The sequence below is a fragment of the Streptomyces sp. KMM 9044 genome (genome assembly GCF_024701375.2).
Lineage (GTDB): Bacteria > Actinomycetota > Actinomycetes > Streptomycetales > Streptomycetaceae > Streptomyces.
Map to the genome: position 1 here is coordinate 571,832 of NZ_CP113910.1, position 461,373 is coordinate 1,033,204.

Sequence of the window (461,373 nt, forward strand, 5' to 3'; positions counted from 1 at the left end):
GCCGGGCCGTGCTCCGGCGCAGGCCCTCGAGGCGGTCGTGCACGGACCGCGCCGCGCGGTCGGCGGCGACGGCGGCGATGACGATGCCGGCGAGGGTCACCGACACCGCGCCGCCGAGCACGCCCCACAGGGCCGCGCCCGGCCGTGCACCGGTGGAGCGGATGATGAACAGCACGGCGGCGCAGGCGCTGAGGGCGACCGCCACGGGCGGCAGGACGGCGAGCCGCAGCAACTGGGGCCATATCTGTGTCGCGGGGGACGCGGGGGACGGCCGGGTGGGAGGGCGGGGGTCGGGCATGGGTGTCCTCGAACTGGTCCGTCGGTCCTGGGTGCGGGGTGAGCGCGTGGCGCCACGGCCGCCGGGCGCGCGGGAGCGGTTGCGTGCACCGCGCGGCTCGCCGCCGTGTGGGGCGGGCGTACGCCCGTTGCCGGCACGTGGGTCGGCCGGCGGCCCGTCCGGGGCGCCTGCGGCTGCCTGCGACCCGACGGGCGCGCCCGTCACACCGGTCACGCCCGAGCCGCCGACCGGGCCCGAGTGACGGGGCGTGGCACCCCGGCCTCTCCCCGGTCCGCCTCCACCTTCTGCCTGCACGTACCGGTCCCCGCTCCCTGATCCAATCTGATGGGCGCGACCCCGTGGTGCGATGCGCCGAGCGACGGGCGCCGTCGCGGTGTCGCCGTACCGGCCGGGGGCGCTTCGGAAGGCCGAGGGCGTCGGCCATGCGCCGCCCGACCGATACTCACCGTAGTCACCACCGCATCATGTGCGGCGGTCAGTTGACAAACTCACACGGACAGCGTCCCGCTCTGGTATGAGGCTTCGTACGACAGACCGATAAACCCGCCACTCACTCGTCAAAGAATGGGCCACAATCGATCTGACCTGCTCAGATATGGCCACCAGGACATGCCGAGGGCCGGGGAGCCCACAGCTCCCCGGCCCTCGGCCATCCACCCGGCTGCCCGGTCGGCGGCCACCTCAGGAGTCCTCCTCAGGAGTCCTCCCGCACTGCACGCCACCCTCGCAAATGTCACTCAGAGTAGCGATTGAGGTCAGGGGTCATTCCTCCCCCACCAGATCCAGTTCCTCGTGGGAGGAGTCCGTGACGGGGTCGGGCAACGGCCACTTGTGATCCGGGACGTGCCCCACGCCCCGCCACCACGGCTCGGCCGGCAGCTCCCCGGCGGGCTCGAACGGCAGGCCCGGGACGGGGAAGGCGGCGGGCTGCCCGACCGCGTCGGCCGCCGCCATCGTCCACTCACCGGGCTCCGCCCACGGATGCGGTGCCAGGTTGAAGGTGCCCCAGTGGATCGGCAGGAGGACCCCGCCCGGCCTCCCCTGCTGGAGGTCGAGGTGGGCCTGGAGGCCTTCGGCGGGGTTCATGTGGATCTCCGGCCAGGAACCCGGTCCCGGAACCGGGTCCGGCTGCCCCTTGGGCCAGAAGTCCGAGTACGCGCCGATCTGGATCATCGTCGCGTCGAAGGGGCCGTGTGCGGCGCCGATGTCCTTGAAGCCGTCGAAGTAACCGGTGTCCCCGCTGTGGTAGACGCGGTGCTCCCCGCCCGCGACGACCCAGGAGGCCCACAGGGTGTGCTGCGTGTTGCGCAGGCCCCGGCCGCAGAAGTGACGGGCCGGGGTGGCGGTGAGGGTGATCCCGCCGACCTCGGTCGCCTCGTGCCAGTCCAGTTCGCGCAGCCGGTCGGCGGAGACGCCCCAGTGCTCGAGATGGGCGCCCACGCCGAGCGGCACGGCGAACAGCGTGTCCGTGCCGGCCAGTGCCTTGATGGTGGGCAGGTCCAGGTGGTCGTAGTGGTCGTGCGAGATCGCGACGACATCGACCGGGCCGAGGGCGGCCAACGACAGGGGCACCGGGTGCAGCCGCTTCGGGCCGGCGAAGGGGAACGGGGAGCAGCGCTCGCCCCACACGGGGTCGAACAGCACCCGCCGCCCGTCGATCTCCACGAGCACACTGGAGTGTCCCATCCAGGTCAGACGCAGCCCGGAGGCCGGCGGGCGGGCCAGATCGGCGAGAGTGCCGGCGTGCACCGGCAGGGGGTGGTGCGGAGCACGGCGGGACCGGGTCTCCTTGTCGAAGTAGGTCTTCGCCAGGTCCCGGGACGAGCCCGGGGGCCGGGACCTGGCGGGGCCCCCGGGGTTCTGGAACACGCCGTCCCGGTAGTGCGGGGACCGGCGGATACGCGCCATGCGCTCACCGGCGGGGTCCGCGCCGAAGGCCGCGGGCCATAACGTACGGAGCCCGGAGCTCTGGGAACGGATACCGGCCACGATGCCTCCAAGTGGAATCGGTTGGACATTCTATTATGTGCGTCGGCGCGGCGCCGCGGAGACGGGCGCGCGCCCGCGCCGGGCTCCGTACGCGCCCCTCCCCGCTCCCCCTCGCGCCCGGTGTCAGGCCACCGCGGCGATGCGCTCCCTGATGTCACCCGGGGACAGCGTTCCCTTCGCCGTCACATGGTCCCCCGAGGACTCCCCGCGCAGCCTGCGTCCCATCCACGGCACCAGGTACTCGCGCGCCCACTGGACGTTGTCCCGCCGGACGTGGAGGCTGTCGCGCGGCGGCAGCGGGGGCCAGGCCTGCTCCGGGTCGGCCGGAATGTCCAGGCCGAGGGCCTGGCCCGCGCGGAGCGCCACGCGCGTGTGCCCCTCGGGCGACAGGTGCAGCCGGTCGGCGTCCCAGGCCCTGCGGTCCTGGATGCTCCTCAGGGACCACAGGTCGAGCACCGGACAGCCGTACCGGTCGGCGACGGCCCGCACGTGCCCGTTGTAGGTGGCGATCTTGCCGCGCAGATGCCTCAGCAGGGGTACACCCCGGGTGTCGAACCCGGTTGTCACCAGCACCGTGCCGGAGACGGCCGTGAGCGCGGCGATCGCCCGCTCGAACCGCTCGGCCACCTCATCCGGGTCACTGCCGGGGCGCAGGATGTCGTTGCCGCCCGCACAGAACGAAACCAGCGCGGGGGCCAGTTCGACGGCCCGCGGGAGCTGGTCGGCCACGACCTGGTCGAGCAGCTTCCCGCGCACCGCGAGATTCGTGTACGGGAAGTCGCCTTCGGGGCGCCGGTCGGCGAGAAGTACCGCGAGCCGGTCGGCCCAGCCGACGAACGTCCCGGCGGGGCCGGGGTCTCCGACACCCTCGGTGAAGCTGTCCCCCACCGCCACGTACGACCCGATCACCGGCTTGCTGTCATTCTTCGAATCGTCTGCCACAACCGGACATGATTCACCTTCGAATATGACCTACGCGACCGTAGGAAGGCATTGACGGGCGGTGAGATAAGCCACGCGCAAGGCATCGGCCAGTTCCGGAACAGCCCTCGGGGGGACGTTGAGCGGCGAGTGACGTGACGCACGGAACACTCCGGGCGCACGTGCCGAACGCGCCGAACGCCGGACCCCGGAATCGGGGTCCGGCCTTCGGCGGCGCGTCAGGCGGGTTGCCTCTGGGGTCAGCCGACGGAGACGCCCTTGCCGCGAAGGTAGGAGACCGGGTCCACGTCCGAGCCGTAGTCCGGCGTGGTGCGGATTTCGAAGTGCAGGTGCGGGCCGGTCGAGTTGCCGGTGGAGCCCGAGAGGCCGACCTGCTGGCCGCCGCTCACGGTCTGGCCGGCCGAGACGGACAGCGAGGACAGGTGGGCGTACTGGGCGTAGTGGCCGTCGTTCAGCTTGATGACGACCTGGTTGCCGTACGAGCCTGCCCAGCCGGCGGAGACGACGGTACCCGGGCTCACGGCCTTCAGGGAGGTACCCGTCGGGACGGCGAAGTCGACACCGGTGTGGTAGCCGCTGGACCACATGCTGCCGGCCACCTTGTAGGCGGTGCCGAGGCCGCCGCCGGGCACCGGCGAGCTGTAACCGGAGGTGTTCGCGGCCTGGTTCGCGGTCACCGCGCCGGAGGACGCCTCCGGCGCGGACTGCTCGGAGGAGCCCGAGGACGGCTTCGGAGCGGACTGCTCCGAGGACTCACCGGCCGCCGTCGTCTTCGACGCGGAGGACGGAGCGGACGAGGAGGACGAAGCGCTCTTTTCGGAAGAAGGAGACTTCTTCGGCGTGTCGGCCGTGGTGGCCCTGCCGTCGACCGAGAGCTTCAGACCGGGGTGGATGAGTGACGGGTCACTGCCCACAGCCTCGCGGTTGTCGGCATAGAGCTGCTTCCAGCCGCCGTCGACGCTCTCGGACTCGGCGATCTTCGCCAGGTAGTCGCCGCCCTTCACTGTGTACGTGCGGGCGTCGCCCTTCTCGTCATCGTCGGCCTTCACGCCGTCAGCCGTACCGCCGGTGACGGAATACGACTGGACGGCCTTTTCCGGGGCGGCCTGCACAGGGGCGGCGTTCGCTCCGGTGGCACCGAGAAGCGGCAGGGCGAGTGCGGCGCCACCGGTTCCGACGACGGCGATGGAGCGGGTGAAACGCAAAGCGCTGGGGCGGCGGTGCTTACCTTTTGCGGGCATGACGAATTCCTCTCCGGCGCCTACGAGGTGAGCTGTCGGGTTCGGACTGGAGATGCCCGGCCGCGTCGAAACGCGACTTAACCCCAAGCCGTTCCGGAGACCGGAACAGGCAGTCGTACCTGTGGGTCCCCCGTTCCTGCCGTTCACGGGTCAGAGTGTGAAGGCCCCGGACAGCGGCAGGATTAGGCGTCTGTCCGGATCGATGGTGAACGTAGGCGACCTGGACGCAAAGGAACAAGCACGATCTTCCGAGCAAAGGCGCATTTCTGTGATCCATTGACATGAAAACCGTCACCCAGAGTCGCCCCGGACATTGCGCACCCCCCGAATCCCCTTGCGGAACAACGGAATTACGTGAACATGGCGACAACGCATCGTCACCTCTATGACGATGCTCACCACCCCACTCCCATCTCCCTTTCTATCGGGGCACGTTATGGCGAAGCTGCCTAAACGGACAGAACGCCCCAATAGTGAAAGAAGAGACCTTCCGGTCCGGTTCGGCGGTGGGTCCGCCCAGGGTCTGCCACGTGTCCGTCCGGACCGGCGGCTCGGGGCCGACCACGCCACGCCACCGGCCCGCTCACCAACTCATGGCCCCTGCCAGGCATGTCGTATCGTCGGGTGACACCCGTCGACGCCGCCGCGCCGACGGCGCAGAGTGGGAAAGGGGCCCCCGTGACGCAGCAGATCCCGTCGACCGAACCCGAGCTCACCGGTGTGCGCAATTTCCGTGATGTGGGCGGCCTGCCGACCGTCGACGGCCGCCGGGTGCGACACGGAGTGCTGTTCCGCAGCGGCCACCTCGCGCACGCCACCGAGGAGGACGCCGCCTTCCTGTCCGCCCTGGGACTGCACACCGTCTTCGACTTCCGTAACGCGGCCGACCACAGGCTGGACGGGCGGGACATCGAGCTGCCCGGCGTGCGCAATGTGAACCTGCCGCTGAGCGACCCGGCCGACGGCGCCGAGTTCTGGAGGATGGTCCGTGACGGGGACCTCGACCAGCTCCGCGCGATCCTCGCCGGCGGCAAGGGAGCGGAACGGATGATCGCCTCGTACCGCGCGACCGTGACGCAGCGCACCTTCGAGCACTCCCGCGTGCTGATCTCGCTCGCCGAGGAGAGCCTGCCCGCACTGATGCACTGCGCGGCGGGCAAGGACCGCGCGGGCCTGTCGGTGGCGGTGACGCTGCTCGCGCTGGGCGTGGAACGGGACGCGATCTTCGACGACTACCTGAAGTCCAGCGCCGCGCACCGCCGCTACAAGGTGCGCCGCAGCGCCACCTCCGCCTCGGCCTACTCACCCGAGGTCATGGAGCTGCTCGACCCGCTGTTCGACGCCCGCGCCGAGTACCTGTCGGCCGCGCTCGAGACGATCGAGGAGACCTGGGGCGGCGTGGACCCCTACATCGAGCAGGCTCTCGGCTTCACTCCCGAGTACCGGGAGCGGCTGCGCGATCGCATGCTGGACTGAGCGGCCCCCGAGGGCTACGCCTTCGCGCCCAGTTCGAAGAGCAGGTAGACGAAGGCCGCGAAGAGGTGGCCCGCCACGACGTAGATGAACAGCCTCACCCACAGGGCGCGAGGGAACTTCTCCTCCATGTCTTTCATGACACATCTCCATGGGTGGGGCCCAGGCACAGGGCGGCCGTGGGACTCTGCAGCAGGGTGTGGACGAACAGCAACTCGACCCCGCCGGGGTCCTCGGCGGCGATGCGGTGCGGGGTCAGCGAGTCGAAGTGCGCGCTGTCGCCCGGAGCGAGGCGGTGCAGGGTGTCCCCGAGACGGAGCCGCAGCCGCCCGCCGAGGACGTACAGCCACTCCTCACCGGGGTGGGCCCGCACGATGTCGCCCTGGGATCCGTGCGGGACCTGGACCCGCAGGGCCTGCATCCCGCGCCCCGGGGGACCGGCCTGCCGGTAGGTCCAGCCGCCGGCCGTGGTCGGCTCCATGTCGGCGGCGCGCACCACGGCTTCCCGGTCGGCGGCGGTCTCACCGAGCAGTCCGGAAACCGTCGTACCGTAGACGCGGGCGAGGGAGAGCAGCGTCGGCAGCGAGGGCTGGCGCTGTCCGGTCTCCAACCGGGAGAGGTGCGCGGGCGACAGCCCCGCGTCCCGGGCGGCGGCCTCCAGTGTCAGGAAGGCCCCGCGCCTGAGGGCGCGCAGCTGCGGGGCGACCGCGGGGAGCGCTTCGGCCGGTTCGGCCGACGGCCCGGCCTCGGGGGAACTCATGACTCCATTCAGCCGCGCCCTTGCCCTGGAGGCAAGTTTCTTGCCTCCAGGGCAAGAAATGTCGTTCTCACCGGTTGGCGACCGCCTGCTTCACCAGTGTCCTGCCGAACTCCCAGACCAGACCGCCCTCATGGGCATCGTCCATGACCGCGGTGAAGGCGTCCACGAACCGGTCCACCTCCCGCTCGCCGATGATCAGCGGCGGGATCAGCTTGATCACCTCCAGGTGGTCGCCGGAGACCTGGGTGAGGATCCTGTGTTTCTGCAGCAGCGGAACGACCACCATCTGCGCAAAAAGCCCCTTGCGTGCGGCCTGCAGCATGGCCCAGCGGCCGCTCAGCTTCAGCGACCGCGGCCGGCCGAACTCGATGCCGATCATCAGGCCCCGGCCACGGACGTCGGCGAGCAGCTCGTAGGTGTCGACGAGGGCCGCGAGCCGGGACCGCAGCAGTTCCCCGGTGACCCGGGCATGCGCGACGATCTGCTCGTTCTCCATGACCGACAGCACCGCGAGGCCGGCCGCCATGGCCTGGGCGTTGCCCCCGAAGCTGGCCGAGTGGACCAGCACCCGGTCCATCGACGAGTAGACCTTGCGGAAGATCCAGTCCTTGCCGAGCGTGGCTCCCACCGGGACGTAACCGCCGGAGAGCGCCTTGGCCACGCATACCAGGTCCGGTTCGACCCCGTCCTCGTGCTGGTAGGCGTAGAAGTCGCCGGTCCGTCCGAGCCCGGTCTGCACCTCGTCGGCGATCAGCAGCGCCCTGTGCCGGTGCAACAGCTCCTGGGCGGCACGCAGATAGCCGGGCGGGGCCGCGTGCACGCCCTTGCCCTGGATGGGTTCCACGATGAGGGCGGCGACGTCGCCCTTGGCCAACTCGCTTTCGAGCGCGTCCATGTCACCGAGGGGTACGGCCGTGTCGGGCAGCAGGGGGGCGAATCCGTCCCGGAAGCCGGACTCGCCGTTGACGGACAGGGAGCCGGTGGTCAGCCCGTGGAAGGCGTGCGCGCAGTACAGGACTCGGGGCCTGCCGGTGGCGTACCGGGCGAACTTCAGCGCGGTCTCGACCGCCTCCGTACCGCTGTTGCCGAAGAACACCCGGTCCAGGTGAGGACTGTGGGTGAGCAGTTTCTCGGCCAGCAGTCCGGGCAGCGGTGGGCAGTCGAAGCGGGTGAGGTCGGCGAGCGAGGCGTCGAGGACGTCGTGCAGCGCCCTGCGGACCACGGGGTGGTGGCGTCCCAGGCCCATCACCCCGAATCCGGCGAGCATGTCCAGGTGGTCGTTGCCGTCCGCGTCCCAGAAGTGGGCGCCCTCGGCACGTTCGTAGGCCTTGTCGAATCCGATGGTGTGCAGCATGCGCGGGAGCTGGTGGTTGAGGTGTCTGGTGTGCAGCTCGTAGCGCTCGGCTCCGCGCTCGGCCAGCAGTGCGCCGAGGTCGAAGTCACCGGCCGCCCGTGGCGGCTCCGGCAGCTCCGGCAGCTCCGGAGCGGACTCCGCGGTGGTCATGGCTGTTTCTCCCGTTGCTCCCGTGGTTCCCCTTGCCCCCACTGCTCCCGCTGTTTCCCGAACGGTTCGTTCCGGAGCTGCCGCTCCTCACCCACGGCCGGGCTCGTGCCGGTCCGGCCGGCGATCTCGACGGGTGTCAGGCCTGTGTCCGCCAGCACCTCACCGCGCTTGGCGCGCGCGGGGAACTGCTTCGGAATGCCGAACCGCCGTACCGGTGCGTCGGCGTCACCCAGCGCCAGTACCACGGCCGAACCCACGCCCTCTGCACGACTGTTGTCCTCGACGACGGCCACGAGCCGGTGCCGGGCGGCCGGCCCCACGACTTCGGGTGCGACGGGTCCGACCCGGCGCGGGTCGACGACGGTGCACCCGATGCCTCGGGCCTCGAGCGAATCAGCGGCCCGGAGGCAGACGGACGCCACGACGCCGGCCGAGACCGGCAGCACCTCGGGGTCGTTGCCGCGGTGCAGCCCGTCCGTACCGCCGATCCGGTCGAGCGCCGGGACGGACGGGCCCACGGACTCCCCGGGGAACCTCAGCGGCGTCGGCGCGTCGTCGACGGCGACCGCCTCGCACGACTGGGCGCGCGGCTGGTCCGCGTCGCATGGTGCGGCGATGCGCAGGCCGGGGACGACCTGGAGCACCGACAGGTCCCACACGCCGTTGTGCGACGGCCCGTCGACGCCGGTGACGCCCGCCCGGCCCGGGACGAAGGTGACCCCGCAGCGGTGCAGCGCCATGTCCATCAGCAGCTGGTCGAAGGCGCGGTTGAAGAAGGTGGCGTACACGGCGACGGCCGGGGGTGTGCCGCCGGCCGCGGAGACGGCTGCGTGCTGCTCGGCAATGCCGACGTCCCACACCCGGCCGGGGAACCGCTCGGCGAAGACACCCAGGCCGGCCGGACGCGGCAGGGCCGCGGTGATCGCCACCACGTCGTCGCGGTCCCCCTGACCCTGTCGTCGAACTGCTCGGTGTCGCCCGGGTTCACCCGCACCGCCGCACCGCCCGCCTCGAGCGCCGCGAACACGTGCCTCGGCTGGAAGCGGATGCCGGCGATCACCGGGATGTACGACTTCCGCGCGGTCTGACACCCCGGCGCCGTCAGCTCCGCGATCTGCTGCAGCGTCGCCCCGGTGTCCGACGTAGGCGTCGTCGTCATCGACTGCGCCGACACCGGCGCGTCCCCGCCCACCGCCACCGACCCGACCCGGATTCGCCGGCTCCTGTGCCGCGGGGCGGGCGACCGGGCCGGCATCCCGGGCGCCCCGGGGGATACAGCCGTCACTGCGTCACTCCCTGTTTCCCGAGACCGTCTCGCGCAGGGCGCGCAGGGACTCCTTCAGGGACCCCGTGGTGGCGAGGACGGCGGTGGGCTCGTAGCCGCAGTGTGCCATGCAGTTGGCGCAGCGCGGGTCCTTGCCACGGCCGTACTTGTCCCAGTCGGTCCTCTCGATCAGTTCCCGGTACGTCGGCACATAGCCGTCGCTCATCAGATAGCAGGGGCGCTGCCAGCCGAAAAGCGAGTAGTTCGGGATCGCCCACGCGGTGCACGGGAAGTCGACCCTGCCCTCGAGGAAGTCCAGGAACAGGGGCGAGTGGTTGAGCCGCCAGCGACGGCGGTTGCCCCCGGCGAACGCCTTCCTGAACAGCTCGCGGGTCTGCTCCACACCGAGGAAGTGCTCCTGGTCGGGGGCCTTCTCGTAGGCGTAGGCGGGCGAGATCATCATCTCGTCGACCTTGAGGTCGTCGTTGAGGTAGTTGAGCACCTCGATGACGGTCTGCGGGGTGTCGGTGTTGAAGAAGGTCGAGTTGGTGGTGACCCGGAAGCCGCGCCGCTTGGCCTCCTTGATGGCGGCCACCGCCTCGTCGAACACGCCCTCCTTCGCGACGGACTCGTCGTGCCGCTCGCGCAGCCCGTCGATGTGCACGGCGAACGCGAAGTACGGCGACGGGGTGAACTTGTCCATCTTCCTGCGCAACAGCATGGCGTTGGTGCACAGGAACACGTACTTGCGCCGTGCCACCAGCTGGCGGACGATCTCGTCGATCTGAGGGTGCATCAGCGGTTCGCCGCCGGCGATCGACACCATCGGCGCCCCGGACTCCAGTACCGCACCCACGGCCTGCGCGACCGGCATGCGCTGTTTGAGCACCCCGGCCGGGTGCTGGATCTTTCCGCAGCCCTCACAGGCCAGGTTGCAGGCGAAGAGCGGTTCCAGCTCGACGATCAGCGGAAACTTGTCCCGTCGGCGGATCTTCTGTTCGGCCAAGTATGTGGCGACCTTGACGGACTGACGCAGCGGCATGGCCATCTGGCTCACCTCCCAGGGAGCAGCGAGGAACGGTGCCATTCGAGATACGCGGGAAGAACGGAACGAAGGACGCGGAAAGCCGATATTCCACCGCTCACCGTGCCGATCCGGAACAGTTCGTGTTCAGGAGCGTCCACGACCACCCGTACGGCCGCAACGGGGCGTGCACCCGCGCGAACGGCGCTCAGGAGCGTGGCAGCGGACTCCATGTCGACCGCGATCGCGCCGGTGGCGAGCAGCCCGGACCGTTCGTGTCTGCGGACCACGTGCCCGGAGCCGGTGAGCGGCCCGGTGTGAACGGTGCGCCCCGGCGCGACGCGCGACAGTTCCTTCACCAGCAGGTCGGTTCCAACGCACGGCACGCTGCCGCGCGGGGCGCGGGTCTCCCCGGCGACCACCAGGTCGCCGGGGTGCATCCCGGGGGCCAGCCCGGCACAGAAACCGGTGGCCAGCACGGCGGCGTCGCGCAGCGCCGGGCCGGCGAGCGCCCGGGTGACGGAGCGCTCGGCGGCCGTCGGCCCCATGCCCGTGCGCAGGACGGTGACCGGCTCGCCGACGCCGCCGTGGTCTCTCCCGCGCAGGGCCAGCCGCTCGATGCCGAGCGCGCAGGCGATCAGCAGCGGCGCCGGAGTGGCCCGGGGGCTCATCAACTGCCCGTCGACTCGGCCAGCCGCCGCCGCTGTGCGCCGGCGTCCGCCTCCGGCTGCACGACCGATGTCTCCGCCGACGCCTCCCTCGGCACCACCGTCGGCGTCTTGGCGAACGGCTCCCCGTTCACATACCGGCCGAGCGCGGTGAGTGGGAAGACCTGCCGGTAGAGGTGGTAGTTGATGGAGAAGTCCCAGGGGAAGCCCGTGCCGGTGAAGTAGGGCTCGTCCCAGGAGCCGTCCTCGTGCTGGGTGGCCGCCAGCCAGACGATGCCTCGTTCCACGGCCACGGACTTTCTCTCGCCGGCCGCCAGCAGGGCCATCAGCGCCCACCCGGTCTGCGAGGCGGTCGAGGCGCCCTTTCCGCTCCATTCCCGGGAGTTGTGATAGGAGCGCAGGTCCTCGCCCCAGCCTCCGTCGTCGTTCTGGACCGACTCCAGCCAGGTCACGGCCCGTCGGATCGCCGGGTGGGAACCGGGCAGTCCGGCGGCGACCAGCGCCGGGACCACGGACCCGGTGCCGTACAGGTAGTTGACGCCCCAGCGCCCGAACCACGAGCCGTCCGAATTCTGTTCGTCGAGCAGCCAGCGGATGCCGCGCCGGGTACGCGGATCGTGGGCGAGCCCTTCGACGGCGAGCATCTCCACGACGTGCGCGGTGACATCGGCCGACGGCGGGTCGATGACCTCGCCGAAGTCGCAGAACGGCAGCCGGTTGGGGAACGGGCTGGTGTTGTCGACATCGAAGGCGCCCCAGGCTCCGTTGCGGGACTGCATGCCGAGGTTCCAGCGGACCCCGCGGCCGATGGCGTTGTCCACCCGCTCCGGGTCGTGGTGCTTGACCCGGCGGAGTGCGAGGACCACCTCGGCGGTGTCGTCGATGTCGGGGTAGTTGTCGTTGTGGAACTCGAACGCCCAGCCGCCCGGCGGGAGTCCGGGCCTGCGTACCGACCAGTCGCCCGGCCGTACGACCTGTTCGCCGAGCATCCAGTCGGCGGCCCTGACCAGTTGGGGGTGGTCGGCGGGCAGGCCGGCGTCGGCGAGGGCGATGGTGGCGAGGCAGGTGTCCCACACCGGGGACTGGCAGGCCTCCACCATCCGGGCGCCGTCCTCTCGCCACACGGCGAACCGGTCGAGGGAGTTCAGTCCGGCACGCATCACCGGGTGGTTCAGGTCGTAGCCGAGCAGGTGCAGCGCGATGACCGAGTACACGGCGGGCGGCTGGATACCGCCCCAGCATCCGTCGTTCTCCTGCCGCTCGATGATCCAGCGGGCCGCGGTGTTCATCGCCGCCCCGCGCAGTCGGCGCGGGACGGCCCGGCGCAGCGCGTGCAGGCCCTTGTCGAGCCGCTGGAAGACGCCGTCCCAGCTGACCACCGGTGCCATCCGTCCGGGAGGGCGGGGACGGGCCGGGTCGGTGTGCAGTTCGTCGAGCGGGAACGGGGCGGGCCGTACCGGCCGCTTGGCGGAGACGATCGTCAGCGGGACGATGGTCTGGCGGGCCCAGCAGCCGAAGTCGTAGATGTTGAGCGGCACCCAGGACGGGAACCAGATCAGCTCGGGCGGGAGTTCGGGCAGGTCCTCCCACTTCCACCAGCCGAACAGGGCCAGCCAGATCCGGGTGAAGACCCGGGAGGCGGCGATCCCGCCCCGGCCACGGACCCAGGCGGCGGCGCGCGCCATGTGCGGGGTGTCCGGCACGTCACCTGCCAGCCGCAGGGCGACGTACGCCTCGATGGTCGCGGAGAGGTCGCCGGGCCCGTCGTGGAAGGTGGCCCAGGTGCCGTCCGCGCGTTGCTCGCCCCGGATGAACAGGGCGGCTGCGCGGGTGGTCTCCTCCTCGAGGATGCCGAGGAACTGGCGCAGCAGCAGGTCCTCGGCATCCATCGTGACGTTGGTCTCGAGGTCCCCCTTCCACCAGCCCTGGTCCTCCTGGCGGGACAGCAGGAACTCGGTGGCGCGCCGCATGGCGCCGGCGGCGATGTCGGGTACCCCGGCCGCCATGGGGATGTCGGTGTCGGTGTCGCTGGCCGCGGCCACCGAGGACGGCAGGGCCGCCCCGGTGCTTCCGTCGGTCGTCGCTGTCATGGCTTCCCCTTCGTGCAGTCCTGCAATGTGTGCGTCTGCTGTGGGTCCGCCGTCGGCCGGTGTCTGCTCCCCGCACCACCGGCCGGCGACTACGCGAGGGCTATTCGACCGATGGTGATCATCTCTTTCGTACGACGACGAAGTCCGCGAGCGCCGTGAACTGCTCCCGCACCCTGTCGGGCATGTCCACGACGTCGAGGGCCTCGATGGCGATGGTGTGCTGGCGACGCGCTTCCTCGGCGGTCCACTCCCGTCCGCCGGCCTGCTCGATGAGGGCCGCGCGGGCCGCGAACTCCTCCTCGGAGAAGGTGGCGAAGCCGCTGCTGCCGGCGTCGGCGGCGAGGATCCCCGCGAGCTGCTCGGAGGCCGGGCCGCCCGCGGCGAGCGCCGCCACGACGGGGAGGGACTTCTTGCGCTGGCGCAGATCGCTCCAGGTCTGCTTGCCGGTGGCCGCCGGGTCGCCCCAGATGCCGAGGAGGTCGTCGACGGCCTGGAAGGCCAGGCCGAGGTGGTAGCCGTACTTCTCCAGGGTGTCGGCGGTGTGCGTGTCGGCGCCGCCGAGCACGGCGCCGACGGAGCTGGCGCAGGCGAGCAGGGCGCCGGTCTTGTTGCCCTCCATCTCCAGGCACTCCTCGACGCCGACGTGGTCGCGGTGCTCGTAGGAGATGTCCTGCGCCTGGCCGTCGATCAGGGCGCGGGTGGCGGTGGTCAGCCTGCGGGTGGCCCGGCCGGCCTCGACGGTGCCGAGTTCCAGCAGCACCTCGTTGGCGAGGGCGAACAGGGCGTCGCCGACGAGGATGGCCTGGGCGGGGCCGTGCATCTTCCAGACGGTGTCGCGGTGCCTGCGCTGCTCGTCGCCGTCCATGAGGTCGTCGTGCAGCAGGGAGAAGTTGTGGACGAGCTCGACGGCGACCGCGCCGGGAACGCCGACCTCGGGGGCGGCACCGGTGACCTCGGCGGACAGCACGGCGAGCGCGGGGCGCACGGCCTTGCCGCCGTCGCCGTCCGCGGGCCTGCCCTGGGCGTCGATCCAGCCGAAGTGGTAGGCGGCGACGGTGTCCATGGGAGGCGCCAGACAGCCGATGGCCGCCCGCAGTACCGGCATGGCCAGTGTCCTGCCGCGCTCCAGGAGCGCGGGCACGTCCGCCGCGGTCCTTCCAGCGGCCTTCGAGGCCGGGGGCACAGTGGGCACAGTCTCTCCTCTTGTTGCGGTACCGGGGGTGCGGAGACCCGCCGCGGCGGGTGCGTCGGCGCTCACCGGAGTCCCTCTCGCACGGCGGGGCCCCGGGCGCCGCGGCCGGCCTCCCCGTCCCACGCGAAGAGGTGGTGGGGCCGTGGCCGACCCAGGGCTCGCAGCGCGGCGTCCGCCGCACCGACGCCGCTGCGGACCGCACCCTCCATGGTCGCGGGCCACCCGGTGGCGGTCCACGCCCCGGCCAGGTACAGGCCGGGAGCCTTGGTGCGGGCGCCGGGCCTGAGCCGTCCGACACCGGGAGCGGGGGCGAACGTCGCGGTGCGCTCCCGCGTCACGAAGAAGTCCCGCACGGCGGCGCCGCGGGCGCGTGGCAGCAGGCGTTCCAGTTCGGGCAGGTAGCGCTCGCTCAACGCGGCCACGGGCTCGTCGATGTCGTCGTGGGCGACCGACTGCGACACGGCCAGGTACTGGCCCTGTCGCAGGCCGGAGGCCCGGGTGCGGTCGAAGACCCACTGCACGGGGCTGCCGAGGGCGGCGAAGAAGGGGCTGGTGAGCACGGTGCGGTCGTAGACGACGTGGAGGTTGAGGATCGGTGCGGTGCCGATGCCGAGCAACCGCCCGGGATCGTCGAGCGCTCCGGTGGGCAGCAGGCCGTACGCCTCGCGCTGCGGTACGGCGAGGACGACGGCGTCCGCGTCGAGGGCCTCGCCGGGAGCACGGACGCTCCAGCCTCCGTCGCCGCGGGCGGTGACGGAGGTGACGCGGGTACGGACCTCGGTACGGACCCCGGCGGAGTCGAGCGCCTTGCGGGCCAGCCGGTCGTGCAGGTCGCCCAGCGGGACATGGGCCCAGCCGATGTCGGCCGCGGCCGGACCGGACAGCAGGCCGGTCCTGAAGACCATCGCGGCGAGCGCCAGCGAGGCGTCGCCCGCGACCGCGTTGAGGGTGGCGACCCCCACCAGGTCCCACAGTGCCTCGACGGCACGCGGCGACTGGCCGTGCGCGGCCAGCCAGCTGCCGAAGTCCTGGTCGTCGAGGGCGGGGTCGGCGAGGTCGAGTCCCTTGAGCGCGAGCGCGGCGCGGCCCACGCCGGCCCGTTCGGCGAGCGAGAGGTGCGGGTAGGCGGCGAGGCTGCGTCCCAGGTGCAGGGGGGCGGGCAGCGGGTCGCGGCGCAGCCGGCCGAGCCGGCGTCCCTCGGGCCGGTCGGCGTCGATCACGGGCACGTCGAGGCGGTTCTGCAGCGGTGCCAGGGCCGTGCCGTCGATCCGGTCGAGGAACCAGCGGTAGGCGGTGCAGCAACGCAGGTAGACATGCTGGCCGTTGTCGACGGTCAGGTCACCGCGCCGGAAGGAGAAGGCGAGCCCGCCGAGCCGGGGGCGGCCTTCGAACAGGGTGACACGCACGCCTGCGTCGGCGAGCGCGAGCGCGGCGGCGACCCCGGCGAGGCCGCCACCGACCACGACGGCGTGCCGCCTCGCCAGTGCGTCGTCGGCGGGCGATTCCTCGGAGCTGTTGACACGGGTCATGGCCCGTCCTCCCCTGCCCGGCCGCCGTGTCGCCGGACCGGTGCGCGGCGGACCGTCCTGAGCGGGGACGCGAGACCTCGGCAAAGGGTTGCGCCCCGTCTGCCGGGGGCGCGACCGGGCGGGAGAGGGGTGTCCATCAGGCACGCCTCCTGACGGTCCGCCGGGTGACGTGCCGGGCGTCCAAGCCGGACAGGCCGCGCACCGCGACGTAGGCCTTCTCCCGTCCGGGCAGGGAGACCCGGCCGCGCAGCACGGCCTCCGGCTCGCGCTCGATGCGGTCGAGGAGGCGGCGGTAGATGCCGGCCATGGCGGCGACACAGGCGCCGCTGCGGCGGTCGAGCATGGGCAGCAGCCGGTAGCCCTCGGCGAACAGGGCGCGGGCCCGGCGCACCTCGAAGTGGACGAGACCGGCGAAGTCTGAGCCCTTTGGCGGGATCGGACCGCTGAACCCGGCCGAACAGCCGAACTTGGCGAGGTCGTCGGAGGGCAGATAGGTGCGCCCGCCCTCGGCGTCCTCCCGGACGTCCCGGAGGATGTTGGTGAGCTGGAGCGCGAGCCCCAGCGTGTCGGCGTACTCGGGAGCGCGTTCGGCGCCCCGTGCGCCGGGTTCGGTGCCGAAGACGCCGAGAGAGATCCGCCCGATGGCGCCGGCCACGCAGCGGCAGTAGACCTTCAGGTCGTCCCAGGTCTCGTAGGTCTCGCCGCGCACGTCCATCTGAACGCCGTCGATCAGTTCGTCAAGGCCGCCGAGCGGGACCGGGAACTGCCGCGCGGTGTGTGCGAGGGCGACAGCCACCGGGTCGGTGTCGTCCTCGTCGACCGTGCCGTCCCGGACCCGGGTGAGCAGCGCCCGGGTGTCCTCGAGCCGGGCGACCTTGATGTCGTCCGCCAGCGTGCCGTCGCCGATGTCGTCGACGCGCCGGGAGAACGCGTACAGCGCCGACATCGCGCGCCGCTTCGACGTCGGCAGCAGCCGGATGCCGTAGGCGAAGTTCCGGGCCTGCTGTCCGGTGACGGCCTCGCAGTAGCTGTATGCGGCGAGTACCGGGGCCGATGTGTGCGTGTCCGACTGCACTGCCGGAATCACCTCTCTCCTCGCAGCGTCGTGCCGGCCTCGCGCAGCAGCCGGGCCTTGCCGGCCCCCGGCGGGCCGGGAAGTACGTCGTACTCGGCAGCGGCGATCGCGCCCAGGGCCGCCCGTCCCCCCGCCACGAACCCCGCGAGCAGCAGCTTCAGCCTGCCGCGGACGCTGCCCACCAGGGGGGCACCCTCCTCCAGGAGTTCCCGGGCGCGCTGAGCCTGGAACGCGACCAGGGCGCGCACCGACGCTCCGGCGTGCGGTGCGGCGAGATCCGCCTCGTCCACGTGGAAGCGTTTCATGTCCTCGGCGGGCAGGTAGACACGGTCGCGGCCGAGGTCCTCGGCGACGTCCTGGAGGTGCTCGACGATCTGGAGGGCGGTACAGACCGCATCGGAGCGGCGGATCCGCTCGGGGGTCGAGGTTCCGGTGACACCGAGGACGAGACGGCCGACCGGGTTGGCCGACAGTTCGCAGTAGGCGAGCAGGTCGTCGTAGGTCTCGTAGCGGCTGACGACCTGGTCCTGGCGGTTGGCGGCGATCAGGCCGAGGAAGGGGCCGGGGGTCAGGCCGCGGCGGCGGACCGTCGGCTGGAGCCTGCGCAGCAGCGGATGGTGCGGGACCGTGCCGAAGAGGCGGCGCAGATCCGCCTCGAGGGCATCGAGCAGTACCGTCCGGTCGGCCGCCCGGTCGGGAGCGACGCCGAGCAGTTCCGCGTCGGCGCCGCCGGGGGCCAGGTCGCCGTCGCCGATGTCGTCGACGAGCCGGGCGTAGCCGTAGACCGCCATCAGGTCGTCGCGCCAGGCCCGGGGCAGGAAGAACGGCGCCACCGGGAAATTCTCGGTGGCGGCCTTGTCCAGAGTGGCGCGCTCGATGTCCAGGGGGGCGCTCCCGGGACCTGCCGGGCGCACCGTGCCGGTTCGCGTCATCGCGGGCAGCCCTGGGCGGGGACGGCACATGCTGCGTTCAGCAGGGGAGTCTCCGTAGCCATTGCCGTCACATCTCCCGTTCTACACTGCCGACCCAATAGACACTATTTCGGACACGCCGCCCGTGCTTCCGCACGGCCGGGTCGCCGGTGGGTGTCACGCGCTATGGCCCTGATTGCCGTCTTTAGGGACCGGTACAGCTTACGTCGTACAGCACGGTACGGACCGCCGGGGTGTCCCGCGCCTCGGAACAACGAACCGGTCTGTGTCAAGATTCCTGCGCACGGCAGGAGTTGACGTTTCCTTTGCAGACGCCCTGCTTCCCCGGCCGGTTCCGGCCGCAGAGACACGGGCAGGCGGACCGGGCTACTTGGCGGTGAACTTCTCGTACTCCTTGAGGACCTCGTCCGTCGGGCCGTCCATGCGCAGTTCGCCGCGCTCCAGCCACAGCACGCGGTCGCAGGTGTCGCGGATCGACTTGTTGTTGTGGCTGACCAGGAAGACGGTGCCGGCCTCTTCGCGCAGTTCACGGATGCGCGCCTCAGAGCGTTTCTGGAACTTGCGGTCGCCGGTGGCCAGGGCCTCGTCGATCATCAGGACGTCGTGGTCCTTGGCCGCCGCGATGGAGAAACGGAGCCGGGCGGCCATGCCGGAGGAGTAGGTGCGCATCGGCAGGGTGATGAAGTCGCCCTTCTCGTTGATGCCGGAGAAGTCGACGATCTCCTGGTAGCGCTCCCGGACCTGCTCGCGGGACATGCCCATGGCGAGCCCGCCGAGTATGACGTTCCGTTCGCCCGTCAGGTCGTTCATCAGGGCGGCGTTGACGCCGAGGAGGGAGGGCTGGCCGTCGGTGTAGACCTTGCCCCTCTCGGCGGGCAGCAGGCCGGCGATGGCCCGCAGCAGGGTCGACTTGCCCGAGCCGTTGGAGCCGATCAGGCCGATGGCCTCACCGCGGTAGGCGACGAAGGAGACCCCGCGCACCGCGTGCACCTTGCGCACGCCCCGCGCCTCGTCGTCCTTGCCCCGCCGTATCATCCGGCTGAGCGCCGCCGTGGCGCTGCCGCGGCCGCCGCGCACACCGTTGACGCGGTAGACGATGTGCAGGTCGTCCGCGACGACGGTGGGGATGTGCGTGTCCGTCCTCCGGTCAGCCACGGCCGTACCTCTCCTCAGCCTTCCAGAAGTACACGAAACCGATCACCCCGGCCAGCAGTGCCCACCCCACCGCGAACGCCCACACGTGCGGCGGCAGGTACGAGGAGCCGTAACCGTCGATCAGCGCGAAGCGGACCAGGTCCATGTAGACCGCGGCCGGGTTCAGCTGCAGGACGTCGGCGAGCCAGTGGGGGACGTCCTTGTCGGCGAGCATCGCCGGGATGCTGAACATGACGCCCGAGGCGTACATCCAGGTGCGCAGCACGAACGGCATCAGCTGGGCCAGGTCCGGGGTCCTGCTGCCCAGGCGCGCGAAGACGAGTGCGAGGCCGGTGTTGAAGACGAACTGGAGCAGCAGCGCGGGGACGACCAGCAGCCAGGACAGTGCCGGCATGCTGCCGAACGCCATCACCACGACGACCAGGACGATCATCGCGTACAGCAGTTGCTGGAGCTGCTGCAGCGCGAAGGAGACGGGCAGGGAGGCCCGCGGGAAGTGCAGGGCCCGCACCAGGCCGAGGTTGCCGGAGATGGCACGCACCCCGGCGAGGACCGAGCTCTGCGTGAACGTGAACACGAACACGCCCGTCACCAGGAACGGGACGTAGACGTCGCTCGGGATGCCCCGGCGGGCGCCCAGCAGCAGGCCGAAGATGAAGAAGTACACGGCCGCGTTCAGCAGCGGCGTGGCCACCTGCCACAGCTGGCCGAGCTTGGCCTGGCTGTACTGCGCGGTCAGCTTCGCCCGGGAGAAGGCGAGGATGAAGTGCCGGCGCCCCCAGAGCTGCCGGACGTACTCGACGAGCGACGGTCGGGCGCCGCTCACCGTCAGTCCGTACTTGGCGGCGAGCTCGGCCGCCGTGAGGCCGTCGTCGGGCGGCACGGGCGCGCCGACCGCGACCGGGCCGTCGTGCGTTGTCTCACTCACTGGTGAAGGCTTTCCCTCTTCGAGATGCCCGGCCCGTACGGACCGGGCATGTGCCGGGAGGCCTGGGTGCGGCCCCGATGGTCCCGACACGAGCTTGTCAGATGACAGGAGGCCGGCCCAGCCGGGTCAGCCGCCACACCGTGCGCCACTTCATGGGCCGACGAGGGCCGCTGGGGGTGGTCCAGCCCTCCCGGAAGCCGCCGAACCAGGCCTTGAGGGCCGGGCGCGAGGGCCTGCGGAGCAGGGTGAGCAGCATCCAGGCGCCCAGGTAGAGGGGGACCAGGGGCGCGGGAAGGTTGCGGCGAGCCAGCCAGACACGGTTACGGGCGACCATGCGGTGGTAGACCGCGTGCCGCGAGGGGGCGGTGGTCGGGTGGTACAGCACCATGTCGGACCGGTAGTCGATCATCCAGCCGGCGTCGAGGGCCCGCCAGGCCAGGTCGGTCTCCTCGTGCGCGTAGAAGAACGCGTCGGGCAGGCAGCCGACGTCGGCGAAGACCCGGGTGCGTACGGCGTTGGCACCGCCGAGGAAGGTGGTCACCCTCGAGGAACGCATCGGGTCGGCGGCGCGCAGCCGGGGCACGTGGCGGCGCTGGGTGCTGCCGGTGTCCGGGTCGGCGATGCGGAAGCTGATGATGCCGAGCTCCGGGTCGGCGGTGAACGCCTGGCGGCACAGCTCGGCCGTGTCGTGGTGCGCCAGGAGGCCGTCGTCGTCGAGGAACAGCAGGATGTCGACGTCCTGGCCGTTCGGGCCGAACGCCTCGATGCCGACGTTGCGTCCGCCGGGGATGCCGAGGTTCTCCGGCAGCTCGACGGTGCGTACGCCGTCGGGGACCTCCGGGACGGGTGAGCCGTTGCCGACGACGACGGCCCGGACCGGTTCGCCGTCCTGCTTGGCGACCGATTCGAGCAGGGCGCACAGCTCGTCGGGGCGGTTGCCCATGGTGATGATCACCGCGCCGACCTTGAGGGAGGATCCCATCGCGGTCACCTCAGCCTGCTGGAGGCGAGGACGGACACCAGGTGCAGCAGGGTCTGCAGCAGGGCTATCCCGGCGAGGACGGCGACACCCAGGCGGGTGAAGAACAGGTCGCCCCGGGCTGTGTCGACGACCGCGAGGACCACGATCAGCAGCGACGCCTCCATGCCGAGGATCAGCCGGTGGAACTTCAGGGCTCCGGCGGCCCGGCGGGCGAGCGCCATGCCGGAGGAGCGCGGCTCGGCGGCGGCCTCCTTGACCGGCGGGAGTCCGCCCTGGTGCCGGGCCACTCCGACCAGGTCGGTCTCGGCCTTGATCAGGATGGCGCCGAGGGCGGCCAGGGTGCCGAGGAAGGCCCAGAGCCAGTCGATGCGGCCGGTGCCCCACAGGTCGGCGGCGCGCAGGCCGAACCCGACGAGAACGGCCGCGTCGCACAGGTAGGCGCCGACCCGGTCGAGGTAGACCCCGCTGAGCGAGAACTGCTGCTTCCAGCGGGCGACCTCGCCGTCCACGCAGTCGAGCAGCAGGTACAGCTGCACCATGACCAGGCCGAGGAGCGCGCCCGTGATCCCCGGCACCAGCAGGACCGGGGCGGCGAGGACGCCGAAGACGGTCATCAGATACGTGAGCTGGTTGGGCGTGACCCTGGTGTTCACCAGGTAGCGGTCCACCCGCAGGGACACCTCACGCATGTAGAGGCGTCCCATCCAGTGCTCACCGCTGCGCCGGTCCTTCACCCCCGCGGGGTGGACGACCGGACGGAGTTCAGCTACCGATGGCCTTGACATAGTCGGCGTAGACGTCCTTGATCTGTTCGGTCTTCAGGTCGAGATGTTCGAGAATCGTGTAGCGGCCGGGACGGGTCTCGGGGGCGAATTCGACGACTTTGACGAACTCCTCCGCCGTGAAGCCGATCTCCTGGGGCAGCACCGGCAGTCCGTGCCGGCGCAGTACTCCGGCCATGTACGCCGACTCGTCGTGCGCGCCGCGCAGGTACATGGCGAAGGCCGCGCCCAGGCCGCACTGCTCTCCGTGGGCGGCGGCCCGCTTGGGGTAGAGCAGGTCGAAGGCGTGGTTGATCTCGTGGCAGGCCCCGGAGGACGGCCGCGAGTCACCGGACACCGACATGGCGATGCCGCTGAGGACCAGTGCCTCGGCGAGCACCTGGAGGAAGTCGTTGCCGCCGATGCCTCCGGGATGGCGCAGCACGGATTCGCCGGCCTGCCGGGCCATGGCGGCGGCGAGCCCGTCGATCCGCTCACCCTTGATCCGGTTGGCCAGCTCCCAGTCCGCGACGGCGGAGACGTTGGAGACGGCGTCGCCGATTCCGGCGCGTACGAAGCGCACCGGGGCGTCCCGGATGATGTCGAGGTCGATGACGACCGCGATCGGGGTCGGCACGCCGTAGGAGCCGCGGCCCGCGTCGTTGTCGAGGGTGGCGACGGGCGAGCACAGGCCGTCGTGCGCGAGGTTCGTCGGTACGGCCACCAGAGGAAGGCCGACACGTGCCGCGGCGAACTTGGCGCAGTCGATGATCTTGCCGCCGCCGAGTCCGACGATCGCGTCGTAGTGGCCGGTCTTTATGGCGCCGGCCAGCCGGACCGCGTCGTCGAGGGTGCCGCCGCCGACCTCGTACCAGGTGGCGCCGGGCAGTGACGGGGAGAGCCGCTCGCGCAGCCCGGCGCCGGAGCCGCCGCTGACGGCGACGGCGAGGCGCCCCGACTGGGCGATGCGCTCGTCGGCGAGGACCCCGGCCAGGTCGTCGAGGGCACCGGGGCGGATGTCGACGACGAGCGGGGAGGGGATGAGCCGGGTCAGTACTGGCATGCGATCTCCCGTCCACGGGCGAGATCGTCGTGGTTGTCGATCTCCACCCAGTCGACGTCACCGATCGGCGCCACGTCGATCCGGAAGCCGCGGTTCACCAGTTCCTGGTAGCCGTGCTCGTAGAACTGCTGGGGGTCGGTCTCCCACACGGCCTTCAGCGCGTCGGCCAGCGCGGGGGCGGCGTCGCCCTCGATGAGGGTGACGCCGATGTACTCGCCGGTGGCCTCGGCGGGGTCCATCAGCTTGGTGATCGTCGTCATGCCCTTGCCGGGGTCGACGACGACCTTCATCTCCTCGTCCGCGAGGGACTTCACGGTGTCGAGGGCGAGGATGATCCTCTTGCCGTCGCCGCGGGCGGCGAGCAGCGTGTTCTCGACGGAGACCGGGTGCACGGTGTCGCCGTTGGCGAGGATCACGCCGTCCTTGAGTGCGTCACGGCCGCACCACAGGGAGTAGGCGTTGTTCCACTCCTCGGCCTTGTCGTTGTCGATGAGGGTGAGCTTGAGCCCGTACTTCTGCTCCAGGGCCGCCTGGCGCTCGTACACGGCCTCCTTGCGGTAGCCGACGATGACGGCGGCCTCGGTCAGGCCGATCTCGGCGAAATTGCCGAGGGTGAGGTCCAGGACCGTCGGTTCGCCCTCTATACCCGCGGGCCCCACCGGCACCAGCGCCTTGGGCAGGGTGTCGGTGTGGGGGCGCAGACGCCGTCCGGCGCCGGCCGCCAGCACGAGGCCGATCATGCGGGTTCTCCTTCATCGTGTACGGCGGGTGCGCCGCCCCGGTGGGCGGCCACCCAGAAGCGGATGCTCTCGAAGAGCACCAGCAGGGCCACGGCCACGGCGATCACCGTGAGCGCGACGGCGAACTGCGAGGCGGTGAGCAGGGCGGCCAGGACGACGACCGCCAGGGTGCGTCCTTCGTGCCCTCCGATCGCCCGCACCAGCCAGGGCGGGGGCGCGTCCGCGTCGCCGCGGATGCGGTAGACCGTGTCGTAGTGATGGTAGGCGACGGCGGCCACCAGGCCGTAGGCCGCCGGAAGCACTCCGTTCGCCTCGGCGCCCGCCGCCAGTGCCAGGACGGTGCCGTACTCGGCGGCGCGCAGGAACGGCGGGACCAGCCAGTCGAGAGGGCCCTTGAGGGGGCGGGCGACGGCCAGGGCGGAGGTCAGGACGTACAGGAGGGCGGCGAGGACGGGCCACGGTCCGCCGAAGCCGGTCAGCGCGGCCGTGGCGGTGACGGCGGCGGCGCCGAGCAGGGCGACGGCAGGGGCGGTGAAGCCGGGCAGGCGCCGCGCGAGGGCCTTCAGCGCCTGGGCGAGGCGTTCGGCGAGCGGCCCGGTGTCGGTGAGGTCCGCGAGGGCGCGCGCGGCGCGGTCGGTCCTGCGAGCCTTGCGGGTCAGGGCGCGCAGGACGCGGCCGGCCGTGGTGTACGTCGCCGCGAAGGCGCAGCCGATCAGCAGGGCGTAGAAGGTGATACGGGGGGTCGTGAGGGCCGTGAGGACCGCGATCATCGCCCAGCGCTCGCCGATCGGGAGGACGATCATGCGGCGTACCCAGACCGTCCAGCCGACGCTGTCGAGTCTGTCGGAGAGGGCGGCGGTGGGGCTGGTGTTGGCGGTGGCGGCCGTACTGTCCGCGTTCGCCTCGTTGAAGGAGAAGTCCACGACGTGCCGGCAGGTCTGCAGGACCATCGCGCCGAGGGCGAGGGCCCATACGTCGTCGCCGCCGCGGGCCGCGCCGAGGGCGAGGCCCGCGTAGTAGGCGTACTCCTTGGCGCGGTCGAAGGTGGCGTCGAGCCAGGCGCCGAGGGTGGAGTACTGCAGGGAGTAGCGGGCGAGCTGGCCGTCCGTGCAGTCCAGCACGAAGGAGGCGAGGAGCAGGACACCGGCGGCGACGAAGCCCGGGCGGGTGCCGGTGGCTGCGCAGGCGGCCGCTATGAGCGCGGTGATCAGGGAGGCGGTGGTGACCTGGTTGGGGGTCAGGCCGCGCCGGGCGCACCAGCGGGCGATGTAGCGGGAGTACGGGCTGATGCAGTAGGTGGTGAAGAACCCGTCACGGGCCTTGACCGCCGACTTCAGCCGGACGGCCTCGCCGTCGACGGCGTCGGCGGCCTGCCGGGCCTCGTTGCGGGCCTGCGGGCTGTCGGGGACGGTGGCGACGAGGCTGCCGAGGTCGGGGCGGTGCGGATCGCTGCCGTCGGCGCTCAGGGCGGTGACGATGCGGTCGGCGAGGGTACCGGTGGGAGTGGTTCCGGCGGGCGCCGGGGTCCCGCCGGCCGCGGGCTCACCGGACGCGGGCCCCTGGGCGGCAGCGGATCCGGAGACCGCGGTGTTCTCGCGGGCCATCGCGCGGGCCAGGGCCTGGCGGGCGGCCGGCCGGGCGGTGACGGCCCCGGGGATCGCGGCGAGCGGGAAGCGGGGGTCGGTGAGGCCGAGACGCAGCGCGTGTTCATGGCCCACGAACCGGGCGTCGACGACGGCGACCCGCTGACCGGCGGGCACCTCGGCGAGCAGGGCCTCGGCCGCCGCGGTGTCGGACGCGATCCGCACGTCGAAGCCGAGGGAACGCAGGTCCGCCTCGAGCGACGAACCCGGAACCGGCTGGCCGGTGAGGATGGCGGTCGACAACCGAATCTCACTCCCTGGATGCCGACGCGTCCACGCCGGTCGTGTACATGGTGGGGGCGGCCGTACGGGGCCCCGGGCGGCATGTCGGCTGAGGTTAGCGGATGTTCCTGAGCCCGCGTTCACCGCCCGTTCGGCGGTTGGATCGCTGTGGTTTCACCTGCATCCCTGCCGCGATCATCATCGGGGATAGCGGGGCCGGCCCACAAACCGCGCACTCAGAAGGGGCATGGAGGCGAATACAGGGCATTGCCCCGGCGTCACCCACTCGGTGCCGGGTGGGTGACGCCGGCTTGAGGACGAGTGCCGCAAGTCGCGTGCGAGGCAGGCCACGGCCGCTGCCGGGGGGCGGGTTGTCAGCCTCTGACCAGCGCGATGTCGGCCGGTGAGGTCCGCGGGCAGCCCGGTGAAGTCCTGGGGGGCCGGGCCCTCACCGTGTCACCGGGGAGGGCGAGGGCCCTCCCGCTCCTGCGCCGGGCGCCGCGACGGCGGGGACTCCGCGCTCCGCGGGCCGCACACGGCAGAGCCGGTGTGGATCTCGTCACGGAGACCACGCCCTGCCCCCCGGCACATGCGCACGGTGAGAACGGCCCCGCACCGAGCGGCACCCGCGCCTTCGGCTCGCCGACGGCGTCGGCCGAGTCGCCCAGGCGGCGTGCTCTCCCCCTGGGCACGTCTGAGCTGCGTACTGTTTCCGCAGGTCAGAGCACATGACAACGGTGTTCAGTGCCGCGTTGCCGGATACCCCCGGCCCGTAGTTCACTGTGAGCCGGACGAGTCAGGGAAGGGCGGTTTCCATGGGGGCTGGGCACGATCACGGGCACGGCGCGTCCGCCGGCGGTACGGCGAGCGCGGCGTACCGCGGCAGGCTGCGGGCGGCGCTGGCGATCACGCTCGCTGTCATGGTCGTCGAGATCATCGGCGGTGCGCTGGCCGGCTCGCTCGCCCTGGTCGCCGACGCGGCTCACATGGCGACGGACGCGCTGGGGCTCGGCATGGCGCTGCTGGCGATCCATTTCGCGAACCGCCCGCCGAGCGAGCGCCGCACCTTCGGTTACGCCCGTGCGGAGATACTCGCCGCGCTCGCGAACTGTCTGCTGCTGCTCGGGGTGGGCGGCTACGTGCTGTACGAGGCGGTCCAGCGGTTCATCACACCGGCCGGCACCGAAGGCGGACTGACGCTGGTCTTCGGCGCGATCGGTCTGGTCGCCAACATGGTGTCGCTGACGCTGCTGATGAGCGGGCAGAAGGAGAGCCTGAACGTGCGCGGGGCGTTCCTGGAGGTGGCCGCCGACACGCTGGGCTCGGTGGCGGTGATCGTCTCGGCACTGGTCGTCGTGGCGACCGGCTGGATGGCCGCCGACCCGATCGCCTCCCTCGTGATCGCCGCGCTGATCGTGCCCCGCACCTTCAAGCTGTTGCGCGAGACCCTGGACGTCCTGCTGGAGGCGGCACCCAAGGGCGTGGACATGACACAGGTCCGGGCGCACATCCTGGGCACGCAAGGCGTCGAGGACGTGCACGATCTGCACGCCTGGACCATCACCTCGGGCATGCCGGTGCTGTCCGCGCACGTGGTCGTCAGCTCCGAGGTGCTCAGCACCATCGGACACGAGAAGATGCTGCACGAACTGCAGAGCTGTCTGGGCGACCACTTCGACGTGGAGCACTGCACCTTCCAGCTGGAACCGCGGGGTCACGCGGAGCATGAGGCGCGGCTCTGCCACTGAGAAGGCACCGGGCCGTGAGTGCCGTCCCGGCGCCGTGAGGGCGACGTGGCGACGGCGGGATGCGGGGTACGGCCGAGGGGGAGGATTCGCTGGGGCGTGAGCGTGGTCCTCATGCGCCGGGGAAAGCATCCTTCCGCCCCCCTGCCTGCGCCCTTTCGTTCATGACACCCCGCCTCTCACGGTTCTCCCGCCGCCGGTCCGGGCAGGTCGTCCACGGGGCCCCTCTTCCGGCGTCCGGCCCGCGCCGGCCACGGGCCGGACCGTCCGCGGGACATGCGGGCGGGGCGGGGAGCGCCGTGGGTGCCGGATTCGTGCGGCAGACTTGGGGCGCGAAGACCGAGTGAAGGATGGGTATGCCGATCACACCTGCCACCGCGACGCACAGCCCGTCGGGCCCTGCCGCCGAGGCGATTCTGCTGGAGCTGGTCGACGAAGACGGCGTGACGGTCGGTACCGCGGAGAAGCTGGCCGCCCATCAGCCCCCGGGGCAGTTGCACCGGGCGTTCTCGGTGTTCCTGTTCGACGAGCGGGGGCGGCTGCTGATCCAGCGACGGGCGCTGGGCAAGTACCACTCCCCCGGCGTGTGGTCGAACACGTGCTGCGGGCACCCCTACCCCGGTGAGGCGCCGTTCGCGGCGGCGGCCCGGCGGACCTTCGAGGAGTTGGGGCTGTCGCCGTCGCTGCTCGCCGAGGCGGGCACGGTGCGCTACAACCACCCGGACCCGGCCTCGGGTCTGGTCGAGCAGGAGTACAACCACCTGTTCGTCGGCATGGTGCAGGCGCCGCTGCGGGCGGATCCCGCAGAGGTGGCGTCCACGGCGTTCGTGACCCCGGACGAGCTGGCCCGGCGGCACGCCGAGGACACCTTCTCGGCGTGGTTCATGACCGTGCTGGACGCGGCGCGGCCGGCGGTCCGGGAGCTGACCGGACCGTCGGCGGGCTGGTGACCGTGCGCGGGGCCGGTCGCGGACCTGCGTGCGTGTCGGGCAGGCCGGGCTCGGGCGTCGGGCCTGCCCGGGCCGGCGCGGTTCGGGCCGTCAGCCCTGCGCGGGCTTGAGCGGCACGGCGGCCCAGATCACCTTGCCGCCGCTCGCGGTGTGCTCGACGTCGCACATGCCGTTCGCCTCGCGGGTGATCTCGCGCACCAGGAGCAGTCCGCGGCCGCCGGTGCGGCCGTGGTCGGCCTCCAGAGCGGTCGGGCGGTAGGGGTGGTTGTCCTCCACGGACACCCGGACCCACTCGGCTCCGACGGCGACCTCGACGGCGAGCATCGGGGAGAGCAGGGCCGCGTGCCGTACGGCGTTGGTGACCAGTTCCGACACGATCAGCAGCAGTCCCTGCACCACCTCGTCGGCGACCGGCACCCCCTGGCGCAGCAGCAGCTCCCGTACGGCGTGGCGCGCCTGCGGGACCGAGGCGTCGACGGCGGGGGCGGTGAACCGCCAGACGCCTTCGTAGGGCAGTGGCGCCGGTTGCGGGGGCGCGCTCTTCTCCTCGGCGGGTCTCTCCCCGCCCTGTGGGCGTGGGCCGGGCCCGCACCCCTGGTCGTCCATCGTCCGGTCGCCACCCTCACGCTCGATTGTCACCACACGTCGAGTGTTGGCAACCATGCGCGCCCCGCCGAAGTCCTGAACAGAAGTCAGCGGATATCGAGCGCTTCTGGCCGTTGGCTTATGCCCCCGTCGCTTGCGGCACTGTTTCTGTTCGCTCCGTGCCTCGTCGGCGAACTATTCGGGTTGTACGGGTTTGGTGTGGGGCCCTGCGTCCTCCGGGCCCGTCAGCGGGTCGGCGACCATGCCCACGATCCTGCGCCCGCCGTAGCCGGTGGCGATCAGCCCGAGCCCGTCGAAGAGCAGGGTGAGCGAGAGGAAGGTGCCGATCACGTACTGACTGCTGCCCGGCCAGGTGGCCAGGACCAGGATGCCGAGGAGGAGGCCGAGGACGCCCTGCAGGAGCGTCACGCCGAACTGCGGCCCGCGGACCACCATGCTCCCCACCAGGCGGAACAGTCCGCCGGTGAGGAACAGCAGCGCGGCGAACATGGTCAGCGCCTCGGCCGCCGCCTCCGGTGTACGCAGGACCACCACGCCGGCCGCGATGTTCAGCGCCGCGACGATCACGGCGAGCCAGAAGAAGCTGGTGTGCCGGGCCTGGACCGCGTGCAGCAGCGAAACCGCACCACCGATCAGCAGCAGCCAGCCGAACAGCACCATCGTCGTCAGAGTCGCGACGCCGGTGTAGACGAGACCGAAGAGGCCGGCGACGACCAGGATCACGCCGAGCGCGGCGAGCCGGCCGAAGCCGCGCTTCAGCTTGGCCGCCTCGCCACGCGGTGGGGTGGATTTGGCCATGACTGCCTCCTCGTTGTCCGTTATCTTCCCTTCTCCCCTGCCCCCGGTGTCGCGTAACGCCTCACATGCTCCTGCCGATCGGCGCTCCGACCGGGGCGGATAGCATCCGGCGCATGGAGCCGCAGCTGTCACACAGCGTCACCGACTCGGTCGCCACGGTCGTCATTCGCCATCCGGCCAAGCGCAACGCCATGACGACCGCGATGTGGCGCGCGCTGCCGCCGCTGCTCGACACACTGGCAAAGGACGCCGGGGTGCGGGCGCTGGTGCTCACCGGCGAGGGGGAAACCTTCTGCGCCGGGGCCGACATCTCCACGCTCAAGGGGTCGCCTCAGGAGGCACAGAGACTCGCCGTGGCGGCCGAGGAGGCGCTCGCCGTCTTCCCCAAGCCGACGCTCGCGGCGGTCCGGGGCCACTGCGTCGGCGGCGGGGCACAGTTGGCGGCGGCCTGCGATCTGCGGTTCGCGCAGGAGGGGGCGGTCTTCGGGGTGACCCCGGCCCGGCTCGGGATCGTCTACCCGGCCTCGTCCACCCGGCGGCTGGTGTCGCTGGTGGGGCCGGCCACCGCCAAGTACCTGCTGTTCTCCGGTGAGCTGATCGACACCGCGCGGGCGCTGTGTACGGGGCTGGTCGACGAGGTGCTGCCCGTGGACGGGCTGGACCGGCGGGCTGCGGAGTTCACCGCGATCCTGGCCTCGCGTTCGCAGCTGACGCAGGCGGCGGCGAAGGAGTTCGCGAACGGACGCACCGACCGGGCCCCCCACTGGAGCGGTCAGGCGCGCGACAACGGCGACACGGCGGAGGGGGTCGCCGCCTTCCTCGAACGCAGGCCGCCCCGGTTCGGCTGGACCCCGCCGGGGCGCGGGTAGGGCACGGCGTACACGACGGACAGGCATGTTGAAGCGTTGACGAGGTACCCGTGGATCACCGTCCGTTCCGGCCCGGGACGGACGGAGAACCGAAGGAGGAGATCGTTTTGCGTGCCATCGCGGATGTTCTGCGTCAGATCGGCGGCGCCGTCGCCACCGTCGTGACCCTGCCGTTCCGGGCACTGGCCCGGCTGTTCGGGGGTGCCTCGTCCGCGGGGCGGGGCCGGCGCGCCTGACCCGGCGCGCATTGGTGCGACGGGGCGGGCCAGGTGACACCAAGGTGGGTCGGTGAGCTGGGGCTGAGCGCGGCAACTGTCACCGTTTGGGTATTCCAGTGGTCACCACCCGAGGTTTTTCAATCCGGTTGTCACCGACTTCGGTCGTTGGGGTCGGCGTACGCCGACGGCGGGACCGCTGCGGCTCCTGCTGACGCGCTGTGGTCGCACCGGTGCTCGTGGGCCGGCCTGCGCCCCCCGGCCGATGTCCCAGGCGGTCGGGCCGGGCTCGGTCCGGCCCCGGGGGGAGTCACGGTGGTCTGTGATGTGGCGGGACCACCGGCGAGGAGCTGACACGGCCGGTCGAGGAGTCGATTCGGTACGGGTCGCACGAATCGGCTCCGGTACGCGTGTTCACGTGGCGGCAGGAACAACGTCGTTGTCCCGGGCCGCCGTTTGTTCAGAGCACCGGTCGTCTGCATGGGGCGGAGAGCGTGGAAGAGGCTCGGTTCCTGCTCGCTCCGGACTTCGCCGACGAGGTGACGGCCGTTGTTTCGCAGCCGTTCAGGGTGCGCTTCGACGGAGCCGTCGGAGAACGACCACGCGCCCCGGACCACCTGGTGCGCACGAGGGCCGGTTTCCGGCCCACCACCCGGACTGCCGTCCTTCGTCGGTCACCGCCGCGCAGGGAGCCGGCCACGGCCGTCAGACCAAGAGCCCGGGGGGGACCTGACAGCACACCAGTTGGAGCTGGTCAGGATCCGGCTGGAACACCTGGCGGAAGTCAGGTCCGGCTTCCGCAGCGGGGACCGGCTTCGGCCGGGGCCGGGCGAGCCGAAACCGGAGTACGCCCCGGACACGGCCACGGTCACCTCGCGGAGGCACGCGAAGGCCGCCGGGTCGCAGGCGACGGCACCGGGACGTGACCAACAGCATTCTGCCGCTGCAGGAGACACCGATAAGCAAGGCCGCGTCCCAGGTGACGCGATGACGCCATGCGGTTCGGGCTGCAGCGGCACCGCTGAAGAAGCTCAGTGACAGGTGTCGCGCCCAGGTGACAACCATCTCGCCCAGTCGCACGGGGCCCGCGAGTCGCCGCCCTGATCCCCGATTGTCGGCACCACCTGCCACAATTGCCGCGCAACCTCAGCGAAGAAGGCGGTACGGGATCGTGACGACACCCCTCCAAGGGTCCATCGAAGGCAGGATCGCCGAGGAGCTCGGCGTACAGGAGCGGCAGGTCAGGGCCGCCGTGGAACTGCTCGACGGCGGTTCCACGGTGCCCTTCATCGCCCGCTACCGCAAGGAAGCCACCGAGACGCTCGACGATGCGCAGCTGCGTACGCTCGAGGAGCGGCTGCGCTATCTGCGGGAGCTCGGGGAACGTCGTACGGCGATCCTGGACTCGGTGCGCGAGCAGGGCAAGCTCACCGAGGAGCTGGAGGCACGGATCCGGGGCGCGGAGACCAAGGCGCGCCTGGAGGACATCTACCTGCCGTACAAGCCGAAGCGGCGTACCAAGGCGCAGATCGCGCGCGAGGCGGGGCTCGAGCCGCTGGCGGACGGGCTGCTCGGGGATCCGGGCGTCGAGCCCCTCGCCGAGGCCGCCGCGTTCGTGGACGCCGGCAAGGGTGTCGCCGATGCGCAGGCCGCCCTGGACGGCGCGCGGGCCATTCTCACCGAACGGTTCTCGGAGGACGCGGACCTGATCGGCGAGCTGCGGGAGCGCATGTGGGTGCGCGGGCGGCTCGCCGCCAAGGTGCGTGACGGCAAGGAGGAGGAGGGCGCCAAGTTCTCCGACTACTTCGACTTCGCCGAGCCGTTCACCGAGCTGCCTTCGCACCGGATCCTGGCGATGCTGCGCGGCGAGAAGGAGGAGGTCCTGGACCTCGTCCTGGAGCCGGAGGAGGCGGCACAGGTCCCGTCCTCGTACGAGGGCACGGTGGCCCACCGGTTCGGGATCGCCGACCGGGGCCGCCCGGCCGACAAGTGGCTGCTGGACACGGTCCGCTGGGCGTGGCGCACGCGCATCCTGGTACATCTCGGGATCGATCTGCGGCTGAGGCTGCGTACGGCGGCCGAGGACGAGGCGGTGCGGGTGTTCGCGGCGAATCTGCGCGATCTGCTGCTCGCCGCTCCGGCCGGCACCCGCGCGACCCTCGGTCTCGACCCCGGCTTCCGTACGGGGGTGAAGATCGCCGTGGTGGATGCGACGGGCAAGGTCGTCGCCACCGACGTGATCCACCCGCACGTCCCGGCGAACCGGTGGGACGAGTCGATCGCCAAGCTGGCCCGGCTCGCGAAGGAGCACGCCGTCGAACTGATCGCGATCGGCAACGGTACGGCGTCCCGCGAGACCGACAGGCTGGCCGGCGATCTCATCACCCGTCACCCCGAGCTGAAGCTGACGAAGGTGATGGTGTCCGAGGCGGGCGCCTCGGTGTACTCGGCGTCCGCGTTCGCCTCGCAGGAGCTGCCCGACATGGACGTTTCGCTGCGCGGGGCGGTGTCGATCGCGCGTCGGCTCCAGGACCCGCTGGCGGAGCTGGTGAAGATCGACCCGAAGTCGATCGGCGTCGGCCAGTACCAGCACGACCTGTCCGAGGTGAAGCTGTCGCGCTCGCTGGACGCGGTGGTGGAGGACTGTGTGAACGGCGTGGGGGTGGACGTCAACACGGCGTCCGCGCCACTGCTCGCCCGGGTCTCCGGCATCACCTCCGGGCTCGCCGAGAACATCGTGTCCCACCGGGACAGCAACGGGCCGTTCGGGTCCCGCGGTGAGCTGAAGAAGGTGCCGAGGCTCGGCCCCAAGGCGTACGAGCAGTGTGCGGGCTTCCTGCGGATCCGCGGCGGTGACCCGCTGGACGCCTCCAGCGTGCACCCGGAGGCCTATCCGGTAGTCCGGCGCATGGTGCAGAAGTCCGGCGAGGAGGTCGCCTCCCTGGTCGGCAACACGGGGGTGCTGCGCTCGCTGAGGCCGCAGGACTTCGTGGACGAGACGTTCGGTCTGCCGACCGTCTCGGACATCCTCAAGGAACTGGAGAAGCCGGGGCGCGATCCGCGGCCGGCCTTCAGAACCGCCGCCTTCAAGGAGGGCGTGGAGAAGATCTCCGACCTCTCCTCCGGGATGATCCTGGAGGGTGTGGTGACGAACGTGGCGGCCTTCGGCGCGTTCGTCGACATCGGCGTCCACCAGGACGGCCTGGTGCATGTCTCCGCCATGTCGAAGACGTTCGTCAAAGACCCGCGGGACGTGGTGAAGCCGGGCGACATCGTCAAGGTGAAGGTGCTCGACATCGACATTCCGCGCAAGCGGATCTCGCTGACCCTGCGGCTCGACGACGAGGCGGCGGAGCAGACCGAGGCGGCTCCCGGCGGGCGTCGGCAGCGTGGCGGCGGGCGCCCGCCGCAGCAGCGCCAGGGGCAGGCCCAGGGTCAGGGCCGTGGTGGGGGCGGCGCGCGTCAGACCCCCGCACCGGCGAACAGCGCGATGGCCGACGCCCTGCGCCGGGCGGGGCTGGTCGACCCGAAGGGCAAGCGCTAGGTACCGCGCCGGCCGACGGCCCGGTTCCTCCGCTGTGTGCGGGGGGGGGCCGGGCCGTCGGGCTGTTCGGCGACGTCCTGGTCAGTGCCCGGTCAAGGCCCGTCCGTACCCGGTCAGTGTTCGGTGACCTTGCCGTCGGCCACTTCCAGGCGGCGGGTGACGTGGACCGCGTCGAGCATGCGCCGGTCGTGGGTGACGAGGAGGAGGGTGCCCTCGTAGGAGTCGAGAGCCGACTCCAACTGCTCGATGGCGGGCAGGTCGAGGTGGTTGGTCGGCTCGTCGAGGACGAGGAGGTTGACGCCCCGGCCCTGGAGGAGGGCGAGAGCGGCGCGGGTGCGTTCGCCCGGTGAGAGGGTGACCGCCGGGCGCATCACATGGTCCGCCTTGAGGCCGAACTTGGCCAGCAGGGTGCGGAGCTCGGCCGGTTCGGTGTCCGGGACCCCGGCGCGGAAGGCGTCCAGCAGTGCCTCGGTACCGTGGAACAGCGCACGGGCCTGGTCGACCTCACCGAGCAGCACCCCCGAGCCCAGCGCGGCGTGCCCGGCGTCGGTTGGGACGCGGCCCAGCAGGGCGCCCAGCAGGGTGGACTTCCCGGCACCGTTGGCGCCCGTGACGGCGACCCGGTCCGCCCAGTCGATCTGCAGGGTGACCGGCCCGAGCACGAAGTCGCCGCGCCTGACCTCGGCGTCCCGCAGCGTCGCCACCACCGCGCCGGAGCGCGGCGCCGCCGCGATCTCCATGCGCAGCTCCCACTCCTTGCGCGGCTCCTCGACCACGTCGAGGCGTTCGATCATGCGCTGGGTCTGGCGGGCCTTGGCGGCCTGCTTCTCGCTGGCCTCGCTGCGGAACTTGCGGCCGATCTTGTCGTTGTCGTTGCCCGCCTTGCGACGCGCGTTCTTCACGCCCTTGTCCATCCAGGACCGCTGCGTCCGGGCCCGGTCCTGGAGCGCGGACCTCTTGTCGTCGTACTCCTCGTACTCGTCGCGGGCGTGCCGGCGAGCCACCTCCCGTTCCTCCAGGTAGGCCGCGTAGCCGCCGCCGTAGAGGTTGATCCGCCGCTGGGCGAGATCGAGTTCGAGGACCTTGGTGACGGTGCGCGTGAGGAACTCACGGTCGTGGCTGACCACGACCGTGCCGGCGCGCAGACCTTTGACGAAGCGCTCGAGGCGCTCCAGGCCGTCCAGGTCGAGGTCGTTGGTCGGTTCGTCGAGGAGGAAGACGTCGTAGCGGGACAGGAGGAGGGAGGCGAGGCTGACGCGAGCCGCCTGCCCGCCGGACAGGGCGGTCATCGGCTGGTCCCGGCCGACCGTCAGCCCGAGCGACGCGGTGACCTCCTCCGCGCGTTCGTCGAGGTCTGCGCCGCCCAGGGCCAGCCAACGCTCCAGGGCGTCCGCGTACGCGTCGTCGGCGCCGGGCTCCCCGTCCACCAGGGCCGAGGTGGCCTCGTCCATCGTCCGCTGGGCCTCGGCGACGCCGGTGCGGCGGGCCAGGAAGTCCCGGACGGTCTCGCCGGGCCGGCGCTCCGGCTCCTGCGGGAGGTGGCCCACGCTCGCCGTGGGCGGGGAGAGCCGCAGCTCGCCCTGTTGCGGCGCGGTGAGCCCCGCGAGCAGGCGCAGCAGCGTGGACTTGCCGGCGCCGTTGGCACCGACCAGGCCGATCACGTCGCCGGGGGCGACGACGAGGTCGAGGCCGCTGAACAGGGAGCGGTCGCCATGGCCGGCGGAGAGGTTCTTGGCGACGAGGGTGGCAGTCATCAGACCGCCGATCCTAGCTCCCCCCACGCGTCCCGCCCCCGGCCCACCTCCCGGCACTCACCGCCGTACCGCCGTCGTCAGGACCGCCCCGGCGGTGCGGGCCACCAGGTAGGACTCGGCCTTGACCGTCCTCGGGTCCAGGGGGATGCGGTGGCGGCCCGGTTCCAGGACGCCGTCGAAGACGTCGCGGGTGTGGCTGCGGGCGAGGCGGTCGAGGCGGTACGCGGTGAGTCGCACCCGGCACGACGCCGTGACCTCGACCTCCGCGTCGGCACCCGCCGGGGCCGAGGAGGCGAGGGTGGTCAGCCGGGTCAGGCGGCGCTGTCCGGGCGGGCTGCGGTCCAGGGCGTGCTCGGTCTGGGCCACGAGCAGCGGGACGATCGGGGCGTGGCCGTCGACGCAGGGCACGTCGACGCCTGCGGCGGCGAAGGCTGCGCGTACGGCGGCCTGTTCGGCGGGGCCGGTCGACCGGTCGAAGACGACGGCGGCGTAACCGCGCAGTTCGTCGGCGGGGACACCGTCGGTGTCGTGGGCGATGTCGGCGCCGACGCCGATGGCGCGCAGGGCCGCGGCGAGCCTGGCCGGCAGGGCGCCGCGGGCGCCGATCAGCAGGACACGGCGGCGGGAGCCCGGGGCGCCGCCGGCCGGCAGGGCGGCGAGGGCCGTGCGGTAGTCCGCGCCGCGGAAGCGGAACGGGCCCAGGCCGTGGTACCCGTTGAGTTCCAGGTCGGCGTGTTCGTCGGTCTGCCAGGCGAAGTCCCGCCAGATGTAGTCCTCGCCGTCCCGCTCGATGGAGGCGGTCACCGCACCGCAGCCGAGGTCCTCGCAGTCGGGGCAGCCGTAGACGATGTACCGGCCGGACGGCAGCGGCGCCTCCGTCTCCAGGAGCAGGCTGCGGACCTGGGCGGTGAAGATGGCGGGAGGGACGTCGGAGGCGAGCGGGGAGACGGCATCGAGGTCACAGAGGCGGAACAGCAGCGGGTGTCCGTCGACGACGAAGTCGACGAAGTCCCGGTGGACCTGGTGGTCGCCGCCGGGGAGGAGTCCACCGGCACGGATCGCCGGTGTCAGGCCGAAGGTCGCGTACTCGGCAGACATGCTGTGAGTATTCCCGCAGCGGGACGGACCTGAGCACTGCATGACATATTCCGCTAACGCCCCCGCATGGAAACCGAACCGGTTTTCGATGTCCGCGTGATCGGCGGCGGGGTCGTCGGGCTGACGGCGGCCGTCGTCCTCGCCGAGCGGGGCGCACGGGTACGGCTGTGGACACGCGACCCGGTCGAGCGGACCACCTCGGCGGTTGCCGGGGCGCTGTGGTGGCCGTACCGGATCGAGCCGGTGGCGTCGGCGCACGCGTGGGCACTGCGTTCGCTGGACGTGTACGAAAGCTGGCGGCGCGGCCGGAGGTCACCGGCGTACGGATGGTCGAAGGGGTACTGGGCGGGACCGCGCTGGACGAGGTCGGTGTCCGGGCCGCCGCGCGGCTGCCGGGGCTGCGGGTGTCGAGCGCCGAGGAGCACCCGTCGGGGCCGGGTGTGTGGGCCCGGCTGCCGCTCGTCGACATGCCGGCCCGTCTGCCCCGGCTGCGGAGGCGGTTCGTGGCCGCGGGCGGAGTGGTGGAGGAACGCGCGGCGACGGACCGCGCTCAGGCGGACGCCCCGGTCGTGGTGAACTGCGCGGGGCCGGGGACACGCGACCTGGTGCCCGATCCCGCGGTGCGTCCGGTGCGGGGGGGGCAGCTGGTCGTGGTGGAGAACCCGGGGATCCGTACCTGGACGGTCTCCACGGCCGCCGACGGAACGACGGCGTACGCCTTCCCGCAGCCGGGGCGGCTGGTGCTGGGCGGTACGGCGCAGGAGGACGACTGGTCCCTGGAGCCGGATCCCGCTCAGACCGAGGCGAACGCGCGGCGGTGTGCGGTACTGCTGCCCCTGGTCGTGGGAGCGCGGATCCTGGAGCACCGGGTGGGGCTGCGGCCCGCCCGGGACACCGTCCGCCGCGAACGCGAGCCGCTCCCGGACGGGCGGACGCTGGTGCACCACTACGGCCACGGCGGCGCGGGGGCCACCGTGGCCTGGGACTGCGCGCAGGAGGCGGCGGAACTCGCCCTGGGGTGAGGGCCGGTGCGGCGGCCGGCCGGGCCGGTGCTTGCGGCGACGGCCGGATCGACTGCCGGCCCTCAGCCCCGATCCACCGGCTGATGCCTGTGGACAGGCTTTCCGGAAACGAAGAGATGCCTTGCGACCTGCGATAATGGGCTTGTCTAGAGTCCGGAACCGCACGATCAGCAAGGCATCTCGTACGTGCAATCTTCCCATGTCCCTGTCCATGTTTCCGCACTCTTCGACGAACCGAATCTGATCGCGGATGCGGGGCTGCTGCCGCTGGTCCGGATCGCCGAGCGGGCCGGAATGCCCGAGCTGGCCGCCCAGGTCCGCATCGACGGGGCCGCCACCAGCGGCGGCGCCCATGCGCCTGCCAAGGTGATGTCACTGCTCGGTGCGATGTGCACCGGGGCCGATGCCATCGACGACGCCGACCGGTTGCGGCACGGCGCGATGGACCGGGCCTTCACCGGGATACGTGCCCCGTCCACGCTGGGCACCTTCCTGCGGTCCTTCTCCCACGGCCACAACCGCCAACTGCACCGGGTACACCGCGAGTTCCTCACCCGCCTCGCGACGCACACCCCGCTGCTGCCCGGCGCCGGACAGGGCGAATTGTTCACCTCCTGGCGCTACCACCCCGTCTTCACCAACAGCCCCTTCACCATGCTGGAGGCAGAACTGCACCACCGGCAACACGCGATCGCCGACGGCAAGTCCCCGGCCCTCGCGCACCTGCCCTCCGGCGACTTCCAGGCCAACGCCGCCTGGCTGACCCTGTGGGCGATGTCCCACAACCTGCTGCGGGCCGCCGGCACCCTGGCCTCGGTCTTCCACGCCAAGGCCACCACCGCCCCCCTGCGCGCCCACCTGGTGCACGTCCCCGCCCGCCTGGCCCGCACCGCCCGCACCGCCCGCACGAAGCCGACCGCCCACCTGCCCGCCAACTGGCCCTGGCGCGACGCCTGGCTGAGCCTGTTCGACGCCGTCCACCACCCACCCGCACCGGCCTGACCGCCCCCGCGCACCGAGCACCGAGCACCGCGCACCGAGCACCGAGCACCGAGCACCGAGCACCGAGCACCGAGCACCGAGCACCGAGCACACCCTGACGGCCGCACCGGCCCCCGGCGACACCGCCCATCACGTCGTCCCCGACACCGAAAGACCCCGGACAGGCCGCGACCCGCGCGCGGCGGGCACCACACACCCCGAAACCCCTACCCCGCACCGGCAACCCGCCTCGGCGAGAGATGGGACCCGCAAGAGATCAGCCGGCGGATTCGGGCTCAGTGCTCGGCCGGTGCCTCGTAGTGCTTCCCGACCGGGTCCCCCTCCACGTCCGTACCGGCCCCGGGCCCGATACGGAGTTCGAATTCCCCGTCGTACTTCGTGTGCCCCGCGATGACGGCCAGGTCGACGGCCTCGGACCCCACCTCCCTGCGCACGATGACCGGATCCCGGCGCAGGTCGCGCAGGAGCGCCACGCACATCAGGATCATCACGACGACGAACGGGGCCGCCGCGAGGATCGTGATGTTCTGCAGGCCGGTCAGCGCGTCGCCGGAGCCGCTGCCCACCAGCAGCATGATCGCGGCGACCGCTCCGGTGACCACGCCCCAGAACACCACCACCAGGCGTCCCGGTTCGAGTGCCCCCTTCTGCGAGAGCGTGCCCATCACGACCGAGGCGGCGTCGGCGCCGGAGACGAAGAAGATGCCGACGAGGATCATCACCAGGAGGCTCGCCGCCGTGGCGAGGGGGTACTCCTGGAGCACCGCGAACAGCTGCCCCTCGGCCGTCGGCTCGTCACCGAGCCGGCCCTGCTCCTGGAGCCTCATCGCGGAGCCGCCGAAGATCGCGAACCAGACCAGGCTGACCGTGCTGGGCACGAGGATGACTCCGCCGATGAACTGACGGATCGTACGGCCCCGGCTGATGCGGGCGATGAACATGCCGACGAACGGCGTCCAGGAGATCCACCACGCCCAGTAGAAGACGGTCCAGCTGCCCAGCCAGTCCGCCACCCCCTCGCCGGCACTGGCCTCCGTACGGCCGGCCATCTGGGGCAGTTCACCCAGGTAGCCGAAGACCGAGGTGGGCAGCAGGTCGAGGACGAGGACCGCGGGACCGGCCACGAACACGAACAGGGCGAGCACCAGGGCGAGCACCATGTTGGTGTTGGACAGCCACTGGATGCCCTTCTCGACACCCGACACCGCGGAGGCGACGAACGCGACCGTGAGCACCGCGATGATGCCGACGAGAAGCCCCGTGCTCACCTCGTCCCTCCACTCCAGCTCCTGCATGCCGGAGCCGATCTGCAGCGCGCCGAGCCCCAGCGAGGCAGCCGAGCCGAAGATGGTCGCCACGATGGCGAGGATGTCGATCGCGCGTCCGGTGTTCCCGTTGGCGTGTTTCGATCCGATGAGTGGGGTGAAGACGGCGCTGACGGTCTGCCGGCGGCGTCTGCGGAAGGTGCTGTAGGCGATGGCGAGGCCGACCACGGCGTAGATCGCCCACGGGTGGAGCGTCCAGTGGAAGAGCGTGGTCGCCATGGCCAGTTCCATGCGCTCGCCCGAGTCGGCCGGACCGGTGCCGGGTGGTGCCGTGACGTAGTGCGCCAGCGGCTCACTGACGCCATAGAACATCAGACCGATTCCCATGCCCGCGCTGAACATCATCGCGACCCACGACACGGTGCGGAACTCGGGTTCCTCACCCTCTGCGCCGAGATGGATCCTGCCGTAACGGCTGGCCGCGAGCCAGAGGGCGAAGACGACGAAACCAGAGGCGGCCAGCATGAACGCCCAGCCGCCGTTGTGCATCAGACCCGAGAGCGCGCCGCTCGAGACGTCCTCGAGCGAATCGGTCGCGGTGGCGCCCCAGACGACGAACGCGACGGTCAGCACAGCCGTGACACCGAACACCACCCGGTCGGTCCGAGGACTCTCACGGCCCGCCAGACCCGCCTCCGAGCCGGGCAGAGGGCCCGCCTCGTGTTCCTTGTCGCTGTGCTGGTCCTTCGTCACAGGCGGCACCTTTCACCGAGCCGTTGGCCGGAGGATCACTCCCCCCGCCATGCCCCTACCACCTTTGGCGCAAAAATCACCTCTCCGGCGGTCACGTTCCTGTCAACCGGCGGGCGGACGGTGGTCGAAGGGATCATCATCCGCCCGCGTGGGTGATCGGTCGTGCGCGAGGCCGTGACCGGCGGCGCGTGGATCATCCGGTTCCGGACGTACCTCCTCCTTCTCCCGGAACGCGCTGGACGGTGTGCGGAGGACCTGCGCCGTCGCGGACGGTGGCGTCAAGAGCGGGCCCGGACCCGGTGGGCGCGTTCGCGGTGGCGCGGGCGAAGGCGGCGGTTCCGCCGGTGAACGGGACGCGCACGGAGGTCCGGGCGAGGTCGACGGCGAGGCTGGGGGTGTCCGCCGGGGGGTCGATCAGGCCACGGTCCGTGCCCGCGACGATCAGGGCGAGACGGTGGCCCTCGGGAACGACGTGGTCGGTGGCGGCCAGGTCGAGGGTGGCGGTGTAGCGCTTGCCCGGAGTCAGCGGGGCGCCCTTGCCGTCGGAGGCGTGGTTGCCCAGGTCGGCCCAGCCTCGGCTGATGATCGTGTGACCGACGTCGGCGGTCGTGGCCTCGGTCTCCCGGTAGCAGGAGCTGTCGCCCTCGGTGCTCGCGCCCCAGCAGGTGCGGTCGGTGCGGGTGGTGATGCCCTCGCCCGCGGCGGCGTAGTCGCGGATGGTGCCGGGACCGAGGTCGACGAGGACGGCGGACAGGTGTGCCGTGGGGGTGCTGGGGGTCACGGTGACGGTGGCCTCGGAGGCACCGGACACCCGCAGGTCACGGGAGAGGGGCACAGTGACGAAGCCGGCCTTGTCCGGTGTCGATGTGTCGATACCGGCCGCCCAGTCGGTCTCGTCGAGGCTCGGGTCGTCGGTGAACGTCTCGGTGCCGCGTCCCTTGCGCAGGCCCAGTGTGCCGGCGCCGCCCCCGGTGCCGTGGGCGGGGCGCAGGGCCGCGGCGCGGGTGCCGCGCGGCGGCCAGTTCTCCGAGGTGACCCACTGGTCGGGCGCGCGCTCGATGTCGGCCATGGGCTCGTGGTCGATGCCGTTGTCGAAGCCGAGGAGCTCGTGGTCAAACCAGCGGTGCAGGGTGTCGACCCAGTCGGCGCGGCGGAAGTCGAACGGGTCGACGTGTCCGGTCTGGGAGAGCCAGATTTTGCGGTCGACACCGGTCTTCGCGAGGGCGTCCCACCACGGGCCGACATGCTGCATCCGCACGTTGAGGTCCTGCATGCCGTGTACGAGGAAGACGCTGGCCTTCACCTTCTTCACGGTGCGCACGTAGTCGCGTTCGGTCCACAGCGGGGTCAGGTCGCCGGTGCGCGGGGCACCGCCGACGAGCTCGCGCTGGACGGCCCCGCACCGGGCGCGGGCATCCGGGCTCTCCACGTAGTTCGACAGCCAGTCGGGGCCGGAGCCGTAGAGCGGAGCGCCCTTGCTGAAGTAGTAGTCGTACCAGGAGGAGATGGCGGCGATCGGCACGATCGTCTCGAGGCCCTCGACGCCGGTGGCGGCGACACCGTTGGCGATGGTTCCGTCCCAGCTCTTGCCGATCATGCCGGTGCGGCCGTTGGTCCAGCCTGCGTCGGCCCGCTCGGCGCCGGTGCGGGTGGTGTAGGCGGTGCCGCGGCCGTTCAGCCAGTCGACGACGGCCTTCGCGGACTGGATGTCGGAGCGGCCTCCGACGTCCACACAGCCGTCGGAGCGGCTGGTGCCGGCCAGGTCGACGCCGACGACGGCGTAGCCGCGCGGCACGAAGTAGTTGTCGTAGAACAGGGGCATCCGTACGACGTCGCCGTTCGCGTCGTACGTCTTGCGCTCGCTCTCGTTGCCGCGCCCGCAGCAGGAGTAGTACGGGCTGGCGTCCATGATGACGGGGACCTTTCGGCCCCGCTGCGCGGGTTCGGCGGGGCGGACGATGTCGACGGCGACCCGGTCGGTCCGTCCGTCGCCGTCCTCGTCGAGTCCGGTGTTCACCCAGACGGCCTCGCGGATCGCGTCGTCGTAGGAGTGGACGGGCAGGCTCTCGCGCGGCGCGGTGCCCGCCGCGGTCGCCGTCGTGGGGGTGAGCAGCGTGGCCGTCAGGGCGGCCAGGGCCACCGTCACGAGCGGTCTCCAGGTCGTGAAACGCGTGCGTATCGGCATGCGCGGACGGTACAGCGGTCAACTCGTGTGCAGAAGGGGGCATCTGACGGCTCGTGGGCATGTGGGCGGAAGCGGGGACCGCGAACACACCCGGCGCGCGGGAGCCTACGCACGGGTACGTGCGGGCGGCGCTCAGTCTCCGTCGTGTTCGTTCACGGTCACCGGTACCCCGCGCCGGACCGGCCGCTCAGTGGCCAGCGGTTCCATGCGCGGCCACTTGCCTCCAGCCGGCCCGCAGCCGATGCGCGACATGTGCTCCGGGACGGGGGCCTGCCGGCCGAGCGCGATCACATGACCGAAGACGGCGGTGGGAGCACGGTCGATCACGTCGTAGCGGACGGGAACGCCCTTGTCGCTCTTGTCACGCCTCCTCACGCCGCGCCGGTCGGCCATCTCGGCCACCCGCACGTCTCGTTCCACGGGGACCGTCCGGACCTCGCCGAGGACGACGCCCTCTCCCCAGCCCCCCGGGGTCGTTGCGGACATGAGCGATGATCTTGACGCCCGCCACCGACGGCGCGGTGGCGTCACCCCTGACGTAGGCGATCCCCGTGTTCTCTGTGTTCTCTGTGTTCTCTGGCATGACGTCACCGTGGGCGCCGGCACTGGCAGTCGGGGCCGGTGTGTCCCGGGGCAGGCGAGGTGTCACAATGCCGGTGGGACAGTAATACTGCTGTGCATGACGACCGACATCAAGGAGCCGGCCCTCACCATCGACGAACTGGCGGCGCGGGCCGGGGTCACGGTGCGGACGGTCCGGTTCTACGGCAGCAGGGGGCTGCTCCCGCCGCCGGTGATCGGGCCGCGCCGCGTCGGTCACTACGGTCAGGAGCACCTGGCCCGACTGGCACTGATCGAGGAGTTGCAGCGGCAGGGCATGACGCTGGCGGCCATCGAGCGGTATCTGGGGCGGCTGCCACCGGATCTGAGTGCGCGGGACCTGATGGTCCAGCGTGCGGTGGTGGCCTCCTGGGCGCCCGACACGGTGGAGAGGGTGTCGCGCGAGGAGCTGGAGCGGCGGGCGGGGCGGACGCTGGGCGGCGAGGATCTGCGTCGGCTGGCGGCGCTGAGCGTCGTCGAGCGGGACGGAGAGGGCTTCCGGGTCGACGCGGGGCTGCTGCGGCTCGGCGTCGAACTGCTGGACGTACCGCTGACGCACGAGACGGTCCTAGAGGCCCGTACGACGCTCACCGGGCATGCCCGCGCGGCCGCCCAGGAGCTGTCGCGGCTGCTGCGGGACGCGGTGGCGCAGCGGGACCCGCGGGAGGTGAGGTCGCTGTCCGCCCACATGCATCCGCTGGTGGTGCAGGCGCTGCTCACGGCCTTCCAGCGGTCGCTGCGCGAGGAGCTGCGGGAGTGGCTGGACGGCGGGGAGGGACCGGGTACGGCGGGGACGGGCGACTGATGCTCCCGTCCCCGCCGGCCGGCCTGCGGCACCGCCCGCACCGGAGGGTCAGCGGGCGTCCGTGAACCGCTCGCCCTTCTCCGCCTTGTCCACCAGCAGCGCCGGCGGTGCGAACCGCTCGCCGTGGCGCTCGGCGAGTTCACGCGCACGGGCCACGAATCCGGGCAGCCCGGCCTCTCCCCCGGTGCCGCCGTCGTAGCCGTTGATGTACTGCAGGACGCCACCGGTCCAGCCGGGGAAGCCGATGCCGAGGATGGAGCCGATGTTGGCGTCGGCGACCGAGGTCAGCACGCCCTCCTCCAGCAGCCGGACGGTGTCCAGCGCCTCGGCGAACAGCATCCGCTCCTGCATGTCCCGGAACGGGATCCCGTGCCCCGGCTTGGTGAAGTGCTCGCGCAGGCCGGGCCACAGGGCGGCGCGCTTGCCGTCCTCGCCGTACTCGTAGAAGCCGGCGCCGCCGGCGCGGCCGGGGCGGCCGAACTCGTCGACCATGCGGTCGATGACGGCCTCGGCGGGGTGCTCGGCCCAGATGCCGCCGGCCTCCTCGACGGCCCGCCGGGACTCGCCCCGGATCCTGCGCGGCAGGGTGAGTGTCAGCTCGTCCATGAGGGAGAGCACCTTGGCGGGGTAGCCCGCCTGGGCGGCGGCCTGTTCTACGGAGGCGGGCTCGATGCCCTCGCCGACCATGGCGACGCCCTCGTCGAGGAAGCGGCCGATGACCCGGGAGGTGAAGAAGCCGCGCGAGTCGTTGACGACGATCGGGGTCTTCTTGATCTGCCGGACCAGGTCGAAGGCGCGGGCGAGCGCCTCGTCACCGGTCCGCTCGCCCTTGATGATCTCGACCAGCGGCATCCTGTCGACCGGCGAGAAGAAGTGCAGCCCGATGAAGTCGCCCTGGCGGTCGACGCCTTCGGCGAGGGCGGTGATGGGGAGGGTGGAAGTGTTGGAGCACAGGAGCGCGTCGGGTTCGACGACGTCCTGGATCTCCTGGAACACCTTGTGCTTGAGGGCGGTGTCCTCGAAGACGGCCTCGATGACCGCGTCACAGCCGGCCAGGTCCTGCGCCTCGGCGGTGGGCGTGATCCGCGCGAGGAGCGCGTCGGCCTTCTCCTGGGTCGTCCGGCCCCGGGAGACGGCCTTGGCGCACAGCTTCTCGGAGTACGCCCTGCCCTTGGCGGCGGCTTGGGGGGTGACGTCCTTGAGGACGACGTCGATGCCCGCGCGGGCGCACGAGTAGGCGATGCCGGCGCCCATCATCCCGGCGCCGAGCACGGCGATCTTGCGGACCGTGCGGGGCTCGATGTCCTGGGGGCGGTTGGCTCCGGAGTTGACGGCCTGGAGGTCGAAGAAAAACGCCTGGATCATGTTCTTCGACGTCTGCCCGGCGGCCAGCTCTACGAAGTAGCGGGCCTCGATCACCTGGGCAGTCTCGAAGTCGACCTGTGCGCCCTCGACGGCGGCGGCGAGGATACCGCGTGGCGCCGGGTAGGGGGCGCCGTTCGTCTGCTTGCGCAGGGTGGCCGGGAAGGCGGGGAGGTTGGCCGCGAACCCGGGGTGGGACGGGGCGCCTCCCGGGATGCGGTAGCCGGGCCGGTCCCAGGGCTGGGCGGACTCGGGGTTCGCGTCGATGAAGGCACGGGCCTTGGCGATCAGTTCCTCGCGGGTGTCGGCCACGTCGTCGACGAGGCCGTTCTCCCGGGCGCGTCGCGGGCTGTACCGGGTGCCCTGGAGGAGCACCTTGAGCAGGGCGTCGGCGATGCCGAGCAACCGGACGGTGCGGACGACGCCACCGCCTCCGGGGAGCAGGCCGAGGGTGACCTCGGGGCAACCGATCTTGGAGCCGGACGCGTCCAGGGCGATCCGGTGGTGGCAAGCGAGGGCGAGTTCGTAACCGCCGCCGAGGGCCGCTCCGTTGATCGCCGCGACGACCGGCTTGCCGAGGGTCTCGATACGGCGCATCTGGCGCTTGACCGCCATGCCGTCGTCGAACAGGTCCTGCGCCGTCTCGGGGGTGACCTTGATCAGGTCACGCAGGTCTCCGCCGGCGAAGAAGGTCTTCTTGGCGGAGGTGAGGATGACGCCGCGGATGCTGTCCTTCTCCGCCTCCAGGCGGTCGGTGATCGCGGCGAGGGAGTCGCGGAACGCCCGGTTCATGGTGTTCGCGGACTGGCAAGGGTCGTCGAGGACGAGGGTGACGACACCGGTGTCGTCCTGTTCCCAGCGGATGGTGGGGGTTTCGGTCATGACAAGGTCTCCGTAGAAGTCGCTCGGTCGCTCGGGGACGGGGTCCGCCGGGATCTCAGAGGCGCTCGACGATGGTGGCGATGCCCATGCCGCCGCCCACACAGAGCGTGGCGAGGCCGTAACGCTTGTCCTGACGCTCCAGTTCGTCCACGAGGGTGCCGAGGATCATCGCGCCGGTGGCGCCGAGCGGGTGGCCGAGCGCGATGGCGCCGCCGTTCACGTTGACCTTGTCCAGCGACAGGCCCATGTCCCTCACGAAGCGCAGCACGACCGCCGCGAAGGCCTCGTTGATCTCGACGAGGTCGATGTCGTCGATGGTCAGTCCGGCCTTGGCGAGCGCCTTGCGGGTGGCGGGGGCTGGGCCGGTGAGCATGATGGTGGGCTCGGAGCCGGAGACGGCGGCGGAGACGATCCGCGCGCGGGGGGTGAGTCCGTACCGCTCGCCGACCTCCTTGGTGCCGATGGCGACGAGGGAGGCGCCGTCCACGATGCCGGAGGAGTTGCCCGCGTGGTGGACGTGGTCGATCCTCTCCACCCAGTGGTACTTCTGCAGCGCCACCGCGTCGAAGCCGCCCAGTTCGCCGATGTCCGCGAAGGACGGCTTGAGCCCCGCGAGGGAGTCGGCGGTGGTGCCGGGGCGCAGGTGCTCGTCGTGGTCGAGGACGACGAGACCGCTGCGGTCCTTCACCGGGACGACGGACCGCGCGAAGCGGTTCTCCTTCCAGGCGGTGGCGGCGCGCTCCTGGGAGAGGGCCGCGTACTCGTCGACGTCCCGCCGCGAGAAGCCCTCGATGGTGGCGATGAGGTCGGCTCCGATGCCCTGGGGGGCGAAGTTCGTGGCGAGGTTGGTCATCGGGTCGTTGAACCAGGCGCCGCCGTCGGAGGCCATCTTCACCCGGGACATGGACTCCACTCCGCCGGCCAGGATCAGGTCCTCCCAGCCGGAACGGACCTTGGCGGCCGCCAGGTTGACGGCCTCGAGGCCGGAGGCGCAGAAGCGGTTCTCCTGGACGCCGGCGACCGTGTCGGGCAGCCCGGCCGCGAGGGCGGCGATCCGGGCGATGTCGGAGCCCTGGTCGCCGACCGGACTGACGACACCGAGCACGATGTCGTCGACGGCCGCCGGGTCGAGGTCCGGGAAACGGTCGCGGATGTCGTGGATGAGCCCGACCACCAGGTCGACGGGCTTCGTGCCGTGCAGGGCGCCGTTCGCCTTGCCGCGCCCGCGCGGGGTGCGGATCGCGTCGTACACGTACGCTTCGGTGCTCACGAGGTGGCCTTTCGCTGAGGGTGTCGGAGCGCGGACAGCAGTCGGGGTGCGTCCCAGTCGCGGGCCACGTCGTCGGTGTCGGTGCCCGGCCGGGCGGGCCCGGTGCGGACACTGGTGGGGGTGGCGGAGAACCGCGGGGCCGGTGCGGGCTGGGTGATACCGGCGTGCTCGGTGAAAGTGCCACGGGCGACGAGGTGCGGGTCGTGCGGGGCCTCGCGCAACGACAGGACGGGGGCCACGCACGCGTCGGAGCCGTCGAAGACGGCGGTCCACTCCTCGCGGGTGCGTTCCCTGAAGCGGGCGGCGACCCTCTCGCCCAGGGCGGGCCACCGGGTGACGTCGGTGCGGGCCCCCAAGAGCCCGGGCCCGGCCTCGTCGTCGCCACCCTCGTCCTCGACGCCGAGCAGCCGAAGGAACTCGTCGTAGAACTGCGGTTCGAGCGCGCCCACCGCCATGTGTCCGCCGTCGGCCGTCTCGTAGGTCCCGTAGTACGGACAGCCGCCGTCGAGGAGGTTGGCTCCGCGCCGGTCCTGCCAGGCTCCGGCGGCGAGCATGCCGTGGATCATGGCGGACAGGTGGGCGGTGCCGTCCACGACGGCCGCGTCGACGACCTGTCCGGTGCCGCCCGCACGCGCGTGGTGCAGGGCGGCGAGGACGCCGACGACGAGGTAGAGGGAGCCACCCGCGTAGTCGCCGAGCAGGTTGGCCGGGACGGCCGGTGGCCGACCGGGGCTGCCGATCATGCCGAGGGCGCCGGCACGGGCGATGTACGCGATGTCGTGCCCCGCCCGGTCCGCGAGGGGGCCCTGCTGGCCCCAGCCGGTCATCCGGCCGTAGACGAGGCACGGGTTGCGGGCGTGGCAGTCCCCGGGACCGACGCCCAGACGCTCGGCGACACCGGGGCGGAAGCCCTCGACGAGGATGTCGGCGCGCTCGACCAGGTCGAGGACGAGGCCGGCGCCGTCGGGGGCCTTCAGATCGACGACGACGGAGCGCTTGTTGCGGTTGGTGACGTCGTACGCCGGGTCGACGCCGATTCCGGGGCCGCCGGGGCGGTCCACGCGGACGACGTCGGCGCCCAGATCGGCCAGGAGCATCGCGGCGAACGGTCCGGGGCCGATCCCGGCCAGCTCGACCACCCGCACGCCGGTCAGCGGACCCTGCCCCGACGACCGTGCTGGTGCAGGTACCTGTGCCTCCGTCATCGCACCCCCGGCTTTGACACAACCGATGTCACATCGATGATGCTAAGAACACGTTCCACTCGGCACAAGAGCGGGCGAGCAAGCGCTTGGCCACTGTCCGTCCACTGTACGACGCGGTCCGTGTCCCCGCCCGGCTCAGGTGTCGGCCGGGCCTGTCCGGCGGATCAGGTCGGAGGTGACCGGTGGCGCCGGGTTGAGACTTTTCGGCAGCGGGTCCGGACTGTTCGGCACAACCTTCCGCACAAGTGCCAAAGGGAAGTTCAATGGAATACTTGAAGGCATGCGTTTTCTTCTCGAAGTGGACATGGACGACGAGGCTTTGGCGAAGGACCCCGCGGGTGAGCTGGGGCGGATCCTGCGCTACTGGGGCGGCAACCTGCGGCACTACCCGATGAAGGCCGGCGACGGGTCGGAGATCTACGACTCGGAGTACCGCGAGGTGGGCCGTTGGCGCATCGGGCAGGGGGAGGGGGACGAGCGGGACGGCCGGGGCCGGCGGAAGGGAGCCTCTTAAACCCTGCCGGGAGTTTCCCGTCTGCCGTGCGGCGTCCGGCACGGCACCTCCCGGAGGGCCCTGCGGCACAGGGCGTCCGCCCGGCGGGTGGTCTCCGGGAGGCGGTGGGCGGGAGTCAGCGCGAGGGTGTGGGCGCAGGCGTTGGCGAGGCCGGCGCGATGGCCGGCCGAGCCGCAGACCGGTTTGACGAAGTCCCGGGTGCGCAGGGCCCGGCCGACCTCCTTGATGCCCGCGAGCAGCGGGGCCGTACTGCCGCGTGAGGTCGCCGGCGCCGTGAAGGCGAAGGGGTTCTTCGCGACGCCGATCGTCTGCAGGCCGGTGAGGACCCCCAGGTGGCCGGCGAGGCCGAAGCGGCGGGGACGGGCGAGCCCGTAGCCGTCGCAGACGACCAGGCCGGGCGGGCGCGGCGGGGCGTCGAGGGCGGCCGGCACGGTGGGGATCTCGCGGAAGGCCAGCAGACCGGGCACGTACGGGAAGGAGATCCGGCCGACGGCCGTGATCTCGGCGACGACCTCGAGGCTCGCCGCGGCCAGCACGACGGCCGTGGTCTCGTCGACGAGGTCCCGCTCGTCGTCGTACGCGACGTCGGCACCGGTGACCCGGCCCGTCCCGGGCGGCGGGCCGGGCTCGTCGAGCACCACCCGCCCGCGCAGTTCGTCCTGGACCGCACGGGCCGCTTCCTCGGCCGTGGGCCAGCCGTCGGGGATGGGTACGCTCGTCATGGTGGCGACGAGCGTACGGGGCGGGGGACTTCGGTGTCGGGGCGGGGCCGGGCCCCGCCCCGCCGGACCTCACCTCACCTGTCGCCGGGCGCCCGCCGGACCGCAGGCAGCCCCGCCTGCCGGACGAGATGTCCTCGACCGGGGTGCGACGCGACGTCCTGGACCCGTGTGGCGCGTCCGCTCCTTCCGCAGCCCGTGGACCGGTCCGGTGCGTGGAAGCGGTGACAGAGGTCACCCTGTCCCGGGGGGCACGGATTGGCCGATTCCGTCGTCTCTTTGAGTAACCCGCCCTATCCGCCCGGAAGCCGTCCAGCCGTCACGAGGGAGCAAGGCGTTGTCCACCGTCATCGAGCAGCCCGTCGAGGCCCGTCTTGTCGCCGCCGCGCCGCGGATGGCGCGTATTCCCGCCACTCTGCACTACGACCGGAGCGATCCGTTCGCCGTCCGCATGACCTTTCCCGCTCCCGCCACCCTGGAGGGTGTCGAGGTCTGCTGGACCTTCGCCCGCGAGCTGCTCACGGCGGGGCTGCACGAGCCCGAGGGCCACGGTGACGTCCGCGTGCGGCCGTATGGCTACGACCGGACCGTGCTGGAGTTCCACGCTCCGGAGGGAACCGCCGTCGTGCATGTCCGCTCGGGCGAGATACTCCGGTTCCTGGAGGCGACCGGCGAGCTCGTGCCGGCCGGCCTGGAGCATCTCCAGCTCGACCTGGACCGCGATCTCGCCGAGCTGATCCGCGACGCCTGCTGAACCAGCGGCGCCCGACGAGTGTTTGCGGACCGCCGGCGCGCTTGACAGCCTGCGACCATGGGTACCCCCCACGCCCCCACCGACGGCCCCTCCCCCACTCCCCCGGCGGAAGGCTGGATCACCACCCCGCTCACCGAGGACCTGCTGCGCGGCGCGCTCGAGCTGGAGCGGACCCCACAGGGAGTACAGCCGCACCGGTTGCCCGCCCGGGCCCGTGCACAGGCCGACGACGGACAGCTGGCCCTGGCGGAGGCACAGCCGTCCGGCGTCCGGCTGGTGCTGCGCACCCGGGCCACAGCTGTCGAACTGGACGCGCTCCGTACCAAGGTGGCCTACGAGGGCGCTCCGCCCCGCCCGGACGGTGTCTACGACCTGGTGATCGACGGCGGACCGGCCGGGCGGGCCCGTCTCACCGACGGCAACGTCATGGTGATGAACATGGCCACGGGCTCCGAGGAGCTCCGGCCGGGTCCCGTGGACACGGTCCGGTTCACCGGGCTGCCGGGCCGTGACAAACGCGTCGAGATCTGACTCCCGCACAACGAGATGACCCAGCTGGTCGCCCTGCGCACCGACGCTCCCGTGACACCGGTGGCCCCCGGGGACCGCAGGGTGTGGCTGCACCACGGCAGTTCGATCAGCCACGGCTCCGAGGCCGCGAGCCCGACCACGACCTGGCCCGCGCTGGCCGCCTCGCTCGGCGGGGTGGACCTGGTGAACCTGGGGCTGAGCGGCAGCGCGCTGCTCGACCCGTTCACCGCGCGGGCGATGCGGGACACGCCCGCGGACCTGATCAGCGTCAAGATCGGCATCAACCTGGTCAACATGGACCTGCTGCGACTGCGTGCCTTCGCTCCGGCCGTGCACGGTTTCCTCGACACGATCCGCGACGGCCATCCGACGACGCCACTGCTGGTCGTCTCGCCCATTCTGTGTCCCATCCACGAGGACACCCCGGGTCCGAGCCTGCCCGACTTCAGCACCATCGGCGAGAGCCGGTTCCAGTTCGTGGCCATGGGAGACCCCGAGGAGCGGACCGCCGGGAAGCTGACCCTCGAGGGCGTACGGGAGGAGCTGGCCCGCGTGGTGAGGCAGCGGGCGGCCGACGACCCGCATCTGCACTACCTGGACGGCCGCGAGCTCTACGGCGAGGCGGACCACGCCGAACTGCCGCTGCCCGACGCGCTGCACCCGGACGCCGCCACGCACCGTCGCATGGGCGAGCGCTTCGCGAAGCTGGCCTTCGGCACCGGCGGGGCGTTCACCGTCTGAGCCGGGCGGCCCGGCGCCCTTCCGGTCTGCGGCCCCGCGAAAACGCGTTGACAGCCGTCCCCGGCCCTTCGTACGGTGTGCGGGATTCTGTTGCCGTCGATGGGAGAGGGACGTTGCTCGTCTGAGGTCCGGAGACACCGCGTCACACCCGTGTGGTGTGCACGCAGCGTGCGACCTCGGCGTACGAGCCGTCCTCGCGGAACAGGGCTTTTTTCATGCCCGCCTCTCCCCGCCCGGCTCCCGGTCGTCGTCTTCCCGCGGTGTCTCGACACGCGTTTGCCCCGACCGCACCACGCAACCGCAAAGGCCCGCATGTCCACAGCCATCACCTGTACCGCCCTGTCCTTCACCTGGCCCGACGGAACCTCCGTCCTCGATGACCTCGACGTCGCTTTCGGCCCCGGCCGGACTGGCCTCATCGGCGTCAACGGGTCAGGGAAATCAACCCTGCTGAGGCTGATCGCCGGTGAACTCCGGCCGGCCGCCGGCACCGTCCGCGTCACCGGCGAGGTGGGATACCTGCCGCAGAACATCACTCTCGACACCTCGCTGAGGGTCGACGAGGCGCTCGGTATCGCCGCACAACGGGCCGCGCTGCACGCCATCGAGGCCGGCGACGTGGCCGAGGCACACTTCGAGACGGTCGGCGACGACTGGGACGTGGAGGAGCACGCCCTGGCCACGCTCGGCGAACTCGGTCTGCAGGGACTCGGGTTGGACCGCACCATCGGCGAGGTCTCGGGCGGCGAGTCGGTGCTGCTGCGGCTGGCCGCGCTGCTGCTGGAACGGCCCGACGTACTGCTGCTCGACGAACCCACCAACAACCTCGACCTGTACGCCCGCAGACGGCTGTACACGGCCGTCGGGAACTGGCCGGGCGTCATGGTCGTGGTCAGCCACGACCGCGAACTGCTGGAACTGGTGGACCAGATCGCCGACCTGCGCTCCGGAGAGGTGACCTGGTACGGCGGCAACTACACGGCCTACGAGGAGGCGCTGGCGGTCGAACAGGATGCGGCCGAGCGCATGGTGCGGGTCGCCGAGGCGGACCTGCGTAAACAGAAGCGCGAACTCGCTGACGCTCACGTCAAATTGGCCCGTCGCAAGCGGTACGGGCAGAAGATGTGGGACCAGAAGCGCGAGCCGAAGGTCGTCATGGGGGCACGCAAGCGGGCGGCCCAGGAGTCCGCGGGTAAGCACCGCATCGTGCACGAGGAGAGACTCGCCGGGGCGAAGGAGCGGCTCGACGAGGCGGTGGAGGCCGTACGGGACGACGACGAGATCCGCGTCGACCTGCCGTATACGGCCGTACCGTCGGGACGTACCGTCCTCACCCTCACGGATCTCGAACTCGCTTACGGCGCCCGGGTGGAGGGCGGCTTCGAGTTGCGGGGCCCGGAGCGGGTCGCGCTGATCGGACGCAACGGCGCGGGCAAGACGACGCTGCTGCGCACCGTCGCGGGCGAACTCCCGCCGGTGTCCGGACAGGCGGCGGCGCAGGTTCCGCTGCGGTTCCTGCCGCAGCGCCTCGACGTCCTCGACGACGGGCTGAGCGTCGCAGAGAACGTGGCACGGTTCGCGCCGGGTGCCACCAACAACCGGATCCGGGCGAGGCTGGCCCGCTTCCTGTTCCGGGGCGGACGCGCCGACCAGAAGGCGGTGACACTGTCCGGCGGCGAACGCTTCCGGGCGACGCTCGCCGCGCTGATGCTGGCCGAGCCGGCGCCGCAGCTGCTGATGCTGGACGAGCCGACCAACAACCTCGACATCGCCAGTGTCCGGCAGCTCACCACGGCGCTGGAGTCCTATGAGGGGGCGCTGATCGTGGCGAGCCACGACCTGCCGTTCCTGGAGTCGGTCGGGATCACGCGCTGGCTGCTGATGGAGGAGGGGGAACTGAAGGAGATCGCACCGGAGGCCGTCGGGTGACCCGGGTACGATCTGCGCGGGCCGGTCACCGGTGGTGGATCACCACGTCGCCGGGGGGGGTGGCCCGGGCCGGGTTCGCCCTGCATGATGGCTGCGCCGGTACCCGGGGAAACCGGCCGGCCCACCGGCTACCCTCGGGACCGGTGGCAGCCCTGCCCCGTCCGATACGGAGTCCCGCACGTGCCCAGCAAGAAGGCTCTCGTCCGCCGCCCCGGTTCCCGACTGGCCGAAGGACTGGTGACCCATGTCGAACGGGATGGCGTCGACGTCGGCCGCGCGGTGGAGCAGTGGGAGGCGTACTGCGAGGCGCTGCGCGAGCACGGCTGGGAGACGGTCGAGGTGGTCCCGGCCGAGGACTGCCCGGACTCCGTGTTCGTCGAGGACACGGTCGTCATGTACCGGAACGTGGCCCTGATCGCCCGGTCCGGCGCTGAGTCCCGGCGCGCGGAGACCGTCGGGGTCGAGGAGGCCGTGGCCGCGCTGGGCTGCTCGGTGAACTGGGTCTGGGAGCCGGGCACGCTGGACGGCGGGGACGTGCTCAAGATCGGCGACACCCTGTACGTCGGCCGGGGCGGGCGTACCGACGCGGCCGGCATCCAGCAGCTGCGGGCGACGTTCGAACCGCTGGGCGCCCGGGTGGTCGCGGTGCCCGTGAGCAAGGTGCTGCATCTGAAGTCGGCGGTGACGGCGCTGCCGGACGGGACGGTCGTCGGCCACATCCCGAACCTGGACGCGCCCTCGCTGTTCCCCCGCTTCCTGCCGGTGCCGGAGGAGTCCGGGGCGCATGTGGTGCTGCTCGGCGGGGACCGGCTGCTGATGGCGTCGAGCGCGCCGAAGACGGCTGAACTGTTCGCGGACCTCGGCTACGCACCGGTGCTGGTGGACATCGGGGAGTTCGAGAAGCTCGAGGGCTGCGTCACCTGCCTTTCGGTGCGGCTTCGGGACCTGTACGCCTGACGGGCGGCCCCGTCCTGGCAGCAGCCTTTACGACACACATAACCTACGGTTTCGTAACCTGCGGATTCGCAGCCTACGATTCCGTAGGCTGCCGGCGCCGCTCGCCGATACCCCACATATGTCCCCGTCCTCTGGAGTACCGTATGTCGATCGCCTCTCCCCACCTCGGCAGCTCTTCCGCCTGGACCGATGCCCGGCTGCTGTACGCGCTGGAGGAAGTGGTCGAGACGGAACTCAACCGGCACCTGAAGGTCGCCAAGGACTGGATGCCGCACGAGTACGTGCCGTTCGGCGACGCCCGTAACTTCCCCGGGTTCTTCGAGGACGGCGAGGCCTGGGAGAAGGAGCAGTCCAAGGTCACCGAGGTCGGCCGGATCGCCCTGGTGGTGAACCTGCTGACCGAGGACAACCTGCCGAGCTACCACCACGAGATCGCCACGCTGTTCGGCCGCGAGGGTGCCTGGGGCACCTGGGTGCACCGCTGGACCGCGGAGGAGGGCCGGCACGGCATCGTGATGCGGGACTACCTGCTCGCCTCGCGGGCGGTGGACCCGGACAAGCTGGAGCAGTTCCGCATGGCCCACATGAGCGAGGGCTTCGAGTCGGACAACCGTCACTCGATGCTGCACTCGGTCGCCTACGTCGCGTTCCAGGAGCTGGCCACCCGTATCTCGCACCGCAACACCGGCCACCAGTCCGGTGACCCGGTCTGCGACCGGATGCTGGCCCGCATCGCGACCGACGAGAACCTCCACATGATCTTCTACCGGAACCTGCTCAAGGCCGCCTTCGAGATCGCCCCCGACCTCACGATGCAGGCGGTGCGGGACGTCGTCGTGAACTTCCGGATGCCGGGCCACAGCATTCCCGGCTTCGAGCGGGCCGCGGCTCAGATGGCGATCGGCGAGGTCTACAACCTGCGCATCCACCACGACGACGTGCTCCAGCCGGTGATCCGTTTTCTGAAGATCATGGAGATCGACGGTCTCGGCCCCGAGGGCATCCAGGCCCAGGAGGAGCTCGGCCTGTTCCTCGGCGGTCTGGACTCCGAGGCGAGCAAGTTCGACGAGAAGCTCGCGGCGCGCAAGGCCCGGATGGCGACGCGGGCGGCAGGCTGACCCCCGCTCTCCCGACGGCGGCGGGCCGCCCCGGCAGACGGGGCGGCCCGCCGCCGTCTCCCTCTCGGCCGGCGTGGGCGGGATCCGGTACGTGCGGCCGCAGGGCGGAGGGCGTGCGTACCCCGCGTCTCCGGCGTGATCCGGCCGGACAGGTCCTGACGACCCGCGTGCCCCTCGCCACCCGTCACCGGGACGTACGGCGCAGATCCAGCCGCTCCTTCTCGGAGAGTCCGCCCCAGACGCCGAAGCGCATGTCGTTGGTCACGGCGTAGTCGAGGCAGGCGGCCCGGGTGGGGCACAGACCGCAGATCCGCTTGGCGTCACGGACCGAGCTGCCGGGCTCGGGGAAGAAGAAGTCTCCCCCGGTCTGTGCGCACAGGGCCTCCTCCTGCCACGCGAGGTCGGGCGACGCGATGGTGTCGATGTGCATGCCCGGCAGCGTGCCGGACGGCGAAAAACGTTCGATCAACGCGGGATCAACGCGGCGCCCCCGCGCCGCGGCTCCTGGCCCGCGCCCGGACGCCCATGCCCGCACCGGCACCCGCGCCCGTTCCGACCGCACGAACGATGCCCGCCCCGGCGCCGGAACGCACGGCGGCGCGCGGAGCGTTTCACGCCGAGGCACGCGGGCACGCGCAGGCGACTCTGTTGCTCCATTGCGGAGAGTGACGCCGGCCTGCCGACGGGGCGCAGGGAACGGGTCTCGCGAGGAGGCGGTCGGGCCCCGGCCGGCCCCTTCCGGATGCGGTGCGTGCCCCTCCCCCGAATTGAGCAGCAGAGTCGCAGGCGCCGTCCAAGGCAGGGGCCCCGGGCTGTCCGGGCCTCACGCGGAGGCGCGGCGTACCAGGGTCGTCGGGAAGATCACGCTGGAGGGGGCGCCGCCCACTGTCTCGTACGCGGCGGTGGTGCGGTCGAGGCCGCGCAGCAGGAGCCGGGCCATGAGCCGGCCCATCTCCTCGATGTCCTGGCGGACGGTGGTCAGCGGGGGGTCGGTCTGCTCGGCGAACGGCAGCATGTCGTCGAAGCCGACCACCGCCACGTCGTCCGGCACCCGGCGCCCGTGCTCGCGCAGCACCCGCAGCGCTCCCACCGCGGTGAGGTCGTTGGCGGCGAACACGGCGTCCAGGCCGGGGCAGGTCTCCAGCAGCTCCCGCATCGCCCGCTCGCCACCGGCCAGGGTGAAGTCGCCCTCCGCGACGAGGCGCGGATCGGCGTCGGCCATGGCGTCCCGGTAGCCGTCGAGCCGGTCCACGGCCGAGGTCTGGTCCAGGGCGCCGGTGATGTGCGCGACCCAGCCGCGGCCGAGGCCGAGCAGGTGCCGCACGGCGTCGCGGGCGCCGCCGCGGTTGTCGCTGTCGACGTAGACGACACCGCTCCTGCCGCCGGACCAGCCGGGCCGGCCGCCGAACACGACCGGGACGCCCGCACGCTGGATCAGCTCGGGCAGCGGATCGTCGAGGTGCAGCGAGAAGACCAGCGCGCCGTCGACATGGCCGCCGGCCAGGTAGCGGGCGACGCGGGTGTGGTCGTGGCGGCCCTCGGTGAGCAGCAGCACGAGCTGGTTGTCGCGCGCGGTCAGCTCCCTGCTGATGCCGCGCAGCTGGCGGGCGAAGAAGGGGTCGGCGAAGACGCGGCTCTCGGGTTCGGCGACGACGACGGCGACGGCGTCGTGCCGGTTCGTCACGAGGGCGCGGGCGGCCTGGTTGGGCACGTAGCCGAGTTCCTCCACCGCCTGCCGGACGCGCTCGGCCAGGGGTTCGGTGACGCCGTCGGCGCCGTTGACCACACGGGAGACGGTGGCCCGTGAGACTCCGGCCCGCGCGGCCACGGCCTCCAGGGTGGGGCGCGGCGCTGTCTCGGTCACGTCGGGAGCTCCTCACCAGCGGCTGCGGATCAGGATAGCCCCGGAGCGCCGGGAGGCGAGAGCACTCCCGCCGAGGGGGCGCCCCGCGGTACGCCCGTGCCCCACGTCCCGTGGCCGCGTGTCCTTGGTGTCCGCGCCCCGAACCCCGTCAGCGCTCGTGTTCCCCGCCTCCGCTCTGCTTCGGGGCGGACTCCTGGCCGTGTTCGTGTTCGTGTTCGTGTTCGTGTTCGTGCGGGTCGTATCCGGGGATCGTGCCGTCCGGCTTCTTCACCAGGAACATCCCGGTCATGCCCATGTCGGAATGGCTCTGGACGTGGCAGTGGTACATCCAGGCACCCGCCCCCACCCCCTCCCCCGCGATGATCTGGAAGCCGAAGGAGTCCGCGGGGCCGACGATCTTGTTGTCGACGACCTGGCTCGGGTCGTCGGGTCCGGTGAGCATGCCGGTGCGGTTGTCGGCCCAGCGGTGACCGTGCATGTGGAAGGTGTGGTAGTACTCGCCGTGCGTGATCATGACGATCTCCACGCGGTCGCCGACGGTGGCCTCGAGGTCGGGTCCGGTGTGGGCGGGCCTGTTGTTGATCGTCATGTCGTTGAAGACGATCGTGTGCGTGCGGTCGGGCAGGACGTCTCCCTTGCGCCGCACGATCACCCCGCCGTACAGGCCGTTGCGGATGCCGCCGGTGCCGTGGTCCGTACCGACGACGTGGTCGTGGTAGTGCCAGTAGCCGGCACTGCCCGGGCGCCAGGTCCCGTCCGAACGCCGTCCGGGCTTGTGGGTGCGCCAGGTGTAGGTGCGCGTGCCGCCGGGCGCGACGTCGCTGCGGTTCATCTTGGTGCCGTCGCTGGAGATCTCGTAGTCCAGGCCATGGACATGCAGGCTCACCGGTACGTCCATGGTGTTCTCGAACTCGATGTGCAGCGTGTCGCCCTCGTTGAGTTCGATCAGCGGGCCGGGGACGGACGCCTCGCCCTTCTCCGGGCCGTAGCCCATCTTCCCTCCGCCGAGGCGCTCGGCGTACAGCTTGATGCGTCTCACCTCGCCGCCGGCGGGCGCGGTCTTCGCCGGTGTCGGGGCGCTCACCGCCTCGGAGGATCCCAGGGACAACGATGTCGCGGCGACCGCGCCACCCAGCAGCACCCGCCGGTTGAAGCCACGTCTGTCCATGCCGAACTCCCTCTACTGGTACGGAACGTGATGGCGCCGATGATTGAGAGGCGTGAGCACAACGACCGTCCGACGGCCACGAGCTGACTGTCATGAACCTGGAAAACCGTACCGGCCGCCCTTCCGTTCATCCACACTCAGGACAAAGTTCGTTTCACTGCGGCCGTAGGTATTGGCGTGTGACGCAAAGAGGTCTAGCTTCCTTGACGCTGTCGCTGCGACCGAGGAGGGGTGGGTGGCCACGTGCGGTTCACATCGCGTCAAGGACCCATGCGCTTGAACGGGTTGAGCACGAGAAGCACGAGAAGCACGAGAGCGACCAGAACGAGGCGAAGGGCCTGGGCGGCGACCGTCGCCGGGGTCGTGGCCGCCGGACTGCTGTCGGGCCCCGCCGCCACCGCGCGCCCGGCTCCCGACCCGGCCCTGACAACGATGTCGATCAAGTCGCCTCCGGGCGGCGCGAACGTACGGGTGCTGCTGTTCCACGGTTCCGCCGCGGTCGGCGGCGGGTCGCCGCTGGTGAACGCCGGGATCGAGGCGATCGAGAAGATCGGGCTGTCCGGTCCGCAGGGCCAGCAGTTCGCGGTCACGGCGACGGACAACGCCTCGGTGTTCACCAACGACACCAGGCTGAGCCGCTTCAACGCGGTCGTCTTCCTCACCGGCGGCGGGGATGTCCTCGACCCGGCCCAGGAGGCGGGCCTGGAGGCCTACATGGAGGCCGGCGGCGGGTTCGTCGGCATTCATGACGCGGCCCGCGCGGAACCGTACTCGGACTGGTTCACCGGTCTCATCGGCGCCCGCCCTGCCACGTCCGGCCCCACGGACGTCCAGCGGGCGACCGTCGAGGTCGGCGACCGGCAGCACCCGGCGACCAAGAGCCTGCCGCAGGAGTGGAAGCGGCCCGACAGATGGCTGAACTGGGAGAGGAACCCGTCCGGCGAGGTGCACACCGTCGCCAGGGTCCGCGAGTCGAGCTACCGGCCGGGGGCGGGCGCGGGCGGCGCCGACCACCCCGTGAGCTGGTGCCACGACTACGACGGCGGCCGGTCCTTCTACACCGGCATGGGCGGCACGGTGTCGTCGTACGACGAGACCGACTTCCGCGACCATCTGCGCGGCGCCCTGCTGTGGACCAGCCGACTGGTCCAGGCCGACTGCAAGGCGACGATCAACGGCAACTACGGGGCCGAGCGGCTGACCCAGCCCAACCAGCCGGGACGGAACGACCAGATCGGTGAACCGCACGGACTGGTCACCGCCCCCGACGGCCGCGTCTTCTACATCGGCCGCGGCGGCTCCGACTCCTCGCAGCCCGTGGTCACCGACTGGAACGACCCGGACATCGGCAAGGGCACGGGCGAGATCCACGTCTACGACCCGGGGACCGGGAAGGTCACGCTCGCCGGGGCGCTCACCGTCTTCGGCAACAAGGGCGGCGGCGGCGAACTGGTCAAGGCCGAGGAAGGACTGCTCGGCATCGAGCTGGACCCGCGGTTCGAGCGGAACGGGTGGGTGTACCTGCACTACACGCCCCACTCGGAGATCGACCGCGACAGGCGCATGGCCGACCGGCGGGTCTCCCGCTTCACGTCCGACGAGTCCACCGGCAGGCTGGACCTGGCCAGCGAGAAGGTCCTGCTCGACTGGCCGGTGCAGATCCACAGTTGCTGCCACTCCGGCGGCGGGCTGGCCTGGGACTCCGAGGACAACCTGTACATCGCCACCGGTGACAACAACTCCAGTGGTTTCAGCGGTGGTTACTCGGGCAACAACCCCGAGCCGAACTACAAGGGCGTCTCCTTCGCGGACGCGCGCCGCACCGCGGGCAACACCAACAACCTCAACGGCAAGATCCTGCGCATCCACCCGGAACCGGACGGCACGTACACCCTCCCCGAGGGCAACCTGTTCACCGGCGAGGAGAGCGCCGAGGGCGGCGGCAAGACACGCGGCGAGATCTACGTGATGGGTGTGCGCAATCCGGCGCGCATCTCGGTCGACCCGGCGACCGACGTGCTCTACGCCGGCTGGGTCGGCCCGGACGCCGGTCAGCCGTCGACGACCTGGGGTCCGGCCAAGTACGACACCTTCGCCGCGATCACGAAGGCGTCCAACCGCGGCTGGCCGTACTGCATGGGCAACAACCAGCCCTACCGGGACCGGAACCTTCCCGACCCGTCGCAGCCCCTTGGCTGGTACGACTGCGACAACCCGAAGAACGAGTCGCCGAACAACGACGGTCTGGTCAATCTGCCGCCGGTGACCGGCAACAACATCTGGTACTCGCCGCAGGGCGGCGCCCCGGACTTCCCCCGGGGCGAGAACGGCGTCCCGTCCTACAAGCAGGACGAGGCCACCTATCGGCTGCCCTGGCTCAAGGGCGGCGGCCAGGCCGCGATGAACGGGCCCGTCTACCGCTTCGACGAGGCGAGCGGCAGCGACACCAAGTGGCCGGCCTACTGGGACGGCAAGTGGTTCGTCGGCGACTTCTACGACGCCGACCAGCCGCGCAACGCGGTGCTCATGAACCCGAAGACGCAGGGCGACGGCGGACTGCCGGTGCACTCGGAGTCGCTGAAGAAGATCGTGCCGGTCGGCAACGACGGCATCAAGAACCTGATGGACTGGAAGTTCGGTCCGGACGGCGCGCTGTACGTCCTCGACTACGGCCGCGGTTTCTTCACCTCGGACTCCACGTCCGCTCTGTGGCGGGTCACCTACACGGGCGGCGGCCCGACCCCGGCCGCCGGTCAGCTGGCGAGGAAGGCCGAGTGAAACCAGTGACGCGTAGGCAACGAAGAGTCTGGGCGGCCCTGCTGGCCACCCTCCTCATGATGCTCGGCCTGCAGACCGTCTCCACGGCCGGTGAGCCGGAGGCCGGGCGGCCGGGGAAGGCCGGGGCCGCGGCGGACCAGGTGCTCACCTGGACCGCGGGCAACGACATCGACAAGTACCTCACCGCACCGGCGACCGCGGTGGCCGGGCCGGCGACGATCGTCTTCGAGAACAGCGTGGCCACCGGCAATACCACCGGTATGCCGCACACGTTGACGTTCGCCACGTCGGACCCCGAGTTCAACAACGACGTCCAGCTGAACATCCTGGCCAACCCCGGTGACGCCCAGGGCGGCCGGCACACCGCCGAGGTCACGCTCACCCCGGGCCGCTACTTCTACCACTGCACGATCCCCGGCCACGGTGCGATGCAGGGCATCCTCGTCGTGACCGAGGGCAGCGGAGAGGACACCACGGCACCCGAGGCGACTGCCGAGGTGACCGGCACGCGGAACGCCGAGGGCGCGTACATCGGTTCGGCGAGTGTCGCCGTCGGGGCCACCGACGAGGGCTCGGGCGTCGACCGGATCGAGTACGCGCTCGGCGCCGACGGCGCCTGGCAGCCGTACACCGCGCCGGTGGTCGTCGACCAGGTCGGCCCGCACACGGTGCGCTACCGCGCGCTGGACAGGGCGGGCAACGTCTCGGCGGTCAAGAGCGTCGGATTCACCGTCGTCCCCCCGCCGACGGACGACACCACCGCACCGGAGACCTCGGCGACGGTGGACGGCGAGAAGAACGCCGACGGTGCCTACATCGACATGGCGACCGTCACCGTCAGCGCCTCCGACACGGGCTCCGGGGTGAACACCATCGAGTACGCGCTCGGCGCCGACGGTGCCTGGCAGGCGTACGGCGGCCCGGTGATGGTGCATCAGTCCGGCACCCACACCGTGCGGTACCGCGCCACCGACAAGGCGGGCAACGTCTCGGCGGTCAAGAGCGTCGGATTCACCGTCGTCACCGCGCCCCCGCAGGACACCGCCCCGCCGGTGACGGGCGTGAACGTCGAGGGCGCGAAGAATTCCGACGGGGCGTACGTCGGCAGCGCGAAGGTGACCGTCAGCGCCACCGACGCCCACGGTTCCGGGGTCGCGTCCATCGAGTACTCGCTCGACTCCGGGCCCTACCTGGCGTACACGGAACCCGTCGTCGTCGACCGGGCGGGCAGGCACACCGTCGCGTACCGGGCGAGCGACAAGGCGGGCAACACCTCGGCGCCGCTCACGGTGAGCTTCACCGTCGTGACCGGCCAGGTCCCCGCGCCGCCTTGCCCGGAGCACGACGAGCGGCTGACGGTGGTCGTCGGCGAGGTCGACTCGGGCGTACCCAACCGTGTTACCAACAACCGTTGCAGAATCGGCGAGTTGATTGAGGACGAGAAGGAGTGGACGTCCAGCGCGCTGTTCCTGAAGCACGTGAGGAGTGTGCTGGACAAACTGAAGAAGGAAGGTGTCATCGACCAGCGTGAGCTCCGGGCCGTCAACCAGGCGGCCCGCCAGTCCGGGATCGGCGAGCCGGGCCAGACCGACGGCTACCGCAAGATCCTCGACGGCAGTGCGGAGGCGTTCGCCAAGTGGCAGCAGGTGGGCGGTGGTTCGTTCGCGCTGAACCCGGACGGATCGATCACCTCCGGCACCACGAAGTCCGGGCTCGGCATGCTGTGGTTCCCCGAGCGCAAGTACGGCGACTTCTCGCTGAAGCTGCAGTGGCGTGACGACGCCCCGGGTACCGGGAACGCCAACTCCGGTGTGTTCGTGCGGTTCCCCCAGGTCCACGACCACGCGGAGGAGCCGCGGCCGGAGTGGGCCGCCATCAAGTACGGGCACGAGATCCAGGTGTTCGACTCACCCACCGGCGACATGTACAAGACGGGTTCGGTCTACGGCTTCGACCGGGTGGGCCTGGCAGGCGCCGGTGTGACGCAGAAGGGCACCTGGAACGACTACGAGATCCGGGTGGAGGGCCAGCACTACTCGGTCCTCCGCAACGGCGCGCTGATCAACGAGTTCGGCAACACCGGCGGTCAGGACTTCACCCCGCCGCGCTCGGACGACCCGGGCACGGACGGGCGGCGGTTCGCCTCCGGCTACATCGGACTCCAGGTCCACGGCACCACCGACGTGGTCTCGTACCGGGACGTCCGGATCAAGGAACTGCCGTGACACAGCGCTGATGTGCTCGTGAGGGTGATCCGGCACGCCGGGTCGGGATGCCGCGGGTCCGTGCTTCCCGACCCGGCCCGGCTGTGCCCGACGGGCCCGCCCGGCGTCTTCGAAGACCTGGGCGGGTGCGGCAGACCGCCGAGTCCGGCGAAGCGTGCGGCTACGGCTACGGCTACGGCTACGGCTACGGCTGCATGAGGATCTTGACCGCGCCGTCCCGCTTGCGCTGGAACATGTCGTAGGCCCGGGGCGCCTCCGACAGCGGCAGGCGGTGGGTGGCGAAGTCATCGACGCCGAGGGGGTCGTCGTCCGTGAGGTGAGGGATGATCTCGTCGCTCCAGCGGCGCACGTTCGCCTGCCCCATGCGCATCTGGATCTGCTTGTCGAACATGGTGAGCAGGGGCATGGGGTCCGCCACGCCACCGTAGACGCCGGAGATTGAGACGGTGCCGCCGCGGCGCACCAGGTCGATCGCGGTGTACAGGGCGGCGAGCCGGTCGACGCTGAAGCGTTCGGCCAGGGGGCCGCCGATTTTCCGGGGCAGCAGCGCCGCGGCGTTCTGCACCATGCCGGCCACCGCGCTGCCGTGTGCCTCGGTGCCGACGGCGTCGATCACGGCGTCGGGGCCGCGGCCGTCGGTCCGGTCACGGATCGCGGTGACGAGTTCCTTCTCGTCGTCGAAGGAGCGCAGGTCGAAGGTCTCCACGCCCCGTTCCTGCGCCCGGCGCAGTCGTTCCGGGACCAGGTCCACGCCGAAGACCCGGTCGGCGCCCTTGAGCCGGGCGATCCGGCAGGTCATGTCACCGATGGGGCCGAGGCCGAGCACGGCGATGCTGCCGCCCTTCGGGACGTCGGCGTAGGCCACCGCCTGCCAGGCGGTGGGCAGCACGTCGGAGAGGTAGACGAACCGGTCGTCGGACGGTCCCTCGGGGACCTTGATCGGGCCGTACTGCGCCTGGGGGACCCGCAGGTACTCGGCCTGGCCGCCCGGCACCGCGCCGTAGAGGCGGGTGTAGCCGAACAGGGCCGCGCCCATGCCCTCGGCGCTGACCTGGGTGGTCTCGCACTGGGTGGGCAGACCTGTGAGGCACATCCAGCAGTTGCCGCAGGCGATCTGGAACGGCACGACGACGCGGTCACCGGCCTGGAGGTCCGGTACGCCGGCGCCGACCTCCTCGACGATGCCCATGGACTCGTGGCCGAGGATGTCGCCGGGGGTCATGAACGGGGTGAGCACCTCGTAGAGGTGCAGGTCGGAGCCGCACAGTCCGGTGGACGTGACACGGATGACGGCGTCCGTCGGTTCCTCGATCCGCGGGTCCGGCACCTCCTCCACCCGGACGTCCCTCTTTCCCTGCCAGGTCACTGCCTTCATCGCCGTCTGCTCCCTGCGTCGTCGTGGCCGGTGTGCCGTCCGCACGGCGGGCTCCGGGTACCCGTGCGCTCCATGCCGAACCGCGCGTCACTGAGCCGATCGGCGGAAGCCGCCGCGCGGGAACACCACCGGTCAGGCATGTCCACCGACGATCAGAAAAGCGCACAATCAAGACAACCAATGACGTGGGACAGGCAGGGTGGCGACGGTGGGCACGGGACGAAGAGCACGCACACGGCGCGTCGCGACAGGGAGAGCGCTGCTGGCGACGCTGCTGGCGGCGGGTCTGGCGGCGGGCTGCACCGCGTCGAACGGCCCGGGCGACGACGGACGCGGGGCGCCCCGCACCACGCGGCCGGGCGGGACGGAGGGGACCGAAACGGAGGGGGCTGACGGGGACGGCCGCCCGCCGGTCCTCGCGGTGAAGATCGACAATGCTGCCGCGGCCCGCCCCCAGAGGGGCCTGGAGTCGGCGGACGTGGTGTACGTGGAGCAGGTCGAGGGCGGTCTGAGCCGGCTGATGGCGGTCTACGCCACCCGGCTGCCCGAGTCCGTCGGACCGGTGCGCAGCGCCCGGGAGGCCGATCTGGAGCTGCTGCGCCAGTTCGACCGGCCGGTTCTGGCGTTCTCCGGGGCGCAGGGCAGGCTGCTGCCGCTGATCGACCGGGCTCCGCTGGAGCCCTTGACGCCTGGGACGTCCGACGCGGGGGCGGACGCCTATGTCCGGGACGCCACCCGGTCCGCCCCGCACAACCTCTATCTCCTGCCCCGGCGGTCCATGGACGGCCCGCCCGGCCGGGCCTCGCTGACCACCGGCTTCCGCGACGGCCCGCCGCCCGCGGGCGGCGAACCCGAGAGCACGCGTACGGTGCGCTATCCGGCGGCCCGCTTCACCTTCACCTGGTCCGACGCCCGGAACCGCTGGCTGGTCTCCATGGACAGCACCCCCACGGTCACCGCGCGGGGCGAGCCGGTGGCGCCCGCGACCGTGGTCGTGCAGTACGTGACCGTCCGCCCGTCCGGCTATCACGACTCCCGGGGCAACAACACGCCGTACACCGAGACGGTGGGCTCCGGAAGGGCCACCGTGCTGCGCGACGGGCGCGCCCACGACGTCCGCTGGAGCCGCCCGGACGCCTCGGACGGAACCGCGTTCACGACAGAGGACGGCGTTCCGGTGAACTTCGCACAGGGGCAGGTGTGGGTGGTCTACGCGGAGGCCGACTGACCGGCACGGGGGCGACCGACGGGACCACCGGGCCACCGGGCCACCGGCCCGCCCGGGTGCCAGGTCACCGAGTCGTCGGCTCACCGAGACCGACAACGACCCCACCCGGCAGCACCCGGGCGAGCCCGTCGTCGAGCGGATCACCGTCTCCGGGCGGCTCCTCGACCGGGACGGGCGTCCCGTGCGTGGTCAGCTCGTGGAGGTCTGGCAGGCCGACTCGGCCGGGCGGTACGCCCATCAGCGGGAGCAGTACGACGCCCCGCTGGACCCGAACGTCACCGGCGCCGGCCGCACCCTCTGTTCCCCCCGGATCCACCTGCCGGGCGACGAGGCGGCACTCGCGGCGAACCCGCTGCCGTCCCGGCTCGACACGGAGCGCCGCGCCACACCGGTCGCGGTGGACGAGGGGCAGGGGACGTACCGTTTCGACGTCCGTCTTCAGGGCGAGGGTGAAACGGTCTTCTCGGAGTTCACGTGACATCGGCCGACGCCGGCACCGGTCTGCTCGCCCCCGGGTGGGCCGGTTCACCGGCCGCCGCCGAGGCCGGGGACGGCGCCGTCCTGCGGGCACTGCTCGACGCCGAGGCCGCACTGGCCCGGGCACAGGCGGCCGCCGGGGCCGCCCCCGCCGTGACCGCCGCGGCGGTCACGGAGGCTGCCGCCGACCCCGGGCGCTTCGACCTGGCGTCCCTCGCCGAGCGACTCTGCCGCTCAATTCGGGGGAGGGTCACGCACCGCATCCGGGAGGGGCCGGCCGGGGCGCCGGACCGCCTCCCCGCGAGGCCCGTTCCCTGCGCCCCGTCGACAGGCCGGCGTCACTCTCCGCATACGGGCGGAGACGGACGCGGGGACGGGGACGGGGACGGAGGAGCCCGGTGGAGCGTCGTGCCCCTCCGCCGGACCGGGGCCCGGGCAGGTCGGCTCCCGGCGCTGGTCGCCCCGCCCGCGAGCGCGCGCCGTTCGGTGGCCGAGGAAGGCGGCACCCCTCGGCTGCGTGCCCGGGGGTCACCGGGGCCGGCGCCCCGGCTCTCCTCGCGGGGGCGCGGCCAGGCCCGCGGTCGCCGGCCGGCCGGTGGGTGCGGTCAGCTCGGCCTCGGCGCGGACAGCCAGGCCGTCCGCGCCGCAGGAGCGTGCGAGGGCCAGGCCCCGCTCCAGGTCGGTCCGCGAGCGGGCGAGAACGCCGTACTCGACGCGGGCCGCCGCGTGTTCGTACTGGCAGGGCGAGGATTCCAGGTAGGCGGCGGCCTGCGCGGCGAGCCGCACCGCCCGCTGGCCGGTCTCCAGGGCGGCGGCGCAGCGCAGGGCCTCCCCCATGGCGGTGTCCGTGCCGAAGCGCTCGGCCCGGCCGCGGTGCTCGACGGCGAGCCGGGCGGCACGGGCCGGGTCCTGGGCGGCGAGGGCGCGTGCGAGGTCGGCGGCCCAGAAGACGTGGACGGGGTTGTGGTGGCCGCGGGAGGCCGCCGCCTTCTCTGCGGCCTCCAGTTCGTTGATGCCGTCCTTCGTACGGCCGACCGCGAGCAGCAGCCTGCCGCGCACCGAACGGGGGTCGGGCAGCACGATGGTGGACGGGTAGGGAGGCGTGAACCCGTGCCGTTCGGCGACCTCCCAGGCCTCGTCCACATGGCCGCGGACGAGCAGGGTGTCGACCAGGTTGCAGGTCGCCGTCCAGTACAGGGGCAGACCGCGGCCCACGCGTTCGGCCAGGCGCAGGGATTCGCGCAGCGACTTCTCCGCCGCCGCGAGGCGGCCCCGCCTGCGGTGTGCGAGACCGACGTAGGCGTGGGCGAGGACCAGGTGGCCGCCGCTCCAGCCGGCCGACTCGTAGGAGCGCAGGGCCTTGGTGTAGAGACTCTCGGCGCGGTCGAGACGGTCGGTGTAGGCGTACGTGCTGGCGAGCATCAGGAGCAGTTCGACGCCCCACTCGGTGTCGGTCCAGCCGAGGCCGGGCGCGAGACGGCCGTTGACGAGGGCTCGGTCGCTGATCTCGGCGACCTCCTCGGCGTTCTCGCCGCGCATCATGGCGTCGAAGCCACGCAGAATGAGCAGCGCGCGCTCGGAGTTGTCCCGGCCGGCGCAGGTGGCGGCGAGGGCGGCGAGGCGTTCGGAACGGCCGGGGGTGGTGGTCTCGCCGGCGTGGACGCCCTCCCACATGAACTGCACGGCCTGCAGTCGCATCCGGGCGGGGCCGGGCTCCAGCCGCGCGGCCTCCGCCTCGACGGTGCGGACGGCCTCCTCCATCTGGTTGTTGTGCATCAGCGCCTGGGAGAGCCGGACCACGGCGTCCACCCGCGCGTCCTCGTCGAGGCCGGACATGCCGATCGCGGTCCGCAGATGGCCGATGGTCCGGGCGGGCGCGGTGAGGAAGGTGGCGCAGCCCAGCTCATAGAGCACGCGCGCGTGGACCTCGGGGCGGGGCGGTTCCTCCAGGGCACGCTCCAGGCAGCGGCGGGCGGCGTCCGGGGCGCCGACGGCGAGGTGTTCACCGGCGGCGTCCCGCAACTGCCGGACGAGTTCCTCGTCGGCGTCCGGGTGCACTTCGAGGAGGTGGCGGGAGGCGGCCGCGGCGCCGCGGCCGGAGTCGGTGACGATCCGGGCGGCTATGCCGTGCATGGCGCGGCGCAGCGCGTCGGGGATGGAGTTGTAGACGGCGGTGGCGATCAGCGGGTGGACGAACTCGAGGTCGACTGCACCGCTGCGGCCGGTTCCGGGGGCGGGTGCGGTGAGGATACGGGCAGTGCGCAGGCGTTCGGCGCAGCGGACGGCGTCGGCGTGGTCGAGGGTGGCCAGCCCGGCCACCAGGCCGACGGTGATGTCGCTGCCGAGGATGGCGGCGGCCCAGGCGAACCGGGTGGCGTCTATGCCGAGTTCTTCCAGCCGGGTGACGAGTCCGCCGCCGCGGGCGGAGCGGTTCAGTTCGCGCAGTGCACCGGCGTACGCCTCGACGGGTCCGAGTTCGCTGTCCCGGACCTTGGCGAGCAGTTCGACGGTGTCGTAGGGGTTGCCGCCGGTGACGGCCCACACCTCGCGGCAGAACGCGGCGTCCGCGTCCTCGCCGAGGGTGGCGCGGGTGAGGCCGGCCACGGCGGGCGGGGTCAGCGCGCTGAGGACGGTGACGGGGTGCGCGGCCGCCTCGGCGACGGTGTCCAGGTGGCGGGCGCTGACCCCGGAGATCTCGCCGGGCCGGCGGGCGACCACGACAAGAACGGGCAGGCCCGCCAGGCTTTTCGCGAAGACGGAGAGCCAGTACAGGGTCTCCTGGTCGACCCAGTGGGCGTCGTCGATCGTCAGCACCAGCGGCCAGTCCCGGCGGGCCAGCCGGCGCACGGCGGCGACCAGGCCCTCGCAGACGCCCTGCGGGTCGGCGTGGCGGTCGCCGGGCTCGGCTATGCCGAGGGCGGGGCCGGCGATGTCGTACCAGTCACCGAGGTACTCGCGGGCCTCCTCCGGCACCATCGACACCAGCGCGGGCTGGAGGAGTTGGCGTACGACGTTGAACGGGACGGTGCGCAGGGTCTCGCCGCCTCGGGCCGACCACACGGTGCAGCCACGCTGTCCGGCGATGCGCCGGGTCTCGGCGAGCAGCGTGGTCTTGCCGAGACCCGCCTCGCCCCGCAGCACCAGCAGGCTGCCGGGCGCGGACCGGTCCGCGCACAGGGTGTCGACCATCGCGGTGATGGTGGCGACCTCCTCCTCCCTCTCCCAGAGAGAGGCCGAGGCCGATCCCATGGGCCGTACCTCCGTCATCCCGCTGCCTCCCCAAGTCGCCCGAACGGCGTACAGGCGTCGAGCGTAGTCCTCCGACGGCCCCGACGGAGCGGTACCGGCCGGGCTCTTGCCGTGACGGGTGACAGCGGGTACAGGGGGCAACGCGCCCTACCGCTCACCAGGGCACGACGGTCAACACCTTTCATGGGAAAGGGAGATGATGGAGCGTCGGGTCTTTTCGACAAGGGCGGGAGGCAGGGCGGGGGTGGGTCGGGGCCCCGGAGCGAGACTCCCGGGGCCGGGTTCCAGGGCGGGACATCCGGCCGCCCGCCCGCTCGGGCCCGCGCGCCCACGGACACGTACGGGCGCGCACGCGTGGGCCCGCGGAACCCCGGAATCCCGGATATACGGACCTCTCTCATCCCTCTTTCACCGACGCCTCATACGGTGGGGGCATGACGCAGGCGACTCCTCCCGGGTGGTATCCCGACCCCGGGCAGACGAATGGCGGACCGGCCACCGAGCGCTGGTGGGACGGCACTGCCTGGACGGACCAGGTCAGGCCGACGGGATCGGCGCCCGCCTGGGGCCCCCCGGCGCCGGGCACGGCGGCCGAACCGGCGTATCCGAACCAGCCGAACCAGCCGAACCAGCCGGTGTACCCGGCGCATCCCGGGTATCCCGGGGTCGTGCAGTCCGGCCCGGGCTCCGGCCGGGGGCGCGGGGTGCGCATCGGGATCGCCGTGGCGGCGGCCGTCGCGGTGCTGGCGAGCATCGGGGTCGGCGTGTACGCGCTGACAGACGACGGCGGGAGCGACAACTCCACCGCCTCGCAGGCACCGGACGGACGGGACGGCGGGGGCACGGAACGCGCCCCGGAGGGCGGTCCGGGCGAAAAGGGCCCCGGCCCGGACACCTCGGAGCCGCCGCGGGTCGAGAGCGGGTCGGTGACCGACGGACTGAGCGGGATCAGCCTGCCCATCCCGGACGGCTGGTACGGCCAGGAGGGCCAGGTGGGCGCCCAGATCATGTCGGAGGACACGTACGACTGCCCCGGCGACACCTCCAGCACCTGCACCAAGGGCGGCGCGTACTCGGCACCGGCACTGGCTCTCGGCACCCGCGGCTCCACCGCGGAGGAGGTCGCCAAGGCGGACATCTCCGCCAATGCCGAGGAGTCGTACGGCGGCGATTCCTACGGGAAGATCAGCTCGCACGAGGTCCTCGAGTCGAAGGCGGTGACCGTCGCCGGGCAGAAGGGCTACCTGGTGCGCTGGAAGGCGGTCACCAGCAAGGGCTCCGACGGGTACGTCCAGTCGCTGGCCTTCCCCTCCCCCGCGCAGCCGGAGCAGATCGTCGTGGTCCGCTTCGGCGTGGACACGGACCAGAAGCAGTCCGTCCTCGACGACATCGCCGAGGGCATAGAGAAGGCGGAGGGCAGCGGCGGCGGCAACGGCCAGGACGTCTGAGCCCACCACCGTCCGCCCGCCGGAGCGACGGCCGGGTGGGGGTCCCCTCCGCTCAGGGGGAGCCCCACCCGGCCGGTGGTGCGCGCCGCCCCCGTCCCCACGGTGCGGCGCGGCCGGGTCGCCGCCCGGTCATCCCGAAACGGCGGCCCTGGTCTCATTCGAGGCCGAGGGCCGGCAGTACGGCGGCCTCCACGAACCGGAGCAGGTAGTCCGGGTCCCCGGCCCCCTCCTCCAGGAGGGGCCGCACCCGCAGCACGCCGAAGAACTGGGCCGGGATGTACGCCAGTGCCGGATTGTCCGCGGGGACCTCACCGCGTTCGACCCCGCGTCGCACGATCGCCTTCAGTGCGACGGTCTCCGGTTCCACCAGAGCTTCGCGCAGCGCCTGCGCGAGCTCCGGGTCCTGCGTGACCGCGTGCCCGAGTGCCTGTAACAGCGAGGTGTCCTTCGCCGACCACGCGCCCGCGCTCCGGGCGGCCTCGCGCAGGTCCCCGGCGAGGGTACCGGTGTCGATGCCGGCGAAGCGCGCCTGTCCGCTGGACCGCAGGGCCGCGGCGACGAACCGGGGCTTGGTCTGCCACTGCCGGTACAGCGTGGACTTGCTGCACCGTGTCCGGACGGCGACCGCCTCCATGGTGACGGCGTCGTAGCCGCACTGGCGGATCTGCTCCAGGACAGCGTCGAAGAACTCCCGCTCACGCTCGGGCGTGATCTTGGAGCGGCGCGAACTGCCGACCGGTTCCGGTCGGTCCGCGGCCTGCGACGTCATCGGCTCGACTCCTTGTCCTGGGGGCGGGTCCCTCGGGGTGCCGACTCCCAGCGGGCCTGCATCCCTCACCCATCGATACGTGAGCGTACCGGAACGGTTCCGTATCGATACACTCGCGTACCGGTACGGTCTCGTATCGGTACGATCGCGTGTCGGATCGAACTCGTACCGCTGAGGCTCGGCACCGCAGCACGGCCCGGCACCGCCGGTGCCGTCGGCACCACCACGAAACCAGCGTCGGCGAAAGGGCCGGGGGATGAATGCCCGCAGCGAGCCACCGAGCGAGCCGCCACCGGCGAGGCCCGGCCCACCGTCGGCGTCCGGCATGTCGGCGCGTCCGCCCCTCCTCCGTGAGCTCCTGCTCACGGTGGGGCTCTTCCTCGTCTACAAGTTCGGCCGACGGCTGGCGACGGGCCACTCCGAGGCCGCCCTTCGCAACGGGCACGACGTGTGGGAGCTGGAACGGGCACTCCACCTGCCCGGCGAGGGAGGGGTGCAGTCCCTGCTGCTGCACGGCGACAGCCTGGTGCACCTCGCGAACACCTACTACGCGGTCGTCCACTTCCCGGCCACCGGCGCCTTTCTGATCTGGCTCTTCCTGCGCCGCCCGGTCCACTACGTGTGGGCGCGAGGGGTACTTGCCGCGGTCACCGCCGCCGCCCTGGTGCTGCATCTGGCGTTCCCCCTCGCGCCGCCCCGGATGCTCGCCGCCACCGGCCTGGTGGACACCGCGCGGGTGTATGGGCCCTCGGTCTACGGGCCTCCGCAGACCGACACGCTGTCGAACCAGTTCGCGGCGATGCCCTCGCTGCATTTCGGCTGGGCGCTGATGGTGGCGGTCGGTCTGGTCGTCGCCACGCGCTCACGGTGGCGGTGGTTGTGGCTGCTGCATCCGCTGCTGACCCTGCTGGTGATCGTCGGTACGGCGAACCACTTCTGGCTGGACGCGATCGTGGCGGCCGCCCTGCTCGGGGCCGCCCTCGCTGCCCTGCGCCTCCCCCACCAGGCCCGCCGACCGCCGGCGATGCCGACGCAAAGAGGCAAAAAGGGCACGGCGGACGGGGTGAGGGCCGTGGACGAGGAACTCACGGGGATGCCCCGGTGAACGCGCTCCTCGTCGCCGTCGCCCTGTCCCTCGTCTCCGCCGTTCCTACGCGGCCGCCGCGATCGCGCAGGAACGGCTGGTGTCACGGTCCCCCGGCGCCGGGTGGTGGACGGTCGCGCTGAACGCCGCGGGCGCACTGCTGCACGTCGTGGCGCTCGCGTACGGCCCGCTGACCGTGGTCCAGCCGCTCGGCGCGCTCACGCCGGTCGTGGCCGTGCCCGCGGGGGCATGGACCACGGGTCGGCGGGTGGGGCGCACCGAGTGGCGGGGCACGGCGTTCGCCCTGGCCGGTCTCGCGGCGATCCTGGTCACCGCGTCGGAGCCGGCACCGGACGGCACGCTGTCCGTGTCCGAGGCACGGCTGTTCCCCGGCCCGGTCAGCGCCCGTCGCGCGTCAACCCGTCGACGACGAACCCGACTCCGATCCCGAGCATCCAGACGTCCTTGGCCAGTGCGAGGCCCTCCTGGGTGGGCCGCAGGCTGCCTTCCTCACGCATCCCCGGCGTCCGCAGGTACATCCCCAGCAGCCCCGACGAGAACGCCGCCAGCCCGGCACCGGCCACGACCGTGGGGACGACGGGCAGCAGCAGGGCGGCGCCCAGCGTCATCTCCCCGACGGAGAGCAGCCGGGAGAAGACGGCGGGCTGCACCTTCTCGAGGAACGGATAGGTATTCTTCGCCATCCCGTGCAACTGGGCTGCCGTCTCCTCGTCGGCGCCCCGCTTGGACAGGCCGGAGTTGAGGATGAACGCCCCCGCGGCCAGACGGGGTGCCACGTGCCTGGGTTCGATGGGCAGACGCATGAGAGCTCCCGGTCGCTGTGTGGCGCAGTGCCGTCCACCCTAGAACGCCCCGGCTCTCCCGGCAGGTCGGCGGCCGGGAGAGCCGGGGCGTGCCGACTGCGTCTTCCCTCCGCTCTGCCGTCCGCGCACGCGGCTCACCCGGCCCGTCGCACAGCGCCGGACGGTTGCGGGCCCGGTGCCGGAGCGAAAGGGCGGCGCGGCGGGACGGCCGTGCCACTCCTCGGCCCGGCCCCGGCCCCGTGGGAGGCGGCTCGTGCCGGGCCGGTGATCCGCAGGTCCGCCTCGATCCGCGCGACGGTCGCCGGCAGGTGGGGCAGCAGGTCGCGGCGGGCCGAGGCCCCGGGGATGCGCCCGGCGTGCACGGCGGTGTTCACCGCGGCCACCACCGTGCCGTCCCGGTCCCGTACCGGGGCGGCGACCGACCGCGAGCCCTCCTCCAGTTCCCGGTCGACCGGTGCGTACCCCTGCCGGCGGGCCCGGAGCAGTTCGACGCGCGGCGCGCGGGGCAGTGACGGTGGCCGAGGACACCCCGGTGGACTTCAGGAAGGAAGCGCCTCCGGTTCGCCAGGTCCCGTCGGGCCGGGCCACCCGTGTGCGGAGCCAGACGGCCGTGTCCCCCGGCAGCCGGTTCCCGGCGTCTAGGCCCGGACTTCGCGGGTCACCGTTTCAGGTCGGTGGCCAGCGGGTTTGTCCGATGTCGGTGTCGAGGAGGTCGACGGCCGCCTGGGCGAGTTTGTTCGGGTCTTCGGCGGCCTTGGCCAGGCGTTTGTCCCGGGCGGTCCGCTGGTCCGCGGCGTTCGCGGTGGAGTGGATCAGGATCCGTCGCACGGTGAGCTCGGGTTCCCTCTTCCGTGGCCCCATCAGGGTGCGCGTGTCCTCCAGCACCCGGTACTTCTCGCGCCGCTCGGGCGGCTTGCCGGTGTCCCGGCCGGGCGTCCAGTCCACAGCGGTGGCCCGGTCGAGGTCGAGGGCGGCACAGACATGGTCCTTGACCTGCGCGGCCGGTGCCGGTGCGATGAAGTGAACCCCGGAGGCCAGCAGCGCGGTGAGGTCGGCGCAGGACACCAGTTTGGAGTCGGCGGCCATCAGGAAGCCGCGGGTACCGGCCATTGTGCGCAGGTCCTTCATCGCGCCGACGCCCTGGGAGACCTCGGCCGCCGGTCCGTCGAAGACCCGGGCGTGGAGCGGAATGCCGCCGTCGGCCGTCCCCGCGAGTCCGGCCTGGACTTGTTTCAGGTCCACCCGCCGGTCCTCGGGATGCCCGTGATTGATGACCGGGAAGTCCTCGTCCTGACCCTCGACGGGGTAGGCGCCGTGGACGGACATGCCGGTCATGTCCCAGTGCGGCCGGGACACGTCGATGCCGAACTCGCCGATCGCCCGCGCGCCGACCGTCCCGGCGATGTGCTCGTCGGGCACCTCACCGGCGACCGCGCGGACGGCGGCCAGCTTCCGTGCCGACGGCACGTGGTCGGCGGGGCCGAGCACCAGACCGATTCGCTCGTGGCCGAGCGAGGCCAGATGCCGCCAGGCCTGTTCCACGGCCACCGCGTCGTCGCAGGAGACCCCCGGGAAGCCGAGGTGCTCTATGGCCGCGTTGACCAGGACGACCGGGATGTTGCGCTCGGCGAGCTGCCGGTAGTGGCCGTGGGGCACGTCGGCCCGGGCGTAGAGCCCGCCGGCGAAGACGACGCCGGACGCCTGTTGCTGGAGCAGCAGCGTCGCGTAGTCCGCCTCGGAGACGCCGCCGCGGGTCTGGGTGCACAGCACCGGCGTCAGTTGTTGCTGGAGCAGCAGCGTCGCGTAGTCCGCCTCGGAGACGCCGCCGCGGGTCTGGGTGCACAGCACCGGCGTCAGTCCGGGCTGGGCCAGCGCGCCGCCGATCACCCCGGCGAAGGCGGGGAAGATCGGGTTCTGCAGCTCGGACAGCACCAGGCCGACCAGACGGGCACGCTCGCCGCGCAGCTGGGTGGGCCGTTCGTAACCGAGCACGTCCAGGGCGGAGAGCACGGCCTGCCGGGTGGACTCGGAGACTCCGGGCTTGCCGTCGAGCACCCGGCTGACCGTGGCCTCGCTGACCCCGGCCTTCCTCGCCACCACAGCAAGTCGTCGCGTCGTGAACGCAAGAAACCGGCGCCACTGTGACGGCTCCGGCTCCGGCTCCGGCAGGACGGTTCAGTCCGTCGCCGGCACCACGCTGAGGTGGGAAGCGGCGCGCCGACGTCTTCGGTGACCGGCCGGAGTGCGGGGCGCCTCGCGCAGGACCAGCGTCAACCGGATGCAGTCCATGGCGTCGAGAGCCCTGGTCGTCTCCACGACGAGACGGCAGTCGGTGACCCCCCAGCGCGGATCAGGGTGCCGCAACGGCCTTACGGATCCGTCGTGTTCGGCGGCCTGCTCGCCGACGGCACGGAGCCAGTGCGGCAGCCCCTGCCGGTAGGCGGCCTCCATGATGGGGTCCTGGGCGATGTCCCGGCGGATGGCCTGCAGCCCGTGGTCGTGGTCGTGCCGCTCCACCGTCTTGGCGAAGTGCGCCAGCATCGGCAGGCACCAGCTCGACTCGTGTTCCCCCAGCACGGTGGCGGCGTCCGGGTGGAAGAGGACGAACCGGAGGAAGTTGCCGCCGGGCATGGCCGTCGGATGCTGTTCGACATCCCGGAAAAGTGTCCGGAAAGCGGTGTTGGCCAGCAGCACGTCCCAGCGCCGGTCGACCACCAGGGAGGGGAAGGGCACCGCGTGGAGGAACGCGGCGTAGTCCTCCAGGTAGGCCCGCGCCTCGGGCGTCTCGGGGCCGGGCCGCGGCATCGGCCGCTGCCCTTCTGCCTGATGTGCCATCGGGAGGCTCACCCCTCTTGCCTGTGCGGCCTTGACGCGGCGCCCCGATCCTGCGGCCCGAACCTCGGGCGTGTCAACTATCGTGGCATTTTATGCCGGTTGACGGCTGAAATTGGCCACAGTTGTGGCGAGACCTGGATGTGAGCTCGAAGCACGGGCTAGTCTCCGTGAAGTTCACGGCAATCCCGTGTGAGAAGCCTGTGAGAGATGTAGGAGATCTGTCGGTGACCGGTGGCTTCGTGGGTGAGGGGCAGGACGCCGCGCCGACGACCGCGCTGACGGCCGTCGTCGCCCGCGTCGCCGCACTCGCCGACCGGCTCGACGTACCGCACACCGAGGTCTTCGACGTCGGCCGGCTCTCCGCGGCCTCCGGAGTCCCGGAGCCTGTCGTCAAGGCCCTGCTGAGCGGCCGTCCGGCGGGCGAGCCCGAGGTGCAGACCCGGTTCGTGCAGCGCCTGGACCTGCTGCGCCGCACCCGGCTCAAGCCGAACGGCCGCAAGTACACACAGCAGGAGATCGCCGACGGCGCGGGCATGTCCCGGCAGCAGGCAGGCGCCCTGATCAACGGCGACCGGCGGCCCACCATGGAGCACTGCGACGCCATCCAGCGGTTCTTCCGGGTGCACGCCGGATTCCTCACCGCCGAGGACCCCGAAGCGCTCGCGAACGCGCTCCGGCACACCGAGCAGGACCTGCTGCAGAGCCTGGCGGACCGTGAGCGGCGGGCCGCCGTGGCGACCCGCGACCCGCTGGAGCGGCTGCTGCAGGACCACGGGGTACGCGGCATCGCGTGGCGGGCCGCCCAGCTTCCCACCGACCAGCACCGCGACAAGGTCGCGGAGTGGCTGGACATGCTCCTGGAGAACGTCCAGCCCCCCAAGGCCTGAGCGGGCGGGACGGTTCAGCCGGATGGGCAGACCGGTCCGCGGCACGGACCGGTTGTCAGTGGTGGGCGGCAAGCTGGGGGTGCGCCCGCACCGCGCGGGACGCGCGATGCCGGATCACGACTTGGGGAGAGCCGAGCGATGCCCACCGCCGTACCGACCGACCGCGAGCGCACCGCTGTCCAGGCCTATCTGCGACTGCTGCACACGGTGCGCGCCGCCTACGACATGGAGACCGGCCCTCCGGGCACCCGCAGGCCCCCGGCCGTGGCGCCCTCCGTCCTCGCGGAGGCGGAGACGGCCCTGGCCAGGGCCGGGCTGTCCGGCAACGAGGAGTCCTTCTTCCGGATGCTCCGCGACTGGACTCTGTTACTCAATTGCGGAAAGTGACGCCGGCCTGTCGACGGGGCGCGTGGAACGGGCCTCGCGAGGAGGCGGTCCGGCCCCTCTCGGATACGGTGCGTGACCATCCCCCGAATTGAGCAGCGGAGTCCGACTGGCACCCAAAGCCGTGACAGGTCAGCCGTGAGCTACGGCGACCGCGGTCCCGACCAGGCCGCCCTCGACGCCCCAGCGGCCGTCGAAGTGGTCGAGGCGGCGGTCGCCCACCCAGGGACCGGGGACCAGGAGCACCGCCCTGAACCCACCGCGCGCCGAAGCGCCGGAACCACCGGTGCCGGTGCCGTCGGCGGATTCGGCGAACAACTCGATGTCGGCCTCCATGAAGTCGAGCCACCTCCCGGTGAGCGGGAACCACGCCTTGTAGACGGCCTCCTTGGCGCTGAACAGCAGCCGGTCCCAGTGCACCCCCGGCCGTTCCCGGGTCAGCCGGGCGACGCGCTCCGCCTCCCCGGGAAGGGCCACGGAGGACAACACCCCCTCGGGCAGCGGCCCGTGGACCTCCGCGTCGACGCCCACGGAGGCCAGGTCCCCCGTACGGACCAGGGCGGCGGCGCAGTAGCCCGCGCAGTGGGTCATGCTGCCGGCCAGCCCGTCGGGCCAGCCGGGCGCGCCGCGCTCACCGGGCAGCACGGGATGCGGGGGGACGCCGAGCTTCTTCATGGCCCGGCGGGCGCAGGAGCGTACCGCGGTGAACTCCCGCCGGCGCTTGTCGACGGCCCGCGCCACGACGGCCGCCTCCCCGGGGTAGAGCGGGGCGTCGGCGCCCTCGTCGCCGTAGGCCTCCACGACGACGACCGTCCCGGGCAGCAGTTCCCCGATCACCGGTTCCCGCCCTCCCTCACCACGGCCCCGGTCGCGGACGCGGACGCCGTCGGCTGCGCCTCCCCCGGCACGATCCGGCGCAGGCGCCCCGGTGGTGCCGGCCGTTTCCGCCATTCGCGGGGGTAGCCCACGGACACCTCCTCGAAACGGACGCCGTCCTGCCGGGTGCTGCGCGGGATGTGGAGGTGGCCGTAGACCATCGTGTGGACGTTGAACCTGCGGTGCCAGTCGTCGGTGAGGACGGTGCCGCACCACATGGCGAACTCGGGGTACCACAGGACGTCCGTGGGGTGCCGGTGCAGCGGGTAGTGGTTGACGAGGACGACGGGCAGGTCGTCGGGCAGGTCGGCGAGCCGCCGTTCGGTCTCCCCGACCCGGGCCCGGCACCAGGCCTCCCGGCTCGGGTACGGATCGGGGTGCAGCAGGTGTTCGTCGGTGCAGACGACGCCGGTGCCCTGCGCGTACTCCAGCCCCTCGTCCTTGGTGGCGCACCCGGCCGGCAGGAAGGAGTAGTCGTACAGGAGGAACAGCGGGGCCACGACCACGGGGCCGCCGGGGCCCTCCCAGACGGGATAGGGGTCCTCGGGAGTGACCACGCCGAGGTCGCGGCACTGTGCGACGAGGTGGTCGTAGCGGGCGACGCCGCGCAGGGTGACGGAGTCCTTCGGGTGGGTCCACAGCTCGTGGTTGCCGGGCACCCAGACGACCTTCCGGAACCGGCCCGCGAGGGTCTCGAGCGCCCAGCGGATGTCGTCCACGGTCTCCGCGACGTCTCCGGCCACGAGGAGCCAGTCGTCGTCCGACTCGGGACGTATCCGCTCCACCAGGGCACGGTTCTCGTCGTAGCCGATGTGAAGGTCGCTGACGGCCCACAGCTGTCCGCCGCCGCCCGCTGTCGACGTCATCTGTCGCCCCTTGAACCTGAACGATCAACCCGTACACACACCATGCACGAAGAGTACGGTCACCGGCGGGCCGGATCACCGAATCCGTAACACTCCCGTGGTTCGGGAGCACGGATCGAAGCCGTATGATCGGCCGCAACACCGCCGCAGTGAAGCCCTTCCCCGGGGCCGTCCGGCGACCCTCCACACCCTCTCCCCGGGCACGGGCCGCCGAGGCCTGCCCGCACACCGTGAAAGGCGGCCCTGCATGGCCTCTTGCGTACGCGTATGGCTCAACCGCACGTACGCGGAGAACGTGTTCTTCATGGATCAGCTGAGAAGGAATCCCAGCGACCGGGCCGTCGAGATCCACGCCACCCACGGCGACCCGGACTCCCCCGTACTGGCCGCCGCCGACACCGCCGAGCTCGAGCCCGAGGGCCTGTCCCCGGCGGCGTACGTCGAGTACGCCCTCGCCCAGTGCGCTCGGCGCGGCATCGACGTGTTCGTGCCGCGGCTGCACCAGGGCGCGATCGTCGCGCACCGCACGGAGTTCGAGGCGGCCGGTACGGCGCTGCTGGCGCCGCCGCCCGAGGCAGTGGCCGTCTTCCACGACAAGGTGATCGCCTACGAGGCCGTCCAGGCGATCGGGGTGCCGGTGCCGCCGTGGTGGCGGGTGCGGTCGGCGGACGAGCTGGTCCGCGCGGTCGACGAGCTGGAGGCGCTGGGGCACCGGGCGTGCTTCAAGCCCGCGTCCGGCGCGGGCGGTGTGGGCTACCGGGTGATCACCCGTACCTCCTTCTCGCTCACTCAGCTGAACGGCTTCCCCAGCCCGCACGTGCCGCTGGAGCTGGTGCTGGAGGCGGTGCGGCAGGCCGAGGAGCCGGTGGACTGGCTGGTGATGCCGGTGCTGGGACAGCCGGAGGTGTCGGTGGACTGCCTCACCGGGCCGGACAACCGGGTCCGGCTGGCCGTCGGCCGCACCAAGAACGGCCGCCGCAGGGGGTTCACGCTGCACGAGCAGTGGCTGGAGCCGGCCCGGTGGATCGCCGAGGGGTTCGGGCTGCACCACCTGTCCAACATCCAGTTCCGGATGTTCGGCGAACGGCCCGTGCTGATGGACGTCAACACCCGGCCGGCCGGCGGTCTGCACCAGTTGTCGCTGTGCGGGGTGAACGTGCCGTGGGCCGCCGTGCGGCTGGCACTCGGTGACGATCCGGGTGAGATGGCCCCTCCGTTCCTGGGCCAGGACTACTCGGTGGTGTCGGGGCCGCGTCCGCTGCGACCGGTGTCGGTGCCGCAGCAGCGTACGGGCCTGCCCGCGGACAGCCCCGTGGACGTGCCCACGCCCGCACTGAGCGGTGTACCGGCCCCGTCCGGGCCTCGGACGGCGGCCGGCTCCGATCAGGTGCGCACCGCCGCCGCGGACGCCGTTGCCGGCGGCCCCGCCTGGGGAACGCACCACCGATAGAACCCGATTCTCCCGTGCGCCCACTCACCGTTCCCGCCCCCACCGGCCGGTCCCGGCGCGCTTCTCCCGTGCCGGGCCGAATTTTTCTCGGGAAATTCCTCCGGAGGGTGTATCAGGCGGCGGGGGTCGCGCTCTTAACGGTGAAGGGCGACGGGGGAAGCCCCTCCGGGGGACGGGGAAGCCTTCCGGAGGGGACGGGGAAAGCCCGGGGAAAGCACGGGGGAGGGGGCTCGGGTCGGTCGGCCGCTGTCACGGGGGGTGACCGGCCGACCCGATGCTCCCGTCGGTCCCGCCCTCAGTTCCGCCGCACCGTCAACCGCAGGGTCAGCACCTGGAAGGGGCGCAGGGCCACCGGCACGGTGTCCCTGCCGGTGGCCGCCGGTTCCAGCGGGCGCTCCAGGAGGTCGGTCACCGTGGCGCCGCCGAGCGGGAAACCGGTGCGCAGGGTGCCGGTGGCGCGCCCGCCCCGGGACTCGTAGAGGCGGACGACGACATCACCGGAGGCGTCGTCCGCGAACTTGACGGCCTCCACGGTCACTCCCTCGCCGTCCACGGAGACGACGGGAGCGGCGGCAGCCACGGAGACCTGTGGGTCCGGCGGGGCCGCCGACCGGGTCACGCGCAGCGGCAGGTTGAGGGCGTAGCCCTCCGCGACGGCGTCCTCGATGTCCGCGCCGGGCAGCAGCGCGTAGGTGAAACGGTGGATGCCCTGGTCGGCCCCGGGGTCCGGGACGCGGGGCGCGCGCACCAGGCTGAGGCCGACCGTGGTGGTCGTTCCGCCGTCGTCGCGGACCGTGCGGGTCACGTCGTGGCCGTACGTCGAGTCGTTGAGGACGGCGACACCGTAGCCGGGTTCGCCGAGGTGCACCCAGCGGTGGCCGGACACCTCGAACCGGGCCGCCTCCCAGCTGGTGTTGGTGTGGGTGGGGCGCTGGACGTGTCCGAACTGGATCTCGGCGGAGGAGTGCGGGGCCCGGATGTCCACCGGGAAGCCGGCCTTGAGGATCTTCTCGGCCTCGTGCCAGTCGATCTCGGTCTCGAAGTCGATCCGGGGGCTGCCGGCGCGCAGGGTGATCGTCTGGGTGATCCGTGAGCCGTTGCCGAAGGCGCGTTCCACGCGGACGGCGCCGAACAGCGGGTCCTCCGCGACGACGGTGACGGACTCGGTGCCGAGCAGGTCCGTGCGGCGGTTGCGGTAGTGCTTGTCGATGTCCCAGGCGTCCCAGTGGTTGGGGAGGTCCGTGTGCAGCCGCAGCAGGTTGCCGGGGCCTGCCAGCACCTCGCGGGCCGCCCGCAGGTCGTATACGGACGACAGTGTGCCGTCCTCCGCCACCCGCACCCGTACCCGCCCGTTGTCGAGCACCCGTGCCGTGGCCGTGACGGTGACGGTGACGGGCTGCGGGGGAACGGCCGGGGCCGCCTCCGCCTTCAGGGGTGCACTGCCGTTCGCGGGCACCGTCACGTAGACGGGCGGGCCGTCGGGGGTACGGACCACCTCGGCGCGGTCGTACGGGCTCGTGTTGAACACCCGGGCCCCGGCGTCAGGGCTGCCGGCGCCCAGGGCGTCGGTCGCCTCCCTCGTCAGCGTCTCCAGTTCCTCCGCGACCCTGGCGTACTCGGCCTCGGCCTCCCGGTGCACCCAGGCGATGGAGGAGCCGGGCAGGATGTCGTGGAACTGGTGCAGCAGGACGGTCTTCCACAACCGGTCGAAGGCGCCGTACGGGTAGGAGTACTGGTCCGGCACGTGCAGGGCTGCCGTCGTGGCCCACAGTTCGGCCTCGCGCAGCCGGTGTTCACTGCGTCGGTTGCCCTGTTTGGTGCGGGCCTGGCTGGTGTAGGTGGCGCGGTGGAGTTCCAGGTAGAGCTCGCCGTTCCAGACCGGGGCGTTCGGGTACTCCTCCCGGGCCTTGGCGAAGAAGGCGTCGGGGTGTTCGACGACGACCTTCGCGGAGCCCTCCAGATCGGCCAGCCGGCGGGCCCGTTCCATGTGCTCGCGGGTGGGGCCGCCCCCGCCGTCGCCCCAGCCGAACGGCGCGAGCGAGCGCCTGCCGCCGCCCTTCTCGCGGTAGTTGCGCACGGCACGGGCCATCTCGTCGCCGGTGAGAGCCGCGTTGTAGGTGTCGACCGGCGGGAAGTGGGTGAAGATGCGGGTGCCGTCGATGCCCTCCCACCAGAAGGTGTGGTGCGGGAACCTGTTGGTCTGGTTCCAGGAGATCTTCTGGGTGAGGAACCAGTCGTTGCCGGCGAGCTTGGCGAGTTGCGGGTAGGCGGCTGTGTAGCCGAAGGAGTCGGGCAGCCAGACGCCCTTGGTCTCGAAGCCGAAGTGTTCGAGGAAGAACCTTTTGCCGTGGACGAGTTGGCGGGCGAGGGCCTCGCCGCCGGGCAGGTTGCCGTCGGCCTCGACCCACATGCCTCCCACCGGCGCCCACTGACCCCTCCCGACCGCCTTTCTGATCCTCTCCCACACCTGGGGGTAGTGGTCGCGCACCCACGCGTACTGCTGGGCCTGCGAGCAGGCGAAGACGAACTCGTCGTACTCGTCGGCGAGCGCGGTGGCGTTGGAGAAGGTGCGGGACGTCTTGCGCCGTGTCTCGCGCAGCGGCCACAGCCAGGCGGAGTCGATGTGGGCGTGCCCGACGCCGGAGACGGTGTGCGCGCTGGCGTGCGCGGGCTGCGCGAGGACGGGGGCGAGGATCTCGCGGGCCGCGGGGGCAGTGCCGGAGATGTCGTCGAGGTCGAGGACGTCCATGGCCCGGTCGAGCGCGTGCGCGATCTCGTGCCGGCGGGGTTCGTGCTCGCCCAGTTCGGCCATGAGTTCGCGCAGCACCTGGAGGTCGAGGTCGAGGTGCCAGACCGGTTCGTCGAGGACGGCGAGGTCGGCGCCGCGGAACACGTACAGCGGTGTGTCACCCGCCGTGAGCCGGTCGCCGAGCGGGGTGGGGTGCGCGAAACCGTCGGCCAGGATGTCGGGGTTGGAGGCCGCCTCGACCAGGTAGTCGATCTCCTCGCCGCCCGCGGCCGGGCGTCCGACCGGGACGTACCGGTTGAACGGGTTGACGGCCTTCAGGGGGGTGCCGTCGGGCAGGTGCACGAGGCCTTCGGCCTGGAAGCCCGGTCCGGCGCCGGTGAAGCCGAGGTCGATGACCGCCTCGACGCGTTGTCCGGCCCATGCTTCGGGGACCTGTCCGCGCATCCGGAACCAGGTGGTGCCCCAGGGCGGACCCCACGGGGTGTTCGGGGCGAAGGGCGCGTAGGGGGCGGCCACGGCCTCGGCGAAGGGGACCGGTTCGCCCGGTGCGTGCCAGGCCTCGACGGTGAGCGGGACGGTGGCGGCGTAGACCGCGGGTCTGACGCGCTGGTGATGGAGCCGCTGGACGCGGTGCTCGATCCGGTGGCGTTCGTCGTGCATGAGGTGCTCTCCTCCTGAGGTGCTCTTCCCGCGGGGCTACTTGAGGTGGGCCAGGCCGGGGTGGACGGCGGCGTAGCCGTCGACGAGGCGGCGGGCCACGTTCACGGAGTCGACGAGCGGGTGCAGCGCGAACGCCTTGACCGCGTGGGTGCGGGAGCCGGACTCGGCGGCACGGAGCACCTCGCGCTCGACCGCCTTGACGGAGCAGACCAGGCCGGTGGCGTGAGCGGGCAGCGGATCGACGGAGACGGGGTGTGCTCCCTGGGCGTCGACCAGGCAGGGGACCTCGATGACCGCGTCCCCGTCCAGCTCCGAAAGGGTGCTGCGGTTGAGGACGTTGAGGATCAGGGTGGTGCGTTCGTCGCGGGCGACGGCCCGCATCAGGGCGAGTGCCACCTTCTCGTAGCCGCCGGACAGGTCGTCCTCGTCGCGGTCACCGGCTCCGGCGGTCTCGCGGTTCTCGGACATGTAGGTGGCCTCGCGTTCGGCGCGGGTGCGCTCCCAGGTGGCGAGGGCGGGGGTGCCGGGGTCACCCGCCTGCGTGTAGAAGCGGGCCTGTTGGTCGTGGAGGAAGGCGCCGCGGGTCTTCCGGGCCTGCTGGTAGGCGCGGACGGTCTCCCGGTTGAAGTAGTAGTAGTGCAGGTACTCGTTGGGGACGGCGCCGAGGGACTGGAGCCAGTCGGCGCCGAAGAGCCGGCCCTCCTCGAAGGAGTCGAGCAGCGGCAGGTCGGCGAGCAGGCGCGGGAGTTCGTCACGGCCCTTGACGTACAGGCCGCGCACCCAGCCGAGGTGGTTGAGGCCGACGTAGTCGATCCACGCCTCCCGCGGGTCCGTGCCGAGCACCCGGGCGACACGGCGGCCGAGGCCGACCGGTGAGTCGCAGATGCCGATGACCCGGTCGCCGAGGTGCCGGGACATGGCCTCGGTCACCAGGCCCGCCGGATTGGTGAAGTTGATGACCCAGGCGTCGGGGGCGAGCCGGGCCACCCGGCGCGCGATGTCGACGGCGACGGGGACGGTCCGCAGCCCGTAGGCGATGCCGCCCGCGCCGACCGTCTCCTGCCCGAGGACGCCCTCGGCGAGCGCGACCCGTTCGTCGTTCGCGCGGCCCTCGAGTCCGCCGACCCGGATCGCGGAGAAGACGAAGTCGGCACCGCGCAGCGCTTCGTCCAGGTCGGTGGTGGTGCCCACCTCGGGGGCGTCGGGCACGCCGGCCGCCTGTTCGGCTAGTACACGGGCGACTGCGTACAGCCGACGGTCGTCGACATCGTGCAGAACGACCCGCGTCACCCGCCCCTCGGCGTGGTCCCCGAGGAGCGCACCGTACACCAGCGGGACCCGGAATCCTCCGCCGCCCAGAATCGTCAGTCTCACGTCCGCACCCTTCCCACCACGGCGGCTCCGACGCCTGCCGGTCCGTTCGTCCACGATGTCACCGCCGCCGGTCCCGCCCTCGGCCATGACGCCTCCGGCGGGCACCGGGGCCTCCGGCCGGCATGCGCCCGGCAGGTGGTCGAACAGCCGACCGCGTACGGCGCCGGGTCACCGACCGGGCGCCGCTTCGCGCGGCGGGGCGTGGTGCCGTTGCACCCATTCGCGTCAATTCATGAGATGAACTCCCCTCACGCGCAAGGACTTTCTCGGTTACACCTCTTGACGGCCACGGGATCACGGAGCACATTGGCGACACCCTGAGAGCGCTCTCAGAACCGACGGGCAGGGCTCTTCGGGCACTCCCCGCACCCGGATCGGGAACGCATCCGCATCCGTACCCCTCTCCGAGAGGCATCCCCACATGAGTGACCCCTCCGGCCTCCCCCGCAGACCCCGCCTCTCCCGCGGACCCCGTTCGCTGCGGCGGACGCTGATGGCCGCCGTCGGCACGCTCGGGCTCGCGCTCGCGGCCTCCACCCTCGCCCTGCCGTCGGCGAGCGCCTCCGCCCCGGCTCCCCCGTCGGGCTGGAACCAGGTCTTCGTCGACGACTTCAACGGTGCCGCGGGCAGCGGCGTCAACACCTCCAACTGGCAGTACGCGACCGGCAAGGGCTACCCGGGCGGCCCCGCCAACTGGGGCACCGGCGAGATCGAGACGATGACGTCGAACCCGGAGAACGTCTCCCTCGACGGCAACGGCAACCTCCGTATCACCCCGCGCCGGGACGCCTCCGGGAACTGGACCTCCGGCCGCGTCGAGACCAACCGTTCCGACTTCGAGCCGCCCGCCGGTGGCGTCCTGCGCGTCGAGAGCCGTATCCAGGTGCCGAACGTGACCGGTGCCGCCGCCAAGGGCTACTGGCCGGCGTTCTGGATGCTGGGCGCGCCCTACCGGGGCGACCACTGGAACTGGCCTGCCGTCGGCGAGCTCGACATCATGGAGAACACGCAGGGCAACAACACCGTCTTCGCCACGATGCACTGCGGCACCGCGCCCGGCGGGCCGTGCAACGAGAACAGCGGCATCGGGGGTTCGACCACCTGCCAGGGCACGTCCTGTCAGGCCGGCTTCCACACCTACCGGCTGGAATGGGACCGCTCGGGGAGCGTGGAGGAGATCCGCTTCTACCTCGACGGCAACCACTTCCACACCGTGCGGGAGAACCAGGTCGACGCGACGACCTGGACGAACGCCACCGACCACGGCTTCTTCATCATTCTCAACGTGGCGATGGGCGGCGGCTTCCCCGACGCCTTCGGCGGCGGCCCGGACGCCGGTACGCAGCCCGGGCACTCGATGCTCGTCGACTACGTGCAGGTGCTGGCCTCCGGCGGCGGGGGCGGCACCACGCCGCCCCCGTCCGGCAGCCGTGACGCCTACGGCACCATCCAGGCCGAGTCCTTCGACGGCCAGTCCGGCACGGTGACGGAGACCACTTCGGACTCCGGCGGCGGCCAGAACGTGGGCGCGCTGGCCAACGGCGACTGGCTGCAGTTCAAGGGCGTGAACTTCGGCTCGTCCGCGGCCACGCAGTTCTCGGCCCGGGTGGCGAGCGGTGCGCCCACCGGGGTCAGCGGTCTGGTCGAGGTACGTCTGGACAGCCGCGGCAACGCTCCCATCGGAAGTTTCTCGGTGGGCAACACGGGCGGCTGGCAGTCGTGGCGGACCGTCCCGGCGAACGTCGGGTCCGTGAGGGGCACGCACGACGTGTACCTGACTTTCACGAGCGGCCAGCCGCAGGACTTCGTGAACGTCAACTGGTTCACGTTCGGCCGCTGACCCAACGGTTCCACTGCTCCGCCGAGGGGCTCCGCGTACGCGTGGGGCCCCTCTCCCCTGTCCGCGACCTGCGGCTCTCCTGGAGCGCCCGCATTCCCGGCCCCCTCCCCGCGAATACGTCATACTTTTATTCGTGAACGGGTTACGGAGGTGAGGGTTCGGGCGTACCGGGACACCCTGTAGGTGGAGGAGAGGACCGAGGGTGCCACGAGGTACGGCGAGGCAGGCCCTCGGCCACCTCGACGACAAGGAGCTGACGCGGGATGACCGAGGAGACCGAGGAGACCGAAGTGCCGGCCCGGACCGGCACCGGTTGGCCCCATCCCCTGCGTGACCCGCGCGACCGCCGTCTCCCGCGCGTCGCCGGCCCCTCCGGGCTGGTCATCTTCGGAGTGACCGGCGACCTGTCGCGCAAGAAGCTGATGCCGGCGGTGTACGACCTCGCCCACCGGGGTCTGCTGCCGCCGGGCTTCTCGCTGGTCGGTTTCGCCCGCAGGGACTGGAAGGACCAGGACTTCGCGCAGGTGGTGCACGACGCGGTCGGGGAGCACGCCCGCACGCCATTCCGCGAGGAGGTCTGGCAGCAGCTCACCGAGGGCATGCGGTTCGTGCCGGGTGACTTCGACGACGACACGGCGTTCGAACAACTGCGCTCGGCCGTCGACGAGTTGGATATTTCCCGGGGTACCAGCGGCAACTACGCCTTCTACCTCTCCGTACCACCGAAGTTCTTCCCGAAAGTGGTCCAGCAGCTGAAGAAGCACGGGCTGGCCGACCAGTCGAGCGGTTCCTGGCGGCGCGCGGTGATCGAGAAGCCGTTCGGCCACGACCTGAGGTCGGCCGAGGAGCTCAACGCGATCGTGCACGAGGTGTTCGCCCCGGACCAGGTCTTCCGGATCGACCACTACCTGGGCAAGGAGACCGTCCAGAACATCCTGGCCCTGCGCTTCGCGAACACGGTGTTCGAGCCGATCTGGAACCGGTCCTTCGTCGACCACGTGCAGATCACCATGGCCGAGGACATCGGCATCGGCGGCCGGGCCGGCTACTACGACGGCATCGGCGCCGCCCGCGACGTCATCCAGAACCACCTGCTCCAGCTCATGGCGCTCACCGCCATGGAGGAGCCGGCCTCCTTCGACGCGGCGTCGTTGCTCACCGAGAAGCTGAAGGTGCTCCGGGCCGTGCGGCTGCCGAAGGACCTGGGCCCGCACACCGTGCGCGGGCAGTACGAGGGCGCATGGCAGGGCGGCAGGCGGGTGCCGGGCTACATGGAGGAGGACGGCATCGACGCGGGTTCCACCACCGACACGTACGCGGCGATCAAGCTGGGCGTGGACAACCGCCGCTGGGCGGGCGTCCCCTTCTACCTGCGCACCGGCAAGCGGCTGGGCCGCCGGGTCACCGAGATCGCGGTCGTGTTCCGGCGGGCACCGCACTCCCCCTTCGGCTTCGTGGCGACCGCGGAGCTCGGGTCGAACGCCGTCGTCATCCGGGTGCAGCCGGACGAGGGCATGACGGTGCGGTTCGGTTCCAAGGTGCCGGGCACCTCGATGGAGATCCGGGACGTGACGATGGACTTCGCGTACGGCGAGTCGTTCACCCAGGCCAGCCCGGAGGCCTACGAGCGGCTCGTCCTCGACGTCCTCCTCGGGGACGCCAACCTGTTCCCCCGGCATCAGGAAGTGGAAGAGTCCTGGAGGATCCTCGATCCGGTCGAGGAGTACTGGGCGTCCCACGGCAGACCGGCGCGGTACGCCTCGGGCAGCTGGGGACCCCCGGAAGCCGACGAGATGCTCGCACGAGACGGACGGAGCTGGCGCAGGCCATGAAGATCGATCTGACCGACACCACGGCAAGTGATGTCAACAAGGCGCTGGTGCGGGGCCGCCGCGCCATCGGCACCCCGGCGGTGGGCATGGTCCTGACGATGGTGGTCGTCACGGACGAGGAGAACGCCTACGACTCGATCAAGGCCGCCGAGGAGGCCTCGCACGAGCACCCCTCGCGCATGCTGGTCGTCATCAAGCGGCACGCCCGCACTCCGCGCGAGCGCACCCGTCCGCGGCTGGACGCGGAGGTGCGGGTCGGTTCGGAGGCCGGTACGGGCGAGACGGTCGTCCTGCGGACCTACGGCGAGGTGTCCGACCACGCCGACTCCGTGGTGCTGCCGCTGCTGCTCCCGGACGCCCCGGTGGTCGTGTGGTGGCCGGCGGACGCTCCCGAGCACCCCTCGAAGGACCCGCTCGGCGCGCTGGGCCAGCGCAGGATCACCGACCTGTACACGGTGGGGAACCCCCTGAAGGTCCTGTCGGCCCGGAGGCGCACCTACGCGCCCGGTGACACCGACCTGGCCTGGACCCGGCTGACGCCGTGGCGTTCGATGCTGGCCGCCGCCTTGGACCAGGCCCGGCTGACGGTGACGTCGGCGGCGGTGGAGAGCGAGGCCGACAACCCCAGCGCGGAGCTGCTGGCGCGCTGGCTGGAGGCCCGGTTGGAGGTGCCGGTCGAGCGCGTGGAGACGGCCGGCCCGGTGGTCACAGGGGTGCGGCTGGGCACGGCGGACGGCGAGATCGCCATCGACCGGCCGGAGGGCCCGATGGCCACGCTGTCGCTGCCGGGGCAGCCGTCGCGGCGGCTCGCGCTGAAGGTCCGGCCCCTGTCCGAACTGATCGCCGAGGAACTCCGGCGGCTCGACGCGGACGAGATGTACGCCGTCGCCCTGCGCGGCGAGAGCGCCGAGGAGGCCACCGCCCCTGCCTGAGAGGCCCTTCTCCCTTCATTCTCCATACCTGCCACGGGTGACACGTCCGCACCGACCCGCCGCCCCGGTGGGCCGCCCCACCACGACATCGGGAAGTGAACTGACATGCAGATCGGTCTTGTTGGTCTCGGCAGGATGGGCGGCAACATGCGCGAGCGCATCCGCGCCGCCGGGCACACCGTCGTCGGCCACGACACCAATCCCGACCTCTCCGACGTCGCGCATCTGTCCGACCTCGTCGACCGGCTCGACGGGCCGCGCGCGGTCTGGGTGATGGTCCCGGCCGGTGTCGTCACCCAGCGGGTCATCGACCAGCTGGGGAGTTTGCTCAAGCCGGGTGACACCGTCGTCGACGGCGGCAACTCCCGCTGGACGGACGACGAGAAGCACGCCAGGGAGCTGGGCGCCCGGGGCATCGGCTTCGTCGACGCGGGGGTCTCGGGCGGTGTGTGGGGGCTGGAGAACGGCTACGCGCTCATGGTCGGTGGCGACGAGGAGCACGTGGAGCGCCTGAAGCCGATCTTCGACGCGCTCAAGCCGGAGGGCCCCTACGGCTACGTCCACGCGGGCCGGGTCGGTGCCGGGCACTTCGCGAAGATGGTCCACAACGGCATCGAGTACGCCATGATGCAGGCGTATGCGGAGGGCTGGGAACTGCTCGAGAAGGTCGACTCGGTGGACAGCGTCCGCGAGGTGTTCCGCTCCTGGCAGGACGGCACGGTCATCCGTTCCTGGCTCCTCGACCTCGCCGTCGACGCCCTCGGCGAGGACGCCCACCTGGAGAAGCTGCGCGGCTGTGCCGAGGACTCGGGCGAGGGCCGCTGGACCGTGGAGGCGGCCCTCGACAACGCGGTGCCGCTTCCCGCGATCACGGCCTCCCTGTTCGCCCGGTTCTCCTCCCGGCAGGAGGACTCGCCGCAGATGAAGATGGTCGCGGCGCTGCGCAGGCAGTTCGGCGGGCACGCGGTCACGTCCGCGGACACGCCGGCGGACCGGCCCGACCAGGGAGGCCATGGAAGCCCGGAGGCCCGGGCAGGCCGGGCGGACCAGGGAAGCCCGGACGAGGTGTAGCGGCCGTGGGTGATCTGCTGCTCGCCCGGCACGGTGAGACGGAGTGGAGCAGGTCGGGGCGGCACACCGGCCGCAGCGACCTGCCCCTGACGCGGGACGGCGAGGCACAGGCCAGGGCGCTGGCCCCACTGCTCGCGGGCCGCTCCTTCGCCCTCGTGCTCACCAGCCCGCTGGCCCGTGCCCGGCGCACCGCCGAACTGGCGGGTCTGGCGGACGCGTCGCCGGAGCCGGACCTGCGGGAGTGGGACTACGGCGGCTACGAGGGCGTCACCACCGCCGACATCCGGCGCACCCGGCCCGGCTGGGACCTGTGGACCGACGGGGTACCGCCCGGCCCGGAGTTCCCCGGCGAGTCCCCCGGGCAGGTCGGCGCACGGGCCGACCGGGTGCTGTCCAAGGTGGCCGGGGCACTCGACGCGGGCGATGTGATGCTCGTGGCGCACGGCCACCTGCTGCGCGTCCTGACGGCACGCCGGCTGGGTCTGCCGCCCGCGGACGGACGGCTGTTCCGGCTGGAGACGGGGGCGCTGAGCCGGCTGTCGCTGGAGCACGGCAGTCCGGTGATCGAGGAGTGGAACACCCGGACGTGACCGGAGCGGCGTCGGGGCCCGGCGGGGCGAAGGGGGCGCCGTCCGCCTGCGGGGCGGGCCCCCGTGGCACCGCGGGGCGGGCCCCCGCCGTGCCACGGGGCTTCCTGCTCGCGGAGCTCGAGGCAGCACGTGCCGGGCGAACAGCTCGGCGGGCACCGCCTCGATGTCCCGCATCGGCGGGTAGCGGTCGACGGTGAGGCCGAGGTCGGCGCACCGGGTGCGGATCTCCCCGGGGGTGAGCGGGCTGGCGAGCAGATCGTTCTCGAAGATCTCCACGCCGTCGAAGCCCGCGCGGGCGGCGGCCGTGAGCTTCTCGGTGAGGGGGCCGCTGAGGGAGGCGGCGGCGATGGACGTACGCACGTCGGTACCTCTGCTTCCGTGACGTTCCGTGGAGTTCCGTGGAGTTCCGTCCCCTGAGGACTGCTGGGGAGCGGGGACCGGGCCGGTGAGGTGGGCGAGGTGGGCGAGCATCCGGGCCCGGTCGGGTTCCCGGCCGGTGAACAGGCGGAACGCGTCGGCGGCCTGGAAGGCGGCCATACCGCCGCCGTCGAGGGTGGCGCAGCCGGCGACGCGGGCGGCGCGCAGCAGATCGGTCTCCAGCGGCCGGTGGACGACTTCGGCGACCCACACGAGGAGCAGTTGTTCTCCGGGGGCTGGCGGATGCCGTTCTGGATGAGCGCCGCGGTCGCCGCGGTCGGGTACGTGCTCCGCCGCAAGCTCGACGAGACCCCGGCCTTCGAGCAGCAGAGCGCGATCGAGGGTGTCGTGAAACTGCCGCTGGTGGTGCTGCTGCTGCTGCGTGAGCACTGGGCGGACGTCCTGCGGGTGGTCGCGGGCGCGCTGGTCGCACGGAGCGCACCGGCTCGGGTGTTCCCCGGCCGGGTTCGCCGGCGTGTTCCCGTGCGCGACGAGGTCTGGCCCGGCCCGGGCGGGGTATCCCGAGAGTCGGCTCGTGAGGTTGATCGAAGGAGTGCCATGGGACTGCTGCGGCAAGAGGCCGACCCGGAGGAGACCGGTCTGGACGCGAAGGCGCTGGACCGGATGGACCGGCACTTCGCGCGCGAGGTCGACGAGGGGCGGCTGCCCGGATTCCTGGTGTCCGTCGCCCGGGGAGGGCGGATCACCCACCTCACGGCGTACGGGCGGCGGGACGTCGCGTGCGGGCTGCCGGTGGAGAGCGACACGCTGTGGCGGATCTACTCGATGACCAAACCGGTGACGGCCTTGGCCGCTCTGGTCCTCGTCGAGGAGGGCCGGCTGTCCCTGGACGACCCGGTAGGCCGTCACCTGCCGGCGTTCGCCGAGCCCCGCGTGTACGAGAGCGGCTCCGGCGACGGGATACGGACGCGTCCTGCCGCGGGCCCCCTGCTCGTACGGCACCTGATGTCCCACACCGCCGGGCTGACGTTCGCCTTCTACCACGCCCATCCGGTGGACGCGCTGTACCGCGAGGCGGGGCTCGACTCGTCGGTGGCGCCGGAAACGGACCTGGCGGGAACGGTCGACGCGTACGCGCGACTGCCGCTGCAGTTCGACCCGGGGACACAGTGGAACTACTCGGTCGCCTCCAACGTGCTGGGGCGGATCATCGAGGTGGTGTCCGGGCGACCGCTCGACGTGTTCTTCGCCGAGCGGATCTTCGGCCCGCTGGGGATGACGGACGCCGGGTTCCAGGTCTCCGACGAACAGGCCACGCGGCTGGCGGAGTTGTACGGGGAGACGGACGGCACCGGTGACGACGACGGCGGCAGTTGCGTCATCGAACCCGTCGCCGGGCTGCCGTTGCACGGGCGGCCTCGGTTCCTGTCCGGCAGCGGGGGCATGGTGGCCTCGGCGCACGACATGCACCGGTTCACGGAACTCTTGCGGCGGCGGGGCGAGTTGGACGGGGTCCGGCTGCTCGCCCCGCAGACCGTGGACCTGATGACCCGCAACCACCTTCCCGGCGGCTCCGATCTGCGCGCCGTCGGCAGCCGTCCGGCCCACGACGATCCCGGCAACGAGGGGGTCGGTTTCGGCCTCGGCGTCTCCGTGGTCGTCGACCCGTCCCGTACACAGGATCCTTCCGGCCTCGGCACGTACGGCTGGACGGGGGTCGCCACCACGGCGTTCTGGGTCGACCCGGGCCGCGACCTGACCGTGCAGTTCTACACGCAGGTGCGGCCCAGGTCCTCCCACACGGCCTTCCGGGACCTCAGGCGGCTCGTGCACGAGGCCGTCACCGGCTGAACCCTCCGCTGTCCGGCCAGGGGCGCCGTCAGGACCAGTGCGCCACCGCGTCGAGGTGGGGCAGGTTGTGGTCGAGGCGTTCCCGCTTGGTGCGCAGGTAGGTGATGTTACTCTCGCACGGCGGGATCAACAGCGGTACCTGTTCGGTGACCTGGATGCCGTGCTGCTGCAACGCGTCGCGCTTGCGGGGGTTGTTGGACATCAGCCGGACCGACTCCACGCCCAGGTCCTGGAGGATACCCGCGGCGACGCCGTAGTCGCGGGCGTCCACCGGCAGGCCGAGGGCGAGGTTCGCCTCGACGGTGTCCAGGCCCTCCGCCTGCAGGGCCATCGCGCGCAGTTTCGCCAGCAGGCCGATGCCTCGGCCCTCGTGCCCTCTCAGGTAGACGACCACGCCCGCCCCTTCGTCGGCGACGGCGCGCAGCGCGGCGGCGAGCTGGTCGCCGCACTCGCAGTGCCGGGAGCCGAACGCGTCCCCGGTCAGGCATTCCGAGTGCAGCCGGGTGAGGACCCGGTCCGCGCCGATATCGCCGTGAACCAGGGCGACTTGTTCGTCACCGCGGTCGTGGTCCAGGTAGCCGACCGCCTGGAACTTTCCGTACACGGTGGGCAACGGTGCATTCACGACGCGTTCCACGCCGGTGCGCTGCGGGGGCTTCTTGCCGAGTACGCCTATGTTTTCTGTCATGATTCTCGAGTTCCTAAGCAGAGACGGAAGGCCGTGAGGATATGAGTGGTTCACCAAAGCGGTCGGCGGCATACGGCCCGGTCCACGGTCTGTTGCCGGCGGATACTACAGAAGATGTACGGAAGCGGGGCGCCGACGTCTCACGGCAGATCGCGGTCCTTCCCGTCGGGAGTTTCGAGCAGCACGGCCCGTTCCTGCCGCTGGCTACCGACACGCTGGTGGCGTGTGCCGTCGCGCGGGAGATCGCCGACGCGTATCCGGTGCATCTCCTGCCTCCGGTGACGATCGGCTGCTCGCACGAGCACGCGGCCTGGCCGGGAACCGTCTCCATCTCCTCCGTGACCCTTCACGCGGTGGTACGGGACATCGCCGACTCGCTGCGCCGGTCAGGTGTGGACACCCTGGTGGTGGTCAACGGACACGGCGGAAACTACGTACTCGGCAACGTCGTTCAGGAATCATCCGCCCGCGGTGAGCGCATGGCGCTGTTCCCCGCCCCGGAGGACTGGGAGACCGCGTTGCGGCACGCCGGTGTGGAAACCTCACTGCTCACCGACATGCACGCGGGGGAAATCGAGACCTCCATCCTTCTGCGCACTCATCCCGAATTGCTCCGACCCGGTTATGAGACCTCCGATCACGTAGCCGACGACCGGAGCCAGTTGCTCACGCTGGGAATGTCCGCCTATACCGATTCCGGTGTCATCGGCCGCCCTTCGCTGGGCTCGGCGGACAAGGGCAGGGAACTCCTGGTGAGCCTCGTGGACTCCTTCGGCACGTATTTCTCGATGCTCTCCCCCGCCTCCGCTCCGGCCTCGGCCCCCAGCGGTGTCAGCGGGGCGTAGTCCGGGATGTCCTGCGCGTCGGAGGCGGGTGCGGGTCCGGGCGTGGGGGCGGCGGCCGTCCGGCGGCCGGCGCGCAGGCCGGCGTACCAGCGGGCGACGAGCACGAGCACACCGGGCAGGCTCGCCGCGAGGCTGAGCACTCCGTAGACCACGGCGACGGTCAGGCCGCGGCCCGCGCCCAGTCCCGCGGCGCCGAACGCCCAGGCGGCGACGCCCTCGCGGGGGCCCCAGCCGCCGACGTTCAGGGGCAGCGACATGGCGAGCAGCGCCAGGACGGCCAGGGGCAGCAGCTCGGTCACCGCCGCACCGACCCCGGCGACACGGGCGGCGAGGACGAACATCGCCAGGTATCCGGCCAGGACGACGGAGGAGGAGACGAGGACGCCCGGCCCGTTGCGCCGGGACAGCAGCCCCTCACGTGCCTCGGCGAGCGCCGACCGCAGCGCCCGGCCCCGGCGGGAGGGTCCCGGCCGGTTCATCCGCAGGGCGAGGACGACAGCGCAGGCACCCAGTGCGGCGAGGCCCGCCATGGGTGCCGCCTGCCGCAGGTCGTCGCGGACCGGGGACGGCATGGTCAGCAGCATCACGGCGCCTGCGGCGAACAGCGCGAGCTGTCCGGCGGTCCGCTCCAGGACCACGGACCGCACCCCGCGGCCCAGGTCGCCGGTGCTCTGCCCGTGCCGTACCGCGCGGTGGACGTCGCCGAGGACGCCTCCGGGCAGGGCCGCGTTCAGGAACAGGGCGCGGTAGTAGTCGGCGACCGCCGGGGCGAGGGGCAGCCGGATGCGCAGGGCGCGGGCCACCAATGCCCAGCGCCAGGCGCTGAACACCGTGGTCACCAGCCCGATCCCGAGCGCCACCAGCAGGGACGGCCCGTCGATCCGGCGCAGCCCGTCGACGAAGACGCCGGTGCCCAGGCGCCACAGCAGCACGGCGAGGATGGCGACGCCGGCGACGGTGCCGATGCGGGTGCGTACGGCGGGGGTGTTGAGCCGGGCGAAGAAGGCGCGGGGGCCGGTGGCGGTACCGGCACCGGGGCGTACGGGGTGCGACGGGGACGGCTCCGGAATGGGCAGGCCCAGTACCGGTGTCTCCACCGCCCTGGCGGTCACGCGGTGCCGCCCGCCGGCCGGCACAGGGCGAGCAGGTCGGTGTGGTGGACGACGACCCGCAGGTCGCCCGCGGCGCAGGCCTCCAGACGCTCGGTGAGGTACCGGCTCGCGGGCTCGGCCAGTTCGGGGCGTTCCTCGACCGCCGCGCCGACCCAGCCCCGCAGCCACTGGGCGATCAGCCCCGCGTGCTCGGGGCCGAGCCGCCAGGGGCTCGGGTTGAGCCGTACGGTCGCCCCGTGCTCGGAGAAGGCTTCCGCGGCGGCGGTGGCCGCGTCCGGGCCGAGCAGTCCGCCTCGCTTCTGGTGGGCGTTGAACGCCTCGGCGATCTCCTGGTCCAGCGGGTGAGGCGCGGTCAGTTCGGCGCGTCCGGCCACCGACAGCGTGAGCAGCGCCGGGCAGCCGGCTCCGGCGCAGGCGGCGGCGAGGGCGTCGACGTCCTCGCGGGTGAGGACGTCGAGGAGTGCGGACGCCGTCACCAGGGAGGCGCCGGACAGGGCGTCCGCGGTGAGCCGGGCGACGTCGCCGCGCCGGGTCTCCACACTGACGCGGCTGCCGTCGGCGGCGGACCGCGGGGAGGCAACGGCGGCGAAGTGCAGGAGGTAGGGGTCCCGGTCGTGCAGGACCCAGTGCTGGGCGCCGTCCAGGCGGGGCGCGAGCCAGCGGCCCATCGAGCCGGTGCCGCAGCCGATGTCGTGGATGACGAAACCGTCGGCCCGTTTCGGCAGGTTGGCGAGCTTGATGCGCAGCGGGTCGAGCAGGTCGTGGGCCCGTGCGAAGGCGTCGGCGGGTTCGCGCAGCTGGAGCCACTCGGGCGCGTACCGGGCGGGTTCGTCCGCCTCGGGGTCGGTGTCGCTGCCCGTCCCCCGCAGCCGGAGGGTGGCCCGCTCACCGGGATGCGGCGCGGGGCCGGCACCGGGGATGACGGACTGGGCGTCCCCGGACCGGGGGCCGGGCTGGGCCGGGATCGCGCCGGTGCCACCCGTGTCCGTGGTCATGGCCGTACTCGCGCCGGTTCCGCTGCCGGTCTGCTGTGTCGTCGCCTGCTTGGTCATGCGGCCCTCCGGGGTTCGGCAGGAAGCCGGCGCAGTACCGTCGCCAGGCTCTGTGCGGTGCTCGCCCAGCCGCCGAGCGCGGCACGCCGGCCGCGGGCAGCCGCCTTCAGCCGGCGGCGGACGTCTGCCTCCCCGAACCAGCCGCGCAGTTCGAGGGCGATGGCGGCGGGGTTCTCCGGCGGGACGAGGATGCCGGGCACCCCGCCGTCGGGGGCACGGCCGACGGCCTCGGGCAGTCCCCCGACATCGGTGGCCAGCACCGGGATGCCCCGCGCCAGCGCCTCGGTGACCGCCATGCCGTACGTCTCGGCGTACGAGGTGAGGACCATCAGGTCGGCGGTGGCGTAGCTGGCGTCGAGCTCGGCGCCGGACTTCGGTCCCGTCAGTTCCAGCCGGTCCTGGAGGCCGTGCTTGCGGATCAGGTGCCGCAGATGGGTGACGTACTCGGGGTCGTGGGTGAGTCCGCCGACCAGGGCGCAGCTCCACGGCAGGTCGGACACCGCCGCCAGTGCCTCCACCAGCCGGTGCTGTCCCTTGCGCGGGGTGACGGCGGCGACGCAGAGCAGCCGGGAGACGCCGTCGGTGCCGGAGGCGAGGGGCGCGATGTCGGCGCCGGGGGCGGCGACGTGGATGCGGTCGGGCGCGAGACCGTGGTGGGAGACCAGGCGGCGTGCCGCCCAGTCGCTGGTGCCGATCACGGCGGGTACCGCGCGCAGCACCGCACGTTCGCGTGCGTCCAGGTCGGCGGCGAGGGCCGGGGCGAGCCCGGTCTCGTCGCCGAGCGGGAGGTGGACGAGGACGGCCATGCGCAGCCGTTGCGCCTCCGGGACGACGATCTCGGGGACCCCGCAGGCGACCAGCCCGTCCAGCATGACGACGCTGCCGTCCGGCAGTTCACGCAGGGTGCGGGCGAGTGCGCCACGGGCAGCGTCGTCCGGGCGGGGCCACTCACCGGCCACGGCGTGCCGCTCCGCCTGCCAGCCGAATCCGGGCAGGTCCAGGCACACGCGCCGGTCGTACGCGTTGCCGCCGCTGGGCACCGACAGGTCGTCGACGCCACCCGGCATCAGGAAGTGCACACGGCGCAGGGACATGGGGATGATCCCACCATTCCATCGAGCGGAGGCCTGGGCGACGGTCTGGGCAGCGGACTGCTGCGGTACGTAGTCCAGGCGGGCCCGGCCGAAGGCGTTGCCGGGGGCCTTGTCCGTGCCCCTGCCGGTCACGTGGACCGTCGTGTCGAGGGCGGTGCCGACGCTCGTGTCGGTCACAGCGCACGCTCGTAGCTCGCCCAGGCGATGTGCGACTCGTGCAGGGTGACCGTGAGCTGTGCGATGCCCTTGGCCCCCTCGCCCAGCGCGCCCTTGTGGATGCGCTCGGCGAGCCGGTCTGCGATGACCTTGGCCAGGTACTCCGTGGAGGTGTTGACCCCCGCGAAGTCGGGTTCGTTGTCGAGGTTGCGGTAGTTCAGCCCGCCGACGACGGCCCCGAGTTCCTGCGTGGCCAGGCCGATGTCGATGACGATGTTGTCCTCGTCCAACTGTTCGCGCCTGAATGTGGCGTCCACGAGGAACGTGGCCCCGTGCAGGCGCTGGGCCGGTCCGAAGACCTCGCCGTGAAAGCTGTGGGCGATCATGATGTGATCGCGGACGGTGATGCTGAACAACGGACGACCCTCCAGGTGCGGCGCGTCTGTTCCCCGGCTGATCGCCGCCGGGGATGCCGGTTAGTACGGCCGGACGCCTCCCGGCGTTCAGCGTCGGGCATGTCTTTTCTCAGGTCAGGCGGCGGCCTCGTCATAACGCACGAGATGGCACAGGGCCGGGGTGTCGCCGGAGGCGAGGCGGGGCATGAGTGCGGGCAGTTCCGCGAACCTGGACTCGCCGGTGATGAGCGCGTCCAGGGCCGGGTCGGCCAGCAGGTCGAGGGCGAGGGCGAGCCGGTCGGCGTAGCTGCGGCCGGGGCGGGCCGGGGAGACGGTGCCGACCTGGCTGCTGCGGATGACGAGCCGCCGTGAGTGGAAGGCCTCGCCCAACGGAAGGCTCACCTTCCGGTCGCCGTACCAGCTCAGTTCGATCACCGTGCCCTCGGCGGAGAGGAGTTCGAGGGAGCGGGTGAGCCCCTGTTCGGTGGCGCTGGCGTGCACGACCAGGTCGCAGCCGCCGAGGGCGTCGCCGGGCAGCGCGAACCCGACACCGAGGGCTTCGGCGGTCCTGGCGCGCGCGGGGTCGGCGTCGACGAGCTGGACCCGCACGCCCGGGAAGCGGGCCAGCAACGCGGCGACCGAGCTGCCGACCATGCCGCCTCCGACGACGGCGACCCGGTCGCCGATCAGCGGCGCCGCGTCCCACAGGGCGTTGACGGCGGTCTCCACGGTGCCGGCGAGCACGGCCCGCCGGGCGGGCACCGTGTCGGGTACGGGTGTCACCGCGCCCGCCGGGACGACGTAGCGGGTCTGGTGCGGGTAGAGGCAGAAGACCGTCCGCCCGACGAGCGCTTCCGGTCCTTCCTCCACCACGCCCACGTTGAGGTAGCCGTACTTCACCGGCCCCGGGAAGTCGCCCTCCTGGAACGGCGCACGCATCGCGGCGTGCTGGCTCTCGGGCACCTGTCCGCGGAAGACGAGGGTCTCCGTGCCCCGGCTCACTCCGGAGTACAACGAGCGCACCAGGACCTCGCCCCCGCCCGGTCCGGACAGGGGGACTTCCCGGATTTCGCCTCGGCCGGGCGAGTCGAGCCAGAACGCATGAGCGGCGCGGTTCATCGAATTCCTCCTGAACGTTCGTCACGTTGCACGCGTACCGAGTGGTGCACAGGCCGCGCACAAGGTAGCGGCGTTGATCGACTCTGTCACACGGCCGGAGGGTGTTCGGTGGCCCTGAACAACAGTTACGACGCAAGGCTCGTACAGCAGGAAACCGCCGTGGGGGCGGGTGTACAGGTCCTGCTGCTGGTGCTGCTCGGTACGGCGATCGGCATGGGCCCTGCGGGCTGGCTGACCGGCCTCGCGTTCGCGATCGCCACGTGGGCGGTGCTCTCCCGGGCCCTGCACCGTTCCCGGCTGCGCTCGTTCGGCGCGGCCAACCGGGTCACACTCGGCCGGGCGATCCTGGTCGGCGGGGTGACCGCGCTGGTCGCCGACTCCTTCCAGGACTCACCGCCCGTCACTCTCTTCGTCGGGCTGACCGCCGTGGCCCTCATCCTCGACGGGGTGGACGGCAAGGTGGCCCGCAGGACCGGCACGTCGACACCGCTGGGCGCCCGCTTCGACATGGAGGTGGACGCGTTCCTCATCCTGGTGCTCAGCGTGTACGTGTCCATGGCGATGGGCCCCTGGGTGCTGCTGATCGGCGGTATGCGGTACGCCTTCGTCGCCGCGGCCCGGGTGTGGCCGTGGCTGAACGCCGCGCTGCCGCCGAGCACGGCCCGCAAGGCGGTGGCCGCGCTCCAGGGAGTCCTCCTGCTGGTGGCGGGCGCGAACCTGCTGCCGCACCTGGTCAACGTCGGGGTGGCCGCGCTGGCGCTGGGGCTGCTGGTGTGGTCGTTCGGCCGGGACGTGCTGTGGCTGTGGCGGACCTCGCGGGTGTGGCCTGCCCCCGTCGAGCGGCCGGTGCGGGAACTCGTCGCGCGATGACGTGCCGTGTCGTCCGGTCGGCCGCGGTGGCCGGCGTCCGGACGTCGGCCGCGGGAGCGGTCGTACCAGGTCGCCTCCAAGCCGGCCGAGCCACCGTGGCCCGGCCGCCAGTCGTGGACCAGGTAGCAGTCGGCTGTCGGGCCCGTCATGGAAGAGGGACGCGTCGAAGCCCCGCGCGTGCAACGGCACGGGATCGGACCAGGAGCCGTGGGTCGACGGGACCGTGGTGAGGCAACCGGGGCTGTCGGTGAAGCCCTCCCGCACAGGTGGAGACGTTGCTGTAGACCAGATGGAACAGGCCGTCCGCGTAGGTGAGGTTCGGCGCCCACACCCCGCCGGAGTCCGGGCAGCCGGTGAGATCGAGGAGGCGTGTGGCGTTCAGGGCACCGGCCAGCGGCTGCCAGTTCACGAGGTCACGGGAACGGCGCAGTCGGACTCCGGGGTGCCAGTCGAAGGTCGAAGTCGCCGGACAGAGGTCGTCGCCCACGCGCGGCACGGACGGGTCCGGGTGCGAACCCGGCAGGACCGGATTACGGGATGATCTGGGTGGCTGACTGCCGCATGCGCCTCGTGCGCCTTTCAGGCTCCGGACGGCCGCGTCCGTGGAGGCCGTTGATCGCCGAGGACCGTGATGTCGAACGTGCTTGCGTGCGATGGGCTGTCGGATCGCCGCCCACATCCCCCTTCCAGGCGCCCCCTCCCCCACAAGCGCCCGTCCGCGCCGGCACCCGGACGTGTCCGTGCTGCCGGCGTGTGCTGCTGCCTCGTGTCCGACGCGGACACCGGGCCGAGGGGCCTGACCTGCCCGGACACCCGGAGGAAGGACACGAAGCTCCGGGAACCGGGCGAGAAGAACCCGAAGATCTTCAGCTGCCCGGGCCTTCCCGCTGTGACGCCTCCCTCGACCCGGTGTCTGGACGGCGCCGGTGTCCTGAGGACGAGCGCGCCGGACGTGTCCGTGAAACGGCTCACCCCTCTGAGCGCCCGTGGGCACGATCTTGCCCTGGATGTGCCCTCGGGCGGCGCGTCCGACCTCACCACCGGCCGACGCCCGGCACCCGGCACCCGGCACCCGGCACCCGGCACCCGGCACCCGGCACCCGGCACCCGCGGAGTGTTCCTCGGTCTCCGGGAGCAATCCGGAATTGATGATTCCGTGACACCTGTCACACCGCGTCCGTGATCTACGCAGGTCACCTAGTAGAACCCACTCTGATGACATAAGGGATTTGTCCGGCTTGCCATGGGCGTGAGGCCGGCCGGGGTGAGCGGTGATCCGGTGGGGAGAGGAGAGCCGCGGTTCTTTCGCCGGGCGGGAGCTTCTGACGAGGCGACAGGCCTTCCGAGAGGCCCGTCGCGAGCAGGTCGGCATGCTCTCCCGCCCGCCGCAAGACCCTCGCGGACCTACGAAGCCCGGTAGTGCGACGGCCTTTGCGCCCTGCGCCGGGCCGTCCCAAGAATGACGACCTCCGGACAGCAGCAGGTGAGGTCACGCATGGGAAAGCATCGTCATCAGAAGCGGTACCGGCGGACGGTCGTCACGGCCGTCGCCATGAGCGCCATAGGCATACCCTCGGTCGCCATGGCCTGTGCCGACTGGCCCGGCAGCGGGCAACAGCGGCACCAGGACACCGCCGCCCCGGCCGCGGCCAAGGACGGGTGGGGCGACGCAGACCGGTACCGCCCGTGGAGCGGTCGGCAGCACGGCGGCCCCTCGACGGCACCGTCGAGCACACCGGCCGCCACCGCGAGCCCGTCGAAGAGTGACACGCCGAAGGACAGCAGCGCCAAGCCGTCGCACAAGCCGAAGAGGACGGCTCCCGAGACGTCCGCCTCCAGGCCCATCAGCACGGCCCCGAAGCCCGTCACCGAGCCCACCACCGCGGCCCCGAAGCCCACCACCGCGGTCCCTGAGCCCTCTACGACCGCGCCGAAGCCCACTACGGCCGCCCCCGAGCCCACCACCGGTGCTTCGAGCCCCGCGGCGGCGGGTGACGCCAACGCCTCCGGAGCCGTCGCCAGGGTCGTGGAACTCGTCAACGCCGAGCGCGGCAAGGTCGGTTGCTCCCCGGTGAAGGTGAACACCACCCTGACCGAGGCCGCCCAGAACCACAGCGAGGACATGGCGGCAAGCGGCAGCATGTCGCACGCCGGCTCGGACGGGTCCTCACCCGCCGACCGCATCACACGGGCCGGCTACAACTGGAGCACCTACGGCGAGAACGTCGCCTACGGCTACTCCACTCCCGAGCAGGTGATGGCCGGCTGGATGGCCAGCCCCGGCCACAAGGAGAACATCCTCAACTGCGCGTTCAAGGAGATCGGCGTCGGTCTCGCGCAGCCCGGTGACTACTGGACGCAGAACTTCGGCACGGCCCGGTAGCCGCCGTACGCTCACACCCCGCCGACGGCAGGCCGCCGGCGGCCTGCCGTCGGCACGACGGACACGGCGCCTGAAGGCGCCCAGGTCGGTGCATCTGAAGACGTACGGCCTCCAGGAGGTACCGCCCGTCATGCGATGCCGGCACGGCGTCCGGTTGGTTCTACGCGGCAGGGGCCGCCGGGCGGAAGCCCGCCCCGATCGCTTCGAGATCCGGCTCGTAGGCGCCGTGCCGACGGGCGCACCGGGCCAGGTCCCGGTCGTGGCGGAACGCTCCGCCCCGTGTGACGTGCCGGTCGAAGGCCCAGTCCTCGGTGCCCGGCACCTCGGCGGGCGCGCCGGGGCAGGGGGCACAGAGGGTGGAGGTCCACTCGTCGGCGTTGCCCGCCATGTCCAGCACACCGAAGGGACTGGCCCCGTCGGGGAACGAGCCGGCCGGCATCGTGGTGCCGATGCCGAGGTCCACCAGGTTGGCCAGGCCGGTGCGGTACTCCTGTCCCCACGGGAACTCCCGGACGTCGTCGCCCCGCGCGGCACGCTCCCACTCGTCCTCCGTGGGCAGCCGCGCGTCGAGGCCGAGCCGTTCCCCGAGCCACCGGCAGGAGGCCGTCGCCGCCTCCCAGGCCACCCCGACGACCGGGTGGTCTGCCGGTGTCTGTGGGACCGGTCGGCCGGTGGACGCCGCGAAGAGTGCCCCCTGGCCGACCGTGACCGGGGTGCGGGCGATCCGGAGCGCGGGGACGTGGGTCTCCGCGCGCGGGGCTTCTTTCCTGTACCACTCCACCGGCACTCCGGTGTCCGCACAGCGGCGGGCCGCTGCCGCCACCTCGTCGACCGGCGTACCCCGGCGCAGCAACCCGGCCGGGATCTCGGCCCAGTTCACCTGCTCCACCCGCCCGGCTGCCTCCTCGGCCCGAGCGGACCACTCTCATGATCGCCTCGGTGGCCGGGGCGGGCATCGGCCGATGGACCCGTCTCCGCGGCGCCCCTGGAACCAGGACGTCGGAACGGAATGACCGCGCTCGGGCCCGACGAGCGGCGCACCTCAGCGTGTACCGGTGGGACGGATCGGTTCGGTGAACGGCTCCCCGTCCTTCTCCGGTCACAACAAGCGGGCCTTAGCGTCGGGTTCCGGCCCGCTCGACTCCCGACGGCTCGTCACCGCGCATGTGCTGCCCGCAGTTCTTGCCGGACCCGTCCGGGCTTCGCTGCGCAGGAGGCGGGAAGAACACCCGCAGAACGTGCAACGCAGGACGCAGAGCAAGGACAGGTGCCGCCCCCGCCCGGCCCGCCGTACCTCCCGCCCCGTGCCCGCCTCCCGCCCCGTGCCCGCCTCCCGGCGCGCACCGCCTCGCAGAGGAGTCGCCACCCCGTGTCCGACAACAGCACCCCCGAGAGACCGGAACCGGCACCGGAACCGGCACCGCACCCCTCGCCGGCATCCGTTCCCCCGCCCCCACCTCCTTCCGCCCCGCCTCCCGCCCCGTACCCGGCCGCCCAGACCTACCCGGTTCCTGAGACCGTCCAGGACCCTCATGGACATCAGGTTCCGGCGCCCCCGGCCGGCCCCCGACCCGGAACGGGAACGGGACGGCGCACTCTCGTACTCGCCGTCGTCGTCGCCTTCCTCGTCGCGTTCCTCGCCGGTGGCGGCATCGCCTGGTGGGTTCTGGGCGAGGACGGCGTCGACGTGACGGACCATGTCGAGGTCGCGGACGGCGAACTCGTCGCCGACCACAGCGACGACACGTACTGCGACGACGACGACGTCTACTCGTACAACGACTGCGACGCGGACCCCGACGAGACCTACGAGTTCACCTACCGGGTCACCAACAGGGGCGACGGGCCCGCCAACTACTCCGTCGTCATCAACGCCTTCGACGAGGAAGGCGACTTCGTCGGCCAGACCTACGTGGGCGCGACCCACCTGGACGCCGGCGACACCGAGTCCGACGAGGGCGAGTTCAGCGAGTACAGCGACTTCGAGGACAACCGTGAAGTCTCCGACATAGCCTCCGTGGAGGTCGCCCACGCCGAACGCACCGCACTGGCCAACTGAGCCGCCACGGCGGGCACGACGGGCACGGCCGGGCTGTCGCTTCGGGATCGTCCCGTCATCCTGCCGAACTCGGGCTGCCCACCGCCTACCCTGGCGCCGTGGGACGCGCGAGGACCTCCTACGTCTGCCTGCCCTGCCGGGCCTCCGACCAGCAGACCTACGACAGGGACAGGGACAGGGACAGGGACAGGCAGCAGCGGATCTGCCCTCGCTGCGCGGAGCCGGTCATCCACGTGGGCATGGCCTTCGCCGCGCCGCCGCGTCGGGACACCGCGGCCTGGCGCACCCTGTCGGTCCTGCTGCACGCGGGTGTCCGCTTCCACAGGAGTTGCTGCGGCGGGCCCGGTTACCGGCCTCGCACGCTGCGCGAGGTGCGCGAGGTGCGCGAGGTGCGCGAGGTGCGCGAGGTGCGCGAGGTGCGCGAGGTGCGCGAGGTGCGCGAGGTGCGCGAGGTGCGCGAGGTGCGCGAGGTGCGCGAGGTGCGCGAGGTGCGCGAGGTGCGCGAGGTGCGCGAGGTGCGCGAGCGGATGACGTACGCCCGACGCACCGGCGAGCCCTTCGCCAGGGCCCTCGTCCGTCCTGACATACCGTGACGCAGCCGTCGGCCCGGCTCCGCCGAGGGCACGTGCGAGGAGGACTCTGTTGCTCTATTCGGGGGAGGGGCACGCACCGCGTCCGAGAGGGGCCGGCCGGGGCCGGACCGCCTCCTCGCGAGACCCGTTCCCTGCGCCCCGCCGACAGGCCGGCGTCCCTCTCCGCAATGGAGCAACAGAGTCGAGGAGCGGTGCAAAGGCCCTGCTGAGGGAACCCAGTCGTCCGCCGCCGCTCCTCGACGCCGACACCGTAGTCGCCGTCGCCGTCGCCGTCGCCGTCGCCGTCGCCGGGTGAACGTCACGCCGGCGTCGGCGCCGGACGGTCGACCGCTGAGCGCGCGCCCGGGGTTGCCGCGCTCGACGGACAGGCGGTTGTTCGCCGGGCCGGTCCGTTCCGGCCGGACGACGCCGGGCAGGGCGGCGGCGCCGACCTGTGATCCGGCCGCCCGGTAGCGGGCGGCCGGATCACGCAAGGACGCCGCCCGGGGACGGGTCTACTCCGGCAGGTGTGCCTCCGGCGCGTCCGGACGGTGGTCGGGGAAAGCCGACCCGGCCGCCGCCTCGTGGTGCAGCCGCAGGAACTCCAGGTACCGCTCGTACTGGTCGAGGCTGTCGGCGATGAGCTGTTCCTTGGTGTAGCCCATCACGTCGTACCCCTGGTTGCCCTCGGCGAGTTGGACCTCGAAGCGTACATAGGTGTCGTGGGTGCTGACCGACTTGGTGGCGAACGTGGGCGTCGGCAACTCCACGGGCCAGATCTGGTAGACGAATTCGTCGCTCGGGCCGCTCGGCACCTTGAGGCCGACGTGCGTAAGGCCGTTGCCCTCGTCGACCCCTTCCAGGAGTTCCGCTTCCGCCCCTTGTTCCCGCAGTTCCTGGACGACCTCCTGGAAGGCGGGGCGGCCCACCTCGTCGACGAACCTGGTGGCCGCCCGCCGGCCGGGGAACGCCATCACCCGCGCCAGCCGGTGCCGCCAGTTGCGTGCCCCCGGCGGGCCCTGCAGCGTGGTACGCCCGGAGAGCGACGCCGGCAGCGTGGTGGTCAGCGCCTCCGCCCGCATCCGTTCGGTGCGCAGCGCCAGATAGAGGCCCGCCATGATCAGGAACATGACGAAGGAGAAGGGCAGCCCCATGATGATGGTGGCGTCGGTGAGCGCCTGCACACCGCCCACGAGGAGCATGGCGAGGGTCAGCAGCCCTGTCGTCACCGCCCAGAAGATGCGCAGCCACGGGGCCGCGTCGGTCACCGGGGTGGGAAGATCCGCGCTGAGGTTGCCCATGACCAGGGCCCCGGAGTCGGCGGAGGTGACGTACAGCAGCAGCCCGACGAACGTGGCGAGTCCGGCGCTGAACAGGGCGCCCGGGTACTGGTCCAGCAGTCCGTAGAAGCCCTGCTCGGGGGCGTTCATGGCCGTTTCGCCGAACTCGGTGTTCCCGTCGCGCACCAGGAACAGGGCGCTGTTGCCGAAGACAGCCAGGAAGAGGCCGGTGAAGAGGAACGGGATGATCAGCGTCGCCGCGACGAACTGGCGCAGGGTGCGGCCCCGGGAGATGCGGGCCAGGAACAGCCCGACGAACGGCGCCCAGGCGATCCACCAGGCCCAGAAGAAGAGCGTCCACGCGTCCAGCCACTCGGTGGGCTGGTCGTAGGCGAAGGTGTTCAGGGTCATCGAGGGGAAGCGGCTGACGTAGTCCCCGACGTTCTGGACGAGGGAGTTGAGCAGCCGGAACGGTTCGCCCACGACCAGGATGAAGAGCATCAGCAGGACGGCCAGCAGGACGTTGAGCTGCGACAGCCGGCGGATACCCTTGTCCACACCGGCCACCGCGGACACCGTGGCCATCACCACCGCCACGGCGATCAGGCCGATCTGCGCGGGAAGCCCCTCCGGTACGTCGAAGAGGACCTTCAGTCCGTAGTTCAGCTGCACCACGCCGATGCCGAGCGACACGGAGATGCCGAACACGGTGCCGAGGATGGCAGCCAGGTCGACGGCGTCACCGATCCGTCCGTGGATCCGGCGGCCGATGATCGGATAGAGCGCGGAGCGGATCGCGAGCGGCAGCCGGTACCGGAAGGCGAAGTAGCCGAGCGCCATACCCATCAGCGCGTACATGGCCCAGCCGGTGATGCCGTAGTGGAACAGGGTCCACACCACCGCCTGCCGGGCGGCCTCGACCGTCTCCGGATCGCCCTCCGGTGGCACGAGGTAGTGGCTGACGGGTCCGGCGACCGAGAAGAACATCAGGTCGATGCCGATGCCCGCCGCGAACAGCATCGCCGCCCATGCGAAGAGGCCGTAGTCGGGCTTGTAGTGCTTGGGCCCCAGCTTGGCCGTGCCGTACTTGGAGACGCCGATGAAGACGACGAACGCCAGGTACAGGGTCGCGGCGAGGAAGTAGTACCAGCCGAACCACGAGGAGATCTTGTCGACCGCCACTCCGATGACCGATTCCGCACCGGAGGGCGTGATGATCGCCCAGATCGAGATCGCGAGGATCAGCACGGCCGATCCGTAGAAGACCACGGGTTTGAGCGTGCCCGTGCCCGTCGGCCCGGATTCCTCCGCAGGTTCCTCCGGTGCTGTTCCGATGCCCTTGTCTCCTGCAGTCGACACGGCCGTTTTCCTCCTTGGTCGGGGGTCAGGACGTCGGCTCGCGGCGGCCGGCGGTTACTGCCACGGCGCGCTCGGAGCGCGGGAGACCTCTCGTCGGTGTCCGGACTCGCTGTGGTGTGGGTGGTGAGACAGTCTCCTGGTGATGTCCTGTCGCCGTCCGGCACCGGCGGGACGGGGGCGCCTCGATCGTCGGTTCCGGGGCGCGTTCCCGGGGTGCGGACGGCTGTGGACGGGTCACCGCCCCGCTCCCCCGGCGGGCCCGGAGCGGCCGGTGAGCAGGTCGGCGGCGCGTTCGGCGGCGAGCAGGACGGTCACCATCGGGTTGATGGTGGGCATCGTCGGAAACACCGACGCGTCGACGATGCGCACGCCCTCGACGCCGCGCAGCCTCAACTCGGGGTCGCAGACGGCCACCGGATCGTCCGCGGCACCCATGCGGCAGGTGCCCGCCGGGTGGTAGACGGTGTGCGCCGCGCGGCGCCCGTACTCCGACAGGCCGGCGTCGGAGGTGACGTCCGGGCCGGGCGCGACCTCGCGGACGAGCCAGCTGCTCAGGGGGTCGGTCGCCGCGATCTCGCGGGCGATCTTGAGCCCCTCCACGATGGTGCGTTCGTCGTGACCCTCGGGGTCGGTGAAGTACCGGAAGTCCAGGGCGGGATGTTCGGTCGGGTCGGCGCTGCGCAGCCACATCCGGCCGGTGGAGCGGGCACGTGGCACGTTCGGCGTCATGCACACCCCGTGTTCCGGAACGGGGTAGCCCAGCCGTTCGGTGTTGACGGTGAACGGCACCTGGTAGAAGTGGAACATCAGGTCCGGGCGCGGCTGGCCGGCCTCCCTGCGCAGGAACAGGCCGGCGTCGGAGTCCATCGCGGAGTTGGGCGGCAGCGGGCCGTCGGTCTCCCAGACGATCACGGACTCGGGGTGGTCCAGCAGGTTCTCCCCCACGCCGGGCAGGTCGGCCCGCACGTTGATGCCCAGGCGGCGCAGGTCGTCGGCCGGGCCGATGCCGGACAGCATCAGCAGCCGCGGGGTGTCGACGGCGCCGGCGCACAGCAGGAGTTCTCGTTCGGCGCGCACGGTGGCGGGCTCGCCGTCGGCGCCGCGGACGGCGACGCGGGTCGGCCTCCCCGACTCGTCGTCGAGCAGCCGGTGGGCCCAGGTCTCCAGGAGGAGGGTGAGGTTGGGACGGTCCAGGACGGGGTGGAGGTAGGCGACGGAGGCGGAGGAGCGCAGGTTGCCCTCCGGCTCGTAGGCCAGGGAGAAGAAGCCGGTGCCGTCGGCGAAGGGCTCGGCGTTGAAGTCGTCGACGACGGGGACTCCGGTGGCCCGGGAGGCGGCGGTGACGAAGTCCTTGGCGATGGGGTTGCGGTCGGCCTCGGCCACCGGGACGATCTTGGTGAGCAGCCGGTCGCGGTAGGGAAGGATCGTCGCCGGGTCCCAGCCGGTGCAGCCGTGGGCCACCCAGTCGTCGAGGTCCTGCGGCAGGGGCAGGAAGCTGATCAGCGTGTTGTGGGAGGAGCAGCCTCCCAGGACGCGGGCACGTGAGTGCAGGATGTGGGAGTTGCCGCGCGGCTGCTCGACGGTGGTGTAGCCGTAGTCGAACTCCGAGCCGAGCAGGTTGATCCAGTTGCGCAGGCGCAGGATGCGGTCGTCTCCGACGTCGCTGGGGCCGCCCTCGATGACGCAGACGCGGCAGTCGGGGTCCTCGCTCAGGCGGGCGGCGAGCACACAGCCTGCGGTGCCGCCGCCGACGATGACGTAGTCGTAGGCGGACTCGGCGCCGTGCGGGGTGATGGGGGCCATGGGATGCCTTTCCTCGGCAGCCGTCGGGACGGGCGGACAGGGGGAGAGGGGCGGCGGGCGGCGGGCGGCGGGCGGACAGTGCGCTGCACCCGGTCAGCCCTTGAACCAGCCGGAGGGTGCGGGGGCCAGGTTCTGGTAGATGTGCTTGGCCTCCTGGTATTCGCGCAACCCGGTGGGGCCCAGCTCGCGCCCGACGCCGGAGCGGCCGAAACCGCCCCACTCGGCCTGCGGCACGTAGGGGTGGAAGTCGTTGATCCACACGGTGCCGTGCCGCAGCCGCTGGGCGACGCGCTGGGCACGGCTCGCGTCGGAGGTCCACAGACCACCGGCCAGGCCGTAGCGGGTGTCGTTGGCGAGTTCCACCGCCTCGTCCTCGGTGCGGAAGCGCTCGACGGTGACGACCGGTCCGAAGACCTCCTCCTGGACGATGCTCATGGACCGGTCGCAGTCGGCGAAGACGGTCGGCAGGAGGAAGAAGCCGTGGCTCAGCGCCGGGTCGTCGGGGCGGGTGCCGCCGGTGACGAGCCGTGCGCCCTCCTCCCTGGCGGCGGCGATGTGGCGTTCGACCTTCTCCCGGTGCTCGGCGGAGCTGAGGGGGCCGCTCTCGGTGCCCTCCTCCATGCCGTTGCCGAGGCGGATCGCCCGGGCGCGCTGGGCGAGGGCGTCCACGAACCGGTCGTGCAGGGAGTCCTGGACCAGCAGCCGTGAGCCGGCGGAGCAGACCTGCCCGGAGTGCAGGAAGGCGGCGTCCAGCGCGTAGTCCACGGCGGCGGCGAAGTCGGCGTCCTCGAAGACGATGTTGGGGTTCTTGCCGCCCAGTTCCAGGGCGATGTTCTTCGGCCCGCGGGCGGCGGCGGCCATGATGGCGCGTCCGGTGGCCAGACCACCGGTGAAGGACACCAGGTCGACCTCGGGGTGATCCGTCAGGGCGGCGCCGACGGTCGCCCCCGAGCCGAGCACCAGGTTGGCGACGCCGGGAGGTGCGCCGGCCTCCTCGATCAGCCGGATCATGGCGATCGTGGTGAGCGGTGTGGTCTCGCTGGGTTTGAGGACGAAGGTGTTGCCGGCGGCCAGCGCCGGCGCCACCTTCCACGAGGCCTGCAGCAGCGGATAGTTCCAGGGCGCGATGAGCGCGCACACCCCGACCGGCTGGTAGACGACGCGGCTGAGGACGTCCGGGCCGACGTCCACGACCCGGCCGCCGTCCTTGCCCGCGAGTTCGGCGAAGTAGCGGAAGGCGTTCGCCACGTCCTCCACGTCGATGCGGGCCTCGGTGAGCGTCTTGCCGGTGTCGAGGGTCTCGGTGCGGGCGATCTCGTCCCTGTCGCGCAGCAGCAGGTCGTGGACGCGCAGCAGGAGGTCGGCGCGGTGGCGGGTGGGGGCGTTCGCCCACTCCTCCTCGTCGAAGGCACGCCGGGCGGCGCGCACCGCGCGGTCCACGTCGGTGGCGTCCGCCTCGTCGACGGTGGTGACGACGGAGGCGTCGTACGGGTTGACCACCTCCCGCTGCCCGCCGGCCGCGGCCCGGGTCCACTCGCCGTCGATGTACAGCTCGCCCACCGCGGGCCTCCTTCGCATCCGGCCGGTGCCGACCGGTGTGCCGGTCGGCGACACGGCCCATCGTGCGGTCGGCAGCCGCAGTGCGCACCTCCACGCTCGCGACCGGGTGGTTCGGGTGGTTTTTCTCCGCCTCTCCGTGTCTCCGGTCACGAGAACGCGTGTCCTTGCCGCCACACGATCGTTGATCTTCACGCCGAAACGGCCGTGACGGCCACCTCCTGACGGTGGAAGCCGGGCCGTGGCCGACGCCGGATGGCGTCGGCCACGGTGTGCGCCACCGTCGCTGTTCACCTTCCCCAGCGCGCCCCGGCAGGTGGCCTCGTACGAGCCGGGGCGCCCCGACGAAGAACACCGGAGTACGAGAGACGTGAAGAACCGCTCACACGCCGCCCTGTCCGCGCTGTCCCTGGCCTTCGCAGCCGCACTGCCCCCGGCGACCGCGACCGCGTCCACCCCCGCACCTCCCACGCCCCCGGCGGCCGAGGAATACCACCGGACGGAGCAAGCAGCACCGCGTCCGGTGTCGCGTCCGGCCCCGTGCACCGGCGCGTACCGGGGTGATGCCCGGCTGGGTCCGAAGACCCTGCCCCGCCCCTGGGAGGCTCCGGTGGGACCGCTGCTGAAGGACTACCGGCGCACCGGTGACCTCTCCCCCGGCGCGTTCCTGGCCAAGTACTGGAAGGACGAGGATCCTGAGGGCCCGGCGGGATGGAAGTACCCGCCCAACGACGGGTTCGCCGAGGTCAACGGGGAGGTCGACAAGCACGTGGAGGTCCTGGAGCCGGGTGAGGACCTGGACCGCTTCGGTTCCGAGTACGGTTCCTACCTGGCCCCCGCCGGCGACCCCTACGCCCAGCGGGCGCTGCCGCCGCAGAACCTCAACACCCGTGAGCCGGCCCACCCGTGCGACTACCACCGCTACACCGTCACGCAGCCCTTCGCCGTCTGGCAGGGCGGAATCACCCCCTGGTTCGAACAGCCCGGTGGCGGGCAGCAGATCAAGCTCGACCCCGCTCTGCTCACCCCGGGCGACGGCGAGCGTCTGAACGTCAAATGGCTCCTGGACAACGGCTACCTCGCTCACGCCGCGGGCTGACCCCGGCCTGCCGGTGAACCGCGGCACGCTGCGCACCGTCCTGCGCGCCCTGGGCGTGCGGGACGGCCACTACTACATCGAGGGCGTGCACGAGCCCTCTCCTCTGCCGACCGACTTCCTCTACCTGCGCCGCTCCCGCACGGCCCCGGACACGTGGGAGACCGGCGCCTACGAACGAGGCACCTGGGAGACCGTCACCCGGCACACGCGGGAGGAATCGGCCTGCACGCACCTCCTGCGCCTGCTGACCGGATCCGGAAACCCGCCCTCGGACGGAAGCATCCCGTAGGGCGCCACCCCCCCCCGGCCCTGCCCCTGTAGCGGTGTCCCCTCTTCTCCGAGCACGGACCGAGGGAATCGACGAACCGCGAGCGGCCGCTTCTGGATCCGCGTCTCCCCGCTGCCTCCCCGCCCCGCTTGTGACACCCCGGTGTCCGGAACTGTGACCCCTGTCGCACGCACAGGGGTCACGCTTTGATGAGATGACCGACTCTGCTGCTCGATTGCGGAGAGTGACGCCGGCCCGTCGACGGGGCGCAGGGAACGGGCCTCGCGAGGAAGCGGTCCGGCCCCGGCCGGCCCCTCTCGGACGCGGTGCGTGCCCCTCCCCCGAATTGAGCAGCAGAGTCGGCGATCCTGTCCAAAACGGACCTCGCGGACTCCATTGCGGACATCGCGAACGATCTGCGCCAGCAGCATCCGGGCGTCGACATCGTGTCCGTCTCGCCGATCCTGTATCTCCCGCCCCTCGGACACCAACGCACTGGCCATCGGTGGCGGCGCCTCTAAGCGGAATGTGATCCGCTACACCTACACCTACACCTACACCTACACCTACACCTACACCACGGGACACCGTCTCCTTCGGGGAGAGGGGTGCGGGCAGGGAAGGGAGATGGCCCACTCCCTCTCCGCCAGACCGGGTGGTCGGTGGCGGAAGATCCCGCGACGGCCGTCCGGACCTTGCGGGTGTCTTTCTCCGCTGCGGGCACAGGCATGGTCGGGCTCCGGGCGTGGTCGGGCGTGTGAACGGTCCCGCCGGGGTCTGCTTCACGCCCCGCGGGACACCGGGCTCTCGGTTCTCAGGCGGAACCGCTCAAACCGACGAGCCGTACGGGCTGCGACAACACCGCGCGGGCGCTCTGGAAGTCGGCCAGCCGGGCCGCCACCGTGGCGACGGCGAGGCGTTCGGGGAGGGCGGCGGAGAACTTCAGTCCGCGTACGGCGCGGGGGTCGACGTCGGGCAGGACGAGGTTCGCACCGACGTTCTCCCGGGCCGCGTGCCAGTCGGCCGGGGTGAGGTCCTCGCGCAGGCGCAGCCAGCAGTCGGTGGGGCGTTGCAGGGGGTCGGCGACCGACTGCAGCGTGGCCGCGAGGGTGGCGTTGGCGCGGTAGCCGGCCCAGGTCCACCAGCGGACGTCGCTGCCGACGCGGGTCACCAGTGTGGTGTGGGGGTGCACGGTGTCGGGTGCGTCGGTCTCGCGCTGTTCGGCGAGGTACGCCTCGGCGCGTCGGGTGAGGACGACGGGTGGGTCCGTGCCCAGCAGTACCTCTCGCATGGCGCGGGTGAGGGCGTAGGAAAGTCCGGCGATGCCGCCGCTCATCCACTTGGCGACGCCGCCGCCGTCGGCGGGCTCGACGAAGACGCGTTTGCGCAGCCAGTCGATGTACGTGACCTGCCAGCTCCGTCCGCCGAGCAGCAGGCGCCGTGGGCCGGGGCGTTCCTCGGTGAGGACGCTCGGGTCGGTTCGGCCGATCTCGGTGCGTCCGGACAGGACGGTGAACTGCGGTGGCGCGGTGAAGGACGCGGTGAGTTCGATGAAGTGGCGTCTGCCGAAGCGGCGTTCCGCCTCCGGGCCGACGAACAGGAGGCCGCCGTCGGTGTCGAGGAAGCCCTCTTCGGTGAGGTGGCGCAGGATGGGCTCCGCCGACCGGTCGAAGGGGGTGAGACCGTTCCATTCCCGGTCCCACAACTGATCGCCCAGCTTGTGCTGTTGCAGGGTGACGGCGAGGAGCTGCTGGGCCACGAGGTGACGCGGCTCGGGTGGTGGGAGGACGGGTTCCACCCACCCCCGCGACCACAGCAGCAGCAAGCCCGCCGCCTGCAGCAGTGAGTCCTTGCGGGTGGTGAGGAACAGGCAGTTGCGTACCGTGTCCGCACGTCGGCCGGTGCGGCCGAGGCGCTGCAGGAACGAGGCGACGGAGGCGGGTGAGTCGATCTGGATGACGCGGTCCAGGTCGCCGACGTCGATGCCGAGTTCGAGGGTGGATGTGGAGACGATGACGCAGTCGCGGGCTTCTGCGAACGCCTGCTCGGAGCGGTTGCGTTCGTCGATGGAGAGGGAGGCGTGGGAGAGGAACACGGTCACCTCACGGGCCCGCAGAGCCGCGCCCAGCTGTTCGACCTGTGCCCGCGAGTCGCAGAAGACGAGGCGTTTCTCGCCCCGGTGCAGCGCCGCGATGAGTTTCGCGACGTTGTCCAGGGACCCCACGTAGTCCAGTTCCACGTCACCCGCCGGCCTGGAAGTCTGCTCCGCGGCGGTCGGGTCGCCGTCGCCTGCCCCGTCGGACGCCGGGAACCGAACCCCTGGGGCCACGACCTGCCCGGCACGGGTCCCCGCGCCCGCGCCCTGCAGCCAGCGCAGCAGGTGCTCGGGGTTGCCGACGGTCGCCGAGAGCCCGACACGCTGGATAGGGCGGCCGGTGACCCGCTCCAGCCGTTCGAGCACGGCCAGCAGGTGCCAGCCCCGGTCGTCGCCCGCGAAGGCGTGCACCTCGTCGACGACGACGGCCCGTACGCCGCCCAGCAGCCGCGCGTGGTCGGTCTTGACACCGATCAGCATCGCCTCGAGCGACTCGGGCGTGGTCAGCAGGACGTCCGGCGCCTCGGTGCGGATGCGCTGCCGCTGCGACTCCTTGGTGTCGCCGTGCCAGAGGGCGGCGCGTCGTCCCAGCCACTGGGCGTAGGTGTCGACGCGGACGACCAGGTTGTTGAGGAGTGCCTTCAGAGGGCACAGGTACAGCACCGAGGTGCCGGTCCACCGGTGTTCGGCCATCGCCGACAGCAGCGGGAAGCAGGCCGCCTCGGTCTTGCCGCCGGCCGTCGGGGCCAGCAGGACGGCGTCCTCGCCGTCCATGAGCGGGGTGACCGCCGCCCGCTGCAGGGGGCGCAGATCGGGCCAGCCGAGGGTGTTGACGATATGGTGCAGGACGACGGGGTCGAGCCGGTCGAGCACGTCGGCCTCTCCCCCGGCCGGCTCCGCCCCGGCCGGGCCGTCCGCGTCCGCCATCACAGCTCCAGGTCGATGGCGTCGGCGGACGCGGGTCCGCCGACGACCGTGGCGGCCAGGTTCCTTTCCACATCGGTGAGTTCGCTGCTCGCGACCGTCAGCCTGTAGTGCTGCCGGGGGTCGAAGTCGTCGAACTGGTCCACGCGGTCGAGCACGTCCCCGACGAGCTTCTTCAGGAACAGCCGGGGCGCCACGCCGACCTTTCCGCCCAACGCTCCGCCGACGGCCCGCGCGAGGTCGGCGACGTAGGCGTCGTCGACGACCGCCCGCACGCGCTCGGGCGATGTGGCGGCGTCCGCGTACAGGTCCCGGATGGTGGCGCCGAGGCCGACCAGGGACTCCTGGGTGAAGCCGGGCAGCCGGATCTGCACCGCGCGGGGGTTGTCGAAGCGCGGGTCGGTGGTGAAGTCGGTGGCGAGCCGCTGGGCGAGCGGTGCCAGGCGCTGGACGCCCTGCTGGCCGTCGTAGAAGGCGGGTGTGCCGGTGATGACGAGGTACAGGCCGGGGAAGCGGCCGGAGTGCACCTCGTCGATGAGCTGCCGCAGCGCGTTGAGCGCCTTGTCTCGTGCGTCGGAGCGGACCCGCTGGAGCGTCTCCACCTCGTCGAGGACGACGAAGAGCCCGGTGTGCCCGGAGTCGCGCAGCACGGTGAGCAGGCCCTGCAGGAAGCCGAGGGCGCCGAAGTGGTCGAGGTCGCCGCGCACCCCGACGGCCCGACGGGCGGAGGCGGCGACGTGCGGCTGGCCGCCGAGCCATGCCAGTACGGCCGCGGCGGTCGCCTCGTCGCCGTCGGCGAGGGCGGCCCGGTAGCCGCGCAGGGCGGTGGCGAAGGACGGGGCGTGCCGGGAGACTTCGGCGAGCCGCGCGACGAGCAGCTTCTCCACCTCGCCGGGCAGATCGTCCTCGGTCGCTCCGGCCGCGAGGACGTCCTCCTCCAGGGCGTAGAACCAGGCGTCCACGACCGGGCGCAGGGCGCTGGGCGGGAAGCTGGAGGTGGTGAGGCGCTCGGTGAGCCGCCGGTAGACGGTCTCCAGTTTGTGCAGCGGCGTCTCGTTCTCGGAGACCTGGATCTCGGCCACGGCGAAGGTGCGGCGCTTGGCCCGCTCCCCCAGCCAGCGCGTGAAGAACGTCTTGCCGGACCCGTACTCACCGCGCACGGCCTTGAACACGGACCCGCCGGACGCGACGGCGTCCAGTTCCGCGTCGAGGGCTGCCTCGAACCGGTCGAGCCCGGTGGCGAGCAGGTCGAGCCCGCTCTCGGGCACGGCCCCGCGGCGCAGGGCGTCGACGACGGTACGGCGGCGGGCCGCGCTGACCTGGGCGTGGCGCTTGGATCCGGTGGTGCTCACGGGGGCCAGTGTTCCATCTCCCCGTGGTTCAGCGCCTCGGCGAAGGGTCACGGGGTCCAGTTGGTCATCCGGGTCGCAACGCCCGACGTTGCGCGCCGCGTCGTGGTGCACCTGTCCCGTCTGTCGGCCGGGCACCGGCGGCGCGGTGATCCCGTTTCTCTGCGAACCGGCTTGACCGTCACGACAGAGCACTGCTGGAATCACTCTCCGTACAGGCAACAAGGCGGGAAGTGGAGTCACATGGCGGCGCTCGACAACGTGAAGCTCAAGGACGTCCTGGCGGACGTCGCCTCGGGTTCCTTACAACTGCCCGACTTCCAGCGGAACTGGAAGTGGGACGACGACCGGATCCGGGCGATCATCGCGACGGTCACGCTGGACTACCCGCTCGGCGTCGTGATGACGCTGCAGACCGGCGGCGCCACCCGGTTCCGCTCCCGGACCCTCACCGGTGCCCGGCCGGACGGTGACCCGGAGGCCGACCTCCTGCTGCTGGACGGGCAGCAGCGCCTCACCTCGGTTTCCGCTGTGCGAGATCACCGTCTGACGACGGGCGCACTCGGGGTGCCTCCGGGCACAAGCTCCGGAGGCACCCCGAGTCGTGTCCTCAGCCCGCTCCGAGGGCGAACTGCTCGCGCAGCAAAGCCTCGTGGAGCCGCAGGGTGCGGCCGTCCGGCAGGGTCTCCAGGACCTGCACGCCGTCGTAGTTGAGGAGTTGCCGCAGGACGGCGGCGAAGCCGTCGCCCCGGGTGACGGGCATGCCGACGCGCTGGGCGAGCGCGGTCACGGGCAGGGTGCCGCCCGCGTCCAGCAGGGCGGCGAGCGCCTGGTGGACCTGTTCCTGCTGCGGCTTGCGGGCCAGGCCGCCGAGCTGCGCCCGGTACGTCTCCGAGTCGAGCAGTGCCGTCACCAGCGTCTCGGTGCGGGAGACGACGGTCGGGGTGAGCAGGGCGTCGTCTCCCCCGGCGGTCAGCGCCACGTCGAAGAGCGCCTCGTGCATCCGGGCGACTTCCGCCTGCTCCTTCTGGGCCTTGCCCGTCGGCTTCTTGGGAGCGGGAGGCGTTGCGGTCACCGGCCGAGCCGCGTGCTCGTCCGGCAGCGGTGTCTTCCCGGTGTCCTCCGCAGCCCACCAGGCGGGCCGCTGGTCGCCCAGTTCCCGCCACCCCTTGGGCGGCTCCGCACCGAACGGCAGGAAGGCCAGCACCGGGATGGTGACCTCGGCGAGCGACACCCCTCCGTGGTAGCCGGCCTTGAGGGCGGTGTAGCGGGAGTCGGCGTCCCACAGGGCGACGACGGACGCGCCGGGCTCGGGCCAGACCACGCGCGGCCCGGACAGGGCGATCTCGTGTTCGGCGAGCGGGCCGCCGCCGGGCAGGCGGTGGCGGGCGGACGCGGGGTCGGCGGCGGTGTCGACCTTCGTGCCGTGCCGGTCGACGACGTGGCCGTGGTCGCTGGTGACGAGGACCGCCATGCCCTGGGTGGCCGCCACCCGCAGCAGGTCGCGCAGGCCGGGCACGTCGTCGGTCCGCCAGGCGCCGTCGCCGAGTTTCTGCTCCTTGGCGAGCCGGTCGTCGAGGGCGTTGAGGACGACGGCGACGTGGGTCCTGCCGTCGGCCAGCGCCTCCGTGAGCGCCGGGCCGAAGGTCTCGCCCGCGGTCTCGGTGCGCAGGTCGTCCTTGTGGAACACGGCGGCCCGGGCTCCGCCCCACAGCTTCAGTGCGGGGAAGAGCCGCTTCTCGTCGGCCTGGGTGCCCTTCATCAGCGTGCCCGCGAAGAGTGAGGTGCGGGACACGGCCGTCACGGTGGGCAGGGCGGCGGCCATCGCCCGGCGGTGCGGGGCACTGCCTTCGGGCAGCGGGTCGAACTCGGCCCAGGAGCGGCGCAGTTCCTCCCCGAGTTCGTTCGCGATGGCCGCGCTCATGCCGTCGAGCACGAGCAGCAGCACCCGCCGTTCCTCCCCGCGCCGCACGGCCGGGCCGACCACGCGGTCGAGGAAGGTCTCGACGGTGAGCATGGAGCCGGGCTGGGTGCCGGCCTGGGTCCAGGAGGCCAGGGAGCGGGCGAAGGACGCGTCGATCTGCCGGCGCCGGTCCCGGACGCGGGTGCCGAGGACGTCGTAGGCGGCCTTGAGGGCGGGGTCCGGGTCGCCGCCGGCCTCGATGTGTTCCAGGGCGAGGTCTGCCCAGCCGGTCTCGGCGATGTGCCGCTGTACGGCGTCGGCGACGGTGGGTGCGTCGGCGGGCGGGTCGGTGGCCAGCCAGCGGGCGAGGCGCTGGCCCATGCGGGCGCGTTCGACACGGGCGGACTCTTCCGGCTCGGCGGCGAGCCGGTGGTCCTCCAGGCGGCGGACGGCGTCCGTCACGGCGGCCGTGTCGCCCGCCGCGAGGGCCCGGCCGACGGCGGTGAACCGGGCCTCGAGTCCGCCGCGCAGGACGGGGCTCGCCGCCACGGCCTGCTCCGCGCCGAACCGGCGGGCCAGCGCGGACGCCCGGTCGAGCACGGTGCCGGTGGTGCGGCGCGCCTCCCGGGCCTGGTCGGCGTCGGTGCCGCCGGTGCGGTGTCCGGCCGCCGGCAGCGTGGTCACGTACTCCTCGGCGGCCCGCCCGAAGACGGTCACCAGGACGTCGAACTGGTCGCCGACCACCGGGGGCTGGTCGCCGAAGTAGCGTTCGGCCCGACCACGGGCCCGGTAGGTCTCGGGGGCGGGCTCGGCATGCTGCCACAGCGCCGCGCACACCAGGCCGAAGGCGGCGGCGTCCGCGCCGCGTTCGGCGTCGACGAGGGCGAGCAGGGCACGGCCGGCGAGACCTGCCTGGTCCTCCTCGCCGAGGAAGGCGGCCAGTCCGGAGCGTTCGGGGCCGCGCAGGGCGAGGAGCCGTTCGGGGGCGCCGGGCCGGGTCGACCAGTGCAGCAGGGCCTGGGCGTCGAGCCGGTCGTCGCCGGGGCGGCGCGTGCCGTCCTCGGTGTCGTAGCGGCCCAGGCGCAGGCGGCGCTGGGCGAGCGCGGTGAGGGCGTACTGGCGGGACAGCCAGCCGCCGGGGACGGGCGGCCAGCCGCCCGTGGTGGGCGGAGTGGCGTCGAGGAGTGCCTCGGAGGCCCAGTTGACGTCCTTGAGCCGGGGGTCTATCTGCCGGGCGCCGAACGCCTCACGGACGACGTCCCAGCTGTCGACCGTGTCGATGCGCAGCTTGTGGACGCGGGCGAGGATCGCCGGGTCGAGTTCGTGCTGCTCCCGGTCGGTGAGGACGACCAGGACCGCGGGGCCGGGACGGCGGCCCGCAAGGTGGTCGAGGACGAGTTCGTGGACGGCGAGCGGCGACGGCGCCACCGAGACACCGGCCGTACGGCCCTCGCCCCAGACGGGTTGGGCGGGGCCGTCCCACTGGGGCGCGGACCGCAGCAGCACGACCCGGCGCCTGCCCTCGACGTCCCCCGTCAGTGAGGCGGCGAGGGAGGACTGCGAGGACAGGTACTGGGTGACGGTCGCGGTGTTCAGCCGGACCGCGCCCGGGACGGCGGCGACGGCGGTATCCGTCATTCGACGACCTGCCAGGTGATCTCGATGGTCGCGTTCGGGTGGCGAGCAGCCAGTTCGGACAGCTCCGCCTGGAGGTCGGCGGCGGCCCGTACCACGGTCGTACGGCGGCCTCCGGACTTCCGCGCCGTGCCGCTGCCGCTGCCGCTCGCCGCGGAGGGCGTCTCCTGCGGCTGGGTGTAGGAGATGCGCGGGTCGCTGGTCGACGTGTCCAGGGACAGGTCACCGGCCGTCGGCTGCGGCGCGACGGGTACGGGCGTCGGGGTGGCGGCGGCCTGGCTGCGCTTGATCAGGGCGACGACCTCGCGCTGGGTGCGGGCGAGCGTGTCGCGCAGGTCGGCGGTGCGCTGGTCGTCGCGGGCCACGTGGCGCAGCGAGTCGAGCAGTGCCTCGCCCTCGGGGCCGAGCCCGGCGGCGAGTTCCAGGGTGCTCCAGGGGGCGGAGGCGACGGCCTCCGCGACCGCGCGGGCCTTCTTGACGGAGGTGCCGTACCGGTCGGCGCTGGTCTCGCCCAGGTCGAAGGAGGCGAGGGCCTCCACGGTCTTCTTCGCCCCGGCCGCGCCCTTGCCGGCCTCCGCCGTGAGGGCGTCCAGCAGTTGCAGGGAGCGGCGGGCGAGGGCGAGCCGTCCGGTGCCGGCGGTCTGGTCGAGGCCGAGGAAGGAGGCGTGGGCCTCCAGCTGGTGCACCAGGTCGGCCGCGTGGTCCCGGTGGGTGCGGGCGGCCTCGATGATCTGGCGGGCGAACTGGTTGACCATCCGGCCGCGCCGCAGCGCGGGCGGCTTCGCCCCGAAGACCGTCTCGAAGCGCTGGCGTGCGGTGTCCCAGTCGGATTCGGCGGGCAGCGGCTGGCTGCGCAGCGCGTCGTGGTCCTTGATCGCGGACAGTTCGGGCGCGGGGTCGAGGACGGTGCCGCCGCGCACCCACACCCGGTCGTCCGTCTCGGCGAAGGCGGCGACGACGAGCCGGGCGAGGAAGTCGGGCAGGCCGCGCGGGTCGGGCCGGTCGGTCCAGTCGGTGAGCGTGATCAGGGACAGGTCCCCGGTGACGCCCTGGGAGCGGGCGAGTTGCCGGAAGTGGTCGGGCCAGTACCGGGACAGCTCGAAGTACGCCTCCTTCTGCTGCCCGAGGCGCAGCGGTCCGGCGATGCGCTGCATGAGCCTGCGGTCGGCGGCCGGGACCTCCACCCGCCCGTCGCGTGCCTCGGCGGCGGCCCGGACGTGGGTGAACACCTTCTTGGTGTCGGCGGACCTGACGGCGGTGCCGGTGGCGTCGGGGTCGAGGTCGGGGTGGGCCGGGTACTGGTGGACGAGCAGCTTCCCCGCGACGTGCCGGATGCCGTCGCGCAGGCTCTGCCCGAAGGACAGGGTGAGCCCGTCGACGTCGGGCAGTGCGACGAGGTGGTCGTCGAAGTCGGGCACGACGTCGGCGGCCTGCTTCTGGGCGAGTCCGTACGCCTGCTTGAAGGCACCCTTGACCTGCTTGAGCAGAGCCTCGCGCTGGGTTTCCAGGAGGCCCTTGGCGCGGCTGCGGTTGTCGGCGTTGAGGTGGCCGGCGTACTGGGTGTCGAAGCGGTGCTCGTCGGCGAGGGCCTTGTCGATGACGACGAGGCGCCGGAAGTCCTGGAAGCGCTGCGCGGACAGGTGCGCGGGCAGCCAGGCGACGGTGCGGGACCGCTCGCCCTGCTGGCGCTCGCGCAGGCGCTGGACGCGGTTGACGTCCTCGACCGGTCCCCACTCGCCCTCGTCGAAGGGGAGGTCTATGGCGATCCGCCAGCGTCCCTCCTCCTGCGGCATCAGGTCGTGGTCGGGCAGCTCGTCCTCGTCGGCGACGTTCCCGAAGACGATCTCGGCGGTGCGGGCGGTGCCGCGCCAGGTGAAGTGGAGCTGGTCGCTCAACTGGCCGTGTTCGACGCCCAGTTCCTCGGACAGCAGGCGGCGGGCGAGCGCGACGCGGTTGCCGGGGTTGTCGTTGACCTGGGCGTTGGCGATGACGGAGTCCACGTCGACGCCGGAGAGTTCGAGGCGGACGCCGGGGTTGGCGTCGGTGCCGGTCTCCTTGATCTCGGGGAACCTGGCGGCCCATTCGGCGACCTTGTTCTTGATGATGCCGACCTCGGCGCCCGGGATGGGGGCGAGGACCGACCCGTGGTTGAGCGCGCCGAGCCGCCGGATGGTCAGTTCGGACAGTGCGGGCACGCTGGGCGCGAGCGCGGACAGCAGCAGGGTGCACACGAGCCGGTTGTCGCCGGTGAACATCCGGCAGCCGCCCAGCCGCTTCGGGTCGGTGAGGGACTCGGGCCGGTTGCGGTACTGCTCGACGTCGTCCTCGGTGATGTCGTACGAGCTGAGCAGGTAGGGCCGCAGTTTGGTCCTGTAGAGCTTGTCGGCGGCCTCGAAGACGACCTTGAGGCTGTCGGTGAAGGGCTTGTCGCCGCCGGCCGCGATCACCGGGTAGAGGTCGCCGACCGGGATGAGCTGCCCGAGCCGGAGCTCGCCCCGGTGGTCGGCGAGCAGCTGTCCCATCAGTTTCAGACCGGTGCGGGAACGCTGCAGCGCGGACGAGATGTGGACCAGGGTGTCCATGAACGCCGGTGAGAACGGGTATGTCAGCCGGAACGACTCCGCGTCCGCGCCGGTGGTGCCCTTCTCCGAGCCGAGGAGGGTGTCCCAGACCTGGGTGCCGACCCGCTTGGTCTGCTCGAAGGCCGCGTCGACGAGCCGTTCCGCCTCGGCGTCCTTCGGCTTGAGGAGGCGCGCGTGGGCGATCTGCGGGAGGTTGCGGTCCTCCAGGGTGATCTTGTCGAACCGGCCGGAGGCCAGGTTCAGGGTGTCCTGGATGGAGGCTTCCGCCGCGCCGGACACCTCTTCGCCGACGAGTTCCCGCAGGTCGCGCTGGCGGGCGATGAACGACACGACGGGGATGGCGCGCCGGGCGTCGCCGCCCTCCACGAAGTTCGTGATCTTACTGGCCTCGCGGGCCACGAACTTCTGCTCGTGGATGAGGGTCGCGAGCCAGAGGATCAGCTCGTCCAGGAACAGGACCAGACCGTCGTAGCCGAGCGACTGGGCGTGCTCGGCGATGACGGACAGACCGGCGTCCAGGGAGACGAAGCCGTGCTCGTTCTCGGTGGCGTTCCTGGCGAAGCCGGGAAAGAGGTTCGTGCTCGCGTCGTTGACCAGTTTGGCGCGCAGTTCGGCCGGGGTGGAGGGGTTGCGGAGGTCGAGCGGGGTGCCGCCCTCGTGGTTCTCCTCGGCGGCGAGGGCGGTGTCGAGGAGCTGCGCGGTCCAGGCGAAGCCCTCACCCCACTCGTCCGTCTCGTCGTCGTCCGCGTCACCGCCGCCCAGGCCGCGGACGACCGCCTCGTCACCGTAGGTGGCACGGTTGGCGCGGATGTCGGCGAAGAGGGAGTCGGTCCGGTACACCTGCGGGGTCGGCGCCTCCGGGTGCAGCTTCCTGACGTGCGTGACGTACCCGCCGAGCACCCGCTGTTCGAGGGCCTTCGCGCCGAGCATGTGGTACGGCACGAGCAGGAACCGCTTGCCGTCCGTGGTCAGCCACTCGTGCTTGGTCAGCACCGGGTCGAACTCGGTACGGACACGGGCGGACGCGTCGCCGCTGAGCAGCGCGTACAGCACGGCCATGAAGTGCGACTTGCCGGAACCGAACGAGCCGTGCAGGTAGGCGGCCTTGGACCGGTGCCCGTCGAGGGACGATTTGATGAGCGCCAGCGCCTCGTCGAAGTTCTCCAGCAGCCGCTCGGTGACGACGTAGTCCTTGAGGGCGTTGCGGGCGCCCTCGGGTGTCGTCGCCTCGGCGAGGGACAGGACGAAGTCCGAGGTGGAGATGGACTCCTTGATGTCGATGACATCGCGAAGGAGGGGCGGCTGGGCCATCGCGGGTCTCGCTCTCCCTGGGGGTGGTCGGTGCTGCTGCTCGTACGGGGTGTCGTGCGGGGGCCGCCGCCGAGGCCCGGGCCGGTCCGAGGAGTGGGGCAGGGCTCAGGGGTACGGATGGCCGGTGCGGCGGGCCGGCCGTCCCGGCCGGTGGCGGGGACGGATCCGGTCGCGCGGCGACCGGACGGGAACGGCGCCCACGGCGTCGGCCGGGTCAGGTCGGGCGGGTTTGCGACGTCTGCACTCTTCGCCCCCCTCGTGCTGATCGTCACCCGTACGGCCTGCGCACAGCACCCTACATCGGTCCCCCCATCGGCCCCGTGCCGTATACCCGCGCGCACCGCCCGTCCGCGCCGGCCGCTGCGGTCCCGCCGTGAGCGCTACGGCCGCCCTCGCCCCGACCGGTAGGCGTCCAGGAGGTGCCGGCTCGCGACGGTGAAGGGGTGGTCGGGGCCCAGGCCGCGTTCCCTCCGCTCGACGACGTCGGTCATCAGCGCGATCCCCTCGTCCATGTGTCCGAGCGCGGTCCGGGTCCGGGAGAGGAGTTGCCGGGCGGCGAGCACGATCGGGTACTCGGGCCCGAAGCGCCGCTCGTACGCCTCGGCGACCTGCCGGATCCCACGGTCGGCCTCGTCGAGGCGGCCCAGGAGGTACAGCGCCCACGCGTGGTTGTGCCGGGCGCCCAGGGTCACGGTGTGGTCGGGGCCGAGGACGCGCTCGCACTCCGACGGCAGCGTGAGCAGGGCACCGCCTTCCTCCGCGACCACGTCGGCGGCGGGCAGCATCTCCAGCAGGCCGGCGCGGGCCCGCAGCGTCAGCGGGTGCGCGGGGCCCAGCGCCGAGCGCCGCCCGGCGACGGTGTCGCGGAGCAGCGCGACGGATTCCTCGCGTCTGCCGAGGTTCGCCAGGACGAGCTGGAGGCCGTAGCCGCTGTCCGTGGTGTCGGGGTCGTCGGCGCCGAAGAGGCGCTCCTGGGTGTCCCTGACCGCGCGCAGTGCCGCTTCGGCCTCGGTGTACCTGCCCAGCCGGAACAGTGCCCGTCCTGCCCTGGAGCGGGTGGCGAGGACCGTGCGGTGGTCCGCGCCGAGGAGTCGCTGCCCGAGGTCCGCCGCGTTTCGGGCGGTCTCCCAGGCGGAGAGGTAGTCACCGGTGCGGTGCAGGGCGGTGGACAGCCGCGTCGCGACGGCCAGGGCGTCGGCGGCGGCCGGTCCGCCGACGCGCCCCAGCAGGGCCAGCGCGTGCGGTACCAGCAGGCGCATGCGCGGATCGTGGGGACCGGCGTCGGGTACGCCGGGCACGGCCGCGTCGAGCAGGCGGACGGCCGTCGTGTCGAGGGCGGGCACCAGGTCCGCGGGGGTCGCCGCCGAGACGCTGTCGAGCAGGATGCCGTGGCTCTGTACGCAGCGCGCGCCGGCGGCGTCGACCCGTTCCGACAGTGACTGGTCGAGGAGGGCTCTGAGCGCCGTCTCGGTTCGGGCACGGGGCAGTACGGCGCCGATGCCGGCGTGGTTGAACAGGGTCAGGGGCAGCGGCTCGGCGGCGAACCGGGCCAGCAGCCGGAGCAGGGCCGCCGCTTCGGGCAGCCCCCGCGCCTCGAACGCGTCGAGGGTCAGCTGCCAGGTCAGGCCGACCAGGTGCCGGGGATCCGCTGCGGACAGCGCGTCGGCTCCCCGGTCGATCAGCTGGACCCGTTCGTCCCCGTCGAGCTGGTCCCCGTAGGCGTCCAGTGTCCAGGGGTCGATGACCTGGTGGGAGAGGAAGCCGCCCGCCAGGGTGAGGGCGAGGGGCAGCCGCCCGAGCCGGTCGGCGACCCGCGCCGCCTGCTCCGTGGTGCCGCTGTGCGGGGCGAGATCGCGCAGTACGAGCGCGGCGTCCTCCCGGGGCAGTACGCCGATGTACTGCAGCTCGGCGCCCGGCCACCACCGGGCCGCCGCTCGCCGGGTGGTCACCAGGACGGTGCCGCGCGGGCTGGTGCGCAGCCAGTCGCCGTCCCGCAGGATCTCCGGCTCGTCGGTGTTGTCCAGGACCAGCAACCAGGGTTCGGCGGAACGGTCGAGATACGTCCAGGCGAGATCGGCGGCGGGCCTGAGGCCGTTGCGTGCGGCCAGCAGTTCGGCGTCCTCCGCTCCTCGGTCGGCCGCGACGGCGAGCATGCCGGCGCGCAGGCTCGCGCGGTCTGAGGCGTTGACCCACAGGCCCACCCGGTCCTGTTCTGCGGTGACCTCCTGGAAGAGGGCGCAGGCGACCGCCGTCTTGCCCGAGCCGCCCATGCCGTACAGCACGTAGACCTGGCCGCCGCGCTCCGTCTCGACGCTCGCCCGCAGGCGCTCCATCACCTCGCCGCGGTCGCGGAGCGCGACGGGGGGCCGGCCGACCGCCGGGCGTCGCACCGAGTCCGGTCCGCCGCGCTCCGGCCCGTCACCGCCGTAGTGGTGGTGCTCGCTGATGTGCTGGTCGCCCGACGACTGGTAGACGCGCCCCTGGTCCTCGGCGTGGCCGTCCGTCCCACCCGTCATCGCTCGGCGATGTGCTGGTCTCGTCCCGCCTGGTAGACCCGGGCCTGACCGGACGCGGTGGCGTGCTGGGTGATCTGCCGCGCGGCCGAGCCACCGGGGTCGAGCTGGTCCAGCAGTGCGCGCAGTTCCTCAATGGCGGCGGGCCGGGCGACGAGCAGCCGTCGCACCGTCCCCTGCCACTGGAGGCGCAGTTCGTCCAGGGTCTCCCGGTCGTCCGCGGCCACGGCGGCCAGCGCGTCCTCGCGGCCGGCCTCCCACTCGGCGGTGACGGTCTCGGCGCGCTCGGGTTGCGTCCGGCGCCAGAGCCGTGTGATCCCGTCACGCGCGTGGCGCCAGGCATCGGTCGCCATCAGCGCGACCAGAGTGGTCCCCGCGCTCTGTGCGAGCAAGGCCACTTCTGCTTCCACAGCCGCCCCTCCATTCACCCGATTATCCGATAACACATAGGGAAAACGCCACCTGCCGGGCGTTGGTATGACTTTCTTTCCGATCAATATCATTCCACCTCCGAACGACAGGGAACAAGGAGGAATCAATCCTCGCCATTACCCCGCCGCCAGGCTCTGACATATGGCCAGGCAGGCCAGTTGCACGCTACAGTGAAGCATCCTGACCGATCCAGGGGGCGAGGGAAATGACCAGGCCATGGGAAGCGGATCCGGACACGAGTTTCAAACAGCGTTTAGGGAGGACTCCCCAGGACCTCGGAAACACCACCGGAACTCCTGACTGCCCGGACATCTGGGAGCTCGCCAACGGCGACATCGCCGTCATCGGCCGGGACCTCACCCAGTCACTCGGCAGGAACCTGCCCGACGGGGTCTCGATCGGGTCGGACGAACGCCTCGTGGTCATCCCCAGGAACATGCTCATCGCGGCGAAGCCGGACATCCCCAGTGTTTGACTCCTTCCCCAGAGGCACCTCCGAACGCCTGGACCGCCCCACGTACCACGCCGACTTGGGCCGGGTCTACACCGACGGGATCGACTTCCTCAACAAGCTCGAGCGCGGCCAGCACTTCAAGGAGCGCGGCTTCCCGAGCTGGGAGGCCTTCGCCGACGGCGACTGGGAGAGGGCGCTGTCGCTGGCCGACGAGAGGCGCGAGGACTACGCCCGGGAAATCCGGCGGGCGTCGGAACTGGGCGTCACGCACCGTCGCCTCCGGGTGGTGGAATTTCCTGTCACGCCGTATGTGCAATGGGAGTTGTCCGTCCTGCGTGTGCGCGTGGACGCGGGTGACGCGATCAGAGTCATCGACGCTCGCGATATTTCCGGCATCGAGCGAAATCACCCGGTCCCGGAAGTCGTGATCCTCGGCGATGTGGTCATGTACGAGGTCGTGTACGACGAGGACGGAAATGCGGCCGGCGCCCACCGCTACACCGACCGCTCACTGATCCGGGAGACGAACACCGGGTTCGATGCGCTGTATGAGCGTGGTGAGGAATTCCACGATTTCTTCGACCGGGAGATCGCTCCCCTGGCCCCACCGCGGGGGGTCGGTGCTTCGACGGGTTGTCGCGGGTAACGGTGATCAGCGGGACGGGGTGACGAGCAAGCCCACAGGCCGACAGATCCCCGCCTTGGCCATCGGACGGTAGGTCGCGAGAGTGAGCCCGCCGGACACGACGGCCCCGATGACGGGGATGGCTTTGGAGACGCCCTTGACTCCGTTGCTCAATTCGGGGGATGGTCACGCACCGCAGCCGAGAGGGGCCGGCCGGGGCCGGACCGTTTCCTCGCGAGGTCCGTTCCCTGCGCCCCGTCGACGGGCCGGCGTCACTCTCCGCAATGGAGCAACAGAGTCGCCCTTGGCGAAGGACTGCGTCGTCATCTTGACACCGAGGTACTTCGCGACCTTCTTCACCATCGGGTAGACGACCCCATGGGTGAGTGCCTTCTTGGGCAGTTCCTTGGTGACCTGCTCCGCGATCATCCCCGCGACTTTCCCACAGCGGCGTTCGCCGACGGGGTGCCGAACATCACGCCGAAGAACAGTGTGAGCACCGCCTTGGTCGCGTCGTCGACGTCATCGCCCTCGCCGGAGAACAGCTCGGGCCAGCTGTAGAGGTAGGCGAGCTTCTGGGCGATGCGCAGCATGTGGCCGACGTACTGGGCCGTGTCGGCGGGCACCGTGGTGGGAAGGGCGAGGATGCCGGGTATCCCGGCGGCGGCCGAGAGAGCGCTGACCGTGGTGGTTTCGTAGCGGATGGATTCGTTGGCGACCTTGTCGAGGACCTCGACGGTGATGCCCGCGGCAGCGGGAGTCTCCTCTATCGCTCGTCGGATCTCGTCCTCGGAGCAGTGGCGAGCCGGCGCACTCCGGAGGTACGCCTCCCTGCGGATACGCACACGACGAAGATCGTCCAAGTGTCCCGCAGGACGGTCACGGTTCCCCGGCTGCGTGCCTTCGTGTCCCGGACCATCATCTTGTTCGGATCGCTGTCGGCCAGTTCAACGCAGTTCTGTGTCTCGGTGTAGGAGCTGGTTCGCCAGTTCGGGGTCACGGGCTGCATGGGGCCGCTCTCCTAGTCCGTAGGCATCTGGTCGAAGTGCTGCATCGCTGTGGAGATGAGGCCGCGGACGGCGGTGCCGTAGACCGCTGACTGTTTCAGGAGAGCGAACGCCTTGGTGTACAGCTCGATTTCTCGGGGCTGGGTGACGGAGAGCTCGGCCGAGTAGGTCTCGACGAGGACGAGTCGGCTGTCGAACATCGAGAACGCGTTGCCCGGCCAGATGCAGGTGGGGGCGGACTTGGGGACGATGCCCAGGCTGAGGCGGGAAAGTCCCATCACGGCCAGGAGACGGTCGAGTTGCCCCTTCATCACTTCCGAACCACCGAAGTTGGTGTACAGGGCCTGTTCGCCGAGGAGGACGTTGAAGATGCGGTCGCCCCTGTACAGGTACTGCTGGCGCTCAAGTCGCTTGGCCACGGCCGCTTCGGCGTCATCGGGAATCTCGTAGTAGCTGACGCCCTGTCGGAGGACTTCGGCAGCGTACTCAGAGGTCTGGAGGGTTCCCCAGATGAGCGTGGGGTGCCAGATGCGGAAGACCTTGGTCCTGGCGTACACCGGGATCGCCTGGCGCTGTCGTTTCTCGACGCCGGTCTGGAGTTGCCTTCGCCATTCGAGCCACAGCTCGTCGACATGACGGACGATCGCGACCAGGTCACCCAACTGCTCGCCCCGGCCGGTCGTCTCGCACCAGACGCGCATGTCGTCCTCGCTGGGACGCTGCTTGCCGTTCTCGATGCGGGAGACCTTCGACTCCTGCCACGAGGTGGCACGGGCGAATGCCCGGCCGCTGGTGAATCCGGCGTCCTTGCGGAAGCCACGCAGCCGGGCACCGAGCGCCTGCAGTGCCTCTTCCACCTGCTTGCTCACGGGTCGGTCAGGGCTTGTACTCGGGATGGGGAATGGCGTCTGCCCACAGCAGGTCCCGCAGGCGCACGCACTCGGCCACGGTGTCGGGGTCCTCGACGATCTCCGACCCGGGCACTCTGCCGTCCGAGTCGAAGTGTCCGACTGCGAGGAGGCGGTTGTCGTACAGCCACCAGTCGTTTCCCTGCACGGGAAATGTGACGCCCTCGGGCAGGTGGTGTCGGGGCAGCCAGCGGATCTTCTCGCCGGCCTCCTCGTTGAGGCCGGTGGTGGCGTGCTCCCACCGGATGTAGGGGGTGTGGGGCTCGGTGACCACGCGGACGCGTCGGACTGTCTTCCCTTCCCCGGTGACGCGCCTGATGAGTTGCGTCCACGGTTCCATGTAGGAGTAGTCGACGCGCTCGCCGCGGAGCCAGCTCGTGAAGGGACTGCCCTCGTCGGGGACGGAGTAGTCGTCCCTCAGCTCCAGATGGAATGCGTCCTGTGCGAAGACTCCGTTGCCCAATTCGCCGCGGCGGCGATGCGCAGTGGGAGATGATCTGCCGTGTCGTCATGAGTGGTGCGAGCCCTGGGATGGTGCGGATGTCGATGCGGCCGGAGGGGCTGCCTGCGGTTCCGGAGGAGACAGCGAGGGTGGCCCGGGCCGCTTTCCCGGCCGGGAGCCTGCCGATACGCCTGCGAGACCGGATGGAAGCGGTCTTCGCCGATGAGCCGTACACCGACGCGTTCGGGGTGCGCGGTGCCCCGGGGCTGTCCCCGGCGGTGCTCTCGCTGGTCACTGTCCTGCAGTTCACCGAGGACCTGACCGACCGGCAGGCCACCGCGATGGCGGTACGCGCGATCGACTGGAAGTACGCGATCGGCGCCGAGCTGACCGATCCCGGCTTCGACTTCAGCGTGCTGGCCAAGTTCCGCGCACGCCTGATCGAGCACGGCATGGAACGCCTGGTCTTCGACCGGCTCCTGGAGTGCTGCCGCACCGAGGGACTCGTTGCGGCCGGCGGCAAGCAGCGCAGCGACTCCACCCATGTCATCAGCGCGGTGAGGGACTTGAACCGGCTGGAGTTGGCGGGCGAGAGCGTGCGCGCCGCGCTGGAGGTGCTGGCCGCAGCCGCGCCCGAGTGGCTGGCAGGCGCGGTGGATGTCACCGAACTGGCGCACCGCTACGGTCCGCGCGTGGACGGGTGGAAGCTGCCGGCCTCGAAGACCAAGCGGGACCGGCTCGCGGTGGTGTTCGGGCAGGACGCGCTGATGCTGTGCCGGGCGGTGCGCGCGCCCGGCGCCCCGCCGTGGCTGGCGGAGCTTCCCGCGGTTGAGCTTTTGCGGCAGGTGCTGGTGCAGACCTACTACATCGAGACCGGCGCGCGGGGACGGGAGGTGATCAGGAAGCGGGAGGCCGAGGTGGACGGCGTCCCGCCCGGTCATATCCGCCTGGCCTCTCCCTACGATGCGGATGCGCGGTGGGCGGCCAAGGGCGAGGAGCTGTTCTGGCTGGGCTACAAGATTCATTTGACCGAGACCTGCCATACTCCCGCCGAAGCCGAAGCCGAAGCCGAAGCCGAAGCCGAAGCCGAAGCCGGGAGCGGGAACGGGAAGCGCGTCGCGGCGCCGCCGAACCTGATCACCGATGTGCACACCACGAAGGCGACGGTGCCGGACGTGAAGGCCACCGCCGGCATCCAGCAGCGCCTGAATGAGCGCGGTCTGCGCCCGGGCGAGCACTATCTGGACTCCGGCTATCCGAGCGTGGACCTGGTGGCCGCCGCCGGCAAGGACGGGACCGCGATGGTCACCCCGCTGCTGGCCGACCACTCGCCGCAGTCCAAGGCCGCTGCGGGGTTCGACAAGAGTGCTTTCCGCGTCGACTGGAAGGCCCGTCAGGTCACCTGCCCGGCCGGTCGCACCAGCGCCGGGTGGTATCCGGTCACCCAGCACGGCAGGCCCGCCATCGTCGCCCAGTTCGCCTCCACCGACTGCCGGGCCTGCCCGTCAAGGACGCAGTGCACTTCCTCCCGGCGGGTCAGTCGGATGCTCACCCTGCGGCCGAAAGAGCTGCACGAGATCCAGGCCACCGCCCGCGCCGTGCAGAAGACCCAGACCTGGCGGGACAAGTACAAGCTGCGCGCGGGGGTCGAGGGCACGATCAACCAGGCCCTGGACATGACCGGAATCCGCCGGGCCCGCTACCGAGGACTGGCCAAGGTCCGCCTCCAGCACGTCTTCTCCGCCACCGCCTTGAACGTCATCCGCCTCGACGCCTACTGGAGCACCACCCCGCTCGGCAGACCCCGGACCAGCAGACTCGAACGCCTTGCCTACATGCTCACAGCCTGACCGGCGACCGCTCGGAATTGGGCAACGGAGTCTGCGAAGCCTTCAAAGAGCTGGTTGCGCTCGGCGCTGGAGATCAGCTCCATGCGGTTCCTCCAGTAGGGCGGTGATCGCGGGCTTGGGGACCTCGACCACGGTCTCGTAGTCCGGAATCTCCATCTGGGCCAGGGCCTCGATGTCGGTGACCTCCCGGCCCTGGACGACGAACGTACCGCCCGGCGTGAGGATCATGATCGGGTCCTTGATGCGCCTGACCTCCCCGGCCGGCAGGCCGTCCTCCACGAGGTGCTCGAACAGCTCTGTGGGGACCTCCACCGCCGTCTCCCCCTCCGGGATCTCAAGCTGCGTCAACAGGTCGTTCGCGAAGACCTTCCAGCCCTGGACAAGGTAGGTGTCCCGGTCTGTGGCGTACAGGGTCGGGCAGTCACCGACCGTGGAGTTCTTACCGAGGAACCGCAGCTTCATGGTCGTTCCCCTGCCTGCTGCCTTGCTCAGGTTTGCGCGACACGACGATGGTCTGCGGGCCGTTCCGGGCCGTCAATCGAGTTGCCGCAAACTCGCGCAATCTCCTGGGGACCTGGGTGACGACTGCTCTACGTTCGTCTCCGTACCCGAACAACCGACGCAGCCGCCGCGCGTTCCGGTACCGAGGGAGATGCGCTGTGACCATCGTGACCGACAGACGCAGGGCTCCAGCCGTCGATAACCTGCCCCTCGACCCGCATCCGATCGCGGACAGCATCGACGCCACCCCGAGGACGGAGCCGTACATCGTGTTCAAGCACCGAGCATGGAGAAGTGTCGGCAACCAGACTCTGGTCCGGGTCACGAAGGACCGCACACTCCGGGTCAAGGTCATCGATGCCTGCGGAATGACCTGTACCTTCTGCCACAACGAAGGCACACCCGTCAGCGGCGACAACCACGCTCGGGCCGCCGGCGAATTCGGCGCTGTCGGCCGGTCGGGACGGGTCTCCCTCTACCTGGCGACCAACGGAGCGCGCTTCGCGGCAGCTCCCGTGTTCCCCGATGCCGCCTTTCGCTCCGCCTTGGCGAGGCTGCGTGACGCCCTGGGCTTCGGGGAGGTTCACCTCACGGGAGGGGAACCGACCCTGCACCCCAAGCTCGCGGCGATCGTCGCCGTGGCCAGGGAGGAGAGATACGAGGTGGGCGTCACCTCCAACGGTGAGAACGGCGCCGGAGTCCTCCCCGCGTGCGCGAAGGCGGGCCTGGGCCGCGTCAACTTCTCGATCTTCGGCACCACGCCCGAGGAGCTGGCGCAGGTGCAGAACGTCCGGTTCCGGGCGGCTTCCCTGGCGGCGCGGAAGATCGAGGCGCTGGAGCGATCGATCCAGGTGGCGACCGACGAGGGAGTCGGCGTGAGCGCGAACGTGGTCGTCCCGGACCACAGCCACATCGAGCGCGTCCACCGGCTCCTGGACCGGTACTCTCCGCAGATGTCGTTGAGGATCCTGTCGTCGCTGGCCGACGGGGACAAGTCACTGGACGCCATCGACGAGCTTCTCGGCGACCTCGGCGCGGTGCCTCGGGAAGTCCACGTCATCGCTGGAAGCTCCGGATTCCGCATCTCCTACACCCTGCCCGGCGGACGCGTGATCAAGGTCAAGCACATTCGGCCCCCTGCGCCTGCCCGAGACCTGCGCGAGCTGCCGCTTCAACAACACGACCGACTGCCATGAGGGTTACTACGGGGTCCGTCTCTACCGCGCCCCCAGGGGAACCTTCCACGTAGGCGTCTGCATCCAGCGCATGGACCTCTGTCTGCCCATCGACGAGTTCCTGGACGGCGCCGTGTGCAGGGAGGTCAGCACGATGCGCGAGCAGGAGTTCCACACCCTGACCGCTCAGACCGTCACATGACAAGGAGAACCATGGCGCAGAACGAATACGAAGCGAAGTTCCTGGAGATCGACGTGGAGGCCACCCTCGACGCTCTGCACACTGCCGGGGCGCAACAGGTCTTCCCCAGAACCATGTTCACGCGTCTGATCTTCGAGAACGACGCCGTGCAGGGCGAGCAGTGGCTGCGGTTGCGCGATGAGGGCGGCAGGACGACGCTCACCCTGAAGCAGGTCACCGACGCGACGCACATCCACGGGACCACCGAGATCGAGATCGAGGTCGACGACCTGGCCAGGACCGCGGAACTCCTCGCGGCGCTCGGCCTGCGGCAGGTCCGCCACCAGCAGAACTACCGCGAGGAATGGCACCTGGACGGTGTCACCTACGACTTCGACACCTGGCCGGACCTCCCCACCTTCCTGGAGATCGAAGGCTCTTCCGAGACTGCCGTGAAGGAGGCGGTGGCGGGACTCGGCCTGAACTACGACCAGGCCCGCTTCGGCAGCATCGACCTGATCTACAAGAGCGAAGCGGGGCGTGACATCCTCGCGGAGCCCACGCTCCTCTTCGCCTGATCCGGCCGGCACCTCGGCGGTGTGCCCGCGGCAGCGGCCTGACTTCCGACCTCACCACTCAGAGCGGGTGGAGGCTTTCACCTGCGCACAAAGCCCTCGGCAAGCACTCGCCCGCCGAGGGCCCTGTCCCGTCAGAGTGCCGCGAACTCGACGAACGCAGTCCACGCCGTGGGTTCTACGGCGAGGGCGGCACGGGTTGTGTCCTTCGAGTCGCGGATGTGAACCCTGGCGGGGTGGGTGGCGACCTCGACACACTCTCCGCCATCACCCGCGCTGTAACTGCTCTTGAACCAGGCAAGTTCGTCCAGGCCGAGCCTGGTCTTTTCCCCGCTCATCTCTCTCCCAACAGCTTCTCGATCAACGCTCGCGATTCTGCCGGAGTGTGTGCTTGTGCGCGCAGGGACCCATACGTACGTTCCAGCTCTCGGACCTTCTGACGCTCCGTGTGGACCCGACTGTCGCCTTGCACCTCCGCATAGGCGATCCTGCGCCCATCCTTCATCTCCATCAAGGTGAACGGGCCAGCCAATCCCGCGTGCTCTTGACGGGAAAGCGGCATCACCTGGACCTCCACGTTCCGCTTCTCTTCGATGAGTAGAAGTTGCTCCAGCTGTCCCCGCCGCACCGCCTCACCACCGAGTGGACGCAGAAGTACGGCTTCCTCGATCACAAAGCTCAGGTGTGGGGCAGGCCGCCGCTCAATGATCTCTTGCCGCGCCAGCCGGGCGACCAACCGCTGCTCGATGACCCCTTCGTCCAGCTGCGGACGCCACATGGCGAACACCGCCCGCGCGTATTCCTCGGTCTGCAAGAGCCCCGGCACAGCCTGAGTGGCGTACACGTGCAGCACAACCGCTTCGGCCTCCAACTTGGCCGCGCCCTGGAAGAACGCCGGATACTGAGCCCGAGCCACGTCCTCCTTGCTCGCACTCAGCACACCACCCGCGTCCAGCACTTCATCAGCTTGGTCGATAAACTTCGGCGGCGGGATACGTCTCCCTTGCTCGAACGACGCGATCGTCGAGGCCGAGTACCCGGTCAGCGACCCGAGCCTCGCGCGGTCCAGGCCCGCCCGCTCCCGGAACAGCTTCAAGTGCCGTCCGAACAGGCACAGCATGCCCGTCCCGACCTCGTACTCTTCCGGCTGCTGAACCTCGTCGTCCATGCCGCAGCTCCTCTCGTACAACCGCCCAGTCAGCCAACTCGGGGCCTGGGGACCGGTCACGCCCAACGCCAGGTACAAGCGCACCGACCGCGTGTACAGCCTGTACCGGTCAGCGCATCACTCCTGGTCAACGCTACGCAGAGTCCATGAATGTTGACCTTATGAAGTCAGAAACTCCCCCGAACGGGAATATGCCGCAGCATCCCGCATCCGAACGTGAGTTCACCATGCGCTTCACCTCGACGCCGCGCGGTGCCCGCCTCGCCCGCCGACTCGTCTCCCACCGCCTGGACGACTGGGGCCACCCGTACACGGCCCCGGTCAACGAGACAGTCACCCTCATCACGTCGGAACTCACCGCCAACGCCGTACGCCACGGCCACGCCCCCGGCCGGGACTTCCACGTGCAGCTCACCCTGACCGAGGACGTCGTCCGCATCGAGGTGACCGACACCCGCACTGAGAAGGGCCCTCCGGCCAATCCCCCGGCAACCGACTCACTTTCCGAGTCCGGCCGGGGCATGCTCCTGGTCACCGCCCTCGCGGACGACTGGGGCGTCAGCCCTCGCCAGTCCGCCCCGGGCAAGGCCGTGTGGGCGGAGCTGCATGTACGGACAAAGGGCCACCCACTCACGTACCGGGTGGCCCCTGAACCGACGGATGTCAATCTACTTCTGGCTACCGCTTCGCTGCTGCACGACGACCTCGGGTCGCGGCCGGAGGACCCCAGCCACGGAGGTCGTCGTCCGTGAGTCCATGCTCGCCCTGCTTCTGCTGGCGGTAACCGGCGAAGAAGTCCGCCGGGGAGCCGCTGTAGAGCATGTCGAACTCGTTGTGCCACTGGGACAGCCACGGCTGGAGTTCCAGCAGGCCGGCGAGGAACGGCGTAATCTCCTCGGTGGACAGCGCGGTGTTGGTGAAATACGTCGCCAACGCCTGCGCCTGCTCGCGGTGGTCCCAGCCGGCCCAGCCATACAGCTCGGGGGTGGCGGCGTTAGCCTCGTGTATTCAGCTACGAGGGCCGTCCGTCAGTGATGTGACGCCCTGATAGCGGAAGGGTGCCCCTGACCTGCGATGATCTGAACTTCCTAGATCAAGAACGTCGCAGAGTGGGGGCACCCAACAGGTGCAGGCTACCGAATGGGATCGTCGGCTCGTTGTGCGGGCCGACGGCAAGAACCTGGTCGGGCATGCGGGCGTGGTGCTGCTGCACCGGATCGCGGACCGGGTCGGGCTGACCCGCGCCCTGGCCGCCGCGCTGCCCCGCGGCGTCGGGCCGGGGTGGCGGGATCGCGGGATGGCCCTGGTCCAGCTGGCCTGCGCGATCGTCCTCGGCGCGAGGAATGTCCTGCAGGCCGAGCAACTGCAGCAGCACTGGAGGCCGTTCTTCCCCCGTCCGGTCTCGGACAGCACCCTGTGGCGCACGCTGGAAGCCATCGACGGCCCTGTCGGAGCCCGGGTGGAGCGCGTGCGCGCCGTGATACGGCGTGGGGTGTGGACGCTGCTCGCCCTGCGGCCCGGTGGGTTCCCGTGGATCTCGGTATGCGGGCGCACGCTCACCAACTGGTACGTCCTGGATCTCGATGCCACCTTGGTGACCTGCACCAGCAAGAAGGACGGCGCGGCCGGCACGTTCAAGGGCGGCTACGGACATCACCCGCTGGGCGCCTGGCTGGCCAATACCCGCGAGTGCGTGACCATGCTGCTACGGCCGGGCAACGCGGCGTCCAACGACGTCGCCGACCACAAGACGGTGCTGGCCGCCGCGCTGCGGCAACTCCGCTGCCGCTGTGGTCGAAGCTGCTGGTGAGGATCGACGGCGCGGCCTTCAGCCACGGCCTCCTTGAGCATCTGCAGGCGCTGACCACCAGCCGCCGCCGAGTGCGCTGGGTGACCGGCTGGGCCATCAATACCGCCGACGAGGCCGCGATCGCACTGCTGCCCGCGGACGTGTGGAACGACGCGCTGCGGCAGGACGGCGAGGTCCACGAGATCAAGGGCCCGGACGGACAGAAGGTCACCTACCAGGTCGCCGAGCTGACCGGGGTGCGCGACCTGAGCGGCTGGCCCGAGGGGATGCGGCTGATCGTGCGCCGGGTCAAGCCCTCGCGCCGCGATCTGAAGAAGCTGACCGCGTTCGAGCAGCGCACCGGCTGGCGTTACCAGATCGTCGCCACGAACATTCCCGCCCACCAGGGGCTTTCCGGGGTGTCCGGCTCCGGGCAGGTGTGGTTCGTCGATGCTCTCTACCGTGATCATGCCGAGGTCGAGGATCGTGTCAAGGCGATCAAGCGGATCGGCCTCGGGCTGCTGCCCTCGAAGTCCTGGCAGCTGAACGCCGCCTGGGTGCTGGCTGCCACTATCGCCGCGGACCTCGACGCATGGACCAGGCTCCTTCTCCTGCATGACGAGCCCGAACTCGCCGCCGCCGAACCGGAGACGATCCGCAGGAGGCTCTACCACCTGCCCGCCCGGCTCACCGCCCACGCACGCAGACGCACCCTCCACCTCGACCGCACCTGGCCCTGGGCGCCGGCGTTCGCCACCGCCTGGCAGCGGGCCACCCAGCTTCCGGCCCACACCTGACGGTCGGCCCCGCCCCGACGACAGCGGAGAGGAGAGGACCCGCAGCACCCTCGGGCCCGTGGAACCCGACGCCCCGCAGCGTCACGCGACGGCCCGTCCTCGAACGGCAGGGGACATTACGGGCAAACCGCCGAACCGACCGACGTCACACCGCAAGTGAAGAATCGAGGTTAGTCTGCCCGTAGGAGATAAATCGCTCCTTGGGCACGTCGAGCTTGCCGCGCGCCCTCCAGTAGGAGGGTCGGAGGAAATCAGCCGAGGTGTACTTCGGCGGTACGGGGATGGAGTCCCGAATCTTTCGCTTGGCAGGCTCGTCAGGCGCGGCATCCTCTTTGCGCTGGAGGTCCCACACCTCTTCCCAGTCGGCGTGCTTCTTCAGCCCGGACGGCTTGTAACGCAGGCTGGAGAGGAACGGCACGTGCTCGTCGGTGATCAGCTCGGCGACGACCTTCGCAAGTTCCTTACGGGGCGCGTAGAGCTTCGCGATGGAAACGAAGTCATCGTCACGGGAGAGGGCGTCGGTGAGACGGGCCAGGGTGAGGATGGCGGGTTGGCCGTTCTCGTCAAACCAGTGGCCGCGGTTCTCCATTCGGTCGAGCAGCCAGGAGCGCAGGGCCTTCTCCTGGAGCGAATCCCAGCCCTCCCCCTCCCAGCGCCGCTTGAACTCCGGTCGCTCAATCATGCCAATGGCTCGGTTCTTCTCGATGGCATCGATACGTCGCTCCACTACTGCCTTATAGGCCGCTGGCCAGTTTTCTGGCAGCTCGGTAAATGCCGTGAAACCGTGGCGCCGAAACCAGTCGGTCGAAGCCACACCAGCCTCAACTCGGCGGGCCAGCGCGATCTCGAATGCACGTTGACCGGGCGCGATAGCGGGGACATCAGACGCAAGGGCGCGCAGATCATCGCCATAAACGCCATACAGATAATAAACCTGCCAGTCCAACTCTTCCTGCAGTGCGATCATGCGCGCACGAGTTGACCTCCAAGCATCTCTTGCTTCTCGAAGGGTGTCGGACGTCGGGAGGGCCGTGGAACTAAGGATGGCAGGGCTGGTAGCTGCAAGTTGCTGAGCGAGATCGTCAAGAGCGATAGCAAGGTCAGCGGGATATGCAGCTGGCAGGGGAAAATCTTGCAGCTTGGTTCCCGTAAACTCATAAAATTCCTCCCACTTCTCGCCGCGAAGCCCCTCGTTGACACCTCCATTCCCCTTGCCGTGACTGACCTGTTTCAGCCAGAAGCAGGCGGTAGAACTATTAAGCACCCCAAGCAACCGCAGATGTTCCTCTTCACTCGCCCCCTCCCGCAATTTGATTACCGGCGCAGTCCTGGTAAAGGCACATCCACTACGGTCCAACACCACGTGATTATGTGTGGCGACGAACGCGAAATTCAGCGACCACGGATGCGCATTTATGTCCTTCGGAAGCTGGTGCCACTCCCACCACGATCGACCGTCTCTGAAGTAGGTTCCTCCAGAGAACGTCGACCGGTTACCCAACTCGGTCCTGCTCGGCCACAGCAGGCGAGCAATTTTGGGCATTGAGGTCAGGGGAGTAACGGAACGCCTTGAATCGTATGGATGAATCACGGAGTTGCCGCCAGCGATCTCGTAGTCGCGGACTTCGTCTCCGACACCGATCCGCTTGACGAAATCCGGCTCAGCACCGTGATTCCTCAACATCCGAGCAGGCATAATCAACGCATCGTCCGCGTGGGTATCCCCATAGAATCCGATACGGACAATATAGGACTTGAGCGTTGACACGCGAGCCGTCGCCAGCGCTTCCACCAACTCGAGTCCACCGTCAGTCAAGATCCAGGGCTTTTTGGCGAAATATCGCGCTCGATCCAGATCGTCTACAGAAACCCACTGGCTCACCGAGCCCGGCTTGTCGATCTGTTCGACGATGGCTTGCCAGACCAGACCCTCTTCTGCGTTCTCTGGCGCAGCAGGCTCGCCCTGCACGCTTCGGACAGTCCGAATGACCGGTGAACGCCCTGTTCCGCCTCGCTGCTTACCAACCAGGATGACCGTAGGCGTCCCGTGACCCGGAATGTAGGCACCCGACGTATCGACGACCTCGGTCAGCTCTACTGCGTGCCCGAAGTACCCCTCAATGAGCTTCGTCCCAAACTCGCGCTTCATGAAGGAGTTGGCAGTGATTTGCCCGACCATGCCGTACCCTCGCCCCTCGGTATCCCCGCGCTTGGCCAATTCGAAGAACCGCTGGGCGAACGGAACCGAGAGCGCGTACACGCCCGCGCACGCCGGATAGAGATCGCGATACAGCTCGTTAAGCTTCTTGTCCTTGACCGTGATGTAGGGCGGGTTCCCCACGACCACGTGATACCGTCCCGGCCTCAAGATATTTGGGTAATCCTGACTGTCCTCCGTGGCGTACTTAAACTCCGCCAACTCATCCACGAAATCTTCGTCCACCCCGCCGAACAGGTTGCCCTGCTGAGAGCGACGGGACTTGATCAGTGAGTCCCCCACCGCCAGATGAACTGGCCACTCGTACTTCGCCGCCTCCCCCAGCGACCGCACCCCACCCGCCGCCATAGCCGCAATCAGCAACCGGAACCGAGCAACAGCCACCGCGAACGGGTTGATGTCCACCCCGTGCACCGAGTCCAGTGCAGCCCGCACCCGCTCGTGCACCTCCCGCCCCGGCTGCCCCTCCCCCACAGCCGCACCAGCCGCCGGAACGCCCCCAGCACAAAGTGCCCCGACCCGCACGTGGGGTCGATCATCTTCAGTTCCTCGTACCCGAACTCCCGCACCGCCGGGTTCATCGTTCGGTCGAGGATGAACTCCTCCACGAACTCCGGTGTCTGGAGCAGCGCGTACGTCTTCCGTGCGGCCTCGCTCAGGTCCTGGTACAGGTCGCCCAGGAACCGCGTATCCCAGCCCTCCGTACCGTCCTCGTTCAGCGGGTCGGTGAAGTCGTGGACGAGGGCGCCCGCCTCGTCCCTCCCCCGCCAGAACTCGACCAGCTCCCGCGCCCCGTCGTGCGACAGCGGAACCTGGTACAGCGGGTTGTGCCGCTTGTCGAAGAGCAGCCGCCCCGCCTGCCCCTGTCCCAGCTCCTCGAACGCCTTCTCCAGCCACCCCCGGTACGTCGGATCATCATCCGACTCCACGTAGGCGTCGTACCGGGACTCCGCCAGCTCGCGCCGGTCGCCGTCCGGTCCCGTCAGGTACGGCTCCGGGATCAGCCGGTTGTCCTCGCAGAACCGCACGAAGACGGACCCCAGCACCCACGCCACCGCGACCTGCGTGACCCGCTCGTCCAGCCACGAGGTCCACGTCGCCGCCGTACGCCCGAGCTTGCGCGCCTGGTCGTACTCGGCCCGCAGCCGCGCGCCGACGTCCCCCAGCGCCCCCACCTGTCGTCCGAGGTCGGCCTCGACCGCCTTGACCTGCTGCTTCAGGTCGTTCAACAGAGCCTTGCGGTCGATCACTCGACGTCTCCCTCGACACCACTGGCACGTGCGACTGCCATACCCTCGCCGGATCCGCGATGGGCGTTGCCCACCCACGTGTCCGGAAGCTGGATCCACTCCCCCAGGCCGGCCTGGTAGGGCACGGCCACCTGCCCGAGCCGGGGCTCGCGTGAGGGGTCGCTCTGCGGGACCAGGAGCCACAGCCCCCGCCCGCCCCGCCGGGCCGCCGACGCCAGCCGGTCCAGGACACCCATCGCGTCGTAGCGCGCGAACACCCCGGCCTCCGTCAGCAGCACAGGACCGGCAGCACCGGCAGGAGCTGCCCCGCCACCGCCACCGTTACCCAGCAGCTCCGCGATCCGGGGTTCCACCGCGCCCCACGCCGTTCGCGCGTACTCCGCGAACCGCACCGCGCCCTTCGAGCCCGGCTCGGCGGCGTCCGCCTTGAGCAGGGTCTCCCAGGTGGGCTTGGTGCCCGGCGTGACCCGCGCGTGCAGGGCCTCCAGGAACAGCTCCGTCACCGACACCGCGTCCGTGCCCAGCCGCTCCGCGCCCAGCTCCCGTACCGCGTCCCGCACCAGTTGCTGCCGTACGGTCAGCACCCGGTACCCGTCCCGGCGGGCCGAGGCGAGGAGCCGTTCCTCCGCGCGGACCGCGCCCGCGAGCTGTGGGTCGTCCGCGTACCGCGTCACCGCGCCCGTCCGCGTCGACCGCCGCCACGCGCCCGTCGTGAGGTAGCTCGACGTGTCGTCGACCCGGGTCGACAGGTAGCGCAGCACGCCGTCGCGTTCGTGCATGCCGAGCGACAGTTCGAAGCCGGCGTCGCGCAACGCCTTGGTGAGCGGGCCGCCCGTCGGCAGGTCGTGGGTCGTGCCGCCGCGCCCGTCGGGGACGACCATCTCCGGGAAGCGGGCACGGACCCGCTCGTGCACGGCCTCACTCGTCAGGCCGGGCTGCAGTCCTTCCGGCAGGCCCTGGATCCGGCGGACGAGCCCGGCCTGCGTGAGACGCAGCGCCCGGACCAGCGGCAGGTCGCGCGGGTAGATCTCCAGGCGTGGCGTGGCGGCGGCGTTCACGGAGGCCGCCGCCGCCAGCTCCACCATGCGCCGCTCGTCCCAGTCCACCGCACCCGGCGGCACCGTGAGCGCGCCCAGCTCGGCCAGGACGGTCGCGGCCGTCGGCAGGGTGTCCAGTCTGGTGAGCCGGTCGGCCCTCTTGCCGAGGCTGGTCGCGTACTCCAGCAGGCCGGGTGCGGTCGGGGTGTCGGGGCCGTCGTTCTCCCGGACGTCGAGAGCGAGCAGGCCGGCGCCCAGGGACTCGTCCGTCGCCTTGCGGTTCGGCTGGTGCAGGAACTCGGCCTCCTGCGGGAGCAGTTGCTCGACCTCGACGACGGCCCGCACCGCCGCCAGCGCCAGCGCGCGCCGCTGCTCGCGCCCCGCGAGGTGCGTACCGCGCCGGACCGCCAGGGCGTCCGCGATCTCCACGGCCGAGGCGACGCGGCCCATGTCGGCCAGGAGGTCGATGATCTCCTCGCGCAGGGCCTGGACGGCGGGCTCCGCCTTCCAGCGCTTGCGCTCGTCCTTGAGTATCTGCGGGATACGGCCGTGGCTCAGCCCCAGAGCCTCCGCGACGTCCTTCTGCTTCGGCCAGACGCCGATGCCGGGCAGGACCCCGTGCTCGTCGGGCAGGCGCAGCAGCAGCCGCACCATCTCCGCCTTGTTGCGGTTGGAGCCGTTGTTGTTGACGGCCGGTACGAGGACGGTGGCGAGGGTGTCGAGGCTGACCGAGCGCAGGGTGCGGGCGGACAGCGCGCCCGCCGAGGCACCCGTGGCGAGTTCGCCGGCGAGGGCCGACTCGGCGGCCGTGAGCTGCTCCAGCTCCTCCTTCGCCTCCGCCCGCCCCTTCGCCGTCAGCGGCGAGACGGGGATCTCGCTCAGCCGCTCGCCCCACTCGCGCTGCCGCTGCTGGACCTCGTTGCGGGTCTTGGCGCCCAGGCCGGGGGCGTTGACGAGCTTGCGGCGGCTGTGGTCGAGCAGTTCGCCGACCGTGGTGATGCCGAGGCCGTAGAGGAAGGACTGGGCGGCGGGCGTGAGGCCGGAGACGGTCAGCGGGGTGTCGCGGGTGACCTCGGCGGCAAGGCGGTCTCGCTGCTGCTCGGCGGTCTCCGGCTCGGCGTCCGCGATCGTCGCCGCGGCGGTGCCCTCGGCGGGTGTCCCCTCCGCCGTGGTCGCGGGGGCCGAGGGGCGGGAACGGTGGCTGGAGGGGACGGTCTGGGAGGCGTCGAGGAAGACCTTGCGCCAGGCGTCCCGCATCGGTTTCAGCTCGGGGAAGCGCCTGCCGGCGTCGCGGTGCAGGGCCTGCTGGAAGAAGGCGACGAGACCGTCCCGTACGGCCGGGTCGAAGGCCTCGGCCGCGATGGTGGGGTGCGGCCACTCCTTCGGGTCGGTCATGCGGGGCAGGACACTGCCGTCGCCCCACTTGGGCAGCTCGCCGGAGGCCATCTGGTGCAGGGTGACGGCGACGGCGTACCGCTCGGCGTGCGAGTCGTAGGAGCCGCGGGTGATGACGTCGACGAAGGGGTCGAGGTAGCCGTCGGTGCCCGCGCCGGTGCTCTTCGCCGGGTAGCCGGCCAGCGAGAAATCGATGAGGACCAGCTCGCGGGTGCGGTTGGGGCGGATGCGGACGGCGATGTTGTCCGGCTTGATGTCGCGGTGCCAGACGCCTTCGCCCTCCAGGAAGTCGACGGCTCCGAAGAGGTAGTCGCCGTACGCCTCCAGCTGGTCGACCGGGAGGCGGCCGTGCTCGCGGAGCTGGCGGGCGACGGTCTCCTCGCGGCGGCGGGGACGGGCCGCGCCCTGGGCGTCGTCGTCGCGTTCGTCGCCGACGTACTCCAGTGCCAGGACGGTGCGGCCGGCGATGTGCAGCGGCTCGGGTTCGACGAGGCGGATGATGCCGGAGTGGGGGCGCAGGTGTCCCATGGCCTCGGCCTCGCGGGCGAGGATCTCGCTGCGGCTGTCGGAGAGGGCGACCTTCAGCACGGCGAGCGGGCGGGTCCTGCGGGTTTCGGCCTGGAGGTCGCGGACGAGGAAGGCGCGGCTGGTGGATCCGGTACCGAGGCGGCGGCGGATCTCCCACCGGCCGGCGAACACGTCACCGGCGACGGCCTCCAGCGGGTCCTTGTCGGCGGCGGTCCCGTCGTCCTCGTCGGCCGCCCCCTGCGGAGCGGTGGCCGCCGGGGCCGGGGCGGTGAGGGAGTCCTCGACGAGTTCCAGCAGCTCCAGGAACTCGTCCACGCTGGACAGGCGCTGGCCCGGCCGGTAGGCGGTGGCGGCCTGGACCAGGAAGTCCACGTCCTCCGACAGGCCGTCCACCAGGGAGCTGGGGCGCAGTCCCTCCCCCGCCTCCAGGCGGGCCAGCAGCTCGGCCTGGCTGGCGGCAGGGGCCTTGCCGGTGGCCAGCAGGTAGGTGAGGACGCCGAGCCCGTACACGTCGAGGTGGACCGGGTCGGGGCTGAGGGCGGTGAGTTCGGGGGCGAGGTAGGCGTCGGCGTCCTCGCCCAGGTGCGTCGCGGACAGGGCGGTCGGCGCGAAGCGGGTCATGCCCCGGCCCTGGGAGGAGTCGCCGCTGCGCTGGGTGGCGATCTGCCAGTCGGAGATCTGGAGGTGCGGGGTGAGCCAGGCGGCCTCCTCCCCCACCGCCCGGCCCTTCCCGCCGCGCGGCCGGGGGACGACGAGTACCGAGCGGGCGGCGAGCGCCCGGTGGTGGATGCGGCTGGCGTGCGCGGAGCGGATGGTCTCGGCGAGCTGGCGCACCAGCGCCATCCGGCCGAGGATGTCCAGCTTCCCGCCGTACTGGACCAGGTACTCGTCCAGCTTCAGGGTGTCCGGGTGGTAGTCGAAGATCAGCGCGGGTCCGGCGGCGTGGCCGGAGGGGAAGTACTGCTTGAGCTGGACGGCGCCGGGGTGCTTGAAACGGCCGAGGACGGCGGCCTCGCGCCGGGCGGCGTTCTCGACGGACTGGCGCAGGGAGGCCTCGGAGCCGCGCTCGCTGAGGTAGATCCGCACGCGGGCGGCCTCGGGCAGGTCGCTGTGGCGGGCCAGGTAGTCCGCCCAGGTGGGCCCGGAGTCGAAGGACTTCCGCTCCAGCTCGTAGGGGCCGACCTTGTACTGGGCGTCGCTCCTGCGGATGCCGAGCCGCTTCAGGGCTCCCGCGATCTCGCGGGAGCCGATCGCGGTGACGCGGCGGCGCTCGTCGGGCGGGGGCTGCCCGAGCATCTCGACCAGCTCGTCGACGGTGTGGACGCCGTTCTGGTCGTGGGCGGGCAGCCGGACACGCAGCCCGTTGTCGGTGAAGCAGACGGCCTCGGCGACCCAGACCCGCCTGCCGCCGGGCAGTGCGAGCAGGCCGGCCAGCTCCTTGGCCTTGCGGTTGACCAGGTGCAGCGGGTTGCCGTGGGTGCGGCGGTGCCCGCCGGGGGTGGTCTGGACCCAGGTGCCGTTCTCGGAGGTGACCGAGCCGTGCCAGTCCTTCAGCTCGATCATGCAGACGCCGCCGGGGGTAACGACCAGCAGGTCGACCTCGCGGACGTGGCCGGTGTTGGCGGTGAAGGTGAAGTTCGACCAGGCCCGCCATGGGTCGGCGTCCGGCAGCTTGCGGCGGATCGCCTCCAGGCCGCGGCGTTCGTGCTCGAACTCGGACTCGGTGACCGTGGCCCACCGGCCTTCCCGCATGCCTGTTCCCCGCTCCTCGTGTCCTTCGAGGGCCGACGTTCCCCATGGTCGGGTCCTCGGGCCGATCCTAGTGCTGTGACCGGGATGGTTCACCGTGATCGGAAGACGGCTCGTGGGACGAGCGCACGCGAAACGGCTGGTATTACTGGGGCATGCAGGAAGAGACCGCACGCTCCGCGATCGACACGTTCATCTCCGCGTTCAACGCCTCGGACGACAGCTATGTGACTGCCCTGCTCTCCCAGGCCCTGACCTCGGACGTGGTCTTCTGGGGACCGTTGGGCCGCAGCGAAGGAATCGCGGAGATCGAGCGGTTCGTGCTGGACATCCGGCGCCACCCGGCGGGGACCGGCACGATGGTGCGCTGCTCAGCGGTGGACATGCCTGACGAATGGGCCCGGTACCAGTGGGTCTTCACCACGCCGGATGGAGGCCCTCGCCTGGCGGGAACGGACGTCGTCCATCTGCGGCGGAGCCTCATCGACCAGGTCATCGTCTTTGCGGGGGAGATCGACTCCGTTGCCCAATTCGCCGCGGCGGCGATGCGCAGTGGGAGATGATCTGCCGTGTCGTCATGAGTGGTGCGAGCCCTGGGATGGTGCGGATGTCGATGCGGCCGGAGGGGCTGCCTGCGGTTCCGGAGGAGACAGCGAGGGTGGCCCGGGCCGCTTTCCCGGCCGGGAGCCTGCCGATACGCCTGCGAGACCGGATGGAAGCGGTCTTCGCCGATGAGCCGTACACCGACGCGTTCGGGGTGCGCGGTGCCCCGGGGCTGTCCCCGGCGGTGCTCTCGCTGGTCACTGTCCTGCAGTTCACCGAGGACCTGACCGACCGGCAGGCCACCGCGATGGCGGTACGCGCGATCGACTGGAAGTACGCGATCGGCGCCGAGCTGACCGATCCCGGCTTCGACTTCAGCGTGCTGGCCAAGTTCCGCGCACGCCTGATCGAGCACGGCATGGAACGCCTGGTCTTCGACCGGCTCCTGGAGTGCTGCCGCACCGAGGGACTCGTTGCGGCCGGCGGCAAGCAGCGCAGCGACTCCACCCATGTCATCAGCGCGGTGAGGGACTTGAACCGGCTGGAGTTGGCGGGCGAGAGCGTGCGCGCCGCGCTGGAGGTGCTGGCCGCAGCCGCGCCCGAGTGGCTGGCAGGCGCGGTGGATGTCACCGAACTGGCGCACCGCTACGGTCCGCGCGTGGACGGGTGGAAGCTGCCGGCCTCGAAGACCAAGCGGGACCGGCTCGCGGTGGTGTTCGGGCAGGACGCGCTGATGCTGTGCCGGGCGGTGCGCGCGCCCGGCGCCCCGCCGTGGCTGGCGGAGCTTCCCGCGGTTGAGCTTTTGCGGCAGGTGCTGGTGCAGACCTACTACATCGAGACCGGCGCGCGGGGACGGGAGGTGATCAGGAAGCGGGAGGCCGAGGTGGACGGCGTCCCGCCCGGTCATATCCGCCTGGCCTCTCCCTACGATGCGGATGCGCGGTGGGCGGCCAAGGGCGAGGAGCTGTTCTGGCTGGGCTACAAGATTCATTTGACCGAGACCTGCCATACTCCCGCCGAAGCCGAAGCCGAAGCCGAAGCCGAAGCCGAAGCCGAAGCCGAAGCCGAAGCCGAAGCCGAAGCCGGGAGCGGGAACGGGAAGCGCGTCGCGGCGCCGCCGAACCTGATCACCGATGTGCACACCACGAAGGCGACGGTGCCGGACGTGAAGGCCACCGCCGGCATCCAGCAGCGCCTGAATGAGCGCGGTCTGCGCCCGGGCGAGCACTATCTGGACTCCGGCTATCCGAGCGTGGACCTGGTGGCCGCCGCCGGCAAGGACGGGACCGCGATGCTCACCCCGCTGCTGGCCGACCACTCGCCGCAGTCCAAGGCCGCTGCGGGGTTCGACAAGAGTGCTTTCCGCGTCGACTGGAAGGCCCGTCAGGTCACCTGCCCGGCCGGTCGCACCAGCGCCGGGTGGTATCCGGTCACCCAGCACGGCAGGCCCGCCATCGTCGCCCAGTTCGCCTCCACCGACTGCCGGGCCTGCCCGTCAAGGACGCAGTGCACTTCCTCCCGGCGGGTCAGTCGGATGCTCACCCCGCGGCCGAAAGAGCTGCACGAGATCCAGGCCACCGCCCGCGCCGTGCAGAAGACCCAGACCTGGCGGGACAAGTACAAGCTGCGCGCGGGGGTCGAGGGCACGATCAACCAGGCCCTGGACATGACCGGAATCCGCCGGGCCCGCTACCGAGGACTGGCCAAGGTCCGCCTCCAGCACGTCTTCTCCGCCACCGCCTTGAACGTCATCCGCCTCGACGCCTACTGGAGCACCACCCCGCTCGGCAGACCCCGGACCAGCAGACTCGAACGCCTTGCCTACATGCTCACAGCCTGACCGGCGACCGCTCGGAATTGGGCAACGGAGTCCGATCTGGCTTCATACGCGAACTCGATCGTGAGTCGACACTCCTAGTACTCCAGCCGTAGTTCGGTATCTGGGCTGGTCAGCGGCCTGGTGGCGTGGAGTGTAGCGGGGGCGCCGGGTGCGCGGGAGGAACTTTGCCACCGCGCCCACGAACGAGTGCCTGTGCCGCATGCCTGTGAGCGGGTCCGAGCAATCCCTCGGCATGCTCAACGATGCGCCGACGAGCGCGTGGGACCGGGAACTCGAAGAACTCTTCCTGCGGACCGGGAGCCGCTTCACCCGGATCGAGCCCCGGCAGCGGATGCGGGACTACGTGCGCGGGCTGCTCGCCCCGGTCGCCCGCAAGAACGGGTGGGTGCGCCACGAGGCGCCATGTGACCGAGTGGAGGTGGGAGACCTCTACCGCCGGGCCGTCGCAGCGGCCGGGTAGAAGCTGAGGGCAGTCCGGGCCGGGGAACGCCGGTGAGGACGGGAAGCAGCCCTGACAACGCCGGGACGGCGCGGTACTGCCAGACGCGTCGGGTTCGGCAAGCAAGGCCAGAAGGCGTACGAAGAGGAATCCGTGTAAAGCCCCGTAAGTCTTGTCACCGGGCTCCAATCTGGCGGATATGGGCCCGGGGTGCAGTGCGTGACCGCTTGCTTCGGCTGGGGCGGTCAACTCCGAAGCCGGTCTCCAACTGCCGGTGGGGAGGCCACGCTGAAGGTCTGCGGCGTAGGCGTGGTGATGCTGCCGGGGTAGTAGCGGGACGCCGACCTGGCCGATCGGCACATGGTGAACGTGGGAACCGCCTGCGGTCGCCCTTTCCTTCCGGACAGCCGGTCCGGCGAGGAGGGCAGGCCCGTTGCCGGCTGAGGTCCGCAGGTGGGGCGGAGGCCTCGTAGTAGTCCGAGCGGAGGAAAGCTCCGTGCATGGCGAAGGGGGCCAGCAAGTCGGCAGGGAGGATGCTGCAATGCCAGGAGGTCGCTGGTGAATACCGACGCGCTGGAGTTCGGGCTGCTCAAGGCCGAGCGCCGGGTACTGGAGATGCAGACCAAACTGCACTGTTGGGCGACCGACGATCGTGATCGCCGGTTCGATGACCTGTTCAATCTCGTTGCTGATCCCGCGTTCCTGCTGGTCGCGTGGGTTCGGGTGAGGAGGAACAGGGGCGCTCGCTCGGCCGGAGTGGACGGGCAGACGGCCCGTTCCGTGGAGGACGGGCAAGGCGTCGAGGCATTCCTCGACGAGGTGCGGTCCGACCTGAAGGACCGCACCTTCCGTCCGCTTCCCGTGCGGGAAAGGATGATCCCCAAGCCGGGGACGGCCAAGCGCCGTCGGCTGGGTATTCCGACCGTGCGGGACCGGGTGGTCCAGGCGTCCCTGAAGCTGGTACTGGAGCCGATCTTCGAGGCGTATTTCCTCCCGTGCTCCTACGGGTTCCGCCCGAAGCGCCGGGCTCACGACGCGCTCGCCGAGGCGCACCACTTCGCCAAGAACTCCTATGAGTGGATGGTGGAGGGGGACATCGAGGCGTGCTTCGACTCGATCGACCACGCGGCCCTGATGGGCCGGGTGCGTCGCCGAGTCGGAGACCGGCGCGTCCTTGACCTGGTGAAGGCGTTCTTGAAGTCGGGCATCCTCAGCGAGGCTGGCCAGTCCAAGGACACCGATTCCGGCACTCCGCAGGGTGGGATCCTCTCGCCGCTGCTGGCCAACATCGCCCTGTCGGTTCTCGATGAGTTCATCGCGGCCGGTCCGGGCGGGCCGAACTCCACGCAAGGCCAGCGGGCCCGGCGACGTCGGCAGAATCTGCCCAACTACCGGCTCTTCCGGTATGCGGACGACTTTCTGATCGCCGTGACCGGGACACGCGAGCAGGCCGAAGACATGCGCACCCAGGTGGCGGAAGTACTCGCCCCGATGGGACTGCGTCTGTCGGTGGAGAAGACGGCCATCACCCATATCGACGAGGGGCTGGACTTCCTCGGGTGGCGCCTCCAGCGTCACCGCAAACGTGGGACCCAGAAGCACTACGTCTACCTCTACCCCTCCAAGAAGGCCCTCCAAGCCGTCAAGGAGAAGGTCAAGACGCTGTGCCGACAGGACACGAACCTGCCGCTGGCAGTCGTGCTGCACCATCTCAACCCGGTGTTGCGCGGCTGGACGGCGTACTTCCGGCACGGGGTGTCGTCCGCGACCTTCCAGTACCTGTCGGCCTTCACCTGGCGGCAGGTCTTCGGGTGGCTGCGGCGAAAGCACCGCCGGTCCAACTGGAAGAGTCTTCGCCGTCGTTACTGCGCGGGCCGATGGTGGCCTGCTGATGACGAGGTGGTCTTGTTCAGGTGCGCGAAGGTGCGAACCAACCGCTATTTGTATCGCGGGAACAAGATCCCCTCGCCCTGGCCCAGTGGGAGCACGACGGCCGCGGCCGTCTGAGAGGGCTTGTGGAGAGCCGGATGCCTGGAGAGCGGGCACGTCCGGTTCGGGAGGCGGCTCGGGGAAACCCGCTGGTGGAAACACCAGCAGGGCGCCCCGAGTCGACCTCACCAGCTCGCCGAGTGGGCCGGCCACGCCACCCCGGACGGCCTGCAGTACCTGCTCTCCCGCAGCCGCTGGGACGCCGACCGTGTCCGCGACGACCTCCAGCAGTACGTCGCCGACCAACTCGGCCATGAAGACGGTGTGTTGATTGTCGATGACACCGGCTTCGTCAAGAAGGGGATCACCTCCGCCGGAGTGCAGCGCCAATACTCCGGCACGGCCGGGCGGACCGAGAACTGCCAGATCGGCGTGTTCGCCGCCTATGCCACCAGTCGGGGACACGCCCTCGTCGACCGTGACCTCTATCTGCCCAGGTCCTGGACCGACGACCGCGACCGCTGCCGGGCCGCCCACATTCCCGACGACCGTGCCTTCGCCACTAAGAACGACCTCGCCCGCGACATGATCCGCCGGGCCCATGCCTCCCCACTCCGGTTCCGGTGGGTCACCGCGGACGCCGCCTACGGCCAGGACAGCCGCTTCCGCCGCTTCCTCGAAGACGACCTCAAGCTCCACTACGTCGTGGCCGTCCCCAAGTCCCAGCAGGTCCACGGCCCGCGCATCGAGGACCGCATCCGCCGCGAGGCCCCACCGGAGGCCTGGCAACGGTTGTCCGCCGGCCCCGGAGCGAAAGGTGAGCGCTCCTACGACTGGGCCGGCGCCCTCCTGCCCGTCGTTGAGGAACGCGACGGCGACAAGCCCACCCGCAGACGGTGGATGCTGGCCCGGCGCAGCATCAGCAAGCCCGACGAGATCGCCTATTTCCTGGCCAGCGCCCCGCTGGACGCCACGCTCGCCGACCTGGCCCGGATCGCCGGATGCCGCTGGAAGATCGAGGAATGTTTTCAGTCCGCGAAGAACGAATGCGGCCTCGACGAGTACGAGGTCCGCCGTTACACCGGCTGGTACCGGCACATCACCCTCGCCATGCTCGCCCACGCCTTCCTCGCCGCCATGGCCGCCCAGGAACGCGAAAAAGGGGCCCCGACGACGACACTCCCGACCTCGTGGACCTCACGCCGGCCGAGATCCGCCGTCTCCTGGCAGCTGAACCCCCGCACCGCCCCACACGCCGCGGCCACACCCTGAACTGGTCACGGTGGAGACGACGCCACCAGGCACGCGCCCGCCAGAGCCACTACGAACGACGCGGCTACCTATTAGCCGGGGCGCGGTGGCAAAGTCCGTCCCGCGCACCCGGCGTCCCCGCTACACTCCACGCCACCAGGCCGCTGACCAGCCCAGATACCGAACTACGGCTGGAGTACTAGCTGATCCGGTCCTCTTGAGCCGCCGCCAGCAGATCAGGCTGCTGGCCAAGGAGAGGAATGCGTCGTGGAGTTCGGGGCGGCGTTCCCAGCGGACGGCGAGGCGTTTGAACTGGTGGAGCAGGGCAAAGGTCTGCTCGACGACATAGCGAAGCTTGCCCAGGCCCTTGATGTTCGGGGCGCCCTTGCGGGAGATGACGGGCAGGGTCCGCCGGCGGCGCAGTTCCAGGCGCACGGCCTTCGAGTCGTATGCCTTGTCTCCGAGGACGGCCTCGGGGCGCCACCTGGGTCGGCCGGTCGTCCGGCGACGGGTGGGATGCCGTCGACCAGGTTGATGGTCTGTGTGATGTCGTTGGCGTTGGCCGCTGTGGTGATCACGTGTAACGGAGTGCCATTGCCGTCGCAGATCAGGTGGTGTTTGCTGCCTGTCTTCCGGCGATCGACCGGCGACGGACCGGTCGCGGCACCCCCTTTTTCGTCCGGACATGGGAGCCGTCCACGCATGCGCGACTCCAGTCGAGCTCGCCGGCCGTGTTCAGCTCGGCGAGCAGGAGGCGGTGCAACCGCTCGAAGACCCCGGCCTTCTGCCAGCGGTCCAAGCGCCGCCAGCAGGTCTGTCCAGAGCCGAATCCCAGCTCCAGGGGCAGAAGTTGCCAGGCGATGTCCTGGTGCAGGACGTACAAGATGCGCTGCAGACACAGCCGGTCCGGCACCGGCCTCGGCCCAGGCGACCGCTCCGGCCAAGGCGGCAGCCGTGGTTCGATCCGCACCCACAAGTCGTCATCCACGATCCACGGCCGAGTCGTCACACGACACGAACAGCTAGATCATCACATTGGTTACGTCCGACCAGGGCACCCCAACAAGATCTTGTTACGAGCTCATAGGCCTCGGTTAAGCGGACCTGCCCTCGTCCGTTTGTAACCTTGAAGTGTCGGCATGGATGCGAATGTGTGTTGTCTTTCCGTACAACCCTGCTTAAACGTCGGTTTCCTCACATGGCCTTCCGGAACTTGGCGTGCTGTTGTCCGTTTCCTGCCTGTTGACCTGTCGTTCTGGTGAGGCGTTAGTTACTCCTGGCTACTTTGTGAATCTTGTGGGCGGGGTGTGGCAGGGATGTGGACTCGGTTACGAGGTGGGCGAGAAGTGCTGCCCACAGCGAAGGTCCGGGCTGGGAGGCCTGGCAGAAGACGGGATCGCAGGGCCGTCGCGGGGATGACCGCGTTCGTGTGTGCGGCGGTGGTCGCGGCTCTGGTGCCTGGCCCGGTCGCCTCTGCGGCCGGGGACGATGCCGCTGATGTGCCGTTGTCGGAGGGGCAGAAGGCCCTCCAGGCGGCACAGGAGTCCGGCGAGCGGGTGGAGGTGACCGCAGAACGCGGGGAGCGCACCACGGTCTTCGCCAACCCGGACGGGGCGACGTTCACGCTGGAGGAGTCGTCGGTGCCGGTGCGGGTGGCGAAGCCCGGTGGAGGCTGGCAGGCGCCTGATCCCACGCTGGAGACGCGGTCCGATGGCTCCGTGGGACCGAAGGCGGCCTCCGCGGACATGTCCTTCTCCGGCGGTGGAGACGCGTCGCTGGCGCGGATCGAGGAGCAGGGCCGGTGGCTGGAGCTGGACTGGCCGGGTTCACTTCCCGAGCCTGAGCTGGACGGCTCCAGCGCGCTCTACCCCGAGGTGCTGCCGGGCGTCGATCTGAAGGTGACCGCGACAGCCGAGAGCTTCCAGCAGGTTCTGGTTGTGAAGACACCCAAGGCCGCCGAGAACGAAGAGCTCAAGAAGCTCAACTTCGGCCTTGAATCCGACGGCTTGGACGTGGTGGAGGGCGCCGCCGGCAACCTGGCGGCGCTGGACGACGACGGACAGGCCGTGTTCAAGGCGCCGCCGGCACAGATGTGGGACTCGGCGGGCCAGAGTGCTCCGCAGCCGAAAACGCAGCTGCTGCGGGCAGAGGCGGAGCAGCCCGAGCCCGCGGATCCGGCGGAGAGCGCGGCCTCCGGCACGGGTCTGGAGCCAGGGCAGGGCGACACGGTCACCCGTATGGATGTCCAGGTCCAAGAGGACGCGCTGACGGTTGTGCCTGACGCGCAGATGCTGGCCGAGACGGACGAGTCGGCCTTTCCGCTGTTCATCGACCCCACCATCACGTGGGGCGAGTCCGAACGGACGCTGCTGCGCAGCGACGGCTACGAGTCCTACGGTTGGGGCAACGGCAGCGACAACCTTGGTAAGGGCGTCGGTAAGTGCGGCTCCTGGAGCGGCTACTACTGCGGGCCGGGGTATGTGCAGCGGCTGTACTTCGAGTTCTCGCCGGCGAGCTTGAAGGGCAAGAAGGTCCTGGACGCCACGTTCCGGGTGACCGAGCCGTGGGCGTTCCAGTGCAGTCCTCGCTGGGTGGACCTGGTCCGCACGAACAACATCTCCTCCTCTACCACCTGGTCCTCACGGCCCAAAGAGCTGGACTGGATGGGCGACCGGTACGTTTCCGCCGGCCGTGGCTCGCTGTGCGACCCGGACTCGCCGGACGCGCCGATCGAGTTCAACGACAACCCGGAGGAGAGCAACGAGAACCTCACTCCCACCGTGGCGAGCTTTGCGGCCGGCAAGTTCTCCCGGCTCACCCTGGAATTGCGTGCGCACGACGAGGGCGACACCTCGGCGTGGAAGCGGTTCCGCAACGACGCGGTGCTTTCCGTGGACTTCGTCGGGCTGCCGAGCCAGCCGACCGGGATCGGGCTGGTGACAGGCTCGGGCACCGTGTGCGAGCGCTCGGAGGGCGACCCGGCGGTCGTCTCAGACCCCACTCCGACGCTGCGGGCGTACGCCCAGACCAAGTCCGGCGGCGAGAAGGAGGCCCAGCTGCGGGTCTACTTCGACTTGGACCACAAGAACAGCGACGGCACCTGGACGGACACCAATCCCGGCAACGGATCGACGCGTCCCTCCACCGGATACATCGGCGACGGCAAATCCACCACGCTGACCTGGTCGTCACTCACCGACGGCAAGCTGTACCGCTACCAGGCCTGGACGCACTCGTTCTACAACGGGGGCAAGAGCCACCTGTCAAGCACCACCTCGGGCTGGTGCTATTTCAAGGTTGACTCCACCGCGCCCAAGGCGCCCAAGGTTACGGTCGGGGAACCGTACAGCGTGTGTACAGCCACCGCGTGCGCTCCCGGAGGCGGTCCCAACCAGCCAGTGAAGCTGTCCTTCGCCGCCGCGACCGGCGACGCAAACAACGTCTCCTACCAGTACAAGCTGTCCTCGGACGACGCCTGGTCGAGTGAACTCAAGGGCGCTTCGGTCGCGAAGAGCATCACGCCGGAACGTTCCGGCACCTACAGCGTGTACGTTCGCGCGAAGGACGATGTCGGCCGCTGGGGCGCGCAGAACACCGTCGACTTCCTGGTGGCGGCCGGAGAGGGCCCCATCGGGCGGTGGCACTTCGACGAGGCCGACGGCGTCGCTGCCGACGTCGAGACGGCGGACGGCAAGGACGACGCGACTCTGGGAGGCGGTGCGGTCCGCGATGACCGTGGCCGACGAGGGCTGATCACCCATGACGGCGAGGGCATTCCGCTGGAGACACCGGTCACCGACCGTGGCCTGTCTCTGAACGGCACCAGTGCCTACGCACAGACCAGCGCCCCGGTCATCGAGACACGTCACGCCTTCACGCTCTCAGCCTGGGTCCGCCTCGACGAGAACGACGCCTACGCGTCAGTGCTGTCCCAGCGCGGCCCGGACGGCGACCCGTTCGCCTTCTTCTACTCCGGAACATCCAAAAGCTGGTACTTCGGCATCCGCAAGGTGGACGGGGCCGGCTACTACGGCAAGCCGTCGGTCTATCCCGCGCAGACGGGAGTCTGGACCCATCTGGCCGGTACCTATGACCCGGCCAAGAGCGAGCTGAGGTTCTATGTCGACGGCAGGCTCCAGGGAGGGACGGTGACGACCGAGGGGTCGTGGCAGTCGACGGAGCCGCTGCAGTTCGGACGTACTCAGAGCGGCACCAGCAGTTACGCCTGGCACTTCCCCGGATCCATCGACGAGGTCGCAGTTTGGCAGAGTGTACTGACAGGCCGTGAGATTGCGGACGAGGCGCAGCTGCTGACCTCCCAGGGATACGCAGGGGCAGAACTGGTGGCCGACTGGTCGGCCGAGCGCGGCAGCGGCGCGACGATCTCCGACACCACCTCCGGTTACGGCAAGACCCTCACCCTCGAAGGAGGGGCGTCGACCGACGGAGAGTCGATCGTTTTGGACGGGGTCGACGACGCCGCGACCACGCCGGGACCCTTGGTGTACGACCACAGCTCCTTCACCGTGACGACCTTGGCACAGCTCGACGGTGCCGAACTCATGGCCAAGGACATCGGTTACATCGGCCAGGTCCTGGGGCAACGCACAGCCAACGGCTCGGCATGGGGATTCTGGTTCGAACTGACCGGCAAGGACCCAGACATCAACGTCCCTCTCGGCAAGTGGCACTTCGGCCGCCTTGAAGCCGACGGCACATTCTCCTCCGTCGTTTCCGAAGACGTCGCAGCCGTGGACAGCGAGGTCCGTCTCACCGGCATCTACAACTCACTGAAAGGAACCATCAGCCTCTACCTCAGTCACACGCAGAACGGGGACGACAAGGCGTTCACGGTAGAGCTGGGCAGCGGCGACTTCGCCATCGGCAAGAGCTTCGCCGGCGGAGAGTGGAAGCACCACCTGCCCGCTCGAGTGCACGAGGTACGGCTGTGGGCCGGGGCGATGGCTAGCAGCGAACAGATCGACAACCACATCGGTGACTGACCAACGGTGCGGGTCGGATCACCGCCCGCACCGTCTCGTTGTCTGCCTCAGCAGAAAACTCCGCGCAAGTTGGCAACTTGCACCTCAACACGGTGGGTGGGGTATTGCAACCATGGCATTTGGCATAGGCACATCAAGGCGCAGACGGAACGGCACCAGACGCGTCGGCATCCGATCGGTAGTGACGGGAGTATCCACGTCACTGCTCATAGCTGGTGGCTGGACTCCCCTCGCACAGGCTGCTGACGGCGAAGGGCTCGGCCGGCCTGACCTCCCGAAACCGCGCGTCAGCAAGGTTCGCGAGGTTACGGAACTCGGGGCGGCCAAGGCTCACGACAAGGTGGTTCAGGACAACAAGACGAATGCCGAGCAGGCGGCACGCGCCAAGAATGAGCAGCAGGCCATTTGGCCCGGGCCGGGTACAGCCACGGTCGCGTTGACGGGCGGCGAGGCCTCGGCTGCCCCAGGCGGCCTCCCGATCAGCCTGTCCCTCGAGGGGAAGACCGCTCTGCCGGGGGGCGCCAGCGCACAGTTGTCGATCAGCAGTCGCAAAGACGCGCTGGCGGCCGGGGTGAATGGTGTGCTGTTCAGCGCCAAAACCAATGCCACGGGACGTGTGCAGCTTTCGGTCGACTACGAGAAATTGGCCGGTGTCATCGGGGGTGGCTGGTCCCAGAGATTGCGTCTGGTACAGCTGCCCGTCTGTGCGCTGACGACACCGGGTGAAGCCGCTTGCCGCAAGCAGACCCGCCTGCGTTCGCAGAACGCCGTAGCCGAGCAGACCGTGACAGCCTCGGCGGTGTTGCAGGACAAGAAGGCCAGCAACAGGAAAAAGACAGCCGACGCCACCGGAACGGCTGTCTTCGCCCTGGCCGCGACCGACGTCGGCGAAGGACAAAATCCCCAAGGCAGCGGCGACTACTCGGCCACTGCGCTGTCCGAGTCATCTACCTGGGAAGCGGGCAGCAGCTCCGGTTCCTTCAACTGGTCGTATGACTTCACGTCTCCGCCAGCTGCTGCCGGCCCCGCTCCCGAGCTCTCCCTGGCGTACAGTTCCAGCAGCGTGGACGGATACACAGCTGCGACAAACAACCAAGGCACTTCCGTGGGCGAAGGCTTTTCCTTCACCGATTCCTACGTCGAACGCATGTACGTGGGCTGTGATGAAGACGGCCACGATGGCGTTCACGATCAATGCTGGAAGTACGACAACGCCAAACTCGTCCTCAACGGCAAGGCATCCGTCCTCGTCAAAGACAAGGCCTCCGGCCAGTGGCGGCTGCAGGACGACGACGGCTCTCGCGTAGTCCGTACGACCGGAGCTGCCAACGGTGACGACAACGGTGAATACTGGACCGTCACCACGGGCGAGGGAACGAAGTACGTCTTCGGCCTGAACAAACTCGATGGTGCAGGTGACCAACGCACCAACTCCACTTGGACGGTGCCGGTCTTCGGCGACGACTCCGGTGAACCGGGCTACAGCAAGGGAGACGTCTTCGCAGACCGGTCAGCGAAGCAGGCATGGCGGTGGAACCTCGACTACGTCGAAGACACCTCCGGCAATGCCGCCACCTACTGGTACGCGAAAGAAGAAAACTACTACAAGAAAAACAAGGAAGAGGCCGCAAATGCAGCCTATGATCGCGGTGGTTACCTAAAGGAGATCAAGTACGGTCAGCGCAAAGGCACGCTTTTCGCAGAGGAAGCTGACGCCAAGATTACGTTCGGCTACGCCGAACGTTGCACAGTCTCCGACTGCGACGAGTTGACCAAGGACACTGCTGACAATTGGCCGGATGTCCCATTCGATGCCATCTGTACCAGCGGGGACAAGGGATGCCTGGCTGTTGGTCCTTCGTACTTCTCCCGTAAGCGCCTCACCAAGATCAATACATATTCCTGGTCGACTGCGACGAGCGCCTACGACGCCGTGGACACATGGGAGTTGGAGCAGCGATACCTGGACGGCGGTGACATCGGTGACACCTCTGACCATGTCCTGACGCTCCAGTCGATCAAACGCACCGGCAAGGCCGGCACCGCCATCGACATGGACCCGGTCTCGTTCACATATCAGATGAGGCCCAACCGAGTCGATGCCACTGATGACATCCTTCCCCTCACACGGCCTCGCTTGTCGACCATCACGTCGGAGACGGGCGCGATCACAACCGTGACCATGTCCAGTCCCGAGTGCGTGCGCAGCCAGGTGACTGGAGCGTCTGAGGACTCCAATACTCGCAACTGCTTCCCGCAGTACTGGCACATCAACGGGGCCGAGGACGCCTCCGTCGACTGGTTCCACAAGTACCGAGTCCTCGCTGTGTCGATATCTGACCCGGCCGGCCAGAACGACGCGGTCGAGCATGAATACGTCTACAGCGGTGCTGCCTGGAACTACAGCGATGACCCACTCATCACTAAGGGCGAGCGCACCTGGTCCGACTGGCGCGGGTACCGACAGGTCACCTCCTACACCGGAGCGAAAGGGACCACGCGCTCCAAGACGATCTCCCTCTACATGCAGGGAATGGACGGGGACCAGCAAAAGGACGGAAGCGCCCGCTCCGTCAGCGTCGTCCCGCTGTCCTCGCCCAGCCTCGGACTGGCCACGCTCAAGGACAGCGACCAGTACGCCGGGCACCTCCGGGAACAAGTCACCTACGATGGCGCCACAGCCGTGAAGGCCACCTCCAGCGAACCCTGGTCCTCAGAGACCGCTAGACAGGACACCCCTGACGCTGCGGATCACGTAGCCCGGTTCGTGCGCACCCACAAGGAGACCACTCATACCTACCTGACGGCGCCCGAGCTCTGGCGATCCCGCACCATCGAGAACAAGTACGACAGCCACGGCATGATCTATGAGTCCGAGGACCGCGGAGACGATGCAAAGGCCGGAGACGAGACGTGCACGCGGACCTGGTACGCGCGCAATGCGGATGCTGGCCTGATCAGCCTGACCTCACGCAAACGGGCGGTGGGCCGGAACTGCGCCGTCCCCGACTCAGAACTCAACCTGCCGACGAGCACTGGCGATCGGGGGGACATCCTTTCCGACGAAGCCACTGCCTACGATGGCGTTAACTGGTCGGCCACAATGAAGCCGGCCAAGGGTCTCAAGACCTGGAGCGGTCGTGCCAAGAGCTACAGCGCCACGGGGCCCAGCTGGCAGACCATTGAAACCACCACCTACGACGCCCTGGGACGCGCCATCCTTGTTACCGATGCTGCGGGCAACGAGACCGGGACGACGTACACGCCTCCAGCGGCTGGTCCCCTGACCAAGAAGGTGGTCACCAACCCTCTGCAGCACACAGCCACCACTATCATCGATCCGCGGCGGGGCCTGAACCTGCGGACTCTAGACGCGAACCTGAAGAAGACCGAGTTCGCCTACGACGCGCTTGGCCGGTTGACCGACGTATGGCAGCCCAACCGCAGCAGAGCAGCCGGCTACAGCCCCAACCAGAAATTCGACTATGGTCTCAGCTCCACCAAGCAGTCCTGGGTGTCCACCTCGACCCTGAAATCGGACGGGGAAACGTACAACACCACCTACACGATCTACGACTCTCTCCTACGCAAGCTACAGGAACAGTCACCCAGCCCGCTGGGCGGGCGAGTGCTCACCGACACCCGCTACGACTCACGGGGCCTGGCCTACGAGAAGTACGAAGAAATCTTCGATAGCGCTTCGACACCCAAGTCGGTCTACACCCGAGCTGAATACGGTGAGGCTCCCAAACAGACTGAGACGGTCTACGACGGTGCTGAACGGAAGACGTCCAGCACCCTGTACGTGTACGGAGTGAAGAAGTGGAGTACCTCGACTTCTTACACAGGTGACTCCACAGCAGAATCAGCCCTGCCAGGAGGAAGCGGTACCCGCACCATTATCGACGCCCGTGGTCGAGAGACCGAGCAGCGACGGTACGCCGGCCATCAGACCGCTGATGCGCAGTACGGCAGCGGTGTCGGGACCGCTCACAGCTCAACCAAAACTCAGTTCACCCTGGACGACAAGGAACGCTCCGTCATAGGGCCAGACGGCGCTACATGGACGTACGGGTTTGATCTCTTCGGCCGTCAGACTAGCGTCTCCGACCCTGACAAGGGGAAGGCGACCATGTCCTACGACGTCCTGGACCAGCTCATCAAGAGCACCGACGCCCGCGGCAAGACAATCGTTACGAGCTATGACAAGATCGGACGGGTTACCGGCACCTGGGACGGCATCCGGGATGACGCCCACCAGTTGACCGCCCGCACCTATGACAGCGTGCGCAAGGGCCAGCCAACGTCGAACACCCGTTATGTCGGCGGCAAGAACGGTGGAGCCTATACGAAGTGGGTTACGGCCTAAGACAGTCTCGACCGGCCGACCGCCACCAAGCTCACGCTGCCGACCAACGACCCCCTGGTCGCCGCCGGTGGAGCCAGGACTATTGAGCTGTCCAGCTCCTACCGCCTCGACGGCACGCTGGGCACCAACGAGGAACCCGCCCTCGGCGGGCTCCCCTCAGAGGTCATCGAGTACGGCTACACCACGCTCGGCCAGGTAAAGACCATCACGGGCGCGACCGGATACCTCCTGGACGCCGACTACTCAGCGCTCGGCCGTGCCCAGCAGTATGTGCTGGGCACCGCCGATACTGAGGAGCACAAGAAGGTCTACGTCACCAATACTTTCGAAGAGGGCACCGGCCGCCTGACTCGCAGCCATGTCACGGACCAGACCCACCCGTACATGCTGATGGACCTCAACTACACCTTCGACCAGGCCGGCAACATAGTCGCCATTGCCGACTCCGCGACTCTTGGTGGAACCAGCGCAGCTGAGACTCAATGCTTCACCTACGACGGCTACCGCCAGCTCACCCAGGCATGGACCCCCGCTTCGCAGAACTGCTCGGACGCGCCCAGCACGTCAAAGCTGTCAGGTCCGGCCCCGTACTGGACCGGCTACACATACAACAAGTCCGGCCAGCGCACCGCCGAGACGCAGCATTCATCGGCGAAGACCACCACAACCACCTACTGCTACACGGAAGGCCGACCCCACACACTCGCGGGCACCAGCACGAGCGACAGCTGCACCGCGCTGAACGCCACGTACCAGTACGACACCACGGGGAACACCACGAGACGGCCAGGGGCCAACGACCAACAGAGCCTCATCTGGAACTCGGAAGGCAAGCTCGCCGAACTCACCGAAGGAACCAAGAAGACTAGCTACCTCTACGATGCCGACGGCACACTGCTGATCCGCAGCACAGCCGAAGGCGAACGAATCCTCTACACAGGGAACACCGAACTCCATCTCAGGCCAGATGGGACTACCTGGGCCCAAAGAGCCTACAAGTCCGGCAGCCTGAGCGTTGCAGTGCGCACCAATGAAAGCGGCAGCAATAAGCTCACGTACCTCGCCGGCGATCACCAAGGGACCCAGAACCTGGCCATTACTGCAGATAGTAAGCAGAGCATTACAAAGCGCCGTAGCACCCCATTTGGAGCCGATCGCGGCGGAACAAGCGGTGGCACCTGGCCGAATGACAAGGGGTTCCTCGGTAAGACCAAGGACACCGCCACCGGCCTCACGCACCTCGATTCCCGCGAATACGATCCCAAAATCGGTCAGTTCATCAGCGTCGACCCACTGGTGGATGCGAAAGAGCCTCATCATCTGAACGGGTACGCCTACTCCGAGAACAACCCCGTCACCTACGCCGACCCCACCGGACTGCGCAAGGCCGACTGTGACGGCGGCTGGAACGAGTGTGGCCCCGGCCCGGGCATCGGCGGTGGCGGAGGAAATAGCGGCGGAAAAAACAAGGGCAACGGTAACAGCAGCAGTGGCGGCGGATCAGGCGTGATTTATGGTCCACCCACTTGTGGTATCCACTGCGGTGTGCCCGTCTACGGCCCGCCGAGCTGCGGCGTTCCGCCACTCGCCGCCTGTGGTGGCCCAGTCTATGGACCGCCCTCCCAGCCGCCACTCCTTATGGGTCCTGACCCCGCACCCATCCTGTCTTTCTCGGCGAACTGCGGAATCGAGTCGGACTGGAACTTTGCCTGCAATGCGGGCAACGGACTCGTAACCTCGGGAACCTACCTTCAGGAAGGTTTCAACCGATCCAGTCAGCTAATATCTCAGTCGGCCAGAGACATGCGGAGTCACCCTGACCCAACGGTCCGTAGCCAAGCAGGGAAGAACTTGCGCTCGCTGCAGACACACCCGGGTCTTCAACGCATCGGCAGCATAGGACGAAACCCGACGGTGCAAGCCATTGGCAGCAAGGTATTGCTACCCGTCGGTATCGGCTTTACAGCTTGGTCAAACTACAACAGCACTGGCGGCGACATTGCCTTGACAGCAGCCGAGACCGCGGTCGACACCGCTGTGGTGATCGGTGCTACCAAGGCAGGAGCTACCTTGGGTGCGACCATCGGCACAGCATTTGGCCCTGGGGGAACTGTCGTCGGTGCCGCCATCGGGGGGGCAGGGGGAGCTGTAGCCGGCATCCTTATGACTGGCCCAGTGAACAACGCCATGTCGAAGGGATGGAAGAGCGTCAAGGGCTGGTTCGACTGATGAAATAGTCCTGTCACAACCTCGAGTGGATGCGGCAGCTCCTGTTCCAGGGCCCCGGCGAGTGCCTGGATCGTCCGGTTTGATCATGTGATGCCGTAGAGGGCGAGGGCGAGGGCGAGGGCGCGGGGGCGTTCGGTGTGGGCTCGTCGTCCGGCGGCGGTGTTGATGTAACCCGCGAGCTTGAGTGTGCTGCGGATCAGGTCGCGGAGGGCTGCGAGTACGGCGGGCGTGTTGTGGGTCCTGACCTGAGACTTGTCCTCGTTGAAGGTGACATCTCGGCACCAGTGGACGGTGTTCTCCACGGTCCAGTGCCCGCGAGCCCAGGACGCGATCTCGGCGGCGTTCGCCTCCTCGGCGGGCAGGTCGGTGATCGCGTAGACGGTCTCGCTGGACCACTTCTTCGCCCCTGTAGAGGCGGCGTCTGCGCTGGATGCGCAGGACCTGGGCCGCGTGCGGGAAGAGCAGGCCGTCGACGGTGACGACCTGCACGAGCCGCTGCTCGTGTCGGCCGTGGCCCCGGGCGTCGTCACGGTGGATCACGGGGATCTTCTTCCAGGGCAGGGAGTGGAGCTGACGGGCTTGTGCGCGTTGGTTGTTCTTGATGGTCAGCAGGTAGTGAGCGCCGCGTTCGTGCAGGTAGGTGGCGTGGTCGCGTGGGGCATGGAGTGCATCGGCGGTGACGATCGTCCCCGCGAGATCTGCGTCGTCGATTCCGTCGAGGAGGGGTGCGAACTCGGGGATTTCGTTGGTCTTCGCGCCGATCTCGCGGGAGGCGAGCGTGACGCCGTCGCCGTGGCGGACGGCGGACAGGACGAAGACCCGGCTGCCGTCCGGGCGGCGGGCGCCGCGCAGGCACTTGCCGTCCACCGCGATCGCCCGCCGCCGGATGCGTATCGGGTCGGCGTGGGCGGCTGTCCGGTGGGCCCGGCGCTGTTCGCGCTCGGTGCCGCCGTCGGGCATGACCGGTTCCGGCCGGCGGGGCTGTGCGGACAGCAGGGGCCGAAGGTAGTCGTAGGCCGCCGCACAGATCTCACCTGGATCCAGGCGTCCCAGGACGCTGCGCAGGGTCTTCTCGCTCGGCACCCGGTAGCGGCCGAGGAGCGGGTGGTAGGGCAGGCCGAAGGCGGCCAGTTCCTCCGGCGTCGCGCGTCGGCACCACTCCGCCGCCGCGGTGATCGAGTCGTGTCCGGACGGGGTCATAGCGCAGACCATCAGGGCCAGCAGCGAGGAGAGCCGGTACCGCACCCCGCAAGCCCCTCTCGGATCGGTGACCGACTCGAACTCGGTCACCAGGCAGCGGACTTGATCCTTGGCGGCCCCCTCGCCGAGGGCTTCCAGGCGGGGCACCGCGCAAGCGGGGGCAGCGACAGGGGATGATGGAGGAACGAACACGGCACCTTCGTGGATCTTGAAGCGTAGAGAACTCCATGATCCACGGGTGCCGTGTTCACCTGCTTCCGGGACCCATCACCGAGATCAACATTCCAGAACGGGATGATCCAGGCACTCGCCGGGGCCCTGCTCCTGTTCCGCTGCCGCATCCACCCAGTACGCTGTCTTCATGCAGCAAAGGATGCAGGGGCGAAAGGTTCCGAAATGGGATACATACTGGGGGTTTCCTTCTTTTTCTGCAGTGCCGCCTTCATGTCCTGGAAAGCGCGCCAACTTTGGCGGGACCCCCACCAGGTTTCGTTCTTCATGACTACGTTCACCTTCCTCCCTTTTGGTGAAGAAGTGAAACGTGGCGAAGTTCGCTCGATTGGCCTGACGGCTGCCTCGCTTTGGGGCATTATGCTTCTGCTTCTCACCGCTTGGGTCGATGAAAGCAGTATGTGGAATGGGGTAATTTTCCTGCTCTCCACATGCGTCATCCTGCTCAGCTTGACGCTTGAGATGCTTGTCATTCTATTCAACCAACCGAAATTTATTGTTCCTCCGCACATGCGCTCCGAGCTAGGGATCCTTGCAAATAATCGGACGCGCCGAAAAAGGTGACAAGGCGACGAGGATGACCACGGTCAGCGAGGTAAAGTAGCACCGGAAAGCGGGTGCCGAAGATGAGGACACCTCGCCCTGATCAACCGGGCCGATGATCGGCGAAGACAGGGGTCGACTGACCTATTTCCCATGCGTTGGAGCATGGCCGAGAAGACGTCGGCCTACGCGTCGACCGTGGCGGAATCCATGAGGTTGGTCTGCCTCGATGGATGGCTTTCTGGCGATCGGCAGCAAGCCGCAGAAACTACCGGAAGAGGCGGTTACGTCCGAACTCGGGGCCTGCCCGTTGATCGGGCTGGCTCCAGCAAGTCGACGACGGACAGTCCCGTCTCCCCATCGACCAGGGCCCCGGCGAGTGTCGGGAACATCCTGTTCTGGGGTGTTGATTTGGAGGGTGGGCCCGGGAAGCAGGTGAACACGGCACCTGTGGATCATGGAGTTCTCTCCGCTTCAAGATCCACGAAGGTGCCGTGTTCGTTCCTCCATCATCCCCTGTCGCTGCCCCCGCTTGCGCGGTGCCCCGCCTGGAAGCCCTCGGCGAGGGAGCCGCCAAGGACCAAGTCCGTGACCTGATCGTCGAGTTCGAGTCGGTCACCGATCCGAGAGGGGCGCGGGGTGCGCTACCGGCTCTCCTCGCTGCTGGCCCTGATGGTCTGCGCTATGACCCCGTCCGGACACGACTCGATCACCGCGGCGGCGAAGTGGTGCCGACGCGCGACGCCGGAGGAACTGGCCGCCTTCGGCCTGCCCTACCATCCGCTCCTCGGCCGCTACCGGGTGCCGAGCGAGAAGACTCTGCCCAGTGTCCTGGGACGCCTGGATCCCGGCGAGATCAGCGCGGCGGCCTATGGCTACCTTCGGCCCCTGCTGTCCCCACGGCCCCGCCGGCCGGAACCGGTCATGCCCGACGGCGGCACCGAGCGTGAACAGCGCCGGGCCCACCGGACAGCCGCCCACGCCGATCCGGTACGCATCCGGCGGCGGGCGATCGCGGTGGACGGCAAGTGCCTGCGCGGCGCCCGCCGCCCGGACGGCAGCCGGGTCTTCGTCCTGTCCGCCGTCCGCCACGGCGACGGCGTCACGCCCGCCTCCCGCGAGATCGGCGCGAAGACCAACGAAATCCCCGAGTTCGCACCCCTCCTCGACGGAATCAACGACGCAGATCTCGCGGGGACGATCGTCACCGCCGATGCACTCCATGCCCCACGCGACCACGCCACCTACCTGCACGAACGCGGCGCGCACTACCTGCTGACCATCAAGAACAACCAACGCGCACAAGCCCGTCAGCTCCACGCCCTGCCCTGGAAGAAGATCCCCGTGATCCACCGTGACGACGCCCGGGGCCACGGCCGACACGAGCAGCGGCTCGTGCAGGTCGTCACCGTCGACGGCCTGCTCTTCCCCCACGCGGCCCAGGTCCTGCGCATCCAGCGCAGACGCCGCCTCTACAGGGGCGAAGAAGTGGTCCAGCGAGACCGTCCACGCGATCACCGACCTGCCCGCCGAGGAAGCGAACGCCGCCGAGATCGCGTCCTGGGCTCGCGGGCACTGGACCGCGGAAAACACCGTCCACTGGTGCCGCGATGCCACCTTCAACGAGGACAAGTCCCAGGTCAGGACCCACAACACGCCCGCCGTACTCGCAGCCCTCCGCGACCTGATCCGCAGCACACTCAAGCTCGCGGGTTACATCAACACCGCCGCCGGACGACGAGCCCACACCGAACGCCCCCGCGCCCGCGCCCTCGCCCTCGCCCTCGCCCTCTACGGCATCACATGATCAAACCGGACGATCCAGGCACTCGCCGGGGCCCTGGCCACGGAGCGAGGTAGTCGCGGCGGCGCCACCGCACACCGGACGTGCTGATCGTGTACGTACGACCGTCGTCCTCCAGGGCGAACGTCGCCAGCTGACCCGCGGACACATCCGTGAGTGGCGTCGCGTCGGCCTGCCACGCTTGGAGGGGGGTTTTCCCGTTCAGTACGGACGGCTGGTGGCGGGTGTTCCACCAGGTCACCCAGTCCAGCAGCAGTCCCACGAACGCCTCATACGTCAGGGGCGGGGCGTCGGGGTCGGCGAGATGGCCGCCGTTAAGTTTCTGGCGGCCGGTGTAGCGGGGAGTGAGGCGAGGAACATCTCCTCCACCGCGTCGTTCAGCGCCTCGATCGTGCCCTTCAAGTGCGGCGTGTAGGCGGGCAGGTCGGTCACGGGGACGGCGAGCGCGCCCATCGCCGCAGTGACTGCCTGGCACAGGAACTCCTTGCCGCGGTCGACCCGGATCTGACCGGGCAGCCCGCCCACTGGCCCGAATGGCTCGGTGCGGGTGGTCGCGATACGCAAGGACGCCAGCACCGCGTCCCGGCTCGGCGCGTGCGCGGTGACCGCCACCCCGGTGATCGCTTTGGTGGCGCAGTCGATGAACCAGGTCACCCACGGTGTGGCCAGCTCGCCCTCCACGTCGACCTCGACGGGCACGTGCTTGTGGTCGCCCTCCCACGCCGCGTTGCGGTGCGTCGCCGGCCGCTGCCCGAAGACGTCATGCGCGCGCCGCGCCGCTTCCCCGCTCTTGAGGCCGGCCCGTTCCCCGCGGGTCAGGTCGCGGCGGATCGCCCGGTGCAACGTGGAAAGCGAAGGTACCGGGGGCGCGTCTGGATTCTCGGCCGCCCGCTGCACCAGCTCGGCGTGGACCCGGGAGGCGTTACCGCCCCACAGCGCCAACAACCGCCGGACCTCCGTGGTGACCGTGAAACGGGACGACTCCACCCGGGCGAGGCGGTGGTCCTCCCGGGCAGCGGCCAGCCACCGCCACACCGTCCGCTCCGACTTCCCCAACGCCTGCGCCACCAGACGCACATGCGCGGCGCTCAGCTCACCGCGCCCGTCGAGGTCCAGCAGCCGGGGAATCGCCGCCGCCCGGCCCGCCGCCGGCGGGAACACGGCATCCGGGCTGTCTTGCTGATGCTCGCCACGGCTTCCCGGCACACGCGGCCCCTCTCGCCGAGTACGGGACAGCACGGCCTTGCTGTCCTGGTCCCAGGTATCCCAGCCCTTCGGCACCCAACTGACCGGAATCGGCATACGACTGACAGCAACCATCGCCATCCGATACAGCCGGCCCGCCTGCGAGGCCGCACGGCAGCCCAACCCTCTCGATCCCGGAGGCATGACGGCTTCTTACGGTCCTGGTGTGACCGGGGCCGGATGCTGGATCCGCTGGAGCATCTGTTCCATGACGGGGACGGGCAGGGAGGGTGTCGGGCCGCGGTTTGTGCGGTGTCGGCGTCCCGCAGCAACCGGATTATCACCCGGGCGGGCAGCCTTGGATGCAGGGCGGCGGCGTAGCGGACACGTTCGTGCGGGTCGTCGAGCAGCCGGACCGCCGATGCGGGCGAAAGACGTAGGTCGGACGCGGCCCGGTGCCGTACTTCCTCGTTGCTGTCCCGGCTGAACCTCTCCACCAGCTCTGGCGTGGACTCCGGGTCGTCCAAGGCCAGCTGGCGCATTCTGGCGTTCGGGTCGTCGGCGTAGCGCAGCAGGTCGCGGCGGGGGAAGTTGGGGTGGCCGTGAGGGCGGTCGGGGGTACTGAGGCTGCCGGTCCACCACTGCCACACCCGCAGGAGCATGTCGGCGGGCGCGTCGTCGCAGGATTCCGCGAGGAAGAGCTGGACGACGCGGTCGTCGTCGCGGGCGAGGCGTTCGACGACGTCCGCAGGGAGGTGCCGGGCCCGGGCAACGCTCCTGCGGATCAGGGGGTGGGAGGAGGGCGGCCAGGCGGCGCATGGCGCCGGGATCCTCGTGCAGTGCCATGACCCAGTCGAGCGGGTAGTAGTGCCCGCGCGGGTCGAAGTCGATGGGGATGCCCGCCCGCTGCTCCTCGGTGATGTCAGCGCGTGTGGCCACCACGAAGCGGACGTTCTCGTCAGGGTCCTGGGCAAGAAGTCCGACCAAGTCCGGGTCCAGGTGCGGGTTGCCCGCGAGAGAGCTGCGCTGGGCCGGCTCTCCGTGGTGAGCCAGGTGTTCGGCGAGGCCGCGTTCGAGGCGGCAGGACTCAACCGCGCGCTCTCGGACTCCTTCGGTATCGAACACCGAACGGGGCATCGGGTGCTCTCGGTGGTACCGCAACAGCGCCTCGATGCGCACTTTGCCGGAAGGATCGCCCAGAAGCTTGCGCCGGGCCGGGCCGTCCAGATGAGGCCAGGCCCTTTGGCAGGCTGAGGCGCGTACAGAGGGATCCTCGTCGCCAGCCAGCGCGGTCAGTATCCGTACGGGCAGTCCGCGAAGACGAGCTGTCTCTTTCCGGACCTGGACGGAAGGATCCGCGGCGAGCTGCTCGTACGCGGCGTCGGTGAGCTCGGCGTGCTGGTCAGCCGCCAGCAGGGTGAGGATCCAGCGGGGCCGGGCTCCCCGCTCGCCCAGGATCAGACGAGTCCACTGCTCCGCTGTGAGGCCCGGCTGGGCCTCGGCCAGCAGCTGCCTCACCTTCCCCTCCGGGTGGACGATGGCCGCCTCGATGACCACCGCAGGCAGACGCCGCCACAGGAGGAAGTGCGACACACCAAGGAGACGGGCACGCAGGTCATCGGGGGTGGCCGGGTTGAGTGCCAGCCCGTGCGCCCACATCTCACGCACCCGCTCCGAAGACCCCGGCCCCTGAAACAGCGATGTCCAAGCGGCTGCCCGCTCCCGCGGGCTCTCCTGGGCCGCCGCCCGAGCGGCTGTCTCCTGCCGCTCTCGCAGGTGGTCCACGCCGATCAGCCATACCTCGTCTTCTTCAGTGGTCACCCCCAGCAGGATGTCCCCGTCCATCGAGAGGGTGACGAACTCCGGCTGCCCGGGCCGCTCGCCCAAAACTCCGGCGAGGTCCCACTGCTCCGTGAGCTGCACCCGCGTCCAAGGCCTGGGCGCGCAGCCTGTCCAGTTGCCCGCGACGTCGATCAGGAAGACACCATCCCCGCCGAAGAGCCCGCTCTCGGTCCCGAGCCGGTGCCACTGCGCATTGAGCTCGGCGACCAGGTCCGCTCGGTCTGCCCTCACACTCACGGTCGGCCTGATTTCTCCCGCGACGACCAAGCGCCACGCGGCCCGGGGCGACGCTACCTCCTCGGTCTTCCAGTCCCCCGCGATGTGCAGCCCGGCGCGCCGCAGCATCTTCATCAGCTTGTCTTTCCCACCCGTCATGACTCCGTTGCCCAATTCCGAGCGGTCGCCGGTCAGGCTGTGAGCATGTAGGCAAGGCGTTCGAGTCTGCTGGTCCGGGGTCTGCCGAGCGGGGTGGTGCTCCAGTAGGCGTCGAGGCGGATGACGTTCAAGGCGGTGGCGGAGAAGACGTGCTGGAGGCGGACCTTGGCCAGTCCTCGGTAGCGGGCCCGGCGGATTCCGGTCATGTCCAGGGCCTGGTTGATCGTGCCCTCGACCCCCGCGCGCAGCTTGTACTTGTCCCGCCAGGTCTGGGTCTTCTGCACGGCGCGGGCGGTGGCCTGGATCTCGTGCAGCTCTTTCGGCCGCAGGGTGAGCATCCGACTGACCCGCCGGGAGGAAGTGCACTGCGTCCTTGACGGGCAGGCCCGGCAGTCGGTGGAGGCGAACTGGGCGACGATGGCGGGCCTGCCGTGCTGGGTGACCGGATACCACCCGGCGCTGGTGCGACCGGCCGGGCAGGTGACCTGACGGGCCTTCCAGTCGACGCGGAAAGCACTCTTGTCGAACCCCGCAGCGGCCTTGGACTGCGGCGAGTGGTCGGCCAGCAGCGGGGTGACCATCGCGGTCCCGTCCTTGCCGGCGGCGGCCACCAGGTCCACGCTCGGATAGCCGGAGTCCAGATAGTGCTCGCCCGGGCGCAGACCGCGCTCATTCAGGCGCTGCTGGATGCCGGCGGTGGCCTTCACGTCCGGCACCGTCGCCTTCGTGGTGTGCACATCGGTGATCAGGTTCGGCGGCGCCGCGACGCGCTTCCCGTTCCCGCTCCCGGCTTCGGCTTCGGCTTCGGCTTCGGCGGGAGTATGGCAGGTCTCGGTCAAATGAATCTTGTAGCCCAGCCAGAACAGCTCCTCGCCCTTGGCCGCCCACCGCGCATCCGCATCGTAGGGAGAGGCCAGGCGGATATGACCGGGCGGGACGCCGTCCACCTCGGCCTCCCGCTTCCTGATCACCTCCCGTCCCCGCGCGCCGGTCTCGATGTAGTAGGTCTGCACCAGCACCTGCCGCAAAAGCTCAACCGCGGGAAGCTCCGCCAGCCACGGCGGGGCGCCGGGCGCGCGCACCGCCCGGCACAGCATCAGCGCGTCCTGCCCGAACACCACCGCGAGCCGGTCCCGCTTGGTCTTCGAGGCCGGCAGCTTCCACCCGTCCACGCGCGGACCGTAGCGGTGCGCCAGTTCGGTGACATCCACCGCGCCTGCCAGCCACTCGGGCGCGGCTGCGGCCAGCACCTCCAGCGCGGCGCGCACGCTCTCGCCCGCCAACTCCAGCCGGTTCAAGTCCCTCACCGCGCTGATGACATGGGTGGAGTCGCTGCGCTGCTTGCCGCCGGCCGCAACGAGTCCCTCGGTGCGGCAGCACTCCAGGAGCCGGTCGAAGACCAGGCGTTCCATGCCGTGCTCGATCAGGCGTGCGCGGAACTTGGCCAGCACGCTGAAGTCGAAGCCGGGATCGGTCAGCTCGGCGCCGATCGCGTACTTCCAGTCGATCGCGCGTACCGCCATCGCGGTGGCCTGCCGGTCGGTCAGGTCCTCGGTGAACTGCAGGACAGTGACCAGCGAGAGCACCGCCGGGGACAGCCCCGGGGCACCGCGCACCCCGAACGCGTCGGTGTACGGCTCATCGGCGAAGACCGCTTCCATCCGGTCTCGCAGGCGTATCGGCAGGCTCCCGGCCGGGAAAGCGGCCCGGGCCACCCTCGCTGTCTCCTCCGGAACCGCAGGCAGCCCCTCCGGCCGCATCGACATCCGCACCATCCCAGGGCTCGCACCACTCATGACGACACGGCAGATCATCTCCCACTGCGCATCGCCGCCGCGGCGAATTGGGCAACGGAGTCGAGATCGAGCCGTCCGCCTCCTGAGCCGTCCTTCTGTCGCTGTCCTTCTCCTGAACTTGCCCCTTCGGCGTTCGGGAGCTGCGGTTCGCGGTTAGTCAGACTGCGGTGCTGAAGGGGCGTCCGCCCCAGCGGATGCCCTTTTCGCTGCGGATGCGGGCGCGTTCCTTGCGTTGGGCGGCGAGTACGTCGGGGTGGCGGGCGTTGGTGCTGCCCCGGCGCACGATCTGCTGCAGCTTCTGTCCCTCCTGGTCGGTCAGTCTGCGTACACGGACAGGCTCAGCCACCGCGCCTCCAGCGATCGGATCGGACGTCACCGCACATCCAACCGTCGCGACCACCAACCCGGCGAACCTTCCCGGCCAGAGCACTAGACAGCGAATCCGCCCCCCGATCCGGTGAAACGCGGAGACGTCCTTCAGGTTGATTCTCCCCGTCACACGATCGACGGGACGGCGGACGGTCTGGACGGCCTGACGACCCGCTGAGGAACGCAGGCCGCCGACCGCACAGACCTTCGGCCTGAGATTCTCCGAGCATCGGCGACCGGTCGCGCATGTCCGGCCTTGGAGCGCCATCTGCTTCCAGGTAAGGGATTTCAGCTGTGTGCGGAGCGCTTGCTCATCTCGCGCTCCACGATCACGATGCAGCGGGTGCCTCGTCCGCGCAGGCGTGTGGCGTGGCCGTAGCGGAGTGCGTGGCGTCGCCGCTCACGACGGTGCCGGGCAGGGGTCCAGGGGCCGGAATCGCGTGATCCCGCCGTCGTCCTCCCACCGACGTCCGTCTGCGCGACAACCAGGTCTTGTGAAGGCAATGAATTGTAAACCCCTGCGACATCAGCAGTTCAGTTTCGGTAGCTGTATGCAGCATTGACTGTCCGAAATTAATCGTTGACGCGATGATCGTACCGTGATTGCCTACCACCACCCGAATCACAACCATCCGCTCAAGGAACGGGAAATCGGTGGACAGTAGGCGCAGAATTTGGTTAGTGCTGGCGGTGGCATCAATATTTTCGCTCTTCCCCGTGCAGGCAATGGCCGACAGTCCACTACAGAACAGCGCACCGACACTCCATTCCCTGGATACGGGTCCGGATGTGGGACCACAAGAAGAAAAGAGGCCGTCGGAGTCTCTTGAGGTGAAACCAGTCGAGGAGTCCTGTACTCCGACGCCTCCGGATTCTCCTGAACGGCACGCGGGAGTCGCGGAGACGTGTACGGCCGTTCTGTCTTCCACATCACAGTCTCCCCGCTCGGCCAAGAAGACCCGCACCTCCGCCGTAGAGGCAGTCGGAAGTGTTTGCACCATCACGGATCCGGGATACTGGCATTTCGAAAGGCTGGGCTACTGCCTACGCGAGATGACGGTTGATTTTACTCTTCGCGGTGAGCAACAGCAGGTGCTGGGGACAGCCATCCTCTACGTCAGCTCAAGCGCGACTCTCAACCCTCGTTCAGGTGTGTGGAGCGAAGAGATAATGATTGAGGCCACTCAGTACACACAACAAGTGAAGAGCCTCAACATTGCGGCCGCCATGTCTTGCACCTCGACCTGCAAAGCAACGGATGAGCATCCATGGGATGGTAATTGGACCCTCACCGACGGGCAGACGGCTTTCGGTTCGGTCGCTTATTCCGACGTCCCTTCCGTCGGAGTGGCCGACTCTTCGACCGTCAAGTACAACCTCTACATAACGCAGCCGGGAACGATACCGACGCTTCCCAATGTCAACTGGTCGAATCCCCGTGCGGTCCGCTGCGACTCCGCCCTGACCGGAGGCGGCAACACCAGCACCGGCTGCGTACTGCCCAGCATCACGCCCCGGCTGGAACTGCCGGTCAGCCAGTACGGCGCCGCAGCCGTTACGTACGGATGGGCGCAGTGGAATCTCCCGAACAAGTGGGGTCTCTACAGCGGATCCCCGATGACTCGGGCCCTGGACGGCGATGCCAGGAGAAAGTTCACTTGCGAGGAGAAGAGCTCAGTCCCTTTCGTCGCGAAACCTGACGACGTTGTCCTGAAGGACTCGTGTGATGAATTCCCCTTCGCCTCGACCGAGCAAGGGGGGACCGACGGTGGCAAGTGCGCCGAGATCGCACCTCTCTTCGAGGGCGACGGACAATGGAGGGTTTATGAGGCCGACCCTTCCAGACCGGTCACCGGAACAGAGCCCTGTGCACGCGGTCACGTCAATCTTGATCAGAACAAGCTGGCCGGCACCGCGTACAGCAATCTCATACAGAACATGCGTCTGATCGAGAAGGATCCTTTCTACCTCACCGTGCCGGACTACTTCGACGCAGTGGAGTAGCAGTCCCAGTGCACTCTCGTTCATTCAGGGAGATCCATCCGTGAATGAACGAGAGCGGATGCGACGACACTCCCCGGGAGACCGAATGCCCAATCCCTGGCAATGGGAGAAAGCGGAGCAATTCTGCTTGAGCCTTTCCCTTGACAGAACCCCGGAAGAAATAATCGACATCTACGGAGCTGACGTTGAAAAGGCCCGCCGGCTACCTCTGAATGCAGCTCCCAGCTCACCCGCCCAGGGCGTTGCACTGCGGGCGGGATCACTGGGAAGATGGGCTTTCTGTATGGAGTTCGACAACCCGATCGGCTGCACGGAAAGAATCATGCGCGACCTGTCAGAGCGTACCGAATCTATCACCCTTCTCCGGACAGCGAAAGCACTGAAGACGTTCCACTATGCCGCGAACGGGAAAGTTCACGAATGGTTCGAGCCAGGATATCCACCCAGCGTTCGAGGCCGGAGTCGGTACAACTTCGCACGCAAAGTCCATGCTCTCACCTCGGCAGGTGCGGATACGATCACGGCGTGCTCGCAGGTCATCTCTCTGCACATCGGACAGGAACTCACCACGGAAACCCTTGAAGGCCCCCTGCTGTCCGCGGTTGTCGCCGAGATCGACCGAGCCGGCCTGGATCACCCGGATCCTCCTCTGCGGTATCCGTCATCTCCCCTGAGGAGTTCCGGTCACCTGGGGCGACGGCTGTAGCAGGTGGGTGGCGCTATCCGGGCTTCGACCTCATGACGCCTCTTCGTCACCCAGCGGGGCGGCCGGCCTCCGGGATTCGACCAGGTGGGTGTCGTCGTCCGAGGCGGGCGTTACTTTGGATGCTGATCGTCACAGTGCCTTCGCCTCCTGTCACGGCGCGGCGCGCCCGGCGGTCGCGGTAACCGTCCTGTCCGAAAGGTCCTCGTGAAGCCCACCCCGGCCGCCGCGCAGCTCCGCGGCAGTCTGACGCAGTACCTCACGACGACGTACGCGCTGGCCGACGAGGACACCCGGCTCGCGCTGGAGCGATTCCTCGGGGATCCGGAGACGGGCATCTTCCGGGGCCGTACCTGCGGATCAGGACGCCGTTCCATCCCGCCGACGACGGGTGGGCGGTCGGCGCTGGAGTGGCAGCCGTCGTTCACTGCGTGGCGGCACCGGGCGAAGGCGTGGGAGCAGCTGAGCACGTACAAGGGTGCGGCCGGGCCGACGCTCGTGACGACCGGCACCGGGTCCGGCAAGACCGAGTCGTTCCTGATCCCCGTCCTCGACCACTGCCGGCGGCAGAAGGCGCTGGGCCGGCGCGGGGTGAAGGCCGTGCTGCTGTACCCGATGAACGCGCTCGCCACCGACCAGGCCGGCCGGATCGGCGACTACCTCGCGCAGCCGGAGCTGGCGCAGGTGACGGCCGGTCTCTCCATCGGCGACAAGCCGGACACGGACTTCCGTCGGGTGATGACGCGGCGCGAGGAGATGCGCCAGTCGCCGCCGGACGTGCTGATCACCAACTACAAGATGCTGGACCTGCTGCTGCAGCGGGCCGAGGACCGCCCGCTGTGGGAGAGGGCGGACCCGGCGTACGTCGTCCTGGACGAGTTCCACACCTACGACGGCGCTCAGGGCACCGACGTGGCGATGCTGCTGCGGCGGCTGGCATCCGCCGTGGGCGCCTCGAAGCCGGAGCGGCCGCTCGGGTCGATCTGCCCGGTGGCGACCTCGGCGACCCTCGGTGAGGGCGGGGGCGACGGCAGCGGCATCCTCGCCGTCGCCGAGCAGGTGTTCGGTGTGCCGTTCGGTGCGGACGCGGTGACCGGTGAGGAGCGGCTCAGCGCCGACGACTTCGTCGGCGGCATCAACTACGAGCGGGTGGGTCCGGCGAGTGGTGCAACTCGCCGAACACCCCCTCCAAGAGATCACGCATCACCCTCGGTAACGCAAAAGCAATCGATGGCCTCTACCGAAACGGTAGAGGCCATCGATTGCCTACTGTTGAGCGATGTGTCCGAGGGGGGACTTGAACCCCCACGCCCGTTAAAGGGCACTAGCACCTCAAGCTAGCGCGTCTGCCATTCCGCCACCCGGACGAGGTGTCCTGCCGCCGTGTCAGGGGTGATCCCTGCGGCGGCGTGGACAACCATACCAAGGTTTCGCAGTGCCTTTCACCTGCGTTTCCGTGCCTCCGGACGGAGGGCCGGACCGCGGCGGTCCGGCCCTCCCGCCCTCGTCACGGCATGGGCCGGCACTCCGGGAAACCGCCCGGTAGCCGCTCCCCCCGCAGGGTCCCGGGGCGCGGCACGGCGGGCCCCGGTGCGAGGGCTTCGTCCGCACGGGCCGGGCGGTCCCACCCACGGTTCTGCGGGTGGGACCGCCCGGCCCGTGGTCCCGGTCAGCAGTGCCGCTTGCGCAGGGCCGCCAGGTTGTCGTAGCTGATCTTGGCCTCGCGCAGGGACTGCGCGGGGTCGGTGGCGCTCGGGGCGGTGTCGTCCTCGACCATCGGGTTGTGGTAATTGCGCCGCCCGACCCGGGAGAAGAACGTGGTGTAGTCGATGACGCCGGTCCCGAAGGGCACCATCTCGTAGCCCATGCCGTTGGTCGTGCTGACGACGCCGTCCTTGGCGTGGAACAGCGGGTAGCGCTTGTTGTTGCGGGCGACCAGGCCGGCCGGGTCGAAGACCTTCTTCCGCGTGGAGCCGTCGTGGGCGGTGTACGTGTGGAACTTGTACTGGGCGACATGCGCCCAGAAGATGTCCATCTCCAGCCAGACGGCCTTGGGGTCGGTGACCTCGAGGAAGTACTCCAGCTTCCGGATGCCCGAGCTGCGGGTCGGCCGGCCCTGGTCGTCCAGGGGGCCGCCGTCGAGCAGGAAGCCGTAGGCGCCGTCGTGGTTGTGGGTGTAGAGCTTGATGCCCTCGCGGCGGGCGACCGCGCCGAGGGCGTTCCACTTGTCGGCGGCCACGTCCCAGTCGGCGCGGTGGGAGCTGCCGGTGGGGTCGCCGCCGGTGCCCATGTGGTCCAGGCCGAGGATGTTGGCGATCTCGAGGTGCTTCTTGAAGGTGTCCAGGTCGGCTGTGGTCAACGGCCAGGAGGACGGGACGAAGCCGTGGTTGCCCTGGGCGCGCAGGCCGTAGTCGTCGAGCCAGGAGCGCAGCAGCCTGGCGCCCGCGACGGATTCCAGACCGGCGCCGCCGGGCGCGTTCGCGTGCTGGTTGTAGCCGGCGAACTCCACCTGGCGGTAGCCGTGGCGGGCCAGTTGCCTGAACACCTCGCGGAAGCCCGAGGGCAGGTCGGTGGACAGGGGGTCGCGGCCGGTGGCGTCGCGGACGGTGTAGAGGATGATGCCGCGCTTGTGCGGCGGGACGAGTACCTGCCCGCCGCGGTCATGGCCGTGCCCGTGTCCATGGTCTCTGCCGCGGTCCTGGGCCAGGGCGGGGGCGGCGCCGAAGACGGGGGCCGCGACGGCTCCGGCGGCCACGGCGGTGCAGGTGCTGAGGAAACGGCGCCGGCGCACGCCCAGGGAGCGGCGCAGTGCCTCGTCCGGGGCGTCGGTGGCCGGGGTGGGGGTGGCCTCGGTGCGGGAGGGGTCGGAGTACGGGGTCACGGGTGGCCTGCCTTCTGGGTCGTGGCCGGTTCCGGTGCCGTCCGGACCGGCCGTTGTCAGTGCCGTGTGTTTCACTCTCGGTAGCTGGATGCCGGCTCTTGGAGGGGTGTACCTGGTGGTGCGTCAGCCGAGTCCGGCGAGGTGGAGCAGGAGTTGCTTGACATCGGTGGCCGCGACGCGGTCTCCGAGGGCGCGGGGGGTGGAGCAGACGAGGAGCGGACCGTCGTCGTCGCTCGCGGGGAGGCGGCCGTGGCTGCCCCGGACAGGTGACGGGTCGAGGGGCACGACCGCCATCCGGTAGCGCATGCCGAGTTTCTTGCGCGCCAGTGCGGTGGCCGCCTTCACCTTGACGTACGGGTCGAGGGGGTCCATGAAGAGCTCGACCGGGTCGTAGCCGGGTTTGCGGTGGATCTCGACGAGCTGTGCGAAGTCGGGCGCGCGGTCGTCGTCGAGCCAGTAGTAGTACGTGAACCAGGCGTCGGGTTCGGCTACGGCGACCAGTTCGCCGGCGCGCGGGTGGTCGAGGTGGTGGGCCTTCTTGCCCTCGTCGTCGAGGAGCTGGTCGATGCCGGGCAGTCCTTCGAGGGCTGCCCGGGTGGCGTCGAGGTCCTCGGGGCGGCGCACGTAGACGTGGGCGATCTGGTGGTCGGCGACGGCGAAGGCGCGCGAGGCCATCGGGTCGAGGTACTCCATGCCGTCCTGCGTGTGGACCTCCAGCAGGCCCGCGCGGCGCAGGGCGCGGTTGATGTCCACGGTCCGGTTCACGCGGGTGATGCCGTACTCGGACAGGGCGACGACGGTACGGCCCTCGGCGCGGGCGTCGTCGAGCAGCGGGGCCAGGGCGGCGTCCAGGTCGGCGGCCGCCTTCAGGGAGCGCGGATCGTCGGGGCCGAAGCGCTGCAGGTCGTAGTCGAGGTGGGGGAGGTAGCAGAGCGTCAGGTCGGGGTGACGGGTGCGGTTGACGTGGCGGGTCGCGTCGATGATCCACTGGCTGGAGACGAGGTCCGCGCCGGGGCCCCAGAAGTGGAAGAGCGGGAAGGTGCCCAGCGTGTCGGTGAGTTCGTCGCGCAGGGCCGGGGGCCGGGTGTAGCAGTCGGGTTCCTTGCGGCCGTCGGCGTAGTAGACCGGGCGGGGGGTGACGGTGATGTCGGTGTCCGCGCCCATGGCGTACCACCAGCAGATGTTGGCGACGGTGTAGCCGGGGTGTGCGCGGCGGGCGGCGTCCCAGAGCTTGTCCCCGGAGACGAGGCCGTTGTGCTGGCGCCACAGCAGGACGTCGCCGAGTTCGCGGAAGTACCAGCCGTTGCCGACGATGCCGTGTTCGGAGGGGAGGCTGCCGGTGAGGAAGGTGGACTGGGCGGCGCAGGTGACGGCGGGCAGCACGGTGGAGAGCGGGGCACGGGAGCCGGTCCGGCCGAGCCTCTTGAGGTGGGGCATGTGGTCGAGGAGGCGGGGGGTGAGGCCCACGACGTCGAGGACGAGGAGGGGGGTGGGGCCGGCGGCCGCGGGTTCCTGGACGGGTGCCGGTACGGACACCGGGGCGGGTGCCGAGGCGGAACCCGCGGCGGAACCCGAGACGGACGCCGAGGCCGAACCCGAGACGGAACCCGCGGCGGAACCCGCGGCGGACGCCGAGGCCGAACCCGAGACGGACGCCGAGACGGACGCCGAGGCCGAACCCGAGACGGACGCCGAGACGGACGCCGAGGCCGAACCCGAGACGGACGCCGAGGCCGAACCCGAGGCCGAACCCGCGGCGGAACCCGAGACGGACGCCGAGACGGACGCCGGGACGGGTTCGGCGGTGGGGTCGGCGTGGTCGGCGTCGGCCGCACGGTCTGTGGTCATGGGAGTTCCTTCAGGCCCAGGTCCGTCAGCAGGTCGCGGGCGAGGGTGAGTTCGGCGGCGATGCCGTCGGCGAGCTGGGCGCGGCCCCTGGGCCGCAGCTCGGGTGGGAGGGCCTGCCAGGTGTAGGTCTCGACCTCCAGGTGGCGGGTGAGCGGCTGCGGGCCGCCGACGAGCCGGGTCAGGGCGGTCTTCAGTACGGGCAGCGTGGAGGTGAGGGGCGCGGTGGGAGCCGCGTGCAGGGGGACGTGGAAGTGGGCGCGCCAAGGCGCTCCCTCGGGGAGGGTGTCGCCGGCCAGTGCCTCGTCGAGGTCGTCGGTGCCGCGCAGTCCGGCGGCGGTGGACGTGCGGGTCTGGTGCAGGAAGCGGGGCTCGGCGAAGGCGCGCAGGGCCTCGCGGACCTCGGGCAGGTGGGGCTGCTCGGCGTGCAGGGCGGCGGAGAGCTGGGACTTGACCACGGGAACGCCGGCCCGGGTGAGGTCGTCCAGGGCGGTGTCCGGATCTTCGAAGGAGGTGGCGAGGTGGCAGGTGTCGACGCAGACGCCGATGCGGTCGTGGCCGATCGCGGTCAGCGGTTCGATGGCGTCGTGGGTGGTTTCGACGACGCAGCCGGGTTCCGGTTCCAGGGCGATGCGGAGGGAGCGTCCGGTCAGTTCCTGGAGTGCGTCGAGGCGTTCGGCGAGGGTGCGCAGGGCAGTGCGGGAGGCTTCGGCGTGCCGCGCGTCGTGGACGGTGCGCCAGGCCAGCGGCAGGGTGGAGATGCTGCCGTCGGGGACGTCGTCGGGGAGCAGTCCGGCGAGGAGACGGGCCAGGGCGGTGGTGTACTCCAGACGCTCGGGGTCGGCCCAGTCCGGTGTGTAGACACGGTACTTGACCTCCACGGCGCCGAATCCCTCGTAGGGGAAGCCGTTGAGGGTGACGACCTCGAGGCCGCGCCGGTCGAGTTCGCAGCGCAGGCCGCGCAGGGCGGACGGGTCGGTGACAAGGGCGCGCGCGGCGTCCTTGGCGAGCCACAGGCCGATGCCGAGCCGGTCACGGCCGAGCCGGCGGCGGACGGGTTCGCAGTGGTCCCTCAGCTGGGCGAGGACACCGTCGAGGGTCTCGGCGGGGTGGACGTTGGTGCAGTAGGCGAGGTGGACGGTGGACCCGTCGGGGTGACGGAAGCGCATGGCTCACGCCTCCGCGGCGGCGACGTCGGCCGTCCGCGGGGACTCGTCCCTCGGTACGCCGCGCTGGATGGAGTTGCCCTCGTGGGTGGCCTCGGGGGCGGTGACGTCGAGGGTGAGCCGGCCGCCGAGTCCGTAGAAGGCGACGGGGTTGCGCCACAGGACGCGGTCGACGTCGTCCTCGGGGAAGCCCTCGGCGAGCATCAGGTCGGCGACCTTGCGGGTCTTGAGCGGGTCGCTCTTTCCCCAGTCGGCGGCGGAGTTCACCAGGATTCGCTCGGGGCCGTGGGCGCGCAGGATCGCGACCATCCGTTCCTCGTCCATCTTGGTGTCGGGATAGACGGAGAAGCCGAGCCAGCAGCCGCTGTCCTTGGCCTCCTTGACGGTGGTCTCGTTGAGATGGTCGACCAGGACGCGGTCCACGGGCAGCGCGGACTCCCGGACGACGTCGAGGGTGCGGCGCAGTCCGGCGAGCTTGTCGCGGTGCGGGGTGTGCACCAGGGCGGGCAGGCCGTGGTCGGCGGCGAGCTGGAGCTGGGCGGCGAGTGCGGTGTCCTCGGCGGGTGTCATGGAGTCGTAGCCGATCTCCCCGACGGCCACGACGTTGTCCTTGACGAGATACCGGGGCAGCAGGTCGAGGACGGGTGTGCAGCGCGGGTCGTTGGCTTCCTTGGGGTTGAGGGCGATGGTGCAGTGGTGGGCGATGCCGTACTGGGCGGCGCGGAAGGGTTCCCAGCCGAGGAGGGAGTCGAAGTAGTCGGTGAAGGAGGCCGGCGAGGTGCGGGGCTGGCCGAGCCAGAAGGCGGGTTCGACGACCGCGCGGACGCCCGCCCCGTACATGGCCTCGTAGTCGTCGGTGGTCCGCGACGTCATGTGGATGTGGGGGTCGAAGAGGCGCATCAGGACTCCTTGCCGTGGGGGTCGTCCGTGGTGTGACTCGCGGTGGAGGGGGCAGGACCGGTGGGGGCGGGTCCGGCCAGGGCCAGGGTCCGTACGCGGTGGAGGTCCTCCGGGACGGGGCGGCCGGCGGCGGTGCGCTCGTCGGCGTAGTCGCCGAGCATGCGGGCGAGTTCGCCGTCGCCGCGGGCCCGCCGGGCCAGGTCCGCCACCCGGTCCAGGGCGACACCGGTGAACAGGCACTTCAGGACGGCGTGCCGCCAGGCGTGGGCGTCGAGGTGGCGGGCGCAGTAGGGGCCGACGGCGGCGGCGACGAGCCGGGTGTCGTTGGTGCGCAGGGCGTCCTCGACGAGCGGGCGGGCCTCGGGACCGGACACGAGGTGGGGCAGGGCGTGCAGGACCGCCCGGCGTTCGTCGGCGGTGCCCTGGTGGTAGACCCGGGTCAGCGCCTCGGCGTCGGCGTGGGCCGTGTGCAGGATCAGGACGCGGGCGGCGTCGGCGTGGGCGGCCCCGCAGCGGCGGGCGGCCTCGGCCAGGCGCAGTTCCCACACGGAGACGGGGTCATGGATGCCGGGGTGGGCGGCGGCCTCGTCGAGGGCCTGGTCCAGCCAGGCGCGGGCGGCTCCGTAGAGACGGGCGGAGAGGAGACGGTGCAGTTCGGTGGTCGGGAGGGTGGCGGGGGTGGCGGGGGTGGCGGGGGTGGCGGGGGTGGCGGGGGTGGCGGGGGTGGCGGGGGTGGCGGGGGTGGCGGGGGTGGCGGGGGTGGTGGGGTGGTGCCGTCGGCTGCCGCGGTTTCCGGTGCTGCGGTCCCCGGAGGCCGAGAGGTTGCCCCGGGCTCGGTGGTGGGGGCTGCCTCCGGGGCGGCCGGGGCGGCGTGGGGGTGGTTCACGGGGTGCTGCTCCCTTCGGGGGTGGCGGAGGGATCGCCTGGCGGGTGCGCAGGGGTGAAAGCGGCGGCGGGGCCGGTGGCCGTGTGAGCACCGGGGGCGTCGGGGGAAGGGCCTGTGGCCGTGTGACCGTCCGGGACAGTGTCGGCGCTGCCGGTGTCGGTAGCGGTGTGCGCGCCGGAGGCAGGGTTGGTGGCCACGTGATCACCCGGGGCACCACCCCCGGCACCGAAAGCGGTGCCGGGGTACGCGCCCTCGGGAGCGGTGACGATGTGGGCGCCGGAGACCTCAGGGGCAGGACCGGTGGCCATGTGGCTGCCCGGGGCACCACCCCCGGCACCGGAAGCGGGGACGGGGTACGCGCCCTCGGGAGCGGCGCCTACGGCGGTGGCGGGGACGGTATGCGCGCCCTCGGGAGCGGCGCCTACGGCGGTGGCGGTGCCGGTGCGCGCGGTGCGGGCCGCGGCGTGGAGGAACGGGAGGGAGCGGGCGGCGAAGTGGGAGCCGGCGTGGGAGTGGCGGGGCAGTTCGACGACGGTCAGGCCCTGGTAGCCGGTGGCGGCGAGGGCCGCGAGGACGGGCGGGAAGTCGATCTCGCCGTCCCCGAAGGGCAGGTGCTCGTGGACACCGCGGCGCATGTCCTCGATCTGGACGTGGCGCAGCCAGGGGGCGGCGTCGCGGACGCAGTCCGCCGGAGGGAGGGGTTCGAGGCACTGGCAGTGGCCGATGTCCAGGGTGAGGCCGAGGAGTTCGGGGTCCCCGAGGGTGCGGCGCAGGTGGTGGAAGTCGGCGAGGGTGGCGAGGAGGTGACCGGGTTCCGGTTCGACGGCGAGGGGCATGCCCGCGGTGGTGGCGGCGTCCAGGACGGGGGTGAGTGCCTCGGCGAGGCGCTTCCACGCGGTGTCCTCGTCCGTGCCCGCGGGGACGGTGCCGCTGAAGCAGTGCAGGGCGTGCGCCCCGAGGTCGGCGGCGACCTCGACGGCCCGGACGAGCAGGTCCACGCGGCGGGCGCGGTCGTCCGGGGCGGGGTCCAGGAGCGAGGGTCCGTGTTTGCGGCGCGGGTCCAGCACGTAGCGGGCGCCGGTCTCGACGGTGACGCCCAGGCCGAGTCCGTCCAGGCGCCGGGCGACCCGGCGGGTGCGGGCGGTGAGGTCCGGGGCGAGCGGGTCGAGGTGCATGTGGTCGAGGGTGAGCCCGACGCCGTCGTAGCCGAGGTCGGCGAGCAGGGCGAGGGCGTCGTCGAGACGGAGGTCGGCGAGGCCGTTGGTGCCGTAGCCGAAGCGGAGGGAAGGCGGGGGCGGGGGCGGAGAGGCGCCGTCCGGGTTCCGGCTCACGTGATGCTCACCTTCCTCATGCCGGACCTCCTCGCGAACCTCCGGCCGGCCGGGGCCAGGGCCGCGACGAGCAGGGCGGTGCCGGCCGAGCCGGAGCGGGCGGCGAGCGCGGCCTGGAGCGGGATCGTGGCCCGGATGCCGCCGCCGACGGCGCGTTGGGTGAGCGGGGGCGAGGGGTTGAGTGCGGCGTGGACATAGGGCCGGGCGGCCGTGGCTGCGTAGGCGGCGCCCAGGGCGGTGGCGAGGACGCCGGTGGCCCGGGGCGGGCGCCCGGCCGGGCCGGGGCCCGGCAGGCCGGGGGCGGCTGCTGCCCGCCGGCCTGCCGGGAGTCGGGTGCGGCGGTGGCTGACCAGCCGCGTCAGCGCCCCCGTCGTCGCGAGGGCCGCCAGCGGGGCCAGGACCGAACCGCCGGTGGTCTCCCGGCGGGAGACGGCCGTGACCGCGAGGGTGTGCGTGCCGAGCAGCGCGGCCGAGGGCAGCGCTGCCCGGGCGCCGCCACCGGTGGCGGCCGCGCCCAGGAGAAGGTCCAGTCCGCGGGCGGCGGCCATGGCCGCGGGGCCGGCGGGTGTGTGCTTCAGCGCGAGGTCGTAGGCCCAGACGGTCGCCGCCAGGGGGACGGCCGCCGCGAGGGCGGGGCGTCCCGCTCCGGCGGCGAGCGCCAGTCCGGCGCCGGTGAGGGCACCGGCGGCGGTGAGGGCGGCGGCCGGGCGGATGCGGCCGGACGGAAGGGGGCGGTGCGTGCGTTCTGCGGCGTCCTCGGTGCGGTCCGCCCAGTCGTTCAGGGCCATGCCGGCCTCGTACAGGCACAGGGAGGATCCGATGGCGAGCAGGGTGCGGGGGCCGGGGCGCGCGCCGGCCGCCGCCGCGCCGGCCAGGGCGTCGCCGGGGACGGTGAACAGCGCGGGCAGGCGCAGCAGTTCGGCCCAGGCGCTCGCGCGGGCGGAGCGGGTGCGGGGGGCGCGGGGCGCGGGGCCGGGCAGGGGGGTGGCGGCGCCCCGGGGGGCCGCCCCGGGTACCGGATCGTCCGCCGCCGTCGGCCCGGCCCCCGGAGCGGGTGTGTCCCGCGCCGGGGCGCCCGTGCGGCTCACCGCTGCGCCCCGCGGTCGTCGGCGTCGTCCCGCAGCCGCCCGGCGAAGCGCCTGAGCTGAGCGTACTGTTCGGCCAGCGAGGACGGGCCGTCCCCCACCGGGTCCTTGAAGTAGAAGCCCAGTTCGCCCAGCGGACCGGACAGGCCCCTCTCCCGGGCGCGGGCGACCAGCCGGGCCAGGTCGAGGACGAGCGGCGCGGCGAGCGCCGAGTCGCAGCCCTGCCAGGTGGTCTGCAGGACCATGCGGGCGCCGAGGAAGCCGTCGAAGGCGATGTGGTCCCAGGCCGTCTTCCAGTCGCCGAGCGCGGGCACGTCGTCGATGTGGACCTCGCCCTCGGGGGTGGTGCCGAGGGTGTCGGCGAGGACGCGTTCCTTGCCGGCGTTCTTGGCGGCGGCAGCCGCGGGGTCGGCGAGGGCGGCACCGTCTCCGCCGCCCAGGAGGTTGGTGCCGGACCAGGCGCGCACGGCGAGGGCGCGCTGCAGGAACATCGGGCCGAGTACGGAACGCAGCAGTGTCTGACCGGTCTTGCCGTCGCGGCCCGCGTGGGGGACGGAGGCCGTCGCCGCCTGCTCGGCCAGCGCCGGGTGGTGCAGGCCTGCGGAGGGGGTGAAGTTGACGTAGGGGCAGCCGGCGCGCAGGGCGGCCGCCGCGTAGAGGGAACTCGGCGGCAGGGAGGCGTCGGCGGGGGCGGGCTCGGTGGAGGCGACGTTCACCACGACGGCGCCCGCGAGACCCTGGCGGCGCACGAAGTCGCGCATGTCGGCCGCGAACACGTCGATCAGTTCGTCGTCGTGGCGGCCCGGGCCGCCGTCCGTGTCGCCGGGCTGGGGGCCGCCGGGCCTGATCTCCTGGTCGGCGGCGACGAGTTCGGCGTGCACGGCGGAGGGCAGACCGTGCGGCAGGACGCCGCCGGCGACGAGGTGTTCGGCACGTTTGGGCAGCGGGCAGTCGACGGTGTCGTGGCCGCCGAAGACGAGGGAGGACAGCGGCGGCAGGCCGCACGGGGTGAAGTCGGGAGTCTCGGTGACCATGCCGGTCGGCGGGTGGAGTCCGGCGGCGACGGCGGCGCAGCCCGCGATCGCGGTCGTGGCCACGGATCCGCGCGCCCCGATGAGCCAGACGCCGAAGCGGGGGGTCGGGGAGGGGGTGGGGAGGGACGGTTCGGCGGACATGGGCAGCCTCCTTGTCGTACGCGAACCGGGTGCGAGCGCCGGAGAGAGGGGACGAGCGGGGTGCCGGGCGCGAGCGCCGGAGAGAGGGGACGAGCGGGGTGCCGGGCGCGGGGCCCGGCGGGGACGGCGGGCGGAGGTCCGGCGTCCTCCGCCCGCCGCCGTTCCGGTCGCCCTTAGGAGGGCAGTTCCTTCAGCTGGATGTTGCGGAAGGAGACGTGGTCGTCGGCTCCGTGGTTCTGGAGGCCGATGTGGCCGTCGGTCAGGCTCCGCTCGGGGTCCTTGTTGGTGAAGTCGTTGATCTTGACTCCGTTGAGGAACACCCTCAGGCGTTCGCCCTGGACCTTGATCTCGTAGGAGTTCCACTGGCCGGGCGGACGCAGGACCTGGTCACGGGCCTTGATGTTCGCCGACTTGAACGAGTAGACGGAGCCCGTGGTGCGGTCGGGCGCGTCCGTGGCGTCGATCTGGATCTCGTAGCCCTTGTTCACCGCGGACCAGGGGTCGTCGGAGGCCGGGAAGCCCACGAAGATCCCGGAGTTGTCGTCGCCCCGCATCTTCCAGTCGAGCTTGAGGGAGTACGACGTCAGCTCCTTGGCCTGGTACCAGAGCAGCCCCATGCCGCCCTCGGACTCCAGGGTGCCGTCCTTGACGTCGAACGTGCCGGGGCCGGCCTGCTTCCAGCCGTCCAGGGTCCGGCCGTTGAAGATCTTCCGGTAACCCTTGTCCGGCTTGCAGTCCGCCTTGACCTGGCCGGTGGCGTACTGCAGACCGCCGAGCAGATGGGTGCGGAAGGCCTCCTCGGCGTAGGACTCCTTGGTGTGGCCGCCGCCGGTGTAGAAGGAACGGCCGCCGCCGTAGCTCTGGCACCAGGCGATCGGGTGGTCGCCCTTCATGGTGCCGCCCTCGTAGGTCGTCTCGTCGAGGGTGGCGAGGACCTTGGCCTGCTCGCGCGGGTTGGTGCGGTAGTTGTACCACTCGTCGGTGCGTTCCCACGCGTCGTTCAGGTGCGCGGTGGACGGGTGGTCGTGGTCCTCGACGCGCACGGTGGCCTTCTGGGTGGCCGGGTGCGAGTCGAAGTAGGCGCCGACGAGACCGCCGTAGAACTCCCAGTCGTACTCGGTGTCGGCGGCGGCGTGGATACCCATGTAGCCGCCGCCGTTGCTGACGTAGTTCTCGAACGCCTTCTGCTGGTCGGCGTTCAGGACGTCACCGGTGGTGGACAGGAAGGCCACCGCGTCGTACTTGGCGAGGTGGGCCGTGGTGAACTGTCCGGCCTCCTCGGTCGCGTCGACGGTGATGCCGGCCGGGCCGCCCAGTTCCTTCAGCGCGGCGATGCCCTCCGGGATGGAGTCGTGGCGGAAGCCTGCGGTCCTGGAGAAGACGAGGACCTTCTTGCCCTTCTTGAAGGGCTCCTTGGAGAACTCGAAGTCGTCCACGTCGTACAGCGCGCCCTCGCCGCCCCGGAAGACCAGGTAGATCTCCGTGGTGCCCTTGGGCAGCTTCCGCAGGGGCACGTCGACGTTCTGGAACATCTCCCAGCCACCGGTCGGGGGGATGTACGCCGAGCCGTGCAGTGTGCCGTCGGGCGAGCCGGTGCGCAGTTCGACGAAGCCGCCGGCGCCGCCGGAGGAGGCCCGCACGGTCAGCTTCTTCTGCCCGTCGAACCGGTAGGGGCTGAAGGAGATCCAGTCGCCGTCATTGATGTCGCCGACGGTCTTGCCGCCGTGGGCGCCGGTCTTGTTGATCACCGACACGCCCGACTGGGTGGTGAAGTGCTCGGCCTGGCGGTGCAGCGGCTGGAGCACGGTGCGGGCGGTGCCGGTCAGGGTCTCCTGGCCGTTGGCCCCGCCGTCGGTGTAACTGGCGCCGACGACACCGTAGATGTTGGCGTTGGGGTCGTGACCGCCGTCCCCGGCGGGCGGCTTGAGGGTGCCCTCACAGCCCGTCCCGCTGGTCAGCTCGTGGGCGTGGGAGTCGTGGCCGAGGCTGTAGACGACCTTGACCTTGGAGCAGTCGACCCTCTCCTCGGGGTCGGTGACGGTCACCTTGAAGGGAACCGGTTCGCCGAAGGCGGCCAGGCTGCCGTTGCCCGGAACCTCGATCCTCACCTTGGGTTCGGTGTTGCCGACCACGATCCGGACGCCGGCGTTGCCGGTGTTGCCCTCGGGGTCCGTCGCGGTGAAGGTCGCGGTGTAGGTGCCGATCTTCTTGTACTTGTGGGTGGGGGTGAGCCCCTCGCCCTCGGTTCCGTCGCCGAAGTCCCAGCTGTAGGCGAGGTCCGGGGAGTCGGCGTCCTCGGCGGAGGCGGTGAAGGCGACCTTCAGGCCGGCCGCTCCGGAGGTCTTGTCGGCGCTCACCTCCGCGATCGGGGAGAAGCCGTCCTCGGCGTTCTCGATCCGGTACAGCGCGGAGTTCTCGTCGCCCTGGAACCAGGAGACGCCGTAGTCCAGGACGTAGAGCGCGCCGTCGGGGCCGAACTCCATGTCCATGATCTGGGTGCCGGTCCACGGGAAGTCGTTGATCTTCGCGACCGTGCCGTTCTCGTTCTGCTCGATCCGCTTGATCCAGCGGCGGCCGAACTCGCCCGCGAAGAAGTCGCCGTCGTACGCCTCGGGGAACTTCACGCTGGAGTCGAGCTCGGGGTCGTAGCGGTAGACCGGGCCGGCCATCGGGGACTCGGAGCCGCTGCCGAACTCGGGCACGGAACCGCCGTCGTACGGGATCCAGGCGGCCTGGGCGGGCGGCAGGTCGACGAGGCCGGTGTTGTGCGGCGAGGTGTTCTTCGGGGCGGCGCAGTCGAACTTCTCGCCGGAGGCTCCGGTGGCGAAGTCGTAGTCGACGTAGGCGTCGTTGTCGCCGGTGCAGAACGGCCAGCCGAAGTTGGCGGCCTCGGTGACCTTGGCGAACTCGACCTGTCCCGCCGGACCCCGGTCCGGGTCGGCGGCTCCGGCGTCGGGGCCGTAGTCGCCGACGTAGACGGTGCCGGTCTCGTCGTCGACGCTCATGCGGAACGGGTTGCGGAAGCCCATCGCGTAGATCTCGGGACGGGTCTTCCGGGTGCCGGGGGCGAAGAGGTTGCCCTCCGGGACGGTGTACGAGCCGTCCTCGGCGACCTTGATGCGGAGGATCTTGCCGCGCAGGTCGTTGGTGTTGCCGGAGCTGCGGCGGGCGTCGAAGGCCGGGTTGCGGTCCGGCCGCTCGTCGATCGGCGTGAAGCCGTCGGAGGCGAAGGGGTTGGTGTCGTCGCCGGTGGACAGGTAGAGGTTGCCCTCGGCGTCGAAGTCGATGTCGCCGCCGACGTGGCAGCAGGTGCCGCGGGAGGCCGCGACGTCCAGGACCTTCTTCTCGCTGGCCAGGTCCAGCGTGCCGTTGGGGTTGAGGACGAAGCGGGAGAGGCGGTTGACGCCGTCGAACTTCTCGAAGTCCTCGGCGGTGCCGGTCTCCGGGGCGTCGCCCTCGGGGGTGTCGAGCGGCGGGGCGTAGTAGAGGTAGACCGCCCGGTTGTTCTCGAAGCCCGGGTCGATGCCGACGCCCTGCAGGCCCTCCTCGTCATGGCTGTAGACGGGAATCTTGCCGGCGACCTTGGTGACGCCGCCCTGGTCGGTGAGGCGCAGCGTGCCGTCGCGCGAGGTGTGCAGGACGCTGCGGTCCGGGAGCACGGTGAGCGACATCGGCTCGCCCGTCTCGGGTTCGCCCTTGGCGAGCGGTACCTGCTGGAACCGCCCCTCGGCGGCTGCCGGTCCGTCGTGTTCCGGGTGTCCTGGGTGGGCGCCGGCGACGGGCGCCGGGGTGCCCACTGCCAGCATCAGGCCGGTGAACAAGGCGAGGGCGGTGCGAAGTCCGGGACGCCTCGTGGTGCGGGTGGATGTGAGTCTGCTTCTGTGCACGAAGTCCCTCCGGTAACGGGGTGGGGCCGTACGGAACGGGTGCGAAGGCGTGCGGTGCGGGCGCCGGGGTGCGCCGTCACCCCGGAGGCATGGGTGTCCTGAACACTTCAGGGACGGTAACCGCGTTCGCCCGGGGCGAACACCCCTTGGACCGGGGTTGCCCGAACTTTTCCCCGACGCAGGACAAAGCGGATTCGGGCAGGTCGGACCGGGGACCGGCGGACGTTCCGGTCCCCGTCCCCGACCTGCCGTCGGGCGTGCGGTTCAGCTGTTGAACGCCGCGTCGAAGGAGGCCGACGGCGGGTCGAAGTCGTACGCCTTGAGCCGGGTCAGCGCCTCGGGGGCGCCCTGGAGCCGGTCCATGCCGGCGTCCTCCCATTCGACGGATACGGGGCCCTGGTAGTCGATGGAGCGCAGCATGCGGAAGACGTCCTCCCAGGGGACGTCCCCGTGGCCTGCGGAGACGAAGTCCCAGCCGCGCCGGGGATCGCCCCAGGGCAGGTGGGAGCCGAGGCGGCCGTTGCGGCCGTCGAGACGCTTGCGGGCCTCCTTGCAGTCGACGTGGTAGATCCGGTCGCGGAAGTCCCACAGGAAGCCGACCGGGTCGAGGTCCTGCCACACGAAGTGGGAGGGGTCGAAGTTGAGTCCGAAGGCCGGCCGGCGGCCGACCGCCTCCAGGGCACGGACGGTGGTCCAGTAGTCGTAGGCGATCTCGCTGGGGTGGACCTCGTGTGCGAACCGCACGCCCTCGGCGTCGAAGACGTCCAGGATCGGGTTCCAGCGCGTCGCGAAGTCCTCGTAGCCGCGGTCGATCATCGACTCGGGCGCGGGCGGGAACATGGCCACCAGGTGCCAGATCGCCGATCCGGTGAACCCGATGACGGTGTCGACGCCGAGGAGGGCCGCGGCGCGTGCGGTGTCCTTGATCTCGGCGGCGGCCCGCTGCCGTACGCCCTCGCCCTCGCCGTCGTCCCAGATCCTGGCCGGCAGGATGGCCTGGTGGCGTTCGTCGATGATGGCGTCGCAGACCGCCTGGCCGACCAGGTGGTTGGAGATCGCCCGGACCTTGAGGCCGTACTTGTCGAGCAGCTGACGGCGGGAGGCCACGTAGGACGGGTCGGCGAGTGCCTTGTCGACCTCGAAGTGGTCTCCCCAGCAGGCGAGTTCGAGTCCGTCGTAGCCGAAGTCGCGGGCGAGCCGGCAGACCTCCTCGAGGGGCAGGTCCGCCCACTGGCCGGTGAACAGTGTGAAGTCGCGGGGCATGCGTGTCTGCCTTTCCCGGTTTCTCAGGCGGCGATCGGTGTGTAGACGGAGTTCTTCTCGGCACTCTCCTCCACGGCCGCCAGGACGCGCTGCACCTGCAGCCCGTCGGCGAAGGAGGGTTCGGGGGTGCGGCCCTCGGCGACGGCGTGGACCAGGTCGTGGGCCTGGTGCACGAAGGTGTGCTCGTAGCCGAGGCCGTGGCCCGGCGGCCACCAGGCGTCCAGGTAGGGGTGGTCGGGTTCGGTGACCAGGATGCGGCGGAAGCCCGCGTGGGCGGCGGGCTCGGTGCCGTCGTGGTAGGAGAGTTCGTTGAGCCGTTCCAGGTCGAAGGCCAACGATCCGCGCTCGCCGTTGAGTTCGATGCGCAGCGCGTTCTTGCGGCCGGTGGCGTACCGGGTGGCCTCGAAGGAGGCGAGGGCGCCGGAGGCGAAGCGGCCGGTGAACAGGGCGGCGTCGTCCACGGTGACCTCGCCGGTGCCGGCGCTCTCGACGGCGGCCGGACCGCTGGTGGGCGCGGCGGGCAGCGGCCGCTGCCGGACGAACGTCTCGGTGAGCGCGGAGACGCCCGCCAGCCGCTCCCCCGCCAGGTACTGGGCGAGGTCGACGATGTGCGCGCCGAGATCGCCGAGCGAGCCGGAGCCGGCCTGCTCCCGGCGCAGCCGCCAGGTCAGCGGGAACGCCGGATCCACCAGCCAGTCCTGAAGGTATGTCACCCGTATGTGCCGCAGGGTGCCGATGCGGTCCTCGGCCACCATCCGCCGGGCCAGCGCGGTCGCGGGGACCCGGCGGTAGTTGAAACCGACCATCGCCAGCCGGCCCTGCCGCAGAGCCCGTTCGGCGGCGTCGGCCATCGCCTCGGCCTCGGCGACGGTGTTGGCGAGGGGTTTCTCGCACAGGACGTGCTTGCCCGCGGCGAGGGCTGCCAGCGCGATCTCGGCGTGGCTGTCACCGGGGGTGCAGATGTCGACGAGGTCGACGTCGTCCCGTTCGACCAGGGCGCGCCAGTCGGTCTCGGTGTCCGCCCAGCCGTGGCGGTCTGCCGCCGCACGCACCGCGGTGGCGTCCCGGCCGCAGATGACGGCCAGTTCGGGGCTCAACGGCAGGTCGAACATGCGGCCCGCGGTGCGCCAGCCCTGGGAGTGGGCGGCGCCCATGAAGGCGTAACCGACCATGCCGACGCGCAGTGGCGGCTTCCCCGTCTCTGCGCTGTCTGCCCCATCTGACTGCTGCGGCTGTGCCATACGGATGTCCTCCTCGTCGTCGTGGCGGGCGGGGGTGGGCCCCGCCCGGTGGGCTGGTCAGGCCCGTGGGGCGGGGCTCCTCACTTGAAGCCGGTGGACATGTACTGGTCGACGTTCTCCTTGTCGACGACGGCCGAATAGCAGGTCAGCGAGGTGGGGATCTCGAACTCGGCGAGGCCTCCGACACCCTTGTCCTGGCCGAGGGCGCGGGCGAGGTCGATCGCGGAGGCGGCCATCGACGGCGGGTAGAGCACGGTCGCCTTGAGGACGCCGTTGTCCGCCTTGATGGCCTGGAAGGCGGAGAGTGCGCCCGCGCCGCCGACCATGAGGAAGTCGTCGCGCCCGGCCTGTTCGATGGCGCGCAGCGCGCCGATGCCCTGGTCGTCGTCGTGGTTCCACAGCGCGTCGAACTTCGACTGGGCCTGCAGGAGCTGGGCCATCTTGGCCTGGCCCGACTCGACGGTGAAGTCGGCGGCCTGGCGGGCCACCTTCTTGATGTTGGGGTAGTTCTTCAGCGCGTCGTCGAAGCCCTGGGTGCGCTGCTTGGTGAGCTCGAGGTTGTCCAGCCCCGCCAGTTCGATGACGCGGGCGTCGGGGGTGTCCTTGAGCTTCTCGCCGATGTAGTGCCCGGCGTTCAGGCCCATGCCGTAGTTGTCGCCGCCGATCCAGCAGCGGTACGCCTGCGGGGAGTTGAAGATGCGGTCGAGGTTGACGACGGGGATGCCGGCACGCATCGCCTTCAGCCCGACCTGGGTGAGCGCCTTGCCGTCGGCGGGGAGCACCACCAGGACGTCGACCTTCTTGTTGATGAGGGTCTCGATCTGGCCGATCTGCTGGGCGGTGTCGTTGGAGCCCTCGGTGACCTCCATGGTGACGTCCGAGTACGTCGCGGCGCGTTTCTCGGCGTTGTCGTTGATGGCGTTGAGCCAGCCGTGGTCGGCCTGCGGTCCCGCGAAGCCGATGGTGACCGGCTTGCCGGGCTTGTCGTCGGCGGCCGGCCGGTCGCTCGCGGCCGGCTCGGCGTCGCTGGGCTCGTTGCTGGTGCAGCCGGTGACGAGGACTCCGGCGGACACGGCGGCGGCTCCGAAGAGCAGCCCTCTGCGGCTCGTACGAGGTGTCGGCTCTGGCATGGCGGTGAATCCTTTCGTCAGGTCGTGCTCGCGGTGCGGCGCTGGACCAGCACGGCGGCGACGATGATCGCGCCCTTGGCGATCTGCTGGACGTCGCTCTGCAGGTTGTTCAGGGCGAAGATGTTCGTGATCGTGGTGAAGATCAGGACGCCCAGCACGGAGCCGACGATGGTGCCGCGGCCCCCGGTGAGCAGGGTGCCGCCGATGATCGCGGCGGCGATGGCGTCGAGCTCGTAGAGGTTGCCGTTGGTGTTCTGGCCGGAGCCGGACAGGACGATCAGCAGGAAGGCGGCGATGCCGCAGCACAGCCCCGACAGCAGGTACAGGTAAAGGCGTTGGCGGCGGACGTCGATGCCGGCGAGCCGGGCCGCCTCCGCGTTGCCGCCGACGGCGACGGTGCGGCGTCCGAAGGTGGTCCGGTTGAGGACCAGCCAGCCGATGACGGTGACCGCCGCGAACACCAGGACCAGCGGCGGGATGCCGAGGACATAGGCGTCGCGTTCGCCGAGGTCGAGGACGCTGTCGAGGGTGACGACCTGGGTGCGCCCGTCGGTGATCTGCAGGGCCAGGCCGCGGGCCGAGGCGAGCATGGCGAGGGTGGCGATGAACGGGACCATCCCGCCGTAGGCGATCAGCACCCCGTTGACCAGCCCGCAGCCGACGCCGACGAGGACGGCGGTGAACAGGATGCCGGCGAAACCGAACTCCTGGGTGGCCACCGTGGTCGCCCACACCGAGGCCAGGGCGACGATCGCACCGACCGACAGGTCGATGCCGCCCGAGGTGATGACGAAGGTCATGCCGACGGTGACGACACCGATGACGGAGGCCTGGGTGAGGACGAGCTGGAGGTTGCGGGTGTCCAGGAACTCGTCCGGCCTGGTGATGCCGCCGATGAGGACGAGCGCGGCGAGGACGCCGAGCAGTGACAGGGTGCGGACGTCGACGCGGAACAACACGGTATGCCAGGCGGGCGGTTCGCCGGCCAAAGGCGCCTTGTCGGTGCTGTCCCGCGGCGGGGAGACGGGCTGCGTCATGACGCCGGGCTTCCTTCCATGACGAGGTCGAGTACACGGTGTTCGTCGAGCTCCCGGGCAGGCGCCGTGTGAACGACGTCCCCCTCACGGAGCACCAGGACGCGGTCGGCGAGGCCGAGCACCTCGGGCACCTCGCTGGAGACGAGCAGCACGGCGAGGCCTTCGTCGGCCAGCCGCCTTATGACTGCGTACAGTTCGGCGCGGGCGCCGACGTCGACGCCGCGGGTGGGTTCGTCGAGCAGCAGCACCCGGCAGCCGCGCAGCAGCCAGCGGGCGAGCACGGCTTTCTGCTGGTTGCCGCCGGACAGGGTGCGCACGGGCACGTCCGGGTTGTCCGGCCGCAGCGAGAGTTCGCGGGTGGCGGCGCGGGCCGCGCCGAGTTCGGCGCCGCGGTCGACCCAGCCTGCCCGCGAGAAGCGGGACATGGCGGAGAGCGACACGTTGCGGGTGACGGACTCCAGCATGAGCAGGGCCTGCGCCTTGCGTTCCTCGGGAGCGAGTCCGATCCCGGCGCGGACGGCGGCGCGCACGCTGCCCGGTCGCAGGGTGCGTCCGTCGACCAGGACCCGGCCGGAATCCGGTGTGCGGGCGCCGTAGATCGTCTCCAGGATCTCGGAGCGCCCCGAGCCGACGAGACCCGCGAGCCCGACGATCTCCCCGGGGCGCAGGACGAGGTCGAGGGATGCGAACTCGCCGGTGCGGGCCAGCCCTTCGACGGTCAGCACCGGTTCGGCCGCCGGTGGGAAGGCCGGGCGCTCGGGGAAGACGTACTCGACGTCGCGGCCGGTCATCAGGGCGACCACCTCGCGGGTCGGCGTCGACTCGGCGGGCAGCCCGCCCGCGACGGCGCGGCCGTCCTTGAGCACGGTCACCCGGTCGCCGATGCGCCGGATCTCCTCGAGGCGGTGCGAGATGTAGACGACGGCGACGCCGTCGGCGGTGAGGTCGGCGACGATGCGGAAGAGGTTGTCGACCTCGTCCGGGTCGAGCGCGGCCGACGGCTCGTCCATCACGATGAGGCGTACGTCGTGCGAGAGCGCCCGCGCCATGGAGACGATCTGCTGCTGGGCAGCCGACAACTGCCCGACCGCACGGCCCGGTTCGATCTTGGGATGGCCGAGCCGGGTCAGCAGCTCGGCCGTCGCTTCCCTGGCGGTCCTGGGGCGGACGACGAACCCGGCGGTCGTCGGTTCCTGACCGAGGTGGACGTTCTCGGCGACCGTCATGTGTTCCACCAGGTCGAGTTCCTGGTAGATGGTGGCGATCCCGAGGCGCATGGCGGCGATCGGCGAGCGCAGGGTGACGGCTTCGCCGCGCCAGTGGATGGTGCCGGTGTCGGGCTGGTGGGCACCAGCCAGCACCTTGATCAGGGTGGACTTGCCGGCGCCGTTCTGGCCGAGCAGGCAGTGCACCTCGCCGGCCTGGACGTCGAGGTCGACGCCGTCCAGGGCCCGGACGCCGGGGAAGGACTTGGTGATGCCGGACATGGTGAGCAGCGGTGGTTCGGGTGCCATGCGGATTCCCCTCGGCGGGCGTGCGGGCCGGTGTCAGGGCGATCCCCTTGCGGGGAGGGTGTTTTCGGGCAGGCCGGATTGCCGGGACGGTGCGGGTCGTGCGGGGTCGTACGTGTGGCGGGGTGGGAGTACGTGGTGCCGGTGCGCTGTCCCGTGAGTGGATACGGTGGGCCGCTTTGCCCGGTGGAGGGCAGAGCTGTCGCGTGCGGTGGAGCCGGATGCCGTGCTGCCGCGGGCTGTTTACGCGGGTGAGAACAGGTGGTCGCTGATGAGCCGGGCCGCGCCGATGACTCCGGCGGTGGGGCCCAACTCCCCTAGGACGATGGGCAGGTTGCCGGTCGCCAGGGGCAGCGACTGGCGGTAGACCTGGGTGCGGATGGCGGCGAGCAGGGTGTGGCCGAGACCGGTCACACCGCCGCCGATCACCACCAGGCCGGGGTTGAAGAAACTGACCAGGCCGGCGATGACCTGGCCGGTACGGCTGCCGCCCTCGCGGATCAGGTCGATCGCGGTGGTGTCCCCCGCGGCAGCCGCGGCGGCGACGTCGACGGCGCTGAGCGTGCCGTTCGTCTCCAGACGGCTCGCGAGTTCGGCGGAGAGCTGCTGCTGGGCGGCCTCCAGCGCGTCCCGGGCGAGGGCCGCGCCGCTGAAGTGGGCCTCCAGGCAGCCCCGGTTGCCGCAGGCACAGGGGCGGCCGTCGGGTACGGCCTGGATGTGCCCGATGTCGCCGGCGCTGCCCGTCGTACCGCGGTGGACCTCACCGCCGACGACGATGCCGCAGCCGATGCCGGTGCCGATCTTGACGCAGAGGAAATCGGGGACGGAGCGGGCGACGCCCGCGTGCTGCTCCCCCATGGCCATCAGGTTCACGTCGTTGTCGACCATGACCGGGCAACCGAGGTCCTGGCTGAGCGCCTCCCGTACGGGGAAGCCGTCCCAGCCGGGCATGATCGGCGGCGCCACCGGGATGCCCTCGGGGAACCGGACCGGACCCGGGACGCCGACACCGGCGCCGTCGAACCCCTCCGCGAGTCCCGAGGCTTTCAGCTTCGCTGCCATGGAAAGTACTTGCTCGAAGACCGCGACCGGTCCGTCGCGTACGTCCATGGGCTGGTTGATGTGCCCGAGGATCTCCAGTTCGGCGTTGGTGACGGCGACGTCGACCGAGGTTGCGCCGATGTCGACGCCGAGGAGCCGCAGGTGCGGGTTGAGGCGGATGTTGTGCGAGCGCCGGCCGCCGCGCGAGGCGGCGAGTCCGTCGGCCACGACGAGTTCCGTCTCCAGCAGCCGGTCCACCTCCACGGCCAGCTTCGACCGGGAGAGGTCGACCTGGTCGCCGAGTTGGGCACGGGAGTTGGGTCCACCGTCGCGCAACAGCCTGAGCAGTCGGGCCTGGTGGGCGTTCGCGGGCCGTGCCGTCATGCGTCTCACGAACCCCTCCCCGCCTCGATCGGTCTCTGCGCGCCGGTTTCCGGCCACGTGTGTGGTGCGCTTTCGAAGGGAACGTAGCAGCGGCTGCCGGAGGTGGGAAGAAATCGCGCAGGAATTCCCCCCTACTTTTTCCACTCACAGGACAAAGAGGCTCGCGCGGATCCGCCCGCCCCGGGTACTCACCGTCAGAATCTCGGGGACTTCACCTGTTCGAGGGACGACCGGCGGGTGCGCTCGGTGTGTTCGCGCATGAGCCGCTCGGCCAGCCGCTCGTCGCGGTTCACGAGGGCGGTGATCAGGTCGCGGTGCTCGGCCCAGGACTTCCCGCCGCGCTGCCGGGCGACGGGGGTGTCGTACCAGCTCACCCGGCGGCCGACCTGGGCGGCGAGTTCGGCGAGGACCGCGTTGCCGGCCAACTCCATGATCTTGGTGTGGAAGCGGGCGTCGAGGGCGACGGCCTCGTCCACGTCGTCGGAGGCGACGGCCTGCAGGCCCAGCGCCACGATCTCGTCCAGGACCTCGATGCCCGCGCTGTCGGCGTTGAGCGCGGCGAGCCGGGCGGCCTCCGCCTCCAGCAGCGTGCGGACGGTGAGGAGCTGGTCGGCCTCCGCCTCCGTCGGCTCGTGCACGAACGCGCCCTGGGCCGGGCGCAGGTCGACCCACCCCTCGGTGTTCAGCCGCTGGAGCGCCTCGCGCACAGGCTGCCGGGAGACGCCGAGGTGGCCGGCGAGTTCGCTCTCGACCAGATGCCGGCCGGGCCCCAGGGTGCGCGTGGTGATGAGTTCGAGCAGTGCCTCGTAGACACGGTCGCGCAGCGGGCCCGGTCGTTCGATCCTGGGCACCGCCCCCTGGGGCAGTCCGGTCGACAGCATCGCGGTCCCCCTCCCCGGCAGGCCCCCGCCCGGCCGCAGGGCCGGTCGTACGGCACCGCCGACGGTGATTGTCTTTCGTCTACAGTCTACGGCGCACAGGCTCCGGACAGAGGGGAGCCGACCGCGTCACACCCGTACGAGGGACTTCCGCCCGAGGGGCTGACGGAGGCGTACGGGGAACCGTCAGGGGCAGCGGACGACCTGCCCGGCATAGGACAGGTTTCCGCCGAAGCCGAACAGCAGGACCGGGTCGCCGGACGTCACCTCGCCCCGCTCGACGAGCTTGGCGAAGGCGAGCGGGATGCTCGCGGCCGAGGTGTTGCCCGACTCGGTGACGTCCCGGGCGACGACCGCGTTGACCGCGCCGATCTTGAGCGCGAGGGGTTCGATGATCCGCAGGTTGGCCTGGTGCAGCACGACCGCGGCGAGGTCCTCCGGGGCGTACCCCGCCTTCTCGCAGGCCTGGCGGGCGATGGACGGCAACCGCGTGGTCGCCCAGCGGTACACGCTCTGGCCCTCCTGCGCGAACCGCGGCGGTGTCCCCTCGATCCGCACCGCGTTGCCCATCTCCGGCACCGAGCCCCACAGCACGGGCCCGATCCCGGGCTCCTCGGACTCCCCGGTCGCCTCGACGACCGCGGCGCCCGCCCCGTCGCCGACGAGCACGCAGGTGGTGCGGTCGGTCCAGTCGGCGACCTCGGACATCTTGTCGGCGCCGATCACCAGTGCGCGGCGCGCGGATCCGGCGCGTACCGCGTGGTCGGCGGTGGCGAGCGCGTGGGTGAATCCGGCGCACACCACGTTGATGTCCATCGCGGCGGGACCGGGGATGCCCAGGCGTGCGGCGACCCGGGCCGCCATGTTGGGCGAGCGGTCGATCGCGGTGGAGGTGGCGACCAGCACCAGGTCGACGTCGCCGGGGGTGCGGCCGGCCGACGCCAGCGCCTTGGCCGCGGCGTGCGCGGCCAGCTCGTCGACGGGCTCCTCCGGGCCCGCGATGTGACGGGTGCGGATGCCGACCCGGCTCGTGATCCACTCGTCGCTGGTGTCGACCATGCCCGCCAGGTCCTCGTTGGTGAGCACCCGGGCGGGCTGGTAGTGGCCGACGGCGGCGATGCGCGAGCCGATCATGGATGGGTTCCCCTCGTGTGGCGGTTGCGGGATGCACCAGTCTGATCAGTGACCCGCGGGTACGCCGACAGGTGATGCGACAGGATTCGGGCGCCGCGCTTGTCGGCTTCGGTCAGGCCCCCGGAGGCCGGGGCGCGGCGTCATCCGGTGAACAGCTGGGTCACCTTCCGTACGAGTTCGTACAGACCGTAGGCGAGCGGGACGCCCACCCACAGCCAGACGAGGACGATCAGCCCGCGGCGGTCGTGGCCCGCCGCGGCCGTGTCAGGCGGACTCGTGCTGCTCTCGCCGCTCATCTGCGGTCTCCTTCGTCTCGTCGGGGCGGGAAACGTGGTGCCGGGGGTGCACGGGGCGGACGAGCTCGTTGGCGACGAAGCCGACCACCAGCAGCCCGATCATGATCATGAAGGACGGTCCGTACAGCGCCGAGCCGTGCCGTCCCGCCTCCTCCTGCCGGTCGGCGACCCGGTTCACGATGAGCGCCAGCGGCTCCAGCCCGGGGGCGACGGGAGGACTCATGGAACCGGGACGGTAGGGAGATCATGAGCATGTGAAAACCCGCGGATCGATCGTATGCGGTCTGCGGTCTGCGGTCTGCGGTCTGCGGTCTGCGACGAACGGTCGGACCGACCGGTTTCCTGGCGCGAGCCGTGCGGCGGTACCGAGGGCCGGCCACGCTCTGTAAGCGCGCGACTCGAGCCGTCGTGCGGGCACCGCGGAGTGGGCCGCGACCTCACGCTGCACGTGCGGGACCACGTGCAGGACAATGAGGTCGTGAAGGTCGCCTCACCGCATGGCGATCCGGTGACGCACGGCAACCCGTGCGCCGAGGGCCGATTCGGCTGTCAGCGCGTACGCAACCGGGACTGACCAAGGACCGACCAGGGACTGGGGACATGGGACGAGTCACAGAACGACGCAAGGTGGTCCGCATCCGGGACGGGGTGGTGTCCAGCCGCCCGGACACGCTCGTCACCGAGGAACCCCTGGAGATCCGGCTGAACGGAGAGCCGCTGGCGATCACGATGCGCACCCCGGGCGACGACTTCGCGCTGGCCGTCGGTTTCCTGGTGAGCGAAGGGGTCCTGGCGACGGCAGCCGATCTGCGGAACGTCCTGTACTGCGCGGGCGCGAGGGCGGACGGGGTGAACACCTACAACGTGGTTGACGTGCAGACCGCGCCCGGCGTGGTGATCCCGGACATCACGCTCCAGCGGAACGTGTACACCACCTCTTCCTGCGGCCTGTGCGGCAAGGCGAGCCTGGACGCGGTGCGCACCACGACCCGCCACCCCGTCGCCGACAGTCCGCCGCTGCGCGTCACCCCGGAACTCCTGGCGAGCCTGCCCGACCGGTTGCGCGCCTCCCAGCGGGTCTTCGACCGGACGGGCGGCCTGCACGCGGCGGCCCTGTTCGACGAGGACGGGGAACTGCTGGACGTCCGGGAGGACGTCGGCCGGCACAACGCGGTCGACAAGCTGATCGGCCGTGCCCTGCAGAGCGGGAACCTGCCGCTGTCCCGGACCGTGCTGATGGTCTCCGGCCGTGCCTCCTTCGAGCTGGCGCAGAAGGCCGTCATGGCCGGCATCCCCCTGCTCGCGGCCGTCTCGGCGCCGTCCTCGCTGGCCGTGGACCTGGCGGCGGAGACGGGGCTGACGCTGGTCGGGTTCCTGCGGGGCAGCTCCATGAACGTGTACGCGGGTGAGGACCGCGTAACCCTGCGGGTCCCGGCCGCCCAGGGCTGACCGGTCCCCCGCTGCACGGCGGCGGGGCCCCTCCCCCCAGCCCGCGGCCACCGCGCCACGCTCAGGGCGTCAGGCACCATGGACCCGCTCCGCTCCCGCCACTAACGTCCCTGAGCGTGCCCGACGACGCAGCAGCACGCGCGGGAACCCGCGGACAGCCACCACCACAGTCACGACCGGGAACAGGGACCTGGATCGGCCTGGTACTCGTACTGGCCCTGCTCCTGGGGACCGTACTGGTCACGGACCTCCCGGACCGCGACGACGGGCGGCCGGACGGTGGTGCCTGCACACCGCGCACCGTCGCGTCCTGGGCCGAGGAGGACGCCCTCGCTTCGGAGTTCGCCCGCTACGGTGACGGCGGTGCCCGCATCGACGACTGGACGGGCGGCGACGGCACGCACTCGGTGCGGCTGCCCGACGGCCGGCTGCTGTGGCTGTTCTCCGACACGTTCCTGGGCCGCGTGCACCGTCCGCCCAACCCGGTCGGCGAGCCGTACGCCTGGCGGGACGCGAGCGCGCCGATGGTACGCAACTCGGCCGTCCTGATGCGCGACGGCCGGCTGGAGTCCACACTCCCCGCCCCGCTCTTCCCCGATCCGGCCCCGGACCAGTGGCGCTGGCCGGTCGGCGCCCGGGTCGAGCCCCGCTCCCCCGGTTCCACGGAGCAGGTCGTCCGGGTACTGCTGTGGGTGCGTACGGCGGGGCAGCCCCCGTGGATCTACGGGGTACCGACCGCCACCGAGGTCGGCACGCTCTCCCTGCCCGATCTGCGCCTGGAGTCGGTGCAGAAGGTGCTGGACCAGCAAGACGTGCCCGATCCGTCCCGGAGGGTACTGTTCGGCACCACCCTGGTCGAGGAGGACGGGTGGACGTACGTCTTCGGAGGCGACGACGGCCGGGCCGTCTCCCGCAAGGCCTCACAGGCGTACGCGGCGCGGATCCCGGAGGGCGGGCTCGGCGACCCGGCGGCCTGGGAGTACTGGAACGGCACGGCGTGGCAGACCCGCGCCCGCCCGCGCCCGGTGCTCGGCGACGGACACCGCACGGGTGTGGGCAGCGCCTTCTCGGTGGTGCGGGAGGGCGGGACGTACGTCCTGTTCACGATGGCCACGGGCGTCAAGGGACTGACCACGGTGGCGGCGTACTGGTCCTGCTCCCCCGCAGGACCGTGGCACGGCCCGGCGAAGGAGTTCAGCCCCGCGCTGCCGCACGGCGGGACCGGCGCGTACAACCCGCAGACGCACCCTGAGCTGAGCGGTGAGGGACGGCTGGTACTCAGCTATGACGTGAACCTGCTCGAGACGTCCGGTGCCGCGGTGCTGCTCAGCCGGAACGTCTCCCTGTACCGGCCCCGCTTCGTGACGGTCCTGCTGGGACCGGGGCGGTAACCCCCTCGGCAACCGCCCCGCCGGGGGAGGGATTCGTGGAAGGCCGAGACACGTCGAGAAACAGGGAGCGGGGAGTGCGCGAGTTCACCAGCCCTGCTCCGACTCTGTTGCTCAATTGCGGAGCGTGACGCCGGCCTGTCGACGGGGCGCAGGGAACGGGCCTCGCGGAGAGGCGGTCCGCCGCCCCGGCCGGCCCCTCCCGGATGTGGTGCGTGACCCTCCCTCGAATTGAGCAGCAGAGTCTGCTCCGGCGCCGAAGCGACACGGCTCCCCCTGCCCGGCGAGAGAGGTGGACCATCGGTGCGCAGCTCGTGCCGGTCCGCCCCACGTGGTCCGCGGAGCGGTGCCGCTGGATGCTGTACGACGCCGAGGTGACGGCAGCGGGCGGCCGACACCCTCGTCTCGCCGGCGGAGTCGGTCCGGGCCTTCCACCTTCTGGTGCAGCCGTTCACCGAGGAACACGGGCTGCTCACGCCGTCGCGGAAGCTGAGGCGCAGGGCGATCGAGAAGGTGTACGCGGAAGGGGACGAGGCGCCGTACCGCACGTGAGGTCCGCCGTACGGCGGTGTCCGACGACCTGATGATGCGCTCACTGTGCGTGAGATGTACCGTCCGGAATGCATCGCGGGGGACGATCGTTGACCATGGGAGTTCCACCGGACACCGACCTAAGGATCGAAAGCTCGTGAGCATGGTCCCCCCGATCACCCTGAACAACGGCGTCACGATGCCCCAACTGGGTTTCGGCGTCTGGCAGGTACCGGACACCGAAGCCGGGACGGCCGTCACGGCGGCGCTGGAGGCGGGCTACCGCAGCATCGACACCGCAGCGGTCTACGGCAACGAGACGGGTACCGGCAGGGCAGTCGCCGCCTCGGGCATTCCCCGCGAGGACCTCTTCGTCACCACCAAGCTCTGGAACGACGACCAGGGGTACGACACCACCCTGCGTGGTTTCGACACCTCTCTGTCCAAGCTCGGCCTGGACTACGTGGACCTGTACCTCATCCACTGGCCCATGCCGGCCCGCGGCCGCTACGTCGACACGTACCGGGCGTTCGAGAAGCTGTACGCCGAGGGCCGAATCCGTGCCATCGGCGTGTCCAACTTCCTGCCCGAGCACCTGGAGCACCTGCTCGAGGAGACGTCGGTCGTCCCGGCCGTCAACCAGATCGAGCTTCATCCGCATCTCCAGCAGTCCGCCGCGCGGGAGTACCACGCGGAGCGGGGCATCGCCACGGAGGCCTGGTCACCGCTCGGCTCGGGCAAGGGCCTGCTGGAGGTCCCGGCGATCGTGGCCATCGCTCGCAAGCACGGGCGCACGCCGGCACAGGTCGTCCTGCGCTGGCACCTCCAGCTCGGCAACGTCGTCATCCCCAAGTCGGTGACACCGTCGCGGATCAAGGAGAACATCGACGTGTTCGGCTTCCGCCTGGACGCGGAGGACCTCGCGGCGATCAGCGCACTGAACGAGGACCGCCGCCTGGGCTCGGACCCGGCGACGGTGAACTGACCTCTGGTCTTCCGGGACAGGGCGCGGCGGTCTTCCCCCGCGCACGGGGAGACCGCCGTCCGTATGGTCCCGCCGGCCCGGACCGGCTCTACACCGGGCGGACGGCCGTATGCACCGTGTGAGCCGTCAGGAAGAAGACGTCGGAGCGGTGGTGCAGGCTCGCCTCGTCGGCGGGGTCGAGGAGGCGGTCGATGGTGGCGCGGTCCTCGGCGTCCAGTTCCCCGGCGAGTCTGCCGCGGGTGCGGGCGAGCGTCGTGACCACGTGTGTCCGGACACGCTCGGTGGCCGGGCCGGGAAGGTCGAGGAGGAAGGTGCGGGAGCGGCTGTGGTGCAGTCCGGCCGAGGTCAGCAGGGCCGGCCAGTCCTCGGTGTGTGCGACGGAGCCCGGCAGTTCGGTGCGCATCCGGGTGAACCAGTCGGCCTCCACCGCGTCGACACGGCTCTGGAGCCCTGGCCGGCCGATGCCGATGTCGCGCGGCAGGTAGCGGCTGGGCAGTCCGCCCTCCAGGACGGCCAGCGTGCCCCCGGGCGCGAGCCGGGCGGCGTAGGCGGCGAGCGCGGCGCGCTGGTCGCCGAGGTGGTGGACGCTGCGGCTGGCCCACAACAGGTCGGCCGGGTACTCCAGTTCGTCGAGCACGCCGGGGAGTTCACCGGCGAGGGTTCCGAAACGGTCACCGGCGCCGTGCCGGGCGGCGCGGTCCGCGGCCCGTTCGAGCAGTGGGGCGGAGCCGTCGACCGCCACGATGCGGGCGCCCTCGAAGACCTCGGCGAACAGGCACGAGACGACGCCCGGCCCACTGCCCGCGTCCACGATCAGCCCCGGCTCGGTCACCTCCTTCGCAAGCCAGCCGAGGGCCCGTTCGTACAGGGGGGTGAAGAGTTCGGCCTCCGATTCGAGCAGGGAGGCCATCTCCGCCCAGTCGATCTCGGTGTCCGTCGCCCCGTGGTCGTGGTGGTGCCCGGGGTGGTGCTGGTCGTGGTCGTGCTGCGCCATGGGGGTCACCCTCTCCGCTCGGATGCGGACAGAGTGCGCCGACGCGCCCGGCAGAGGCCAGTATTGTTGCCGCTCCGGCAAGGCGGTTTCCCGGAACCGCCCCTACGGGCGTGAGCGATCCGCCGGGGCCGGGCACGCGGCCCGGTCCCGGCGGATCGGGGTCGGTCAGTCAGCCGGTCACGGCAGCGGCGGGTACGCGTTCCGCATGAGCTCCTGGAACTGTGCCGAGAACCAGTGACCGGAGATCGGGGCGTCCGGCAGGGCACCGGTGAAATTGTTCCCGTTGCGCGGGGTGCCCGTGTAGGTCGGGTCGCACATCCGGTCGAAGCCCTTGCCCTCTTCGTTCGGGATCTCCTTGCTGGCCCCGTCGGACTCGCCCGGGGGCTTCACCCACACGTAGGCGTCGATGCCGTTCTCGGGTGCTGTCTGCGGGCGTTCGCCGAGTCCGGCGCCCGACTGGTTGCACCAGTTGCCGATGTGGATGCGGCGGTCGTAGCGTCCGCCCTCGACGTAGGCGTCGACGCTGGTCGTCGCGCCCGGTCCGGTGGGCCGGTCACCGCCGCCCCAGCCGTTGCGGGAGGTGTCGATCAGCATGCCGATGTTCGTGTCGAAGCCGGTCGAGACGAGTTCGGTCCGGAAGGCCTGGGCGAAGCCCAGCTCGTCGACGTAACGGTTCCAGTCGACCCACCCGGACTCGCGGACGGACTTGCCGGCCACGGAGTCGTTGATGGAGAAGTTCTCCTCCTTCAGCGCGCTGTAGTTGGCGGTGTTGGTGATGAAGCCGTGGACGTCGGACGGAGTCGCGCCCTCGGCGGTGGCCGCGTCGTGGAAGACGTCGGCGGAGGCGCCGAAGTTGTCGTCCCAGCCGATCCAGCCGTGGTGGCCGGCGTCGACGTAGTTGTACACGTTCCCCACGTCGCCGAGCTTGTTCAGGGCGTAGCCGACGCCCTTGACGTAGTTGCCGTTGGCCTTCATCACGTCGCACTCGGGCGTGGCGGTGGGCCGGCTGCCGGTGTTGGTGACGAGGTTGGGCAGGGAGTCGATCTCGACGGTGGTGACGATCCGCAGCGGGGCGTACTTCTCCTCACCGAGGATCTCGGCGATCGGGTCGATGTACTCGGTCTTGTAGCGGCCGATCTCCGTCGGGCCGAGTTCGCCGTTGGAGGCGAGGGCGGAGCAGTCGCGGCCGGGCAGGTTGTAGATGACCAGCTGGACGACGAGTTCGTCCGAGCCCTTCTGCGCGAGCGCCTCGTCGAGGTGGTCGCGCAGGCCCATGCCGCCGTTCACACCGTTGATGGCGGCGATGCGGTCCAGCCAGACTCCGGTGGGCTGGTCGGCGATGCGGTCGCCGCCCGGCTCGGCGGCGGCCTTCGCGGACCACTCGGGGTTCACGTACACCTTGGCACCGCTGTACGGGTTGTCGACCCGGTCACCGGGGTCGGTCGGGCCTCCGTCGTCGACGTTGCACGTGACACCGTCGAGGGTGAAGGTGGCGGGGATCGCGTTGCTGCCGCTATAGGTGCCCTGGAAGCCGAAGCTGGCCGAACCGCCGGTCGCCAGCGTGCCGTTGTAGGACTCGTTGACGGCGGTGACGTTGCTGCCGGACTGGGTGACCTTGGCGTTCCAGCCGCTGGTGACCCGCTGGTTGCCGGCGTAGGACCACTTCAGCGACCAGGACGACTTGGCGGCACCGAGGTTGGTGACGGTCACGGCGGCGGTGAAGCCGGTGCCCCACTGGTTCTGCACCTGGTAGTCGACGGTGCAGGGGACGGCGGCGGCGCCGACACCGTCGGGTACGACGGCGTACGCCGTGCCGGTGGCACCGGCGACCAGCGCCATGGCAGCGAGGAGCGCGGTTCTCGTGCGACTCATGAGTGCGGGTTTCCTATCCGTTGGGGGTGTACGGGTCGCGCTGTCCGAAGAGGTCTGTCCCTAGGAGAGTTGACGGTCGGCAGTGATCTCACCGGGGCGCGCGTGGGGCGCGCGTCCGGTGCCGTAGGGCGTGGACGTGGGGGGGCACCTCGGGGCGGAGGATCAGGACGAGGCCCGGTCCGCGGTCCGGGACGTGCGGGGGCCGGACCGGCCATGAGGGGTCCCCCGGGAGTGCGCTGCCCCCGCGCCGGGGGTGCGGGTGGTGCCGTCGGGCGGGAACACCGCGACTGTGGTGCCGGCGTCCTGCGGGGAGGCCCTGACGGAGGGCTCCGCCGTGCACACGGACGCTGACTCGTGCGCCCCGACGACCGGGGCGCCCGCACGGGGCACGGACGTACCGGCGACAGGACGTAAAAGTACTGAACGCGGGGGGTGCCACATGAGCGACTCCTTGCAGTTCGGGCGTGCCGTGACGGACGCGTCGACTGATGGAACCGCTCCCACTGGTGTCTCTGAAGCTAGCGCCAAGTGACGGCAAAGAACAGGGGAGTTACCGACATTCGCTGAACTTCGGTCATCGAATCTTTTCGACTCTCCACAAGCCTTGACCGCCCTGGGCCCCGTCCTCACTATGGGAGCGCTCCCACTGGTTCAAGCCTTGACATCTCCGAGTCGCAGGAGGAACCAGCACCATGCATCCCCCACCCAGAAGACGCCGCGGCCTCCGGCGACTGTGGACGGCCGCCGCAGCAGCCCTCGCACTTCCGCTGACGATGCTCTCCTCAGGATCGACTCCCGCTCAGGCAGCGGCCGTCCAGTGCAGCGTGGACTACCGGACCAATGACTGGGGCTCCGGTTTCACCGCGGATCTGACCCTCACCAACCGCGCCGCGGCGGACATCAACGGCTGGACCCTGACCTACGCCTACGCGGGCAACCAGCGGCTGGTGAACGGCTGGAACGGCAGCTGGAGCCAGTCCGGCTCCACCGTGACCGTGCGAAACGCCGGACACAACGCGCGGATCGCGGCCGGCGGCGCCGTCACCACCGGTGCGCAGTTCTCCTACAGCGGCAGCAACGCCGCACCCTCCTCCTTCGCCGTCAACGGCACCACCTGCACGGGGGCACACCAGCCGCCGATCACCGTACTGACCAGCCCCGAGGCCGGCGCGGTCTACACGCGGGGCGAAACGGTTCCGCTCGCGGCGACCGCGGCGGCGGCCGACGACGCGACGATCACCAAGGTGGAGTTCTACGACGACACCGAACTGCTGGGCACGGACGAGAGCGCGCCCTTCACGCTTTCCGCCGCCGGCTTGACCGTGGGCAGTCATTCGCTGACGGCGAAGGCCTACGACAGCCTGGGCGCCTCCGCGAGCTCGACCCCGGTCGGCATCACCGTCGCCTCCGGTCCGGTCGTCGTGGCCACCCCGTCCCAACTGGGGGTACGACAGGGAGAGTCGGGCACGTACGAGGTGAAGCTGTCGACACGGCCGAGCGCGAACACGACCGTCACGACGACCCGCGCGAGCGGCAACCCGGGGCTGTCGGTCACCGCGGGCGGCTCGCTCACCTTCACGCGGTCGAACTGGGACACCGCGCAGAAGGTCACGATCGGCGCCGACGCGTCGGGCACGGGTTCGGCGGTCTTCGAGTCGTCGGCCCCGGGGCACACCGAGGCGGCGGTCACGGTGACGCAGCTGGGCGCGACGAAGGCGTACGACGCCCGTTTCCTGGATCTCTACGGGAAGATCACCGACCCGGCGAACGGATACTTCTCGCCCGAGGGCATCCCGTACCACTCGGTGGAGACGCTGATCGTCGAGGCGCCGGACCACGGCCACGAGACCACCTCGGAGGCGTACAGCTACCTGCTGTGGCTGCAGGCCATGTACGGCAAGGTGACCGGTGACTGGTCGAAGTTCAACGGGGCCTGGGACATCATGGAGCGGTACATGATCCCGACTCACGCGGACCAGCCGACCAACTCCTTCTACAACGCCTCGAAGCCGGCGACGTACGCGCCCGAGCTCGACACCCCCGCCGAGTACCCGGCGCCGCTGGACACCGGCGTCCGCGTCGGACCGGACCCGATCGCCGCCGAGCTGAGGTCCACGTACGGCACGGACGACGTCTACGGTATGCACTGGCTGCAGGACGTGGACAACACCTACGGCTACGGCAACGAGCCCGGCCGGTGCGAGGCGGGTCCGACGGCGACCGGGCCGTCGTACATCAACACCTTCCAGCGCGGCGCGCAGGAGTCGGTGTGGGAGACGGTGCCGCAGCCCACCTGCGACGCCTTCAAGTACGGCGGTACGAACGGGTATCTGGACCTGTTCACCCAGGACGCCTCCTACGCGAAGCAGTGGAAGTTCACCAACGCCCCGGACGCCGACGCGCGCGCGGTGCAGGCCGCCTACTGGGCCGACCTGTGGGCCGGGGAGCAGGGCAACGGCGGTGACATCTCCACCACCGTCGCCAAGGCCGCCAAGATGGGCGACTACCTGCGCTACTCCATGTACGACAAGTACTTCAAGAAGGTCGGGAACTGCACGAGCCCGTCCTCCTGCCCGGCCGGTACCGGCAAGGACGCCTCGCACTATCTGATGTCCTGGTACTACGCCTGGGGCGGAGCCACCGACACTTCGGCGGGCTGGGCCTGGCGCATCGGCTCCAGCCACGCGCACGGCGGCTACCAGAACCCCCTGGCGGCCTACGCCCTCAGCTCCTACGACGCCCTGAAGCCGGATTCGGCGACGGGTGCGGCGGACTGGGGCAAGTCCCTGGACCGGCAGCTGGAGTTCTACCGCTGGCTGCAGTCCGACGAGGGCGCGATCGCGGGCGGCGCCACCAACAGCTGGGCGGGCCGCTACGCGACGCCGCCGGCCGGGACGCCGACGTTCTACGGCATGTACTACGACGAGAAACCGGTGTACCACGACCCGCCGTCCAACCAGTGGTTCGGCTTCCAGGCGTGGTCCATGGAGCGGGTCGCCGAGTACTACCAGCAGACGGGCGACGCGGACGCGAAGGTCGTCCTCGACAAGTGGGTGGACTGGGCGTTGTCCGAGACGACCGTCAACCCGGACGGCACCTTCCGTCTCCCGGCGACACTCCAGTGGTCGGGCAGCCCCGACACCTGGAACCCGTCCTCCCCCGGCGCCAACAGCTCGCTGCACGTCACCGTCAGCGACTACACCAACGACGTCGGTGTGGCCGCGGCCTACGCGAAGACGCTGACGTACTACGCGGACCGCTCGGGCGACACCGAGGCCGCGGACACGGCGAAGGCACTCCTCGACGGCATGTGGGACAACCACCAGGACGACCTCGGCATCGCCGTCCCGGAGACCCGCGCCGACTACAACCGCTTCGACGACCCCCTCCACGTGCCGAGCGGCTGGACCGGCACCATGCCCAACGGGGACACGATCGACTCGTCGTCGACGTTCGACTCGATCCGTTCCTTCTACCAGGACGACCCGGCCTGGTCGAAGATCGAGTCCTATCTGGCGGGCGGTGCCGCGCCCACCTTCACGTACCACCGGTTCTGGGCCCAGGCCGACATCGCCCTGGCCATGGGCTCGTACGCGGAGCTCCTCGAATAGCCCCCGCCGGCGCTCCGCGTGCCGGCCCCGGCACCTGACGCCGGGGCCACAGCGGCCGGGCGGATCCCTCGCGCACGGGGGTCCGCCCGGCCCTCGCACGCCCTCCTCCCCGCCCCTTCTCGCTTTCCCCCCTCCACCCCCGAGGAAGGACTTCACCGTGCGAAGAACCCGCGCCCTCACGGCCGTGCTCGCCCTGGCGGCCGGCCTGCTCACGGGTGGCCCGCCCGCCCTCGCCGCCGCTCCCCCCGACCGGTCCGCCGCGGCCGACGCCCCGGCGGGGTCCGCGCTCGCCGCGGACACGTACACCTGGAAGAACGCCCGGATCGACGGCGGCGGTTTCGTCCCCGGCATCGTCTTCAACCGCAGCGAGAGGAACCTGGCGTACGCCCGCACGGACATCGGCGGCGCCTACCGGTGGCAGGAGGGGACGAAGACCTGGACGCCGCTGCTGGACTCGGTCGGCTGGGACGACTGGGGGCACACCGGCGTGGTGAGCCTCGCCTCCGACCCGGTCGACCCGGACCGCGTGTACGCGGCGGCGGGCACGTACACCAACGACTGGGACCCGAACAACGGCGCGGTACTGCGTTCCGCGGACCGGGGCGCCACCTGGCGGAAGGCCGACCTGCCGTTCAAGCTGGGCGGCAACATGCCGGGGCGGGGCATGGGCGAACGCCTCGCCGTCGATCCCCACCGCAACAGCGTGCTGTACCTGGGGACGCCCAGCGGGAACGGCCTGTGGCGCTCGACCGACTCGGGCGCGAGCTGGTCGGAGGTGACGGCCTTCCCCAACCCGGGCAACTACGCGCAGGATCCGGGTGACACCTCCGGGTACGCCCGTGACAACCAGGGCATCGTCTGGGTCACCTTCGACGAGTCGACGGGCACACCGGGCAGCGCGACGCGGACGATCTACGTGGGGGTCGCCGACACGGAGAACGCGGTGTACCGGTCGACTGACGCGGGGGTCACCTGGGAGCGGGTGGCCGGGCAGCCGTCCGGGCACCTGGCCCACAAGGGCGTCCTGGACACCGAGAACGGTCACCTGTACATCGCATACAGCGACAAGGGCGGTCCGTACGACGGTGGCAAGGGCCGGCTGTGGCGGTACGCGACCGCGACCGGAACCTGGACCGACATCAGCCCGGTCGCCGAGGCCGACACGTACTACGGCTTCAGCGGGCTGACGGTGGACCGGCAGAACCCGGGCACTCTCATGGCTACGGCGTACAGCTCCTGGTGGCCGGACACCCAGATCTTCCGTTCCACGGACAGCGGTGCGACGTGGACGCAGGCGTGGGACTACTCCCCGTACCCGAACCGGGAGAACCGCTACACCATGGACGTCTCGTCCGTGCCGTGGCTGACCTGGGGCGCCAACCCGTCACCGCCCGAACAGACTCCCAAACTGGGGTGGATGACCGAAGCGTTGGAGATCGACCCGTTCGACCCGGACCGCATGATGTACGGGACGGGCGCGACGGTCTACGGCACCGAGAACCTCACGAACTGGGACAGCGACACCACGTTCACCATCGAGCCCATGGTGCGGGGCCTGGAGGAGACGGCGGTCAACGACCTCGTCTCTCCCCCGTCGGGCGCGCCGCTGATCAGCGGGCTCCTCGATGTCGGCGGCTTCCGGCACACGGACCTGACGAAGGTCCCGTCGCTGATGTTCACCCAGCCGAACTTCACCGGTACCACCAGTCTGGACTTCGCCGAGTCCAACCCCGATACGGTGGTCCGGGCGGGTGACCTGGACTCCGGCCCGCACATCGCGTTCTCGACGGACAACGGCGCCAACTGGTTCGCGGGCACCGATCCTTCGGGCGTCAGCGGCGGCGGCACGGTCGCGGCAGGCGCCGACGGCAGCGGCTTCGTGTGGAGCCCGCAGGGCGCCGGGGTGCACCACACCACCGGCTTCGGCACCTCGTGGTCGGCGTCGAGCGGCATTCCCGCGGGGGCGGTCGTCGAGTCCGACCGGGTGGATCCGAAGACGTTCTACGGCTTCAAGTCCGGCACGTTCTACGTCAGTACGGACGGCGGCGCCACCTTCACCGCGTCCCCTGCGACCGGCCTGCCGGGCGGCGACAGCGTGCGGTACAAGGCACTGCCGGGCGCCGAGGGCGACATCTGGCTGGCCGGCGGGGAGAGCGGCGGAGCGTACGGTCTGTGGCACTCCACCAACGGGGGACAGAGCTTCACCAAGCTGCAAGGCGTCGACGAGGCCGACACCGTCGGCTTCGGCAAGGCGGCCCCCGACGCCTCGTACCAGACCGTCTTCACCAGCGCCAAGATCGACGGCGTGCGTGGCATCTTCCGTTCGACGGACCAGGGGCAGACCTGGACGCGTATCAACGACGACGCCCACCAGTGGGGTTGGACGGGGGCCGCGATCACCGGTGACCCGCGGGTGTACGGCAGGGTGTACGTGGCGACCAACGGCCGCGGGATCGTCTACGGCGACACCTCGGATACCGGAGGCGGGGACGACGACGGCGGAGGTACCGACCCCGATCCTGATCCGGAACCGACGAGGGCCTGCGCGGTGGCCTACGAGGTCACCAACCAGTGGCCCGACGGTTTCCAGGCCCAGGTCCGGGTGACCAACACCGGGCCGGACGTTTGGAACGGCTGGTCACTGACCTGGTCGTTCGCGGACGGACAGCGGGTGTCCCAGCTCTGGAACGGGGCCCACACCCAGTCCGGTCCGGCGGTGACGGTACGCAACACCGACTGGAACGGCACCGTCGCGGCGGGCTCGTCGGCCGGGTTCGGCTTCACGGCGAGCCGTTCGGCGACGAACACGCGGCCGACGGCCTTCGAACTCGGCGGGCGGCTCTGCACGGTGACGTGACCGGCTGAGAAGCGGAAAGCCCACGGGGCACGTGCGGCCGGATCGGCCGTATGTGCCCCGCGGCCCTGCTCAGGGGGTGTAGACCGCCGGACGCGGCGGGGTCGGCATGCCGTCACCGATGAAGAAGCCGGTGTGCGGCGGCTGGTTGTAAGCCGTGTTCTGCCACGCCAGCGAGGTGCGGTACAGGGTGTCGTGGAGCAGCGTCGTGATCTTGACGTTGGTGTCGTGCGGGGTGGAGTAGACGCGCAGCGCGGTGTTGTCGGCGGTGCGCCAGACGACCTCCTCACGCCAGTCGCCGAGGAGGTCTCCGGACAGGACGGGGGTGGCCTTGGTGCCGTTGTTGGAGGCGACCCCGGACCCTGTCAGCAGGCGGGTGTCGGAAGAAGTGCCGTACTTGTCGATGCGGGTGCCGTCGAGGAGTTCACGCACCGGGTCACCGTCCCACCAGGAAAGGAAGTTGGTGGAGGACGGCTTGCGGCCCTTGGCGCCGCCGCCCTCGTCGCGGACGGAGCCGTCGGAGGAGGACCACATCTCGGGACCGGAGTTGCCCGACCAGATGTCACCGGCGACACCGCGCCCGTTGTCGCAGCAGGCGGACAGCTTCCAACGGACCGATCCGTTGGCAGGGTTGATGTACAGGGCCGCGGGCTGGGAGGTCGACTCGGAGACCTTGTAGTACTCCAGGCCAGAGGTCGACGCGTCGAGGTCGCCGAGGTGCTGGGCGTCGCCGTGACCGGTCCTCGTGGTCCACAGGCCGTTGCCGTTGTCGTCGACGGCCATCGCGCCGTAGAGGATCTCGTCCCTGCCGTCGTTGTCGACGTCGCCGGCGGAGAGGCTGTGGGAGCCCTGGCCGTCGTAGCCCTTGCCGCTGTTGGTGGAGGAGTTGGTGTCGAAGGTCCAGCGGCGGGTGAAGGCGCCGCCTCGCCAGTCCCAGGCGGCGACGACGGAACGGGTGTAGTAGCCCCGGGCCATGATCAGGGAGGGCCGGGCTCCGTCGAGGTAGGCGGTGCCGGCGAGGAAGCGGTCGACGCGGTTGCCGTAGGAGTCGCCCCAGGAGGAGACGGTGCCGCGGGCGGGGACGTAGTCGACGGTGCCCATGGCCCTGCCGGTCTGCCCGTTGAACATGGTCAGGTACTCGGGGCCGGACAGGATGTAGCCGCTGGAGTTGCGGTGGTCGGCGGAGGAACTCCCGAGGACGGCGCCGGTGCCGTCCCGGGTGCCGTCGGCGGTCTTCATGGCGACCTCGGCCTTGCCGTCGCCGTCGTAGTCGTACACCTGGAACTGGGTGTAGTGGGCGCCGGAACGGATGTTGCGGCCCAGGTCGATGCGCCACAGCCGGGTTCCGTCGAGCCGGATGCCGTCGACGATCGTGTTGCCGGTGTAACCGGACTGGGAGTTGTCCTTGGCGTTGGTGGGCTGCCACTTGAGGACGAACTCGAGGGCACCGTCGCCGTCGAGGTCCCCGACGGAGGCGTCGTTGGCCTCGTAGGTGTAGGAGACACCGTCCGGGGTGGTGCCGCCGGCCGGCGGGGAGATGGGCACGTCCTTGTAGCCGCCGCGGAACTGGACGGCGTGCACGGAGTCGCCCTGCTCGACGCCGTGCACGACGGCGCGGACGGTGTAGTCGGCATGGGACGGTGCGCCGGAGTGGAAGAACGTGGTGGAGCCGGTGACGGGACTGGGGTTGACCTTCGTACCGGCCCGGTAGACGTTGAAGGAGACGTTCTCCGGGTCGGTGCCGAGCCAGCGCCAGCCGACCAGGTTGCCGCTGCCGTTGTGCACGCTGACCACGCCCCGGTCGAGTGCCTCGACCTGGCGTGCCGTGGCGGCTTCGGCGGTGCCGGCGCCGAGTTCGGTGAGCCAGGCCCCGGTAAGGGCGACGGCGGTGAGGACCGCGGGAAGGACGAACCGGCGTCCGCGTGATCTGTGCGCGTGCTTCCGCGGATGCAAGTGCAGGTGCTTCACGGGACGAACCTCCAGGGAGGGCGGGGGGATTGCGCCTTTCAGTGGTCACCGGTACCGGTTTGGTTGCCTCACTCCGCAAGGGACGTCGGCGGCTTTCGGAACGCCCGTAGCCGGAAGACCGGGTCGGGGCGGGGGCGGTCCTGGTCGGGGAGCGCGGCGAGGCGGGCGGCGAAGGCATCGGCGAGGGGGGAGCCGGGGGGCAGGGTGACGAACCAGCCGCGGCGCAGGTCGGCGATGGTGCGGCAAGGGCTGCGGCCCTGGCCGTGGCCCCGGAAGACGGTCTGTCCGGCCGGGACAAGGCCTTGTCCGGCGGCGCAGGCCGCCACGTCGGCGGCGCGGTCGCGCACCGGGCCGCGCGGGCGGGCGGCGAGGACGGCGTCGATGTCGCTGCCCACGTTGTGCGAGGCGGCCTTGTCGACGGTGGTGACGTAGACCCCGCCGGGCCGCAGGACCCTGGCGCACTCGGCGACGAGCGCCCGCACGTCCTCGGGGCCGGACTGGAGGTGCAGCAGCCACACACTGACGGCGGCGTCGAACCGGGCGTCACCGAACGGCAGACGACGGCTGTCCGCGCGGACCACGGCGCCGGGCAGACGGGTTGCCGCGATCCGGGTCATCGACGGGGCGAGGTCGACGCCGGTCACCCGCAGGCCGACGCGGCCGGCGGGGAAGCGCCGGGTCACGATGCCGGTGCCGCAGGCGATGTCCAGCAGGTCGCGCGCCCCGGGGGGGATCAGGCCGAGCACCGACTGCGCGGCGGCGGCGGCCCGGGGCTCACCGCCACGTGAGGCGTCGTACCGCCCCGCTTCCTCGTCGTAGTCGAGCACACGCCTCAGTGTGCACCGTGACCGGGGGCCAAGTCCTCTACTCTGCGCGCCAGTTCGACATCCTTCGCGGTGACGGCGCCACCCGCGCTGTGCGTCTGGACGGCGACGGACACGGTGTTGTAGCCGAGGGTGAGGTCGGAGTGGTGGTCGAGTTCCTCCTGCACCTGGGCGACGTGGACGACCATCGCCGTCGCCGCGAAGTGGGAGCCGAGCCGGTAGGAACGGGTGAGCCGGCCGCCGTCGAGCGACCAGCCCGGCAGGCCGTCCAGCCGTTCCTCGATCTCCTTCGGTGACAGCGGTGCGTCGGATGCGGCAGGGTTGTCGGGCATGGGCTGCGCTCCTCCTCTGTCCCCCGGTGACGGTCGGGATTTCTCCCCCGCCCAGCGTGCCACAGGACGCGCCGCCGGACCCGGTGCAGGAGGCCGGGGGCGGCCGGGGCGGGTCCCGAAGGCACGGCTCCCGCACACGGCACCTTCTCGGCTACCGTCCCGGCATGAGCACTCTCATGCCCGGTACCACCCCCGCCGCCGAAGGCGTGGGGCCGCTGCTGCGCGCCTGGCGGGAACAGCGGCGGGTCAGCCAGTTGGGACTCGCGCTGCGCGCGGACTCGTCCGCCCGGCACATCAGCTTCATCGAGACCGGCCGCTCCCGGCCCAGCGAGGAGATGGTGCTGCGGCTGGCCGAGCATCTGGACGTCCCGGTACGGGAACGCAACGCACTGCTGCTGGCGGCCGGTTACGCGCCCTGGTTCCCCGAGACCCCGCTGGACGATCCGGCGCTGGAGGCACTGCGCGAGGGCATCGAGCGGCTGATCGCCGCATACGAGCCGTATCCGGCGCTGGTCGTGGACGCGATGTACGACGTCGTGGCCGCCAACCGCGGGGTCATGACGCTGTTCGACGGGGTGCCGGAGTCGCTGCTGGTGCCGCCGCTGAACGCGATGCGGCTCACGCTGCACCCGCGGGGTCTCGCACCCCGGATCCGGAATCTGCGGGAGTGGCGCGGTCATCTGCTGGAGCAGATGGAGCGGCAGATCGCACTCCGCCGTTCCGCGCCGCTGCGGGCGCTGTACGAGGAGGTCTCGGCGTTCCCGGCGCCAGAACTCGGGCCGGACTCGGCCGAGGGGGCCGAAGGGGAGGAGCCGGCGTCCGTGGCGTACTTCGCGCTGCCGATGCACATCGAGCACGAGGGCCGGGTCCTGTCGTTCGTGTCGTCGATCTCCACCTTCAACACGCCGATGGACGTGACCGTCGCCGAGCTGGCCGTGGAGACCCTCCTGCCTGCCGATCCGACGACGGCCAAGTACCTTCATTCCTGGATGAGTTGATGGGAAGTCCGCAGTGCCGTGTGCTGGAACAGGGCGAAACCGGCCACGACGAGCGCCTGGAGGACCGTCCACACCGCGCCCGCCGTGCTCGGCTCGAGCCACAGCGGGAGGGCTGCGCAGCTCACCGCCGCCCAGACGAGGTTGATCTCGACGACGGCCCGGACGCCGAGTGCCGGCGGATGCGGGCACGAGGCCAGCAGACCCACACCGGCCGCGTACACCGCGAGGAATGCTCCGAGCCCGGCCAGCAGGCCGGAGCCGACGCCGAGGAAACGGCCGAGCGGGCCGGAGAAGACGAGGTAGGCAAGTGCGTTGACGCCGGTCACGGCGGCGTCGAGGACCAGGAGGCGGCGCAGTACGGGCTGCGGGCCGGGGGTCCGGGTGAGTGCGGTGAGCTGGGTCGCGGACACGATGGATCACCCTCCGTCGGGGTCGGGGCGGGGCCGGTTCGGGGCAGCCCGGTCACGGGCTGAAGGCCGGGTCGCACCTCATATCGCATACGGCACTTTGGATACTGCATACCTTCCTGTCAGCGGAAGCGCTGGACGAATCCGGTCCGGGCCGGCCCGGAGTGCGCCGGCCCGGGGCCCGGTACGTCCACGATCCCGCCCTCGGCGGGTCGTGGTCGATTACCCGGGACGTAATGCCCCGGGCGCCCGGGAACGGGGGCGCCCCACCGTCTCTCGTGAGAGGGTCGGGCGGACATGGCAGACTGATCGCGTGTTTGGGTGCGTTGGGGAGACGTGGCGTGAGTGAACGGCGGGCCGCACCCACGGTGGGCCAAGTGGTACTCGGCAGGCGGCTGCAGGAGCTGCGGGAGACGGCGGGCCTCACCCGCGAGGAGGCCGCCCGGGTCCTGCGGGTGGCTCCGGCGACCGTCCGGCGCATGGAAACGGCCGAGGTCGCGCTGAAGATCCCGTACATCCAGATTCTGCTGACGGCGTACGGGGTGTCCCAGAGCGAGGCTGCCACCTTCATCGGGCTCGCGGAGGACGCGAACCGTCCTGGCTGGTGGCAGCGGTTCCACGACGTGCTGCCCGAGTGGTTCAGCCTGTACGTGAGCCTCGAGGGCGCCGCCCGGGTCATCCGGTCCTACGAGCCGCACTTCGTGCCGGGGCTGCTGCAGACGGAGGACTACGCGCGTGCCGTCATGGAGGCCGGGACGATCGGGAACCAGGGGCCGGAGGCCGTCGAGCGGCATGTGTCGCTACGGCTGGAGCGGCAGCGGCTCCTGGAGCGCCGGGATCCGCCGCACCTGTGGGCGATCGTGGAGGAGACGGTCCTGCGGCGCCCGGTGTCGCTCGACGGCCGGGTGATGCGCGAGCAGTTCGACAAGCTGCTGGAGTGGTCCGAGCGGGACCGGATCACGCTGCAGGTCGCCGAATTCGCCGACGGCCCCCACCCGGGGACGTACGCGCCCTTCTCACTGTTCCGGTTCGCCGAGCCGGAGCTGCCCGACATGGTGTTCACCGAGTACCTGACCGGCGCCCTGTATCTGGACTCCCGCAAGGAGGTCTCGGTGCACCTGGAGGTGCTGGACCACATGACGGCGCGGGCCGCCTCCACCCAGCACACGCAGAAGCTGCTGCGGGAGTTCCGGGACAGTTACTGAGCTCCCCCGCGCCCACCCCTCCGGCTGCCTCCTGCCCCCTTGTCGTTCCCGTCGTTCCCGTCGTTCCCGTCGTTCCCGTCGTTCCCGTCGTTCCCGTCGTTCCCGTCGTTCCCGTCGTTCCCGTCGTTCCCGTCGTTCCCGTCGTTCCCGTCGTTCCCGTCGTTCCCGTCGTCGACGATCTCCGCGTCGACGACGCCGTCCCCGCCGTCCTCGCCGCCCTGTTCCCGCGGTGACCCATGCGGGCCTGCCTCGTCCGCGGACGACCGGGCTTCGCTCCCGGCCCCGCTCCGGGCGTCGGCCTGGGCGTACATCGCCTGGCCCATCCGCTGGCCGACCGCGGCGAGCTTCTCGGCGCCGGCACGCAGGGCGGCCGTGTCGGCGGGCCCGTCCAGCAGCGGCTTCAGCTCTGCGACGGCGCCCTCCACCTCGGCCCTGGTGTCGGAGGGAATCCGGTCCTCGTTGTCCCGGATGAACTTCTCGGTCTGGTAGACGAGTTGCTCGGCCTGGTTGCGGGTCTCGGCGGCCTCGCGGCGCCTGCGGTCCTCGTCGGCGTACTGCTCGGCCTCGCGCATCATGCGGTTGATGTCGTCCTGGGGCAGTGCCGAGCCGCCGGTGACGGTCATCTTCTGTTCCCGGCCGGTGGCGAGGTCCTTGGCGGAGACGTGCATGATGCCGTTGGTGTCGATGTCGAAGGCCACCTCGATCTGCGGGACGCCGCGCGGGGCCGGGGGCAGACCGGTCAGGTCGAAGACGCCGAGCTTCTTGTTGTACGCCGCGATCTCGCGTTCGCCCTGGTAGACCTGGATGCCGACCGAGGGCTGGTTGTCGGTGGCGGTGGTGAAGGTCTCCGAACGCCGGGTCGGGATGGTCGTGTTGCGCTCGATCAGCGTGGTCATGATGCCGCCCCTGGTCTCGATGCCCAGGGACAGCGGGGTGACGTCGAGAAGCAGCACGTCCTTCACGTCGCCGCGGATGACGCCCGCCTGGAGTGCCGCGCCGACGGCGACGACCTCGTCCGGGTTGACGCCCTTGTGCGGGTCCTTGCCGGTGAGTTCACGGACCAGCTCGGTGACGGCGGGCATACGGGTGGAGCCGCCGACGAGGATGACGTGGTCGATCGCGGAGAGCTTCACCCCGGCGTCCTTCACGGCCTGGTGGAAGGGTGTCTTGCAGCGCTCCAGCAGGTCGGCGGTGAGTTCCTGGAACTGGGCCCGGGTGAGTTTCTCGTCCAGGTGGAGCGGGCCCTCGGCGGTGGCCGTGACGTAGGGCAGGTTGACGGTGGTACCGGAGGAGGAGGACAGCTCGGTCTTGGCCTTCTCGGCGGCCTCCCGCAGCCGTTGCACGGCCATCCTGTCCCGTGCCAGGTCGATGCCGTGCCGGCTCTTGAAGCTCTGGGCGAGATGTTCGAGGAGTCGCTGGTCCCAGTCGTCGCCGCCGAGCCGGGTGTCGCCGTTGGTGGCCTTGACCTCGATGACGCCGTCGCCCATCTCCAGGAGCGACACGTCGAAGGTTCCGCCGCCCAGGTCGAAGACGAGGACGGTCTGCTCGTTCTCCTTGTCCAGACCGTATGCGAGGGCCGCCGCCGTGGGCTCGTTGATGATCCGCAGGACCTTCAGCCCGGCGATCTCCCCGGCCTCCTTGGTGGCCTGCCGCTGGGTGTCGTCGAAGTACGCCGGTACGGTGATCACGGCGTCGGTGACCTCCTCGCCGAGGTAGGCCTCGGCGTCCCGCTTCAGTTTCTGCAGCACGCGGGCGGACAGTTCCTGCGCACGGTAGCGGGTGCCGTCCACGGAGCCCTGGTCCGGGAAGTGCCACTGTCCGTCGCCCATGTGGCGCTTGACCGAGCGGGCGGTGCGGTCGACGTTCGTCACGGCCTGCCGCTTGGCCACCTCGCCGACCAGTACCTCCCCGTTCTTGGCGAAGGCCACGACGGAGGGGGTGGTCCTGGCTCCCTCCGCGTTCGTGACGACCGTGGACTCACCGCCCTCCAGCACGGCCACCACCGAGTTCGTGGTCCCCAGATCGATTCCGACCGCACGTCCCATCGCTGTCCCCTTCCGCCAGGGCACACCCCTTCGGACTTCCATCACAAAACTTGAGCGCGTCGTTGTCAACAGTTTGCCGGGACTGTTCGTCAACCACTCTCAACCGCTCGCTGCGCGCAGTTCCACGGCGCGGCGGGGGCGGTCGGTGATCAGTACGTCCACGCGCGGGTCGGTGAGGAAGGCGCGCATCGGGGCAGCGTCGTTGACCGTCCACACCATGGTGAACAGTCCGTTGCGGGCCGCCTCGCGCAGCGCCCCGCCGCGGGCGAGCCGCTGGTGCGCCGCGATTCCGTGGGCGCCGCAGGCACGGACCCGCCGCATGGGCAGCAGTTCACTCAACCGGGTGCGCGCCAGCCGGGCCCGCGGGACCCCGGCACCGTCCCGGCCGAGGGAGAGGGCGGTGCGTACGCCGGGGAAGGCCGTGGTGATCGCGGCGACAGAACGGTCCTCCAGGCTGGTGACGACGAACCCGTCCCGGCCGAGCAGGGCGATCGCTCGGTCGATCAGCTCCCGCTCGTGACCGGTCTCCTTCAGGTCGAGATGCCCGACGAGCTTCCCGGCGATCAGCTCCATGACGTCGTCCACGACGGGAACGGGGTACCCGGCGCGCGCGCGGAGTTCGGCGTGGGTGAGCGCGGCCAGCGGCGGGCCGGTGCCTCCCGCACGGGCGTCGTGGTGGACGACGAAGATCCCGTCCGCCGTGCGCCGTACGTCGAACTCGACGTACTCCGCGCCGGACCGCAGGGCGTCCTCGTAGGCCTCCCGGGTCGCGGGCGCGGCGCGTTCGGAGCCTCCCCGGTGCGCGGAGACGGCGGGCCGTGACGTCATACGGAGCGGCTCCCTGTCTTCGGGATCTTCGAGGACACGGACGCGGCGCAGGCCGCCCCCCTGCGGAGCGGCCTGCGGGTGTCTCCGTACGTCCTGCGTGCAGGGCGAGCGGGTGGGTCAGGAGAGCTTCGCCGTCAGGGTGATCTCGGTCCCCTTCAGCGCCTGGCTGACCGGGCAGTTGACCTTGGCGTCCTCGGCGGCGGCGAGGAAGGCGGTCTCGTCCAGGCCGGGGACGGTGCCCTCGACGGTGAGGTGGATGCCGGTGATGCCCGTACCGGGTACGAAGGTGACGTCGGCGGAGGTCACCAGGCGGGCCGGCGGGTTGCCGGCCTTGTCGAGGATGTTGGAGAAGGCCATCGAGTAGCAGCTGGAGTGCGCGGCGGCGATCAGCTCCTCGGGGCTGGTCCTGCCGTTCGCCTCCTCGGCGCGCGACGCCCACGTGACCGGCTGCTCGTCGATGCTGCCGGAGGAGTCGAAGGTGACGACCCCGTTGCCCTTGATGAGGTTGCCTTCCCAGACGGTGTGTGCGGAGCGCGTGGCTGCCATGACGCATCCTTTCGAAGAAGTCCGGCCGTGTGTCCGGCCGGGGCGGAAAGCGGTCGGGAGACTCCCGGGCCACCGGGTTCCCGGCCCCATCCGATCACACTACGGCTCGACGCGGCCGCAGGACCGGCGCCCCCGCGGCTGGGGGCGGGTGGCGCGCCGCCGGGCAGCCGTGCGGGCCGGTCACACGCGTTCCCCCGGGCTCTCCGACACCGACCGCGCCGTACGGAGACGACGCATCGAGCGGCGGCGTCTCCAGACGACCCACCAGAGGAATCCGAGCGTGCCGACCGCGAAGACCGCAGAGGGGACCACGGAGCCGCTGACGGCGCCGAGGACGAGCAGGCCGGCGGCGACGAGCCCCCTCAGGGCGAGCCAGTAGGGAAACCACCGGCCCGCGCGCTGTATGCGGTCGAGCTGGTCGTCGGCCAGCCGCCGCATGGCCGCCCGTTCCTCCGGGTCCGGCGGCACCTCGCCACGCCGTATCCCGCGGTTGAGGTCGGCGACCGCTCCCGGACCGACGCCCGCCGCCCGCCGCCCGTACGGAACGGCGGGCGGCGGGCGGCGGGCGGCGGGCGGCGGGCGGCGGGCGGCCAGGATCGCCACGGCCGCACCGGTGTAGAGCGTGGCCTGCACGATCCAGACCACGGGATGCTCGTCCCTGCGGAACGGGGCGGTGCCCCCCACACCCGGCGTGAGGATCAGCATCGCCCGGGCGGCGAGACTTCGGCCGAGCAAACGCTTGACGGCGGACACGCACCACCTCCTCGGACGGCCGGGACCACCACGGTCCGTCCCACATACCCCGCGTACGGCGGCCATGAGCGATCTGCCCCGGCGGCCGCCGCCCGTCCCAGGTCCTGTCTGGGGTCTCCCGTCGTCGCCCGAAGGGCGGCCTTGCGGCGTCTGGTGCGGTGCATCGGTGTGCGGCCGGGTACGCCCTCGTACCGCGGACGTACCCGGGTGATCCGGCCGTGCGGCGAGGTGCCGTGCCGGACGCCGCACGGCAGACGGGAAACTCCAGACAGGGCCTAGGCCGCCTGTTCCCGGTCCTGATCCGTCTTCAGCCCGGAGTCGTCCGACTCCTTCAGCCAGCGGCGCAGTACGTGGTGAACCTGCTCGGCGCCGGCGAGTTCCTCCCCGTCGGTGACCGGCGCGGACAGGACGACCGGAAAGAGCAGGAAGGGACGGGACTGGTCACCGCCGAGGCCTCCGTGGGAGCCGATCTGTTCCTCGAAGGCGAGCACCTCGCCGTCGGCGGGGTCGTGGGAGGAGTTGACCATGATGTCGGCGGTGTGCGGGAAGGAGTGGGTGCGGCGTACGGCGTCGGCGGCGCCCGGCCCGAACACGGCGAGCGGCCCGGGATCGTCGTCGAGTTCGTCCAGGGGGATCTCCGCGCCGTGTGCACCGAGCACGACGCCGTCGTGCCGCTGACTGCGGACCAGCAGGAAGCCGACGCCGGGATGGTGGGCGAGGGTCGGCAGCAGGGCGGGGTGGCGTGCGTCGATCTCCTCCTTGGTCATCCGGTGCGGCACGTCCGGGAAGGAGACCAGGCCGAGGTTGCCGGAGGCCAGGACGATGGGCTCGGAGCCGCGCGAGGGGCGGTACTGCTCGGTGCCCTCCTCGACCGGGCGGCGCAGCGCCGCCCGGACCGCCGCGCGGGCCTCGGCGCCGCTGCGGGTGCGCCGGGCGCGGCGCGGCACGGGCAGTCCGCAGCCGGCCCGCACCAGGTCGCCGAGGGTGAGGCCGTAGCGGGAGCGGAATGTCTCGCCGGGGCTCTGGCCGTGGTCGGAGAGGACCACGATCCGGTAGGGGCGGGGAGCGTGTTCGGCGACGTGCTCGATCAGGGCGAGGGAGCGGTCGAGGCGTTGCAGGACCTTCTCCGTGTCCCGGCCCGCGGGTCCGGAGTGGTGGGCCACCTCGTCGTAGGCGACCAGGTCCGCGTAGACGGAGGTACGGCCGGCGAGCAGGTCGCCCATGACGGCGGAGACGACCACGTCCCGTTCGACGACGGTCGCGAAGGCCCGTATGAAGGGGTAGAGCCCGCCGCGGGAGACACGCGGGAGCTGTTTGGTCCACCGGGCGCGGGTGGACTGGCCGATCTCGCGGATCACCTCGGCGGCGAAGGACAGGGCGGTGCGCACGGCGTTGGCCGGGTCGGAGAAGTAGGCGAAGTAGCCGGAGCGGGAGCGGTTCTCGCGGCTGCGGCGGCGGGTGGCGATGGACAGCACCAGGGCCTGTTCGTCGGCGCCGCCGCTGAACAGGTTGCCGCGGCTGGCGCCGTCGTCGGCGAGCAGTCCGGGGTGCCCGGCGTACCGGACGGCGCGCTGCTGGAGCTCCACCGCGCTGGTGGGGCGGTTGCAGACCACCACCTCCCGGCGATCCTTCTCGTACCAGCGGAAGGCGGGGACGTCGTGGTTGTTGCCGTGCAGGATGCCGAGCTGGCTGGCGCCGGTCTGGCTGGACCAGTCGGTGCGCCAGGGAATGAGCCGGTGGGAGTGGGGAAGGCCGGCGTCGCCGGTGCCGAGCCAGCGGGCGACGGTCGGCATCAGACCGTCGCCGACGGCGCGCAGCAGGACGTCGTGGCCGACGCCGTCCAGTTGCAGGAAGACGGTGCCGGGGGTGGCCGGGACGGGCGGTGTGGTGCGCCGGCGGCGGTCGGCGAGGCGGTAGAGGCGGCGGCGGTAGGCGTCGTCGTCGCGCACGGCGAGGGCGGCTCCGGTGGCGGAGGCCACGGCGGACATCACGGCGGCGACCACGACCGCGGTCTCCCAGGCGGCCGTGCCGCGTTCGACGGGGTTGAGCCGCAGCGCCACCAGCAGGAACACGCCGTTGAGGAAGAACACCAGCAGGCCGAGGACGAGCGCCGGTACGAGCAGCAGCAGGCGCACCAGCAGCGGCCACACCAGTGCCGACAGCAGGCCGAAGGCGCCGGCGCCGAGCGCCGCGGTGACCGCGATGTCGGTGGCGCTGTCACCGTCGGCGGAGCGCAGCCGGAAATCGGGGAGGATGCCGGCGAGCACCAGCATGGTGAGGGTGGCGACCGCCCACACCGTGACGCTCCGCCCGATCTGACTGGCGATCCGCCGCCACCGCACGCCACTCACGCCCAGTCCACCTCACGTCCCGGCCCGTTTGCCGCCAGGGCGGCCTGCGAACCGGCCCCCGCCCGTACTCATACCCTGTCACAACGCCCGGACGTGCCGTTTCGTCCCCCAGAACCCGTGGGCGGCGCCCCGGAGCCGGGCGGGCAGGACTCAACGGCCGTCGTAGCCCGCGGTCGGCATGGACAGGCGACGGTGCACCCGGGCCTTCATCGCGGCGTCGTACAGCGGTTCGGCGCGACCGACGGTCTCCACGCGCACCCCGCGCCGCGCGCACTCGGCGGTGAACTCCTCGGCGCAGGACAGGGCGCTCTCCAGCACCCGGCGGCTGGGTGCCACGAACAGGTCGGATCCGGGCCGTACGCCGTCCCACAGCACGCAGTGGTCGGGACGCAGGCCGCGCACCAGCAGCTCCTGGGTCACCACGTACCCGCGCTCGTCGGCCCAGCGGGCGCACATGGCGTGCTGGCTGCGGGAGTCCACGAGGAAGGGATCGGCGTCCAGTTCCTCCAGCGGCGTCAGACTCGCGATCACGACCACCCGCACCGGCCCCATGGCGCCCCCCTCACCTCCGGACTTCGCCGCCGACCCTACTCCTGCGCGTAGGCTTCGGGGAGTCGCAAAAGGAGGCGAAGCGGTGCCGGTGGAGATCACCTGGTGGGGGCACGCCACCTGCACGGTCGAGGATGCGCACACGCGCGTGATCACCGATCCTCTGTTCGCCCGCCGGTTCGCGCATCTGCGGCGTCGGCGCGGCGCGTTGCCGCCGCCGGATGCCCGGCACGCGGACCTCGCACTGGTCTCCCACCTGCATGCCGACCATCTGCACGTGCCGTCGCTGGCCCTGCTCGCCCCTGGCACGCACCTGCTCGTGCCCCGGGGCGCACGCCGTGCGGTGCCGGCGCTGCGCCGGCTCACGCATCTCAGGGTGAGCGAGGTGGCGCCCGGCGATGTCCTGACGGCGGGCGACCTGGTCGTACGGGCGGTGCCCGCCCGGCACGACGGTCGGCGGCTGCCGCTCGGGCGGCACCGCTCCCCCGCCCTGGGCTACGTCATGGAGGGCGAGGCGCGGACATACTTCGCCGGTGACACCGGGCTGTTCGACACGATGGCCGAGGAGGTCGGCCCGGTCGACGTGGCGCTGCTGCCGGTGGGCGGCTGGGGTCCGTACCTCGGCGAGGGGCATCTGGACGCGGCGCGCGCCGCCGAGGCGCTGGTCCTGCTGGGGGCGCGCAGCGCGGTGCCGGTGCACTACGGCACGTACTGGCCGATCGGCATGGACGCCGTGCGTCCGCACGAATTCCACTCGCCTGGCGACGAGTTCGTGCGGCGGGCGGCCGAGCAGGCGCCCGGGGTGCCGGTGCACCGGCTGGGGCACGGGGAGAGCGTGCGCCTGAGGGTTCCACGGTGATCCTGCCTGCCGCCCTGACGCAGGTGGCCGTACCGGCGACGGCGGCTCCGGACACCGCCCAGCAGGCGATCGGGTATCCCTCGCTGTTCCTGCTGGTGCTGATCGGGGCGCTGGTGCCGGTGGTGCCGACCGGAGCACTGGTCAGTTCGGCGGCGGTGGTCGCCTTCCACCGGGCGGCACCGATCTCGATGGTGCTGGTGTTCGCGACGGCGTCGCTGGCCGCGTTCCTCGGGGACATCGCGCTCTACTGGCTGGGGCGGCGCGGGATGCGGTCGCGGAACGGCTCGCGCTGGCTGAAGGCGATCCGTGCGCGGGCGCCGGAGGACCGGCTGAATCAGGCGCGGGAGAAACTCGCCGACCACGGCGTCTCGGTGCTGGTGCTGTCCCGGCTGGTGCCGGCAGGGCGTCTTCCGGTGATGCTGGCCTGCCTGATCGCCGAGTGGCCGATCCGCCGCTTCGTCCGCGGCAACCTGCCGGCCTGTCTGGCCTGGGCGGCGACGTACCAGCTGATCGGCGTCCTCGGCGGTTCGCTGTTCGACGAGCCCTGGCAGGGCGTGCTCACGGCGATCGTGCTGACCGTCCTGATCAGCGCGGCTCCGGGCGTGTGGCGTTACCTGCGGGGGCGGGCGGCGGCGCGATGATCAGCCGCGGCACGCCCCGCGGACGGCGGGCGGGCGGGGCGCTGAGCGGCTCTGGTCAGTCCAGGATGCGGGAGCCGCCGACGGGAAGGTCCCAGAGGTGCTCGCGGGGCAGGTCCGCCCGGTCCCAGGCGGCACGGACGCGGGTGAGGGGTTCCAGCACCGGTTCGGCGGAGAGGACGAACGTCGCCCAGTGCATGGGCGCCATCCGGCGCGCGCCGAGGTCACGGGCGGCACGGACCGCCTCCTCCGGGTCGCAGTGGACGTCCCTGAGCCACCAGCGCGGCTCGTAGGCGCCGATGGGCAGCAGGGCGAGGTCGATGCCGGGGTAGCGGCGGCCTATCCGGGAGAACCAGTGACCGTAGCCGGTGTCGCCGCCGAAGTAGACGCGCTGTCCGTCGGAGTCGGTGAGGACCCAGCCGCCCCACAGGGAGCGGCAGGTGTCGGTGAGGGTGCGCTTGGACCAGTGGTGGGCCGGCACGAAGTCGAAGCGGACGCCCTTCAGTTCGGCGGCCTCCCACCAGTCCAGCTCGGTGACGCGGGTGAACCGGCGGCGGTGGAACCAGCCGGCGAGCCCGGCCGGCACGAACACCGGGGTGTCGCGCGGGAGCCGGCGCAGCGTGGGGGCGTCCAGGTGGTCGTAGTGGTTGTGGCTGATGACGACCGCGTCGACGCGGGGCAGGGCCTCCCAGGCGACGCCGACGGGGGTGATGCGGGCCGGGGTGCCGAGGACGCGGCGGGACCAGACGGGGTCGGTGAGCACGGTGAGCCCGCCGATCCGCACCACCCAGCTGGCGTGCCCCACCCAGGTGACGGCGACCGTGCGGGTGCCGGCACGGGGCAGCGGGCCGGGGGCGTAGGGCAGTTGCGGTATGCCGGCGAGGCCCTGCGGGCCGGGTCTGGTGGAGCCCTCGCGGACGAGGCGGGCAAGCCCTTTCAGGCCGGGCAGCGGGGAGGTGAGCCGGTCGTGGAAGGTGCGCGGCCACACCCGCCGTTCGGCGAGCGGTCGGGGTGCGGCGAGCGGCGGGTACGGGGCCGGGAAGGAGCCGGCCGCCGGGCCGGCGGGGTCCGGGCCGTCTGCGTGCGGGGTGGTGTTCGTGGTCGACTCGGACTGCTGTGTCATCGATGAGACTCCCCTCGCCGGGCGTCATCGCGGAGATCTTCGAAGACCGTCTTCAGGTGGATCAATGTGCTTCGCAGGTGCGGGGTTTCCAACGGCGCAGAGGATCCGAGGCATTCCGCGCGCCCCTCAGCGGTGCCGCCGAGCAGGGGCGCGGTGGACAGGCGTACGCGGAGGGCTTCGAGGTCGTCGCCGAAGCGGTGGCCGCCCGCCGCGGGCATGCCGAGCCGTCCGGTGAGGAAGTCCTCCAGCTCCTGTGCGTCGCCGACACCGTGCGCGGCGAGTGCCGGGGTCAGCGGCGCGAGGTCGACGTACAGGTGCCGCCCGGCCTGCGGGGGCCGGGCCAGGGCTCCCGCGCCGACCACCGCGTCGCGGGCGGCTGCGGCCACGCGCGCGTGCAGGCGTACGGCGGCTGCCACCCGCGCGGTGACCGGTTCCGGCTCGGACAGCGCGTAGGCGGCAGCCGCGGCGACCGGGGTGGCGACCCGCGCGTCGAGCGCGGTCAGGAGGTCGAGCACGCGCGCGTGCAGCGCGCCGCCCGCCGCGCCCGCCGGGAAACGGGCGACCGCGGCGGGCCAGCCGGGCGGGAGCAGGGCGCCCGCCAGGTCGGTGACCACGGTGACCTGTTCGGGCAGCATCTCGGCGGGACTGAGCAGCACGGTGTCGCGCGGTGCGTGCAGGGTGTCGCGCCAGGTCTCGTCGCTCACCAGGTGCAGCCCTTCGCCGACGGCGGCCTCGAGGGTCTCGTGCAGCAGCTCGGGCGGAGCGACGGTGGCGGTGGGGTCGTCGGCGACGGAGAGCACCAGCAGGCGGGGGTCTCCGCCCTCGGCACGCAGCCGCCGCACGGTCTCCAGCAGGGCGTACGGATCGGGGACGCCTCCGCTCTCGGCGGGCGTCGGCACATGGAAGGCGGGGCGGCCGAGCAGCCGGGCGTAGGGGGCCCACCAGGCGGCGCAGGGCCGGGGCACCAGTACGTCCCCGCCGATCGCCGCGGTGAGCGCCGTGAGCAACGCGGGCGCGCCGGGGCCGGCGGCCACCCGGTCCGGCGCGGCGGGCAGCCCGCGCCTGTCGCCGTGGCCGCACGCGGCGTCCAGCAAGGCCGGGCCGCCGCCGACCGGCTCGACCTCCGGGCGGGACGCAGCGGCGGCGAGGACCACGGCCAGTTCGGGCAGCACGGGCAGCCCGTCCTCGGGCAGCGCCGGCCCGAAACGGACGGGGCCGTGGCCCTCGGGGTCCGTCCGCCGCATACGCACCTCCACGCGTTGTCCGGTGTCAGTACCCACAGTGCCCACCCCCACTCCGGTCCATGTCCCGGCCGGGAGGACCGGGTGCGAGGGCCGGCCGGTCGCAGGAGGCCGCTCGGGGGAGACGGGCGAGACATCAGTGGTCCGTACGCCTGCCCCTGCCCCGGTGGAGCCGGTGGGCGGCGGCGCCGAACGCGCCCGCGACCAGCAGCCCGCCCGCGACGAGGGCGGGGGCGGAGTCGGTGAACCCGCCGCCCGTTCCCGCGTGGACGCCTCCCGGAACGGTGGGGCCGCCGCAGTGGGCACGCTCGGACGGAAGGCAGGGCGAGGGGGAGGGGAGGGGAGGGGGAGGGCTTGTGGGAGGGGGACGGCGCGCGGGAGGGGGTGCCAGAACCGTCCGGAGGGCGGGCGGCGACGGTGAAGGGGGCACTCCACGGCTTGCCCTTCCCGCCGGATGCGGCGGGGCACGTGCCCTCGACGGTCCACGCGGAGCCGCCGCCCACCGCGCCGACGGCGTCGAGCGCGCCGAACGCTTCGGGAGTGAGCGCGTCGAGCGCACCCTCGACAGGGCCCTCCGCGCTCCCCATGCCCTCGGCGTCCTCCGTACCCTCGGCGTCCTCCATGCCCTCGGCGTCCTCCATGCCCTCGGCGTTCTCCGTACCCTCGGCGTCCTCCATGCCCTCGGCGTCCTCCATGCCCTCGGCGTCCTCCGTACCCTCGGCGTTCTCCATGCCCTCGGCGTTCTCCGTACCCTCGGCGTCCTCCATGCCCTCGGCGCCTCCGTCGATCCCCTCGCCGAGTTCCTCGTTCAGGTCGTCGTCCAGGCCCTCGTCCCGGTCCTCGTAGAGCTCATCATCGAGTTCGCCGCCGAGGAGTTCGTCCTCCCGGGTCCCTGCCGTGCCCTCCGCATCCAGGGCGTCCCGGATGTCCGCGGTGCCGCGGTAGGTCGGACCGGACTCCTCCTCGCCGACGCCGGCGACCTTCTTCAGTTCGACGACCTCCCCGTCGAAGGCCTCCGAAGTCGCCTCGAGGGTCTGCGGCGGGGGCACGCCGGTCGGATCGCAGAAGACCGAGACGGTGACGGTGCCGCCGGGGGCCACGCTGCCCGGGCCGACCTCGGCGGACGGGTCCGCGGACGCGGCGGGCGCGAGCACGTTGAGGACGGTGCCGACGGCTGCGGCGAGGGTCAGGGCACGGGCGGTGCGGCGCATGGTGCGGGCTCCTTCGGGCGGCGGCCGGGGCACGGCGTCCCGTTCGACGGCCGCGGGGGTGATCCCACGTCGGCGGGGCACGGGGGGCGCGCCCCGCATCCATCACAGTCCCCCGGCCACCGCATCGCGCGCGGCCGGGCCCCATTCGCGGGACGCGCACGCCCGAGCGGGTGAAACCCTCGTGTGCCGGAACCCGTACGGCGGATCAAGCACTACCGGGGATCCGTCCTGGTTCCGCCCGGACGGCCGGCGCGGCGAGCGTGACCCCGGCCCGGATGCCCGCGTCCTGCGGTGGAGTGACGCCGCCGGGGCCGCTCGGGCGGGCCGGGCGGCAGGGGTTCCTCGTAACGGCCCCGCATCAGCGGAGCGCCGAGCACGAGCGACGGAACGAGCGCGGCGAGCACCGCCGCGGCCGGTCCCTTTCCAAGGAGACACGTGGGGGCGCGGAGGAGCGGGCGAACCGGGTCTCCCCCAGCCCCCGGCACAAACCGGCGGCGCACGAGCCCACGGGTGAAGACGATGACGATCCACCCGGTGAACCCCGTGTCGGTCCCCGCTGTCCGGGTACGCGGTGCGGACCCCGAGCCATCTGGAGGGAAACATGCAGCGAGGCAGTGACCGGCTGAGCGCTCACCGCGACGACGAGATGAAGCACGAGCTGCAGGGCATGCTGAGGTCGGGGCACCCCACCCGAACCGAGGAGTGGAACGATCCGGAGCCGTCCGCCGAGGACGACCCGGAGGTGGCGCACGGTCCGGTGACGCCGAGCCGCGCGCCGACGTCGCTGGAGTCGGTGCGGCTGGAGCTGGCCAGGATCCTGGGCCGTGGGGCGTTCCCCGCGGGCCCGCGCGAGCTGATGCGCACCCTGAGCCGGCGGTACGCCCCCGACACGCTCGTCGAGGCACTGGAGCGGCTGCCGCGGCAGGCCCGCTACGACAGCGTCCAGGAACTGGCCGAGGCGCTGACCCGGCCCCGGGAGACGGAGAACGCCTAGGCACCCGGTTCCCCCTCCCCCGACACCATCCGAACGACTCATACGAAAAGGACGGAGCGCACCATGCGCATCGCATTCCTCGTCGCGCCCGAAGGCGTCGAGCAGGTCGAGCTGACCGAGCCGTGGCAGGCGGCCGTGGACGCCGGTCACGAACCCGTGCTCGTGTCGACGCAGTCCGGCAGCATCCAGGCCCTCAACCACCTCGACAAGGCGGACACCTTTCCCGTGCAGGAGGTCGTCGGCGACACGTCGGCCGACGCCTTCGACGGGCTGGTACTGCCGGGCGGCGTGGCCAACCCGGACCTCCTGCGCACGGACGGGAAGGCCGTCGCGTTCGTGCGGGACTTCGCCGGGCAGGGGCGGCCGGTCGCCGCGATCTGCCACGCGCCCTGGACCCTCATCGAGGCGGACGTGGTCCGCGGCAGGGAACTGACCAGCTGGCCCAGCCTCGAAACCGACCTGCGCAACGCCGGTGCCACCTGGGTCGACGAGCAGGTGAAGGTCTGCGACCACGGCCCCGGCAAGCTGGTCACCAGCCGCAAGCCGGACGACCTCGAGGCGTTCTGCGAGACGTATCTCCAGGTCTTCACCGCGGAAGCGGACGCGAGGGCCGCCTGAGGCCGACGGCCCTCCCGATCGTGCGGCCCTCCCGGGCCCCCGCCCGGGAGGGCCGCACGGCGCCCGGACGAGGGCTCGGCGCCCGGAGGAAGGTCAGGTGCCCGACGTCGTGGGGGTCATGGAGGCCCCCCCGGCCGCGCCGGTCCGCTCGCGGGCGCCTTCGCGCGTGCGGGCCGCCGCCACCCGGCGGCGGGGGTTGCGGCGCAGGTACTCGCCCTCCAGCTGCGCCATGCGCTCGTTGTGGGCCCGCAGCGCGCCGTTGGCTGCGTACAGCAGAGTGTCGTGACGCGTCCGGTGAATGGTTTCCAGCTCCTTCATGAGCTGCTGGTCGTCCAGGCGGTTCGGCTCGACTCCGGTCATCGTGTGCCCCGCTCGTCGTGTGCGTCCTGCGGTCCGGGTACCCGCCGGGGAAGGCCACGGGCCCCGCGTCCCTGCATCCACTCTACGAACATCCCGGCCACCGGGCCCGTTCCGCCTACCGGGCCCGGTCCACCCGGCGCTCGTCCCACACCGGTTCGGAGGTCTCCCGGACCCTGCCGTCGCTGCCGAAGACCAGGTAGCGGTCGAAGGAGCGGGCGAACCAGCGGTCGTGCGTGACGGCCAGCACCGTGCCCTCGAACGCCTCCAGGCCCTCCTGGAGCGCCTGGGCCGACTCCAGGTCCAGGTTGTCGGTCGGCTCGTCGAGCAGCAGGGCCGTGACGCCCTGGAGCTCGACGAGCAGGATCTGGAACCTGGCCTGCTGGCCGCCGGAGAGCCGGCCGAAGGTCTGCTCGGCCTGGCCGGTCAGTTCGTAGCGGCGTAGCCGGGACATGGCGGCGCCCCGGTCCTGGGCGTGCTCCTTCCACAGGATGTCCAGGAGGGTGCGGCCTTCCAGCTCGGGGTGCGCGTGCGTCTGCGCGAAGTGTCCGGGGACGACACGGGCACCGAGCCGCCAGCCGCCGGTGTGGCTCACGTCGTCCCCGGCGAGCAGGCGCAGGAAGTGCGACTTGCCGGAGCCATTGGAACCGAGCACGGCGGCCCGCTCCCCGTAGAAGACCTCCAGGTCGAACGGCTGCATCAGGCCGGTGAGTTCGAGCTGCTCGCAGGTGACCGCGCGGACTCCGGTCCGGCCGCCCTTCAGACGCATCCTGATGTCCTGCTCACGCGGCGGCTCCGGTGGCGGGCCGGCCTCCTCGAACTTGCGCAGCCGGGTCTGCGCCGCCTGGTACCGGGACGCCATGTCGTGGCTTACGGAGGCGGCCTGACGGAGGTTGAGCACCAGCTTCTTCAGCTGGGCGTGCTTCTCGTCCCACCGCCTGCGCAACTCCTCGAAGCGGGCGAAGCGTTCACGGCGGGCCTCGTGGTACGTGGCGAATCCGCCGCCGTGCACCCAGGCGTCGGCGCCGGCGGGACCCGGTTCGAGGGAGACGATGCGCTGGGCGGCGCGGGCGAGCAGTTCGCGGTCGTGAGAGACGAACAGCACGGTTTTACGGGTCTGTTCGAGCCGTTCCTCCAGCCAGCGTTTGCCGGGCACGTCGAGGTAGTTGTCGGGCTCGTCGAGGAGCAGGACCTCGTCGGTGCCGCGCAGGAGCGCCTCGAGGACCAGCCGTTTCTGCTCGCCTCCGGAGAGGGTGCGCACCTGGCGCCACTGCGCCTTGTCGTACGGGACTCCGAGCGCGGCCGTCGTGCACATGTCCCAGAGCGTCTCGGCCTCGTAGCCACGCGCCTCGGCCCAGTCGGCAAGTGCCTGCGCGTACTCCATCTGGGCGGCCTCGTCGTCCACGGTGAGGAGGACGTCCTCGGCCTTGTCGACGGCGCGGGCCGCTTCGCGGATCCGGGGGGCGGCGACGGAGACGAGGAGGTCGCGCACGGTCGTCCCGTCCCGTACGGAGCCCACGAACTGGCGCATGACGCCGAGGCCTCCGCTGACCGTGACCGATCCGCCGTGCGGCTTCAGCTCGCCGGAGAGAAGGCGCAGGAGCGTCGTCTTGCCCGCGCCGTTGGGTCCGACCAGGGCCATGACGGCCCCTTCCCCCACCCGGAAGGACACGTCGCCCAGGAGCGCCCTCCCGTCGGGAAGGGAGTACTCCAGATACGCGGCTTCGAGGTGACCCATGAGAGGCGATTGTCCGGGGCCTCGACGCAGGCGGCAAACCGTTTCGGCCGCCGGGCACGCACGTGCCCGGCGGCCGCAGCCCTCGGTCCATAATACGGAACCACAGTCTCACCATACGGTTGATACGCCTACTGTGTCGGTCACGCGGGAAAACCGGGAACCCCAGAACGCGACGAGAAGGGACGGGCCCCTCATGTCCGCACCGCAGGAGACAGCCGTCTACACCCACGGGCACCACGAATCGGTGCTCCGGTCGCACACCTGGCGGACGGCGGCCAACTCGGCGGCGTACCTCCTCGGGGCGCTGGAGCCCTCCTCACGGATCCTGGACATCGGCTGTGGCCCCGGCACCATCACCGCGGACCTGGCCGCGCTCGTCCCCGACGGGCACGTCACCGGGCTCGACCGGGCGCCGGGCGTCCTGGAGCAGGCCCGCTCCACGGCCGGCGAGCGGGGCCTGACGAACACCACGTTCACGGTGGGCGACGTGCACGCGCTGGACTTTCCGGACGACACGTTCTCCGTGGTGCACGCCCATCAGGTGCTCCAGCACGTGGGCGATCCGGTGCGGGCGCTGCGCGAGATGAAGCGGGTGACCGGGCCGGGCGGTGTCGTCGCCGTCCGCGACGCGGACTACGCGGCGATGACCTGGTATCCCCTGTCCCGGGGCATGGACGACTGGCTGGACCTGTACCGGCGGGTGGCGCGGGCCAACGGGGGCGAGCCGGACGCGGGACGGCGGCTGAAGTCCTGGGCACTGGCCGCGGGGTTCAAGGACATCACCACGGCCTCGGGCACCTGGACCTACTCGACCGCCGAGGAACGGGCCTGGTGGAGCGGCCTGTGGGCCGACCGCACGGTGGCGTCGGAGTACGCCGAGCGGGCCACCGGACAGGGCCATGCGACCGGCGGGGAACTGAAGGCCGTGGCGGACGCCTGGCGGGCGTGGGGCGCGCGGGACGACGGATGGTTCAGCGTGCTGCACGGAGAAATCCTCTGCCGCAAGGAAGCGTGAAACGAGAATTCCGGGAAACCAGGAGTCCAGGAGGTCAAAACAATGGTTCCTGTTCTGCTCGTACTGCTTCTGGCTCTGGTTCTTTTCGGCGCCGGATTCGCCGTGAAGGCACTCTGGTGGATCGCGTTGGCGGTGCTTGTCCTGTGGTTGCTGGGATTCTTCATGCGCGGCACGTCCGCGAGCGGCGGCAAGGGCCGTTGGTACCGGTGGTGAGATGACGAAAGCCCAGGGGGCCGACTCGGGACCCGAGCCCCCGAAGCCCTGAGGGCTACCGGAGCGCAGACCCCTTTCCCGGGGTCTGCGCTCCGGGCCGTTCAGTCGCCTTCCCCGGCGAACGAATACGCCGCCCACGGCCCGGTGAGGTCCACGCGGATTCCGGGCACCGCGCCCTTGGCCCGTTCCACCCTTTCCACGAACTTCTCGGATTCCCCCCGGGGTACGAGAAAAGCCGCATCGAGCACGTTGCGTCCCGGGGTGGGGTCGTCGCCGCGGAGCGCGGGATCACGTGACGCGCGTGGCCGGGAATCCTCGGCGTACCCGGACAGCGCCTCGAAGAGCCGGTTCGCGAGAACCTCGGCCTGCTGCGGGGACACCGGCGGTGCGGCGGAGGTCCCGGCAGGCTCCTCGACGAAGACCCTGACGCCCCATTCCACCCGGCCCTCCAGCCGGTCCAGCATCCGCAGGAAGTGCTCCTCACGCGCCTCCATCATCGTCCGTACGCCGCTGTCGTCGGGAAACACGCTGCCCAGCCGCAGCGGCAGCGGGGTGGTGACGGTGGTGAGCGCGTCGACGACGCCCTGGTGGGCGCGGGCGACCGCGGTCAGCCAGTCGGGGTCCTCCCGGCGCCTGGGGAACGACTCCTCGGCGAAGTCGGCCTCCGGGACGTGGCTGACGACCGCCCTCAGGCCGTGGTGCGGCAGCAGCCGGGGCGGATCGCCCGCCACACCGGTCAGCTGCGCCTGGAGCGGCGTGCCGTAGGGACGGCATATGGCGTACACGTACCGCAGTCCGGTCACGAAGCCTCCTTCGGCGTACGGCCGGCCGGCCGCCGTGCCGGCGTCCTGCCCCCACCACTCAGGGCGTTCAGACGTCGGCGGGCCGGGCCCAGTGCGCGGCCCCGGCTCAGCAGTCCGGTCCAGGGCTCCCGGGCGCCCCCGCCGCCGGGGAGGAGCACCCTCCCCGGCCGGTGGATTCCCATCCTGCGGCGGCCGGCCCGCACCGTCCGCACGCCGTCACGGCCGTCGCCGCCGCTGTCGGTCACGGCACGATCGCCTCCTCCGCCAGCAGCCGTCCGGCCGCCACGATGGAATCGGCGTCGATGCCCGCGACGCGCAGTTGCTCCTCGGGGGAGGCGGAACCGGGCATGTCGCGGACGGCCAGCCGTACCAGGCGCGGGACGGGCCGCCCGTCGGTGAAGGCGTCGAGGACCGCGTCCCCGAGACCGCCCTCCGGGTGGTGGTCCTCCACGGTCAGCAGGCAGCCGGTCTCCGCCGCCGCCCGGCGCAGGGTTTCCCGGTCGACGGGCTTGACCGAGTAGAGATCGATCACCCGGACCGCGATGCCCTGCTCGGCCAGGGTGTCCGCGGCGGCCAGCGCCTCGGACACCGTGACACCGGCCGCGAGCACGGTCAGCCGGTCCTCGGCCGAGGAACGCAGCACCTTGCTGCCGCCGACGGGGAACTCCTCGTCCGGGCCGTAGACCACCGGGCTCTCGCCACGCGAGGTCCGCAGGTAGCGGATGCCGTCGAGGTCCGCCATGGCGGCCACCAGGCGCGCGGTCTGGTTGGCGTCACAGGGGTACAGCACGGTCGATCCGTGCACCGCCCGCATCATCGCCAGGTCCTCGAGACCCATCTGGCTGGGCCCGTCCTCTCCGATGGCGACGCCGGCGTGCGAGCCGACGAGGTTGATTCCCGAGCCGCTGACCGACGCCATGCGGACGAAGTCGTACGCGCGGGTCAGGAAGGCGGCGAAGGTGGTCGCGTACGGCACCCAGCCCCGCGCCGCGATGCCGGTCGCCACGGCGACCATCTGCTGCTCGGCGATATAGCACTCGACGTAGCGCTCGGGGTGCTCCTCGGCGAAGAACTCCGCGCGGGTGGAGTCGCCGACCTCTCCGTCCAGCGCCACGACGTCGCCGCGCGCGGTGCCGAGGGCGGCCAGCGCCTCGCCGAAGGCGTTGCGCGTCGCGACCTTCTCACCCTTGTCCCACCGGGGCGCTTCGGCCTGCCCGGTGGGTACGGCGTGCAGGGCACGGGCGTCGGACGGTTCCCGCACCTGGACGCGCAGGTCGCGCAGGCCGCCGAGTTCGGCGATCGCCTCGTCGGTTTCTGGCAGTGGCTTGCCGTGCATCCCCTCGCGGTCCTGGACGGCCACGACGCCCTTGCCCTTGAGAGTCCGGGCCAGGATCACGGTCGGCTGCCCCTTGGTGGAGGCCGCCTCTCCGCAGGCGCGGTCCACGGCGTCGACGTCGTGTCCGTCCACCTCCACGGTGTGCCAGCCGAAGGCCTGGAACCGGCGGGCGTAGGCGTCGAGATCGTGCCCGTGCCGGGTGGGGCCGCGCTGGCCGAGCCGGTTGACGTCCACGACGGCGGTGAGATTGTCGAGGTTCTCGTAGGCGGCCTGCTCGGCGGCCTCCCACACCGAGCCCTCGGCCAGTTCGCTGTCCCCGCACAGTACCCACACCCGGTAACCGGTGCGGTCGAGCCGTTTACCGGCCAGCGCGATGCCGACGCCGACGGGGAGCCCCTGGCCGAGCGACCCGGTGGCCGTCTCGACCCAGGGCAGCCGCCGGGGAGTGGGATGCCCTTCGAGGCGGCTGCCGAGCTCACGGAAGGTGAGCAGTTCCTCGTCGTCGATGGCTCCGGCCACCTTGAAGGCGGCGTACATCAGGGGCGAGGCGTGTCCCTTGGAAAGGACGAGACGGTCGTTGCCCGCGTGGTCCGGGCGGTTGAAGTCGTAGCGGTAGTGGTGGGCCAGTAGGACGGCCATCAGGTCGGCCGCGGACATCGAGGACGTGGGGTGCCCGGAGCCGGCGGCGGCTGCGGCGCGGATGCTGTCCACGCGCAACTGCTGTCCGAGCTCGACGAGTTCACCGGTGTTCATGAGTCTCCTTGGACGGGAGGGGTGGGATCGTCAGGATCACGGGGGTACCTGGGGCCGGTCGTGTCGGCGTGGCCGGCCCCGTTCGCCGGGGCGTCGGTGCGTTTGACGGGGCCGGGAGCGACGCCCGGGCCGGTGGGCGGTCCTGGAGCCGGCCGGCCCTTCGCGGTCTCACCACCGGGCTGGTTCCGCGCCGGCTCACCACCAGGCTGATTCTTCGCGGTCTCACCACCAGGCTGATTCCGCGCCGGCTCACCACCAGGCTGATTCTTCGCGGTCTCACCACCAGGCTGATTCCGCGCCGGCTCACCACCAGGCTGATTCTTCGCGGTCTCACCACCAGGCTGATTCCGCGCCGGCTCACCACCAGGCTGATTCTTCGCGGTCTCACCACCAGGCTGATTCCGCGCCGGCTCACCACCAGGCTGATTCTTCGCGGTCTCACCACCAGGCTGGTTCCGCGCCGGCTCACCACCAGGCTGATTCTTCGCGGGTTCGGTGGCCGGCTGCGACGCGGCGGGCCCGTCGTCCTCGCCGGCGTGGTGCTCCCGTTCTGGGCCGGACGGCACCCGGGCCAGTTCCGGAGACGCCGTGTCGAGCGGCACCGACCACGACCGTACGAGCCCCAACTGGACCGCCTGGCGCGGCAGTACGGCGTCCAGCAGCCAGTCGGCGGCGACGCGCACCCGGTTGCCGGGCATCGCCGCGAGGTGGTAGCCGCGGGTGACCGCCCCCGCCACTGGCCCGGACAGGTTGACGCCCAGCGGGTTGGCCGCCGCCTTGACACCTCCGAGGTCCACCACGAAGCCCAGGTCGCGGTGCCGGTAGGCGCGCAGCTCCCCGTCGCCGAGGGAGGCGGCGACGTTGTGGGCACAGACCCTGCCCTGCCGCCATGCGTGCTGCGCGGTCATCGGGGTGTACTGCCCGGGCTCCTCCAGGTCGGGGACGGCCGCCGCGTCGCCGCAGGCGAACACCTCGGGCCGGCCCGGTACCCGCAGCTGCGGATCGACCAGCAGCCGCCCGCGTTCCATCGGCAGTCCGAGCGCCTCGGCGAGCGGATCGGGCCGTACACCCACGCACCACACCACCGTCCGGGTGTCGACGGACTCGCCGTCGGTCAGCAGCACTCCCTCGTGTGTGGCCTCCTTCACGGAGGTTCCCATGCGTACCTCCACGCCCCGTGCCCGCAGGACCCGGTCGGCGGTGCGGGAGAGCCGCTCGTCGAGTTCGGGCAGTACACGGTCGGCGACGTCCAGCAGCAGCCAACGGGGCCGCATGCCCGTCCGCAGGGGGTGCCTGTGAACCTGTGCGTCGCTGAACAGCTTTCCGTGCGCGGCGACCTCGGTTCCGGTGTAACCGGCACCGACCACGACGAAGGTGCACCGGGCGGCGCATTTCGCTGGATCGTCGGTGGCGGCCGCGAGTTCCACCTGCCGGGTCACGTGGTCGCGCAGGTACAGCGCCTCGGGCAGGCCCCGGAAACCGTGGGCGTGCTCGGCGACGCCGGGAATGGGCAGCAGTTTGTTGACACTGCCGGCGGCCAGCACCAGCCGGTCGTATGCGAGGGTGCCGCCCTCGCCCTCGGGGCCGGTGTAGCGCACGGTGCGTGCGTCGAGGTCGATGCCGTCGGCCTCGCCCAGCACCAGCCGCACGTGCGGGAGCGTGCCGGAGAGGGAGACCGTGACCCTGCGCGGCTCCAGGACTCCGGCGGCGACCTGGGGCAGCAGGGGCAGGTACAGGAAGTAGTCGGTCGGATTCAGCAGGGTGATGTCGGCCCGCCCCCGGGCCAGCCGGGACAGGGTGCGGGCGGTGCGGTAACCGGCGAAGCCGGCGCCGACGATCACGATGCGGGGTCGCCCCACGGCTCGCCTCCAACGCTGTCGTCACGTACTTCGGGAGACTTCCGCGTTTCCCTGGACCGGGCGGCCAAACGTCCGCCGGTCCCCGGTCCGGCCGGGCACGACGTGGGGTGAGCTGAGGTACAACCGCCGCAGCGGGCCAACTAGGCTCGTCGTCATGGAGATTCTGGGTGCCACACTGCGCGTCTGCGTCGAGGACATCGAGACCGCGATCCCCTTCTACGAGCGGCTGGCGGGAGGCAGGGCCCTGCGCTTCGAGCGGGCCGGTGTCCAGGTGGCCGCCGTCGGCTGCTTCCTGCTGATGAGCGGCCCCGCGGCCGAGCTGGACGTGCTGCGCAAGGTGGCGGCGACCATCGCGGTGAAGGACGTCGAGGAGGCCGGCCAGGTGCTGGCCGAGATGGGCGCGGACATCATCGCGGGTCCGCTCCCCACCCCGGTGGGCCGTAATCTCATCGCACGGCACCCGGACGGGGCGGTGTACGAGTACGCGGACCGCCGCACCGCCTGACCCGCCCGGCCACGGCTCCGTCCGTACCCTCCCCGTGGTCCGTGCCGCCTCGCCCTCGCCCTCGCCCTCGCCCTCGCCCGATCAGGGGAGGTGGTACGGATCAGGGGGCGGGGTGGCGTCGACGGTCTTCCGGACACGGGACGCCGTACGCGCCGACGGGTTCAGCGCGGCTCTCGCATCTCGCGGGTGAGGGCCCAGCGCTCGTGGTCCCGCCAGGCACCGTCAACGAAGAGCATGCCCGGCGAGAACCCCTCCAGGCGGAATCCGCAGCCGCGGGCCAGGGCGATGGAGGCGGCGTTGGCGGGCTGCACGTTGATCTCCAGCCGGTGCAGCCGCATCGGCCCGAAGGCGTGCCGCACGACGAGGTCGAGCCCTTCGCGCATCAGCCCGCGCCCCGCCGCGTGCGCGAACGCGCCGTACCCCAGGACACCGCACTGGAACGCGCCGTGCACGATGTCGTTGATGTTGATGAACCCGGCGATGGAGCCGTCGCCCTTCTCACAGACCAGGAAGCCCGCCTTGGCCGGGTCGCCGATCAGCCGCTGCGCGTACGCGGAGTACGCCGAGGCACTGTCCGGCGGGAACAGCCAGGGGTGGTGCAGGTCCTTGCTCTGCCGGGCACGGGCGGTGAACTCGGCGCTGTCCGCGTGGGTGAAGTGACGTATCCCCACGTGGGGGCCTTCGGCGAGGTGGCGGGGAGCGGGGTGCGGCACCGTGCCACTCTATGGCGGGTGTCCGATGCCCGCTGCCGCATGCCGGACGGGCTCAGTTCAGCGCCGGTTCGTCGAGCGTCAGGGTGCCCGCGTCCGCGTCGAGTTCGGCCATGACGCCGAACGGCACGGTGAGCGCCCCGTCGCAGTGCCCGAACCCGAACTGCTCGGCCACGGGCACGCCGAGACCGCCGAGCCGGTCGGCGAGCAGGGCCCGCACCCTCTCGTACGGGCCGCACTGTGCCCAGGAGCCGAGCAGCAGCCCCGACACGCCGTCGAGCCGGCCGGCCCGCAGCAGCTGGGTGAGATAGCGGTCGAGGCGGTACGGCTCCTCCCCCACGTCCTCCAGACACAGCAGGCCGCCGCGCGCGGAGGGCCGGGGGTGCGGAGTGCCGAGGTCGGCGGCGAGCAGGGCGAGGCAGCCGCCGAGCGTGACGCCGCGCGCCCGGCCGGGGACGAGCGCCCTGCCGTCGGAGGTGAGGGTGCGGACGGTCTCGGGGGCGAACAGGGTGGCCTTGAGGTGCTCCTGCGCGCGGGCGTGCTTGAGGAAGTCGACGCCCGCCGCCATCGGCCCGTGCAGGGTGACCAGGCCGAGCCGGGTCGCGAACGCCTCGTGCAGGGCGGTGATGTCGCTGAACCCGACGAAGACCTTCGGTCCGGCCGCCCGCATCGCCGTCCAGTCGAGCAGGTCGACCATGCGCTGCACTCCGTAGCCGCCCCGGGCGCAGATCACCGCGTCCACCGCGGGGTCGCACCAGGCGGCCTGCAGGTCGGCGGCCCGGTCGGCGTCGGTGCCGGCCAGGTAGTCGAACTCGCCGTGCCGGTCGAGAACATGGGGTGCGGCCACCGGGTCGAGGTCCCAGCCGCGCAGCGTGTCGAGACCGGCCTGCAGCCGCTCCTCCGGCACGGGCCCGCTGGGCGCGACGACGGCCACCCGGGCGCCGGGACCGAGCCGGGACGGCCGCCGCAACGGCTCGACCCGGCCCATCGGCCGCCCGGCACGGTTCACCGGTCCGCCCCGGCTGATCCGGCTGATCCGGTCAGCTCCAGAACCGGCAGGTCCGACACCTCGAGTCCGAACACCTGTGCGTACAAGGACAGTTCGGCCTCCAGTGCGCGCACCATGGTCTCCGCGCGCCGGAAGCCGTGCCCCTCTCCCTCGAAACTGAGGTACGCGTACGGCACCCCCTTGCCCTCCAGCCGGGCCAGGAACCGCTCGCACTGCACGGGAGGGCAGATGCGGTCGTCCAGACCCTGGAGGAGCAGAAACGGCACGGTGAGCCGGTCGGCGTACGCTGCGGGCGAGCGTTCGGCGTACCGCCCGGGGACCTCGGCGCGCGGGCCGATGAGGCTCTCGAGGTAGTGGGACTCGAAGTCGTGGGTCTCCTCCGGGCCCCAGCCGGCCAGGTCGAGCACCGGGTAGAGGATGGTGCCGCAGGCGTAGAGGTCGGTCGTGGTGAGGGAGACGGCCGTGGTCCAGCCGCCGGCGCTGCCGCCGCGGACGGCGAGCCGGTCGCGGTCGGCGGTGCCCTCGTCGGCGAGGGCACTCGCGACGGCGGCGCAGTCCTCGACGTCGACGACGCCCCACCGCTCGCGCAGCCGGTCGCGGTAGGCACGCCCGTAGCCGGTGGAGCCGCCGTAGTCGACCTCGGCGACGCCGATGCCGCGCGAGGTGAAGTAGGCGATCTCGAGGTCGAGGACGAGCGGCGCCCGGCCGGTGGGCCCGCCGTGCGCCCGGATCACGTACGGCGGCAGCTCGCCGTCGGGCCCGGAGCAGCCGGGGTTGCGCGGCGGGTACACCTGGGCGTGGATCTCGCGTCCGTCGGGTCCGGTGAAGGTGCGGACCCGGGGTTCGGGGTAGTGGGCGGGGTCCACGGCGTCCTCGTGCGGGGCACCGATCACCCGGGTCCTGCCGGTGCGGGTGTCCAGCTCGACGACCTCGTGGGCACTGCGCGGGCTCGCTCCGACCGCGACGACGCGCTCACCGTGGGCCGCGAGCGTGGGCGAGAACTCGGTCCAGGGCCCCGCCGTGTCGGCGACGTCGCCCGTCTGCGGGTCGAGTATGCCGAGCGTGGCGGCGCCCCGGCCGTGCACGACGGCGATCAGGCCGCTGCCCAGCGGGGTGAACCAGCGCGAGCCCGGCTTCCACAGCGGCCCGCCGAACTCCTCCTCGCGCGGGCAGACGGGTTCGCCGTCGAGGTAGAGGTTCCACCAGCCGGTGCGGTCACTCGAGTGGAGCAGCCGGCCGTCGTGCGTCCAGTCGGCCTGGGCGACCGACTCCCCGGGGCCGCCGGCCACGGTGCGGGCGTCGTGCAGGGTGCCGTCGGGGGCGACGTCGGCGAGGCGGAGTTCGGTGCCGTCCCAGGGCATGTGGGGATGGTCCCAGGCCAGCCAGGCGACGAGCCGCCCGTCGGGCGCGAGGCGTGGCCCGGTGACGAACCGGTGCCGGTCGTCGGTGAGTTCACGCACGGCCCCGCGGTCGTCGGCGGCCGAGCCGTCGAGGGGTACGGCGGCCAGGACGCGGCGCACGTCACCGGGTCCGTCGCCGGTGAACTCCTCCAGGACGCACCACACCTCGCCGCGGTCCGGCAGCAGGGTCGGCTCGGCCCAGCGCAGCCCCTGCCCCACCGGGGAGACGGGGGTCAGCGGACGCGGCTCGCCGCCCGGTTCGTACCGGTAGAGGCGCTGGTCGGTGAAGTCGACGAACACCACGAGCGGGTCGTCGTCCCGCACGAACCCGGCCCAGGGCCGTCCGCCGTACTCGACGACCCGGCTGCGCACGTTCCACGGGGCGGGCAGGACGGACTCCTCGGCGCCGTCGGAGTGCCGGCGCACCAGGGTACGACGGCCGCCCTCGGCGGGCCGGGGCTCGGTCCACCACACCTCGTCCCCCACGAACCCCACGTACTCGGGGCTTCCGTCGTGTGCCGCGGCCGTGGCCGCGTCGACGGGCGAGGGCCACTCGCCGTACGGCAGGGTCCGCACCGTCTCCTCCATGCGCTCCCCCATCCGCTCAGGCCGTCCGCAGGAACCGGTCGAGGACACGGACGCCGAAGTGGAGCGCCTCGACGGGGACGCGCTCGTCGACCCCGTGGAAGAGGGCCTGGTAGTCGAAGCCCTCCGGCAGCTTCAGCGGGGCGAAGCCGTAGCCGGTGATGCCGAGGCGGGAGAACTGCTTGGCGTCCGTGCCACCGGACATGCAGTACGGCACGGGGTGCCCCTCGGGTGCGAACTCCCGCACGGCGGCCCGCATCCGGGCGAACGTCGTCGAGTCCACCGGCGACTGGAGGGCCGGCTCGCGGTGGTGGAACTCCCAGTCCACGTCGGGCCCGGTGAGCCGGTCCAGGGTGGCGTGGAAGTCGTCCTCGCCACCGGGCAGGATCCGCCCGTCGATGTACGCCTCGGCCTGGCCGGGGATCACGTTGACCTTGTAGCCGGCGTCCAGCATCGTCGGGTTGCTGCTGTTGCGGACCGTGTGCTCGACGAGTTTCGCGGCCGGGCCCAGCTTGGTGAGCAGCGTGTCCACGTCGGACAGGTCGGGGTCGACGCCGTAGAGATCGGCGAGTTCGGTGAGTGCCGCGCGGACGGTCGGGGTGAGGCGCAGCGGCCACTCGTGCTCGCCGATGCGGGTGACGGCGGCGGCGAGGCGGGTCACCGCGTTGTCCCGGTTGACCTTGGAGCCGTGGCCCGCCCGCCCGCGCGCGGTGAGCCTGAGCCAGGCCGTGCCGCGCTCCCCGGAGGCGATCGGATAGAGCTGCCGGCCGGCGCCGTCGTGGACGGTGTAGGCGCCCGACTCGCTGACGCCCTCGGTGCAGCCCTCGAAGAGTTGCGGGTGCCGGTCGGCGAGGAAGCCGGAGCCGTCCTCGGCGCTGGCCTCCTCGTCGGCGGTGAAGGCGATCACGATGTCGCGCCGGGGCCGCACTCCCTGGCGGGCCCAGGCCCGCACCACGGCGAGGACCATCGCGTCCATGTTCTTCATGTCGACGGCGCCGCGCCCCCAGACCACCCCGTCGCGCACCTCGCCGGAGAACGGGTGCACGCTCCAGTCGGCGGCCTCGGCCGGTACGACGTCGAGGTGGCCGTGGACGAGGAGCGCGTCGGCCGTCGGGTCGGTGCCCGCGAGGCGCGCGACGACGTTGGTCCGGCCGGGGATGCGCTCGAGCAGCACCGGTTCCAGGCCCGCTCCGGCCAGCCGCTCCGCCGCGTACTCTGCGGCGGGCCGCTCCCGGCAGTCACCGCCGCCCCGGTTCGTGGTGTCGATCCTGATGAGGTCGGATGTGAAGGTCACGACCTCGTCCAGGGCGCGTTCGTCAGCCATACTGCTCCTCCACCGCGGCCGAGGCGATCGTGGTGACCGCCTTGAAGGTGCGGATCCCGTCGTACATGGTTCCGCTGGTGTACGCCACTTTCCGCTCGCCGGTCCGGGCCACGCCCGGCACGACGGTGGCGGCCATGGCCAGATGCTCTGCGTCGAACTCCACCACGACGGTGAAGGGGCTCTTGGCCACCGGCTCGTGGCGCACCGCGAGCGCGGCGGCGTCCTTGGCCGCCGCGCGGATGTCGGAGGCCGTCCGGGCGGGCGTCCGGCACACGGCCGCGTACCGCGACACGTGGTCCTTGACCGCGACCTTCAGCGCCCCGGGCGCGTAGCCGAGTGCGTCCTCGCAGGCCACGTCGTCACCGGTCACCAGGACGACCGGCACTCCGTACTCGGCGACGACGGCCGCGTTGAGCAGGCCCTCGCTCGCCCGTTCGCCGTTCAGCCACACGCCGGTGACGGAGTTGGCGAGGAAGGTGTGGGCGAGGACGCCCTCCATGCCGGCGCCCGCGTGGTAGCCGACGAACGCGATGCCGTCCACGTCTCCGTGCTGCACGCCTTCGACCATGGACAGGGACTTGTGCCTCCCGGTGAGCATCTCGGCCCGCTCGTCGAGCCGCTCCAGCAGGAGATTGCGCATGCTCCAGTGCGCCTCGTTGATCAGCACCTCGTCGGCACCGCCGTCGAAGAAACCGCGCACGGCGGCGTCGACATCGGAGGTGAACATGGACCGGCAGCGCTCCCACTGAGGGGTGCCCGGCAGCACGTCGGCCGGCCAGGTGACACCGGTGGCGCCCTCCATGTCGGCGCTGATGAGGATCTTCATGCGCCTCACGCTACGTCGTGCCGCCAAAGCTCTGCCAGACCTGTGGAAAACTCCCACCGGCCCGGACCAATGACGGTACAGAACGCACGGAACCGCCTCCCACCGGCCCTTGTGTCTCCAGCGCCTACGCCTGCATGCCCTGTGCCGCGCCCCGGGTCATCCGGCGCGCCCGGTCACATACCAGGCGGACGGCAGTTCGATACGGGAGCCGTCGGGCGCGTACTCCGTCGTGGTGAGGGGCGCGGTGCCGCTCGCCAGCAGGGTCAGCCCGGCCGCGGCCAGGAACTCCGGCACAGCGTCGTCGGCCACCTTGACGGGGGCTATGCCGTGCCGGAAGACCGCCACCACCTTGGGCGGCGGCCCGGCGGGCGATGCCGTGAGGCTCTGCAGCAACGGCCCGGCTGCCTCGGAGGGCTCGACGAGGAACGCACGGCCGCGGTCGCCGATCAGGGTGGCGACGCCGTCCGCCAGGGACTGCCGGTCGTCGGCCTCGCACTGGTGCAGCACGCCCCGCACATAGACGTTGACGTCGCCGAGTTCCGCGTGCAGGTCCTGCGCCTCGCCCTTGCCCGCGGCGTCCAGTTGCCGGTAGGCGGCCCGGCCGGCCGCATCGGCACGCCGGGCGTGGTCCAGGGCGGCGGCGGACAGGTCGGCGCCGACGACATGCGGGAAGCGGTCCGCGAGGAAGCGGGTCTGGGTGCCGTTGCCGCAGCCCAGGTCGACCAGAGGCAGACCGGCATCGGGCAGATACGGTTCGAACAGGGCCAGGTGGCGGGCCACGGTCAGGGTGGGTTCCGCGTCCCAGAGCACTCTCCCCTGCCCGTCCGGCGCCTCGCGCCAGAAGCCCTCCCACGCCTCCCGGTACCGACTGGTCACGCTCATGCCCAACTCCCCAGGGTGTGAAGCGAATCCGCCCGTGTGGCGGGCCAGTACGGTGTATCGCGCGCCGGGGCGCCCCGACAAGGACACGGCGCGTTCTTTCACGCCTCGTTCGCCTCGGGTGAGCCCCGTTCGTCTCGAGTGCGCCCTTGTTCGCGTCGCATGGACCCGCTCGCGTCGGGTGAGCGGTGAGGCCGGAAAGTCGAGGTGCGAGACGGGGAGTGTGCCGGATCAACGGCGTGGCAGCGTCAGTTCGAACCAGACGCTCTTGCCGGACCCGGTCCGGCTGGTGCCCCACTCCCGTGCGAGCCTGCTGACCACCCGCAGCCCGCGGCCGGCCTCGTCCGTCGGTCCGGCGCTGAGGAGGGTGGGCAGTTCGTGGTCGTCGTCCTCGACCTCGCACAGCAGGGTGTCGCCGCGGACCAGGCGCAGCGCCACGGGCCGGGCGTGGGCATGCCGCACGGCGTTGGTGACAAGTTCACCGACCATCAGTTCGGCGTTGTCGGCCTGCTTCGCCAGGCCCCACTCGTGGAGTTGTTCACGGACCATGGCGCGGGCCCGGGGGACCTCCGACGGGTCGGGGACGAGCCGCCACTCGGCTACGTGGCCCTGCTCGATGCCGCTCAGGCGTACCATCAGCAGGGCCACGTCGTCCTTGCGGCCGCCGCCCCCCGCTTCTGAAAATGTCGCAGCGAGGGCGCGGATGATGGTGTCGCAGGCGTCGTCCATGGACGCGGCCGGGTGGGCCGCCGACTCGCACAGGGCGGCGAGGCCGACACCGATGTCCTCGCCGCGCATCTCGACCAGTCCGTCGGTGCACATCACCAGCCGGTCCCCCGGCTCCACCCGCACGCGCACGGACTCGAACGGCACGCCGCCGACGCCGATCGGGGCGCCGGTGGGCAGGTCCAGCAGTTCGCTGCGGCCGTCCGCCGCACGGACCAGGACGGGCGGGATGTGGCCGGCGTTGGCGAGGCGGAGTTCGCTCGCGATGGGGTCGTAGACGGCGTACAGGCAGGTCGCCAGGTGGGTGTCGCCGAGTCGCTGGGCGAGGTCGTCGAGGTTGCGCAGCAACTGCGCGGGAGGCAGGTCGAGCCCCGCCATGGTCTGCACTGCGGTACGTAACTGCCCCATCATAGCGGCGGAGTTGAGGCCGTGGCCCATGACGTCGCCGACGACGAAGGCGGTTCGGGCGCCGGGCAGTTTCACCGAGTCGAACCAGTCGCCGCCGACCCGGCCGAGCAGCGTGCCCGGCAGATAGCGGGTGGCGATGTCGCAGCCCGCCATGCGCGGCGGGATGCGCGGGAGCATGCTGTCCTGGAGCGTCTCGGCGACGTTCTCCTGATAGGTGTACATGCGCGCGTTGTCGAGCACCAGGCCCGCGCGGGCGGCGAGTTCGGCGCCGGTGACGCGGTCCATGTCGTTGAAGGCCTGCCGGCTCGGGTGGCGCAGCAGAATCATGAAGCCGAGGACCACCTGACGCGCCTTCAGCGGCACGACGAGCATCGAACGGCCGGTGATCAGCGGGCGGATGTCACGCTTTTCGAACTGCGAGGCGACGGCATGCCCCATCTGTTCGCTGATGCGCGGCACGAGCACGGGCTCACCGGTGGTCATGCACCGGAAGAACGGGGTGTGGGCCGGGAAGGGCATGGCCTCGCCGACGGGCACGACGTCGTCCCAGCGGCCGGGCTCGTCGGTGTGCTCGAGGGCGACCCGGTGCCACATGGTGGTGGTGTCGGGCACACCCGCGTCGAAGCCCTCACCGGCGACGACCTGTTCGCGCAGATAGGTGCCGGCGACGTCGGTGAAGCGGGGTACGACGGCCTTGCCGACCTCGACGACGGTGCGGGAGAGGTCCAGGGAGGTGCCGATCCGGGAGCTGACCTCGTTGAGGAACTCCAGGTGCTCGCGGACGGCTGCGTACTCGAGGTCCTCGGCCTCGTCGCGCAGGTCGTCGGGCACGGGTTCGCCGGCCGCGCGGGCGCGGGCGGCCCGTTCCCGGCGCGCCTCGCGCCCGGCACGGCGGGGCACACCCCAGTCGGGGGTGACGGGAACCTGCTCGCTCTGGCTGAACTCCATTATGGGATAACCCAGTTCAAGAATCTGGGCGACGATGCGGGCACTCTCCCCGACGCTCATGCTGGGCAGGATCTCGGGGAGCCGGCGGGCCAGGTCCGCTGAGCCGGGGAAGTCGGTGTGCAGGGCGAATCCGGGGGCGACCCGCTCGAACGCCTCTGCCCCGTCGCCCTGCAGCGCGTCCGCGTCGGCGGCGAGCACCAGCAGCCGCTCGCTGCCGGGACCGACCAGCGGGTAGGCCCACCACAGCACGTCGACGCGGTCGGCCCCGGGCTCGGCGGCGGACTCGGGGGCAGGGGCGGTGAGGCGGGCACGGCCCGCGGCCGGATAGGAAAGGCCCCGGTCGAGGAAGGATTCGAGACCGGGGCCGAGACCGTCGTGGTCCGCGTACGACGTGTACGCGCCGTGCCACCCGGCTCCCCGTTCCCCCTCGTCCTCGGGGAGGGCGCCGGAGACCGGCAGCAGATCGACGGCCGGCCGGCCGAGGGCGTCCTCCTTCGGGAGCCCGAACAGGCGCCGCGCGCCCGTACTCCAGTGCGAGACCAGCCCGACGCGGTCCACGACGACGACAGCCAGCGGGATCCGGCCGGCACCGAAGCCCCCGGCCGCCGTGCCGTCCTCGGCTCCATGGCCGGCCGGCGCGTCCCGCTTGGTGCCATGGTCCATGGCCCAGACCCTCTCTCCCCACGGATCCCAAGATCTGTACCGCTCCACCACCGTACGGGCACGGCTTGTCGCGATGGGTGGCAATACGTGAATTGACCGCCGATGTTCGCACCGGAGTGCGCTCCACCGCACGGATGTCCGTTCCGGATTCCCCCCACCTCGCGTGACCCACGCCGTGAGGGGGCCGGCCGCCTCACGGCACCGCCGGCCCCCTCCCCTCACCGCACCGCCCTACTTCTCGACCTCGACGGCGAGCCTGGCCAGCAGCGCGTCGTGGATGCGGGCGAGCCCCTTGGGGGCGAAAGTCTTCTCGAAGAAGCCGCCGATGCCCCCCGCGCCGGTCCAGGTGGTGGTCACGACGACCCGGGACCTCCCCTCCCCGGCCGGGGTGACGCGCCAGGTGGTGACCATGGACGAGTTGCGGTCCTTCTCGACCAGTTCGCCGTCGCTCGGCTCGGTGACCTCCAGGAGGCAGTCACGGACGCGCTTGCTGGTGGCCTGGAGCTTCCAGTGGACGAGGCTGCCCTCGCCGTCGCCGCCCTCGCGGACCTCGTACTCGCTGTACTGCTCGGGCATCAGCTTCGCGCGCGTGCCGCTGTAGTCGGCGAGGGCGTCGAACACCGTCTCCGCGTCCGCCGCGACGATCCGCTCCGTAGTGGCCTCGACCTGCGCCATCGCTTTCCTCCAGGACATGGGTTCTCGGGGGGCGGGGCAAGCCAACCACCCCCTCGCCCGGCCCCCCAAATCGGGGGTCCGGAAGTGATCGGGAGTGCGACCGAAACTGCCGTTCGCACAACCAAGGGAATATTTGTTCTATTGTGTGGACCAGTGCTACCGAGGAGGCGTCATGCGCGGGGAGAACCTCAACCCGGACTCCGGACACAGCCGCGCTGTTCGGCGCGGAGGCGGTGACCACCCGCACCTTCGACACGCCGGAGTTCGCCGGAATCACCTTCCACGAGATCCGGGCCCGCCCGGTCCTCAACCGGGCGCCCGGGGCCCCGCACGCCCTTCGAGTGGACCGTGAGCCCCTACCGGGGATGCACACACGCGTGCGTGTACGTCACTTCATGACCCTATTGAGCCCGGGAGGGCCGATGCTCAGCACTCCGAACGCGGACAAGGCCTGGAAAGGCATGACGAGGTCATTCCCGACCCCGGAGGCGCCAGGCCAGCATGCCGCCCCGAGCAAGGCGGAGAGGACGGCTTACGCCGTGCTGCTGCATGGACCGGCAGCGCGCTCAGGCGGCACCGACGCGAGTCAGTGGCTGCTGCTGCGCGACCGCACAGCGAAGCGCCCGTGACCGACGCAGCAGCAGCCACACCTCGAGGAACGCGCCAGTCGCCCAGGACACCTCCGCACGCGACGTGCCGGCCGAATGAAGCCTGTGATCCGGCCGTCGTCGGACCGCCCAACGAGCCGAACGCCACGTCACCCCTCGTCTCCGAGGTAGAGCCGGGCGATCGTCACGGCGCTGGTTCCACGTGGACACCGCCGCGCTGAAGTTCCCCGCGAACTGGACAGCGGGTGTTTACGCTGCCGGGACGAGGTTCCGCCTGAGCAGGGATCTCGTTTCGAGCGGGGCGACGTACCCGTTTCCTCCGGGATCATCCGTCCCGGTATGAAGCTGCCCGGCCGGCAGGGGAACCTCAAAGACGGCCTCCGCCTCGGCGACGGCAGGTCCGCCCTCGCGGGCGACGGCCCCCGGGGTCAGCCCTGCGGGGCCCGGTTTCGCCAGCAGTGGGCGCGTCGGCCCTGCGCGGAATCGAGTCTTCTCTCGACCCCTGGGCGGTTACGCGGGGTTGACGCTCCCCTACCCGTCCAGTACATCTGATTCAGGAGTGCACATTTAAGCGATTCTGAATATTCATTCAGCCCGTGACGGTCGGCGTAGCCGGCCGAGGCTCTCGGGTGTGGCCCGTGATGAGGGGTTCCATCTCCGGGGTTCGCGGTGGCGGGTGGCGGGGCGGTGTCGGTCGGCCGCGCGCGGATCTTCACGTCGGGCGTGCCCTTCGGAGTACACGTAAACGCGACACAAGGGAAAGGAGTGAGTGTATGTCCAGAACGATGCATGAGCGCTTGCTGGCCTTATGCGCCGGCTTGCTCGCAACGGTGCTGCTCCTGTCGTTGGGCGCCCCGTCGGCGTCCGCTGCGGGCAGCGACGGCTGGGCTCGGATCGAGGCGGAGGGCCACGACAGTTCCGGTGGTTCGCTCCAGGTGTGCGGCGGGGCCCTGTGTCACGTCAAGGCCAATGCCTGGGTGCAGTACGACAGTGTGGACCTGCACGCGGCCACGGACGAGGTCCGGTTGAGCGTCGCCAACGGCGGCGGCGACACGGAGATCCAGGTGTGGGTGGGCGGGGCGAACGTCGGCACTCTGACCGTGGGCAACACGGGGGGCTACAACGCCTACCAGACCAAGTCGCTGACGCTGCCGAAGCAGAGCGGTGTCAAAGATGTGAGGCTGGTCTTCGTCGGCGGCAACGTGAACGTCGACTGGCTGCAGTTCGCCGGGACGCTTTCGCCTCCGCCGGGAGGGGCGGTGTGGGCGGTGAACCCGGGTGGCGGTGCGTTCACCGGCTCGGACGGAACCGCTTACGCCGCGGACACCGGCTTCTCGGGTGGATCGACGTACTCCAAGGACGTCGCGATCGCCGGGACCACTGACGACACGCTGTTCCAGAGTGAACGCTACGGCGATTTCACGTACGCGGCCCCGGTCGACAACGGGCACTACGCGGTGACGCTCTACTTCGCCGAGGTGTACCACACCGCGGCCGGGGCGAGGAGCTTCGACGTGCTGATGGAGGGCGAGGAGCAGATCAGTGACCTCGACATCTACGCCGAGGCCGGATCCAATACCGCGTACGCGACCCGGACCGACGTCACGGTCGGCGACGGGACCCTCAACCTGCAGTTCGTGTCCAACGTCGAGAACGCCAAGGTCAATGCGATCAAGGTGACCCCGGTGGAGAACCCCGGCGATCCGGTTGCCTCCTTCACCGTGACGCCGAGGAACCCGAAACCCGGTGACACGGTCACCGTCGACGCGTCGGCCTCCTTCGACCCGGACGGCACGATCACCAGCCACCACATCGACTTCGGCGACGGCACCACCGCTACCGGCAAGGTCGCCACCCATGAGTACGACGCCGAGGGCACCTACACCGTCGCGGTCACCGTCACCGACGACAGCGACCGTACCAACACCCTGGCCAGGACAGTCACCGTACGGACGGCCGCAGCCACGGCCAAGCCGCGGGTGATCAACATGACCGACCTCGGCGCCGACCCCGACGACCTGCAGTCCCTGGTCCGCATGCTGGTGACCTCCAATGAGGTCGATCTCGAGGGTCTGATCGGGACGACCAGTTGCTGGAAGCCCACCCAGAGCGCAAGCAACATGGCCAACTTGCTGAACCCCAGGCTCAACGCGTACGGCCAAGTGCTCAGCAATCTCCAGAAGCACGCGGAGGGTTACCCGAGCCTCGCGTACCTGCAGTCCGTCTCGAAGCTCGGTCAGGCCGGCTACGGCATGGCCGACGTGGGTGCCGGCAAGGACAGCGCCGGTTCGGCACTGATCATTGCGGCGGTGGACAGGGATGATCCGCGCCCGGTCTGGGTCAACGTCTGGGGCGGCGGCAACACGCTGGCGCAGGCACTGTGGAAGGTGAAGAACACGCGGTCCCCCGCCGAGGTGGACCGGTTCGTGAGCAAGCTGCGGGTGTACGACATCCTGGGCCAGGACGACGCCGGCGCGTGGATGACGAAGAACTTCCCTGATCTGCTCTACATCCGTGCGAAGGACATGGTCTACAGCTGGCAGCCCTCCGACAGCTGGCTGGATTCGAACGTCCAGAACCACGGCCCGCTGGGCGCCCAGTACCCCGACCGGAAATACGCGACCGAAGGGGACACCCCGGCTTTCCTGTACCAGATGCCCAACGGCCTCACCGACACCGAACATGTGGACTGGGGCAGTTGGGGCGGCCGTCTCGACCCCGGGGAAAAGGCCGGTGTGCGAGGCATGTCATGCAGTGGCAGGCTCGGCAATGAGCCGTCCTTCGACCCCTACCGCATGTACAGCGACGCCTCGGAGGGCGGCAGTTCGATAAACCGCTGGAGCTCCGGCATTCACAACGACTTCGCCGCCCGGATGGACTGGGCCACCTCCGGAAGCTATTCCGGTGCGAATCACCACCCGGTCGCCGTGGTCGAAGGTGACACGACCAAGGAGGTCCTGGAGATCTCCGCCATGGCCGGCTCCCGGGTCAGTCTCAGCGCGGCCGGTTCGAGCGATCCCGATCGTAATGCGCTGGCGTACTCGTGGAGTTTCTACGATGAGCCCAGCTCGCACAATGGCGCTGTCACCATCGAGAACAGCACGTCCGCGGCTCCGACGGTGCACGTCCCCTCCAATGCCGGCGGCAAGACCCTCCACATAGTCCTGACACTGCGCGACAACGGATCCCCCAACCTCTATTCCTACCGTCGCGTGGTCATCAACGTGAACTGACACCGATCGCGGTGTGATCACGATGTGCCGGCAGCGTTGCGGCACACCCCTGGAGGCGCTGTCCTGAGGCAGCGCCTCCAGGCGTTTTCACCTGCCTACCGTCGCGTGGTCATCAACGTGAACTGACACCGATCGCGGTGTGATCACGATGTGCCGGCAGCGTTGCGGCACACCCCTGGAGGCGCTGTCCTGAGGCAGCGCCTCCAGGCGTTTTCACCTGCCGGAAGCAAGGGGTTCCCACGGTGGGGACACCGTGGGAATCTGCATCCGGGAGGTACCGGTCCGGCTTCGCCGCACCACACGGCGTGCTGATGCAGACCGGCCGCACAGGTTCCGCTGCCGGAGTGATTGACACCTCTGTCACCCCCACTTAACATCGCCGCATGTCTGATCGGTGGCGCATAAAAATGCAGAGTGACTCGGCTGAGCCCACCTACGGTGCAGGGATCTGGCACTTCGCCACCTACGTGGACCGGTACGCCACCGACGGGTACGGCGAACCGCGAACGGTGCTCGACGCGATCGAACTCGCCGGCAGGGTCGGGAACCTCTCCGTCGTCGACCTGAACTGGCCGTTTCCCCCGGGAGGCATCTCCACGGCAGAGGTAAGGGCGGCCTTGGCGCGGGAAGGGCTGAGCGCGATCGCGGTGACGCCCGAGATCTACACCGGAAAGTTCGCCAGGGGCGGGTTCACCCACCCCGACCCCGCGGTCCGGCGCGACGCCATCGAGCTGGTCGCCGCGAGCGCCGAGGTGGGCCGGGAGCTGGGCGTCGACTACGTCAAGCTGTGGCCCGGCCAGGACGGCTACGACTACCCGTTCCAGGCGGACTACACGGATCTGTGGGACAAGTCGGTCGGCGCTGTACGGGAGCTCGCCCAGCAGTTCCCGGACATGCGGTTCGCCATCGAGTACAAGCCCCGGGAGCCGCGCAACCGGATGGTGTTCTCCTCCCTCGCCCGCACACTGCTGGCGATCGAGGACATGGATGCGGACAACGTCGGGGTCCTGCTGGACTTCGGCCACTCCCTGTACGGCGGTGAAACACCGGCCGAGGCCGCGCGCATGGCCATCAGGCGGGACAAGCTGTTCGCGATCGACGTGAACGACAACTTCCGCGGCTGGGACGATGACATGGTCGTCGGTTCGGTGCACCTGCTGGAGACCTTCGAGTTCTTCTTCGCTCTCCGGGACGCGAACTGGGACGGAGTCTGGCAGCTCGACCAATTCCCGTTCCGGGAGGACCCCGTGGAGGCGGCCCGGACCGGCATCCGCACCATGCGGGCCTTCCACCGGGCACTGACCTATCTCGACCACGAGGAACTGGCCTCCGCGCAGTCACGCCAGGACGCCCTCGCCGCTCAGAGCATCGCCAAGCGGGCCCTGTACCGCGCGCTGGCCGAGAGTGAAACCGCCTGACCGGCACGCGGGCTGAGCGGGACGGGCCCGGAGCCCAGCAGGGGCTCCGGGAGTGGGGTCGCCGGACCAGTTACCGATCGAGGCGGCGACTGCGGTTCGCACGGCAATGCGCACTGCAACAGGGATTCACCACCGGCCGCATCCATGGGTCGGCGTACGCGAGAACAAGAGGGTTGTCGTGATAACTGTCCAGGATTCGCATGACGGCCGGAACGCCGGGCGCGGCCGATGGCTCACACTCGGCCGCGGCAGCCTCATCGCGCTCGTGCTGCTGGTCACAGCGATCGCGGCCACGACCACATACCGTTCGGCAGACTCATCCGCCGCCGGAGGGCCGGCGAAGTTCGACGCGGAGGAGTACGGGGCCGCCACCTACCCCAAGGCCGTGTCGGCCATCGAGAAGCGCGCGGTCGACATCGTCACGCTGCAGCGTGCGATCGCCGCCGACAGCGACGCCGCAGGGGCCCGCTACGGCACGCGTGAGGGAACCGGCCCGTACAGCTACGCCGTCAGGCTGACCGGAACCGCCGGCGCGGTGCGCGGCGGCCTGCTCCCCGTCACGGTGCCGGGAACCGGGAAGGCCCGTGTCAGTGTCCAGGTCGGACCCGCCGTCAACGGCGCCGCCCTGCGGGATGCGACAGGCTTCATCACATTCGGCCAGTTCACCAACCAGGTGGAATACGCGGATGCGGGTACCGCACTGAACAACCAGCTGAAGAGCGAGGTACTGGCCGGTCTCCGGCCCGGTTCGCTGGACGGCCAGAAGATCACGGTCGTGGGTGCGATGACGCCGCTGACCGGCGATGTCCTGACCGTGACCCCCGTGTCTGTCGAGGCGTCGTCATGACGCCGCCCGCTGCCGTGGACGCACATGACGAGCCGGTGCTGCGGGCGGTCGAGATCACCAAGGTCTACGGCGGCACCCACGCCCTCAGGGGGGTGTCCCTGGACGTCGCCCCCGGCCGCGTCACGGTTCTGTTCGGAGAGAACGGGGCGGGTAAGTCCACGCTGATGAAGATCCTCAGCGCCGTCGAGCCGCCGACCACCGGGCTGATCGAGCTCGACGGTTCAGTGGTCCGGTTCGGCAGCGCCCGGGACGCCGCCGACCGGGGCATCTCGATCATTCACCAGGAATTGAGCCTGTGCGCGAACCTGAGTATCGAGGACAACCTCTTCCTGGGACGGGAACGCACCCGGCGCGGACTCGTCGACAACGGGGGGCAGCGGGATCTGGCCCGGAAAGTGCTGCGGCGCTTGGACGGCACGATCGACCCGGCCACGCGGGTCGGGGAACTCCGCCTGGGACAGCAGCAGCTGGTCGAGATCGCCCGGGCGCTGCTGCAGAACGCCCGGGTCCTGATCATGGACGAGCCGACCTCGGCCCTGAGCACTCCCGAGGTCGAGGTCCTGTTCAAGGTCATCCGTGACCTGACGGCACAGGGGGTCGCCGTCGTCTACATCTCTCACCATCTGGAGGAAGCCCTCGACATCGCCGACGACGTGGCCGTTCTGCGGGACGGCTCCATGGTGGCCACCGCCCGGGCCGAGGACGTGGACCTGGCCTGGGTGGTCCGCACGATGGTCGGCCGCGAGCAGGAAGGGCTGTTCCCCGGCCGCGGGACGCATACCGGTGCGGTGGCGCTGGAGGCTCTGGAACTCTCCGTCGCCGACCCGGGGAGCCCGGACCGGCTCGCCGTGGACCAGGTCTCGTTCAGCGTGCGCGCGGGCGAGACGGTCGGCATCTTCGGCCTGATGGGCAGCGGCCGTACCGAACTCCTGGAATGCCTGGCCGGCCGCATCCCGGCCGCCTCGGGCACGGCGCGTCTGCACGGCAGGCCGGTGACTGGCCCGGTGCGCGGCCGCATCCGCGCGGGACTGGCCCTCGTGCCGGAGGACCGCCAGCGTGACGGCCTCGTGCAGACCATGACCGTGGGGCAGAACCTGTCCCTGGCCGCGCTGACCGGGTTCGTGCGACGACTGGTGGTCGACCGCCGCGAGGAACGTTCCGGCATCGATTCCATGATCGCTGACGTGACCGTCAAGACATCCGGGCCCGACGCCCCCATCGGCTCGCTGAGCGGTGGCAACCAGCAGAAGGTGGTCATCGGCAAGATGCTGATGACCGGCCCCCGGGTGCTGCTGCTCGACGAACCGTCACGCGGAGTCGACGTCGGCGCGAAGGCGGACGTCTTCGCACTGATGTCACGGCAGGCCGAGCGCGGCCTGGCCGTCCTGTTCACCACGTCCGAGGCAGAAGAGGCGCTGCACATCCCCGACCGCCTCCTCGTCCTGGTGCGCGGCCGGCTGGTGGCCGACCTGCGCGCCGGCGAGGTGACCCGCGACCGGCTGATGAGTCTCGCCGACGGTGCCGACACCACGGAAAAGGCAAGCGATGACTGACACCCCGACAGACGACCACGCGGCCATCGAGGCTCAACGTCGCCGAGCCGCCGTGCAGGCCAGGCGGATGAAGGCACTCGACTCGGTCTTCGAACTGCGCGCGTTCATCGCCCTGGGCGTCCTCATCCTCGTCTTCAGTCTGCTCTCCGACTCCTTCCTCACCGCCGACAACGTGATCACGATGACCAAGCACGTGTCCATCAACGCTGTCCTGGCCCTGGGCATGCTGCTCGTCATCCTCAAGGGCGGCATCGATCTGTCGGTCGGCTCCACCGTCGGACTGTCCGGAGTCATCGCGGGCGAACTGCTCAGGGGCGTCGGTATCGGGGACTTCGTCGCCTACCCGCAGGTGTGGGCCGTGGTGGTCCTGTGCATGGCGGCGGGCACTCTGGTGGGCCTGGTGAACGGTCTCCTGGTCACCCGGATGAACGTTGCCCCCTTCATCGCCACGCTCGGCATGATGTACGTGGCCCGTGGTGCCGCTCTTCTGATATCCGGCGGTACGACGTACCCGGATCTCGGGGGCGACCCAGGGACGCACAACACCGGCTTCGGATGGATCGGCTCCGGCCGCCCCCTCTGGCTGCCGGTCCCCGTGTGGATCATGATTGTCCTCGCCGCCCTGGTGGCGGTCGTACTGCGCTCGACGCCGTACGGGCGCTGGCTCTACGCCACCGGAGGCAACGAGCGCGCCGCGGAACTGACCGGCGTCCCGGTGCGGCGCGTGAAGACGACCGCCTACATGGTCGCGGGAGCGTTCGCCGCCCTGGCCGGCGTGATCATCGCCTCGGAGCTGACATCGGCGGCCCCGCAGGCCGGTGAGAGTTTCGAACTGAACGCCATCGCGGCCGTCGTCATCGGCGGAGCCGCGCTGACCGGAGGCCGCGGCACCGTCCGCGGCACCCTCGTCGGCGCGTTCGTCATCGGCTTCCTCGCCGACGGTCTGGTGATCGTGGGTGTCTCCACCTTCTGGCAGACCCTGATCAAGGGCGCCGTGATCATCGTCGCGGTCATTCTCGACCAGAGCCAGCAGCGCTTCAAGAAGCGCGGCGTCGCGGCCTCCGCGGCAGCCGTCGCCGTCGAGCCGTCCGGAAACGAACCGGTCAAGGTCGGCTCCGGCACCTGAACCTGCATCCGGCCACCACGGCCGGCTGTCCTACCCAGCCGGGCGAGGCACGTATCCCGCTTCGGGACCGTTCGCCTCGCTCTGGACAAACCCACAGGAGGTCCCCGTGTCCCCTCTCAGAACACCCGCCTTCCGCACGACCGCCGCCGCACTGTTCAGTGTGCTGGCTCTGACGCTGTCCGCCTGCGGCTCATCCGACAGTGCGGACAAGCCGCAGGCGGAGGGCGAGGCGAAAAACAACCTGATGGCCATCATCACCCCCTCGCCGGACAACCCGTTCTTCAAGGCGGAGGGTGACGCCGCGCGGCAGAAGGCGGAAAGCCTGGGCTACCGGACTTCCGTTGCCTCGCACGGAGACGACCCGAACAAGCAGAGCGAGCTGATCGACGCGGCCATCTCCCGCAAGGCGGCTGCCATCATCCTCGACAACGCCGGTGCCGACGCTTCGATCGGGGCGGTACAGAAAGCGACGGATGCGGGCATTCCGGTGTTTCTGATCGACCGCGAGATCAACAAGACCGGTGTGGCCAAGGCGCAGATCGTCTCGAACAACTCGCAGGGTGCGCAGATCGCTGCCCAGGAGTTCGTGAAGGCGATGAAGGAGAAGGGCAACTACGTCGAACTCACCGGAAAGGAGTCCGACACCAATGCGGGCGTCCGGTCGAAGGGGTTCGCGGACGTCATCTCCCAGTACCCGGACATGAAGAGGGTGGCGCAGCAGACCGCCAACTGGGACCAGCAGGAGGCGTTCCGCAAGATGGAGACGATCATCCAGCGCAACCCCGACATCCAGGGTGTGATCGCTGGAAATGACACGATGGCGCTCGGGGTGGTCGCGGCACTGAAGTCCGCGCGCAAGTCCGATGTCGTCGTGGTGGGCTTCGACGGCAGCCCGGATGCCGTCGCCCAGATCAAGGCCGGGAACATGGCCGCCACCGCCCTCCAGCCGGCCGCTCTGGGAGCCGAGAGGGCGGTGGTCCAGGCCGACCAGTACATCAAGACCGGCAAGACCGGTCAGCCGGAGAAGCAATCGATCGACTGCGTGCTGGTGACGAAGGAGAATGCCGACCGGATCAAGAACTTCGCGGAGATCTCCTAGACCTCCGGCGGCGAGGGAGGCGGCGCGGTGCGGGGGCCCGCGCCGCCTCCCCCGCCGCCCGGATAAACTGCACGCTGATGACCGCGGTGCCGGACTGCCGCAGTTCGAGAAGACAAGGGAAATCCGTTGGTCCTCGCCTCGACCCCCAGCGCCGACCATCTGCGGCTGCTGGTGAAAGTGGCCCGGATGTACCACGAGCGGGGCATGCGCCAGCCGGAGATCGCGGCGCAGCTGAGCATGTCCCAGCCGCGGGTCTCGCGCCTGCTGAAGGAAGCGGTGGACCGTGACGTGGTCCGTACCGTCGTGATCTCACCCGACGGTGTCCACTCCGAGCTCGAGGACGCCCTGGTGGAGCAGTACGGGCTCCGGGACGCCGTCGTCGTCGACACCGACGGCGCGGGCACGGCCGTCATCCCCGCGCTGGCCGCGGCGACCGCCACCTACCTGGACGCCACGCTCAAGGGCGGGGATGTCATAGGCATCTCCTCGTGGAGCGCCACCCTGCTGGAATCCGTGAACGTCATGGGCGCGAAGACGACGCCGGTCGCCGAGGAGATCGTCCAGATCGTCGGCGGATCCGGGAGCCCCGAAGTGCAGCTGCACGCCACACGTCTCACCAGTCGGCTCGCGGAACTGACCGGGGCGCGGCCGGTGTTCGCGCCGTCGGCCGCGCTCGTGGGCAGCAGGGAACTGCGCGACCTGCTGTGGCAGGAGCCGGCGGTGGCGGCGGTGGTGAAGGCGTGGTCCCGGCTCACCGTGGCGCTGGTCGGTATCGGCGCGTTGGATCCCTCCCCGCTGCTGCGCCGTTCCGGCAACGCCATCGCACCCGAAGACCAGCGGCAGCTCGAGACGCTCGGCGCGGTCGGCGATGTCTGCACGCGCTTCTTCGACGCCGGGGGACGGCCCGTCAACGCCGACTTCGATGCCCGCATCATCGGCATCTCTCCCGAGCAGCTCCGTGAGGTGGACCGGCGCATCGGCGTCGCCGGGGGAGGGGAGAAGATCGCCGCGATCCGTGGTGCGGCGCTCGGCGGCTGGATCAATGTCCTGATCACCGACATGGAGGTCGCGCGCGCCTTGGTGAGTCGCGGCTGACCCGCCTCGTCGGCGCCGCGGCGGCATCGACGCGCCGGAAGAGCCCGCGGCGGAGCTCGTCCGCTGGGCAGTGCCCGGTGCCGGGACCGGTGACCAGCCGCTGTGGTCCACCGGCCGGCCCCGCCGCCCGGAGGGCCCTGTACTTCGGTGCCGCCCAGAGGGGTCACCCGGCTCCTCCCCCGCCCCCGGGCCGGGCGCGTGCGCGCCGGACGGCGTCGTGCCAGGCGGCGATGCGCGCGCGGTTGTCCCCCGGGTCACGCCGCGGGCTGTAAATGTCGCTCTCGCGGTACAGGCCGGCCGACTGTCCGGCCGTGAACAACCCGAGAGCGCGCCCGGCGAGGTGGGCCGCGCCGAGGGCCGACAGGTCACGGGCATGGGGGCGCCGTACGACCCGTTGGGAGGTGTCGGCCTGTATCTGCATAAGGGCCGCGTTGTCGGTCGGACCGCCGTCGGCCAGGATCGCCGAGACGGGACCGGTGACCTCCTCGACGGCTGCGATCACATCCTCGACCTGGAAGGCTACGGACTCCAGCGCCGCGCGGGCCAGCGCCGGAAGGTCCGTCCCGAAGGACAGGCCGCTGATGACGCCCTGCGCCTCGTTGTCCCACCAGGGCGCGGCCAGTCCGCCGAACGCGGGCACCACATGTGCTCCGCCGGCGTCCGGGGCGGCGAGCGCGGCGAGTTCGGACTCGGTGCGGCCGACCAGCCGGGCCAGCCAGCTCAGCGTGGCGCCGGAGGAGCGGATGTTGCCTTCCACGGCATAGGCGGGGCTGCCGTCGTCCCACGCGATGGTCAGACACAGCCGTCCGTCCTGCGCGGCCGTCGCCGGGTCGCCGACCAGTCCCATGATGGACGAGCCCGTGCCGTAGGTGGCCTTGACCTGACCCGGTGTGAACACCCCGTGTCCGAACAGGGCGGCGTGCGAGTCGCCGAGCACCGCGGTGACCGGTGTGCCGTCCGCTACGGGCGCGAAGCCACGCAGCGGCGGGAAGGGGCCGATGGAGGGGGTGACGGCCGGAAGCACCTGTGCGGGGACCCCGAACAGAGCGAGCAGGTCCGGATCCCACTGACGGCTGCGTACGTCGAGCAGCTGCGTGCGCGCCGCGTTGCCCACTTCGACGGTGTGCGCAGCGCCGCCCGTGAGCTGCCACAGCAGCCAGGAGTCGACCGTGCCCAGGCACAGTTCGCCGCGTCTGCCGCGCGACCGGTCGGGGTCGTACGCGTCCAGCAGCCACTGCGCCTTGAGGGCACTGAACATGGGGTCCAGCGGCAGCCCGGTCACGGCCCGGACCCGTGGCCCGGCGCCTTCGTCGAGCAGACGGCCGCACCGGTCGGCGGTACGGCGGTCCTGCCACCCCAGGAGCGGTCCGACCGGGGTCCCGGTGGCCCGCTCCCACATCATCACCGACTCACGCTGGGTACTGAGTCCGACGCCGGCGATCCGCCCCCTGGGGGCGCGTTCCACGCAGACGCGCACTGCCCCGCGCACACTGCGCCAGATGTCGGCCGGGGACTGCTCCACCCATCCGGGGCGGGGATGCGACGCCTGGACAGGGGCGGAAGCGGTGCCGACCACGGAACCCCCGGTGTCCAGGAGAAGGGCCTTCGTGGCGGAGGTTCCCTGGTCGATCGCCAGAAGCAGCCCGGTCTCGTGGGATTGCCCTTCCTTCATACGCCCGCGGACCCCAGTACGTCCACGACGGCCATGCGGATGCCGTCGGCGGTGAGACCGAAGTAGTCGAGGAGAAAGGCGGCGTCGCCGGTGGGTGCGAAGCCGTTGACGCCGAGCAACCGCAGGGGCACGGGGTGCCGTTGACCCACCACCGAAGCCACCGCCGCCCCCAGACCGCCGCTGAGGGTGGCTTCCTCCACCGTCACGATGCCGCGTGTCTCCCTCGCGGCGCGGAGTATGGCCTCCTCGTCGAGCGGATCGACGAACGGGCAGTTGATCACCCGGGTCGAGACCCCCTCGGCCCCCAGGGTGTCGGCGGCCTCCAGCGCCCTGGAGACCATCGTGCCGATCGCTACCACGGTGACGTCGCCGCCGTCGCGCAGGGTCACCGCGCGGCCCGGCTCGAAGGGCGCGTCCACCGGGAGGACGTCCGGGACCTTGAAGCGGGGGATGCGCACGTAGCAGGGGCCGTCCGAGGCATAGGCCCACCGTATCGCCGCCCGGGTCTGCTCACGGTCTGTCGGGACGATCACCGGAAGATCGGCGATCGCCCGCAGCCACGACAGGTCCTCCACGGAATGGTGGGTGGGGCCCAGTTCGCCGTAGGCCATGCCGGGGCTCTGGCCGCACAGGATCACCTTGTGCCCGCTGTAGGCGCAGTCGGCCTTGATCTGTTCCAGCGCGCGGCCGGTCAGGAAGGGCCCCGCCGCGGAGACGAACGGGATCAGGCCGCCGTTGGCGAGGCCCGCGCCGACGCCTACGAGATCCTGTTCGGCGATCCCCACGTTGATCAGCCGATCGGGGAACTCATCGCGGAAACCGACGAGGTTGCTGGAGCCGACCGAGTCGTTGCACACCACCACCACCCGCTCGTCCGCCCGTGCGAGGGCGATCAGCTCCTCGGCGAACACCTGGCGGCAGTCGTGGGTCGGCACGGCGACCGGCGCGGAGGTCTGTGTCACCGGGACAGCTCCGCGATCGCTGCGCGCATCTGCTCGGACGTGGGTACCTTGTGATGCCATTCCACCCGGTCCTCCATGAACGACACTCCCTTGCCCTTGACGGTGTTGGCCACCACGGCCACGGGCTTGCCCGTGACGGAGGGCCGCACGGCCTCCAGCAGCGCCGTGTGATCGTGGCCGTCGGTCACGCGGACTTCCCAGCCGAAGGCCGCCCACTTCGCATCGAGCGGGTCGAGGGTGACGGTCTCCTCCGTCCGGGCGCCCTGCTGCAGCCGGTTGCGGTCCACGATCGCGGTCAGCGAGGACAGTCCGTGGTGCCCGGCCGTCATGGCCGCTTCCCAGTTGCTGCCCTCCTGCATCTCGCCGTCCCCCAGCACCACCACCGTGCGGCTGGGGGAACCGCGCAGTCGCGCGGCGAGCGCGCAGCCCACCGCCACTGGAAAACCGTGCCCCAGCGGGCCGGTGTTGGTTTCCACGCCGGGAACCTTCCGCCGGTCCGGGTGGCCGTTGAGAGCGGAGAGGGGCGCCATGAAGGAGCGGAGCTCCGACTCGGGGAAGTAGCCGCACCAGGCCAGAGTCGAGTACAGGGCGGCGGCGCAGTGTCCCTTGCTCAGGATGAAACGGTCGCGGTCCGGCGCCTGCGGCTGTTCGGGGTCGACCTCCAGCACGGCGCCGAACAGGGTCACGAGGATGTCCGTGACGGACATGTCGCCCCCGACGTGGCCCAGTTGTGCCGTGTCGATCATGCGAAGGATGCTTCTGCGGATGTCGGCCGACACGGACTGCAGCGAACGGGCCACCTCGTCCTGTCCGCCGTCCCGAATGGCCTGCCGTGCAGCGCGGAACCGCGCCGCGGCGGAGGCGTCTGCCCTCAGCATTGAATATCCATTCAGCCTTGAATTGTTTCTGTGGGTGATGTTGGGTCACGACCCCACGGCTTGTCAAGGCACCACGCATATCCTTCTCATGCCTGTGTACGGTCATGTGCTCGACGTGCCACGTCCGCCCGGACCCGCCGCACGATCCCGGTGGCGCGAGTCGGCCACATATCCGGTCGACGATGAGGGGTTACTGACTCTTCGAAATGGGTGGGGGTGATCGTCGGCCGACGCGCCTCGGCCGCCCCACGGAGCGCCGCCCGACCAGGACGTTCGACGGGCAGTCGGCGCGTGCCGAGGTGCCGACGGCCGGCGGTACCCCCGTCAAGTTCGAGGACCCGGGTTACTGACCGATGTCGGGTTTCCGGCCGCGCAGGGGCTCACTCACGGCAGTCGGTGGCTCCCGCTGTCGCCGCCGCAGGCTGTGTCCGTGCAGGTGGTACCCCGGGGGGCCTCGTCCCACGAGGGCGTCCCACTGTCTGGTGCAGGGGATCTCTGGAGCCGGGCCGGAGACGAGCCTGCGAACTGCTCATCGCTGAAGAGAACACCCAGCTCATCCCGCATTCGGATCGCCGGCCTCCTCTTCGGGAAGGCCGCCCGCGCCACCCGCACCGTCCCCACTGGGACCTCATCAGGCACCGTCCGGCCGCATCGACACCCTCCCCATACGGCGACGTCGGCTCCCAAGACCACAACCAGGTCTTGGGAGCCGACGTCACGCGAAGGCCCGAACCGACCAACGGCGTCGTGTCCGGCGCCGGGCCGCGGAGTCAGCCGTCGTAGCAGATGTAGACCCTCGGAGCACCGCCCTCGTCGGGGATGTCATCCATATCGCCGGTGCGCACGCCCCTGCCGGTGGTCTCGCCCGTGCGGGGGTCGATCACACGGTACGCGCGGGGTACCTGAGTGCCCGTCAGGTCCCTGATGCCCAGACGGCCTCCGCGCTCGCAGTACGCGATGAACAGCACCCCGGGACTCAGCAGGCCGCGCGGGGACTTGGAGATCTCCCAGTCGGGGCGCATGTCCGTCGTGGGCAGGCCGTCGAGAATGCGGCCGACGAGTCCGACGTACCGTGAGCCTTCAAAATCCAGCGCCTCACGCCAGCCCGCCTCCTTGGCCAGGAAGTACGCGTGGTGCCCCGGTTCCCCGGAGTGCAGACGCCACTGCCACAGGCTTCCCGCGCCGTAGACCACACCCATGGTGCCTCCGGCACAGAGGTTGCTCCATGCCTCGTGGCCCTGCCACCAGCCCACCGCCTTGTCCGGTACGCCTCCACGCTCGTAGGTGGGCTCCCCGTTCGCCACGGCTTTGGCGGGCGTGTTGCGCCACATGTCCGTCAGCCGCTCGGGCACGTGCTCGCCGCGATGGCCGGTCTGGCACCACTGGAAGTCCAGCCAGTCCGCTTCCTGACAAGCCCGGTTACCGGAGAACGGCGCGTAGTGGATGCCGCAGGGCTGCCGGTACGCGTCCCACCGGCCGATCTCCGCGCCGCCGGCCGCGACCTGCGGCTCCTTGCCGGAGCCGTCCGCTCCGACCAGCCAGACCGCCGGCGAGGCACCGTAGCGGGCGACGAGGTAGCGGCAGTAGCGCGCGTACTCCCCGGGCGGGACGACCGCCCCGGAGTCGCCCCGTTGTCCCTTCCAGCCCCATCCCTGGAAGACGGGCTGGAAGACCGGCACCAGTTCGTGCTCCGCCAGGATGTTCGTCAGGCGGTCCAGAAACCGGAAGTACGCGGGGTTGAGCTCATTGAGGTGTCCCTCGGACAGGTCCTCGAACGCCACGTCGAAACCGTGGTCGGCGGTGCGGTCCCGTGGCCCCCGTGCGTCCCTGTCAGGCTGGACGCTCATCATCAGCACGGCGTTGAAACCCTTGGCCTGCCGGTCGGCGGCGTAGACACGGACAGCCTCCTCGGTGGCCCGCCAGGGCAGCGCCCACGCGGTGTCGCCCACCAGGACGGCGGGGGTTCCGTCGGCGTGGACGAGACTGCGGCCCTGCGGCGACATCCGCCAGAAACCGTGCCGGTGAAAACGGTTGCCGACAGCAGAGTGGTCGGCGACGGTCAGCTCTCCCCGCTGCCCGTCGAGTCCGGGATCGGCCGGGTCGGCGACGCTGCGCCAGGTCCAGCGGCCGCCCGCGAACGGTGCGGCGAACCGGAACCGCCAGGTGGACCCCCCGTCCCAGAAGCCGGGGCGGCGTACCACCACCCCTGAGTCATGGGTGAACTCGGCCCACACCTCCACATCCGTGTAGGGACGGGCGTACTGCCGCTGCGCGGCCAGGGTGATCTCCACCGGCGTCCAGGCGTGGACCCGCTCACCACGTGAGCCCTCTTGTGTCTCCGTCATCTGCCGTGCTCCTGTCGTCCGGGCGGTGGTGCCCTTGAGACGGGGCTTCGGGCCCGTCGGCCGAACCGTACCTTGCACGCAGTGTCATGCCCGAGGGCCCGGCCGTCCAGATCCCTCGGAAGACACGGGATGGACGGGTGCGCGGCAAGTGTGGCGTCGGTACCTCGATTTGACCTTGCGGGTGCTCACGCGGGGGCGGCGGGACGGCAGGAGTGCGGCCAGGACGCGGCGTCCGATGGTGCCGACCGGGCCGGTGGCGTCCACGATGATGCCGGCGGCCTGGATTACCTGGTCACGGGCGGTCTGGAGGGCGATGGCGAAGCCGCAGCGGTCCGGGTCGGTGCCGGGGCGGGACTCGGCGGCATCGACCATCGCTGTGCGCAGGAGTTGGCAGAGCGTCAGCAGCGACCACCTCTCCTGCTCGACGCCGGCGCGATCGCCCGAGCGCAGCACCCGCCCGTCCATGGTCGTGTGGCGGGGTGGGCAGTATGCCGATTCGTGCTCCCACCGCTGGTGATACAGGCTGACCAGGGCGGCAGCCGGATAGCGGCGAGTGTCACTCGGCGTAGTGGTCAGCCGGTGGGCGGCGGTGAGTACCGTGTGGTCGGCGCAGGTCACGGTGATCTGCGCGTCGATGATCCGTGCCGGGTTGGTGCCGATCATCGGCAGGTAGGAGCCATCGGTCAGGCGGACGAGAACGGGGTGCGCCGGTGGCGGTCGCCTGGGGGAGGAAGTCGTTGCCGTCGAAGCCCTTGTCCCACAAGGCCGGCGTGTCTGGCGTCGGCGGGTGCAGCGGGCGCCGGGCATGGCCTGTCTCGCCCTCGCTGGTGGGGCCGAAGACTGCGCCGGTCAGAGCCCTGGTTCCGGTCTCGACCGGCGTCATCAGCTCCACAAGGGGGTATCCGCCCTGGCCCGGAGAGCCGGGCCAGGCTCGGTTGCGGTCGGTGTCCGGGACCCTGCTCGAGCTGCGGCCGGCCGTCGAAGGAGACCGTGCGATACCCGCCGAACCGCACCCCGGGCGTCCTCGGCTGAGCCAACGGCCCCGACAACCCCTCACCCAGCCCGCGCATGGGCGCGCTGCCGACCCCGCGCCGCAGATCACACAGGGCCTTCGCGGTCGGCTCGGCGACCGGCACGCCGACCAGCCCCGCCGTCAGCTTCTGCCACACCAGCCGATAGCCGATCTCCGGGAACAGGCACATCGCCCACAGGAAGTACACACCGCCCCGTGAAGGCAGGTCTCGCAACCGACGCTGCACGGTGCGGGTTTCCTCGAGGACCGCGTCGACGAGTTCGAACGGCACGACCCGGGTCGGCCCACCGAGATGACCCGGAACAGTATGGCCCCGCCGGTCGCCGTGAACACGCGGGAGACGGTCCTCAGACCAGGCGGCAGGGCACAACGACGTACCGGCGACGGAACTCCACAGGCAGCAGACAGTCCTGGCGGACTACCTGCTTCAACAAGGCTCCGTCGCTCACGTTCCCGTCTGGTGCCCGAGTCACGTCAAGTGGCCTGCCACCAGAGCGAATCCGTCACCTACCCGGCCCTGGGACAAGGCCCGCGCTCGATCCGCGTTCTCGTGCTGCGTCTGGCGCGGGAGAATCCCGGCCGGGGCTACCGGCGCAGTCCAAGGCGAGCTGCTGGTCCTGCGTGTACTGCTTCGCACGCAAGACGCACAGCTATCCGGACCTCGACACGGGCGCCGGCTTCGACAGCCAGATGGTGGTCAAGGTGAACGCGCCCGAGGTGCTGCGCCGTCAGCTCGCCGCCCGGCGCCGGCAGGGCGTGCCCATAGCGATCGGCACGAACGTCGACTGCTGCCAGCGCGCGGAGGGCCGCTGCCGGCTGATGCCGGGCATCCTCCCTCTCCGCGCTGCGCGACCACGCAAACCCCCTCTCGATCCTCACCAGGGGCACGCTGCTCCTGCGCGACCTGGAGCTGCTGTGGCAGGCGTCCCGGGTCACCGGCGTCGGCATCTCGGTCTCCGCCGGTTTCACCGACACCGGGCTGTGGCGCACCGTGGAGCCGGGCACACCGGCCCCGGAGCGCCGGCTGGGGGTGGTGCGGACGCTCGCCACGCACGGGATCGGCTGCGGAGTGCTGATGGCAGCGGTGATCCCGTTCCTGCGCGACCGGCCGGCACAGGTGCGGGCCACCGTGCGGGCGACCGCCGCAGCGGGCGCCACCTCCGCCACGCCGCTGGTGCTGCACCTGCGGCCGGGGCCCGTGAGTGGTTCACGGCCTGGCTCGGGCAGCGCCGTCCGTACCTCGTGAGCCGGTACAAGCGGCTGTACGCGGAGGCTGCCTACGCCCCGAAGTGGTACCACCGCCGGATCACCCGTCAGGTACACGACCCGGCGCGCGAGTACGGCATCGGCCCCACCCGCGCGGAGGTGGTGCCCCACCGCCTGGGCCCGCCGATCCGGCCGAGCCCTCCGAACCCGCGGGGGCCGCCGCGGGTCCGGTGCCCGGTGCGGCCCAGCTCTTACTTCTTCAGAAGCATTCGAGGGCATCCGACGCCCCGATCGGGTCAAGAGCCGGCAGAACGCGTTCATCCGGCGACTCATTCCGGGACGATGCCGCGTGGACCGTGAGCCCGCGGTTCACCGACCTCCGTCCTGGGAGGACCCATGAGGAAACGCGCAGCAGTACTGTGCAGTGCCGCCGTCATGGCCGGGAGCCTGACGGCCCTGCCCGCCGAGGCGACCGCACCGAGTGGTGCCGGCACCTTCCGCGCGGCGAAGCCCGCGTGGAAGCACTGCGGCACCAAGGACTATCCGACGCTGCAGTGCGCGTCCGTCGAAGTGCCGCTCGACCACGCCCGCCCCGAGGGGCGGAGAATCACCCTCGCGCTGTCCCGCGTGCCCCACACCGCGAAGGAGTACCAGGGCCCCCTGCTGGTCAACCCGGGCGGCCCCGGTGGCAGCGGGCTGGCGCTCGCCGGGTTCGTCGCGGCCTCGCTGCCGAAGGAGGTGGCAGCCCAGTACGACGTGATCGGCTTCGACCCGCGCGGGGTGGGCGCGAGCAGGCCGGCCCTCGACTGCCGGCCGGGCTTCTTCGACCCGGTACGGCCGAACCCGGTGCCGAGCACCCCCACGGTGGAGCGGGCCAATCTCGAGCGGGTGAAGTCGTTCGCGGACGCCTGCGGCAAGAAGTACGGGGATCTCCTGCCGTACGTGAACACGACCAGCACGGTGCGCGACATGGACGTGATCCGGCAGGCGCTGGGCGCCGGGGAGATCAATTACTTCGGCTACTCCTACGGCACGTACCTGGGCGCCGTGTACGCCAAGCTGTTCCCGCAGCGGGTGCGGCGCCTGGTCCTCGACTCGGTCGTCGACCCCACCGAGGTCTGGTACGAGGCCAACCTGAGCCAGGACCACGCCTTCAACGACCGCCACCGCGCCCTGATGGCCTGGATCGCCGAGCACGACAGCACCTACCGGCTGGGCACCGATCCGGAGAAGATCGAGGCCCGCTGGTACGCGATGCGCGCGGCCCTGGCGAAGGAGCCGGCCGGCGGCAGGGTGGGCGCGGCCGAACTGGAGGACACCTTCGTCCCGGGCGGCTACTACAACGGCTACTGGCCCTACCTGGCGGAGGCGTTCGCGGCGTACGTGAACGAGGGCGACTTCGGCCCCCTGGTCGGGACGTACGAGAGCTTCGGCGCGGTCGACGCCGCCGGCGACAACGGCTACAGCGTCTACACGGCGGTCGAGTGCCGGGACGTGTCCTGGCCGCGGGACTGGCGGCAGTGGCGCAAGGACCACTGGGAGGCGTACGAGCAGGCACCGTTCATGACATGGAACAACGCCTGGTACAACGCGGCGTGCGCGTTCTGGCCGACCGGGTCGCAGCGGCCGGTGAACATCGTCAACACGAAGCTCCCGCCGGCGCTGCTCTTCCAGGCCACCGACGACGCGGCCACCCCGTACCAGGGCGGCGTGACGGTCCATCATCTGCTGGCCGGCTCCAGCCTGGTGGTGGAGCAGGACGGCGGTAACCACGGCATCACGCTGAGCGGCAACGCCTGCCTGGACAAGCACCTCACGGCCTACCTGACCGACGGCACCGTGCCGCGCGGCCGCGGCGAGGCCGACGCGGTCTGCGAGCCCCCGCCCGACCCGACCCCGCGCACGTCGAAGGCGGCGTCCACCACATCCCGCGGCTCGACCCTGCACGGCCTGCTCGGCTTCCGAAACTGAGCAGAGGCGTTCGTCGGGGACGGGAGCCGGGGCGGGGCACGTGCCACGCCGCAGGATCCCTGGTCCGCCAGAAACCCCCTAACGCTGTCCGGGAATCCGTGGCGGATCCGGCGCCTGCCGCTGCCCCGGGATCCGCGCCAGGGCGTGGACCGCCGCCTCGGCCAGGGCGGGACGGGCGAGGGCGTCGGTCAGGACGGGTGCGGCGCGGGCGTCGCCGAGTTCGCCCAGTCCGTCCACGCAGGCGAGGGCGACCCTGCGGTACGGGTCGTGCGGGCGCAGCCGCCGCCGCAGCGTGGTGATCAGGGCGGGCACCGCCTCCGGGGCGCGCAGTGCGACGAGCAGACGTACGGGGTGCAGGGCATAGGCGACGCGGAGTTCGTTGGTGGCGAGGGCGGCGGCGGCGCGGGCGGTGCGCGGGTCGCCGAGGCGGGTCAGGGCGTGGGCGGCGGCGGCGCAGCGCGGGGGGTCCCGGTGGTTGAGGAGGAGGACGAGGGACTCGAAGGCCCGCCGGTCTCCCGCGAGCCCGAGGCGGAAGGCGGCCAGTTCCCTGGCCCACAGCGGCTGCCCGGGTTCGGTGAGTACAGCGGCCAGGGCATCGGGGTCCTCGGTCGCCAGAAGCCGGTCGAGGGCCGCCGGTCCGGCCGCTGTGGCCGCCTCGCCCCGTAAGCGCTCCGTGAGCGACCGCAACTCTTCGTCCATGTTCCGAGGTTAGACGGCTCACCCGCATCTCGGGACGTACATCACAAACACCAGGGGCTGGCGCGCTCGTTACCGGCGAGTTAAGCTCAATCGAGCGAGTTACCCACTCGCGTTCCCGCTGTTCGTTTCTCCTCACGGTGGTTTGGTGACGCAGCCACGGTGAGTGCAGTCGGTTCGGTACTCGTGTACCGCAGTACGGCTCGGCCTCGGGACAGGGCCGGCCGGAACCGCCGTTCCCGGGCGTGTGCACGCCCGTCGTGACGGCACCGGGCGTGTGCGCTCGCGGCCCGGCATCACCCGCACTCCGTACGCACGCTCCCGGTACGCCCTTCGGCGCACCGGGGCGCGTTCTCCGTCGTCACCCTCATTCCTGGAGTCCCTCGATGGCCACTCCCCTGTCCCCCCAGTCCGGCACTCCCGTGCCCCCGCTCCGGACCGTCGCCGTGGTCGGCCTCGGCACGATGGGCACCGGCATCGCCGAGGTCCTCGCCAAGGCCGGCCGCGAGGTGGTCGGCATCGACATCAGTGCGGCCCGGGCCGCGCGGTGCGTCGCCGCCCTGGAGTCCTCGACGGCCCGCGCCGTGGGGCGCGGCCGGCTCACCACGGAGCAGCGAACGGAACTGCTGGCCCGCGTGACCACCTCCACCGACGTCGCGGCGGCAGCCGGCGCCGATCTGGTGATCGAGGTGGTGCCGGAGTCGTACGAGGCCAAGCAGCAGGTCTTCCGGGAACTCGACGCCGTGGTGCGGCCGGAGACGATCCTGGCGACCGGCACCAACGCCCTGTCGGTCACCCGCCTCGCCGCCGACTCGGCCCGCCCCGAGCGCGTGCTGGGTCTGCACTTCTTCAATCCGGCCCCCGCGATGAAGCTGGTGGAGGTCGTCTCCTCGGTGCTGACCTCGCCGGCGGCGGTCACCGCGGTCACCGATCTGGCCCTGGACCTGGGCAAGGAGCCGGTCGCGGTCGGCGACCGGCCCGGATTCGTCGCCGACGGACTGCTGTTCGGCTATCTCAACCAGGCCGCCGCGATGTACGAGTCGAACTACGCGTCCCGCGAGGACATCGACGCCGCGATGCGGCTGGGCTGCGGCCTGCCGATGGGACCGCTGGCGCTGCTCGACCTGATCGGCGTCGACACCGCGTGCACGGTCCTGGAGGCCATGTACACGGAGTCCCGCGACCGCCTGCACGCGCCGGCCCCGGTCCTCGGGCAGCTGAGCGGGGCGGGTCTGACGGGGCGCAAGGCGGGGCGCGGCTTCTACACGTACGAGGAGCCGGGCAGCGCCGCCGTCGTGCGGGACGCACTGACCCCGCCGGAGGGCGGCCGGCCCACCGAGGGCCGGCCGGTCCGTTCGGTGGGTGTGGCCGGCTCGGGCACCATGGCCTCGGGGATCGCCGAGGTGTTCGCCACGGCCGGCTACCACGTGGTTCTCGCCGCACGCAGCGCGGAGAAGGCACAGGGTGCCAAGGCCCGGATCGGGAAGTCGCTGACGCGCTCCGTCGACAAGGGGCGGATGACCGCCGAGGCCGCCGCACAGGCTCTGGAGCGGGTCCGGCCGACGGGCTCCTACGACGACTTCGCCGACGTGGACCTGGCCGTCGAGGCGGTCGCCGAGGACCTGGAGGTCAAGCGGCAGCTGTTCGGGACGCTGGACAAGGTGTGCAAGCCGGGGGCGGTGCTCGCCACCACCACCTCCTCGCTGCCCGTGATCGCCTGCGCCCGCGCGACCTCGCGTCCGCAGGACGTGATCGGCATGCACTTCTTCAACCCGGCGCCGGCCATGAAGCTGGTCGAGGTGGTCCGCACGGTGCTGACCGGGGGCGACGTCCACGCGACGGTGCGCGAGGTCTGCCACGCGATCCGCAAGCACGCCGTGGACTGCGGCGACCGGGCGGGATTCATCGTCAACGCGCTGCTGTTCCCGTACCTCAACAACGCGGTCAAGATGGTGCAGGAGCACTACGCCGGCATCGACGACATCGACGCCGCGATGAAGCTGGGCGGCGGTTATCCGATGGGCCCGTTCGAGCTGCTGGACGTGGTCGGGCTGGATGTCTCGCTCGCGATCGAGAAGGTGCTGCACCGCGAGTTCCGCGACCCGGGGCTGGCCCCGGCACCGCTGCTGGAGCATCTGGTGGCCGCGGGCTGCCTCGGCCGCAAGACCGGCCGCGGCTTCCGCGAATATGCCAAGCGCTGATCCCCCGCACCGCCTGGACGACTGGTACCGCGGCGACGGCCAGTGGGGCGGGCTGCTGGAACCCGGCCGGTTCCCGCCGCCCGCGGGCCGCACCGCTCCCCCGCCCTCCGGGGGCGGGGGAGTTCCCGGCCGGGCGCGTCGAGCTGCGCGCATGCAGTACGTTCGGGGCATGTCCCAGCCCGCCAGGTCCTCCCGTACACCCGCCACGACCGAGCCGCCGGAACGCGCCGCAGGCACGCGCGCCGCCGCCCAACGGCTGAAGATGCGCCGGGAACTGGCGGCCGCGGCGATGGAGCTGTTCGCGACCAAGGGGTACGAGGCCACCACCGTCGACGAGATCGCGGCCGCGGCCGGAGTCGCCCGGCGTACCTTCTTCCGCCACTTCCGCTCCAAGGAAGAGGCGATCTTCCCGGACCACGACGACACCCTGGTGCGCGCCGAGGCAGTGCTCCACGCGGCGCCGGCGCACGAGCATCCGCTCGACACGGTGTGCCGCGGCATCAAGGAGGTCATGCGGATGTACGCGGCGCGGCCGGAGATCTCGGTCGCCCGCTACCGGCTGACCCGCGAGGTGCCCACCCTGCGCGAGGCGGAGATCGCGTCGGTGGCCCGCTACGAGCGTCTCTTCACCCGGTACCTGCTCGGCCACTTCGACGAGCACGCGCACGACGAGGACGCGGGCGACGATCCGCTGCTGGCGGAGGTCGCCGCGTCCGCCGTGGTCACCGCGCACAACCACGTGCTGCGGCGCTGGCTCAGGGCGGACGGCCGGGGCGATGTGGAGGCGGAGCTCGACCACGCCTTCTCGATCGTCCGCAAGACCTTCGGGGGCGGGATCGTGGCGGGACGCCGCACGGTGCCGCCGAGGCCGGCCTCGGCGGTGTCCACCCAGGGCGAGGTGCTGGTGACGGTCGCCCGCACCGACGCCCCTCTGGACGAGGTGATGCGCACCATCGAGCGGGCTCTGAAGGAGCGCTGAGCACGCCCTCCCCGTTGCGACGACGGCCGCCCCACGGGGTGGCCGTTTCGCCGTGTCAGGACCTCTTTTCGCGCCCTCTGCGGATGCCGTTCGATCGATCATCGCTCATTTGTTACGTAAAGATTTCATCTGAGATGAATTCATGGCACCCAGTGCCTTGCACGCTGTCACGGCGTGCCATACGTTGAAGGAGTCCGGGCGGCCGGCGCGCAGAGACCCTTCGTGCGCCGGCTGTCCCAGCAAGCCGGAAGGCCTGCCCGCCCGGACGCCTGCGTCACAGGCACCCTCCCGCGCCACCAAGCGCTGCCGAAGCACCACCGCCGAACCGACGGCATCCCCTCAAACCCTCAGCAGCAACGACGTAACCCTCAGCGCCCCTCCCTCAGGGCGCTCACCGCCGGAGGCAACACCGTGACCGTCAAGGACATCCTGGCCGCGATCCAGTCATCCGACTCCACGTCGGAGGACTTCGCCGCCCTGCCGCTGCCCGAGTCGTACCGTGCGATGACCGTGCACAAGGACGAGACGGAGATGTTCTCCGGGCTCGCCACCCGCGACAAGGACCCGCGCAAGTCACTCCACCTCGACGACGTGCCCGTGCCCGAACTCGGCCCGGGTGAGGCCCTGGTGGCCGTGATGGCCTCCTCGGTCAACTACAACTCGGTGTGGACGTCGATCTTCGAGCCGATGTCGACCTTCGGTTTCCTGGAGCGCTACGGCAAGCTCAGCGAGCTCACCCGGCGCCACGACCTGCCGTACCACGTCATCGGCTCCGACCTCGCGGGCGTGGTGCTGCGCACCGGCCCCGGCGTCAACGCCTGGCGCCCCGGCGACGAGGTCGTCGCCCACTGCCTCTCCGTCGAGCTGGAGTCCAGCGACGGCCACAACGACACGATGCTCGACCCGGAGCAGCGGATCTGGGGCTTCGAGACCAACTTCGGCGGCCTGGCGGAGATCGCGCTGGTGAAGTCCAACCAGCTGATGCCGAAGCCGGACCACCTGAGCTGGGAGGAGGCCGCCGCCCCCGGACTGGTCAACTCCACCGCCTACCGGCAGCTGGTCTCCCGCAACGGTGCCGGCATGAAGCAGGGCGACAACGTGCTCATCTGGGGTGCGAGCGGCGGGCTCGGCTCCTACGCCACCCAGTTCGCGCTGGCCGGCGGCGCCAATCCGGTCTGCGTCGTCTCCAGCGAGCAGAAGGCGGACATCTGCCGGTCGATGGGCGCCGAGGCGGTCATCGACCGCACCGCCGAGGGCTACAGGTTCTGGAAGGACGAGCACACCCAGGACCCGCGCGAGTGGAAGCGCTTCGGCAAGCGCATCCGCGAACTCACCGGCGGCGAGGACGTCGACATCGTCTTCGAACACCCGGGCCGCGAGACCTTCGGCGCCTCGGTGTACGTCACCCGCAAGGGCGGCACCATCGTCACCTGCGCCTCCACCTCGGGCTACCACCACGAGTACGACAACCGCTACCTGTGGATGTCCCTGAAGAAGATCGTCGGCTCGCACTTCGCCAACTACCGCGAGGCCTGGGAGGCCAACCGCCTCGTCGCCAAGGGCAAGATCCACCCCACCCTGTCGAAGGTGTACTCCCTCGAGGACACCGGCCAGGCCGCCTACGACGTGCACCGCAACCTCCACCAGGGCAAGGTCGGCGTGCTGTGCCTGGCCCCCGAGGAGGGCCTGGGCGTCCGCGACCACGTCAAGCGCGTGCGGCACGTGGACGCCATCAACCGCTTCCGGAACATCTGAGGGATCACATGAGTGAGCGTCAGGGCGCGCCGCGGGCGCGAAGGGAACGGGACCGGCCGTGGCTCATGCGGACCTACGCCGGCCACTCCACGGCAGAGGCGTCGAACGAGCTGTACCGGCGCAATCTCGCCAAGGGCCAGACCGGCCTGTCGGTGGCGTTCGACCTGCCCACGCAGACCGGCTACGACCCCGACCACGTCCTCGCCCGCGGTGAGGTCGGCCGGGTCGGGGTGCCGGTCTCGCACATCGGCGACATGCGCAGGCTGTTCCAGGAGATCCCCCTGGAACAGACGAACACCTCGATGACGATCAACGCCACTGCCATGTGGCTGCTGGCGCTCTACCAGGTCGTCGCCGAGGAGCAGGGCGCGGACATCACCCGGCTCCAGGGGACGACCCAGAACGACATCGTCAAGGAGTACCTCTCGCGCGGCACGCACGTGTTCCCGCCGGGGCCGAGCCTGCGCCTGACGACGGACATGATCGCGTACACGGTCTCCCACATGCCGAAGTGGAACCCGATCAACATCTGCAGTTACCACCTGCAGGAGGCGGGCGCCACGCCGGTCCAGGAGATCGCGTACGCGATGTCCACGGCGGTCTCGGTGCTCGACGCGGTCCGCGACAGCGGCCAGGTGCCGCCGGAGCGCATGGGCGACGTCGTCGGCCGTATCTCGTTCTTCGTGAACGCGGGCGTCCGCTTCGTCGAGGAGATGTGCAAGATGCGCGCCTTCGGCCGGATCTGGGACCGCGTCACGCGCGAGCGGTACGGCATCGAGGACCCCAGGCACCGACGCTTCCGCTACGGCGTCCAGGTCAACTCCCTCGGCCTGACCGAGGCGCAGCCGGAGAACAACGTCCAGCGGATCGTGCTGGAGATGCTGGCCGTGACCCTCTCCAAGGACGCCCGTGCGCGTGCCGTACAGCTGCCGGCCTGGAACGAGGCGCTGGGCCTGCCCCGCCCCTGGGACCAGCAGTGGTCGCTGCGCATCCAGCAGGTGCTCGCCTACGAGAGCGACCTGCTGGAGTACGGGGACCTCTTCGAGGGCTCCAAGGTGGTCGAGGCGAAGGTGGAGGAGCTGGTCGAGGCGTCGCTGGCCGAGATGGGGCGGATCGAGGAGATGGGCGGCGCGATGGCCGCCGTCGAATCCGGCTATCTGAAGTCCCAGCTGGTCTCCTCGCACGCCGCACGCCGGGCCCGGATCGAATCGGGCGAGGAGAAGATCATCGGTGTCAACTCCTTCGAGGGCACCGAGCCCAACCCGCTGACCGCCGACCTCGACACCGCGATCCACACGGTCGACCCGGCGGTCGAGGCCCGGGTCGTGGCGGCACTGCGGAACTGGCGCGACACGCGCTACCAGCCGCCGTTCAACCACCCGCGCCCCTGCAAGGCGCTGGAGGCGCTGAAGGAGGCCGCGAAGGGCGACGGCAACCTGATGGAGGCGACCCTGGAGTGCGCCCGCGCGGGGGCCACCACCGGCGAGTGGGCCGGCGCCCTGCGCGAGGTGTTCGGCGAGTACCGCGCCCCGACCGGGGTGTCCTCCGCGCCGGTCGCCGTCCCCGTCGCGGAGGGCTCGGCGCTCGCCGACGTCCGCCGCACGGTGGAGGTGACAGCGCGTGACCTCGGCGTCGGCAAGCTCCGCTTCCTGGTCGGCAAGCCGGGCCTGGACGGCCACTCCAACGGCGCCGAGCAGATCGCGGTGCGGGCCCGCGACGCCGGGTTCGAGGTGGTCTACCAGGGCATCCGGCTCACGCCGGAGCAGATCGTGGACGCCGCCCTCGCGGAGGACGTGCACGCGGTGGGCCTGTCCATCCTCTCCGGTTCCCACGCCCAGCTGGTGCCGGACGTGCTGGGGCGGCTGCGCGAGGCCGGTGCGGCCGACATTCCGGTGATCGCGGGCGGGATCATCCCGAACGCCGACGCCGAGCAGCTCAGGGCCGCCGGAGTGGCCGCCGTCTTCACCCCGAAGGACTTCGACATCACCGGGATCATCGGCCGTATCGTCGACGAGATCCGCACCGCGAACAAGCTCGACCCCCTGGAGGTCCCCGCATGACGACTCCCTCGCCCCAGGTCAACCGGCTTCGCCCCCGGCGCTCCTGTCTGGCGGTGCCGGGCTCGAACCCGCGTTTCCTGGAGAAGGCCCAGGGACTCCCGGCGGACCAGGTCTTCCTCGACCTGGAGGACGCCTGTGCCCCGCTCGCCAAACCCGAGGCGCGGCACACCGTCGTCACGTTCCTCAACGAGGGCGACTGGACCGGCAAGACGCGCGTGGTCCGGGTCAACGACTGGACGACCGAGTGGACGTACCGCGACGTCGTGACCGTCGTCGAGGGCGCCGGCCCGAACCTCGACTGCATCATGCTGCCGAAGGTCCAGGACACCCGGCAGGTCGTCGCCCTGGACCTCCTCCTGACCCAGATCGAGAAGACCATGGGCTTCGAGGTCGGCCGCATCGGCATCGAGGCGCAGATCGAGAACGCCCAGGGCCTGAACAACGTCAACGAGATCGCGCAGGCCTCCCCGCGCGTCGAGACGATCATCTTCGGCCCGGCCGACTTCATGGCGTCGATCAACATGAAGTCGCTGGTCGTGGGCGAGCAGCCGCCAGGCTACCCGGCGGACGCCTACCACTACATCCTGATGAAGATCCTGATGGCCGCCCGCGCCAACAACCTCCAGGCGATCGACGGCCCCTACCTGCAGATCCGCAACGTCGACGGCTACCGCGCGGTCGCGCAGCGGGCCGCGGCCCTCGGCTTCGACGGCAAGTGGGTGCTGCACCCGGGGCAGGTCGAGGCGTCCAACGAGATTTTCTCGCCCTCCCAGGAGGACTACGACCACGCCGAGCTGATCCTGGACGCGTACGACTACTACACGTCCGAGGCGGGCGGCAGGAAGGGCTCCGCGATGCTCGGCGACGAGATGATCGACGAGGCCAGCCGCAAGATGGCCCTGGTCGTCTCCGGCAAGGGCCGCGCCGCCGGCATGCGGCGCACCAGCACGTTCGAGATCCCGGAGGCCTGAGCGGCATGCAGTTCGGACGCACCTACGAGGAGTTCGAGGTCGGCGCGGTCTACAAGCACTGGCCCGGGAAGACGGTCACGGAGTACGACGACCACCTCTTCTGCCTCCTCACCATGAACCACCACCCCCTTCACCTGGACACGAACTATGCGGAGAGGACGACGGACTTCGGCAAGAACGTCGTCGTGGGCAACTACATCTACTCGCTGCTGCTCGGCATGTCGGTGCCGGACGTCTCCGGGAAGGCGATCGCCAACCTGGAGATCGAGTCGCTGAAGCACGTGGCGCCGACCTTCCACGGCGACACGGTCTACGGCGAGACGACCGTGCTCGGCAAGTGGCCGTCCAGGTCGAAGAGCGACCGTGGCATCGTGCACGTCGAGACCAGGGGGTACAAGCAGGACGGCACCCTGGTGTGCGTGTTCCGCCGCAAGGTGATGGTGCCGACCCAGACGTACATCGAGGAGCGTGGCGGCGAGCAGCCCGGCCGCCCGCCCGTCTCCCACCACCGCCCTCAGACGACGCCCCTGCGGGGCGACACCCCTGGATCCGAACTCGAGCAGCAGGAGAAGTAAGAGATGAGCCGTCTCGCCCAGACCCACGGCCTCACGGACGTCCAGCGGGAGATCCTGTCCACCGTCCGGGACTTCGTGGACAAGGAGATCATCCCGGTCGCAACCGGCCTGGAGCACCGCGACGAATACCCGCAGCAGATCGTCGACGGCCTGAAGGAACTCGGCCTGTTCGGTCTGATGATCCCCGAGGAGTACGGGGGCCTGGGCGAGTCGCTCCTCACCTACGCCCTGTGCGTGGAGGAGATCGCGCGCGGCTGGATGTCGGTGTCCGGCATTATTAACACGCACTTCATCGTGGCGTACATGCTCAAGCAGCACGGTACGGACGAGCAGAAGGACCACTTCCTGCCGCGCATGGCGGCCGGCGACGTCCGGGGCGCGTTCTCCATGTCCGAGCCGGCTCTCGGCTCCGACGTGTCGGCGATCTCCTCGAAGGCGGTGAAGGACGGCGACGAGTACGTCCTGGACGGCCAGAAGATGTGGCTGACGAACGGCGGCACGTCGTCCCTGGTGGCCGTCCTGGTCCGAAGTGACGAGGGTCACCCCGAGGGTGCGGCGCCGCACAGGTCGATGACGACCTTCCTGGTGGAGAAGGAGCCCGGATTCGGCGAGGTCCGGCCCGGACTGACCATCCCGGGCAAGATCGACAAGATGGGCTACAAGGGCGTCGACACGACCGAGCTCATCATGGACGGCCTGCGCGTTCCGGCGGACCGCGTGCTCGGCGGGTCCACCGGCCGCGGTTTTTACCAAATGATGGACGGTGTCGAGGTCGGCCGGGTCAATGTGGCGGCACGCGGCTGCGGTGTCGCCCAGCGCGCCTTCGAGCTCGGCGTCCGGTACGCCCAGCAGCGGCACACCTTCGGCAAGCAGATCGCCCAGCACCAGGCCATTCAGTTCAAGCTTGCGGAGATGGCCACCAAGGTGGAGGCGGCGCATGCGATGATGGTGAACGCCGCACGCAAAAAGGACTCCGGAGAACGAAACGACCTTGAAGCAGGGATGGCCAAGTACCTCGCATCCGAGTACTGCAAGGAGGTCGTGGAGGACGCCTTCCGGATCCACGGCGGCTACGGCTTTTCCAAGGAGTACGAGATCGAGCGTCTCTACCGGGAGGCGCCGATGCTGCTGATCGGCGAGGGCACCGCCGAGATCCAGAAAATGATCATCGGCCGCAGACTACTCGAAGAGTATCGATTCCAGGGCTGAATGTCCGGATACGGGGTGTTTTCGTGGGCTACAGGATCACACCCCGTCAGCACCCTCCGGCCATCGACTCGACTGGCTGGCTTACCCAGTTGTCGCCCGGAGCCGCTACGATCGCCGGAAGGCCGCCGTCCCCCCGTCCATGTGCGCGGCACTATCCGCTACGAAGGTCATCCATGCCCCACAGCCAAACCTCTGCATCTCGCGACAGCCTCGCCGGCGTGCGCCTCGCGCGCGGAGCATCGCCGTGGCTCCTGCCGACCGTCGCCACCGCAGCCGTCAGCCTGGTCCGCGCCCGCCGCTCGGGTGCGGCCAAGGCCGTAGCCGTCCCCGCCACCGCTCTCGCAGCAGGGATGCTGTGGTTCTTCCGCGACCCCGAGCGCGAGATCACCCGGGGCCGGGTCATCTCGCCCGCCGACGGTGTGGTGCAGAGCATCATGCCGTGGAAGGACGGCCGGACCCGCGTCGCGATCTTCATGAGCCCGCTCAATGTTCACGTCAACCGCGCCCCGCTGGCCGGCACGGTGACGTCGGTCGAGCACATCCCCGGTGGATTCGTTCCCGCCTTCAACAAGGAGAGCGAGAACAACGAGCGCGTCGTCTGGCACTTCGACACCGAGCTCGGTGACATCGAGATGATCCAGATCGCCGGCGCGGTCGCCCGCCGCATCGTGCCCTACCTGCCCGAGGGCACCAAGGTCGAGCAGGGCGAGCGGATCGGTCTCATCCGGTTCGGCTCCCGCGTCGACCTCTACCTGCCCGAGGGCGTGGAGATCGACGTCGAGGTGGGCCAGAAGACCGTGGCTGGGGTGACTCGCATTGACCGTGATTGATCCGGAGAAGACCAGTTCCGGCTGGGTGCCCGACACCACCGATGCGGACGACGAGGAGGAGATGCCCCTCTCTCTCCGCCTGTCGATAGCCGACACCCTCACCCTCGGCAACGCCACCTGCGGCTTCATGGCCGTGTACTTCACCACCACCGGCATCCTGATCCCGCACCTCACGGGCAGCCAGGAGACCGGGATGGCCCGGCACAGCGCGGCCACCGCCGTGATCCTCATGCTGTGCGCGGCGGTCTTCGACCTGTTCGACGGCCTGGTGGCCCGCAAGCTGCGGTCCTCCCCCATGGGCGCGGAGCTCGACAACCTCTCGGACCTGATCAGCTTCGGTCTGGCCCCGGCGTACTTCGTCCTCGTCTACGGCATGGTCGCGGACGACGCGCACCAGAAGGTGGCCGCGGTCGGGGCGATCGTGGTGCTGCTGGCGGTGGTGCTGAGGCTTGCGCGGTTCTCCTGCGTCACCGTCAAGGACGGCACCTTCCAGGGCATGCCGTCCCCGTTCGGCGCGCTGACCGTCGTCTCGATCGTGCTCCTGGAGCTGCCGTTCGTGGCGACGGTGCTGGCCGTGCTGGGCACCGCCTGGCTGATGGTGAGCCGGGTCGAGTACCCGAAGCCCCGGGGCCCTCTCGCGGTCGCGATGCTCTCCTGGATCGTGCTGGCCATGGGGCTGTTGGCGGCCTGGGCGTTCGACGCCCCGAGCGGACAGCTGCTCCTGCAGACCGGCTGCGCGCTGCAGCTGGTGCTGGGCGCGGTGATCCCGCTGTTCGCGACGGCTCGCCGGGTGAACAACTTCCGCGACAACCGGCGCGAGACACGGGCGGCGCAGCCGTAACGCCCGCCGCTCCGGGCCCCGGACCCTGTGGGGTCCGGGGCCCTTTGTCGTGCGGGCCGACTTTGCTGCTCAATTCGGGGGATGGTCACGCACCGCACCCCAGAGGGGCCGGCCGGGGCCGGACCGCCTCCTCGCGAGACCCGTTGCCTGCGCCCCGCCGACAGGCCGGCGTCCCTCTCCGTAATGGAGTAACAGAGTCCGGGCTCTGCCGAGGGCTCCGCCCCGGACCTTCGCCCGGCCCACCCCCGGCTCGGCGGGTCGGGAGAACAGCCTGCCGGCCCGGCCGCTCTGCCCGTGTTTTTCCCCTGGACCGGGGCCTGCTGCGAGAGGGGCGCGTGCCGCGCGACGCCCGGCAGGCACTCCCGCCGCACCGCCCGCAAGCCCGGGTGAACCACCCGCCCGGTACGAGGGCTTCCGGACGGCACGCCCAGAGCACGCCCCCCCGAGCTCCCGGCTTCGCTCGAGCAGGAGGGGAGGACCCCCATGACGCCGCGCGAACGCTCTGCGGACGACGACGCTCTTGCGCCACGGGCCGTAAGTCGGGGTCGGGGCACAGGCCCGGGGCCAGGAGGGGACAGGGCCCTCTGGTACGGCGCGGCCGGGCGGCCTCAGCTCAGGAGATCCCGGGCGATCCGCTCCGCGGTGCGTTCCAGGAGCGGGCCCGCCTGCGCGACGCACGTCGCCACCTCCGGCTCGAGATCGGTCAGCGCGTACGCCCGCCGGATCCCCGCCCTCTCCAGCGCCTCCGGCGGCAGCGTGAGCCGCCCGCACACCGCGACGACCTCCTTGCCTGCTTTGCGGGCCGCCGCGGCCACCCCCGCCGGGGCCTTGCCGTGCAGGGTCTGCTCGTCCAGCGAGCCCTCCCCGGTGATCACGAGGTCGGCACGCTCCACCGCGGGCGCGAAGCCGAGGACGTCCAGCATGACCTCGATACCGGGCCGGAACCGGGCTCCGAGGAGGAGCGCGCCGTACCCGATGCCGCCGGCCGCGCCGGCCCCCGGCGCGGCGGCGAGTTCCGTGGCCCTGGCCCCGGCCGGCTCCTCCAGCACCTTCACGAAGTGCGCGAGCGCCGCGTCCAGCCGCTGTACGTCCTCGGGGGAGGCGCCCTTCTGCGGGCCGTAGACCGCCGCGGCGCCCTTCGGGCCGGTCAGCGGGTTGTCGACATCGCTGGCGAGTACGAACCCGACCTCGCCGAGGCGCGGGTCCAGGCCCGACAGGTCCGCCGAGGCCAGTTCGGCGAGAGCTGCGCCGCCCGGCGTCACCGGCTCGCCGTCGGCCTTCAGGAAGCGGGCGCCCAGCGCGGCCAGCATGCCGCTGCCACCGTCCGTGCTGGCACTGCCTCCCACTCCGAACACCAGGGTGCGCGCGCCCGCGTCCAGCGCTGCCGTCAGCAGCTCCCCGGATCCGTACGTGGACGCCGTCAGCGGTGCGAGGACGCCGCCCGGCAGCCGCGCGAGTCCGCAGGCCTCCGCCATCTCCACCACGGCGGTGTCGCCGCGCAGCGCGAACGTCGCGGTGACCTCGTCGCCGAGAGGACCGGCGACCCGTACCTCCCGCCGTTCGAATCCGGCCGCGATCGCCGCGGCCACCGTGCCGTCGCCTCCGTCGGCGACGGGCAGCGCCTCGACCTCGAGGCCGGGTACCACCCCGCGCAGCCCGGCGGTCACCCGCTCGGCGACCTCCACGGCCGTCAGCGATCCCTTGAACTTGTCCGCGGCGACGAGCACCCGCCGCACCGACGCTTCGGACTGTGCCGTCCCTGCCGACCGCGCCGATCGGGTACCGCTCACTGCAGCCTCCGCCACTTCCGCCATCCCTTGCTCGCCGGGCCCGTACGCATACCGGGTCAGCCGCGCCACCACCGACCCTAGTCCTCGGCACCCCGGACCGTCATGCCCCTGCCCAGCCCGTGGACGGCGTCGAGCGCGGGATCCGCGGGTGCTGCCGTGCGCCCTGGCCCGCCGAGCTTCCAGCCACGGTGGGTGCCGTTCGCCGCCACCGCCCTTTCCCCATGACCGCCCCACAGGACACTCAGGACAGAACGGCCCGCACTGTCCTGCCTCCTGGATCCGGGGGTGCGTCGGGGAACAGCTCACGGACGTCGAAACGCCGCTTCACTCCGTGGCCCTGCAGGACGGCCGGCCCTGCCGACTCTGCTGCTCAATTCGGGGGAGGGTCACGCACCGCATCCGAGCGGGGCCGGCCGGGGCGCCGGACCGCCTCCCCGCGAGGCCCGTTGCCTGCGCCCCGTCGACAGGCCGGCGTCACTCTCCGCAATGGAGCGACAGAGTCCCTACCAAGTCCAAAACACCGGAGCTGCTCCCGACGCACCCGCGCCGGCACCGGCGCTCTCTGCCGAGCCGCCGCGGGGAGCGGGCGCCGCCCGACGGCACGACCGGGCCGGACGGGGGTACGACCTCCGACGACAGAAGGCGCGGGGCGGCCGAGGGACCGGGCTCGGCCGTGAGCTCGGACAGCTTCCCGTCACGGACCCGGGCAGCCGCCGATGATGGCGCGCCTGCATGACGGCGGAGCCTTCGACGTGGAAACCCTCACGTCGATCCGACTCCGAAGGTTCGAACTGCTGTCCTGCTGGATCGTATCGCGCAGCATGTCCGCCGATCACCCCTCCCCCCTGGGTCACCCCGCACCGGCTGCCCCTCCGCCCTCCCGGGTCACCCCGTGCCGACTGCCACGGACACCCTCCCCCGCCAGCTCGGGCAGCGTGGAGCCGAAGGAGGACACGGGGTGAACGGGGACAGTCCGCTCCTGGGTGCGGCAGGCCCGAAGCCGGCCGGACACCCCGCCGAACACGCTAAGGATCCAGGGGGACGCCTCCCGTGACGGACAACACAGCACCCCGCGGTAGGCGTCGTAGATCGATGTGTGAATAAATCAGCCACCTGGCTCGATTGTGATATCACTCCATCCTGCTGCACACGCCCACTCACTCCGGGCGAACACTGCCCGCGAAAGGTGCTTTCCCGTGAACGCCACGCTGACCGACTTCCACTACGGGGCGGTGACACCTGTCACCGCCTATCTGATGGCCTGCCTGGGATCTGCCCTCGGCCTGCGCTGCACCGTGCGGTCCATGCGCCGCGGGGCACAGCGCAAGCGGATCGGCTGGCTCAGCCTGGCGGCCGTGTCCATCGGCTGCGGCATCTGGACGATGCACTTCATCGCGATGATCGGCTTCAGCGTCAACGGCGCGGCCGTCGAGTACAACACCCGACTGACCCTGCTGAGCCTCGCGGTCGCGATCGTCGTCGTCGCCGTCGGTGTCTTCCTGGTCGGCTACCTCGGCGCCAGACCGACCGTCCTGGGCACTGCCGGTCTCGTCATGGGGCTGGGCGTGGCGGCCATGCACTACATCGGCATGGCCGCCATGGACATCAGCGGCACCATCCGCTACGAGACGTTCACCGTGCTGCTGTCCGTACTGGTCGCCGTGGTCGCGGCCACGGCGGCACTGTGGGCCGCGGTCTCCATCCAGGGGTTCTGGGCGAGCCTGGGTGCGAGTCTCGTGATGGGCATCGCCGTTACCGGCATGCATTACACGGGGATGGCTGCCGTCAGCGTGCACATCGATCACGCCGGAACGTCCCCCCCGTCCTCGGTCACCATCATGTCCTTCCTCCTGGCCATGATCGCCGGCCCGGTGACGGTCCTCGTCCTGGCCGCGGTGATCGTCATGTTCGACCCCGAGCTGATGCTCGGAAACGACGAGGTTTCCCCCGAGCCGCGCCCCGCGGTGGGCGGTGCGTTCACCGCCGGGCGGTCCTCTTCGCCCGTGCCCTACGGGCACCAGGGCCCGTGACGAGGCGCCGGGGAGCGGGGGATCGCTGGAACAAGGCCCCGGGCCCGTTCGAACCCCGGCCGTCGCTGCTCGCACTGCAGGCCGCCCCCGTGTCTGGTGAGGCCGCTGCTCACGCCGACGACCCGGTGGCGGAGGGGACGACGATGCCGGTCGGGTTGCGGCCGTTGGCCGGTCCGACCGCCCTGGGCACCTTCCGGACTGCAGAGGTTCTCGGCGAGTTCGCCGTAGGTGTGGGTCTCGCCGGGATGCCCGTCAGCAGGTCCCAGACGCGGCGCTGGAACGGGGTGCCGTGCGGGCTCAGTTTCCGGGTGCGCTCCTTCAGCGCGACCGCGAAGTAGACCTCCGGTGGTTCCTCGGCCTCTCGGCAAAGGCCCCCGCGCCGTCGGCGCGGTCGCCGAAGCTCTCCTCCGCGGGGCGGTGGCGATGGCCGGTCATGTAGAGGCCGCACAGGTCGCCGCCGTCGGCGACGGGCGTCAGCCGACCGTATGAGCTGTCGATCACGGTGCACTGCTTCATGCGTCCTCATCTCGGCAGGATGTTGATCGGATGGCTGTCCGCCGCCCAGAGGTACTGCACCGCATACGCCCGCCAGGGCCGCCAGGCCGCCGCGTACGCGGTGAGCGCGGCGGCGGGGGTGGAGGGCAGGCCGAGTTCCCGGGCGGCGCGGCGGATGCCGAGGTCGGTGGGGAGGAAGGCGTCGGGGTCACCGAGGGCGCGCATGGCGATGACGTCGGCGGTCCAGGGCCCAAGGCCCGGGAGGGCGAGGAGTTCCGCACGGATCTCGGACCAGTCGCTCCCGGCGCCCAGGCGTAGACTGCCGTCCACGAGTGCGTGCACCAGGGTGGCGAAGGTGGCACGGCGGGCGCGGGGCAGGGCCAGGGACCCGGGGTCCAGGTCCGCGAGTGCCCCGGGGGACGGGAAGAGATGGGTCAGTCCGCCCTCCGGGTCCGGGTCGTCCACCGGTTCGCCGTACGCGGTGACCAGGCGGGCCGCGTGGGTGCGGGCAGCCGCGGTGGAGACCTGCTGTCCGAGCACGGCCCGGACGGCGAACTCCGCCTCGTCGACCGTACGCGGGACCCGGCGTCCGGGTGCTTTGTCCACGAGGGGTGCGAGAACCGGGTCGGTGCGCAGCCGGGCGTCGACGGCCATCGGGTCGGCGTCCAGGTCGAGGAGGCGACGGCAGCGGCTGATGGCGACGGTGAGGTCGCGCGGGTCGGTGAGGACGAGGCGGCAGGCGATGTGGTCGGGCCGCGGGGCCAGGGCCACGAAGCCGTGCCCGTGCGGCAGCCGCAGGGTGCGCCGGTAGGCGCCGTCCCGCCACTCCTCCACACCGGGTACGGCGGTGGCGGCGAGGTGGCCGAAGAGGTTGTCGGGGGTGAGCGGGGCCCGGAACGGCAGGCGCAGCGACAGGGCGGCAGGGGTGCCGGGGGCCGGGGCAGGGCCGGGCGTCCGCTTCGGCGCGCGGGCGCGCAGGTCGCTCGGGGCGAGGGCGAAGACCTCGCGCACGGTGTCGTTGAAGGTGCGGACGGAGGAGAAGCCCGCGGCGAAGGCGATCTCCGCCATCGGCAGGGTCGTCGTCTCGATGAGCAGTCGCGCCGTCTGCGCGCGCTGGGCCCGCGCGAGGGCGAGAGGGCCGGCGCCCAGCTCGGCGAGCAGTTGGCGTTCGACCTGCCGGGTGCTGTAGCCGAGCCGGGCGGCGAGCCCGGGCACGCCCTCCCGGTCCACGGTCCCGTCGGCGATCAGCCGCATGGCGCGGGCCACGGCGTCGGCCCGCTGGTTCCACTCCGGTGAGCCGGGGCTGGTGTCGGGACGGCACCGCTTGCAGGCCCGGAACCCCGCCTGCTGGCAGGCCGCCGCGCTCGGGTGGAAGACCATGTTCTCGGGCTTGGGCGGTACCACCGGGCAGCTGGGCCTGCAGTAGATGCCGGTGGTCAGGACCGCGGTGAAGAACCAGCCGTCGAACCGCGCGTCCTTGGACCGGACGGCGCGGAGGCAGCGTTCGGTGTCGGTGTGCATCCCCTTCTGCATGGGTCCAGCATCGGGCACGGGCCGGGCCCGGTCTCGCGGGAATCCGACATGAACCTCAGCCGGCCTGCGCCACCCCGGTTCGCCATGCCGACTCGCGCAGCAACCGCAGCCCGTTGAGGCCGACCAGGACGGTCGAGCCCTCGTGGCCGGCGACGCCGAGCGGGAGCGGAAGGTGACCGATCAGGTCCCACAGGACCAGGACGGTGATGGCCGTGCCGGCGATGACGAGGTTCTGCACGACCGTACGCGCTGCACGACCACCATGTCGCCGAACTGCTGGACCAGGCCGTGTACCACGTGGAGCATCTGCGGCTCGGGATCATCGACGCGGCCGAGTGACCGCGCCGGTCCCGTGGGCGCTGCTCGCTGCTCGCCGCGTACTGCCCGGGCCGGGCGCGCAGCCCTCTCTAGTCGGTGAACTCCGCCGCCGTGGGCCGGCGTGAGAGCGCCGTCGCCTCCTCCGGGTCGGTCAGCGGTCGCAGCCGGTAGGTGTAGGCGTAGTCGCGGTCCGCGAGGAGCTTGTACTCGTCGTGGGTGTGGGCGCCCCAGCTGTCGTCGCCGCCCACGCCCATCTGCCGGTGGTTCAACCGCAGCACGACCGCGTCGCGCGGGGTGAGCTGGTAGTCGTGCCGCACCCCGGCCGACAGGTCCTCCGGGGTGAAGTGCGAGGCGTTGACCTCGAGCAGCGGTTCGCCGCTGACGAGCAGGCCGCGTCCGTCGCGTCCGGTCAGGGCGGCCCAGCGCACGTCGGTCCTGTTGCCGTTCTCCTGCGGGCGCAGATACGGCGTCCACTGTCCGGCGACGGTGCCGGAGTACAGCCCGACATCGGTGCCGTCGGCGCGGTCCCAGTGGTTCTCCTCGGGACCGCGTCCGTAGTAGCGCAGGCGGTCCAGGCCCCGGGGCAGGAACAGCAGGGTGCCGACCTCCGGGAGGTACGGCAGGTCCGGCGCGCCGGGGTGCAGGGTGTTGCCGACCTTGATCTCGCCGTTGCCGAAGACGGTGTACGTGGTGGTGTAAGCGGACGCGGCGGCGGTGGACCCGGCGGCGGTGGGCAGGGTGCCGGTGACGGTGATCTCGACGGCCCGGTCCCGCAGGGCCCGCACCCGCACGTCCGTCACCCGGCGCCGGGCTCCGGCGTCGCGCCAGGTCTGGTTGCGGGTGTGCTGGCCGTTGCCCCGGTCGTTGTCGGTGGGCGCCCGCCAGAAGTTCGGCAGGGGACCGGAGTCGATCAGGCGCATACCGCCGGCCTCGTACGAGGTGATGACGCCTCCGCGCTTGTCCACCGTGACGGAGAAGCCCCTGCCCCGGACCGTGACGGCCCGGTCGCCGTCCTCGTGGTGCAGCGTCGGGACGCGTTCCAGTGGCACGGGGGGCACGGGCGGACTGCCCGCGTCGACGGGGAGCTGCTGCGCGGCCACCTCGAAGCCGGCGTCGGCCCACGGGCTGCGTTCCCTGGTGGTGAAGGACAGGCGCAGGAAGTACTCGGCGCCCGGAGCCGGGTTCCGCGGCAGCCGTACGGGCAGCGCGATGTCCTTGCCCGACAAGGGCGGAACGTCGAGCTGACCGCGGGTGAGCCTTCCCCGCTGTACGGCCCTCCCGTCGGCAATGAGGGACCAACTGCCTTCGAATTCAAGGAGGTTGGTGAACAGGTATTCGTTGGTGAGGGTGACGCGCCCCGAGGCGGGTGCGCCGCCGGAGCCGGACGCGGGCGTGACGTGTACGGCCTGGTGGATCCGCTTGACCTCGGCGGCCTTTCCGGTGTGGCCGCGGTCGGCGGTGACGATGCCGTCCCCGGCGAAGGCGCCGTCGTTGGGGTTGTCGCCCCAGTCGCCTCCGTAGGCGAGGAAGTCCTTGCCCCAGGGCCGCAGTTCGGTGCGCTCGGCGTCGGCCGCGTCGAACCAGAACCGCACCCCGTCGTCACCGGGACCGCGGCTTTCGGAGGCCAGTTCGGTGGCGCCGAGGGCACGCGCGTACACCCGGGCGCGCCGGATGGTGCCGCTGAACTCCCTGGTGGGGTTGTCGGCATCGGTGGCGAGGGAGAGCGGCGCGGTGTTGACGTCGGGGCCGCGGGAGGTGGTCCGGGCGGCCCGTCGCACGCCGTCGGCATACAGGGTCAGCGTGCCCGCCTCCGCGTCGTAGACCCCGGCGATGTGGTGCTCGCGTCCGGTCCAGTCTTCCGGGACCGCCCAGGTGGCGGTGATCCACCGGCCTCCGCCGTGGACGAAGAACTCCAGGTTCCCGCCGTTCTGCTTGAGGGCGTACTGGGTGTCGCCCTTGACGAGGACCGGCTGGTGATAGCCCGTCACTTTCGGGGTGATCCACGCTTCCAGGGTCAACGAGCCGGTGAGGTCCAGGCGTTCGTCGCGGGCGAAGACGGTGCCGCCGAAGATGCCGCGGTCACGGAAGAAGGACCCACTGGGGTTGACGATCTCGCCGCGCAGCCCGGCCGGGCCCGATTCGGTGAGCCCGATGCGCGGCGGGGCGGGGTGGCGCAGCGCCTGGTCGGCGAAGTCCCAGATCCAGCCGCCCTGGAGCACGTCGTGCCGGCGAACGACGTCCCAGTACTTCTTGAAGTTGCCGTTGGAGTTCCCCATCCCGTGCGAGTACTCGATCATCACGTACGGCCGGGGGTCGGCGGTGTCCCCGGCCCGCTGCTCGACGCGGGCCGGGCTCTCGTACATCCTCGAGCGGATGTCGCTGATGCCGGGACGGTCGTCGCCCTCGTACTGGATGACGCGGGTGGGGTCGCAGGAGCGGATCCAGTCGTGCATGGCGCTGAAGGTGGTGCCGCCGCCCGCCTCGTTGCCGAGGGACCAGATGACCACCGAGGGATGGTTCTTGTCGCGGTGCACCATGTTCTGCGCGCGGGCGACGCACGCCTCGGTCCAGTCGGGGTGGTTTCCGGGGTACTCGCCGCGGATGCCGTGGGTCTCGAGGTTGGTCTCGCCCACGAGGTACAGGCCGTACTCGTCGGCGAGTTCGAGCCAGAGCGGGTTGTTGGGGTAGTGGGAGGTGCGGACGGTGTTCATGTTGAGCCGCTTGACGATCCCGATGTCCTCGGCCATGTCCGCGCGGGTGAGGGACATGCCGCGGTCGGGGTGCATCTCGTGGCGGTTGGTGCCGCGGAAGGAGACGGGTCTGCCGTTGATCCGCATCAGGCCGTCCGTGAGGGCGAACTCGCGCAGCCCGACCCGGTGCGAGAGCGTCTCGGTCACCGTGCCGGAGGGGTCCCGCAGCCGCAGCACCGCCGTGTAGAGGTACGGGTGTTCGGCCGACCAGAGCCGCGGTTCGGGCACGTTTCCGGACGCCTGCACCGTGACGTCCTCGCCGGCCGGTACGGAGCCCGTGTCGGCGGTCGACGCCAGGGGCCGCGGCCAGACGGCGTGGCCCCTGGCGTCGTAGAGCTGGGTCTCCACGGTGTACCGGCCCGCGCCCTTCCCGCCCGAGTAGTCCCGCACCTGGGCGGTGACGTGGAGGGCGGCGGCCGTGTGGCCGTCGTCGAGCGGGGTGTTGAGCGTGAAGTCGCGCAGGTGGACGGCCGGGGTGGAGTACAGGTGGACCGAGCGGAAGATGCCGCTCAGCCGGATCATGTCCTGATCCTCCAGCCAGTCCCCGTCGGAGTACCGGTAGACCTCCACGGCGATCCGGTTGGTGCCGGGCTTCAGGTGCTCGGTGATGTCGTACTCGGCCGGGGTGCAGGAGTCCTCGTGGTAACCGACGAGCGTGCCGTTGATCCACACGTAGTGGGCGGACTTGACCCCTTCGAAGTGCAGGAAGGTGCGCCGCCCCGTGCCCGTCCAGTCGCGGGGCACGGTGAAGGTGCGCCGGTACTGGCCGACGGGGTTGAAGCGGGTCGGGGCAGCGGGCGGCCGTGCCTCCTCACCGAGCCCGTTGGCCCCCCACCAGGGATACGTGATGTTGACGTATACCGGCGCGTCGTAGCCGTGCAGCTGCCAGCAGGAGGGGACGGGGAGCGTGTCCCAGGAGCTGTCGTCGAGGTCGGTGCGGTGGAAGTCGGGGTCGCGGTCCTCGGGGCGGTCGACGTGCGCGAACCGCCAGGTGCCGTCGAGGCTCAGCCGGTACGGAGAGCGGGTGCGGTCGGCGTCGAGGGCCTGTTCGAGATCCGCGTACGGCATGAGTGTGGTGTGTGGGGGCTCGGTGCCGAGCCGGAAGACGGCGATGTTGCCGTTCCACTCCGTCCCGTCGGCTGTGACCGGGTCCGCGGCAGGGCCACCGCCCGGCGCGTCGCCGGCCGCGGCACCGCGTCCGGCGGCGTACGCGCCGGTGGACGGCGTGGACAGGGCGAACGCGCCGAGGAGGGCGACGCCCCCTTCCAGCAGCCGGCGGCGGCTGACGGGCGGCCGTCCGGGATGGGCGAACCGGTCGCTGGGAGACACGTGGGGGTGCGGCATGACCGTGGCCTTCCTCGGTTCGACAGCGCACCTCCGCACGAGCACGGATGCGCGGACACGGACACGGACGGGGACCGGGGCCGGGGGAACGTCAGGGCCGACCCTCAACGCAACGTGCCGGAGGATGCGTTGCTGTCGGGACGGGTCACAACGGGTGATGTCGGAGGCGACGCGGGCGAACTCTGAGCCAGGCACACCCTAGGACTCGAACACAACCGAAGCAATGATTCTGTCGAGGTCTGTGCGACTTTGATGGTTCGATGGCCGGATTCCCGTCGCGCCTCCGTGACCAGCGGGCACGGAGCGCGGCTGCCGTCCGGGGAAGGCCTGCGGGGCGGGCCACGGCCGCGTGGGCCCGCCCCGTGACCACGGTGCGGAGCTCCATCCGGCCGGAGCCGAGCGGGTCGGCTCCGTCAGACAGGGCACGGAGCCAGGTCCTCCCACTGCGCAGGCGTCTCCGCCCGTGCTCGGGCGAGCAGAGCGGCCGGGTCGGGATCCGCCTGCAGGAACCGCAGTACCAGCATCCACCACTGGTCGAGCCGCTCCCTCCAGTTCCGCCCGCCCGGCATCTCGTCGGTCAGGGTGCAGAGCCCGAAGAACGCGCACACGAGCGTCACGGCCGCGGCCGACGGCTCGACCCCCTCCGCGAGTTCGCCTCTGGTGCGGGCCTGTGCGAGAAGCCGGGTGGCGGCCACCGACCAGGCGTCGAACGGCGTGGGTACGTCGGCCTCGATGGTGCGGCGTTCCGCCCACAGCCGTGCACCGGCACGCGCGACGACGTCCTCGCTGAGGGACTGCGCGACCCGGAAACTGAGGCCGACCAGCTTCTCCAGCGGAGGGACGCCGGGCCTGGCGTATACGGCATCGAGCTGCGGCCAGGTGGCGAACTGCTCGCGGACCACGGCCAGTGCCAGCTTCTCCTTGCTGGAGTAATGGAAATAGATCGCCCCGCTGGTTCTTCCCGAGTGATCGCTTATGTCGTTGACACTCGTTCCCGCATATCCCCGCTCGACGAATAGACGTGCTGCCGACTCCAACAGCACTTTGCGGGTCGCACGCGCCCTGTCCTGCACTCCAGTTCCACCTTCGTTCAAACGCACCAACGCTACGACGGGAAAATTCGGGCACCCCTTATTGAGGCACATGCGCAGCGCGCGAAGATCTTATTATTCCTCGGCCATGCGTGGGAACGGACGGCAACGCACCCGGGGTTCGCTCCGTCGAACAGAATCGTTTCAGCCGAGCGCGGCAACCTCACCCCGACCGACGCCACGGTGCGCCGGAAACAGCTCTCACCAGGCATGTCGACCGCCCCCCAAGCGTTCCGACTTCTTTCTCCACCTCGAACGCGAGAGACCAACGGCCCCCGGCCGGGACATTCTCATGCACTCGAATTGGTGATTGCGGAAATCACAGAAGCGAAATTAACGTAACGACCACGATGTTTTTGGGGCTCACCCGAGAACGATGACCCGCGTCCGTCGCAGCGCGCTCCATCACGCTCGCACGACCGCGGCAGCCGTACGGCATCCCCACCACCACTCCTGTCCGCGAGTGGATCAGTCGCATCCCGACACGCACCTGCGCCCCGGCATCGAACCGGTCGGCGCGGCCTTGGAGAACGGCAGTTGCATGACAGTTCACCGCATCCTTTCCTGGTCCCCCGCCGCCATCGTCTTCGACTGCGACGGCACCCTGATGGACACGGAACAACACTGGCAGGAGGCCCGGAGCAGCACCTTCCGGGCGTTCAGCCTCAAACCGCCGGCCGGGTTCGCCGACCGGGCGAAGGGCATGCACTACACCGAGTGCGGCGCGCTCATGGCCGAGGAGGCCGGGAAACCGGACCTCGTGGAGGACCTGACCGGCACACTCCTCGACACCTTCACCACACTCGTCGACCAGGACCCTGTCACCATGCCGGGCGCCGCCGCCCTGGTCCGGCTGGCCGCCCGCCACCTCCCCCTCGCCGTGGCGAGCAACTGCCCCCGCGAAGTGGTCGAGTCGTGCCTGGACCGGGCCGGACTTCTCGACTGCTTCGGCCACGTCGTGGTCGCCGGCGAGAACGTACGGCCGAAGCCACAGCCCGACGTCTACCAGGTGGCCGCCCGTCTCTGCGGCGTGCCGCCCGAGGAGGCGCTGGCTGTGGAGGACTCGTTGACCGGCATGGAGTCCGCCCGCCGGGCGGGACTGCGCGTTCTCGGCATCGGGCCGTGCCCGCCGGGGCCCGAGGCGAAGAAGGCCGACCTGTGGGTCGCGAGCCTCGCCGACAGGGAACTGCTGTCGTGGGCCCACAGCCGGATCGGCGTGTAGAGGGCACCGGCCCGGGCGGGGGGACGTTCAGCCGGTGGAGAGATGAGGCGCCAGGGTGTGCACGGTCGCCGCGGCGGAGGCGAAGAACAGGGCGACGCCCACCGCTCCGGGGTCCGGGATGCCCGTCGCCCGGTCGCCCAGGTAGCTCGCCCGGCCCCTGCGCGCCGTCAGGAACGCGGTGTCCCGCACCCCCTGCCATGCGCCGTCCGCTGCCGCGGCCAGAGCCGCCGCGGGCGGAGTGCCCTCCGCCGCCCGCAACGCGGCGGCGGCCGGGGTCAGCGCATCGACCAGTGTCTTGTCCCCGGGCACGGCATCTCCCACACGGCGGATGGCGGCCAGGCCCTGGGCTGTGCCCTCGGCGAGCGCACCCGTGGTCAACCCGCCGCCGGGATCGGCGGCGGAATCGGCGGCGGCCCTGCTCAACGCCTGGAACAACAGACCGAACAGAGGGCCGCTGGTACCACCGATCTCGTCGAGGAAGGCGGTGGCCACGGCTCCCAGCTCCTTCGCGGAGTCGGCCGGACCTCCCGTCCGGTCGAGCAGCAGCCCGGCGGCCCGGACCCCCGCGGCGAGGTTGGTCCCGAAGTCGCCGTCCCCCACCTTCTGGTCCAGCTCGGTCAGCTCGGCCTCGGTGGCGTACACCGATTCGGCGAAGCGGTGCATCCAGTCACTGGTCTGCGTGGTGTCGAAAGCGGCGGTCGTCATGATGCCGTCCTCCTGCTCCTGTCACGGGCCGCCGGGAGCCGGACCCTTCGGCCACCGGTCACTCACCATCGCCACGCCGGGGTGTGGACCGGCGCATCGTAGAAGTCCAGCACCGTGCGGTCGGCGACCATGAGGGTCAGGGAGAAGCCCCGCATGTCGAGTGCCGTGACGTAGTCGCCGACGAGGTGCCGGGCGAGCCGGACCCGCCGGGCGTCCAGGACGCGGCCCAGCTCACCGAAGATCCCGTACAGCTCGAGCGACGTGACCGAGCCCAGGCCGTTGACCAGGGCGACGACCGGATCGTCGGGTCCGGGGCGCAGTGTGTCCAGCAGCACCCCCGCCATGTCCTCCACCAGCACGCCGACCTGTTTCTGGCTCCGGGTGCGGTCGGCGCGTTCGCCGTGGATACCGACGCCGTACTCCAGTTCGCCGGGCGGCAGCGCGAAGGCCGGCTCACCGGTGACCGGTGCGTGGTGAGCGGCGGAGGCGACGGCAAGCGTCCGGCATCGGCCTGCCACGGAGGTGCCGAGTTCCACCAGCGCGTCGAGCCCCATTCCGGTGTCCGCGGCGCCGCCCAGGACCTTCTCCACCAGAACCGTGGCGCCCGTGCCGCGGCGCCCGGCGGCGATGTCCTCGGAGTCGGAGGCGAGGTCGTCGTCGACGAGGACCCTCCCGCAGGCGATCCCCGCGTCGGCGAGCCGCTCGGCCGCGATACCGAAGTTGATCCGGTCGCCCGTGTAGTTCTTCACGAGGTGCAGCACGCCGTCCGGACCCGCCACCGCGCGGGAGGCCCGGAAGATCTGTCGGTTGTGCGGAGAGGCGAAGACCCTCCCGGGGCAGGCGGCATCGAGCATGCCCGCACCGACGTATCCGGCGTGCAGGGGTTCGTGTCCCGAACCTCCACCCGAGAGGAGCCCCACAGTCCGTGTCGGCGCGGGGTGCCGGGCGGTGACGTATCCGTCCGCGGGGTCGTGGTCCACGAGGTCCTGGTGAGCGCGGGCGAATCCGGCCAGCGCATCGGGGACGAGTTCACCGGTGCCGTTCTCGAAGTACCTGGTCATGTGCGGCACCCCTTCCGTCCCCGACGGCGGGGCCGGACGAGCCGGCCTCCGGACGAGACCTCCATGGTGTGGGTGACCGGACGTTTACGGCAACTCGCGCAGCGTACCGACCGGGAAAGCGGGCCCTGCGGCTCGGCCGATCGGGTCATGGAGGCCGCGCGTCGACCGGTTCTCCCACTCTCCCGGGCAGGGCGTCCCGGCGGGGGCGAAAGCGTTGCCGGCGTCCGGTGGTCCGCCGGTGGGGGTCGGCCGAGCCGCGCGTCGAACGCCTCGTGGGCCCGGGCGTCGAAGAGAACGAACCTGACCTCCTCGACAGCCGTGTCGGCCCGCCGGACGGCCTCCACCACGACACGTGCGGCGCGTCCTCCAGCGGCCACCCGTACACACCGGTGGAAACGGCCGGGAAGGCCACGGTCCGTGCTCCGAGCGTGTCGGCGACGCGCAGCGCCTCACGGTGGCAGGACGCCAGCAGGTGCGGGCGGCCTCGGTCGCGCTGAAGACGGGGCCGACGGTGTGGATCACCCAGCGGGCGTCCAGCCGGCCCGCGGTGGTGGCGACGGCCTGGCCGGTGGCGAGGCCCCTGCCGTACGGGGAGGCGCGCAGGCGGCGGCACTCCTGAAGGACCTCCGGACCGCCACGGCGGTGGATCGCGCCGTCCACGCCGCCTCCGCCGAGCAGCGAGGAGTTGGCCGCGTTGACGATGGCGCCGGCGCGTTCACGGGTGATGTCGCCCTGGGCGAGGGTGATGGTGGTCATGGCTGCCGCAGCCTCCTCCAGACGGCCTTCGCCGCGTTGTGCCCGGACATGCCGTGGACACCGGGGCCGGGCGGGGTGGCCGACGAGCAGATGAACACGGCCGGGTGCGGGGTGGCGTACGGGAACAGGGACGGGCGGGGCCGCAGCAGGAGCTGGAGTCCGGAGGCAGCACCGGAACCGATGTCGCCGCCGACGTAGTTGGCGTTGCGGGCGGCGATTTCGGGCGGGCCGGCGGTGGCGCGGGCCAGGACACGGTCGCGGAACCCGGGGGCGAAGCGCTCCAGTTGGCGTTCCACGGCGTCGGTCAGGTCGCCGGTCCAGCCGCTCGGGACGTGCCCGTAGGCCCAGAAGACCTGCTTGCCGGCCGGGGCACGGGTGGGGTCGGCGACGCCGGGCTGCACGGTGATGAGGAACGGCGGATCGGGGGCGCGGCCCTCCCGGGAGGCGGCACGCAGGGCGGCGCCGATCTCGGCGCTGTCCGCGCCGATCTGCACGGTGGAGGCCCTGCGGGCCTCGGGCGCGGTCCACGGCACCGGGCCGTCCAGCGCGTAGTCGATCTTGAAGACGCCGGGGCCGTAGCGGTAGTTCGCGTAGTGGTTGCCGAGGCCGGCGATGCGGGCGAGGGCGGTGGGCGAGGTGTCGAAGACGTACGCGCGGGCCGGCGGCAGGTCGTCGAGGCGCTTGACGTCGTAGTCGGTGTGGACGGCGCCCCCGAGGTCCGACAGGTAGGCGGCGAGTGCGTCCGAGATGGCCTGGGAGCCGCCGCGGGCGACGGGCCAGCCGCGGGCGTGCGCGGCGAGGGCGAAGACCAGGCCCACGGCGCCGGTGGCGAAGCCGCCGAGGGGCGCCATCACATGGGCGACGAGCCCGGCGAACAGGGCCCTGGCCCGCTCGTCGCGGAAGCGGCGCGTCAACCAGGTGGAGGGCTGCAGTCCGACGAGGCCGAAGCGGGCCAGGCCGACCGGGTCACGGGGCAGCGCGGTGAGCGGCAGGGACATGAAGTCGCGTGCCAGGGTGTCCCACCGGGGCAGGAAGGGCTGGACCAGGCGGCGGTACGCCCCGGCGTCGCGCGGGCCGAAACTGGCGGCCGTCTCGCCGACCGACCGGGACAGCACGGCCGCCGTGCCGTCGGGGAAGGGGTGCGCCATGGGCAGGTCCGCGTGCAGCCACTCGAGGCCGTAGCGCTCCAGCGGGAGGGCACGGAACGCGGGCGAGTTGATGCCCAGCGGGTGGGCCGCGGAGCACGGGTCGTGCCGGAAGCCGGGCAGGGTCAGTTCCTCGGTGCGGGCGCCGCCCCCGACGGTGCCCCTCGCCTCGAACAGGGCGACGGAGAAACCGCGCCGGGCCAGCTCCACGGCAGCGGTCAGTCCGTTCGGCCCCGCGCCCACCACGACCACATCGAGCATCGACACCACCTTCGGAACTCCTTCGTCGGCCGACGGCAACCGGAGGCGACCAGAACGATCGGGAGCCACCGGAAGACTCGGGACCAGGATATGCCGGGGCACCGGCACTCCCCCGGCCCCGTCCTCGGGCAGCGTCCGCCCGGCGACACCGCGCCCGGTGCCGACGCGGCGGCCCCGGAGGTCAGGCTCCGGCCGACAGCAGTTCCGCCACCCGGCGGGCCGTGGCCTCGTCGCGGGCCGCGGTGAAGGGGAGGTCGTTGCCGCCGGTGATGCGGAAGGGCTCGCCGGCGCGGGTCAGGTGGGCGCCGCCCGCCTCCTCGACGAGGAGCAGGCCCGCCGCGTGGTCCCAGGCAGCTTCCCAGGTGAAGGCGGTGGCGTCGGATTCGCCACGGGCGACGGCCAGGTACTCCAGTCCGGCCGAACCGCAGGCGCGCGGGGCCACGCCGTCGGTCCCGAGGGCGATCAGGGAGCGCTTCTGGTCGTCCGTCGTGAAGTCCGGGTGGGACGTGGCCACGCGCAGATCGCGGCCGGTCTCCGGGGAGCCCGCGTGCAGCCGCGCGCCGTCGAGAAAGGCGCCCTGCCCCCGTACGGCCGTGGCGAGCTGGTCGCGGGCCGGGGCGAACGTCCAGGAGGCGTGGACGACTCCGTCCAGCGCGAGGGCGACCAGGGTGCAGAATCCGGCGTCGCCGTGCACGAACTGCCGGGTGCCGTCGACCGGGTCGACGATCCACACCGGCGCCTCGCCGCGTATCCCCCCGTACGACGCCGGGTTGGCGTGCACCGCCTCCTCGCCCACCACGACCGAGCCGGGCAGCAGGGCGGGCAGCACCTCGGTGAGGTACAGCTCGGCCTGCCGGTCGGCGTCGGTCACCAGGTCGTGCGGGCCGGACTTGCGGTCGACCTCGTGGTCGGCGAGCCGGCGCCAGCGCGGCATGATTTCCTGGGCGGCGGCCTTGCGGACGGCTTCTTCCACGTCGACGGCCCGCCCGGCGAGAAACTCTTCGATGGTTTCGTTGTGCTCGATCATGCCCTCCATGAGACCACGCGCCGCTGACAGACCCCGCCCGCCCGGTGTACTCCCGGCGGCATCCGCATGAACAAGGAACTCCGGGACGAGGTCAGCGGCCCACCGCGTAGCCCTGCATGCCGCGCGGGTTCGCCGCCGCCGAGAGCACGCCCGTGGCCGGGTCCCGCGCGACCGCGCACAGCCTGCCCTCCGACCATGCCTCGCCGACCGTCACCGCGTGTCCCCGGCGCCGCAGCTCCCGCACCACCGCCGGGTCCGCGCGGGACTCCACGGTGACGCTGCCGGGGCGCATGCCGCGCGGGTGGAAGGAGCCGGGAAAGCTGTCGTTGTGCCAGTTCGGGGCGTCGATGGCGCCCTGGAGGTCGAGCCCCCCGCACACCGGGCCGCGCAGCGCGACGGCGAGGAAGAAGTGCAGCTGCCACTGGTCCTGCTGGTCCCCGCCCGGCGTACCGAACGCCATCACCGGCACCCCGTCGCGCAGGGCGACGGACGGGGTGAGGGTGGTCCGGGGCCGGCGTCCCGGTGCGGCGCTCGCCGCTGGTGTCCAGGGTGGGCCGCCCGGCCTGCCGGACCAGCGCCTCGGCGATGAAACCGGTGCGCCACACCTCCCGCGCGGCGTCGATCCGCGCCTCCCTGCCGCCCGCGCCGGCGACCTCGTCCAGCAGCCGCCGCCAGGTGGCGGCGAGGGCGGGGTTGCGCAGCAGTTCGCCCGGGCGGGGCGCGTGGCCGCCGGGCAGGTACACCTGCGCCGACGAGGTCCACTCCGTCTCGAACAGTTCCCGTACGGTCTCGACGGCCTGGCCGACGTTCTCCACGGGCGCGTGCCCGTGTTCGGCGTATCCGATGGCGTACCGGAGGACGTCGGCCAGGGACCGGGTGCCGTGGTCGCGCAGCAGGAGCATCCAGGCGTCGAAGGCGCCGGGCACGGCGGCGGCGAGCGGTCCGGTGCCCGGGACGAGGTCCAGGCCGAGCGCCCGGTAGTGGGCGGCGCTCGCCCCGGCCGGTGCGACACCCTGCCCGCACAGCACCCGCACCTCGCCGCCCGCGGGCGCCAGCAGGATGGGCACCTCGCCCGCGGGTCCGTTGAGGTGCGGCTCGACGACGTGCAGCACGAAGGCGCCGTGGAACAGCGTCGGACCGAGCAGGACGCCGGCGAGGATCTCGCCGACGACGGCCGGCTGCCGCACCGCCGTGCGAGGCGCCCGAGCACATGCGCGAGCGCGAGGATCAACGCCAGACCGACCATGATCATGGCTATTTGATGGGTCGTCATGAACATTCCTTCTGTACGGGTCGACGGGCACGCGGCGATGCGCCGTACCCGGTAGGGGACAGCGGAGGGGCCGGGGCGCCGGGGGTGTCGAATGTGTTAGACACAGCGATCCGGGCGTTGCTATGTTGAGAGGCATGTCGAGTCCTGAGGCGGAAAAAAGCGGGCCACCGGTGATCCGGTGGCTGATCGCGTAAGCCTCTGACGACCCTGCTTTCTCCGGCCCCGCCGCCGAGCAGTGCGTCGCGCATCCGCCACGGATCAACCGCATCGCGGGATCACGCCCGGAGCTCTCTCCGGGACGTCTCCCACGCGACGCATGACCTTCTGTCCATGCGTCGCGTCTCCCCTTTCTGCGATGTAGTTGGAGCTTCTTTGTGCCTTTCGCCATCTACGTTCTCGGGCTGGCCGTATTCGCCCAGGGAACGTCGGAGTTCATGCTGTCCGGGCTGGTGGAGGACATGGCCGCCGACTTGGGCGTGTCCCTCCCGGCCGTCGGCTCGCTCACCTCGGCCTTCGCCGTCGGCATGATCGTCGGCGCACCGCTGGTCGCGATGCTGAGCCTGCGATGGCCGCGCCGCCGGGCGCTGCTCGCCTTCCTCATCACCTTCCTCCTGGCCCACGTCGTGGGCGCCCTCACCCACAGCTTCGAGGTCCTCTTCATCACGCGGGTGATCGCCGCACTGGCCAACGCGGGCTTCCTCGCCGTCGGCCTCGCGACCGCGGCGAGCATGGCAGGACCCCAGGCCAAGAGCCGGGCGACCTCGGTGCTCCTGAGCGGGGTCACCCTCGCCTTGATCGCGGGTGTACCCCTCGGCGCCGTACTGGGCGAGGTCTGGGGCTGGCGCTCTACCTTCTGGGGTGTCGCGATCGTCTGCACCCCGGCGGTCTTCGCGGTGCTGTGGTCCGTACCGGCGACGCCCGTCGACCCTGTGGCTCCCAGCGTCCGCCACGAGCTGCGGGCGTTCCGCACGCCCCGGGCGATCATGACGCTCGTGCTCGGGGCGCTGGTCAACGGAGCGACGTTCTGCTCGTTCACGTACCTCTCGCCTGTCATCACCAATGTGACGGATCTGAGCTCCGGGTGGGTGCCTGCCACGCTGGCACTGTTCGGCATCGGGTCCTTCGTCGGGGTCAACGTGGGCGGCCGACTGGCGGACAGCCGTCCCGGCCAGGTGCTGGTGGTCGGTGGTGCGGCGCTGCTGGCGGGTTGGTTGCTCTTCGCCCTCACGGCCGCGATCCCGGTCGTGGCGCTGATCCTCGCCTTCGTCCAGGGGGCGCTCTCGTTCGGCGTGGGCTCCACGTTGATCGCGCAGGCCCTCTACACGGCATCGGACGCCCCCACGCTGGTCGGCGGCTTCGCCACCGCCGCGATGAACGTCGGCGCTGCTGCCGGACCCGCCCTGGGTGGCCTCGCCCTGGGCGCCGACCTCGGCTACCGCTCGCCGCTGGTGGTAAGCGCAGTGCTCGTCGCTACCGCCCTGGTCCTGGCGGGCGTGGCCCGGGCCACCGGCATCACCGGCGGCAAGAGCGACACCGGCGCCACGGAGAACCGTCCAGCCGAGCGCCCGGTGCAGGCCGGTTCCTGACCGCCGCTCCCCGTGTCCGGTGGCCCGCCCTCCTCGTGGGGACGGGCCACCGGCCGTATGCGCGGAGCGCACGGGACACCCCTCAGAGCAGGGAGAGGAAATGGGAGACCATCTCCGCCGACTGCTCGGGGTTCAGACGCGGGTCACACGTGGACCGGTAGTCCGTGAACCGCGGCGGCTCGTCCCGCTCCGACACGCACTCGGTGACCGGGTCCGGCGTCAGCTCCAGGTGGAGCCCCGCGGGCCACTGTCCGTGCGCCCCCAGCGCCCGGGTGAAGGACGCGATCTCGGCACGCATCGGCTCGATCAACCGGGTCTTGTGGCCGGACAGCTTCAGCCCGTTGCCGTGCATGGGGTCACAGAGCCAGACGACCGGTGCGCCGTGGCGGGCGACCGCTTCGACGACCGACGGCAGGAGCCGGTCCACGTCCTTGGCACCGAAGCGCACGATGAACGTCAGCCGCCCGGGAACGCCATCCGGGTTCAACGACCGGCTCAAGGCGACCGCGTCGCATGGCGAAACCGACGGCCCCAGCTTGACGCCGATCGGATTGTGCACGGCCTGGGCGAGGGCGACGTGGGCGCTGTCCTCCCGGCGCGTCCGCTCGCCGATCCACCCGAAGTGGGCGGAACTACTGTACGTACCGTGCGCGCCCCTTCTCACCAGCGGCCGTTCGTAGGGCAGGAGAAGCAACTCGTGGGAGGCGTAGACCCGTTCCAGGACGGGCCGCCCCGCCCAGGAGTGCCGGATCTCGTCGAGAACGAGCCGCGAGCACGTGTACGCGGTGAGGAGCCGACGGGGCTCCGGGGTCCTGGCCACCGGTTCGAACTCGGGCTCGTTCACGGCGTCACCGCAGTAGCTGGGCATCTGCCGTCCCGAGCCCGAGTCATCGGTCTCGAACGGCGACGAGCGCGGCTTTCCGTACTGGCCGGCGATGCGACCGACTGCCACCGCAGGCAGCCCGCTGCCGGCCCGCATGATCGCGGCGAGACCCTGGAGGTTGTCCACCTTCTGCCGGACCAGTTCCGGAACGGCCTCGTGGAAACGTTCGGCGCAGTCACTGCCCTGGATGAGGAGCGCCGAGCCGCGGGCGACCAGGTCCATCCCGCTCATCAGGTCGACGACCTCGTTCTCGGTGGTGAGGACGGGCAGCCCGGCCAGCTCCCGTTCCACTTCGTCGAGCGCCTCCGGGTCCGGCCAGTAGGGCTGTTGCGCCGCCGTCCGCCCGGCCAGGGACGCAAGCGTCGTGGTCGCGTGCATCGTGGTCTCCTCCGCCCTCCACGGAAAGGTGCCGTCAGGGCTGTGATGGGTGTCGTGCGAGGTGGTCCGGAGGGACGGGCTCAACGCCGGTCCTCGGACGTCAGGCTCTCCCGGCTCATCACCCGGTCCTCGACGCGGCACATCTCCGTGATGATCGCGTCGTAGAGGTTCACCAGGAACGTCTCGTCGAGGCCGTGGTCGGACGCGTAGCGGGCAGCCCTCTCCTTGACCAGGTTGACCCGGCCGGGCTGCATCATCGGGACACCGTGCAGGGACTTGTACCGCGCGATGCGGACGCCGCAGTCGATGCGGCGGCGCAGCGTGTCCAGGAGAGTGCCGTCGAGAAAGTCGAGTTCCGTGCGCAGCCGGTGCAGCTCGTCCTGCTCGGTCATCGGTCCGTCTCCCCTTCGTCGTCGGTGCGGTGGATGGTGCGAAACAGCTCCCGGCAGTGGTCCTGTCGCGCCGCGAGCTCGGGTCCCATGAGCCGGCGGAGGACTCTGCTGCTCAATTCGGCGAGCGATCACGTGCCGTGCTTTCAGGGCTCGGCCGCGCCCGGCCTGCCTGCATCTGCGACGCGCTCTGAAGGCCGTATCGGCACGGCGTCATCACGCCGGGTAATTGCGCAGCAGAGTCGCGGAGATCCTCAAAGACGCCACCCAGACCTGTGGCTCCCCGGTGGCCGTCGCCGTCTCTGTTGTCGAGGTCGGGGTCGGGGTCGTCGCCGACGAACGAGGCGAAGGAGCGCAGCGCGTCGTCGAGCGCCCGACGCGCGGACACGACCCGGGGGTTGGACCACTGGATCTCCCCGTATACCTCGGGGCTGCCGCCGAGCACACGGGCCAGCAGGGCGAGCAGAACCTGATGGGGTGGCGGTGCCGCCGCCGTCAGCGTGCGGACATCCACGCCCAGCCGGGCGAGGGCGAGCCCGAAGGAGACGATCACCGCGTGCGTCAGAGCCTGGGTGGCCGCGATCGTCCGGTCGTGCTCCTGCGCCGAGAGCCGTACGGGCCTCCCGCCACCGTGCTCAACGAGCCGCAGCAAGGCGGCGGCGCCGGGCCCCTCCCTTGTGACCACGGCAGCCACGGGCCTACCGCCATGCCAGCGGCCGGGGCGAACATCGGGTTGAGACCGACGTGCTCGACCCCGGGGGCGTGGGCCGCGAGTTCCGCAGCCATACCCGTCCGGACGGAGAGCGTGTCGGCGAGCAGCGCGCCCGGTCGCATGAGCCGGGTCACGGGGGCGACGGCCTTGAGGGCCACCGCCTCGTGGACGGCGAGCAGGACGAGGTCCGCGCGGCCGAGGGCGGCCGCCAGCTCGGGCCCCGGCGCGGTGACGTCGGCCACCAGGCAGGAGTCCCGCTCCTCCGGGGGCGGTGCGACGTCGACGACGAGCGTCCGGCTGCCCGCCTCCCGCAGCAGGCCGGTGAACATGCCGCCCACCGCTCCGCTCCCGCCGACGACGACGCTTCGGGCAAAGCCGCTCATCGCGCGCCCGCCACGGCGGTGCCGTCAAGGGCGGAGACCATGGCACGTGCCTTCACCACGGTCTCGGTGAACTCCTCCTCCTGGTCGGAGAGGGACACGATCGCCCCGCCAACGCCGAACTCCGCCCGGCCGGCGGCCAGCACGATGGTGCGGATGACGATGCTGAGGTCGGCGGCACCGCTCAGGGAGAACCAGCCGAGCGCGCCGGAGTAGACACCCCGGGGGCCTTCTTCCAGCCGGTCGATGATCTCCATGGTGCGCTTCTTGGGCGCACCGGTCATGGAGCCACCGGGGAAGGCCGCACGAACGCAGGCAGCGGTGCTCGTGCCAGGCCGCAGCCGCCCCCGGATCGTCGAGGCCAACTGGTGCACGGGCGCGTAGGTCTCCACCTCGAAGAGCCGGGGCACATGGACGGAGCCGATCGCGCAGACGCTGTTGAGGTCGTTGCGGACCAGGTCGACGATCATCAGGTTCTCGGCCCGGTCCTTCTCCCTACCGGCCAGGTCGGCACGGAGCCGCTCGTCCTCCTCGGCCGTGCCGCCTCGGGGACGGGTCCCCTTGATGGGCTTGGACTCGACGCCACTGTCTGCGTCGATCGTGAGGAACCGCTCGGGCGAGGCGCTGAGCACCGACAGCTCCGGGAACTCGAGCAAGGCGCCGTAGGGGACCGGGCTGATCGTGCGCAGCGCGGAGTAGAGCGGCAGGGCCATCACCTCCGTCGGCGCAGTGACCATGTTGGTCAGGCAGATCTCGTACGACTCGCCGTTGCGGATCTCCTTGAGGCACTCGTCGATGCGCTTGAGGTACGCATCCTTGTCGTGGCGCGCCTGGGCCAAGGGACCGAAGCCCGCCGCCGCCTCGGGGGCGCCGAAGGCCATGGCGGGGGTTCGTTCCGCCGGGGCGCGGGCGGCCAGACCGGTGGGGGTCTTGGCTGTATCCCGCAGCCAGGCCCGCGCCCCGTCATCCTGGCCGCGGCGGTCGAGGGCAAGCAGGTAGCAGCAGCCGTCCTGATGGTCAAGCGCGATCATGCGGTCGGTGAAGAGGAGCGCGGCGTCGGGGTGCGGGGACCGGTGCGCGGGGTCGCCGCTCGTCTCGGCCTTCAGCTCGTAGCCGAGATAGCCGACGTAGCCGAGGTTGAACTCGAAGGGCAGACCGGGGGCGGTGGGTACGCGTCGGCGGTCGAGCTGCTTCTCCAGGTACGTGAAGAAGGGCTGCGGCGTCTCCGTCGTCCGGCCGTCGGAGCCGCGGACGGAGACGACACCGTCGGCGACCCGGTAGGTGACGTACTCGGCGAGCGGGCCGCGGTCGTCGCCGAGAAAGGAAAAGCGCGAGGCGCCTTCTAGGACGGCGCTGCTGTCCAGCCAGAACGTGGCGCCGTCGCCGGACAGGCAGGCGCGGCGTACCTCTGCAGCGTCCGGCAGCACGTCGACACGGCGCACATGGACCTCGTACGGGGAAGCCGCCGCGCGCCGCCGCGCCCGGTGATGGGCGAGGACGAGGTCGCGGAAGTTGGCCATGATCTCCCGGCCGAAGTCGCTGCCGATCGACTCCGGATGAAACTGGACGCCCCACAGGGGCTTCTCGCGGTGCCGCAGACCCATGACGACGCCGTCGTCGCTCCAGGCAAGAGGCTCCAACTCATCAGGGAGTTCGGTAACGGCCAGGGAGTGGTAGCGCACGGCGGTGAACGGCGAGGGAAGACCTCTGAAGACGTCCTCGCCGGTGTGCCGCACCTCGGAGACCCGGCCATGTATCGGTTCCGGTGCGAGGCCGACGGTTCCGCCGAAAAGCTGGGCGATGCCCTGGTGGCCGAGGCAGACGCCGAGGACGGGCAGACCGCTCTCGGTGATCGCCTGTCGGCTGATCCCGAAATCCCTCGCCCGGTCCGGGCTGCCGGGCCCTGGGGACACGACGATCGCGTCGAAGTCCTCGACGGACAGCCGCGACCAGTCGGCGTCGTTGGGCACGACGACGGGAGGTTGACCGGTCGCCTCACCGATGTACTGGAACAGGTTGTAGGTGAACGAGTCGTAATTGTCGATCAGGAGCGTGCGCATGATGGGGCACCTTGTCTCGAGAGGCTCGCCGAAGGGTGCGTGGGACGGCGTTTCGCGGGTCGAGGGAGCGGGGCCGGGAGAGTGGGCGTCGCTCAGAGGCGCAGCGTCCGTCGGAGGTGCAGCCGCTCGGCGGTCCCACCCTTGTCCTGGACGTGCCGCACCAGCAGGTCGCTGTCCACGATGGCGGGATGGCTCTCGTCGTAGTCGATGGCCATCACGATGCCCATCCAGGGCTCGAGGCCCATCGCGTACACGTAGACCGCATCGGGCTCCAGCGCATCGACGATCTCCCTCGCCTGCGGGAAGTTGGAGCCATTGAGCCGCCGGCTCTGGTCGGTCCTGCGGTCCAGCGGCTCACCGTAGAGCGGACCGTAGATCCAGCTGGCCGCCGCGCCGATGCTCTCCATGCCGATGAAGACGGTGTCGACCGACCCGATTACCTCGGCCACCTTCGTGTACATCGTCGGCGAGATGTTCGTGGAGTCGGCGGCGAACAGCATCGAACGCTCCCCGAACCGGGGCAGCCAGCCTGTCTTGCTGCGGATCCGCAGATCGCCGTGTTCCCCCAGGAAAGGCAGGGCAACGACCTCGGCGGAGCCGCAGGACATTGTCTCCAGGTCGTCGATCTCGACCACGTTGGTGAAGCCCAGTCGGCGCAGGATGCCGCCGAGCCCGGGATCCACCAGACTGGCGTTGGTGGACTTGGGGACCAAGACCCTGCCGATCCGGTGCCGGATCCGTAGCAGGGTCTCGAACAGCATGTGGTCCTGATGGTTGTGGGTGATGAGCAGGTGGTCGATGCGCTCCGGCAGATCAGCGGAGGTGAACCGGTTCTCCGCTCCGCCCGGGTAGCCGCCATAGCTCGGAGCCGGGTCCACCAGGAAGGTCGTGCCCCGGTAGCGGGCGAACACGCAGGCATGGCCCACGTATTCGAGGACATCGTCGCCGACCGGGGAAGCGGCCGGTTCCGGGGCGGGCGGCGGGGTGGGCTCGAAGTACGAGGCGAACCGGGCGGCCCGCTCGCCCTGCAGCCCGAACCTCGCGGCCAGGTCGTCGAGTTCGGCCCCGGTCAGACCGCCGCGGAAGACCGTGTCGAGCAGCGGAGAATTCAGTGGGACGTCGACCAACAGCTGTTCCGGGCCGTACTCCAGCATCGGAGTCGTGAGAGCGAACTCGCGCGCGTCCTCCGTGATGGGGCGGAAACGCACCTGCTGCCACGACTCGTCGTAGTATTCCGACGCGTACATCAGAGGTTCGATGAAGCGGTAGTCGGCCGTGCGGTTGTCCCTGCCGTAGAACACCTCCACCCGACCGGCCAGTGCTGGCGGCAGCTCCTGGTAGACGGGATCGAGGCACTCGCCGTGGTGGCGGGGCAGGATGTCCTCCTCCAGCCGCCGGATCGCCTCGAAGAGTTCGTCCAGCCGCGCCCGTTGTGGAGCCGTATCCCGGTACCAGGCCTCGATGGCGTCGCGGTGCTCGTGGGCGTGGATCCAGGGGCCGCCGTGCATCCGGCGCTGCCGGACGGCCGCCGCGTGGACCTGCGGGTCGGCGAGGTAACTCTCGACGATGCGGGCGAACCGGTTGTGGTTGAAGCGGGCAAGGGTCGGGGGCTTCCCCCGAAGCGTGGACACCGTTTGCTATGCGGCAGGGGCCAGCGTAACCGATCGCTGTTCGAAGGCGATCGGACTGATGTAGCCAAGCCCCGAGTGCCTGCGTCGTGTGTTGTAGCGGGTGACCCACCGGAACACTGCGAGGCGGGCCTCACGCGACCCTGACCAGCGTTTCTTTCCGCAGCACGGCTGGTCTCCCGACGTGGGTGAGACGCGTCATCAGCAGGAGGACCCCAGCGCCCACCGTTCCTTCCACACGGCCGAGCACGGCGGCGGGAAGGGCTCGGGACGGACGAAGTCCAGGGAGGAGACGAAGTCCGTGCCGGGGGAGACGGCGCAGAGCGACAGCGCACGCGGCGAGGAGTACGCCCACAACGACGAGAAGGGCCGGCGGGACACGGGACCCCGGGGGCCGCTCCCGGCGCCCCAGCGGCACCAGGGACGCCTCCGCGAAGACCGGCGTCGATCCACAGGACCCGCAACCCCGGCCCCCGGCGCCCCCGGGGACCGGCCGCCACCGAGGCCGGTGCTCCGGTCCTACGCCCGCCGTGTGCTCACGGCGTCTGGCCGGGGGTGCGGCGGGCCTCCTTCATCTCCGCCTCGTACACGTGCTCGCGTCCCTCGAGAAGTTCGCGCCGGATGCGGGCCTCGGCGTCTGCGAAGGGCCGGTAGTAGTGGGTGTTGTACTCCTCGACGATCTCGAAGGTCCAGTGCCCGGGGATGACGTTCCGGCCCACGATGTCGTGCTGCAGCCGATCGGCCTGGGCATGGTGGCCCCCGGCGCGCAGGTGTTCCAGCGCCTCGTCCAGCTTCAGGTCCGCACCGCCGGTCAGCTGGTGGAAGGCGTAGAGGCTGCCCCGGGCCCGTTCCACGGTCTCCAGAGCCTCCGAGAGCGCGCCCAGGGCCTTCACCGTGGTGTCGGTGGCGCCGTCGGGCCGACGGTGCGACCGGTCGGGGCCCCGGGGCTCGTCCGGTTTCTCGTTCATGGTTCTCCTGTGTCGTCGGCGGGTGAGCGGCCCGCCGCCCTGGTACGCCTCGGACGACGCTGCGCCCGTGCGTACCGGCCCGTCACGGCAGTGGGGTACCGCCGGCCGCGTTGACGATCTCGCCGGTGATGTAGCCCGCCTGCGGGGAGGCCGGGAAGACGTAGACGGGTGCCATCTCGGCCGGCTGGGCGGGACGGCCGAGCGGTGACTGCTTCCCGAACTCCTGGGTGTCCGGGAGCGTCGCGGGAATCAGCGGTGTCCAGACGGGGCCGGGCGCGACCGCGTTGACGCGGATGCCGTCCTTGGCCAGTATCTGCGCGAGCCCCTGGGTGAAGGTGACGATCGCGCCCTTCGTCATGGCGTAGTCCAGCAGGTGGGGACTGGGCTTGTAGGTCTCCCGGTACCGTCCTGATGCCTGCGGATGCTCACCCCGGGGGGTAGGGCGATTCCTCGAGGAGTTTCGCCAGGTGCGCGGCGTTGGCCGCCATGGCCTTGGTGGTGGCGGCCACGGCGTCGGGGGTGGCCTCCAGGTCCTGGTAGTCCGTGCCCTGCTGGGCTTCGCCGACCCAGTAGGTGACCGCACCCGGCGACAGCGAGAACCCGAGGTCGTTGAGCCCCTGGAAGAGATCCGCGCTCACCTTGTGCGCGCCGTCCTCGTTGCCCACGACGGCGACCAGGCCGACCTTGCCGCTGAACAGCCGGCGTCCCTGCGCGTCGGTCTCCGAGATGTCGGCGTTCAGGCGTTCCAGGACGCGCTGGCAGAGGCTGGAGGGGTGGCCGAGCCAGATAGGGGTGGCCAGGAGCACGATGTCGGCGGCCATCACCTTCTCCCACAGCCTGGGCCAGTCGTCTCCGTCACCCATGTCGCGGGCGATGCCCGGCCGGATGTCGTGGTCGACGACGCGGACCGTCTCGCCCTCCACACCTAGGCCGGCGAGTTCCGACATCACCTGCTCGGCGAGGTGGTGGCTGCTGGAACGGTCGGGCGAGGGGTCGAGTGTGCAGACGATTGCGACAGCGCGGGTCATGAATCCTCCTGGTCGGTCGGGGTCGGGGTCGGGGTCGGCCGCCGGGGTCGGCCGCCGGGGTCGGATCACGGTGGGGGCTTCCGCGGGGAGTGCTCGACAGCGTCGGCCAGCCGGGCGAGCATGGTGCGGTGGCGCGGTTGGATCGGGGCGTCGACGACCGTGTTGTGGAGCACCCCGCCCGGGCCGCGCAAGGGGTGCTCGTTGATGGTGACCAGTGTGTTCTCGCCCCAGGGCCGCACCTCGAGAGCGGTCCGCGCGGTGCCGAGCCATCCGCTGTCGGCTTCCCGCTCCAGGATGAAGGGCGCTTCGCACCGCCGGACGACGGTGCTCCCCGCCACCGACCACGGCGCCAGATGAACGGTGTACACGATGCTGGAGCCCGCGTGGGGCCGCACGCCCGCGTCGGGCCGTGTCCCGGACGTGCCGACCACCCAGTCGGCGTAGCGCGTGCCGTCGGCGAGCACCGCCCAGACGTCAGCGGGCGGACGTTCGATCAGCCGGTGCCGTTCAACCATGGATCCTCCAGTTCACGGTGGGCTCACTGGTGGTAGTCCTGGTGCCCAGCCTGTCGCGGCTCACCCCCGCTCTTCCACTTTTGCACGCATCCCGGGGATCCGCCGCCTGTCGGCCGTGGGCCGGTCGCCCCGGCAGCGGGTGACGTGTCCGGCACCGGCGCGCCCCGGACGGGACGGGTCAGAGCGGTCCGCGCAGACTGGTGCGTCCGTCGCGCCAGGCGGTGAGCGTCTTCTCGGCCAGGCGCGCGTCCAGCAGATCGGTGGCGTGGACACCGAACGCCACGTCCGCCTCCAGCCACGGTTCCTCCTCCAGCAGCCCGCCCACCACGTCGCGGCGGACGACCTGTTCGTGGACGGCGTCGGCCTCCACGTGCTCGGCGTAGAAGTGGACGGCCGCTTCCCCGGCACCCGTCCGGCGCATCGCCTCGGCCAGCCGACGGGAGGCCGGCGACGAGGTGACCTCGACGGCGGCGAAGTGTCCCACCAGCGCGCCGCGCAGAGCGCGGTGCAGGCCGAACATCGACATCAGGTTGACGATCGCCAGCATCTCCGCCGTCGCCACGCCGACATACCGGCCGTACGTCGTGTCCAGGCCCAGGTCCCTCATCAGGTCCGCGAAGAGCCGCGAGTGCATCCGTGCCGCCTGTCCGGCACCGAACTCGTCGTACTCGACCGCGACCATGGCCGCCTTCGCCCTGCCGCGCAGCCGGGGGATCACCCAGGCATGCGGATCGGCTTCCTTGAGGTGGTAGAGCGAACGCTGGGCCGCGTACTCACGCAGCTGCCACAGTTCCCCTTCGTCCCGGAGATGGCCCGAAAGACCACCGGCCTCCACGGGCTCGACGAGGATCCCGGCGAACGCCTCCTCCAGGCCGGCGCCGCGCTCGGTGTCCGCGCGCAGCGCGTCCAGGAAGCGACGTTCCAGATCGGCGCGCAGCCCGAGCAGCCCCGGATTCCACTCCCAGGCGGAGTCGACGTCGTGGAACCCGCGGTAGTGCAGTTCGTAGCAGAGGTAGAGCGCGAGGTGGAGGTCCTCTCCGTACGGATCGGCCTCGTCGGCCGCCCCGCGCGACGACAGGGGAATCCCGTCGCCGGGGTCGCCCCGCAGGGCGCGGACGACTCCGTGGCTGAGGTCGCCGCGGCCCGCCGGCAGGGCGGGCCCGGTCAGAGGGGTGTCGGACTCCTGAGCTGTCTTCACTTGAACCGTCTTCACTCTGCTGCCTCACCACGCGGGCCGGCAGTCCGGACAGCGGTCTCGTCGGCAGTACGTCCGGCATCCGGGCCGGCACGTTGTGCCGGCTTGTCCTTGCCGGCCGCGGGGCGCCCGGTGCGAGGGCCTCGGCCCGCGGAGTCCCTGACCCTGCGGCGGTGGCTGGTGTCGCACCACGGGTAGGTCCTGCTGCGTCGGCAGGCGCACAGGGCCACCACGAAACGGTCCGACGTGACCGTGCTCCCGTCGTCGAGGATCACTTCGACCGGCCCCTCCAGGAGCACCGGCCCGTCCGTCGTCGGCGTCACGCGGTGCGGCCTGTCACCGGATGCGGTCGGCACGGATGATCACCAACTCTTCCTTCTCGTCATCGGGCGCGATCAGACCGCGGCCCGTGAGCCACTTCCTGCGTGCCGAGAGCACCGGGCCGAAAGGCACGCGACGCCGGTCGGTCACCTCGGCCCGCAGGCCGGACCGCTCCAGACGCCCCAGGGTGGCGGACACCCCGCACAGGGCCGAGTGCACCAGCAGCACAGCTCCGCCGGGGCGCAGCAGGTCCGCCGCTCCGTCGCACAGGCGGTCGACGAGGAGGCGTCCGTCGTGACCCGCGTCCCAGGCCCTGGCAGAGCCCCGCCGGGGTGGTGCGGCGTCCGGAGCGGGCACGTACGGCGGATTGCTGAGGATGAGGTCGAACCGCCGTCCGGTGGCGGGGGCCAGGAGATCCCCCCGGACGACGTCGATCCTCAGTCCGGCGATCGCCGCGTTCACACGGGTGGTGAGCACGGCGCGGCGGGTGCGGTCGACCGCCGACACGTGTGCTCCCCGCCGTGCCGCGGCGAGGGCGAGCACACCCGATCCCGTTCCGACGTCCAGGACCTCCGTGCCGGGGCCGATCGCCTCGCGTTCCAGGGCCTCCCGCAGCAGCAGCGTGTCCTCCTGAGGCGCGTAGACACCCCGCGGCGCCATCACCCGACCCCCCAGGTTGTACGTTCCCAGCAGACCTGGCATCGGCTCACCTCACGCATCCGGTTGAAGCGCACCCTTCACGCTGTTCTCACGACGGCCCAGTGCCTAGTGCCCGTGGAGGAGGTGTTCAATCAACGGTTCTGTCCCGTTACCGGTGGTACCGAAGGGCGGCCGGGCCCCGCGGCCGAAGCCGTGGAGGCCCCGGCGGGCCGGCCCACCTGGGCGCGGCGGCCCGCCGGAGCGGTCGGCCGGCGGGTCAGTGGCCCGCGACGACCCCGGAGAGTTCGTTGGTGCTCTTGGGCAGGGTCACTGAGGTGACCTTGGCGTCTGCCGAACCGGTCCGGTGGTCCCCGGCCCGCGGTCCGAAGCACGCGCCCGTCGTCGCCCTGTCCGGGCCGGCGCCCCACCCGGCCCTGCACGGCCGGCCCGTGCCCGGTGCGGTGCGGGCGAATTCCGCGCCACACCCGCACCCCTTCGGACAAACGGCCGGAGAAACGAACTGAAGTGCGCGACAACACTGTTGGGACGTAAGTTGTGGTGCAACACACCCACTGGCTGAATACGCCTGCCTCGACTGAGAGACGGACCGTACCCATGAGCGACCCCGAGACGACGCCGGGAACCGCCGCACACCAGAAGATCGACACCTCGGTGCCGCATTCGGCCCGGATCTGGAACTACTGGCTGGGCGGCAAGGACAACTACCCGGTCGACGAGGAGGCCGGCGACGCGTACACCGATGTCTTCCCCGGCATCGTGACCATCGCCCGCAGCAGCCGGGCCTTCCTGCGGCGCAACATCACGTATCTGGTCACCGAGGCCGGCATCCGGCAGTTCCTGGACATCGGGACGGGCCTGCCGACCGCCGACAACACCCACGAGGTCGCCCAGCGCATCGCCCCGGAGAGCAGGATCGTCTACGTCGACAACGACCCGATGGTCCTGGCGCACGCCCGCGCCCTGCTCTACTCCGCCCCCGAGGGAGCGACCGCCTACATCGACTCCAACGTGCTGGACCCGGAGCGCGTCCTGGAAGCCGCCGCCAAGACGCTGGACCTCTCCCGCCCCACCGCCCTCATCCTCAGCAACATCCTGGGCCACATCGCCGACCAGGACGAGGCGCGTTCCATCGTCGCGCGGCTGATGGACGCGCTGCCGTCCGGCAGCTACCTGTCCGTCAACGACGGTTCACGGGGGATCGACCCGGGCTTCGAGCAGGCCCAGGACGGCTACAACAAGAGCGGTGCCGTGCCGTACAACCTGCGCACCGTCGACGAGATCACCTCGTTCTTCGACGGCCTGGAGCTCCTGGAGCCCGGCGTCGTCTCGGTCACCCGGTGGCGTCCGGACGCCGACGCGGCCGACGCGCCGGTCATCGCCGAGCACGGCGGCCTCGCCCGCAAGCCGTGACCCCCTGCCGGGTGCCGCGGCCCCTTGTGGCCCGCGGCACCCGGCTCTCCCCTCGACGGCCGGCCCGCCGTAAACCGTCTGAACCCAGGGGAAGTACGGCAAAGCTCCACCCGTGACGGTGCTCCCCTGTCACCTCGCGCCTACGGAGCGAGTTCACACTTCCGCCCCACAGGGAAGCGTGTGAGACTGGCGTCCCGTCCGCAGTGCGGGCCCTCTTCCGCACCGACCCCCACGAGAAGTGCGACGTGCGTTCCTTTCCTCTGCCGATAGCCCTGACCGCGCGCCTGTCCCCGGTGGTCGTCCTCGCCGCGGCGGGCTGGGCCCTGTCGTCCGGACCGTCGTCCGAACCGCAGGCCGCCGAGAAGAAGCCGGCCGGGTCGACGGGATCGCAGTCCGCCTCCGCCCCGCCGGCGACGACCGTCCCGAAGACGTACAGCGCCGCTCCCGCGCCCTGCGACAGCATCACCGGGAAGACCGTCAAGGCCCTTGTGCCGGGGGCGAAGGCGGCCGGCAAGGAGATCAGGTCCACCGACTCCGATCTGCGCCGCACCTGTTCGTGGAACGCGCTCGACGGCTACGAGTACCGCTGGCTCGACGTGTCCTTCGAGGTCCTGCAGTCGGACGACGCGGCCGAGGAGTCGTACCAGGGGCGGCTGAAGGACAGGAGCGGCGGAGGCGAGGTACCCGGGCTCGGTGACGCCGGATACTCGGTCGTGGACCTCACCACCGAGGACAACCAGCAGACCCGTGAGGGCGTGGTGGTGGCCCGCGCCTCCAACGCGCTGGTGGTCGTGACGTACAACGGCAGCGACTTCGAGTCGAAGAAGGCGCCCTCCACGGACGAGGTCAACAAGGGCGCCATCAAGGCCGCCAAGGAAGCGATGGCGGCGCTGCTCGACGGCAGGGCCTGACCCGGCCCGTGCGGGCCCGGGTCAGCCGTTGACTGTCGGGATCACGTGTGTCCCGTACACGTCGATCACGGTTTCCGGGGCGTCGTGCATGTCATAGACCGCGAACTGGTCGACGCCCAGGGCGCGGAGCGCCTCCAGCTTCTCGACGTGCTGTTCCACCGTGCCGATCAGGCAGAACCGGTCGACGATCCGGTCGGGCACGAACGCGGTGCCGGGGTTGCCGCTGCGGCCGTGGTGGGCGTAGTCGTACTCCTGGCGGGAGGCGATGTAGTCGGTCAGTTCGTGCGGGACGACGCCGCTGTCGGCACCGTACCGGGCGACCAGGTCGGCGACGTGGTTGCCGACCATCCCGCCGAACCAGCGGCACTGTTCGCGCGCGTGGGCGAGGGCCTTCCGGGAGTCGTCCTCGGTGACGTAGGCCGGTGCGGCGACGCAGACGGTCACCTCGGCGGGGTCGCGACCGGCGGCGGCCGCGGCGTCCTTGACGGCCTTGACCATGGTCTCGGTGAGGTAGGGGTCGGCGAGTTGGAGGATGAACCCGTCGGCCTCCTCCCCGGCCATCTTCAGCGCCTTCGGCCCGTACGCGGCCATCCACACGGGGAGGCGGGAGCCCTCCCCGATCCAGGGGAAGCGGACGACGGTGCCGCCGCCGAGGTCGACCTCCCCGCCCTCGGCGAGGGTGCGGATGGTCTTCATGGCCTCGCTCATGCGGGCCAGGGTGTTGGGTGCGCGGCCGGCGACCCGCATCGCGGAGTCGCCCCGGCCGATGCCGCAGACGGTGCGGTTGCCGAACATGTCGTTGAGGGTGGCGAAGGTGGAGGCGGTGACCTCCCAGGTACGGGTGCCCGGGTTGGTGACCATCGGGCCGACGGTGAGCGTCGTCGTGTGGGCGAGGATCTGGCTGTAGATGACGAAGGGTTCCTGCCAGAGCACGGCGGAGTCGAAGGTCCAGCCGTGGGTGAAGCCGGCCTGTTCGGCACGCTTCATCAGGTCGACGACCCGCGAGGCAGGCGGGTCGGTCTGCAGAACGAGTCCGAAGTCCATCCGTTTTGCTCCTAGTTGAGGTACTGGCAGGTGGACCGCGGGGTGTAGACACCATGGCCCGCGCGGCCGGTGTACTCCCGCTCGGTGATGACGGGTTCACCGCGCGAGAGCACGGTCTCGACGCGGCCGGTGACGCGCTTGCCCTCGTAGGCCGAGTAGTCGACGTTCATGTGGTGGGTCTCGGCGGAGATGACCTGCTCGACGTGCGGGTCGTAGATCACGACGTCGGCGTCGGCGCCGGGCGCGACGGTGCCCTTCTTCGGGTACAGGCCGAACATGCGGGCCGGGGTGGCGCAGGCGATCTCGATCCAGCGTCGGCGGGTGAGGTGCCCGTCGACCACTGCCTGGTGGAGCAGGTCCATTCGGTTCTCGACGCCCGGCAGGCCGTTGGGAATCCTGGAGAAGTCGCCGCGACCGAGGTCCTTCTGGCCGGTGAAGCAGAACGGGCAGTGGTCGGTGGAGACCACCTGGAGGTCGTTGGTGCGCAGGCCCCGCCACAGCGCGGCCTGATGCTCCTTCGGCCTCAGGGGCGTGCTGCACACGTACTTGGCACCCTCGAAGCCCGGCTCGGCGAGGTTGTCGGTGGACAGGAACAGGTACTGCGGGCAGGTCTCGCCGAAGACGTTCAGGCCCTCGTCGCGGGCCCGCGCCAGTTCGGCGACCGCCTCCGTCGCGGAGACGTGGACGACGTACAGCGGGGCGCCGGCGACCTGGGCGAGGCGGATGGCGCGGTGGGTGGCCTCGGCCTCCAGCAGGGCCTTGCGGACCTCGCCGTGGTGGCGGGGGTCCGTCTCGCCGCGGGCCAGAGCCTGTTCGACGAGGACGTCGATCGCGATGCCGTTCTCGGCGTGCATCATGATCAGGCCACCGTTCTCGGCGGAGCGCTGCATGGCGCGCAGGATCTGTCCGTCGTCGCTGTAGAAGACGCCGGGGTAGGCCATGAACTGCTTGAAGGAGGTGACGCCCTCCTCGACCAGCCGGTCCATCTCCTTGAGGGTGCCCGGGTTCACGTCGGAGACGATCATGTGGAAGCCGTAGTCGACGGCGCAGTTGCCCTCGGCCTTGGCGTGCCAGGCGTCCAGTCCCTCGCGCAGGGAGCGGCCGACGCTCTGCACGGCGAAGTCGACGACGGTCGTCGTGCCGCCCCAGGCGGCGGCCCGGGTGCCGGTCTCGAAGGTGTCGGAGGCGAAGGTGCCGCCGAACGGCAGTTCCATGTGGGTGTGGGCGTCGACGCCGCCCGGAAGGACGTATTTCCCGGTGGCGTCGATGATCCGGTCCGCGGTGAACGTCGGGGCGGTGAACGTCCCGGCGGCCGGGGAGCCCGAGGCGGCGAGGGCCGCGATGCGGCCGTCCTCGATCAGGACGTCGGCGTGGAGTTCGTCGGAAGCCGTGATGACGAGGCCACCACGGATGACGGTACGGCTCATGCGTGCACGCTCCGCTGGGTCGTGGTCGAAAGGTGCGGGTCGTTGGCGGCCGGCCGCGCCCGCGCGGCGGTAGCCGCTCGTCGGTCCCGGTACCGCACCCCGTGCGGGCTTCGCCCCGCGCGGGGGACGCGGACAGCCGGGGGTGGGCGTCGGGCCGCTACCGGAGGCTCCGCAGAGCCTGTTCGAGGATGGCGGCGCCCTCCTCGGCCTCCGCGACGTTGAGGGACAGGGGCGGGGCGATGCGCAGGGCGCTGGTGTTGTGACCACCGCCCTTGCCGATGAGCAGTCCTCCTCGGCGGGCGGCCTCCAGCACGGCGGAGGCCGCCCGGGGGTCGGCCTCGTCGGTGCCCGGTCTGGTCAGCTCGACGCCGATCATCAGGCCGCGCCCGCGGACCTCCCGTACGGCGGGCACCTGGGCGGCGACGGCCCGCAGGCGTTCGATGAGCAGGCCGCCGACTCGCCGGGCGTTGCCCTGGAGGTCGTGTTCGAGGAGATGGGTGAGGTTGGCCAGGCCGGCGGCCATGGTGACCTGGGTGCCACCGAACGTCGAGATGCTCTGGGAGTCCAGGCAGTTCATGATCTCGGCGCGGGCGACGACGCCGCCGATGGACATGCCGTTGCCGATGCCCTTGGCGAAGGTCACGATGTCGGGCGGGCCGTTTCGGGCGTGTGCCTGCCAGCCCCAGAAGTGTTCACCGGTGCGGCCCCAGCCGGTCTGCACCTCGTCGGAGATCCACAGCACGCCGTGCGCGTGCAGGACTTCACGGAACGCCGCGTACAGTCCGTCGGGCGGTGAAGTGAAGCCGCCGACGCCCTGGATCGGCTCGGCGATCAGGGCCGCGGGCGGACGGGTGTGGCCGAGCAGGTCCTTGAGGTCGTCGACGCAGGCCGCGATGAACCCGTCGTCGCCGAGTGTGGCGTACGGGCCGCGGGTGCGAACGCCTCCGTGCACGTACAGGGTGTGCAGCGGGGACAGCCCGGTCGGGGACCATCCGCGGTTGCCGGTGATGCCGACGGCACTGAAGGAGCGGCCGTGGTAGCTGTTGCGCATCGCCAGGACGGTGTTGCTGCGCCGGTGGGCGGTCGCGAGCAGCAGGGCGGTGTCGTTGGCCTCGGTGCCGGAGGTGGTGAAGAAGACGCGGGCGTCCGGGATGCCGCTCAACTGGACGACTCGTTCTGCCAGTTCGACCATCTGCCGGTTGAGGTAGAGGGTGGAGGAGTGGATGATCCGCCCGGCCTGCTCGGCGACCGCCTTCGTCACCTCGGGCAGGGCGTGAGCGGTCATGGTGGTGAGGATGCCGCCGAAGAAGTCGAGGTACCGGTTGCCCTCGGAGTCCCAGACGTGGCGGCCCTCGCCGTGGGTGATCTCGATCGGCTCCTCGTAGTAGAGGGCGAGCCAGTCGGGGAGCACGGAGCGGTGGCGGCCCAGGAGGTCGTCGGTCACGGCCGCACCAGCCCTTCGTAGGCGTCGGGGCGGCGGTCGCGGTAGAAGGCCCACTGCTGCCGCACCTCCTCGATGAGGCCGAGGTCGAGGTCGCGGACCACGAGTTCCTCCTTGCTGTCACTGGCGACCTCGCCGACGAACTGTCCCCGGGGGTCGACGAAGTACGAGGTGCCGTAGAAGTCGTTGTCCCCGTACTCCTCCTGGCCCACGCGGTTGATCGCGGCGACGAAGTACTCGTTGGCGACGGCCGCGGCCGGCTGTTCCAGCCGCCACAGGTGGGACGAGAGTCCGCGGTGCGTGGCGGACGGGTTGTAGACCAACTGGGCTCCGTTGAGTCCTAGTTGACGCCATCCCTCCGGGAAGTGGCGGTCGTAGCAGATGTAGACGCCGACCTTGCCGACAGCGGTGTCGAAGACGGGCCAGCCGAGGTTGCCGGGCTTGAAGTAGAACTTCTCCCAGAACCCCTTGACCTGAGGGATGTGGTGCTTGCGGTACTTGCCGAGGACGGTGCCGTCGGCGTCGATCACGGCGGCGGTGTTGTAGTAGAACCCCGACTGCTCGACCTCGAACACCGGAACGACGATCACCATGCCGGTCTCGCGGGCCAGTTCCCGCATCCGGGTGACGGTCGGTCCGTCGGGCACGGGCTCGGCCCAGCGGTAGTGCTCGGCGTCCTGGACCTGGCAGAAGTAGGGGGAGTTGAAGACCTCCTGGAACCCGATGATCCTCGCGCCCCGCCGGGCCGCCTCGCGGGCGTGCTCCTCGTGTTTCGCCAGCATGGACTCGGTGTCGCCGGTCCAGGTAGCCTGGACCAGGGCGGCACGTACGACGTTGGCCATGAGCTGCTCCTTCGACGCGACGTCAGCGCCTCTACGCCCGTAGAAGCGGTCGTAGAGGGACGAACGTAAGCCCCCTGCACGGCCTTGCCAAGACCATCGTCGTGAAGCCGCGGAGTCGATCGTGTTTCGCACTCCGGTGGGTGAGTACCCGCACGGGCCGGTCGGGGCCTGTCCGGCGGGACCCGGTCAGGTGGTGAACCCGGCGACGCGCAGGGCGTGCAGCAGGTCCCAGTACCGCTCCTCGGAGACGCCCCGGGCGGCGCCGAGGAGCAGCGGGACGAGTCGCTCGGGTCCGGGGGCGGCGCTGCGGGCCGCCTCCGCGGGAGTGCGCATCCTGACGTAGGCGTCGAGGAGCGTGCGCACCTCGCGATGGCGGTGCTCGGCGTCCAGTGCGAGGACCGCCCGGCCGGTTTCCTCGGCGGGCCGTACGACACCCTGGCGCAGGATCTGCTCGCTGTCGTGCGCGTGCCCCGCCGCGGTCAGCGCGTCGGCCGCGGCGACCAGCCGGCCGGCGGGCAGGGAGGCGGCCTCCCACAGCAGCGTCGTCCAGTCGGCGCCCAGCCCCGCGCTCCGCATCCCGTCCGCGAGCAGCGGGAGGCGGGCGGCGGGCCACGACGCGGCCTCGGTGAGCAGGGCGTGCGCCTCGCCGCTGCGCCCGTCGCGGCGCAGCAGCGCGAGGGTGCCGACGAGGCGGTCGACCTCCTGCCGCTGAGCCGCGTCGGCGGGATCCTCGGCCGCCCACGACGCACCGCGCGCTCCGGAAGACGCCCGCGCCCGCTCCTCCCCCGTGTCGTCGGCGACCCCCGCGAAGCGTGCGCCACGCGGGGTGCGGACGGTACGGGCGGCGGGGGCCGACCCGGGGCCGGGAGCGGGCTCGGCCGGGGCGAGGGAGGGCGGTACGACGACGGGGGCGGCCTCCTCGTCCGCCACACCGGTGAAGCGGGCGCTGCCTCGACGCCGTTTGCGCTGCTTGGGCACAGGGGTGGGCCGGCCGTCGAGGGCGTCGCGGCGGGCGGCCTCCAGGACGGGGCCCGGACCCGGTACGGGTTCCGGGCCGGGGTGCGTCTGCCGTGCCCGTCGGTCCAGGGCGGTCGCGCGGTCCCGCAGTTCCGCGCACCGCGCAGTGGCCCGGTCGTGGTCGTCGCGGGCCCAGGCGAGATCGACGCCGAGCGCGTCGGCCTCCGCCCGGGTGGCGGCACGGGCGAGGGCATCGCTCAGGTGCGCGTGCCGCTCCCCCGCGTACTTCTGCTCGCGGAGCGTCACGTCGAGCCGGTCACCGAGCGCCTCCCGGGCACCGGGCCGGGCGTCGTACGCGGCGAGGGCGGCGGCGTGCAGGTCACGGGCCTTCGGCGTCGCGGACTCGGCGGCGCCTGCGCCGTGGACGGTACGCAGGTCCTGGAGCAGAGCCTCCACCACGTCCCAGGGCGGCACCTCACGCCCGTCGAGACAGGCCCGCATGCCGTCGGGGTCCCGGTGCCAGAACACCGCGCACCAGCCATCGGACGGGTCCAGCCGGGCCAGCAGCCCGTGCAGGTAGTCCGCGAACTCCCGGATCCGGACCGGGAGCGTCTCCACTGCCATAGCTAACTCCCGCTGCAACCGGAGCACTTCGTCCCGTAGGCAACACCCCTCGTGTTACGGGTGCGCTACAGGGAGTTTTCCGTGAGCGGGCAAGGTGCGCCCGCCGGGCGCGGCGACGGCCCGGCAGGCGTCCCCACCCGGGGCCTTCGGCCCAGGCGGCCACCGGTGACGCGACCGGCGCGCACCGGCCCACCAGCTCGTCCAACGGCAGGTCGAGGGCGCTGGCGCGGGCCGCCACTGTGGAGAACGCCGGGGTAGGGGCCCGCCCGGTCTCGATCTTCCGGAGGGTCTGCGGGGAGATGCCCGCACTCGCCGTGACGTGCGTCACGCTGCGACCGACGCTCCGCGGACTCCGGCGGGCCGTCGACGTGTCACACCCGCTCCGGCCCCGTCCCGACGTGCCGGGGCCGCGCCCCCGCAAGCCCTCGCAAGCCCTCGCAAGCCCCGGAGCGTGCCCCGCGCGGTGACGTGGTTCCGAGGTGCTGCCCCCCGTCGATCGTGCGAGGGTGTTCTACGAGCGCGCCGCGCCCACCACGCGTCGGGCGGCACGCCGCAGGCGGCACTCGCACCGCGGGGTCACGCATGTGTGTAACCGGGAGACGGCCGGGCACCCGCGTCCGGACCGTACGTCGAGCAGTGAGCGCGCCCCGGGCCTCCTTCAGGTTCCCGGTCCCGCCCGGCCCTGGGAGATCCCTCGGGGGCGCCGGAACGGGATGTCCATGAGCAGCGGGTTCACAGGTCCGGAGGGCTACGGCTCGGACCCCTTCGGAGAGTTCCTCGCACGTTTCTTCGGCGGGCCGCGCCCCCGGCAGGTCGACATCGGCCGACTGCTGAGCCAGCCGGCCAGGGACCTCGTGCGCGGTGCCGCGCAGTACGCCGCCGAGCACGGCAGCCGGGACCTGGACACCCAGCACCTGCTGCGCGCCGCGCTGGCCACCGAGCCGACCCGCGGCCTGCTCAGCCGGGCGGGCGCGGACCCCGACTCGATGGCGTCGGAGATCGACGAACGGTCCGGTCCCGTCCAGCACGGGCCGGACGACACCCCGCCGCCGACGTCGCTCTCGCTCACCCCCGCCGTCAAGCGGGCCCTGCTGGACGCGCACGAGATGGCCCGGTCGACCGGGGCCGGGTACATCGGCCCCGAGCACGTGCTCGGCGCCCTGGCGGCCAACCCCGACTCGGCCGCCGGGCACATCCTGGACGCGGCCCGGTACGCCGCCGCCGGAGGGCAGCCCGACCCACCGGACCCCGCGCAGCACCGCCCCGAGCGGCCCCGCACCGCCACGGGCACGCCGACGCTGGACCAGTACGGCCGTGACCTCACCGAGCTGGCCCGGGAGGGCCGCATCGACCCGGTGATCGGGCGGGAGGAGGAGATCGAGCAGACCATCGAGGTGCTCTCCCGGCGTGGCAAGAACAACCCGGTGCTGATCGGCGACGCGGGAGTCGGCAAGACCGCCGTGGTGGAGGGGCTGGCGCAGCGGATCGCCGACGGGGACGGGCCCGACCTGCTGACGGCCCGGCGGGTGGTCGCGCTCGACCTGACGGCCGTGGTCGCCGGGACCCGTTACCGGGGCGACTTCGAGGAGCGGATGACCACCATCGTCGACGAGATCCGGTCCCACTCGGACCGGCTGGTCGTCTTCATCGACGAGTTGCACACCGTCGTGGGCGCCGGGGGCGGCGGCGAGGGCGGTTCGATGGACGCCGGCAGCATCCTCAAGCCGGCGCTGGCCCGCGGCGAGCTGCACATCGTGGGCGCGACCACGCTGGAGGAGTACCGCCGGATCGAGAAGGACGCGGCGCTGGCCCGCCGCTTCCAGCCGATCATGGTGCCGGAGCCCACACCGTCCGACGCGATCGCCGTCCTGCGCGGTCTGCGGGACCGGTACGAGGCCCACCACCAGGTCCGCTACACCGACGAGGCGCTGGTGGCGGCCGTGGAGCTGTCCGACCGCCATCTCAGCGACCGCCGCCTGCCGGACAAGGCGATCGACCTGATCGACCAGGCCGGCGCCCGGGTACGGCTGCGGTCCCGGACCAAGGGCACGGACGTGCGCGCCCTGGAGCAGGAGCTGGAGCAGCTGACCTGCGACAAGGACCAGGCGGTCGCCGACGAGCGGTACGAGCAGGCGACGCAGCTGCGGGACCGTATCGGCGAGCTGAAGGAGCGGATCACCGAGCTCGGCGGCGAGGGCCGGGTCGACGAGGGCCAGAGCCTGGTGGTGGACACCGAGGCGATCGCGGAGGTGGTGTCCCGGCAGACCGGCATTCCGGTCAGCCGTCTCACCGAGGAGGAGAAGGACCGGCTGCTGGGTCTCGAGGAGCATCTGCACCAGCGGGTCGTCGGCCAGGACGAGGCGGTGCGGGTGGTCGCGGACGCGGTGCTGCGCTCGCGGGCCGGGCTCGCCAGCCCCGACCGGCCGATCGGCGGTTTCCTGTTCCTCGGGCCGACCGGCGTCGGCAAGACGGAGCTGGCCCGGGCACTGGCCGAGGCCCTGTTCGGCAGCGAGGACCGCATGGTCCGCCTCGACATGAGCGAGTACCAGGAACGGCACACCGTCAGCCGGCTGGTGGGCGCCCCGCCCGGGTACGTCGGCCACGAGGAGGCGGGGCAGCTGACCGAGGTGGTGCGCAGGCATCCGTACTCGCTGCTGCTGCTCGACGAGGTGGAGAAGGCGCATCCGGACGTCTTCAACATCCTGCTCCAGGTTCTCGACGACGGCCGGCTGACCGACGCCCAGGGCAGGACGGTGGACTTCGGCAACACCGTGATCGTGATGACGAGCAACCTCGGTTCCGAGGCCATCACGCGGCGCGGCGGGGCGCCCGGCTTCTCCGCCGGCGGCGCGGACGCGGACGAGGAGGCACGGCGGGAGCAGGTCCTGCGACCGCTGAGGGAGCACTTCCGGCCCGAGTTCCTCAACCGGATCGACGAGGTGGTGGTGTTCCGTGAGCTGACCGCCACGGAACTGCGGCGGATCACGGATCTGCTGCTGGAGGCGACGCGGCGCGGGCTGCGGGGGCAGGGTGTCACGGTCGGGTTCACCGAGGCGGCCGTGGACTGGCTGGCGCGGCGCGGCCATCAGCCCGAGTACGGGGCGCGGCCGCTGCGCCGCACCATCCAGCGGGAGGTCGACAACCAGCTCTCCCGGCTGCTGCTGGACGGCACGGTCAGCGGCGGCGACCGGGTGACGGTGGACACGGCGGACGGAAACCTCACGTTCCGGACGCAGGCGGGGACCGGCACCGACGCGGGGGCCAGGACCGGATCGACGGCCGGTGCCGGTGCCGGCACCGGCCGCGAGGAGCCCCCGACGCCGGGGCCGCCCGAACGGTGAGCGAGCGGGCGCCCCTTCCCGCCGGGGGCACCGGCGCCTTCCCGCCGGCCGGGCCCGCGGCCTACCGCGCCGGGCGCACTACCATCGCCGAGCCGCCTCCCCTGCGGGTCCTCTCCGCCGCGGCGACCCACCGGCCGTCCGGCAGCCGCTGCACGGCGGTGGTCGCGCCGATCTCCGGGTTGGCCTGGAAGGAGTGCCCGATGGCCTCCAGTTTCTGCCGTACGGCGCTGTCGTACAGGCCGGGTTCGAGGTCGGTGCGGGCTGTGTTGCGCTGGCTGGCGCGCGGCGCGGCGATCGCGTCGGCCAGCGGCAGACCGCGGTCGAGGAAGCCGGTGAGGGTCTGCAGCACGGTGGTGATGATGGTCGAGCCGCCGGGCGAGCCGAGCGCCACGACCGGTCGGCCGTGGCCGTCGAGCACGATCGTCGGGGCCATCGAGGACCGGGGCCGCTTGCCGGGACCCGGCAGGTTCGGGTCGTGGACGGCCGGGTTCGCCGGGGCGAAGGAGAAGTCGGTCAGCTCGTTGTTGAGCAGGAACCCGCGGCCGGGCACGGTGATGCCGCTGCCGCCGGTCTGCTCGATGGTGAGCGTGTAGGAGACGACGTTGCCCCAGCGGTCGGCGGTGGTGAGGTGCGTGGTGCTCTCACCCTCGTACGTCGTCGGGGCCGCGGCGTGGCCGGTCGCGCAGGGCGCGGGGTCGCGCGGGTCGCCGGGGGCGAGCGGACTGGTGAGGACGGCGTCGTCCTGAATGAGGCACTCGCGGGAGTCGGCGTACCGCTGGGAGAGCAGTTCCTTCGTCGGTACGTCCTCGAAGGCGGGGTCGCCGACCCAGCGGCCCCGGTCGGCGAACGCGATGCGGCTGGCTTCGATGAGGCGGTGCAGGTAGCGGGTGTCGTCGGCCCGGGAGAGGTCGGTGCGCTCCAGGACGTTGAGGGCCTCGCCGACGGTGGTGCCGCCGGAGGAGGAGGGCGCCATGGCGTAGACGTCCAGGCCGCGGTATGACGTCCTGGTGGGCGGCTGGGACGTGGCCCGGTACGCCGCGAGGTCCCGGGCCGAGAGGTCGCCGGGGCGGGCGTTCCAGCCGGAGTCCGGGTCCACGGGCGGCTCGTTGACCGTGTCCACGATGTCCCGGCCGATGGCGCCCCGGTACAGCGCGTCGACGCCCTTCCTGCTCAGCTCCGCGTAGGTGCGGGCGAGGTCGGGGTTCTTGAAGGTGGTGCCGACCACCGGGAGTGCACCGCCGGGAAGGAAGAGTTCGGCGGTGTCGGGGAAATGGCGGAAGCGCGCCTCGTTGGCGGCGGTCTGGGCGCGGAAGGTGCTGTCGACGGTGAATCCGTCGCGGGCGAGCCTCTCGGCGGGCCTCAGGACCGTCCGCAGGGACGCGCTGCCCCATTTCTCGAGCGCCCGCTGCCAGGTGGCCGGAGTGCCCGGGGTGCCGACGCCGAGGCCGCTGCTGACGGCTTCGGCGAAGGGGACGGGGGTGCCGTTCTCCAGGAAGAGGCCGGAGCCGGCGGTCAGCGGTGCGCTCTCGCGTCCGTCGATCGTCCGCACGGTACGGGACCTGGCGTCGTAGTGGACGAAGTAGCCGCCTCCGCCGATACCGGCCGAGTAGGGCTCGGTGACGCCGAGCGCGGCGGCGGTGGCGACGGCCGCGTCGGCGGCGTTCCCGCCCTTCCTCAGGATCTCGATACCAGCGGCGGAGGCGTCGGCGTCGACGCTGGAGACCGCTCCGCCGTGGCCGACGGCCACCGGGGTCTTGGCAGGTGGCGTGGCAGGGGTCCGGCCGGGTCCGCCCTGCGTGGCGGCCGTGGGCGGCGCTGCCGCTCCCGCCGAGACCACGGCGGCGGTGACCGCCAGAACCGTCAGCTTCCGTCCGACACGATGACGCATCCGCACCTCCGTTGAAGGGCCGTTCCCGCAGCCTAATTCATCACCATGCCCACGTCAGGAACATCACGGGGCGTGCCGTCACGGCCGCTCCGGACGCCCTTTCCCCGGACGTCTCGAACACGGGTTTGCCCGAGCCCGCTAGCATGCGCGCCCATGAGTGACGACGTACGCAACATTGTTCTGGGTGTGGTCGCCTCCGGCCTCTTCGCCGCGCTGGGCTGGATCGCCCGTACCTATCTGTGGAAGCGCAAGCTCCGGCGCAAGCAGGCGTTCTTCGGACTGCCGGACAACTCCGAGTCGCTCCTCGTCGTCAACCGTGATCCGGCCACGGCGGAACCGGCCGTGCACCGCTTCGACGTGTTCTCGCTGCTGGAGCTCTCGGCGCTGATCAAGGACTGCGGGGCACATGTCCAGGTGGTCACGCAGGACATGGTCCATCAGGGTTTCGGCGAACGCACGGAGTTCTGCGTGGGGGGTCCCGCGTCGAACCGGCGGATGGTGGCCCACATGGCGGCGATGCTGCCGGGGGTGCGCGTCAACATAGATCCCGAACCGGGCCCGGACCGGTCCGCCTTCCGGATCGGCACCGAACTCTACCGGCTGGAGCCGGGGGTCACGGAGTACGTCCTGCTCGCCCGGCTCACCGCCGGTGACCGGCGCGACACCCGGCCGGTGTTCCTGTTCTGCGGCCAGCGCGCGATCACCAACCAGGCCGCCACCCGTTATCTCGCCCGCCATCACGAGCGTCTCGCCCGCAAGCACGGTTCCCATTCCTTCGTCCTGCTGCTGAAGGTCGTCAACTCACAGGCGTACGGTCCTGATGTCGTCGAGGTGGTCGGGGACGTGACCCGCGCCGCGCAGACCCCGCTGCCGGTCCCCGCCGCCGAGCCCTCCCCCGGCCCGGCACCCGCTCCCGCGCCCGCCTCACGGAAGAAGCAGCAGAAGTCCTGAACCTCCCGGAGGGCGTGTACGGGCGGGTGACGACCGGGCGCAACCCGTCCGGCGCGCAGCTGACCTTCTGCCCGCCGGCGAACGACCCGTGGCACGGGCCGTCTTCGCCACGCGGGCAGTGATCTCCGGCTGCCGCCGGGCGGGACTGGCCGTTGTGAACCGCCGCCCCTCGGACGTGGGGCGGCGGGCCCCTCCCGGCGGCGGTGTACCCGCTGTGACCGCGAAGTCCCCTTCCTCACCGGGACGGAGAAGTCATCGTAGTCGAGGCCGGGGGGCGGGCGCCCCCGCGTGACCCCGCTCAGTGCCTGAGAATCCTGGCGAGGGAGTCCTCGGCCCGTCCGCCGCCCGGTGGGTGCCGGAGTGCGGGGCAGGTCGGGACCGGTCCCGGCCTGCGTCTCAGGCCTCCGCGACCTCGGCGTACAGCTGGGACAGTTCGGGCACCCCGCCGGCAGCCCAGGCGTGCCCGGAGTCCACGACGTCGAACTCCCGCCCGGAGGCGAGCCGTACGACGGGCTGACCGTCGGGCCGGATCTCCCAGACGGCTCCTGGAACGGTGCGCACGATGACCGTGCCCAGATACAGACCCGCGTCGTTGCCCAGCCAGGTCAGGGTGTCCTCGTCGTCCCGCCAGCTTCCCGGGACCATCTGGTCCAGCGCATCCAACGAGGCCGGGGAGTCGTCCAGCCGGACACCGGCCCGGGACACCTGGGAGCGCAGCAGCTCGCACTCGGCCAGGAGTTCCGCGAGGCCCTCGGGATCGCGGACTCCGAGATTCCGGCGCCGGCTGCCCAGGAAGGGGATGTTCATCCCTCCAGAGTGACATTCGTACCGCCGTCCGCACCACAGGGCACGCGGGCAACTGCCGTCGGGGGCCGGTGATTACACGTCCAGGTCGACCACGACCGGCGCGTGGTCCGAGGCGCCCTTGCCCTTGCGCTCCTCACGGTCGACGTAGGCGTCGGAAACGGCCTTGGCGAACGGCTCGTTGCCGTACACCAGGTCGATGCGCATGCCGCGGTTCTTGGGGAAGCCGAGCTGGCGGTAGTCCCAGTACGTGAAGGGGTGGTCGTACTTCAGCGGGCGCGGGACGACGTCGGTCAGGCCGGTCTCGCGCAGGGCCGCGAGGGCGGCGCGCTCGGCCGGGGTGACATGGGTGGAGCCCTCGAAGGCGGCGCGGTCGTACACGTCGTCGTCGGTCGGCGCCACGTTGTAGTCGCCGAGTACCGCGAAGGGGCGGCTGCCCGCCGCGTCACCGGCCACGGCGGCCTTCAGCGCCTCGAACCACCGGAGCTTGTACGCGTAGTGCGCGTGGTCGACCTCACGGCCGTTGGGCACGTACACCGACCAGACGCGGACCGGGCCGCAGGTCGCACGGACGGCACGGGGCTCCGACGAGCCGTCGTAGCCCGGGTCGCCGGGCAGGCCCTTGACGACGTCCTCGAGGCCCACGCGGGAGAGCACCGCCACGCCGTTCCACCGGCCGGTGGCGTGCACCGCCGACTCGTAGCCCAGCTCGCGCAGTTGCTCCACCGGGAACTGCTCCTCGGCGACCTTGGCCTCCTGGAGGCACAGCACGTCCGTGCCACTGCTCTCCAGCCAGGCCAGGAGCCTCGGCAGACGGGCGGTGATCGAGTTCACGTTCCAGGTCGCGATGCGCATGTCCCACAACCTACCGGGCACCTCGGACAATGTCCGTCCGGCATCCGCCGGCCGCCGTCCGGCTCACAGCTCGGCCGTCGCCCCCGGGTCCAGCCGCAGGTGCAAAGCGCCGCCGAGGGCGCCGATCTGACGGTCGTAGATCGGCCGGGCCAGGTCGGTGAGCAGGGCGTCGTGGATGTCGTAGGCGCGCTCCGGCCGGACCTCGCGGACGTAGTCGATGACCTCCGAGATCTTGTTCCAGGGGGCCATGACGGGGAGCATCAGCGTCCGGACCGGGTGGTCGGGGACGGTGAGGGCGTCGCCGGGGTGGAAGAGGGCACCGCCGTCGACGAGGTAGCCGACGTTGGTGACCCGCGGGATGTCCGGGTGGATCACGGCGTGCAGTTCACCGTGCACCTGCACCTCGAAGCCCGCGGCGGTGAACGTGTCGCCGTGACCGACGGTGTGCACCCGGCCGGGGAACGCGGCCGAGAGCCGGTCCGCGACGGACTTCAGGGTCCAGACCCCTGCGGCCGGGTCGGCCTCCAGGGCGGCTCTGAGCCTGCCCTCGTCGAAGTGGTCGGGGTGCTCGTGGGTGACGAGGAGGGCGTCCGCGCCGAGCGCGGCGTCCTCCTCGCTGAACCCTCCGGGGTCGACGACCAGGGTACGGCCGTCCTTCTCCAGGCGGACGCAGGAGTGCGACTTCTTCGTGAGCCTCATACGTCCATCCTGCCTCCACAGGCCCGCTCCGGCACGAGGCACCCGGGTCCTCACTCCTGGGGCGTGGTCTCCTCGCGGACGACCTGCTGGGCCACGCGGAACGCGCTGTTCGCCGCGGGGACACCGCAGTAGACGGCCGCCTGGAGCAGGACCTCCTTGATCTCCGCAGGGGTGAGGCCGTTGCGCAGGGCCGCCCGGGTGTGGACGGCGAGGTCCTCCAGGTGGCCGCCGGCGACCAGGGCGGTGAGGGTGACGCAGCTGCGGGTGCGCCGGTCCAGGCCGGGCCTGTCCCAGACCTCGGCCCAGGCGGAGCGGGTGACGTACTCCTGGAAGTCGCCCGAGAAGTCGTCGCTGTGGGCCAGCACCTGGTCGACGTGCGCGTCGCCCAGCACCTCCCGGCGGACCTTCATTCCCGCTTCGTACGTGTCTCTTCCGCCGCCCTGGGCCTGCGGCGGGACGGCGGCGGCGATCTCCGCGACGGGCCCGGTCTGCTGCGGCACGACCACCTGCCCCGCCCTGACCTGGACGGCAGGCAGGGCGATGTGCCCGGTGACGGGCTCGAAGGCGGGCTGCCAGGCCGTGGAGAAGTGCCGGACCAGGAGGTCGGTGACGGCGGCGGGCTGTTCCACCGGCACGAGATGGGAGGCGCCGGGCACGACGGCCAGCCGGGCGTCCGGCACCCCGGCGACCAGTGTGCGGGCCTCGGCGGGGCCGGTGACCTGGTCGTCCGAGCCGACCAGCACCAGGGTCGGCACGCCGACGCTGCCGAGTTCGGCCCGTACGTCGAACGAGGCGAGTGCCTCGCAGGCGGCGATGTAGCAGCCCGGGTCCGTGGTACGCACCATCTGCACGGCCCACTCGGTGATCGCCGGCTGCGCGGCCGCGAAACCGCTGGTGAACCATCGGTCGGGCGAGGTACGGGCGATCGGGTCGAGCCCGTTCGTCCGGACGATCACCCCGCGCTGGCGGAACTCGTCGGCGGTGCCGAACCGGGGCGAGGCGGCGATCAGGGCGAGGGAGGCGAGGCGTTCGGGGTGCCGCAGGGCCAGTTCGAGGCCGATCGCGCCGCCGAGCGCGCAGCCCGCGTAGCCGAAGCGCTGCACGCCGAGGCCGTCGAGGGTGGCGAGCAGCCGCGCGGTGAGATCGCCGACCGATCCCCCCGGGTGGGCGGGGGCGCCTCCGTGTCCGGGCAGATCGAACCGGAACACACGCCATTGTTTGGTCAGTTCGGGGATCTGCCGGTCCCACATGTGCCATGTGGTACCCAGTGAGGGACCCAGGATCAGGACCGGGGCCTCTTCTGGCCCGTCAAAGCGGTATTGCAGGGTGTTCGGCGGTGTCTCACTCACGCGTCAGACCCTCTCACGTCTCACGAAATCTCACATAGCCCGGGGAAGCCTGCCGCTCGACGCACCCGCGGCTCGACTCATCGGGCACTGCCGACGGCCTCGTCGATCGAGTCTGAGCCTTTCAGCGTCTACACGCGCCCCTGACGTAGCGTGACCCGCCGACCGCACTCTCTCCTGGTCCTCGCGTCGACGCGCTGCCTCCTCCATCAGTACAGCTGCCAGCTGTTCCGAGTTTGCAGCAAAGCATGTGGTGCCGTCCCGAAGGACGGGACGACGTAGCGGGAGACCTTTCGGGCCGCTCCGATCGCCACCTGAAAACCACCCTCGGGAAACGCCGCCGAACTCACGCACGCCCCTCCGCCTCACCGTGCAGGCCATCCCATGTGGTGGCGGCTTCGCGGAGGTCTTCCACGTCTGGCTTCACGTACCACTTCTTCGTGGTCTTCACATTCGTGTGCCCGGCCCACCGGGCGAGGATGTGATCCGGCACGCCGTTGTTGGCAAGGAAGGTGAGGCAGGAGGCACGAGCGTCGTAGAGACGTACTCTGCGCAGGCCAAGAACCTCCATGAGCCGGTACGCGCGCCTGCGGAGTTGCTTGATCGTGAAAGCCTCCCCGGTCTCGTGCACCACGACGTACCCGGAGTCCGAGTAAGCCTCACCGAGGACGAGCCTCTCCTTGGCCTGGAGGGTCTTGAACGTCCTAAGGGCCATCAGTACTGGGCCCGGCAAAGGAAGATCACGTTCTCCGGCCATGGACTTGGTGTCCTTTTCCACGACGTATCGATTCCCCATCATCGTCCGGGTGTTGGCTATGGTGATCGTGGCATTGCCCAAGTCGACGTCCTCCCATCGAAGTCCGCAGACTTCAGCAGGACGCAGACCCATGAGGGACAGCAGAAGGGGAGCATAGAGCCGTTCCGCCCTGACGCCGTGAATGAACATCTGGACTTCCTGAACGTTCCACGGCTTCACTTCCTGCTTCTTCTTTCGATCCTCCTTACGCGCCCTACGTGGAATTGTGACGTGCTGGGCCACGTTCATGGTCAGCAGCCGCCGCGTCACTGCGCGATTCAAGGCATCCTTCAATCGCGCAAGGCTCATTTCCACACTGGTCACCCCGAGCGGAGTGCCAGCTTTTCCGCCGCGTGCACGTCCATACCTCAACGCCCAATTCATCCACTCTTCTACGTCTTCCTCCGTGAGCTCTTGAAGCCGGATATGGCCCAACTTCCCGCGAACCCGATCCAAGGTAATCCGATAGTTGTAGATCGTGGTTTCTTCCAGATCATCCGCTTTCATGGCCAGCCACCGATCTAGCCACTCATTGACAGTGATCTGCTTGGGAGGAACGAACGTCCCTTCTTGGCGACGGTTGGTAATGCGCGCGTACTCGACCTTCGCTTCCTTGAGCGTGGTGAACGTACGAGTCAGCTGTCTGCGCTTTCCGGTAGCAGGGTCGACTCCCACGTCGACCACAAACCGGTACCGCACCTGCCCCTTCGAGTTGGGTGGGAGCTTCTTGATCGGATCGGACAGGAGGTACTCACTCTCCTTCTGTGCGTGACCTACGCCGGCTAGGCACTGGGCTCATCTGATTGGCAACAGACCAGCGACGCTCCGCGCCATGGCGCAGAACGGTATCTGCAGGTTCGCGCAGCTCCACTGCCAAGCACAGCCGCGCATGCGAACGTACTTCGAGGATCGTCACGATCGCCGGTTTTGCTAACCGGCGATCGTCGTCTATGTTGCGCTCGCCGTCCGCACGCGATCCACGCTCCGAGTGCGTCGCGTACGTTGGTGGGGCAAAGAGAAGGCGGACACATCGGCAACGTTCACGGACAGGGCGAACTCCTCGTTACGTCGGGGACGGGCTGACCGGCCACATGGTTCAGGGTGTTGTACGTTGACATACCCCTACGGCGTCTTCCAGCTTTTCCAGCGCCTTTCTCTTCTGCCGTGGGCGAATAAGGAAAGGCAGCTACCGAACCGGGGCCAGTTACCGCGGCGGCTACGACGTCGGTAATTCGGCCCCGGCATGACGACTCGGAGCGGCCCCGGTTCGTGAAGATCCATGACGGCTCGAAGCGGTCCCCGTGTCGGCATGGGTAGGTCTCTGCCGGAGTCTGAGAAAGCCGCCGATACTCAAGGGAGGGCCGATTCCAGCCGCCCGGGTGGGGCCGCCCGGGCGGCGTCGCCGTCAATGACGTGTGCGCGAGTGAGGGCCGGTTGGGCCTGGGCTGAGGGCCTTGTCCCACCGCGAGCCGGCGGGGATCATGACCGCGTGCGGCACCAGAAGAAGCTCCACGAACTACTCGAACGCGCCGGTCTCACGGTCGTCGAGGACGTGCGCCCGGGCAGCCTGTTCCCGCCGGAGGCCGGCTGGCGGATCGCGCGGGGGATCGCGGCGCCGGACGGCGTGGCCCGGGAAGCGCTCGATGCCGCGTGGTGGCGCCGTCTTCGCGACATCGACGGCGAGTTTCTGGTGGCCGTCCTCGGGCACCGGATCGGCGGCAACGACTCCTGGTGGACCCGGGTCCGGCACGCCGGGAGCGGCGTGCCGGAGTTGACCGGCGACCCCGGGTTCGTGGCGCTCTCCCTCGACGGGCAGGTGCTGCTTGCCGAGGTGCCCGGCGAGGGCGGGCCTCGGGTGACGGCCCTCGACCGACTGCCGGAGCGGCTGGAGGAGGCCGCCGAGGCCGCCGGGCGCGAGACGGAGGTCGAGCGCGCCGAGGTGTGGGCGGCGGTGCCCGGCCGACTTGCGTGGCCTCTGCACTGGGCGGAGGGAATCGGGTTCAATCCGGCTGCGACGGACGAACTGCTGATCCGGCTGCTGGATGTGGAGGAGGGCTTCCTACACGGATGCGACCGGCCCGCCGTCCTCGACGCCGCCGTGGCACACCCCGATCCGCGGGTGCGGTCAAGGCCCGCCGACACCTTCCGGCCCAAGCTCACGTCCGATCAGTGGGTACGTCTGGTCCGCGCCGAGCCGTCGCCCCATCGGCGCGTGCTCTGGGCGGAGCGCGCCTGCGTCTGGGGCGCCGAACTCCCCGAGGACCTGTACGACGACCTCCTCGCCGGCCCCTCCCGCGCACGAGCCGCCGAACTCCCGGGGCTCCCCGCACGGCACCTCCCTGACCTCGCGGCCGACGCCGATCCCCGGGTGCGGTCGGCCGCCTGTGCCCGATGGGAGGACCTCGCCGCGCCGCTGCGGGAGCGGCTGCTGGCCGACACCGACGACGCGGTGCGCACGGCTGCGCTGCTCGCCCACCACACGGCGTACCCATGCCTCGCGAGGTTTTCGCCGCCCTGCCCGAACCGCGGCCAGCGCTCGAACGGTGCCGCCTCGCGCCCGACCTGGAGGCGGAGCTGGTCCGGGACGGGGACGCGGAAGTACGTCGGGCGCTGGCCGCCAACCCGAGCCTGGGCGCGCACGGCGTCGCCGTGCTGGCGGAGGACCCGCAGGACGACATCCGCTCCGCGGTGGCGCTGCGCTCCGACCTCACCGAGGAGCAACGTGCCGCGGTCCGCCACGACTTCGACCCGACGTCGATGTCGCACACCCTGCCCTGGGTCGAGGAGCTGCACGGCGACGCCGACGCGATGCGCCGTCTCGCCGCGTCGTCCCACCCACTGGTCCGCCGCAGTGTGGCTCGAGCCCGGCACCTTCCGCCGGATGTCGTGGCGCGCCTGGCGCGGGACGAGGACCGGGCGGTCCGCCTGTTCCTCACCGAATCGTGCGAGGACGCCCCGGCCGACATGCTGCTGGAGGTCTGGCGCTGGTGGGACGGCAGCTTCAGCCACCCCGGTCGGCCCCGCGGCCATCCCAACTTCCCCCGTGCGGGCCTGCTGCGCTACACCGCCGACCCCAGCGGGCGAATGCGCCGCCTGGCCCTGGACGATCCGGAGTCGACACCGGCCGACGTCGCACGCCTGGCCCGGGATCCCGAAGCCGAGGTGCGCCGCCGCGCGGCTGAGGACCCCCGGCTGTCACCGGCCGACGCGGTGCGGCTGCTGAACGACCCGGAGGCCCACGTCCGTGACACCGCGGTGCGCAATCCGCGGCTGCCGGCCCGCGTCCTGGCCGGGCTGTTGCACGACCGCGACACGGCATGCGCAGCGGTCACCAACCCGGCGATCCCGATCCCCGTCCTGCACCGCATCCTGACCGCGGCTGCGGCAGCCGTGGCAGCCCGGCACTGAACACCGACACCCCGCACGGCAGCCATGGTGGTCCGACGCTGAACTCCGGCACGCCTTCCGTTGTACGCCAAGCGGGCTGTGATCCTCGGCTCCGTTCCTGGGCCGCCGTCCTCCCAAATCTGCCACCACACCTGGCTGAGCGCCGAAATCACGGCTGCCGAGTGCAGACCAGGCATCCATGTCGCCCAGTGCTGACCGCCCGGCCCACCTGATGTTCCCGCATGCCGAACACCGGTACCGCCCCTGCTTGAGTATCTGGTTGTCAGCCTGTCCGCGGGCTACACGATTGCCTTCCATCGCCACGGCGGTGCCCCTGCCCGGCCGCGCAGGCAGTCGATGCGGTACTGCGCCTCGCGCCGCCACTCCGGGCGGGTGGCGGCGTGCTGCGCGGCGTACGTCGTCATCCGCAGCTCTCGCGCGCCGGCCAGAAGTTCATACCCTTCCCACTCCGTGACGTCAGCGCCGTAGGTCTCGCAGAATGCGGCGTACTCCTCGGCAGATACCGCGCCGGTCGTGGTGAGCTTCACCGCGGTCGACACGAGATCCCACTCCGGAGGGCCGAACGAAGCGCGCTCGAAGTCCATCAACAACGGGCCGGCCTCCGTGCGCGCCACGTTGCCGACCCATGCATCTCCGTGGACTACACACTCCGGCAGGCCCTTCGGCCTCGAAGCCCATTGCTGCTTGAGATCTTCAAGCCGGCCCTTCAGCCACAGCCGGTCATCGTCAGAGATTGTGATCGCTGCGTCGATGCGCTCAACCAGCCGGACGAATGGGTCCAACTCACCCAGTGGCAGGTCTGGTTTCGGCAGGGCGTGCAACTGCTTGAGGAGCACGACGACGTCGGTGACGGTCCCGATCTCGTGTGGCGGCAGCTCTTGCCAGAACGTCACCGGGTGCCCGCTGGCTGCTACCGGCTGCCGCAGGTCAAGGGCGCGTACGGCGGGCACGCCCTGGGCGGCCAGCCAGTGGGCGACCTGAACCTCGCGCGTTGCGGCGGCGGACTGTCCGGGCCGGGCGATTCGCACCACCACTCCCCCGGGCAGACGCCATATGGCGTTCTCGGCGATCCGTATCGGTTGGGCGTTGGTCGCGTCGAGGCCGGCTGCGAGGCACGCCTCCTCAAGTACGGCTTGGGTGGGCGTGGGCGAAGTAGTCACGCCTGCACCGTAGCCGCGATGCGCTCACGCAGGTCGCTGGCCTCGGGGAGGTTCCGGTGCCGGCCTGCGTACCGGGCGAGTTCCCGCAGGTCCTCGGCAGCCCGGCAGGAGGTCAGCTTGCCGACGTCATCCAGCGCTCGGTGGCCGAGCACGACCGCGTGCCGCGGGTCGTCGCCCTTGGCCATGACCAGGGAAGCGAGTTTTGTCTCGGAAATGGCGCGCGATCGTGCAAAGGCGTTGCCGTGACCCTTGACCGCGATCTCGAAGCGGCGGGCCGCCTGCCCGGGGTCCTGGTCCGCGTGGACCGCGAGGTCGAACAGCGCGTGGGCGGTATCGCCGTGGTGCTGGGCGTAGTCGTAGTAGGCCATCCACGGCGGATCCTGTGCCGGGTCGGACTGTTCGAACGCGGCGTCGGCTTCTCCGACCGCGCGCAGGGTGTTGGCTACGTCGCGCATCTTACCGAAGGCGCGGGCGCGTGCCGTGTGCAGCATGGCACGCTCGGTGGCGGTGAGCCGGTCGGAGCGCACCAGACCCTTCTCTGCGTGGGTTAGGCCAGTATCCGGATCTCCGACCCAGATTTCCTGCCGGGCCATGAACGAGTACGTCTTGGCGCGCAGGTGCCACTCCCCGGCTTCTTCCGCGCACTCAGCGGCTAGCCGGAAGCTGACTCGGGCATCATCGTGGGCGTACGCGTCGAACTGCGAGGCGCCGACGACAATCCCTAACCGAGCGACAGAGGCCAAGAGTTCGGGCCGCAGGGGCTCTGGGCAGGGCACAGGTAGCAGGGAGGCACCCCACATGATGGCACCGCGGGCGAGTTCTCGCACCGCGCCGCCGCCTCCGTACTCGTTGTCCTGGCGATGGATGACATCGGCCAGCGACTTCAGCTGCCTGATCTCGCGCGGGCGGATCCGAGTCGGGATCTCCCGGGGAGCTGCTGGGGTCACGAGGTGGACGAGGTCTATGGGGGCGATGGCGGCAAGGCCGCTCGTGGCGAGGAAGGCGCGACGGTCCACAGAGGCAGGGCTCCCGCTTGGAGATGTTGTGCTACCTCTGCCCAGGATGCGGCCTTCATGGACCTGAATCGGCACCTCCGCCCTGCCAGGGGGTGCACTTTCCGTTTCAGGACGGGCTTTTTCCGTTTGCCCGAACACCATCCCCCACGCCCGGGTGAGGACTCCGCCTGTCTGCAGGACCTCGTCCAAGCGCTCAGCCAAGTCCTTCGAACAGGTAGCAGTCCCCTTCTCGATCTTCTCGATGAGTGAACCGCTGACCTGCACTTTCGCGCCCAACTCGGCGTGCGTAAGAGGGCCGCGCTTCTTACGCCAGGTCCGCAACTCATGACCGAACCAGTCACGCGGGGACGCGTCCGGAGTCAATTGCTTCTCGGGTCTTGGCATGGGCTGTTCCTCGCTCGCGAAACGGAAGATCGAGGTTTCCGAATCAAGATCTGCACGCGGTCCTGTCGGCCTGGCTCAATGGTTGCTCACGGCCGCCACCCCAGTACACACCGCATCCGGCGCCGGTTGGAGAGATTTCGTCGAACGAGGGACTCCCCGTGAAAGCAGACCTGATGGAGGCTCAACGGCCCGTTGCAGAGGGCACAAGCGCTGCGGTCCGGACGCGTTCCGGAGCGTGCGAAATCGACGTCGCTCTGACAGCCGCTGCTGTCTCGGGCGTACGCGACCTCGTCAGTGCGTGCCTCCGTCTGTGGGGCCTGACCGAACTCGACTGGCGGGTCACTCTCACTGCGTCCGAGCTACTGACGAACGCCTTCCAGTACGCCCGCAAGGAGGACGAGTCCTCGGTTCCAGTGAAGGTCGTCCTCACCCGGACCCCCGACGGGGTCTTCCTGTGCGTCAGTGACCCGCACCCCTGGCTCCCAGCCGCCGTCTCGGCAGGCGACAACGACGAGAGCGGTCGCGGCCTGATGCTGATCAAGACGCTCAGCGACAGATACGGCTGCTCGTCCACTGCCCACGGCAAAGACGTTTGGGTCACGATCCTGCACTCCGCGTAGTCGCATTCCCCTGCCTCTGACGAGACCCGAAAGGACCACCATCATGTGCCGGCATTCGACGCCGTTCCCCAGCGCCGACACGAAGGCCGACAGCGGTTCATCGTCAGCGACGCTGCGCTCGGAAGAATCGAATGACAGTTTCGAGTTGGGGCACGGCCCTCACGCGAGACCTCTTTTGGTAGGGCGGCGTCAGCGAGGTCGCTCGTACTTCCTGGTCTACCTTCAGCGTCCCCGCGGGCAGGACGTGGTGTACGCCCGCAGGGGCTACAGCGTCGTGGAGTTACGGCAAGCCTGCCTCCGGGCGCTCCGCTGCGTCGCGCCAGTAGTCGGCGAGCATCTCGCCCGGCCAGGCCGGCTGACGGACGGAACCTCGGGGCCCCATTTCCTGAAAGTAGGGGGCCAGGTCAATCACCGGCGTCCCGTCGACTGCGTCGAGGTCGGTCACCAGAAGGTCGCGGCCGTCCACGCTCAGCAGCCTCGGGTAGCTGACAGCCATCTGGTTGGGGCGCCGATGGTTTCGGTGGACGAAGGTTCCGGTCGCTGGCCACTGCACGTTGCCCCTGGGGCTGCGGGCGTGGAGCTGCACGTCCTCGGACTGTGCCAGGTGGAAGCGCCACGTCACAGTCAGGTGGGAGAACTCGTCGATTCCCTGCAGGGTTTCGAGGGGGTACGCCTCGTTGAGTCGGATCACCGACTGGACCCCGCCCTGGTAATCGTCCTGGACGCGGGTGTGGCCGCCGACGACCGTTGCGATCGATTCGACCTCGTACGTCGTCACCGGTATTGGTTCCTCTCTTCGCACGATGCTGGTCCGCGGGCTGCCGTGGGGCGTCGAGCGTCCGCGTCGCGATCAGCCTATGGCCCGGAGCATGCCGCGCGCCCGGCGGTCCAGCTCGTTGACATGGCGGCCTTCGCGTTGCCGGACGGGCGAGAGGTCACTCTGGATTCGGACGATGACGTCACGCGCCCGGCCGGACTGGACGCCCGTCATGGCGTCGAGTGCTTCGTTCCAGGTTGCGCATGCCTCGTCGAGGTTTCCCCGCTGCACCTGGACTGCGCCGAGGTAGCCGAGCGTCACGCTGTGGGTGCGGGCGAACTGCTGGCGCCGGCGCGTGGCCACGCTCCGCTTGAAGTGGATCTCCGCGTCGATGGGCTGACCTATGTCGCGCAAAGCGCAGGCCGTCTCGTGGGCGAGGGAGGCTTCCTGGAAGAAGCTGACGCGGGCGGGCGCTTCGGTGGTGTCGGCGCGGGCGAGGTCACGCTCTGCGCGGCTGATGGCCGCGAGGGTGCTGGCGCGGTCACCGTCGGCCGCGAGTGCGCGGGCGTGCACGATCGCCAGCAGCGCCTTCTCGCGGTGGCTGGCCTGGCCGTAGCGGTCGCGGGACATCGAGGCGTCGGCCAGGGCGAGCGCCCTGCGCGGATGCCCGAGGTCGACGGCCTGGTGGGCGAGGGCGCGCAGGACGTGGCCGCCGAGCGGTCCGTCGCCGGCCTCCGCCGCGATCCGGGCGGCGATGGTGAGGTAGCGCTGGGCGGTGCGGTGTTCGCCGGCGTCGAAGGCCATCCAGCCGGCGAGGTAGGTCATCTCTGCGACGGCGGAGTGCGCGGCGCGGCGGAGCTGATCTGTACGGAATCGGCCGCCGAGCAGCGGCACCGCCTCGTCGAGCAGGTGGCTGGCGAGGGCTTTGCGGCCGGTTGCGCCGCCTCGCTGCTGGTCGCGTGCGGAGTAGTAGACCGTGAGATCGCGGACGTCGTCGATGTCGGCTTGGGTCACCGAGCGCGAGGAGGCCGGTCGGCGGCTCGCCGCTGCGGCGGGGGCGGCTGCCCACCACGAGGTGGTGGGCAGGGCGAGATCGGCTGCGGAGTAGGCGGCGGTGGCCAGCAGCTTGCGTCGGTGCATGTCGAGATCGTCGCTTCCCAGCTCGGCCAGTGCGGTCAGAGGGTCGACGCTCCAGTCGGATCCGGTGTCAGTCGTGCCTGTCGGCTCTTCTTCCAGCCCGAGGTCAGCCAGGGAGAGCCGGCGGCCGAGTCTGCGGGACAGCGTCTCGCGCAGGATATGCGGCGCTCTGCCACTCGGCTTCGTGCCGAGCACCCACATGGAGATGTGCGAGCGGGAGATCGCCTCCAGCTCACGCACTCCGCACTCCGCAGCCACACGGGCAACGGCGGCGGCTGCCTGCGGCTGGGACCAGCCTGCTTCGCGCAGGAGTGCGGCAAGGGCGACATTGCGTTCACGGGCCATGGGCTGCCCCTCGGTTCCGTAATGATCTTTGGCGCCTTTGGCGGCCTTCCCGTCCGCGAAGGCATATCCCTCGGACGGGATTCGCGGTTCGCTCAACGTAGCGGCCAGATCACTCACATCGCACGCCGACCGACGCCTCCGACGGGCGATCTCGGCTCACTTTGGCTTGATCCGAACAGGAGTTGTGGCATGCGCCTATCGCTGGACCCTCGCCGAGACGGCAGCCAGCTCGTGGGCGGACGCGGGCGGCAAGCGCCCGTCACCGAGGCACCGGCGCCGGACCGCGATCACGTGGTGGCCGCGTCGGAGACGGTGACACTGGTGCTGGGCGAGGATTCGCCACTACCCGAGAGCGCTGCCGACGTGGAGGACCTCGTTCGCCTTCTGCGCGGCCACATTGCCCAGTTGGGCACACGGACCGCTCCGGATGTTCCCGCCTTGCTACGCGCGCAGCAGCTTTGCTCCGACAGCATCCCCGAGGGCTATGTGTCGAGCCGGGTGTACCTGGTCAGGCTCGCCGAGGCCACCCAGGAACTGACGGCTTACGTGGAACGCGGCGATCCCGGGCCGATCAGCGGGGAGAGCGGGCGGCGTTGGCCGGGGCCGACAGTCAACGTGCTGCGCGGCGCCGTCTTCGCCCTCGCCTTGGCCTGCCTGGTCTTCGCCGCTTCGGTGCCGCGGACATGACCGTGACCAGTGCCGTCGTCATCGCTCTGATTCTCGGGCCGACGGCCTGGCTGATGCTTCGCGGCGAGCGGGCGGCCCTGCGCGAGCCGCCGAGCACCTGCCGCCGCCCGGCAACGCTCCTCCTCTCCCCGGCGAACACCGACCTGCCTTCCGCCCACCGTTCCCGGCCGCTGTGACGGCCCCGATACGACCCCGGACCTGCGGGGTTCACGGAGATCCACACGATGAATCGGCTTCCGCACATCGAGCAGTACGGCCTGATCGGCGACACGCAGACCAGCGCCCACGTCTGCGATGACGGTTCGATCGACTGGCTGTGCCTGCCCCGCTTCGACTCGCCAGCTGTCTTCGCCGGGCTCCTGGGTACGCAGAAGCACGGCTCCTGGCAGATCGCACCGGCCTCGTCCGCAGGCCGGAGCGGCTCAGAGAAGGTCGCTAAGCGCCAGTACCGCGGTGACTCGCTCGTCCTCGAATCGGTGTGGCGCACCCCGGCGGGTTCGGTCCGCGTCCTGGACTTCATGCCGCCGCGCGACGGCACCCCGCAGGTGATCCGGATCGTCGAGGGCCTGAGCGGCGAGGTGGAGATGGTCTCGGCCATGCGTCCTCGGCCGGGGTACGGCAGCGTCAGCCCGTGGCTCCACGAGGTCGGTGGGCGCATGGTCGCGGAGGCTGGCGCGGACGCTCTGTGGCTCGACACCTGCGTTCCGCAGGTGGAAAAGGACGGCGTGGTCGTCGGCGCCTTCGTCATCGGGGCCGGGCAGAGCGTGGCGTTCGTGCTCAGCTGGTGCCCGTCCCACGCCGCCGCGCCCGACGTTCTTGATCCGGAGGCCGCGCTCTCCGAGACGCTCGCCTTCTGGCAGGACTGGACGCAGGAGTGCACCTACGACGGGCCCTACCGCGAGGCCGTGGTCCGTTCCCTGATCACGTTGAAAGCGATGACGTACGGGTCGAGCGGCGGAATCGTCGCTGCGCCGACCACGTCGCTGCCCGAGGAGATCGGCGGCAACCGGAACTGGGACTACCGCTACACGTGGCTGCGCGACGCCGCCACGACCCTGGCCGCGCTGCTGGGGACCGGATACCGGCAAGAGGCGCAGGCATGGCGGCGCTGGCTGTTGCGTGCCGTGGCCGGCGACCCGGAGAACCTGCAGATTATGTACGGGATCACCGGGGAGCGTGATCTGCGGGAACGGGAGCTTCCCTGGCTTCCTGGGTACGAGGGCTCGGCCCCAGTCCGGGTCGGAAACGGCGCGGCGGATCAGCTGCAGCTGGACGTGTACGGCGAGGTGATCGACACCCTGTATCTCGCGCATCAGAGCGGTGTCGCCCACTGCGCCGACACCGCGGTCCTGCATCAGCGGCTCGTCGAGCACCTGGCGCAGCGCTGGCAGGAGCCCGACGAGGGAATTTGGGAGATCCGCGGGGCCCGCCGGCACTTCGTCCATTCCAAGGTGATGGCCTGGGCGGCGGTCGACCGCACCATCCGCCTGGCCGAAGCCGGCGCGCTCGACATGGACCTGGCCCCCCTGGTCGAACTGCGGGCGACGATCCACCGGGAGGTCTGCACCAGGGGCTTCGATCCGGTGCGCAACACCTTCACCCAGTCCTACGGCTCGAAGGAACTGGACGCCGCCACGCTGCTCATCCCCCGCACCGGCTTCCTGCCGCCCGACGACCCGCGCGTCATCGGCACGGTGGACGCCGTCCGTCGTGAACTCTCCGCGGAGGACGGGCTCGTGCATCGGTATCGGACCCGCGGCAAGCGCACTGGGGTGGACGGTTTGAAGGGCAATGAGGGCACCTTCGTGGTCTGCTCCTTCTGGCTCGTCGATGGCCTGGCCCTGACTGGCCGCCTCGATGAAGCCCGTGCCTTGTTCGAGCGCCTCCTCGCATTGCGCAGCGACCTCGGGCTCCTGGCGGAGGAGTACGACCCCGTCCGGCAGCGCCAGCTCGGGAACTTCCCGCAGGCGTTCAGCCACATGGGCCTGATCCAGAGTGCCCTGCTCCTTCAGCTCCTGACGACGGGGCCCTCCCGCCAGCACGGCGCGGTGGCGGTTCCGACGCCCCGCTCGACCTCCCGCAGCACGCGCCAGAGCACCGCAGACCTGACGCCGCAGCACGCATAGCCACCCCACCCCTTGACGAGGATTCCCATGTCTGACAGCGCCTTCCCGGCACGGCCTGCCGCTACCGGCCACCGCAGACGGCGGCCCCCGGTCGACGCGAACACGCTGCACCTCGCTCGCCGCGCCGTGGCACTGCCCCTGGCTCTCCTTGCCGCGCTGCTGGTCACCGCCTTCGCTCTCCGGTCGGTGTCCGCAGTAGGCCCCGGCTGGGTCCTGGCCGGCCTCGTCTGCGGACTGGCGGGCGTCGTCACGGTGGCGGCACACGGAGCGCGCACCGTCGCCAGAGCCGCGCAGTCGGCCGTGGAGGATTGCGAGGCGACAGCACTGAAAGCGGTCGCAGGGGCAGCGGCAGCCGTCGAAAAGTCGGTGCAGTGGTCGGCGGACGAGCTGTGCCGTGGAAAACGCCCACCGTTGCCGGACCCGCAGACGCCGCAGTCGCCCACTGCGAACGCCGGGATCGACAACGCGTTGAGTGCTCTCCAGGCGCAGGCCATCGCGTCGCTGATCCGCGTGCACGACGAGTCGCAGTCCGTGGTCCTCCTGGAGGTGCTGCGCCGCCTGGCCATGCGGGAGCACGCCTTGGTCAGCAAGGCACTCCAGGCACTGAGTCGGCTGGAGATGCTGACCGACGACCCGGAGCTGCTGGCCGCGATCTTCGAGATTGACCACCTCGTGACGCGGATGCGCCGCCAGGTGGAGAGCACAGCGGTGCTGGGCGGGCAGTCCCTGCGCAGCGTGCGCCGGCCCGTTCCTGTCACGACGGCCCTGCGCGGTGCCGTCTCCGAGGTCGTGCAGTATCCGCGGGTGGCTGTCGCGGCCGGGCCCGTGGGCGCCGAGCTGGGTCTGCCCGGCCATGTGGGTCCGGACCTGACGCACCTGCTGGCCGAGCTGATCGAGAACGCCTGCGAGTGCTCCGATCCGGCGACGAAGGTGATGGTGCGTGCGCAGCGGGTGGCGAACGGGCTGGCCATCGAGGTCGAGGACCGGGCCATCCCCATGCATCCGCAGACGCGGGCGCAGATGAACCATCTGCTCAAGGCCCCGGACGAGGTCGACGTCAGCAGCCAAGTCCGGGCCGGGCAGCTCGGCTTGCTGGTCGCCGCGTTGATCGCCCGGTCACACGGGCTGTCCGTCCTCCTGCAGGAGAACGTGACGGGGGGCACCACTGCCCTGGTCGTCATACCGGCACGGCTCCTGGTGGCGATTGCCCCGGTCGACGATGCGGGCGCGTTGCCGCTCGAGGAAGTCCGGCCCTCCGGGCGGCAGCCGCAGCGGGTTGCCGCGACTCCTGCCGCCCCGGGGGCGGCGGGTCAGGTCGCACGCCCCGGCATCGCAGGGGGGCCGGAAGCCGCAGTGGCTGGCGACTCGGCCGACGCGCCCGCTCTTCCCACGCGCACACGCCGGACGGGATCTTTCCGTCCACCACACGAGCGGGAGCAAGCCCCCGTGGCTGCGGCGACGCCAGGGCTCGCAGCCGCCTTCCGCAACGGCATCCAGGCTGGCGGGACCGCCGGTTCCCCTACCTCCTCGACAGAGCACCCCACACCCTGACCCTCGTCCTTCCGCGTTCCCGGTGGCCCGGTACATCCGCTGGTCCTTCCCCCTTCTGGAGCAATCCCTATGAGCACCCACCCCGCGATGAGCAACGTGACCGGCGGCACGCCCGCATCCGCGACGACCACAAGCGGACAGCGGGACAGCATGGTCTGGCTGCTGCGTCAGTTCGCCTCCGAGACGCCGGGCGTCACGCACGCCGTCCTGATCTCGCGCGACGGACTGCGGCTGCTGGACAGCGACGTCGACAAGGACTGGGCGGACGAACTGTCGGCCGCCTTCAGCGGGGTGGCCTCCCTCGCGGCGAACATCACCGGCCCCAGCAGGAAGAAGAGGCTGGCCCGGCAGGTCATCATCGAGCGAGACGACTGCCTGTTCTTCGTCCAGAGCGCCGGGCGCAGCGCGGCCTTCGACAACCGCCCCGGCAACGAACGCGGTGAGGTGGACACGATCCTCGCCGTCATCGCCGCCAGGGACGCCGACGCGGGCACCGTCGGGTTCGAGATGGGGCGCCTGGTCCAGAAGTTCGCCCCGTACATGCTGATCCCCGTCCGGGTCGGCACGGGCGGAGAGGTCCGGTGACCACGTACGGTCGCGCGGCCGAGGAGTCGGCGTTCGTGCGGACCTACACCCTGACGCGCGGGCGTACCAAGCCGCGGCACCTGCTCGGTCTGGAAACCGTTCTGGAGGCCGGACCGGGAAGGCCCGGCCCGACGCAGGCCGAAGAGTGCGCGGAGATCCTCGCCCTGTGCCGGGAGCGCCAACGGTCGGTGGTCGAACTGGCGGGCCGCCTTGGCCGGCCCGTCACCGCCGTCAAGATCCTCGTCTCCGACCTCCTGGACGCCGACGCCCTGGTCGTCCCCCTGACCCAGTCCTATGCCGATACCGGTGCGGGATCCGGTCCGTCTACCCAACTGCTGGCAGCCCTTTCCGCGGGCTTGAAGAGGAAGTGGCCTGATGCCGTCGCCTATCCCCAGGCCGGATGACCCGGCCGCGGTGCTGCGCAGTTCGCCGCTCCCACGGGCCGCTGCTCCGACTGTGCTGAAAATCGTCATCGCCGGGGGCTTCGGCGCGGGCAAGACCACCGCCGTGGGCGCCGTCAGTGAGATCACGCCGCTGAGCACAGAGGAGTACCTGACCGAGGCGAGCACGGACGTCGACAGCCTGGCGGGCATCGAGGCGAAGCAGACCACCACGGTCGCCTTCGACTTCGGCCGCCTGAGCCTGCCCGACGCGCCCGTGCCCCTGGAGCTGTTCCTGTTCGGCACGCCCGGCCAGGACCGGTTCGTCGACCTCTGGTACGACCTGGCCCGCGGCGCCGTCGGCGCGGTCGTCCTGGTCGACACCCGCCGTCTGGAGACCAGCTTCACCCCCGTCAGCTTCTTCGAAGACATCGGCCTGCCCTTCGTCGTCGCCGTCAACCACTTCGACGGCGCGCACCGCTACCACCCCGAGCAGGTCCGCACCGCCCTCGAACTCCCCGCCTCCGTACCCGTAGTCACCTGCGACGCCCGCGACACGAACCACGTCGCCGGCGTCCTGCTGACCCTCGTCGACCACGCCGTGAACAACGCCGCCACGTGCCGCGCTGGTCACGCCCCTTCCACCACCCTCCAGGACGCCTGATGTCACACCACCCCACCGACCCCTACCGCACACCGCAGGCCACCCCGCCCGCACGATCCTTGCCGCGACGCGACATGCGGGACGCCACCCGCGCCCCGTTCACCCCGCCAGGCGCCGCCCTCACCACCCAGCCGGCCCAGCAAGCGGAGCTGGCGCAGCGCTACGAGCTGCTCGCACGGCTGGGCGTTCCCACCGTGGCCAACGAGGACTTCGACGACCTGGCCCGCGACATGGCTGAGCAGGCTGGGTTCCTGTACGGATTCGTCAACCTGTTCCTGGAGGAGCAGACCTTCGTCGGACTGCACCAGCCGCCCGCGGACAGCGGGTACGTCATCGTCGGGCGCACCATGAGCCGCGACCACGGCTGGTGCCCGGAGGTCATGACCCGCAGGAAGGCCCTGCCGCTGCACGACGTGCACGCCAGTCCGCGCTTCAGCGGCAACGCGGTGGTCGACGCGGTCGGGATCCGCTCCTACTTCGGCGCCCCCCTCATCCACGACAGCGGCACCGTGCTGGGCACGGTGTGCGTCATCGACCCCGAGAAGCGGCCCCTGAGCGAGGCCCGCCGTCTGCGGGACATCGTCATCAACGCCGGCACCCAGGTGATGGACCTCATCTCCCGCGCGCCCGTCCGCTAGGCCGTTCCACACCCCCACCCGGGAGCCGTAGGCGATCCCCGGCCGCTCCATGTTGCGACCTTTATCCAGGGAGAGGGAGACCATGTCCGCTACACCCACCACGCCGCCGCCGGCGCTGCGTCCCTATCTCACCGCCCGCCACGACCTGTTGTGGCAGGAGGCGGACGCCTTCGCGGCCGAGCACGTCGCGGTGCGCACCGCGCGGATGGAGGCCGCTCCGGGCAGGGTGGAGCGCAAGGTCGCCGAACTGATGGCCACGCGGGGCTGGTTCGCCGTCACCGTCCCGGCGGTCTTCGGCGGGCTGGGCGCCGGACACGTGGCCAAGACTGTCCTGGTCCACCGCATCGCGCGGGTCTCGGCGGCTGCCGCGGTCATCCTGCAGGCCACCTTGATCCCCGTGGGTGCCCTGCTGCACTTCGCTACCTACGAGCAGAAGGGCCGTTGGCTGCCCCGGGTCGCGGACGGTTCCCTGCTGCTGTCGATCGCCGTGACCGAACCGCTCGCCGGCGGACACATCGGCGGCATCGAGACCACCGCCGAACGCGTCGGCAACGAGTGGGTGATCACCGGCAGCAAGATCCACATCGGCAACTGCCACATCGCGGGGGCCCACCTCGTCGTCGCCCGCACCGCCGCGCCCGGCGTGAGCACCTCCCAGGCACTGACCGCGTTCATGGTCGAAGCCGACCGCCCCGGACTCTCCATCCCCGACCACCGACCCGGCCTCGGACTGCACGGCTTCTCCGCCGGCCGACTCGACCTCGACCACGTCCACGTCCCCGACGACAACGTGGTCGGTGAAGTCGGCCAGGGCCTGGCCGTAGCACAGAGCAGCAGCATCCTCTACGGCCGCCCCAACCTGGCCGCCGTCAGCCTCGGCATCCACGAAGCCGTCGTGGACACCACCACCACGCGACTCAAGACCCGTCCCCGCTACCGGGGCACCCTGTCCGACCTGCCCGTCCTGCGGGACCGCATCGGCGGCATGGAGGCCCGGCTGCGCGCCGGCCGGATACTCGCCTACCAGTCCGTGCACCTCCTCGACCAGGGCTTGCCCTGCGACGCCGACCTGATCAACGCCAAGTACCTCGGACACCAGTGGGCCATGCAGTCCACCCAGGACGCCATGGAGCTGCACGGCGCCCACGCCCTCGACCGCGACTACGTCCTCCAGCGCCTGTGGCGCGACATCCAGCACACCTACCCACCGGCCGGCACCGGCGAAGTCCAGCGCATACGCCTGGCCGACGCCGCCTTCGACGAGAACCACATCCAGTGGTCCGAACGCCTCGCCGCCGAAGCCGCCTGGGCACGACCCGACCCGACCGCCGCATGAGCCCCCGTGCGCGGCACCCCGTGAATCCCAACCGCCGCGCACGGGCCCGTGCCGCCGGCCCCCGTCCCCCGCGGGGACCGGCGGCACCTCCCCCACCTGACCATCCATCCCAGCCGAGAAAGAGACACCGTGACCCCGCCCGTGACGACCAGCGCACCCATCACACCCCTGACGCCGACCCTGCAGCGCGTCGCCCAGCACCTGGCAGGCGGCCTCGCGCCGAAGGAGATCGCCACGCAGACCGGGCTGTCGGCCGTGACCGTCCGCCAGTACATCCGTGACATTCGTGAAAGCCTCCACTGCCCGCCGCGCTGTAAGCTCCCTGTGATCGTGCACCGCCTGTTCACTGCCCGGCAGGTGGCCCCTCCTACGGCGGACAGGCCCGCCCCGAAGCTCGGCTCGGACCAGCTGCTGCTGCTGCGAGCCGTCGCGGAGCACAGCGACGCCCGCGACATCGCCGTCGCCGCCAAGATCGCCCCCGCCGACCAGCGCGCCGCGCTCGACCAGCTCCTCGCCGACACGGGCGCACAGGACACCACCCAGCTGGTGATCCTGGCGCACGGCTGGAACCTGCTGCCGGCCGAGCCGACGCGGAGCGGAGCGAGCCAGTGACCCGGCCCCCGGCCTCCACGGCCGACCAGCGGCGGCCGGCCGCGGCACCGTTCGCTCCGGCGCCCCTGGCCGCCGTATACGAGGTGCGCACGTTACGCACGGACGCCGAGCGCGAGGAAGCCACCGCCCTCGTCCAGGACCGCCAGCGCTGGCTCACCCTGCGCGGTCTCCCAGTGCCCGCTCAAGCCGACGTCCCGGCCCTCTTCCGCGACCCGCAGACGAAGCCGGCCGGACTGTTCGAGGACGGGAAACTGCTGGCCTGCATGATCCCCGAGCACGACCCCGGCCTCAGCTGGGGCGAGGGTCCCTGCCTCTTCCTCGGCTGCGTCCACACCCTGCCCGACCAGCCCGACGACATCACCCGGCTGATCGCCCTGTGGGCGTCCGACGTCGCCGCCCGGCAGGGCCTTCCCGTCGTACGGGCCGAGGCCCTGGCCCGCCATCCCCTGGACGCCGACCCCATCGCCGCCCTTCTGCGTCGGCTCACCGACATGGGCTGGGATGTACGCGGTTCCGGCACAGGACGAGAGGGTGACCGAGTCGCCCGCCTCGAACTCGCCGCCGAGCACCGGTTCGGGCTGAGCGCCCTCATCGGCTGCCGCGTCCACTCGCCAGAGACGGCCACGGACGATCGGGGTAGCGCGTGACGACCGCCGAGCCCCGACGACCCGACCTCGCCCGCGAACTGATCTCCCGCGCAGCCCAGTCGGCCGCGCACAGGGCGAAACGAGTACGCATTCAGCTCAACGCCGTCCAACTCGGCCAGGGCCGTCATACCGACCACGCCAACACCAAGATCCTGGGCCGCATCCTGGCCGACCACGACTGGCCCGGCCATCGTCTCGTCGGCCCCCGCGGGGCCCGCGCCGCCTGGAGCATCGCCCTGCACAGCGACGACGATCCCGCCTTCCAGCGCGCCGCCACCATCCTGCTCGGGCGTGCGGTCCAGGCCGGCGACGCGCTCGTCCAGCACTGGGCGCACCTGCACGACCGCGCCCTCATCACCAGCGGGCGCGACCAGGAGTACGGCACCCAGCTCCTGCTGAGCGCCGACGGGATCGAGCTGTGCCCGCTGAGCGCGCCGGCGTCCGTCGACGCGCGCAGGGCGACCGTGGGTCTGCCGCCGCTTGCCATCGCTCTCAAGGCGGTGCGCCGCCGCTACACGCCGGACAGCTCCGCCGATGAAGCCCCGACCCTCGTCCTCGCGGGGGCCGCGTGAACACGCGACCCCCAAGTTCTCCACCAGTCGGCCTGCCAGCCACGACTCCGCCCTGCGAAAGGATCGTTGACCGATGAAGCTCACCACCGCCGTCCTGACTTCCGGTGCGGCCGTCTCTCTCACCACCGCCGTGGTCGGAGCCGTCCGACTCAGGCAGGACGCGCGGCACCAGGCCGAGCGCAACGAGGTGGTTCTCGCCCGCAATCAGCTCGACTGGCTGGCACAGATGTCCACCACCCCCGACCTCGCCAAGCTCTGGACACCCGCGGACATGGACGTCGAGGAGTACATGCAGCTGCTGAAGGCCAACCAGCTCATCTGCATGCTCAGTCTGCGCAACCGCCTCGGCTTCGTCCGTGCCGGGCACCTGCCGTGGTACGCCGCGAAGCTGATGGAGGGCGACGTCTGCCAGCGCTACTGGAAGCGGTTCGGCGGCCTCCGAGCCGAGGAGGCCGAGGGCGATGAGCAGGCCGAGCACTTCACCCGGGTGCTGGACCGGGCCGCCAAAAATCACCCGCGGGCGCAAGCCGCTGCGGCCTGACGGCACCACACCGACTCCCAGGCGCGCGACCGCTCAGGCGCCTTCGCCGCCCGTCGCCGTCTGGTAGCAGACCCCGAGGTCCGACCGGGCCTCGGCATCCCGCACCACCCACTTCTAGGAGGCATGCATGACCGCCATCCAGGCCGAGAGGCCGACCGCTCCCGCGCAGGCGGACCTCGTGAAGGCCGACGACGACCCGTTCGGGCTCGACATCACCTTCATCGAGGGCACACCGGCAACCGAGACGGTCCTGATGTGCAGTACGGGCGACACCTGCGGCAGCTCCTGCCCCAGCGCCTGCACCACCTCATAAGCCGGATTACCCCGGCAACGCGGGCCGGACGGGACTCTCCCCGTCCGGCCCGCCCCGCCCGCCACGCCAGAAGATGAGGAGAGCCCTGATGACACGGCACCGGCCCAGCCTGTACGAGGCCACGGGGCAGCCCATGCTGCGCGCCGCGGTCCACACGACCGAGCCCGCCATGCCGCCCTGGCCGTCATCCATGGCGCCCGCGGAGGCGTGGCGCGCGTGGCTGAGTTCGGTGTGGTCCGACGCCGACTTTCGCCGGACCGTGTCGCAGGCGAGCCCTCACCTCGCCGAGCAGGTGTTGTCGATCATCGATGGCCGCACACCGAAGGTACGACGGATGCGCCGGGCGGCGCTGGCCACCGCCCGCTACGCGATCCGCTATGCGCGCCGCTCCACCCCTTACGGCCTGTTCGCCGGCGTCGCCCCGCTCGCCTTCGACCAGACCACGTCCGTCCGCATCGGTGACGAGCATCAGGCCGTGGCCCGTTCCGAGCCGGCCGGGCTCGAGGAAGTCCTCAGCGGCTGGGAGAGCAACGCCGCGCGCATGGCCGACACCGAGGTCTGCGTCAACACCCTGATCCGGCAGTGCGACCAGCACATCCACGTGCCCTCCGAGGGAGACGCCGCCTTCCGCATCGCTCTGAGCCCCGCACTGCGTCTCGTCCTCGACCTGGCCCGATCACCGATCGGGTACCGCCAGTTGTCCGACAAGCTGGCCGCGGAGTTCCTCGACGTGAGCGGCACCGCGCGCGACCGGCTGCTGGGTGAACTGTTGCAGGTGCGGGTGCTGCGCTCCTCGCTGCGCGCGCCCGCCACCGTCGTCGACCCCATCGACGTCTTACCGCCCGCTGCACGCGCTCATGCAGCCGACCTGCGGACCGCGTGTGACCTGCGGCTGGACGCCGACGTAGGGCTGCCCGAGCAGGTGCTGACCGAAGTGGAGACCGCCGCGACCGTTCTGGCCCGCCTGGTCACCCATCCGAACGGGACACCGACCTGGCGGCGGTGGATCGAGCAGTTCTCCGAGCGCTACGGCGAGAACACCACGGTACCGGTGGAGGTGGCCACGGATCCCGACCGGGGCGTGGGCTTCCCGGCCGGGTTCGTGACGGCGAGCGAACCGCCTCGGCCGATGTCCCGGCGTGACCGCCTGCTGCTGGAGCTGGCCGGCACCGCCGCCGCCGAAGGCAGCCGGACCGTCGCAGTGACCGGGGCGGTGATCGAGGAACTGGAAGCAGCGGCCGGCGCCAAACCTCACGACCTGGCGCCCCACCTCGAACTGGCCGCGCAGGTCCACGCGCCCTCTGTCCCGGCCCTGGACCGGGGCGACTTCCGGCTGCGCGTGTTGACCGTCTCCCGCTCGGCCGGATCGATGACCGGCCGGTTCTGGCACCTGTTCCCCGGCACCGAGACGGCGTACGCGAACCTGCCCACGGTCGATCCGCAGGCGGAACTCGCGCAGCTCTCCTTCCACGCCGGGCGTGTGCTGGCCGACCTGCTCACCCGTGCGCCCCAGGCCCTGCCCCGCGTCGTCAGCGTCGGCGAATTCCGCCGCCCCGCCCCGCACGTCCTCTTTCCCCGCGACCTGTCGGTCACCCTCGCGGACGGCCGCCCTCAGCTGGTGGAAACGGCGACGGGCAAGCCGCTGGAGCTGCTGGCCCCCACCGCCATCAACTTCCTGTGGAACAACTACACCCCGCCGATGGCCCGCTTCCTCGGCGAGATCAGCCGGGCCGCCTCCCCTCAGGTGACCTGGTTCGACTGGGGCGCCGCCTGGACCCTGCCCTTCACCCCGGCCCTCACCTACCGGCGCACCATCCTCACCGCCGCCCGGTGGAAGATCCGCAGCCGCACGCTGCCCGCCCGCACCGCCCCCATCCAGCAGTGGGCGGACCAACTCCACGCCTGGCGCTCTCGGTTCCGGGTGCCCGAACGAGTCCTGCTCGCCGAGGACGACCAGCAGCTTCCCCTCGACCTCAGCCGCGACGTCGACCTGGACCTCCTGCGCGCACACCTGGACGCCAGCCCCTTCGGCATCGCCACCCTGCACGAGGCACCCCCGCCCGACGCTGACGGGTGGATCGGCGACCGGGCCCACAGCATCGTCGTCCCCCTGGCCAGGCGCTCATGACGACAATGACCGTGCCCCGCACGCAGGACCTGTCCGAGGACGCCCTGGGGATGGCCCTGCTCAACATCGAGCGCCGTGACCTGGCCACCGCCCGCCGCCACCTCACCCAGGCCACCGTCCGAGGAGTGAGCACCGGCAGCAACGCATCCCTCTTCCACGGCGCACCCGCCCTGGAATTCGTCCTGGCCCGCGCCCACGGGGCTGGCGACGACGTCCGTGCGGCCGTCGACCGCGTCGTGGACGCCCGGCTCGCCGCCGCCCACCGTCGCAAGGCGGCCGGCGCGCTGCCCCACCTCGCCGAATGGGACCTCATCCGCGGCATGACCGGGCTCGCCGCACTGCTGCTGTCCCGCCGCCCGATCGCGCCCCGGCTACCCGACGTGCTCGCCTGCCTCGTCGCGCTCGCCCACCCCGTCCGCGGTGACGGCCGGATGCTGCCCGGGTGGTGGTCGGCCGTCGGCCCTGACGGGAAGGAGATGGCCGACGGACACGGCAACAACGGCTTGGCCCACGGCATCGCGGGGCCTTTAGCCGTGCTCTCCCTCGCCCTGCGCGCCGAAGTCAGCGTCCCCGGACAGGAGGAGGCCGTCGGCACATTCGCCACCTGGCTCGACCGGCACGGCGCCCACTACTGGTCCACCGCAGCACACCTGGACGCCGACCAGCCGCCCGCAGCGAAACCGGCCCGCCAGTCCTGGTGCTACGGCCAGCCCGGCATCGCCCGCGCCCAACAGCTCGCCGCGCTCGCCCTCGGCGACATCGCCCGCCGCCGGGCGGCTGAGGACACCGTCGCGACCATCCTGACCGACCCGCTGCGGCTCGCCCGGATCACCGACTCCACGCTCTGCCACGGCTGGGCCGGGCTGCTGATGCTCACCCGCGCGGTCGCCGCCGACAGCCCCGCACCCGACCGCTTCACCCCGATCATCCAGGACCTGCACCGACGGCTGGCCATCGGCTGGAAGCACCTGCCCAAGCCCGGCTTCATGGAAGGCCGCGCCGGCGCCCAACTCGCCCTGCAGGCCGCCGATACCACCGGCTGGAGCCGCGCCCTCCTGCTCACCTGACCCCCAAACCTGCCGCCCTGCAAGGAGTTTCCTACTTATGACCTTCGACGACGAGAACCTGCCGATCCCTCCGGCCACGTCCTGGTGGCACGCATCCGTGGCCTTCCCCGCCCCGCACAGGGACGCCGCCCGGGCCCTGGCGACCGCGCTGGCCAACCACCGCTTTCACTTCCTGCGCAAGGACGCCGGCGTGCGCCTACGCACCGAACAGCCCACCACTGGTCTCCTGGACCAGCTCGTCGCCGACCGCGTGATCACCGGCTGGACGGGCGGGATGTACGAGCCGGAGTCCCATGCCTTCGGCGGCCCCGAGGGCATGGCGGTCGCGCACGACGTGTTCTGCGCCGACAGCCCGGCCGCGCTCGCCGAGACCGGCACCCCTGGCGCCCGCGAGCGCAGCGTGATGCTGCTGTCCGCCATGATCCGCGAGGCCGGGCTGGACCCGTTCGAAGCCGGAGACGTGTACGCCCAGTGGGCCGCCCTGCGGCCCCCCGTCACCCCACCCCAGGGCCCCGCGCTGGAGCAAGCCATCTCCGCGATGCGGCGGCTGATGAACGCGGACGCCGCCCTGCGGCCTGACGCGGAAGCCGGCTGGGTCGAACGCGTCGCCGCGTTCGAGGACGCCGGCCGCCGCCTGCGCCGGCTCGCCGCCGGCGGCCGGCTGATACGCGGAATCCGGGGCGTCATCACCCATCACGCGATCTTCGCGTTCAACCGCGCGGGCGTGCCCGCCGACGTGCAGGCGGCCACCGCGTGGCTCGGCCGTCACGTCGCCTTCTCCACCCAAGAAGGAGCTGACGTGTCTACCCGCAAGTCCGTATCCGCGGACCCTAGCCTCCCTCGAATGGAGACCACCATGACACCCATGACCGACCCCATCCAGCTGCGCGAAGCCCTCGCCCAGCGGCTCGTCGACAGCGGCCACCTGCGCAGCAAGGCGGCCATCGACGCGTTCCGCACCACCGACCGGAACGCCTTCCTGCCCGGCGTCGACCTGGAGAGTGCGTACAAGGAGGACGCGGTCCCGATCAAGCACGACGAGCACGGGGAAATGATCTCCTGCATCTCCGCGCCGTCCATCGTCGCCACCCAGCTCGAACAGCTCGGCGCCCACCCCGGCCACAAGGTCCTGGAAGCCGGAGCCGCCACCGGCTACAACGCCGCCCTCCTCGGCAAGATCGTCTCCCCCGGCGGGCAGGTGTGGACCCTCGACGTCGACCAGGACCTCGTCGCTGGCGCCAGCCGACACCTCGCCAAGGCCGACGTCGACAACGCCACCGCGGTGATGGCCGACGGCGCGGCCGGGCTGCCCGAGCACGCCCCCTACGACCGGATCATCTTCACCGTCGGCGCCGGCGACGTCCCCGTGAAGATCCTCGACCAGCTCGCCCCCGGCGGGCGCCTGGTCCTGCCGATGCGCATCCGCGGCAGCATCTCCCGCTCCTTCGCCTTCGAACGCGACGGGGACATGTGGAAGACCGTCTCCTGCGAGATGGCCACCTTCATCCCTCTGCGCAAGGGCGTCTGCGACGACGTGTACACCCTCGTCCCCATGGCCGGCGACGGCAACGTCCGCCTGGAGACGTTCAGCGAGCAGGACGTCGACCGCGACGCCCTGCGTACCGTCCTCGACCAGCAGCAGACCAAGATCTACACCGGGGTGAAGTTCCGGCAGGGCTCGGCGTGGGAGTGGCTGTACCTGTACCTGGCCTGCGTGCTGCCCAACGGCCTGTCCCGGCTGCCGGGCCAGCGTCCCGGGTTCACCCCGCACTTCGGCTGGGGCTCCATGGCCGCCCTCGACGGCGGGTCGCTCGCGTACCTGACCATCCGCGAGGGCGAGGACGAGAAGGGCCGGTACTGGGAGGTCGGCGTAATCGGCCACGGCGAGGGCGGCGCCGGCCTCGCCGAGCGCGTCGTGGACGAGATCCGCGCCTGGGACGCGACCGGAGGCAACGACGCCCCCGAGCCGGGCTTCCGGATGGCTGTCTCCGACTCGCGTGACCGGCTGACTGCGGGCGACCCGCGCTTCGTCGTCGACAAGCCCTACAGCCGACTGGTCGTCGACTGGGCGCGCCAGGGCTGAGCCGATGATCCCCGCGATAGCCAGCCGCATTCCACTGGTCCGCCGCACCAAGGCGCCCGCGCTGCCTTTGGAGGAGCGCATCAACCACCTCACCGGGCTGACCGTCGCGCCCGCAGGTGCGAGCCACCACGACCTGGTGGCCCGCGCCTGCGGGGTCCTCAACTACGCCGCGCTGATCACCTCCGACGTCGGCCTGCCCCGCCTGGCCGAGGACCTGTGCTGGCGCCAGCACCAGGTCTTCGCCGACGCTGGCCGTCTGAGCGGACGGGTCGCTCTCATGTCGCTGATGCCGCTCGTCAACCTCGCCCGGCTGGAGACCCGCGCAGGCCACGGCGAACTCGCCTACAGCTTGTTGCACTGCCTCAACGACGCCGCCCGGCACCGGAACAAGACCGACATCGACGGCCGCATCGTCGACCTCTCGGCTCTGACCGGCACGGACGAGGACCACCGTGCGGTATGCCAGGAGCTGTACGTCACGCTACTCGTGGACGGCGCCCGCGCCCTCGCACGCATCGGACGGTGGACTGAAGCCGCCGATGCCATGACCCAGCACCGCGGCATCGGCAACCGGCTCCTCGACGGCCGCCAGATCAAGATCATGGCCTTGATGGAGCAGGGACTGGACGAGCAGGCCCGCGACCTGATCGACACCAGCCAGCCCACCGAGCCGTGGGAGGAAGCCGTCGCCCTCCTCCTGCACGCCCACTGTCGGCCCGCAGCCGCCTCCATGCCTGAACCCGACCTCGGCCGCGCCCTGGAAGCCACCCTCCAGCTCCTTGACCTCCCCGATCCGCCGACCGCAGCCTTCCAGACCCGGGTGGGCCTGTCAGCCCTGGAACTCGACCCCACCGGACGCCATACCGCACGCATCCTCGACTGCCTCGTCGGCGTCGCCCGACTCGACGCCTACGCCGCACGAGAAGCGCTGCATCACCCCCTCGCCGGGACCGCCCTGGACGACTGCGCGACAGACGCGCTCCACAGAGTGATCACCACGGCCGGGCTGGGATCCGGCGTCCTGTCCGCCCGCCACCACGAGGCTCTGACGGGCGCGGTCGACCACGCCGAGACAGAGCTGGAAACGCTGCTGCAGGCTGAAACCGATCCCGACTAGGAGGGCACGACTGGGGCGCCGCGCCGTACTGCGGACGCTGTTTGGCGGTGTCGGCGTTTCGGCCATTTCCTGCTCGCAGCCGCCCCAAGCCAGACCAGGGCTCCGCGCCCTCGGGGCCCCGGACGCAGGAAACAGCGGGATATCCAGCACGACCGAATGACGTGTGTTCGAAATCGCAGCCGCGTCGTTGAACCTCACGACTCTGCCGCAGCGACCGTCCTAGGGGGAACGATGACCTCGGCCGTTACACAGGACCAGCCGCCGCAACCACCCAAAGGAACCGTGCCGGACGACGAACCGCAACAGGCCAGTGTTCGAGAGGAGGAGTACCTCTACCGCGACGAGTCGAGGCTCCAGGCCGGCTCACAGCTGACCTCCCGCACCATGGCGCGGCGCCTGCCCTCGCTCGTGCGGCGCTCGGTGCAGATGGCCTGGCGCGTCGACCGCAGCGCGGCCATCGGCCTGCTGGTCTGCCAGATCGGGACCGGCGTTCTCGCCGCGCTCGGCCTCCTGGCCGTCACGGGCACGATCAACGCACTGATCTCCGCAGGTGACATCACGGAGCGGCTGTGGGACGCCGCCCCGCAGCTGGCCGTCATCGCCGCCGCCACCGGACTGCGCGCGCTGCTGGGCATCACCGTCGCCTGGCTGACCGGCCGTCTGCGCCCGGTACTCGGCCGGGCAGCGGAGCTGACGATGATCGAGGCCGCGCTCGGCGCAGAACTGGCCGCCAACAACAAGCCCGGCTACAACGACGCCTACGACATCGCCGACCGCGGCGCCCAGGTCACACCCGACCTCGTCGAAGAAGCCCAAGACGTCCTCGCGGCGACCGCCACGCTCACCGCCGGCGCCACCGTCCTGACCGTCCTGCACCCCCAAGTCGCTGCATAATCGTCGTGTCGCTTTCCTCGCGGTACACCTTGGAGTGATTCATCCAAGTCTGTTGCATTGAGGTCGTGTCGAATATCTAGGCTCCACGCCATGCAACTGATCGGCTTCTCCGCCACCGGCTGGGAGTCCTGGGATGTGGCTCAACAGCCGCTCATCCGGGACCGGATGCCCGTGCTCATCGATGACGACCTGAGATTCGAGGACGCTCCAGGAGTGCCCCGGCCGACGGTTTTCGTCAATCGCTGGCTGCGTGAGCTTCCGCTGAACGGTGCCCCAGCCACGCGCACTTGGCAGAACGGCGCCAACTGTCTCCGCGACTGGCTTGCCTTCCTCCAAGTCCGCGGTGTCAGCCCTCTGGGGGACGGTCGGGACCTGCGCGCGGCCTTGGGCATGTACGCCGAGTACCGGCTGGCCGGCGAGCTCAAGGACCGCTGGGACCCCAGCACGTGGAACCTGAACATGGGCATCCTGTCGGGCTTTTACAGGTGGGCCCGTGAAGAAGGCATCGCCTCCGCCGTGCCGTTCAGCTACCGGACGGGCCGGCGCATGGCGGAGGGGGTTCTGGTCGAGGTGGAGCGGAACCTCGCCAAGCTGCGCACTCCGAGGCCGCATACGACGATCAAGTACCTGGAACGGGACTTCGCGGAGCTGTTCGTGCGGGGCCTGGCAGGGCTCGGCCCGGACGGCGAGCCGGACCCGCGCTACCGCGGCCGGGAAGAGGCCCGCAACGCGGCGATGGCCCACATGGTGCTGTCCAGTAGCCTGCGGCGGCAGGAGTTCACTCACCTGACGATCTACGAGGTACCGCCTCTTCCGGCCCGCCCGCGAACGCTGCCCGTGCTGTTTCCGCTGAGCCATGCGATCACCAAGGGGCAGAAGGCCCGTACATCGTGGATCAGCTATGAGGCGCTGGCCGAGGTGCACCAGTACATCGAGTTGGACCGGGCGGCGTCGACCGAGGGCTTCACGTGGCGGCCGCCGTCGAAGCTGGGTGAGCCGCTGGTGGTGGAGGCGCCCGACTGGGAGGGTGCATTCCTCAACGGGGAGCGGAGGTCGTGGCGGAAGTTACGTCCGTCCGAGCGGCTGCGCCTGGTCGCTCCGGATGGCGGGTCGCCACTGCTGGGCCTGCAGTCCTCGGGGAAGCCTTTCGTGGACTGGGCGACGGTCTTCCGTCGGACGTCGGCCCGTATCCGCGAGCGGTTCGAGCCGCGGTTTCCGACGGTGGCCCCGCACCGGCTGCGTCATTCGATGGCGATGGCGACCCTGGAGTGGCTGGTCACGGGCTACTACCAGCGGGCGGCTGCTCTCGCGGCGGACACCGGAGACGACGCCGCGATGGCTCTTTATCTGACCCGGAACGATCCGATGCTGATCCTGCGGGACTTACTCGGCCACCAGAGCGTCCTGTCGACGGAGCTTTACATCGCGCGCTTGGACGTCACACGGATCTATCGCGACGCCTACAAGGACACGACTGGCGAACTGCTTCCGGAGGCCGCCGCCGAAGCTGCGGCCGAGTTCGATGACGAGGAGGCCGGCTGATGCCCGCGTATGTGATGGACGAGCCGTTGGCCGTGCACTTCGTGTTCCCCAACGGCCGTGAGTGGACGGCTGTTCTGGACGGTCTGCCCAATCCTGGGCTGGCGCGCGACCTTGCGAAAGGGCTCGCGGCCAACGCGCATCCCGACGGCGGCATCGGTGCGAAGAACACGGTCAAGGCGTACGCGGTGGCCCTGCGCCAGATGGTGAGCGCTTTGGCTGAGGCCGGGTTCACTGGGAGTGTGCCGGATCTGACGCGGGCCACGCTGGTCCGCTACTGGATGGCCAGCACGTATACGCGTGAGCGCGAGACCCGCATGCTGTTGAAAGGCTTCGACGCGGTCACCGGAGCCCTGCGTCCGGAGGTGCGCAAGTACCTCACAGGGAACCAGATCCAGGCGTATCGAAGCACCAGCCCGTACAAGGCGTACACCGATGGAGAGTGGGAGCGGCTGGAGACGTCGTGCCGGGCGGTGGTGGACGACAGTTGGGCCCGTCACCGGCGGGCTCTGGAGCTGGCCGCGCGGGGCGGCGAGCCGCCGACGAGCGCGCACCACAGTCCGCAGGACATCGCCTGGCTGCTGTTGCGGGACGGCCCGTTCCCGGACCGGCCCGTGTACCGGGCGCAGACCCAGGGCACGAAGTCGTCGCAGTGGGACCTGCGCCGGGCAGTGCGTCAGGTACGCGGCGACCTGTTTCCGCACCCTGTCGTCCAAGTCGCCTACTCCGTCTTGTTCGGCATGTACTGCGGGGTCGTGCCGGACGGCATTGACGATCTGGGGCTGGACGGTCTCGAGTGGACCGGCGACACCTCAATAGTGATCACCTACATCAAGGGCCGTACTGCACGGGAGAGTTCGAATCTGCCGAGCCGGGCGGTGCGGCTCCTGGAACGGTGGCTGGAGTACTCGGCTCCGCTGCGGAGCTTCGCCGAGGACAAGCTCCGAGGACAGCTGTGGATCTCGTACAGCCCGAAGTGGTTCACGACGGGTGGAGGGTTCAGCCCGATCGTCGGTCCTCCCTCGGACACGGACCGCCATCGGGATCTGGTGAAGCAGGTGGGCCTGGTGGACGATGCGGGGAAGCCGTTCGTGATCCATCGCGGCCGGATTCGCGCGACGTACCACGAACGACTGGCCCGGCGGGGATGGACCGGACGGGCCACGATCGATCCGAACCACACCGCCCGCACCGAAGGCGATCACTACGTCACTCCGACCAGCCCCGCCCAGCTCGACGCGGTGGAGTCGATCATCGAGGACGGCCAGGCCGACGTGCTGCGCAAGGCGCTGCCGCCGGTGGTGCTCTCGGCGGAGCAGGCAGCGCGGTTCGCGGAGGACTTCCTGACGACGTGAAGCGGCTCGAGCTGGATGCCGTGGCCATCGCCGAGTTGGTCGGCGGCGAGCGTGATGTGTTCACTGCGGCGTGCGCCGATCAACTGGCCGGGGTCCACGGTCCAGCCGGGCAGCCGTGTCCGGCCCGTCCATGGGTCTGCCTGCTGTGCCCGCTGTCGGTGTTCCTTCCACGTCACGCAGCGAATCTGCTGCGGTTGAACGCCTTCTTCTCGCGGCAGTTCCGGCAGATGTCCACGGAGAACTTCGTCCGGGTCTTTGGTCCGTACGCCGACCGCCTGGCCACCGAGATCCTGCCGAAGCTCTCCGAGGAGACCAAGGAGAAGGCCGCACGCGAGGTGGCAGACGACGACACTGGTCTCCCGCTCCGACCCGAGGAAGGAACTCTGTGATGCGCCGGTCCGTATCCGCGTCCCTGCCTCGTCACCGTCGGGCTATCCCGGTCTTCGCCCAGGTGGACGTGTGCGAGATCGCCGGGCTGAGGCTGGCCGAGGGGGCGATGCGCCCGCGATTCGAGCAGGATCGCTGGGTGTTCTCCGGTCTGGTGGACGCTCACCGGATGATGACCGAGCGCGAGCAGATCTGGGACTTCACCGAGATCATCAATCCGCAGTGGCGGGTCGTGGCCAAGGAGATTCTGTTGGCGATGCTGGCCCCGCAGTACGAGGCGGTGCTGGAGTGCGCGCATGCGCTGCGGGCTGCTCGCTCCCCTCGGACTCTCTACGGCTTCCTGGAGAAGTACATCGAGTGGTTCAACTGGCTTACAGAGAAAGGCATTACCTCTCTGCGTGGCGTCTCGCAGGAACTGTGTGAGCGCTATCTGGAGGAACGCTCATGGAGCGTTCCTCGCCTTGGGCGGCACCGACGACGTCTGGAGCCGTACTCGACCGTGGCGCACGTCAGGATCCTCAAGCTGATTGCCCAGTACGAGGAGCTGCTGTCCGGCGACGGCTACGACGCGGGGTTCGTACCGTGGAAGGGGAAGACCGCCACCCAGGTCGTCGGCTACAAGTCGAAGGGGCCGAACCTGACGCCTCCCGTGCCGGACTCCATGCTGCAACCGTTGCTGGCCACCTGCCTGCACCTGGTCAACGATGTGGGGCCGCATCTCGTAGATCTGATGGAGACGGTGAGCGCCGACAGAGCGGCCCTTCCGACGTCCGGCGGCGTGACCCTCGCGCAGCTCCCCGCTCTGCGGCAGGTCCTGGAGCGCATGCGGACATCGGGAGCGCCCCTGCCGGCAGTCGATGACGCTCAGCTGCGCAAGCGGACCACGCTGGGAGAAGAGGGCCCGCTGAAGCATCTGGGCTGGGAAGCCCTCGCCCGCACGGTCGGCGCCCGGAGATTCGGGGACGACGCGCGGCAGGCTCTGATCCCGGAGCTGACCGCGCTGGCCGCCGAGGTCGGCTTCCAGCCGCCGCTGGCCAGACAGGCCGCGGGAATCCCGCGTGTGGTCGACGGCGAGCTCGTGCCATGGACGCTGCCGCTGGCCGACGGTGATCTCTTCTTCATGGTCGATCACGCGGTGACGGCCTGTCTGGTGGTGACCTGCGCACTCAGTGGGATGCGGACCAGTGAACTGCTGGAGCTCGAAGCTGGCAGCCGACTCCCCGCCGTGGCGACGCCCGGGGGCGGCCCGCGGTTCCGGCTCGCCAGCCGCCTGATCAAGGGGCAGAAGTTCGGGGGTGTCCCCGACGAGTGGGTGGTCATCGAGCAGGTGGACCGCTCGGTGGCCCTTGCCGAACGGCTGGTGAACCGTTCGGCCGGTGAGGCGCTGTTCGGCACCATTGACCTGGCGGGCCGGTTGAGGAATCTGCGCGGCTGGCTGGAGCGGACCGGCAACCGGGAACGCTGGGGCTTGCCGGTCATTCCCCAAGGTCCGCTCAGCGCCCGGATGTTGCGCCGGACGCTGTCCCTGGCCATCGCAGAACGGCCCGGCGGCCTCCTGGCGGCGAAGGTCGCCCTCAAGCACATCTCCGTGGCCACCACGGAAGGCTATGCCGCTCGCCCCGGCGGCTCCCAGCGACTGTTCCATGCCGAGGTCGAGGAAGCCGAGGAGGCCCATCACGTGCAGCTGACGGTGGAGGCATTCCGGGATGTCCAGGCGGGCCGGATGCCCGCCGGTCCGGGTGCTCGGAGCCTGATCGAGGCGTTCCACCATGTGGACGCTCAGTTGAAGAACGCGGCCCGGACGGACCCGAAGATCCTCAAGGACGACCGTCACCTGGAGGGACTCCTGCGCAAGCAGGCCAGTACCCTCCACGTCGGGCCCGCCAACTTCTGCTGGTTCCGCGACCCGTCCAAAGCACTGTGCCTGCGCCTGGCCGGCACGCCTAATGCCACGAAGCCGCTGGTGGGGATGTGCGACTCGGCGCGCTGCCCGCAGGCCACCCACCATCCCTGTCACCGCCCCGTGTGGGCCGGGCAGGCCACCGCCATCGACGTGTTCATTCAAAGCCCCCGGGTCGCCAAGGGCGAGAAGGCCCGGCTGACCCCCGAACGCGACCGCGCCCTGCGAGTCGTCGCCGAGATCGACGCCGCCCAGACCGTTTCCATTGGAGAGGACTGAGATGGCCCGGCTCACCGAGGAATCCAAGACCCACAACGAGGCCGCGATCCGAGCTGCCATGGAACGGATCCTGAAGGGAGATCTCCCATCCGGCGGCAAGGCCGACCTGAAGGCCCTCGCCGCCCTGGCCGGCGTGACCCGCACCGGCTTCTATCCCAAGAAGAACCGCGACGGAACCACCCGGCCCGGGGCCTACCAGCACCTCGCCGAGGAGTTTGAACGCAGGCTGAACGAACTCCGCGACGCCGGAGAGATCGCCGATCCCCGGATCGCGCAGATTGAACGACTCAAGGCACAAAATGCCGAGCTCAAATCGCGCATCGTCACCCGCGACGAGCAGATCGCGCAGCTCACCGAGTTCAGAAACCTGGCGATCTCTCGCCTTGCCGCTCAGCACGACGAGATCGAGCGTCTGCGCAGGCAAGTCACCGACAACGGCGTCGTACGACGGCTGCCAGAAGCCACGAACCACATCGCGCCCTTCGGCTCGTGTAGTTAGGGGCGGTCGCGGTTCAGCTCGAACCCAGGTGGATTCCTGGTCGCGCCGTCGGCGGGCGGCGCGACCGGACGGGGCTCAGCTAATCGGGCCGAAGATCTCGGTGCGGTCGAAGTCAGCGTCCATGTCGTCCAGCACCGCTCCCAGTTGCTTTTCCTCGTACTTGAAGTGCGTCTCCATGACCGCCTCGATCCCGTCCAGGTGGCGGTGTGCCACCTCCGGGTCGGTCGAGTCGGCCACCGCCTTCTGCAATCCACCGATGAGGTGCTCGATCATGTTGTGGTCCTGAGTCAGCTTCGCGACCACTGGCGCCAGGTCGGGTTGCGCCCGTACCAGTTCCGGGAACAGCGAACCGTCCTCGGCGCGATGGTGGCCGGACAGGGCAGCGCAGAACCCGTGGCAGAACAACAGCAGGTCGGTGGCGGCGTCGGCGGGGTTGCCGCCGTCCAGTCCCGCCCGCGCCAGCGCCAACGCATTGCGCAGCTTGCCGTGCACCCGCTGCAGTTCCCCGCCCCAGGCGGTGACGCGGTCAGTCGGCAAGAACGCCCTCCCGTCGCAGCCAGGCCGCGCACGCGGTCGTCCAGGACGCGGTGTGCGGCTCGCGCGCAATGAACTTATGCGGCTCGCCGCCGTATTCCACGCCGTCGGCCAGGCCGATGCCGTGGCTGCCGCCCGGGTAGACGTGCAACTCCACCGGTACCGCGGCCGCCGCCAGCGCCCGGGTCCACTCCAGGGCGTTGGGCAGGCCCGGCGGGTCCTGAGCGGTGGCCCATACGAAGGTCGGACACACCGACGCGTCCACATGCTTGGCCGGGGATAGCTCGTCCTTGATGGGCAGCAGGTCGCCGAGCAGGTTCTCGACCACGGACGGCGGCAGCAGGTCGAGGTCGGCCAGCGCATAGGCCAGGACCGCGAAGTCCGGTCGGGGCGGGTCGGCGACGCCCTCCTCGATGGACAGGACCCGGCCGGTCATGAGCAGGCCCGCGAGTTGGCCGCCCGCGCTTGATCCGATGACGCCGACCCGGCCGACATCGAGGCCGTGGTCGCCGTTGCGGATGTGGTCCAACCCGGCCCGGGCGTCTTCGAGCGGGGCCGGGAACCGGTCCGGCAGCAGCCGGTAGGACAGGACGAAGGCGTGGATGCCGAGGCCGGACAGCCAGCGCGCGTAGCCTTCGCCCTCGTGCGGTGGAAGTTCCCGGAAGCCGCCGCCGGGCAGGACGAGGACGGCGGGTCGGGGGCCGAAGAACCGGTCCTCGGCGGGGTAAAGCGTGATCTTCTGTGAAATTGGGGTGGGAATGGCCGGAGCCACCTTTCGAGACGACGCCTCCATGCCTGACGATCCATCCGCCACCGGCACGCGACGCTGCCTGAAACTATAACCACCAAGGCCAGATAGGCGGTTGCGTCGCGCTGCCGCAATGGCGTCAGAGTGAGCACGCAGTCTCCGAGGACCGCGAGTCGGCGTCATCGCCTCACACTGCGTTCTCGGCAACGTCAAGCGCGCCTTGCGCATGCCGCCTTCTCAAGCAGCCGCGCGGCGGCCCCTCCGACTGGGATGCTGGTTACTCGTAACACCCGCGAAAGGCACACACCGATGCACCGCAGCGCGTCACAGGCCGGGGCGCCGGCCCTGCGGAATGCGACACAACCTGCGGGGACACGGTGTCTGCAACGACTAACCCCGTGCTCCTCCCCCTGCTCTTTCTCGCCTGCCTGCCGCAAGCCGCCGCCTACGTCCGCTCCGCCCGCGTGATCTACCTCGCCGGGCTGGAGACCTCCGGGCGACGCCGGATGCTGGGCAAGCTGCGCTGGCACATGGCCTATCAGGAGTCCAGCGAGGAGATGCGCGCCTGCCTCGCCGGCCCCTTCCTGATGGGCCGGTACCGGCGACTGGCCGCCTCGGTCAACGCCGCCGAACGCAAGGCCGCCAACACCGGCGCCTGGATGGGGCTGGCCGGAGCCGTGGCCGGCGGGATCGCCTCGACCGCGGTGTGGGCAGCGCTGCTGTGGCTCCTGGCCTCCGGCCGGATGAGCCTGGCGGCTGGCGGCGGCGCCGTCTTCGCCCTCCAGACCGCCACCGGCTCGGTGCGCGGCATCATCAACGGCGGGGCACGCCTGGTGCGCACCGGCTGGTACGTGCAGGACTGGCAGAACTTCCTCGACAACGCCCACGGCCAGGCCATGACCGACTCCCGTGGCACCACGCCCGTGACCGCGGCCCCGGAGCGCTTCGAGGTCCGCGACGTCACCTACCGCTACGACGGCGCCCCCAAAGACAGCCTGAGCAACGTCTCCCTGCACGTGCGGCGCGGGGAGATCGTGGCGCTGGTCGGGGAGAACGGCTCCGGCAAGACAACCCTCTCGCGCCTGCTGTGCGGACTGCTGCTGCCCACCGAGGGCAACGTGGCCTGGGACCACGCCTCCACCGCGGACCTGGACCCGTGGGGGTCGTGGGAGCACGTCGCGCTGGTGCCGCAGAAGTTCACCTACCTGCCGCTGACAATGCGCGACAACATCACGTTCGGGCAGGGCGACACCAGTGACGCGGCCCTGCTCGCCGCCTGCGAGGCGTCCGGTGCCGCGGAGATGCTGCCGGGCCTGCGCTCCGGCCTGAACACCCTGCTGACCAGCGAGTGGTTCGGCGGACAGCAGCTCTCCGGCGGACAGTGGCAGCGTCTGGTCCTTACCCGCGCGTTCCACCGGCAGGCGGCGCTGCTGGTGATGGATGAACCCACTGCTGCCCTCGACGCCCGCGCCGAGCACCGGATCTTCGCCGGCCTGCGCCAACTGGCCAAGGACCGCGCCATCCTGCTGATCACGCACCGCCTCACCAACGTGGCCGTCGCCGACCGGATCATCGTCCTGGACGAGGGCCGGATCGTCCAGGAAGGCACCTACGCCCAGCTCACCCAGCAGCCAGGGCTCTTCCGGACCCTGTGGGAACTGCAACGCCGGATGAGCGGCGACACCCCCTGATCACCCCGTCCGCGCGAGGCCGCCTTCTGCCAGTCAGAGACACCAGCCCGCTCCCAATGCTCCCTTCGCCCCACGTCCGAACCCGCCGCACCAACCCCGAAGGACTGTCGTGACGACTCCACCGGCTACCGAGGTCAGCGATGCGAGCGAGCTGCGCCACCAACTCGTCGAGCAACTCCGCGCCGACAACCACATCCGCACCGCTGCCGTCGAGCGAGCCTTTCGCACCGTGCCCCGTCATGCCTTCGCCCCCGAGGTGACCCTCCAAGCCGCGTACGCCGACGACACCGTCCCCACCCGCCATGCGCCCGACGGCCGGGTGATCAGCTCCATCTCCGCGCCCTGGCTGCAGGCCGACATGCTCGAAGCCGCCCGCATCCAGCCCGGCCACCACGTGCTGGAGATCGGTTCCGGCGGCTACAACGCCGCCCTGATCGCCGAACTCGCCGGTCCGACCGGGCACGTCACCACCCTCGACATCGACCCGGCCGTCACCGAGCGGGCAACCCGCTTCCTCGCCGAGACCGGGTACGACGGCGTCCGCGTCGTCACCGCGGACGCCGAGCACCTGCTCGCGTCGCTGGTCCCGAATGGCGGATTCGACGCCATTGTGGTCACCGTCGACACCTGGGACCTGCCCTGGATCGGCGCCCTGGCGGAAGGCGGCCGTCTCGTCGCGCCGCTGCGGCTGCACGGCTACCACTGGGCCATCGGCTTCACCAAGGTCAAGGGGGCGCTGCTCAGCGACGAGCCGCTCATCGTGTGCGGCTTCGTCGCCATGCAGGGCGATGGCGCCTGGAGCGCCAACCGCCGTGCCGTCCCCGGCACCGGTGTTCACCTGTCCTGGGAGGACGGCACCCCGCTGCCCGTCGACCAGCTCGCCCCCGCTCTCGCCCGTGAGCCGACCGTCATCCGCACCAATATCACCGTCGGCGGCCAGGAGCCCTTCGACCTCCTCACCCTCTACCTGGCCGGGGTCCTTCCCGGCTTCTGCCGCCTGGAAGTGGACCCCGACGGCGACAACGGAGTCCTGAATCCGCCGCCCGAGCACTGGCCCGCCGCCACCATCGTCCGTGGGGCATCCCTCGCCCGGCTGGCCCATGAGCGCATCAGTGACGGAGACGACGGCAAGGGCCGGTACGAGTTCGTCGTCCACGGCTACGGCAACCAAGGACACCTCGCCGCGCAGGAGGTGGCCGAGCAGGTCGCGTACTGGCAGCGCAACCACCGCGGCGCCCGCTGCCCCCTCATCACCGCCCGCCAGGCAGCCGGCCGTGCCTCGGCGGACACGGACCATGAACCGCACGTGTTCGCCAAGAAGCACACCCGTATCACCGTGGACTGGCCGATCGTCTCCGGTAGGGCGGGGAGCCGCAGCACCGGATGAACAGCGGTGCCTCCCGCTCTCCCCCAGCTGGTCCGCGCTGAACCCCCACCCGTCCACCGCCCGAAAGGCAGAGCCACGTGACCTCTCCCGTCTCCGCTTCGGATCACGTCACCCCGCGTCCCGCTCCGCCCGCCCGGCAGTACGCCGCTTCCCGGCATGCCGCGTGGCTCGGCGCTGCGGCGATCATCACCGACGAGGTCGGCCGGGTCCTGCTGGTGCACCCCACCTACCGCAAGGACGACTCGTGGCTGCTGCCCGGAGGCGTCGTCGAACCCGGCGAACACCCGCACATCACCTGCCGGCGCGAGATCACCGAGGAACTGGGCCTCGATCTGCCCCTGTCGGCCGTGCTCGCCGTCCACTCCTTCTCCCCGCACCACCCCGACCTGCAGCCCGCCACGCCGTGCCCCGGAGAGGTCCGGTTCGTCTTCGACGGCGGAACCCTCACCCTCGGCCAAGTGCAGGCGATCCGCCTGCCGCGCGAGGAGCTGTCCGAGTTCGCTTTCCTGGAGACCCGGGACGCGGTGCAGCGGCTGCGCCCCGTGGATGGGCAGATCATGCTCGCTGCCTACCGTGCCCGGCTCGGGAACACCGCCACCGCTCACCTCGCCGACGGCCGGCACATCCTCGGTGTCCCGGCCTTGGACCGGCACGACGTCCACGTCCGCTATCGGCCCTTGTGGGACAGCCCTCTCCACCGCGGCCCCGTCCCCGACCGGCTGCCCGTGCAGCAAGCCTGGGCGTGGTGCTTCGTCCCCGACGGCCGGGTCGTCCTGGTGGCCCGCGGGGCGCGCTGCCCATGCTGCCCGGCGGCACCGTGGAGGAGACCGACGCGACGCCCGAGGGCACCCTGCACCGCGAAGCCGCCGAGGAAGCCCAGCTCACCCTGGCCGATCCGGTGCGACTGGGCTGGGTGCTGGACGAGACCGGCAAGGTCTACGGCAGCGTTGGGCCCAACGCCCGGCTCCGCCTGGCCGCCCGGGTCACCGCCGTCGGACCGGCGGCCGTCGACCCCACCGCCGGCCACCCCTTCGCCCGCGTGCTCGCTACACCCGCCCAGGCAGCCGCCCTGCTGGGCTGGGGCCCACCCGGCGCACGGCAAGCCCAGCTCGCGGTGGACACCGCACGCGAGCGGTGGGGCCTGCCCGCCGCGCGCGCCGCCGCCATCGAGGAGATCCCGGCGGAGGGGATGCGGCTGAGCTGACCCGAACCCTGCCCCGCCTCGACTCGTCCCGCTCCATGCCCTTGTGAGGTAGCCCTATGCCGCTGTCGCACGACCACATCCGCACCGCCGTCGAGACCTATCTCGCGCGCCACCCTCACGAGCGCGAGCAGCTCGGCGCCCTCTTGGATGCCCTCGAACGTCCCACCGACATCGCCAGCCGTACTACCTTCACCGGACATGTCACCTGCGGCGCGATCGTCCTCGACCCGCTCGGCCGCGTCCTGCACGTGCTCCACCTGGCAAGCGGGAAGGTTCTCGCCCCCGGCGGACACGCCGATCCCTCTGATGAGTCCCTGGCCGGGACGGCGCTGCGGGAGCTGCACGAGGAGACCGGAATCCCGCCCCAGGCGGTCACGCCGTGGCCTGGCTACGAGACGGTGCCGTTCGACATCGACCTCCATGACATCGACGCCCACCCGGGCAAAGGCGAACCCGAACACCAGCACTTCGACCTCCGGTTCCTCTTCCGCCTGCACACCACGAACGAGGTGGAGGTGAGGCTGCAGGAAGAGGAGGTCGGCGGCATCGAGTGGCGGCCCCTGGACAAGACAGCCTCGCCTTCCCTGCGCGAGAAGCTCCTCAAGCTCCCGCTCCAGGCCGAACCGGAGACGGCCAACGCCTCCGCCCTGATCTACAACGACCACGGCGAGTACCTGCTCCACCTGCGCGACTACTTCCCCGGCGAGATCTGCGAGCCGGGCATGTGGTCCCTGCTGGGCGGCGGCAGAGAGCCCCAGGACGCCACCCTGGAACACACGGTGCGGCGCGAGCTGCACGAGGAAGCCGACCTCCACATCGCCGACCTGACCCCGTTCGGCACCGAGGAAGCGACCGACGACGCCGGCAGGACCGTACCCATCGCCATCTACGCCGGGCGCTGGAACGGCGACCCTCGTGACCTCCACCTGACGGAAGGGGTGATGCTGGCCTGGTTCGCTCCCGACGACCTCGACCGCCTGCGTATCGCACCCACCACCCGCGACCTCGTACGGCGCCACGCCGCCAGCCTCCCCACCAGCACCGCGCCGCAGAACAGGCTCGTACCACACGAGGAGCACCGAGCTTCGCCGCACGGCACGGTCCTCAACGTCATCGGTGTCCACCTCTACCTGGAGCGGCCCGACGGGACGGTGCTGCTCGGGCTGCGCCACCCCGACTCCGCGTTCGCGCCGTCCACCTGGCACGTCCTGGCCGGCCACTGCGAGCAGGAGAACGCCATCACCTGCCTGATCAGAGAGGCACGGGAGGAAGCCGGCCTGCACATCGAGCGCCAGGACGTCGAACTCGTCCACGTGATCCACCACATCGACCGCGCCGGGGACCGGCCCCGCATGGGCCTGTTCTTCCGCGCCCGCGCCTGGAGCGGCGAGCCGGAACTGCGTGAGCCGGACAAGTGCACCCAGTGGAAGTTCTGGGACCCCGCCGCGCTGCCCGACGACCTCGTCCCCTACACCCGGGTGGCCATCGGAAAGATCCAGAACGGGGAGCTGTACAGCGAGTCGGGCTGGCCCGCATGACCGGCACACCGAGCGGCGCACACCGTCGTGTGTCCACTGCAACTGCGGTCGGCCGTGAGGACACTCGCCTGGTGGTGATCCGCGGCAACTCGGCGTCAGGCAAGTCAAGCGTGGCCCAGGGCCTGCGAGATCGCTACGGCCGCGGTATCGCGATCGTGGGCCAGGACGTGATCCGCCGGAACGTGCTCAGGGAACACGACACCGCGCGCGGCGCCAACATCGCCCTGCTGGGCAGGATCGCACGCGACGCACTGAACGCCGGCTTTCACGTGGTGCTGGAGGGGATCCTGTACGCCGATCGCTACAGCCACATGATCACGTCTCTGGTACGGGACCACCGCGGCGTCTCCTGCTGCTACTACCTGGACGTGCCGCTGGAGGCGACGTTGGTCCGGCACGCGTCGAAGGCGGATGCCGCGTACCTGGCCCAGGTCACCGACGGCCACCTCACCTCCTGGTACCGCGAGCTGGATCTGCTGCCCGACGGTCTGGAGACCGTGATCCCCGCCGACAGCACGCTGCAGGACACCATCGCGCGCATCCTGCGCGAAACCGACCTGGCCCCTGCCTCCCCCATCCCGCCACCGCAGTGCAAGCCGTCACAGGGAGACTCGATGAGCAGTCCGGTATTGATGTCCGATCCGCGGGTCGCCGCGGTCCCTGTGCGCGAGTGCGGGGAGCCGCTCGTCGACGTGCGTGATCACGGCTTCCGCGTCGATCCCCGCAAGCACGATCCGCTGGGCGCGTTCGCCCACGTCCGCGAGGGCGTCCTGGCCCGGCTGGAGCACGCCCGCTCGCTCCTGCCCGCCGGCACCGACCTTCTGTTCATCGAGGGCTACCGGCCACTGGCCCTGCAGCAGCGCTACTTCACCGAGTACCGGGACGAGCTGGCCGCCGCTCACCCCGGCTGGACAGCTGAGCAGCTGCATCAGGCCGCCAGCCGGTACGTGTCGCCGCCGGAGATCGCGCCCCACTCCGCGGGTGCGGCCGTGGACGTCACCCTCGTCGACCAGGACGGCCACGAACTCGACCTCGGCACCCGCGTCAATGCCTCCCCCGAGGAGAGCGACGGTGCCTGCTTCACTCACGCCTCCAACCTCAGCGATCGCGCGCGCCGCCATCGCACGCTGCTGCTCAACGCCATGGAGACCGCAGGTTTTACGAACTATGGAACCGAGTTCTGGCACTACTCGGCAGCGGACCGGTACGACGCGCTGATGCGGCAGGAGCCGCACGCGCGCTACGGACCGATCGAACTGCCCTGACGCGCCGGCATCCTCGGTCGCTTCCTCGCCACCCACGCCGATCCGGAAACACAGGAGCGCGGCCACCGCACCCTGGACCGGTGGCGATCCCAAGTCCGCAACGGACGGAACGCATCGAACGGAGGCACGTATGACTGACGACACCCAGCAGGCGATCCCAGCCGTCCCGAGCCCGGCGGCCGGAGACGAACCACACGAGCACCACATGCGCCTGCTCGGGCGGTACTACCGCCAAGTGGAAGCAGGCCGCAAGACGATCGAAGTGAGGGTGGCCACCCCGAACAAGCTCGCCGTCGCCGCCGGTGACACGGTCGTCTTCCACGACCGGGACACCGGGCGGGAACTCGACGTCATCGTGCGGCGGATCACCCCGTACCCCTCCTTCGAGGACCTGCTCAGCTCGGAGGACACCGCGCGCATCGACCCGGACGGGCCGCCCGGAGAGCTGCTCGCCGACCTCCGCCGCATCTACCCGCCGGCCAAGGAGGCCCTCGGCGCTCTCGCCCTCGCATTCGATCACCGCCCCGCCCGGCCCGGCCGCCTCATGCCGCTGACGGCCGAGGAGTACGCGCAGACCGTCCCCCACCACACGGTGTACGGCTGCCTGTACATCCGTGACGAGCACGACCGGCCCATCCAGCTCCGCTCGGTCTACGGCTCGAGACTCTGGCAGTTCCCGGGCGGCAACCTGGACGCCCCAGGCGAGGACCCGCTGCAGACCGCACGGCGTGAGGCGGTCGAGGAGACGGGCCTCGAACTGGGTCTGGGAACGCCGAGGCTGCTCCTGACGCACTTCTTGCACGCCGGGGCGCGCCTGCCGTTAAACAAGGTGGGGCTCATCTTCGACGGAGGGCGGCTGACCGCCGGCCAGCTCGGTCGGATCCGCCTTGATCCCGACGAGCACGACATGTGGGCCGTCCACGACCTCGCGACCTGGCAGGAGCTGATGGCGCCGCGCGCCTTCGCCCGCCTCGACGCCGTCGAACGAGCCCGGCGCGGCGAGGGCCCCGCGTACCTGATCACGCACACCTGATCCCCAGCACGCCACCCAGGAGGCAACCGTGCCCGCCGAGGACACCAACACCCGGGCCTGGCAGATCTACGGCCGGCGCCAACTGGCCCGCGCCTACACCCCACCCATCCCCGACCGGCTCGGCTGGACGCCCTGGGAAGGGGTCGGGCCGGGAGCAGAAGTCCTCGGCGACGTCACCGGCCGCCGCGTCCTGGACATCGGCTCCGGAGCCGGCCACCACGCCGTCCACCTGGCCCAGGCTCACGGAGCCCACGTCACCGGCATCGAGCTGTCCCCGACCCAGCACGAGCGCGCCGTCTCCGCCCACGCGGACGTTGACGGCGTTGAATTCGTGCAAGCAGACGTGACCGAGTACCTGGCCGGAGCCGAGCCGTTCGACGCCGCGTACGCCATCGGGACGCTCGCCTTCATCGACCCGCACCGCTCGCTGCCGGCACTGCGCGACGGACTGCGTCCGGGCGCCCCCTTGATCCTCTCGCTCCTGCACACCGACCTGCACGGCCGCGGTCCGTCCACGGAGGTGGCGCCGCGCGAGCAGATGATCCTGCTGCGCGACGACCCGCCCCTGCCGACACAGATGTGGGTCCTGGCACCGCAGCTGTGGGAGGACCTGCTCACCGAGTGCGGCTTCCGCGTCGAAGCCATCGACCTGCTGCCACACCCCGATGAGAACGCCACGGTCATCCAGCAGCTCATCCGCGCCCGGCGCCTGCCCGCCCGGCCTGCGCGCCTCTCCAGCCGACCCCGCAGCACCCAGGCGCCAGCCGCCCACGCGGCCGTCGGCGTCGGAGCGATCCTGCTCAGCGAACAGGGCATCCTGCTGGGCCGGCACCGCCGCGGCACCTTCGAACTGCCCGGCGGAAGCGTGGAGGCCGGGGAATCCTTCGAAGACGCGGTGATCCGCGAACTTGCCGAGGAGACCGGGCTGGTCGCTCACGCCGAGGACGTGGAGCTTCTGGGCACGCTCGTCGACCACGTCGAAGGTGTCCTGCGGGTCACCGTCGGCGCGCTCGTCCACGCCTGGCAAGGGCATCCGACCACGCAGCCGGACGAGAGCGTCGGCGACTGGGCGTGGTACCCGCTCGATCAGCTCCCCGACGGCCTGTTCGTGTGCAGCGCCCAGATCCTCACTGCATGGCGGCCCGACTTGCCCATCGACCACCCACCCGCGCACTTCACGCGTTTCGCATCCGGACCAGCGGCCACGCCGGGCAACGGCCCGATCTGAACGCCGGCACCGACGTACCTGTCGCGCCACCTCAGCCTTCCCGTCGAAGGAGACAAAAGTGGGCGCGGGCGTACTCGTGGAACTCTGGGTATTCGCCGAGGAGCACGAGGGCGCGCGGGAAGGGCCTCCGCCCTTCCCGATCTTCTTGGGAAGAAGAAGATCTCCAACTTCGGGCTCGTGATGGGACGAGGTTGCCGTCCTGGACGGTAGCGGCTGGTGCTGCGCGCGAGATCCTCGAAGTCCCTGCGGTCTTTGGGTGTAGTTCAGAACGTGCGGGCGTGCTGGAAAACGCTGTCGAGCCCCGCGTCCGTGTGCGTGCTCACTGGGCTCATTCGGACAGTTCAGGGAACAGGCCACGCTGGTCGAGGGCCTGCCAGGCGGTGTGCAGGACGGTGGCGCGGTCGTTGGCGGCGTCGATGCGGACCACCGGGCCCAGGGCCGGGTAGGCGGCGGCTTCGTCGGTGACCGTCTGATAGACCTCGCGGACGCGGGCCTGGATGTCCAGGACGTCCCAGTCCGGGCGGGTGGCGTCGCCGGAGCGGGCGGCGGCCCGCTCCATGGCGGCCTCGGGTGAGATGTCGAGGACCAGCGTGAGGTCGGGGATGACGCCGAGGTGTTCGGCCAGGTGGGGGTAGGTCTCCTTCGGGCTCCGGTCGTGTTTGACCGCGAAGAAGGCGAGTTCGGACAGCAGCCACCGGTCCGCGATCACCGGGCGCGCCGGCAACGACGGCGCGATCAGTCGGGTGGCGGTGGCCTGCTTGTCCGCGGCGAGCGCGGCCAGATAGCGGTACTGGTTGTCGGCGGACGGCTGGTACTTGCCCTCGACCAGGTCGGCGGCCACCGATGCGTCGAGGAAGTTGGTGGTCAGCACCGCGAGCGGGGTGACCCGGTACAGGCCCTCGAAGAGGCGGAAGAGCCCCTTGCGCAAGGTGGTCTTGCCGGTGCCGTCCAGGCCCTCGACGACGATGAACGGGTTACGTGTGTTCTGCATCGGCTCACTCCACCTGCCCGGCGCCGGTGCCTCCGGCGTACTTCGCGAACCGGCCGCGCCAGGGGATCGACGTGGTCACCAGGTCCACGAGCCGCAGCTCGCTCAGCTCCTCCAGGAGCATCGGCAGCTTCGGCTCGATGACGATTCCTTCGGTGACGGCCCGGCAGTACGCGAGCCGGACCGCTTCCTCACCCGCGTCGTGCCGCAGCTGGTGGGCGAGGACGCGTTGAGCGGTGCCGAGTGCGACGACGCGGACCGCCTCGCGCAATGTGTCCGGGCCGACGGTGTCCTTGACGGGCGTCAGACTGCTGTGGTGCACGCCAAGGTGCCGGATGGCGGCGATGGCACCGACCCACCAGGCCGAGGCGGCGGTGACCGCCCGCACGGCGCCGCGCAGCGCGTCGTCGGTGACGCCGGGCAGAAGCAGGGCGTGGACGTCCTCGGCGGCGCCGGCCAAAGGGCTGACCGCGGCATCGGACCGGCCGTGCTCGGCGGGCAGTTCTACCCAGGAATTCAAGCCGACCGCGTCGATGAGCGCCAGGGCCTGCGCGGTGGGCACCCCGGCAGGACGGGCAACCAAGGCAGCAACCGTGATGCCGGTCCCCGCCGTCTGCGCGGTGAGCTGCTCGCGCAGCTGAGGCAAGTGCAGCACGAGGCGCTGGACGTGAAGGCCGTCAGCGAGTACCTCCCACGACTCGTAGAGCGTAGGCCGGGACGTCAGGGAGGGCGGCACGAGGTCTCCTTCGAACGGCACAGGTGCGGGGTGCACGGGCATCGTGGCCACGGGCCGAGGCAGATTACCGGCCTCGCAGGGCTGTTCCGGGTCGGCGCCACGATCGTGCTGAGCCAGTTCGGCGCCGGGGACCGGCAGGCAGGCCCATGTCACCGATCCACCGCGATCGGCATCGGGCCGGCGGCCCCAGCGCAGGCACAGAGCCTCGACGATCTCCAGGCCGCGGCCGTCCTCAGCGTCCGGGCCCGGCCGTGCGGCTGCGGGTCGAAGACCTCCACATGCAGCAGCGCGTGCTGGCGGCGCACGGTGCGTATCTCTTCTGGGGCTACCAGATCATGGGACGCATCAAGCACGCCCCCGAATCCCCCGTGTACGACGCGATACTCCTCCGCCCCGCCTGATCTCTGGAACACCTGCCGCCTGCGTACAGCCGCAGGCGGCAGCATCGCCATGCCCGCCGCCCATAACGCTTGAGCGGTATCTCTCCAGTACGACTTCACAGAATCGGTCTCATGGCGCCGAGCAGGATCTCAGCGATCGGCGTCCAGGTGCAGCAGCGGCGATCGAGGTCCTGGTGCACGTGGACAAAACTACGAGATGGCTGATGGTGATCTCGACGCGCTTTGACCATTCTCGGGGAGGCACACGAGATGCTGCCCACCCTCTCCGGCCGCCGGGCTGTCCTGCTCACTCGGCGCCGCCCCACTGCGAGCCCGGAGACATCGGGCCCAATCGATAGGGTGGCCGGACCCACCCTTGGAAGGACCCCGCAGTGAGCCAGCACCGTCTCGCCCGCGCGGCGGTGTTCTCTGCCGGATCCTGGGGCACCGCCGTTGCCAAGATCATGGCCGACGCGGGCACCGACGTGATCGTGCACGCCCGTCGTGGCGAGATCGCCTACGCGATCAACCGCGGGCACCGCAACCCCGGCTACTTCCCGGACGTGGACCTGCCCCCGACGCTGACGGCCACGACCGACCCGGCCACCGCCCTGGACGGTGCGGATTTCCTCGTACTGTCCATCCCTGCGCAGTCCCTTCGGGAAAGCCTCGCCTTGTGGACGCCGCACATCGGACGCGACACCGTGATCGTGTCGCTGATGAAGGGCATCGAACGCGACACCGACCTGCGGGCGAGCGAGGTCATCACCGAGGTGACCGGCATCCCCGCCGAGCGGGTGGCCGTGCTGTCGGGGCCGAACCTCGCCCGCGAAATCATGGCCGGACAACCCGCCGCCGCGACCGTCGCCTGCCCCGACGAAGCCACCGCCATCCGCGTCCAGCAGGCGTGCCACACCAGCTACTTCAGGCCCTACACCAGCACCGACGTGACCGGCTGCGAGCTCGGCGGCGCGGTGAAAAACGTCATCGCGCTTGCCGTCGGCATCGCCTCAGGCATGGGCCTGGGCCACAACGCGCAGGCCATGCTGATCACCCGTGGCCTCGCGGAAACCACCCGGCTGGCCGTAGCACTGGGCGCGCACCCCGCCACCCTCGCAGGACTGGCCGGCCTCGGCGACCTCGTCGCCACCTGCTCATCCCCGCTCTCCCGCAACCGTACCTTCGGCAATCACCTCGGCAAAGGGCTCAGCGTCGAAGAAGCGATCGCCGCCACCCGGCAGACCACCGAGGGTGTCAAGAGCGCCGAGGCGATTCTCGGCTTGGCGCAGGCCCACGGCGTCGACATGCCGATCACCTACGTCGTTACGGCACTGTTGAGTGGCAAAGTCACGCTGGAGCAGGCCACGGCCGCGCTGATGCAGCGTCCGCCCAAGCCCGAGCACTGACCCCGACGGCTCCGCGACCACGGGGTCGCACCCCACCATTACCCTCCCCAACCACGGATGTCGTGCCCGCGTCCGTAATGTCCGCCGCTGAGATCACTGTCCCGGCAGCTCCCTCAGCTACGCCCCGAAGTCGGATCAGCGCGCCAGGTGAAAGACGGCCGCCGCGACGATGGTGCCGAGGATGGTGCCTGCGATCACCTGGTTGCGCGTGTGGTCGCGCAATTCAACGCGGGACCATCCGACGACGATGACCAGAAGGAAGCCGAGGGCCATCCACGGGCCGTAGGTCTGCACGAGCATCGCGCAGGCGCCTGCGGACACGGCCTGGTGAACGGAGATCTTCCAGGCGAAGGTAATTGCGGTGAGGATCGCGAGCGTCACCAGCATCGAGACGATGAGGCCAACCATGGTGCGCGGCGCCCCCGCAACGAGCATCAGGACGATGCCGGTGGCTACTGAGAGCAGAATGACGGCCATCACGACAAGCCGTGCCGGCTTCTCCCCGACATGTCTGTCGCCCCAGTGGCCCTTGCGAATGCCGGACTTGATGAAGGCGATCGGAATGACGGCGGCGAAAAGGGCGCCGACCACTCCCCAGGCAACGCCTGTCCATTGCGCGGTGTGCCAACCGACCAGCAGGGTGACAGCGATGATCCAGTTCTTCGGCTCGAGCCAGTCCGTAATACGGCGCGCCAGCCGCGACTCGCTGCGGCGGACATCAGTTGTCATATGAGGAGATCCTTTCCGAATCGCCCTGCCCGTGGGAAATGGTCGACTGCTCTTGCCGGACGAATTCCGAAACGATTGGAGAGGAGAGGTACGCATCGGCAACGGTGCGCAACCATGACAGTTCACTCACTCTGTCCCGCCCAGTGACGCCGAGGGATGGGTATTCAACTCCCTGCAAACGTTCCCCATTTCGGGCGCTCTGGACGGCTGCACGCAACCAACAGGCTTCCGCAACTGCGTCAGAGTGTTGCGCATCGACCCCTTTCTGGCGGACGAACTTCCGAGCCTTTGCGTGCGTGTCGACTGACACGTACTCGCGAAGCGCCAGGCAGGCATCCTCGATCTCGATGACGCACCGCTCCAGCCGGAAGGGGACGCGCCTTCTACGCACGGAGGTCGCCAGCACCACGTACGGGGCTGCTTCCGTGAGCTGTGCCCACAGGGGCCGCAGCCTGCGCAGGGTGCTCCACGCCGCCACGTACTCAACGGCGACGGAGAGAGGAGGCAAGCAAACGCCGAGCGCGACCGACAGGACCGTGGCCTGCTTGAGCGTCGTGGAGAGAAGGTTCTCCAAGCCTGGGTAGTTGGTGCCCGAGACAAGCTGAACCGTCACAAAGACGATGCGTTGGAGGGCGTACAGGCTTCCGAGTAGGGTTCCCAAGCCCAGAAATCCGAGGCCGGCCTTCCCAAGAAGAGTTCGGCTGTGACGTACGCCGCCGAGGAACAGCCACGTAGCTACAACCATGGCGATGCCGATGTAGAGCGTGAAGACCGCCATGTAGAGGACAGGGAAGAGGGCACCACGGCCCTCTCCCAGCCTGACCGGCCCTCCCGGCGTCCAGTTGGCCAAGGCGTAGAAGGCGAGCATGAGGGGCAGCGTCACGCCGGCTGCCACCAATCGGGTGCGCCGTGCCAGGCCCTGCGGTCGAACGACTGCGATGACGAAGTCGAGCAGGTACGCCGCCGAGGTAACGCCGAGCACGTGTTTCAGCAGCGGCGACAGTCTGGCGTCTGTACCGACGGCGGCATCGACTGCCTCTTTGACCTGCGGAACCTCGAACGTCATGGCAGCCGCGAGAGCAGCCAGGGTCAACGCCAGGCTTCGCTGCTTGTGGGAGTGCCGGATGGACGGCAGTCGCCACAGAGCCACCAGCCAGAGGACGCCGGCGACGATGGTGGATGTACTCATGAGCGGCGGTTCCTCCGGGGGTGGACCAAAGCGTCGTCGAGCCGCGACACCGCGCCGGACCGGCCTCTTTCCCGGATCGAGTGGGCGAGATCCTGAAACAGCTCCCCCAGGCAGGAGGCAGCCATCTCGGCGTCGTACTCGGTTTCACGGTCGTAGCTCGTCCGACCGAAAGCGGAGAGCACGGCCGAGGGATCGACTCCGTCGGGAAGGACCCCCAGCAGGGAGTTGACGACGCTCTCGTTACTCCCGGCATGCCCGAGTAGTAGGTGCGCTAGCTCGTGGCGCACGATCTGCGCACGATGCCGTTCGCTGGTAGCCGCGACGTGAAAGATGTGGTCCCCGTGGTCGAAAGAGAGGACCATTCCACAGGGGGCGTTAGCCCCTCCGGTTTCAGGCAATTCGTGGAGGTGCAGAGGGCGGCCACGCTTGATGGCGAGCTGCCGGCATATTTCATCCACCGCGTAGGGATCAGGTATCTCGATCCCCCGCAACTGCTCCTCGCACAGTCGCCTCAGCTGCGCCTCTCTACGCGCAAATTGCCGATTGAACATGGACGAGATCCTTGCTGTAGCCCCCGAATGAGCGCTGACACGGCCTGCGCTAACCGGAATCCACCGTTCCGCGTGGTTCCAGCGGAGCTTTGCACACGCATAGATGGTTACCCAAGGCGATCTTGAAGGACCGGGTGCGGCATACCAGTCATATCCACCCAGCCGGTGAGAGAGGTCACATCACTGCTCGGGCTTGTCCAGCCCTTCCCATCGGCGCGCCTGATTGATCACGTCAGTGATCATTTTCAAGCTGCCTGCCGAAAGGCCGTTGGCCCGTAGCGCGAGTCCGCGCACTTCACTGTCGACCACGGCCTCGATGAGTTCCATGGAGGCGCGCACCTTCTCAGCCTCCTCGTCGCCGTAGTCCGAGAAGAAGTACTGCTCTTTGACGTGGAAGTGACCGGCAAGTCGTTCCACCGTCGTGTAGGTGGGGTTGGATTTCGCCCCGGTCCGCAGCTGCGAGATCGCGCTCTCGGACACGGAGATCGCCCGGGCGACCTCGGCATTGGTGTAGCGCTTGCCGGTCTCCGGGTTCGTCACGGTCTGGAACAGGTGGTTGAGCTTGTCGGCGAATGAGCGCCGAGCGTCGGCCGCGCCGCCGGGCGCCTCCGCCGGTCCGCTGGACTCCACCATCACCGACTCCTCTCATCTAGACGCTGACTCCGGACTGTACTGCAGTGTAGTTCCCAGAACCAAAAGCCGAGGGACTTCACTTCAGTGTTGACAGGTAGGGATCACTTTGGCGTAGGTTCTCGATCACAGCTTCACTGAAGTGTTGCGACGCCGACGGGACGCAGTAAGCGCTCCTTGCCCGGCCTTCGTGATCTACGTACGCGCTAGGACCCGCCCATGATCGCTCCACCCCCATCGCAGCAGCTCACGCGACTTCTACAGGGTTTAAGAACCAACTCTGGACCTTGACGCGGAGCCGTGCGTATGTTCGTCGTCCCTCGCCGGGCAGACCGCCCGCATGGACGAGCACAGGAGCAATGACGTGCACAACCTCCGGGCCTCATAGGTCCCTGAACACAGCGACGGCGCCCGAGAGCAGCAACTCCCGGACGCCGGACGCTTAACGGCTGTACCGCCCCGGCAAGGGCGGAGATCGCCACCATCACCACGCTGATCCCTTCCACGGGGCGTCTCAGCGTGGCAACACCGAAGGAGATTCTTGCATGCGCTCCGCCCTGCGCAAAAGGCCCTACCGTCCGGCCTGCGCGGCAGCTAGCTCCGCCTCGGCGCCTCAGCGCCCCGAGCCGGACCGCACCATCCAGGCCCCCGCGAGCCGCCCCGCCCGCCCGCTTGCCGGGAGCGGCCGATGAGCAGCGAAGCTCGCGAGTGGGTGTGGGAGCACAGCTCCAGCCGAGGGGCCGCGCGTCTGGTCCTGCTGTCGATCGCCGACCGGGTGGCCGACGATCAGTGCATCTCCTGGGCCTCCCTGTCCAGCCTGGCCAAGCGCACGCGCGCCTCGGTCTCCACGGTGCGCGAAGCCATCGAACGCCTCGTCCTCGCCGGCGAGCTGGAACAGCTCGACGACCTGGTGGGCCCGCAGCGCAGCACGGTCTACCGCCTGCCGCTCGCCGCCGAAGCAGTCGCACAGGCGCTGCGAGAGCAGCGGGAGGAAGCGGGCGACACGGCGGTACTGGACGAGGCCGATGGCCCTGCGAAGCTCCGGCTGTCGGCGCTGCGGCGGTACGGGATCCGCCCGCGTGAGGTGCCGGAATCCCCCGTGAGGGTCCGGAAACCGGCAGTACCGGAAACCGGCAGGTCCAGGCGGAAACCGGCACAGCGGCGTACCGGCCACCGGCACAGGGATGTACCGGCCACCGGCACACAGAACCGTAGTGAACCTGATTTGAACCGGAGGTACAGCAGTGGTGGTGCTGCGGTCACCTCGGCTGCCGAGTGGCAGGTCGACCCCGCCACTCACACATGGGCCCGCCAGCAGGGACACGTCGACCGCCTCGGCGAGCAGGGCCTGCAGGCCGCTGACGCGAAGTGGCGTGCACACCGGGCGGGCCATGCTCCGAGGCCGGCGGAAGCCTGGGCTGCCGATTGGCGAGCCTGGATCACCCGGGAGCACGCCCCCAGCCGCCCGAACCTCTACGCCGTGTCGGGCAAGAACACCGCCGCGCCCGGTGGCATGACGCGGGCCGAGAAGCACACCGCAGCCCTTCTCGCAGCCCTGGACGAGCCGACCGGAACGGAGGGCTGAGCGTGGACCGCCGCGAAATCGCCGCCCTGCTGGCCTACATCGGCAGGCTCGACCCCCGCAGCATCCGCACCGACGAGGGCGAGGCCCGCGACCAGCTCGCCCAGTGGCACGAGCTGCTCGGTGACGTGCCGATGGCCACCCTGCACGGCTGGGACGCCCGCGTCGCCGCCCGCCAGCACTACCGCGCCTCGCCGTACCAGATCCAGCCCGCGGATGTGGTCCGCCCCTGGGAGAGCTACCGGCGCAACCGCCTGGCCCTCCACTGCGACCCCACACCGTCGGCGGACCCGGACGACCAGGCTGCCTGGACCGCAGAGCTGGTCGGCACCCGCCACGCCGTCGCCACCGGCATAGCGCAGCCCGCGCAGGCCCGGGCCATCACCAGCAGCCAGGAGGGCATCAACCCGAGGCTGCAGGCTCGGCTGGACCAGATCGGCTCCTGCATACCGCCCGCCGCCCGTGCCGCCCTCGCACCATTCCGGCCCGCCCGGGCAGCACGCGAAGCCGCCGTCGCGCAAGGGCTGCCCGACGCCCTGAGCGTGCGATGCGAGTGGTGCCTGGCCCCGGTCGGCGAGCCATGCCGACGCCGCCGGATCGGCCCCAACGACGGAGTACGCACCATCACGCCGCGCGCCACCCCGCACCCCGGCCGCTACGACCTCGCCGCCGCCCAGCAAGCCCAGCACACCGAGCAGGCCCAGCAACCCGCCCTGGCCTGACCGGCGTCTCCGGCGCGTGCATCCCGTCCGCTGCACCGCCGCAACCTCACCGTCCCGCACCGGCTGCGGCGCACGCCCACGCGCCGCAGCCGGCACCCGACGCCGCACCCGCCGAGCACTGCGCTAGCCGGCCGGTGTGGCAGCACATCGGAGGCTCGCCTTGCGCCACATCACCACCCATGACGCGCCGGCCGCCGGCCTGCGCGGCATCGGAGACACCAGCTGGCACGTCCGCGGAGCGTGCCACGGCATGGACGTCGAGGACGCCGACGCTGTGTTCTTCCCCGGCCCCCGGGATCACGAGGAGATCGCGGAGGCGAAGGAGCTGTGCGGCTGGTGCCCCGTCCGCCGCGCGTGCCTGGACTTCGCCCTGGAGAACGTCCTCAAGGAGGGCGTCTGGGGCGGGCTCACCGAAGCCGAGCGGCGCCCGCTGCACGACAACCTGCACCGCCGCATGGACTACCGGCGTGTGACCGCCTTCTTCCAGGGACGCGACGTGCACCTGACGGAAGCCGAGCGCCAGGTGGCCATCGACCACGCCTACGTCCGGGGCTGGCAGCCCGACCGGCTCGCCGCCGCCCTGCAGATCAGCCACAAGCACGCCCGCGACCTGCTCCGGCAAGCAGCCAACAAGGTCTTCGACCGCGATCGCAATTACGGCGTGCCCCGCTCCAAGAAAAAGCGGAAGAAGACCTCCAAGCCCAAGGGCACCCCCGCGCCCACAGCTCCCGGCACTCAGCAGCCGACAGGCCGCCCGGCGGCGTCGACCCCGGCGCACGCCCCTCTCGGAAAGGCAGCATGACCCACCCTGTCCTCGCCTTCGGTGCTACTTCGGACCTCCCTCTCCTCCTCGCCGCCGTCGTGCCCGCCGCCCTCGCGCTCGTGCTGACCGCCTGGGCCATCCGGCGCCGGGGAACCCGCCCGCGGAAACGTCTCGGCGGCCCGGCGGTCAAGGTCGCCGCCGTCGCCGCCCTGGGCTGCACCGCCTACAGCGCCGACACCAGCTGGCGCTTCGCGGCCGACTACCTCGACATGGCCGGCACCGCCGAGCGCGCCGGCATGTTCGCCGCCGCCGAACTCGCCCTGTTCGCCACCGCGCTGATGGCACGGCAGAACCTCGCCGTCCAGGGCGCTCCCGGCCTGCCGGGCACGCTGGTCTGGGTGATCACCACAGTGCAGGTGATCCCCGCCTACGCAGAGAGCGGCCCCATCGGCGGCACGGTCCGCGCCTTCGTCGGACCGGTCATGGCGGCGATGCTGTGGCACCTGGCCATGGGCATCGAACTACGCCTGCGCACCCCGGGGGCAGCCTCGAACGGACTGATCTCCGTCCTGGGCCGGGAGGCACGCGAGCGGCTGCTTTCCCGCCTGGGCATCGCCGCGCGGGACCGCGACGCCGCGCAGATCACCCGGGACCGGGCCACCGCCCGTGCGGTCACCCTCGCCGCCCGCCTCGCCGAGCGCACACCCGAGCAGCAGCAGAGCCGTCGCGGCCGACGGCTGACGCGACGCCTGTCGAAGGCGGTCGGCAGGGCTTCGGTCGGCACCGACCCTCACCAGCGGGCGCAGCTCCTCGACCAGCTCGCCGCCCGGCGACACGCGCTGGCGCTCGCCACGGTCCCGCTCCCTTCTCCCTGGTCCCCAGCGCACAGCAGCGCATCGGCGGCCACGGTCCCCGCACAGCCGGCATCGAATGTGCCGGTCCCCGCCCCCGGTCCTGACGGTTCCGACGAGCCGGTCCGGGACCGAGGATCGAGGACTTCTCGGGGACCGGTCCCCGAGGAGGTGGACCCGGAAGCCGAGGCCGGCGCGGGGACCAAAGGCGACGCAACGGGAACGGCCGCGGGGAGCAAGTCCTGTGAAGACGGTGCGGTCCCGGGGACCGAACTCGCCGGTCCGGAATCCGCTGCGCGGAACGCGGCGGCCGTGAGGACCGACCGCACCACGCGAGAAGTAGCAGCTCAGGACGCGGATTCTCATCGGGGACCGGGCATCGCAAAGTCGGGGACCGAGACCACCGAGGACCGGGGACCGACCGCCCCACAGTCCGGGACCGAGACCACCCAGGACCGAGGACCGACCGCCCCACAGTCCGGGACCGAGACCACCCAGGACCGAGGACACAAGGTCCCGCTTCGCCGGAAGCCGACCCGGACGAAGAACAAGGACAAGCGTGCCCGGTCCCGCTCTCCACAGACGGAGCGCCAGGCACGCGAGCTGGGTGAGTCCGAGCGCCAGCTTGTCCGAGAGGTGCGCCCCCATGTTCCCGCCCTGCTCGAACGGGACGGCAACGGCGCAATCACTCGGGTGCAGCTGCGCGAAATCATCCGCCGTCAGGGCCTGACGGGAGTCGGTAACGACCGACTCGGCCTGGTCCTCCAGGAGCTGCGGAACGACGACATCACGACGACGAGGAGCACCGCCCGATGAAGACCTGCCACCAATTCAAGACCGTCCGTGCGGAGTACGAGCGAGAGATCAGATTCCTGCTCGCTCACTCCGAGCGGCATGCGGGCAGGCCGGCGGCGAAGTCCAGTGCGAAGCAGGCTGCCTCGGCGAAGCAGCGGATGGCCCGCGCGCTCAATAGCCACGTCGGGCGCTGCCCCGAGTGCGGCTGAACCGGCGAAGCCCCAGCTCAAGGCCCGTATCCGTAAAGGTGGCCCGGCTCAAGCCGGGCCACCGCGCCTCTTAGGAGGTACGCCATGATTCCGCATCCCTCTCGCTTTTCCGGGCCCACCACTGCCGAGGCCGATGCCTGGGCGGAGGTCCTCGTCCGCCGGCAACTCCTCCACGCCGTCGTCCTCATGCCGACCGGGCAGTGGCTCGTCCAGGACCGTCCCAACAAGCCGGTCCGCGTCCTTGCCAGCCCAGCCGATCTCCTCGCGCTGGCCGCAACCATCCAGCAATACACCCGCTCTACGAGGCCCGAATCCCGATGACGAACGCACCCAAGAACGGCACCACCCCGGAACCTGATCCCGACTCCAACTCGGTCTCGGGGCGAGCAAGTTGGGGCGGAAGCATAGCTTCCGCCAGACCCACCCCCGAGGGGGCGGGAGAGGACCTGCACCGGGGGGCGCAGGTCCTTGAGGCTTCGACCGGGGGCGACTCGAAGCCGAGGCAGGAGTATAAGCAAACAGAGCCGCACGCCCGCCGACAGCGCGCTCCCCGCGCCCGTCAGCGACCGCGTCAGCCGCCCGCAAAGAAACGTCTGCGCCAGCCCGCCACGCGATTCAACGAAGACGAGTACGCCCTGATCGCGTCCGCCGCCGCCCGATGCAATCTGTCCGTCGCCGGGTTCCTCGCCCGCTCTGCACTCGCCGCCGCTCGCGACCTCGACCGCACCAGTGCTGAAATCGCCGACGAACGTGAAGTGATCACAGCCCTGTTCGACAGCCGACGCCGGCTGGGCTGGGCCGGCAGCAACCTCAACCAGGCCGTCAAGGCACTCAACTCCGGTGCAGACGTTCCCCACCTCGAAGCCGCCGTCGCCGCCGTCCGGCGAGCCGCCGACACCGCACACGAAGCCGCCACACGACTGATCGAGCACCGCGGCTCATGATCCCCAGTGTCAACCCCTCAGGCTCACGGACAATCGGGCTCCTGGCCTACCTCTACGGCCCGGGCAAGCACGAGGAACACACCGACCCCCATCTCGTGGCCTCCTTCGACGGCATGTCCCCCGACCCCGGCCGCAACCCGAACGCCGCCCTCACAGACCTCCAGCAACTCCTCGACCAACCCGTCATGGCCCTTGCCAAGCACGCCCGTCCGACCAAACACGTATGGCACACCTCCGTCCGCGCCGATCCCGACGACCGGATCCTGTCCGACGAGGAGTGGGCCAGCATCGCCCGTCGCATCGTCGCCGCCACCGGCATCGACCCCGGCGACGGACAGCCCGGCTGCCGCTGGGCCGCCGTACGCCACGCAGACGACCACATCCACATCGTCGCCACCCTCGTCACCGAAGACGGCCACCGCCCCGACGACTACCGCTCCGGCGCCCGCGCCCAGGCCGAAGCCCGCCTCATCGAAAAGGAACTCGGCCTCCATCAGGTCGCGCCCGGTGACGGCACCGCAGCGAAGCGACCCACCAGCGCCGAACGCCACAAGGCCGAACGCCAGGGCCGCGAGCGCACCGCCCGCGAAGAACTGCGGGAGAGCGTACGGCGCGCGGTGGCCGGTGCCCGGAGCGACGAGGAGTTCTTCGACCGGCTCGCCTCCGCCGGCCTCCTGATCCGTAAGCGCGTCGCGCCCTCCGGTGACCTGCTCGGCTACAAGGTCGCCTTGCCCGACGACCTGAACAAAGACGGCGAGCCAGTGTTCTACCCCGGCGCGCGCCTGGCCCCCGACCTGTCGCTGCCACGCGTCCGCGAGCGCTGGTCCGCTGACGCGCAGAGTGTCTCTTCCGTCCGGCGGGAGGAGGCGATCCGGACAGGGCCGGGCAGTCCGGCCGCCGCGCGCCACGGGACGGCATCGGCCGTGTGGCAGGCCGTGCTCATCGTCGAGCAGAGCGGGGACGGGGTCGCCGCCGCCCACATCGCCGCGGTCGGCGAGATCCTGGATGCCCTAGCGAAGACGTCCGCCGCCCACACCCGTCGCGAACTGCGCGACGCCGCAACGGCCTTCGAACGGGCCTCGCGCTCTCACGTCCGCGCCGTACGCGGGCACGATCGAGCCCTGCGACAGGCCGCCCGCAACCTCGTCCAGGGCGGCCCGGCCCTCGGCCGGGGTGAGGACGGAGCCGCCACGGCAATGGCGATCGACATGCTGTTCTTCCTGATCACCGCCACCGCGCGCTGGCACGCCAGGAAGGGGCACGCCCAGCAGGCAGAGGCCGCCGCTCGGGCGGCCGAGCACCTGCGCGCCGCCTACCGGGCCGCCTCAGCCCAGCCGCTCGGTGTGCTCTACCAGCGTGGTCGGCGTCTGAGCCGGCCGATGCTCCAGCGGCAGACGGTGCTGCTGCGCGAGGCGCTGCCGGAGCTGGCCGAGCAGATCCTCGCCGAACCCGGCTGGTACGCCCTGGCCGCAACCATCGCGGAAGCCGAAGCCGCCGGCCACGACCCAGCCGCCCTCCTGTCCGACGTCGCCGCACGGCGCGAACTCGGCACCGCGGACTCCGTCAGCGACGTGCTGGTATGGCGCATGCGGCGGACAGCCGACCTGCCCGCCGATGCCTCCCACCTTCCCGAGACCAACACCGCTGAGAACCGGCCCGCGACGCGCGGTACGACCACCAAGCCCGCCTCACCCGCCAGGCGGCGGACCGGAGAGGAGACATCGCGCCAGTCCCGGTAAGCCCATCGGATGCCGGCACGCAGTCTCACCACATCACCGCCGCGGTAACACCACCGCGCCATACCGCGACACGCATCGCGGCTGGCTCGTCATCCGGGCGGCCGAGGGGCCGAGTGCCCCTGCTGACCTGGCCGGAGGGGACTGTGGACTTTGTGAATTGAAACCACCAGGGGCATGAGGCACGATCATGAAACGCGCAGGACGAGGTGCCAAGGCAGAGGAGAACGCCAGGGTGTTTCACCGGATACGCCGCAGGACCAAGAAACTAAGCGAAGCTCAGAGACGGTTCGCCGAACTGCACACGCAGATGCAGGGCCAAGTCCCGCCCGGCATCGGAGTGCCAGCACCTGAGCCACAGGCCGTCGAGCCGACCGCCATCGTGGACGACTTCCTCCCGCCGGAACTGCGGGTGCCGAGCCACGACCAGGTCGAAGGCAAGATGATGCCGTGGAAGCAGCCCCTGGTCCTAGACGGTGAGATGGCCGCCTGCGCCGAGTGCGGCGCATACCGGGACTGGCTCATCCTCTCCACTCACGGTGAGATCTGGCTGCGGTGCCGGGCCGGACACCAACAGTTGGAGACCCGCATCGACACCGCCTGGTACAACCGGCACTCCGGGCCGGCGGACGCGACGCACGCCACGTTCGAGGACTGCCTGCGCCACCTCGGGCACTGACCACCACTCCTACAACCCCACCGGGCCCGCGGGCCCGCACTGACCACCCGTCGCCTAGCACCAAGGGGATGCTCCTATGGATGTCAAGCGGCTTCGGTGAGGTCGCTTTGGGCGGTGTTGCGGCCCGTGTTCGTCGTGTGGATTGACCGCATGAGGACGCGGTAGACCTCGCGGGCGACATGCCTTTTCAGGCAGCGCATGATGTCCTTCTTCGCCAGGCCCTCGCCGGTTCGTCGTTCGACGTAGGCGCGGGTTCGCTCGTCCCAGCGCATGCGGCTGAGCACGATGGTGTGCAGGGCGTGGTTGGCGGCGCGGTCGCCGCCGCGGTTGAGCCGGTGGCGGTCCCTGCGTCCGGATGATGCCGGTATCGGGGCGGCGCCGCAGAGGTGGGCGAAGGCGGCCTCGGAGCGCAGGCGGTCGGGGTTGTCGCCGGCGGTGGCCAGCAGCTGCCCGGCCACGTCCGCTCCGACGCCTTTCAGGGCCAGCAGCTCGGGGGCGGCCCGGGCGGTGAGCGGCTTCAGTTCGGCCTCCAGCTCGTCGATCTCCTCACTCAGAGCCAGGATCCGGCGGCCCAGGCGACGCAGGGCGGCCTTGGCCGCCCTGGCGGGATCGGCGAGATCGGTGCCCGGCCGGAGGCGGGCGCATGCCTTCGCCAGGGCGGCGGCAGACAGTCCGCGGAGCTGGGCCCGCAGGCTTTCCGGCGCGGTGACCAGGAGCTGCCGGGCCTGGTTGACGGCCTGGGTCCGGGATTTCACCGCCGAGCGGCGCACCACCCGCAGCGTGCGAACCGCCTCGACGATGCCGTCCCGGCTCTTCGGCGTGCCGGTGGCCCGACCGGAAGCGACCGCCTCGGCTGCGGCATAGGCGTCGATCGGATCGGACTTGCCCTTCATCCGGCGTGTCCTGCGGTCGGGCCGGTCGACCTCGACGACCTTCAGCCCGGCCCGCCGCAGCGTCCGGGCCAGCTCGGCGCCGTAGGCACCGGTGCCTTCCACGCCGACGGCCGTCACCATGCCGAACGAGCGGAGCCAGGCGTGCAGTTGGCGGTATCCGGTGCCGGTGGCCGGGAACTCGCGGTCGGCCAGGTGGCGGCCGATCCGGTCGACCACCGCCGCATGGTGGGTCTCGCCGTGGGTGTCTACGCCGCCTGTGACTTCCAGGGCCTGGTCCGTCATGCTGGTCACTGCCGTCCTCTCGCTGATCCCGGTGGGGCGGCACGCGCCGGCCGGGCGGGCGGACAAGACAGTGGTGGGGCTTCTGGACCAAGCTCCTATAAGGTCACGGACGCCCGTCCGGTCGCGTGCGGTGGCCTCCCCGAGCGGGCCGACGAATCCCCTTGAGGACAGCCAGTCGGCGTCGGTCAGTCCGTGAGTCAGACCCACTCGGAGAAGCCACCACACATCCTCACTGTCAGTTCCGTCATGCGCGTTCGCGTCGCCACCACCGCACTCGGCATCACCGCCACCCTCCTCGCCGTGCCCGCCTGCTCCATCGACACCACCAGGTCCAAGCACCAGACCTCCTCCTCCCATACGGGAAAGCCGACCGACGCCGTCCAGGAGCCGGCCGCGCTCTCATCGGCCGCGCTCGAGTCCCGCCTGCTCGATCCGAGCGACCTCGGCAGCGGCTACCTTCCCAAGCCGGAACGTCCGGCCCAGCACGACGACGTCACCGTCATCGGCTGCCCGGCCCTGAGCGAGCTGGGCGGCGACGCGGCGACTGGCGGCACACTCGCCTTCCCGCACAAGGCGAAGGCGGACTTCACCTACGGCGGCAGCTCCTCGGAGATCTCCGAGGAGCTGTACAGCGACAGCGCAAAGAAGCTCTCCGACGGCATCGGCCGGATTTTCGATGCCATGACCGGCTGCCCGACCTATCAGGTTGTCGCGGGCGGCACCCCGGTCGACGTGGCCTCGCAGAAGCTGCCCGCACCCCACGCCGGCGGTGACGAGCAGTGGAGCCAGCTCCTGACGTTCATCACCGGAGGACGGAGCACCGTGGTCAAGCAGACCGCGATCCGCGACGGCAACCTGCTGCTGGTCGTTTCCGGCTCCCCGGCCCTCGTCGACCGCCACCTTGACAAGGCCCTCACCAAAGCCACGGCAGCCGGCTGACCGGCGCCCGACGCACTGCTGCCCCGACCCAGGATGGTCGGGGCAGCAGTGCTGTACGGCCCTTCTCGCCTGCACGGTCTGACAAGGTCTCAACGAGATGTGAACCATGCGGCGAGTGAACTGCCCATCGTTGCGACGAGTGCCGTGACGACGGCGGCCACCAGCCAGGGTGAGATGCGTTGGACGACGACGTACACGCCCCCGATGCGGAGTTCAAGGACAGGCTGCTGCTTCTCTTCGGTTCGAGGCATACGGCTATTCAGCCGCACGGGAACGTGGCACCGCTACGCCATACCTTGGCCACTTCTTCGCCACTTCAACAGGCCGTGACATACCACACCTCAAGCGGTAGCACTACGCCAAAGCGTGGCCATATCAATCCTTTTGAGGCGCTGGCATTAACACACGCGAGGGTCCCATCGCTACGCCATACCTTCGCCACTTCATCGCCACTTCCCGTTTTGGAGCCGGGCAGGCCCGACGCCTTGAGCCCTGCCCCCCTGCTGCTTCTGTTCGTCGGCTTGCCCGACCATGGACAGCAACGTCAGAAGCCCGGCCTCCATGCAGGAGGACCGGGCTTCGGTTACTGGGACCAGAGCACCGCCGATGGCTAGGCCGGCGCCTGCAGCAGTCGCTCCCGTGTGGCCACGGGCAGCACACGCCGCAGAACCGGGGCCGTCGAGCTGAGGGAGGCGGCGAAGGCTGCCACGAGGTCGTGCGGCACGCTGGAACCGAAGGAGGCAGCCCACAGGCAGGGCGCGCCGAGCTCGGGCTCCGTCCATGCCTGCCATCCGGTCGGCCCCGTCTCGTCGGTTTCGGTCGTCAGGACGCGCGGGTCGGCATCCTGGATGAGCGGCGGCACCTCCCCAAGACTGATGTGCGAGGTGAACGTCGGGTCCGTCGCTGCCGCGTGGGGTTGATCGATGTCGCGGAGCCAGCCGTGCGTGGTGACGGCGTCGAGGACCAGCCCAGGGCCGGCGAACGGCGCGGCGGGCCCGTCCCGGGCGTCGAGTGCGACGAGAAAGTCGGTCACGGCCTCGCCGGGGACGTCGGTGGTGAAATAGGACGACCACGACGCGAGCGGACTGCTCACGTCCGCGCGGGCCGAGATCTGCCAGGCGATCGGCAAGTCACCCAAATGGAACGGCTCATCCGCCAGACACCACTGTGCCCAACGGAGGGCATCGGGGCTGATGTGCAGGACGGTGCTGCGCAGGACCTGGCGGTCCTCCGTTGCCTCATCCGGCTCGTGCCGCCCGCGGACGATCGTCAGGCTCGTCCAGCCCAGGCCGGTGAGCGTGTCAGCGACGACATCGAAAAGGCACCCATCATCACCGGCCAGGTGGCGGGGGCCGACCCAGAATGCGGGTTGGTCGCCACCCGAAGTAGATGGGTCGAACGGAAAGTCGGGGTACAGGGGCGCCTCCAAAGGCTCGGTGCGGGTCTAGTTGCCGCCGGCACGGCGGCGGGGGCGGCGCAGGGGTGCTTGGACGGGGCCCTGCCACGTCAGGGCGATGGCGGCCTCGGGCGGGAGGTGGCCGAGCTGCGCGTCCGGATTGCGCCCTTCTGCAAGATAGACGACGGTCCGGCCGGTCTCGTCCACGGACTGCACGACCTGCGCCAAGCGGTGTGCCATCGGGAAGAAGGGATTCATGGCCTGGCGGACCGGAGCACTCCGGTCGCAGGCGGACAACAGATCGATGAGATCGCCGACGGTCATCTCCGAGGACGTCACGAACAGCCTCCTAGTTGCAAGGGGGAAACAAAAGCAAAAGAACGGGCTGGGGCCGGCAGGAGGCGGCCCCGCCTGGTGGCACGGCTGACTACACCGTCATACGTGGCGCGAAGTCTCCAGCACCCGTGCCACGGCGGCGGCAACGATGTCGGCCGGCGTCTCGGTGTCGAACGACAGGCGGTAGCCGCGCACCTTCGACGTGCCGGTGACAGCAATCGTCCACCCCTCGCCGTCGGTGCCGGGACGGCCGTTCGGGAACCATCCGAGGTAGAAACGGCCGTCCTTCGAGCTGACGTGCACATCCGCGCGGTCGTCCACGATCAGGTGAAAGTCCTCCCCGGAGAACTGATCCGTGACGAGCGTGGGCTGGCCAGGGCCGAGCTGCCACTCGCGTAGGCGCAGGGCTTCGACGGCGGTGGAGAAACCAGGGTCCAGGGGGACCACGGTCACAGGCAAACACCTCTCTGACCTGGGGGTTACTGGCAAGGTCGTCTACGTTGACATGTACTCACACACCTTGGCCAGTCTTTCCTCGATCTTTCCTGTCTGCCCCCGGCGAACTGCCGGTCCGCGTCGTTTTGCGTCGAACTCACGAAGGCGCCGAGGAAAGGGGGTGGCGGCCATGGCGCGTGTAGGTGCATGCTGGCCCGTTTCCCACCGGGAGGAGAAGTAGATGGAAATCCGACCGCTTGCGGAATTGCGCGCCGCAGATGACCTGTCGCTGGCGTTCAATCCGTACGGGCTTGGTGGCCGCATGCGACCCGAAGAGGCTGCAGAGTTCCAACAGCGTCAGATCGCCGACTGCGACCTGACGGCAGGTGCCGCGGCTGGAACGCGCGACTCCTTCGAGCGACTGCGCACCGTTTTCGCCTATGGCGTGCTGTGTTACGACGTATACACCATCGTCAGTGACCAAGCCTTGCTCATCTACGAGCAGACGTTGCGCGACCGCTTCATGGAATGGTGCGGCGGCACCATCACCTTCCGCGTACTCCAGGCTCCGGACGTCTCCTACAGCGTCACGTCGTACGACGATGTCAAGAGGTGTGCGAACCGAATGATGCGGCAACGCGCGAAGCTGGCCGTCGGCACCCACGACATCGAGTTCAACGGAATGCTGCACGGGCTTCGCCTGTGGGCGCGGACGGCGGGGCTGCTCCGCGGGCGGCGCAGTCGCGCAGCCGAGGAAGCGCTGGCGAAGCTGCGCAACCACGTCGCCCACCCGTCCGGTCATCACGTCGACACGCCCGTCGGTGCCGCCCGAACGGTGCGGGATCTGGCAGAACTGATCAACCAGCTATGGGGGCGAGCCACTCCCGACGGGCGCCTGTACCCGGCCCCTCTGCACCGAGAAATCGCCGTGCTGAGCTGGAACAGTGCTGGACGGACGCGGATGGAGCCCGCCGACGCGCTCACCGCCGCCGACTCCATGGAAGATCAGGAGGACGACGAGTACCAGCACGTCGTGGTACGGGCCATCCCCTTCATCCCGGGCAGTCGCTGGAATGACGAGCACTGGGCAGAGTTCGATACCCGTTACGAGACCACACAGTTCCCCACGGAATACCTGTGGGGTCCGGGCACCCGAACGGAGGCACGGACGTGGCTGGAGCACGAGCGCCCGGAGGGGGACAGCGTCGACTTCACCGACCGGGTCTTCCTCGTCCAGGAGCGCGAACGTGTGCTGCCGCCGATGCGACCGGCGGTAGCGGCCGGGCTGCCCGACAACGAACGCGTTGGAATCTGGCACACCGTGCGGGCCGATCTTCCCGAAGACGCCTTCGTACATGTTCGAGGCTCCCGAGATCGCAGCACCGGTCACGCCCGCCGTCCAGGCGACTGCCCTACCTGCTCTGCGGAGGTTCTCGGCTCCGGCTCTCACGACGAAGCCCTTCGCGCTGCCGCGGCTGCCCTCGGACCGATCCAGGTCGTGCAGCTACCTTCCGTCCGGCTCCCTTCCTCCACCTTCTGGCCCGACCGGCCGTAAGCAGATCTACAGCAGGAGCCGCCTTCACGGAGTGCTTCCGTGGGCGAATCGAGGGACGTGGGCTACCGGCTCTGGCAAAGTAGCTGCACGACCAAACGATCCTCGTAAGGAACCTCTGTGAGCACGCTCGGTAGCTTCATCTGGTCGATCGCCGACCAACTTCGGGGCCCTTATCGCCCCAACCAGTACGGGAACGTGATCCTCCCGTTCACGATCCTGAGAAGGCTCGACTGCATCCTGGAGCCCGACCGAGCGACGGTGCGCGAGCTGGCAGCGATGTATGAGAACCCGAACCGGCTCAAGGTCGAGGTCAAGAAGGTCACGGGTCGGTCGTTCTACAACACCTCCAACTACTCGTTCGCGAACCTGCTGAAGGATGCGGACGGGCTGGCGGACAACCTCGTTGACTACATTGAACGGTTTTCCGCCGATGTAGACGTGTTTGAGTACTTTGACTTCAAGAAGGAGATCCTGGCCCTGGAGAAGGCCGAGCTCCTGCGCGAGATCGTCACGTCCTTCGGTGCCATCGACCTCCACCCCGACGTGGTGTCGAACTCCGACATGGGCGACGCCTTCGAGTACATCATCCGCAAGTTCAACGAGGCCGCGAACGAGACCTCCGGAGACCACTACACGCCGCGCGACGCAATCCGGCTGCTGGTCGACCTGCTCTTCGCCGAGAAGGATGTCGACCTAACCGAGGGCGGCATCATCCGCTCGCTATATGACCCCACCGCCGGCACCGGCGGCATGCTCTCCCTGGCCGAGGAACACCTGCTCGCCCAAAACCCCGAGGCCAAGCTGATCCTGTTCGGCCAGGAGTACAACCCGCAGTCGTACGCCATCTGCAAGTCTGACCTGCTCGCCAAGGGCCACGACGCGACCAACATTGCCTTCGGCAACACGCTCACCGATGATGTCTTCAAGGGTCGCCATTTCGACTTCTGCATGTCCAACCCGCCCTACGGAGTGGACTGGAAGCAGTATGCCAAGGCGGTCAAGAAGGAGCGCGACTCCGCTGGCCCCTACGGCCGCTTCGCGCCGGGCCTCCCAGCGATTTCAGACGGCCAGATGCTCTTCCTGCTCCACCTGGCCCATAAGATGCGTCCTGTCGAAGACGGCGGCGGCCGAGTCGGCATCGTCATGAACGGCTCCCCGCTGTTCAACGGCGCCGCCGAGTCCGGTTCCTCCAACATCCGCAGGTGGCTGCTGGAGAACGACCTGGTCGAGGCGATCGTCGCGCTACCGACCAACATGTTCTTCAACACCGGAATCGCCACTTACATCTGGATCCTCGACAACACCAAGCACCCTAACCGCCAAGGCAAGGTCCAGCTCATCGATGGAACGTCCTTCTGGACCAAGATGCGCAAGAACCTCGGATCGAAGAACCGCGAGATCAGCGACGATGACCGCGTCAAGATCATGCGGCTGTACGCCGACTTCGAGGACGCCGACCCCGACCTCTCCAAGGTGCTGCGCAACGACGATTTCGGTTACTGGACCATCACCGTCGAGCGCCCCCTGCTCGATGAGGACGGGAACCCTGTAGTCGACCGCAAGGGCAACCCGAAACCCGACTCGAAAAAGCGCGACACCGAAAACGTGCCCTTCACCTACGGCGGCTCAACCGCCGGTGCGGCAGGGAAGCGCGAAGTCATTCAGACGTACTTCGACGCCGAGGTGAAGCCGCACGTTCCTGACGCCTGGGTCGACTGGGCCAAAACCAAGACCGGCTATGAAATCCCCTTCACCCGCCACTTCTACAGGTACACCCCGCCCCGCCCTCTCGTCGAGATTGACGCTGACCTGGAGAAACAGGTCGCCAAAATCCTTGACCTGCTGCGAGAGGTGGAGCAGTGAAGGGGCCTCTCTGGAACGTCTTGCCCGATGGGTGGCTGGCAGGCCAGGTCAAGAACGCTGCGACGGTCACGCTTGGCAAGATGTTGCAGAGCAAGGACTCGGGCAGTGACGTACGTGCACCCTACATGCGCGCTGCGAATGTGCAGCCCGATGGCGTGTTGGCCCTCGACGACGTGAAAGAGATGTGGTTCGGCGAGGACGAACTGGGACAATTGAGCATCCGCGCGGGCGACGTAGTCGTTGTCGAGGGCGGCCAGGGCGGGTTCGGCCGTGCCGCGTATGTCGACCAGGATCTTCCTGGCTGGGGATTCCAGAACTCGATCAACCGGCTTCGACCAATTGGAGACTTTGACGGCCGCTTCATCGCGTTCTACCTGATCGCGCTGCGGGCTAGCGGCTTCATCCGTGCCTACTCCAACGTTGTCTCAATGCCGCACCTTACGGCAGAGAAGCTTGCCAGGATTCCGATCCCGCTGCCGCCAGTGGGGGTGCAGCGCGCTATCGCCGACTACCTCGACCACGAGACGGCCCGTATCGACACACTCATCGAGGAGCAGCAGCGGCTGATCGAGATGCTCCACGAGCGGCGCCGATCAGTCGTGCAACACGCCGTGGCTGGTAGCGACAGAAATGATGTTTGCCAGACCGGAGACCCATGGTGGCCCGAACTCCCGGACGACTGGACTCCGGTGAGCTTGCGGCGGGTGCTCCGAGGGCTGGCGGACGGTCCGCACTTCTCTCCCAACTACGTCGATGACGGGGTTATGTTCTTGTCGGCGAGAAACGTCAAGGTCGACAGGTGGTCACTCGATGACGCGAAGTTCGTCTCTGAGGCTGACTACTTGGAGTTCTCCAAGCGTGTTGTGCCCGAACCCGGAGATGTGCTCTACACGAAGGGGGGCACCACCGGTATCGCACGTGTGGTCGATCTGGACTTTCCTTTCCAGGTGTGGGTGCATGTCGCGGTGCTGAAGGTTCGGCATGACTTGGTGGAACCGTCGTTCTTGGCCTATGCACTCAATAGCGGCCCGTGCTACGACCAGTCGCAGCTCTTCACGCGTGGCGCGACCAACAACGACCTAGGCCTAACGCGAATCGTCAACATCGTCACTCCTCTCCCGCCCCTTGATGAGCAGCGACGCATCGTCGCGTACCTGGATGATGAGACTGCGAAGATTGGCGCGCTGATCGCCGAGACCGAGCGGTTTATCGAGCTCTCCAGGGAGCGGCGGTCCGCGTTGATCACGGCAGCAGTGACGGGCCAGATCGACGTACGAAAGGCGGCGTGATGGCCGACCACAACGAGGTGGTCTTCGAGACGGAGATCTGCGAGTACCTGCGGGATCACGGCTGGCTGTACTCGAAGAACGACCACGACGGGGGCGAGTACGACCGGGAGCGGGCGCTCTTCCCGGCGGACCTGTTCGCCTGGCTGGAGGCCACGCAGAAGCCGGCGTACGAGAAGGCGCTGAAGGCCGCGGGCTCGCAGGCGAAGTTCCTGGACGTGCTGACCGCAGCGCTCGACCGGCCGCTAGAGCACGGCGGTGGCACACTGAACGTCCTGCGCAACGGGGTGCAGTACATCGGTGGTGGCCGCTTGAAGATGGCGCAGTTCCGTCCAGAGACGTCACTCAACGAGACCACCACGGCTCTCTATGAGGCGATGCGCGTGCGGGTGGTGCGGCAGGTGCACTTCTCGACCGCCGACCAGCGCAGCACCGACCTCGTCTTCTTCGTCAACGGGCTCCCGGTAGCTACGGTGGAGTTGAAGACCGATTTCACCCAGTCGGTGGACGAGGCGATCAACCAGTACAAGCAGGATCGCAACCCGTTGACAAACGGCCGGCCGGAGCCGTTGCTGTCGTTCGGTCATCGGGCGCTGGTGCACTTCGCAGTCTCGAACGACCTGGCGGCGATGACCACGAGGCTGGAAGGGGAGAAGACCCACTTCCTGCCGTTCAACATGGGCTTCGACAGCGGCGCCGGGAACCCGCTAGGTAAGGACGGGCGTTCGGCCACGGCGTACCTGTGGGAGCGCGTCTGGGAGAAGCACGCCTGGCTGAACATCATCGGCCGGCTGATGATCGCGCAGACCAAGGAGGAGTGGGATGTCAACACCGGCACCTCGGTCCGACGCACGAGCATGCTCTTCCCGCGGTTCCACCAGTGGGAGGCCGTCACCCAGATCGTGGAGGCGGTAAAGGAAGAGGGCGTCGGGAAGCGGTACCTGATCGAGCACTCCGCCGGGTCGGGGAAGACGAACACCATCGCCTGGACCGCCCACCGGCTGGCGCGGCTGCACGTCGACGACCAGAAGATCTTCGACTCGGTCATCGTGATCGTGGACCGCACCGTGCTCGACTCCCAGCTGCAGGACGCGATCCGGCAGATCGACGGCAGCGGCAAGATCGTCGCGACGATCAGCCCCGAGGATGTCCGCAAGGCCGGCCTGAAGTCCAAGTCGGGTCTCCTGGCGCAGGCGTTGAAGAACGGCGAGCTCATCATCGTGGTGACGGTGCAGACGTTCCCGTATGCGCTGAACGAGATCCGGACCGACGCCAGCCTGAAGGGCAAGAAGTTCGCCGTCATCGCTGATGAGGCGCACTCCTCTCAGTCGGGGCAGATCTCCTCGAAGCTGAAGAAGGTGCTGACGGCCGAGGAGGTCAAGGAGATCGAAGAGGGCGGCGAGGTCGCCGTGGAGTCGATCCTCGCCTCGGAGATGACCGAACGGGCCGAGTCGGAGAACATCTCCTACTTCGCCTTCACAGCGACGCCGAAAAACAAGACCCTCGAGATGTTCGGCCGCAAGGGCGCCGACGGGAAGCCTCACGAGTTCCACCTGTACTCGATGAAGCAGGCCACCGAGGAGGGCTACATCCTCGATGTGCTCAAGGGCTACCAGTCCTACGACACCGCGCTGAAGATCGCCGGCAAGGCCGAGAGCGGTGCTGGCGGGGAGGTCGAGGAGGCCACCGCCCGCAAAGGGCTGATGCGGTGGGTGCAGCTCCACCCGACGAACATCAGCCAGAAGGTGCGGATCATCGTCGAGCACTTCCACGTCAACGTCGCCCACCTTCTTGAGGGCAAGGCGAAGGCGATGGTGGTGACCGACTCCCGCAAGGCCGCGGTGAAGTACAAACTGGCCATCGACGCCTATATAGCCAAGCGCCGTGCCCAGGACCCTTCGTACGACTACCGCGCCCTGGTCGCTTTCTCCTCCGGGGTGGCGATACCCGAGGAAGAAACCTGGGACAACGCCTGGGGTCCGCAGCCGTCGAAGGACTCCGAGTTCACCGAGGCCAACATGAACCCTGGTGCCGGGTCCGATCTGGCGGCAGCGTTCAAGGGCGACACGTTCAAAATCATGCTGGTCGCCAACAAGTTCCAGACCGGCTTCGACCAACCTCTGCTCTCGGCGATGTACGTCGACAAGAAGCTGTCGGGCGTCACCGCGGTACAGACGCTCTCCCGCCTCAACCGCACCCACCGCACACCCGGCGGGGAACAAAAGCGCAAGACGTTCGTCATCGACTTCGCCAACAAGCCTGAGGACATCAGGGCGGCGTTCGAGCCGTACTTCAAGAACGCCACCCTGGAGACCGAGACCGACCCGTACGTCGTCATCCACCTGGCCAACAAGCTCGCCCAGGCCAACATCTACACCGAGGACGACGTCCGCAAGGTCGCCGAGCTGTGGATGACACGGAAGGGCAACAACGCGCTGTCAGCGGCGATCAGTCCGGCGCAGCACGACTTCCGGCGCCGCTACGCACGGGCGATCGAGGAAGAGGACAAGGTCACCCTCAACACGCTCGACCTCTTCCGCAAGGACGTCTCCACGTACGTGCGCCTCTACGACTTCATGTCGCAGATCGTCGACTATGGCGACCCGTACCTGGAGATGTTGTCGATCTTCCTGCGCCTGCTGGAAAAGGTCATCGCCGAGTCGTCCTGGTCGGCCCAAGTAGACCTCTCTGACGTGGTGCTGGTCGGGGTCAAGCACAGCAAGGCAAGCCCGGTCGACATCTCCCTCGTGGGTGACGGCCAGTTGAAGGGCATCAACGCCGCCGGCACTGGCACGAAGAAGGAGCCGAAGTACGTGGCGCTCCAGGTCGTCATAGACAAGATGAACGACCTCTTCGGTGCTGAGACGTTCGCCGAGTACCAGATCCGGGAGTTTGTCCAAGGGCTCGTGCAGCGGCTGCTCGCCGACTCGAACTTAGTGAAGCAGACGAAGGTGAACACCAAGAAGCAGTTCATGGAGTCGCAGGACTTCCAAGCAGCTGTGACGGAGGCGGTTGCGGACAACCAGGACGCCCACAACACGATGGCCGACTACTTCTTCACTGACGGCCCGGCCATCAACTCGATCATCATCGCGCTGGCGGACGCCTTCTACGAGGCTGCAATCGATCAGCGGGTGGATTCTTAAGCCCCCGGAATTTTCCAGCGAATTCCGGGGGCTTATGCCGTAAGACGGATGGGTCAATTCTGAGTGGTGCCCTCGTCGGTGGAGTTGTCCGTGCGCCGACGGCGGGCTATGACGAGGGCGCCTCCGCCTGTGACGATCAGGGCTGCGGCGCCTCCGATCAGCCACGGGGAGGCGTCGGCACCGGTGTGCGCGAGCGAGCCCACAGGAACAGGCGCTGTTGTGCTCGACGCAGTATCGTCGGCTGTCTGGGTACCCGAGGCGGACGGAACCGGGACGTCCAGGCCCTCACCGTGCTGGCTCGGGGATGGCTTGCCGCTCGGCCTTGCGGTGGGCTTGCCGCTCGGCTTCTCGGTGGGGTTGCCCGTCGGCTTCTCCGTGGATGGCGGTGTGGCGGCGGTCTTGGCGTTGGTGAAAGTTACGGTCACTGGGTCGCCGGGAGCAGCAGCGAACGTCTTGGTCGGCTTGTACAGGTCGTAGCCGGCAGGGGCTTTGATCTCCTTGACCCAGAACTGGGCCCTTCGGCTCGACATGGGCAACTCTCCGGAGGCCGTGCCCTTGGCTCCCGTGGTCAGGGTGAGCAGCGTCGAGGTGCCGGTGCCGATGTTCACGGTTGCGCCGGGCAGGAGCTTGCCGGTCTTGTCGTCCTTAACCTGCAGGAGGACCTTGGCGGCCTTGAAGGGGTCGGTGATCGTCAGCCGTGTGGTCGCGCCCGGGGTGACGATGACGTCCTGGTCGGCGACGACCTCGTGGAGCGGGCTGCCGGAGGCCGTCTCCTTGAGCCGGTAGACGCCGGGCGCGAGGCCGGGGAAGGTCAGCTTTCCTTGTGCGTCGGTCTTCCCGTGTCCGGCTTCCTGGCCGGCGGAGTCGAGCAGCAGGAACACGGCGCCGGGCAGGGCGTCTCCGGCCGTGTCCTTGGTGGTGATCTCGACGCTGCCCGCGTCCGGGGCCGGAGTCTCGGCGGGGGCGGCGGAGGTCGAGGGGCTCGGTTCGGAGGGCTCGGCGCTCGCGGTCGGCGCCCAGGTGAGGGTGCCGGCTGCGGCGACGGCGATGGCGGCGGCGGATCGGACGAGACGTGCGTGCACGAGGAAGAAGACTCCTTGATCGGTCAGGGTCAGCGGGTGCGGCCGGTCGTATGGCCGGTGGGTGGTATCGCGGGGGTCGGACGGTTGAGTGGCTGCGGGGCCCCAGCGGGTGCGGCGTAGAGGTGACGACGGGTATGGAAAGGGATGTGTTTCACGGCCCGGTGTAGCGGTTCGGTGGAGATCAGCGAGGCGGTGAAAGCCGCGGCGAGGGTGGTGGGCGCGCCGGCAGAGAACCGGGCCTGCCAGTGCGGCTCGCTGTACACCTCGTGTGGGGCCGTCGCGTCCTCGAACAGGTGGTTCTGGTCGCCGTGGCGGTCTTCGAGGTACAGGTCAAGCAACTCGGCGTGGACGTCGCGTAGGAGTTCGGCGGGGGTGGTGGCGGCGAAGGTGATCTCCCAGGCCCGCGGGCCGAAGGGGACACGGTCCATGCCGATGCTCCACGTCCCCTGGCCTCGTTCCTCGGGTTTGGGAGCAAAGCGGGTCCACAGCCGGGCGCAGGGGCTGATGGCGAACACCATTCCTTCGAGCCCCTGGTGAAGGTGCCAGCCGTCGTCGGAGGGGAAGGGCCAGATCGTCTTCAGGTCGGCATGGCCGGGGCCGGCAAGGTGACGCGGGAGAACCCTCACGCTCTGGGCAGGGTCAAGGTCCTTGAAGGGGTCGGGGGGCGGACCGGGCAACAAGAGGAGAGGCTCCTACTCGATAGCTGACGTGGCGTGCGGTGCGCGGAGATCGGGAAGAGGCTCAGCGAGTGCGGGCCCCGGCGGGGGCGGCCGGCGGGGCAGGAGTGCTGCGCGGCGTGCGGCCGGTCTGGCGCTTGGGCGCAGAGGCGGCCCAGGCACCGGGGAACCAGACGGCGGTGTACTGCTCGATGGCATCGCGCAGCCCGGTGGTGACGGCCCCGTCCCACGGCGGGCGGCCGGGGCGGTGGTAGGTGTCGAAGGTGCCGTACTGCTTGGTGTTCGGACGGGTGTGGGTGGCTTCGTCGCGGCGGTGGAAGGTCCCGTGGTCCACGAAGCTGAGCGCTACCGCGTCGATCTCGCCGCGGTCCGGGTGGACGACTGCGACACGCAGCCCGCCGTAGGTGTCCGCGTGGATGGTGCGGGTGAAGTCGATCCGCAGCCGTAGCGGCGTGCCCGGGACGGGAGCGGCGTAGTAGGTGTTGCCCACGACGGCGTGGTCGTGGAAAGGGAGGCATAGCTCGGTGAAGAACTCGGGGGCCTGCAGGGACACGAGGGTCTCCGGTCGGGGGTTGGGCTGGGGTCAGCGGCGTGGGCCGGGCAGGGCAGGTCGGCTGGTGGTGCTCCAGCGCGGGACGCTGGCCGCGGGAAGCGCGGCCGAGCGGCGGGACGCTACGGCACGCCGGACGTCGAGCGGGGTGGGCGATGGCGGACTCGGCGGGAGGATCGGGGAGAGCTGGGCGTGGCCCTTGACGTAGCTGGAGGTGTCGTCCCGCCATCGAGGCAGGGGTGCGGGGTCGGCCACGGCTTCGGTCACGGCTCGCAGGAGGGCGGCGGGGGTGTCGGTGCTGGCCGTGGCGTACCAGAAGGGCCGGGTTGAGGAGGTGCCGGCCCACAGGTGCCAGCGCGCGTCGCGGGTGTCCAGTTCGATCGCTGGGTCTAGGTCCCCGGTGGTGTACTCCAGCGTGGCGAGACCGTCGGGTGAGGTGATGGCGAAGGTGCTCGAGTCCGGGCGGTCGAGCTGCCAACCGTGGTTGATGAGCGGGTCGACGGCGTGGAACGGGTCGCGGTCGGCGCTTCCGGCGAGCGGGCGGGCAAGGTAGTGGTCCGGGCCCTGCCGGTACGCCTCGGCGAGGGCGGTGGTGAAGGCGGTGACGAACTCGGTCGGCGCGCTGTCGTTGAAGCAGACGCCCCAGGCCGGTGGGCCGAAGGCGTCCTTGTAGGCGTTGATGCGCCATAGTCCGTCGTCGTTGCCTTCGGGGAGGTAGCCGAGGCGGACCTTGCCGTCGGGGGCCGTGAGGTAGGCGTTGCCGAGGTCGTCGTGGTGCAGATCCCAGCCGAGGTCGCGCAGCGGGTCGAAGCCGGGATCACCGACCGCAGTGGCACGGGTCAGGTGGCGTGGGGAGACGTAGACGTCGCCGTCGATGGTGTCGTGGTCGTCGTGAGGCACTGAATCCTAGGGGAAGGGGTGGGGTCAGTTCGGGGGCTGCAGGGCGGCTGCGAGGTCGGTGGGGCGACCGGTGTAGTGCAAGGTGCGCAGGCCCAGGCGGTGGGCTGCGTGGCAGTTGTCGGACCGGTCGTCCACGAAGAGGACGCGGTGGGGGTCGGCGCCGGTGGCGTTCATCGCATGCTGGTAGGCGGCCGGGTCGGGTTTGCAGACCTAGAGCCGGGCTGAGTAAAAAGCGTGGGTCATCAGGCGGCGCCACGGGTGGCGGTCGAGAATATCGCTGAGGTGGTGGGGTGCGTTCGACAACAGCACCAGCGGCAGCCCGGACTCGTGGGCCTGGTGCAGGACTTCCACGACGCGGTCGTCGGTGGACGTCCACATGTCGGTGTCGGCGTCGCGAAGTTCACGCAGCCGCCGGGTGCCGGGGTGGTGGCCGAGGACCGTGGTCCAGTACGCGAGATCGCTGAGCTGCCCGGCGTCGTATGCAGAGCGGGCACTCCAGAAGGCGTGCTGAAAGGCGGGCAGGTCGTCGTCGGACCACAGGGCGGTGCGGGCCAGGCGGTACCACTGGCCGGTGGTGGGCTGCAGGCCGATGACGCCGTTGTAGTCGAGGATGACGGCGTCCAGGCCCGTCTGGGCGGTGGTGGGTGTCACGGGGTGGGGTTCTCCAGGGCGCGGTGGGCGAGGGCGGCGACGGCTGCTGCGAGGAGGGCGGGCAGCAGCAGGGCCGTGGACAAGGTGGTGACGCTGGCCAGGGCTCCGATGAGGGCCGGTCCGGCGAGGAGGCCGAGGTAGCCGGTGGCGGTGACCGTGGCCACGGCCTTGGCTCCGCCGGCTCCGGCCGCGGTGATGAGCGAGGGGACGGTGGTGGACAGGCCGAGTCCGAAGACCGCCCAGCCGGTCAGTGCCAGCGGGGTGCTGTTCCCGATGACGCCGATGGTCAGTCCGACCGTGGCGAGAACGGCTCCGGCCCGTACGACTGTCGGGGCGCCGAAGGCTGCGGTGAGCCGGTCTCCGGTCAGCCGTCCTGCGGCCATGGCGGCGCTGTACAGTGCGAACGCGGTGGCGCTCGCGGCCGTCGGGGCGCCCAGGGTGTGAAGGTGCACGGCGGCCCAGTCAGCGGCGGCTCCCTCCCCAAGCAAGCTCGCAGCGGCCAGCGCGGCCAGAAGCCAGAGCTTTCCCGGCGACGGAAGCAGAGGCAGCTCCCCGGCTCCGGTGTGTGATGCGGGGCGGTCTGCGCCGTTCAGGCTTCGGGTGACCGGCACGGCAGCGACTGCGACGCCGGCCAGGAGGGTGCCTGTTGCGGTGAAGAGAGTGCTGTGTGGGGCCTGGGCAGTGAGGGCGGCCAGGGCGGCGCCGGCGAGGGCGCCGAGGGAGTAGGTGGCGTGAAGGCCGGACATGATGGGCCGACCGATACTGTTCTGGCAGCGGACGGCCGCGGTGTTGACGGCTACATCAAGGACGCCGTGCGCGAGACCGAACGCGAGAGCCGCCGCCAGCAACGTGGACAGGCTCTCGCCTTGGCCCACGAGGACGAGGCATCCGGCCAGGGCGATGGACCCAGCGCTGAGCAGAGCCGGTAGCCGCGCCGGGTGAGCGTAGCGGCCTCCGAGCTGAAGCCCGGCGACCATGCCGACGGCAGCGGCCAGCAGAACCAGGGCCAGCCCTGCGGTGCCGAGGTGGGCCGCCTGCTGCACAGCAGGCATCCGGGCGCCCCACACCGCCATGATGGCCCCGAGGCCGAGGAAGTACCCGGTCAGCAGCGCCCGGCTGTGCCGGTCAGCCGCAGACACCGCGCTCACGCCGCGGTGCTGCGGGTGCCGGAGGTCCGGTCGAGGACCACCGTGACAGCACGAGCGGCCTGGTCGGCGCGTGCACGCGCCTGCTGGCTGGTGGCGGCAGTGGTGATGAGGTAACCGAGCCGGCCCGTGTACAGGCTTCCTCCGTCGGCGGGGAGGAGGATTTGATTGCCGGGGCGGCACTGGAAGTGCAGCCGGTCCAGCCACGTCGGGTGGGGCCCGTCATAGGTGAGGTGGGTGAGAGTGCCGGAGGTGTCCGGGTAGAGGAGCCGGATGGCGGCGGCCGAGGACCTGGTGGGCGTGAGGTCGGGAGCACGGTCGCAGGCGACGTCGGCTGCGGCACGAGGCAGGTCGATGCCGGTGGCGAGACGCACGAGGTGGCCGATCATGTCTCCGGCCAGGCGGGCGTTGACCTCGATGAGGCGGGGTTTGCCGTCGACGAGCCGCATCTCAATGTGGCTGACGCCGTCGGTGATGCCGAGGGCGTTGATCGCCGCCCGGGCGGCCGGCGCGACAGTCTCCAGGAGCGGATCGTCGGCGTCCACGCTGTGGGCCAGCTGCTCGAAGTGCGGCGGAGGGCTGATGGCCTTGCGGTTGACCGCGACCACCGTGGTGGCGCCGCGGTAGGTGACGCACTCCACGGATATCTCCGGCCCGTCGAGGAACTCCTCGACGAGGACGCTGGTGCTCTCGGTTCCCTGACCGGCCGTCCGTTCGGCTGCCTGGTAGGCGGCAGTGAGCTGATCGCGGTCGTCGACGCGGAGCACGCCGATGGCACCTGCGTGTGAGGCGGGCTTCAGCACCACGGGGTAGCCGATCCGTTCGGCGGCGGCTTCGGCCTCCTGGCGGGTACGCACGCTCACCGAAGCGGCCGAAGGCACGCCGTGGCGGGCGAACAGCGACCGAGCGGTGGCCTTGTTGCGGCACCCCTGCATCACTTCGGGCGCGGTGGTGGACAAGCCGAGCTGGCGCGCGAGGCGGGCGGTCGGGACCACGTTCCACTCGTCCCAGGTCATGACACCGGCGAGGTCGTGGCGTCCGGCCAGGGCCCGGCCCCCTGCCAGCAGAGCGGCAGGATCGCTGAGGTCGACGACGGCGTGATCGGTGATGTGCGGCTTCTCCCAGGACGGTTCGGTGCCGGTGAGCAGCACGACGTCGTAGGCGTCGGCGACCTGCTCAAGGCAGTAACCGCGGTAGTTCTCATCTCCGGGAGCGACGACAAGTACAACAGGGCGAGCGGGCAAGAGGAGTTCTCCGTATCGAGGGATGGCAGGGCAGAAAAAAGGGGGGTGTCTCAGGCGGCGCGGCGACGGCGCAGCTCGAACGCGTCGACCCAGTGGGGGTGGTCGTCGTTCAGACGGCGGGCGTAGAGAGCCGTGAAGTTGTTGTTCAGCCCGGCGACGCCGTACGGGAGTTGGCGTCGCAGGTCTTCGAGGAGATCCTTGAGGCTGACCCGTGTGGCTCCGGCGGCCAGGCGGCGGGCGGCCAGGCGTTCCAGGGCGCGGTATACGTGCGGGTTGCGGGCGTCGAAGGTGTGGAACTGCTCGGTGATGGTGCGGCCGGTCGCTCGGTGCGACCCGAAAGCGGCGATGGTCATAAAGGTTCTCCACGGGCCGAGGACAGCCGGGTCAGGTGCGCAGAGCTGGGTCGGTGCGCAGGCGGGCGAAGGCGCAGAACAGGCCGAGTGTTTGCAGGGCGGCGCAGGCGGTGATGACGTGGCCCAACGCGTCGGGCGGGGTGAGCGCGGTGAGCACACCGGCGACCGGGAAGGGCAGCAGAAGGATGAGGATGGTGGCCGACAGGGTGCTGCCGAACGTCTCCGGGGGGATCAGGCGGGAGCGCAGGGTGCGCAGGACGACCGCCAGGCCGCCATCGGCTGCCATCAGGACCGCGACCATGACCAGGTAGGACAGATAGTCGGGGGCCAGGGCAGCAGCGAGACAGGCGAGCGAAGCGATGAGGGAGCAGGCGGCTCCCACTGGCCACAGACCCAGGCGGTCCAACGCGAACCGGCAGATGGTGACGGCCACAAGGGTGGCCGCCGCTGCGGCGGACCACACCAGGCCGACTGCCGTGGTGGACTGCCCGAAGTGCTGGACGACGATCACGGGACCGGCTGCTTGGAGAAGGCCGATAGACAGGTTGGACAGGGTCAGCCCGGTCACCAACCAGCCGAGCGCCGGGAGCGCGCGGATGGTGAGCCACCCGGTGACGAGCCCGGCGCCGGGCCGCCCCTTCGGAGCGCGGGCCGGGGCAACGGGCGAGGGCGGTGTGCGCAGGGCGAGCAGCGCGGCGAGCAGCGAGAGCACGGTGACCACCGCGAGCATCGACGGCGGCCCGGCGAGCAGCAGCACGCCGGCGAGCGCCGGTCCGGCCAAGGTCGCGGTCTGGTCGATGCCGAGCAGGACGGCCTGGACACGGTGAGCCCGAGGCCCCGCTCGGCGGCCGGCGGCGGCACCTGCGGTCTCGACTGCGATGTAACTGAACTCGGTGAGCACACCGGTCGCCGCCGCCAGCACCATCACCGTCGCGGTCGCCACGGCACCGGACGGGTAGAGGTACAGCAGGACCGCGCCGGCGGCGAGAGCCACCGCCCGTCCCAGGGAAGCGAGGTGGAAGACCACTGAGGCGCCGCGCCGGTCGACGATCGATCCGGCCCACCCGAATGCGGCCAGGCGCGGGATCCACTCCAGGGCGAAGGCGGCCCCTGTCAGTACGGCGGAGCCAGTCGTGGCCAGAACCAGCAACGGGATGCCGTAAGTGGACATCGCGAACGCCAACGCGTCCGCCGTGCGCGGCAGGTAGATGCTGCTCATCAGCCCGGCAGTGTGGCGTGCGTGCCGGGGTGTGACCGCTGCGCTCACGCGGCCCGCTCGGGCTCGGCCCTGGCCACCTGGGAGTTCCCTGCCAGCCACTGGATCAGGAGCGTGCGGGCACAGGCCAGGTCCGCCTCAGCCTCCACGCTGATGGGGCGCACGTTGGGTAGGGGTGCGGGGCGGTCGGCGCTCTCGGGGGTGAGCGATGGTGCCAGCAGGCCGAGGGCATGCTGGACACGGCTGCTGAACTCGCAGGCGGCGGCGGGGAGCGAGTGACGTCGCGCCCACCGGGCTAGCGCGTCGAACAGGTCGGCCAGCTCCATTCCTGAGTCCGTGAGTTCCAGACTGGCGCCGGGCGCGACCCGGACGAGGCCGTGGGCGCGGGCCATGTCGGATGCACTGCGCAGTTGGTGTGTGGAAAGGTCGGGCAGGGTGCCGGCGAGCCGACGCGGCGGTATGGCGCCGTTGTCGTCGATCTCGGTGACCAGACGGATCAAGGAGCGCGAGGCCAGCAGTTCGACAGCGCGACGTGCTTCGGCAAGGGTGAAGGAAGCGTTCATCGGCGCGGTCCTCCCGCCGAGATGACTGCCGTCGGGCGGCCGGCGGCGGCGTGCGAGAAAAGGTCGCGGTGGTGCCACACCGGGGACGACCCCACCGCCCGAGCGGGTGGCAGCGCCGCGGGCGTCGGCCGTGACTGGCTGCTGACCCACGGCCTCGGCGCGCTCTTGGCCTGCAACTGGCCCCAGACGGGGTGGCGGACCGCCTGCTCAAGGGGCTGACCAGCGGACCAGGCGGACAGCGTGCCGAGCACGGGGCCCAGGGCATCGCCGGCGGCGGACAGCCGGTAGGGCCGGCCGTTTCCCTCAGTGTCGACCAGACCGTCGGCAACGAGCTGGCGCAACGGCGGATAGATGTTCGTCCAGTCGCTGCTGGGCATCACGATCCGGGCCAGAACCCGGCCGCTGACCTCCTTACGCGACTTGAGCACCCACAGAATGGCCGCGGCGTGGCGCCGGGTGAGCAGGGTGAGGCTGTCCTCGATCTGCTCGATCGCTGCCAGCGGGCGCTCCGCCTTCTCCAGATGCTCCTCGGCCCAGGTGACGATCATCGGCAGGATCGGCAGCAGGGCAGTGGCTCGCTCGGTGTGGCCGTAGGTCACGTGCCGTGCGGTGTGTTCGGTGCGCTCGACAAGTCCGGCGTCGCACAGCGCCTTGAGCTTGGGGTGGAGCTGGCCGTTCTGCAGCCAGGACACCTTGGCCGCCAGTTCGCTGTAGCGCAGCGGCGGGCCGGAGAGGGCCAGCAGGATCCTCACGTTCCAACGCGGGGTGATCATGGCGAGGGCCTCGGTGACCCGGGTGATGTCGGCGTCGGCATCGGGGGGCAGAGCGGTGATGGCCAAGGGAGGAACTCCTGGGTGAAAGGAAAGGGGGATCGCCTGGGGTCAGCGGCTGTGTGCCACGCTCTGGGCCGCAAGGGGCGCGGCCGGGGCAGGCGGTGAGGGAGTCGGCGAGGCAGGCGTCGGGGCCGGGGCGCGGGCCAGGCTCTGCAGGACGGCGGCGATCGACTTGGCCTGGATCTCGCGGATGGCGACGGCTTCGGCGAGTCGGCGGGTGCCGTCGAGGAGGTGGGAGACCTCGTGCGGGCCGATCTGCCGCTCGGGGTGGATGAGCCGGGTGAGGTGGTCGCGGTGGAAGTCGATGCTGCGCTCGGCCAGGGCGAGGGTGTCGTGCATACCGAGCAGGGCGGAGAGCATGCCGGGTGGCTGGTCCTGTGCGTGGGCTTTGAGGTCGGCGAGCGGTGCGTCGTACAGGTCCTCGATCTGTACGGCTATGTCAGTGGACGTGAGGTGGAGCAATCGGGGGCTTTCACGGTCGGCGGGCCTGAGCCGCCCCGGCACGCTGGGGTGCCGGGGCGGCAGACGGGGGCAGGGTGGCGGTGGCCCTGAGCTGAGCCGTTCGTACGGGCCGGGACTGCTGGGCGGGCGGGGGCATGGTGCGCAGCAGCTCGCCTAGGGCTGCGCGGTAGCCGTCGCGGGCCTCCAGTGCTGCTTCCAGCCACTGCGCGTCGAAGCGGAGCTTGTCCGCCGACAGTTCGTCCATGTCAAGGGCGGGATCCATGTCGGCGTGGACACGGTCGCGGATGCGGGTGACCTGCTCCTCGGTGAGCGCCAGGAACGAGCGCAGCTCCAGAGCGTGGGCGAGTGCGGGTGGAGCATCGTGGCCGGCAGCCGCCTCGTACAGCTCGGGTACCGGGTTCCCGAAGACCTTCTGCAGGTCGGCGTCCATGGTGCTGGCCTTGTCCCGGCTCATCGGGCGGACCGTGCTGGCCCCCACGCCGACGCCGGCGCGGGTGTCCCTGTCGGCCGGTTGGGGGCGCTGGTCTGCACCGCCGGGCCGCTTCGGGTCTGGAGACGGGCCAGGCGCTCTGCGGCGAGGCCCTTCTTGCCCGGAGCGTCCGGGTCGAGGAGCCAACGTACGACCATGGCCCGGCCGTCGCGGGCAGTGACGGCGGCGTTCACTCGGTGGGCGAGGCCCATCGTCGGATCGTCGACCTCGCTGGGCTGGGTCTGTAGGGCTGCGACGAGGTCGTCCTCCGCACGCTCCAGCACGGACTGGGCCTCGACGAGAAGGCCGTGCCACTTGACGACGTCGGTGGCGTCCGGGTTCGCAGTCGGAGCGGCGGCGACCGCAGCCTTCAACTGGTCCATGCCCATGTCGAAGCGGGCCTCGATCCGTTCGGTGAGCACGCCCACGACATCCGCAGACTCATCGGATATGCCGTCGGTCAAAGGGATCTCCTGTTCTGGATAGGCCGGTGCCTGGGGAATGTAAGAGGCGGCTGTACTCGGTGCCCGCGCCGCTTCGCGGGACGTGCTGGGTCCGGCCAGTCAGTCCAGGCACATGCGAACGTCGCGGTAGACGTACGTGCCGGAGACCCAGCCCTTGACCCCGGTCGTCTTGTCCGTGATGTAGAGCCAGTTGCCGCTCTTCTTGGCCACGCTGAACTTGTGGTTCTTGTAGAGCACGCCGAGCGCGGTGGACTTCGAGCTGGCCTTGGACCGGATGATCACGGCCTTGGCGTGCACCTCGTAAGGGAGCGGTGGCAGGTTGTGGCAGCTCACGGCAGGGGTGGCGGTTGCTGCGGTGGGTACGGTCGCGGCGCTGGCGGAGGTGACGGACAGCGCCGGCAGCGCGAGCGCGCCGAGCATCGCCGCGGATATGGCAATTCGGGTGGAGCGCATGCGGAAGAAACCTCCGTGAAGGCACAGGGAATGCGGGGAAGGGGCCGCGGGAGTTGTTCCGGCGGCTGTATAAGAGTCCGGAGAATCGCCGGTTTGGCTAACCGGCGATCGTCGGCTATGTTGCGCCGCCCGACTCCGGCTGAGCGCTCAACGTGAACGGCCTGGCGGGCGTGGGGCAGGGGCTTTCGCCACGCTGGCCGGGTGGCTGGCGGTGACTGCCGGGCGGACCGGCGGGAGAGGGGCGGCCTCGCCGGTGAGGCGGTCGTTGCACCACTGCAGGGCCTCATCGGCCGTGTCGAAGCCGCCCTCGCGCAGGGTGTGCGTCCACCTCTCGGTATCGACCTCCTCGACCACCACGCGGAACGGGCTGGGGGCTTGCGCGTCCAGGGCACGCAGAACCACGACGATGACCATGTCGTCCGGGTTGTCGCTGGTGTAGGAGTAGCCCATGGCGTAGTGGTCGCCGTCGCCGACGAGGCGTCGCTCCAGTGCTCGCGTGGCCTCGTCCGCTGGAGGCGGTCCCGATTCGGCGTCGAGGTCGATGGCGTCGTGCGGGCAGCCGCGGTGGATGAGCCAGGACTGCGCCATCGCGGGCAGCGGCAGCGGTGCCTGCTCGAAGCTGAACGTCCGCTTCTCGTAGTCCCGTTGCAGATGCACGGCGAGTATCTGGGGCATGCCGGGGTGTCCCCAGGTGGCGGTGCGGTCGAACAGTACGTAGTAGCTGTTCGGGCCGTCGTGGTGTTCGGCGAGGGGGACGAGCATGTCCTCGTGGACAGCGACCTTGCGGTAGAAGTCGAGGTACCTCTCCTCGTCGGGGTCGAGGTCGTCCAGTTCGAAGTCGACGTGGGGGATGGACTTCTCGACCGGCGCCGGTTCGGTGGGGGACAACAAGAGCCTTTCGGGATCGGTGGATTTCAGCGCCGCTTCGCGGGAGTGGACGGCGAGGCACCGGGGCGATCCGGGCTCTTCGGCACGTGCGTCGTTGGAGTCCGGCGTCGGTGAGGGAGACAGGCTGGCCGGCGTGTACCGGGTGGCTGGTGTCCCGGACGATCAGGCCGACGCGTTGCAGTTTCTGCATCTGGGGGTAGGGGATGCGGGTGCCGGAGGAGGCGGTCACGGATGCTCTGCCGGTCGGTCAGGAGGTGTTCGTGGAGCTTGGTACCGCCGACGATGGCGAGCAGTGCCGCCCGGTCATCGGTCGAAAGCGGTGGTCCGTCGGGCCTCGACGCTGAGGCGGCGGCCTCGATGGGCTCCAGGGCGACGAGCACCTTCTGGGTGGCGGCGTGGCGCGCGTCGGTGGCTACCTCCAGTTGGTCCACGGTGCGGTCGATGCGTACGAAGAGGGCGCCGTCGACAGGGAACTCGCCGTTCATGAGCCGGTTGAGCAGCTTGAAGTGGAAGGTGATGCCGATCTATGCGTTGGCCGGCGTGCGGTGCCGGTCAACCAGCTGGGCGTGTGGTTCGTCGAGGGCGTCGCGGTTGCGGTAGGCCCACAGGGCGTCGATGCCGTGGCCGGTGATGGTCGAGCTGCATGACCGCACGCCGGGCGGGTGTCGGCGCGGGTTGAGGGGGCGTGGGCGACGCTCCGTGCGTTCAGCGGGTGGGATGGTGCGCGGGGTTGAGTGCGGGACGGGGCAGACCCGGCAGCGCAGCAGGCGGCGGACCAGGCCGGGGTACGGGAGTGCGGGTGGTCAGCTGCGGGGAACGCGAGCGGGCCGCGTGCGTCCGAGCGCTCAGCGGCCGGCGGGTCATCCCCAGGCGGCGGCCGACTTCGTCGTAGATATCGTTGCCCGCACGCGGCCGAACCGCGATGACGTGGATTTCCTTGGGGTGGGCGGATTCCGCAGGCGCCGGACGGACGCCGTAAACGACGCGCCAGTCCTTGCGGCGGTCCACGAACAGCTTCCGGAATCCCTCCAGGTCGCCATCGAGGCGCTGTCCGAAGCGCTGCGCGTTCACCACTTCCTGCAGGTAGGCGAGGGTGAGGTCGCGGATATCGCTGGGGGCCTGGAGGAGATCGGTCAGCGCGCGAGGGTCGAAGCTCAGTCCGAAGGCAGGCTGTCCGGCTCTCGCAGTCATGACGTCGGCTCGTCCGGCTCGGTGGCTTCCTCTGTGGCCGCGGTCTCGGTGCGCACGGACGGCGGCGGGCCGGGCAGGAGACGGTGCGCGGGCCGGTCGGGAGAGGTCATGCAGGCCGACAGCGGTCCGCCCGGAGCACGAATCGCGGCGACGGCATGGGTGAGGAAGTCCCGGTGCCACACGAACAGCCCGGAGAGCCCGGCTTCGGGGTCTTTGTGCTGCTGGTAGGCGAGCCACAGGGCGTGGAGCCAGGCCACGACGTCGTCGTGTTCCTGCCACTGCAGGCACCAGGGCGCCGCGGTGGTGACCTCCGCCCCGTAGACCGGGAGGAAGAAGTCGTCGACCCAGTCCGAGAGGGCGTCGAGTTCGTCTTCCCGTTCCTCCCCGTCAAGTTCCAGGATCGGGCGGGGCTCCGGCGGAGCTGCGGCCGGAAGCCCGCCGAGTCCCGGCATGCCGAACGCGGCGAACGGTGACCCGCTCGGCGCCGGCGCGGATGCGAGGTGGTCGAGCTGCTGAGCCTGCTGCGCCGACTGCTCCATAAGCCGCCGCACGCTCGCCTCGATTCCCTCCAACTGCGGATCCGGAATGCGAACCGGCTCCAACTCCCCATCTTCAGAGGGCTTTGCGGTTTCGGACATTGAAAGTTCGGCCTCCTACGAGACACGGGATAAGAGAAGGGCGAAAGCGTCGTTGCACGGACCGGACAGCGAAATCGCACGTCCGCTCCGGCGTTGCTCCACCAGCGGCTATGCAGGTAGCCGGTGGCGTTGGCGGCAGGAGAGGACCCGGATCAGACGGCGAGAACCACGTCGTCCTGCGTGAGGGTTGCGCGGATCGTCTCGGCGAGCCGGTCGGCCGCGATCGACGCGTAGTGCTCGGTCTTCTCCACGCCGATGAAGTCCCGGCCTTCCAGCAGGGCGGCGACGCCCGTGGAGCCGGAGCCGGCGCAGAAGTCGAGGACCGTGCCGCCTTCGGGGCTGATCTTGACCAGCTCGCGCATCACCTCGACCGGCTTCTGCGTGATGTGCTGGCGCTTGGACCCCGAGGGCTGCGAAGCCGAGTACATACCCGGCAGGTAGACCGGGTTCCGGGAGCCGTCAATCGGCCCCTTGGACGCCCAGACGATGAATTCGCAGTTCTGGGTGAACCGGCCCTTCTGGGGCCTGGCCTGCGGCTTGTGCCAGGCCAGCACTCCGCGCCACAGCCATCCGGCGGCCTGAATGGCGTCCGTCGTCGTGGGGAGTTGGCGCCAGTCGGTGAACAGCAGCGCGGTCCCGCCGGTCTTCGTCAGCCGGTGGGCCTCAGTCATGATCTGCGTCAGCCAGAACGAGTAGGACCGCTGGTCCATGTTCTCGCCGGGGAAGTCGGCAAGGTCGTTCTTGGCATCGGCGGAGGTGTACTTCTGCTTCGCGGAGCGGGTGGTGCGCTCCTTCGCGGTCCGGCCACCGCTGTTGTACGGCGGGTCGGTGATGACGGAGTCGACGCAGCCGTCCGGGAGACCGGAGAGAACGGCCAGAGCGTCGCCCTGATGCAGGGAAAAAGGCAAAGAGGAACCCCTATTCGGGTGCGGAATCGCGGAGGGAGACCCCGCCTCGCACAGGAGTCCTCACGGGCCGGAAATGGGCATGCAGAAGCCCATGGCCACAGGCGGAGGAAGGCGAGGGGGGAGTCCAAGAACTGTAGAGCCGAATCCGCCGACGACCAAGAAGTGCCGTGCTGAGGTGCCGGTTTCCGGCACCTCACGCCGAACTTTTTGGTCAACCGCCGATCCGCGCCTACTGTTTTTGAACCGCCCGGCGCACACCGCCGCTGGCTACTCCCCTGCCACACCTCACGGAGGTACCCCCTGCCCCGGCACACCTAGCTCACGGCACGGCCACACACGGAGCAAGCGGCAACTCGCCCACACCGGCCCGTCTCCGATCGCCCACCCCGGCCGCCGCGTCCTTCCACCACGCCTCGCGCACGCGCCACGCCGGACACCACACCCTCAAGGAGCCGTTCATGACGTCTCGCTACCCACCCATGCCCGAAACCGCTGACCGGCGAGCGGTCCGCTCAGGTTGAAGGGGCTCGCCGCCGGTATCGGCGTTGTCTTCCTCTCCCCGCTCCTGATCGTCGGCATGGGCATGACGCTGGCCTCCTCCGCCGATGCCGTGCAGAGCAGCGGCTCCTTCAGCGACTGCCTGACCGATATCGACAGCGACAAGGTCGCCGAGCAGGTAACCAAGATCCTCGACGGCGCCTCCGACAAAGACGTGCACGTCGAGGGCTTGGACCTGCCCGCCGAGCAGGTCCCGAATGCCCAGACGATCGTGGCCGCCGGCCTCTCCCTCGACGTCTCTAAGAAGGGACAGATCATCGCGCTCGCCACGGCGATGCAGGAGAGCCGACTGCGCAACCTCAACTACGGCGACCGCGACTCCCTCGGACTCTTCCAGCAGCGTCCCTCCCAGGGTTGGGGCAGCGCCCAGCAGATCCGTGATCCGGTCTACGCCTCCGAGCAGTTCTACAAGCACTTGCTGAAGGTGGACGGCTGGCAGCAGATGACTGTCACCCAGGCTGCCCAAGCCGTGCAGAAGTCCGGTTTCCCGGACGCGTATGCGCAGTGGGAAAGCCTGGCCACCGCGCTGCAGTGCGCCATCGCCAAGACCTTCCCCGGCGCAGGCGATGACGCGGACGACAAGGACGCACACCAGGGCGAGAAGCCCTCGACCAGCACGACCGGCTGTGCGCCGGGCCAGGATGGGTCAGGCTTCGGCCGCATCCCCGAAGGGAGCGTCCCCAAGGGCTACTCGATCCCCAAGGACGCCGACCCGAAGGCCCGAAAGGCCATCGAGTGGGCGATGCACCAACTCGGCACGCTCTACCAGTGGGGCGGATCCTGCACGAACGCGCACGGTCCCGACCCTATGGGCCGCTGCGACTGCTCCAGCCTGATGCAGCAGGCGTACGCCCATGTCGGCATCACGCTCACCCGCACCACGTACACGCAGGTCAACGAAGGCAAGGCGGTCTCGCCCGCTCGCCTAAAGCCCGGCGACCTGATCTTCAGTCGCGGTACCGCCGCCCGGCCCGAGCACGTCGGCATGTACATGGGCGAGGGCCTCGTGATCGAGGCACCGCGCACCACCAAACCGGTCCGGATCACCCCGCTCAAGGACTGGGACATTCTCGCCGCCCGCCGCGTCCTCTGACCCCGGTCAGCCCGCAGGCCCGCGAGCCGCCGTCGCCAGGACCTCGCCAGTGGACTGCCCGATAGCCGGGCTCGGAGGCCAACTCCCTCCGCACTCGCCGTCTCGCCCGGCGAACCGCCCAGCGGGACGAGTCGAACGGCCCACTCTCCATCTCCCAACCCCCGGAGCGTCCACGTGACAATCTCCTCCCGCGTCCGGCGCGCCCTCACGGCCAGCTCGATCGGCCTCGCAGTTGCCGCCGGTGGCCTGGCCAGCGCCTCCATAGCCCAGGCGTACGACACCAGCTACACGACGATCTCGTGCAAGGCGGTCAAGGTCCACAAGGATCCTTCCAAGAAGTCCGCCGTCGTGGGCATCGCCTACCGGCACGACAAGGGCGCCTACAACCAGTTCGCGTACAAGGGCGCAGAGAAGACCTGGGACACCCGTGGCGCGGTGACCCGGAAGTCCGACGGTAAGAAGATCCGCGGATACATGATCTACGACTGCGCCAACCCGTACGAGTCGAACCCGGCACCGAAGCCGCCGATTCCGAAGTAGCGCGCCCTGACAGCCCTCCCTGGCCCCAAGCAGAAAAGGCGGCTTCGAAGCCGCGCCCCGGCCCGAGGACTGGACTCTCCCCGCCTCTGCCCGACGCAGGTCCGGGCAAGCCGCCGCCGCGGCGACTTTCGCGCCCTGAGCGCACGTCCCCCTCCGCTTCACTTTTCCCGCCGGCCCTCACCTGGCCCGCGTATGCAAGGAGCCCGCCACACCTATGTCCGTCCCTCTTGCAGACCGCGTCATACAGCTCGCCTACGACCCAGGAATCTCGCCCCAGGGCGGCGGGTTGCCCGGCCTCGCCGTGCTGAAGAACGTGGTCAACAGCATCAACATGTTCGGGATCATCGCCGTCGTCGGCGCCCTCGCCGTCTCGCTCGGCGTATGGGCCTGGGGCCACCACACCGGTGGACACCAAGCCGAGGCCAACGGGAAAAAGGGCGCCGTCGTCGCCGCCGGCGCCGCCCTCGGTCTGGGTGCCGCGAACGGCATCGTGGCCTTCTTCTCCGACCTGGGATCACAGGTCCACTGATGCGGAAACGCTTCCCCTCCTCTTCGCTGTCCTCGTACGGCGCGGGCTGGTCTACCAACCGGCGCATCGCGATCGTCGCTGCCGCCGTCGCCGGCCTGCTCGCCCTCGCCGGGATCGTCGCCCTGCTGACCGGCGGCGGCAACGACCACCAAGCCCCGGACAGTGCCGCGCCCGCCCCGACTGGCAGCCCGCCCTCCTCCGAGGCCGCCCCCAAGCCTTCCTCCGGATCCGGATCGGTGCCCAAGCCTCCGCAGATCTCCGAACCGGTCGCATACGCCAAGGCGGCAGCCCAGATGCTCTGGTCCTATGACACCCGCTACACCAGCCGCGACCAGCAACTCGCCGGCATGCGCGCCTGGATGACCACCGAGACCAAGTACGCCGACTGGGCCTCGGTCTCTGGCCAGGTCCCCGACCCGGTGCTGTGGTCGCGCATGGCCGACCAGAACCAGCACGCCACCGCTCACGTCACCGAGGGCCACTACCCCGGCGCGTTCAAGCAGGCGCTGGCCGACGACCCGTCCGCGATCACCGAGGCATACATCTACGTCGTCACCATCAACGGCACGCAGCAGATCACCTGGAAGAACGGCGGCGCAGGGGCCGAGGAACGCGCAGTGACCCTCGCCGTCCAGTGCCGCCCCAGCCACGACTGCTCCCTGGCCGCCATCGCTCCGAGCGTCACCCAGTGACCCGCGCCTGACACGAGAAAGGAGGAGACTCCCCCGTGGGTTTCTGCGATCTGCCTTTGGCAGACAAGTTGTGCGCCGTCGGCGACGCGGTGGATTTCGCCTCGGACCCTGGCAAGGCCATCGGTGACTGGATGGCGAAGTCGGCAGGTGAGCTGGCAGCCGCATCGGCTGACCTGGCCGCCGAGGCGGTCGACACCACCACCAGGGTCGACTTGAACGCCGGGTGGTTCCGCGACAACTACGAGATGCTTCTGCCGCTGGGCCTGGTGCTGCTGGTCGCCACCTTCTGTGCGCAACTGGTACGGGCAGCCGTCAGACGGGACGGACAAGCCCTCACTCAAGCCTTTACCGGCACCATGAGCGGCGTCTTGTTCGCCTTCTGCGCCATCTCCCTGACCACGGTCGCCATCGAAGTGGTCGACGCGGTCTCCGACGGCCTGCTCCAGGCCGCGAAGCTGGACATCGCCTCGGCCGTACGTCGCATCGTGAAGGTCAACCAGATCCCCGGTCTGGCCGGCCTCGGCTGGCTCGTCGCGGTCGTTGCCGGTCTGGGCGCCGCCGTCGGCGCCGTCCTGTACTGGTGCGTGATGATGGTCCGCAAGGTCGGCATCCTCGTCATGGTCACCCTCGCCGTCTTCGCCTCCGCCGGCGGCGGCTGGGAGGTCGCCCGACGTTGGCGCAAGGGCTGGATCGAAGCCACCGCCACCCTCGTTGTCAGCAAGCTCCTGATGACCGTCATTTTCGTCCTCGGCATCGCCGCCATGGGCAAGACCGAAGCCAAGGACGGCGTCGCCGCGCTCGCCGACGTCATGTCCGGCATCGTGATCATGGGCCTGGTGCTGTTGTGTCCGTACGCCGTCTTCAAGTTCGTGCACTGGGCAGCCGACGGCACCGACGGCGAGTCCATCCACCGGGCTGGCGGCGCCGGAGCGCAGATCGCGAAGGCTCACGCCGAGAAGGCCGCCCGCAAGGCCGCCGCAGCCGCGGCCACCGCCGGAACCGGTGGTGCCGCAGCCGGAGCGGGTGGCGCTGCCGCCGGAGCGGATGCTGCACCGCAAGGCCCCGACGGCGGCGGATTCCCCGGCGACATCGCCGCCAACCCGACCGGCGGAGGCACCGAAGGCAAGGACGGTTCGCAGGGCAGCGGAACGGGCGGTCCACCCGGCGGCGATGCTGCCAAGTCCGGCCTGGAGAAGGCCGTCCAGCCCGCGCCGACCAGCGTGTCCGACAACACCAGCGGCCAGGTGGGAGGCAGCCCAGGACCAGGTGGATCCGGCGCGCACGCCGCGTCCGGCCAGGGCGGCGGGTGGCAGACCACTCCGCCGACGACGACACCGCCTCCGCAGGGCGCACCCCCATCCTCCGATTCACAGAACGCCGCGTCGAGCAGGTCGGCTCCGCCGCCGCCTCCGACCGGCCTCTGACTCCTGCCCGACTCCCGGGGGCGGGACGTGCACACCACCTCCCGCCCCCGGACTCTCCGCGCCACCAGGACCCGCCCCATGTCTGACCTCTCCGTCGCCCCGGTTACGGTGAAGTTCCCGCACCGCAGTCGCCGCGGCATCCTCCTCGGTCTTTCCCTACCCCAGCTCGTCCTCGTCTCCTGCACGCTGGCCCTGCTGCTGATGACGGTAATCTCCACCGGATTGCTCGGCGCCCTCGCCCTGGCACCGCTGTGGGCGGCATCCGGCGCGCTCGTCGCCATCCGTCGGCACGGGCGTTCCCTCATCGACTGGGCACCGATCGTCACCCGGTACGCGCACCGTCGCCGCACCGGCCAGACTCTCTGGCTCGCCCGGCCCGTTACCCGGCCCCGGCAGGACGGCGTCCTCCACCTTCCCGGCACCGTCGCCTCCCTGAAGGTGGTCACCCCCGGTGATTCCGCCAACGGAGCCGCAGCCGTCCACGACCCGCACCAGCAGACCCTGACCGCCATCGCCCGCGTCACCAGCCGTGCCTTCGCCCTCCTCGACCCCGCCACCCAGAACCACAACGTGAGCAGCTGGGGGCGCGCGCTGGCAGGTATCGCCCGCACCGGACACATCGCCACCGTTCAGGTACTGGAACGCACTGTCCCCGACAGTGGTGACACCCTCACCCGCCACTGGACCCAGAACGGGCAACCCCAGACTCCCATCGCCGGACAGATCTACTCCGAACTGGTCGCCTCGGCCGGTCCCGCCGCTGCCCCGCATGAGACCTACCTCGCCATCTCCCTCGACCTCAAGGCCGCCCGGCGCCTGATCAACCAAGCCGGCGGAGGGCTGCCCGGGGCGTTCACCGTCATGCAGCAGACCACCACGTCCATCGCCCAGGCCGCCCGCAGCGCCGGCCTGATGGTCACCGGATGGCTGAGCGCGCGGGAAATCGCCGCCGTCATCCGCACCGCCTACGACCCGAAGGCGCTCGCCGCGCTCCAGCAGTGGTCCGAGGCCGGCCGCGCCGAAGCCGACCCCGCAGCCGCCGGCCCCGTCGTCCAGTTCGAGGAGTACGACCGCCTCGCCACCGACAGCGCGCGGCATGTGACGTACTGGGTGGAGAACTGGCCGCGCACCGAGATGGGGGCAGGGTTCCTGCACGGGCTGATGTTCACGGCCGGCGTGCGCCGCAGCCTCTCCCTCATCTACGTACCCCAAGGGCTCGAGTCCGCACTGCGGGACGTCCAGCGCAAGAAGGCCGCGATCATCGCCGACGCCAACGAGCGTGCCCGCCGCGGGCAGGTCGACTCCGAAGAGGATTCCGTCGAGTACGCCGACGTCAAGACCCGCGAACGCCAGCTCATCGCCGGGCACGCGGACGTGGCACTGACCGGCCTGGTCACCGTCACCGCCGAGACCGACGCCCTCCTGGACGCCGCCTGCGCACAGATCGAGACCCACGCCGTCACCTCCGGAGTCGATCTCCGCAGGCTCAACTACCAGCAGCCGGACGCCTTCACCCTCTCCGCGCTCCCGCTCGCCCGCACCGCCCTGTGAACCAGCGCCCGTGCACGCCCTGACCCACTGCAATCCGGATCACCCACGACGGGGCGCCCCTCACCACCCTGCCTACCGGCAGGAAGGACCACCACCTTGACCTCCTCCACGCACCCCGACGACGCGCACCCCTACCTCCGCGCCGCGAGCGCCGGCATCCGCCACCACGCCCGAGCCCTGGCGCCGTCGGACGCAGACCCGCCTAGACCCGTGGACCGTCTGCACCTCGACGTACTGCACGCCCACCTCACCGCTCTGCTCCAGCTTCTGGACCGGCTCGCCGACCACACCCGACCCCCGCACCCAGCCGCCGGACGTCACCTGGCCACCGCCCACACCAGGCTCTGGCAGGCCACCACCGAAGTCCACGCCGCCTTCCACCTGCTGCCCGGCACGACCGAGGCCACTGCCAGGACCAGCGCCTGTCATCCGGAACGGCTTCCCGAGGGCCCTCCCGTGCTGACGATCTGCCAGCGCCACCTCGCCGCCGGACACGTCGTCCGCCGCAAGACCACCCCCACCGACCTCCGCCCGCACACCACGACCTGCGTGCGATGAGCACCACCTGCAGAATCGAGGGCCCCCGATGAGCCACCGGCCCGCCCGTCGCGCCCGCCGCGCGTCCGCCAGCCCGCTGTTCACCCCCCACGGCACCGACCGCGCCAGCCGCAAGGCCGCCCGCCGCCAGCTCGCCGAGGCCGCCGCCAAAGCCCGCGCGGAAGCCAGTGCCCACCAGAGCGAAAGCACCCGCTCCGAGCAGCAGATGCCCGCCTCGCTCTACCCACCGAGCGGGCGCCCTGGGCCCGCCTCCGCCCGCGGAAACCGGCTGAAACTTCCCGCCCACCGCATGACCACCGCCGTCGCGGCCGGCGCCTATCCCTTCCTCGCCGAAGGCGGACTCGGCGCCGAGGGCATCTACATCGGCCGCGACGTCCACGCCGAGGCGTCATTCGTTTTCGACCCGTTCGCGCTGTACGGCAAGGTCGAGGGGTTCACCAACCCGAACCTGCTCCTCGCCGGCGTGATCGGCCAGGGCAAGAGCGCGCTGGCCAAGTCCTTCGCGCTGCGGTCAGTCGCCTTCGGATACCGCGTCTACATACCGTGCGACCCGAAGGGCGAGTGGACTCCGGTGGCCGAAGCCCTCGGCGGCCGGTCCGTCGCCCTCGGGCCCGGACTGCCCGGACGCCTGAACCCCCTGGACGCAGCCCCGCGCCCACAGAGCGTGGCTGAGGCCGACTGGGCCGGCGAAATCCGCAAGCGGCGCCTGCTCCTGCTCGGCTCCCTGGCCCGGACCGTCCTGGGACGGAACCTGATGCCCATGGAGCACACCGCCCTGGACGTCGCCCTCGACACCATCGTCACCCGCGCCGCCGACACACACCGCACCCCGCTCCTCGGCGACATCGCCGCCACCCTCAACACCCCTCACGCCCTCGACGAGGCCGCCGGGATGATGTCGGGCCAGCTCGGTGACGCCGCCCGCGACCTGGCCCACGCCATGCGGCGCCTGGTCCACGGCGACCTGGCCGGCATGTTCGACGCCCCCTCGACCGTGAGCTTCGACCCGAGCGCGCCGATGCTCACCATCGACCTGTCCCGTCTCGGCGGCTCCGGGGACGACACCGCCCTCGTTCTCGCGATGACCTGCGCCTCCGCCTGGATGGAATCCGCTCTCTCCGACCCGTCCGGCGGCCGGCGCTGGATCGTATACGACGAGGCATGGCGTCTGATGCGGCACGTCGGCCTGCTTCAGCGGATGCAGTCCCAGTGGAAGCTCTCCCGCGGCCTGGGCATCGCGAATCTGATGGTGATCCACCGGCTGTCCGACCTGCTCACCGCCGGCGACGCCGGATCACAGGGCCGTGCCCTGGCCGAGGGCCTCCTGGCGGACTGCTCCACCCGGATCATCTACCGCCAGGAGACCGACCAGCTCCACGCCGCGGCCTCCCTGCTCGGCCTGACCTCCGTGGAGATGGACGCCATCGCCCACCTCAACCGCGGCCGGGGCCTGTGGAAGGTCGCCGGACGATCCTTCATCGTGCAGCACCTCCTGCACAGCCACGAACTGGCGCTCTTCGATACCGACGCCCGCATGCACTGAGTACGACCCCGAGTTCGCGCCGCCCGGCCGGGCCGTGACCCGAGAGGTCATCGAGCATGCAGCCACGGCACTGGCCGAGATGGCTTCGGTGTGGGAGGAGCGTGACCTTCCGTGCACTTCACCTCCGACCCCGTTCTCCGGAAGATCGCACTGGAGGCCGCCGAGCAGGTCACCACCGACATCGGCCGTATCCACCAAGACGAGCTTCTCGAAGCGCTCTGCGAGCGGCTTGCTCCGCATAAGGAACTGCTCGGCCTGGTTATCAAGAAGGCCGGACAGGCCCTGATGCGAGACCTCGGGGAACGCCACAGTCCACGCCGTCACCGCACCACCGATGGGCTGTACCACCCCAAGAGCATCATGAAGCTCGGCAACGGCATCTGGGTGTGGATGAAAGACAGCACTCCCACCGACATGACCGAGTGGAGCCGCATCTCCTCGCGAAACTTCGTCCGAACCGCCACGGCAGAAGCGCACGAGCAGGAGTACGTCAACAGTCGAAGCGACGCCTACCGGGAGAACCTCCACTGTAAGCGGCTCTCCACGCTCGAAAAGTCCGTCTTCGGCTACCGACAGAGCTCCTTCGAGGACCTCGGCCTCGACTCCGACACTGCGTGAATCGGCCTGGCCTTCCGCACACGGGCCCACCCGGCCTTGCCGCCCCGTGGCAATCACCTTCAACTCTCAGGACCACTAACCCTGATGAATACCTCCGCCACCCAGCCTTCCGCTGCACCCGGTTCCCAGATGGTGCGCCAAGCCCTCGGTAAGGCACCGTCAGAACTCAGGTTCCTCCACGAGGGCACCGAGCTGGTGCTGGCTGTCCTCGTAGGCAGAGCCGCACGTCACCTGGACGACGTGCACCGACAATTCACCGATGCCGCCGAGCGAGCAGCCACCACTCTGACGCGCGCCGTCGCCGACACGACATCGATCAACTCCCTGGGCGTCCTGCAGCACTCCGCCACTCAGATCGACATCCTCGCCGCACGTCGAGCTGATGCAGTCGACCGCCTCGGGGAAGCCATCAACGCCTACCGCCAGGTAACGGCGGACAAGCCCACCGCCACCCCCCACCCACATGCCACGCCCGTACCGTCCACAGCTGCTCGCCTCACTCGCCGGTGACCGGACGCCCACAGCCCGTCACTGCCGCATCAAGGGGCGCCATCTGCCCTTCACCACGACGGCAACAGCCAGCTGCACGAGGAAGCCGAGCACATGGGACACAACTGACGACGTGCCGCTGGCCAAGGAGCCGACCGAGCAGTAGAACCTGATGCCGACCGCACCGACCCCGGTCAGCTTGGCGCGACCACGGACGTGTCCCTGTGCCACGGCTTCGCGGGCCTGGCACCCATCACGCAACTCGCTGCCGCCGACGCCATCATCCCCGCACCCGCCCGAAGGACTTCCGCATCACCCCACGCGACCCAGACTTCGACCTCTACGACAACGTTGGCCGCGACGCCGACCAAATCCACGCCGCCCGTTACAACCTCACCACCCGCAGCGACCTGAAACGGTGGGCACGGCGCGACGCAGAGCCTTTCCGCAAGGCGCATCCGCTGCCCGACCAGCCCTGGCCCGCCCCCGACCTCACCCCGTACCTGGATGCCCTCGCCGCGGCCCAGACGCCGGCGGAAATCGAAGCGGTCACCGACCACGTCCTGGATGCCGCCGAGCCCGCGCTACGCGCCGTGAGTGACTACCTCGTCGCCGCCGCCCGGTGGCGGCGCGAGAACCGCGATGCTGCCAAGGGTTCCCCCTCGAGCCTGCTGATGACAGCGGCTAGCTGTGCTGTTCGGGCAGGTTGGTGACGCGGCTGGCTGGTGTTTGGCCGTCGATGCCGGTGTGGGGTCGGTGGTAGTTGTACCAGTCCAGCCAGTCGGGAAACGCGGCCTGGCGTTCGCGGTCTGAGGTGTAGGGCCGGTGGTAGGCCCATTCGTCGAGCAGGGTGCGGTGGAAGCGTTCGACCTTGCCGTTCGTCTGCGGGCGCCAGGGCCGGGTCCAGCGAGGGCTGATGCCCAGTTGGTGGCAGGTGTCGCGCCAGGTGTTCTTGGTGTAGGCCCAGGCGTTGTCGGTCAGTACCCGCTCGACGGTCACGCCGCGGGCGGCGAACCAGGCGACCGCTCGTCGCAGGAAGGCCGCGCAGGTGTCGGCCTTCTCGTCGGGCAGGTCCTCGGTGTAGGCCAGGCGGGAGTGGTCGTCCAACGCGGTGTGCAGGTAGGCGTATCCGGTCCCGTTGCGGCGGTCCTGGTTGGCCCGGCCGGCTGCGCGGCCGAGGACTTTGTGGCCGCCGCCGTCGGGGATGCGGCCGAGCTTCTTGACGTCGATGTGGACCAGCTCGCCGGGCCGGGCACGCTCGTAGCGGCGTACGGGTTCGCCGGTGGCCCGGTCGGTGGCGGCCAGGGCGGGCAGGCCGTGCCGGACGAGGATGCGGTGGGCGGTGGAGGCGGCGATGCCGCATCGGGCGGCCAGCCGCACCGGTCCGATCCGGTGTTCGCGCCGCAGCCGCACCACCTGCTGTTCGACTGGGGCGGGCGTTCGGCGCGGGCTGTGGTGGGGGCGGCTGGAGCGGTCCTGCATCCCGGCGGCTCCCAACTGCCGGTAGCGCTCTGCCCAGCGGGCGGCGGTGGTGTGGCTGACCTGGAAGCGTTCCGCGGCCCGCCGCAGCGGCCAGCCGTCCTCGACGACACACCGGGCCAGACGCAGCCTGCCGGTCGGGGTCAGCGGGGCATTACGGTGGGACACGAGGGCCTCCTGGGCATCGGTGCAGACTTCGCAATCCACACCGAAACCAGAAGGCCCTCACCCGTTCAAGCACCGCTCAAGGCGTGTCGCCCGTCACCAACGTCCCGGGACAGCACAGCTAGCCGGGCGCTGTCGGTCCTGGCGATCGTCGACGAAGCCGGCCTGATCAGGCTGCGTGCTGCCTACGACCCGGCCCCCACCCCCACCGCGCCGGCAAGTGCTGAGCCTGCGGCTGCCATGGGGCTGCCGCCCGCTCCTCCGGCCCCCGGCAATGCGCCCCGTCGATAGCCCTTCAACGGGCAGCCCCGTACCGCTCGCCGCACGCGAACCCGATTCCGGACGGCTTTCATCGTTCACCCCTACTCGTCCACACACGGAGTCCTCTTGGAACGCCCCCCTCATGTGAAAGCCGCCGAATGGGCCGAAGACCAGCACCGCCGAGCCGAACTCGACGACCTCATGGCGCAGCTCGCCGACCGTGAAGTGCAGATGGAAGACGACCTGATCGCAGCCTGCGACGAGTACGAACTCGACTGCAGTCGGGACTCGAAGCCGGAAGCCGACCTCGCTTGCCAGCCAGCTCGGCCACACCGACCGGCGTCCCGCGGGAGAAGCCGTGGACGCTGACAAGGCACACGCCGCGGACGCGTGCGCTGTTCCGCTCGCGCCGCTTCCCGACCACCGCAACGTGAACACGCCGTGGTGGCAGGAGCTGTGGCGTCGTCACGCGCACATCACGACGCCGCTGCGAGCGCGCGGCCTGGTGTGCGACATCGAGTTCGGGCTCAGCGCCTACGTCGTGCGCGTTGCGCTCCCAGACGACAGCTACCTGGTCATCAGTCCGCCGCAGGAACCGTCTTCCGAGCGCCCGCCCGGAGATGCCGAGGGCTGGATCGTGACCCGTGAGCACCCCGACGACCAGACGCTGTTCGAGGTCCTTTACGACTCGGCCTCCTCTGAGAGCACCGGTACGCGCCAGCGTCCAGAAGCCCTCTATGGAGGCAGCGCGCCGCCCCTGATCGAGGCGATCGACCAGCGCCTTGCCCAGCTCGGGCTGCTCCCACACCCCGTCCTGCCCCAGGAAAGCTCTCACGTGCACCCCGCTCGAACGACGCCCCAGCCCCACACCCGGGATGTCCCCGGCCCGTCTGACCGTGCCACCGTCTACGTCTACGGCGACGCGCTGCGCGCTCTGACCGACCGCCTCAACGGAGCCGAGTCCCACGCGGATGCCGCTGCCCTGTTGCACCAGATTCTGGATCCGATCAATGGCCTGCTGGCGCAGCTTGGCGAGTTCTTCGAAGCAGCCGGGGAGAAGGCCAAGGAAGCTGAGGAGGATGACGGCTTCGACCTTCCTACGACCTCGCTGATGCCGCCGCGGAGATTCGTAACCTCGGTGAGGTTCTGCACGTGGCCGAGGACCGGATGCGGGCCCTCACCCCGCTCGCGCCCGCGCCGCGGCTGTCCTCCGCCCCGGCCCGTGCACCGTCCCTTCCGCCGCAAGCCCTCCCGCCGGCACCACCACGGCACACACGCTGACGCGTAGCCCTTCCGCCCTCCAGGAACACATGTCCTCATCCCGCACCGACCTGTCCGCCTTCGCTGCCAGTCTCGCCGACCGTCTGCCGGGCCTTTGGACCAGTGACTATCAGCGCCACGCGCAGTATGCGGGCCAGTTTCCCCTAACCGAGCAGCTCTGGGACGCCGGTCACGTCGAGTACATCGTCAGCCAGTACGTCCTCACCCACGACGCCGTGCTCCACGGGCCGTCCTGCCAGCGGCTGTACGTGACCGACCGGCCCCGGTACCCGCACCAGTTCGTCGTCGCGCCGCTCGTCCCCGTCGGCGCGCACATCAAGCCCTACCACTTCGGCACAGTCGAGGAACCCAACGGCATAGCCGTTCCCCGAGATCCCGCTCGTGCGGCGGCGCGAGTCGCCCGGCGGGTGCTGCCCCGCTATGAGCGCGCCCTGCAGCAAGTGCTCACGAACGCAGCCAAGCAGCCAGAACCTTCGTACCGGTCCGGCCCGCCGCAGGTCGAGCAGGTCCTCACCCTGACCCTGTACAGCGACGGAGCCCTTGGCGCACCGTACGAGAGCGTGCCGGTGGATGCCCGCATGACGCTGTACGCCCACGGTTTCCAGTACCACCCGCACCAAGCGGCGTTTCTCCTTCCCACCGCGTACGGGGACAGCGGTCGCGCACTGCGCGTCCACGGCGTGGTCCAGCAGCTCACGGCCAAGGGCATCGGCGTCAACCTCCGCCACTCGGCGCCCAGCACGAGCTCGGCCCTTCCGCCGGCATCAGCGAAGATCACGTCCACGGCCAGCCGTACGCGCTGATCCCCCTTTCGCCCAGCAGGTCCTTGGAGCCCCCTATCCGCACTGCCCGCCGTTCCCTGCCGCTGCTCACCAGCGCCGTCTGCCTCACCCTGACCCTCACCGGCTGCGCCGGCGAAGACGCCCCCGCCCCGGCCCGTAAGACGCCCAGCGCCGACACCGCCGCGAAGCCCGTGCCCTCTCTCAGCGCCGCCCAGGCCCGCGACGTCATCACCCGCTATTCAAAGATCAACAACGAGGCCAACGCCGACCGGAACCGGCGCCTGCTCGACACCGTCGAGGACGGTCCGCTGTACGCGATGTCTGTCTCGGACTACACCGAGACCGAAGGACTCCCCGCCAAGGACCGCGAGCCGTACAAGCCCTGGTCCTACGAGCTCGCCAGCGCCAAGCTGTACATCCCCCGTCTGGCCGCAGGGCAGGAACGCTGGTTCGCCGCCGCCCTCTCCAGCGAGAAAGACAAGGCCCCCTCGCGACTGGTCGTGTTCGCCGAACAGCCCCAGCACAAACGCTGGGAGATGGTGTCCGTCGTCGACCTCGACAGCCAGAAGCTGCCCGACGTCGCCCTGGACCGCGAGGGATACGCGACGGCTGTCGCCGCCAACGACAACAAGCATCTGGCCGCCGACGCCGACCTGCTGCGTACTGCCGTGCTGGACAACTTCACCACCGGAGGCACGAACACCGGAAGCAAGGTGTTCGCGTCGACCAAGGCCAGCAAGCGGCAGGTCAAGGTCCACAGTGATGCCGCAACACGCTTCGGCGACAAGGGAACCAGCGTCTTCGACGGAACCGACAATCGCTTCACGGACGCCTACGCTCTCAAGACGGCAGACGGCGGCGCGCTGATCCTCTTCTCCCACACGCACACCCAGACCGACGCCGTCGCGCACTCCGGCCTGCAGCTCAACCCCGGCAAGGGCGACCGGGCCTGGCTCCACGACGTGCCCCGCATGTCCATCCGGTACACGTTCGTGTGCAACGACGCCGCCACCGTCCCCGCAAAGGCCGAACCCTCCCGCCTGATCGGCTACACCTGCGCCCGCACCGACGCCTCCGGCCCCCCGGTCGCCTCCTGGTCGCACCGCGCGTAGCCGCACCCGCCCGCCACTTCGACGGCCGCCGGGCATCCCTCTGCTCGCTCCGGAGAACTCCCTGTCCACACACTCCTTCATCGCCCGACCCACCATCGGTGCGGGGTACAGCGGCATCCACGTCCAGCTCGACGGCGTGCCCAGCCACCACCTCCCGCTCCTCCTGGCCGCCTACCAGTACAAGTTCGGACGTGACGTCGAGGCCATGGCCCAGCACCTCATCGACGACATCACCGTCGGCTGGGACGAACTCGGCACCGATCTCCTCGATGACGCCCCGCCCACGCTCGTGGCCGCGCTGACCGGCGGCGAACACTGGCCCAGCCGGACCCTCGATCACCTGATCACTCCGGACGGCTCGCCCCCGGTGCGCATGACGGTCACCGACACCACCGCCGGCGAACTGGGCATGCAGTGGGGCTACATCCTGCATCCGCAGGGCATCGAAGTGATCAGCATGGCTCACACCGGCACGGGCCCCCTCGTCGCCTGGGACACCGACCCCAGTACCCCCTTCAGCGACCACCCGGCGCACTGGCCCGCCATCACCACACGCCGGACGCCCGCCACGCGCCCGCCGCGGTCCGCTGCCGGTGCAGCGCCGACCGGGCCCCGCACGGCTGCCCGCCGCTGACCCTCACCGCCTCTCATTGCCGGAGATTTCCCTGCCCGCTCCTCTGCTTACGGTCGTCATCGCCACCCGTCTGCGCGACGACCGCCTCGACTACCTGACCGCCATGCACGCCAGTCTTACCCGGCAGTCCGTGCCGTGGGAGGCCGTGATCGCGCTCGACGGCACCGCACCCGAACGCCTGCCGGCCCCGCTCGCGCAGGACTCCCGCATCCGTACACTGCGCCTGCCCCGGCCGGTCGGCGCGGCCTGCGCCAGGAACCTGGCCCTCACCCACGTGCGCACCCCTTACGTCAACTGGGCCGACGATGACGATGAGTTCACCGATGACGCCATGTCCGTACGGCTGGACACCCTGGAGTCCACCGGGGTCGGCTGGTGCGCGGGGTGGAGCGAGGACCAGTACCCCGACGGCTCGACCCGCCTGTGGCGCTGCCCCGCCCCGCCCGGCCGGCACGAGGCCGGCGACGTTTGGACGTATTGGAAGTCGCCGACGGACACGATCCCCATCGGGCCGACCACGATCCTCGCCCGCACCGACCTCGTGCGCGCCGCGCCGATGGGCGGCCTCGTCCAGGGCGAGGACTACTGCGCGGCCCTCGGCGTCACCACGCTCGCACCCGGAATCCTGCTGCCGGCCCCTGTGTACCGGTACCGCAAGCACCCCGGACAGATGACGGCCCAGGTCGGGTACGACCAGCTGGAGGCGGCGGCCCGGGAGCACGCCTGGGCGTACGGGCGCAGCCTGCGCGCCGTCCTGCAGGGTGGCGAGGACCTGGTCCGTGGCTGAGGCGCAGATCGTCCTGTCGCACAGCCGGGAGTCCGGGATCGTCGCCATCGCCTCGGGCGAGCAGTACCCGTGGGCGCACACCGCCCTCGCGGAGAGTGGCTTCCAGCGGGACGACGACGGGGTCTGGCACCTGCCCACGGGCGGCACCCAGACCACCGTGGTCGATCTGGTCACGTGCGCGAAGCGGCACCGCGCCAGCGTGCACACGAGCAGCCGCCGGTTCATCGGCGACGCCGCCCGTGACCTCGCGCGCCTGCTGCCCGGCCAGTGGCACGCCTCGGTCGAGATCTATGCGCACCCGGCCTGGCAGGAAGACCTGGTCCCCTGGATCTGGGACAGCGGCGACCTCGGCCGCGCCGTCCAGAGCGAACGGATCCCCTACGCCGCGGTCCTCACCGACGCGGCGCAGGGCACCACGCTGTTGTTCATCGAGCGGCCCGGCCGGCAACTCGACTACCTGGTGGGCGCCTTCTCGCCGGAAGGGCTCGAAGGGGGCTACGGCGATCCCCACGCTCCGCGCAGCATCGTCCTGCCGCCGTTTCCCGGGCGGGCTGCCCAGGCCCTCACCGACCGGTACCTTCCCGCCTACGAGCAGGCCGTCCATGCCCGCCAGACGGCGGCCATCGCCGCCGTGCTCGGGGACATCCGCTGCGAGCACGACACCTGGCAGGCCATGAACGCCTCCGGCCGCTACAGCGACGCCACCCCGCTGAGCGCCGCTGCCCTCGGCGCCTCGACGGAGCTGTTCCTCGACCACGCCTGGCGCCGTTTCCTGACCCTCGTCGACCACACCCCGACGCTTCTCGACCGGTGCCGGCCCGCGACCAGCCCGTGGCCCGACGACGCCGCAGCCCTCTCCCGTCTGGCCGACGCCGTGATCGATGCCGAATCCCTGCTCGACGAGATCGTCCACGGTGGTGCCGTACCGGAGCAGGAGCGCCGAGTACGCGCGTGGCCGGCGATCGAGACCTGGCTGACCGACGGCGACGCGTTCTTGCGCCAGGCCCGCCTGAGCGCACCCCACCGCCGCCCGGCCCTCCCCGTCGCAGCCCCAGCCCGCCCCCTCGCCGCGGCCCGGTCGGCGTACCGCAGCCACTGACCGCTCCACCCCGACAACGACTGGAGACTCCCGCTCCCTTGCAACCCGGCACCCACTTCTCCTTCGGAGACCACAAGGAACACGGCTTCGTCGCCTCCTTCACCTCCTCGATTCCCCAGCACCTCGCCCACTGGTTCCTGGAGCGCGAGCAATTCGAGCCCGTCCCCAGTGCACCCGGGCTGTACCGCCTCAGCGATCCCGAGCGCGACGGAGTCCGACGCACCCGCCAGGCCGTCCACGACCTTCGCCGCCACGGCTACACCGTGCAGGCCGACATCCGCCTCAACCCGGCCCTCTCCACCGGCCCGCCGCGCCCCGTCCGGCCCCACGGACTCCAGGAGCGCCGCAGCCGGCTCGCCCAGGCCGCCGCCGGCCGAACGACGCAGCGCTCCACACCGCCCACCACCTCCCCTCCGTCGGCCCGGCCGATCCCGCCGAAGCCCACCTACGCTCCCACCGTCCACCTGACGGCCGCAGCCGGCGGACGATCCCGATGACACCCGCGAACAGCCCGGCCCCCGACAGCCCCTTGCCGACAGCGTCCGCACTGGCCAGCAAGGCACGCGACTTCCGGCTGCGAATGGCAGTCATCGACTGCGAGACCGATGCCGCCCTCCACATGACACGCGACCGCCACGGCCGCACCGTCCACGCAGACGCCGCCGCAGCCGCACGAGCCCACCGCGACAAGGCGGCGCTGGAGGCGTACGCCACCCGCCTCGCCCCCCCACGCCGAGGCTCTCCTCGATGCCGCCCGACTCGCGCTCGACGAGTTGCCGCCTGCCCGGCACCTGAGCGGGTGGCGGGCCGTCCTGGACGGCTTGGCATCCTCCGCCGCCGAAATCCGCAGGGCCCTCGACCGGCCCGCCGCGCCCGGGTCCCCCGCCGAGCGCGCTCAGCACGCGGCCCTGTGGCCGCATCTCACCGCCTGGGCGGACCACAGCCCGATCGCCAGCAACCTCGCCGACCAGCGCGACGGCCAGCACCACAGGGCTCCGCTGACCGACGAGGAACAGCAGCTGTGGACCGCCAGGGCCCGGGCCGCGCAGACGCGTGGCGCGCTGGAGCTGACCGAGTCGTGGTACGCCGCCGACGGACAGCCGATCACCCTCGCTTACCTGGTCGAGGACGACGACTCCACAGTGGTCGCGCTGCGCGGCGACCCGGGCGTACCGGGCTGGCAGGTGATCGGGCACTTCGCCCACGAGTACGAGGCGGGCAAGGCCCTGCCCGCTCCGGTCCCGCCCGGCGTGCTGCGCTCGGACATCTCCCGGTTCAACCGCCCGGCACCGGCCCCGGCGCTGTCCCTGCAGGATCTCATCCGCGACGTCGTCGAAGGCCACAGTGCCGGTGACGCCTCGAACGCTCTCCTGGGAGCTGTCCAGCGCGGCTACGCCGCCGGCCCGATGGTCCGCCTGCAGGAACTTCTGGAGACGAGCGGCCAGTTCGCCAGCGCCCTGGAGACCGTGCAGGGCCGCCAGATCGCCGCCCGCCTCTCAGCTCTGGGCCGGCAGATCGAGTCCTCACCCGCGAAGTCGAAGAGGCAGCCGAGGACCTCGGGGCGACCGTCGCCGTCCTGCCCCCGCACCGCACCCCCGTGATGCGCACCCGCCCGCGCCCGGCCGTGGACACCACACCGCCCCCGCCGCCGCCCCGCGCCAGCATGACCGCCCGCCACCGATAGGAGATTCGCTTTGCCCGAAGCACCAGCAGAGCCGTTCATGCCGATCCGGCACACCATCACCGGCGAAATCACCACCACCGGCTACAACGCCGCCGCCCGGCGGATCCTGCTCCAGGACGGCTTCGAAGAGACGCCAGGCTGCGCCTGCCGAGCGACGGAACCCGGTACGGAGCGGACGCACGGGCCTGCTCGGCAGCCAGCGAGCTGCTCGTCGTCGGCCATCCCGTGCACCTGGACCGAGCCCTCGGCCGGCCGGTGAGCGCCGACGGTACGCCCCGGTTGGGCTGGTCGCCGATATCGGCACAGCCCGTGATAGCACCGCGGGCGGCCAGCCCTTCCAGCTCATCGCCAACCCCGCGCTCGCCCACACCTGTTGAAGGGACCTCGTTTTGACCACACCCGGAACGCCTACCAGACCAGCGCGCACCAAGGGCGGCGAGCTCCGGGCCAAGGTGGCCCGGCTGCTGGCCGACCGGCCGGCGGACAAGCTCACTATCGGGGACATGGCCAGGCAGCTGGGCCACTCCCACGGCGCCGTCCGCAACGCCGCGCTCACCCTGGTGCGACGCGGCGAGGCCGACCAAAGCGGGACCGGACAACCGGAGTTCCGCGCGAACGGGAAAACCGCCGCAGCCGCGCAGAGGGCTGTGATCAGCCCACCGGGCACCCACTCTCCCCGCGCTCAGGCGGCCACGGCCCATACGACCTACACCGCAGCAGCCACGCCCAGGCAGACTGGCCCGATCCGCCGCGCGGGGGGCCAGCTCTACCACCCCCGGGAGCTGGCCGATCTGCCCGACGTCGAGGCGTTGAATCGCTTGCGCGACGCCGACGTGCCGGTGCTGCTCTACGGCCCTCCGGGCACCGGCAAGACGAGTCTGGTCGAGGCGGCGTTCCCGGACCTGCTCACCGTCGCCGGTGACGGCGACACCACGGTCGGCGACTTGATCGGCGAGTACACACAGGACGACGCGGGAGCCTATGTCTTCCAGTACGGTCCGCTGGTCACCGCGATGACCGAGGGCCGCGCCCTGCTGATCGACGATGCCACCTTGATCTCACCGAAGGTCCTGGCGGCGCTGTATCCCGCGATGGACGGGCGCAGGCAGATCCAGGTCAAGGCCCACAAGGGCGAGACCATCAAGGCCGAGCCGGGCTTCTACGTGGTGGCGGGCCACAATCCCGGCGTCCACGGTGCGGTGTTGACGGAGGCGCTCGCGAGCCGGTTCAGCGTGCAGATCCAGATCGGCACGGACTATGACCTCGCCCTGGCCTTGAGGATCGATGCCCGGGTGGTCCGGGTCGCCCGACACCTCTCCCGTCAGGTCGAACTCGGCGAGCTGGGCTGGGCCCCCCAACTGCGGGAACTGCTCAGTTACCAGAAGACCGAGGCCGTCCTCGGCACCAAGGCCGCGCTCGCGAACCTGGTAGGCATCGCTCCTGTGGAGGATCGCGATGCCGTCGCCGACGCCGTCATGAAGGCTGTCGGCGTCAAAAATATCGCTCCTCTCACCCTCGGCAAGCAGCTCCCCGCCTCGGCCGCCCGGCAGCCCCCAGGCAATACCGGCTCCGCACACCGGGGTCGCCCGCGATGAGCGCCCACCACCATGTCCAGTCCCCCGCCACCACGCCGGACGACGACGCCGACCTCGCACGATGGGACGACGACGGCGCCCCGCCCGCGCAACCCCGTTCCTCCCCGGCCGCGTGGCTGCGCGTGGGAGCCGAACTCGGCGACCGGCTGGTCGAACTCTCCGGCCGCAACGACCTCCTCGTCACCTGCCGCCCCGGCACGCGCAGCGGCGCACCGGCCGCGTTCTTCCCCACCCTGGGCGAGGTCGAGTTCGACGCCCGCCTGTTCGCCCCCCTCCAGCCCCACGAGATTCATCCGCGGATCGTAGGCGACGAGGAGCGGTATCCCGCCGCCTGGGGAGTGTTCGTCCACGAGGCCGCGCACGCGGCCCACTCCGTCTGGACACAGCCTGCCGGAGCGAACCCCCGTGTCGTCGAGGCCGCGCTCCTACTGGAGGAGAGCCGCGTCGAAGGCGCACACCTGATCACGCGGCCCACGGACCGCACGTACCTGCGCACCAGTGCCCGAACCCTGGTCATGCCCGACATCGCCCACCCCACCCTCCAGGGCATCGAGCAGGCCGCCGCCGTGGCGGCCCTGATCCTCGGCCGCCGTGACGTCGGCATCCTGGACGCCGGCGAGACCCGGGCCGTCGCCGATCTGTGCGAAAGGGTGCTGGGCGCAGACCTGCTGGCTACACTCACCCGCATCTGGACCGCAGCTCACCAGTGCGCCGACCACGATGCCACGACCATGCTCGCGCGCGGTCAAGAATGGTGCGACGCTCTGGACGCCGCGGCCCCCGCCCTGCCCGTGCCGGAGGGCCTCTCCGATCTACTGTCCGGCTCCGTGGGGGTCGTCATGGACAGCACGGCAGCCACCGACGCGGCCGATCTCGCGGCACAGGACGCAGCGGCCAGCGCCATGGCGTCGCGGTCCAAGGCGCAGGCTCAGGACCGCGCCCAGCGGGCCGACCAGCGACGCAAAGCCGCCGCCACCGCCAAGTCGGTGTTCAACGCCCGTGGCACCACCGTCAACCCCGATGGCACACCGGCGCCCTCCGGCAACCCGGTCACCGGCACCCGCAGGCCCACCGCCGCCGAGCAGAGTGCCGCCGCGCGCCTGAGCCGCGCCCTGCGTGCCGCCGCCTACCGCGAGCGGACCGAGGAGCGGACCACCAGCCCCACCCCGCCCGGCCGCCTCAACATGCGCGCGGCCCTCGCCCGCGACGCTCAGCGCGCGGCCGGGTCGGTCCCCACCGCGGAACCGTTCACCCACACCCGCCGCCGGAACTCCCCCACCCCACCGCTGCGTGTGGGGATCGCCGTCGACGTCTCCGGCTCCATGCGTGCCGCCTGCGCGCCCGTGGCGTCCGCTGCCTGGATCGTGGCACGCGCAGCAGCCCTGACCGACCCCGACTCCCGTACCGCCACCATTGCCTACGACAGGCACCTGACCGCACTGACCCGGCCCACCCACCGAGCACCAGAGCACGTGACGACGTTCGATGCCACCGGCGGCCACCACAACCTCGGCGACGCCATCGACGCACTCGACCACGGCCTCGAACTCAGCCGCCCCGGCGCCGGCCGCCTCCTCGTGATCGTCACCGACGCCCGGTACGGCAGCGACGAAACCGCTCAAGCCGTCACCCGCGTCAAGCAGCTCACGACCGCCGGCTGCGCCGTACTCCAGCTCACCCTCACCGCGGAGTCCCGCCACTTGCCGGGAACCACCTTGCTGCACCTGTCCCAGCCCTCCAGCGCTCCCGTCGCCATCGCCAAGGCGGCCACAGACGCCATCCGCAGGACACGCTGAGACGACGCAGAAGGCTGAAGCGTCCCCGAGACCACCGCCAAGAACTCCAGACCAATTCCGTCCGCCGCGTGAATCGTGCATCTGATGCACGACCCTCCGCAACGGCGCAGGCCACCACCCCAACCGTCAACGAAAGGCACTCGATTTGAAGCCCCAGACCAGCATCCCGACCTCGAACGTAATGCCCATCAAACGGAATTCCCCGGGGGTGAGTACGCACTGGATCGTGGAGCACGCCTGCTCCCACCGGGTAGATCATGACCTGTCCAACCGCCCCGCCGACAAGCGGGCGGGCTTCGCCCGTTGGCTCGCGTCGAAGGACTGCACCGACTGCTGGAAGGCGGCGCGCGACGCCGACTCCGAGTCCAAGGAAGAGTGGCTCGCGGCGAAGCGCGCCGAGGAGCAGGAGGCAACCGCCACCTGGGCCAAGCAGTTCGACATGCCGCAGCTGGAGGGCCCGGAGAAGGCCCTGGACTGGGGTGAGCGCTCCCGCCATCAGCTGATGACGGCCGCGCACACCGCCCTGGTCGTCGAGGGCAGCTGGGACGAGGCGGACTGGGCGGAGCTGGAGGAGAAAGCCCGCTCCATCAGCCGTGCAGGGTGGTGGATCGACCAGCGTGACTCCGAAGGCACTGACCTGGTCGAACTCCTCGACGCAGCCACCGAGGCGGACCGCGGGACGGAGAACCCGTTCCGCTGACGGCGGGGCAACATAGCCGGGAAACGCCGGTTAGCCAAACCGGCGTTCCTCCGGACTATTGATGCTCCCACCCCGCCAGCCATCGCGTGGAAGGAACCGCGTGCTCCCTCCGTCCTGGGACCATCAACCCACCCCCGTCACCGCCCTCACCCCCGACCCGCTCACGCCCGCCCGCGACATCACCCACGCCCACTTTCAGGCCGGGGACACCGTCGTCGTCCTCAAGGGGGTGGCCGGCGGGGAACTGTGGGGAGACTCCATGCGCATCGTCGCCCCCTCCTGGCACACCCCCACCGACGAGGACGGATGGCGACTGCGTGATCCCACCGGCGGTGCCCAGTCCTACGTCACCGCTCACCCCCGCTACCTCGTGCACCTCTCGCGCCGCTGCCCGGACTGCCTGATCTACCTGCGGGCCATGGAAGACACCCTCCTCGCACGGTTCGCCGGCCACGACGAGCTGATCGACTGCGGCTGGTACACCACCACCGCCCTGGGCCAGCTCGTGCACACCGCAGACACCAGGGGCGGCCAGTGACTCCCCCCATGAACCGCCCCGACCGTGCCGCTTCGCTCCACAAGGCCAGGGCCCGAGCCACCGCAACACCGGTCGATCCTTCCTGGCCGCTGCGCCTGTCCGAAGATCTCCGCGGCATCCGGGCCGACTGGAAAACTTCAGCCGCGGTGTGCGCGGATGCCGCCTGGGCGGCACGGTCAGCCGGCCGCAGCGTCCTGGGGCTGCTGTCCCCGGAGGATGTCCTCGCAACGGACCGTGATTCGATCACCGCCCGCACCATGGTGCATCTGTACCTGAGCGCCCTTCGGTTCGACTTCCGCTGTCCCACCCTCCAACGTCTCGTCGAGCACCTCGCGGAGACCACACGTCAGCCGCTGGACTGCTACACCCGCGCCCTGTACGCCTTCGCGCTGCTTGGCCAGTCCCGCCCCGAGGGCCTGACGGTCATGGACGAGGTCCTCACCGAGGCGGAGGAGCACCCCAAAACACTGCACGTCCTGCTGCACGGGCTGTGGTTCGGCCAGGACCTGGACGAGGGTGCGGAGCGTCTTCTGGCCCTCAGCTCCCGGCCCGCCCTCGCCACCGGCACCGGCACCGGCACCGGCACCGGCACCGGCACCGGCACCGGCCCGATCGTCCTCTTCCGCGTGGCGGGGGCGCTGCGCCGGATGGACCGGTACGACGAAGGGCTGGGCGCCATCGACAGGGAGATCGGCTGTCTTCCGCCGGGAGACACATCGGTTCACGCCGACCTGGTCCGCGAGCGCTCCCTGATCTGTGCAGCCCGCGGCCTTCATCAGCACCGGTCACCCACCCGCACGTCGAGCGGGGTGCCGTCATGATCCCCCGCCTGCACGCGAGGGCCCACTCGCCGCGCGAACCGCTGGCCGAGGCGCTCGGGCGGCCCCTTTCCCCGAACGAGGGCCTGACGGAATACACCGTGGTCGCCCACTGGCCGGGCCTGGACTACTACACCCCGGACGACGAGCAGAAGACCTGGACGTCCGTTGAGTGGGCCGAGCACCTCGAAGATCCCTACCTGGAGCATCCGTTCGCTGCCAGCCCGGACGACGACCGGCATGCGATCCTCCATCTCGACGTCCGGCTCCACCCGGACGACCGGGAGCTGACAGGTCCCGAGTGGTCCGAAACTGCCCACCGGTTCGCACGGGCCGCTGGTATCGAGGTACCCGGCGCCGCGGAGCACGGTTGGCGGTGGATCGCTGTCCAAGGCCAGCCCGGACGTCTGGATCTGCTCGCCAACCTGATCCACCTCGACGGCACCTGGCGCACCCCGCCCGCCGACATCCGGCAACGCCTTACCGGTGAAGCGCGCCGCATCGAGCAGGACCTGAACCTGATCCCCGTCCGCACCGGCACCACGCAGTGGTCCGTTGCCCGTACGGTCCCGACCGCATCGTCGCAGCTCGCCGGCGTCCTCACGCAGCTCGCCGACGAGCAGGCTGGCCCGCTGGCCACGGTCCGCGGACTGGTCGAGCACACCGCTTACCGGATCGCCCGCCAGCCGGGGGCTGCCGGCACGGACACGGCGCACCGTCTGGAGCTGATCGTCCCCCGCCTCCATGCGATTCAGCAGGACCTGGACGCCGCTGCGGCCCACCTTGTCCAGCCGCGGGCCGCCGCCGCACCTGCCGCAGCCCAGCGCGCCGCCCACAGATCTCCGTAGGAGAAACGTCTCCTTGCCCCGAACCACCGACCGCTTCCTGGACATCCGCCGTGGCCCGCACTTCGGCGAACTCCTCGCCCGCGGCGGCGACCTTGAGGCACACAGCATTCTCCAACGCGCGGGATTCGTCGCTGTCGTCCGCCTCCACGAGACCTACCACCGCGCCCCCGCCGGCCTGACCGAGGCGGACGAGTCCAGTCTCGCCACCGAGGCCGTAGGGCGCCTGCGGGCCGTCGGGTACCACGTCGACTGCGATGAGCGCTTCGACACCGAAGCCCGCCCCGCGCGCTATCCCACGCTCGGCGCCTCGGTCTCCCACCTCGCCGAACGCCTCCGCGAGGCCACCGACACCGCCGAGGCAGCCGACATCCTCACCGAACTCACCGCGCCCCACGACGGCGTCCTCGCCGGGTTCGAGGAAACCCTTCGCGCCCTGGCGGAGTTCTTCGACGGCCTCGGCGACGCGAGCGATCCGCACACCGCCCGGCGCCTGCGCTACCTCGCCGACGCATACGTCCGCGTCATCCACTCCGACCTCGCGCACACCCGCAAACGGCTGGCCGACCGGCACGCCCCTCACCCCGGCCGCCGCGCCTGCGCCGAACACGTCCCCGACCACGAGCCCGAACGCTCCGCGGTGTGCGCCTGCCCGCCCTCGCCGCGTGCACTGCCGGTCCCGGCACCGCCACCCGTCGGTGCCACCCGCCTGCGCCGCTGAGCCCCTGCAACCGCCCAAGGACACCATGCACGACCACAGCGCCTCCGAGCGCCTCGCCTCCTACGCCGACGTCCTCGCCAGCGAACTCCCCGACACCTGGACCAGTACCCACCTGACAGCCGACGACAAGGACGACCTCGCCGAACTCACCAGCCGCATCTGGGACCTGGACCTGGTCGCCGCCTCTCTGGCCGAACACCCCCTGCAGCAGGCAGCCGTCCTCAGCCGCCCTGACGGCGCCCAGCTCGTCCTGATCGACCGGCACGACGAACGCGACGGCTTCCTCCTCGCCGCCGTCGCCCCGCACGCCCTGCCCGATGAGGCGTATCATGCCGTCCCCGAGCCCAACGGCATCGTCCTGACCGACGACCCGTTCCTCGGCGCCGAGCAGGTCGCAAATGATTTGCTCGTCCGCTACGACCGTGCGCTCGCCCAGGTCCGGCACAACGCTCTGGACGGCATCCAGCCCTCCCAGCCGGACCGGGTCGTCCTGACCTGGCAGCCGGACGGCAGCGTCGCCACCGCCCCCGCCGACGACCGGGCCCGCACGATCCTCGCCGCCCACGGCTTCGTCCAGGACCCGCACAGCGGCATCTACCGCCTGGAGGGCAACGACACCCAGTCGCAGGCACGTGCGCTGCGCGAGATCGGCCCGCAGCTCGACGCGCTCGGTATCGGCACCGCCCTCCAGCATCCCGCATCCCGGACCGCACCCACCGCAGCCCCGGCATCCATGCCGCCGGCCCCCGCCGGCGCCCGCAAACCCGCCACCAGGACGCGATGAACAAGACGGAGCCCGACTTCTGGGTTCTGGAGTAGGTCACCATCACCAAGGACTCCTGCACCGGCCTGGTCGTGGCCATCGGGGGCCCCGAGCAGGCAGCGGACATCCTCCAGCGGACCGGCGGCTTCCTCACCGCTCCCGGGCCCCGCGGGGACTACCACCATCTTCCGCACGGCCTGCCCATCGAGCAGCAGCGCCTGAAGGCGACCACCGCCTCACACGCCCTACTCGCCCTGACCAGAGAAGTGATCGTCCGCGCCTGGATCACCGCCAGTGATCTCCACTGCGCCGCGCCCGGCGAGGAACCCGAGCCCATCGCACGGCTCGGTAGCACCGCCCATTCCCTGCGCGAAGCCGCCAGCGTCATCCTGCACGCCCGCAACCACGCCGCCCGCCTGACACAGCCACCGGCCACCGCACCGGCACCGGGTCGCGCGCAGTCCCCGGTATCCCGCCGCCGCTGACCCCGGAGAAGGAGCGTATGGCCAACCTGGCCGACGAGTACGGCACGGACGTCGAGATCTACATCAAGGCCCTGACGACCACCATTCAGGCCGACACTCCCGCCGGCGCCCCGCTGGGCTCCACAACCTGCTGGAACAGCTCGGCCTCGAACGCCACGCATACCCCACGGGCGAGCCGCTCTACATCTGGCACACCGTGCCCGACCACCTTGGCGCCGAGGAACAGAAGCGCCTGGCGAATCGCGTCATCCCCGCCCTGATGCTGGCCGAATACACGGTCAACTGCGACCCCGAGGTCTTCGACGAGGCCCTCTACCAGCAGGCTGTGCACCGCCTCTGGGCGCGCGCAGCCCGCTCCGCCCCGCAGCATCCGGTGCCCGCCAGTTCCCCCTCGCGCTCCGCACCGGTCCGCCGCACCCCGTGCAACACCCGGGCGGCCCCGGCACCACGTCGGGGCCGCCCACCGCCCCGCCCCGACTCCTGGAGAAACCCGTAGCAGCCCGCACCCTCCCGCCGATCAGCCACCGCCGCAAGCCGCGCCTCGCGACCGCCCTGTTCCGCCGCTATCTGCGCGCCTGCATTCCCACCGGCCCCGACCACGCCGCCCCGCTGGCCGGCGCCCGCCCGGAGGCCGTCCTCACCGAGACGCAGCACGTCGGGCAGCGCCACCACCACTGACCGTCCACCGCCCTGGAGGAGCATGTCCCACCCCGCCCCCTACCTGGTGAGGCTGGCCGACGAGATCACCCGCCAGCTCGGCCAGCTCGCCGACCATCTCTCTCAGCTTCCCCCGCCCCAGGCCGCGCAGGTCATCGCCCGCATTCTCGACCCGGACGCCGGAGTCCTCGGTGGCGTCACCCGCCTCGTCGCCACCGGCAGCCACTTCGCCAAGGACCAGGCCGAGCAAGGCACTCTCCCTGCGGAGGTGTGGCTCGCTCTGGGCCGCGCCGCGAACGAACTACACGACATCACCCTCGACCTGGACGAACACCAAGGCACCCTTCAACGCGTCGGCACCCAGCCCGCCACCACTGCGGCGGCGAAGCCCCCGGCGCCCGCACCGCTCGTCGTGCGGCGGCGCCGGTGAAGAAGAAGCAGTGGCAGGGTTGGGGGCCGGGCGAGCAGGCCGAGCAGCACTACCTCGTCCAGCCCCGTGCCCTGGCCGGCGGGGGCGATGTCCGGCACGTCTCGGAGTTTTTGCGCGCCTCGGGCTGGCGAGACAAGTCCAAAACGGGGGGCCCGCTGCTCATGGAGAGCCCGGACCGCGCCGTCCGTGTCGCCTACGACCCCTACGTCCTGCCCGGTGGATGGACCATTCACGGCCGGGCAAACGGGGCGAACGCCGAGTGGTCTGCGCACTTGGGCCGGCAGACTCCGGTGGAGATCGTCGCCGGTCTGACCGACGCCCTCACTCGTCCCCGCTCCGCACACGCCCCCAACGCCTGGGCACCTCTGCAGGAGCAGAACTGGCACACGCGCTTCGAGGGCCAGGACTATACGGCGACCAGCCCCGACGGCACCGCATGGATGCAGTACCACCAGGGCGTCAACGGCTCGGCGATGTGGTGGACCGGAGCGCAGGACAAACAGGGCAACGGCTGGACTGCCCACTTCACGCCGAACACACCGATGCACCTGGTCCAAGCCTTCTCAGCCGAACTCGCCGGCCCGGACCCCGTGATGCGCCCACGCGGACGCGTCCCCCACAGCGCCCAGATCCGTACCTGGTCGGTCTCCGTCAAGCCCTCTCAGCTCAGCGCGTGGCAACAGGCCCGGATCACCGCTGCCCGCGCCGCTACCTGGGCTCGCAACACCGCCGGAAGCACCCGGCCACGCACCACCGCCCGTCCCTACACCCCGGCCGGCGGCGCCCGGACCCGCCGCTGACCTCCGTCCCCGTCTCAAGGAGCCCGATGCCCGCCCCCACCCCGGAATCCCTGCGCACCCTGACCGAAACGCTGTCGGACGTCACCGAGTACCTGCGCGAGAGCCCCGACCCCGCCGAAGCCCTCGCCCTCGTCGAGCCGCTCCTCGACGAGTACACGGGCCTGCCCGTCCAGCTCGCCGACACCCTGCGTGCCCTCGCCCGTACCATCCAGGAGCACCAGCCCGTCCCCCGCACCGCGCACGTCGACCTCCTGATCGCCGAGCTGCGCTCCGCCGCCTGGGAGCAGACCGACCAGCACATCCTCCACTACGTCCTGGACGAGCTGCGCGCGCTGCACGACGACGCCGAGAGCGAGCAGGGGTGCAGCCGGTGCCGTTGAGCGAGCGCCAGCTCGACGCCTTCGCCGACAAGCACGCTGGGCAGATCCCCTTCGACACCAGCCCTCGTCACCTCGCCGGTCCGGGCGACGCCCGCCATGTCACCCATGGCCTGGCCGCGGCCGGATGGGCCACGGTCTCCGACCCGCTGAGCGCCGAGATCGTGATGGCCAGCCCCGATCACCGCTACCGCCTGCAGTTCGACCCGCAGTCTGCCACCTCCGTCTGGTGGCGGCTGCGGGCCGCCCCCGGCGGCAACGACCATGGCTGGTACGCCGAGTTCGGTGAACTCGTGCCAGCCGAGGTCCTCGCCGGCCTCACCGACGCCCTCATCGCACCATCCTCACCCCAGTCGAACCCCTGGCAGCCGGTGACCAGCGCAGGCTGGCAGCACGACGATGCCGGGACAGCGCTCTCTCCGGACTCGCTGTGCCGCATCGAACACCGCCCCATGAGTGAGTTCCATGAACGGCCGTCCTGGCACATCGAGGTCAGGACAAACAGCGACGAATCATTCCCGGGCCCGCGGATCTGGCACGCCTACCTCGACGAGCACGTTCCCGATCACCTGGTCGGCGCCTTCCTCGGTGCCCTGGCCGACCTCCGGCCCCTGCAGCGCGGCATGTTCGACCGCACCGCTCACCACCGAGCCGTCCAGGAGCCTAGTCCGATGCGCCCACAGCAGGTAGTCGACGCGCACACCGCCCGGGTGAAGACGATCCGAGCACAGGCCCGCGCCGGGCGCCGTCAGCAGACCGCCCCCGCGACAGCCCCGGCGCCCACCACCGCCGTCCAGCCGGCCGCCCGCCGTTGACCTCAAAGGATGCTTCCATCTCCCGCACCACGAACCACGGCCGCCGCACCTCACTGCGGCGCCTCAACCGCTACCTGCGCCACAGTGAACGGATCCTGGCGTCCTGGGACGCCTTCACCGAGTTCAACACTGACCTGGACGGCTGGCCCTTCGACGAGGACGCCTACGGCCGCCGGGCCGCCGTCCGTGACGCAGACACCGCCGCAGCGTTCGCCGGCATCCGCCCTGGCGCCCGCCAATTGCTGGCCACCGCCCGGTTCCAGCTCCAGCACCTGCCCGCACACCTCACGCGGGACAGCTGGCCCGGGCAACTGACCATCCTGGAGGAGGCACTGAGCCACCTCGACACCCTGGACGCACAGTGGCACCAGACCCGGGCCCAGCTCCCCGAGGGCGCCGGACCGGGCAGCGAAGCGTACGTCGACGCGCTGGACGAGCACCACGCAGAGTGCTGGAGCTATCTGGACGACTGGGCCTGCCACGGCCACATCATCCTCGACATCCAGGCCGCCGCACGCCGAGCACCGTCCCGGCCGAAGCACCCGCAGCTCCCCGCCCTGACATCCCGGCGCAGCGGACACGGCGCGAAGGGACGGTGACCATGCCCGACGGCCCCGCCAACGTCGACATCTCCTACATCGCCCCACGTCACCTGGCCGGCGGCGGCGATCCAGCCTGGATCACCGTCCCCCTCCACCGTGCCTGCGGCTGGAGCTACGGTCACGACCCCCTGATGCCCCGCGTCCTGCTTTCCAGCCCCGACCAGAAGGCCCTCCTGCGGCTGGAGCCCGACCCCGACGGACCGTGGTGGACTCTGCAGCACGCCCCCGCGCCGGACCGGCCCGCCTGGTTCGCCTGCTTCGATGCCCGCACCCCCGTCGAAATGATCGCTGCGTTCACCGATGCGCTGACCGACCCCACTGCCGGCCAGGCAGACAACTGGGATCCGCAGGAACCGCTTCTGACAGCGGGCTGGTCTCCGGCCTACAGCCACCACCGGCTCGCCTCACCCGACGGCACCGTCCGCGTCGAGGCCGACGAGACAACCGGAGCCTGGTGGGTCGACACCGCCCTCCGCGACTTCCGGACTCTCCTATGGCAAGCCCACTTCAGCGAGCACACCCCACCGCACCTGATCACCGCGTTCACCGCCGCGCTCACCGACCCCCGACCGGTGCCGCGCACCGCAGGCCCCTCCAGCCTCCCGACTCGCAACCCGGACCTCATCACCCTCTCTCCCCGGGAGGTACCCGCCAAGCAGGTCGCCGGCGCCCTGGAAGAACGCATCCGCTCCCTCGCCGCACGCCGATCCGGCCCGCCGGCGACGAGTACGCATCCTCCGCAACGGCCGCAGGCCGAGCGCCACCGCCTGCGCTGATCCCTCCGTCCCCGCCTGGAAGCACCTAGCCCTTGCCCCCTTCCTCCTCCAGCAGCAACACCGACGGATACGACCTCGTCCTGCGCCTCCTGCTCGGCGTGCTCGCCGTCGTCGTCCCCCTGTCCCACCTGGCCTGGCTGTGCGGCAACCTCACCGCCTCCCTCACCGGAGGCAGCTGGGCCCCCTACCAGCCGACCAACGCCTTGCTTCGCCCCGAGCAGGTCTGGCCCGAGGCCGGGGGGAACGCCCTGCTCATCGGGGCACGCATCGTTCCCGTTCTGCTCCTCCTGGCTCTCGGGGTGACGGTGGTCGCCCTGTGGCTCCGGCACAAGAACCGCGGCGGCGGCCGGAAGAAGATCACCGGCATGGCCAAGGCCAGGGACATCGAGCCCTTGATGGCCAAGGCGATCACCGACAAGGCCCGCTCGCTGCGTCCGAGCCTGAAAGACGCTAAGCACATCGAAGCCCGTGACACCGGCATCCTCCTGGGCAACTTGCAGAACACCCGCCACGAGGTGCGCATGGGCTACGAAGATGTGGCCGTCGCCATCATGGCGCCCCGCTCGGGCAAGACCACCTCGCTCGCCATCCCCTCGATGCTGGCCGCGCCCGGCCCCGTCCTCCTGACCTCGAACAAGGCCGCAGGCGACGCATTCACCGCCACATACGAGGCCCGCTCCCGCGTCGGGCAGGTGTGGTCGATGGACCCGCAGCAGATCGCGCACGCCGCACGCGAGATGTGGTGGAACCCCCTCGCCAGCGCGAAAACCCTGGACGGGGCGAACCGGCTCGCCGGACACTTCCTCGCTGCCTCGGTGGACGCCTCCCAGCAGGGCGACTTCTGGTCCAAGGCCGGCAGCAACATCCTGTCCCAACTGCTGCTGGCCGCAGCGCTCGACGAGCGGCCCATCACCGACATCATGCAGTGGCTCGCCTTCCCCGCCGACCGCACCCCGCTCGACATCCTCCGCGACCATGACTTCGCCGCTGTCGCAGCACAGCTCAAGGGCACCGTCGAGGGCCCCCCGGAGACGCGCGACGGCATCTACGAGACCGCCCGCCAGTACGCCGCCGCACTGTTGAACAACGAGATCGCCGCCTGGGTCACCCCGCAGAAGGACGTTCCCGAGTTCCGCCCCTCGGAGTTCGTCACCTCCACCGACACGCTGTTCCTGCTGAGCAAGGACGGCGGAGGCGGGGCCTCGGCACTGATCGCCGCGTGCGCGGACTCCATCATGCGCGCGGCCACCGCCCAGGCCGAACGCGCCGGCGGACGCCTGGACCCGCCCATGCTGGCGATCCTCGACGAGGCCGCCAACGTGTGCAAGATCAGCGACCTGCCGGACCTGTACTCCCACCTCGGCAGCCGCGGAATCATCCCGATCACCATCCTCCAGTCCTACCGCCAGGGTCAGAAGGTCTGGGGAGACGCGGGCATGGACGCCATGTGGTCCGCGTCGACCGTCAAGGTCATCGGCTCTGGTATCGATGACCCCGACTTCGCGGACAAGCTCAGTCGCTTGATCGGCGACCACGACGTGGAGACCACGTCCACCTCTCACTCGGAGTCCGGGAAGTCGACCTCGGTGAGCATGCGCCAGGAGCGGATCCTGCCCGCCGACGCGATCCGTGCCCTGCCCAAGGGCACCGCGCTGTGCTTCGCCACCGGCATGCGCGCCGCGATGCTCGACCTGCGGCCGTGGTACCGGGAGCCGGGAGCGGAGGAGTTGTCCGCGGCGTCCGCCCGCGCGTCGAAGGCGATCACCGCGCGCGCCGTCGCGAAGCACGCGCCGACCCAGTCCGACTTCAGGAAAGCCGTGTGAGCGACACCCCGCTGCACCTGGCACCGGTCCGCTCCCGTGAGGCGAAGGACTTCGTGCGGGCCTGGCACCGCCACCACCCGCCGCCCGCGGGACAGATCTTCGCGGTCGGCGCCGCCGACGAGACCGGCACGCTGCGCGCCGTGGCCATCGTCGGCCGGCCGGTGGCCCGTCACCTGGACGACGGCGCCACCCTCGAAGTCACCCGGACCGCGACCGACGGCGCCCGCAACGCCAACTCACTGCTCTACGGTGCCGCGTGGCGGGCGGCGAAAGCCCTCGGCTACAGGCGACTGGTCACCTACACGCAGGACGGCGAGAGCGGCGCATCACTGCGCGGCGCCGGGTGGCGCGTCATCGCCAGCCGGCCGCCCCGCGCCGGCTGACACACCCCGTCTCGCCCACGAGCCGGCCACGGCAACGACCATGTCACCCGCCTGCTGTGGGAAGCCCTCTGACCGGCTCCGTTCCTGCACATCAACGGACCAACCATCTTCACCTTGCCCCGTACCGCCCGCATCCTCCCGGAGTTGTCCTGCACACCGTCGACTTGACCGAACACACTCGCCTTCTCGGCGAGGTGGCCCCCGCCCTGGAGGAACTGTCCGCGGAGGCGGCACGCATCCGGGAAGGCGAGATCGCCAAGCCCGTCCGAGAGATCGCACCCCTCAGCCTGCGGGTGCACGAGCTGGCGATGCAGTGCACTCGGCAGGTTCACGACCTGTCGGTCAGCCAGTACCCCGCGATGAAAGACGGGGCCGACAACCTGGCACACCTCGCCGGCGCCTGCTCCCAGATCTCACTCGCCGCCACACTGTGCAACCTCGCCGTCCATCACCGCACCGAGATCCTGCTGTACGAGGACGCCGACTCCACCCCCGCGACCAGCCGTGATCAACTCCGCCGTGCCGGTGTGGAAATGCAGCGAGCGGCCACCACCTATCGCGCCGTGGCGCGAGGGCTCTCCCGCCGCCTCGCCTCATTCTCGGCACGCGCTGAGGACCGCCAGTTCATCGCCGAGGCCCAAGGGCCCAGCCTGCAGAAAGCGCCCTCCGCGCCGCCCGCGCCCGCTGCCCGGCGCCGCGTATGACGACACCGCCCGAGGGCCTCCTGTTCGACGCTGCCTCCCCGCCTTCACCGGCCACCCGCCACCGCTGACCTGCCGCGACAGCCCGCCCCCCGAGAAAGGCCCCTCCTGGCCACCACCGACTCCCTCCGACCCTCCTCGCCCAACCCCGATGCACGCTCGGCGTGTTCGTTCCCGCCGGACTGCATCCGGCTCCCACCGAGCGCCATCAGCCCGACCAGATCGCACGGGTCGGCGCCGAACTGACCGCTGCCCTGGCCCGCGCCGTGGAGAACCAACGCCGCCAAAGCCACGCCACATCATGCTGGGTCGTCTTGATCGGGCCTGCACCGCAGCAGTTCATCGAGTCGGCCGTCGGCCTCCTCGACCGCATCCTCGCCCTCTGCGACGCCGTATCCCGCGACCGGCCGGAATCCCCCTGCCACTGACGCGACAGCCGCGATTCGAGCGCGCCCTCCCTTTTCCCTACACCCAGGACAGACCATTTCAGATCAGCCCCGATTCCGCGCCCTCTCCCTTGGCGCGGGAGTTCAATCCAGCACACTTCTCGCCCTGTCAGCCGAGGGCATTATCCCCAGGGTCGACTACGCGATTTTCGCCGACACCGGATGGGAGCCCGAAGCGGTTTATGCGCACCTTGACCGCCTGGAAGAAGAGATAGCCGCGCCCGCCGGGATACCCGTACTCCGCGTGTCGGCCGGAAATATCCGCGACGACGCTTTGAACCCGAATCACCGGTTCGCCTCCATGCCGCTCCACATCCTCAATCAGGACGGGCGGCCCGGGATGACCCGCCGGCAGTGCACCGGGGAATATAAGGTCAAGCCGATCAAGAAGAAGGTTCGCGAACTACTCGGCTACCCCTATCCGGCCCGCATCCCGAAGGGCGTTTTCGTCGAGCAGTGGGTAGGAATATCCACGGATGAATTCCACCGCGCGAAGGATGCGGACGTCAAGTACATGCGCAACCGGCATCCTCTTCTGGACATGTCCTGGAGCAGGGCCGACTGCGTGCGCTACTTGACCTCTCTTGGTCTCGCAGATACACCGAAGTCGAGTTGCCTGGGGTGCCCGTTCCACGGGAATGCGCAGTGGCGGCACATCCGGGACACCTCTCCTTCTGAGTGGGCGGACGTCGTCGAATTCGACGCGGCCATCCGGCAGGGCAATGCCCGCGCCAACGCCTCGGGCAGCCGCCTGCTCGGTGAGGCTTTCCTGCACCGCTCCCGCGTCCCGCTCAGCGAAGCCCCCATCGATCACGTCACCGCCGCCGAGCGGGCCGCCCTGCGGATCAGCGCGGACGAGGCCGACGTCCTGGAGAAGGGGGTCGAGGAC

At 70.7% G+C, this 461,373-nt stretch carries 372 protein-coding genes, 1 tRNA gene, 46 pseudogenes and 1 riboswitch (2 of these 420 only partly in view); of the genes and pseudogenes, 198 read left to right on the top strand and 221 right to left on the bottom strand.

What is annotated here, in order from left to right; all coding sequences use genetic code 11:
• From HUV60_RS02725 to HUV60_RS02740, 4 genes are all read right to left on the bottom strand, one after another.
• On the bottom strand, positions 1 to 298 hold the beginning of the coding sequence (locus HUV60_RS02725; RefSeq protein ID WP_257852497.1) for an ATP-binding protein. The gene continues 1,964 nt to the left of window position 1, outside the view; the window shows 298 of its 2,262 coding nt (coding positions 1–298); the start codon lies at positions 296 to 298; its stop codon lies off the left edge, out of view.
• A 762-nt stretch (positions 299 to 1,060) separates the two neighbouring features.
• Positions 1,061 to 2,287, bottom strand: a complete 1,227-nt coding sequence (locus HUV60_RS02730; RefSeq protein WP_257852495.1) for an MBL fold metallo-hydrolase — start codon at positions 2,285 to 2,287, stop codon at positions 1,061 to 1,063.
• A gap of 123 nt (positions 2,288 to 2,410) precedes the next feature.
• The gene (locus tag HUV60_RS02735) at positions 2,411 to 3,196 is read right to left on the bottom strand and encodes an SGNH/GDSL hydrolase family protein (protein WP_257853161.1); all 786 of its coding nucleotides are present in this window, start codon (positions 3,194 to 3,196) and stop codon (positions 2,411 to 2,413) included.
• 272 nt (positions 3,197 to 3,468) lie between these two features.
• Positions 3,469 to 4,470, bottom strand: a complete 1,002-nt coding sequence (locus HUV60_RS02740; protein WP_257852494.1) for a M23 family metallopeptidase — start codon at positions 4,468 to 4,470, stop codon at positions 3,469 to 3,471.
• A gap of 2 nt (positions 4,471 to 4,472) precedes the next feature.
• Positions 4,473 to 4,636: riboswitch (cyclic di-AMP (ydaO/yuaA leader) on the bottom strand.
• A gap of 512 nt (positions 4,637 to 5,148) precedes the next feature.
• Between HUV60_RS02740 and HUV60_RS02745 the strand changes: the two genes are divergently transcribed.
• A complete protein-coding gene (locus tag HUV60_RS02745) occupies positions 5,149 to 5,946 on the top strand; it encodes a tyrosine-protein phosphatase (protein ID WP_257852493.1) in 798 nt (265 codons plus the stop codon).
• Between the two features lie 14 nt (positions 5,947 to 5,960).
• Here the strand turns inward: HUV60_RS02745 and HUV60_RS02750 are convergent, their stop codons facing one another.
• The 20 genes and pseudogenes from HUV60_RS02750 to HUV60_RS02840 form a co-directional block, all read right to left on the bottom strand.
• Positions 5,961 to 6,083 (bottom strand): DUF6126 family protein, encoded by a 123-nt coding sequence (locus HUV60_RS02750; RefSeq protein WP_257852492.1) that lies wholly within the window; start codon positions 6,081 to 6,083, stop codon positions 5,961 to 5,963.
• Positions 6,080 to 6,703, bottom strand: a complete 624-nt coding sequence (locus HUV60_RS02755) for a helix-turn-helix domain-containing protein (protein WP_257852491.1) — start codon at positions 6,701 to 6,703, stop codon at positions 6,080 to 6,082. Before HUV60_RS02755 ends, HUV60_RS02750 begins: the two co-directional genes overlap by 4 nt.
• A 67-nt stretch (positions 6,704 to 6,770) precedes the next feature.
• The gene (locus HUV60_RS02760) at positions 6,771 to 8,207 is read right to left on the bottom strand and encodes an aspartate aminotransferase family protein (RefSeq protein ID WP_257852489.1); all 1,437 of its coding nucleotides are present in this window, start codon (positions 8,205 to 8,207) and stop codon (positions 6,771 to 6,773) included.
• Positions 8,204 to 9,151, bottom strand: a pseudogene (locus HUV60_RS02765) (transketolase C-terminal domain-containing protein); the annotation flags it as partial. The gene HUV60_RS02760 and the pseudogene HUV60_RS02765, both read right to left, overlap by 4 nt.
• Positions 9,109 to 9,492 (bottom strand): annotated as a pseudogene (locus HUV60_RS02770) (flavodoxin-dependent (E)-4-hydroxy-3-methylbut-2-enyl-diphosphate synthase); the annotation flags it as partial. The pseudogenes HUV60_RS02765 and HUV60_RS02770, both read right to left, overlap by 43 nt.
• 4 nt (positions 9,493 to 9,496) lie before the next feature.
• Entirely contained in the window at positions 9,497 to 10,519 is a 1,023-nt protein-coding gene (hpnH, locus tag HUV60_RS02775; RefSeq protein WP_257852487.1) for an adenosyl-hopene transferase HpnH, read from the bottom strand.
• A 5-nt stretch (positions 10,520 to 10,524) separates the two neighbouring features.
• Entirely contained in the window at positions 10,525 to 11,166 is a 642-nt protein-coding gene (locus HUV60_RS02780; RefSeq protein WP_257852486.1) for a phosphorylase family protein, read from the bottom strand.
• Positions 11,166 to 13,253 carry a squalene--hopene cyclase gene (gene shc, locus HUV60_RS02785; protein ID WP_257852482.1) on the bottom strand — a complete coding sequence of 696 codons (2,088 nt, stop codon included), beginning with the start codon at positions 13,251 to 13,253 and terminating at the stop codon, positions 11,166 to 11,168. Before shc ends, HUV60_RS02780 begins: the two co-directional genes overlap by 1 nt.
• Before the next feature lie 118 nt (positions 13,254 to 13,371).
• The gene (locus HUV60_RS02790) at positions 13,372 to 14,436 is read right to left on the bottom strand and encodes a polyprenyl synthetase family protein (RefSeq protein WP_257853160.1); all 1,065 of its coding nucleotides are present in this window, start codon (positions 14,434 to 14,436) and stop codon (positions 13,372 to 13,374) included.
• Positions 14,437 to 14,507: 71 nt separating this feature from the next.
• The gene (gene hpnE / locus HUV60_RS02795; RefSeq protein WP_257852481.1) at positions 14,508 to 15,974 is read right to left on the bottom strand and encodes a hydroxysqualene dehydroxylase HpnE; all 1,467 of its coding nucleotides are present in this window, start codon (positions 15,972 to 15,974) and stop codon (positions 14,508 to 14,510) included.
• Entirely contained in the window at positions 15,971 to 16,111 is a 141-nt protein-coding gene (locus tag HUV60_RS33780; RefSeq protein ID WP_443047204.1) for a DUF6380 family protein, read from the bottom strand. Before HUV60_RS33780 ends, hpnE begins: the two co-directional genes overlap by 4 nt.
• A complete protein-coding gene (gene hpnD / locus HUV60_RS02800) occupies positions 16,111 to 17,061 on the bottom strand; it encodes a presqualene diphosphate synthase HpnD (protein ID WP_257852480.1) in 951 nt (316 codons plus the stop codon). Before hpnD ends, HUV60_RS33780 begins: the two co-directional genes overlap by 1 nt.
• Positions 17,058 to 17,981 carry a squalene synthase HpnC gene (gene hpnC / locus HUV60_RS02805; protein WP_257852479.1) on the bottom strand — a complete coding sequence of 308 codons (924 nt, stop codon included), beginning with the start codon at positions 17,979 to 17,981 and terminating at the stop codon, positions 17,058 to 17,060. The genes hpnD and hpnC overlap by 4 nt, the downstream gene beginning before the upstream one ends.
• Before the next feature lie 366 nt (positions 17,982 to 18,347).
• Positions 18,348 to 19,136: an ABC transporter ATP-binding protein gene (locus tag HUV60_RS02810; RefSeq protein ID WP_257852478.1), complete on the bottom strand. Its 789-nt coding sequence runs from the start codon at positions 19,134 to 19,136 to the stop codon at positions 18,348 to 18,350.
• Entirely contained in the window at positions 19,129 to 20,064 is a 936-nt protein-coding gene (locus tag HUV60_RS02815; RefSeq protein ID WP_257852477.1) for an ABC transporter permease, read from the bottom strand. The genes HUV60_RS02810 and HUV60_RS02815 overlap by 8 nt, the downstream gene beginning before the upstream one ends.
• Before the next feature lie 97 nt (positions 20,065 to 20,161).
• The gene (locus HUV60_RS02820) at positions 20,162 to 21,046 is read right to left on the bottom strand and encodes a glycosyltransferase family 2 protein (protein WP_257852476.1); all 885 of its coding nucleotides are present in this window, start codon (positions 21,044 to 21,046) and stop codon (positions 20,162 to 20,164) included.
• A gap of 5 nt (positions 21,047 to 21,051) precedes the next feature.
• Positions 21,052 to 21,831, bottom strand: a complete 780-nt coding sequence (locus HUV60_RS02825) for a CDP-alcohol phosphatidyltransferase family protein (RefSeq protein WP_257852475.1) — start codon at positions 21,829 to 21,831, stop codon at positions 21,052 to 21,054.
• The gene (locus tag HUV60_RS02830; protein WP_257852474.1) at positions 21,809 to 22,870 is read right to left on the bottom strand and encodes an iron-containing alcohol dehydrogenase family protein; all 1,062 of its coding nucleotides are present in this window, start codon (positions 22,868 to 22,870) and stop codon (positions 21,809 to 21,811) included. The genes HUV60_RS02825 and HUV60_RS02830 overlap by 23 nt, the downstream gene beginning before the upstream one ends.
• Positions 22,858 to 23,610, bottom strand: a complete 753-nt coding sequence (locus tag HUV60_RS02835) for a phosphocholine cytidylyltransferase family protein (protein WP_257852473.1) — start codon at positions 23,608 to 23,610, stop codon at positions 22,858 to 22,860. The genes HUV60_RS02830 and HUV60_RS02835 overlap by 13 nt, the downstream gene beginning before the upstream one ends.
• Positions 23,607 to 25,496, bottom strand: a complete 1,890-nt coding sequence (locus tag HUV60_RS02840) for a CDP-alcohol phosphatidyltransferase family protein (protein WP_257852472.1) — start codon at positions 25,494 to 25,496, stop codon at positions 23,607 to 23,609. Before HUV60_RS02840 ends, HUV60_RS02835 begins: the two co-directional genes overlap by 4 nt.
• 794 nt (positions 25,497 to 26,290) lie before the next feature.
• Between HUV60_RS02840 and HUV60_RS02845 the strand changes: the two genes are divergently transcribed.
• Positions 26,291 to 27,223 carry a cation diffusion facilitator family transporter gene (locus HUV60_RS02845; RefSeq protein ID WP_257852471.1) on the top strand — a complete coding sequence of 311 codons (933 nt, stop codon included), beginning with the start codon at positions 26,291 to 26,293 and terminating at the stop codon, positions 27,221 to 27,223.
• Between the two features lie 353 nt (positions 27,224 to 27,576).
• Complete coding sequence (idi, locus tag HUV60_RS02850) at positions 27,577 to 28,170, top strand: isopentenyl-diphosphate Delta-isomerase (RefSeq protein WP_257852470.1); 594 nt, start codon at positions 27,577 to 27,579, stop codon at positions 28,168 to 28,170.
• A gap of 90 nt (positions 28,171 to 28,260) precedes the next feature.
• Here the strand turns inward: idi and HUV60_RS02855 are convergent, their stop codons facing one another.
• Together HUV60_RS02855 and HUV60_RS02860 are read right to left on the bottom strand one after the other, a co-directional pair.
• Positions 28,261 to 28,776: an ATP-binding protein gene (locus tag HUV60_RS02855; protein ID WP_257853158.1), complete on the bottom strand. Its 516-nt coding sequence runs from the start codon at positions 28,774 to 28,776 to the stop codon at positions 28,261 to 28,263.
• Positions 28,777 to 28,950: 174 nt separating this feature from the next.
• Positions 28,951 to 29,574: an HdeD family acid-resistance protein gene (locus tag HUV60_RS02860; RefSeq protein ID WP_257852469.1), complete on the bottom strand. Its 624-nt coding sequence runs from the start codon at positions 29,572 to 29,574 to the stop codon at positions 28,951 to 28,953.
• Positions 29,575 to 29,687: 113 nt separating this feature from the next.
• Here HUV60_RS02860 and HUV60_RS02865 point away from each other — a divergent pair, with 113 nt between their 5' ends.
• The 3 genes from HUV60_RS02865 to HUV60_RS02875 all read left to right on the top strand — a co-directional run bounded on the left by HUV60_RS02865 (position 29,688) and on the right by HUV60_RS02875 (position 34,202).
• Positions 29,688 to 30,443: an enoyl-CoA hydratase/isomerase family protein gene (locus tag HUV60_RS02865; protein ID WP_257852468.1), complete on the top strand. Its 756-nt coding sequence runs from the start codon at positions 29,688 to 29,690 to the stop codon at positions 30,441 to 30,443.
• Positions 30,444 to 30,544: 101 nt separating this feature from the next.
• Positions 30,545 to 30,679: an LPFR motif small protein gene (locus tag HUV60_RS02870; RefSeq protein ID WP_257853156.1), complete on the top strand. Its 135-nt coding sequence runs from the start codon at positions 30,545 to 30,547 to the stop codon at positions 30,677 to 30,679.
• Between the two features lie 1,150 nt (positions 30,680 to 31,829).
• Positions 31,830 to 34,202, top strand: a complete 2,373-nt coding sequence (locus HUV60_RS02875; protein WP_257852466.1) for a Tex family protein — start codon at positions 31,830 to 31,832, stop codon at positions 34,200 to 34,202.
• A 113-nt stretch (positions 34,203 to 34,315) separates the two neighbouring features.
• Here HUV60_RS02875 and HUV60_RS02880 read toward each other — a convergent pair whose 3' ends face one another.
• Positions 34,316 to 35,956 (bottom strand): ABC-F family ATP-binding cassette domain-containing protein, encoded by a 1,641-nt coding sequence (locus tag HUV60_RS02880; protein ID WP_257852465.1) that lies wholly within the window; start codon positions 35,954 to 35,956, stop codon positions 34,316 to 34,318.
• A gap of 57 nt (positions 35,957 to 36,013) precedes the next feature.
• Positions 36,014 to 37,054: an oxidoreductase gene (locus HUV60_RS02885; RefSeq protein ID WP_257852464.1), complete on the bottom strand. Its 1,041-nt coding sequence runs from the start codon at positions 37,052 to 37,054 to the stop codon at positions 36,014 to 36,016.
• A gap of 66 nt (positions 37,055 to 37,120) precedes the next feature.
• Between HUV60_RS02885 and HUV60_RS02890 the strand changes: the two are divergent.
• Positions 37,121 to 38,076, top strand: a pseudogene (locus tag HUV60_RS02890) (FAD-dependent oxidoreductase).
• Between the two features lie 186 nt (positions 38,077 to 38,262).
• Positions 38,263 to 39,078 (top strand): hypothetical protein, encoded by an 816-nt coding sequence (locus tag HUV60_RS02895; protein WP_257852463.1) that lies wholly within the window; start codon positions 38,263 to 38,265, stop codon positions 39,076 to 39,078.
• Positions 39,079 to 39,353: 275 nt separating this feature from the next.
• Here HUV60_RS02895 and HUV60_RS02900 read toward each other — a convergent pair whose 3' ends face one another.
• The 3 genes from HUV60_RS02900 to HUV60_RS02910 all read right to left on the bottom strand — a co-directional run bounded on the left by HUV60_RS02900 (position 39,354) and on the right by HUV60_RS02910 (position 43,767).
• On the bottom strand, positions 39,354 to 41,096 hold the full coding sequence (locus HUV60_RS02900; RefSeq protein ID WP_257852462.1) for a BCCT family transporter: 1,743 nt from the start codon (positions 41,094 to 41,096) through the stop codon (positions 39,354 to 39,356).
• 193 nt (positions 41,097 to 41,289) lie between these two features.
• Entirely contained in the window at positions 41,290 to 43,281 is a 1,992-nt protein-coding gene (locus HUV60_RS02905) for a Xaa-Pro dipeptidyl-peptidase (RefSeq protein ID WP_257852461.1), read from the bottom strand.
• A gap of 132 nt (positions 43,282 to 43,413) precedes the next feature.
• The gene (locus tag HUV60_RS02910) at positions 43,414 to 43,767 is read right to left on the bottom strand and encodes a hypothetical protein (protein ID WP_443047205.1); all 354 of its coding nucleotides are present in this window, start codon (positions 43,765 to 43,767) and stop codon (positions 43,414 to 43,416) included.
• A gap of 193 nt (positions 43,768 to 43,960) precedes the next feature.
• Between HUV60_RS02910 and HUV60_RS02915 the strand changes: the two genes are divergently transcribed.
• A complete protein-coding gene (locus HUV60_RS02915) occupies positions 43,961 to 44,686 on the top strand; it encodes a MerR family transcriptional regulator (RefSeq protein WP_257852457.1) in 726 nt (241 codons plus the stop codon).
• A 48-nt stretch (positions 44,687 to 44,734) separates the two neighbouring features.
• Here HUV60_RS02915 and HUV60_RS02920 read toward each other — a convergent pair whose 3' ends face one another.
• Genes HUV60_RS02920 through HUV60_RS02930 form a run of 3 tightly spaced genes read right to left on the bottom strand, consistent with a single transcriptional unit; the run spans position 44,735 to position 49,405 of the window.
• Positions 44,735 to 46,930, bottom strand: a complete 2,196-nt coding sequence (locus HUV60_RS02920) for a 3-hydroxyacyl-CoA dehydrogenase NAD-binding domain-containing protein (protein WP_257852456.1) — start codon at positions 46,928 to 46,930, stop codon at positions 44,735 to 44,737.
• 55 nt (positions 46,931 to 46,985) lie between these two features.
• Positions 46,986 to 48,200 (bottom strand): acetyl-CoA C-acetyltransferase, encoded by a 1,215-nt coding sequence (locus HUV60_RS02925; protein WP_257852455.1) that lies wholly within the window; start codon positions 48,198 to 48,200, stop codon positions 46,986 to 46,988.
• Entirely contained in the window at positions 48,197 to 49,405 is a 1,209-nt protein-coding gene (locus HUV60_RS02930) for a CaiB/BaiF CoA transferase family protein (protein ID WP_257852454.1), read from the bottom strand. The genes HUV60_RS02925 and HUV60_RS02930 overlap by 4 nt, the downstream gene beginning before the upstream one ends.
• Positions 49,406 to 49,685: 280 nt before the next feature.
• On the opposite strand from HUV60_RS02930, the gene HUV60_RS02935 reads away from it, so the two are divergent.
• A complete protein-coding gene (locus HUV60_RS02935) occupies positions 49,686 to 49,919 on the top strand; it encodes a hypothetical protein (protein ID WP_257852453.1) in 234 nt (77 codons plus the stop codon).
• On the opposite strand, the gene HUV60_RS02940 is transcribed toward HUV60_RS02935, so the two are convergent.
• Positions 49,916 to 50,641: an endonuclease V gene (locus HUV60_RS02940; RefSeq protein ID WP_257852452.1), complete on the bottom strand. Its 726-nt coding sequence runs from the start codon at positions 50,639 to 50,641 to the stop codon at positions 49,916 to 49,918. The genes HUV60_RS02935 and HUV60_RS02940 overlap by 4 nt on opposite strands.
• Positions 50,642 to 50,975: 334 nt before the next feature.
• Here HUV60_RS02940 and HUV60_RS02945 point away from each other — a divergent pair, with 334 nt between their 5' ends.
• From HUV60_RS02945 to HUV60_RS02965, 5 genes and pseudogenes are all read left to right on the top strand, one after another.
• Complete coding sequence (locus tag HUV60_RS02945) at positions 50,976 to 51,392, top strand: SsgA family sporulation/cell division regulator (protein ID WP_257852451.1); 417 nt, start codon at positions 50,976 to 50,978, stop codon at positions 51,390 to 51,392.
• 57 nt (positions 51,393 to 51,449) lie between these two features.
• A pseudogene (locus HUV60_RS02950) lies at positions 51,450 to 52,664 on the top strand (GDSL-type esterase/lipase family protein).
• Positions 52,665 to 52,976: 312 nt separating this feature from the next.
• Positions 52,977 to 54,593, top strand: a complete 1,617-nt coding sequence (locus HUV60_RS02955; RefSeq protein ID WP_257852450.1) for an ABC-F family ATP-binding cassette domain-containing protein — start codon at positions 52,977 to 52,979, stop codon at positions 54,591 to 54,593.
• A gap of 180 nt (positions 54,594 to 54,773) precedes the next feature.
• Positions 54,774 to 55,550, top strand: coding sequence for a dimethylargininase (ddaH, locus tag HUV60_RS02960; protein WP_257852449.1), 777 nt, complete (start codon positions 54,774 to 54,776; stop codon positions 55,548 to 55,550).
• Positions 55,551 to 55,693: 143 nt separating this feature from the next.
• Entirely contained in the window at positions 55,694 to 56,668 is a 975-nt protein-coding gene (locus HUV60_RS02965) for an acyl-ACP desaturase (protein WP_257852447.1), read from the top strand.
• Positions 56,669 to 56,852: 184 nt separating this feature from the next.
• Here the strand turns inward: HUV60_RS02965 and HUV60_RS02970 are convergent, their stop codons facing one another.
• The 3 genes from HUV60_RS02970 to HUV60_RS02980 form a co-directional block, all read right to left on the bottom strand.
• Entirely contained in the window at positions 56,853 to 57,098 is a 246-nt protein-coding gene (locus tag HUV60_RS02970; protein WP_257852446.1) for a WhiB family transcriptional regulator, read from the bottom strand.
• Positions 57,099 to 57,491: 393 nt separating this feature from the next.
• Positions 57,492 to 58,532 (bottom strand): LacI family DNA-binding transcriptional regulator, encoded by a 1,041-nt coding sequence (locus HUV60_RS02975; RefSeq protein ID WP_257852445.1) that lies wholly within the window; start codon positions 58,530 to 58,532, stop codon positions 57,492 to 57,494.
• 148 nt (positions 58,533 to 58,680) lie between these two features.
• Positions 58,681 to 59,700 carry a multicopper oxidase domain-containing protein gene (locus HUV60_RS02980; RefSeq protein ID WP_257852443.1) on the bottom strand — a complete coding sequence of 340 codons (1,020 nt, stop codon included), beginning with the start codon at positions 59,698 to 59,700 and terminating at the stop codon, positions 58,681 to 58,683.
• Between the two features lie 270 nt (positions 59,701 to 59,970).
• On the opposite strand from HUV60_RS02980, the gene HUV60_RS02985 reads away from it, so the two are divergent.
• Both HUV60_RS02985 and HUV60_RS02990 read left to right on the top strand, forming a co-directional pair.
• A complete protein-coding gene (locus HUV60_RS02985; protein ID WP_257852441.1) occupies positions 59,971 to 62,478 on the top strand; it encodes a ThuA domain-containing protein in 2,508 nt (835 codons plus the stop codon).
• A 56-nt stretch (positions 62,479 to 62,534) separates the two neighbouring features.
• Complete coding sequence (locus HUV60_RS02990) at positions 62,535 to 64,703, top strand: OmpL47-type beta-barrel domain-containing protein (RefSeq protein ID WP_257853155.1); 2,169 nt, start codon at positions 62,535 to 62,537, stop codon at positions 64,701 to 64,703.
• A 184-nt stretch (positions 64,704 to 64,887) separates the two neighbouring features.
• Here the strand turns inward: HUV60_RS02990 and HUV60_RS02995 are convergent, their stop codons facing one another.
• The gene (locus tag HUV60_RS02995; RefSeq protein WP_257852440.1) at positions 64,888 to 66,078 is read right to left on the bottom strand and encodes a zinc-dependent alcohol dehydrogenase; all 1,191 of its coding nucleotides are present in this window, start codon (positions 66,076 to 66,078) and stop codon (positions 64,888 to 64,890) included.
• Between the two features lie 199 nt (positions 66,079 to 66,277).
• Here HUV60_RS02995 and HUV60_RS03000 point away from each other — a divergent pair, with 199 nt between their 5' ends.
• The 4 genes and pseudogenes from HUV60_RS03000 to HUV60_RS03015 form a co-directional block, all read left to right on the top strand.
• Positions 66,278 to 67,306 carry a DUF3048 domain-containing protein gene (locus tag HUV60_RS03000; RefSeq protein WP_257852438.1) on the top strand — a complete coding sequence of 343 codons (1,029 nt, stop codon included), beginning with the start codon at positions 66,278 to 66,280 and terminating at the stop codon, positions 67,304 to 67,306.
• 73 nt (positions 67,307 to 67,379) lie between these two features.
• Positions 67,380 to 67,604: pseudogene (locus HUV60_RS03005) on the top strand (dioxygenase family protein); the annotation flags it as partial.
• A gap of 9 nt (positions 67,605 to 67,613) precedes the next feature.
• Positions 67,614 to 67,784, top strand: a pseudogene (locus HUV60_RS03010) (protocatechuate 3,4-dioxygenase subunit alpha); the annotation flags it as partial.
• Positions 67,781 to 68,008, top strand: a pseudogene (locus tag HUV60_RS03015) (3-carboxy-cis,cis-muconate cycloisomerase); the annotation flags it as partial. The pseudogenes HUV60_RS03010 and HUV60_RS03015, both read left to right, overlap by 4 nt.
• A gap of 303 nt (positions 68,009 to 68,311) precedes the next feature.
• On the opposite strand, the gene HUV60_RS03020 reads toward HUV60_RS03015, so the two are convergent.
• Positions 68,312 to 71,050 carry an ATP-binding protein gene (locus HUV60_RS03020; protein ID WP_257852437.1) on the bottom strand — a complete coding sequence of 913 codons (2,739 nt, stop codon included), beginning with the start codon at positions 71,048 to 71,050 and terminating at the stop codon, positions 68,312 to 68,314.
• 416 nt (positions 71,051 to 71,466) lie between these two features.
• On the opposite strand from HUV60_RS03020, the gene HUV60_RS03025 reads away from it, so the two are divergent.
• Positions 71,467 to 72,480, top strand: a complete 1,014-nt coding sequence (locus tag HUV60_RS03025) for a DUF2510 domain-containing protein (RefSeq protein ID WP_257852436.1) — start codon at positions 71,467 to 71,469, stop codon at positions 72,478 to 72,480.
• A gap of 154 nt (positions 72,481 to 72,634) precedes the next feature.
• Here HUV60_RS03025 and HUV60_RS03030 read toward each other — a convergent pair whose 3' ends face one another.
• Positions 72,635 to 73,249: a TetR/AcrR family transcriptional regulator gene (locus HUV60_RS03030; RefSeq protein ID WP_257852435.1), complete on the bottom strand. Its 615-nt coding sequence runs from the start codon at positions 73,247 to 73,249 to the stop codon at positions 72,635 to 72,637.
• 256 nt (positions 73,250 to 73,505) lie between these two features.
• Between HUV60_RS03030 and HUV60_RS03035 the strand changes: the two genes are divergently transcribed.
• Positions 73,506 to 74,354 carry a phosphatase PAP2 family protein gene (locus HUV60_RS03035; RefSeq protein WP_443047206.1) on the top strand — a complete coding sequence of 283 codons (849 nt, stop codon included), beginning with the start codon at positions 73,506 to 73,508 and terminating at the stop codon, positions 74,352 to 74,354.
• Positions 74,351 to 74,763: pseudogene (locus tag HUV60_RS03040) on the top strand (hypothetical protein); the annotation flags it as partial. The gene HUV60_RS03035 and the pseudogene HUV60_RS03040, both read left to right, overlap by 4 nt.
• On the opposite strand, the gene HUV60_RS03045 reads toward HUV60_RS03040, so the two are convergent.
• From HUV60_RS03045 to HUV60_RS03060, 4 genes and pseudogenes are all read right to left on the bottom strand, one after another.
• Positions 74,732 to 75,157, bottom strand: coding sequence for a hypothetical protein (locus HUV60_RS03045; RefSeq protein WP_257852432.1), 426 nt, complete (start codon positions 75,155 to 75,157; stop codon positions 74,732 to 74,734). The pseudogene HUV60_RS03040 and the gene HUV60_RS03045 sit on opposite strands and share 32 nt — an antisense overlap.
• 134 nt (positions 75,158 to 75,291) lie before the next feature.
• Positions 75,292 to 75,657 (bottom strand): annotated as a pseudogene (locus HUV60_RS03050) (IclR family transcriptional regulator domain-containing protein); the annotation flags it as partial.
• A 166-nt stretch (positions 75,658 to 75,823) separates the two neighbouring features.
• Positions 75,824 to 77,254 (bottom strand): IS1634 family transposase, encoded by a 1,431-nt coding sequence (locus HUV60_RS33785; protein WP_443047207.1) that lies wholly within the window; start codon positions 77,252 to 77,254, stop codon positions 75,824 to 75,826.
• Between the two features lie 78 nt (positions 77,255 to 77,332).
• Positions 77,333 to 77,992 (bottom strand): MmyB family transcriptional regulator, encoded by a 660-nt coding sequence (locus tag HUV60_RS03060; RefSeq protein WP_257852430.1) that lies wholly within the window; start codon positions 77,990 to 77,992, stop codon positions 77,333 to 77,335.
• A 224-nt stretch (positions 77,993 to 78,216) separates the two neighbouring features.
• Here HUV60_RS03060 and HUV60_RS03065 point away from each other — a divergent pair, with 224 nt between their 5' ends.
• Positions 78,217 to 78,879 carry a helix-turn-helix domain-containing protein gene (locus HUV60_RS03065; RefSeq protein ID WP_257852429.1) on the top strand — a complete coding sequence of 221 codons (663 nt, stop codon included), beginning with the start codon at positions 78,217 to 78,219 and terminating at the stop codon, positions 78,877 to 78,879.
• A gap of 138 nt (positions 78,880 to 79,017) precedes the next feature.
• A complete protein-coding gene (locus HUV60_RS03070) occupies positions 79,018 to 79,266 on the top strand; it encodes a hypothetical protein (protein WP_257852428.1) in 249 nt (82 codons plus the stop codon).
• 129 nt (positions 79,267 to 79,395) lie between these two features.
• Here HUV60_RS03070 and HUV60_RS03075 read toward each other — a convergent pair whose 3' ends face one another.
• Entirely contained in the window at positions 79,396 to 80,100 is a 705-nt protein-coding gene (locus HUV60_RS03075) for a 4'-phosphopantetheinyl transferase family protein (RefSeq protein WP_257852427.1), read from the bottom strand.
• The gene (locus tag HUV60_RS03080; protein ID WP_257852426.1) at positions 80,097 to 81,005 is read right to left on the bottom strand and encodes a metallophosphoesterase family protein; all 909 of its coding nucleotides are present in this window, start codon (positions 81,003 to 81,005) and stop codon (positions 80,097 to 80,099) included. The genes HUV60_RS03075 and HUV60_RS03080 overlap by 4 nt, the downstream gene beginning before the upstream one ends.
• Before the next feature lie 247 nt (positions 81,006 to 81,252).
• Here HUV60_RS03080 and HUV60_RS03085 point away from each other — a divergent pair, with 247 nt between their 5' ends.
• Positions 81,253 to 82,455, top strand: a complete 1,203-nt coding sequence (locus HUV60_RS03085) for an ATP-grasp domain-containing protein (RefSeq protein WP_257852425.1) — start codon at positions 81,253 to 81,255, stop codon at positions 82,453 to 82,455.
• 295 nt (positions 82,456 to 82,750) lie between these two features.
• Here the strand turns inward: HUV60_RS03085 and HUV60_RS03090 are convergent, their stop codons facing one another.
• Together HUV60_RS03090 and HUV60_RS03095 are read right to left on the bottom strand one after the other, a co-directional pair.
• The gene (locus HUV60_RS03090; RefSeq protein ID WP_257852424.1) at positions 82,751 to 85,864 is read right to left on the bottom strand and encodes an alpha-mannosidase; all 3,114 of its coding nucleotides are present in this window, start codon (positions 85,862 to 85,864) and stop codon (positions 82,751 to 82,753) included.
• A 36-nt stretch (positions 85,865 to 85,900) separates the two neighbouring features.
• Positions 85,901 to 87,238 carry a 6-phospho-beta-glucosidase gene (locus HUV60_RS03095; RefSeq protein WP_257852423.1) on the bottom strand — a complete coding sequence of 446 codons (1,338 nt, stop codon included), beginning with the start codon at positions 87,236 to 87,238 and terminating at the stop codon, positions 85,901 to 85,903.
• Positions 87,239 to 87,659: 421 nt separating this feature from the next.
• Between HUV60_RS03095 and HUV60_RS03100 the strand changes: the two genes are divergently transcribed.
• The 5 genes and pseudogenes from HUV60_RS03100 to HUV60_RS03120 all read left to right on the top strand — a co-directional run bounded on the left by HUV60_RS03100 (position 87,660) and on the right by HUV60_RS03120 (position 93,503).
• Positions 87,660 to 89,078, top strand: coding sequence for a glycoside hydrolase family 16 protein (locus tag HUV60_RS03100; RefSeq protein WP_257852422.1), 1,419 nt, complete (start codon positions 87,660 to 87,662; stop codon positions 89,076 to 89,078).
• A 263-nt stretch (positions 89,079 to 89,341) separates the two neighbouring features.
• Complete coding sequence (zwf, locus tag HUV60_RS03105) at positions 89,342 to 90,910, top strand: glucose-6-phosphate dehydrogenase (RefSeq protein ID WP_257852420.1); 1,569 nt, start codon at positions 89,342 to 89,344, stop codon at positions 90,908 to 90,910.
• Complete coding sequence (gene opcA, locus HUV60_RS03110) at positions 90,907 to 91,842, top strand: glucose-6-phosphate dehydrogenase assembly protein OpcA (RefSeq protein ID WP_257852418.1); 936 nt, start codon at positions 90,907 to 90,909, stop codon at positions 91,840 to 91,842. The genes zwf and opcA overlap by 4 nt, the downstream gene beginning before the upstream one ends.
• A 105-nt stretch (positions 91,843 to 91,947) precedes the next feature.
• A pseudogene (gene gnd, locus HUV60_RS03115) lies at positions 91,948 to 92,817 on the top strand (phosphogluconate dehydrogenase (NAD(+)-dependent, decarboxylating)); the annotation flags it as partial.
• 101 nt (positions 92,818 to 92,918) lie between these two features.
• Positions 92,919 to 93,503 carry a histidine phosphatase family protein gene (locus HUV60_RS03120; RefSeq protein ID WP_257852416.1) on the top strand — a complete coding sequence of 195 codons (585 nt, stop codon included), beginning with the start codon at positions 92,919 to 92,921 and terminating at the stop codon, positions 93,501 to 93,503.
• A gap of 126 nt (positions 93,504 to 93,629) precedes the next feature.
• Here the strand turns inward: HUV60_RS03120 and HUV60_RS03125 are convergent.
• Positions 93,630 to 93,863, bottom strand: a pseudogene (locus HUV60_RS03125) (sugar phosphate isomerase/epimerase and 4-hydroxyphenylpyruvate domain-containing protein); the annotation flags it as partial.
• A 63-nt stretch (positions 93,864 to 93,926) separates the two neighbouring features.
• Positions 93,927 to 94,166, bottom strand: a pseudogene (locus HUV60_RS03130) (shikimate dehydrogenase); the annotation flags it as partial.
• A 312-nt stretch (positions 94,167 to 94,478) separates the two neighbouring features.
• Here HUV60_RS03130 and HUV60_RS03135 point away from each other — a divergent pair.
• Positions 94,479 to 95,732 (top strand): serine hydrolase domain-containing protein, encoded by a 1,254-nt coding sequence (locus HUV60_RS03135; RefSeq protein WP_257853153.1) that lies wholly within the window; start codon positions 94,479 to 94,481, stop codon positions 95,730 to 95,732.
• A 28-nt stretch (positions 95,733 to 95,760) separates the two neighbouring features.
• Here the strand turns inward: HUV60_RS03135 and ribA are convergent, their stop codons facing one another.
• Positions 95,761 to 96,420, bottom strand: coding sequence for a GTP cyclohydrolase II (ribA, locus tag HUV60_RS03140; RefSeq protein ID WP_257852415.1), 660 nt, complete (start codon positions 96,418 to 96,420; stop codon positions 95,761 to 95,763).
• 41 nt (positions 96,421 to 96,461) lie between these two features.
• Between ribA and HUV60_RS03145 the strand changes: the two are divergent.
• A pseudogene (locus HUV60_RS03145) lies at positions 96,462 to 97,133 on the top strand (creatininase family protein); the annotation flags it as partial.
• Here the strand turns inward: HUV60_RS03145 and HUV60_RS03150 are convergent.
• The 5 genes from HUV60_RS03150 to HUV60_RS03170 form a co-directional block, all read right to left on the bottom strand.
• The gene (locus HUV60_RS03150) at positions 97,106 to 98,377 is read right to left on the bottom strand and encodes a lysylphosphatidylglycerol synthase transmembrane domain-containing protein (RefSeq protein WP_257852414.1); all 1,272 of its coding nucleotides are present in this window, start codon (positions 98,375 to 98,377) and stop codon (positions 97,106 to 97,108) included. The pseudogene HUV60_RS03145 and the gene HUV60_RS03150 sit on opposite strands and share 28 nt — an antisense overlap.
• Positions 98,374 to 99,372, bottom strand: a complete 999-nt coding sequence (locus tag HUV60_RS03155; RefSeq protein WP_257853152.1) for a class I SAM-dependent methyltransferase — start codon at positions 99,370 to 99,372, stop codon at positions 98,374 to 98,376. The genes HUV60_RS03150 and HUV60_RS03155 overlap by 4 nt, the downstream gene beginning before the upstream one ends.
• Before the next feature lie 53 nt (positions 99,373 to 99,425).
• A complete protein-coding gene (locus tag HUV60_RS03160) occupies positions 99,426 to 100,655 on the bottom strand; it encodes a glycosyltransferase family 4 protein (RefSeq protein ID WP_443047492.1) in 1,230 nt (409 codons plus the stop codon).
• A gap of 41 nt (positions 100,656 to 100,696) precedes the next feature.
• Positions 100,697 to 101,095, bottom strand: coding sequence for a 6-pyruvoyl trahydropterin synthase family protein (locus HUV60_RS03165; protein ID WP_257852411.1), 399 nt, complete (start codon positions 101,093 to 101,095; stop codon positions 100,697 to 100,699).
• Between the two features lie 114 nt (positions 101,096 to 101,209).
• On the bottom strand, positions 101,210 to 102,193 hold the full coding sequence (locus HUV60_RS03170) for a zinc-dependent alcohol dehydrogenase (protein ID WP_257852410.1): 984 nt from the start codon (positions 102,191 to 102,193) through the stop codon (positions 101,210 to 101,212).
• 108 nt (positions 102,194 to 102,301) lie between these two features.
• On the opposite strand from HUV60_RS03170, the gene HUV60_RS03175 reads away from it, so the two are divergent.
• Positions 102,302 to 103,063 carry a CDP-alcohol phosphatidyltransferase family protein gene (locus HUV60_RS03175; protein ID WP_257852408.1) on the top strand — a complete coding sequence of 254 codons (762 nt, stop codon included), beginning with the start codon at positions 102,302 to 102,304 and terminating at the stop codon, positions 103,061 to 103,063.
• Positions 103,064 to 103,208: 145 nt separating this feature from the next.
• On the opposite strand, the gene HUV60_RS33520 is transcribed toward HUV60_RS03175, so the two are convergent.
• On the bottom strand, positions 103,209 to 104,435 hold the full coding sequence (locus tag HUV60_RS33520) for a family 43 glycosylhydrolase (RefSeq protein ID WP_331461970.1): 1,227 nt from the start codon (positions 104,433 to 104,435) through the stop codon (positions 103,209 to 103,211).
• Between the two features lie 123 nt (positions 104,436 to 104,558).
• Here HUV60_RS33520 and HUV60_RS03185 point away from each other — a divergent pair, with 123 nt between their 5' ends.
• Positions 104,559 to 105,446: a CAP domain-containing protein gene (locus HUV60_RS03185; protein WP_257852405.1), complete on the top strand. Its 888-nt coding sequence runs from the start codon at positions 104,559 to 104,561 to the stop codon at positions 105,444 to 105,446.
• Between the two features lie 160 nt (positions 105,447 to 105,606).
• On the opposite strand, the gene HUV60_RS03190 is transcribed toward HUV60_RS03185, so the two are convergent.
• A complete protein-coding gene (locus HUV60_RS03190) occupies positions 105,607 to 106,335 on the bottom strand; it encodes a formylglycine-generating enzyme family protein (protein WP_257852404.1) in 729 nt (242 codons plus the stop codon).
• A gap of 480 nt (positions 106,336 to 106,815) precedes the next feature.
• Here HUV60_RS03190 and HUV60_RS03195 point away from each other — a divergent pair, with 480 nt between their 5' ends.
• The 3 genes and pseudogenes from HUV60_RS03195 to HUV60_RS03205 all read left to right on the top strand — a co-directional run.
• Entirely contained in the window at positions 106,816 to 107,505 is a 690-nt protein-coding gene (locus HUV60_RS03195; RefSeq protein ID WP_257853220.1) for a hypothetical protein, read from the top strand.
• Between the two features lie 98 nt (positions 107,506 to 107,603).
• Positions 107,604 to 107,873: pseudogene (locus tag HUV60_RS03200) on the top strand (deoxyxylulose-5-phosphate synthase); the annotation flags it as partial.
• A gap of 141 nt (positions 107,874 to 108,014) precedes the next feature.
• A pseudogene (locus HUV60_RS03205) lies at positions 108,015 to 108,098 on the top strand (deoxyxylulose-5-phosphate synthase); the annotation flags it as partial.
• 494 nt (positions 108,099 to 108,592) lie between these two features.
• Here HUV60_RS03205 and betT read toward each other — a convergent pair.
• The 3 genes from betT to HUV60_RS03220 form a co-directional block, all read right to left on the bottom strand.
• Positions 108,593 to 110,716: a choline BCCT transporter BetT gene (gene betT / locus HUV60_RS03210; RefSeq protein ID WP_269441109.1), complete on the bottom strand. Its 2,124-nt coding sequence runs from the start codon at positions 110,714 to 110,716 to the stop codon at positions 108,593 to 108,595.
• A 234-nt stretch (positions 110,717 to 110,950) separates the two neighbouring features.
• Positions 110,951 to 112,519: a GMC family oxidoreductase gene (locus tag HUV60_RS03215; RefSeq protein ID WP_257852402.1), complete on the bottom strand. Its 1,569-nt coding sequence runs from the start codon at positions 112,517 to 112,519 to the stop codon at positions 110,951 to 110,953.
• Between the two features lie 93 nt (positions 112,520 to 112,612).
• A complete protein-coding gene (locus tag HUV60_RS03220) occupies positions 112,613 to 114,079 on the bottom strand; it encodes an aldehyde dehydrogenase family protein (protein ID WP_257852401.1) in 1,467 nt (488 codons plus the stop codon).
• Between the two features lie 367 nt (positions 114,080 to 114,446).
• On the opposite strand from HUV60_RS03220, the gene HUV60_RS03225 reads away from it, so the two are divergent.
• Together HUV60_RS03225 and HUV60_RS03230 are read left to right on the top strand one after the other, a co-directional pair.
• Positions 114,447 to 115,175 (top strand): TNT domain-containing protein, encoded by a 729-nt coding sequence (locus HUV60_RS03225; protein WP_257852400.1) that lies wholly within the window; start codon positions 114,447 to 114,449, stop codon positions 115,173 to 115,175.
• 13 nt (positions 115,176 to 115,188) lie between these two features.
• Entirely contained in the window at positions 115,189 to 115,464 is a 276-nt protein-coding gene (locus HUV60_RS03230) for a hypothetical protein (RefSeq protein ID WP_257852399.1), read from the top strand.
• A gap of 793 nt (positions 115,465 to 116,257) precedes the next feature.
• On the opposite strand, the gene HUV60_RS03235 is transcribed toward HUV60_RS03230, so the two are convergent.
• Positions 116,258 to 118,465 (bottom strand): DEAD/DEAH box helicase, encoded by a 2,208-nt coding sequence (locus tag HUV60_RS03235; protein ID WP_257852398.1) that lies wholly within the window; start codon positions 118,463 to 118,465, stop codon positions 116,258 to 116,260.
• Positions 118,465 to 119,814: a BREX system ATP-binding protein BrxD gene (gene brxD, locus HUV60_RS03240; protein WP_257852396.1), complete on the bottom strand. Its 1,350-nt coding sequence runs from the start codon at positions 119,812 to 119,814 to the stop codon at positions 118,465 to 118,467. Before brxD ends, HUV60_RS03235 begins: the two co-directional genes overlap by 1 nt.
• 240 nt (positions 119,815 to 120,054) lie before the next feature.
• Between brxD and HUV60_RS33525 the strand changes: the two are divergent.
• Positions 120,055 to 120,336: pseudogene (locus HUV60_RS33525) on the top strand (GmrSD restriction endonuclease domain-containing protein); the annotation flags it as partial.
• Positions 120,337 to 120,421: 85 nt separating this feature from the next.
• Here HUV60_RS33525 and pglZ read toward each other — a convergent pair.
• The 4 genes from pglZ to HUV60_RS03265 form a co-directional block, all read right to left on the bottom strand.
• Positions 120,422 to 123,352, bottom strand: coding sequence for a BREX-2 system phosphatase PglZ (gene pglZ / locus HUV60_RS03250; RefSeq protein ID WP_257852394.1), 2,931 nt, complete (start codon positions 123,350 to 123,352; stop codon positions 120,422 to 120,424).
• Positions 123,349 to 127,242 carry a BREX-2 system ATPase PglY gene (gene pglY / locus HUV60_RS03255; RefSeq protein ID WP_042176278.1) on the bottom strand — a complete coding sequence of 1,298 codons (3,894 nt, stop codon included), beginning with the start codon at positions 127,240 to 127,242 and terminating at the stop codon, positions 123,349 to 123,351. The genes pglZ and pglY overlap by 4 nt, the downstream gene beginning before the upstream one ends.
• Positions 127,243 to 127,622: 380 nt before the next feature.
• Complete coding sequence (locus HUV60_RS03260) at positions 127,623 to 129,758, bottom strand: tetratricopeptide repeat protein (protein ID WP_257852390.1); 2,136 nt, start codon at positions 129,756 to 129,758, stop codon at positions 127,623 to 127,625.
• Positions 129,755 to 130,165, bottom strand: coding sequence for a hypothetical protein (locus tag HUV60_RS03265; protein WP_042176274.1), 411 nt, complete (start codon positions 130,163 to 130,165; stop codon positions 129,755 to 129,757). The genes HUV60_RS03260 and HUV60_RS03265 overlap by 4 nt, the downstream gene beginning before the upstream one ends.
• 227 nt (positions 130,166 to 130,392) lie before the next feature.
• Between HUV60_RS03265 and HUV60_RS03270 the strand changes: the two genes are divergently transcribed.
• The gene (locus HUV60_RS03270; protein ID WP_257852389.1) at positions 130,393 to 130,662 is read left to right on the top strand and encodes a hypothetical protein; all 270 of its coding nucleotides are present in this window, start codon (positions 130,393 to 130,395) and stop codon (positions 130,660 to 130,662) included.
• Entirely contained in the window at positions 130,655 to 131,287 is a 633-nt protein-coding gene (locus tag HUV60_RS03275) for a DUF6879 family protein (protein ID WP_062192675.1), read from the top strand. The genes HUV60_RS03270 and HUV60_RS03275 overlap by 8 nt, the downstream gene beginning before the upstream one ends.
• A gap of 6 nt (positions 131,288 to 131,293) precedes the next feature.
• On the opposite strand, the gene HUV60_RS03280 is transcribed toward HUV60_RS03275, so the two are convergent.
• The 5 genes and pseudogenes from HUV60_RS03280 to HUV60_RS03300 all read right to left on the bottom strand — a co-directional run bounded on the left by HUV60_RS03280 (position 131,294) and on the right by HUV60_RS03300 (position 133,644).
• Positions 131,294 to 131,440 (bottom strand): hypothetical protein, encoded by a 147-nt coding sequence (locus HUV60_RS03280; protein WP_257853219.1) that lies wholly within the window; start codon positions 131,438 to 131,440, stop codon positions 131,294 to 131,296.
• A 132-nt stretch (positions 131,441 to 131,572) separates the two neighbouring features.
• A pseudogene (locus tag HUV60_RS03285) lies at positions 131,573 to 132,129 on the bottom strand (hypothetical protein); the annotation flags it as partial.
• The gene (locus tag HUV60_RS03290; protein ID WP_257852388.1) at positions 132,033 to 132,275 is read right to left on the bottom strand and encodes a DUF397 domain-containing protein; all 243 of its coding nucleotides are present in this window, start codon (positions 132,273 to 132,275) and stop codon (positions 132,033 to 132,035) included. The gene HUV60_RS03290 and the pseudogene HUV60_RS03285, both read right to left, overlap by 97 nt.
• A gap of 12 nt (positions 132,276 to 132,287) precedes the next feature.
• Entirely contained in the window at positions 132,288 to 133,142 is an 855-nt protein-coding gene (locus HUV60_RS03295; RefSeq protein WP_257852387.1) for a helix-turn-helix domain-containing protein, read from the bottom strand.
• Between the two features lie 7 nt (positions 133,143 to 133,149).
• Positions 133,150 to 133,644, bottom strand: a complete 495-nt coding sequence (locus HUV60_RS03300) for a DUF6879 family protein (RefSeq protein ID WP_257852386.1) — start codon at positions 133,642 to 133,644, stop codon at positions 133,150 to 133,152.
• Positions 133,645 to 133,772: 128 nt separating this feature from the next.
• Between HUV60_RS03300 and HUV60_RS03305 the strand changes: the two genes are divergently transcribed.
• The gene (locus HUV60_RS03305; protein ID WP_257847702.1) at positions 133,773 to 135,473 is read left to right on the top strand and encodes an IS1182 family transposase; all 1,701 of its coding nucleotides are present in this window, start codon (positions 133,773 to 133,775) and stop codon (positions 135,471 to 135,473) included.
• A 42-nt stretch (positions 135,474 to 135,515) separates the two neighbouring features.
• Here HUV60_RS03305 and HUV60_RS03310 read toward each other — a convergent pair whose 3' ends face one another.
• Complete coding sequence (locus HUV60_RS03310; protein ID WP_257852385.1) at positions 135,516 to 135,935, bottom strand: hypothetical protein; 420 nt, start codon at positions 135,933 to 135,935, stop codon at positions 135,516 to 135,518.
• A 197-nt stretch (positions 135,936 to 136,132) separates the two neighbouring features.
• On the opposite strand from HUV60_RS03310, the gene HUV60_RS03315 reads away from it, so the two are divergent.
• Both HUV60_RS03315 and HUV60_RS03320 read left to right on the top strand, forming a co-directional pair.
• Complete coding sequence (locus HUV60_RS03315; RefSeq protein WP_257852384.1) at positions 136,133 to 137,170, top strand: radical SAM protein; 1,038 nt, start codon at positions 136,133 to 136,135, stop codon at positions 137,168 to 137,170.
• 192 nt (positions 137,171 to 137,362) lie between these two features.
• Entirely contained in the window at positions 137,363 to 137,908 is a 546-nt protein-coding gene (locus HUV60_RS03320; protein WP_257852382.1) for a class IV adenylate cyclase, read from the top strand.
• Positions 137,909 to 138,039: 131 nt separating this feature from the next.
• Here the strand turns inward: HUV60_RS03320 and HUV60_RS03325 are convergent, their stop codons facing one another.
• Together HUV60_RS03325 and HUV60_RS03330 are read right to left on the bottom strand one after the other, a co-directional pair.
• Positions 138,040 to 138,243, bottom strand: coding sequence for a DUF397 domain-containing protein (locus HUV60_RS03325; RefSeq protein ID WP_257852381.1), 204 nt, complete (start codon positions 138,241 to 138,243; stop codon positions 138,040 to 138,042).
• Complete coding sequence (locus HUV60_RS03330; protein ID WP_257852379.1) at positions 138,240 to 139,073, bottom strand: helix-turn-helix domain-containing protein; 834 nt, start codon at positions 139,071 to 139,073, stop codon at positions 138,240 to 138,242. Before HUV60_RS03330 ends, HUV60_RS03325 begins: the two co-directional genes overlap by 4 nt.
• 191 nt (positions 139,074 to 139,264) lie before the next feature.
• On the opposite strand from HUV60_RS03330, the gene HUV60_RS03335 reads away from it, so the two are divergent.
• Positions 139,265 to 139,825 carry an ATP-binding protein gene (locus HUV60_RS03335; protein ID WP_257852378.1) on the top strand — a complete coding sequence of 187 codons (561 nt, stop codon included), beginning with the start codon at positions 139,265 to 139,267 and terminating at the stop codon, positions 139,823 to 139,825.
• Here the strand turns inward: HUV60_RS03335 and HUV60_RS03340 are convergent.
• Positions 139,752 to 140,075 (bottom strand): annotated as a pseudogene (locus HUV60_RS03340) (DUF7008 domain-containing protein); the annotation flags it as partial. The gene HUV60_RS03335 and the pseudogene HUV60_RS03340 sit on opposite strands and share 74 nt — an antisense overlap.
• A 124-nt stretch (positions 140,076 to 140,199) precedes the next feature.
• On the opposite strand from HUV60_RS03340, the gene HUV60_RS03345 reads away from it, so the two are divergent.
• Complete coding sequence (locus tag HUV60_RS03345) at positions 140,200 to 140,883, top strand: transposase (RefSeq protein ID WP_269441099.1); 684 nt, start codon at positions 140,200 to 140,202, stop codon at positions 140,881 to 140,883.
• A complete protein-coding gene (locus tag HUV60_RS03350) occupies positions 140,880 to 141,659 on the top strand; it encodes a transposase (protein ID WP_257853091.1) in 780 nt (259 codons plus the stop codon). The genes HUV60_RS03345 and HUV60_RS03350 overlap by 4 nt, the downstream gene beginning before the upstream one ends.
• Before the next feature lie 169 nt (positions 141,660 to 141,828).
• On the opposite strand, the pseudogene pglX reads toward HUV60_RS03350, so the two are convergent.
• Together pglX and pglW are read right to left on the bottom strand one after the other, a co-directional pair.
• Positions 141,829 to 145,127 (bottom strand): annotated as a pseudogene (gene pglX / locus HUV60_RS03355) (BREX-2 system adenine-specific DNA-methyltransferase PglX); the annotation flags it as partial.
• Positions 145,124 to 149,839, bottom strand: a complete 4,716-nt coding sequence (gene pglW, locus HUV60_RS03360; RefSeq protein WP_257852373.1) for a BREX system serine/threonine kinase PglW — start codon at positions 149,837 to 149,839, stop codon at positions 145,124 to 145,126. The pseudogene pglX and the gene pglW, both read right to left, overlap by 4 nt.
• 152 nt (positions 149,840 to 149,991) lie before the next feature.
• On the opposite strand from pglW, the gene HUV60_RS03365 reads away from it, so the two are divergent.
• The 5 genes and pseudogenes from HUV60_RS03365 (at position 149,992) to HUV60_RS03385 (ending at position 155,859) form a co-directional block, all read left to right on the top strand.
• Positions 149,992 to 150,399 carry a nuclear transport factor 2 family protein gene (locus tag HUV60_RS03365; RefSeq protein WP_257852372.1) on the top strand — a complete coding sequence of 136 codons (408 nt, stop codon included), beginning with the start codon at positions 149,992 to 149,994 and terminating at the stop codon, positions 150,397 to 150,399.
• Positions 150,400 to 150,494: 95 nt separating this feature from the next.
• Positions 150,495 to 152,219, top strand: coding sequence for a transposase (locus HUV60_RS03370; RefSeq protein WP_269441110.1), 1,725 nt, complete (start codon positions 150,495 to 150,497; stop codon positions 152,217 to 152,219).
• 232 nt (positions 152,220 to 152,451) lie between these two features.
• Positions 152,452 to 152,604, top strand: a pseudogene (locus HUV60_RS03375) (IS701 family transposase); the annotation flags it as partial.
• 612 nt (positions 152,605 to 153,216) lie between these two features.
• Positions 153,217 to 154,665: a group II intron reverse transcriptase/maturase gene (gene ltrA / locus HUV60_RS03380; RefSeq protein WP_257848168.1), complete on the top strand. Its 1,449-nt coding sequence runs from the start codon at positions 153,217 to 153,219 to the stop codon at positions 154,663 to 154,665.
• Positions 154,666 to 154,671: 6 nt separating this feature from the next.
• Positions 154,672 to 155,859 carry an IS701 family transposase gene (locus HUV60_RS03385; protein WP_257850695.1) on the top strand — a complete coding sequence of 396 codons (1,188 nt, stop codon included), beginning with the start codon at positions 154,672 to 154,674 and terminating at the stop codon, positions 155,857 to 155,859.
• Positions 155,860 to 155,979: 120 nt separating this feature from the next.
• Here the strand turns inward: HUV60_RS03385 and HUV60_RS03390 are convergent.
• A pseudogene (locus HUV60_RS03390) lies at positions 155,980 to 156,829 on the bottom strand (IS5 family transposase).
• Between the two features lie 424 nt (positions 156,830 to 157,253).
• On the opposite strand from HUV60_RS03390, the gene HUV60_RS03395 reads away from it, so the two are divergent.
• A complete protein-coding gene (locus HUV60_RS03395; protein ID WP_257852371.1) occupies positions 157,254 to 160,841 on the top strand; it encodes a LamG-like jellyroll fold domain-containing protein in 3,588 nt (1,195 codons plus the stop codon).
• A 112-nt stretch (positions 160,842 to 160,953) separates the two neighbouring features.
• Positions 160,954 to 166,608, top strand: a pseudogene (locus HUV60_RS03400) (RHS repeat-associated core domain-containing protein); the annotation flags it as partial.
• Between the two features lie 914 nt (positions 166,609 to 167,522).
• On the opposite strand, the pseudogene HUV60_RS03405 reads toward HUV60_RS03400, so the two are convergent.
• A pseudogene (locus HUV60_RS03405) lies at positions 167,523 to 168,831 on the bottom strand (ISAs1 family transposase).
• Between the two features lie 102 nt (positions 168,832 to 168,933).
• Between HUV60_RS03405 and HUV60_RS03410 the strand changes: the two are divergent.
• Positions 168,934 to 169,434 (top strand): hypothetical protein, encoded by a 501-nt coding sequence (locus tag HUV60_RS03410; RefSeq protein ID WP_257852370.1) that lies wholly within the window; start codon positions 168,934 to 168,936, stop codon positions 169,432 to 169,434.
• A gap of 473 nt (positions 169,435 to 169,907) precedes the next feature.
• Positions 169,908 to 171,220 (top strand): annotated as a pseudogene (locus tag HUV60_RS03415) (ISAs1 family transposase).
• Here the strand turns inward: HUV60_RS03415 and HUV60_RS03420 are convergent.
• Both HUV60_RS03420 and HUV60_RS03425 read right to left on the bottom strand, forming a co-directional pair.
• A complete protein-coding gene (locus tag HUV60_RS03420; protein ID WP_257852369.1) occupies positions 171,213 to 171,479 on the bottom strand; it encodes a hypothetical protein in 267 nt (88 codons plus the stop codon). The pseudogene HUV60_RS03415 and the gene HUV60_RS03420 overlap by 8 nt on opposite strands.
• A gap of 14 nt (positions 171,480 to 171,493) precedes the next feature.
• The gene (locus HUV60_RS03425; protein ID WP_269441111.1) at positions 171,494 to 172,537 is read right to left on the bottom strand and encodes a transposase family protein; all 1,044 of its coding nucleotides are present in this window, start codon (positions 172,535 to 172,537) and stop codon (positions 171,494 to 171,496) included.
• Positions 172,538 to 173,062: 525 nt separating this feature from the next.
• On the opposite strand from HUV60_RS03425, the gene HUV60_RS03430 reads away from it, so the two are divergent.
• Positions 173,063 to 173,656, top strand: a complete 594-nt coding sequence (locus HUV60_RS03430; RefSeq protein ID WP_269441112.1) for a hypothetical protein — start codon at positions 173,063 to 173,065, stop codon at positions 173,654 to 173,656.
• 995 nt (positions 173,657 to 174,651) lie between these two features.
• Here HUV60_RS03430 and HUV60_RS03435 read toward each other — a convergent pair.
• Both HUV60_RS03435 and HUV60_RS03440 read right to left on the bottom strand, forming a co-directional pair.
• The gene (locus HUV60_RS03435; RefSeq protein ID WP_269441113.1) at positions 174,652 to 176,334 is read right to left on the bottom strand and encodes an IS1182 family transposase; all 1,683 of its coding nucleotides are present in this window, start codon (positions 176,332 to 176,334) and stop codon (positions 174,652 to 174,654) included.
• A 238-nt stretch (positions 176,335 to 176,572) separates the two neighbouring features.
• Entirely contained in the window at positions 176,573 to 176,761 is a 189-nt protein-coding gene (locus tag HUV60_RS03440) for a hypothetical protein (RefSeq protein ID WP_042164726.1), read from the bottom strand.
• Between the two features lie 704 nt (positions 176,762 to 177,465).
• Between HUV60_RS03440 and HUV60_RS03445 the strand changes: the two genes are divergently transcribed.
• The 3 genes and pseudogenes from HUV60_RS03445 to HUV60_RS03455 form a co-directional block, all read left to right on the top strand.
• Positions 177,466 to 178,788, top strand: a complete 1,323-nt coding sequence (locus tag HUV60_RS03445; protein WP_269441114.1) for a NucA/NucB deoxyribonuclease domain-containing protein — start codon at positions 177,466 to 177,468, stop codon at positions 178,786 to 178,788.
• Between the two features lie 85 nt (positions 178,789 to 178,873).
• On the top strand, positions 178,874 to 179,494 hold the full coding sequence (locus tag HUV60_RS03450; RefSeq protein ID WP_257852363.1) for a DUF6461 domain-containing protein: 621 nt from the start codon (positions 178,874 to 178,876) through the stop codon (positions 179,492 to 179,494).
• Between the two features lie 204 nt (positions 179,495 to 179,698).
• Positions 179,699 to 180,649 (top strand): annotated as a pseudogene (locus tag HUV60_RS03455) (DEAD/DEAH box helicase); the annotation flags it as partial.
• 124 nt (positions 180,650 to 180,773) lie between these two features.
• Here the strand turns inward: HUV60_RS03455 and HUV60_RS03460 are convergent.
• The 20 genes and pseudogenes from HUV60_RS03460 to HUV60_RS03555 form a co-directional block, all read right to left on the bottom strand.
• Positions 180,774 to 180,858 (bottom strand) — tRNA-Leu (locus tag HUV60_RS03460).
• 302 nt (positions 180,859 to 181,160) lie between these two features.
• Positions 181,161 to 182,372, bottom strand: a complete 1,212-nt coding sequence (locus tag HUV60_RS03465; RefSeq protein WP_257852362.1) for a sugar phosphate isomerase/epimerase family protein — start codon at positions 182,370 to 182,372, stop codon at positions 181,161 to 181,163.
• A 123-nt stretch (positions 182,373 to 182,495) separates the two neighbouring features.
• Complete coding sequence (locus HUV60_RS03470) at positions 182,496 to 184,220, bottom strand: nucleotide pyrophosphatase/phosphodiesterase family protein (RefSeq protein WP_257852361.1); 1,725 nt, start codon at positions 184,218 to 184,220, stop codon at positions 182,496 to 182,498.
• Positions 184,217 to 185,386: a metabolite traffic protein EboE gene (gene eboE / locus HUV60_RS03475; protein WP_257852360.1), complete on the bottom strand. Its 1,170-nt coding sequence runs from the start codon at positions 185,384 to 185,386 to the stop codon at positions 184,217 to 184,219. The genes HUV60_RS03470 and eboE overlap by 4 nt, the downstream gene beginning before the upstream one ends.
• 3 nt (positions 185,387 to 185,389) lie before the next feature.
• Positions 185,390 to 186,283: a TatD family hydrolase gene (locus tag HUV60_RS03480; RefSeq protein ID WP_257852358.1), complete on the bottom strand. Its 894-nt coding sequence runs from the start codon at positions 186,281 to 186,283 to the stop codon at positions 185,390 to 185,392.
• The gene (locus tag HUV60_RS03485) at positions 186,283 to 186,936 is read right to left on the bottom strand and encodes an EboA domain-containing protein (protein ID WP_443047493.1); all 654 of its coding nucleotides are present in this window, start codon (positions 186,934 to 186,936) and stop codon (positions 186,283 to 186,285) included. The genes HUV60_RS03480 and HUV60_RS03485 overlap by 1 nt, the downstream gene beginning before the upstream one ends.
• Positions 186,937 to 187,597: 661 nt before the next feature.
• Positions 187,598 to 188,500, bottom strand: a pseudogene (locus HUV60_RS03490) (sugar phosphate isomerase/epimerase family protein); the annotation flags it as partial.
• A complete protein-coding gene (locus HUV60_RS03495) occupies positions 188,497 to 189,588 on the bottom strand; it encodes an SCO3242 family prenyltransferase (RefSeq protein ID WP_443047208.1) in 1,092 nt (363 codons plus the stop codon). The pseudogene HUV60_RS03490 and the gene HUV60_RS03495, both read right to left, overlap by 4 nt.
• Entirely contained in the window at positions 189,585 to 190,760 is a 1,176-nt protein-coding gene (locus HUV60_RS03500; protein WP_257852356.1) for an inositol-3-phosphate synthase, read from the bottom strand. Before HUV60_RS03500 ends, HUV60_RS03495 begins: the two co-directional genes overlap by 4 nt.
• Before the next feature lie 173 nt (positions 190,761 to 190,933).
• Entirely contained in the window at positions 190,934 to 194,647 is a 3,714-nt protein-coding gene (locus HUV60_RS03505; RefSeq protein WP_257852355.1) for a ThuA domain-containing protein, read from the bottom strand.
• 264 nt (positions 194,648 to 194,911) lie between these two features.
• Entirely contained in the window at positions 194,912 to 195,910 is a 999-nt protein-coding gene (locus tag HUV60_RS03510; RefSeq protein ID WP_257852354.1) for a sugar phosphate isomerase/epimerase family protein, read from the bottom strand.
• A gap of 23 nt (positions 195,911 to 195,933) precedes the next feature.
• Positions 195,934 to 197,151: a Gfo/Idh/MocA family protein gene (locus tag HUV60_RS03515; RefSeq protein ID WP_257852353.1), complete on the bottom strand. Its 1,218-nt coding sequence runs from the start codon at positions 197,149 to 197,151 to the stop codon at positions 195,934 to 195,936.
• Positions 197,152 to 197,231: 80 nt separating this feature from the next.
• Positions 197,232 to 198,281: a substrate-binding domain-containing protein gene (locus tag HUV60_RS03520; RefSeq protein WP_257852352.1), complete on the bottom strand. Its 1,050-nt coding sequence runs from the start codon at positions 198,279 to 198,281 to the stop codon at positions 197,232 to 197,234.
• 17 nt (positions 198,282 to 198,298) lie between these two features.
• Entirely contained in the window at positions 198,299 to 199,318 is a 1,020-nt protein-coding gene (locus tag HUV60_RS03525; RefSeq protein ID WP_257852350.1) for an ABC transporter permease, read from the bottom strand.
• Positions 199,315 to 200,832 carry a sugar ABC transporter ATP-binding protein gene (locus HUV60_RS03530; protein WP_257852349.1) on the bottom strand — a complete coding sequence of 506 codons (1,518 nt, stop codon included), beginning with the start codon at positions 200,830 to 200,832 and terminating at the stop codon, positions 199,315 to 199,317. The genes HUV60_RS03525 and HUV60_RS03530 overlap by 4 nt, the downstream gene beginning before the upstream one ends.
• Before the next feature lie 240 nt (positions 200,833 to 201,072).
• The gene (locus HUV60_RS03535) at positions 201,073 to 202,254 is read right to left on the bottom strand and encodes an ROK family protein (RefSeq protein WP_257853147.1); all 1,182 of its coding nucleotides are present in this window, start codon (positions 202,252 to 202,254) and stop codon (positions 201,073 to 201,075) included.
• 194 nt (positions 202,255 to 202,448) lie between these two features.
• Positions 202,449 to 203,135 carry a GntR family transcriptional regulator gene (locus HUV60_RS03540; RefSeq protein ID WP_257852348.1) on the bottom strand — a complete coding sequence of 229 codons (687 nt, stop codon included), beginning with the start codon at positions 203,133 to 203,135 and terminating at the stop codon, positions 202,449 to 202,451.
• Positions 203,136 to 203,318: 183 nt separating this feature from the next.
• Positions 203,319 to 204,266: a beta-ketoacyl-ACP synthase III gene (locus HUV60_RS03545; protein WP_257852347.1), complete on the bottom strand. Its 948-nt coding sequence runs from the start codon at positions 204,264 to 204,266 to the stop codon at positions 203,319 to 203,321.
• Positions 204,267 to 204,406: 140 nt separating this feature from the next.
• Positions 204,407 to 204,562 carry an MFS transporter small subunit gene (locus HUV60_RS03550; RefSeq protein ID WP_257852346.1) on the bottom strand — a complete coding sequence of 52 codons (156 nt, stop codon included), beginning with the start codon at positions 204,560 to 204,562 and terminating at the stop codon, positions 204,407 to 204,409.
• Positions 204,531 to 204,746, bottom strand: a pseudogene (locus HUV60_RS03555) (MFS transporter); the annotation flags it as partial. The gene HUV60_RS03550 and the pseudogene HUV60_RS03555, both read right to left, overlap by 32 nt.
• A gap of 225 nt (positions 204,747 to 204,971) precedes the next feature.
• Between HUV60_RS03555 and HUV60_RS03560 the strand changes: the two are divergent.
• The 4 genes and pseudogenes from HUV60_RS03560 to HUV60_RS03575 all read left to right on the top strand — a co-directional run.
• Positions 204,972 to 205,136: pseudogene (locus HUV60_RS03560) on the top strand (2Fe-2S iron-sulfur cluster-binding protein); the annotation flags it as partial.
• Between the two features lie 26 nt (positions 205,137 to 205,162).
• Positions 205,163 to 206,011: a formate dehydrogenase accessory sulfurtransferase FdhD gene (gene fdhD / locus HUV60_RS03565; RefSeq protein ID WP_257852344.1), complete on the top strand. Its 849-nt coding sequence runs from the start codon at positions 205,163 to 205,165 to the stop codon at positions 206,009 to 206,011.
• A 116-nt stretch (positions 206,012 to 206,127) separates the two neighbouring features.
• On the top strand, positions 206,128 to 207,402 hold the full coding sequence (locus tag HUV60_RS03570; RefSeq protein ID WP_443047209.1) for a DUF4185 domain-containing protein: 1,275 nt from the start codon (positions 206,128 to 206,130) through the stop codon (positions 207,400 to 207,402).
• Positions 207,403 to 208,087: 685 nt separating this feature from the next.
• Entirely contained in the window at positions 208,088 to 208,915 is an 828-nt protein-coding gene (locus HUV60_RS03575) for an aldo/keto reductase (RefSeq protein ID WP_269441115.1), read from the top strand.
• A gap of 88 nt (positions 208,916 to 209,003) precedes the next feature.
• Here the strand turns inward: HUV60_RS03575 and HUV60_RS03580 are convergent, their stop codons facing one another.
• Complete coding sequence (locus tag HUV60_RS03580) at positions 209,004 to 209,909, bottom strand: class I SAM-dependent methyltransferase (protein ID WP_257852343.1); 906 nt, start codon at positions 209,907 to 209,909, stop codon at positions 209,004 to 209,006.
• Between the two features lie 177 nt (positions 209,910 to 210,086).
• Entirely contained in the window at positions 210,087 to 211,781 is a 1,695-nt protein-coding gene (locus HUV60_RS03585) for a glycoside hydrolase family 6 protein (protein ID WP_257852342.1), read from the bottom strand.
• 692 nt (positions 211,782 to 212,473) lie between these two features.
• Here HUV60_RS03585 and HUV60_RS03590 point away from each other — a divergent pair.
• Both HUV60_RS03590 and HUV60_RS03595 read left to right on the top strand, forming a co-directional pair.
• The gene (locus HUV60_RS03590) at positions 212,474 to 215,392 is read left to right on the top strand and encodes a glycoside hydrolase family 48 protein (RefSeq protein WP_257852341.1); all 2,919 of its coding nucleotides are present in this window, start codon (positions 212,474 to 212,476) and stop codon (positions 215,390 to 215,392) included.
• Between the two features lie 157 nt (positions 215,393 to 215,549).
• A complete protein-coding gene (locus HUV60_RS03595; RefSeq protein WP_257852339.1) occupies positions 215,550 to 218,249 on the top strand; it encodes a cellulose binding domain-containing protein in 2,700 nt (899 codons plus the stop codon).
• Between the two features lie 69 nt (positions 218,250 to 218,318).
• On the opposite strand, the gene HUV60_RS03600 is transcribed toward HUV60_RS03595, so the two are convergent.
• The 3 genes from HUV60_RS03600 to HUV60_RS03610 form a co-directional block, all read right to left on the bottom strand.
• The gene (locus HUV60_RS03600; protein WP_443047494.1) at positions 218,319 to 220,205 is read right to left on the bottom strand and encodes a rhamnogalacturonan lyase; all 1,887 of its coding nucleotides are present in this window, start codon (positions 220,203 to 220,205) and stop codon (positions 218,319 to 218,321) included.
• A 77-nt stretch (positions 220,206 to 220,282) separates the two neighbouring features.
• Positions 220,283 to 221,041, bottom strand: a complete 759-nt coding sequence (locus HUV60_RS03605; protein ID WP_257852337.1) for a class I SAM-dependent methyltransferase — start codon at positions 221,039 to 221,041, stop codon at positions 220,283 to 220,285.
• 5 nt (positions 221,042 to 221,046) lie between these two features.
• Positions 221,047 to 221,370, bottom strand: coding sequence for a 4a-hydroxytetrahydrobiopterin dehydratase (locus HUV60_RS03610; RefSeq protein ID WP_257852335.1), 324 nt, complete (start codon positions 221,368 to 221,370; stop codon positions 221,047 to 221,049).
• Between the two features lie 164 nt (positions 221,371 to 221,534).
• Here HUV60_RS03610 and HUV60_RS03615 point away from each other — a divergent pair, with 164 nt between their 5' ends.
• On the top strand, positions 221,535 to 222,368 hold the full coding sequence (locus HUV60_RS03615) for a helix-turn-helix domain-containing protein (protein WP_257852333.1): 834 nt from the start codon (positions 221,535 to 221,537) through the stop codon (positions 222,366 to 222,368).
• Here the strand turns inward: HUV60_RS03615 and HUV60_RS03620 are convergent.
• Entirely contained in the window at positions 222,350 to 222,778 is a 429-nt protein-coding gene (locus HUV60_RS03620) for a hypothetical protein (protein WP_257852332.1), read from the bottom strand. The two genes, HUV60_RS03615 and HUV60_RS03620, sit on opposite strands and share 19 nt — an antisense overlap.
• Before the next feature lie 338 nt (positions 222,779 to 223,116).
• On the opposite strand from HUV60_RS03620, the gene HUV60_RS03625 reads away from it, so the two are divergent.
• Positions 223,117 to 223,980: a helix-turn-helix domain-containing protein gene (locus tag HUV60_RS03625; protein ID WP_257852331.1), complete on the top strand. Its 864-nt coding sequence runs from the start codon at positions 223,117 to 223,119 to the stop codon at positions 223,978 to 223,980.
• On the opposite strand, the gene dnaK is transcribed toward HUV60_RS03625, so the two are convergent.
• From dnaK to HUV60_RS03655, 6 genes are all read right to left on the bottom strand, one after another.
• Positions 223,974 to 226,025, bottom strand: coding sequence for a molecular chaperone DnaK (gene dnaK / locus HUV60_RS03630; RefSeq protein ID WP_269441116.1), 2,052 nt, complete (start codon positions 226,023 to 226,025; stop codon positions 223,974 to 223,976). The two genes, HUV60_RS03625 and dnaK, sit on opposite strands and share 7 nt — an antisense overlap.
• Before the next feature lie 99 nt (positions 226,026 to 226,124).
• Positions 226,125 to 226,853 carry a glycerophosphodiester phosphodiesterase family protein gene (locus HUV60_RS03635; protein WP_257852329.1) on the bottom strand — a complete coding sequence of 243 codons (729 nt, stop codon included), beginning with the start codon at positions 226,851 to 226,853 and terminating at the stop codon, positions 226,125 to 226,127.
• A gap of 117 nt (positions 226,854 to 226,970) precedes the next feature.
• Complete coding sequence (locus tag HUV60_RS03640; RefSeq protein ID WP_257852327.1) at positions 226,971 to 227,399, bottom strand: OsmC family protein; 429 nt, start codon at positions 227,397 to 227,399, stop codon at positions 226,971 to 226,973.
• Between the two features lie 180 nt (positions 227,400 to 227,579).
• The gene (locus tag HUV60_RS03645; RefSeq protein WP_257852325.1) at positions 227,580 to 228,152 is read right to left on the bottom strand and encodes a hypothetical protein; all 573 of its coding nucleotides are present in this window, start codon (positions 228,150 to 228,152) and stop codon (positions 227,580 to 227,582) included.
• Between the two features lie 275 nt (positions 228,153 to 228,427).
• On the bottom strand, positions 228,428 to 230,449 hold the full coding sequence (locus tag HUV60_RS03650) for an alkaline phosphatase family protein (protein ID WP_257853143.1): 2,022 nt from the start codon (positions 230,447 to 230,449) through the stop codon (positions 228,428 to 228,430).
• A gap of 204 nt (positions 230,450 to 230,653) precedes the next feature.
• A complete protein-coding gene (locus HUV60_RS03655; protein ID WP_257852323.1) occupies positions 230,654 to 231,055 on the bottom strand; it encodes a hypothetical protein in 402 nt (133 codons plus the stop codon).
• An 82-nt stretch (positions 231,056 to 231,137) separates the two neighbouring features.
• Between HUV60_RS03655 and HUV60_RS03660 the strand changes: the two genes are divergently transcribed.
• Positions 231,138 to 231,911, top strand: coding sequence for an MBL fold metallo-hydrolase (locus HUV60_RS03660; protein WP_257852321.1), 774 nt, complete (start codon positions 231,138 to 231,140; stop codon positions 231,909 to 231,911).
• Positions 231,908 to 232,552, top strand: a complete 645-nt coding sequence (locus HUV60_RS03665) for a DedA family protein (RefSeq protein WP_443047210.1) — start codon at positions 231,908 to 231,910, stop codon at positions 232,550 to 232,552. The genes HUV60_RS03660 and HUV60_RS03665 overlap by 4 nt, the downstream gene beginning before the upstream one ends.
• A 55-nt stretch (positions 232,553 to 232,607) precedes the next feature.
• Here HUV60_RS03665 and HUV60_RS03670 read toward each other — a convergent pair whose 3' ends face one another.
• Positions 232,608 to 233,672 (bottom strand): MBL fold metallo-hydrolase, encoded by a 1,065-nt coding sequence (locus HUV60_RS03670; protein WP_257852320.1) that lies wholly within the window; start codon positions 233,670 to 233,672, stop codon positions 232,608 to 232,610.
• Positions 233,669 to 234,916, bottom strand: a complete 1,248-nt coding sequence (locus HUV60_RS03675; RefSeq protein ID WP_257852315.1) for an aminotransferase class I/II-fold pyridoxal phosphate-dependent enzyme — start codon at positions 234,914 to 234,916, stop codon at positions 233,669 to 233,671. The genes HUV60_RS03670 and HUV60_RS03675 overlap by 4 nt, the downstream gene beginning before the upstream one ends.
• Before the next feature lie 353 nt (positions 234,917 to 235,269).
• Between HUV60_RS03675 and HUV60_RS03680 the strand changes: the two genes are divergently transcribed.
• From HUV60_RS03680 to HUV60_RS03690, 3 genes are all read left to right on the top strand, one after another.
• Positions 235,270 to 236,298: a hypothetical protein gene (locus tag HUV60_RS03680; RefSeq protein WP_269441117.1), complete on the top strand. Its 1,029-nt coding sequence runs from the start codon at positions 235,270 to 235,272 to the stop codon at positions 236,296 to 236,298.
• Positions 236,299 to 236,725: 427 nt separating this feature from the next.
• Positions 236,726 to 237,118 carry a DUF2795 domain-containing protein gene (locus HUV60_RS03685; RefSeq protein ID WP_257852312.1) on the top strand — a complete coding sequence of 131 codons (393 nt, stop codon included), beginning with the start codon at positions 236,726 to 236,728 and terminating at the stop codon, positions 237,116 to 237,118.
• A gap of 63 nt (positions 237,119 to 237,181) precedes the next feature.
• On the top strand, positions 237,182 to 237,736 hold the full coding sequence (locus HUV60_RS03690; RefSeq protein ID WP_257852311.1) for a type 1 glutamine amidotransferase domain-containing protein: 555 nt from the start codon (positions 237,182 to 237,184) through the stop codon (positions 237,734 to 237,736).
• A 93-nt stretch (positions 237,737 to 237,829) separates the two neighbouring features.
• Here HUV60_RS03690 and HUV60_RS03695 read toward each other — a convergent pair.
• A pseudogene (locus tag HUV60_RS03695) lies at positions 237,830 to 238,173 on the bottom strand (DUF6158 family protein).
• A gap of 38 nt (positions 238,174 to 238,211) precedes the next feature.
• Positions 238,212 to 239,831, bottom strand: coding sequence for an ABC-F family ATP-binding cassette domain-containing protein (locus tag HUV60_RS03700; protein ID WP_257852308.1), 1,620 nt, complete (start codon positions 239,829 to 239,831; stop codon positions 238,212 to 238,214).
• Between the two features lie 193 nt (positions 239,832 to 240,024).
• On the opposite strand from HUV60_RS03700, the gene HUV60_RS03705 reads away from it, so the two are divergent.
• Both HUV60_RS03705 and HUV60_RS03710 read left to right on the top strand, forming a co-directional pair.
• Positions 240,025 to 240,846 carry a class I SAM-dependent methyltransferase gene (locus HUV60_RS03705; RefSeq protein ID WP_257852307.1) on the top strand — a complete coding sequence of 274 codons (822 nt, stop codon included), beginning with the start codon at positions 240,025 to 240,027 and terminating at the stop codon, positions 240,844 to 240,846.
• Positions 240,847 to 240,888: 42 nt separating this feature from the next.
• Positions 240,889 to 241,059: a hydrophobic protein gene (locus tag HUV60_RS03710; RefSeq protein WP_257852306.1), complete on the top strand. Its 171-nt coding sequence runs from the start codon at positions 240,889 to 240,891 to the stop codon at positions 241,057 to 241,059.
• 101 nt (positions 241,060 to 241,160) lie between these two features.
• Here the strand turns inward: HUV60_RS03710 and HUV60_RS03715 are convergent, their stop codons facing one another.
• From HUV60_RS03715 to HUV60_RS03730, 4 genes are read right to left on the bottom strand one after another with little or no spacing between them, the layout of a single operon-like run.
• Positions 241,161 to 241,862 carry a GvpL/GvpF family gas vesicle protein gene (locus tag HUV60_RS03715; protein WP_257852301.1) on the bottom strand — a complete coding sequence of 234 codons (702 nt, stop codon included), beginning with the start codon at positions 241,860 to 241,862 and terminating at the stop codon, positions 241,161 to 241,163.
• Positions 241,859 to 242,107, bottom strand: a complete 249-nt coding sequence (locus HUV60_RS03720; RefSeq protein ID WP_257852300.1) for a hypothetical protein — start codon at positions 242,105 to 242,107, stop codon at positions 241,859 to 241,861. The genes HUV60_RS03715 and HUV60_RS03720 overlap by 4 nt, the downstream gene beginning before the upstream one ends.
• Entirely contained in the window at positions 242,104 to 243,951 is a 1,848-nt protein-coding gene (locus HUV60_RS03725; RefSeq protein WP_257852299.1) for a transketolase, read from the bottom strand. Before HUV60_RS03725 ends, HUV60_RS03720 begins: the two co-directional genes overlap by 4 nt.
• Positions 243,948 to 245,810, bottom strand: coding sequence for an NAD(P)/FAD-dependent oxidoreductase (locus HUV60_RS03730; protein ID WP_269441118.1), 1,863 nt, complete (start codon positions 245,808 to 245,810; stop codon positions 243,948 to 243,950). The genes HUV60_RS03725 and HUV60_RS03730 overlap by 4 nt, the downstream gene beginning before the upstream one ends.
• A 154-nt stretch (positions 245,811 to 245,964) precedes the next feature.
• Here HUV60_RS03730 and HUV60_RS03735 point away from each other — a divergent pair, with 154 nt between their 5' ends.
• Positions 245,965 to 246,315, top strand: a complete 351-nt coding sequence (locus HUV60_RS03735) for a VOC family protein (RefSeq protein ID WP_257852296.1) — start codon at positions 245,965 to 245,967, stop codon at positions 246,313 to 246,315.
• A 161-nt stretch (positions 246,316 to 246,476) separates the two neighbouring features.
• On the opposite strand, the gene HUV60_RS03740 is transcribed toward HUV60_RS03735, so the two are convergent.
• The 8 genes from HUV60_RS03740 to HUV60_RS03775 form a co-directional block, all read right to left on the bottom strand.
• Entirely contained in the window at positions 246,477 to 247,028 is a 552-nt protein-coding gene (locus HUV60_RS03740) for a GNAT family N-acetyltransferase (protein WP_257852295.1), read from the bottom strand.
• Between the two features lie 52 nt (positions 247,029 to 247,080).
• Positions 247,081 to 248,013: a S66 peptidase family protein gene (locus HUV60_RS03745; protein ID WP_257853141.1), complete on the bottom strand. Its 933-nt coding sequence runs from the start codon at positions 248,011 to 248,013 to the stop codon at positions 247,081 to 247,083.
• A 17-nt stretch (positions 248,014 to 248,030) separates the two neighbouring features.
• Positions 248,031 to 250,022 carry a dipeptidyl-peptidase 5 gene (locus tag HUV60_RS03750; protein WP_257853140.1) on the bottom strand — a complete coding sequence of 664 codons (1,992 nt, stop codon included), beginning with the start codon at positions 250,020 to 250,022 and terminating at the stop codon, positions 248,031 to 248,033.
• Between the two features lie 16 nt (positions 250,023 to 250,038).
• A complete protein-coding gene (locus HUV60_RS03755) occupies positions 250,039 to 251,343 on the bottom strand; it encodes a M20/M25/M40 family metallo-hydrolase (protein ID WP_257852294.1) in 1,305 nt (434 codons plus the stop codon).
• Complete coding sequence (locus tag HUV60_RS03760; protein WP_042164610.1) at positions 251,336 to 252,169, bottom strand: M55 family metallopeptidase; 834 nt, start codon at positions 252,167 to 252,169, stop codon at positions 251,336 to 251,338. Before HUV60_RS03760 ends, HUV60_RS03755 begins: the two co-directional genes overlap by 8 nt.
• Positions 252,170 to 252,325: 156 nt before the next feature.
• The gene (locus HUV60_RS03765) at positions 252,326 to 253,051 is read right to left on the bottom strand and encodes a class I SAM-dependent methyltransferase (protein ID WP_257852292.1); all 726 of its coding nucleotides are present in this window, start codon (positions 253,049 to 253,051) and stop codon (positions 252,326 to 252,328) included.
• A gap of 228 nt (positions 253,052 to 253,279) precedes the next feature.
• Entirely contained in the window at positions 253,280 to 255,793 is a 2,514-nt protein-coding gene (locus HUV60_RS03770) for an ATP-binding SpoIIE family protein phosphatase (RefSeq protein WP_257852291.1), read from the bottom strand.
• 231 nt (positions 255,794 to 256,024) lie between these two features.
• Entirely contained in the window at positions 256,025 to 256,468 is a 444-nt protein-coding gene (locus HUV60_RS03775; protein WP_257852289.1) for an SRPBCC family protein, read from the bottom strand.
• A 215-nt stretch (positions 256,469 to 256,683) separates the two neighbouring features.
• Between HUV60_RS03775 and HUV60_RS03780 the strand changes: the two are divergent.
• The 8 genes and pseudogenes from HUV60_RS03780 to HUV60_RS03815 form a co-directional block, all read left to right on the top strand.
• A pseudogene (locus HUV60_RS03780) lies at positions 256,684 to 256,855 on the top strand (Rv2578c family radical SAM protein); the annotation flags it as partial.
• Between the two features lie 994 nt (positions 256,856 to 257,849).
• Complete coding sequence (locus tag HUV60_RS03785) at positions 257,850 to 260,309, top strand: nucleoside hydrolase-like domain-containing protein (protein ID WP_257852287.1); 2,460 nt, start codon at positions 257,850 to 257,852, stop codon at positions 260,307 to 260,309.
• 407 nt (positions 260,310 to 260,716) lie between these two features.
• Positions 260,717 to 261,727, top strand: coding sequence for a sugar phosphate isomerase/epimerase family protein (locus tag HUV60_RS03790; protein WP_257852285.1), 1,011 nt, complete (start codon positions 260,717 to 260,719; stop codon positions 261,725 to 261,727).
• 106 nt (positions 261,728 to 261,833) lie between these two features.
• The gene (locus HUV60_RS03795; RefSeq protein WP_078878097.1) at positions 261,834 to 262,574 is read left to right on the top strand and encodes a DUF2291 family protein; all 741 of its coding nucleotides are present in this window, start codon (positions 261,834 to 261,836) and stop codon (positions 262,572 to 262,574) included.
• Entirely contained in the window at positions 262,571 to 264,127 is a 1,557-nt protein-coding gene (locus HUV60_RS03800) for a sugar ABC transporter ATP-binding protein (protein WP_042164598.1), read from the top strand. The genes HUV60_RS03795 and HUV60_RS03800 overlap by 4 nt, the downstream gene beginning before the upstream one ends.
• A complete protein-coding gene (locus tag HUV60_RS03805; RefSeq protein WP_062189341.1) occupies positions 264,120 to 265,253 on the top strand; it encodes an ABC transporter permease in 1,134 nt (377 codons plus the stop codon). Before HUV60_RS03800 ends, HUV60_RS03805 begins: the two co-directional genes overlap by 8 nt.
• Positions 265,254 to 265,359: 106 nt before the next feature.
• On the top strand, positions 265,360 to 266,352 hold the full coding sequence (locus HUV60_RS03810; RefSeq protein ID WP_257852281.1) for a D-ribose ABC transporter substrate-binding protein: 993 nt from the start codon (positions 265,360 to 265,362) through the stop codon (positions 266,350 to 266,352).
• 126 nt (positions 266,353 to 266,478) lie between these two features.
• A complete protein-coding gene (locus HUV60_RS03815; RefSeq protein ID WP_257852280.1) occupies positions 266,479 to 267,447 on the top strand; it encodes a sugar-binding transcriptional regulator in 969 nt (322 codons plus the stop codon).
• A 163-nt stretch (positions 267,448 to 267,610) separates the two neighbouring features.
• Here HUV60_RS03815 and HUV60_RS03820 read toward each other — a convergent pair whose 3' ends face one another.
• The 7 genes and pseudogenes from HUV60_RS03820 to HUV60_RS33795 form a co-directional block, all read right to left on the bottom strand.
• Positions 267,611 to 269,119 (bottom strand): FGGY-family carbohydrate kinase, encoded by a 1,509-nt coding sequence (locus HUV60_RS03820; RefSeq protein ID WP_257852279.1) that lies wholly within the window; start codon positions 269,117 to 269,119, stop codon positions 267,611 to 267,613.
• The gene (locus HUV60_RS03825; RefSeq protein ID WP_257852278.1) at positions 269,116 to 270,081 is read right to left on the bottom strand and encodes a transketolase family protein; all 966 of its coding nucleotides are present in this window, start codon (positions 270,079 to 270,081) and stop codon (positions 269,116 to 269,118) included. The genes HUV60_RS03820 and HUV60_RS03825 overlap by 4 nt, the downstream gene beginning before the upstream one ends.
• On the bottom strand, positions 270,078 to 270,959 hold the full coding sequence (locus tag HUV60_RS03830; protein ID WP_257852277.1) for a transketolase: 882 nt from the start codon (positions 270,957 to 270,959) through the stop codon (positions 270,078 to 270,080). The genes HUV60_RS03825 and HUV60_RS03830 overlap by 4 nt, the downstream gene beginning before the upstream one ends.
• A 450-nt stretch (positions 270,960 to 271,409) precedes the next feature.
• Positions 271,410 to 271,617 (bottom strand): annotated as a pseudogene (locus HUV60_RS33790) (hypothetical protein); the annotation flags it as partial.
• A gap of 112 nt (positions 271,618 to 271,729) precedes the next feature.
• Positions 271,730 to 273,304, bottom strand: coding sequence for an apiosidase-like domain-containing protein (locus HUV60_RS03835; RefSeq protein ID WP_257852276.1), 1,575 nt, complete (start codon positions 273,302 to 273,304; stop codon positions 271,730 to 271,732).
• An 84-nt stretch (positions 273,305 to 273,388) separates the two neighbouring features.
• On the bottom strand, positions 273,389 to 273,967 hold the full coding sequence (locus HUV60_RS03840; protein ID WP_257852275.1) for a hypothetical protein: 579 nt from the start codon (positions 273,965 to 273,967) through the stop codon (positions 273,389 to 273,391).
• Positions 273,968 to 273,987: 20 nt separating this feature from the next.
• Positions 273,988 to 274,707: a transposase domain-containing protein gene (locus HUV60_RS33795; RefSeq protein WP_443047211.1), complete on the bottom strand. Its 720-nt coding sequence runs from the start codon at positions 274,705 to 274,707 to the stop codon at positions 273,988 to 273,990.
• A 245-nt stretch (positions 274,708 to 274,952) separates the two neighbouring features.
• On the opposite strand from HUV60_RS33795, the pseudogene HUV60_RS03845 reads away from it, so the two are divergent.
• Positions 274,953 to 275,765 (top strand): annotated as a pseudogene (locus tag HUV60_RS03845) (Rv2578c family radical SAM protein); the annotation flags it as partial.
• Positions 275,766 to 275,939: 174 nt separating this feature from the next.
• The gene (locus HUV60_RS03850; RefSeq protein WP_257852274.1) at positions 275,940 to 277,514 is read left to right on the top strand and encodes an alpha/beta hydrolase; all 1,575 of its coding nucleotides are present in this window, start codon (positions 275,940 to 275,942) and stop codon (positions 277,512 to 277,514) included.
• Positions 277,515 to 277,592: 78 nt separating this feature from the next.
• On the opposite strand, the gene HUV60_RS03855 is transcribed toward HUV60_RS03850, so the two are convergent.
• Complete coding sequence (locus HUV60_RS03855) at positions 277,593 to 278,213, bottom strand: adenylosuccinate lyase (protein ID WP_257852273.1); 621 nt, start codon at positions 278,211 to 278,213, stop codon at positions 277,593 to 277,595.
• Between the two features lie 383 nt (positions 278,214 to 278,596).
• On the opposite strand from HUV60_RS03855, the gene HUV60_RS03860 reads away from it, so the two are divergent.
• The 9 genes from HUV60_RS03860 to pssA all read left to right on the top strand — a co-directional run bounded on the left by HUV60_RS03860 (position 278,597) and on the right by pssA (position 289,631).
• A complete protein-coding gene (locus HUV60_RS03860) occupies positions 278,597 to 280,411 on the top strand; it encodes a 3-hydroxyacyl-CoA dehydrogenase family protein (protein WP_257852272.1) in 1,815 nt (604 codons plus the stop codon).
• A 169-nt stretch (positions 280,412 to 280,580) separates the two neighbouring features.
• Entirely contained in the window at positions 280,581 to 281,390 is an 810-nt protein-coding gene (locus tag HUV60_RS03865; RefSeq protein ID WP_257852271.1) for a TetR family transcriptional regulator, read from the top strand.
• Positions 281,391 to 281,801: 411 nt separating this feature from the next.
• Entirely contained in the window at positions 281,802 to 283,145 is a 1,344-nt protein-coding gene (gene ccrA / locus HUV60_RS03870; protein ID WP_257852269.1) for a crotonyl-CoA carboxylase/reductase, read from the top strand.
• 8 nt (positions 283,146 to 283,153) lie between these two features.
• Entirely contained in the window at positions 283,154 to 285,205 is a 2,052-nt protein-coding gene (locus HUV60_RS03875) for a protein meaA (RefSeq protein WP_257852267.1), read from the top strand.
• Positions 285,202 to 286,176 carry an HpcH/HpaI aldolase/citrate lyase family protein gene (locus HUV60_RS03880; protein WP_257852265.1) on the top strand — a complete coding sequence of 325 codons (975 nt, stop codon included), beginning with the start codon at positions 285,202 to 285,204 and terminating at the stop codon, positions 286,174 to 286,176. The genes HUV60_RS03875 and HUV60_RS03880 overlap by 4 nt, the downstream gene beginning before the upstream one ends.
• A 5-nt stretch (positions 286,177 to 286,181) precedes the next feature.
• Positions 286,182 to 286,751: a MaoC family dehydratase gene (locus HUV60_RS03885; RefSeq protein WP_257852264.1), complete on the top strand. Its 570-nt coding sequence runs from the start codon at positions 286,182 to 286,184 to the stop codon at positions 286,749 to 286,751.
• A gap of 3 nt (positions 286,752 to 286,754) precedes the next feature.
• Entirely contained in the window at positions 286,755 to 287,960 is a 1,206-nt protein-coding gene (locus HUV60_RS03890) for an acyl-CoA dehydrogenase family protein (RefSeq protein WP_257852263.1), read from the top strand.
• Between the two features lie 173 nt (positions 287,961 to 288,133).
• Entirely contained in the window at positions 288,134 to 288,790 is a 657-nt protein-coding gene (locus HUV60_RS03895; RefSeq protein WP_042164564.1) for a phosphatidylserine decarboxylase, read from the top strand.
• Between the two features lie 61 nt (positions 288,791 to 288,851).
• Positions 288,852 to 289,631: a CDP-diacylglycerol--serine O-phosphatidyltransferase gene (pssA, locus tag HUV60_RS03900; RefSeq protein WP_443047495.1), complete on the top strand. Its 780-nt coding sequence runs from the start codon at positions 288,852 to 288,854 to the stop codon at positions 289,629 to 289,631.
• 608 nt (positions 289,632 to 290,239) lie between these two features.
• Here the strand turns inward: pssA and HUV60_RS03905 are convergent.
• Both HUV60_RS03905 and HUV60_RS03910 read right to left on the bottom strand, forming a co-directional pair.
• Complete coding sequence (locus tag HUV60_RS03905) at positions 290,240 to 291,436, bottom strand: glycerate kinase (protein ID WP_443047212.1); 1,197 nt, start codon at positions 291,434 to 291,436, stop codon at positions 290,240 to 290,242.
• Between the two features lie 62 nt (positions 291,437 to 291,498).
• The gene (locus HUV60_RS03910) at positions 291,499 to 291,630 is read right to left on the bottom strand and encodes a hypothetical protein (protein ID WP_256082243.1); all 132 of its coding nucleotides are present in this window, start codon (positions 291,628 to 291,630) and stop codon (positions 291,499 to 291,501) included.
• A gap of 987 nt (positions 291,631 to 292,617) precedes the next feature.
• On the opposite strand from HUV60_RS03910, the gene HUV60_RS03915 reads away from it, so the two are divergent.
• Complete coding sequence (locus HUV60_RS03915) at positions 292,618 to 293,451, top strand: MHYT domain-containing protein (protein ID WP_257852258.1); 834 nt, start codon at positions 292,618 to 292,620, stop codon at positions 293,449 to 293,451.
• Here the strand turns inward: HUV60_RS03915 and HUV60_RS33530 are convergent.
• The 3 genes and pseudogenes from HUV60_RS33530 to HUV60_RS03935 form a co-directional block, all read right to left on the bottom strand.
• Positions 293,430 to 293,967: pseudogene (locus HUV60_RS33530) on the bottom strand (methylated-DNA--[protein]-cysteine S-methyltransferase). The gene HUV60_RS03915 and the pseudogene HUV60_RS33530 overlap by 22 nt on opposite strands.
• 6 nt (positions 293,968 to 293,973) lie before the next feature.
• Positions 293,974 to 295,479, bottom strand: a complete 1,506-nt coding sequence (locus tag HUV60_RS03930; RefSeq protein WP_269441119.1) for an AlkA N-terminal domain-containing protein — start codon at positions 295,477 to 295,479, stop codon at positions 293,974 to 293,976.
• Positions 295,480 to 295,534: 55 nt separating this feature from the next.
• Positions 295,535 to 295,735 (bottom strand): annotated as a pseudogene (locus tag HUV60_RS03935) (heavy metal translocating P-type ATPase); the annotation flags it as partial.
• Between HUV60_RS03935 and HUV60_RS03940 the strand changes: the two are divergent.
• A pseudogene (locus HUV60_RS03940) lies at positions 295,705 to 295,818 on the top strand (transcriptional regulator); the annotation flags it as partial. The pseudogenes HUV60_RS03935 and HUV60_RS03940 overlap by 31 nt on opposite strands.
• Positions 295,819 to 295,886: 68 nt before the next feature.
• Here HUV60_RS03940 and HUV60_RS03945 read toward each other — a convergent pair.
• Both HUV60_RS03945 and HUV60_RS03950 read right to left on the bottom strand, forming a co-directional pair.
• Entirely contained in the window at positions 295,887 to 299,891 is a 4,005-nt protein-coding gene (locus tag HUV60_RS03945) for a glycoside hydrolase family 2 TIM barrel-domain containing protein (RefSeq protein ID WP_257852257.1), read from the bottom strand.
• Between the two features lie 413 nt (positions 299,892 to 300,304).
• A complete protein-coding gene (locus tag HUV60_RS03950) occupies positions 300,305 to 300,964 on the bottom strand; it encodes a ScbR family autoregulator-binding transcription factor (protein WP_257852256.1) in 660 nt (219 codons plus the stop codon).
• A 559-nt stretch (positions 300,965 to 301,523) separates the two neighbouring features.
• Here HUV60_RS03950 and HUV60_RS03955 point away from each other — a divergent pair.
• Complete coding sequence (locus tag HUV60_RS03955) at positions 301,524 to 302,204, top strand: HAD family hydrolase (protein ID WP_257853132.1); 681 nt, start codon at positions 301,524 to 301,526, stop codon at positions 302,202 to 302,204.
• Positions 302,205 to 302,231: 27 nt separating this feature from the next.
• Here the strand turns inward: HUV60_RS03955 and dhaL are convergent, their stop codons facing one another.
• From dhaL to HUV60_RS03985, 6 genes and pseudogenes are all read right to left on the bottom strand, one after another.
• Positions 302,232 to 302,909, bottom strand: a complete 678-nt coding sequence (gene dhaL / locus HUV60_RS03960; protein ID WP_257852255.1) for a dihydroxyacetone kinase subunit DhaL — start codon at positions 302,907 to 302,909, stop codon at positions 302,232 to 302,234.
• Positions 302,910 to 302,971: 62 nt separating this feature from the next.
• On the bottom strand, positions 302,972 to 303,970 hold the full coding sequence (locus tag HUV60_RS03965) for a dihydroxyacetone kinase subunit DhaK (protein WP_257852254.1): 999 nt from the start codon (positions 303,968 to 303,970) through the stop codon (positions 302,972 to 302,974).
• Between the two features lie 248 nt (positions 303,971 to 304,218).
• Positions 304,219 to 304,726, bottom strand: a pseudogene (locus tag HUV60_RS03970) (O-acetyl-ADP-ribose deacetylase); the annotation flags it as partial.
• The gene (locus HUV60_RS03975) at positions 304,723 to 306,132 is read right to left on the bottom strand and encodes a phytoene desaturase family protein (protein ID WP_257852251.1); all 1,410 of its coding nucleotides are present in this window, start codon (positions 306,130 to 306,132) and stop codon (positions 304,723 to 304,725) included. The gene HUV60_RS03975 and the pseudogene HUV60_RS03970, both read right to left, overlap by 4 nt.
• 181 nt (positions 306,133 to 306,313) lie before the next feature.
• Entirely contained in the window at positions 306,314 to 307,159 is an 846-nt protein-coding gene (locus HUV60_RS03980) for an inositol monophosphatase family protein (protein WP_257852250.1), read from the bottom strand.
• Between the two features lie 91 nt (positions 307,160 to 307,250).
• Positions 307,251 to 308,280: pseudogene (locus HUV60_RS03985) on the bottom strand (gamma-glutamyltransferase); the annotation flags it as partial.
• 526 nt (positions 308,281 to 308,806) lie between these two features.
• Between HUV60_RS03985 and HUV60_RS03990 the strand changes: the two are divergent.
• Positions 308,807 to 310,018, top strand: a complete 1,212-nt coding sequence (locus HUV60_RS03990; protein ID WP_257852249.1) for a Cmx/CmrA family chloramphenicol efflux MFS transporter — start codon at positions 308,807 to 308,809, stop codon at positions 310,016 to 310,018.
• An 82-nt stretch (positions 310,019 to 310,100) separates the two neighbouring features.
• On the opposite strand, the gene HUV60_RS03995 is transcribed toward HUV60_RS03990, so the two are convergent.
• From HUV60_RS03995 to HUV60_RS04065, 16 genes and pseudogenes are all read right to left on the bottom strand, one after another.
• Positions 310,101 to 311,279, bottom strand: a complete 1,179-nt coding sequence (locus tag HUV60_RS03995; protein ID WP_257852248.1) for a 3-deoxy-7-phosphoheptulonate synthase — start codon at positions 311,277 to 311,279, stop codon at positions 310,101 to 310,103.
• An 80-nt stretch (positions 311,280 to 311,359) separates the two neighbouring features.
• Positions 311,360 to 311,671, bottom strand: coding sequence for a 4-amino-4-deoxychorismate mutase CmlD (gene cmlD / locus HUV60_RS04000; RefSeq protein WP_257852247.1), 312 nt, complete (start codon positions 311,669 to 311,671; stop codon positions 311,360 to 311,362).
• A pseudogene (locus tag HUV60_RS33535) lies at positions 311,668 to 311,772 on the bottom strand (prephenate dehydrogenase/arogenate dehydrogenase family protein); the annotation flags it as partial. The gene cmlD and the pseudogene HUV60_RS33535, both read right to left, overlap by 4 nt.
• An 11-nt stretch (positions 311,773 to 311,783) precedes the next feature.
• Positions 311,784 to 312,221 carry a hypothetical protein gene (locus HUV60_RS33800; RefSeq protein ID WP_443047213.1) on the bottom strand — a complete coding sequence of 146 codons (438 nt, stop codon included), beginning with the start codon at positions 312,219 to 312,221 and terminating at the stop codon, positions 311,784 to 311,786.
• A gap of 8 nt (positions 312,222 to 312,229) precedes the next feature.
• Complete coding sequence (locus HUV60_RS04010) at positions 312,230 to 312,763, bottom strand: hypothetical protein (protein WP_257852244.1); 534 nt, start codon at positions 312,761 to 312,763, stop codon at positions 312,230 to 312,232.
• Complete coding sequence (pabB, locus tag HUV60_RS04015) at positions 312,760 to 314,820, bottom strand: aminodeoxychorismate synthase component I (RefSeq protein WP_257852243.1); 2,061 nt, start codon at positions 314,818 to 314,820, stop codon at positions 312,760 to 312,762. Before pabB ends, HUV60_RS04010 begins: the two co-directional genes overlap by 4 nt.
• Positions 314,821 to 314,912: 92 nt before the next feature.
• Complete coding sequence (locus tag HUV60_RS04020; protein ID WP_257852241.1) at positions 314,913 to 316,451, bottom strand: MBL fold metallo-hydrolase; 1,539 nt, start codon at positions 316,449 to 316,451, stop codon at positions 314,913 to 314,915.
• A gap of 6 nt (positions 316,452 to 316,457) precedes the next feature.
• Positions 316,458 to 316,610: pseudogene (locus HUV60_RS04025) on the bottom strand (integrase core domain-containing protein); the annotation flags it as partial.
• A gap of 39 nt (positions 316,611 to 316,649) precedes the next feature.
• Positions 316,650 to 316,829, bottom strand: a complete 180-nt coding sequence (locus tag HUV60_RS04030; RefSeq protein ID WP_257852240.1) for a hypothetical protein — start codon at positions 316,827 to 316,829, stop codon at positions 316,650 to 316,652.
• A 155-nt stretch (positions 316,830 to 316,984) separates the two neighbouring features.
• Positions 316,985 to 317,416 carry a hypothetical protein gene (locus HUV60_RS04035; RefSeq protein ID WP_257852239.1) on the bottom strand — a complete coding sequence of 144 codons (432 nt, stop codon included), beginning with the start codon at positions 317,414 to 317,416 and terminating at the stop codon, positions 316,985 to 316,987.
• Positions 317,417 to 317,498: 82 nt separating this feature from the next.
• Positions 317,499 to 317,813: pseudogene (locus HUV60_RS04040) on the bottom strand (SDR family oxidoreductase); the annotation flags it as partial.
• Between the two features lie 28 nt (positions 317,814 to 317,841).
• Positions 317,842 to 318,444: a flavodoxin family protein gene (locus HUV60_RS04045; RefSeq protein ID WP_257852238.1), complete on the bottom strand. Its 603-nt coding sequence runs from the start codon at positions 318,442 to 318,444 to the stop codon at positions 317,842 to 317,844.
• A 65-nt stretch (positions 318,445 to 318,509) separates the two neighbouring features.
• Positions 318,510 to 318,959 (bottom strand): SRPBCC family protein, encoded by a 450-nt coding sequence (locus HUV60_RS04050; protein ID WP_257852237.1) that lies wholly within the window; start codon positions 318,957 to 318,959, stop codon positions 318,510 to 318,512.
• Between the two features lie 178 nt (positions 318,960 to 319,137).
• Entirely contained in the window at positions 319,138 to 320,157 is a 1,020-nt protein-coding gene (locus HUV60_RS04055) for an iron-containing redox enzyme family protein (RefSeq protein ID WP_257852236.1), read from the bottom strand.
• Positions 320,158 to 320,168: 11 nt separating this feature from the next.
• Positions 320,169 to 320,477, bottom strand: a complete 309-nt coding sequence (locus HUV60_RS04060; protein WP_257852235.1) for a CDGSH iron-sulfur domain-containing protein — start codon at positions 320,475 to 320,477, stop codon at positions 320,169 to 320,171.
• A gap of 13 nt (positions 320,478 to 320,490) precedes the next feature.
• Positions 320,491 to 321,177: a HemK2/MTQ2 family protein methyltransferase gene (locus HUV60_RS04065; protein ID WP_257852234.1), complete on the bottom strand. Its 687-nt coding sequence runs from the start codon at positions 321,175 to 321,177 to the stop codon at positions 320,491 to 320,493.
• A 552-nt stretch (positions 321,178 to 321,729) separates the two neighbouring features.
• Here HUV60_RS04065 and HUV60_RS04070 point away from each other — a divergent pair.
• A complete protein-coding gene (locus HUV60_RS04070) occupies positions 321,730 to 322,545 on the top strand; it encodes an SAM-dependent methyltransferase (protein WP_257852233.1) in 816 nt (271 codons plus the stop codon).
• Between the two features lie 245 nt (positions 322,546 to 322,790).
• Positions 322,791 to 323,456 (top strand): hypothetical protein, encoded by a 666-nt coding sequence (locus HUV60_RS04075; protein WP_257852232.1) that lies wholly within the window; start codon positions 322,791 to 322,793, stop codon positions 323,454 to 323,456.
• 21 nt (positions 323,457 to 323,477) lie between these two features.
• On the opposite strand, the gene HUV60_RS04080 is transcribed toward HUV60_RS04075, so the two are convergent.
• From HUV60_RS04080 to HUV60_RS33805, 6 genes and pseudogenes are all read right to left on the bottom strand, one after another.
• The gene (locus HUV60_RS04080) at positions 323,478 to 324,500 is read right to left on the bottom strand and encodes a TIGR03842 family LLM class F420-dependent oxidoreductase (protein WP_257852231.1); all 1,023 of its coding nucleotides are present in this window, start codon (positions 324,498 to 324,500) and stop codon (positions 323,478 to 323,480) included.
• Positions 324,501 to 324,511: 11 nt separating this feature from the next.
• A complete protein-coding gene (gene hydA / locus HUV60_RS04085; protein WP_257852230.1) occupies positions 324,512 to 325,927 on the bottom strand; it encodes a dihydropyrimidinase in 1,416 nt (471 codons plus the stop codon).
• Between the two features lie 157 nt (positions 325,928 to 326,084).
• Positions 326,085 to 327,371 carry an aspartate aminotransferase family protein gene (locus HUV60_RS04090; protein WP_257852228.1) on the bottom strand — a complete coding sequence of 429 codons (1,287 nt, stop codon included), beginning with the start codon at positions 327,369 to 327,371 and terminating at the stop codon, positions 326,085 to 326,087.
• The gene (locus HUV60_RS04095; protein ID WP_257852227.1) at positions 327,368 to 328,210 is read right to left on the bottom strand and encodes a nitrilase-related carbon-nitrogen hydrolase; all 843 of its coding nucleotides are present in this window, start codon (positions 328,208 to 328,210) and stop codon (positions 327,368 to 327,370) included. Before HUV60_RS04095 ends, HUV60_RS04090 begins: the two co-directional genes overlap by 4 nt.
• A gap of 186 nt (positions 328,211 to 328,396) precedes the next feature.
• Positions 328,397 to 329,791: a hypothetical protein gene (locus tag HUV60_RS04100; RefSeq protein WP_257852226.1), complete on the bottom strand. Its 1,395-nt coding sequence runs from the start codon at positions 329,789 to 329,791 to the stop codon at positions 328,397 to 328,399.
• 166 nt (positions 329,792 to 329,957) lie between these two features.
• Positions 329,958 to 330,212: pseudogene (locus HUV60_RS33805) on the bottom strand (helix-turn-helix transcriptional regulator); the annotation flags it as partial.
• Positions 330,213 to 330,510: 298 nt separating this feature from the next.
• On the opposite strand from HUV60_RS33805, the gene HUV60_RS04110 reads away from it, so the two are divergent.
• Positions 330,511 to 333,132 (top strand): ATP-dependent Clp protease ATP-binding subunit, encoded by a 2,622-nt coding sequence (locus HUV60_RS04110; protein ID WP_269441120.1) that lies wholly within the window; start codon positions 330,511 to 330,513, stop codon positions 333,130 to 333,132.
• A gap of 61 nt (positions 333,133 to 333,193) precedes the next feature.
• On the opposite strand, the gene ggt is transcribed toward HUV60_RS04110, so the two are convergent.
• Positions 333,194 to 335,020, bottom strand: a complete 1,827-nt coding sequence (ggt, locus tag HUV60_RS04115) for a gamma-glutamyltransferase (protein ID WP_257852225.1) — start codon at positions 335,018 to 335,020, stop codon at positions 333,194 to 333,196.
• 153 nt (positions 335,021 to 335,173) lie between these two features.
• Between ggt and HUV60_RS04120 the strand changes: the two genes are divergently transcribed.
• Positions 335,174 to 335,971 carry a hypothetical protein gene (locus HUV60_RS04120; protein WP_257852224.1) on the top strand — a complete coding sequence of 266 codons (798 nt, stop codon included), beginning with the start codon at positions 335,174 to 335,176 and terminating at the stop codon, positions 335,969 to 335,971.
• Between the two features lie 396 nt (positions 335,972 to 336,367).
• Here HUV60_RS04120 and HUV60_RS04125 read toward each other — a convergent pair whose 3' ends face one another.
• The 6 genes from HUV60_RS04125 to HUV60_RS04150 all read right to left on the bottom strand — a co-directional run bounded on the left by HUV60_RS04125 (position 336,368) and on the right by HUV60_RS04150 (position 342,452).
• The gene (locus HUV60_RS04125; RefSeq protein ID WP_257852223.1) at positions 336,368 to 336,778 is read right to left on the bottom strand and encodes a DUF6278 family protein; all 411 of its coding nucleotides are present in this window, start codon (positions 336,776 to 336,778) and stop codon (positions 336,368 to 336,370) included.
• Between the two features lie 72 nt (positions 336,779 to 336,850).
• Positions 336,851 to 337,630, bottom strand: a complete 780-nt coding sequence (locus HUV60_RS04130) for an exodeoxyribonuclease III (protein WP_042164467.1) — start codon at positions 337,628 to 337,630, stop codon at positions 336,851 to 336,853.
• A gap of 63 nt (positions 337,631 to 337,693) precedes the next feature.
• A complete protein-coding gene (locus tag HUV60_RS04135; protein WP_257852222.1) occupies positions 337,694 to 338,329 on the bottom strand; it encodes an MBL fold metallo-hydrolase in 636 nt (211 codons plus the stop codon).
• 50 nt (positions 338,330 to 338,379) lie between these two features.
• Positions 338,380 to 339,678 (bottom strand): bifunctional 3-oxoadipate enol-lactonase/4-carboxymuconolactone decarboxylase PcaDC, encoded by a 1,299-nt coding sequence (gene pcaDC / locus HUV60_RS04140; RefSeq protein WP_257852221.1) that lies wholly within the window; start codon positions 339,676 to 339,678, stop codon positions 338,380 to 338,382.
• Positions 339,679 to 340,021: 343 nt separating this feature from the next.
• Complete coding sequence (locus tag HUV60_RS04145) at positions 340,022 to 341,155, bottom strand: tyrosine-type recombinase/integrase (RefSeq protein WP_257852220.1); 1,134 nt, start codon at positions 341,153 to 341,155, stop codon at positions 340,022 to 340,024.
• Between the two features lie 832 nt (positions 341,156 to 341,987).
• The gene (locus HUV60_RS04150; protein WP_257852219.1) at positions 341,988 to 342,452 is read right to left on the bottom strand and encodes a hypothetical protein; all 465 of its coding nucleotides are present in this window, start codon (positions 342,450 to 342,452) and stop codon (positions 341,988 to 341,990) included.
• Positions 342,453 to 342,961: 509 nt separating this feature from the next.
• Here HUV60_RS04150 and HUV60_RS04155 point away from each other — a divergent pair.
• Positions 342,962 to 343,879, top strand: coding sequence for a hypothetical protein (locus HUV60_RS04155; protein ID WP_257852218.1), 918 nt, complete (start codon positions 342,962 to 342,964; stop codon positions 343,877 to 343,879).
• Positions 343,880 to 344,157: 278 nt separating this feature from the next.
• Here the strand turns inward: HUV60_RS04155 and HUV60_RS04160 are convergent, their stop codons facing one another.
• Complete coding sequence (locus tag HUV60_RS04160; protein WP_163079952.1) at positions 344,158 to 345,039, bottom strand: aminoglycoside phosphotransferase family protein; 882 nt, start codon at positions 345,037 to 345,039, stop codon at positions 344,158 to 344,160.
• Complete coding sequence (locus tag HUV60_RS04165; RefSeq protein WP_257852217.1) at positions 345,036 to 346,439, bottom strand: helix-turn-helix domain-containing protein; 1,404 nt, start codon at positions 346,437 to 346,439, stop codon at positions 345,036 to 345,038. The genes HUV60_RS04160 and HUV60_RS04165 overlap by 4 nt, the downstream gene beginning before the upstream one ends.
• Positions 346,440 to 346,597: 158 nt before the next feature.
• On the opposite strand from HUV60_RS04165, the gene HUV60_RS04170 reads away from it, so the two are divergent.
• Entirely contained in the window at positions 346,598 to 347,059 is a 462-nt protein-coding gene (locus HUV60_RS04170; protein ID WP_257852216.1) for an ATP-binding protein, read from the top strand.
• Positions 347,060 to 347,339: 280 nt separating this feature from the next.
• Here HUV60_RS04170 and HUV60_RS04175 read toward each other — a convergent pair whose 3' ends face one another.
• Entirely contained in the window at positions 347,340 to 347,837 is a 498-nt protein-coding gene (locus HUV60_RS04175; protein ID WP_163079955.1) for an SAM-dependent methyltransferase, read from the bottom strand.
• A gap of 72 nt (positions 347,838 to 347,909) precedes the next feature.
• Entirely contained in the window at positions 347,910 to 349,298 is a 1,389-nt protein-coding gene (locus HUV60_RS04180; RefSeq protein ID WP_257852215.1) for a Tat pathway signal protein, read from the bottom strand.
• A gap of 189 nt (positions 349,299 to 349,487) precedes the next feature.
• On the opposite strand from HUV60_RS04180, the gene HUV60_RS04185 reads away from it, so the two are divergent.
• The 24 genes and pseudogenes from HUV60_RS04185 to HUV60_RS04300 all read left to right on the top strand — a co-directional run bounded on the left by HUV60_RS04185 (position 349,488) and on the right by HUV60_RS04300 (position 373,198).
• Entirely contained in the window at positions 349,488 to 349,985 is a 498-nt protein-coding gene (locus HUV60_RS04185) for a DUF6415 family natural product biosynthesis protein (protein ID WP_257852214.1), read from the top strand.
• Positions 349,982 to 350,161 carry a hypothetical protein gene (locus tag HUV60_RS04190; protein WP_163079956.1) on the top strand — a complete coding sequence of 60 codons (180 nt, stop codon included), beginning with the start codon at positions 349,982 to 349,984 and terminating at the stop codon, positions 350,159 to 350,161. Before HUV60_RS04185 ends, HUV60_RS04190 begins: the two co-directional genes overlap by 4 nt.
• A gap of 48 nt (positions 350,162 to 350,209) precedes the next feature.
• Complete coding sequence (locus tag HUV60_RS04195; protein ID WP_257852213.1) at positions 350,210 to 352,111, top strand: glycoside hydrolase family 15 protein; 1,902 nt, start codon at positions 350,210 to 350,212, stop codon at positions 352,109 to 352,111.
• A 27-nt stretch (positions 352,112 to 352,138) separates the two neighbouring features.
• On the top strand, positions 352,139 to 353,662 hold the full coding sequence (locus HUV60_RS04200) for an ATP-binding protein (RefSeq protein ID WP_257852212.1): 1,524 nt from the start codon (positions 352,139 to 352,141) through the stop codon (positions 353,660 to 353,662).
• Positions 353,663 to 353,731: 69 nt separating this feature from the next.
• Positions 353,732 to 354,247, top strand: a complete 516-nt coding sequence (locus tag HUV60_RS04205; protein ID WP_257852211.1) for a roadblock/LC7 domain-containing protein — start codon at positions 353,732 to 353,734, stop codon at positions 354,245 to 354,247.
• Positions 354,244 to 354,651, top strand: coding sequence for a DUF742 domain-containing protein (locus HUV60_RS04210; RefSeq protein ID WP_257852210.1), 408 nt, complete (start codon positions 354,244 to 354,246; stop codon positions 354,649 to 354,651). The genes HUV60_RS04205 and HUV60_RS04210 overlap by 4 nt, the downstream gene beginning before the upstream one ends.
• A 52-nt stretch (positions 354,652 to 354,703) precedes the next feature.
• On the top strand, positions 354,704 to 355,291 hold the full coding sequence (locus tag HUV60_RS04215; protein ID WP_257852209.1) for a GTP-binding protein: 588 nt from the start codon (positions 354,704 to 354,706) through the stop codon (positions 355,289 to 355,291).
• Positions 355,291 to 355,929, top strand: a complete 639-nt coding sequence (locus HUV60_RS04220; RefSeq protein ID WP_257852208.1) for a GAF domain-containing protein — start codon at positions 355,291 to 355,293, stop codon at positions 355,927 to 355,929. Before HUV60_RS04215 ends, HUV60_RS04220 begins: the two co-directional genes overlap by 1 nt.
• Before the next feature lie 82 nt (positions 355,930 to 356,011).
• Positions 356,012 to 357,265 carry an acyl-CoA dehydrogenase family protein gene (locus HUV60_RS04225; protein ID WP_257852207.1) on the top strand — a complete coding sequence of 418 codons (1,254 nt, stop codon included), beginning with the start codon at positions 356,012 to 356,014 and terminating at the stop codon, positions 357,263 to 357,265.
• Positions 357,266 to 357,406: 141 nt separating this feature from the next.
• A complete protein-coding gene (locus HUV60_RS04230) occupies positions 357,407 to 357,877 on the top strand; it encodes a LuxR C-terminal-related transcriptional regulator (RefSeq protein WP_269441121.1) in 471 nt (156 codons plus the stop codon).
• Positions 357,874 to 358,524, top strand: a complete 651-nt coding sequence (locus HUV60_RS04235; protein WP_257852205.1) for a hypothetical protein — start codon at positions 357,874 to 357,876, stop codon at positions 358,522 to 358,524. Before HUV60_RS04230 ends, HUV60_RS04235 begins: the two co-directional genes overlap by 4 nt.
• Positions 358,521 to 359,096 carry a DUF6624 domain-containing protein gene (locus HUV60_RS04240; protein ID WP_257852204.1) on the top strand — a complete coding sequence of 192 codons (576 nt, stop codon included), beginning with the start codon at positions 358,521 to 358,523 and terminating at the stop codon, positions 359,094 to 359,096. Before HUV60_RS04235 ends, HUV60_RS04240 begins: the two co-directional genes overlap by 4 nt.
• A 73-nt stretch (positions 359,097 to 359,169) precedes the next feature.
• The gene (locus tag HUV60_RS04245) at positions 359,170 to 359,637 is read left to right on the top strand and encodes a DUF6082 family protein (RefSeq protein WP_257852202.1); all 468 of its coding nucleotides are present in this window, start codon (positions 359,170 to 359,172) and stop codon (positions 359,635 to 359,637) included.
• 127 nt (positions 359,638 to 359,764) lie between these two features.
• The gene (locus tag HUV60_RS04250) at positions 359,765 to 359,950 is read left to right on the top strand and encodes an FxLD family lanthipeptide (protein ID WP_161232610.1); all 186 of its coding nucleotides are present in this window, start codon (positions 359,765 to 359,767) and stop codon (positions 359,948 to 359,950) included.
• Positions 359,951 to 360,038: 88 nt separating this feature from the next.
• Positions 360,039 to 362,078, top strand: coding sequence for a lantibiotic dehydratase family protein (locus HUV60_RS04255; protein ID WP_257852201.1), 2,040 nt, complete (start codon positions 360,039 to 360,041; stop codon positions 362,076 to 362,078).
• 5 nt (positions 362,079 to 362,083) lie between these two features.
• A complete protein-coding gene (locus tag HUV60_RS04260; protein ID WP_257853130.1) occupies positions 362,084 to 363,145 on the top strand; it encodes a lanthionine synthetase C family protein in 1,062 nt (353 codons plus the stop codon).
• A 37-nt stretch (positions 363,146 to 363,182) separates the two neighbouring features.
• Positions 363,183 to 365,228: a methyltransferase, FxLD system gene (gene fxlM / locus HUV60_RS04265; RefSeq protein ID WP_257852200.1), complete on the top strand. Its 2,046-nt coding sequence runs from the start codon at positions 363,183 to 363,185 to the stop codon at positions 365,226 to 365,228.
• A gap of 4 nt (positions 365,229 to 365,232) precedes the next feature.
• Positions 365,233 to 366,345 (top strand): hypothetical protein, encoded by a 1,113-nt coding sequence (locus tag HUV60_RS04270; RefSeq protein WP_257852199.1) that lies wholly within the window; start codon positions 365,233 to 365,235, stop codon positions 366,343 to 366,345.
• Between the two features lie 231 nt (positions 366,346 to 366,576).
• Positions 366,577 to 367,224: pseudogene (locus HUV60_RS04275) on the top strand (ABC transporter); the annotation flags it as partial.
• A 105-nt stretch (positions 367,225 to 367,329) separates the two neighbouring features.
• Positions 367,330 to 368,781, top strand: coding sequence for a site-specific integrase (locus HUV60_RS04280; RefSeq protein WP_269441122.1), 1,452 nt, complete (start codon positions 367,330 to 367,332; stop codon positions 368,779 to 368,781).
• Positions 368,781 to 370,133, top strand: coding sequence for a hypothetical protein (locus HUV60_RS04285; RefSeq protein WP_269441123.1), 1,353 nt, complete (start codon positions 368,781 to 368,783; stop codon positions 370,131 to 370,133). Before HUV60_RS04280 ends, HUV60_RS04285 begins: the two co-directional genes overlap by 1 nt.
• Entirely contained in the window at positions 370,130 to 370,522 is a 393-nt protein-coding gene (locus tag HUV60_RS04290; RefSeq protein WP_269441124.1) for a hypothetical protein, read from the top strand. Before HUV60_RS04285 ends, HUV60_RS04290 begins: the two co-directional genes overlap by 4 nt.
• A complete protein-coding gene (locus tag HUV60_RS04295) occupies positions 370,522 to 372,699 on the top strand; it encodes an integrase (protein WP_257852194.1) in 2,178 nt (725 codons plus the stop codon). Before HUV60_RS04290 ends, HUV60_RS04295 begins: the two co-directional genes overlap by 1 nt.
• Position 372,700: 1 nt before the next feature.
• Positions 372,701 to 373,198, top strand: coding sequence for a hypothetical protein (locus HUV60_RS04300; RefSeq protein WP_257852193.1), 498 nt, complete (start codon positions 372,701 to 372,703; stop codon positions 373,196 to 373,198).
• Positions 373,199 to 373,273: 75 nt separating this feature from the next.
• Here the strand turns inward: HUV60_RS04300 and HUV60_RS04305 are convergent, their stop codons facing one another.
• Both HUV60_RS04305 and HUV60_RS04310 read right to left on the bottom strand, forming a co-directional pair.
• Positions 373,274 to 373,735, bottom strand: a complete 462-nt coding sequence (locus HUV60_RS04305) for a hemerythrin domain-containing protein (RefSeq protein WP_257852191.1) — start codon at positions 373,733 to 373,735, stop codon at positions 373,274 to 373,276.
• Positions 373,725 to 374,525: an alpha/beta hydrolase gene (locus tag HUV60_RS04310; protein WP_257852190.1), complete on the bottom strand. Its 801-nt coding sequence runs from the start codon at positions 374,523 to 374,525 to the stop codon at positions 373,725 to 373,727. The genes HUV60_RS04305 and HUV60_RS04310 overlap by 11 nt, the downstream gene beginning before the upstream one ends.
• A 347-nt stretch (positions 374,526 to 374,872) precedes the next feature.
• Between HUV60_RS04310 and HUV60_RS04315 the strand changes: the two are divergent.
• From HUV60_RS04315 to HUV60_RS04350, 8 genes and pseudogenes are all read left to right on the top strand, one after another.
• Positions 374,873 to 376,171, top strand: a pseudogene (locus HUV60_RS04315) (ATP-binding cassette domain-containing protein); the annotation flags it as partial.
• 109 nt (positions 376,172 to 376,280) lie between these two features.
• On the top strand, positions 376,281 to 377,558 hold the full coding sequence (fxlM, locus tag HUV60_RS04320) for a methyltransferase, FxLD system (RefSeq protein WP_257852188.1): 1,278 nt from the start codon (positions 376,281 to 376,283) through the stop codon (positions 377,556 to 377,558).
• Positions 377,559 to 377,773: 215 nt separating this feature from the next.
• Positions 377,774 to 378,052, top strand: a pseudogene (locus HUV60_RS04325) (NUDIX domain-containing protein); the annotation flags it as partial.
• Positions 378,053 to 378,303: 251 nt separating this feature from the next.
• On the top strand, positions 378,304 to 378,762 hold the full coding sequence (locus HUV60_RS04330) for an NUDIX domain-containing protein (protein WP_257852187.1): 459 nt from the start codon (positions 378,304 to 378,306) through the stop codon (positions 378,760 to 378,762).
• A gap of 56 nt (positions 378,763 to 378,818) precedes the next feature.
• Positions 378,819 to 380,300 carry an NUDIX domain-containing protein gene (locus HUV60_RS04335; protein ID WP_257852185.1) on the top strand — a complete coding sequence of 494 codons (1,482 nt, stop codon included), beginning with the start codon at positions 378,819 to 378,821 and terminating at the stop codon, positions 380,298 to 380,300.
• Between the two features lie 29 nt (positions 380,301 to 380,329).
• Positions 380,330 to 381,565, top strand: a complete 1,236-nt coding sequence (locus HUV60_RS04340; protein ID WP_257852183.1) for a M15 family metallopeptidase — start codon at positions 380,330 to 380,332, stop codon at positions 381,563 to 381,565.
• 130 nt (positions 381,566 to 381,695) lie between these two features.
• Positions 381,696 to 382,598, top strand: a complete 903-nt coding sequence (locus HUV60_RS04345) for an NUDIX domain-containing protein (protein ID WP_257852182.1) — start codon at positions 381,696 to 381,698, stop codon at positions 382,596 to 382,598.
• Between the two features lie 28 nt (positions 382,599 to 382,626).
• Positions 382,627 to 383,826 (top strand): bifunctional class I SAM-dependent methyltransferase/NUDIX hydrolase, encoded by a 1,200-nt coding sequence (locus HUV60_RS04350; RefSeq protein ID WP_269441125.1) that lies wholly within the window; start codon positions 382,627 to 382,629, stop codon positions 383,824 to 383,826.
• Between the two features lie 328 nt (positions 383,827 to 384,154).
• Here HUV60_RS04350 and HUV60_RS04355 read toward each other — a convergent pair whose 3' ends face one another.
• The gene (locus tag HUV60_RS04355; RefSeq protein WP_257852181.1) at positions 384,155 to 384,817 is read right to left on the bottom strand and encodes a dTMP kinase; all 663 of its coding nucleotides are present in this window, start codon (positions 384,815 to 384,817) and stop codon (positions 384,155 to 384,157) included.
• Positions 384,818 to 384,821: 4 nt separating this feature from the next.
• Positions 384,822 to 385,550 (bottom strand): hypothetical protein, encoded by a 729-nt coding sequence (locus HUV60_RS04360; protein WP_257852179.1) that lies wholly within the window; start codon positions 385,548 to 385,550, stop codon positions 384,822 to 384,824.
• A 278-nt stretch (positions 385,551 to 385,828) separates the two neighbouring features.
• On the opposite strand from HUV60_RS04360, the gene HUV60_RS04365 reads away from it, so the two are divergent.
• Positions 385,829 to 385,951 carry a hypothetical protein gene (locus HUV60_RS04365; protein ID WP_257852178.1) on the top strand — a complete coding sequence of 41 codons (123 nt, stop codon included), beginning with the start codon at positions 385,829 to 385,831 and terminating at the stop codon, positions 385,949 to 385,951.
• A gap of 371 nt (positions 385,952 to 386,322) precedes the next feature.
• On the top strand, positions 386,323 to 387,336 hold the full coding sequence (locus HUV60_RS04370) for an NAD(P)H-dependent glycerol-3-phosphate dehydrogenase (protein WP_257852176.1): 1,014 nt from the start codon (positions 386,323 to 386,325) through the stop codon (positions 387,334 to 387,336).
• Between the two features lie 135 nt (positions 387,337 to 387,471).
• On the opposite strand, the gene HUV60_RS04375 is transcribed toward HUV60_RS04370, so the two are convergent.
• From HUV60_RS04375 to HUV60_RS04390, 4 genes are all read right to left on the bottom strand, one after another.
• Positions 387,472 to 388,065: a hypothetical protein gene (locus tag HUV60_RS04375; RefSeq protein WP_030827474.1), complete on the bottom strand. Its 594-nt coding sequence runs from the start codon at positions 388,063 to 388,065 to the stop codon at positions 387,472 to 387,474.
• Positions 388,055 to 389,254, bottom strand: coding sequence for an MAB_1171c family putative transporter (locus tag HUV60_RS04380; protein WP_257852172.1), 1,200 nt, complete (start codon positions 389,252 to 389,254; stop codon positions 388,055 to 388,057). Before HUV60_RS04380 ends, HUV60_RS04375 begins: the two co-directional genes overlap by 11 nt.
• Complete coding sequence (locus HUV60_RS04385; protein WP_161232622.1) at positions 389,251 to 389,805, bottom strand: secondary metabolite protein; 555 nt, start codon at positions 389,803 to 389,805, stop codon at positions 389,251 to 389,253. The genes HUV60_RS04380 and HUV60_RS04385 overlap by 4 nt, the downstream gene beginning before the upstream one ends.
• Before the next feature lie 180 nt (positions 389,806 to 389,985).
• Positions 389,986 to 390,438 carry a helix-turn-helix domain-containing protein gene (locus HUV60_RS04390; protein ID WP_257852171.1) on the bottom strand — a complete coding sequence of 151 codons (453 nt, stop codon included), beginning with the start codon at positions 390,436 to 390,438 and terminating at the stop codon, positions 389,986 to 389,988.
• Between the two features lie 685 nt (positions 390,439 to 391,123).
• Here HUV60_RS04390 and HUV60_RS04395 point away from each other — a divergent pair.
• From HUV60_RS04395 to HUV60_RS04435, 9 genes are all read left to right on the top strand, one after another.
• Positions 391,124 to 392,020 (top strand): helix-turn-helix domain-containing protein, encoded by an 897-nt coding sequence (locus tag HUV60_RS04395; protein ID WP_257852170.1) that lies wholly within the window; start codon positions 391,124 to 391,126, stop codon positions 392,018 to 392,020.
• Between the two features lie 2 nt (positions 392,021 to 392,022).
• Positions 392,023 to 392,739 carry a zinc finger domain-containing protein gene (locus HUV60_RS04400; RefSeq protein ID WP_257852169.1) on the top strand — a complete coding sequence of 239 codons (717 nt, stop codon included), beginning with the start codon at positions 392,023 to 392,025 and terminating at the stop codon, positions 392,737 to 392,739.
• A gap of 160 nt (positions 392,740 to 392,899) precedes the next feature.
• The gene (locus HUV60_RS04405; protein WP_257853128.1) at positions 392,900 to 393,541 is read left to right on the top strand and encodes a WhiB family transcriptional regulator; all 642 of its coding nucleotides are present in this window, start codon (positions 392,900 to 392,902) and stop codon (positions 393,539 to 393,541) included.
• Positions 393,538 to 395,169 carry a hypothetical protein gene (locus tag HUV60_RS04410; RefSeq protein WP_257852168.1) on the top strand — a complete coding sequence of 544 codons (1,632 nt, stop codon included), beginning with the start codon at positions 393,538 to 393,540 and terminating at the stop codon, positions 395,167 to 395,169. The genes HUV60_RS04405 and HUV60_RS04410 overlap by 4 nt, the downstream gene beginning before the upstream one ends.
• On the top strand, positions 395,166 to 395,357 hold the full coding sequence (locus HUV60_RS04415; protein ID WP_136240856.1) for a hypothetical protein: 192 nt from the start codon (positions 395,166 to 395,168) through the stop codon (positions 395,355 to 395,357). Before HUV60_RS04410 ends, HUV60_RS04415 begins: the two co-directional genes overlap by 4 nt.
• 84 nt (positions 395,358 to 395,441) lie before the next feature.
• Positions 395,442 to 395,678 carry a hypothetical protein gene (locus tag HUV60_RS04420; RefSeq protein WP_257852167.1) on the top strand — a complete coding sequence of 79 codons (237 nt, stop codon included), beginning with the start codon at positions 395,442 to 395,444 and terminating at the stop codon, positions 395,676 to 395,678.
• Positions 395,675 to 396,301, top strand: a complete 627-nt coding sequence (locus tag HUV60_RS04425; protein ID WP_257852166.1) for a hypothetical protein — start codon at positions 395,675 to 395,677, stop codon at positions 396,299 to 396,301. Before HUV60_RS04420 ends, HUV60_RS04425 begins: the two co-directional genes overlap by 4 nt.
• Positions 396,298 to 398,040, top strand: a complete 1,743-nt coding sequence (locus HUV60_RS04430; protein ID WP_257852165.1) for a relaxase/mobilization nuclease domain-containing protein — start codon at positions 396,298 to 396,300, stop codon at positions 398,038 to 398,040. Before HUV60_RS04425 ends, HUV60_RS04430 begins: the two co-directional genes overlap by 4 nt.
• A gap of 232 nt (positions 398,041 to 398,272) precedes the next feature.
• Positions 398,273 to 398,716, top strand: a complete 444-nt coding sequence (locus HUV60_RS04435) for a hypothetical protein (protein ID WP_257852164.1) — start codon at positions 398,273 to 398,275, stop codon at positions 398,714 to 398,716.
• Between the two features lie 83 nt (positions 398,717 to 398,799).
• Here the strand turns inward: HUV60_RS04435 and HUV60_RS04440 are convergent, their stop codons facing one another.
• Entirely contained in the window at positions 398,800 to 399,891 is a 1,092-nt protein-coding gene (locus HUV60_RS04440; RefSeq protein ID WP_257853127.1) for an IS110 family transposase, read from the bottom strand.
• Between the two features lie 246 nt (positions 399,892 to 400,137).
• Here HUV60_RS04440 and HUV60_RS04445 point away from each other — a divergent pair, with 246 nt between their 5' ends.
• Positions 400,138 to 400,830, top strand: a complete 693-nt coding sequence (locus HUV60_RS04445; RefSeq protein ID WP_030422098.1) for a hypothetical protein — start codon at positions 400,138 to 400,140, stop codon at positions 400,828 to 400,830.
• An 89-nt stretch (positions 400,831 to 400,919) separates the two neighbouring features.
• Here HUV60_RS04445 and HUV60_RS04450 read toward each other — a convergent pair whose 3' ends face one another.
• The 4 genes from HUV60_RS04450 to HUV60_RS04465 all read right to left on the bottom strand — a co-directional run bounded on the left by HUV60_RS04450 (position 400,920) and on the right by HUV60_RS04465 (position 403,015).
• Entirely contained in the window at positions 400,920 to 401,081 is a 162-nt protein-coding gene (locus HUV60_RS04450; RefSeq protein ID WP_189906529.1) for a hypothetical protein, read from the bottom strand.
• 359 nt (positions 401,082 to 401,440) lie between these two features.
• Complete coding sequence (locus tag HUV60_RS04455) at positions 401,441 to 402,259, bottom strand: DUF317 domain-containing protein (protein ID WP_257852163.1); 819 nt, start codon at positions 402,257 to 402,259, stop codon at positions 401,441 to 401,443.
• Between the two features lie 15 nt (positions 402,260 to 402,274).
• Positions 402,275 to 402,565: a hypothetical protein gene (locus tag HUV60_RS04460; protein ID WP_257852162.1), complete on the bottom strand. Its 291-nt coding sequence runs from the start codon at positions 402,563 to 402,565 to the stop codon at positions 402,275 to 402,277.
• A gap of 96 nt (positions 402,566 to 402,661) precedes the next feature.
• Positions 402,662 to 403,015, bottom strand: coding sequence for a DUF317 domain-containing protein (locus HUV60_RS04465; RefSeq protein ID WP_189906535.1), 354 nt, complete (start codon positions 403,013 to 403,015; stop codon positions 402,662 to 402,664).
• Positions 403,016 to 403,238: 223 nt separating this feature from the next.
• Here HUV60_RS04465 and HUV60_RS04470 point away from each other — a divergent pair, with 223 nt between their 5' ends.
• From HUV60_RS04470 to HUV60_RS04485, 4 genes are all read left to right on the top strand, one after another.
• Positions 403,239 to 404,552, top strand: coding sequence for a hypothetical protein (locus tag HUV60_RS04470; RefSeq protein ID WP_257852160.1), 1,314 nt, complete (start codon positions 403,239 to 403,241; stop codon positions 404,550 to 404,552).
• 117 nt (positions 404,553 to 404,669) lie between these two features.
• Positions 404,670 to 406,415, top strand: coding sequence for an HsdM family class I SAM-dependent methyltransferase (locus HUV60_RS04475; RefSeq protein WP_257852158.1), 1,746 nt, complete (start codon positions 404,670 to 404,672; stop codon positions 406,413 to 406,415).
• Entirely contained in the window at positions 406,412 to 407,704 is a 1,293-nt protein-coding gene (locus HUV60_RS04480; protein ID WP_257852156.1) for a restriction endonuclease subunit S, read from the top strand. Before HUV60_RS04475 ends, HUV60_RS04480 begins: the two co-directional genes overlap by 4 nt.
• Entirely contained in the window at positions 407,704 to 410,847 is a 3,144-nt protein-coding gene (locus tag HUV60_RS04485) for a type I restriction endonuclease subunit R (RefSeq protein WP_257852154.1), read from the top strand. Before HUV60_RS04480 ends, HUV60_RS04485 begins: the two co-directional genes overlap by 1 nt.
• A gap of 53 nt (positions 410,848 to 410,900) precedes the next feature.
• On the opposite strand, the gene HUV60_RS04490 is transcribed toward HUV60_RS04485, so the two are convergent.
• The 16 genes and pseudogenes from HUV60_RS04490 to HUV60_RS04565 all read right to left on the bottom strand — a co-directional run bounded on the left by HUV60_RS04490 (position 410,901) and on the right by HUV60_RS04565 (position 422,800).
• Positions 410,901 to 411,929: a SpaA isopeptide-forming pilin-related protein gene (locus HUV60_RS04490; RefSeq protein WP_257852152.1), complete on the bottom strand. Its 1,029-nt coding sequence runs from the start codon at positions 411,927 to 411,929 to the stop codon at positions 410,901 to 410,903.
• Between the two features lie 29 nt (positions 411,930 to 411,958).
• Positions 411,959 to 412,555 carry a DUF317 domain-containing protein gene (locus tag HUV60_RS04495; protein WP_257852150.1) on the bottom strand — a complete coding sequence of 199 codons (597 nt, stop codon included), beginning with the start codon at positions 412,553 to 412,555 and terminating at the stop codon, positions 411,959 to 411,961.
• A gap of 115 nt (positions 412,556 to 412,670) precedes the next feature.
• Positions 412,671 to 413,159 carry a hypothetical protein gene (locus HUV60_RS04500; protein ID WP_257852149.1) on the bottom strand — a complete coding sequence of 163 codons (489 nt, stop codon included), beginning with the start codon at positions 413,157 to 413,159 and terminating at the stop codon, positions 412,671 to 412,673.
• A gap of 30 nt (positions 413,160 to 413,189) precedes the next feature.
• Positions 413,190 to 414,056, bottom strand: coding sequence for a DUF317 domain-containing protein (locus HUV60_RS04505; RefSeq protein WP_257852148.1), 867 nt, complete (start codon positions 414,054 to 414,056; stop codon positions 413,190 to 413,192).
• Positions 414,057 to 414,080: 24 nt separating this feature from the next.
• A pseudogene (locus tag HUV60_RS04510) lies at positions 414,081 to 414,707 on the bottom strand (HAD family hydrolase).
• Complete coding sequence (locus HUV60_RS04515) at positions 414,704 to 415,855, bottom strand: MFS transporter (RefSeq protein ID WP_257852146.1); 1,152 nt, start codon at positions 415,853 to 415,855, stop codon at positions 414,704 to 414,706. The pseudogene HUV60_RS04510 and the gene HUV60_RS04515 overlap by 4 nt, the downstream one beginning before the upstream one ends.
• Positions 415,852 to 417,096 (bottom strand): ATP-grasp domain-containing protein, encoded by a 1,245-nt coding sequence (locus HUV60_RS04520; protein WP_257852145.1) that lies wholly within the window; start codon positions 417,094 to 417,096, stop codon positions 415,852 to 415,854. The genes HUV60_RS04515 and HUV60_RS04520 overlap by 4 nt, the downstream gene beginning before the upstream one ends.
• A 50-nt stretch (positions 417,097 to 417,146) precedes the next feature.
• Complete coding sequence (locus HUV60_RS04525; protein WP_257852144.1) at positions 417,147 to 417,449, bottom strand: hypothetical protein; 303 nt, start codon at positions 417,447 to 417,449, stop codon at positions 417,147 to 417,149.
• 31 nt (positions 417,450 to 417,480) lie between these two features.
• Positions 417,481 to 418,716: an MFS transporter gene (locus HUV60_RS04530; RefSeq protein WP_257852143.1), complete on the bottom strand. Its 1,236-nt coding sequence runs from the start codon at positions 418,714 to 418,716 to the stop codon at positions 417,481 to 417,483.
• Positions 418,713 to 419,228 carry a regulator gene (locus tag HUV60_RS04535; RefSeq protein WP_257852141.1) on the bottom strand — a complete coding sequence of 172 codons (516 nt, stop codon included), beginning with the start codon at positions 419,226 to 419,228 and terminating at the stop codon, positions 418,713 to 418,715. Before HUV60_RS04535 ends, HUV60_RS04530 begins: the two co-directional genes overlap by 4 nt.
• A complete protein-coding gene (locus HUV60_RS04540) occupies positions 419,225 to 420,067 on the bottom strand; it encodes a winged helix-turn-helix transcriptional regulator (protein WP_257852139.1) in 843 nt (280 codons plus the stop codon). The genes HUV60_RS04535 and HUV60_RS04540 overlap by 4 nt, the downstream gene beginning before the upstream one ends.
• A 42-nt stretch (positions 420,068 to 420,109) precedes the next feature.
• On the bottom strand, positions 420,110 to 420,523 hold the full coding sequence (locus tag HUV60_RS04545; RefSeq protein WP_257852138.1) for a hypothetical protein: 414 nt from the start codon (positions 420,521 to 420,523) through the stop codon (positions 420,110 to 420,112).
• A gap of 10 nt (positions 420,524 to 420,533) precedes the next feature.
• Positions 420,534 to 420,977, bottom strand: coding sequence for a hypothetical protein (locus HUV60_RS04550; protein WP_257852137.1), 444 nt, complete (start codon positions 420,975 to 420,977; stop codon positions 420,534 to 420,536).
• Complete coding sequence (locus HUV60_RS04555; protein WP_257852136.1) at positions 420,974 to 421,456, bottom strand: hypothetical protein; 483 nt, start codon at positions 421,454 to 421,456, stop codon at positions 420,974 to 420,976. Before HUV60_RS04555 ends, HUV60_RS04550 begins: the two co-directional genes overlap by 4 nt.
• Positions 421,457 to 421,555: 99 nt before the next feature.
• Positions 421,556 to 421,876, bottom strand: a complete 321-nt coding sequence (locus HUV60_RS04560) for an SH3 domain-containing protein (RefSeq protein ID WP_443047498.1) — start codon at positions 421,874 to 421,876, stop codon at positions 421,556 to 421,558.
• Between the two features lie 180 nt (positions 421,877 to 422,056).
• Positions 422,057 to 422,800 (bottom strand): hypothetical protein, encoded by a 744-nt coding sequence (locus tag HUV60_RS04565; RefSeq protein WP_257852133.1) that lies wholly within the window; start codon positions 422,798 to 422,800, stop codon positions 422,057 to 422,059.
• A 392-nt stretch (positions 422,801 to 423,192) separates the two neighbouring features.
• Between HUV60_RS04565 and HUV60_RS04570 the strand changes: the two genes are divergently transcribed.
• Positions 423,193 to 423,444, top strand: a complete 252-nt coding sequence (locus HUV60_RS04570; RefSeq protein WP_257852131.1) for a hypothetical protein — start codon at positions 423,193 to 423,195, stop codon at positions 423,442 to 423,444.
• Between the two features lie 58 nt (positions 423,445 to 423,502).
• Here the strand turns inward: HUV60_RS04570 and HUV60_RS04575 are convergent, their stop codons facing one another.
• From HUV60_RS04575 to HUV60_RS04585, 3 genes are all read right to left on the bottom strand, one after another.
• On the bottom strand, positions 423,503 to 423,988 hold the full coding sequence (locus HUV60_RS04575; protein WP_189906570.1) for a hypothetical protein: 486 nt from the start codon (positions 423,986 to 423,988) through the stop codon (positions 423,503 to 423,505).
• Positions 423,985 to 424,527, bottom strand: coding sequence for a DUF4913 domain-containing protein (locus HUV60_RS04580; RefSeq protein WP_189906590.1), 543 nt, complete (start codon positions 424,525 to 424,527; stop codon positions 423,985 to 423,987). Before HUV60_RS04580 ends, HUV60_RS04575 begins: the two co-directional genes overlap by 4 nt.
• A 251-nt stretch (positions 424,528 to 424,778) precedes the next feature.
• Positions 424,779 to 425,534, bottom strand: a complete 756-nt coding sequence (locus HUV60_RS04585) for a DNA-methyltransferase (protein ID WP_257852129.1) — start codon at positions 425,532 to 425,534, stop codon at positions 424,779 to 424,781.
• Between the two features lie 517 nt (positions 425,535 to 426,051).
• Here HUV60_RS04585 and HUV60_RS04590 point away from each other — a divergent pair.
• The 11 genes from HUV60_RS04590 (at position 426,052) to HUV60_RS04640 (ending at position 435,842) form a co-directional block, all read left to right on the top strand.
• Positions 426,052 to 427,185, top strand: a complete 1,134-nt coding sequence (locus HUV60_RS04590) for a C40 family peptidase (RefSeq protein WP_257852127.1) — start codon at positions 426,052 to 426,054, stop codon at positions 427,183 to 427,185.
• Positions 427,186 to 427,359: 174 nt separating this feature from the next.
• Entirely contained in the window at positions 427,360 to 427,725 is a 366-nt protein-coding gene (locus tag HUV60_RS04595; RefSeq protein WP_257852125.1) for a hypothetical protein, read from the top strand.
• Positions 427,726 to 427,939: 214 nt separating this feature from the next.
• Positions 427,940 to 428,254, top strand: coding sequence for a DUF6112 family protein (locus HUV60_RS04600; protein WP_215206491.1), 315 nt, complete (start codon positions 427,940 to 427,942; stop codon positions 428,252 to 428,254).
• Positions 428,254 to 428,946, top strand: a complete 693-nt coding sequence (locus HUV60_RS04605; protein WP_257852123.1) for a hypothetical protein — start codon at positions 428,254 to 428,256, stop codon at positions 428,944 to 428,946. Before HUV60_RS04600 ends, HUV60_RS04605 begins: the two co-directional genes overlap by 1 nt.
• Positions 428,947 to 428,981: 35 nt before the next feature.
• Positions 428,982 to 430,370: an SCO6881 family protein gene (locus tag HUV60_RS04610; RefSeq protein WP_257852122.1), complete on the top strand. Its 1,389-nt coding sequence runs from the start codon at positions 428,982 to 428,984 to the stop codon at positions 430,368 to 430,370.
• A 78-nt stretch (positions 430,371 to 430,448) separates the two neighbouring features.
• Positions 430,449 to 431,921, top strand: coding sequence for an SCO6880 family protein (locus HUV60_RS04615; RefSeq protein WP_257852121.1), 1,473 nt, complete (start codon positions 430,449 to 430,451; stop codon positions 431,919 to 431,921).
• 96 nt (positions 431,922 to 432,017) lie between these two features.
• Positions 432,018 to 432,479, top strand: a complete 462-nt coding sequence (locus tag HUV60_RS04620) for a DUF6238 family protein (protein ID WP_257852119.1) — start codon at positions 432,018 to 432,020, stop codon at positions 432,477 to 432,479.
• 28 nt (positions 432,480 to 432,507) lie between these two features.
• Complete coding sequence (locus HUV60_RS04625) at positions 432,508 to 434,022, top strand: VirB4 family type IV secretion system protein (RefSeq protein ID WP_257852117.1); 1,515 nt, start codon at positions 432,508 to 432,510, stop codon at positions 434,020 to 434,022.
• Between the two features lie 111 nt (positions 434,023 to 434,133).
• Positions 434,134 to 434,640, top strand: a complete 507-nt coding sequence (locus tag HUV60_RS04630; RefSeq protein ID WP_257852116.1) for a hypothetical protein — start codon at positions 434,134 to 434,136, stop codon at positions 434,638 to 434,640.
• A gap of 84 nt (positions 434,641 to 434,724) precedes the next feature.
• Entirely contained in the window at positions 434,725 to 435,150 is a 426-nt protein-coding gene (locus HUV60_RS04635; RefSeq protein WP_257852114.1) for a hypothetical protein, read from the top strand.
• Positions 435,151 to 435,353: 203 nt separating this feature from the next.
• Positions 435,354 to 435,842, top strand: coding sequence for a hypothetical protein (locus HUV60_RS04640; RefSeq protein WP_257852113.1), 489 nt, complete (start codon positions 435,354 to 435,356; stop codon positions 435,840 to 435,842).
• Here the strand turns inward: HUV60_RS04640 and HUV60_RS04645 are convergent.
• Complete coding sequence (locus tag HUV60_RS04645) at positions 435,814 to 436,776, bottom strand: IS481 family transposase (protein WP_257852112.1); 963 nt, start codon at positions 436,774 to 436,776, stop codon at positions 435,814 to 435,816. The genes HUV60_RS04640 and HUV60_RS04645 overlap by 29 nt on opposite strands.
• Positions 436,777 to 437,392: 616 nt before the next feature.
• Here HUV60_RS04645 and HUV60_RS04650 point away from each other — a divergent pair.
• The 18 genes and pseudogenes from HUV60_RS04650 (at position 437,393) to HUV60_RS04735 (ending at position 452,674) form a co-directional block, all read left to right on the top strand.
• On the top strand, positions 437,393 to 438,322 hold the full coding sequence (locus tag HUV60_RS04650; RefSeq protein ID WP_257852110.1) for a hypothetical protein: 930 nt from the start codon (positions 437,393 to 437,395) through the stop codon (positions 438,320 to 438,322).
• Positions 438,323 to 438,344: 22 nt separating this feature from the next.
• Entirely contained in the window at positions 438,345 to 439,118 is a 774-nt protein-coding gene (locus tag HUV60_RS04655; RefSeq protein WP_257852108.1) for a hypothetical protein, read from the top strand.
• A 23-nt stretch (positions 439,119 to 439,141) separates the two neighbouring features.
• Positions 439,142 to 440,209 (top strand): hypothetical protein, encoded by a 1,068-nt coding sequence (locus HUV60_RS04660; RefSeq protein ID WP_257852107.1) that lies wholly within the window; start codon positions 439,142 to 439,144, stop codon positions 440,207 to 440,209.
• A gap of 136 nt (positions 440,210 to 440,345) precedes the next feature.
• A complete protein-coding gene (locus tag HUV60_RS04665; RefSeq protein ID WP_257852106.1) occupies positions 440,346 to 440,843 on the top strand; it encodes a hypothetical protein in 498 nt (165 codons plus the stop codon).
• A 43-nt stretch (positions 440,844 to 440,886) separates the two neighbouring features.
• Positions 440,887 to 441,630: a glycosyltransferase family 2 protein gene (locus tag HUV60_RS04670; protein ID WP_257853125.1), complete on the top strand. Its 744-nt coding sequence runs from the start codon at positions 440,887 to 440,889 to the stop codon at positions 441,628 to 441,630.
• Positions 441,623 to 442,729 (top strand): hypothetical protein, encoded by a 1,107-nt coding sequence (locus HUV60_RS04675; protein WP_257852105.1) that lies wholly within the window; start codon positions 441,623 to 441,625, stop codon positions 442,727 to 442,729. Before HUV60_RS04670 ends, HUV60_RS04675 begins: the two co-directional genes overlap by 8 nt.
• Positions 442,730 to 442,767: 38 nt before the next feature.
• A complete protein-coding gene (locus HUV60_RS04680; protein ID WP_257852104.1) occupies positions 442,768 to 443,226 on the top strand; it encodes a hypothetical protein in 459 nt (152 codons plus the stop codon).
• Positions 443,223 to 444,413 (top strand): annotated as a pseudogene (locus HUV60_RS04685) (hypothetical protein). The gene HUV60_RS04680 and the pseudogene HUV60_RS04685 overlap by 4 nt, the downstream one beginning before the upstream one ends.
• 37 nt (positions 444,414 to 444,450) lie before the next feature.
• Positions 444,451 to 444,672 (top strand): hypothetical protein, encoded by a 222-nt coding sequence (locus HUV60_RS04690; protein ID WP_189906652.1) that lies wholly within the window; start codon positions 444,451 to 444,453, stop codon positions 444,670 to 444,672.
• A 193-nt stretch (positions 444,673 to 444,865) separates the two neighbouring features.
• The gene (locus HUV60_RS04695) at positions 444,866 to 446,008 is read left to right on the top strand and encodes an AAA family ATPase (RefSeq protein ID WP_257853123.1); all 1,143 of its coding nucleotides are present in this window, start codon (positions 444,866 to 444,868) and stop codon (positions 446,006 to 446,008) included.
• Entirely contained in the window at positions 446,005 to 447,804 is a 1,800-nt protein-coding gene (locus tag HUV60_RS04700) for a VWA domain-containing protein (RefSeq protein ID WP_257852103.1), read from the top strand. Before HUV60_RS04695 ends, HUV60_RS04700 begins: the two co-directional genes overlap by 4 nt.
• Positions 447,805 to 447,985: 181 nt before the next feature.
• Positions 447,986 to 448,504 carry a hypothetical protein gene (locus HUV60_RS04705; protein WP_257852101.1) on the top strand — a complete coding sequence of 173 codons (519 nt, stop codon included), beginning with the start codon at positions 447,986 to 447,988 and terminating at the stop codon, positions 448,502 to 448,504.
• Positions 448,505 to 448,604: 100 nt separating this feature from the next.
• On the top strand, positions 448,605 to 449,042 hold the full coding sequence (locus tag HUV60_RS04710) for a hypothetical protein (protein WP_030421300.1): 438 nt from the start codon (positions 448,605 to 448,607) through the stop codon (positions 449,040 to 449,042).
• Positions 449,043 to 449,050: 8 nt separating this feature from the next.
• Complete coding sequence (locus HUV60_RS04715; RefSeq protein WP_257852099.1) at positions 449,051 to 449,863, top strand: hypothetical protein; 813 nt, start codon at positions 449,051 to 449,053, stop codon at positions 449,861 to 449,863.
• Positions 449,860 to 450,708, top strand: coding sequence for a relaxase/mobilization nuclease (locus tag HUV60_RS04720; RefSeq protein WP_257852097.1), 849 nt, complete (start codon positions 449,860 to 449,862; stop codon positions 450,706 to 450,708). The genes HUV60_RS04715 and HUV60_RS04720 overlap by 4 nt, the downstream gene beginning before the upstream one ends.
• Before the next feature lie 13 nt (positions 450,709 to 450,721).
• Complete coding sequence (locus HUV60_RS04725) at positions 450,722 to 451,426, top strand: hypothetical protein (protein ID WP_257852096.1); 705 nt, start codon at positions 450,722 to 450,724, stop codon at positions 451,424 to 451,426.
• A 25-nt stretch (positions 451,427 to 451,451) separates the two neighbouring features.
• Complete coding sequence (locus tag HUV60_RS04730; RefSeq protein ID WP_257852095.1) at positions 451,452 to 452,210, top strand: hypothetical protein; 759 nt, start codon at positions 451,452 to 451,454, stop codon at positions 452,208 to 452,210.
• Between the two features lie 71 nt (positions 452,211 to 452,281).
• A complete protein-coding gene (locus HUV60_RS04735) occupies positions 452,282 to 452,674 on the top strand; it encodes a hypothetical protein (protein WP_257852094.1) in 393 nt (130 codons plus the stop codon).
• A gap of 85 nt (positions 452,675 to 452,759) precedes the next feature.
• On the opposite strand, the gene HUV60_RS04740 is transcribed toward HUV60_RS04735, so the two are convergent.
• Positions 452,760 to 453,005 (bottom strand): hypothetical protein, encoded by a 246-nt coding sequence (locus HUV60_RS04740; protein ID WP_257852093.1) that lies wholly within the window; start codon positions 453,003 to 453,005, stop codon positions 452,760 to 452,762.
• An 89-nt stretch (positions 453,006 to 453,094) separates the two neighbouring features.
• Between HUV60_RS04740 and HUV60_RS04745 the strand changes: the two genes are divergently transcribed.
• The 12 genes from HUV60_RS04745 to HUV60_RS04800 form a co-directional block, all read left to right on the top strand.
• Positions 453,095 to 453,352, top strand: a complete 258-nt coding sequence (locus HUV60_RS04745) for a hypothetical protein (RefSeq protein WP_269441126.1) — start codon at positions 453,095 to 453,097, stop codon at positions 453,350 to 453,352.
• A 22-nt stretch (positions 453,353 to 453,374) separates the two neighbouring features.
• Positions 453,375 to 453,761, top strand: coding sequence for a hypothetical protein (locus HUV60_RS04750; protein WP_030421307.1), 387 nt, complete (start codon positions 453,375 to 453,377; stop codon positions 453,759 to 453,761).
• A complete protein-coding gene (locus HUV60_RS04755) occupies positions 453,758 to 454,561 on the top strand; it encodes a DUF317 domain-containing protein (RefSeq protein WP_257852091.1) in 804 nt (267 codons plus the stop codon). Before HUV60_RS04750 ends, HUV60_RS04755 begins: the two co-directional genes overlap by 4 nt.
• A gap of 26 nt (positions 454,562 to 454,587) precedes the next feature.
• Positions 454,588 to 454,941, top strand: coding sequence for a hypothetical protein (locus HUV60_RS04760; RefSeq protein WP_257852090.1), 354 nt, complete (start codon positions 454,588 to 454,590; stop codon positions 454,939 to 454,941).
• Complete coding sequence (locus tag HUV60_RS04765; protein ID WP_257852089.1) at positions 454,932 to 455,753, top strand: DUF317 domain-containing protein; 822 nt, start codon at positions 454,932 to 454,934, stop codon at positions 455,751 to 455,753. Before HUV60_RS04760 ends, HUV60_RS04765 begins: the two co-directional genes overlap by 10 nt.
• Positions 455,750 to 456,352 (top strand): hypothetical protein, encoded by a 603-nt coding sequence (locus HUV60_RS04770; protein ID WP_257852088.1) that lies wholly within the window; start codon positions 455,750 to 455,752, stop codon positions 456,350 to 456,352. The genes HUV60_RS04765 and HUV60_RS04770 overlap by 4 nt, the downstream gene beginning before the upstream one ends.
• A gap of 2 nt (positions 456,353 to 456,354) precedes the next feature.
• Entirely contained in the window at positions 456,355 to 457,131 is a 777-nt protein-coding gene (locus tag HUV60_RS04775; protein ID WP_257852087.1) for a DUF317 domain-containing protein, read from the top strand.
• A 32-nt stretch (positions 457,132 to 457,163) separates the two neighbouring features.
• Entirely contained in the window at positions 457,164 to 458,954 is a 1,791-nt protein-coding gene (locus tag HUV60_RS04780; protein ID WP_257852085.1) for a type IV secretory system conjugative DNA transfer family protein, read from the top strand.
• The gene (locus tag HUV60_RS04785; RefSeq protein ID WP_257852084.1) at positions 458,951 to 459,337 is read left to right on the top strand and encodes an XF1762 family protein; all 387 of its coding nucleotides are present in this window, start codon (positions 458,951 to 458,953) and stop codon (positions 459,335 to 459,337) included. Before HUV60_RS04780 ends, HUV60_RS04785 begins: the two co-directional genes overlap by 4 nt.
• A gap of 164 nt (positions 459,338 to 459,501) precedes the next feature.
• Positions 459,502 to 460,041, top strand: coding sequence for a hypothetical protein (locus HUV60_RS04790; protein WP_257852083.1), 540 nt, complete (start codon positions 459,502 to 459,504; stop codon positions 460,039 to 460,041).
• Positions 460,042 to 460,202: 161 nt separating this feature from the next.
• A complete protein-coding gene (locus tag HUV60_RS04795; protein ID WP_137209266.1) occupies positions 460,203 to 460,466 on the top strand; it encodes a hypothetical protein in 264 nt (87 codons plus the stop codon).
• Positions 460,467 to 460,521: 55 nt separating this feature from the next.
• On the top strand, positions 460,522 to 461,373 hold the 5' portion of the coding sequence (locus HUV60_RS04800; RefSeq protein ID WP_257853121.1) for a hypothetical protein. The gene runs 72 nt beyond the window's last position; 852 of the gene's 924 nt are visible here — the first part of the coding sequence; its start codon is at positions 460,522 to 460,524; its stop codon lies off the right edge, out of view.

What these genes read in the sequence shown, in the direction of transcription:
- HUV60_RS02740 (WP_257852494.1), bottom strand. Translation starts at nt 4,470, where the DNA reads ATGCCCGCAAAAGGTAAGCACCGCCGCCCCAGCGCTTTGCGTTTCACC.
- HUV60_RS02750 (WP_257852492.1), bottom strand. Translation starts at nt 6,083, where the DNA reads ATGAAAGACATGGAGGAGAAGTTCCCTCGCGCCCTGTGGGTGAGGCTG.
- HUV60_RS02755 (WP_257852491.1), bottom strand. Translation starts at nt 6,703, where the DNA reads ATGAGTTCCCCCGAGGCCGGGCCGTCGGCCGAACCGGCCGAAGCGCTC.
- HUV60_RS02760 (WP_257852489.1), bottom strand. Translation starts at nt 8,207, where the DNA reads ATGACCACCGCGGAGTCCGCTCCGGAGCTGCCGGAGCTGCCGGAGCCG.
- hpnH (WP_257852487.1), bottom strand. Translation starts at nt 10,519, where the DNA reads ATGGCCATGCCGCTGCGTCAGTCCGTCAAGGTCGCCACATACTTGGCC.
- HUV60_RS02780 (WP_257852486.1), bottom strand. Translation starts at nt 11,166, where the DNA reads ATGAGCCCCCGGGCCACTCCGGCGCCGCTGCTGATCGCCTGCGCGCTC.
- shc (WP_257852482.1), bottom strand. Translation starts at nt 13,253, where the DNA reads ATGACAGCGACGACCGACGGAAGCACCGGGGCGGCCCTGCCGTCCTCG.
- hpnE (WP_257852481.1), bottom strand. Translation starts at nt 15,974, where the DNA reads ATGACCCGTGTCAACAGCTCCGAGGAATCGCCCGCCGACGACGCACTG.
- HUV60_RS33780 (WP_443047204.1), bottom strand. Translation starts at nt 16,111, where the DNA reads ATGGACACCCCTCTCCCGCCCGGTCGCGCCCCCGGCAGACGGGGCGCA.
- hpnC (WP_257852479.1), bottom strand. Translation starts at nt 17,981, where the DNA reads ATGACGCGAACCGGCACGGTGCGCCCGGCAGGTCCCGGGAGCGCCCCC.
- HUV60_RS02820 (WP_257852476.1), bottom strand. Translation starts at nt 21,046, where the DNA reads ATGGGATCCTCCCTCAAGGTCGGCGCGGTGATCATCACCATGGGCAAC.
- HUV60_RS02825 (WP_257852475.1), bottom strand. Translation starts at nt 21,831, where the DNA reads ATGTCAAGGCCATCGGTAGCTGAACTCCGTCCGGTCGTCCACCCCGCG.
- HUV60_RS02830 (WP_257852474.1), bottom strand. Translation starts at nt 22,870, where the DNA reads ATGCCAGTACTGACCCGGCTCATCCCCTCCCCGCTCGTCGTCGACATC.
- HUV60_RS02835 (WP_257852473.1), bottom strand. Translation starts at nt 23,610, where the DNA reads ATGATCGGCCTCGTGCTGGCGGCCGGCGCCGGACGGCGTCTGCGCCCC.
- HUV60_RS02845 (WP_257852471.1), top strand. Translation starts at nt 26,291, where the DNA reads ATGGGGGCTGGGCACGATCACGGGCACGGCGCGTCCGCCGGCGGTACG.
- idi (WP_257852470.1), top strand. Translation starts at nt 27,577, where the DNA reads ATGCCGATCACACCTGCCACCGCGACGCACAGCCCGTCGGGCCCTGCC.
- HUV60_RS02855 (WP_257853158.1), bottom strand. Translation starts at nt 28,776, where the DNA reads ATGGACGACCAGGGGTGCGGGCCCGGCCCACGCCCACAGGGCGGGGAG.
- HUV60_RS02860 (WP_257852469.1), bottom strand. Translation starts at nt 29,574, where the DNA reads ATGGCCAAATCCACCCCACCGCGTGGCGAGGCGGCCAAGCTGAAGCGC.
- HUV60_RS02865 (WP_257852468.1), top strand. Translation starts at nt 29,688, where the DNA reads ATGGAGCCGCAGCTGTCACACAGCGTCACCGACTCGGTCGCCACGGTC.
- HUV60_RS02880 (WP_257852465.1), bottom strand. Translation starts at nt 35,956, where the DNA reads ATGACTGCCACCCTCGTCGCCAAGAACCTCTCCGCCGGCCATGGCGAC.
- HUV60_RS02885 (WP_257852464.1), bottom strand. Translation starts at nt 37,054, where the DNA reads ATGTCTGCCGAGTACGCGACCTTCGGCCTGACACCGGCGATCCGTGCC.
- HUV60_RS02905 (WP_257852461.1), bottom strand. Translation starts at nt 43,281, where the DNA reads ATGCCGATACGCACGCGTTTCACGACCTGGAGACCGCTCGTGACGGTG.
- HUV60_RS02910 (WP_443047205.1), bottom strand. Translation starts at nt 43,767, where the DNA reads ATGTCCGCAACGACCCCGGGGGGCTGGGGAGAGGGCGTCGTCCTCGGC.
- HUV60_RS02915 (WP_257852457.1), top strand. Translation starts at nt 43,961, where the DNA reads ATGACGACCGACATCAAGGAGCCGGCCCTCACCATCGACGAACTGGCG.
- HUV60_RS02920 (WP_257852456.1), bottom strand. Translation starts at nt 46,930, where the DNA reads ATGACCGAAACCCCCACCATCCGCTGGGAACAGGACGACACCGGTGTC.
- HUV60_RS02930 (WP_257852454.1), bottom strand. Translation starts at nt 49,405, where the DNA reads ATGACGGAGGCACAGGTACCTGCACCAGCACGGTCGTCGGGGCAGGGT.
- HUV60_RS02935 (WP_257852453.1), top strand. Translation starts at nt 49,686, where the DNA reads ATGCGTTTTCTTCTCGAAGTGGACATGGACGACGAGGCTTTGGCGAAG.
- HUV60_RS02940 (WP_257852452.1), bottom strand. Translation starts at nt 50,641, where the DNA reads ATGACGAGCGTACCCATCCCCGACGGCTGGCCCACGGCCGAGGAAGCG.
- HUV60_RS02955 (WP_257852450.1), top strand. Translation starts at nt 52,977, where the DNA reads ATGTCCACAGCCATCACCTGTACCGCCCTGTCCTTCACCTGGCCCGAC.
- HUV60_RS02965 (WP_257852447.1), top strand. Translation starts at nt 55,694, where the DNA reads ATGTCGATCGCCTCTCCCCACCTCGGCAGCTCTTCCGCCTGGACCGAT.
- HUV60_RS02970 (WP_257852446.1), bottom strand. Translation starts at nt 57,098, where the DNA reads ATGCACATCGACACCATCGCGTCGCCCGACCTCGCGTGGCAGGAGGAG.
- HUV60_RS02980 (WP_257852443.1), bottom strand. Translation starts at nt 59,700, where the DNA reads ATGGACAGACGTGGCTTCAACCGGCGGGTGCTGCTGGGTGGCGCGGTC.
- HUV60_RS02985 (WP_257852441.1), top strand. Translation starts at nt 59,971, where the DNA reads ATGCGCTTGAACGGGTTGAGCACGAGAAGCACGAGAAGCACGAGAGCG.
- HUV60_RS02990 (WP_257853155.1), top strand. Translation starts at nt 62,535, where the DNA reads ATGATGCTCGGCCTGCAGACCGTCTCCACGGCCGGTGAGCCGGAGGCC.
- HUV60_RS02995 (WP_257852440.1), bottom strand. Translation starts at nt 66,078, where the DNA reads ATGAAGGCAGTGACCTGGCAGGGAAAGAGGGACGTCCGGGTGGAGGAG.
- HUV60_RS03020 (WP_257852437.1), bottom strand. Translation starts at nt 71,050, where the DNA reads ATGACGGAGGTACGGCCCATGGGATCGGCCTCGGCCTCTCTCTGGGAG.
- HUV60_RS03025 (WP_257852436.1), top strand. Translation starts at nt 71,467, where the DNA reads ATGACGCAGGCGACTCCTCCCGGGTGGTATCCCGACCCCGGGCAGACG.
- HUV60_RS03030 (WP_257852435.1), bottom strand. Translation starts at nt 73,249, where the DNA reads ATGACGTCGCAGGCCGCGGACCGACCGGAACCGGTCGGCAGTTCGCGC.
- HUV60_RS03035 (WP_443047206.1), top strand. Translation starts at nt 73,506, where the DNA reads ATGAATGCCCGCAGCGAGCCACCGAGCGAGCCGCCACCGGCGAGGCCC.
- HUV60_RS03045 (WP_257852432.1), bottom strand. Translation starts at nt 75,157, where the DNA reads ATGCGTCTGCCCATCGAACCCAGGCACGTGGCACCCCGTCTGGCCGCG.
- HUV60_RS03060 (WP_257852430.1), bottom strand. Translation starts at nt 77,992, where the DNA reads ATGGCACATCAGGCAGAAGGGCAGCGGCCGATGCCGCGGCCCGGCCCC.
- HUV60_RS03070 (WP_257852428.1), top strand. Translation starts at nt 79,018, where the DNA reads ATGCCCACCGCCGTACCGACCGACCGCGAGCGCACCGCTGTCCAGGCC.
- HUV60_RS03080 (WP_257852426.1), bottom strand. Translation starts at nt 81,005, where the DNA reads ATGACGTCGACAGCGGGCGGCGGCGGACAGCTGTGGGCCGTCAGCGAC.
- HUV60_RS03085 (WP_257852425.1), top strand. Translation starts at nt 81,253, where the DNA reads ATGGCCTCTTGCGTACGCGTATGGCTCAACCGCACGTACGCGGAGAAC.
- HUV60_RS03090 (WP_257852424.1), bottom strand. Translation starts at nt 85,864, where the DNA reads ATGCACGACGAACGCCACCGGATCGAGCACCGCGTCCAGCGGCTCCAT.
- HUV60_RS03100 (WP_257852422.1), top strand. Translation starts at nt 87,660, where the DNA reads ATGAGTGACCCCTCCGGCCTCCCCCGCAGACCCCGCCTCTCCCGCGGA.
- zwf (WP_257852420.1), top strand. Translation starts at nt 89,342, where the DNA reads ATGACCGAGGAGACCGAGGAGACCGAAGTGCCGGCCCGGACCGGCACC.
- opcA (WP_257852418.1), top strand. Translation starts at nt 90,907, where the DNA reads ATGAAGATCGATCTGACCGACACCACGGCAAGTGATGTCAACAAGGCG.
- HUV60_RS03135 (WP_257853153.1), top strand. Translation starts at nt 94,479, where the DNA reads ATGGGACTGCTGCGGCAAGAGGCCGACCCGGAGGAGACCGGTCTGGAC.
- ribA (WP_257852415.1), bottom strand. Translation starts at nt 96,420, where the DNA reads ATGACAGAAAACATAGGCGTACTCGGCAAGAAGCCCCCGCAGCGCACC.
- HUV60_RS03155 (WP_257853152.1), bottom strand. Translation starts at nt 99,372, where the DNA reads ATGACCACGGACACGGGTGGCACCGGCGCGATCCCGGCCCAGCCCGGC.
- HUV60_RS03170 (WP_257852410.1), bottom strand. Translation starts at nt 102,193, where the DNA reads ATGAACCGCGCCGCTCATGCGTTCTGGCTCGACTCGCCCGGCCGAGGC.
- HUV60_RS33520 (WP_331461970.1), bottom strand. Translation starts at nt 104,435, where the DNA reads ATGCCGACCTGCTCGCGACGGGCCTCTCGGAAGGCCTGTCGCCTCGTC.
- HUV60_RS03185 (WP_257852405.1), top strand. Translation starts at nt 104,559, where the DNA reads ATGGGAAAGCATCGTCATCAGAAGCGGTACCGGCGGACGGTCGTCACG.
- HUV60_RS03215 (WP_257852402.1), bottom strand. Translation starts at nt 112,519, where the DNA reads ATGGCCCCCATCACCCCGCACGGCGCCGAGTCCGCCTACGACTACGTC.
- HUV60_RS03235 (WP_257852398.1), bottom strand. Translation starts at nt 118,465, where the DNA reads ATGGCGGACGCGGACGGCCCGGCCGGGGCGGAGCCGGCCGGGGGAGAG.
- pglZ (WP_257852394.1), bottom strand. Translation starts at nt 123,352, where the DNA reads ATGACGGATACCGCCGTCGCCGCCGTCCCGGGCGCGGTCCGGCTGAAC.
- pglY (WP_042176278.1), bottom strand. Translation starts at nt 127,242, where the DNA reads ATGGCCCAGCCGCCCCTCCTTCGCGATGTCATCGACATCAAGGAGTCC.
- HUV60_RS03260 (WP_257852390.1), bottom strand. Translation starts at nt 129,758, where the DNA reads ATGACGGGTGGGACGGACGGCCACGCCGAGGACCAGGGGCGCGTCTAC.
- HUV60_RS03270 (WP_257852389.1), top strand. Translation starts at nt 130,393, where the DNA reads ATGACCAGGCCATGGGAAGCGGATCCGGACACGAGTTTCAAACAGCGT.
- HUV60_RS03290 (WP_257852388.1), bottom strand. Translation starts at nt 132,275, where the DNA reads ATGCAGCCCGTGACCCCGAACTGGCGAACCAGCTCCTACACCGAGACA.
- HUV60_RS03310 (WP_257852385.1), bottom strand. Translation starts at nt 135,935, where the DNA reads ATGAAGCTGCGGTTCCTCGGTAAGAACTCCACGGTCGGTGACTGCCCG.
- HUV60_RS03320 (WP_257852382.1), top strand. Translation starts at nt 137,363, where the DNA reads ATGGCGCAGAACGAATACGAAGCGAAGTTCCTGGAGATCGACGTGGAG.
- HUV60_RS03325 (WP_257852381.1), bottom strand. Translation starts at nt 138,243, where the DNA reads ATGAGCGGGGAAAAGACCAGGCTCGGCCTGGACGAACTTGCCTGGTTC.
- HUV60_RS03330 (WP_257852379.1), bottom strand. Translation starts at nt 139,073, where the DNA reads ATGGACGACGAGGTTCAGCAGCCGGAAGAGTACGAGGTCGGGACGGGC.
- HUV60_RS03335 (WP_257852378.1), top strand. Translation starts at nt 139,265, where the DNA reads ATGCCGCAGCATCCCGCATCCGAACGTGAGTTCACCATGCGCTTCACC.
- pglW (WP_257852373.1), bottom strand. Translation starts at nt 149,839, where the DNA reads ATGCGGGAAGGCCGGTGGGCCACGGTCACCGAGTCCGAGTTCGAGCAC.
- HUV60_RS03365 (WP_257852372.1), top strand. Translation starts at nt 149,992, where the DNA reads ATGCAGGAAGAGACCGCACGCTCCGCGATCGACACGTTCATCTCCGCG.
- HUV60_RS03395 (WP_257852371.1), top strand. Translation starts at nt 157,254, where the DNA reads ATGACCGCGTTCGTGTGTGCGGCGGTGGTCGCGGCTCTGGTGCCTGGC.
- HUV60_RS03410 (WP_257852370.1), top strand. Translation starts at nt 168,934, where the DNA reads ATGATCCAGGCACTCGCCGGGGCCCTGCTCCTGTTCCGCTGCCGCATC.
- HUV60_RS03425 (WP_269441111.1), bottom strand. Translation starts at nt 172,537, where the DNA reads ATGGTTGCTGTCAGTCGTATGCCGATTCCGGTCAGTTGGGTGCCGAAG.
- HUV60_RS03430 (WP_269441112.1), top strand. Translation starts at nt 173,063, where the DNA reads ATGTCGGCGGGCGCGTCGTCGCAGGATTCCGCGAGGAAGAGCTGGACG.
- HUV60_RS03450 (WP_257852363.1), top strand. Translation starts at nt 178,874, where the DNA reads ATGCCCAATCCCTGGCAATGGGAGAAAGCGGAGCAATTCTGCTTGAGC.
- HUV60_RS03470 (WP_257852361.1), bottom strand. Translation starts at nt 184,220, where the DNA reads ATGACCACAGACCGTGCGGCCGACGCCGACCACGCCGACCCCACCGCC.
- eboE (WP_257852360.1), bottom strand. Translation starts at nt 185,386, where the DNA reads ATGCGCTTCCGTCACCCCGACGGGTCCACCGTCCACCTCGCCTACTGC.
- HUV60_RS03480 (WP_257852358.1), bottom strand. Translation starts at nt 186,283, where the DNA reads ATGCGCCTCTTCGACCCCCACATCCACATGACGTCGCGGACCACCGAC.
- HUV60_RS03500 (WP_257852356.1), bottom strand. Translation starts at nt 190,760, where the DNA reads ATGTCCGCCGAACCGTCCCTCCCCACCCCCTCCCCGACCCCCCGCTTC.
- HUV60_RS03510 (WP_257852354.1), bottom strand. Translation starts at nt 195,910, where the DNA reads ATGCCCCGCGACTTCACACTGTTCACCGGCCAGTGGGCGGACCTGCCC.
- HUV60_RS03515 (WP_257852353.1), bottom strand. Translation starts at nt 197,151, where the DNA reads ATGGCACAGCCGCAGCAGTCAGATGGGGCAGACAGCGCAGAGACGGGG.
- HUV60_RS03520 (WP_257852352.1), bottom strand. Translation starts at nt 198,281, where the DNA reads ATGCCAGAGCCGACACCTCGTACGAGCCGCAGAGGGCTGCTCTTCGGA.
- HUV60_RS03525 (WP_257852350.1), bottom strand. Translation starts at nt 199,318, where the DNA reads ATGACGCAGCCCGTCTCCCCGCCGCGGGACAGCACCGACAAGGCGCCT.
- HUV60_RS03530 (WP_257852349.1), bottom strand. Translation starts at nt 200,832, where the DNA reads ATGGCACCCGAACCACCGCTGCTCACCATGTCCGGCATCACCAAGTCC.
- HUV60_RS03535 (WP_257853147.1), bottom strand. Translation starts at nt 202,254, where the DNA reads ATGACGGCACGGCCCGCGAACGCCCACCAGGCCCGACTGCTCAGGCTG.
- HUV60_RS03540 (WP_257852348.1), bottom strand. Translation starts at nt 203,135, where the DNA reads ATGCTGTCGACCGGACTGCCCCAGGGGGCGGTGCCCAGGATCGAACGA.
- HUV60_RS03545 (WP_257852347.1), bottom strand. Translation starts at nt 204,266, where the DNA reads ATGATCGGCTCGCGCATCGCCGCCGTCGGCCACTACCAGCCCGCCCGG.
- HUV60_RS03550 (WP_257852346.1), bottom strand. Translation starts at nt 204,562, where the DNA reads ATGAGCGGCGAGAGCAGCACGAGTCCGCCTGACACGGCCGCGGCGGGC.
- fdhD (WP_257852344.1), top strand. Translation starts at nt 205,163, where the DNA reads ATGGGACGAGTCACAGAACGACGCAAGGTGGTCCGCATCCGGGACGGG.
- HUV60_RS03580 (WP_257852343.1), bottom strand. Translation starts at nt 209,909, where the DNA reads ATGGCGCAGCACGACCACGACCAGCACCACCCCGGGCACCACCACGAC.
- HUV60_RS03585 (WP_257852342.1), bottom strand. Translation starts at nt 211,781, where the DNA reads ATGAGTCGCACGAGAACCGCGCTCCTCGCTGCCATGGCGCTGGTCGCC.
- HUV60_RS03590 (WP_257852341.1), top strand. Translation starts at nt 212,474, where the DNA reads ATGCATCCCCCACCCAGAAGACGCCGCGGCCTCCGGCGACTGTGGACG.
- HUV60_RS03610 (WP_257852335.1), bottom strand. Translation starts at nt 221,370, where the DNA reads ATGCCCGACAACCCTGCCGCATCCGACGCACCGCTGTCACCGAAGGAG.
- HUV60_RS03615 (WP_257852333.1), top strand. Translation starts at nt 221,535, where the DNA reads ATGAGCACTCTCATGCCCGGTACCACCCCCGCCGCCGAAGGCGTGGGG.
- dnaK (WP_269441116.1), bottom strand. Translation starts at nt 226,025, where the DNA reads ATGGGACGTGCGGTCGGAATCGATCTGGGGACCACGAACTCGGTGGTG.
- HUV60_RS03635 (WP_257852329.1), bottom strand. Translation starts at nt 226,853, where the DNA reads ATGACGTCACGGCCCGCCGTCTCCGCGCACCGGGGAGGCTCCGAACGC.
- HUV60_RS03640 (WP_257852327.1), bottom strand. Translation starts at nt 227,399, where the DNA reads ATGGCAGCCACGCGCTCCGCACACACCGTCTGGGAAGGCAACCTCATC.
- HUV60_RS03655 (WP_257852323.1), bottom strand. Translation starts at nt 231,055, where the DNA reads ATGGGGCCGGTGCGGGTGGTCGTGATCGCGAGTCTGACGCCGCTGGAG.
- HUV60_RS03670 (WP_257852320.1), bottom strand. Translation starts at nt 233,672, where the DNA reads ATGACACAGCAGTCCGAGTCGACCACGAACACCACCCCGCACGCAGAC.
- HUV60_RS03675 (WP_257852315.1), bottom strand. Translation starts at nt 234,916, where the DNA reads ATGCGGCGGACGGACCCCGAGGGCCACGGCCCCGTCCGTTTCGGGCCG.
- HUV60_RS03685 (WP_257852312.1), top strand. Translation starts at nt 236,726, where the DNA reads ATGCAGCGAGGCAGTGACCGGCTGAGCGCTCACCGCGACGACGAGATG.
- HUV60_RS03690 (WP_257852311.1), top strand. Translation starts at nt 237,182, where the DNA reads ATGCGCATCGCATTCCTCGTCGCGCCCGAAGGCGTCGAGCAGGTCGAG.
- HUV60_RS03700 (WP_257852308.1), bottom strand. Translation starts at nt 239,831, where the DNA reads ATGGGTCACCTCGAAGCCGCGTATCTGGAGTACTCCCTTCCCGACGGG.
- HUV60_RS03705 (WP_257852307.1), top strand. Translation starts at nt 240,025, where the DNA reads ATGTCCGCACCGCAGGAGACAGCCGTCTACACCCACGGGCACCACGAA.
- HUV60_RS03710 (WP_257852306.1), top strand. Translation starts at nt 240,889, where the DNA reads ATGGTTCCTGTTCTGCTCGTACTGCTTCTGGCTCTGGTTCTTTTCGGC.
- HUV60_RS03725 (WP_257852299.1), bottom strand. Translation starts at nt 243,951, where the DNA reads ATGAACACCGGTGAACTCGTCGAGCTCGGACAGCAGTTGCGCGTGGAC.
- HUV60_RS03735 (WP_257852296.1), top strand. Translation starts at nt 245,965, where the DNA reads ATGGAGATTCTGGGTGCCACACTGCGCGTCTGCGTCGAGGACATCGAG.
- HUV60_RS03745 (WP_257853141.1), bottom strand. Translation starts at nt 248,013, where the DNA reads ATGGGCCGGGTCGAGCCGTTGCGGCGGCCGTCCCGGCTCGGTCCCGGC.
- HUV60_RS03750 (WP_257853140.1), bottom strand. Translation starts at nt 250,022, where the DNA reads ATGGAGGAGACGGTGCGGACCCTGCCGTACGGCGAGTGGCCCTCGCCC.
- HUV60_RS03755 (WP_257852294.1), bottom strand. Translation starts at nt 251,343, where the DNA reads ATGGCTGACGAACGCGCCCTGGACGAGGTCGTGACCTTCACATCCGAC.
- HUV60_RS03760 (WP_042164610.1), bottom strand. Translation starts at nt 252,169, where the DNA reads ATGAAGATCCTCATCAGCGCCGACATGGAGGGCGCCACCGGTGTCACC.
- HUV60_RS03765 (WP_257852292.1), bottom strand. Translation starts at nt 253,051, where the DNA reads ATGAGCGTGACCAGTCGGTACCGGGAGGCGTGGGAGGGCTTCTGGCGC.
- HUV60_RS03770 (WP_257852291.1), bottom strand. Translation starts at nt 255,793, where the DNA reads ATGGACCATGGCACCAAGCGGGACGCGCCGGCCGGCCATGGAGCCGAG.
- HUV60_RS03775 (WP_257852289.1), bottom strand. Translation starts at nt 256,468, where the DNA reads ATGGCGCAGGTCGAGGCCACTACGGAGCGGATCGTCGCGGCGGACGCG.
- HUV60_RS03785 (WP_257852287.1), top strand. Translation starts at nt 257,850, where the DNA reads ATGTCCAGAACGATGCATGAGCGCTTGCTGGCCTTATGCGCCGGCTTG.
- HUV60_RS03790 (WP_257852285.1), top strand. Translation starts at nt 260,717, where the DNA reads ATGCAGAGTGACTCGGCTGAGCCCACCTACGGTGCAGGGATCTGGCAC.
- HUV60_RS03795 (WP_078878097.1), top strand. Translation starts at nt 261,834, where the DNA reads ATGCGCACTGCAACAGGGATTCACCACCGGCCGCATCCATGGGTCGGC.
- HUV60_RS03800 (WP_042164598.1), top strand. Translation starts at nt 262,571, where the DNA reads ATGACGCCGCCCGCTGCCGTGGACGCACATGACGAGCCGGTGCTGCGG.
- HUV60_RS03805 (WP_062189341.1), top strand. Translation starts at nt 264,120, where the DNA reads ATGACTGACACCCCGACAGACGACCACGCGGCCATCGAGGCTCAACGT.
- HUV60_RS03820 (WP_257852279.1), bottom strand. Translation starts at nt 269,119, where the DNA reads ATGAAGGAAGGGCAATCCCACGAGACCGGGCTGCTTCTGGCGATCGAC.
- HUV60_RS03830 (WP_257852277.1), bottom strand. Translation starts at nt 270,959, where the DNA reads ATGCTGAGGGCAGACGCCTCCGCCGCGGCGCGGTTCCGCGCTGCACGG.
- HUV60_RS03835 (WP_257852276.1), bottom strand. Translation starts at nt 273,304, where the DNA reads ATGACGGAGACACAAGAGGGCTCACGTGGTGAGCGGGTCCACGCCTGG.
- HUV60_RS03840 (WP_257852275.1), bottom strand. Translation starts at nt 273,967, where the DNA reads ATGATCGGCACCAACCCGGCACGGATCATCGACGCGCAGATCACCGTG.
- HUV60_RS03850 (WP_257852274.1), top strand. Translation starts at nt 275,940, where the DNA reads ATGAGGAAACGCGCAGCAGTACTGTGCAGTGCCGCCGTCATGGCCGGG.
- HUV60_RS03855 (WP_257852273.1), bottom strand. Translation starts at nt 278,213, where the DNA reads ATGGACGAAGAGTTGCGGTCGCTCACGGAGCGCTTACGGGGCGAGGCG.
- HUV60_RS03860 (WP_257852272.1), top strand. Translation starts at nt 278,597, where the DNA reads ATGGCCACTCCCCTGTCCCCCCAGTCCGGCACTCCCGTGCCCCCGCTC.
- HUV60_RS03865 (WP_257852271.1), top strand. Translation starts at nt 280,581, where the DNA reads ATGTCCCAGCCCGCCAGGTCCTCCCGTACACCCGCCACGACCGAGCCG.
- HUV60_RS03875 (WP_257852267.1), top strand. Translation starts at nt 283,154, where the DNA reads ATGAGTGAGCGTCAGGGCGCGCCGCGGGCGCGAAGGGAACGGGACCGG.
- HUV60_RS03880 (WP_257852265.1), top strand. Translation starts at nt 285,202, where the DNA reads ATGACGACTCCCTCGCCCCAGGTCAACCGGCTTCGCCCCCGGCGCTCC.
- HUV60_RS03885 (WP_257852264.1), top strand. Translation starts at nt 286,182, where the DNA reads ATGCAGTTCGGACGCACCTACGAGGAGTTCGAGGTCGGCGCGGTCTAC.
- HUV60_RS03890 (WP_257852263.1), top strand. Translation starts at nt 286,755, where the DNA reads ATGAGCCGTCTCGCCCAGACCCACGGCCTCACGGACGTCCAGCGGGAG.
- HUV60_RS03895 (WP_042164564.1), top strand. Translation starts at nt 288,134, where the DNA reads ATGCCCCACAGCCAAACCTCTGCATCTCGCGACAGCCTCGCCGGCGTG.
- pssA (WP_443047495.1), top strand. Translation starts at nt 288,852, where the DNA reads ATGCCCCTCTCTCTCCGCCTGTCGATAGCCGACACCCTCACCCTCGGC.
- HUV60_RS03930 (WP_269441119.1), bottom strand. Translation starts at nt 295,479, where the DNA reads ATGCAGAAGGGGATGCACACCGACACCGAACGCTGCCTCCGCGCCGTC.
- HUV60_RS03945 (WP_257852257.1), bottom strand. Translation starts at nt 299,891, where the DNA reads ATGCCGCACCCCCACGTGTCTCCCAGCGACCGGTTCGCCCATCCCGGA.
- HUV60_RS03955 (WP_257853132.1), top strand. Translation starts at nt 301,524, where the DNA reads ATGACAGTTCACCGCATCCTTTCCTGGTCCCCCGCCGCCATCGTCTTC.
- dhaL (WP_257852255.1), bottom strand. Translation starts at nt 302,909, where the DNA reads ATGACGACCGCCGCTTTCGACACCACGCAGACCAGTGACTGGATGCAC.
- HUV60_RS03965 (WP_257852254.1), bottom strand. Translation starts at nt 303,970, where the DNA reads ATGACCAGGTACTTCGAGAACGGCACCGGTGAACTCGTCCCCGATGCG.
- HUV60_RS03975 (WP_257852251.1), bottom strand. Translation starts at nt 306,132, where the DNA reads ATGCTCGATGTGGTCGTGGTGGGCGCGGGGCCGAACGGACTGACCGCT.
- HUV60_RS03980 (WP_257852250.1), bottom strand. Translation starts at nt 307,159, where the DNA reads ATGATCGAGCACAACGAAACCATCGAAGAGTTTCTCGCCGGGCGGGCC.
- HUV60_RS03995 (WP_257852248.1), bottom strand. Translation starts at nt 311,279, where the DNA reads ATGCACGCGACCACGACGCTTGCGTCCCTGGCCGGGCGGACGGCGGCG.
- cmlD (WP_257852247.1), bottom strand. Translation starts at nt 311,671, where the DNA reads ATGACCGAGCAGGACGAGCTGCACCGGCTGCGCACGGAACTCGACTTT.
- HUV60_RS04010 (WP_257852244.1), bottom strand. Translation starts at nt 312,763, where the DNA reads ATGAGCGGCTTTGCCCGAAGCGTCGTCGTCGGCGGGAGCGGAGCGGTG.
- pabB (WP_257852243.1), bottom strand. Translation starts at nt 314,820, where the DNA reads ATGCGCACGCTCCTGATCGACAATTACGACTCGTTCACCTACAACCTG.
- HUV60_RS04035 (WP_257852239.1), bottom strand. Translation starts at nt 317,416, where the DNA reads ATGAACGAGAAACCGGACGAGCCCCGGGGCCCCGACCGGTCGCACCGT.
- HUV60_RS04045 (WP_257852238.1), bottom strand. Translation starts at nt 318,444, where the DNA reads ATGACCCGCGCTGTCGCAATCGTCTGCACACTCGACCCCTCGCCCGAC.
- HUV60_RS04050 (WP_257852237.1), bottom strand. Translation starts at nt 318,959, where the DNA reads ATGGTTGAACGGCACCGGCTGATCGAACGTCCGCCCGCTGACGTCTGG.
- HUV60_RS04065 (WP_257852234.1), bottom strand. Translation starts at nt 321,177, where the DNA reads ATGCCAGGTCTGCTGGGAACGTACAACCTGGGGGGTCGGGTGATGGCG.
- HUV60_RS04070 (WP_257852233.1), top strand. Translation starts at nt 321,730, where the DNA reads ATGAGCGACCCCGAGACGACGCCGGGAACCGCCGCACACCAGAAGATC.
- HUV60_RS04080 (WP_257852231.1), bottom strand. Translation starts at nt 324,500, where the DNA reads ATGGACTTCGGACTCGTTCTGCAGACCGACCCGCCTGCCTCGCGGGTC.
- hydA (WP_257852230.1), bottom strand. Translation starts at nt 325,927, where the DNA reads ATGAGCCGTACCGTCATCCGTGGTGGCCTCGTCATCACGGCTTCCGAC.
- HUV60_RS04095 (WP_257852227.1), bottom strand. Translation starts at nt 328,210, where the DNA reads ATGGCCAACGTCGTACGTGCCGCCCTGGTCCAGGCTACCTGGACCGGC.
- HUV60_RS04100 (WP_257852226.1), bottom strand. Translation starts at nt 329,791, where the DNA reads ATGGCAGTGGAGACGCTCCCGGTCCGGATCCGGGAGTTCGCGGACTAC.
- HUV60_RS04110 (WP_269441120.1), top strand. Translation starts at nt 330,511, where the DNA reads ATGAGCAGCGGGTTCACAGGTCCGGAGGGCTACGGCTCGGACCCCTTC.
- ggt (WP_257852225.1), bottom strand. Translation starts at nt 335,020, where the DNA reads ATGCGTCATCGTGTCGGACGGAAGCTGACGGTTCTGGCGGTCACCGCC.
- HUV60_RS04120 (WP_257852224.1), top strand. Translation starts at nt 335,174, where the DNA reads ATGAGTGACGACGTACGCAACATTGTTCTGGGTGTGGTCGCCTCCGGC.
- HUV60_RS04125 (WP_257852223.1), bottom strand. Translation starts at nt 336,778, where the DNA reads ATGAACATCCCCTTCCTGGGCAGCCGGCGCCGGAATCTCGGAGTCCGC.
- HUV60_RS04130 (WP_042164467.1), bottom strand. Translation starts at nt 337,630, where the DNA reads ATGCGCATCGCGACCTGGAACGTGAACTCGATCACCGCCCGTCTGCCG.
- HUV60_RS04135 (WP_257852222.1), bottom strand. Translation starts at nt 338,329, where the DNA reads ATGAGGCTCACGAAGAAGTCGCACTCCTGCGTCCGCCTGGAGAAGGAC.
- HUV60_RS04155 (WP_257852218.1), top strand. Translation starts at nt 342,962, where the DNA reads ATGCCTCGCGAGGTTTTCGCCGCCCTGCCCGAACCGCGGCCAGCGCTC.
- HUV60_RS04165 (WP_257852217.1), bottom strand. Translation starts at nt 346,439, where the DNA reads ATGCCAAGACCCGAGAAGCAATTGACTCCGGACGCGTCCCCGCGTGAC.
- HUV60_RS04180 (WP_257852215.1), bottom strand. Translation starts at nt 349,298, where the DNA reads ATGGCCCGTGAACGCAATGTCGCCCTTGCCGCACTCCTGCGCGAAGCA.
- HUV60_RS04185 (WP_257852214.1), top strand. Translation starts at nt 349,488, where the DNA reads ATGCGCCTATCGCTGGACCCTCGCCGAGACGGCAGCCAGCTCGTGGGC.
- HUV60_RS04190 (WP_163079956.1), top strand. Translation starts at nt 349,982, where the DNA reads ATGACCGTGACCAGTGCCGTCGTCATCGCTCTGATTCTCGGGCCGACG.
- HUV60_RS04195 (WP_257852213.1), top strand. Translation starts at nt 350,210, where the DNA reads ATGAATCGGCTTCCGCACATCGAGCAGTACGGCCTGATCGGCGACACG.
- HUV60_RS04200 (WP_257852212.1), top strand. Translation starts at nt 352,139, where the DNA reads ATGTCTGACAGCGCCTTCCCGGCACGGCCTGCCGCTACCGGCCACCGC.
- HUV60_RS04205 (WP_257852211.1), top strand. Translation starts at nt 353,732, where the DNA reads ATGAGCACCCACCCCGCGATGAGCAACGTGACCGGCGGCACGCCCGCA.
- HUV60_RS04220 (WP_257852208.1), top strand. Translation starts at nt 355,291, where the DNA reads ATGTCACACCACCCCACCGACCCCTACCGCACACCGCAGGCCACCCCG.
- HUV60_RS04225 (WP_257852207.1), top strand. Translation starts at nt 356,012, where the DNA reads ATGTCCGCTACACCCACCACGCCGCCGCCGGCGCTGCGTCCCTATCTC.
- HUV60_RS04245 (WP_257852202.1), top strand. Translation starts at nt 359,170, where the DNA reads ATGAAGCTCACCACCGCCGTCCTGACTTCCGGTGCGGCCGTCTCTCTC.
- HUV60_RS04250 (WP_161232610.1), top strand. Translation starts at nt 359,765, where the DNA reads ATGACCGCCATCCAGGCCGAGAGGCCGACCGCTCCCGCGCAGGCGGAC.
- HUV60_RS04255 (WP_257852201.1), top strand. Translation starts at nt 360,039, where the DNA reads ATGACACGGCACCGGCCCAGCCTGTACGAGGCCACGGGGCAGCCCATG.
- HUV60_RS04260 (WP_257853130.1), top strand. Translation starts at nt 362,084, where the DNA reads ATGACCGTGCCCCGCACGCAGGACCTGTCCGAGGACGCCCTGGGGATG.
- fxlM (WP_257852200.1), top strand. Translation starts at nt 363,183, where the DNA reads ATGACCTTCGACGACGAGAACCTGCCGATCCCTCCGGCCACGTCCTGG.
- HUV60_RS04270 (WP_257852199.1), top strand. Translation starts at nt 365,233, where the DNA reads ATGATCCCCGCGATAGCCAGCCGCATTCCACTGGTCCGCCGCACCAAG.
- HUV60_RS04280 (WP_269441122.1), top strand. Translation starts at nt 367,330, where the DNA reads ATGCAACTGATCGGCTTCTCCGCCACCGGCTGGGAGTCCTGGGATGTG.
- HUV60_RS04285 (WP_269441123.1), top strand. Translation starts at nt 368,781, where the DNA reads ATGCCCGCGTATGTGATGGACGAGCCGTTGGCCGTGCACTTCGTGTTC.
- HUV60_RS04295 (WP_257852194.1), top strand. Translation starts at nt 370,522, where the DNA reads ATGCGCCGGTCCGTATCCGCGTCCCTGCCTCGTCACCGTCGGGCTATC.
- HUV60_RS04300 (WP_257852193.1), top strand. Translation starts at nt 372,701, where the DNA reads ATGGCCCGGCTCACCGAGGAATCCAAGACCCACAACGAGGCCGCGATC.
- HUV60_RS04310 (WP_257852190.1), bottom strand. Translation starts at nt 374,525, where the DNA reads ATGGAGGCGTCGTCTCGAAAGGTGGCTCCGGCCATTCCCACCCCAATT.
- HUV60_RS04335 (WP_257852185.1), top strand. Translation starts at nt 378,819, where the DNA reads ATGCCGCTGTCGCACGACCACATCCGCACCGCCGTCGAGACCTATCTC.
- HUV60_RS04345 (WP_257852182.1), top strand. Translation starts at nt 381,696, where the DNA reads ATGACTGACGACACCCAGCAGGCGATCCCAGCCGTCCCGAGCCCGGCG.
- HUV60_RS04355 (WP_257852181.1), bottom strand. Translation starts at nt 384,817, where the DNA reads ATGCAGAACACACGTAACCCGTTCATCGTCGTCGAGGGCCTGGACGGC.
- HUV60_RS04365 (WP_257852178.1), top strand. Translation starts at nt 385,829, where the DNA reads ATGCAGCAGCGCGTGCTGGCGGCGCACGGTGCGTATCTCTTCTGGGGC.
- HUV60_RS04375 (WP_030827474.1), bottom strand. Translation starts at nt 388,065, where the DNA reads ATGACAACTGATGTCCGCCGCAGCGAGTCGCGGCTGGCGCGCCGTATT.
- HUV60_RS04380 (WP_257852172.1), bottom strand. Translation starts at nt 389,254, where the DNA reads ATGAGTACATCCACCATCGTCGCCGGCGTCCTCTGGCTGGTGGCTCTG.
- HUV60_RS04385 (WP_161232622.1), bottom strand. Translation starts at nt 389,805, where the DNA reads ATGTTCAATCGGCAATTTGCGCGTAGAGAGGCGCAGCTGAGGCGACTG.
- HUV60_RS04390 (WP_257852171.1), bottom strand. Translation starts at nt 390,438, where the DNA reads ATGGTGGAGTCCAGCGGACCGGCGGAGGCGCCCGGCGGCGCGGCCGAC.
- HUV60_RS04395 (WP_257852170.1), top strand. Translation starts at nt 391,124, where the DNA reads ATGAGCAGCGAAGCTCGCGAGTGGGTGTGGGAGCACAGCTCCAGCCGA.
- HUV60_RS04410 (WP_257852168.1), top strand. Translation starts at nt 393,538, where the DNA reads ATGACCCACCCTGTCCTCGCCTTCGGTGCTACTTCGGACCTCCCTCTC.
- HUV60_RS04415 (WP_136240856.1), top strand. Translation starts at nt 395,166, where the DNA reads ATGAAGACCTGCCACCAATTCAAGACCGTCCGTGCGGAGTACGAGCGA.
- HUV60_RS04420 (WP_257852167.1), top strand. Translation starts at nt 395,442, where the DNA reads ATGATTCCGCATCCCTCTCGCTTTTCCGGGCCCACCACTGCCGAGGCC.
- HUV60_RS04425 (WP_257852166.1), top strand. Translation starts at nt 395,675, where the DNA reads ATGACGAACGCACCCAAGAACGGCACCACCCCGGAACCTGATCCCGAC.
- HUV60_RS04430 (WP_257852165.1), top strand. Translation starts at nt 396,298, where the DNA reads ATGATCCCCAGTGTCAACCCCTCAGGCTCACGGACAATCGGGCTCCTG.
- HUV60_RS04440 (WP_257853127.1), bottom strand. Translation starts at nt 399,891, where the DNA reads ATGACGGACCAGGCCCTGGAAGTCACAGGCGGCGTAGACACCCACGGC.
- HUV60_RS04445 (WP_030422098.1), top strand. Translation starts at nt 400,138, where the DNA reads ATGCGCGTTCGCGTCGCCACCACCGCACTCGGCATCACCGCCACCCTC.
- HUV60_RS04450 (WP_189906529.1), bottom strand. Translation starts at nt 401,081, where the DNA reads ATGCCTCGAACCGAAGAGAAGCAGCAGCCTGTCCTTGAACTCCGCATC.
- HUV60_RS04470 (WP_257852160.1), top strand. Translation starts at nt 403,239, where the DNA reads ATGGAAATCCGACCGCTTGCGGAATTGCGCGCCGCAGATGACCTGTCG.
- HUV60_RS04485 (WP_257852154.1), top strand. Translation starts at nt 407,704, where the DNA reads ATGGCCGACCACAACGAGGTGGTCTTCGAGACGGAGATCTGCGAGTAC.
- HUV60_RS04525 (WP_257852144.1), bottom strand. Translation starts at nt 417,449, where the DNA reads ATGACCATCGCCGCTTTCGGGTCGCACCGAGCGACCGGCCGCACCATC.
- HUV60_RS04535 (WP_257852141.1), bottom strand. Translation starts at nt 419,228, where the DNA reads ATGAACGCTTCCTTCACCCTTGCCGAAGCACGTCGCGCTGTCGAACTG.
- HUV60_RS04550 (WP_257852137.1), bottom strand. Translation starts at nt 420,977, where the DNA reads ATGAGCCGGGACAAGGCCAGCACCATGGACGCCGACCTGCAGAAGGTC.
- HUV60_RS04560 (WP_443047498.1), bottom strand. Translation starts at nt 421,876, where the DNA reads ATGCTCGGCGCGCTCGCGCTGCCGGCGCTGTCCGTCACCTCCGCCAGC.
- HUV60_RS04575 (WP_189906570.1), bottom strand. Translation starts at nt 423,988, where the DNA reads ATGACTGCGAGAGCCGGACAGCCTGCCTTCGGACTGAGCTTCGACCCT.
- HUV60_RS04580 (WP_189906590.1), bottom strand. Translation starts at nt 424,527, where the DNA reads ATGGAGCAGTCGGCGCAGCAGGCTCAGCAGCTCGACCACCTCGCATCC.
- HUV60_RS04600 (WP_215206491.1), top strand. Translation starts at nt 427,940, where the DNA reads ATGTCCGTCCCTCTTGCAGACCGCGTCATACAGCTCGCCTACGACCCA.
- HUV60_RS04605 (WP_257852123.1), top strand. Translation starts at nt 428,254, where the DNA reads ATGCGGAAACGCTTCCCCTCCTCTTCGCTGTCCTCGTACGGCGCGGGC.
- HUV60_RS04615 (WP_257852121.1), top strand. Translation starts at nt 430,449, where the DNA reads ATGTCTGACCTCTCCGTCGCCCCGGTTACGGTGAAGTTCCCGCACCGC.
- HUV60_RS04625 (WP_257852117.1), top strand. Translation starts at nt 432,508, where the DNA reads ATGAGCCACCGGCCCGCCCGTCGCGCCCGCCGCGCGTCCGCCAGCCCG.
- HUV60_RS04635 (WP_257852114.1), top strand. Translation starts at nt 434,725, where the DNA reads ATGAATACCTCCGCCACCCAGCCTTCCGCTGCACCCGGTTCCCAGATG.
- HUV60_RS04655 (WP_257852108.1), top strand. Translation starts at nt 438,345, where the DNA reads ATGTCCTCATCCCGCACCGACCTGTCCGCCTTCGCTGCCAGTCTCGCC.
- HUV60_RS04690 (WP_189906652.1), top strand. Translation starts at nt 444,451, where the DNA reads ATGCCGATCCGGCACACCATCACCGGCGAAATCACCACCACCGGCTAC.
- HUV60_RS04700 (WP_257852103.1), top strand. Translation starts at nt 446,005, where the DNA reads ATGAGCGCCCACCACCATGTCCAGTCCCCCGCCACCACGCCGGACGAC.
- HUV60_RS04705 (WP_257852101.1), top strand. Translation starts at nt 447,986, where the DNA reads ATGCCCATCAAACGGAATTCCCCGGGGGTGAGTACGCACTGGATCGTG.
- HUV60_RS04715 (WP_257852099.1), top strand. Translation starts at nt 449,051, where the DNA reads ATGAACCGCCCCGACCGTGCCGCTTCGCTCCACAAGGCCAGGGCCCGA.
- HUV60_RS04720 (WP_257852097.1), top strand. Translation starts at nt 449,860, where the DNA reads ATGATCCCCCGCCTGCACGCGAGGGCCCACTCGCCGCGCGAACCGCTG.
- HUV60_RS04730 (WP_257852095.1), top strand. Translation starts at nt 451,452, where the DNA reads ATGCACGACCACAGCGCCTCCGAGCGCCTCGCCTCCTACGCCGACGTC.
- HUV60_RS04750 (WP_030421307.1), top strand. Translation starts at nt 453,375, where the DNA reads ATGTCCCACCCCGCCCCCTACCTGGTGAGGCTGGCCGACGAGATCACC.
- HUV60_RS04760 (WP_257852090.1), top strand. Translation starts at nt 454,588, where the DNA reads ATGCCCGCCCCCACCCCGGAATCCCTGCGCACCCTGACCGAAACGCTG.
- HUV60_RS04775 (WP_257852087.1), top strand. Translation starts at nt 456,355, where the DNA reads ATGCCCGACGGCCCCGCCAACGTCGACATCTCCTACATCGCCCCACGT.